Annotated in this window: 389 protein-coding genes, 5 tRNA genes, 27 pseudogenes and 1 riboswitch (1 of these 422 running past the window's edge); of the genes and pseudogenes, 273 read left to right on the top strand and 148 right to left on the bottom strand. The window is 62.9% G+C overall.

Going from position 1 to position 461,373, the window contains the following annotated elements; genetic code table 11:
• The 4 genes from OKW40_RS10505 to OKW40_RS10490 form a co-directional block, all read right to left on the bottom strand.
• Positions 1 to 584: the start of a bifunctional 5-dehydro-2-deoxygluconokinase/5-dehydro-2-deoxyphosphogluconate aldolase gene (locus OKW40_RS10505; RefSeq protein ID WP_429489625.1), read on the bottom strand. The gene continues 1,441 nt to the left of window position 1, outside the view; only the first 584 of its 2,025 coding nucleotides appear in the window; the start codon lies at positions 582 to 584; its stop codon lies beyond the left edge, outside the window.
• Between the two features lie 86 nt (positions 585 to 670).
• Positions 671 to 1,477 carry an ATP-binding cassette domain-containing protein gene (locus tag OKW40_RS10500; RefSeq protein WP_090801043.1) on the bottom strand — a complete coding sequence of 269 codons (807 nt, stop codon included), beginning with the start codon at positions 1,475 to 1,477 and terminating at the stop codon, positions 671 to 673.
• Between the two features lie 13 nt (positions 1,478 to 1,490).
• A complete protein-coding gene (locus OKW40_RS10495) occupies positions 1,491 to 2,681 on the bottom strand; it encodes an ABC transporter permease (RefSeq protein ID WP_184061478.1) in 1,191 nt (396 codons plus the stop codon).
• 180 nt (positions 2,682 to 2,861) lie between these two features.
• Entirely contained in the window at positions 2,862 to 3,908 is a 1,047-nt protein-coding gene (locus OKW40_RS10490) for a sugar ABC transporter substrate-binding protein (protein WP_429405008.1), read from the bottom strand.
• 276 nt (positions 3,909 to 4,184) lie between these two features.
• On the opposite strand from OKW40_RS10490, the gene OKW40_RS10485 reads away from it, so the two are divergent.
• From OKW40_RS10485 to OKW40_RS10470, 4 genes and pseudogenes are all read left to right on the top strand, one after another.
• Entirely contained in the window at positions 4,185 to 5,069 is an 885-nt protein-coding gene (locus OKW40_RS10485; RefSeq protein ID WP_184061480.1) for a MurR/RpiR family transcriptional regulator, read from the top strand.
• Entirely contained in the window at positions 5,062 to 6,078 is a 1,017-nt protein-coding gene (gene iolG / locus OKW40_RS10480; RefSeq protein WP_184061481.1) for an inositol 2-dehydrogenase, read from the top strand. Before OKW40_RS10485 ends, iolG begins: the two co-directional genes overlap by 8 nt.
• The gene (locus tag OKW40_RS10475; RefSeq protein WP_429489624.1) at positions 6,078 to 7,136 is read left to right on the top strand and encodes a Gfo/Idh/MocA family oxidoreductase; all 1,059 of its coding nucleotides are present in this window, start codon (positions 6,078 to 6,080) and stop codon (positions 7,134 to 7,136) included. Before iolG ends, OKW40_RS10475 begins: the two co-directional genes overlap by 1 nt.
• 136 nt (positions 7,137 to 7,272) lie before the next feature.
• Positions 7,273 to 7,502 (top strand): annotated as a pseudogene (locus tag OKW40_RS10470) (sulfurtransferase TusA family protein).
• Positions 7,503 to 7,601: 99 nt separating this feature from the next.
• Here OKW40_RS10470 and galU read toward each other — a convergent pair.
• Together galU and OKW40_RS10460 are read right to left on the bottom strand one after the other, a co-directional pair.
• Entirely contained in the window at positions 7,602 to 8,483 is an 882-nt protein-coding gene (gene galU / locus OKW40_RS10465) for a UTP--glucose-1-phosphate uridylyltransferase GalU (protein ID WP_090801031.1), read from the bottom strand.
• A gap of 62 nt (positions 8,484 to 8,545) precedes the next feature.
• On the bottom strand, positions 8,546 to 11,425 hold the full coding sequence (locus OKW40_RS10460) for a valine--tRNA ligase (RefSeq protein WP_429489623.1): 2,880 nt from the start codon (positions 11,423 to 11,425) through the stop codon (positions 8,546 to 8,548).
• 880 nt (positions 11,426 to 12,305) lie between these two features.
• Here OKW40_RS10460 and OKW40_RS10455 point away from each other — a divergent pair.
• A complete protein-coding gene (locus OKW40_RS10455) occupies positions 12,306 to 14,669 on the top strand; it encodes a UvrD-helicase domain-containing protein (RefSeq protein WP_429489621.1) in 2,364 nt (787 codons plus the stop codon).
• Complete coding sequence (locus tag OKW40_RS10450; protein WP_429489619.1) at positions 14,666 to 15,460, top strand: 5'-methylthioadenosine/adenosylhomocysteine nucleosidase; 795 nt, start codon at positions 14,666 to 14,668, stop codon at positions 15,458 to 15,460. The genes OKW40_RS10455 and OKW40_RS10450 overlap by 4 nt, the downstream gene beginning before the upstream one ends.
• Positions 15,461 to 15,504: 44 nt before the next feature.
• Here the strand turns inward: OKW40_RS10450 and OKW40_RS10445 are convergent, their stop codons facing one another.
• Positions 15,505 to 17,409 carry a propionate--CoA ligase gene (locus OKW40_RS10445; protein WP_429489618.1) on the bottom strand — a complete coding sequence of 635 codons (1,905 nt, stop codon included), beginning with the start codon at positions 17,407 to 17,409 and terminating at the stop codon, positions 15,505 to 15,507.
• A gap of 384 nt (positions 17,410 to 17,793) precedes the next feature.
• Between OKW40_RS10445 and OKW40_RS10440 the strand changes: the two genes are divergently transcribed.
• Positions 17,794 to 18,036 (top strand): hypothetical protein, encoded by a 243-nt coding sequence (locus OKW40_RS10440; RefSeq protein WP_184063607.1) that lies wholly within the window; start codon positions 17,794 to 17,796, stop codon positions 18,034 to 18,036.
• A 714-nt stretch (positions 18,037 to 18,750) separates the two neighbouring features.
• On the opposite strand, the gene OKW40_RS10435 is transcribed toward OKW40_RS10440, so the two are convergent.
• Complete coding sequence (locus OKW40_RS10435; RefSeq protein ID WP_429489617.1) at positions 18,751 to 20,016, bottom strand: MFS transporter; 1,266 nt, start codon at positions 20,014 to 20,016, stop codon at positions 18,751 to 18,753.
• Between the two features lie 481 nt (positions 20,017 to 20,497).
• On the opposite strand from OKW40_RS10435, the gene OKW40_RS10430 reads away from it, so the two are divergent.
• The gene (locus OKW40_RS10430; protein WP_429489615.1) at positions 20,498 to 22,099 is read left to right on the top strand and encodes a methyl-accepting chemotaxis protein; all 1,602 of its coding nucleotides are present in this window, start codon (positions 20,498 to 20,500) and stop codon (positions 22,097 to 22,099) included.
• Between the two features lie 16 nt (positions 22,100 to 22,115).
• On the opposite strand, the pseudogene OKW40_RS10425 reads toward OKW40_RS10430, so the two are convergent.
• Positions 22,116 to 22,517: pseudogene (locus OKW40_RS10425) on the bottom strand (efflux transporter periplasmic adaptor subunit); the annotation flags it as partial.
• Positions 22,518 to 22,632: 115 nt separating this feature from the next.
• Here OKW40_RS10425 and OKW40_RS10420 point away from each other — a divergent pair.
• The 4 genes from OKW40_RS10420 to OKW40_RS10405 all read left to right on the top strand — a co-directional run bounded on the left by OKW40_RS10420 (position 22,633) and on the right by OKW40_RS10405 (position 26,263).
• Positions 22,633 to 23,949 (top strand): DUF2974 domain-containing protein, encoded by a 1,317-nt coding sequence (locus tag OKW40_RS10420; RefSeq protein ID WP_184063614.1) that lies wholly within the window; start codon positions 22,633 to 22,635, stop codon positions 23,947 to 23,949.
• A 14-nt stretch (positions 23,950 to 23,963) separates the two neighbouring features.
• Entirely contained in the window at positions 23,964 to 24,785 is an 822-nt protein-coding gene (locus OKW40_RS10415) for an ankyrin repeat domain-containing protein (RefSeq protein ID WP_429489613.1), read from the top strand.
• 98 nt (positions 24,786 to 24,883) lie between these two features.
• Positions 24,884 to 25,705 (top strand): ankyrin repeat domain-containing protein, encoded by an 822-nt coding sequence (locus OKW40_RS10410; protein WP_184021769.1) that lies wholly within the window; start codon positions 24,884 to 24,886, stop codon positions 25,703 to 25,705.
• 18 nt (positions 25,706 to 25,723) lie between these two features.
• The gene (locus OKW40_RS10405) at positions 25,724 to 26,263 is read left to right on the top strand and encodes an ankyrin repeat domain-containing protein (protein WP_429489611.1); all 540 of its coding nucleotides are present in this window, start codon (positions 25,724 to 25,726) and stop codon (positions 26,261 to 26,263) included.
• Positions 26,264 to 26,799: 536 nt separating this feature from the next.
• Here the strand turns inward: OKW40_RS10405 and OKW40_RS10400 are convergent.
• Genes OKW40_RS10400 through OKW40_RS10385 form a run of 4 tightly spaced genes read right to left on the bottom strand, consistent with a single transcriptional unit; the run spans position 26,800 to position 31,750 of the window.
• A complete protein-coding gene (locus tag OKW40_RS10400) occupies positions 26,800 to 27,705 on the bottom strand; it encodes an efflux RND transporter periplasmic adaptor subunit (protein WP_429489610.1) in 906 nt (301 codons plus the stop codon).
• 13 nt (positions 27,706 to 27,718) lie between these two features.
• Positions 27,719 to 27,919: a DUF1656 domain-containing protein gene (locus OKW40_RS10395; RefSeq protein ID WP_018421177.1), complete on the bottom strand. Its 201-nt coding sequence runs from the start codon at positions 27,917 to 27,919 to the stop codon at positions 27,719 to 27,721.
• Positions 27,909 to 30,128: an FUSC family protein gene (locus OKW40_RS10390; protein WP_429489608.1), complete on the bottom strand. Its 2,220-nt coding sequence runs from the start codon at positions 30,126 to 30,128 to the stop codon at positions 27,909 to 27,911. The genes OKW40_RS10395 and OKW40_RS10390 overlap by 11 nt, the downstream gene beginning before the upstream one ends.
• 8 nt (positions 30,129 to 30,136) lie before the next feature.
• Positions 30,137 to 31,750 (bottom strand): efflux transporter outer membrane subunit, encoded by a 1,614-nt coding sequence (locus OKW40_RS10385; protein WP_429489607.1) that lies wholly within the window; start codon positions 31,748 to 31,750, stop codon positions 30,137 to 30,139.
• Between the two features lie 155 nt (positions 31,751 to 31,905).
• Between OKW40_RS10385 and OKW40_RS10380 the strand changes: the two genes are divergently transcribed.
• Both OKW40_RS10380 and OKW40_RS10375 read left to right on the top strand, forming a co-directional pair.
• Positions 31,906 to 32,844 (top strand): LysR family transcriptional regulator, encoded by a 939-nt coding sequence (locus OKW40_RS10380; protein WP_184021783.1) that lies wholly within the window; start codon positions 31,906 to 31,908, stop codon positions 32,842 to 32,844.
• A gap of 238 nt (positions 32,845 to 33,082) precedes the next feature.
• Entirely contained in the window at positions 33,083 to 33,235 is a 153-nt protein-coding gene (locus OKW40_RS10375; RefSeq protein ID WP_167544144.1) for a hypothetical protein, read from the top strand.
• A 46-nt stretch (positions 33,236 to 33,281) separates the two neighbouring features.
• On the opposite strand, the gene OKW40_RS10370 is transcribed toward OKW40_RS10375, so the two are convergent.
• Genes OKW40_RS10370 through wrbA form a run of 4 tightly spaced genes read right to left on the bottom strand, consistent with a single transcriptional unit; the run spans position 33,282 to position 36,762 of the window.
• Positions 33,282 to 34,088 carry a metallophosphoesterase gene (locus OKW40_RS10370; protein ID WP_184063637.1) on the bottom strand — a complete coding sequence of 269 codons (807 nt, stop codon included), beginning with the start codon at positions 34,086 to 34,088 and terminating at the stop codon, positions 33,282 to 33,284.
• A 52-nt stretch (positions 34,089 to 34,140) separates the two neighbouring features.
• A complete protein-coding gene (locus tag OKW40_RS10365; protein WP_429489605.1) occupies positions 34,141 to 35,559 on the bottom strand; it encodes an FAD-binding oxidoreductase in 1,419 nt (472 codons plus the stop codon).
• Between the two features lie 32 nt (positions 35,560 to 35,591).
• Positions 35,592 to 36,149: a DUF2069 domain-containing protein gene (locus OKW40_RS10360; RefSeq protein ID WP_429489603.1), complete on the bottom strand. Its 558-nt coding sequence runs from the start codon at positions 36,147 to 36,149 to the stop codon at positions 35,592 to 35,594.
• A 10-nt stretch (positions 36,150 to 36,159) separates the two neighbouring features.
• Positions 36,160 to 36,762, bottom strand: a complete 603-nt coding sequence (wrbA, locus tag OKW40_RS10355) for an NAD(P)H:quinone oxidoreductase (RefSeq protein WP_184063646.1) — start codon at positions 36,760 to 36,762, stop codon at positions 36,160 to 36,162.
• Between the two features lie 142 nt (positions 36,763 to 36,904).
• Here wrbA and OKW40_RS10350 point away from each other — a divergent pair, with 142 nt between their 5' ends.
• Entirely contained in the window at positions 36,905 to 38,218 is a 1,314-nt protein-coding gene (locus tag OKW40_RS10350; RefSeq protein WP_429489601.1) for a YihY family inner membrane protein, read from the top strand.
• Positions 38,219 to 38,252: 34 nt separating this feature from the next.
• Here the strand turns inward: OKW40_RS10350 and OKW40_RS10345 are convergent, their stop codons facing one another.
• From OKW40_RS10345 to OKW40_RS10335, 3 genes are all read right to left on the bottom strand, one after another.
• Entirely contained in the window at positions 38,253 to 38,573 is a 321-nt protein-coding gene (locus tag OKW40_RS10345) for an Mpo1-like protein (protein ID WP_184006183.1), read from the bottom strand.
• 221 nt (positions 38,574 to 38,794) lie between these two features.
• Positions 38,795 to 39,628 carry an alpha/beta fold hydrolase gene (locus tag OKW40_RS10340; protein WP_429489599.1) on the bottom strand — a complete coding sequence of 278 codons (834 nt, stop codon included), beginning with the start codon at positions 39,626 to 39,628 and terminating at the stop codon, positions 38,795 to 38,797.
• Positions 39,625 to 41,019, bottom strand: coding sequence for an O-acetylhomoserine aminocarboxypropyltransferase (locus OKW40_RS10335; protein WP_429489597.1), 1,395 nt, complete (start codon positions 41,017 to 41,019; stop codon positions 39,625 to 39,627). The genes OKW40_RS10340 and OKW40_RS10335 overlap by 4 nt, the downstream gene beginning before the upstream one ends.
• 272 nt (positions 41,020 to 41,291) lie before the next feature.
• Between OKW40_RS10335 and OKW40_RS10330 the strand changes: the two genes are divergently transcribed.
• The 3 genes from OKW40_RS10330 to aroC all read left to right on the top strand — a co-directional run bounded on the left by OKW40_RS10330 (position 41,292) and on the right by aroC (position 45,163).
• Positions 41,292 to 41,759 carry a CBS domain-containing protein gene (locus tag OKW40_RS10330; protein ID WP_018421164.1) on the top strand — a complete coding sequence of 156 codons (468 nt, stop codon included), beginning with the start codon at positions 41,292 to 41,294 and terminating at the stop codon, positions 41,757 to 41,759.
• 202 nt (positions 41,760 to 41,961) lie between these two features.
• Positions 41,962 to 43,899, top strand: a complete 1,938-nt coding sequence (locus OKW40_RS10325; RefSeq protein WP_429489595.1) for an MFS transporter — start codon at positions 41,962 to 41,964, stop codon at positions 43,897 to 43,899.
• 163 nt (positions 43,900 to 44,062) lie between these two features.
• Positions 44,063 to 45,163 (top strand): chorismate synthase, encoded by a 1,101-nt coding sequence (aroC, locus tag OKW40_RS10320; protein ID WP_429489593.1) that lies wholly within the window; start codon positions 44,063 to 44,065, stop codon positions 45,161 to 45,163.
• Positions 45,164 to 45,338: 175 nt separating this feature from the next.
• On the opposite strand, the gene OKW40_RS10315 is transcribed toward aroC, so the two are convergent.
• On the bottom strand, positions 45,339 to 47,012 hold the full coding sequence (locus OKW40_RS10315; protein WP_429489591.1) for an electron transfer flavoprotein-ubiquinone oxidoreductase: 1,674 nt from the start codon (positions 47,010 to 47,012) through the stop codon (positions 45,339 to 45,341).
• A gap of 186 nt (positions 47,013 to 47,198) precedes the next feature.
• Here OKW40_RS10315 and OKW40_RS10310 point away from each other — a divergent pair, with 186 nt between their 5' ends.
• Complete coding sequence (locus OKW40_RS10310; RefSeq protein WP_018421159.1) at positions 47,199 to 47,975, top strand: SDR family oxidoreductase; 777 nt, start codon at positions 47,199 to 47,201, stop codon at positions 47,973 to 47,975.
• Between the two features lie 56 nt (positions 47,976 to 48,031).
• Positions 48,032 to 48,463, top strand: coding sequence for an acyl-CoA thioesterase (locus OKW40_RS10305; RefSeq protein WP_429489589.1), 432 nt, complete (start codon positions 48,032 to 48,034; stop codon positions 48,461 to 48,463).
• Between the two features lie 44 nt (positions 48,464 to 48,507).
• On the opposite strand, the gene OKW40_RS10300 is transcribed toward OKW40_RS10305, so the two are convergent.
• Positions 48,508 to 49,053 (bottom strand): LuxR C-terminal-related transcriptional regulator, encoded by a 546-nt coding sequence (locus tag OKW40_RS10300; protein WP_429489587.1) that lies wholly within the window; start codon positions 49,051 to 49,053, stop codon positions 48,508 to 48,510.
• Between the two features lie 219 nt (positions 49,054 to 49,272).
• Here OKW40_RS10300 and OKW40_RS10295 point away from each other — a divergent pair, with 219 nt between their 5' ends.
• The 15 genes from OKW40_RS10295 to OKW40_RS10225 all read left to right on the top strand — a co-directional run bounded on the left by OKW40_RS10295 (position 49,273) and on the right by OKW40_RS10225 (position 63,134).
• Positions 49,273 to 49,977 (top strand): CoA transferase subunit A, encoded by a 705-nt coding sequence (locus OKW40_RS10295; protein WP_090800989.1) that lies wholly within the window; start codon positions 49,273 to 49,275, stop codon positions 49,975 to 49,977.
• A gap of 2 nt (positions 49,978 to 49,979) precedes the next feature.
• Positions 49,980 to 50,621 carry a CoA transferase subunit B gene (locus OKW40_RS10290; protein ID WP_184021841.1) on the top strand — a complete coding sequence of 214 codons (642 nt, stop codon included), beginning with the start codon at positions 49,980 to 49,982 and terminating at the stop codon, positions 50,619 to 50,621.
• Between the two features lie 227 nt (positions 50,622 to 50,848).
• The gene (locus OKW40_RS10285) at positions 50,849 to 51,745 is read left to right on the top strand and encodes an alpha/beta fold hydrolase (protein WP_429489585.1); all 897 of its coding nucleotides are present in this window, start codon (positions 50,849 to 50,851) and stop codon (positions 51,743 to 51,745) included.
• Between the two features lie 97 nt (positions 51,746 to 51,842).
• Positions 51,843 to 52,196 (top strand): RidA family protein, encoded by a 354-nt coding sequence (locus OKW40_RS10280; protein ID WP_429489583.1) that lies wholly within the window; start codon positions 51,843 to 51,845, stop codon positions 52,194 to 52,196.
• Positions 52,197 to 52,265: 69 nt separating this feature from the next.
• Positions 52,266 to 54,509, top strand: coding sequence for a RelA/SpoT family protein (locus OKW40_RS10275; RefSeq protein ID WP_429489581.1), 2,244 nt, complete (start codon positions 52,266 to 52,268; stop codon positions 54,507 to 54,509).
• 105 nt (positions 54,510 to 54,614) lie between these two features.
• A tRNA-Val gene (locus OKW40_RS10270) sits at positions 54,615 to 54,691 on the top strand.
• Positions 54,692 to 54,945: 254 nt separating this feature from the next.
• The gene (gene thrS, locus OKW40_RS10265) at positions 54,946 to 56,853 is read left to right on the top strand and encodes a threonine--tRNA ligase (protein WP_429335009.1); all 1,908 of its coding nucleotides are present in this window, start codon (positions 54,946 to 54,948) and stop codon (positions 56,851 to 56,853) included.
• Between the two features lie 49 nt (positions 56,854 to 56,902).
• A complete protein-coding gene (gene infC / locus OKW40_RS10260) occupies positions 56,903 to 57,427 on the top strand; it encodes a translation initiation factor IF-3 (RefSeq protein WP_075643713.1) in 525 nt (174 codons plus the stop codon).
• 258 nt (positions 57,428 to 57,685) lie between these two features.
• Positions 57,686 to 57,883 carry a 50S ribosomal protein L35 gene (rpmI, locus tag OKW40_RS10255; protein ID WP_006052501.1) on the top strand — a complete coding sequence of 66 codons (198 nt, stop codon included), beginning with the start codon at positions 57,686 to 57,688 and terminating at the stop codon, positions 57,881 to 57,883.
• 29 nt (positions 57,884 to 57,912) lie between these two features.
• Positions 57,913 to 58,272 carry a 50S ribosomal protein L20 gene (rplT, locus tag OKW40_RS10250; protein WP_006052502.1) on the top strand — a complete coding sequence of 120 codons (360 nt, stop codon included), beginning with the start codon at positions 57,913 to 57,915 and terminating at the stop codon, positions 58,270 to 58,272.
• Positions 58,273 to 58,430: 158 nt separating this feature from the next.
• Positions 58,431 to 59,444 carry a phenylalanine--tRNA ligase subunit alpha gene (gene pheS, locus OKW40_RS10245; RefSeq protein WP_008918800.1) on the top strand — a complete coding sequence of 338 codons (1,014 nt, stop codon included), beginning with the start codon at positions 58,431 to 58,433 and terminating at the stop codon, positions 59,442 to 59,444.
• 160 nt (positions 59,445 to 59,604) lie between these two features.
• The gene (gene pheT, locus OKW40_RS10240; RefSeq protein ID WP_429489579.1) at positions 59,605 to 62,040 is read left to right on the top strand and encodes a phenylalanine--tRNA ligase subunit beta; all 2,436 of its coding nucleotides are present in this window, start codon (positions 59,605 to 59,607) and stop codon (positions 62,038 to 62,040) included.
• Positions 62,041 to 62,109: 69 nt separating this feature from the next.
• Positions 62,110 to 62,526, top strand: coding sequence for an integration host factor subunit alpha (locus OKW40_RS10235; protein ID WP_090800976.1), 417 nt, complete (start codon positions 62,110 to 62,112; stop codon positions 62,524 to 62,526).
• Between the two features lie 39 nt (positions 62,527 to 62,565).
• Complete coding sequence (locus OKW40_RS10230; protein WP_184071104.1) at positions 62,566 to 62,982, top strand: MerR family transcriptional regulator; 417 nt, start codon at positions 62,566 to 62,568, stop codon at positions 62,980 to 62,982.
• Positions 62,983 to 63,057: 75 nt separating this feature from the next.
• Positions 63,058 to 63,134, top strand: a tRNA-Pro gene (locus OKW40_RS10225).
• 95 nt (positions 63,135 to 63,229) lie between these two features.
• Here the strand turns inward: OKW40_RS10225 and OKW40_RS10220 are convergent.
• From OKW40_RS10220 to OKW40_RS10205, 4 genes are read right to left on the bottom strand one after another with little or no spacing between them, the layout of a single operon-like run.
• Complete coding sequence (locus OKW40_RS10220; RefSeq protein WP_429489576.1) at positions 63,230 to 63,865, bottom strand: lysozyme inhibitor LprI family protein; 636 nt, start codon at positions 63,863 to 63,865, stop codon at positions 63,230 to 63,232.
• 17 nt (positions 63,866 to 63,882) lie between these two features.
• Positions 63,883 to 65,034: an acyl-CoA dehydrogenase family protein gene (locus OKW40_RS10215; RefSeq protein WP_429489575.1), complete on the bottom strand. Its 1,152-nt coding sequence runs from the start codon at positions 65,032 to 65,034 to the stop codon at positions 63,883 to 63,885.
• Positions 65,035 to 65,046: 12 nt separating this feature from the next.
• Positions 65,047 to 66,255, bottom strand: coding sequence for an acyl-CoA dehydrogenase family protein (locus OKW40_RS10210; protein ID WP_429489573.1), 1,209 nt, complete (start codon positions 66,253 to 66,255; stop codon positions 65,047 to 65,049).
• A 30-nt stretch (positions 66,256 to 66,285) separates the two neighbouring features.
• Positions 66,286 to 68,406 carry a 3-hydroxyacyl-CoA dehydrogenase NAD-binding domain-containing protein gene (locus tag OKW40_RS10205; RefSeq protein ID WP_429489571.1) on the bottom strand — a complete coding sequence of 707 codons (2,121 nt, stop codon included), beginning with the start codon at positions 68,404 to 68,406 and terminating at the stop codon, positions 66,286 to 66,288.
• A gap of 126 nt (positions 68,407 to 68,532) precedes the next feature.
• On the opposite strand from OKW40_RS10205, the gene OKW40_RS10200 reads away from it, so the two are divergent.
• Positions 68,533 to 69,441 carry a LysR family transcriptional regulator gene (locus tag OKW40_RS10200; protein WP_187615521.1) on the top strand — a complete coding sequence of 303 codons (909 nt, stop codon included), beginning with the start codon at positions 68,533 to 68,535 and terminating at the stop codon, positions 69,439 to 69,441.
• Between the two features lie 10 nt (positions 69,442 to 69,451).
• Here the strand turns inward: OKW40_RS10200 and OKW40_RS10195 are convergent, their stop codons facing one another.
• Entirely contained in the window at positions 69,452 to 70,318 is an 867-nt protein-coding gene (locus tag OKW40_RS10195; RefSeq protein WP_184063706.1) for a hypothetical protein, read from the bottom strand.
• A 320-nt stretch (positions 70,319 to 70,638) separates the two neighbouring features.
• Here OKW40_RS10195 and OKW40_RS10190 point away from each other — a divergent pair, with 320 nt between their 5' ends.
• Positions 70,639 to 72,303: an acyl-CoA synthetase gene (locus tag OKW40_RS10190; protein ID WP_429489569.1), complete on the top strand. Its 1,665-nt coding sequence runs from the start codon at positions 70,639 to 70,641 to the stop codon at positions 72,301 to 72,303.
• Between the two features lie 49 nt (positions 72,304 to 72,352).
• Positions 72,353 to 72,733, top strand: coding sequence for a DUF5594 family protein (locus OKW40_RS10185; RefSeq protein ID WP_090800962.1), 381 nt, complete (start codon positions 72,353 to 72,355; stop codon positions 72,731 to 72,733).
• Between the two features lie 108 nt (positions 72,734 to 72,841).
• Here OKW40_RS10185 and OKW40_RS10180 read toward each other — a convergent pair whose 3' ends face one another.
• The 5 genes from OKW40_RS10180 to OKW40_RS10160 form a co-directional block, all read right to left on the bottom strand.
• Complete coding sequence (locus tag OKW40_RS10180) at positions 72,842 to 74,959, bottom strand: phosphocholine-specific phospholipase C (protein ID WP_429489567.1); 2,118 nt, start codon at positions 74,957 to 74,959, stop codon at positions 72,842 to 72,844.
• A gap of 129 nt (positions 74,960 to 75,088) precedes the next feature.
• Positions 75,089 to 75,400 carry a hypothetical protein gene (locus OKW40_RS10175; RefSeq protein WP_429489565.1) on the bottom strand — a complete coding sequence of 104 codons (312 nt, stop codon included), beginning with the start codon at positions 75,398 to 75,400 and terminating at the stop codon, positions 75,089 to 75,091.
• Positions 75,401 to 75,520: 120 nt separating this feature from the next.
• On the bottom strand, positions 75,521 to 76,381 hold the full coding sequence (locus OKW40_RS10170) for an alpha/beta fold hydrolase (RefSeq protein ID WP_429489563.1): 861 nt from the start codon (positions 76,379 to 76,381) through the stop codon (positions 75,521 to 75,523).
• A gap of 11 nt (positions 76,382 to 76,392) precedes the next feature.
• A complete protein-coding gene (locus OKW40_RS10165; RefSeq protein ID WP_429489561.1) occupies positions 76,393 to 77,982 on the bottom strand; it encodes a benzoate-CoA ligase family protein in 1,590 nt (529 codons plus the stop codon).
• 59 nt (positions 77,983 to 78,041) lie between these two features.
• Positions 78,042 to 78,509, bottom strand: coding sequence for a DUF4863 family protein (locus OKW40_RS10160; protein ID WP_429489559.1), 468 nt, complete (start codon positions 78,507 to 78,509; stop codon positions 78,042 to 78,044).
• 238 nt (positions 78,510 to 78,747) lie between these two features.
• On the opposite strand from OKW40_RS10160, the gene OKW40_RS10155 reads away from it, so the two are divergent.
• The 5 genes from OKW40_RS10155 (at position 78,748) to OKW40_RS10135 (ending at position 85,382) form a co-directional block, all read left to right on the top strand.
• Positions 78,748 to 79,749 carry a helix-turn-helix transcriptional regulator gene (locus OKW40_RS10155; protein WP_429489557.1) on the top strand — a complete coding sequence of 334 codons (1,002 nt, stop codon included), beginning with the start codon at positions 78,748 to 78,750 and terminating at the stop codon, positions 79,747 to 79,749.
• Positions 79,750 to 79,863: 114 nt separating this feature from the next.
• On the top strand, positions 79,864 to 81,543 hold the full coding sequence (gene boxC, locus OKW40_RS10150; RefSeq protein WP_429489556.1) for a 2,3-epoxybenzoyl-CoA dihydrolase: 1,680 nt from the start codon (positions 79,864 to 79,866) through the stop codon (positions 81,541 to 81,543).
• Positions 81,544 to 81,641: 98 nt separating this feature from the next.
• Positions 81,642 to 83,069 carry a benzoyl-CoA 2,3-epoxidase subunit BoxB gene (gene boxB / locus OKW40_RS10145; RefSeq protein ID WP_184071075.1) on the top strand — a complete coding sequence of 476 codons (1,428 nt, stop codon included), beginning with the start codon at positions 81,642 to 81,644 and terminating at the stop codon, positions 83,067 to 83,069.
• A gap of 16 nt (positions 83,070 to 83,085) precedes the next feature.
• Complete coding sequence (gene boxA, locus OKW40_RS10140; protein ID WP_429489553.1) at positions 83,086 to 84,324, top strand: benzoyl-CoA 2,3-epoxidase subunit BoxA; 1,239 nt, start codon at positions 83,086 to 83,088, stop codon at positions 84,322 to 84,324.
• Positions 84,325 to 84,602: 278 nt separating this feature from the next.
• Positions 84,603 to 85,382: an amino acid ABC transporter substrate-binding protein gene (locus OKW40_RS10135; protein WP_429489551.1), complete on the top strand. Its 780-nt coding sequence runs from the start codon at positions 84,603 to 84,605 to the stop codon at positions 85,380 to 85,382.
• Between the two features lie 128 nt (positions 85,383 to 85,510).
• Here OKW40_RS10135 and leuA read toward each other — a convergent pair whose 3' ends face one another.
• Positions 85,511 to 87,217, bottom strand: coding sequence for a 2-isopropylmalate synthase (leuA, locus tag OKW40_RS10130; RefSeq protein WP_429355824.1), 1,707 nt, complete (start codon positions 87,215 to 87,217; stop codon positions 85,511 to 85,513).
• Between the two features lie 397 nt (positions 87,218 to 87,614).
• Here leuA and OKW40_RS10125 point away from each other — a divergent pair, with 397 nt between their 5' ends.
• Positions 87,615 to 87,950: a hypothetical protein gene (locus OKW40_RS10125; RefSeq protein WP_429489550.1), complete on the top strand. Its 336-nt coding sequence runs from the start codon at positions 87,615 to 87,617 to the stop codon at positions 87,948 to 87,950.
• A gap of 99 nt (positions 87,951 to 88,049) precedes the next feature.
• Here the strand turns inward: OKW40_RS10125 and OKW40_RS10120 are convergent, their stop codons facing one another.
• A complete protein-coding gene (locus tag OKW40_RS10120) occupies positions 88,050 to 88,676 on the bottom strand; it encodes a cadmium resistance transporter (RefSeq protein ID WP_429489548.1) in 627 nt (208 codons plus the stop codon).
• Between the two features lie 206 nt (positions 88,677 to 88,882).
• Between OKW40_RS10120 and OKW40_RS10115 the strand changes: the two genes are divergently transcribed.
• The gene (locus tag OKW40_RS10115) at positions 88,883 to 89,326 is read left to right on the top strand and encodes a hypothetical protein (protein WP_429489546.1); all 444 of its coding nucleotides are present in this window, start codon (positions 88,883 to 88,885) and stop codon (positions 89,324 to 89,326) included.
• Between the two features lie 49 nt (positions 89,327 to 89,375).
• Here OKW40_RS10115 and OKW40_RS10110 read toward each other — a convergent pair whose 3' ends face one another.
• Positions 89,376 to 90,644, bottom strand: a complete 1,269-nt coding sequence (locus tag OKW40_RS10110; RefSeq protein WP_429489544.1) for a DUF3443 domain-containing protein — start codon at positions 90,642 to 90,644, stop codon at positions 89,376 to 89,378.
• A 68-nt stretch (positions 90,645 to 90,712) separates the two neighbouring features.
• Positions 90,713 to 91,177: a DUF2844 domain-containing protein gene (locus tag OKW40_RS10105; RefSeq protein WP_187610920.1), complete on the bottom strand. Its 465-nt coding sequence runs from the start codon at positions 91,175 to 91,177 to the stop codon at positions 90,713 to 90,715.
• A 399-nt stretch (positions 91,178 to 91,576) separates the two neighbouring features.
• Between OKW40_RS10105 and bamC (OKW40_RS10100) the strand changes: the two genes are divergently transcribed.
• Positions 91,577 to 92,812 (top strand): outer membrane protein assembly factor BamC, encoded by a 1,236-nt coding sequence (bamC, locus tag OKW40_RS10100; protein ID WP_429489542.1) that lies wholly within the window; start codon positions 91,577 to 91,579, stop codon positions 92,810 to 92,812.
• A gap of 170 nt (positions 92,813 to 92,982) precedes the next feature.
• Here the strand turns inward: bamC (OKW40_RS10100) and OKW40_RS10095 are convergent, their stop codons facing one another.
• The 6 genes and pseudogenes from OKW40_RS10095 to OKW40_RS10070 form a co-directional block, all read right to left on the bottom strand.
• A complete protein-coding gene (locus OKW40_RS10095) occupies positions 92,983 to 93,909 on the bottom strand; it encodes a DMT family transporter (protein WP_260321352.1) in 927 nt (308 codons plus the stop codon).
• A 290-nt stretch (positions 93,910 to 94,199) separates the two neighbouring features.
• Positions 94,200 to 95,799, bottom strand: a pseudogene (locus OKW40_RS10090) (L-lactate permease).
• A 293-nt stretch (positions 95,800 to 96,092) separates the two neighbouring features.
• Entirely contained in the window at positions 96,093 to 96,566 is a 474-nt protein-coding gene (locus OKW40_RS10085) for a hypothetical protein (RefSeq protein ID WP_429489541.1), read from the bottom strand.
• 245 nt (positions 96,567 to 96,811) lie between these two features.
• On the bottom strand, positions 96,812 to 97,036 hold the full coding sequence (locus tag OKW40_RS10080; protein ID WP_429489539.1) for a glycine zipper 2TM domain-containing protein: 225 nt from the start codon (positions 97,034 to 97,036) through the stop codon (positions 96,812 to 96,814).
• 145 nt (positions 97,037 to 97,181) lie between these two features.
• Entirely contained in the window at positions 97,182 to 99,113 is a 1,932-nt protein-coding gene (gene thiC, locus OKW40_RS10075; RefSeq protein WP_429489537.1) for a phosphomethylpyrimidine synthase ThiC, read from the bottom strand.
• Positions 99,114 to 99,201: 88 nt separating this feature from the next.
• Positions 99,202 to 99,319: riboswitch (TPP riboswitch) on the bottom strand.
• A 141-nt stretch (positions 99,320 to 99,460) separates the two neighbouring features.
• On the bottom strand, positions 99,461 to 99,862 hold the full coding sequence (locus OKW40_RS10070) for a GreA/GreB family elongation factor (RefSeq protein ID WP_429489535.1): 402 nt from the start codon (positions 99,860 to 99,862) through the stop codon (positions 99,461 to 99,463).
• A gap of 596 nt (positions 99,863 to 100,458) precedes the next feature.
• Between OKW40_RS10070 and OKW40_RS10065 the strand changes: the two genes are divergently transcribed.
• From OKW40_RS10065 to OKW40_RS10040, 6 genes are all read left to right on the top strand, one after another.
• The gene (locus OKW40_RS10065; RefSeq protein ID WP_429363546.1) at positions 100,459 to 100,917 is read left to right on the top strand and encodes a hypothetical protein; all 459 of its coding nucleotides are present in this window, start codon (positions 100,459 to 100,461) and stop codon (positions 100,915 to 100,917) included.
• A 111-nt stretch (positions 100,918 to 101,028) separates the two neighbouring features.
• On the top strand, positions 101,029 to 101,892 hold the full coding sequence (locus OKW40_RS10060; RefSeq protein ID WP_429489534.1) for a DUF1223 domain-containing protein: 864 nt from the start codon (positions 101,029 to 101,031) through the stop codon (positions 101,890 to 101,892).
• Between the two features lie 48 nt (positions 101,893 to 101,940).
• Positions 101,941 to 102,585 carry a cytochrome b/b6 domain-containing protein gene (locus OKW40_RS10055; protein ID WP_429489532.1) on the top strand — a complete coding sequence of 215 codons (645 nt, stop codon included), beginning with the start codon at positions 101,941 to 101,943 and terminating at the stop codon, positions 102,583 to 102,585.
• A gap of 70 nt (positions 102,586 to 102,655) precedes the next feature.
• Positions 102,656 to 103,459: a molybdopterin-dependent oxidoreductase gene (locus tag OKW40_RS10050; protein WP_184063779.1), complete on the top strand. Its 804-nt coding sequence runs from the start codon at positions 102,656 to 102,658 to the stop codon at positions 103,457 to 103,459.
• 92 nt (positions 103,460 to 103,551) lie between these two features.
• Complete coding sequence (locus OKW40_RS10045) at positions 103,552 to 103,794, top strand: pentapeptide MXKDX repeat protein (RefSeq protein ID WP_184063782.1); 243 nt, start codon at positions 103,552 to 103,554, stop codon at positions 103,792 to 103,794.
• A 432-nt stretch (positions 103,795 to 104,226) separates the two neighbouring features.
• Positions 104,227 to 105,156: an EamA family transporter gene (locus OKW40_RS10040; protein ID WP_429489530.1), complete on the top strand. Its 930-nt coding sequence runs from the start codon at positions 104,227 to 104,229 to the stop codon at positions 105,154 to 105,156.
• A gap of 203 nt (positions 105,157 to 105,359) precedes the next feature.
• Here OKW40_RS10040 and OKW40_RS10035 read toward each other — a convergent pair whose 3' ends face one another.
• Complete coding sequence (locus OKW40_RS10035; protein ID WP_018421109.1) at positions 105,360 to 105,497, bottom strand: entericidin A/B family lipoprotein; 138 nt, start codon at positions 105,495 to 105,497, stop codon at positions 105,360 to 105,362.
• A 218-nt stretch (positions 105,498 to 105,715) separates the two neighbouring features.
• Positions 105,716 to 107,353: a sensor histidine kinase gene (locus OKW40_RS10030; RefSeq protein ID WP_429489528.1), complete on the bottom strand. Its 1,638-nt coding sequence runs from the start codon at positions 107,351 to 107,353 to the stop codon at positions 105,716 to 105,718.
• Positions 107,354 to 107,393: 40 nt separating this feature from the next.
• On the opposite strand from OKW40_RS10030, the gene OKW40_RS10025 reads away from it, so the two are divergent.
• The 5 genes from OKW40_RS10025 (at position 107,394) to OKW40_RS10005 (ending at position 109,825) form a co-directional block, all read left to right on the top strand.
• Positions 107,394 to 107,570, top strand: coding sequence for a DUF1328 family protein (locus OKW40_RS10025; protein WP_090805380.1), 177 nt, complete (start codon positions 107,394 to 107,396; stop codon positions 107,568 to 107,570).
• 92 nt (positions 107,571 to 107,662) lie between these two features.
• The gene (locus tag OKW40_RS10020) at positions 107,663 to 107,824 is read left to right on the top strand and encodes a DUF1328 domain-containing protein (protein ID WP_006052455.1); all 162 of its coding nucleotides are present in this window, start codon (positions 107,663 to 107,665) and stop codon (positions 107,822 to 107,824) included.
• Positions 107,825 to 108,032: 208 nt separating this feature from the next.
• Positions 108,033 to 108,578, top strand: a complete 546-nt coding sequence (locus tag OKW40_RS10015; RefSeq protein ID WP_429489526.1) for a ferritin-like domain-containing protein — start codon at positions 108,033 to 108,035, stop codon at positions 108,576 to 108,578.
• Positions 108,579 to 108,740: 162 nt separating this feature from the next.
• Positions 108,741 to 109,373, top strand: coding sequence for a response regulator (locus OKW40_RS10010; RefSeq protein WP_090800919.1), 633 nt, complete (start codon positions 108,741 to 108,743; stop codon positions 109,371 to 109,373).
• Positions 109,374 to 109,393: 20 nt separating this feature from the next.
• Positions 109,394 to 109,825 carry a response regulator gene (locus OKW40_RS10005; protein ID WP_090800917.1) on the top strand — a complete coding sequence of 144 codons (432 nt, stop codon included), beginning with the start codon at positions 109,394 to 109,396 and terminating at the stop codon, positions 109,823 to 109,825.
• Between the two features lie 73 nt (positions 109,826 to 109,898).
• Here OKW40_RS10005 and OKW40_RS10000 read toward each other — a convergent pair whose 3' ends face one another.
• The 7 genes from OKW40_RS10000 to OKW40_RS09970 all read right to left on the bottom strand — a co-directional run bounded on the left by OKW40_RS10000 (position 109,899) and on the right by OKW40_RS09970 (position 117,213).
• Positions 109,899 to 111,098, bottom strand: a complete 1,200-nt coding sequence (locus OKW40_RS10000) for an MFS transporter (protein WP_429489524.1) — start codon at positions 111,096 to 111,098, stop codon at positions 109,899 to 109,901.
• A gap of 141 nt (positions 111,099 to 111,239) precedes the next feature.
• The gene (locus tag OKW40_RS09995; RefSeq protein WP_429489523.1) at positions 111,240 to 112,064 is read right to left on the bottom strand and encodes a phosphodiesterase; all 825 of its coding nucleotides are present in this window, start codon (positions 112,062 to 112,064) and stop codon (positions 111,240 to 111,242) included.
• Between the two features lie 57 nt (positions 112,065 to 112,121).
• Entirely contained in the window at positions 112,122 to 113,168 is a 1,047-nt protein-coding gene (locus tag OKW40_RS09990) for an ABC transporter ATP-binding protein (RefSeq protein ID WP_429489521.1), read from the bottom strand.
• Positions 113,165 to 114,079, bottom strand: a complete 915-nt coding sequence (locus OKW40_RS09985; protein WP_429489519.1) for an ABC transporter permease — start codon at positions 114,077 to 114,079, stop codon at positions 113,165 to 113,167. Before OKW40_RS09985 ends, OKW40_RS09990 begins: the two co-directional genes overlap by 4 nt.
• 50 nt (positions 114,080 to 114,129) lie before the next feature.
• Positions 114,130 to 114,951 (bottom strand): ABC transporter permease, encoded by an 822-nt coding sequence (locus OKW40_RS09980; RefSeq protein WP_429491945.1) that lies wholly within the window; start codon positions 114,949 to 114,951, stop codon positions 114,130 to 114,132.
• Positions 114,952 to 116,034 (bottom strand): ABC transporter substrate-binding protein, encoded by a 1,083-nt coding sequence (locus tag OKW40_RS09975; protein WP_429489517.1) that lies wholly within the window; start codon positions 116,032 to 116,034, stop codon positions 114,952 to 114,954.
• An 84-nt stretch (positions 116,035 to 116,118) separates the two neighbouring features.
• Positions 116,119 to 117,213, bottom strand: coding sequence for a substrate-binding domain-containing protein (locus tag OKW40_RS09970; RefSeq protein ID WP_429489515.1), 1,095 nt, complete (start codon positions 117,211 to 117,213; stop codon positions 116,119 to 116,121).
• 144 nt (positions 117,214 to 117,357) lie between these two features.
• Between OKW40_RS09970 and OKW40_RS09965 the strand changes: the two genes are divergently transcribed.
• Positions 117,358 to 117,442: transfer RNA gene (locus OKW40_RS09965), tRNA-Leu, on the top strand.
• Positions 117,443 to 117,656: 214 nt separating this feature from the next.
• A pseudogene (locus tag OKW40_RS09960) lies at positions 117,657 to 118,718 on the top strand (tyrosine-type recombinase/integrase).
• A 152-nt stretch (positions 118,719 to 118,870) separates the two neighbouring features.
• Here OKW40_RS09960 and OKW40_RS09955 read toward each other — a convergent pair.
• Together OKW40_RS09955 and OKW40_RS09950 are read right to left on the bottom strand one after the other, a co-directional pair.
• On the bottom strand, positions 118,871 to 119,416 hold the full coding sequence (locus tag OKW40_RS09955) for a flagellar biosynthesis sigma factor (protein ID WP_260321354.1): 546 nt from the start codon (positions 119,414 to 119,416) through the stop codon (positions 118,871 to 118,873).
• A gap of 83 nt (positions 119,417 to 119,499) precedes the next feature.
• On the bottom strand, positions 119,500 to 120,501 hold the full coding sequence (locus OKW40_RS09950; RefSeq protein ID WP_429491943.1) for a DUF2515 family protein: 1,002 nt from the start codon (positions 120,499 to 120,501) through the stop codon (positions 119,500 to 119,502).
• Positions 120,502 to 120,853: 352 nt separating this feature from the next.
• On the opposite strand from OKW40_RS09950, the gene OKW40_RS09945 reads away from it, so the two are divergent.
• The 3 genes from OKW40_RS09945 (at position 120,854) to OKW40_RS09935 (ending at position 122,333) form a co-directional block, all read left to right on the top strand.
• A complete protein-coding gene (locus OKW40_RS09945; RefSeq protein ID WP_184063821.1) occupies positions 120,854 to 121,297 on the top strand; it encodes a hypothetical protein in 444 nt (147 codons plus the stop codon).
• Positions 121,297 to 121,593: a hypothetical protein gene (locus tag OKW40_RS09940; protein ID WP_184063824.1), complete on the top strand. Its 297-nt coding sequence runs from the start codon at positions 121,297 to 121,299 to the stop codon at positions 121,591 to 121,593. The genes OKW40_RS09945 and OKW40_RS09940 overlap by 1 nt, the downstream gene beginning before the upstream one ends.
• 236 nt (positions 121,594 to 121,829) lie before the next feature.
• The gene (locus OKW40_RS09935; protein ID WP_187612949.1) at positions 121,830 to 122,333 is read left to right on the top strand and encodes a M48 metallopeptidase family protein; all 504 of its coding nucleotides are present in this window, start codon (positions 121,830 to 121,832) and stop codon (positions 122,331 to 122,333) included.
• A 56-nt stretch (positions 122,334 to 122,389) separates the two neighbouring features.
• Here OKW40_RS09935 and OKW40_RS09930 read toward each other — a convergent pair.
• Positions 122,390 to 124,727, bottom strand: a pseudogene (locus tag OKW40_RS09930) (FdhF/YdeP family oxidoreductase).
• Between the two features lie 151 nt (positions 124,728 to 124,878).
• On the opposite strand from OKW40_RS09930, the gene OKW40_RS09925 reads away from it, so the two are divergent.
• Positions 124,879 to 126,312: a PLP-dependent aminotransferase family protein gene (locus OKW40_RS09925; protein ID WP_090800892.1), complete on the top strand. Its 1,434-nt coding sequence runs from the start codon at positions 124,879 to 124,881 to the stop codon at positions 126,310 to 126,312.
• A gap of 48 nt (positions 126,313 to 126,360) precedes the next feature.
• A complete protein-coding gene (locus OKW40_RS09920) occupies positions 126,361 to 126,651 on the top strand; it encodes a helix-turn-helix domain-containing protein (RefSeq protein WP_090800890.1) in 291 nt (96 codons plus the stop codon).
• A gap of 82 nt (positions 126,652 to 126,733) precedes the next feature.
• Here the strand turns inward: OKW40_RS09920 and OKW40_RS09915 are convergent, their stop codons facing one another.
• Positions 126,734 to 127,303 carry a lysozyme inhibitor LprI family protein gene (locus OKW40_RS09915; RefSeq protein WP_429489512.1) on the bottom strand — a complete coding sequence of 190 codons (570 nt, stop codon included), beginning with the start codon at positions 127,301 to 127,303 and terminating at the stop codon, positions 126,734 to 126,736.
• Between the two features lie 244 nt (positions 127,304 to 127,547).
• Here OKW40_RS09915 and OKW40_RS09910 point away from each other — a divergent pair.
• The 8 genes and pseudogenes from OKW40_RS09910 to OKW40_RS09875 form a co-directional block, all read left to right on the top strand.
• Positions 127,548 to 127,700, top strand: a pseudogene (locus tag OKW40_RS09910) (SH3 domain-containing protein); the annotation flags it as partial.
• Positions 127,701 to 127,909: 209 nt separating this feature from the next.
• Positions 127,910 to 130,225, top strand: coding sequence for a putative bifunctional diguanylate cyclase/phosphodiesterase (locus tag OKW40_RS09905; RefSeq protein WP_429355793.1), 2,316 nt, complete (start codon positions 127,910 to 127,912; stop codon positions 130,223 to 130,225).
• A gap of 136 nt (positions 130,226 to 130,361) precedes the next feature.
• Positions 130,362 to 130,550, top strand: coding sequence for a hypothetical protein (locus OKW40_RS09900; protein WP_184063847.1), 189 nt, complete (start codon positions 130,362 to 130,364; stop codon positions 130,548 to 130,550).
• Positions 130,551 to 130,719: 169 nt separating this feature from the next.
• Positions 130,720 to 132,117, top strand: a complete 1,398-nt coding sequence (locus tag OKW40_RS09895; protein WP_429489510.1) for an FAD-containing oxidoreductase — start codon at positions 130,720 to 130,722, stop codon at positions 132,115 to 132,117.
• Between the two features lie 28 nt (positions 132,118 to 132,145).
• The gene (locus OKW40_RS09890) at positions 132,146 to 132,499 is read left to right on the top strand and encodes a cupin domain-containing protein (RefSeq protein WP_429489508.1); all 354 of its coding nucleotides are present in this window, start codon (positions 132,146 to 132,148) and stop codon (positions 132,497 to 132,499) included.
• 144 nt (positions 132,500 to 132,643) lie between these two features.
• The gene (locus OKW40_RS09885) at positions 132,644 to 133,219 is read left to right on the top strand and encodes a TMEM175 family protein (RefSeq protein ID WP_090800882.1); all 576 of its coding nucleotides are present in this window, start codon (positions 132,644 to 132,646) and stop codon (positions 133,217 to 133,219) included.
• Between the two features lie 2 nt (positions 133,220 to 133,221).
• The gene (locus OKW40_RS09880; protein WP_429489507.1) at positions 133,222 to 134,028 is read left to right on the top strand and encodes a hypothetical protein; all 807 of its coding nucleotides are present in this window, start codon (positions 133,222 to 133,224) and stop codon (positions 134,026 to 134,028) included.
• An 8-nt stretch (positions 134,029 to 134,036) separates the two neighbouring features.
• Positions 134,037 to 134,525 carry a metallophosphoesterase family protein gene (locus OKW40_RS09875; protein WP_429489505.1) on the top strand — a complete coding sequence of 163 codons (489 nt, stop codon included), beginning with the start codon at positions 134,037 to 134,039 and terminating at the stop codon, positions 134,523 to 134,525.
• Between the two features lie 66 nt (positions 134,526 to 134,591).
• Here OKW40_RS09875 and proP read toward each other — a convergent pair whose 3' ends face one another.
• The 3 genes from proP to argA form a co-directional block, all read right to left on the bottom strand.
• On the bottom strand, positions 134,592 to 136,061 hold the full coding sequence (gene proP / locus OKW40_RS09870; protein WP_090800879.1) for a glycine betaine/L-proline transporter ProP: 1,470 nt from the start codon (positions 136,059 to 136,061) through the stop codon (positions 134,592 to 134,594).
• 742 nt (positions 136,062 to 136,803) lie between these two features.
• A complete protein-coding gene (locus OKW40_RS09865) occupies positions 136,804 to 137,076 on the bottom strand; it encodes an oxidative damage protection protein (RefSeq protein ID WP_026225286.1) in 273 nt (90 codons plus the stop codon).
• A gap of 74 nt (positions 137,077 to 137,150) precedes the next feature.
• Entirely contained in the window at positions 137,151 to 138,539 is a 1,389-nt protein-coding gene (gene argA, locus OKW40_RS09860) for an amino-acid N-acetyltransferase (protein ID WP_090800877.1), read from the bottom strand.
• Between the two features lie 23 nt (positions 138,540 to 138,562).
• On the opposite strand from argA, the gene hrpA reads away from it, so the two are divergent.
• Positions 138,563 to 142,984 (top strand): ATP-dependent RNA helicase HrpA, encoded by a 4,422-nt coding sequence (gene hrpA / locus OKW40_RS09855; RefSeq protein WP_429489503.1) that lies wholly within the window; start codon positions 138,563 to 138,565, stop codon positions 142,982 to 142,984.
• Positions 142,985 to 143,133: 149 nt separating this feature from the next.
• Here hrpA and OKW40_RS09850 read toward each other — a convergent pair whose 3' ends face one another.
• The gene (locus OKW40_RS09850) at positions 143,134 to 145,644 is read right to left on the bottom strand and encodes a YadA family autotransporter adhesin (protein ID WP_429489501.1); all 2,511 of its coding nucleotides are present in this window, start codon (positions 145,642 to 145,644) and stop codon (positions 143,134 to 143,136) included.
• Between the two features lie 594 nt (positions 145,645 to 146,238).
• Between OKW40_RS09850 and OKW40_RS09845 the strand changes: the two genes are divergently transcribed.
• The 5 genes and pseudogenes from OKW40_RS09845 to OKW40_RS09825 all read left to right on the top strand — a co-directional run.
• On the top strand, positions 146,239 to 147,258 hold the full coding sequence (locus OKW40_RS09845; protein WP_184063866.1) for a beta-propeller fold lactonase family protein: 1,020 nt from the start codon (positions 146,239 to 146,241) through the stop codon (positions 147,256 to 147,258).
• A gap of 90 nt (positions 147,259 to 147,348) precedes the next feature.
• A complete protein-coding gene (locus OKW40_RS09840) occupies positions 147,349 to 148,347 on the top strand; it encodes a sterol desaturase family protein (protein ID WP_429489499.1) in 999 nt (332 codons plus the stop codon).
• 197 nt (positions 148,348 to 148,544) lie between these two features.
• Entirely contained in the window at positions 148,545 to 149,378 is an 834-nt protein-coding gene (locus tag OKW40_RS09835; protein ID WP_184048089.1) for an EI24 domain-containing protein, read from the top strand.
• Positions 149,379 to 149,397: 19 nt separating this feature from the next.
• Positions 149,398 to 150,243 (top strand): competence/damage-inducible protein A, encoded by an 846-nt coding sequence (locus OKW40_RS09830; protein ID WP_184063872.1) that lies wholly within the window; start codon positions 149,398 to 149,400, stop codon positions 150,241 to 150,243.
• A gap of 13 nt (positions 150,244 to 150,256) precedes the next feature.
• Positions 150,257 to 151,205, top strand: a pseudogene (locus tag OKW40_RS09825) (glycoside hydrolase domain-containing protein); the annotation flags it as partial.
• A 310-nt stretch (positions 151,206 to 151,515) separates the two neighbouring features.
• On the opposite strand, the gene OKW40_RS09820 reads toward OKW40_RS09825, so the two are convergent.
• Positions 151,516 to 151,980 carry a rhodanese-like domain-containing protein gene (locus OKW40_RS09820; RefSeq protein ID WP_184022229.1) on the bottom strand — a complete coding sequence of 155 codons (465 nt, stop codon included), beginning with the start codon at positions 151,978 to 151,980 and terminating at the stop codon, positions 151,516 to 151,518.
• A gap of 454 nt (positions 151,981 to 152,434) precedes the next feature.
• Between OKW40_RS09820 and glnA the strand changes: the two genes are divergently transcribed.
• The 4 genes from glnA (at position 152,435) to OKW40_RS09800 (ending at position 159,025) form a co-directional block, all read left to right on the top strand.
• A complete protein-coding gene (glnA, locus tag OKW40_RS09815; RefSeq protein ID WP_184063875.1) occupies positions 152,435 to 153,850 on the top strand; it encodes a type I glutamate--ammonia ligase in 1,416 nt (471 codons plus the stop codon).
• 199 nt (positions 153,851 to 154,049) lie between these two features.
• A complete protein-coding gene (glnL, locus tag OKW40_RS09810) occupies positions 154,050 to 155,192 on the top strand; it encodes a nitrogen regulation protein NR(II) (RefSeq protein ID WP_184048104.1) in 1,143 nt (380 codons plus the stop codon).
• 36 nt (positions 155,193 to 155,228) lie between these two features.
• Positions 155,229 to 156,767, top strand: a complete 1,539-nt coding sequence (gene ntrC / locus OKW40_RS09805; protein ID WP_429489497.1) for a nitrogen regulation protein NR(I) — start codon at positions 155,229 to 155,231, stop codon at positions 156,765 to 156,767.
• A gap of 140 nt (positions 156,768 to 156,907) precedes the next feature.
• A complete protein-coding gene (locus tag OKW40_RS09800; RefSeq protein WP_429489495.1) occupies positions 156,908 to 159,025 on the top strand; it encodes a prolyl oligopeptidase family serine peptidase in 2,118 nt (705 codons plus the stop codon).
• 51 nt (positions 159,026 to 159,076) lie between these two features.
• On the opposite strand, the gene xth is transcribed toward OKW40_RS09800, so the two are convergent.
• The 7 genes from xth to OKW40_RS09765 form a co-directional block, all read right to left on the bottom strand.
• Complete coding sequence (gene xth, locus OKW40_RS09795) at positions 159,077 to 159,853, bottom strand: exodeoxyribonuclease III (protein ID WP_090800854.1); 777 nt, start codon at positions 159,851 to 159,853, stop codon at positions 159,077 to 159,079.
• Positions 159,854 to 160,175: 322 nt separating this feature from the next.
• On the bottom strand, positions 160,176 to 161,195 hold the full coding sequence (locus tag OKW40_RS09790) for an ABC transporter ATP-binding protein (RefSeq protein ID WP_429489493.1): 1,020 nt from the start codon (positions 161,193 to 161,195) through the stop codon (positions 160,176 to 160,178).
• The gene (locus OKW40_RS09785; protein ID WP_429489491.1) at positions 161,192 to 162,193 is read right to left on the bottom strand and encodes an ABC transporter ATP-binding protein; all 1,002 of its coding nucleotides are present in this window, start codon (positions 162,191 to 162,193) and stop codon (positions 161,192 to 161,194) included. Before OKW40_RS09785 ends, OKW40_RS09790 begins: the two co-directional genes overlap by 4 nt.
• 1 nt (position 162,194) lies before the next feature.
• Positions 162,195 to 163,145 (bottom strand): ABC transporter permease, encoded by a 951-nt coding sequence (locus OKW40_RS09780; protein ID WP_429405165.1) that lies wholly within the window; start codon positions 163,143 to 163,145, stop codon positions 162,195 to 162,197.
• Between the two features lies 1 nt (position 163,146).
• A complete protein-coding gene (locus OKW40_RS09775; protein WP_429489490.1) occupies positions 163,147 to 164,082 on the bottom strand; it encodes an ABC transporter permease subunit in 936 nt (311 codons plus the stop codon).
• 17 nt (positions 164,083 to 164,099) lie between these two features.
• Positions 164,100 to 165,716: a peptide ABC transporter substrate-binding protein gene (locus tag OKW40_RS09770; protein WP_429405169.1), complete on the bottom strand. Its 1,617-nt coding sequence runs from the start codon at positions 165,714 to 165,716 to the stop codon at positions 164,100 to 164,102.
• A gap of 130 nt (positions 165,717 to 165,846) precedes the next feature.
• The gene (locus OKW40_RS09765) at positions 165,847 to 168,537 is read right to left on the bottom strand and encodes a TonB-dependent receptor plug domain-containing protein (protein ID WP_429355778.1); all 2,691 of its coding nucleotides are present in this window, start codon (positions 168,535 to 168,537) and stop codon (positions 165,847 to 165,849) included.
• 1,073 nt (positions 168,538 to 169,610) lie between these two features.
• Here OKW40_RS09765 and OKW40_RS09760 point away from each other — a divergent pair.
• The 14 genes from OKW40_RS09760 to OKW40_RS09695 all read left to right on the top strand — a co-directional run bounded on the left by OKW40_RS09760 (position 169,611) and on the right by OKW40_RS09695 (position 185,419).
• Entirely contained in the window at positions 169,611 to 170,222 is a 612-nt protein-coding gene (locus OKW40_RS09760) for a MotA/TolQ/ExbB proton channel family protein (protein WP_184063922.1), read from the top strand.
• A 24-nt stretch (positions 170,223 to 170,246) separates the two neighbouring features.
• Entirely contained in the window at positions 170,247 to 170,666 is a 420-nt protein-coding gene (locus OKW40_RS09755; protein ID WP_090800842.1) for an ExbD/TolR family protein, read from the top strand.
• Positions 170,663 to 171,406, top strand: a complete 744-nt coding sequence (locus OKW40_RS09750) for an energy transducer TonB (protein ID WP_429489488.1) — start codon at positions 170,663 to 170,665, stop codon at positions 171,404 to 171,406. The genes OKW40_RS09755 and OKW40_RS09750 overlap by 4 nt, the downstream gene beginning before the upstream one ends.
• 242 nt (positions 171,407 to 171,648) lie before the next feature.
• Positions 171,649 to 173,481 carry an extracellular solute-binding protein gene (locus tag OKW40_RS09745; RefSeq protein ID WP_429491941.1) on the top strand — a complete coding sequence of 611 codons (1,833 nt, stop codon included), beginning with the start codon at positions 171,649 to 171,651 and terminating at the stop codon, positions 173,479 to 173,481.
• Positions 173,482 to 173,488: 7 nt separating this feature from the next.
• A complete protein-coding gene (locus tag OKW40_RS09740) occupies positions 173,489 to 174,541 on the top strand; it encodes a microcin C ABC transporter permease YejB (RefSeq protein ID WP_429405175.1) in 1,053 nt (350 codons plus the stop codon).
• The gene (locus OKW40_RS09735) at positions 174,495 to 175,607 is read left to right on the top strand and encodes an ABC transporter permease (RefSeq protein WP_090800836.1); all 1,113 of its coding nucleotides are present in this window, start codon (positions 174,495 to 174,497) and stop codon (positions 175,605 to 175,607) included. Before OKW40_RS09740 ends, OKW40_RS09735 begins: the two co-directional genes overlap by 47 nt.
• On the top strand, positions 175,607 to 177,253 hold the full coding sequence (locus OKW40_RS09730) for an ABC transporter ATP-binding protein (RefSeq protein WP_429489486.1): 1,647 nt from the start codon (positions 175,607 to 175,609) through the stop codon (positions 177,251 to 177,253). Before OKW40_RS09735 ends, OKW40_RS09730 begins: the two co-directional genes overlap by 1 nt.
• Positions 177,250 to 178,689, top strand: a complete 1,440-nt coding sequence (locus OKW40_RS09725; RefSeq protein ID WP_429489484.1) for a TldD/PmbA family protein — start codon at positions 177,250 to 177,252, stop codon at positions 178,687 to 178,689. Before OKW40_RS09730 ends, OKW40_RS09725 begins: the two co-directional genes overlap by 4 nt.
• Entirely contained in the window at positions 178,686 to 180,074 is a 1,389-nt protein-coding gene (locus OKW40_RS09720; RefSeq protein WP_429489482.1) for a TldD/PmbA family protein, read from the top strand. Before OKW40_RS09725 ends, OKW40_RS09720 begins: the two co-directional genes overlap by 4 nt.
• Positions 180,075 to 180,168: 94 nt before the next feature.
• The gene (locus tag OKW40_RS09715; protein ID WP_429489480.1) at positions 180,169 to 180,690 is read left to right on the top strand and encodes a GNAT family N-acetyltransferase; all 522 of its coding nucleotides are present in this window, start codon (positions 180,169 to 180,171) and stop codon (positions 180,688 to 180,690) included.
• Complete coding sequence (locus OKW40_RS09710; protein ID WP_429489478.1) at positions 180,687 to 181,250, top strand: GNAT family N-acetyltransferase; 564 nt, start codon at positions 180,687 to 180,689, stop codon at positions 181,248 to 181,250. Before OKW40_RS09715 ends, OKW40_RS09710 begins: the two co-directional genes overlap by 4 nt.
• 7 nt (positions 181,251 to 181,257) lie before the next feature.
• Positions 181,258 to 184,443 (top strand): multidrug efflux RND transporter permease subunit, encoded by a 3,186-nt coding sequence (locus OKW40_RS09705; protein WP_429489477.1) that lies wholly within the window; start codon positions 181,258 to 181,260, stop codon positions 184,441 to 184,443.
• On the top strand, positions 184,440 to 184,811 hold the full coding sequence (locus OKW40_RS09700) for a hypothetical protein (protein ID WP_429489475.1): 372 nt from the start codon (positions 184,440 to 184,442) through the stop codon (positions 184,809 to 184,811). Before OKW40_RS09705 ends, OKW40_RS09700 begins: the two co-directional genes overlap by 4 nt.
• A 531-nt stretch (positions 184,812 to 185,342) precedes the next feature.
• Positions 185,343 to 185,419, top strand: a tRNA-Met gene (locus tag OKW40_RS09695).
• Between the two features lie 194 nt (positions 185,420 to 185,613).
• On the opposite strand, the gene OKW40_RS09690 is transcribed toward OKW40_RS09695, so the two are convergent.
• From OKW40_RS09690 to OKW40_RS09670, 5 genes are all read right to left on the bottom strand, one after another.
• Positions 185,614 to 186,108, bottom strand: a complete 495-nt coding sequence (locus tag OKW40_RS09690) for a hypothetical protein (protein WP_184069089.1) — start codon at positions 186,106 to 186,108, stop codon at positions 185,614 to 185,616.
• A 79-nt stretch (positions 186,109 to 186,187) separates the two neighbouring features.
• A complete protein-coding gene (locus OKW40_RS09685; protein ID WP_429489473.1) occupies positions 186,188 to 186,841 on the bottom strand; it encodes a hypothetical protein in 654 nt (217 codons plus the stop codon).
• A 19-nt stretch (positions 186,842 to 186,860) separates the two neighbouring features.
• A complete protein-coding gene (locus OKW40_RS09680) occupies positions 186,861 to 187,211 on the bottom strand; it encodes a head-tail joining protein (protein WP_429489472.1) in 351 nt (116 codons plus the stop codon).
• 12 nt (positions 187,212 to 187,223) lie between these two features.
• Entirely contained in the window at positions 187,224 to 187,544 is a 321-nt protein-coding gene (locus OKW40_RS09675; protein WP_429489470.1) for a hypothetical protein, read from the bottom strand.
• A 3-nt stretch (positions 187,545 to 187,547) separates the two neighbouring features.
• Positions 187,548 to 188,093 carry a major capsid protein gene (locus OKW40_RS09670; protein ID WP_429489468.1) on the bottom strand — a complete coding sequence of 182 codons (546 nt, stop codon included), beginning with the start codon at positions 188,091 to 188,093 and terminating at the stop codon, positions 187,548 to 187,550.
• On the opposite strand from OKW40_RS09670, the gene OKW40_RS09665 reads away from it, so the two are divergent.
• Positions 188,072 to 189,639, top strand: a protein-coding gene (locus tag OKW40_RS09665) for an IS3 family transposase (protein WP_429489466.1) whose coding sequence is annotated in 2 segments (ribosomal slippage) — positions 188,072 to 188,510 and positions 188,510 to 189,639 — 1,569 coding nt in all. Because the reading frame shifts where the segments join, the coding sequence is not laid out codon by codon here. The genes OKW40_RS09670 and OKW40_RS09665 overlap by 22 nt on opposite strands.
• Here the strand turns inward: OKW40_RS09665 and OKW40_RS09660 are convergent.
• On the bottom strand, positions 189,608 to 190,102 hold the full coding sequence (locus OKW40_RS09660) for a terminase gpA endonuclease subunit (RefSeq protein ID WP_429491939.1): 495 nt from the start codon (positions 190,100 to 190,102) through the stop codon (positions 189,608 to 189,610). The two genes, OKW40_RS09665 and OKW40_RS09660, sit on opposite strands and share 32 nt — an antisense overlap.
• Positions 190,103 to 190,189: 87 nt before the next feature.
• Positions 190,190 to 190,693 (bottom strand): annotated as a pseudogene (locus OKW40_RS09655) (phage terminase large subunit family protein); the annotation flags it as partial.
• A 114-nt stretch (positions 190,694 to 190,807) separates the two neighbouring features.
• On the opposite strand from OKW40_RS09655, the gene OKW40_RS09650 reads away from it, so the two are divergent.
• The 3 genes from OKW40_RS09650 to OKW40_RS09640 all read left to right on the top strand — a co-directional run bounded on the left by OKW40_RS09650 (position 190,808) and on the right by OKW40_RS09640 (position 191,607).
• Complete coding sequence (locus OKW40_RS09650) at positions 190,808 to 190,996, top strand: hypothetical protein (RefSeq protein WP_184069049.1); 189 nt, start codon at positions 190,808 to 190,810, stop codon at positions 190,994 to 190,996.
• A gap of 71 nt (positions 190,997 to 191,067) precedes the next feature.
• Entirely contained in the window at positions 191,068 to 191,310 is a 243-nt protein-coding gene (locus OKW40_RS09645; RefSeq protein ID WP_184069053.1) for a hypothetical protein, read from the top strand.
• Between the two features lie 18 nt (positions 191,311 to 191,328).
• Entirely contained in the window at positions 191,329 to 191,607 is a 279-nt protein-coding gene (locus OKW40_RS09640; protein WP_184069056.1) for a hypothetical protein, read from the top strand.
• 67 nt (positions 191,608 to 191,674) lie between these two features.
• On the opposite strand, the gene OKW40_RS09635 is transcribed toward OKW40_RS09640, so the two are convergent.
• The 3 genes from OKW40_RS09635 to OKW40_RS09625 all read right to left on the bottom strand — a co-directional run bounded on the left by OKW40_RS09635 (position 191,675) and on the right by OKW40_RS09625 (position 193,300).
• On the bottom strand, positions 191,675 to 192,259 hold the full coding sequence (locus tag OKW40_RS09635; RefSeq protein ID WP_184069059.1) for a hypothetical protein: 585 nt from the start codon (positions 192,257 to 192,259) through the stop codon (positions 191,675 to 191,677).
• Between the two features lie 99 nt (positions 192,260 to 192,358).
• Positions 192,359 to 192,901 carry an RIP homotypic interaction motif-containing protein gene (locus OKW40_RS09630; protein WP_184069062.1) on the bottom strand — a complete coding sequence of 181 codons (543 nt, stop codon included), beginning with the start codon at positions 192,899 to 192,901 and terminating at the stop codon, positions 192,359 to 192,361.
• Between the two features lie 144 nt (positions 192,902 to 193,045).
• A complete protein-coding gene (locus tag OKW40_RS09625; protein ID WP_311734944.1) occupies positions 193,046 to 193,300 on the bottom strand; it encodes a tyrosine-type recombinase/integrase in 255 nt (84 codons plus the stop codon).
• Between the two features lie 20 nt (positions 193,301 to 193,320).
• Between OKW40_RS09625 and OKW40_RS09620 the strand changes: the two genes are divergently transcribed.
• The 9 genes from OKW40_RS09620 to OKW40_RS09580 all read left to right on the top strand — a co-directional run bounded on the left by OKW40_RS09620 (position 193,321) and on the right by OKW40_RS09580 (position 201,668).
• On the top strand, positions 193,321 to 193,911 hold the full coding sequence (locus tag OKW40_RS09620) for a hypothetical protein (protein WP_429489465.1): 591 nt from the start codon (positions 193,321 to 193,323) through the stop codon (positions 193,909 to 193,911).
• The gene (locus tag OKW40_RS09615) at positions 193,893 to 194,120 is read left to right on the top strand and encodes a hypothetical protein (RefSeq protein WP_184069069.1); all 228 of its coding nucleotides are present in this window, start codon (positions 193,893 to 193,895) and stop codon (positions 194,118 to 194,120) included. Before OKW40_RS09620 ends, OKW40_RS09615 begins: the two co-directional genes overlap by 19 nt.
• A gap of 1 nt (position 194,121) precedes the next feature.
• On the top strand, positions 194,122 to 195,486 hold the full coding sequence (locus OKW40_RS09610; RefSeq protein ID WP_429489463.1) for a hypothetical protein: 1,365 nt from the start codon (positions 194,122 to 194,124) through the stop codon (positions 195,484 to 195,486).
• A 55-nt stretch (positions 195,487 to 195,541) separates the two neighbouring features.
• Entirely contained in the window at positions 195,542 to 195,706 is a 165-nt protein-coding gene (locus OKW40_RS09605; protein ID WP_184069073.1) for a hypothetical protein, read from the top strand.
• A 265-nt stretch (positions 195,707 to 195,971) separates the two neighbouring features.
• Positions 195,972 to 196,388 carry a hypothetical protein gene (locus tag OKW40_RS09600; RefSeq protein WP_429489461.1) on the top strand — a complete coding sequence of 139 codons (417 nt, stop codon included), beginning with the start codon at positions 195,972 to 195,974 and terminating at the stop codon, positions 196,386 to 196,388.
• Between the two features lie 321 nt (positions 196,389 to 196,709).
• Complete coding sequence (locus tag OKW40_RS09595; protein WP_429489459.1) at positions 196,710 to 199,859, top strand: autotransporter outer membrane beta-barrel domain-containing protein; 3,150 nt, start codon at positions 196,710 to 196,712, stop codon at positions 199,857 to 199,859.
• Complete coding sequence (locus tag OKW40_RS09590) at positions 199,834 to 200,382, top strand: hypothetical protein (RefSeq protein WP_429489457.1); 549 nt, start codon at positions 199,834 to 199,836, stop codon at positions 200,380 to 200,382. The genes OKW40_RS09595 and OKW40_RS09590 overlap by 26 nt, the downstream gene beginning before the upstream one ends.
• 39 nt (positions 200,383 to 200,421) lie before the next feature.
• The gene (locus OKW40_RS09585) at positions 200,422 to 201,141 is read left to right on the top strand and encodes a M35 family metallo-endopeptidase (RefSeq protein WP_429489456.1); all 720 of its coding nucleotides are present in this window, start codon (positions 200,422 to 200,424) and stop codon (positions 201,139 to 201,141) included.
• Positions 201,138 to 201,668, top strand: coding sequence for a hypothetical protein (locus OKW40_RS09580; RefSeq protein ID WP_429489454.1), 531 nt, complete (start codon positions 201,138 to 201,140; stop codon positions 201,666 to 201,668). Before OKW40_RS09585 ends, OKW40_RS09580 begins: the two co-directional genes overlap by 4 nt.
• 178 nt (positions 201,669 to 201,846) lie before the next feature.
• Here OKW40_RS09580 and OKW40_RS09575 read toward each other — a convergent pair whose 3' ends face one another.
• The 4 genes and pseudogenes from OKW40_RS09575 to OKW40_RS09560 all read right to left on the bottom strand — a co-directional run.
• Entirely contained in the window at positions 201,847 to 202,332 is a 486-nt protein-coding gene (locus tag OKW40_RS09575; protein WP_429489452.1) for a hypothetical protein, read from the bottom strand.
• Positions 202,333 to 202,590: 258 nt separating this feature from the next.
• Entirely contained in the window at positions 202,591 to 203,670 is a 1,080-nt protein-coding gene (locus OKW40_RS09570; RefSeq protein WP_429489450.1) for a helix-turn-helix domain-containing protein, read from the bottom strand.
• 45 nt (positions 203,671 to 203,715) lie between these two features.
• Positions 203,716 to 203,997, bottom strand: coding sequence for a helix-turn-helix transcriptional regulator (locus tag OKW40_RS09565; RefSeq protein WP_429489448.1), 282 nt, complete (start codon positions 203,995 to 203,997; stop codon positions 203,716 to 203,718).
• Positions 203,998 to 204,516: 519 nt separating this feature from the next.
• Positions 204,517 to 204,612: pseudogene (locus tag OKW40_RS09560) on the bottom strand (aspartate racemase); the annotation flags it as partial.
• A 113-nt stretch (positions 204,613 to 204,725) separates the two neighbouring features.
• Here OKW40_RS09560 and OKW40_RS09555 point away from each other — a divergent pair.
• Positions 204,726 to 205,564: pseudogene (locus tag OKW40_RS09555) on the top strand (RNase A-like domain-containing protein).
• A gap of 7 nt (positions 205,565 to 205,571) precedes the next feature.
• Positions 205,572 to 205,862 (top strand): contact-dependent growth inhibition system immunity protein, encoded by a 291-nt coding sequence (locus tag OKW40_RS09550; RefSeq protein WP_184067505.1) that lies wholly within the window; start codon positions 205,572 to 205,574, stop codon positions 205,860 to 205,862.
• Between the two features lie 161 nt (positions 205,863 to 206,023).
• On the opposite strand, the gene OKW40_RS09545 is transcribed toward OKW40_RS09550, so the two are convergent.
• Complete coding sequence (locus OKW40_RS09545) at positions 206,024 to 206,722, bottom strand: aspartate/glutamate racemase family protein (RefSeq protein WP_429489447.1); 699 nt, start codon at positions 206,720 to 206,722, stop codon at positions 206,024 to 206,026.
• 163 nt (positions 206,723 to 206,885) lie between these two features.
• Between OKW40_RS09545 and OKW40_RS09540 the strand changes: the two genes are divergently transcribed.
• Positions 206,886 to 208,187, top strand: a complete 1,302-nt coding sequence (locus tag OKW40_RS09540) for an amidohydrolase family protein (RefSeq protein ID WP_429489445.1) — start codon at positions 206,886 to 206,888, stop codon at positions 208,185 to 208,187.
• Positions 208,188 to 208,317: 130 nt separating this feature from the next.
• Here the strand turns inward: OKW40_RS09540 and OKW40_RS09535 are convergent, their stop codons facing one another.
• From OKW40_RS09535 to fixL, 4 genes are all read right to left on the bottom strand, one after another.
• Entirely contained in the window at positions 208,318 to 210,423 is a 2,106-nt protein-coding gene (locus OKW40_RS09535; RefSeq protein ID WP_429489443.1) for a M3 family metallopeptidase, read from the bottom strand.
• 318 nt (positions 210,424 to 210,741) lie between these two features.
• Positions 210,742 to 211,605 carry a bifunctional methylenetetrahydrofolate dehydrogenase/methenyltetrahydrofolate cyclohydrolase FolD gene (folD, locus tag OKW40_RS09530; protein ID WP_184057354.1) on the bottom strand — a complete coding sequence of 288 codons (864 nt, stop codon included), beginning with the start codon at positions 211,603 to 211,605 and terminating at the stop codon, positions 210,742 to 210,744.
• Between the two features lie 436 nt (positions 211,606 to 212,041).
• Positions 212,042 to 212,686: an oxygen response regulator transcription factor FixJ gene (gene fixJ / locus OKW40_RS09525; RefSeq protein ID WP_062129599.1), complete on the bottom strand. Its 645-nt coding sequence runs from the start codon at positions 212,684 to 212,686 to the stop codon at positions 212,042 to 212,044.
• Positions 212,683 to 215,199 carry a PAS domain-containing sensor histidine kinase gene (gene fixL, locus OKW40_RS09520; protein ID WP_221309019.1) on the bottom strand — a complete coding sequence of 839 codons (2,517 nt, stop codon included), beginning with the start codon at positions 215,197 to 215,199 and terminating at the stop codon, positions 212,683 to 212,685. The genes fixJ and fixL overlap by 4 nt, the downstream gene beginning before the upstream one ends.
• 275 nt (positions 215,200 to 215,474) lie before the next feature.
• Here fixL and aceE point away from each other — a divergent pair, with 275 nt between their 5' ends.
• From aceE to OKW40_RS09500, 4 genes are all read left to right on the top strand, one after another.
• A complete protein-coding gene (gene aceE / locus OKW40_RS09515; protein WP_184056410.1) occupies positions 215,475 to 218,171 on the top strand; it encodes a pyruvate dehydrogenase (acetyl-transferring), homodimeric type in 2,697 nt (898 codons plus the stop codon).
• Positions 218,172 to 218,254: 83 nt separating this feature from the next.
• Positions 218,255 to 219,919, top strand: coding sequence for a dihydrolipoyllysine-residue acetyltransferase (gene aceF / locus OKW40_RS09510; protein ID WP_429489441.1), 1,665 nt, complete (start codon positions 218,255 to 218,257; stop codon positions 219,917 to 219,919).
• Between the two features lie 133 nt (positions 219,920 to 220,052).
• Positions 220,053 to 221,831 (top strand): dihydrolipoyl dehydrogenase, encoded by a 1,779-nt coding sequence (lpdA, locus tag OKW40_RS09505; RefSeq protein ID WP_429489439.1) that lies wholly within the window; start codon positions 220,053 to 220,055, stop codon positions 221,829 to 221,831.
• 34 nt (positions 221,832 to 221,865) lie between these two features.
• Complete coding sequence (locus OKW40_RS09500) at positions 221,866 to 222,153, top strand: hypothetical protein (protein ID WP_429489437.1); 288 nt, start codon at positions 221,866 to 221,868, stop codon at positions 222,151 to 222,153.
• Between the two features lie 3 nt (positions 222,154 to 222,156).
• Here the strand turns inward: OKW40_RS09500 and OKW40_RS09495 are convergent, their stop codons facing one another.
• Complete coding sequence (locus tag OKW40_RS09495; RefSeq protein ID WP_013089827.1) at positions 222,157 to 222,732, bottom strand: phasin family protein; 576 nt, start codon at positions 222,730 to 222,732, stop codon at positions 222,157 to 222,159.
• Positions 222,733 to 223,477: 745 nt separating this feature from the next.
• Here OKW40_RS09495 and pbpG point away from each other — a divergent pair.
• The gene (gene pbpG / locus OKW40_RS09490; protein ID WP_429355764.1) at positions 223,478 to 224,668 is read left to right on the top strand and encodes a D-alanyl-D-alanine endopeptidase; all 1,191 of its coding nucleotides are present in this window, start codon (positions 223,478 to 223,480) and stop codon (positions 224,666 to 224,668) included.
• Between the two features lie 143 nt (positions 224,669 to 224,811).
• Here the strand turns inward: pbpG and OKW40_RS09485 are convergent, their stop codons facing one another.
• A complete protein-coding gene (locus OKW40_RS09485; protein WP_090800805.1) occupies positions 224,812 to 225,642 on the bottom strand; it encodes an IclR family transcriptional regulator in 831 nt (276 codons plus the stop codon).
• 178 nt (positions 225,643 to 225,820) lie between these two features.
• Between OKW40_RS09485 and OKW40_RS09480 the strand changes: the two genes are divergently transcribed.
• Together OKW40_RS09480 and OKW40_RS09475 are read left to right on the top strand one after the other, a co-directional pair.
• Positions 225,821 to 226,543: a (Fe-S)-binding protein gene (locus OKW40_RS09480; protein WP_429355763.1), complete on the top strand. Its 723-nt coding sequence runs from the start codon at positions 225,821 to 225,823 to the stop codon at positions 226,541 to 226,543.
• Between the two features lie 111 nt (positions 226,544 to 226,654).
• Positions 226,655 to 228,070: a lactate utilization protein B gene (locus OKW40_RS09475; RefSeq protein WP_429489434.1), complete on the top strand. Its 1,416-nt coding sequence runs from the start codon at positions 226,655 to 226,657 to the stop codon at positions 228,068 to 228,070.
• A 95-nt stretch (positions 228,071 to 228,165) separates the two neighbouring features.
• On the opposite strand, the gene OKW40_RS09470 is transcribed toward OKW40_RS09475, so the two are convergent.
• Positions 228,166 to 228,693, bottom strand: coding sequence for a hypothetical protein (locus OKW40_RS09470; RefSeq protein ID WP_429489430.1), 528 nt, complete (start codon positions 228,691 to 228,693; stop codon positions 228,166 to 228,168).
• A gap of 275 nt (positions 228,694 to 228,968) precedes the next feature.
• On the opposite strand from OKW40_RS09470, the gene OKW40_RS09465 reads away from it, so the two are divergent.
• The 10 genes from OKW40_RS09465 (at position 228,969) to iscX (ending at position 236,191) form a co-directional block, all read left to right on the top strand.
• A complete protein-coding gene (locus OKW40_RS09465) occupies positions 228,969 to 229,208 on the top strand; it encodes a hypothetical protein (protein ID WP_184067533.1) in 240 nt (79 codons plus the stop codon).
• 152 nt (positions 229,209 to 229,360) lie between these two features.
• A complete protein-coding gene (locus OKW40_RS09460; RefSeq protein ID WP_018417523.1) occupies positions 229,361 to 229,858 on the top strand; it encodes a low molecular weight protein-tyrosine-phosphatase in 498 nt (165 codons plus the stop codon).
• A gap of 163 nt (positions 229,859 to 230,021) precedes the next feature.
• Positions 230,022 to 230,552: a Fe-S cluster assembly transcriptional regulator IscR gene (gene iscR / locus OKW40_RS09455; protein ID WP_018417524.1), complete on the top strand. Its 531-nt coding sequence runs from the start codon at positions 230,022 to 230,024 to the stop codon at positions 230,550 to 230,552.
• A gap of 83 nt (positions 230,553 to 230,635) precedes the next feature.
• On the top strand, positions 230,636 to 231,859 hold the full coding sequence (locus OKW40_RS09450) for an IscS subfamily cysteine desulfurase (protein WP_429489428.1): 1,224 nt from the start codon (positions 230,636 to 230,638) through the stop codon (positions 231,857 to 231,859).
• Between the two features lie 72 nt (positions 231,860 to 231,931).
• Entirely contained in the window at positions 231,932 to 232,345 is a 414-nt protein-coding gene (gene iscU, locus OKW40_RS09445) for a Fe-S cluster assembly scaffold IscU (protein ID WP_090800797.1), read from the top strand.
• Positions 232,346 to 232,423: 78 nt separating this feature from the next.
• A complete protein-coding gene (gene iscA, locus OKW40_RS09440; protein ID WP_090800794.1) occupies positions 232,424 to 232,747 on the top strand; it encodes an iron-sulfur cluster assembly protein IscA in 324 nt (107 codons plus the stop codon).
• Between the two features lie 137 nt (positions 232,748 to 232,884).
• The gene (gene hscB, locus OKW40_RS09435) at positions 232,885 to 233,412 is read left to right on the top strand and encodes a Fe-S protein assembly co-chaperone HscB (protein WP_429489426.1); all 528 of its coding nucleotides are present in this window, start codon (positions 232,885 to 232,887) and stop codon (positions 233,410 to 233,412) included.
• Positions 233,413 to 233,576: 164 nt separating this feature from the next.
• The gene (gene hscA / locus OKW40_RS09430; RefSeq protein ID WP_429489424.1) at positions 233,577 to 235,448 is read left to right on the top strand and encodes a Fe-S protein assembly chaperone HscA; all 1,872 of its coding nucleotides are present in this window, start codon (positions 233,577 to 233,579) and stop codon (positions 235,446 to 235,448) included.
• Positions 235,449 to 235,636: 188 nt separating this feature from the next.
• Positions 235,637 to 235,978 carry an ISC system 2Fe-2S type ferredoxin gene (gene fdx, locus OKW40_RS09425; protein WP_090800789.1) on the top strand — a complete coding sequence of 114 codons (342 nt, stop codon included), beginning with the start codon at positions 235,637 to 235,639 and terminating at the stop codon, positions 235,976 to 235,978.
• Between the two features lie 15 nt (positions 235,979 to 235,993).
• The gene (gene iscX / locus OKW40_RS09420) at positions 235,994 to 236,191 is read left to right on the top strand and encodes a Fe-S cluster assembly protein IscX (RefSeq protein ID WP_027198111.1); all 198 of its coding nucleotides are present in this window, start codon (positions 235,994 to 235,996) and stop codon (positions 236,189 to 236,191) included.
• Positions 236,192 to 236,293: 102 nt separating this feature from the next.
• Here the strand turns inward: iscX and OKW40_RS09415 are convergent, their stop codons facing one another.
• From OKW40_RS09415 to OKW40_RS09395, 5 genes are all read right to left on the bottom strand, one after another.
• Positions 236,294 to 236,992 (bottom strand): glycine zipper 2TM domain-containing protein, encoded by a 699-nt coding sequence (locus OKW40_RS09415; protein WP_184057328.1) that lies wholly within the window; start codon positions 236,990 to 236,992, stop codon positions 236,294 to 236,296.
• A gap of 345 nt (positions 236,993 to 237,337) precedes the next feature.
• Positions 237,338 to 238,864 carry a lysine--tRNA ligase gene (gene lysS, locus OKW40_RS09410; protein ID WP_184057326.1) on the bottom strand — a complete coding sequence of 509 codons (1,527 nt, stop codon included), beginning with the start codon at positions 238,862 to 238,864 and terminating at the stop codon, positions 237,338 to 237,340.
• A gap of 174 nt (positions 238,865 to 239,038) precedes the next feature.
• Positions 239,039 to 240,143 (bottom strand): peptide chain release factor 2 gene (prfB, locus tag OKW40_RS09405; RefSeq protein WP_184057324.1). Its coding sequence is split into 2 segments (ribosomal slippage): positions 239,039 to 240,061 and positions 240,063 to 240,143, totalling 1,104 coding nucleotides; the frame shifts between segments, so codons are not numbered across the junction.
• A gap of 109 nt (positions 240,144 to 240,252) precedes the next feature.
• Entirely contained in the window at positions 240,253 to 241,959 is a 1,707-nt protein-coding gene (gene recJ / locus OKW40_RS09400) for a single-stranded-DNA-specific exonuclease RecJ (protein ID WP_429489422.1), read from the bottom strand.
• Between the two features lie 16 nt (positions 241,960 to 241,975).
• Complete coding sequence (locus tag OKW40_RS09395; protein WP_429489420.1) at positions 241,976 to 243,085, bottom strand: regulator; 1,110 nt, start codon at positions 243,083 to 243,085, stop codon at positions 241,976 to 241,978.
• A 305-nt stretch (positions 243,086 to 243,390) separates the two neighbouring features.
• Between OKW40_RS09395 and OKW40_RS09390 the strand changes: the two genes are divergently transcribed.
• The 9 genes and pseudogenes from OKW40_RS09390 to ftsB all read left to right on the top strand — a co-directional run bounded on the left by OKW40_RS09390 (position 243,391) and on the right by ftsB (position 254,559).
• Positions 243,391 to 244,644, top strand: a complete 1,254-nt coding sequence (locus OKW40_RS09390) for a lipoprotein-releasing ABC transporter permease subunit (RefSeq protein ID WP_184048864.1) — start codon at positions 243,391 to 243,393, stop codon at positions 244,642 to 244,644.
• 31 nt (positions 244,645 to 244,675) lie between these two features.
• Positions 244,676 to 245,392 (top strand): lipoprotein-releasing ABC transporter ATP-binding protein LolD, encoded by a 717-nt coding sequence (gene lolD / locus OKW40_RS09385; RefSeq protein ID WP_429405224.1) that lies wholly within the window; start codon positions 244,676 to 244,678, stop codon positions 245,390 to 245,392.
• A 43-nt stretch (positions 245,393 to 245,435) separates the two neighbouring features.
• Positions 245,436 to 246,224 (top strand): TatD family hydrolase, encoded by a 789-nt coding sequence (locus OKW40_RS09380; protein ID WP_429405226.1) that lies wholly within the window; start codon positions 245,436 to 245,438, stop codon positions 246,222 to 246,224.
• Positions 246,225 to 246,339: 115 nt separating this feature from the next.
• The gene (locus OKW40_RS09375) at positions 246,340 to 248,982 is read left to right on the top strand and encodes a DNA internalization-related competence protein ComEC/Rec2 (RefSeq protein ID WP_429489418.1); all 2,643 of its coding nucleotides are present in this window, start codon (positions 246,340 to 246,342) and stop codon (positions 248,980 to 248,982) included.
• Between the two features lie 116 nt (positions 248,983 to 249,098).
• Positions 249,099 to 249,903: pseudogene (locus tag OKW40_RS09370) on the top strand (alpha/beta fold hydrolase).
• A 142-nt stretch (positions 249,904 to 250,045) separates the two neighbouring features.
• Positions 250,046 to 251,707 (top strand): CTP synthase, encoded by a 1,662-nt coding sequence (locus OKW40_RS09365; RefSeq protein WP_184057312.1) that lies wholly within the window; start codon positions 250,046 to 250,048, stop codon positions 251,705 to 251,707.
• Positions 251,704 to 252,558, top strand: a complete 855-nt coding sequence (gene kdsA / locus OKW40_RS09360; protein WP_090800765.1) for a 3-deoxy-8-phosphooctulonate synthase — start codon at positions 251,704 to 251,706, stop codon at positions 252,556 to 252,558. Before OKW40_RS09365 ends, kdsA begins: the two co-directional genes overlap by 4 nt.
• Positions 252,559 to 252,723: 165 nt before the next feature.
• Complete coding sequence (gene eno, locus OKW40_RS09355; protein ID WP_018417543.1) at positions 252,724 to 254,007, top strand: phosphopyruvate hydratase; 1,284 nt, start codon at positions 252,724 to 252,726, stop codon at positions 254,005 to 254,007.
• Positions 254,008 to 254,121: 114 nt separating this feature from the next.
• Positions 254,122 to 254,559 carry a cell division protein FtsB gene (gene ftsB, locus OKW40_RS09350; protein ID WP_090800763.1) on the top strand — a complete coding sequence of 146 codons (438 nt, stop codon included), beginning with the start codon at positions 254,122 to 254,124 and terminating at the stop codon, positions 254,557 to 254,559.
• 95 nt (positions 254,560 to 254,654) lie between these two features.
• On the opposite strand, the gene OKW40_RS09345 is transcribed toward ftsB, so the two are convergent.
• The 3 genes and pseudogenes from OKW40_RS09345 to OKW40_RS09335 form a co-directional block, all read right to left on the bottom strand.
• Entirely contained in the window at positions 254,655 to 255,017 is a 363-nt protein-coding gene (locus tag OKW40_RS09345; protein ID WP_429355752.1) for a hypothetical protein, read from the bottom strand.
• A gap of 198 nt (positions 255,018 to 255,215) precedes the next feature.
• A pseudogene (gene hslO / locus OKW40_RS09340) lies at positions 255,216 to 256,167 on the bottom strand (Hsp33 family molecular chaperone HslO).
• 63 nt (positions 256,168 to 256,230) lie between these two features.
• Entirely contained in the window at positions 256,231 to 256,755 is a 525-nt protein-coding gene (locus tag OKW40_RS09335) for a gamma carbonic anhydrase family protein (protein ID WP_184004143.1), read from the bottom strand.
• Positions 256,756 to 257,034: 279 nt separating this feature from the next.
• Between OKW40_RS09335 and OKW40_RS09330 the strand changes: the two genes are divergently transcribed.
• The 10 genes from OKW40_RS09330 to OKW40_RS09285 all read left to right on the top strand — a co-directional run bounded on the left by OKW40_RS09330 (position 257,035) and on the right by OKW40_RS09285 (position 266,218).
• Positions 257,035 to 257,940 (top strand): ferritin-like domain-containing protein, encoded by a 906-nt coding sequence (locus OKW40_RS09330; protein WP_429491938.1) that lies wholly within the window; start codon positions 257,035 to 257,037, stop codon positions 257,938 to 257,940.
• Positions 257,941 to 258,010: 70 nt separating this feature from the next.
• Positions 258,011 to 258,895, top strand: a complete 885-nt coding sequence (locus OKW40_RS09325; protein ID WP_429489415.1) for an alpha/beta fold hydrolase — start codon at positions 258,011 to 258,013, stop codon at positions 258,893 to 258,895.
• Positions 258,896 to 259,073: 178 nt separating this feature from the next.
• Positions 259,074 to 259,904 (top strand): 3',5'-nucleoside bisphosphate phosphatase, encoded by an 831-nt coding sequence (locus OKW40_RS09320; protein ID WP_429489413.1) that lies wholly within the window; start codon positions 259,074 to 259,076, stop codon positions 259,902 to 259,904.
• Positions 259,905 to 260,017: 113 nt separating this feature from the next.
• Positions 260,018 to 260,653: an L-threonylcarbamoyladenylate synthase gene (locus tag OKW40_RS09315; protein WP_090800752.1), complete on the top strand. Its 636-nt coding sequence runs from the start codon at positions 260,018 to 260,020 to the stop codon at positions 260,651 to 260,653.
• Between the two features lie 56 nt (positions 260,654 to 260,709).
• Positions 260,710 to 261,372, top strand: a complete 663-nt coding sequence (locus OKW40_RS09310; RefSeq protein WP_090800750.1) for a site-2 protease family protein — start codon at positions 260,710 to 260,712, stop codon at positions 261,370 to 261,372.
• A 6-nt stretch (positions 261,373 to 261,378) separates the two neighbouring features.
• On the top strand, positions 261,379 to 262,581 hold the full coding sequence (locus tag OKW40_RS09305) for a tryptophan--tRNA ligase (RefSeq protein WP_090800748.1): 1,203 nt from the start codon (positions 261,379 to 261,381) through the stop codon (positions 262,579 to 262,581).
• Positions 262,582 to 262,609: 28 nt separating this feature from the next.
• Positions 262,610 to 263,212 (top strand): class I SAM-dependent methyltransferase, encoded by a 603-nt coding sequence (locus OKW40_RS09300; RefSeq protein WP_429489411.1) that lies wholly within the window; start codon positions 262,610 to 262,612, stop codon positions 263,210 to 263,212.
• Between the two features lie 43 nt (positions 263,213 to 263,255).
• Entirely contained in the window at positions 263,256 to 264,173 is a 918-nt protein-coding gene (dapA, locus tag OKW40_RS09295; protein ID WP_184004131.1) for a 4-hydroxy-tetrahydrodipicolinate synthase, read from the top strand.
• A gap of 123 nt (positions 264,174 to 264,296) precedes the next feature.
• On the top strand, positions 264,297 to 265,436 hold the full coding sequence (bamC, locus tag OKW40_RS09290; RefSeq protein WP_429489409.1) for an outer membrane protein assembly factor BamC: 1,140 nt from the start codon (positions 264,297 to 264,299) through the stop codon (positions 265,434 to 265,436).
• 8 nt (positions 265,437 to 265,444) lie between these two features.
• Positions 265,445 to 266,218: an MBL fold metallo-hydrolase gene (locus tag OKW40_RS09285; protein WP_090800741.1), complete on the top strand. Its 774-nt coding sequence runs from the start codon at positions 265,445 to 265,447 to the stop codon at positions 266,216 to 266,218.
• A gap of 150 nt (positions 266,219 to 266,368) precedes the next feature.
• Here OKW40_RS09285 and OKW40_RS09280 read toward each other — a convergent pair whose 3' ends face one another.
• Complete coding sequence (locus OKW40_RS09280) at positions 266,369 to 267,067, bottom strand: Bax inhibitor-1/YccA family protein (protein WP_018417558.1); 699 nt, start codon at positions 267,065 to 267,067, stop codon at positions 266,369 to 266,371.
• 268 nt (positions 267,068 to 267,335) lie between these two features.
• On the opposite strand from OKW40_RS09280, the gene ndk reads away from it, so the two are divergent.
• From ndk to OKW40_RS09195, 17 genes are all read left to right on the top strand, one after another.
• On the top strand, positions 267,336 to 267,761 hold the full coding sequence (gene ndk / locus OKW40_RS09275; protein WP_184057303.1) for a nucleoside-diphosphate kinase: 426 nt from the start codon (positions 267,336 to 267,338) through the stop codon (positions 267,759 to 267,761).
• Positions 267,762 to 267,971: 210 nt separating this feature from the next.
• Complete coding sequence (gene rlmN / locus OKW40_RS09270; protein WP_184057301.1) at positions 267,972 to 269,123, top strand: 23S rRNA (adenine(2503)-C(2))-methyltransferase RlmN; 1,152 nt, start codon at positions 267,972 to 267,974, stop codon at positions 269,121 to 269,123.
• A gap of 212 nt (positions 269,124 to 269,335) precedes the next feature.
• Positions 269,336 to 270,460 carry a helix-turn-helix domain-containing protein gene (locus OKW40_RS09265; RefSeq protein WP_429489407.1) on the top strand — a complete coding sequence of 375 codons (1,125 nt, stop codon included), beginning with the start codon at positions 269,336 to 269,338 and terminating at the stop codon, positions 270,458 to 270,460.
• Between the two features lie 85 nt (positions 270,461 to 270,545).
• Positions 270,546 to 271,862 (top strand): flavodoxin-dependent (E)-4-hydroxy-3-methylbut-2-enyl-diphosphate synthase, encoded by a 1,317-nt coding sequence (gene ispG, locus OKW40_RS09260; protein ID WP_429489406.1) that lies wholly within the window; start codon positions 270,546 to 270,548, stop codon positions 271,860 to 271,862.
• 21 nt (positions 271,863 to 271,883) lie between these two features.
• Positions 271,884 to 273,224 carry a histidine--tRNA ligase gene (gene hisS / locus OKW40_RS09255; RefSeq protein ID WP_429489404.1) on the top strand — a complete coding sequence of 447 codons (1,341 nt, stop codon included), beginning with the start codon at positions 271,884 to 271,886 and terminating at the stop codon, positions 273,222 to 273,224.
• A 66-nt stretch (positions 273,225 to 273,290) separates the two neighbouring features.
• On the top strand, positions 273,291 to 273,920 hold the full coding sequence (locus OKW40_RS09250) for a YfgM family protein (RefSeq protein ID WP_090800729.1): 630 nt from the start codon (positions 273,291 to 273,293) through the stop codon (positions 273,918 to 273,920).
• 79 nt (positions 273,921 to 273,999) lie between these two features.
• Entirely contained in the window at positions 274,000 to 275,145 is a 1,146-nt protein-coding gene (gene bamB / locus OKW40_RS09245) for an outer membrane protein assembly factor BamB (protein WP_184057293.1), read from the top strand.
• 469 nt (positions 275,146 to 275,614) lie between these two features.
• Positions 275,615 to 276,952: a ribosome biogenesis GTPase Der gene (der, locus tag OKW40_RS09240; protein WP_184022435.1), complete on the top strand. Its 1,338-nt coding sequence runs from the start codon at positions 275,615 to 275,617 to the stop codon at positions 276,950 to 276,952.
• A gap of 175 nt (positions 276,953 to 277,127) precedes the next feature.
• Positions 277,128 to 277,364, top strand: coding sequence for an RNA chaperone Hfq (hfq, locus tag OKW40_RS09235; protein WP_006051315.1), 237 nt, complete (start codon positions 277,128 to 277,130; stop codon positions 277,362 to 277,364).
• Between the two features lie 30 nt (positions 277,365 to 277,394).
• A complete protein-coding gene (hflX, locus tag OKW40_RS09230; RefSeq protein ID WP_429489403.1) occupies positions 277,395 to 278,609 on the top strand; it encodes a GTPase HflX in 1,215 nt (404 codons plus the stop codon).
• 49 nt (positions 278,610 to 278,658) lie between these two features.
• Positions 278,659 to 280,062 (top strand): FtsH protease activity modulator HflK, encoded by a 1,404-nt coding sequence (hflK, locus tag OKW40_RS09225; RefSeq protein WP_429489401.1) that lies wholly within the window; start codon positions 278,659 to 278,661, stop codon positions 280,060 to 280,062.
• 15 nt (positions 280,063 to 280,077) lie between these two features.
• A complete protein-coding gene (hflC, locus tag OKW40_RS09220) occupies positions 280,078 to 280,983 on the top strand; it encodes a protease modulator HflC (protein ID WP_429489399.1) in 906 nt (301 codons plus the stop codon).
• Between the two features lie 43 nt (positions 280,984 to 281,026).
• Positions 281,027 to 281,218, top strand: coding sequence for a DUF2065 domain-containing protein (locus OKW40_RS09215; protein ID WP_090800720.1), 192 nt, complete (start codon positions 281,027 to 281,029; stop codon positions 281,216 to 281,218).
• Positions 281,219 to 281,435: 217 nt separating this feature from the next.
• Positions 281,436 to 282,587: an ATP phosphoribosyltransferase regulatory subunit gene (locus tag OKW40_RS09210; protein ID WP_429489397.1), complete on the top strand. Its 1,152-nt coding sequence runs from the start codon at positions 281,436 to 281,438 to the stop codon at positions 282,585 to 282,587.
• 221 nt (positions 282,588 to 282,808) lie between these two features.
• The gene (locus tag OKW40_RS09205) at positions 282,809 to 284,155 is read left to right on the top strand and encodes an adenylosuccinate synthase (RefSeq protein ID WP_429489395.1); all 1,347 of its coding nucleotides are present in this window, start codon (positions 282,809 to 282,811) and stop codon (positions 284,153 to 284,155) included.
• Between the two features lie 19 nt (positions 284,156 to 284,174).
• A complete protein-coding gene (locus tag OKW40_RS09200) occupies positions 284,175 to 284,747 on the top strand; it encodes a phosphoribosyltransferase (protein WP_167368598.1) in 573 nt (190 codons plus the stop codon).
• A 262-nt stretch (positions 284,748 to 285,009) separates the two neighbouring features.
• Positions 285,010 to 286,896 carry a potassium transporter Kup gene (locus tag OKW40_RS09195; RefSeq protein WP_090800715.1) on the top strand — a complete coding sequence of 629 codons (1,887 nt, stop codon included), beginning with the start codon at positions 285,010 to 285,012 and terminating at the stop codon, positions 286,894 to 286,896.
• 149 nt (positions 286,897 to 287,045) lie between these two features.
• Here the strand turns inward: OKW40_RS09195 and OKW40_RS09190 are convergent, their stop codons facing one another.
• Entirely contained in the window at positions 287,046 to 289,400 is a 2,355-nt protein-coding gene (locus OKW40_RS09190; protein WP_429489392.1) for a Tex family protein, read from the bottom strand.
• Positions 289,401 to 289,719: 319 nt separating this feature from the next.
• Here OKW40_RS09190 and OKW40_RS09185 point away from each other — a divergent pair, with 319 nt between their 5' ends.
• The 3 genes from OKW40_RS09185 (at position 289,720) to OKW40_RS09175 (ending at position 293,362) form a co-directional block, all read left to right on the top strand.
• A complete protein-coding gene (locus OKW40_RS09185; RefSeq protein WP_429489391.1) occupies positions 289,720 to 290,667 on the top strand; it encodes a hypothetical protein in 948 nt (315 codons plus the stop codon).
• Between the two features lie 148 nt (positions 290,668 to 290,815).
• Positions 290,816 to 291,034 (top strand): DUF465 domain-containing protein, encoded by a 219-nt coding sequence (locus OKW40_RS09180; RefSeq protein WP_013089766.1) that lies wholly within the window; start codon positions 290,816 to 290,818, stop codon positions 291,032 to 291,034.
• A gap of 63 nt (positions 291,035 to 291,097) precedes the next feature.
• Positions 291,098 to 293,362 (top strand): ATP-dependent DNA helicase, encoded by a 2,265-nt coding sequence (locus tag OKW40_RS09175; RefSeq protein ID WP_429489389.1) that lies wholly within the window; start codon positions 291,098 to 291,100, stop codon positions 293,360 to 293,362.
• Positions 293,363 to 293,552: 190 nt separating this feature from the next.
• On the opposite strand, the gene OKW40_RS09170 is transcribed toward OKW40_RS09175, so the two are convergent.
• Both OKW40_RS09170 and OKW40_RS09165 read right to left on the bottom strand, forming a co-directional pair.
• A complete protein-coding gene (locus tag OKW40_RS09170; RefSeq protein WP_167368596.1) occupies positions 293,553 to 293,804 on the bottom strand; it encodes a hypothetical protein in 252 nt (83 codons plus the stop codon).
• Between the two features lie 231 nt (positions 293,805 to 294,035).
• Positions 294,036 to 295,289: a JmjC domain-containing protein gene (locus OKW40_RS09165; RefSeq protein ID WP_429489387.1), complete on the bottom strand. Its 1,254-nt coding sequence runs from the start codon at positions 295,287 to 295,289 to the stop codon at positions 294,036 to 294,038.
• Positions 295,290 to 295,321: 32 nt separating this feature from the next.
• Here OKW40_RS09165 and OKW40_RS09160 point away from each other — a divergent pair, with 32 nt between their 5' ends.
• Complete coding sequence (locus tag OKW40_RS09160; protein ID WP_184048969.1) at positions 295,322 to 295,864, top strand: FKBP-type peptidyl-prolyl cis-trans isomerase; 543 nt, start codon at positions 295,322 to 295,324, stop codon at positions 295,862 to 295,864.
• On the opposite strand, the gene OKW40_RS09155 is transcribed toward OKW40_RS09160, so the two are convergent.
• The 4 genes from OKW40_RS09155 to OKW40_RS09140 all read right to left on the bottom strand — a co-directional run bounded on the left by OKW40_RS09155 (position 295,844) and on the right by OKW40_RS09140 (position 302,469).
• Positions 295,844 to 297,292, bottom strand: a complete 1,449-nt coding sequence (locus OKW40_RS09155) for a hypothetical protein (protein WP_429489385.1) — start codon at positions 297,290 to 297,292, stop codon at positions 295,844 to 295,846. The two genes, OKW40_RS09160 and OKW40_RS09155, sit on opposite strands and share 21 nt — an antisense overlap.
• Complete coding sequence (gene mutS, locus OKW40_RS09150) at positions 297,258 to 299,945, bottom strand: DNA mismatch repair protein MutS (protein WP_429489383.1); 2,688 nt, start codon at positions 299,943 to 299,945, stop codon at positions 297,258 to 297,260. Before mutS ends, OKW40_RS09155 begins: the two co-directional genes overlap by 35 nt.
• A gap of 208 nt (positions 299,946 to 300,153) precedes the next feature.
• On the bottom strand, positions 300,154 to 301,452 hold the full coding sequence (gene lplT / locus OKW40_RS09145; RefSeq protein WP_429489381.1) for a lysophospholipid transporter LplT: 1,299 nt from the start codon (positions 301,450 to 301,452) through the stop codon (positions 300,154 to 300,156).
• A gap of 213 nt (positions 301,453 to 301,665) precedes the next feature.
• Entirely contained in the window at positions 301,666 to 302,469 is an 804-nt protein-coding gene (locus OKW40_RS09140) for an inositol monophosphatase family protein (RefSeq protein ID WP_184057275.1), read from the bottom strand.
• Positions 302,470 to 302,878: 409 nt separating this feature from the next.
• On the opposite strand from OKW40_RS09140, the gene OKW40_RS09135 reads away from it, so the two are divergent.
• Positions 302,879 to 303,709 (top strand): RNA methyltransferase, encoded by an 831-nt coding sequence (locus OKW40_RS09135; RefSeq protein ID WP_429489379.1) that lies wholly within the window; start codon positions 302,879 to 302,881, stop codon positions 303,707 to 303,709.
• A 255-nt stretch (positions 303,710 to 303,964) separates the two neighbouring features.
• Entirely contained in the window at positions 303,965 to 304,810 is an 846-nt protein-coding gene (cysE, locus tag OKW40_RS09130; RefSeq protein WP_429489377.1) for a serine O-acetyltransferase, read from the top strand.
• A gap of 45 nt (positions 304,811 to 304,855) precedes the next feature.
• Here cysE and OKW40_RS09125 read toward each other — a convergent pair whose 3' ends face one another.
• The 4 genes from OKW40_RS09125 to OKW40_RS09110 form a co-directional block, all read right to left on the bottom strand.
• The gene (locus OKW40_RS09125; RefSeq protein ID WP_090800699.1) at positions 304,856 to 305,653 is read right to left on the bottom strand and encodes a UDP-2,3-diacylglucosamine diphosphatase; all 798 of its coding nucleotides are present in this window, start codon (positions 305,651 to 305,653) and stop codon (positions 304,856 to 304,858) included.
• A gap of 63 nt (positions 305,654 to 305,716) precedes the next feature.
• On the bottom strand, positions 305,717 to 306,211 hold the full coding sequence (locus tag OKW40_RS09120; protein ID WP_090800697.1) for a peptidylprolyl isomerase: 495 nt from the start codon (positions 306,209 to 306,211) through the stop codon (positions 305,717 to 305,719).
• A 126-nt stretch (positions 306,212 to 306,337) separates the two neighbouring features.
• The gene (locus OKW40_RS09115) at positions 306,338 to 306,919 is read right to left on the bottom strand and encodes a peptidylprolyl isomerase (RefSeq protein WP_184022474.1); all 582 of its coding nucleotides are present in this window, start codon (positions 306,917 to 306,919) and stop codon (positions 306,338 to 306,340) included.
• 50 nt (positions 306,920 to 306,969) lie between these two features.
• A complete protein-coding gene (locus OKW40_RS09110; RefSeq protein WP_184057269.1) occupies positions 306,970 to 307,761 on the bottom strand; it encodes a tetratricopeptide repeat protein in 792 nt (263 codons plus the stop codon).
• A gap of 250 nt (positions 307,762 to 308,011) precedes the next feature.
• Between OKW40_RS09110 and cysS the strand changes: the two genes are divergently transcribed.
• The 11 genes from cysS (at position 308,012) to OKW40_RS09055 (ending at position 319,874) form a co-directional block, all read left to right on the top strand.
• The gene (cysS, locus tag OKW40_RS09105) at positions 308,012 to 309,409 is read left to right on the top strand and encodes a cysteine--tRNA ligase (RefSeq protein WP_184057267.1); all 1,398 of its coding nucleotides are present in this window, start codon (positions 308,012 to 308,014) and stop codon (positions 309,407 to 309,409) included.
• A gap of 47 nt (positions 309,410 to 309,456) precedes the next feature.
• Positions 309,457 to 310,566 carry a DNA-3-methyladenine glycosylase family protein gene (locus tag OKW40_RS09100; protein WP_184057265.1) on the top strand — a complete coding sequence of 370 codons (1,110 nt, stop codon included), beginning with the start codon at positions 309,457 to 309,459 and terminating at the stop codon, positions 310,564 to 310,566.
• Positions 310,567 to 310,694: 128 nt separating this feature from the next.
• A complete protein-coding gene (locus OKW40_RS09095; RefSeq protein WP_090800690.1) occupies positions 310,695 to 311,666 on the top strand; it encodes an acetyl-CoA carboxylase carboxyltransferase subunit alpha in 972 nt (323 codons plus the stop codon).
• 53 nt (positions 311,667 to 311,719) lie between these two features.
• The gene (gene tilS / locus OKW40_RS09090) at positions 311,720 to 313,201 is read left to right on the top strand and encodes a tRNA lysidine(34) synthetase TilS (protein ID WP_429489374.1); all 1,482 of its coding nucleotides are present in this window, start codon (positions 311,720 to 311,722) and stop codon (positions 313,199 to 313,201) included.
• A 415-nt stretch (positions 313,202 to 313,616) separates the two neighbouring features.
• Positions 313,617 to 314,867 carry an aspartate kinase gene (locus OKW40_RS09085; RefSeq protein ID WP_429489372.1) on the top strand — a complete coding sequence of 417 codons (1,251 nt, stop codon included), beginning with the start codon at positions 313,617 to 313,619 and terminating at the stop codon, positions 314,865 to 314,867.
• Positions 314,868 to 315,046: 179 nt separating this feature from the next.
• Positions 315,047 to 315,140, top strand: a tRNA-Ser gene (locus tag OKW40_RS09080).
• A 159-nt stretch (positions 315,141 to 315,299) separates the two neighbouring features.
• Positions 315,300 to 316,514: a tyrosine-type recombinase/integrase gene (locus tag OKW40_RS09075; protein WP_184057401.1), complete on the top strand. Its 1,215-nt coding sequence runs from the start codon at positions 315,300 to 315,302 to the stop codon at positions 316,512 to 316,514.
• A 322-nt stretch (positions 316,515 to 316,836) separates the two neighbouring features.
• The gene (locus tag OKW40_RS09070) at positions 316,837 to 317,064 is read left to right on the top strand and encodes a helix-turn-helix transcriptional regulator (RefSeq protein WP_184057259.1); all 228 of its coding nucleotides are present in this window, start codon (positions 316,837 to 316,839) and stop codon (positions 317,062 to 317,064) included.
• A gap of 725 nt (positions 317,065 to 317,789) precedes the next feature.
• Complete coding sequence (locus tag OKW40_RS09065; protein WP_184057257.1) at positions 317,790 to 318,080, top strand: hypothetical protein; 291 nt, start codon at positions 317,790 to 317,792, stop codon at positions 318,078 to 318,080.
• A 38-nt stretch (positions 318,081 to 318,118) separates the two neighbouring features.
• Positions 318,119 to 318,859 (top strand): autoinducer binding domain-containing protein, encoded by a 741-nt coding sequence (locus tag OKW40_RS09060; RefSeq protein ID WP_429489369.1) that lies wholly within the window; start codon positions 318,119 to 318,121, stop codon positions 318,857 to 318,859.
• A complete protein-coding gene (locus tag OKW40_RS09055; RefSeq protein ID WP_429489367.1) occupies positions 318,843 to 319,874 on the top strand; it encodes a fatty acid desaturase in 1,032 nt (343 codons plus the stop codon). Before OKW40_RS09060 ends, OKW40_RS09055 begins: the two co-directional genes overlap by 17 nt.
• Here OKW40_RS09055 and mnmH read toward each other — a convergent pair.
• The gene (mnmH, locus tag OKW40_RS09050) at positions 319,800 to 320,858 is read right to left on the bottom strand and encodes a tRNA 2-selenouridine(34) synthase MnmH (protein ID WP_184057251.1); all 1,059 of its coding nucleotides are present in this window, start codon (positions 320,856 to 320,858) and stop codon (positions 319,800 to 319,802) included. The genes OKW40_RS09055 and mnmH overlap by 75 nt on opposite strands.
• Before the next feature lie 295 nt (positions 320,859 to 321,153).
• Between mnmH and OKW40_RS09045 the strand changes: the two genes are divergently transcribed.
• The 22 genes and pseudogenes from OKW40_RS09045 to OKW40_RS08940 all read left to right on the top strand — a co-directional run bounded on the left by OKW40_RS09045 (position 321,154) and on the right by OKW40_RS08940 (position 342,952).
• Complete coding sequence (locus OKW40_RS09045; RefSeq protein WP_184067720.1) at positions 321,154 to 321,714, top strand: hypothetical protein; 561 nt, start codon at positions 321,154 to 321,156, stop codon at positions 321,712 to 321,714.
• A gap of 1,024 nt (positions 321,715 to 322,738) precedes the next feature.
• Entirely contained in the window at positions 322,739 to 322,981 is a 243-nt protein-coding gene (locus tag OKW40_RS09040) for an AlpA family phage regulatory protein (protein ID WP_184057247.1), read from the top strand.
• Entirely contained in the window at positions 322,978 to 323,304 is a 327-nt protein-coding gene (locus tag OKW40_RS09035) for a hypothetical protein (protein ID WP_184057246.1), read from the top strand. Before OKW40_RS09040 ends, OKW40_RS09035 begins: the two co-directional genes overlap by 4 nt.
• Positions 323,305 to 323,764: 460 nt before the next feature.
• Entirely contained in the window at positions 323,765 to 324,613 is an 849-nt protein-coding gene (locus OKW40_RS09030) for a ParA family protein (protein WP_429489363.1), read from the top strand.
• The gene (locus tag OKW40_RS09025) at positions 324,606 to 325,184 is read left to right on the top strand and encodes a hypothetical protein (protein WP_429489361.1); all 579 of its coding nucleotides are present in this window, start codon (positions 324,606 to 324,608) and stop codon (positions 325,182 to 325,184) included. The genes OKW40_RS09030 and OKW40_RS09025 overlap by 8 nt, the downstream gene beginning before the upstream one ends.
• The gene (locus tag OKW40_RS09020) at positions 325,181 to 325,828 is read left to right on the top strand and encodes a lytic transglycosylase domain-containing protein (protein ID WP_184057240.1); all 648 of its coding nucleotides are present in this window, start codon (positions 325,181 to 325,183) and stop codon (positions 325,826 to 325,828) included. Before OKW40_RS09025 ends, OKW40_RS09020 begins: the two co-directional genes overlap by 4 nt.
• A gap of 35 nt (positions 325,829 to 325,863) precedes the next feature.
• Complete coding sequence (locus tag OKW40_RS09015; protein ID WP_184057238.1) at positions 325,864 to 326,205, top strand: TrbC/VirB2 family protein; 342 nt, start codon at positions 325,864 to 325,866, stop codon at positions 326,203 to 326,205.
• A gap of 13 nt (positions 326,206 to 326,218) precedes the next feature.
• The gene (locus tag OKW40_RS09010; protein ID WP_184067738.1) at positions 326,219 to 326,539 is read left to right on the top strand and encodes a type IV secretion system protein VirB3; all 321 of its coding nucleotides are present in this window, start codon (positions 326,219 to 326,221) and stop codon (positions 326,537 to 326,539) included.
• A 1-nt stretch (position 326,540) separates the two neighbouring features.
• Entirely contained in the window at positions 326,541 to 329,030 is a 2,490-nt protein-coding gene (locus OKW40_RS09005; RefSeq protein ID WP_429489359.1) for a VirB4 family type IV secretion/conjugal transfer ATPase, read from the top strand.
• Positions 329,027 to 330,184, top strand: coding sequence for a type IV secretion system protein (locus OKW40_RS09000; RefSeq protein WP_184057232.1), 1,158 nt, complete (start codon positions 329,027 to 329,029; stop codon positions 330,182 to 330,184). Before OKW40_RS09005 ends, OKW40_RS09000 begins: the two co-directional genes overlap by 4 nt.
• Positions 330,181 to 330,889 (top strand): annotated as a pseudogene (gene virB5, locus OKW40_RS08995) (P-type DNA transfer protein VirB5). The gene OKW40_RS09000 and the pseudogene virB5 overlap by 4 nt, the downstream one beginning before the upstream one ends.
• A 177-nt stretch (positions 330,890 to 331,066) precedes the next feature.
• A complete protein-coding gene (locus OKW40_RS08990; protein ID WP_429489356.1) occupies positions 331,067 to 331,783 on the top strand; it encodes a virB8 family protein in 717 nt (238 codons plus the stop codon).
• The gene (locus OKW40_RS08985; RefSeq protein WP_429489354.1) at positions 331,780 to 332,616 is read left to right on the top strand and encodes a TrbG/VirB9 family P-type conjugative transfer protein; all 837 of its coding nucleotides are present in this window, start codon (positions 331,780 to 331,782) and stop codon (positions 332,614 to 332,616) included. Before OKW40_RS08990 ends, OKW40_RS08985 begins: the two co-directional genes overlap by 4 nt.
• Positions 332,609 to 333,826, top strand: a complete 1,218-nt coding sequence (gene virB10 / locus OKW40_RS08980; RefSeq protein WP_429489352.1) for a type IV secretion system protein VirB10 — start codon at positions 332,609 to 332,611, stop codon at positions 333,824 to 333,826. Before OKW40_RS08985 ends, virB10 begins: the two co-directional genes overlap by 8 nt.
• A complete protein-coding gene (gene virB11, locus OKW40_RS08975) occupies positions 333,823 to 334,950 on the top strand; it encodes a P-type DNA transfer ATPase VirB11 (protein WP_184057220.1) in 1,128 nt (375 codons plus the stop codon). The genes virB10 and virB11 overlap by 4 nt, the downstream gene beginning before the upstream one ends.
• Positions 334,951 to 334,964: 14 nt before the next feature.
• A complete protein-coding gene (locus OKW40_RS08970) occupies positions 334,965 to 335,366 on the top strand; it encodes a hypothetical protein (RefSeq protein ID WP_184057218.1) in 402 nt (133 codons plus the stop codon).
• Complete coding sequence (locus OKW40_RS08965) at positions 335,363 to 337,144, top strand: type IV secretory system conjugative DNA transfer family protein (RefSeq protein ID WP_429489350.1); 1,782 nt, start codon at positions 335,363 to 335,365, stop codon at positions 337,142 to 337,144. The genes OKW40_RS08970 and OKW40_RS08965 overlap by 4 nt, the downstream gene beginning before the upstream one ends.
• Positions 337,141 to 339,027 carry a PriCT-2 domain-containing protein gene (locus OKW40_RS08960; protein WP_429489348.1) on the top strand — a complete coding sequence of 629 codons (1,887 nt, stop codon included), beginning with the start codon at positions 337,141 to 337,143 and terminating at the stop codon, positions 339,025 to 339,027. Before OKW40_RS08965 ends, OKW40_RS08960 begins: the two co-directional genes overlap by 4 nt.
• Before the next feature lie 42 nt (positions 339,028 to 339,069).
• Positions 339,070 to 340,626, top strand: coding sequence for an LPD7 domain-containing protein (locus tag OKW40_RS08955; RefSeq protein WP_429489347.1), 1,557 nt, complete (start codon positions 339,070 to 339,072; stop codon positions 340,624 to 340,626).
• Between the two features lie 10 nt (positions 340,627 to 340,636).
• Entirely contained in the window at positions 340,637 to 341,164 is a 528-nt protein-coding gene (locus OKW40_RS08950; RefSeq protein ID WP_184057210.1) for a plasmid stabilization protein, read from the top strand.
• A gap of 1 nt (position 341,165) precedes the next feature.
• On the top strand, positions 341,166 to 342,215 hold the full coding sequence (locus tag OKW40_RS08945) for a relaxase/mobilization nuclease domain-containing protein (RefSeq protein ID WP_184057208.1): 1,050 nt from the start codon (positions 341,166 to 341,168) through the stop codon (positions 342,213 to 342,215).
• A 15-nt stretch (positions 342,216 to 342,230) separates the two neighbouring features.
• A pseudogene (locus OKW40_RS08940) lies at positions 342,231 to 342,952 on the top strand (DNA adenine methylase).
• A 60-nt stretch (positions 342,953 to 343,012) separates the two neighbouring features.
• Here OKW40_RS08940 and OKW40_RS08935 read toward each other — a convergent pair.
• Positions 343,013 to 343,441: a hypothetical protein gene (locus tag OKW40_RS08935; RefSeq protein ID WP_184057206.1), complete on the bottom strand. Its 429-nt coding sequence runs from the start codon at positions 343,439 to 343,441 to the stop codon at positions 343,013 to 343,015.
• A gap of 1,256 nt (positions 343,442 to 344,697) precedes the next feature.
• Positions 344,698 to 345,853: pseudogene (locus OKW40_RS08930) on the bottom strand (IS110 family transposase).
• Positions 345,854 to 346,310: 457 nt separating this feature from the next.
• Here OKW40_RS08930 and OKW40_RS08925 point away from each other — a divergent pair.
• Complete coding sequence (locus tag OKW40_RS08925; RefSeq protein WP_429489344.1) at positions 346,311 to 346,730, top strand: GFA family protein; 420 nt, start codon at positions 346,311 to 346,313, stop codon at positions 346,728 to 346,730.
• 113 nt (positions 346,731 to 346,843) lie between these two features.
• Here OKW40_RS08925 and OKW40_RS08920 read toward each other — a convergent pair whose 3' ends face one another.
• Together OKW40_RS08920 and OKW40_RS08915 are read right to left on the bottom strand one after the other, a co-directional pair.
• Positions 346,844 to 348,151, bottom strand: coding sequence for an NAD-binding protein (locus OKW40_RS08920; protein WP_429489342.1), 1,308 nt, complete (start codon positions 348,149 to 348,151; stop codon positions 346,844 to 346,846).
• Positions 348,152 to 348,301: 150 nt separating this feature from the next.
• Entirely contained in the window at positions 348,302 to 349,321 is a 1,020-nt protein-coding gene (locus OKW40_RS08915; RefSeq protein ID WP_429489340.1) for a Bug family tripartite tricarboxylate transporter substrate binding protein, read from the bottom strand.
• 235 nt (positions 349,322 to 349,556) lie between these two features.
• On the opposite strand from OKW40_RS08915, the gene OKW40_RS08910 reads away from it, so the two are divergent.
• From OKW40_RS08910 to OKW40_RS08875, 8 genes and pseudogenes are all read left to right on the top strand, one after another.
• A complete protein-coding gene (locus OKW40_RS08910; protein ID WP_429489338.1) occupies positions 349,557 to 350,483 on the top strand; it encodes a LysR substrate-binding domain-containing protein in 927 nt (308 codons plus the stop codon).
• A gap of 104 nt (positions 350,484 to 350,587) precedes the next feature.
• A complete protein-coding gene (locus OKW40_RS08905; protein WP_429489337.1) occupies positions 350,588 to 351,400 on the top strand; it encodes an IclR family transcriptional regulator in 813 nt (270 codons plus the stop codon).
• A gap of 201 nt (positions 351,401 to 351,601) precedes the next feature.
• Positions 351,602 to 351,898: pseudogene (locus tag OKW40_RS08900) on the top strand (enoyl-CoA hydratase/isomerase family protein); the annotation flags it as partial.
• A 22-nt stretch (positions 351,899 to 351,920) separates the two neighbouring features.
• A complete protein-coding gene (locus OKW40_RS08895; protein WP_429489335.1) occupies positions 351,921 to 353,714 on the top strand; it encodes a 3-hydroxyacyl-CoA dehydrogenase NAD-binding domain-containing protein in 1,794 nt (597 codons plus the stop codon).
• 151 nt (positions 353,715 to 353,865) lie between these two features.
• Positions 353,866 to 354,279: an IS66-like element accessory protein TnpA gene (tnpA, locus tag OKW40_RS08890; RefSeq protein WP_429488551.1), complete on the top strand. Its 414-nt coding sequence runs from the start codon at positions 353,866 to 353,868 to the stop codon at positions 354,277 to 354,279.
• Complete coding sequence (tnpB, locus tag OKW40_RS08885) at positions 354,276 to 354,623, top strand: IS66 family insertion sequence element accessory protein TnpB (protein ID WP_090801994.1); 348 nt, start codon at positions 354,276 to 354,278, stop codon at positions 354,621 to 354,623. The genes tnpA and tnpB overlap by 4 nt, the downstream gene beginning before the upstream one ends.
• 41 nt (positions 354,624 to 354,664) lie before the next feature.
• Complete coding sequence (gene tnpC / locus OKW40_RS08880) at positions 354,665 to 356,206, top strand: IS66 family transposase (protein ID WP_429488549.1); 1,542 nt, start codon at positions 354,665 to 354,667, stop codon at positions 356,204 to 356,206.
• A 2-nt stretch (positions 356,207 to 356,208) separates the two neighbouring features.
• Positions 356,209 to 356,802, top strand: coding sequence for a plasmid pRiA4b ORF-3 family protein (locus OKW40_RS08875; protein ID WP_429488547.1), 594 nt, complete (start codon positions 356,209 to 356,211; stop codon positions 356,800 to 356,802).
• Between the two features lie 196 nt (positions 356,803 to 356,998).
• Here the strand turns inward: OKW40_RS08875 and OKW40_RS08870 are convergent, their stop codons facing one another.
• The gene (locus tag OKW40_RS08870) at positions 356,999 to 357,757 is read right to left on the bottom strand and encodes a hypothetical protein (RefSeq protein ID WP_429489333.1); all 759 of its coding nucleotides are present in this window, start codon (positions 357,755 to 357,757) and stop codon (positions 356,999 to 357,001) included.
• Between the two features lie 350 nt (positions 357,758 to 358,107).
• Here OKW40_RS08870 and OKW40_RS08865 point away from each other — a divergent pair, with 350 nt between their 5' ends.
• The 9 genes from OKW40_RS08865 (at position 358,108) to OKW40_RS08825 (ending at position 369,131) form a co-directional block, all read left to right on the top strand.
• Positions 358,108 to 360,237 (top strand): acetate--CoA ligase family protein, encoded by a 2,130-nt coding sequence (locus tag OKW40_RS08865; protein WP_429489331.1) that lies wholly within the window; start codon positions 358,108 to 358,110, stop codon positions 360,235 to 360,237.
• 37 nt (positions 360,238 to 360,274) lie between these two features.
• On the top strand, positions 360,275 to 361,315 hold the full coding sequence (locus OKW40_RS08860; protein ID WP_429491936.1) for a CDP-6-deoxy-delta-3,4-glucoseen reductase: 1,041 nt from the start codon (positions 360,275 to 360,277) through the stop codon (positions 361,313 to 361,315).
• Between the two features lie 26 nt (positions 361,316 to 361,341).
• Positions 361,342 to 362,055, top strand: coding sequence for an enoyl-CoA hydratase/isomerase family protein (locus OKW40_RS08855; RefSeq protein WP_429489329.1), 714 nt, complete (start codon positions 361,342 to 361,344; stop codon positions 362,053 to 362,055).
• A gap of 65 nt (positions 362,056 to 362,120) precedes the next feature.
• Positions 362,121 to 362,909: an enoyl-CoA hydratase/isomerase family protein gene (locus OKW40_RS08850; RefSeq protein ID WP_429489327.1), complete on the top strand. Its 789-nt coding sequence runs from the start codon at positions 362,121 to 362,123 to the stop codon at positions 362,907 to 362,909.
• A gap of 466 nt (positions 362,910 to 363,375) precedes the next feature.
• Positions 363,376 to 364,785, top strand: coding sequence for an FAD-dependent tricarballylate dehydrogenase TcuA (gene tcuA / locus OKW40_RS08845; RefSeq protein WP_429489326.1), 1,410 nt, complete (start codon positions 363,376 to 363,378; stop codon positions 364,783 to 364,785).
• Complete coding sequence (gene tcuB / locus OKW40_RS08840) at positions 364,772 to 365,932, top strand: tricarballylate utilization 4Fe-4S protein TcuB (RefSeq protein ID WP_429489324.1); 1,161 nt, start codon at positions 364,772 to 364,774, stop codon at positions 365,930 to 365,932. The genes tcuA and tcuB overlap by 14 nt, the downstream gene beginning before the upstream one ends.
• 200 nt (positions 365,933 to 366,132) lie before the next feature.
• Positions 366,133 to 366,618 (top strand): tripartite tricarboxylate transporter TctB family protein, encoded by a 486-nt coding sequence (locus OKW40_RS08835; protein ID WP_429489322.1) that lies wholly within the window; start codon positions 366,133 to 366,135, stop codon positions 366,616 to 366,618.
• A complete protein-coding gene (locus tag OKW40_RS08830; RefSeq protein ID WP_429489320.1) occupies positions 366,615 to 368,177 on the top strand; it encodes a tripartite tricarboxylate transporter permease in 1,563 nt (520 codons plus the stop codon). The genes OKW40_RS08835 and OKW40_RS08830 overlap by 4 nt, the downstream gene beginning before the upstream one ends.
• Positions 368,178 to 368,393: 216 nt before the next feature.
• Positions 368,394 to 369,131, top strand: coding sequence for an IclR family transcriptional regulator (locus OKW40_RS08825; protein ID WP_429489318.1), 738 nt, complete (start codon positions 368,394 to 368,396; stop codon positions 369,129 to 369,131).
• 29 nt (positions 369,132 to 369,160) lie between these two features.
• On the opposite strand, the gene OKW40_RS08820 is transcribed toward OKW40_RS08825, so the two are convergent.
• Complete coding sequence (locus OKW40_RS08820; RefSeq protein ID WP_429489316.1) at positions 369,161 to 369,883, bottom strand: SDR family oxidoreductase; 723 nt, start codon at positions 369,881 to 369,883, stop codon at positions 369,161 to 369,163.
• A 105-nt stretch (positions 369,884 to 369,988) separates the two neighbouring features.
• Entirely contained in the window at positions 369,989 to 371,110 is a 1,122-nt protein-coding gene (locus OKW40_RS08815) for a CapA family protein (RefSeq protein ID WP_429489314.1), read from the bottom strand.
• Between the two features lie 256 nt (positions 371,111 to 371,366).
• On the opposite strand from OKW40_RS08815, the gene OKW40_RS08810 reads away from it, so the two are divergent.
• Entirely contained in the window at positions 371,367 to 372,194 is an 828-nt protein-coding gene (locus tag OKW40_RS08810; RefSeq protein WP_429489312.1) for an SDR family NAD(P)-dependent oxidoreductase, read from the top strand.
• A 43-nt stretch (positions 372,195 to 372,237) separates the two neighbouring features.
• Here OKW40_RS08810 and OKW40_RS08805 read toward each other — a convergent pair whose 3' ends face one another.
• From OKW40_RS08805 to OKW40_RS08795, 3 genes are all read right to left on the bottom strand, one after another.
• Entirely contained in the window at positions 372,238 to 373,404 is a 1,167-nt protein-coding gene (locus OKW40_RS08805) for a lactonase family protein (protein WP_429489310.1), read from the bottom strand.
• Positions 373,405 to 373,489: 85 nt separating this feature from the next.
• Positions 373,490 to 373,891, bottom strand: coding sequence for a Zn-ribbon domain-containing OB-fold protein (locus OKW40_RS08800; RefSeq protein ID WP_429489308.1), 402 nt, complete (start codon positions 373,889 to 373,891; stop codon positions 373,490 to 373,492).
• 5 nt (positions 373,892 to 373,896) lie between these two features.
• Positions 373,897 to 375,066, bottom strand: a complete 1,170-nt coding sequence (locus tag OKW40_RS08795) for a thiolase domain-containing protein (protein WP_429491935.1) — start codon at positions 375,064 to 375,066, stop codon at positions 373,897 to 373,899.
• Positions 375,067 to 375,428: 362 nt separating this feature from the next.
• Here OKW40_RS08795 and OKW40_RS08790 point away from each other — a divergent pair, with 362 nt between their 5' ends.
• From OKW40_RS08790 to OKW40_RS08755, 8 genes are all read left to right on the top strand, one after another.
• Positions 375,429 to 375,653, top strand: coding sequence for a rubredoxin (locus OKW40_RS08790; RefSeq protein ID WP_429489306.1), 225 nt, complete (start codon positions 375,429 to 375,431; stop codon positions 375,651 to 375,653).
• A 215-nt stretch (positions 375,654 to 375,868) separates the two neighbouring features.
• Positions 375,869 to 377,236 carry an MFS transporter gene (locus OKW40_RS08785; protein WP_429489305.1) on the top strand — a complete coding sequence of 456 codons (1,368 nt, stop codon included), beginning with the start codon at positions 375,869 to 375,871 and terminating at the stop codon, positions 377,234 to 377,236.
• Positions 377,237 to 377,280: 44 nt separating this feature from the next.
• Positions 377,281 to 379,128, top strand: coding sequence for an NAD-binding protein (locus tag OKW40_RS08780; protein ID WP_429489303.1), 1,848 nt, complete (start codon positions 377,281 to 377,283; stop codon positions 379,126 to 379,128).
• A gap of 15 nt (positions 379,129 to 379,143) precedes the next feature.
• Positions 379,144 to 380,289: an amidohydrolase family protein gene (locus OKW40_RS08775; RefSeq protein ID WP_429489301.1), complete on the top strand. Its 1,146-nt coding sequence runs from the start codon at positions 379,144 to 379,146 to the stop codon at positions 380,287 to 380,289.
• A 364-nt stretch (positions 380,290 to 380,653) separates the two neighbouring features.
• Positions 380,654 to 382,030 carry an MmgE/PrpD family protein gene (locus OKW40_RS08770; RefSeq protein WP_429489299.1) on the top strand — a complete coding sequence of 459 codons (1,377 nt, stop codon included), beginning with the start codon at positions 380,654 to 380,656 and terminating at the stop codon, positions 382,028 to 382,030.
• Between the two features lie 97 nt (positions 382,031 to 382,127).
• Positions 382,128 to 383,102: a Bug family tripartite tricarboxylate transporter substrate binding protein gene (locus tag OKW40_RS08765; protein ID WP_429489297.1), complete on the top strand. Its 975-nt coding sequence runs from the start codon at positions 382,128 to 382,130 to the stop codon at positions 383,100 to 383,102.
• 77 nt (positions 383,103 to 383,179) lie between these two features.
• Entirely contained in the window at positions 383,180 to 384,877 is a 1,698-nt protein-coding gene (locus tag OKW40_RS08760) for an NAD(P)-binding domain-containing protein (RefSeq protein ID WP_429489295.1), read from the top strand.
• Positions 384,874 to 386,304, top strand: a complete 1,431-nt coding sequence (locus tag OKW40_RS08755; RefSeq protein WP_429489293.1) for an aldehyde dehydrogenase family protein — start codon at positions 384,874 to 384,876, stop codon at positions 386,302 to 386,304. The genes OKW40_RS08760 and OKW40_RS08755 overlap by 4 nt, the downstream gene beginning before the upstream one ends.
• A gap of 253 nt (positions 386,305 to 386,557) precedes the next feature.
• Here OKW40_RS08755 and OKW40_RS08750 read toward each other — a convergent pair whose 3' ends face one another.
• A complete protein-coding gene (locus OKW40_RS08750) occupies positions 386,558 to 387,598 on the bottom strand; it encodes an amidohydrolase family protein (RefSeq protein ID WP_429489291.1) in 1,041 nt (346 codons plus the stop codon).
• Positions 387,599 to 387,711: 113 nt separating this feature from the next.
• On the bottom strand, positions 387,712 to 389,046 hold the full coding sequence (locus tag OKW40_RS08745; RefSeq protein ID WP_429489289.1) for an MFS transporter: 1,335 nt from the start codon (positions 389,044 to 389,046) through the stop codon (positions 387,712 to 387,714).
• Positions 389,047 to 389,277: 231 nt separating this feature from the next.
• Between OKW40_RS08745 and OKW40_RS08740 the strand changes: the two genes are divergently transcribed.
• Positions 389,278 to 390,246 (top strand): NAD-dependent epimerase/dehydratase family protein, encoded by a 969-nt coding sequence (locus OKW40_RS08740; protein ID WP_429489287.1) that lies wholly within the window; start codon positions 389,278 to 389,280, stop codon positions 390,244 to 390,246.
• A 98-nt stretch (positions 390,247 to 390,344) separates the two neighbouring features.
• On the opposite strand, the pseudogene OKW40_RS08735 reads toward OKW40_RS08740, so the two are convergent.
• Both OKW40_RS08735 and OKW40_RS08730 read right to left on the bottom strand, forming a co-directional pair.
• Positions 390,345 to 391,527, bottom strand: a pseudogene (locus tag OKW40_RS08735) (porin).
• Positions 391,528 to 391,833: 306 nt separating this feature from the next.
• Entirely contained in the window at positions 391,834 to 392,106 is a 273-nt protein-coding gene (locus OKW40_RS08730) for a hypothetical protein (RefSeq protein WP_429489286.1), read from the bottom strand.
• A gap of 271 nt (positions 392,107 to 392,377) precedes the next feature.
• On the opposite strand from OKW40_RS08730, the gene OKW40_RS08725 reads away from it, so the two are divergent.
• The 3 genes from OKW40_RS08725 (at position 392,378) to OKW40_RS08715 (ending at position 395,058) form a co-directional block, all read left to right on the top strand.
• Complete coding sequence (locus OKW40_RS08725) at positions 392,378 to 392,686, top strand: hypothetical protein (protein ID WP_429489285.1); 309 nt, start codon at positions 392,378 to 392,380, stop codon at positions 392,684 to 392,686.
• 250 nt (positions 392,687 to 392,936) lie between these two features.
• Entirely contained in the window at positions 392,937 to 393,962 is a 1,026-nt protein-coding gene (locus OKW40_RS08720) for an aldo/keto reductase (protein WP_429489283.1), read from the top strand.
• Between the two features lie 187 nt (positions 393,963 to 394,149).
• The gene (locus tag OKW40_RS08715) at positions 394,150 to 395,058 is read left to right on the top strand and encodes a LysR family transcriptional regulator (protein ID WP_429489281.1); all 909 of its coding nucleotides are present in this window, start codon (positions 394,150 to 394,152) and stop codon (positions 395,056 to 395,058) included.
• Between the two features lie 109 nt (positions 395,059 to 395,167).
• On the opposite strand, the gene OKW40_RS08710 is transcribed toward OKW40_RS08715, so the two are convergent.
• From OKW40_RS08710 to OKW40_RS08700, 3 genes are read right to left on the bottom strand one after another with little or no spacing between them, the layout of a single operon-like run.
• Positions 395,168 to 396,352, bottom strand: coding sequence for an arabinose transporter (locus OKW40_RS08710; protein WP_429489279.1), 1,185 nt, complete (start codon positions 396,350 to 396,352; stop codon positions 395,168 to 395,170).
• A gap of 25 nt (positions 396,353 to 396,377) precedes the next feature.
• A complete protein-coding gene (locus OKW40_RS08705) occupies positions 396,378 to 397,367 on the bottom strand; it encodes an aldo/keto reductase (protein ID WP_429489277.1) in 990 nt (329 codons plus the stop codon).
• Between the two features lie 9 nt (positions 397,368 to 397,376).
• Positions 397,377 to 397,751, bottom strand: coding sequence for a DUF2255 family protein (locus OKW40_RS08700; RefSeq protein WP_429489275.1), 375 nt, complete (start codon positions 397,749 to 397,751; stop codon positions 397,377 to 397,379).
• 391 nt (positions 397,752 to 398,142) lie between these two features.
• Between OKW40_RS08700 and OKW40_RS08695 the strand changes: the two genes are divergently transcribed.
• The 5 genes and pseudogenes from OKW40_RS08695 to OKW40_RS08675 all read left to right on the top strand — a co-directional run.
• Complete coding sequence (locus tag OKW40_RS08695; RefSeq protein WP_429489273.1) at positions 398,143 to 398,349, top strand: aldo/keto reductase; 207 nt, start codon at positions 398,143 to 398,145, stop codon at positions 398,347 to 398,349.
• Positions 398,324 to 399,169, top strand: coding sequence for an aldo/keto reductase (locus tag OKW40_RS08690; RefSeq protein ID WP_429489271.1), 846 nt, complete (start codon positions 398,324 to 398,326; stop codon positions 399,167 to 399,169). The genes OKW40_RS08695 and OKW40_RS08690 overlap by 26 nt, the downstream gene beginning before the upstream one ends.
• Entirely contained in the window at positions 399,070 to 399,585 is a 516-nt protein-coding gene (locus OKW40_RS08685; RefSeq protein ID WP_429489269.1) for an SDR family oxidoreductase, read from the top strand. The genes OKW40_RS08690 and OKW40_RS08685 overlap by 100 nt, the downstream gene beginning before the upstream one ends.
• A 391-nt stretch (positions 399,586 to 399,976) precedes the next feature.
• On the top strand, positions 399,977 to 400,654 hold the full coding sequence (locus tag OKW40_RS08680; RefSeq protein WP_429489267.1) for a carboxymuconolactone decarboxylase family protein: 678 nt from the start codon (positions 399,977 to 399,979) through the stop codon (positions 400,652 to 400,654).
• 444 nt (positions 400,655 to 401,098) lie between these two features.
• Positions 401,099 to 401,586 (top strand): annotated as a pseudogene (locus OKW40_RS08675) (ATP-binding protein); the annotation flags it as partial.
• A gap of 140 nt (positions 401,587 to 401,726) precedes the next feature.
• On the opposite strand, the pseudogene OKW40_RS08670 reads toward OKW40_RS08675, so the two are convergent.
• Positions 401,727 to 401,910, bottom strand: a pseudogene (locus OKW40_RS08670) (IS21 family transposase); the annotation flags it as partial.
• A gap of 152 nt (positions 401,911 to 402,062) precedes the next feature.
• Here OKW40_RS08670 and OKW40_RS08665 point away from each other — a divergent pair.
• Positions 402,063 to 403,307, top strand: coding sequence for a tyrosine-type recombinase/integrase (locus tag OKW40_RS08665; RefSeq protein WP_429489265.1), 1,245 nt, complete (start codon positions 402,063 to 402,065; stop codon positions 403,305 to 403,307).
• 263 nt (positions 403,308 to 403,570) lie between these two features.
• Positions 403,571 to 404,143, top strand: a complete 573-nt coding sequence (locus OKW40_RS08660) for a tyrosine-type recombinase/integrase (protein WP_429489263.1) — start codon at positions 403,571 to 403,573, stop codon at positions 404,141 to 404,143.
• Here OKW40_RS08660 and OKW40_RS08655 read toward each other — a convergent pair whose 3' ends face one another.
• Entirely contained in the window at positions 404,144 to 404,269 is a 126-nt protein-coding gene (locus OKW40_RS08655; RefSeq protein WP_429489261.1) for a hypothetical protein, read from the bottom strand.
• Between the two features lie 138 nt (positions 404,270 to 404,407).
• Between OKW40_RS08655 and OKW40_RS08650 the strand changes: the two are divergent.
• Together OKW40_RS08650 and OKW40_RS08645 are read left to right on the top strand one after the other, a co-directional pair.
• Positions 404,408 to 405,687 (top strand): annotated as a pseudogene (locus OKW40_RS08650) (IS91 family transposase).
• A gap of 416 nt (positions 405,688 to 406,103) precedes the next feature.
• Positions 406,104 to 406,247, top strand: coding sequence for a hypothetical protein (locus OKW40_RS08645; RefSeq protein WP_429489259.1), 144 nt, complete (start codon positions 406,104 to 406,106; stop codon positions 406,245 to 406,247).
• A 99-nt stretch (positions 406,248 to 406,346) separates the two neighbouring features.
• On the opposite strand, the pseudogene OKW40_RS08640 reads toward OKW40_RS08645, so the two are convergent.
• A pseudogene (locus OKW40_RS08640) lies at positions 406,347 to 406,811 on the bottom strand (sigma factor-like helix-turn-helix DNA-binding protein); the annotation flags it as partial.
• A 36-nt stretch (positions 406,812 to 406,847) separates the two neighbouring features.
• Between OKW40_RS08640 and OKW40_RS08635 the strand changes: the two are divergent.
• The 8 genes and pseudogenes from OKW40_RS08635 to OKW40_RS08600 form a co-directional block, all read left to right on the top strand.
• Positions 406,848 to 407,069 (top strand): hypothetical protein, encoded by a 222-nt coding sequence (locus tag OKW40_RS08635; RefSeq protein WP_429492059.1) that lies wholly within the window; start codon positions 406,848 to 406,850, stop codon positions 407,067 to 407,069.
• Positions 407,070 to 407,611: 542 nt separating this feature from the next.
• Positions 407,612 to 409,024, top strand: coding sequence for a sensor histidine kinase (locus OKW40_RS08630; RefSeq protein WP_429489257.1), 1,413 nt, complete (start codon positions 407,612 to 407,614; stop codon positions 409,022 to 409,024).
• Positions 409,025 to 409,140: 116 nt separating this feature from the next.
• Positions 409,141 to 409,416, top strand: a pseudogene (locus tag OKW40_RS08625) (aldehyde dehydrogenase family protein); the annotation flags it as partial.
• Positions 409,400 to 410,812: a hypothetical protein gene (locus tag OKW40_RS08620; protein WP_429489255.1), complete on the top strand. Its 1,413-nt coding sequence runs from the start codon at positions 409,400 to 409,402 to the stop codon at positions 410,810 to 410,812. The pseudogene OKW40_RS08625 and the gene OKW40_RS08620, both read left to right, overlap by 17 nt.
• A gap of 16 nt (positions 410,813 to 410,828) precedes the next feature.
• Positions 410,829 to 411,845 carry an IS110 family transposase gene (locus tag OKW40_RS08615; RefSeq protein WP_429489254.1) on the top strand — a complete coding sequence of 339 codons (1,017 nt, stop codon included), beginning with the start codon at positions 410,829 to 410,831 and terminating at the stop codon, positions 411,843 to 411,845.
• Positions 411,846 to 412,503: 658 nt separating this feature from the next.
• A pseudogene (locus OKW40_RS08610) lies at positions 412,504 to 412,797 on the top strand (IS6 family transposase); the annotation flags it as partial.
• Positions 412,798 to 413,620: 823 nt separating this feature from the next.
• Positions 413,621 to 414,064: pseudogene (locus OKW40_RS08605) on the top strand (IS6 family transposase); the annotation flags it as partial.
• Positions 414,065 to 414,149: 85 nt separating this feature from the next.
• A pseudogene (locus OKW40_RS08600) lies at positions 414,150 to 414,695 on the top strand (enoyl-CoA hydratase-related protein); the annotation flags it as partial.
• Positions 414,696 to 415,010: 315 nt separating this feature from the next.
• Here OKW40_RS08600 and OKW40_RS08595 read toward each other — a convergent pair.
• Both OKW40_RS08595 and OKW40_RS08590 read right to left on the bottom strand, forming a co-directional pair.
• Positions 415,011 to 415,778 (bottom strand): WD40 repeat domain-containing protein, encoded by a 768-nt coding sequence (locus OKW40_RS08595; RefSeq protein WP_429489252.1) that lies wholly within the window; start codon positions 415,776 to 415,778, stop codon positions 415,011 to 415,013.
• A 47-nt stretch (positions 415,779 to 415,825) separates the two neighbouring features.
• Positions 415,826 to 416,059 (bottom strand): annotated as a pseudogene (locus tag OKW40_RS08590) (IS110 family transposase); the annotation flags it as partial.
• A 261-nt stretch (positions 416,060 to 416,320) separates the two neighbouring features.
• On the opposite strand from OKW40_RS08590, the gene OKW40_RS08585 reads away from it, so the two are divergent.
• The 3 genes from OKW40_RS08585 (at position 416,321) to OKW40_RS08575 (ending at position 420,901) form a co-directional block, all read left to right on the top strand.
• Positions 416,321 to 417,982 (top strand): FAD-dependent oxidoreductase, encoded by a 1,662-nt coding sequence (locus OKW40_RS08585; protein WP_429489250.1) that lies wholly within the window; start codon positions 416,321 to 416,323, stop codon positions 417,980 to 417,982.
• Positions 417,979 to 419,361: a sensor histidine kinase gene (locus tag OKW40_RS08580; RefSeq protein WP_429489248.1), complete on the top strand. Its 1,383-nt coding sequence runs from the start codon at positions 417,979 to 417,981 to the stop codon at positions 419,359 to 419,361. Before OKW40_RS08585 ends, OKW40_RS08580 begins: the two co-directional genes overlap by 4 nt.
• A gap of 94 nt (positions 419,362 to 419,455) precedes the next feature.
• Positions 419,456 to 420,901 carry an ATP-binding protein gene (locus OKW40_RS08575; protein WP_429489246.1) on the top strand — a complete coding sequence of 482 codons (1,446 nt, stop codon included), beginning with the start codon at positions 419,456 to 419,458 and terminating at the stop codon, positions 420,899 to 420,901.
• Between the two features lie 29 nt (positions 420,902 to 420,930).
• Here the strand turns inward: OKW40_RS08575 and OKW40_RS08570 are convergent, their stop codons facing one another.
• The gene (locus OKW40_RS08570) at positions 420,931 to 423,672 is read right to left on the bottom strand and encodes an MGH1-like glycoside hydrolase domain-containing protein (RefSeq protein ID WP_429489244.1); all 2,742 of its coding nucleotides are present in this window, start codon (positions 423,670 to 423,672) and stop codon (positions 420,931 to 420,933) included.
• 1,289 nt (positions 423,673 to 424,961) lie between these two features.
• Between OKW40_RS08570 and OKW40_RS08565 the strand changes: the two genes are divergently transcribed.
• The 4 genes from OKW40_RS08565 (at position 424,962) to OKW40_RS08550 (ending at position 427,232) form a co-directional block, all read left to right on the top strand.
• On the top strand, positions 424,962 to 425,171 hold the full coding sequence (locus tag OKW40_RS08565; RefSeq protein WP_429489242.1) for a hypothetical protein: 210 nt from the start codon (positions 424,962 to 424,964) through the stop codon (positions 425,169 to 425,171).
• A 116-nt stretch (positions 425,172 to 425,287) separates the two neighbouring features.
• Entirely contained in the window at positions 425,288 to 425,818 is a 531-nt protein-coding gene (locus tag OKW40_RS08560) for a hypothetical protein (protein ID WP_429489241.1), read from the top strand.
• 9 nt (positions 425,819 to 425,827) lie between these two features.
• Positions 425,828 to 426,520, top strand: a complete 693-nt coding sequence (locus tag OKW40_RS08555) for a P-loop NTPase (RefSeq protein ID WP_429489239.1) — start codon at positions 425,828 to 425,830, stop codon at positions 426,518 to 426,520.
• Entirely contained in the window at positions 426,513 to 427,232 is a 720-nt protein-coding gene (locus OKW40_RS08550) for a hypothetical protein (RefSeq protein ID WP_429489237.1), read from the top strand. Before OKW40_RS08555 ends, OKW40_RS08550 begins: the two co-directional genes overlap by 8 nt.
• Positions 427,233 to 427,292: 60 nt before the next feature.
• Here the strand turns inward: OKW40_RS08550 and OKW40_RS08545 are convergent, their stop codons facing one another.
• From OKW40_RS08545 to OKW40_RS08535, 3 genes are all read right to left on the bottom strand, one after another.
• Entirely contained in the window at positions 427,293 to 427,568 is a 276-nt protein-coding gene (locus OKW40_RS08545) for a hypothetical protein (RefSeq protein WP_429489235.1), read from the bottom strand.
• A gap of 78 nt (positions 427,569 to 427,646) precedes the next feature.
• Positions 427,647 to 429,998, bottom strand: a complete 2,352-nt coding sequence (locus OKW40_RS08540) for a ParB N-terminal domain-containing protein (RefSeq protein WP_429489233.1) — start codon at positions 429,996 to 429,998, stop codon at positions 427,647 to 427,649.
• A gap of 133 nt (positions 429,999 to 430,131) precedes the next feature.
• Positions 430,132 to 430,965 carry a DUF932 domain-containing protein gene (locus OKW40_RS08535; protein ID WP_429489231.1) on the bottom strand — a complete coding sequence of 278 codons (834 nt, stop codon included), beginning with the start codon at positions 430,963 to 430,965 and terminating at the stop codon, positions 430,132 to 430,134.
• Between the two features lie 848 nt (positions 430,966 to 431,813).
• Between OKW40_RS08535 and istA the strand changes: the two genes are divergently transcribed.
• The 3 genes from istA (at position 431,814) to OKW40_RS08520 (ending at position 434,548) form a co-directional block, all read left to right on the top strand.
• Positions 431,814 to 433,313, top strand: coding sequence for an IS21 family transposase (istA, locus tag OKW40_RS08530; RefSeq protein WP_429487895.1), 1,500 nt, complete (start codon positions 431,814 to 431,816; stop codon positions 433,311 to 433,313).
• Positions 433,310 to 434,131, top strand: coding sequence for an IS21-like element helper ATPase IstB (gene istB / locus OKW40_RS08525; RefSeq protein WP_429402851.1), 822 nt, complete (start codon positions 433,310 to 433,312; stop codon positions 434,129 to 434,131). The genes istA and istB overlap by 4 nt, the downstream gene beginning before the upstream one ends.
• 174 nt (positions 434,132 to 434,305) lie before the next feature.
• Complete coding sequence (locus OKW40_RS08520) at positions 434,306 to 434,548, top strand: hypothetical protein (RefSeq protein WP_429489229.1); 243 nt, start codon at positions 434,306 to 434,308, stop codon at positions 434,546 to 434,548.
• A gap of 39 nt (positions 434,549 to 434,587) precedes the next feature.
• Here the strand turns inward: OKW40_RS08520 and OKW40_RS08515 are convergent, their stop codons facing one another.
• The 4 genes from OKW40_RS08515 to OKW40_RS08500 all read right to left on the bottom strand — a co-directional run bounded on the left by OKW40_RS08515 (position 434,588) and on the right by OKW40_RS08500 (position 436,573).
• Positions 434,588 to 434,731 carry a hypothetical protein gene (locus tag OKW40_RS08515; RefSeq protein ID WP_429489227.1) on the bottom strand — a complete coding sequence of 48 codons (144 nt, stop codon included), beginning with the start codon at positions 434,729 to 434,731 and terminating at the stop codon, positions 434,588 to 434,590.
• A gap of 236 nt (positions 434,732 to 434,967) precedes the next feature.
• Positions 434,968 to 435,591, bottom strand: coding sequence for an SET domain-containing protein (locus OKW40_RS08510; RefSeq protein ID WP_429489226.1), 624 nt, complete (start codon positions 435,589 to 435,591; stop codon positions 434,968 to 434,970).
• Between the two features lie 186 nt (positions 435,592 to 435,777).
• On the bottom strand, positions 435,778 to 435,969 hold the full coding sequence (locus OKW40_RS08505; RefSeq protein ID WP_429489225.1) for a hypothetical protein: 192 nt from the start codon (positions 435,967 to 435,969) through the stop codon (positions 435,778 to 435,780).
• A gap of 253 nt (positions 435,970 to 436,222) precedes the next feature.
• Complete coding sequence (locus OKW40_RS08500; protein ID WP_429489223.1) at positions 436,223 to 436,573, bottom strand: hypothetical protein; 351 nt, start codon at positions 436,571 to 436,573, stop codon at positions 436,223 to 436,225.
• A 1,357-nt stretch (positions 436,574 to 437,930) separates the two neighbouring features.
• On the opposite strand from OKW40_RS08500, the gene OKW40_RS08495 reads away from it, so the two are divergent.
• A complete protein-coding gene (locus OKW40_RS08495; RefSeq protein ID WP_429489221.1) occupies positions 437,931 to 439,397 on the top strand; it encodes an amidohydrolase family protein in 1,467 nt (488 codons plus the stop codon).
• Positions 439,398 to 439,527: 130 nt separating this feature from the next.
• On the opposite strand, the gene OKW40_RS08490 is transcribed toward OKW40_RS08495, so the two are convergent.
• Entirely contained in the window at positions 439,528 to 440,091 is a 564-nt protein-coding gene (locus OKW40_RS08490) for a YSC84-related protein (RefSeq protein WP_429332932.1), read from the bottom strand.
• An 868-nt stretch (positions 440,092 to 440,959) separates the two neighbouring features.
• Here OKW40_RS08490 and ltrA point away from each other — a divergent pair.
• The 3 genes from ltrA to OKW40_RS08475 all read left to right on the top strand — a co-directional run bounded on the left by ltrA (position 440,960) and on the right by OKW40_RS08475 (position 445,010).
• Positions 440,960 to 442,270, top strand: a complete 1,311-nt coding sequence (ltrA, locus tag OKW40_RS08485) for a group II intron reverse transcriptase/maturase (protein ID WP_429489218.1) — start codon at positions 440,960 to 440,962, stop codon at positions 442,268 to 442,270.
• 827 nt (positions 442,271 to 443,097) lie between these two features.
• Positions 443,098 to 443,403, top strand: a complete 306-nt coding sequence (locus OKW40_RS08480) for a hypothetical protein (protein ID WP_429489216.1) — start codon at positions 443,098 to 443,100, stop codon at positions 443,401 to 443,403.
• 137 nt (positions 443,404 to 443,540) lie between these two features.
• Positions 443,541 to 445,010, top strand: a complete 1,470-nt coding sequence (locus OKW40_RS08475) for a hypothetical protein (RefSeq protein ID WP_429489214.1) — start codon at positions 443,541 to 443,543, stop codon at positions 445,008 to 445,010.
• A gap of 542 nt (positions 445,011 to 445,552) precedes the next feature.
• On the opposite strand, the gene OKW40_RS08470 is transcribed toward OKW40_RS08475, so the two are convergent.
• On the bottom strand, positions 445,553 to 445,729 hold the full coding sequence (locus tag OKW40_RS08470; RefSeq protein ID WP_167368717.1) for a hypothetical protein: 177 nt from the start codon (positions 445,727 to 445,729) through the stop codon (positions 445,553 to 445,555).
• 608 nt (positions 445,730 to 446,337) lie between these two features.
• Between OKW40_RS08470 and OKW40_RS08465 the strand changes: the two genes are divergently transcribed.
• The 4 genes from OKW40_RS08465 to OKW40_RS08450 all read left to right on the top strand — a co-directional run bounded on the left by OKW40_RS08465 (position 446,338) and on the right by OKW40_RS08450 (position 451,496).
• A complete protein-coding gene (locus OKW40_RS08465; RefSeq protein WP_090807178.1) occupies positions 446,338 to 446,715 on the top strand; it encodes an STAS/SEC14 domain-containing protein in 378 nt (125 codons plus the stop codon).
• A 312-nt stretch (positions 446,716 to 447,027) separates the two neighbouring features.
• Positions 447,028 to 447,459, top strand: coding sequence for a hypothetical protein (locus tag OKW40_RS08460; protein ID WP_429489213.1), 432 nt, complete (start codon positions 447,028 to 447,030; stop codon positions 447,457 to 447,459).
• Between the two features lie 315 nt (positions 447,460 to 447,774).
• Entirely contained in the window at positions 447,775 to 449,628 is a 1,854-nt protein-coding gene (locus OKW40_RS08455) for an FAD-binding protein (RefSeq protein WP_429489211.1), read from the top strand.
• 617 nt (positions 449,629 to 450,245) lie between these two features.
• On the top strand, positions 450,246 to 451,496 hold the full coding sequence (locus OKW40_RS08450; RefSeq protein ID WP_429489209.1) for an IS256 family transposase: 1,251 nt from the start codon (positions 450,246 to 450,248) through the stop codon (positions 451,494 to 451,496).
• A 54-nt stretch (positions 451,497 to 451,550) separates the two neighbouring features.
• On the opposite strand, the gene OKW40_RS08445 is transcribed toward OKW40_RS08450, so the two are convergent.
• From OKW40_RS08445 to OKW40_RS08420, 6 genes are all read right to left on the bottom strand, one after another.
• Positions 451,551 to 451,970: a hypothetical protein gene (locus OKW40_RS08445; protein ID WP_429489208.1), complete on the bottom strand. Its 420-nt coding sequence runs from the start codon at positions 451,968 to 451,970 to the stop codon at positions 451,551 to 451,553.
• Positions 451,942 to 452,643, bottom strand: a complete 702-nt coding sequence (locus OKW40_RS08440) for an NmrA family NAD(P)-binding protein (protein WP_429489206.1) — start codon at positions 452,641 to 452,643, stop codon at positions 451,942 to 451,944. The genes OKW40_RS08445 and OKW40_RS08440 overlap by 29 nt, the downstream gene beginning before the upstream one ends.
• 243 nt (positions 452,644 to 452,886) lie before the next feature.
• Positions 452,887 to 453,693, bottom strand: a complete 807-nt coding sequence (locus OKW40_RS08435; RefSeq protein WP_429489205.1) for an oxidoreductase — start codon at positions 453,691 to 453,693, stop codon at positions 452,887 to 452,889.
• A gap of 36 nt (positions 453,694 to 453,729) precedes the next feature.
• Positions 453,730 to 456,870: an efflux RND transporter permease subunit gene (locus tag OKW40_RS08430; RefSeq protein WP_429489203.1), complete on the bottom strand. Its 3,141-nt coding sequence runs from the start codon at positions 456,868 to 456,870 to the stop codon at positions 453,730 to 453,732.
• Positions 456,867 to 457,982: an efflux RND transporter periplasmic adaptor subunit gene (locus tag OKW40_RS08425; RefSeq protein WP_429489201.1), complete on the bottom strand. Its 1,116-nt coding sequence runs from the start codon at positions 457,980 to 457,982 to the stop codon at positions 456,867 to 456,869. Before OKW40_RS08425 ends, OKW40_RS08430 begins: the two co-directional genes overlap by 4 nt.
• Before the next feature lie 83 nt (positions 457,983 to 458,065).
• Positions 458,066 to 458,683, bottom strand: a complete 618-nt coding sequence (locus tag OKW40_RS08420; RefSeq protein ID WP_429489199.1) for a TetR/AcrR family transcriptional regulator — start codon at positions 458,681 to 458,683, stop codon at positions 458,066 to 458,068.
• Between the two features lie 77 nt (positions 458,684 to 458,760).
• On the opposite strand from OKW40_RS08420, the gene OKW40_RS08415 reads away from it, so the two are divergent.
• The 3 genes and pseudogenes from OKW40_RS08415 to OKW40_RS08405 form a co-directional block, all read left to right on the top strand.
• On the top strand, positions 458,761 to 460,221 hold the full coding sequence (locus OKW40_RS08415; protein ID WP_429489197.1) for an efflux transporter outer membrane subunit: 1,461 nt from the start codon (positions 458,761 to 458,763) through the stop codon (positions 460,219 to 460,221).
• A 76-nt stretch (positions 460,222 to 460,297) separates the two neighbouring features.
• Positions 460,298 to 460,927: a TetR/AcrR family transcriptional regulator gene (locus tag OKW40_RS08410; RefSeq protein WP_429489196.1), complete on the top strand. Its 630-nt coding sequence runs from the start codon at positions 460,298 to 460,300 to the stop codon at positions 460,925 to 460,927.
• Between the two features lie 70 nt (positions 460,928 to 460,997).
• Positions 460,998 to 461,303, top strand: a pseudogene (locus OKW40_RS08405) (IS6 family transposase); the annotation flags it as partial.
• Between the last annotated feature and the right edge of the window lie 70 nt (positions 461,304 to 461,373).

Raw genomic sequence — 461,373 nt, 5'->3', positions numbered from 1 at the left:
GTAAGTCCCCACAGCACCGGGCGGTAGTCGATGTCGAGCACGGTGCGCACGTCGTTGCGGCGCGCGTAGTCGAGCGCGCGACGGCTCGTGCGATTGACCTGCTCGGTCGAGAAATGCGTGCCGGTGATCAGCAGCGCTTTCGACGACGCGATGAACGCCTCGTCGAAGTCGGCCTCGTCGACCGCCATGTCGGCGCAGTTCTCGCGGTAGAAGATCAGCGGAAAGGTGTCACGGTCCTTCAGGCCGAGCAGCACGAGCGCGGTCAGCCGATCGTGATCGATGCGCACGCGACTCACGTCGCAGCCTTCCTTCGTGAGCGTCTCCGTCAGGAAGCGCCCCATGTGATCGTTGCCGACGCGCGCCAGCATGGCTGCGGCAAGCCCGAGCCGGGCGCAGCCGAACGCGATGTTCGCCGACGAGCCGCCGAGATACTTCGCGAAGCTCGACACGTCTTCGAGCCGTGCGCCGACCTGCTGCGCGTACAGATCGACGGCCAGCCGGCCGAGGCACACGATGTCGCGGGCGCGCCCCGGCGCGAACCGGCTGTCCGCTGCGTTACCGCTGGAGGTGCTGGAGTGAGCCATGAATAGTCCTGAGTAACAGTGCGCGGTAGGTGCGCGTCGGCCAGCCGGGCGAAACGCGCCGAGGCTGGACGTGCCGCGCGAATCGGTCAGATCGTCGCGCCTTCGAGTTCGCCGATCATCTTCTGCATCTCGGCGCCGCCGGCCATCATGTCGAGCACTTCGTTCTTGCTGATCGTCTGTTTGGTGAACGTGCCGAGCGAGCGGCCGCGATTGAGCAGCGTGAACGAATCGCCGATCGGATACGCGTGGTGGACGTTGTGCGTGATGAAGATCACCGAGATGCCTTTGGCGCGCGCCTTGTGGATCAGCTTCAGCACGTTGAAGCTCTGCTTGACGCCGAGCGCGGCGGTCGGTTCGTCGAGAATCAGCACGCGCGCGCCGAAGTGGATCGCACGCGCAATCGCCAGACATTGACGCTCGCCGCCCGACATCGTGCCGATCGGCTGATGCGGGTCGCGCACGTTGATGCCCATTTCGGCGAGCTTGTCGCGCGCGGTGGTTGCGCAGGTTTCGAGGTCCATCACGTTCAGAAGGCCGAACAGCTTTTTCTGCGGCTCGCGGCCCATGAAAAAATTGCGCGCGACCGATAGCAGCGGCACCAGCGCGAGATCCTGGTAGACGGTTGCGATACCGAGATCGAGCGCGTCTTTCGGCGACGTGAAATGCACCGGTTTGCCGTCCACCCGGTAGGTGCCTTTGCTCGGCTGATACACGCCCGCGAGCGTCTTGATCAGCGTCGACTTGCCGGCGCCGTTGTCGCCGAGCAGGCAATGCACTTCGCCGCGTATGAGGCGCAGCGTGATGTCGTTCAGCGCAATGATGTTGCCGAAATAACGGCTGACGTTTTCCAGCGACAAAATGATGTCGTCGGTGTTTTGTTCGGGGGTGCTCATCAGGAACCTCCGTCTAGCGCGATGCCGCGACGCGGCCGCGCACGTAGTGGTTGAACAGCACGGCGAACAGCAGCATCACGCCGAGGAACACGCGGAACCAGTCGGAATCGACGTTGGTGTACGTGATGCCGATCTGCACGACGCCGAAGATCAGCGCACCGAAGCATGCGCCGATCACCGAGCCGTAGCCGCCTGTCAGCAGCGTGCCGCCGATCACCGCAGCGATGATCGCTTCGAACTCCGCCTGCAAACCGCGGTCGGCCGCGGCCGAACCGATGTCGCACACCTGAAGTACCGCATACAGGGCCGAGCAGAACGCGGTCAGCACGAACAGCGAAATCTTCACGCGACGCACCGGCACGCCGACGTTCTTGGCCGCGTTGGCATCGCCGCCGACCGCGAAAATCCAGTTGCCGAAGCGCGTCTTGGCGAGCGTGAACGCACAGACCACGGCGAGCACGAGCCACCACAGCAGCACCTTCGGAATGCCCGGCACGAGCGGCGTGCCGTTGTCGAGCAGCTTCACGAGGCCGAGGTGGCCGAGCCACACGAACAGACCTTTGAACGCGACGCCCTGGAAGAGCGTGTGCGCGAACCAGTCCTGACGCGCGACGTCGCCGACGCCGGAGATGATGGTGCGATCGGCGAACATCACCGATAGCGCGAGCGTGAGACCGCGCAGTATGAACAGGAACGCGAGCGTGACGATGAACGACGGCAGGCGCGTGCGTATCACCAGATAGCCGTTGAGCGCGCCGAGCAGCATCGAGCCGACGAACGCGAACACGATCGCGAGCCAGATCGGCCAGTGGAAGTACATGGTCGGCAGCGCGACCATCATGCCGGCAAAGCCGATCATCGAACCGATCGACAGATCGAACTCGCCGGCGATCATCAGCAGGCACGCGCCGACCGAGATCAGACCGAGATAGGCGGCGACCTGCGACCAGTTCATCACGCCGTCGAGGTTGAACATCCCCGAGTTGCCGGCCGCCACGCCGAACACGATGAACACCATCACGGTGCCGGCCAGCGCCGCGAATTCCGGTCGGCCGAGCAGATGGCGGAACCAGGATTCCTCGCGCACGCGTTCGTCGACGGCAGCGGATTGCGAGGCGGTCGTCGCAGCAGACTTCGCCGGGTCCTGCGGATCAGGCGGCGGTTGCTTGCGGTGATGGGGATGAAACAGGTCGGCGACACCCATTGAAGCTCTCCTTGATACGCCCGCGACCGGCGGGTCGGCGCAATGCCGTGGGCGTTTGCGAATCCGCTGAGCGGGCGGGCGCCGGCAAGACGCCATGCGTCCCGCCGGTCACTGCCTTTTAACCTTGCCGCCGGCGCGGCGGCTTAGGCGCGCGATGCGATGCGATGCGTTGCCGTGCGTTCAGCGGTACTGACCCGCGTACTTCAGCACCTTGTCGACGTTGGCCTTCGTGATGAAGCCCGGGCCCGAGCCGATATTGCGCGGCCCGTAGGACGGCGTGAGCCCATAAGTGGCAAGACGCTCCTTGAACTTCGGATTCGCCTGCAGGATCTCGCGGATTTTGGCCGGATCGGTGGTGTGGTCCTTCTTCACGATCGCGAGCACGGCAACCGGGATATAGCCCTGCAAGTACGGTTGCTGGTCGATCGCGAACTGGATCGTGCCGTCCTGGATGCCCTTCGCGATGTCGCTGTCGAAGTCGAACGTCGCGAACCAGATCTTGCCGGCGAGGCCCATCTGCTGCAGCGCCTTCAGCGTCGGATCGGCCGACAGCGGACCGAGCGTCAGCACCGCCTGGGTATCCGGATGATTGCGCAGGAACGCGCTGACCTTCGACTGCACGCCGGTCGGGTCCTGGCCCGTGTCGAGCGTCGAGGTTTTGAAGTTGGCGCCGATCGCTTCGGCGAAACCGCGGCAGCGTTCGAACGAAGCCGGGTTCGTCGCGTAGTGGTTCACACACAGGAACGACTTGATGCCGGCGGCCTTGGCCTTTTCTCCGGCGGCTTTGCCGGCCGCGAACTCGGGCTGGCCGACGTGCATGATCGCGCCGAGCTTCGCGCTTTGCTCCTCGGTGCCCGAATTGATCGTGACGAGCGGAATGTGCTTCTCGGTGACCTTCGCGATCGAGCTCTTCAGCACGTCGAAGTCGGCGATCGACACGATCACGCCGTCGTAGTTGCGCGCGGCCGCCTGTTCGATGAGACGCGCCATGTCGGCGATGTCGCCGTTCGGCGGGTTGCGGTAGTCGGTCTGAACGTTGAAGTCCTCGTCGGCCTGCTTGATCGCGTTCTTGATCGTGTTCCACCATGAGTCCGAATCCGGCGCGTGGCTGATCAGCACGAAGTGCGCGTCCGCCGCGCGGGCTGCCGAGGTCGCGCCGAATCCCGTCGCCAACGTCAACGCCGTCACCAGAATCCTGAGCGTTGCCCTGCCTCTGCAAAGTCTCATTGTCTCCACCTTTCTCGGTCTGTCGTTCGTTATTGAGGGAGCGACTGGCGGGCGGCTTTCCATTCCGATGACCCACACAACGAGGCCGAAGCGCCATCGCTCACGACCAAGAGTAGGTCATCTTCCGAAGCCTTGCAAAGAAAATTTCATGACAAATAAAAATGGAAAATACGTTCCATTTGACGGGGCGGCCGCCTATACTCGGCAACGTCGGATGCACGTTGCGGCGGGCCGCGGGCGCGTCTGCCGCATTGCAGGAAACCCCGAGAGGCTGTCATGGCGGAACAGATCACCGAAGAAGCGGTGCCGAGCGTCGACGAATTGATGCAGCGCATCGCGGATACCTACGAGTCGCTGCCGCGGCAGTTGAAAAGCGTCGCGACGTACATCGAGCAGCATCGCGCGAGCGTGATGATGGATCGCACGAGCGATATCGCCGCGAGCTGCGGCGTGCATCCGTCGGCGGTCGTGCGCTTTGCGCAGCGCTTCGGCTTTTCCGGGTTTTCGGATCTGCAGGCGGTGTTTCGTCAGGCGTATACGGGGCAGGGCGTGTCGTCGTCGAGCTATCAGCAGCGCATCCGCAAGCTGATCGACGAGAAGCCCGGCACCTTGTCGGGCGGCGCGGTCGCGCGCGAGTTCATCGCCGCGTCGCGCGGCGGCCTCGAAGAACTCGAAGCGGGCCTCGACGACAAGCAGTTCGATGCCGCCGTGAAGATGCTGCAGCAGGCCGACAACATCTACGTGATCGGGGTGCGGCGCTCGTTTCCGGTCGCGAGCTACATCGTCTATGCGTTGCAGCACACGCACAAGCGCGTGCATCTGGTGTCTGGCTTCGGCGGCATGTATCGCGAGCAGATCCGCAGTGTCAGGAAGGGCGACGTGGTGATTGCGATCAGCTTCGCGCCGTACGGCAAGGAGACGCAGTACTGTCTGCGCGTCGCGCATCATCTTCAGGCGAAGACGCTCGTCATTACGGATAGCCAACTATCGCCGCTCGCACGCTACGCCAGCACGCAGCTGTACGTGAAAGAGGGCAGCGCGTTCGCGTTCCGCTCGCTGACCAGCACGATCTGCCTGTGCCAGGCGCTCTTCATCGCGCTCGCGTACAAGCTCGAACTGAACGTTGAAGAATCCAACGACACTGGAGGCTACGATGACTGACGCGGTAAACACGATCGACGTCGCCGTATTCGGCGCGGGGCGCATCGGCAAGATCCATGCGGCGAATCTCGCGCGGCAGCCCGGCGTGCGGCTCAAATACGTGGTCGACGTGAATCGCGAGGCGGCCGCCGCGCTCGCCGCGCAGCATGGCGCGCAGGTTGCGGATAGCGACGGCGCGATCGGCGATGCATCGATCGGCGCGACGGTGATCTGTTCGAGCACCGACACGCATGCGGACCTGATCGTCAAATCGGCCGCGCAGAACAAGCACGTGTTCTGCGAGAAGCCGGTCGATCTCTCGTTGGAGCGCGCGCGGATGTGCGCAGAAGCGGTGGAGCGCGCCGGTGTCGTGTGCATGATCGGTTTTCAGCGGCGCTTCGATCCGACGTTTTCCGCGTTGAAAGCGCGTCTCGACGCGGGCGAGATCGGCACGCCGGAAATGCTCGTCGTCACGAGCCGCGATCCGGGCGCGCCGCCGGTCGAGTACATCCGGCACTCGGGCGGCATCTTCAAGGACATGCTGATTCACGACTTCGACATCTGTCGCTGGATTCTCGACGACGAAGCCGACACGCTGCACGCCACCGGCAGTTGCCTCACCGACCCCGCGATCGCCGACGCGGGCGACATCGATTCGACCGCGGTGACGATCCGCACGAAGCGCGGGCGGCTGTGCCAGATCAACACCGCGCGGCGCGCTGCATACGGCTACGACCAGCGCTTCGAAGTGCTCGGCAGCACCGGCATGCTGCAAGCAGGCAACGTTCGGCCCACCGAAGTCACCGCGTACTCGAAGACGGAAGTATCGACCGACGTGCCCGAGGCGTTTTTTCTCGAACGCTATCGCGCGGCATACGCGCTCGAAATCGCGCATTTCTTCGACGCGGTCACGCATGGCAAGCCGGTGCGCACGACCGTTGCGGATGGCCTGAAAGCGCTCGAACTCGCGGAAGCCGCGACGCGGTCGTGGCGCGAGGGCCGTGCGATCAAACTCGGCGAGGCAGCGTGATGAAGCCCGCCACGGAGCGCTTGCGGATCGGCGTGGTCGGCCTTGGGCGGCTTGGCAAGCGGCATGCGGAGAATCTCGCGTATCGCGTGCCGGGCGCGACGCTCACGGCCGCGTGCAGTCCGCTCGAAGATGAACTGGCATGGGCGCGTGATGCGATGCATGGGTCGCTGCACGAACCGCGTCTCTACGCCGATTACGCGGACCTGCTCGTTGATCCGCACGTCGACGCGGTATTGCTCGTCACGCCGTCGTCGCTGCACGCCCAGCAGATCGTCGACGCATTGCGCGCCGGCAAGCATGTGTTCTGCGAAAAGCCGCTGTCGCTCGATGTCGCCGAATGCGAGCGCGTGCTGGCCGAAGCGGCGCGCTATCCGCACCTGCAGGCGACGATCGGCTTCATGCGCCGCTTCGATCCGAGCTACCGCGACGCGTTCGATAAAATCGCCGCCGGCCAGATCGGCCGGCCGTTCCTCGTGCGCTCGCAAACCACCGATAAAAACGACGACGACGGTTTCTTCGTGCGCTTCGCGGCGACCTCGGGCGGCATCTTTCTCGACTGCACGGTGCACGACATCGACGTCGCCCGCTGGCTGCTCGGCAAGCCGCGCGCGACGCGCGTGTTCGCGGCGGGCACGGTCGCGCTGCACGAGGGTCTGCGCGAATTCGGCGACGTCGACAACGGTGTCGCGATCTGCGAATTCGAGGGCGGCAAGCTCGCGACGTTCTACGCGTCGCGCACCCAGGCGCACGGCAACGATACGCACAGCGAAGTGATCGGCACGGCGGGCGCGCTGACGATCGGCCGCAATCCGCGCGCGAACCGCGTCGAGATCTACGACGCGACCGGCATTCGCAACGAGTGCACGCCGAACTTTTTCGACCGGTTCGAGGACGCGTTTCTGCACGAGGCACGCGCGTTCGTCGCAGCGGTGCAAAAAGGTCCGGGGAAGGGCGATGCGGCACAGCGTGGCGCGACGCTCGCCGATGCGCTCGAAGCGACGCGTATCGGCGTGGCGCTGCGCGAGTCGCTGCAAAGCGGCGAGGCGGTGACGCTGTAACGGCGCGCGGCACGGCTCGCGCGTGGAAATGAGCGTCGTGGCGATGCCCGGCGCCGCTGCTCCGCCTGCTGTAGAATTTGACCCTCTGTCCGGCGTCGTCAGCGACGCCCCGTCCCGAAGGTCATCGTCGATGCAAATTCAGATTCACAAGGAAGTCGATGCGCGCGGGCTCATGTGCCCGCTGCCCATCCTGCGCGCCAAAAAGGCACTCGCCGACATGGAAAGCGGCCAGATTCTCAAGGTGCTCGCCACCGATCCCGGCTCGCAGCGCGATTTCGCCGCGTTCGCGAAGCAGACCGGCAACGAGATCGGGTCGAAAGCTCGGTGCATGACAAAGTATTTACGTTTCTGATGCGGCGTCGATGAGCTGCATTCGGTAAAACTGTCGGTCCGATGTAAAAAAGAAGGCGCTGTCCCCATTATTCGGGGTACAGCGCCTTCTTCGTTTCAGCCGGACTTTCGACGTCAGCCTTCGAGAACCGGTGAGCGGGTACGCAGATATTCTTCGAAATCGGCGGCTACTTCCGGGTGACGCAGGGCGAACTCGACGGTCGCCTTCAGGTAGCCCAGCTTGCTGCCGCAGTCGAAACGTGTGCCGTGATACTTGTACGCGAGCACCTGTTCGTCGGCGAGCAGCGACTGGATCGCGTCCGTCAGTTGCAATTCACCGCCCGCGCCCGGCTTGATGGAGCGCAGGTGATCGAAGATGCGCGGCTTCAGCACATAACGGCCCACCACGCCGAGGTTCGACGGCGCCACGCCCGGCTCCGGCTTTTCGACGATGCCCGACATCTTGATGATCGAGTCTTCCCATTCCTTGCCGTCGACGATGCCGTACGATTTCGTATCTTGCGGCGGGATCTCTTCGACGCCGATCACCGAGCTGTGATAGTGATCGAACACCTCGATCATCTGCGTCATCACGGGCGGCGTGCCGTACAACAGGTCGTCCGCGAGAATCACGGCGAAAGGGTTGTCGCCGACCAGCTTCTCGGCGCACAGCACGGCGTGGCCGAGGCCCAGCGCCTCGGCCTGGCGCACGTAGAAGCAGTCGACGTGGCTCGGCTTGATGCTGCGCACGAGTTCGAGCAGCTTGTCCTTGCCGCGCGCCTCGAGTTCGGCCTCGATCTCATAGGACTTGTCGAAATGGTCTTCGATCGCGCGCTTGCTGCGGCCCGTGACGAAGATCATTTCGGTGATGCCGGCCGCCATCGCCTCTTCGACCGCGTACTGAATCAGCGGCTTGTCGACGATCGGCAGCATCTCCTTCGGGCTAGCCTTCGTGGCGGGGAGGAAGCGGGTGCCAAGACCGGCTACCGGAAAGACCGCCTTCGTAACTTTTAGCATGTGAATACCCTGAGTCCTCTGGTTTAAATCCTTGCCCGTCGTTGAGGGGGCGGGCGCGTCGGTCAGGCCGGCAAGCGGGCCAGTTGGGCTTTCAGCTTGCCCACGGTGGCTTCGAAATCGGCCAGCCGCTTCTGCTCCTGTTCCACGACCGCCGCCGGCGCCTTCGCAACGAAGGCCTGATTCTGTAGCTTACCGTTGCACTTGACGATTTCGGCGCTCAACCGCGTGATCTCTTTCGACAGGCGTTCGCGTTCGACCGCTGCGTCGATTTCGACCTTCAACACGAGCTTGTCCGTTCCTACGATAGCAATCGGCGCGCCATCCGCCTGGGCGTCGAGCGCGGCCTCGTCGGCGATGATCTGCACCTCGGACAGACGCGCAAGTGCCTGAGCGTAAGGCGCGAAAGTACGAAGACGCTCCGCATTGCCGGTGGCGAGCAACGGCACCTTCACCGCCGGCGACAGGTTCATTTCACCGCGCAGATTACGGCATGCATCGATCACCGCTTTGAGGTCGGTCGCCCACCGCTCGGCGTCTTCATCGAGCTTCGACGGCTCCGCGACGGGATACTGCTGCACCATGATGGACGCCTCGCCCTCGGCCTTGCCTTCCGGGTAGCGTCCCGCGAGCGGCGCCACTTTCTGCCACAGCGCTTCGGTGATGAACGGGATCACCGGATGCGCGAGGCGCAGCACCGTTTCGAGCACACGCAAAAGCGTCCGCCGCGTGGCACGCTGCTGGTTCGGCTGCCCCGTCTGGATCTGCACTTTGGCGAGTTCGACGTACCAGTCACAATATTCGTCCCATACGAACTTGTATATGGCGTTGGCCACATTGTCAAAACGATAGTCGGAAAAACCCTTGACGACTTCCGCTTCCACGCGCTGCAGTTGCGACACGATCCAGCGGTCGGCCTGCGAGAAATGCAGATTGCCTTCTGGCCCGCATTCGCCACATTGCGCCGGCTGGCCGAAACCGCAGTCGTGGCCTTCGCAGTTCATCAGCACGAAGCGCGTGGCGTTCCACAGCTTGTTGCAGAAGTTGCGATAGCCTTCGCAGCGCGCGAGGTCGAAATTGACGTTGCGGCCGAGCGTGGCCATCGACGCCATCGTGAAGCGCAGCGCGTCGGTGCCGAACGCCGCAATGCCGTCCGGAAACTCCTTGCGGGTCTTCTTCTCGATCGACGCGGCCAGCTTCGGATTCATCAAGCCGGTGGTGCGCTTCGCGACGAGCGCGTCGAGGTCGATGCCATCGACGATGTCGATCGGGTCGAGCGTGTTGCCCTTGCTCTTCGACATCTTCTGGCCTTCGGCGTCGCGCACGAGACCGTGCATATAGACCGTTTCGAACGGCACCTTGCCCGTGAAGTGCGTGGTCATCATGACCATGCGCGCGACCCAGAAGAAGATGATGTCGAAGCCGGTGACGAGCACCGACGACGGCATGAAGTGCTTCAGCTCTTCGGTTTCGTTCGGCCAGCCGAGCGACGAGAACGGCACCAGAGCGGACGAGAACCACGTGTCGAGCACGTCTTCGTCGCGCTTCAATGCGCCGGTGTAGCCGGCCGCGACGGCCTTCGCGCGCGCGTCCTCTTCGGTCTTGGCGACGAACACTTCGCCGTTCTCGCCGTACCACGCCGGAATCTGATGACCCCACCACAGCTGACGCGAGATGCACCAGTCCTGGATGTTTTCGAGCCACTGGTAGTACGTGGTGGTCCAGTTTTCCGGCACGAATTTGATCTGGCCGTTGCGCACGACGTCGAGCGCGGTTTCGGTGATCGACTTGCCCGGATTGAACGTGCCTTCGGGCGCCGGCTTGCTCATCGCGACGAACCACTGGTCGGTCAGCATCGGCTCGATCACGACGCCGGTGCGGTCGCCGCGCGGCACCATCAGCTTGTGCGGCTTGACCGATTCGAGCGCACCGAGCGCCTCGAGATCGGCGACCACCAGCTTGCGGGCTTCGAAACGGTCGAGGCCGCGGTATTTTTCGGGCGCGTTGTCGTTGATCTTCGCGTCGAGCGTGAGGATTTCGATTTGCGGCAGCTGGTGGCGCAGGCCGACCTGATAATCGTTGAAATCATGCGCGGGCGTGACCTTGACGACGCCTGTGCCGAATTCGCGGTCGACGTAATCGTCGGCGATGATCGGCACTTCGCGGTTCGACAGCGGCAGCGTGATGGTCTTGCCGATCAGGTGGGCGTAGCGCTCGTCTTCCGGGTGCACCATCACGGCGGTGTCGCCGAGCATGGTTTCCGGACGGGTGGTGGCGACGGTCAGATGGCCCGAGCCGTCGGTCAACGGATAGTGGATGTGCCACAGGTGGCCGTTTTCTTCTTCGCTGACCACTTCGAGGTCGGATACGGCGGTGAGCAGCACCGGGTCCCAGTTCACGAGGCGCTTGCCGCGATAGATCAGGCCCTGTTCATACAGACGCACGAACACGTCGCGCACGGTGGCCGACGTCTTGTCGTCCATCGTGAAGTATTCGCGCGACCAGTCGATCGATGCACCGAGACGACGCACCTGATTCGTGATCGTGGAGCCGGATTGCTGCTTCCACTCCCACACGCGCTCGACGAACTTCTCGCGGCCGAGGTCGTGGCGCGACACGCCCTGCGCGTCGAGCTGGCGTTCGACGACGATCTGCGTGGCGATGCCCGCATGGTCGGTGCCCGGCACCCACAGCGTGTTCTCGCCGAGCATGCGGTGATAGCGGGTCAGGCCGTCCATGATGGTCTGGTTGAACGCGTGGCCCATGTGCAGCGTGCCCGTGACGTTCGGCGGCGGCAGTTGGATCGAGAAATCCTTGCGGTTCGCGTCGAAGGAGGGCGCGGCGTAGGTGCGCTTTTCCCATTCAGGGCCCCAGTGGGCTTCGATGGTGTGGGGTTCGAAGCTTTTTGCAAGCGTCGAGGTCGGGTCGCTCGGGGTGTCGCTCATGTTTCTGTTAAAGGCAGGATTTTGGAGGCGGGGAAGGGTTGATTATAGCTGGACGAGGTTTTTTGCCGGCCGGCGGCCGGTGTGGACAGGGGTTATGCTTTTTTCGTTGTTCTGGCTTTGTTGGCCTTTCCTTGCTGACTTATCGGTTTATTAGCGTTGCCCCTGTGCGGGGCGGGGCTTTTTTCGTTGTTCTGGCTTTGTTGGCCTTTCCTTGCTGACTTATCGGTCTATTAGCGTTGCCCCTGTGCGGGGCGGCACCTACTTTCTTTGCTGCTGCAAAGAAAGTAGGCAAAGAAGACAGCTCAAACCGCAAACTCTTAAGCGGGTGCCCTGGCTTGGAAGGGGTAGTGGTGCATCTGGAATCCGGGCCCCCGCACATTCCCCGTTCGTGACAAAGCCGTCATCCCTCCCACTCCGCACTACGTGCGTCGCGGACGGGTCTGCCTGGGAAACCAATGGTTTTGCCCGCGCAGCGGGGGCCGTCGGCTGCGCCTCGGCGATGCGCCGAAACCACCAGTGGTTTTTGAGCGGGGATTCGGCGCGCGTAGCGCCGCCGGAAGAATGACTGCCTTGTCACTAGCGCGGAATGTGCGGCAGCACGGATTCCAGATGCACCACTACCTCACGCGGACCGAGGGACCCGCTTAAGAGTTGGCGGTTTTAGCTGTCTTCTTTGCCTACTTTCTTTGCAGCAGCAAAGAAAGTAGGTGCCGCCCCGCACAGGGGCAACGCTAATAGACCGACAAGACAACAAGGAAAGGCCAACAAAGCGAGAACAACGAAAAAACCCCAACCCCTATCCAGAAGAACAAAAAAACCAAAAAAAGCGCCGCCCCCGCCGGGGCATATAATGTCCCCCGAACTGCGCCTAAGCAAAAAAATGCCCGACCTCCTCTCGAATCTAAACCCCGAACAACACGCCGCCGTAACGCTCCCGAATGAGCCCGCCCTGATCCTGGCGGGCGCCGGCAGCGGCAAAACCCGCGTCCTGATCACCCGCATCGCGTGGCTTATTCAGCAAGGCCTCGCGTCCCCCGCGACCGTCCTCGCGGTGACCTTCACGAACAAAGCCGCCCGCGAAATGATGGCGCGCCTCTCGGCGCTATTGCCGATCGACACGCGCGGCATGTGGATCGGCACGTTCCACGGCCTGTGCAACCGTATGCTGCGCGCGCATCACCGCGACGCCGGGCTGCCCGCCACGTTCCAGATTCTCGATACCGCGGACCAGCTGTCGGCGATCAAGCGCCTGATGAAGGGCCTCAACATCGACGACGAAAAGTACCCCGCGAAAAATCTCCAGTACTTCATCAACAACGCGAAAGAGCAGGGCCTGCGCCCCAAAGACGTCGACGCCACCGACAACTTCAACCGCAAGTTCGTCGAACTCTACGAAGCCTACGATCAGCAATGCCAGCGCGAAGGCGTCGTCGACTTCCCCGAGCTGCTGCTGCGCTGCTACGAACTGCTCGCGCACAATCCGCCGCTGCGCGCGCATTACCAGGCGCGCTTCAGGCACATCCTCGTCGACGAGTTTCAGGACACCAACAAGCTGCAATACGCGTGGCTGAAGCTGCTCGCGGGCCAGCACAACGCAATCTTCGCGGTCGGCGACGACGACCAGTCGATCTACGCGTTCCGCGGCGCGAACGTCGGCAACATGCGCGACTTCGAGCACGAGTTCAACGTGCGCAATCTGATCAAGCTCGAGCAGAACTATCGTTCGCACGGCCATATTCTCGATGCCGCCAACCAGCTGATCGCGAACAACTCGCGACGCCTCGGCAAGAATCTGCGTACCGACGCGGGTCACGGCGAACCGGTGCGCGTCTACGAATCGGCGACCGATTCGCAGGAGGCCGGCTGGATCGTCGAAGAGATTCGCGCGCTGATCAACACCGGCCTGTCGCGCAGCGAAATCGCGGTGCTCTACCGCAGCAACGCGCAGTCGCGCACGATCGAGCACACGCTCGTCAACGCGGGCATCGCGTATCGCGTGTATGGCGGCCTGCGCTTTTTCGAACGTCAGGAAGTCAAGCACGCGCTCGCATACCTGCGCCTGATCGACAACCCGAACGACGACACCGCGTTCGGCCGCGTCGTCAATTTCCCGACTCGCGGCATCGGCGCGCGTTCGATCGAACAGCTCGCCGACGCGGCGCGTCTGTACAACTGCTCGATGGCCGCGGCGATTCCCTACGTCGCCGGCAAGGCCGGCTCGAGCCTCGCCGCGTTCGCGAACCTCGTCGGCAAGATGCGCGCCGACACGCAGCAGATGAGCCTGCCGGAGACCGTCGAGTACGTGGTCCGCGCGAGCGGTCTCGCCGACTTCTATCAGAACGAGCGCGAAGGCCAGGAGCGGCTCGAGAACCTGCAGGAACTCGTCAACGCGGCCGCCGCGTTCGTCAGCGAGGAAGGCTACGGGCTCGATACGCCCGCGCGCTCGATTCCGCTGCGCCCAGGAGCCAGCGCCGCGCCCGAACTCGCGGTCGCGACCGACGATCCGACCACGGTGGTCCTCGACGCACCGGGCATCGCCGATCCGGCGCAAAACCCCGACACGATGACGCCGCTCGCGGGCTTTCTGTCGCACGCATCGCTCGAAGCGGGCGACAACCAGGCGCAGGCCGGCCAGGAAGCGGTGCAGCTGATGACGGTGCACGCGGCAAAGGGGCTCGAATTCACCGCGGTGTTCATCACCGGCCTCGAAGAGGGGCTGTTCCCGCACGAGAACAGCGCGATGGAGGCCGACGGCCTCGAAGAGGAGCGGCGTCTGATGTACGTCGCGATCACGCGCGCGAAGGAGCGGCTGTACCTGTCTTTCGCGCAGAGCCGGATGCTGCACGGCCAGACCCGCTACAACATCCGCTCGCGTTTCTTCGACGAATTGCCGCACGAAACGCTGAAGTGGCTGACGCCGAAGGTCGAGGCGGGCTCGCGCTGGGGCGGCCGCTCGGACAACGCCGGCTACGGGCGCGACTGGTTCGCGCGGCCGGGGTACGGCGGCGGTTCGGCGTCGACGGCGGCGGTGAGCTCCGCGCCGGCGCCCGCGTTCGCGAACGAGCAGCGCGCGGCCGACACGGGCTTCCGCGTCGGCCAGCAGGTGTTTCATACCAAGTTCGGCGAAGGCACGATCACCGCACTCGAAGGCAACGGCACCGACGCGAAAGCGCAGGTCCGCTTCAAGCGGCACGGCGAAAAGTGGCTGGCGCTGGCGGTGGCTAAATTGCAGGCGGTCGAATGAGCACGCCCTTGAATCTCAGCCACGATGCGCGGCGGCCGCTCGGCGTTCTGGCCGCGTTACCGCAGGAACTCGGCGACCTGATCGAAGCGATGCGCGCCGAGTCCGGCGTGCGCACGGTCACGCACGGCCAGCGTGACTACCACGTCGGCACCGTGCACGGCACGCCGTGCGTCGTCACGCTCGCGCGCGTCGGCAAGGTCGCGGCGGCCGCGACGGTCAGTGCGCTGATCCACGCGTTCAATGTCGAGGCGATCGTGTTCACCGGTGTCGCGGGCGGTGTCGGCGGCGACGTGCATGTCGGCGATATCGTCGTTGCGAGCGCGCTGATGCAGCACGATGTCGACGCGTCGCCGCTTTTTCCGCGCTTCGAGGTGCCGCTGCTCGGCATGTCGCGCTTCACCACCGATGCGGCGCTCGCCGACCGTCTGATGGCCGCATGCGAGCAGTTCGTCGCCGAGGAAGGCGCGGCCTGCGCGGCGCGCTTCGGCACGCGCGCGCCGCGCGTGCATCGCGGCTTGATCGTCAGCGGCGATCAGTTCGTCGCGAGCGCGGCGGCCGTCGCGGCGTTGCGCGACGCGCTGCCCGACGCGCTCGCGGTCGAGATGGAAGGCGCGGCGATCGCGCAGGTCTGCTACGAGTACGGCGTGCCGTGCGCGGTCGTGCGCACGATCTCCGATACCGCCGACGACCACGCGCCCGGATCGTTCATGTCGTTCCTGACCGGGATCGCGGGCACATATTCGAACGCGATTCTCGCGCGCTTTCTCGGCACGCGAGACACCGCGGGCTGAGCGCCCGCTTGTTCGTCCGCCTGTTCGTCCGCTGATCGGCCCGCTTATTTCTTCCTGCCGTCGCCGAGCGCGTCGCGCACCTGCTGCAGCGCGGCCGGATCTTCGATCGTCGGCAAATCGCCCGGCTCGCGCCCTTCGGCGAGCGCCGCGATAGCGCGGCGCAATAGCTTGCCGGAGCGCGTCTTCGGCAGCATCGATACCATCACCACGCGCGCGGGCCGCGCAATCGAGCCGAGATGGCGGTCGACCGTCATCGCCAGCTCGGCTTCGAGCCGCGCGCGCTCGCTCGGGTCGCCTTCTCCCTGCGCGCTGCGCAGCACGACGAAGGCCATCGCTGCCTGACCCTTGACCGGATCGGTCACACCGACCACCGCGACTTCCGCGACAGCCGCATGGCTCGACAGCGCCTCCTCGATCTCGCGCGTGCCGAGGCGATGGCCCGCGACGTTGATGACGTCGTCGGTGCGGCCGAGGATCGTCACGTAGCCGTCCTCGTCCTGCACGCCCCAGTCGAACGTCGAATACACCTGCTGGTTCGGCACGCTCGACCAGTAGGTGCCGACGAAGCGCTTGTCGTCGCCCCATACCGTCGACATGCAGCCCGGCGGCAGCGGATAGTCGAGCGTCAGCACGCCTTTCTCGCCGGGCGCGCAGGGCTCGCCGGTCAGCTCGTCGCGCACGGTCAGGCTATAGCCGATCGAGGGCACGCCCGGCGAACCGAGCTTGGCCGGCAGTGCCTCGATGCCGCGCGGAATCGCGAGCATCGGCCAGCCGGTTTCGGTCTGCCAGTAGTTGTCGATCACCGGCTTGTTCAACGCGTTGGAGATCCATTCGGCGGTCGGTCCGTCGAGTGGTTCGCCGGCGAGAAACAGCGTGCGCAGGCTCGACAGATCGGCTGCCTTCATCAGCGCCGGGTCCTGCTTCTTCAGCACGCGTATCGCGGTCGGCGCGGTGAACATCAGGTTGATCTTGTGCTGTTCGACGAGCCGCCACCAGATGCCGCCGTCCGGGCGAATCGGCGTGCCTTCGTACATCACGGTGGTCAGCCCCGCGATCAGCGGCGCGTACACGATGTAGCTGTGGCCGACCACCCAGCCGACGTCGGACGCTGTGAACATGGTGTCGCCGGGCTTGCCCTCGAAGATGTATTCCATCGATGCCGCGAGCGCGACCGCATAGCCGCCGACATCGCGCTGCACGCCCTTCGGTTTGCCGGTCGTGCCCGACGTGTACAGCACGTACGACGGCTCGTTCGATTCGAGCCACTCGCACGGGACGTGGGCGTCGAAGAACTGTTCGCGCAGCGGCTCGTAGGCGACGAGGTAGGGCGCGTTCAGTCGCGCGGGCGCGAGTTGCCGGTCGATCAGCAGCACATGCGGTGTCTTGTGCATGGCGCGCGCGAGCGCTTCGTCGACGAGCGGCGTGTAGTCGACCACCTTGCCGCCGCGCGCGCCGGCGTCGGCCGTGACGATCAGCACGGGCTTCGCGTCGTCGATACGCGTGGCGAGGTTCGGCGCCGCGAAGCCGCCGAACACGACCGAGTGGATCGCGCCGAGCCGCGCGCAGGCGAGCATCGCGAACAGCGCCTCGGGGATCATCGGCAGATAGATCAGCACGACGTCGCCGCGCTTCACGCCGAGCGAGCGCATGACGGCGGCCATCCGGTTGATTTCGGCGTACAGATCGGCATACGTGTAGTGCCGCTCGATGCCGGTTTCGGTCGATACGTAGACGAGCGCGTTCTGCTGCGCGCGTTCGGCCAGATGCCGGTCGACCGCGTTATGGCAGAGGTTCGTGCGACCGCCGACGAACCAGCGCGCGAACGGCGGCTTCGAGCGGTCGAGCACGGTGCCGAATGGCGTGTGCCAGTGAATGCGCCGGGCTTCTTCGCGCCAGAAGGCTTCGGGGTGGTCGATCGAGCGGCGGTGGAAATCGCGGTAGCGGGTCATCGGCGGCGATCCTCGTGCGGCGGGAGTGGACGGGGTTGGATGAAACGGAATCGCAAATTGCGCGCCCGGTGCGGCGCTGGTTATGCGCACAAGCATAGCCACGGGCGGGAGGGGGGGCAAGCGGGTTCGCCGTAAGGGCGAAGGGCAACAGAAGAAAGTCGTTGTTCGTCATTTTCATCCGTCGCCCATTTGTTGTTTCTGCTCCGCCAGGTAAGGTAGAGGCGATCAACGTGACAGGTTGTTTTCCCCCAGGATGGTGAGGCTTGCATGTTCAATCGATACGCTTATGAGCGTGGTAGAGCGGGCGTTCCAGCCTGCGCGACCTGAAGGAGGGGGCTACGCCGTCGCCAGATTGCTACATTCCATTAACGGTCAGGTACTGACATGCGCAAGTCCAGCATCGCCCGTTTTCTCGCTGGCGTAGTTCTGCTTGCCCTTGTCGTTGCGGTTGCTGCGTTTAACGTGATTAACCTGGACGAAGCGTATGGAAGCGGCGAGCCCTATTATTCGCGCACGACGAACATGGACAAGTGGAGCGATCCTTTGCCGGTGCTGGCTGTTGTCGACGGTGTTGCGGTTATCGTCATTGCGGTGGGTTTTTTGCTGTGGAGGCGGATGCGGGGCTAAGGCGAGGGTGGTGCTCTTTGCGGTGTTGGCCTTTCCTTGCTGACTTATCGGTCTATTGGCGTTGCCCCTGTGCGGGGCGGCACCTACTTTCTTTGCTGCTGCAAAGAAAGTAGGCAAAGAAGACAGCTAAAACCGCCAACTCTTAAGCGGGTCCCCTGGCTTGGAAGGGGTAGTGGTGCATCTGGAATCCGTGCCCCCGCACATTCCGCCGTTCGTGACAAAGCCGTCATCCCTCCCACTCCGCACTACGTGCGTCGCGGACGGGTCTGCCAGGGAAACCAATGGTTTTGCCCGCGCAGCGGGGGCCGTCGGCTGCGCCTCGGCGGTGCGCCGAAACCACCAGTGGGTTTTGAACGGGGTTTCGGCGCGCGTAGCGCCGCCGGAAGAATGACTGCCTTGTCACTGGCGCCGAATGTGCGGGAGCACGGATTCCAGATGCACCACTACCTGATGCAGACCGAGGGACCCGCTTAAGAGTTCGCGGTTTGAGCTGTCTTCTTTGCCTACTTTCTTTGCAGCAGCAAAGAAAGTAGGTGCCGCCCCGCACAGGGGCAACGCTAATAGACCGATAAGTCAGCAAGGAAAGGCCAACAAAGCCAGAACAACAAAAAAAGCCCCGCCCCGCACAGGGGGCAACGCTAATAAACCGACAAGCCAGCAAGGAAAGGCCAACACCGCACAATAAGGAAAAAGCCCCAACCCCGCGGCACGCGCTCACCCTTTAACCCGCTTCCCCTCAACATCCGGCAACAAAACAGTCAGCACCCCAATCAACGGCAAAAACGAACAAACCTTATAAACAAACGCAAGACTGGTAGCATCAGCGAGTTCCCCAAGCACGGCGGCGCCCACCCCCCCAAGCCCAAAGGCAAATCCAAAGAACAACCCAGCCACCATCCCAACCTTCCCAGGAATCAACTCCTGCGCATAAACAAGAATCGCCGAGAACGCCGAGGCGAGCACCACCCCAATAACAACCGTCAGCACACTAGTCCAGAACAGATTCGCATACGGCAACAGCAGCGTAAAAGGCGCGACGCCAAGAATCGACACCCAGATCACGTACTTGCGCCCGATCTTGTCGCCGATCGGCCCGCCGATCACCGTACCCGCCGCGACCGCCGCGAGGAACACGAACAGATGGATCTGCGCGGCCTGCACCGACAGATGGAACCTGTCGATCAGATAGAACGTGAAATAGCTATTGATGCTGGCGAGATAGAAGTACTTGGAGAACACCAGCAACACCAGCACGCTCATCGCCAGGATGATCTTGTTACGCGGCAGCGTCACATGCGCGCCCTGGCCGCGCGCCTTCCTGACCGACGGATGACGCTTGTACCAGCGGCCGATCTGCGTGAGCACGACGATCGCGACGAGCGCCGCCGCCGAGAACCACGCGATGCTGCGTTGCCCGTGCGGAATCACGATCAGCGCGGCGAGCAGCGGCCCGAGCGACGAACCCGCATTGCCGCCGACCTGGAACAACGACTGCGCGAGACCGTGACGGCCACCCGAGGCCATCCGCGCGACTCGCGACGACTCCGGATGGAACACCGACGACCCGCAGCCGACCAGCGCCGCGGCGACCAGCAGCACGCCGAAGTTCGGCGCGACCGACATCAGCAGCAGCCCGGTCAGCGTGAAGCCCATGCCGACCGGCAGCGAGTACGGCTTCGGATGTTTGTCGGTATAGCTGCCGACGAGCGGCTGCAGCAGCGACGCGGTGATCTGGTAGGTCAGCGTGATCAGACCGATCTGCCCGAACGACAACGAGAAGTTGTCCTTGAACATCGGGTAGATGGCGAGGATCAGCGACTGGATCATGTCGTTGAGCAGGTGCGAAAAGCTGATCGCACCGAGCACGGAATACACCGTGCGCTGGACCTTGGCGGCCGCCGGCGCAGCGGCGGCCGGGGACGCGCTCGCCCCCGTGGCGGATGCGCCGGCAAGGGCGCTTTTATCGAGGCTCGTTTCCATACGCTAGAAAAAAGATCGGGAAAACGGTGGAATGAAACATCGGCACCGAAAACCGGTGCGGGCAGCACGCCTCGTAGGCGCGTTCCGCGAAGCACTGCGGCGTTTCGTCGCGGCAACCGGCGTTTTGAATATTTAGCCGAAGTTTAATGTGGCCGGAGCGAATTGTAAGGACAAGTTTTGTCGCGAATCGGACAGGGGGCGGATGACTTTTCGTTCGGCGGTGAAAGGACGAATCGTCAGCTCTTTGCCTGAAGAAACTTTTTTTTGGCGAGTTTTTGGCCACGGTATAAAGCGCTCGCGATTGCGCGGCTCACGAAGCGGCGCGTCGAACATGGAACCGGGAACGGCAAGCGGCGCACGACCCGCCCCGGCCTGCACAAGCGAAATTCAAGATCGCGGGGCGGGCTGCCGTAGACCCGGAGAGATAAGTGATGATGCCGGAACCGACTGTCCGGCGCGTCGACATGTGGGGACGGGGATGATGAAAGCAGTGGCACGCAGCGCAGCGGCAACGAAGTTCAACGGCCTGTCGGTCAAGGCGACGCTGCGGATCGCGTTTGCGATTCTGCTCGCCGGCACGCTGCTGATCGGCGTGTTTTCGCTGCTGCAGATCGGCCGGCTGAACGCGTCCGCGCAATCGATCTACGACCAGGGCCACGTCGCGAGCCGCGCCGCCGAGGAAGCGCGCGGCCACATGCTGCGCGCGAGCCGCGCGCAAAAGATGCTGCTGACCGCGACCACCGCGAAGGAGCGCGACGAACTCGGGGCCGACATCGAGCGCGGCCTCGCGGGTCTCAACGAGCAGCTGGGCACGCTCCAGCAGTACGTCGATAAGTCGGACGCGAAGGCGGTCGGCGCGCAGAAGGCGTTCACCGCGGCGGTCGCGGCATGGAGCGGTCACCTGCGCGACTTCGTCACGCTCGTGAAAGCGCAGCCGCTCGATCTGTCGCAGATGAACTGGCAGGTCGGCACGCAGGACGTGTCGCTGCTCGTCGAAACCGGCAAGCTCGAAAAGCTCGTCGACGAACTCGTCGCGCAGCGCGGCACCGCCGCGAAGGCGACGATCGACGCGTCCGGTTTCATCTATCACTCGTCGTTCGTGATGATCGCGGTGATGACGTTCGCACTGATCGTGCTCGCGATCGGCATCGCCGCGTGGGTCGTGCGGCGCCTCACCGCGCAGCTCGGCGGCGAGCCCGCGTACGCGAAGGAGATCGCGCGCCGCATCGCCGCGGGCGATCTGTCGAATCGCATCGCGCTCGGCGGCAAGGACCGTGCGAGCATGCTGTTCGCGCTGTCCGACATGCAAAGCGGACTCGCGACGACGGTTGCCGACATCGCGTCGAGCGCCGATGCGATCGCGACCGCGTCCGCGCAGATTTCGATGGGCAACCTCGATCTGTCGCAGCGTACCGAGCAGCAGGCGCTTGCGCTCGAGCGCACCGCGAGCAGCATGGAGCAACTGACCTCGACGGTGCGTCAGAACGCCGACAACGCAAAGCAGGCGAGCACGCTCGCGAACAACGCGTCGGCGATCGCCGAGCAGGGCGGCGCGGTCGTGAGCCGCGTGGTCGCGACGATGAACGACATCAACGACAGCGCGCGCAGCATCGGCGACATCATCGGCGTGATCGAGGGGATCGCGTTTCAGACCAACATCCTCGCGCTGAACGCGGCCGTCGAGGCGGCGCGCGCGGGCGAGGAAGGGCGCGGCTTTTCGGTCGTCGCGGCGGAAGTGCGCAATCTCGCGCAGCGCAGCGCGGCGGCCGCGAAGGAGATCAAGGGCTTGATCCAGACTTCGGTCGAGCGCGTCGGCAACGGCTCGACGCTCGCCGCTGACGCCGGTCAGACGATGGACGAAGTCGTCAAGGCCGTGAAGCGCGTGACCGACATCATGGGCGAGATTTCGGCGGCGTCGTCCGAGCAGAGCGCCGGTATCGAGGCGATCAGTCTCGCGGTCACGCAGATGGACTCGGGCACGCAGCAGAACGCCGCGCTGGTGGAGGAGGCCACCGCCGCGGCCCGCTCGCTCGACGATCAGGCGCGCGGGCTGAAGGCGATGGTGGGGCAGTTCAGGCTATAAAAAGGCGGCGCGGGCGTCAGCTCGCGTTGGCCGCCGAGGAGCCGGAGCCCGTCCCCGGCCGCACCACCACCGTGCAGGTCGTGCCCGCCGCCAGCATCACGTCGGGCGGCACCGAGTCGATCCGCACGCGCACCGGCACGCGCTGCGCGAGGCGCACCCAGTTGAAGGTCGGATTCACGTCCGCGAGCAGTTCGTGGCTTTGCGGATTGTCGCGGTCGTAGATGCTGCGCGAGATGCTCTCCACGTGGCCTTTCAGCATGCCGCCGCTCATCAGCCGCACTTCGGCCTGATCGCCGACGCGCACGTGCGGCAGCTTGGTTTCCTCGAAGTAGCGATACACCCAGAACGAGTGACTATCGACGATCGCGAGCTTCGCGGCGCCGGCCGTCGGATAGTCGCCGCGGAACACGGACAGGTTCATCGAAAGCTGTGGAGATTTTGGGCCGTCGCCCATGTACGGACTGCCTGTCGCACGGTAATTATCTGACTGCTGTCACCCCGGCAGCGACTTCAGATAGACCATCGACACACCTATGTCCCTGTCCGTATTTGAGATGCACTCCCTGGAGCTTTTCTGCCAGCGGCCACCGGGTACCTGTTACGTCATCTGCGACGAATGGCACTATAAAGCGTGCCTCGGCAAGGCCGCAGACCTTCAGAGAGCCAGGGCGGAGACCCGGGAATTTCTTGCTATCGCCACACTGAATCGCGGAAAGTGGGAGGAGGACCGGAAGCTGGTCAGGAATCTCATCGACAGTCACTGGCTGTTTTTTCATGATGTACGGGACCGGAACCCTGACACCGATGGCTGGCGGGTCATCGTTGCTCTGTTCGAAGAGATGCGCCGGGGCAAACTGCTTGCCGTTAAAGGTCCGCGTAATGGCCTGTTTCCGTCACCGTACAGCGGCACGCCGTTAATGAATCCCGAAGGGAGGACCGGCAGTCACCCGGACGGTGAACCTGTGCTGTCCGTCCAGTATGATCCGGCCACCTGGCAAACGCAGCTGAACGCTGCGCGCGCAGCCCGGGCGACACCGCCGCGCATCGAGATACCACAGGCACTGACCAAGGCGCAGCGGTGGCAGACGCGCAAGGCGCTGATTGCGGCGGGCAATGCGACCATGTCCGGGCGCGTGCGGGCAGCGGCTGAACGGCTTGCGCGCAACAATGTCGCGGTGGAGAAGGCCAGACTCTCCGATCATGTCTACGAGCCGTCCAGGCCGGTGCCCGAAGGGTGGACGAACCGCAGCGGGGATATGGAATTTCTGGATTGGTATGGCTTGAAGCCGAAAGACCTGAAAATCAAGGGTTCCAATTTTGGAGCGCAGCTATACGAACCCGATCGTCATGTCTTCGGCGACGATATGAAGCCCACCCTCGCCTTCAAGGGAACCGAAATGACGAGCCTGGCCGACTGGTCGAACAACTTTAGCCAAAGCGTGGATAGGGAATCGCCCTATTACGAGAGGGCTGTCAATACAGGCAAAAAATTAGCCTTCTCAGCAGAACCTATCGACATAACGGGTCACTCGTTAGGCGGTGGCCTGTGTTCGGCTGCATCCGTCGCCAGCGGCAAGGACTGCTGGAGCTTCAATGCAGCGGGCCTGCACCCGAAGACGGTCCAGCATTACGGCGGCCAGGTCACGCCATCGAACATCAATGCGTACCATGTGAACGGCGACATTCTGACCGTGGCACAGACGTGGACGCCCCTACCCGGTGCAGCCGGTACTGCCTATCCCCTGCCCGGCAGCGGATCGCCGGTGTCGCGGCACTTCATCAGGCAGGCAATAGACGGCATCGAGCAGCAGAAGGCGGAGGACATCTCCGTACTTGAAACACTGTCATAACGGGGCTGAAAGCGATGAAAACACTCAGCCGAATTCTTATCGTGCCGGTGCTGTTACTGGCGCTATCCCCTGTAGTTCATGCAATGAAAAAATTTCCCGCCACTGATTTTTTTAGCGGCCCGCAACTCGAACTGGCGCAGGCCATCGAGCGAGGTGATATGGAGCAGGTCCGGCGATTGGCCCCGAAGACAGACCTGAACACGCCCGGACGCAAGAACATGACGATGCTGTTTTTTGCGTTTCAGGAGGCGTTGCAGCGCGACCCGCATCGGCTTGCGGTTGCGTCGGAGGTGGTGAGGGCGGGGGCCGATTCCTTGCAGGAAGTGCCGAATTTTGGCGATCCGCTCGGGGTCGTGCTCAACAGCTCGCACCCGGAATTCCTGCGTGCGATGCTAGACGGCGGTGTTGATCCAAACTTGATTTCAGAAGGCACCCCGATAATTTTTGATGTTGCAAAGGAGTCGACATCTGGTTCGCTCAGGCTGCTGGTGGAGCGTGGCGCAGATGTGAACCGGCGCGATTCGTTGCGTAATTCAGTGCTATTTGAAGCATTGATGAACAACGTACTCGACCAGATTGACTACCTTCTCGATCACGGCGCAAACCCGTCTACTTACAACATCAACGGAGTATCGTTCCCATTCGCGCTTTCACATGACATCAACAGAAACGCCTCCGCGCCTGATTCACCAGCCTACATGAAGCTGGTCGAAATCCGGGATCGCATCATCAAGATGGGCGTGAAATGGCCTCCGGAGACTCCGGAACAGATAAAAGCACGTTGGGGAGCCAATCCTCCGCGACGGCTCGATGACAGCAAGCTTCCGCTACCTTGAGGCAGAAACCGGAAGAGCTACATCCGGGTAGCCCTCAGACTGCTGACCAACCCCACGTTTTTCGGAGCGTGGGGTTTTGTTTTTTCAGGCAAGAAGCGATGAAAACACTCAGCCGAATCCTTATCGTGCCGGTGCTGTTACTGGCGCTGTCCCCTGTGGTTCATGCAATGAAAAAATTTCCCGCCACTGATTTTTTTAGCGGCCCGCAACTCGAACTGGCGCAGGCCATCGAGCGAGGTGACATGGAGCAGGTCCGGCGGCTGGCACCGAAGACGGACCTGAACACGCCCGGACGCAAGAACATGACGATGCTGTTTTTTGCCTTTCAGGAGGCGTTGCAGCGCGACCCGCATCGGCTTGCGGTTGCGTCGGAGGTGGTGAGGGCCGGGGCCGATCCCTTGCAGGCCGTACCGGATTTTGGCAGCCCCCTCGGGGTCGTGCTCAACAGCTCCCACCCGGAATTCCTGCGCGCGATGCTGGACGGGGGCGTTGATCCTAATCTGGTCTACAAGGGAGATCCATTAATTTTCTTTGTTGCAGGAGAGTCGACATCTGGCTCACTCAAGCTGCTGGTGGAGCGTGGCGCGGATGTGAACCGGCGCGATTCGTTGCGTAATTCAGTGCTGTATGAGGCGCTGGCAAATCGCGCACTAGATCAAATTGACTACTTGCTGGATCATGGGGCGAACCCCGACACCTACGATATCAAAGGCCTGTCGTTTCCTCAGGCGCTATCAACGCGCATTGCCGATAACGCATCCGCGCCCAATTCTCCGACCTACATGAAGCTAATCGAGATTCGGGATCGCATCATCAGGATGGGCGTGAAATGGCCCCCGAAGACACCGGCACAGATACGGGCGCGCTGGGGGGCAAACGCACCACGTTGGCTCGATGACAGCAAGCTTCCGCTGCCTTGAATAACGTGGCTGAAAGCGATGAAAACACTCAGCGGAATTCTTGTCGTGCCGGTGCTATTACTGGCGCTATCCCCTGTGGTTCATGCAATGAAAAAATTTCCCGCCACTGATTTTTTTAGCGGCCCGCAACTCGAACTGGCGCAGGCCATCGAGCGAGGCGACATGGAGCAGGTCCGTCGACTGGCACCGGAGACAGACCTGAACACGCCCGGGCGCAAGAACATGACGATGCTGTTTTTTGCGTTTCAGGAGGCATTGCAGCGCGACCCGCATCGGCTTGCGGTTATGTCGGAGGTGGTGAAGGCCGGAGCCGATCCCTTGCAGGAAGTGCCGAATTTTGGCGATCCGCTCGGGGTCGCGCTCAACAGCTCGCACCCGGAATTCCTGCGTGCGATGCTGGACGGCGATGTTGATCCAAATTTGATATCAGAAGGCACCCCGATAATTTTTGATGTTGCAAGCGATCGTAAATTGGGCTCCATCAAGTTGCTGGTGGAGCGTGGCGCGGATGTGAACCGGCGCGATTCATTGCGAACACATCTCTCTACGAAGCGCTAACTGGCTACGACACCGGGGCAGTCAATTACCTTCTCGATCACGGAGCCAACCCCAACACTTACAACATCAATGGAATCTCATTCCCAAGACAATTGGAATCGCAGATAGAACATATAGGCTCCACCTCTGAATCAGGTGTCAAACTGGTCGAAATCCGAGACCGCATCATCAGGATGGGCGTGAAATGGCCTCCGGAGACTCCGGAACAGATAAAAGCACGTTGGGGAGCCAATCCTCCGCGACGGCTCGATGACAGCAAGCATCCGCTGCCTTGACGCAGAGACCGAAAGGGCAACCTTCGACTGGAAGTCCGCGATGAACCAGTTTGTCATCCTGTTTGGCGAGCGCTTCACGCTGGCGAGGGGGTAGGATTTTTTAAACCGACTCGCACACGAAAAGGCGGATAGGCTCCGGGCACGCAACAGAACGCCGCGCTGGTGGAGGAGGCCACCGCCGCAGCCCGCTCGCTCGACGATCAGGCGCGCGGGCTGAAGGCGATGGTGGGGCAGTTCCGGCTATAAGAGGCGGCGCGGGCGTCAGCTCGCGTTGTTCGACCCGGACACCGACGCCGACGCGGAACCCGTCCCCGGCCGCACCACCACCGTGCAGGTCGTGCCCGCCGCCAACATCACGTCCGCGGGTACCGAGTCGATCCGCACGCGCACCGGCACGCGCTGCGCGAGGCGCACCCAGTTGAAGGTCGGATTCACGTCCGCGAGCAGCTCGTGGCTTTGCGGATTGTCGCGGTCGTAGATGCCGCGCGAGATGCTCTCCACGTGGCCTTGCAGCGTGCCGCCGCTCATCAGCCGCACTTCGGCCTGATCGCCGACGCGCACGTGCGGCAGCTTGGTTTCCTCGAAGTAGCCATACACCCAGAACGAGTGACTATCGACGATCGCGAGCTTCGCCGCGCCCGCGCTCGCATAGTCGCCGCGGAACACGGACAGGTTCGTCACGTAGCCGTCGACCGGCGACACCACGCGCGTGCGTTCGAGGTTCAGCTTCGCGGCGTCGAGCGCGGCGAGTGCCTGCTGATAGGCGGCATCGGCGGCGGACGCGGTATGCGTCGCGTTTTCGCGGCTTTCCTTCGACACCACCTGCGAATCCATGTCGGCACGCCGTTGCGCGTCGTCGCGCTTCATCTGCAATTCGGCCTTGCGCGCGGCAACGGCGGCCTGCGCCTGCTCGACCGCGATCTGGTAATGCGACGGATCGATCTGCATCAGCAGGTCGCCCTTCTTCACGAACTGGTTGTCCTTGACCGGCAGATCGACGATCGCGCCCGACACGTCCGGCGCGACGTTGACGATCTCGGCGCGCACGCGGCCGTCGCGGGTCCACGGTTCGTCCATGTAATGGACCCACAGCACGCGGCCAATCACGATCGCGACGATGAAAATGACGGCTGTCGCGATGAAGCCCACAAGATTTCGGATGGTCATGTTTCGACTCTGATCAACGATAAACGGCGAGGCCGAGAAGGCCGCACACGGACACGAGCAAGCTGGCCCGGAACAGGGAGGGGTGCCACACCACGCGATAGAGGCCCGTATAGGCGATCACGCGATCGACGAGCCAGGTCAGCGCGGCGCCCGCGATGAACAGCAGCACAATGGCCGGCACATAGGCATCGAGCACGGCGATATCACGCGGCATGAGGAACTCCTTCTTCTTCTGATGCGTCCGCGCGCGCGCCGATCGCCGAGGCAAGCGGCGACTGCGGATCGAGCAGCGCGGTACGGATGAAATGCAGTTGACTGAGGATGCGCAACAGCTGATGGCGTTCTTCACGCGATGGCGTGAAGCCGGCCATCAGCTGCTGCACTTGCGCGATCGCATCGGCGGTCGCCGCGAGCGCGCGCGCGAAGTGCTGCTGCCGCGGCCGCTCGAACAGCGCCGCGAGCGCATCGCGCAGCGCGCGCAGCGCGACGCGCCACGGTGCCGCTTTGTGGTAGCGCGGCTCGTTGGGCAGCGTCGCGATTTCGCGGCGCAGGTCGATCACCGCGTTGCCGATCTCCAACACCGAAAACAGCCAGCGCAGCGTGTCGCGCTTCGTTTCGGGCTCGTTCTGCGACAGCGCGTCGATCTGGAACATCAGATCGCGCGCGCCGCTTTCGAAACGCGAGCGCACGCGTGCCAGACCCGCGCGGCCGGCCAGCAGCACCTGGCGGCGCAGGTCGACGAGCAGGCGGTTGCGCAGCCACGGCGTCGACGGCGGCAGCAGCACCGCGAACGCGATCGACGACACCAGCATCGACAGCACCAGCGCGAGCGCGTCGTTCATGAACGCGCTCGGGTCGTAGTGAATCACGTTGTCGGGGCCGGCGAGGAAGCAGAAGAAGATGCAGTAGCCGACGCCGTAGCCCGCGAGCGTCGCACGCGTGGTCATCAACACGCCGAGCAGCAGGAACGGCGTGAGCGCGACGCACAGCATCACGAAGCCGTCGATGTGCGGATACACGCCGAACACCGCGATCATGCCCATCAGCGTCGCGAGCACCGTGCCGCCGGCCATCTTGAACGCGGTGCGCTTCGGATCCGGCGACGCCGACGCGAGCGCGCACACGGTCGCTGCGACCAGCGTCAACGTCGAGCCGCTCGGCCAAGCGGTGGCGATCCAGAACGCCCCGAGCACCATCATCACGATGGCCGCGCGCAGGCCCGCGACGCCGGCCGCGATCGCGTTGGTTTTCGGCTCGTAGCGCTCGATCCAGCGTTCGCGCGCGTGCTTATCGACGGCGAGCGACGCGTAGGTCGCCGCGTACGCATGCAGGTCGTCGATGAAGCGGTACAGCAGCTCGGCGCCCGTGTCGAAATCGAGCAGCGGCGCGTCGGGGTGCGTTTCGAGTTCGTCGCGCGTCGCGCGCACGCGTTTGGGCAACTCGCTTCTGTAGGTGTCGAGCTGGGCCGCGGCGTGCGCGGCGTCGGCCGCGCTCAGCACCGGCTCGCCCGACTTCGCGAGCAACGGCGCGATCTCCTTGAAGTACGGTTCGAGCGCGGCGATCGCGATCGCCGCGCCGTGCGTGCCGCTGTCGCGCAGACGGTTCATCAGCTGATGCAGCGCGTGAAAGCGCGTCGACGCGGTCATGAACTCGCTGTTCAGACGCGCGAGGCGCCCGCCGCGCATCCGCGAATCGGGGCCTTCGAACACGGCGATGCTGCGCGCGGCCTCGAAGCCGACGATGTCGGCGACGAAGCGCGCATTGGTCGCCTCGATCTGGGCGCGGTCGTTGCGCCCGGCAAGCGACGCCGACACGTACTCGACGAACGCGGAGAAGCGCGCACGCACGGTGCTGCGCATCTGCAGGCCGGCGAACTGCGGAAACACGAGGCCGCTGACCGCGCCCGCGCAGATGATGCCGATCACCACTTCCGCAACCCGCGTGAGCGCGCTCAGGAACGCGCCGTCCGGATGCTGCGAAGCGGGGATGCCGATCAGCGCGGCCGTGTAGCCCGCCAGCACGAAGCCGTACGAACGGAAGTTGCGATTGCGCGCGGCGCCGGCGGTGCAGATGCCGACCCAGATCGCGGTCGTGACGAGGAACAGCTCCGGCTGCTGCGCGAACAGTCCGATCAGCGCGAGCATCACGACGAGACCGACCAGCGTGCCGCAGATCCGATAGAAGCTCTTCGCGAACACTGCGCCGCTTTGCGGCTGCATCACGATGAACACGGTGGTCATCGCGGTGCGGGGCTGCGGCAGATCGAGCTTCATCGCGATGCCGAGCGCGAGGAAGCACGCGGCGAGCGCCTTGAACAGATAGATCCATACGAGGCCGTCGGTGCGCGCCCAGTGGGCGGCGGCTTCGTAGAGCGCGGCGAACGAGGCGGGGCGCGCGCTCGACGGGGAGGGCGAGGAGGACATGGCCTTCCTTACTCGGACGCGGGCGCGTTCGTGGCGCGCGAGGCGGTGGTGGCGGTGATGGCTGCGTTGGTCTTGGCGTTCGCATCCGCTGTTGCCGTGTCGCTACTCGCCGTTCCGCTCTTGATCTCGCCGCTGCCCTTGCCATGCGCCGGCAACGTTTCGTTATCCCGCGGACCGTTGGCCGGATCGTCGAGACCGCCGCCGAGCGCCGTCATCAACGACGCATGCGCGCCGAGCCGCTCGGCCTGCACTTTGGCGACACCTTCCTGCGCGCGCAGCAACTGGTTTTGCGCGACCAGCACGTTCAGATAGTCGGTCAAGCCGCGCCGGTAGCCTTCGCGCGACAGCTCGTAGTTCCTGCGCGCGGCGGCGACCGAGCGGTCGGCGTCGTCGGCCTGGGTGGTCAGCGAACGGATGCGGATCACCTGGTCGGAGATGTCCTTCAGCGCGCCCACGATCGACTGGTTGTAGCGCTCGATGGCCTCGTCGTAGCCCGCCGACGCCGCGCCGAGCTGCGAGCGCAGCCGGCCGCCGTCGAAGATCGGCAGCGTCAGCGCGGGACCCACGCTCCAGCTATGCGACGGATTCTTCAGGAACTGGAACAGCGGCCCCATCGCCGCATAGCCGCCGATCGACGCGAGCAGGTTGATGTCGGGATAGAACCCGGCCTTGGCGACGTCGATGCCGCGCGCCTGCGCGGCGACCGTCCAGCGCGCCGCGACCACGTCCGGCCGGTGGCCGATCAGATCCGCGGGCAGCGCGGCCGGCAAACCAGCCGGCGCGGCGAGCGACAGCGCCGGGCGCTGGATCGCGTCGCCGGCGCCCGGACCCTTGCCCGCGAGCGCGGCCAACTGATTGCGGCCGAGCGCGATCTTCTCCTCGATCGCGTCGATCTGACGCTCGTACTCGGGCATCGGCGTCTCGGCCTGGCTCACTTCGAGCTGCGTGCCGATGCCGCCCTTCAGGCGCCGGTTCGCGAGGTCGACGATCTGCTGCTGTTGCTGCAGCGTGGCCTTCGCAATGTCGAGCAACGCGTAGTTCAGCGACATCTCGATATAGGTGCGCACGACATTCGCCTGCAGTTCGAGCTGCGCGGCGCGCGCGTCGGCGGCGCTGGCGTGCGCGAGGTCGAGCGCGCGCTCGGCGGCGTTCTTGTCCTTGCCCCAGAAATCGAGGTGATACGCGAGGCCGAGCGTGCCGGTGTTGTTCCACGACTGCTCGCCGGCGAGCGGGCCCGGGCCGTAGAACACGTTGTCGGCCCACTGCTGGCGCTGGATCGACAGGCTGCCGTTGACTTGCGGCGCGAGCGCCGCGCGCGCGACGCCGGCCATCGACGCCGCCTCACGCACGCGCGCCTGGGCGACCGCGAGACTGGGATTGCCGGCTTGCGCGTCCGCGATCCACCGGTCCAGCTGCGGATCGTCATAGGCGCGCCACCAGTCGGCGGCTGGCCACTGCGCATCGGCGTTGGCGGCGCGGATTGCGTTGCCCGCATCGAGCGACGCAGGATTGATCGTGTGCGTTTGCGGCGCGACGCCTCCGGTACTTGCGCATCCGGCGATTGTTAATAGGATCGTAAGAACCGCGGCCGCGGCGATCCCTTTGAGTACCGGAGACTGCACGATTTCCTCCAAATTTGACTATAGAAGCTTGTGCGCAATTATATTTTTTGATCGATTGCGGAATAACCGGTAAAGATGCAAGGCATTTTTACCAGACATGAGACAATCGCCATTGCTGATCGTGTAACAATCGATGCCGATTTCTGAGGATAGGTATGGACACGCTTCAAAACATGCGCGTTTTCGTCCGCGTCGTCGAAGCGGGCAGCTTCACGGGCGCCGCACAGCATCTGAATACGACGACGGCCTACGCGTCGCGCGCGGTTTCCGATCTGGAAGCGCATCTGCGCACACGGCTTTTGAACCGGACCACGCGCCGCATCGCGCTGACCGAAGCTGGCGAGCGCTATCTGCAGCGCTGCGAGCAGATTCTCGCGTACGTGGATCAGGCGGAGGCCGAGGCGAGCGACGCGCACGCGCGTCCGTCCGGCAAGCTGAAGGTTCACGCGATGACGAGCTTCGGCCAGCACTACGTGGTGCCGGCCGTAGGCCGTTACCAGCAGCGCTACCCGGACGTGCATATCGAACTGACGCTCGCGCAGCGCATGCCCGATCTGCTCGACGAAGGCTTCGACGTGTCGCTGACGCTCGCGACCGGCCTGCCGGATTCGGGGCTCGTGTCGCAGCGCCTTGGCAGCGCGTTCAGCATTGCGTGCGCGTCGCCGGCGTACCTCGAACGGCGCGGCGTGCCGCAAACGCCTGCGGACCTCGCGCAGCACGCCTGCCTGCAGATGGTGACGCCGGTGAATCCGCCGGACAAATGGACCTTCGACGGCCCGCACGGCGAGGAAGTGGTCTCGCTCGGCGCGGCGACGTTTCAGGTGAACGTGGCCGAGGCGATGGTCGTGGCCGTCGCCCAGGGCATGGGCGTAGCGCTGATTCCGATCTACTCGGCGATCAGCCGTTTGCGCAGCGGCGAACTGGTGTGGCTGATGCCCGGGTACACGTCGCAGCAGATGAATCTGTATGCGCTATATCCGTCGCGGCAGTATCTCGATGCGAAGATCCGCACGTGGGTCGAATTCCTGCGCGACGAGTTGCCTTCGACGCTGGCGGCGGATCAGGAGGAGTTGCGGCAGTTCGCGCGGACCTGAACGGTCTGCTCGTCATGCATTGACGTTCGAGCGGCACGCGGAGTGCGGCACGCGGAGTGGGCACGCGGAGTGGGCACGCGGCGTGACAGCCTGTTACACACGCGCCGCGCCGCAACATTTCTTTACTTCTGCCGCGCAGTCGATTTGTTAACGTGTCGTTCACGCGTCGCCGCTCTGGGCGGACGCGCTGGATTCGCCGCCGTTCGGCGCCTCGTAACCACTGAAGGACGACACATCCATGGATACGCACCTGATGATCGGCTTGGCCGTCATGTTTGGACTGATCGGCGTCGCCGCCTCGCGCGATCTGCTGCGCCGCATGCGCGAACAGCAGCCGCAGCTCGTGCCGGTCGAGGTCGAGTCACAGGATGCGCCGCGGCGCGAGCGGTGAGCGGTGAGCGGCGGCGGGTTGATCTGATGCAAGAGGCCCGCACCCGCTAGATCTCGACGACCTTGTCCCACGCAAACAGCGGATTTTCCCACTGGCGCGTGCGCCGGTCGAAATAGCCGCGCGGATTGCACACGACGCGGGTGCCGTCCACCACGTAGTCGAACGACGTATGCGTGTGGCCATGAATCCACAACGCGACAGGCGCGCGCACGAGCTCGGGCAGATGGTTGACGAAGCCCGCCGACACGCGGTCTTCGGCAAAACGCCCGGCCAGGCTCAGCCGATGCGGCGCGTGATGCGTGACCACGATCGTTTGGCCGGCGAACGGTTTGGCAAGCTCGCTTTCGAGCCACGCGCGCGCATGCTGGTGCAGCGCGAGCGAATCGGCGGGCGTGAAGTCGCGCGCGGCGTCGCGCGGGTCGTGCGGCCAGTTCATCTGGATCAGCCCGCGATAGTCGAGCATGACCCGGCGCGCGGCGACGATCGATTCCTCGATTGCATCCGGTGTCGCGCCGTACAGCGCGAAGTCGGTCCACAACGTCGTGCCGAGCACGCGCCAGCGGCCCTGGCTGTCGACCAGCGCGGCGTTGTTCAGCAGATGCACGTTGTCGACCTGCGCGGCCGCGTCGAGCATCGCGCTCTCCAGCGCGCCGAATTCACCGTCGTAGTACTCGTGATTGCCCGGCACGTAGACGACCGGCACCGCGTCGTCGAACGCCTGCGCGGCCCAGCGCGGGCCGGCCGCATGATTGTGGATGTCGCCCGCCAGCACCACGAGATCCGCCTGCGCATGCGGGATCAGTTCAGGCTCGTCGTTTTCCAGATGCAGATCGGACAGCACGCGAATCTTCACGGACGCGACTCCTGCAAAACGCCTGCGCGCCGGATCGCGCAGGCTTCAGATATTAGCGTAGCACCTTGCCCGGATTCATCAGGTTCAGCGGATCGAGCGCCTGCTTGATCGCGCGCATCATCCGCACCTCGACGTCCTGCTTGTAGCGGGCGGCTTCGTCGATCTTCAACTGGCCGAGTCCGTGTTCCGCGCTGATGCTGCCGCGATGCGCATCGACGCTGTCGTAGACGATCCGGTTGATCGGGCTCTGGTACTGCCGCAGAAACTCCTTCGCATCGACGCCCTCGGGCGCCTGCACGTTGTAGTGCAGATTGCCGTCGCCGAGATGGCCGAACGTGACCATGCGCGCGCCCGGCGCGGCTTGCGCGATTGCCGCATCGGTCGCTTCGATGAAGTGGCCGATGCGTGAAATCGGCACCGCGATGTCGTGCTTGATGTTCAGGCCCTCCTCGGCCTGGGCGAGCGGAATGTGCTCGCGCAGATTCCAGAACGCGCGAGACTGCGCGAGGTTTTCCGCCACCACGGCGTCTTCCACGAGACCTTGTTCGAGCGCGGTTTCCATCAGCCCCTCGAACAGCGTGCGCGCGTGCACTTCGCTTTCGCTGTCCGACAGTTCGAGCAGCACGACCTGCGCATGCGGTTCGGCGAACGGATAACGCATCTGCTCGAAATGCCGGCCGACGAGGCGCAGGCAGAAATCCGACATCAGTTCGAAGCCGGTCAGGAGCGGCCCGGCGACGCGTTGCGTGAGCGCGAGAAAATCGAGCGCCGCATGCGGCGACGCGAGCGCGGCGAGCGCGGTGACGCGCGCGGCCGGCTGCGGATGCAGCTTGAGCACCGCCGCGGTGATCAGGCCAAGCGTGCCTTCCGCGCCGATGAACAGGTCGCGCAGATCGTAGCCGGTGTTGTCCTTGCGCAGCCCGCGCAGGCCGTCCCACAGTTCGCCTTGCGGCGTCACCACTTCGAGGCCGAGGCATAGCTCGCGCGAGTTGCCATAGCGCAGCACGCCGGTGCCGCCCGCGTTGGTCGACAGATTGCCGCCGATCGTGCAGCTGCCTTCGGCGGCGAGGCTCAGCGCAAACAGACGCCCGGCCGCTTCGGCGTGCTTCTGCACGTCGGCGAGGATCACGCCGGCTTCGACCGTGATCGTGTTGTTGTGCGGATCGATGTCGCGCACGCGATTCAGGCGGCGCAGGCTGATGACCGCCTGCGCGCCGCTCGCGTCGGGTGTCGCGCCGCCCGCGAGGCCGGTGTTGCCGCCCTGCGGCACCAGCGCGACGCAATGTTCGACCGCGAGCCTGACGACCGCGGCGGCTTCCGCGGACGTGGCCGGGCACAGCACCGCGCAGGCCGCGCCGGTGTAGCGGCGGCGCCAGTCGGTCAGAAAGGGAGCGGTGTCGTGCGGATCGGTCAGTACGTAAGTCGCGCCGATGGCGTCGCGGCAGGCGGCGAGAAAAGCGGTGTGGGTCATGTGGATCGGTTGATGGTGTTGGGGCCTGGGCGTCAGGCGGGCGGGGTCGGTTCGCTGGCGGCTTGCTGTGCAGCCTGCTTCGCGGCTCGTTTCGCCGCGCGCTTGAACGGTCCGACATACGCGAGTGCGCAGGTGAAGAAGATCATGGCGAGCGCCGCTTGAAGCCAGCCGAGCCGCGCGCTCAAGCCATGATCGCTCCAGCCACGCACGACGCCTTCGGCGAAATACAGCAGGATCAGCATCGACGCCCATTGCATCGTGTAAAGCCGACGTCGCCACACGCCCGGCAACGCGCAGAGTAGCGGCAACGCTTTCAGCACGAGCAGCGAGCCGCCAGAGCGCAACGGCGCGAGCCACCATTCCCATGCGACGGCAAGCACGATCATCGAGACCAGTGTGAAAGCGGCGACGAGCGCAGCGGCAGCTTTGGGTTGCACGGGCACGACGATTGTAGATGCCGACGCGTTGGCCGCGAGGCTTGCGGGCGCCGCGTTCGCGTGGCCCCCGGAATTCGTGGCCGCGAGTTCAGCGCCACCCGCGTCACGACGGGCGTCGTCGCGTTCGGTCGGTTGCGGATCCGGTTCGTTCACGGCTTTACGCTCACGGCCTTTCGGACATCGACGCCGCCGTGCGCCCAACGCGCGCACCAAGCGCAATCGCCAGCGTCCGTTCGTCGGCGGAGATGCCATGGCCGGTCGTGCCCGCGCGCGCGTAATGCGACGCGCCGTACGGCGTGCCGCCGGTCTGCGTGGTGGACAGCGCGCTCTCCGTGTATGGAATGCCGACGATCAGCATGCCGTGATGGAGCAGCGGCAGCATCATCGACAGCAGCGTGGATTCCTGGCCGCCGTGCAGGCTGCCGGTCGACGTGAACACGCAGGCCGGCTTGCCCGACAGTGCACCGGATAGCCACTGCGGCGTGGTGCCGTCGAGAAAGTATTTGAGCGCGGCAGCCATGTTGCCGAAGCGGGTCGGCGAACCGAGCGCGAGGCCCGCGCATTCTTCGAGGTCGCGCAGCTCGACGTACGGTGGTCCTTCGGCGGGAATGTCCGGCTCGCTCGCCTCGCAAACCGTGGAAACCGCCGGCACGGTGCGCACGCGCGCCTGCATGCCGGGGACGCTGTCGACGCCGTGCGCGATCGCCAGCGCGAGCTCGCGGGTGGCGCCGTGACGGCTGTAATAAAGCACGAGAATGTCTTTCATAGGCCTCATCATTGAACGGGTATTATAGGGGTTCGGTCAGTTGCACAGGCCGCTCATAGCCGTTCGGCCAGGAGCTTCGGCCAAACGCCGCGCGGAGTTCCCGCAGTCCCGGTCTGACGGTTCAGCAAGCAAGGAGGCAGGTTTGTTGGTTAGGATGCGTTTCGATCTCGACACGCTCAAACGGCTCGCGCAATTCGCGGCGCAACGCATCGGCGAGGACCGGATTCCGCAGGTCGCGGGCAGCCTGACGTTCACGACGATGCTCGCGCTCGTGCCGCTCGCCACCGTCGCGTTTGCGCTGTTCACCGCGTTTCCGATCTTCAGCTCGTTTCAGGCGTCGCTGCAGTTTTTTCTTGCCGACCACCTGATGCCCGCGCAACTGAACGATCAGATCTTCAAGTATCTGAACCAGTTCGCATCGAAGGCCAAAGGGCTGACCACGATCGGCATGATCATCCTGTTCGTCACCGCGGTGATGACGATGATGACCGTCGAGTCCGCGTTCAATGTGATCTGGCGCGTGCGCAAGGCGCGGCCCGTCGCGCAGCGCATTCTCGTGTACTGGGCGATCATCACGCTCGGTCCGATCCTGATCGGCGTGAGCCTGTCCATCTCGTCGTATGTGTTCACGCAATCGATGTCGTTTAGCGCCGCGCAGCGCATCACACCGCTGATCGAATGGGCGCTCGCGAGCGCCTCGCTGCCGTTCACGATGCTCGCGTTCACGATCCTTTACGTTTATCTGCCGAACTGCCGTGTCGAATGGCGCGACGCGGTGGTCGGCGGCGTGATCGCCGCGGTCGCGTTCGAGCTCGCCAAGCGCGGCTTCGGCTACTACGTGCGCCGTATTCCGACCTATACGGCGGTGTACGGCGCGTTCGCCGCGGTGCCGCTGTTCCTGTTGTGGATGTACCTGTGCTGGTTCATCACGCTGACCGGCGCGATGATCGCATCGGCGTTGCCGGCGATTCGCATCGGTCAGTTTCACCGCCCTGTGTTCGATGGCAGCAATCTGTTCGATTCGCTCGAATTGCTCGCGCGGCTGTGCGAGGCGCGTGAGGGCGGCAGACGCGGCTACACGATGCCCGAGCTTGCCCGGATGCTTCGCCGCGACAAGGATACGACGCTGATGCTGTTGCAGCGTCTCGAGGAGATCGAGTGGATCGCGCGGCTGGAGGAGGACCATACCGGCCCGCACTTCGTGCTCCTCGCGAACCCGGCGCAGGTGACCGTGCAGCGGCTGTACGACCTGTTCGTGATCGACCGCGCGGAGCTTACGTATCAGCTCGAACTCGACTCCACACGCGTGGACGGCGGCATGCTGCTCGCCGCGCTCGACAACGACCAGCTGAAGGTGACGCTCGCCGCGTTGCTCGCCTCGCGCGCGGCGGCACGGGCGGCGCGAGCCGGCGATGGCGAGCGCGCGGCGGCTTCGATGCCGCACCAGGCAGCGTGATAGGGCGGCCAGACTTCGAGCCGCCCCGATAAAACTACAACGAAATCTTCCCCACGCAGATGTCCTTGAACATCACCCAGTCGCCCATCAGGCTGTAAAACGGATGACGGAAGGTGGCAGGCCGGTTCTTTTCGAAGAAGAAATGGCCGACCCACGCGAAGCCGTAGCCGCACACCACGGCCGCCGGCAACCATAGCCAGTCGCCGGTGGCGAGCGCCATCGCGAGGCAGCCAATGACGCCGAGCGAGCCGACGAAATGCAGCCGCCGCGACACGAGATTGCGATGCTCGCTCAGGTAGTACGGATAAAACTCCGCGAAGTTCGCGAAGTGATCGGTATGTGCTGTATGAGCCATGACGGCCTCCGGAAGCTGAGAAAGACAGCTTCGATCATTCTCCGGCGATCGCCTGCCTGGCGCAACCTGGCCATTCGGCAGATGGCGCGGCGGGTTCGGCGTGGGTATCGTGGTCGTTCGGTACTGATTCGGTGGCGATTCGCAACGGCATTCGCAACGGCATTCCCGACGGCCGCCCGCGGAGCGCCGAGGCGCGCGGCGAGCGGCCATCGCGCGCCCCATCAGCGCGCTTCGTGCGGCGGCCCCGAAGCGAAGCCGTACAGCGCATCGAGCGTCGCGTCGGGTTGCTCGGTCATCAACGCGTGGCCCGCATCGAGCGTGACGGTGTCGACCGGCGTGCCCGCCTGCGCGAGCGCATCGGCAAGCGCTTTCGCCGCGCGCGGCGGCGTCATCGCATCGCGCCGGCCAACGATCAGGCGCGTGGCGCAACGCACCTGCGCCGCACGAGCGTGGCCGTCCGCATAGGTATGGCAGGCCGTGAAGTCGGTGTGGAACAGATGCGGCTCGCCGCCGGCGGACACGTGCTCCATCAGCCGCTGGTTCATGCCGTGCAGCCAGAAACCGGGGCCGGGGCACGAGGGCTTCGCGGCGAGCGTCGAATGCGACCACTGGTTGACCATGCCGATTGCCTCGGGCTCGCGATTGAGCGCGGCGTCGAGCAGCGCGTCGGAGACCGTCATCGGCAGCGCGGTGGCGAGCAGCGCAAGATGCGTTGCGCGCTGCGGATAGCGGCCGGCGAAGTCGAGCGCGATCAGCGAGCCCATGCTGTGACCGGCGACGAACGCACGCGTGACGCCCACGGCGTCGAGCAGCGCAGCGAGCCAGTCGGCCAGCGCGGCGATGCTGGCGAGCGCGGGGCCGGCGCTGCGTCGGTGGCCCGGCAGATCGACCGCGAGCACGCCGAAGCCGTGATGCGCGAAGTAGCGGCTTTGCAGCGCCCACACGCTGTGATCGTGCTCGGCACCGTGAATGAACACGGCGGTTGGCAGGCTCGCGTCGAAGGGTTTGCCGCCGGTGTAGGCGTAGGCCGGTTTGCCTTGAACGGTGACGATCATGCGGACTCCGGGCGGGCGGGGGTGCTCGTGGCGGCGGGCGCGGCAGTGGCGGTCTGTTGCGAGGCGCTGCTCGGCGTTGCGGTACGACCGCCGCTCGCCGGTTGCGCGGTTTTTTGCGCGGCCTTCAGCGCGCGCTTGAGATCGTCGATCAGGTCATCCGGATCTTCGAGCCCGATCGACAGACGGATCGTGCCTTCGGTGATACCGGCCGCGGCGAGCGCGGCGGCATCCATGCGGAAGTGCGTCGTCGATGCCGGGTGAATCACCAGCGAGCGCGCGTCGCCGACGTTCGCGAGGTGCGAGAAGAGCGTGAGCGCTTCGATGAAGGCGCGCCCGGCCGCGCGGTCGCCGCGCAGGTTGAAGCTGAACACGGCGCCCGCGCCGCGCGGTAGCAGCCGCCTGGCGAGCGCGTGGTCGGGATGCGTCGGCAACTCGGGATAGGCGACCGATTCGACCGCCGCATGACCGGCGAGAAACTCGACCACGCGCCGTGTGTTGACGACGTGACGCTCCATGCGCAACGGCAGTGTCTCGATGCCTTGCAGCAGCTGCCACGCGGCCTGCGGATGCAGGCACGCGCCGAAGTCGCGCAAGCCTTCCCGACGCGCGCGCAGCAGGAACGGCGCGACGGTGCTTTCCTCGGCGAATACCATGCCGTGGAAACCGTCGTACGGCTCGGTAAATTCGGGAAAGCGGCCGGAAGCCTCGAAGTCGAACGTGCCGCCGTCGACCAGCACCCCGCCGATCGTCGTGCCGTGGCCGCCGAGAAACTTGGTCGCCGAGTGGTAGACGAGGTCGGCGCCGTGCTCGAAGGGGCGCAGCAGGTAGGGCGTCGTGAAGGTCGAGTCGACCAGCAACGGCAGGCGGTGCGCGTGCGCGATCTGTGCGATTGCGGCGATGTCGAGCACGTCGAGGCCCGGATTGCCGAGCGTTTCGCCGAATAGCAGGCGCGTGTTGGGGCGCAGCGCGGCGCGCCACGCGTCGAGGTCGCCGGGCTTGACGAAGGTCGTCTCGATACCGAAGCGTCGCAGCGTGTAATGCAGCAGATTGTGCGAGCCGCCGTACAGCGCGCTCGACGCGACGATGTGCGAACCCGCGCCCATCAGCGTCGCGATCGCCAGATGCAGCGCGGCCTGGCCGCTCGCGGTGCCGATCGCGCCGGCGCCGTTTTCGAGCGCGGCGACGCGCTCCTCGAACACGGCGACGGTCGGATTCGAGATGCGCGAGTAGACGTGGCCGGCGCGCTCCATGTTGAACAGCGCGGCGGCATGATCCGAGTCGCGGAACGAAAACGACGTGGTCTGGTAGATCGGCGTCGCGCGCGCGCCGGTGGCAGGGTCGGGGGCTGCGCCGGCGTGCAGCGCAAGCGTATCGAAACGGTTGGCGGACATCGTGGGCGGCGGGCCGCGAGCGGCCTCGCGAAAGATCGGGGTGGGCGGCCATCCTACCATTGGCGCGCGCCGCTTCAAGCGCGGTTTTCCCGCGGGTTCCTGCGGCTCGTGCCGGGAGCGGGGCATGCTCGCAATCTGGAAGTCAGACGAATTCGAGTCTCCGAAGCCCGCCGCGCCTTGGCTGGCGGGCCGCTTTCCTTTTATGGGCCTTTCCGATAGGATCGAAAAAACATTTCATGCACTGCAAGATTGGCGGTATCAGGAGATAGATCATGCGAGTCAGCGACATTCTTAAAGTCAAGGGCAATACCCTTTTTACGGTCACGCCGGATACCACGCTGCATGACGCCGTCAATACCATGGCCGAGCACGACATCGGCTCGCTCGTCGTGATGGAGTACGGCGACCTCGTCGGCATGCTGACGTTTCGCGAAATCATTCTGACCTTGAGCGAGAACGGCGGCAGCGTCGGCACCTCGACGATCCGCAAGGTGATGGACGACCATCCGCTCACCTGCACGCCCGAAACCGACGTCAACGAAGTGCGCCGCATGATGCTCGAGCATCACGTGCGCTATCTGCCCGTCATGGAAAGCCGCACGCTGATGGGCGTCATCTCGTTTTACGACGTCGCGAAGGCGGTGGTCGAGGAGCAGGGGTTCGAGAACCGCATGCTGAAGGCCTATATCCGCGACTGGCCGGAAGAGCAGGAAGGACAGGACCAGCAGCCGGCGCGTTGATGCGCGTGGCTCGAAGGTCGCGCTCCGGCCGTCGCCGCGAGCGCGAATCCGCCGACAGGGCGCGCGCGCAAGCGGGCGCTTTTTTTGTGTCTGGAGCTGGTGCGGACGGATTGCGGGAGCCGCGTGCGCGAGTCGCGGCGATCCGCTTGCCGGCCGTGCCGTCCGCGTCATCGCCATTTTTCCGCGCCGTTCTCCTGACTTCATGAACGATCGTCCGTTGCCCGCCGCCCGCCGCGCCGCTCGCGCGCACGAAGCGCACGAATCCCAGTTCCGCCTGCTCGGCCAGCGCCGCTTCGCGCCGTTCTTCTGGACACAGTTTCTCGGCGCGATGAACGACAACGTGTTCAAGATCGGCTTCACGTCGCTCGTCACGTATCAGGCGGCGCGGTTTTCGGGCGTCGACCCGAAAATCGCGGCGTTCCTGATCGCCGCGATTTTCATTCTGCCTTTCGTGCTGTTTTCGGCCACTTCCGGCCAGATCGCGGACAAGTACGACAAAGCGTTGCTCACGCGCCTCGTCAAGACTTTCGAGATCGCGGTGATGCTGGTCGGCGGCGCGGGGTTCTGGCTGCATGGCGCGCCGTTGCTGTACCTGTGCACGTTCCTGATGGGCGTGCATTCGACGGTATTCGGGCCGGTCAAGTACTCGTATCTGCCGCAGCATCTGTCGCAGGCGGAGCTAGTCGGCGGCAATGGCATGGTCGAGATGGGCACCTTCGTCGCGATCCTGATCGGCACGATCGTCGGCGGCGCGGGCGCGGGGTTCGCCGAGCATGGCGCGGTGGTGCTCGCTTGCGCGTGTATCGCGATCGCGCTGATCGGGCGCGCCGTGTCGGGCTTCGTGCCGGCTACGCCCGCGCCGCAGCCCGGGTTGCGCATCAACTGGAACCCGGTCAGCGAAACGTGGCGCAATCTGAAGCTCGCGCGCGAAAACCGCACGGTGTTTCTTGGTCTGCTCGGCATTTCGTGGCTGTGGTTCGTCGGCGCGACGTTCCTCGCGTCGTTCTTCAACTTCGCGAAGGACGTGCTGTCCGCCGATCCCGACGTCGTGACCGTGCTGCTCGCCACGTTTTCGATCGGCATCGGCATCGGCTCGCTGTTGTGCGAACGGCTCTCGAAGCGGCGGATCGAAGTCGGCCTCGTGCCGCTCGGCTCGATCGGCATGAGCGTGTTCGCGATCGATCTTTTTTTCGCGAGCCACGCGCTGCCGCCGGCGGGGCATCTGCTCAGCGTTGGCGAATTTCTCGCGCGGCTAGCGCATTGGCGCGTGCTCGCCGATCTGTTCCTGCTCGCGATGTTCGGCGGCTTTTACAGCGTGCCGCTGTATGCGCTGATCCAGAGTCGTAGTCAGCCGAGCCATCGCGCGCGCATCATCGCCGCGAACAACATCCTCAACTCGCTGTTCATGATCGTGTCGGCGCTCATGGCGATGGGCCTGACCGCTGCGGGCTTCAGTATTCCGGCGATCTTCCTCGTCACCGCGCTTCTGAATGTGGTAGTCGCGGGCTACATCTATTCGCTCGTGCCGGAGTTCCTGCTGCGCTTCATCGCGTGGCTGCTCGTGCATACGTTCTACCGGATCCGGCTCGTGCACGCGGAGCGGATTCCGGAGCAGGGCGCGGCGGTGCTCGTGTGCAACCACGTCAGTTTCGTCGATGCGATCGTCATCATGGCCGAAAGCCCGCGGCCGATCCGCTTCGTGATGGACCACCAGATCTTCCGCTCGCCGTTCGTCGGCTGGCTGTTCCGGCACGCGAAGGCGATTCCGATCGCGTCCGCGCATCAGGACGCGGCGCTGCTCGCGCGTGCGTACGACCTGTGCGCGCAGGCGCTCGCGGACGGCGAGCTCGTCTGTATCTTTCCCGAAGGGAAGCTGACGCGTACCGGCGAGCTGAATCCGTTTCGCCACGGCGTCGCCGAGATCGTCAGGCGGACGCCGGCGCCCGTCATTCCGATGGCGCTGCGCGGGCTGTGGGGCAGCGTGTTTTCGCGCGCGGTGGACGCAACCTGGCCGCGGCCGATCAGCAAAGGTGTGATGAGCCGGCTGAGCCTCGCCGTCGGCGAGCCGATCGACCCGGCGCTCGCGACGCCGGAGACGCTGCAGCGGATCGTGACCGAGCTGCGCGGCGCCCGCAAGTAGCCGTGGGCCGGTGCGCGGACGCCGAGATGGCGGGCTCGCCCACCATCACCCGCTTTCGGCCGAGTGCGCCCTGGCCGATCGGCCATCGCCGTCGCCAGGCCCGGCTTCGAGACGAGCGGACTGGCATAATAGCGTTCTCCCCGTATTTCTTTGGACGACGCTCATGTCCGGCAACACGCTCGGTACGCTTTTCACTGTCACGACCTTCGGCGAATCGCACGGCCCCGCTATCGGCTGCGTGATCGACGGCTGCCCGCCGGGCATGGCGCTCAACGAAGCCGACATCCAGTTCGAACTCGATCGCCGCAAGCCGGGCACGTCGCGCCACGTGACGCAGCGCCAGGAAGAAGACAAGGTCGAGATCCTCTCGGGCGTGTTCGAAGGTCAAACCACCGGCGCGCCAATTGCGCTGCTGATCCGCAATACCGACCAGCGCAGCAAGGACTACGGCAACATCGCGGAAACGTTCCGCCCCGGCCACGCCGACTACACGTACTGGCAAAAGTACGGCATTCGCGATTACCGCGGTGGCGGCCGCTCGTCGGCACGGCTGACGGCGCCGGCGGTCGCGGCGGGCGCGGTCGCGAAGAAGTGGCTGCGCGAGAAGTTCGGCACCGAAATTCGCGGCTATATGGCCGCGCTCGGCGAGATCGACGTGCCGTTCGTCGATTGGGCGCAGGTGCGCGAAAACCCGTTTTTCGTGCCGAATGCGGAGATCGTTCCGCAACTCGAGGCGTATATGGACGCGCTGCGCAAGGACGGTGATTCGATCGGCGCGCGCATCAACGTGGTTGCCTCCGGTGCGCCGGTCGGCCTCGGCGAGCCGCTGTTCGACCGCCTCGACGCCGACATCGCGCACGCGATGATGGGCATCAACGCGGTGAAGGGCGTCGAGATCGGCGCCGGCTTCGCGAGCGTCGCGCAACGCGGCTCGGTGCATGGCGACGAGCTGACGCCGGAAGGTTTCGTCGGCAATCACGCGGGCGGTGTGCTCGGCGGTATTTCGACGGGGCAGAACATCACGGTGTCGATCGCGATCAAGCCGACGTCGAGCATTCGCACGCCGCGCCGTTCGATCGACAAGGCGGGGAACCCCGCGATCGTCGAGACCTTCGGGCGGCACGACCCCTGCGTCGGCATTCGTGCGACGCCGATCGCCGAGTCGATGCTTGCGCTCGTGCTGATCGATCACGCGCTGCGCCATCGCGCGCAATGCGGCGATGTGGCCGTGAGCACGCCGAAGATCGCGGCGAGCGCGCCGTAACCCTGACGCGGTCCCGCGATTGGCGGCGAACGAGCCGCCATAAAAAAGAATAGGGAAGGGGACCAACGAAACGCGCAAGAATGCGCGCAGACGAAAGCGCGAGCGCGCTATCGGAATTTGCCTGCGCGACGCTGCCGGTTATCGCGCAGCGCCGCACAGGCAGACGGCACATCAATCACATATTCGGATAGTTCGGACCGCCACCGCCTTCCGGCGTGACCCACACGATATTCTGCGTCGGGTCCTTGATATCGCAGGTCTTGCAGTGCACGCAGTTCTGCGCATTGATGACGAGCCGCTCGCTGCCGTCGTCGTTCTTCACGAACTCGTACACTGCAGCGGGGCAATAACGCGCCTCCGGTCCCGCGTAGGTCTGCCAGTTCACGTTGACCGGCACGGTCGGATCCTTCAGCGTCAGGTGCGCCGGCTGATTTTCCTCGTGATTCGTGTTCGAGATGAACACCGAGGACAGCCGGTCGAACGTCAGCTTGCCGTCCGGCTTCGGATACGTAATCGGCTTGCACTGCGAAGCCGGCTTCAGCATCTCGTGATCGGAATGCTGATGATGCAGCGTCCACGGCACGTTGCCGCCGAGCAGCTTCTGCTCGAGACCGACCATCAGCGTGCCGAGGTAGAGACCCTTGCTCATCCACTGCTTGAAATTACGCGCGCGATACAGCTCGGTGTAGAGCCACGACGTCTTGAACGCTTCCGGGTAGGCGCTCAGTTCGTCCGACTGACGGCCGGCCTGCACGGCGTCGAACGCGGCATCGGCGGCGAGCATGCCGGTCTTGATCGCGGCGTGCGAACCCTTGATGCGCGACGCGTTCAGGAAGCCCGCGTCGTCGCCGACCAGCGCACCGCCCGGGAACACCAGCTTCGGCAACGACATCAGGCCGCCCGCGGTGATCGCGCGCGCGCCGTAGGACACGCGCTTGCCGCCTTCGAGAATCGCGCGGATCGCCGGATGCGTCTTGTAGCGCTGGAATTCCTCGAACGGCGACAGATACGGATTCGAATAGCCGAGGCCGACCACGAAGCCGACCACGACCTGGTTGTTGTCCATGTGATAGAGGAACGAGCCGCCGTAGGTGTCGTTTTCGAGCGGCCAGCCGGCCGTGTGCATCACCAGACCCGGCTTGTGCCTGGCGGGATCGATCTCCCACAGCTCCTTGATACCGATGCCGTACACCTGCGGATCGACGCCGTCGCGCAGCTTGAACTTCTCGTTCAGCTGGCGGCCGAGGTGGCCGCGCGCGCCTTCGCAGAACAGCGTGTACTTCGCGTGCAGCTCCATGCCGAGCTGGAAGTTCCCGGTCGGTTCGCCGTCCTTGCCGATGCCGAGGTTGCCGGTCGCGACGCCCTTGACCGAGCCGTCGTCGTTGTACAGCACTTCGGCCGCCGGAAAGCCCGGGAATATCTCGACGCCGAGCGCCTCGGCCTGCTGACCCAGCCAGCGCGTCACGTTCGCGAGGCTGATCACGTAGTTGCCGTGGTTCTTGAAATTGTCCGGCAGCGCCCAGGTCGGCACGCTCTTCGCGCCCGTCTCCGAGAGGAACAGGAAGCGGTCTTCGGTCACGTCGACCGTCAGCGGCGCGCCTTTTTCCTTCCAGTCCGGGATCAGCTCGGTCAGCGCGCGCGGGTCCATCACCGCGCCCGACAGAATATGGGCCCCGATCTCAGAGCCTTTTTCGAGTACGCACACGCCAATGTCAGCGCCTCGTTCGGCGGCGCGCTGCTTCAGGCGAATGGCCGCCGACAGGCCCGCAGGGCCGCCGCCGACGATGACGACGTCATACTCCATCGACTCGCGCGGGCCGTACTGCTCAATGAGACTTGCGGGGGTCATTGATGCTCCTCTTACCGTTAGAATGCTTTTTTCGGGTTCGTATTGTGGGCGATCGATTCCCGCGCCGCAACCCGAAATCCGCAGATTAGCACGACCGTACTATTTCATGATACGGTATAGACCCTTAGTCGGGTCCTACCGAACCCGTCAACCGCAGTTGTCACCACAACCGAACAAGGAAAGACAATGGGCCGTTCGATCAATCTGGAAGGCAAGGTCGCGCTGATTACGGGCGCCTCGAGCGGGCTGGGCAAGCGCTTCGCGCAGGTGCTGTCGCAGGCGGGCGCGAAGGTCGTGCTGGCGAGCCGACGTACCGAGCGGCTCAAGGAGTTGCGCGCGGAAATCGAGGCGTCCGGCGGCGCCGCGCACGTCGTGTCGCTCGACGTGACCGACTATCAGAGCATCAAGTCGGCGGTCGCGCATGCGGAGACCGAGGCCGGCACCATCGATATCCTCGTCAACAACTCGGGCGTGTCGACCACGCAGAAGCTGTCCGAGGTCACGCCGGCGGACTTCGAATACGTGTTCGACACGAATACGCGCGGCGCGTTTTTCGTGGCGCAGGAAGTCGCCAAGCGCATGATCATGCGCGGCAACAACGCGCAGAAGCCGTCGTACCGGATCATCAACATCGCGTCGATGGCGGGCTTGCGCGTGCTGCCGCAAATCGGCCTGTATTCGATGAGCAAGGCCGCGGTCGTCCACATGACGAAGGCGATGGCGCTCGAGTGGGGCAAGCATGGCATCAATGTGAACGCGATCTGCCCCGGGTATATCGACACCGAGATCAACCATCACCACTGGTCGACCGATCAGGGGCAGAAACTCGTGGCGATGCTGCCGCGTCATCGGGTCGGCAAGCCGGAGGATCTCGATGGGCTGCTCCTGCTGCTCGCGGCGGATGAATCGCAGTTCATCAACGGCTCGGTGATCGTCGCCGACGACGGCTTCGGACTCGCGTGAGCGGGTTGTCCAAGGTTTCAAAAGTCAGGCAGAAAAAGGAAGAACGGAAGTACGGAATGAGCGATTTTCACGCAGTTTTCGAAATGACGATGCCGATCCGCTGGGGCGACATGGACGCCTTCGGTCACGTCAACAACACGGTTTATTTCCGCTACATGGAGCAGGTGCGGATTTCCTGGTTCGAGCACATGGACTTTGTCGGCCAGCGCGCGCACGGGCAGGGGCCGGTGATCGTCAATGCGTCGATGGAGTTTCTGAAGCAGCTGCACTATCCGGGCGACGTGATCGGCCGGATGTCGGTGGCGACACCGGGGCGCAGCAGCTTCGATACGGCTTTCGAGCTCCTGCGCGCCGATGAGCCGGATACGCTCTATGCGCGAGGCGCCGCGCGATGCGTGTGGATCGACTACGCGGCGGGCAAGTCGGTGCCGGTGCCTGACGTACTGCGCGCGGCCATCCAGAGCGCGGCGCTCGTCAAGGCGGCCTGAGCGCGCGGCTTGACAGCGCTGTCGCGCGCTTCAAACGCGCTCTCTCAATCCCCGAGCAGCCGCTGCAACAGCTCGGTCGCATTGCCCGTATCGTATTTGCGCATGAGCCGCGCGCGGTAGACGTCGACCGTGCGCGGGCTGATGTCGAGCACGCGGCCGATCTGCTTGCTGGTCTTGCCCGTCACCAGTTGCGCGGCGATTTCGCGCTCGCGTGGCGTCAGTTCCACCGCGACCCGCCGGGTTGCGCTCAAATCCTCGAAAGTCCAGACACCCGCCGCGTGCGGGTCGGTGCGCTGCTGCGCGCGGCCCGTCACGTGACACCAGAACAGCTCGCCGTTCGCGCGCTTCATGATCCGGTCGTCCGCGTAGCTGCCTTGCGCGGTCATGATCGGCGGAATGCGCGCGCCGATCCGCTCGAACTCGTCCGCCGATGGATACAACACCTGGAACGACTGACCGATCAACGCGTTGCGCGCGTAGCCGAATATCGACGCTAGCTCGTCGTTGCAGTCTTCGATGGTCCGCTCGCGGGACAGCACGAGTCCGATCGGCGCGAGGTGAAACGCAGTGCGGTAATCCAGGGCGGGCATGGGCGGGAGGCAAGTACTTATGTATTTTTGCGTATTGTGCCGCATGGCGGGCTCAGCGTACTCTTTCGGGCGGATGACAACGCGGCTCAAGCCGCGGATGACTAGAATGACGTAGCGGTATCGTGAGGCGACGTGAAGTTCACCCGTTGCGATATCAGCCGCAATGATCCGGCGGCCTGCGTACACGTTTCGGGTTTCCATAGAGGAAGGGACATACAGATGAACAAGGTCTATCCAGGCGCCGCCGAGGCGCTGAAGGACATCGTCAAGGACGGGCAGACGTTCGCCGTCGGCGGCTTCGGGCTGTGCGGCATTCCTGAGGCGCTGATCGCTGCGCTGCGCGATTCGAAGGTGCAGGGCATCACCTGCATCAGCAACAACGCGGGCGTCGACGGTTTCGGCCTCGGCCTGCTGCTCGAGACGCGTCAGATCAAGAAAATGATCTCGTCGTACGTTGGCGAAAACAAGGAGTTCGAGCGCCAGTACCTGGCCGGCGAACTCGAGCTCGAATTCACGCCGCAAGGCACGCTCGCCGAGAAGCTGCGCGCGGGCGGCTCGGGCATCCCGGCGTTTTTCACGAACACCGGCTACGGCACGCAGATCGCCGAGGGCAAGGAAACCCGCCAGTTCGGCGAGAACCACTACGTGCTCGAACATTCGCTGACCGCCGATGTCGCGCTCGTCAAGGCATGGAAGGCCGACAAGGCCGGCAACCTGATCTATCGCCGCACCGCGCGCAACTTCAATCCGATGTGCGCGATGGCGGGCCGCATCACCGTCGCGGAAGTCGAAGAGATCGTCGAAGTGGGCGAGCTCGATCCGGACGCGATCCATACGCCTGGCATCTTCGTGCAGCGCATCGTGCTGAATGCGCATCCGGAAAAACGCATCGAACAACGCGTCGTCCGCGCGAAAGGAGACTGATCATGGCATGGACTCGTGACGAAATGGCCGCGCGCGCGGCGAAGGAACTGCAGGACGGCTTTTACGTGAACCTCGGCATCGGCTTGCCGACGCTGGTCGCGAACCACGTGCCGGCGGGCGTCGAAGTGTGGCTGCAGTCGGAGAACGGTCTGCTCGGTATCGGCCCGTCGCCGACCGAAGACGAAGTCGACGCCGACCTGATCAACGCCGGCAAGCAAACGGTGACGACGCTGCCCGGTTCGTCGATTTTCTCTTCGGCGGATTCGTTCGCGATGATTCGCGGCGGCCACATCAATCTCGCGATTCTCGGTGCGATGCAGATCAGCAGGAAGGGCGATCTCGCGAACTGGATGATCCCGGGCAAGATGATCAAGGGCATGGGCGGCGCGATGGACCTGGTCGCGGGCGTCAAGCGCGTGGTCGTGCTGATGGAGCACGTCGCGAAGGGCGATCAGCACAAGATCCTCGAAGAATGCACGCTGCCGCTGACGGGCGTGGGTGTGGTCGACGAGATCATCACCGATCTCGGCGTGATCGAAGTGACCGAAAACGGCTTGAAAGTGACCGAACTCGCGCCGGGTGTGAGCGTCGACGAAATCAAGGCGAAAACCGGCGCGCCGCTCGATGTGAGCGCGGTGAGCTGACGCGGCTTGAAACGCCGCTGCGCGCGTCGGCGCGACCGCGCGGCGGCAACGGTGTGTTCCGGACGGGCGAGACGTGAGTCTCGCCCGTTCTGTTTTTGGCGCGCGGCGGCGGATGCGCCGGACGGTTGGATCGACCTTCCTAAGCCTTCTGGCCGATGCTTGCCGGGCGACGAAGCGGTTTACAATCGTTCGCAGCCCAATCCGCAGCGTCTTTGCAAGGACACCAGATGACCGCAACGACTTCCGCTTCCACCACCGGGCGGCCCGCGCCGCGTCAACGTTACGTGCGGTGCGCGAGCGCTGCCGGCCTGCATCGCGTCGCCTATACCGAGTGGGGCGACCCGGACAATCCCCGAGTGTTGCTGTGCGTGCACGGACTCACGCGATCGGGGCGCGATTTCGACCGCCTCGCCGCCAACTTCGCGGACACCTATCGCGTGGTGTGCCCGGACGTGGTTGGCCGGGGCTTGTCGTCGTGGCTCGCGAACCCCAACTTATACGCGGTGCCGCAGTACGTCGCCGACATGGTCACACTGATCGCGCGGCTCGACGTCGACACCGTCGACTGGTTCGGCACCTCGATGGGCGGCCTGATCGGCATGGGGCTCGCCGGCCTGCCGGACACGCCGATCCGCAAGCTGCTGCTGAACGACGTCGGGCCGCATCTGGAGCCGGTCGCGGTCAAGCGCATCGGCGATTACCTTGGCAAGCCCGCACGCTTCGAAACGCTGCAGCAGGGCGTTGACTATGCCGCGCAGCTCGCGCAGAGCTTCGGACCGCTGACGCCGGACGAATGGCGCGAAATCAATACGCCGTTGCTGCGCGAAGAGGACGGCGCATGGGTGCTGCGCTATGACCCGCGCATCGCGCAGCCGTTCGCGGCGGTCACCGAGGAAGCGGCGAAGCTCGGCGAGGCGGCGCTGTGGCATTCGCTCGCGTCGTTCCAGGGGCCGGTGCTGGTGGTGCGCGGCGAGCAGTCGGATTTGCTCTCGCGTGAAACGGTCGCGAAGATGGTGTCGACCGCGCGTGCCGCATCGAGCGTGGAGATCGCCGGCGTCGGGCATGCGCCGGCGTTCCTGGCGGCGGACCAGATCGCGCTCGCGAGGGAGTTCTTCATCGGTTAGGCCGCGAACGCGTCATAATATTGAGTTCCGCATGACGATTTCATCGGCAGTGTCGTGTGGGACGTAGTTCGATTAACCCCTCAGCTCAGGACTTTTCATGGCAGTCATTCGTTATCACGTCGGCAAGCGTCTCTCGGAAATGGCCGTGCACAACGGCACCGTGTACCTCGCGGGTCAGATCGCCGAAGACGACGATCAGGACATCGCCGGCCAGACGCGCGAAGTGCTCGGCCACATCGACCGTCTGCTCGCCGAAGCGAACAGCGACAAGTCGCTGTTGCTGTCGGTGCAGATCTATATCTCGGACATGGCGCATTTCGCCGGCATGAACGCCGTGTGGGACGAGTGGGTCGCGCAGGGCGACACGCCGCCGCGCGCGACCGTCGAGGCAAAGCTTGCGAATCCGAAGTGCCTCGTCGAAATCGTCGTGATCGCGGCGCAGCGCGACTGAGTCGCGGCCGTCCGGCAGCACCGTGGTTGATTTTCCGTTGAATCGTCTGGCCCGGCGGGCCGTCGCACCATGAACACCGATACCGTTCCGAGCGCGCCTCATCCCCATCGTTCCTTCGACGAAGCGATGGCGTTCGTGCGCGAACATGCGGGCGAGGTGCGGCTGTCGTCGGGCGAATTGCTCGCGGATCACGCGGCGGGCACCGCGTCGATCATGCGCAAGCTCAACGTCGATCCGCCGGCGGTGCTGGCCGCTGCGCTGTTTGCGCTGACACCGCATCTGCGCGATCCGGAGCGCGTGATCGCCGACGACTTCGGCGAAGAAGTCGCCCAACTGGTCAGCGACGTACGCAAGCTGCTGCGGCTCGGCACGGTCAGTTTGCGCGCGGCGCAAAACGCGATGCCCGAGGCCGGGCGTGACGCGCAGGCCGCGCGTCGCGTGCAGGTCGAGGCGCTGCGCAAAATGCTGCTCGCGTTCGCGCAGGACATTCGCGTCGTGCTGATCCGCCTCGCGTCGCGGCTGCAAACGCTGCGTTACTACGCGGCCGCGAAGCTCACGCCGTCGCCCGACGTCGCACGCGAAACGCTCGATATCTACGCGCCGCTCGCGAACCGCCTCGGTATCTGGCAATTGAAGTGGGAGCTCGAGGACCTCGCGTTCCGTTTCGAGGAGCCGGACACCTACAAGCGCATCGCGAAACTGCTCGACGAGAAGCGCGTCGAGCGCGAGAGCTATGTCGCGCAGGCGATCGAACGCCTGCAGCAGGAGCTGGCCGCCGCGCATATCCGCGCGGAAGTGAGCGGTCGGCCGAAGCATATCTACAGCATCTGGCGCAAGATGCGCGGCAAGGAGCTGGACTTCGCCGAGTTGTACGACGTGCGCGCGTTTCGCGTGATCGTGCCGGACATCAAGGACTGCTACACCGTGCTCGGCATCGTGCACAACCTGTGGCAGCCGGTGCCGAAGGAGTTCGACGATTACATCTCCCGGCCGAAGCCGAACGGCTACAAGTCGCTGCACACCGTCGTGATCGGCGACGACGGCCGCGCGTTCGAAGTGCAGATCCGCACGCAGGAAATGCATCGCTTCGCCGAATACGGCGTGGCCGCGCACTGGCGCTACAAGGAAGCGGGCGCGCGCGGCTATGGCGGCACGTTCACCGCGAGCGAGAAATACGACGAGAAGATCGCCTGGCTGCGACAGTTGCTCGCGTGGAAGGACGAGGTCTCCGAGGGCGAGCATGGCGAAGCGGGCTCGGCACAGCCGTGGGAGCAGTTGCGCCAGGCCACGCTCGACGACGATCACATCTACGTGCTGACGCCGCAGGCGCGCGTGATTCCGTTGCCGCACGGCGCGACGCCGATCGACTTCGCGTTTCACCTGCACAGCGAGCTTGGGCATCGTTGCCGCGGCGCGCGCGTCGACGGCGCGATGGTGCCGCTCAACACGCCGCTGCAGAACGGCCAGACGGTCGAGATCGTGGCGGTGAAGGAGGGCGGTCCGTCGCGCGACTGGCTTAATCCGCAACTTGGCTATCTGCAAAGCCCGCGCGCGCGGCAGAAGGTGCGCGCATGGTTCAACGCGGTGGAGTTACAGGAGCACATCGCGAACGGTCGCGCGATGGTTGAAAAAACCCTGCAGCGCGAAGGCAAGACCTCGGTCAATCTCGATCAACTGGCCGCGCGGCTCGGTTTCAAGACCACCGACGACCTGTTCTCCGTGGTCGGCAAGGAGGAGTTCAGTCTGAGGCTCGTCGAGCAGGCGTTGCAGGATGCGCCGCCGCCCGAGCCCGAGGTCGATGCGCCGGAGAAGTTCGAGAAACGCAGCAGCGGCGCGAGCGTCGCGCGCGGCGCATCCACGGGGGTGCTGGTGGTCGGCGTCGATGCGTTGCTCACCCAGCTCGCGCGCTGCTGCCGGCCGGCGCCGCCCGACGACATCTGCGGATTCGTTACGCGAGGCAAGGGTATGTCGGTTCATCGCAGCGACTGCGCGACGTTCCGCCGGATGGCGGAGCGCGCGCCGGAGCGCGTGCTTCAGACGGCGTGGTCGGCGGACGTGATGAGCGGCCGCGGCCATTCCGTCTACCCGGTCGACCTCAGCATCGAGGCGACGGACCGGCAAGGTCTGCTGCGCGATATCTCCGAAGTATTCGCGCGGGAAAAGATGAACGTGATCGGCGTAAAGACGCAATCGCGCCGCAATGCCGCGTTCATGCAATTTACCGTCGAGGTGTCGAGCTCCGCGCAGATTCAGCGCGCGTGCACGCTGCTGGGCGAGATCACGGGTGTCGTGCGCGCGACGCGCAAGAACTGAGGCGCGGGCGGTTGGAAAAAGCCCTGCTAGTGGCGCGACGGACTAAAGTCGCTGCATAAAAGTACTTGCCAAGCCGCGCTATACTCCATATACTCTCGTCTCTTCAGGCTCGTAGCTCAGCTGGTTAGAGCACCACCTTGACATGGTGGGGGTCGTTGGTTCGAGTCCAATCGAGCCTACCAACGAAAATGAAATTCCGGCCTCGCTGGGGTTTCGCAAACTGCAGTAAGCGCTTTGAGCGCAAAAAGGCGAATACGGTTATGACACCGCGAACGTTGACCGAAACCACTTCGGAACGACGCTAGTCGAGGACCACTTTCGCCAGTGAAGTTTGCATAAAATGTGAATGCGGCCCCTCGAAAGCGGGGCCGCATTTTTTTTATCTTTTTGACCCTGGTTGTATGTGCCGCCGCCGGTCGGCACCACGGAGAACGCAATGGTTTCGATACGTTTGCCTGACGGTTCTGTTCGACAGTACGAGCATCCGGTGACCGTCGCCGAAGTGGCCGCCTCGATCGGCCCCGGTCTCGCGAAAGCCGCGCTCGGCGGCAAGATCGACGGGGAGCTGGTCGATACGTCCATGCTGATCGATCACGACGTGGCGCTCGCCATCGTCACGGAGAAGGACGCAGACGGTCTCGATATCATCCGCCACTCGACGGCGCACCTGCTCGCGTACGCGGTGAAGGATCTGTACCCGGAAGCGCAGGTCACGATCGGCCCGGTCATCGACAACGGTTTCTATTACGACTTCTCCTATAACCGTCCTTTCACGCCGGAAGATCTCGAAAAGATCGAAAAGCGCATGCAGGAACTCTCGAAGAGGGATGAGCCGGTGTCGCGTCGCGTGGTGTCCCGCGACGAAGCGGTCGAGTACTTCAAGAGCATCGGTGAAAAGTATAAGGCCGAGATCATCGAATCGATCCCCGCTAGCGACGAAATCAAACTGTACTCGCATGGCGGCTTCACGGACCTGTGCCGCGGCCCCCACGTGCCGTCCACCGGCAAGCTGAAGGTCTTCAAGCTGATGAAAGTCGCGGGCGCGTACTGGCGTGGCGACTCGAAGAACGAGCAACTGCAGCGCATTTACGGCACGGCCTGGACGAAGAAGGAAGACCAGGAAGCGTATCTCCACATGCTCGAAGAAGCCGAGAAGCGCGACCATCGCAAGCTTGGTAAGCAGCTCGACCTGTTCCACATGCAGGACGAGTCGCCGGGCATGGTGTTCTGGCATCCGCGCGGCTGGACGCTGTGGCAGCAAGTCGAGCAGTACATGCGCCGTCGCGTGAACGACGCCGGCTACCTAGAAATCAAGACGCCATTGATCATGGACCGCTCGCTGTGGGAAGCTTCGGGCCACTGGCAGAACTATCGTGAAAACATGTTCACGACGGAATCGGAAAAGCGTGACTACGCGATCAAGCCGATGAACTGCCCCGGTCACGTGCAGGTGTTCAATCACGGTCTGCGCTCGTATCGCGATCTGCCGCTGCGTTACGCGGAGTTCGGTTCGTGCCATCGCAACGAATCGTCGGGCGCGCTGCATGGACTGATGCGTGTGCGCGGCTTCGTGCAGGACGACGCGCATATTTTCTGTACCGAAGATCAGTTCATCAGCGAATCGATCGCGTTCAACACGCTGGCAATGAGCGTCTACCGCGACTTCGGCTTTGATAGCGTCGAGATCAAGCTGTCACTGCGCCCGGATGCGCGCGCCGGCACCGACGAAACTTGGGATCGCGCGGAGCAGGGACTGCGCGAGGCGCTGACGGCCTGCGGCGTCACGTGGGAAGAGTTGCCCGGCGAGGGTGCATTCTACGGCCCGAAGGTCGAGTATCACATCAAGGACGCGCTCGGCCGCTCGTGGCAGTGCGGTACGCTGCAGCTCGACATGGTGTTGCCGGAGCGGCTGGGTGCCGAATACGTTGCCGAAGACAACAGTCGCCGTCGCCCGATCATGCTGCACCGGGCGATCGTCGGATCGATGGAGCGTTTCCTCGGGATTCTGATCGAGCACCATGCCGGTGCAATGCCCGCTTGGCTCGCGCCGATGCAGGTCGTTGTGATGAATATTGCGGAAAGTCAGGCCGAATACGCGCAGGCGCTAGCCCAATCGTTGCAAAAACAAGGGGTTAGAGTCGAGGCCGATTTGCGCAACGAGAAGATTAGCTATAAAATACGCGAGCACACGCTGGAAAAGGTCCCCTACCTGTTGGTGGTCGGCGACAAGGAGCGTGAAGCGCAAACGGTAGCCGTGCGTGCCCGTGGTGGTGTCGATATGGGTGTAATGCCTGTTGACGCCTTCATTGAGCGTCTGCGCCAGGACGTGCAGTCGTTCAACTGAGCCACTTGGTACCCGGCTCGTTTTTTTTAATTTTTAGAGGAAACGTAACATCGCTACTGATAAGTCTGCGCACCGCATCAACGGTGAAATTACAGCACCCGAGGTGCGACTGGTCGGCGTCGAGAACGAACCGCTCGGCATCGTGAAACTCGCTGATGCGTTCCGCATGTCGGAACAGCAGGACGTAGATCTGGTCGAAATCGCTCCGCAAGCGGTTCCGCCGGTTTGCCGCTTGATGGACTACGGCAAGTTCAAGTACCAGGAAGCGAAGAAGCAACACGAGGCCAAGCTCAAGCAGAAGGTCATCCAGGTCAAGGAAGTCAAATTCCGCCCAGGTACCGACGACGGTGATTACAACGTCAAGCTGCGCAACCTCGTCCGCTTCCTCGAAGACGGCGACAAGACGAAAATCACGTTGCGTTTCCGGGGCCGCGAAATGGCTCACCAGGAAATCGGCATGCGCATGCTCGAACGCCTGCGCACCGACCTCGACGAAGTCGGTCAGGTCGAGCAGATGCCGAAAATGGAAGGGCGCCAGATGATCATGGTGCTCGCTCCGAAGAAAAAGAAGTAAGCGCGAAGCAGTTGGCCGGAGCGACGGCGTGCCATGTGGCGCGCGCTCCGGCGGCGCAAGGTTGTTTGATGCTGTGCTGGGTGTCCGGCTTGGTGTCGGAAGGTTTCGGAACGTCGCGCATGCAAGTGCGCAGTGGTTCCCGAAAAGCGGCCGCTGGCGGTATCGGCGGTCTGCATACCAAGTGGAATGGGTTTCGAAGGGCGGGAAATGGCCATCTGGCCGACCGCACACCCATGTCCATCTAATAATGGAGTTGTCATGCCGAAGATGAAGACCAAGAAGAGCGCTGCAAAGCGCTTCGTGGTGCGTCCGGGCGGTACCGTCAAGCGCGGTCAGGCCTTCAAGCGTCACATTCTTACCAAGAAGACCACCAAGAACAAACGCCATCTGCGCGGCTCCACGGCAGTTCATGATTCCGATCTGAACTCCGTTCGCGCAATGCTGCCGTTCGCTTAACCCTTAACCGACACTCATAGGAGCGAAACATGCCTCGAGTAAAACGTGGGGTTACCGCACGGGCCCGTCACAAGAAGATCATCAAGCTGGCCAAGGGTTACCGCGGCCGTCGCAATAACGTCTATCGCATCGCCAAGCAGGCGGTCATGCGCGCAGGCCAATACGCCTACCGCGATCGCCGCAACAAGAAGCGTGTGTTCCGCGCACTATGGATCACGCGTATCAACGCGGCGGTGCGTCAGCACGACATGACGTACAGCGTGTTCATCAACGGCCTGAAGAAGGCGTCGATCGAACTGGACCGTAAGGTGCTGGCCGACATGGCTGTGTTCGACAAGGCTGCTTTTGCTGCGATCGTTCAGCAGGTGAAAGCCGCCGTTGCAGCCTGATTGCGCTTCTGGCAATTAAAACTGCGTGGTTCGTTGCAGCGAACATCCGGTAGTCTCGGTGACGCTGCAACAAAAACGGGGCTCCTCACCGAGCCCCGTTTTTGTTGGTAGAACCAGTTTTGTTTCGATAGAACACTGACGTTGAAATGATGGGATCAATGGATCTGGACCAGATTGTCGCCGACGCGCAAAAAGCCTTCGCAGAAGCCCCCGACGTCACCACCCTCGAGAACGAGAAAGCGCGCTTTCTCGGTAAGGCGGGTGCGCTGACCGAGCTGTTGAAGGGCCTTGGCAAACTCGATCCCGAAACGCGCAAGACCGAAGGCGCACGGATCAACCTCGTCAAGCAACAGGTCGAGGCCGCGCTCACAGCACGTCGTCAGGCGCTCGCCGACGCACTTCTGAACCAGCGTCTCGCTGCTGAAGCGATCGACGTCACGCTGCCGGGCCGCGGCGCCAATGCAGGTAGCCTGCACCCGGTGATGCGCACCTGGGAGCGCGTCGAACAGATTTTCCGTACGATCGGATTCGACGTGGCCGACGGCCCCGAGATCGAAACCGACTGGTACAACTTCACCTCGCTGAACAGCCCGGAAAACCATCCGGCGCGTTCGATGCAGGACACCTTCTACGTCGACGGCAAGGATGCCGACGGCCGCCCGCTGTTGCTGCGCACGCATACGAGCCCGATGCAGGTGCGCTACGCGCGCACCAACACGCCGCCGATCAAGGTGATCGTGCCGGGCCGCACGTATCGCGTGGATAGCGACGCGACGCATTCGCCGATGTTCAACCAGGTCGAAGGCCTGTGGATTGACGAGAACATCAGCTTCGCGGACCTGAAGGGCGTCTATACCGACTTCCTGAAGAAATTCTTCGAGCGCGACGACATTCTCGTGCGCTTTCGTCCGTCGTATTTCCCGTTCACCGAACCGTCGGCCGAGATCGACATGCAGTTCGAAACGGGCAAGAACGCGGGCAAGTGGCTCGAAATTTCGGGCTCCGGCCAGGTGCATCCGACTGTGATCCGCAACATGGGTCTCGACCCGGAGCGCTACATCGGCTTCGCTTTCGGCAGTGGCCTCGAGCGTCTCACGATGCTGCGTTACGGCGTGCAGGACCTGCGCCTGTTTTTCGAAAACGACCTGCGATTCCTGCGTCAATTCGCGTGACCCGGCGCGCGCGAGCGCGACGAAGCATAAATCGCGGCAGCGCACCTGGTGCGCGCTGCGAGCGTCCCCGGGAGAGCTCGCTGAACCGGCGCAAGACCACCGGGCTTTACGAAGCATCTGCCGGACGTGGACCTAACCTGATCACAACGTACACAGAACCATGCAATTTCCGGAATCCTGGCTCAGAACTTTTGTCGATCCGCAACTGACCACCGACGAGCTGTCGCACGCGTTGACGATGGCGGGTCTCGAAGTCGAAGACCTGCGGACGGCCGCGCCGCCGACCTCGAAGATCGTCGTCGGCCAGGTGCTGGAAGTCGTCAAGCACCCGGATGCGGACAAGCTCAACGTGTGTCAGGTCGACGCTGGCACCGGCGCGACGCTCAACATCGTGTGCGGCGCGCCGAATGTTGCGCCCGGCATCAAGGTGCCGGTCGCGCTGGTCGGCGCGCAACTGCCGCCGGCCGAAGAGGGCGGCGCACCGTTCGCGATCAAGCTGTCGAAGCTGCGCGGCGTGGAAAGCCAGGGCATGCTGTGCTCGGCGCGCGAGCTGAAGCTCTCCGAAGATCACAGCGGTCTGATGATCCTGCCGGAAGACACGCCGATCGGCCAGGACATCCGCGACACGCTCAATCTCGACGACACCGTTTTTGAAATCAAGCTGACGCCGAACAAGGCCGACTGTCTGTCGGTATTCGGCGTCGCGCGAGAAACGTCGGCGATTACCGGAGCGCCGCTGCGTCCGCTCGAAATCAAGCCGGCTCCGGTCACGCTCAACGAAACGCTGCCCGTGAAAATCTCCGCGCCCGATCTGTGCGGCCGTTTCTCGGGCCGCGTGATCCGCGGCGTCAATGCGCGCGCGAAGTCGCCGCAATGGATGGTCGAGCGTCTCGAGCGCTCCGGCCAGCGCAGCATTTCCGCGCTCGTCGACATCTCGAACTATGTGATGCTCGAGCTGGGGCGTCCGTCGCACGTGTTCGATCTCGACAAGATCCACGGCGGCATGGACGTACGCTGGGGCCGCAAGGGCGAAACGCTGAAGCTGCTGAACGGGAACACGGTCGAGCTCGACGAAACGGTCGGCGTGATCGCCGACGAGCAGCATATCGAAAGCCTCGCGGGCATCATGGGCGGCGACAGCACCGCGGTCACGCTCGACACCACCCACATCTATCTCGAGGCCGCGTTCTGGTGGCCCGACAGCATTCGTGGTCGCTCGCGCAAGTACAACTTTTCGACCGATGCAGGCCATCGCTTCGAGCGCGGCGTCGACTACGCGACGACCGTCGATCATATCGAGCGCATCACGCAGCTGATCCTCGACATCTGCGGCGGCGAAGCGGGTCCGGTCGACGATCAGATCGTCAACGTCCCGAAGCGCGCGCCCGTGAAGATGCGCGTTTCGCGCGCGAACCGCATCATCGGCGTCGCGATCGGTGTCGATGAAATCGCGCAGATCTTCACGCGCCTCGGCCTCTCGTTCGAGCGTGACGGCGATACGTTCTCGGTGATGCCGCCGTCGTACCGCTTCGATATCGAAATCGAAGAGGACCTGATCGAAGAGGTCGCGCGTATCCACGGCTTCGAAAAGATTCCGGCGCGCCCGCCGGTCGCGACCAGCGAAATGCGCGCGACCAACGAGACGCAACGCTCCATCCACGCGATCCGTCATGCGCTCGCCGCGCGCGACTACGCGGAAACGGTGAACTTCAGCTTCGTCGACGCGGAGTGGGAGCAGGACTTCGCAGGCAACAGCAACCCCGTGCGTCTGATCAACCCGATCGCGAGCCAGCTGTCGGTGATGCGCACGACGTTGTTCGGCAGCCTGATTCATGTGTTGCGCACGAATCTGAACCGTCGCGCGGCGGACCGCGTGCGCGTGTTTGAAGCAGGTCGCGTATTCCTGCACGATCCGTCGATCAAGGCCGGCGAGCTGACCGTCGAAGGTTTCGCGCAGCCGAAGATGATCGGCGCGCTCGCCTATGGGCCCGCGCTCGACGAGCAGTGGGGCGCACCGACGCGTGCCGTCGACTTCTTCGACGTGAAGGGCGACCTCGAAGCGCTGGTCGCACCGGCGGTCGCGCGGTTCGTACAGGCCGAGCATCCGGCGCTGCATCCGGGACGCAGCGCGCGGATCGAATTGAATGGTCGCGCAGTGGGCTGGATTGGCGAATTGCATCCGCGCTGGATGCAAAAATATGATTTGCCGCATGCGCCGATTCTGTTTGAAATCGAAGCGGAAGCATTAATGCAACGGGTATTGCCGATTCCGTCGGAAGTTTCAAAATTCCCGCCGGTACGACGTGATATCGCGGTGGTCGTCGATCAGAAAATCGAGGTTCAGGCGCTGCTCGACGAGCTTCAGAAGGCCCAGTCCGAACCGGCCTGCAAGGCTGTCCAGAAGGTTGCACTTTTCGACGAATTTCGTCCAAAATCAAACACTTCCGGTGGTCTGGCCGCGCACGAGAAAAGCCTTGCGTTCCGGGTGACCTTGCAAGATACTGGCGGAACCCTTCAGGATGAAACGGTCGATCTGGCTATTCAAACTCTGGTGGAACGTCTAGCTCGAGTATATGGCGCACGGTTGCGCGGATAACCCGCATTTAACAATTGCACGGCTGTTTCCGCATCCATTGTTTTACGCTTGGCGCGCCATTTGATAGATATGAATGAAATGAACTCGAGTGATTTCGAAGCCCTTCTTACGGCGCAACGCAGCGCCATGATTCGAGATATTCCGACATCATCCGCCGTCGTTTCCAATGAAACGCCGACACTCACCAAGGCGGAACTTGCCGAGTTGCTGTTCGACAATGTCGGGCTCAACAAGCGGGAAGCGAAGGACATGGTCGAGGCTTTCTTCGAGGTGATCCGCGATGCGCTCGAGAGCGGCGACAGCGTGAAGCTGTCGGGCTTCGGCAACTTCCAGTTGCGCGACAAGCCGCAGCGTCCCGGCAGAAATCCGAAGACGGGCGAGGCGATTCCGATTGCGGCACGTCGCGTGGTGACGTTTCATGCAAGTCAAAAACTGAAGGCGCTCGTCGAAAACGGCGCCGAAGCGAGCTTCTCGCGCGCTGATTGACTGGCGCGCTTTCGGGCAACCCATCACGGCTAACTGACGATGACAGCGACGATCGAAAAAGTCGTCTTGCCTCCGATTCCGGCGAAGCGGTACTTCACGATTGGTGAGGTCAGCGAACTTTGTGGGGTAAAGCCTCACGTGCTGCGTTACTGGGAGCAGGAGTTCACCCAGTTGAGGCCGGTCAAGCGGCGCGGCAATCGTCGGTATTATCAGCATCACGAGGTGCTGCTGATCCGGCGGATTCGAGAGTTGCTGTACGAGCAGGGTTTTACGATCAACGGGGCGCGCAACCGGCTCGATTCGCATGGCGGCGGTGGGCCGGATGCGGTGGTCGAAGAGGGTGAGGCTACCGCCGGAGTCGCGGGTCAGGTGCAGGCATCGGCGGCAACGGTTGCGATCGATGTCGAGAAGTTACGCAAGGAACTGCAGAACGTAATCGATCTGCTGGGCCACTAGTTCATGGACTTGTTCGCTTTGTTCGTGTCGAGCGGTTCTAATCGAATGAAGTGTCTGTTATAATTTTCTTCTGTTCGGGGCGTAGCGCAGCCTGGTAGCGTACCTGCATGGGGTGCAGGTGGTCGGAGGTTCAAATCCTCTCGCCCCGACCAAAAAGATCAAAAGGACTTACGGTGAAAGCCGTAAGTCCTTTTTTCTTGCCCGTCGCGCGGGGCAGCGTTTCCCGCTGTCAACGCTGCGCCCACGCTCATCTGCATCCCGAAGCCTCGATTGCTTTGCTTATGCGCTCGGTTTCGGCTGTCTTGCACATCGCGACCGCCGTGGGCAGCATCGACCCGCCGCCCCATTCTCGAGAAGCTGATTTTTTGCAGTTGGCGTCACGCCGCGTTTTCCACGCGGTGAGCCTCTTCTCGATCGCCGCTTTGCAACTCGCCGACACCGCGGCCTTGCCCTTGACGACCTGCTCCAGCTTCTGCTCCGCGACGATCTGATCGCGCCACGCGCACAGATTCATGCTCATCTGATTCGCGTCGCAATGCGACAGGGCCGCGTCGACCTCACTGGCGGGCGGTCCACTGCGGGTTGCGATGACGTCAGCAGGATTGGATGCGGTTGCCCTTGCTGCGAGTTGAGCGTTGACATCTGCCAAGGTCACCGGTCGCCGAATCTCGTCATTGGTGCATCGGCCAAAGTACGCAGGCGAGCCTATCCCGAAGGTGCCATTGTTCGCTACGTCGTTGTCGTAGCGAAGGACAGCGCCCTCGTGCATCCGCAATGCAGTCCATCCGGCATCGGTCAACTTTTTTGATTCGTTTGGCAGGCTCAGCTCCTCAAGAATAGGCGAGTGCAATCTGGCAGACTTGTCACCGGCACGGGTTCGCATTCGCAAGCGCACACGAATCACCGCCCTTGAGCCCCCAACGCCACAAACCGCTCCAGATGATGATCCTCATCCCCAAGCTGATGATCGATCATCACGAGCCGCTTCGCGTAATGCGCGAGCGGCAGTTCCCACGTCATACCGATCCCGCCGTGCAACTGGATGCATTCCTCCGCGACTCGCGTGCCGATCCGGCCGATGCAGTACTTCGCCGCCGACACCGCGCGCTCGCGCGCGTTTCGTTCACCGTCGAGCGCCGCCGCCGCGTTGATCACCGCCGAGCGCGCCTGCTCGATTTCGAGCAGCAAATCGGCCATGCGATGCTGCAACGCCTGGAAGCTGCCGATCGGCACGCCGAACTGCTTGCGCGTGCGCAGATAGTCGAGCGTGTAGTCTTTCACGACGTCCATTGCGCCGACCGCTTCCGCGCACAGCGCGAGCACGCCGCAACTCACCGCATATTCGAGCGTCGCAAAGCCGTGATCCACTGAGCCGAGCACGGTGTCGTCGCCGAGCGTGACGTCGTCGAACGTCACTTCGGCCGCGCGTCCTCCGTCGATCTTGCGGTAGCCGCGCACGCTCACACCCGTCGCGTCCCTCGGCACCAGAAATAGCGTGATGCCGGCTTCGGCATCGTCCTCGCCGCTCGTGCGTGCCGAGACGAGGAACACCTGAGCATGCTCGCCATGCTGAACGACGGCCTTTGCGCCGTGCAACGTCCACACGCCGCTGTTGCCATTTACGCTGCGGCGCGCGCGCGTCGTCGCGACCCGGGCAAGCTCGTAATGACTGTCCGGTTCGCCATGCGCGAGCGCAACGATCCGCGAGCCGTCGATCAACGAACCCAGCGCCGCATTCTGCAGGTCGCCGCCGCTGCGAGCGATCGCCCGGCCGACGACCAGCGTATCGAGAAACGGTTCGACGACGAGCCCGCGGCCGATGCTCTCGAACACCACGGAAATATCGAACCCGCCGCCGCCAAAACCGCCGCTCGCTTCGTCGAACAGTGCGCCGATCACGCCAAGCTCCGCGAAGCGTGCCCACAATTCGGTGCTGAAGCCTTGCGTCGAGCGTGCGATTTCATCGCGCGTCGCGAAGCCGTACTGCTCGCTGATAAACCGATTCAGCGTATCCGCCAGCATGCGGCGCTCTTCGGTGTGCTGGAAATTCATGACGTGCGCCTCTTACAGTCCGAGGATCATTTTGGAAATGATGTTCTTCTGGATTTCGTTCGAGCCGCCGAAGATCGACAGCTTGCGATTATTGAAGTACTGCGACGCGGCACTCGCGGCTTCGTCGGGGCCGACCGGCACGCCGTCGAAGCCTTCGTGCAGCGCTTGCTCGACGAATGGCTGCGCATAAGCGCCCATCGCACGCCGCGTCAGCGACGAGATCTCCTGACGGATCTCCGTGCCGCGAATCTTCAGCATCGAACTCTCGGCACCGGGCACGCCGCCGCCCGCCACGGCCGCGATCACCCGAAGATTGGTCGTCTTCATGTTCTCGAGATCGATCTCGACGCGCGCCATGCGTGCCGCGAACGCCGGATCCTCGGCGAGCGGCCGGCCGTTGCGCAGCTGTGTCGCGGCGATCTTGCGCAGACGGTTGAAGGCGGCGACGGAAAAGCCGACGCCGGCGATATTGGTGCGCTCGTACGTAAGCAGATATTTCGCGTAGGTCCAGCCCTTGTTTTCTTCGCCGACGAGATTTCCGACCGGCACGCGCACGTCGGTGAAGAACACTTCATTGACCTCCTGCTCGCCGTCGAGCGTGATGATCGGCCGGACTTCGACGCCCGGCGTGTTCATGTCGATCAGCAGAAAGCTGATGCCTTCCTGTTTGCGCACGTCGGTCGCGGTGCGCACGAGGCAGAAGATCATGTTCGCGTAATGACCGAGTGTGGTCCACGTCTTCTGGCCATTGACGAGGTAGTGCTCGCCCTGCGCGTCCTTGCCGCGCACTGCCGTCGTCTTGACCGAAGCGAGATCGGAGCCCGCGCCCGGCTCCGAATAGCCCTGGCACCACCAGTCGGAACCGTCGAGAATGCGCGGCAGCCAGTGACGCTTCTGCGCCTCGCTGCCGTACTTGATCAGCACCGGCCCGAGCATGTTGACGCCGAACGGCACGACGCGTGGCGCGCCGGCGAGTGCGCATTCGTTTTCGAAGATGAATTTCTGCACTGCGCTCCAACCCGGGCCGCCGTACTCTTTCGGCCAGTGATTCGCGAGCCAGCCTTGCGCGTTCAGAATCGCGTGCCACTCGGCCATGTCGCCGCGCGTCAGACGCCGCCCGCCGTGCACCTTGCCGGCGAGACGTCGCGGGAGCTTGTCGCGCAGAAACGCCAGCACGCTGGCGCGAAAAGCTTCTTCCTCGGAGGTGAAGTTCAGATCCATCGCAGTCGTTCCGCCAGTGTTCGTGGTGGTTCAGGCCGTCGTGTTCAGGCTCGCGAAATCCGCGCCGCGCTCGACCAGATCGACGAGCAGCGGCGACGGCCGCCAGAACAGCGGGTCTTCCTTCGCGAACTCGCGGATGTCGGCGAGAATCGTCGGCAGGCCGACGCTATCCGCGTATTTCATCGGACCGCCGCGGTAGCGCGGAAAGCCGTAGCCGTACAGCAGGGTCACGTCGACGTCGAGCGGGCGCAGCGCGATACCTTCGTGGACGACGTTCGCGCCTTCGTTGATCATCGCGGCCAGATAGCGGCGCATGATCTGCTCGTCGGTGAAGCTGCGCGGCGTGATGCCCGCGCGCGCACGCTCGGCGTCGATGATCGCCTCGACTTCGGGATCGGGCATGCCGCCGCGCGATCCTTCGGGGTACAGATAGAATCCGCGGCCGGTCTTCTGGCCGAACCAGCCTCGCTCGCACAGGCGGTCGGCGATCTGCACGTAGCGCGCGTTCGGCTCGCGCGTGGCCGCGCGGCGTTTGCGCGCCGCCCAGCCGATGTCGCCGCCCGCGAGATCGACCACCTGAAACGGGCCCATCGGCAAGCCGAACGCCCGCACCGCCGCGTCGATCTGATACGGCGATGCACCGTCTTCCATCAGCGCGTCCGCGGCGGCGCGGTACACGGCAAGCAGGCGATTGCCGATGAAGCCGTCGCACACGCCGGCGCGCACCGGCGTCTTGCGCAGCTTCTTCGCGAACTCGAACGCGGTCGCGACGACGTCGGCGCTGACCTGCTTCGGCACCACGACTTCGAGCAGCTTCATGATGTTGGCGGGCGAGAAGAAGTGCAGGCCGATTACGTCGGCGGGGCGCGAGATGCTGGCTGCGATCGCGTCGATGTCCAGATACGACGTGTTGGTCGCGAGCACCGCACCGGACTTGCAGACGCGATCGAGCTCGGCGAATACGGCCTTTTTGACGTCGAGATCTTCGAACACGGCTTCGATCACGAGGTCGGCGTGAGCAAGCGCATCGTACGACGTGCTGCCGCTCCAGCGCGCCATGGTCGCGGCTTTCTTCTCAGCGGTGAGGCGGCCCCTGGCGATCAGCCCGTCGTAGACCTTGTCGATGTGCGCGCGGCCACGCGCGAGCGCCGCTTCGTCGCGTTCGATCAGCGTGACGGGCAGCCCCGCGTCGAGCACTGCGACCGCAATGCCCGCGCCCATCGTGCCGCCGCCGATCACGCCGATCGCCTCGAGCGCGCGCGGTTTCGCGTCGCGCGTTTCGGGCGCCTTCAGCACTTCGCGCTCGGCGAAGAATGCGTGAACCAGGCCGGCGCGCTGCGGGCTGTCGAGGCATTGCAGGAACAGCTTGCGTTCGAGCTTCAAGCCCTCCTCGAAGGGCTGTTCGATCGCGGCTTCGACGGCATCGACGATTTTCAGCGGCGAGAACAGGCCGCGCGCTTTCTTCGCGGTTTCGTCACGCGCTTTCGCGACGGCGGCGCGGCTCGCGGCGCGATCGATCAATGCGGCGGCGTCGCGCGTGCGGCGTACCGGCGCGTGCGCGGCGAGCAGCTCGTGCGCGTAGGCGAGCCCTTCGGCCAGGATGTCGCCGCTGTCGCCGAGACGGTCGACGAGGCCGAGCGCGAGCGCCTCCTTCGCGCTCGCGTGACGGCCACTCAGCATCAGGTCGAGCGCCGCCGGTGCGCCGATCAGACGCGGCGTGCGTTGCGTGCCGCCCGCGCCAGGCAGCAGACCCAGCTGCACTTCGGGCAGGCCGAGCTTCGCGCCGTCGACGGCGATCCGGTAATGCGCGGCGAGCGCCACTTCGAGCCCGCCGCCGAGCGCCGCGCCATGCAGCGCGGCAATCACGAGTTTCGTACATGCCTCGATGCGGTTGCACACGTCCGGCAGCGAAGGCGGCACCGGCGGCTTGCCGAACTCGCGAATCTCGGCACCGGCGATGAAATTGCGCCCCGCGCCGACGATCAGCACGGCTTCGACCGCGCGGTCGGCGTCGGCGGCTTCGATCGCGGCCAGCAGGCCGCGTCGCACGTCGGCGGATAGCGCGTTGACCGGCGCGTGGTCGATCGTGACGAGCAGGACCTTGCCGTGCAATTCGCGCGTGACGACGTCGGCTGAGGAGGAAAGGGTCATCGTAGGTGTCTCCGTTTGAGGATGGCGAGGCGCGCCGGATCGTCCCATTCTGGAGTGGTCAACGTTCATTGACAATGACACCGTTGATTGACAGACTGTCAAAATTATTTTGACAAAGACTGGGCCATGGACGTCAACTCGCTGACCCTGCTCGTCGACATCCTCGACGCCGGCAATCTGAGCGAAGCGGCGCGCCGGCTCAAGATGAGCCGCGCGAACGTCAGCTATCACCTGAATCAGCTCGAGCGTTCGGTCGGCCTGCAATTGGTGCGACGCACCACGCGTCGCGTCGAGGCGACCGAGATCGGTCTGCGGCTCTACGAGCACGGCCGCACGATCCGCAACGCGCTGCTGGCCGCGCGCGAGTCGGTGACCACACTGGGCCAGAGCCTGCAGGGGCGCGTGCGGCTCAGCGTGCCGAGCGGCTATGGCCAGCTCGTGATGTCCGACTGGCTGATCGCGTTCAAGCGGCTGTATCCGGGTATCGTGCTCGATGTGATGTTCGAGAACCGCGTCGAGGATCTGATGCGCGACGAGATCGACATCGCGGTGCGCGTGATGTCGGAGCCGCCGCAAAACCTCGTCGCGCGGGACATGGGGCCAGTCCGGTACGTGGCCTGCGCATCCCCCGAATTCGCGCGGACACACGGCCTGCCCGCGACGCTCGACGACCTGCGCACCGCGCCGCTGATTACCGCGGCCGTGATCGGCAAGCAGTTGCGGCTCGCCGCGTATCTGCGCGACGAGCGTCATGAAGTCCTGCTCGAACCGACGATTATTTCGGAAAACTTTCTATTTTTGCGCCAGGCGGTGCTGGCCGGTCTCGGTGTCGGACTCGTGCCCGACTACGTGGTGCAGGACGATCTGAAGCTCGGCGCCGTGCTGACCGCGCTCGATGCCTGGCGGCTCAGCATCTTCGGCACGCACATGTACATGCTGTACATGCCGGATCGGCATCACACGCGCGCGGCGGCGACGTTCATCGACTTCGTGCTGGAGCAGGCGCAGGGCTCGGGCAGGGGCGGCGCGAACTGAAGCTGCGAACTCAGGCGCCGAGTCTGCGCGCGATGGCCGTCGTGACCATCGGCACGCCGACGCGCAGCAGCTTGCGCACGCCTTCGTCGCTACCTACTTTGCCCACCGCGTTGTCGATCATCGCCTGCATCACGCTCGCCGGATAAAACTCGCGAAACAGCGTGTTGGCGCCGGTTTGCTCGAACACGTGGTGCAGGAGCGACCCAACGGGGGGGCCGATGCGCTTGAACAGGCCCATCTTGACCACCCGGTTGTTCCACAGATGCAGCGTGTACGCATTGGAACAGAGCGCCGCGCACTCGTCGAAATAGCGCGGCAGGAACACCTTGTAGTAATCGTTGAAGTGCACCGGATAGAACAGGCTTTCGGGAAGACCGGCCTTCACGCCGTAGATGGCGGTCAGCAGACGCGGGCCGGTGTCGCCCCACTTCAGTGCCCGGCCTTTCATCGCTTCGACCCGTTCGATCGCCTCGTGCAAGCGCGGCTGATCCGGATCGAGCCTCAGAATCGCATTACAGATGCTCGACTGGGTTTCCCGGCCGATCAGATCGCCCTTGGCGTTGAGATCGAAATCGCGTAGCAGCAGCATGTCGGTATCGACCCAGATCTCATCGGTCTTCGTGAACATCACGAAGCGGAAATAGTCGGTGAAATGCTGCATCGACGGCACGCCGTGAATCGGGAAGTCGTTCAGCGAGTCGCGCGGCAGTATCGTGGTCGCGTCCTTCGCGATCACGCCGGGCGGCAGAGTGTCGATCGGCTCGTAGCTATAGAGCGCGACCTCGCTGCCGTACAGCGTGAACGAATTCAGACAGGCGATCTCGTAGGGAGAAAGTTCCGGGCCATGCCAGAACGATGCAAACCTTGCCTTGCGCATATGTCATCCGGTAGCGATCGTGCGGCGCAACATGCGCGCCGAACCTGTGTAACGATCCTAGACGGGCGCGGCACAGGTCAGATGTAAAGGGCTTGAATCGCACAGGAGTTGTCGCAAAACGTTGAGTTCAGCGCAACGAGTCGGCGATTATGAGCGGGACTATGTCGTATCTGGCGAATTCAGTTGCGCACGGCAATGCATCAACCGAGTGCGCAAGGTCGTGGGCTAAACTGCGGAACACCGGCCATGCGCGCAGAGGCAGCAAGCGACGGACCATGCATCACGCCATGCAGCGGCAACGACGATATCCAGGAGACCCGATGAACCTCGACGGCGAGACTTACGATTCGCTCACGGCCAGCTTCGCGTGGCGTATTCCACCGCGCTACAACATCGGCGTCGACACATGCGACAAGTGGGCCGATGGCTCGGGGCGTCTCGCGCTGATCTACGAAGACGCCGACGGCCGCGCGACCCGCTATACGTTCGACGAACTGAAAGCCCTGTCCGACCGCTTCGCCAATGCGCTGCTCGCGGCGGGCGCGCGGCGCGGCGAGCGCATCGGCATCTTTCTGTCGCAATCGATCGAAACGGCCATCGCGCATCTCGCGGCCTACAAGGCCGGCATGGTCGCGGTGCCGCTGTTCGCGCTGTTCGGCGTGGACGCGATCGAGCATCGGCTCGGCGACAGCGGCGCGCTCGCGCTGATCACCGATCACGCCGGCGTGCAAAAGATCGACGAAATTCGCGGCGCGCTGCCCGGGTTGCGACACGTGTTCAGTGTCGATATCGAGCAGGATGACGAAGCATCGGACGCGCCCGTGCGGTCGTTCTGGCAGGCGTTGAATGGCGCTTGCGCCGAGTTCACGCCGGCCGCCACCGCCGCGGACGATCCGGCGATCATCATCTATACGTCGGGCACGACCGGAAAACCGAAGGGCGCGTTGCACGGGCATCGCGTTTTGCTCGGGCACCTGCCCGGCGTGGAGATGTCGCAGCAGGGCTTTCCCGCGCGCGCGACGCTGATGTGGACGCCCGCGGACTGGGCGTGGATCGGCGGTCTGTTCGACGTGCTGCTGCCATCGTGGCATCACGGTGTCGCGGTGCTGGCGCGCCGTTTTGCGAAATTCGACGGCCATGCCGCGTTCGATCTGCTCGCGCGTCACGCGGTCTCCCATGCGTTTCTACCGCCGACCGCGCTGAAGATGATGCGCGGCGTCGAGCGGCCCGCTCATCTGCGTCTCGCGTTGCAAGCGGTCGCGAGCGGCGGCGAATCGCTGGGCGAGGAACTGATCGGCTGGGGGCGCGACGCACTCGGCGTGACGATCAACGAGTTCTACGGGCAGACCGAGTGCAACGTCGTGGTGTCGTCGTGCGCGGCGCTGTTCGAGCCGCGCTTCGGCGCGATCGGGCGCGCGGTGCCGGGGCACCATGTCGCGATCGTCGATGCCGCCGGCAACGAGCTGCCGCCCGGCGCGATCGGCGATATCGCGGTGGCCGCGCCCGATCCGGTGATGTTTCTCGGCTACTGGCGGAATGTTGCGGCCACCAACGACAAATTCCGCGGCAGGTTTCTGCTGACCGGCGATCTCGGCACGCGCGACGCGGACGGCTTCATTCGCTTCGTCGGTCGTGGCGACGACGTGATCACGAGCGCCGGTTACCGGATTGGGCCGGCGTCGATCGAGGATTCGCTGCTGCGTCATCCGGCCGTCGCGATGGCGGCCGTGGTCGGCGCCCCCGATCGCGAGCGCACCGAAATCGTGATGGCGTTCGTCGTGCTGAAAGCGGGTTTCGTCGGCGACGATGCACTCGTGCGCGAGATCCAGCAGCACGTGAAGACGCGTCTGGCCGCGCACGAATATCCGCGCGAGATTCGCTTCGTCGAAAGCCTGCCGATGACGGCCACCGGCAAGGTGATCCGCAAGACGCTGCGCGAGGCGGTGACACACGGTCCGGACGCGATCTCACCGGCGAAAAACTGAGTCTGCTACGATGACCAACCCACGATGGGAATCACAGCGGAGAGATTGGATGCGCCCCGAGAGTGCAATGCGTTTCGACCAGGAGTTCGCGCCGCGCATTGCCGAGGCGATCGCCGCGTGTATCGCCAAGACCGTGCACACCGACGTGTTGCCGCATGGCGAACAGGGTCAGCCCACCCGCGTGCGGATTCACGCCACGCCGCTCGATGAGCTCGGTCATTACCCGCATCCGTTGAATCTGTATCTGACCTGGGACAGCGACGAAATAGAAAGGCTGATGGGCGAGCAGGGCGCGACGCGTTTCGCCAGATATCTGGCCGCGCTGCCGCGCAAGCTCAATGCGTGGACCCAGGCGCGCGAACTCGATTTCTCCACGCACACGCAGGGTGAGCCGGTTACGTTGATCGGCGGGCTCGATTTCGAATCGTAGACGCGCGCGCGCGATTGCGGGCTTGCGTTCGGGAGCTGGATGAAAAACGGCCGCTGTGCTCGAAGAGCCAGCGGCCGTTGCTTTTGCAGCGTTGGGTTACAGCGACGCTCAGCCGCCCAGCGCCGGATCGCTCATGCTGTTGTTTGCCGTCTCGACATGACCGGCGATGCGGCGCGCGAACGTCGGGTCCGTATCGACGGTGATCGCGAGATCGTACCAGCCGTATGCGTTGCGCAGATCGAGGTACAGATTGTCGGTGTCGCCGCCGCGTACCGAATGCTTGATCACATGGCTCGCGTCGTACGCGTTGACGATCGTGAACTGGCAACGCGCGCTGCCGACGTTCTCGAGCCGCAGTTGCAGATTGCCGTTCGCGACATCGTAGCCTTCGGCGACGGCCGGCCGTGCGGTGTCCGAACCATTCCACCAGTTCCGTGCGACCACCTTGCCCGCGAAGCGGCGCAGGAAGCCGTTCGGCCCGTGCACGCTGAAGTCGTAGCTGCCGTCGGCGTTGAGCAGCAGCGCGTCCTGCAGATGCTTGCCCGCTTCGACGGTATAGCTGCGCGGCGCGTCGGCGCTATTGGCCGCGTACACGAGGAACACCGCGCCCGCGCGGCCCGTGTTGACGAAGCGCATCGTCAGCTTGCCGTTCGAGCCTTCGTCGACGCGCACGAACAGTTCGTACGGCAACGCGCGCGCCGGGCGCACGCCCGCTTCCTGCTTCGGCACCGTCTGCACCGTCGGCGGTTGCGGCACGTAGTCCGGGTGACGGTTCTGGTCGGCCGGCACGTAGCCGCTCGTGCCCGGCAGCGAGGGCACCGACGCGTTCGGATTCGCGAAGTTGAACGCGGAGGTCAGATCGCCGCACACCGCGCGACGCCACGGCGTGATGTTCGATTCGCCGAGATTGTGCTGCTGGCCGAAGCGCTTTTCGATGAAGCGGATCACCGACGTATGGTCGAACACTTCCGAGCACACGTAGCCGCCTTTGGACCACGGCGAGACCACCAGCATCGGCACGCGCGGTCCGAGCCCGTACGGCCCGGCGACGTTCTTCGCATCGCCGGCATAGATTTCGTGCGTGATGTCGACGCTCGACAAACCGTTCGCGCTCGACGCGGCCGCGAACGGTGCGGCGATGTGATCGAAGAAGCCGTCGTTTTCGTCGTAGTTGATCAGCAGCACGGTCTTGCTCCACACGTCCGGGTTCGACGTGAGGATCTGCAGCACCTGATCGATGTACCACGCGCCGTAGTTGGTCGGCCAGTTCGGATGCTCGCTGTACGCTTCGGGCGCGACGATCCACGACACCTGCGGCAGCGTGCCGTTCTGCACGTCGCGCTTCAGAATGTCGAAGTAGCCGTCGCCGTTGGCCGCGTTGGTGCCGGTCCGCGCGTTGTCGTACAGCGGGTTGCCCGGCTGCGCGTTGCGGTACTGATTGAAATACAGCAGCGAGTTGTCACCGTAGTTGCCGATGTACGCGTTCTGCGTCCAGCCCCACGAGCCGTTCGCGTCGAGCCCGGTGCCGATGTCCTGATAGATCTTCCACGAGATGCCCGCGTTCTGCAGCACTTCGGGGTAGGTCGACCAGCCGTAGCCGAGTTCCGAATTGTCGATTACCGGACCGCCGCCGCTGCTGTCGTTGCCGACCCAGCCACTCCACATGTAGTAGCGATTCGGATCGGTCGGGCCCATCAGCGAGCAGTGGTAGGCGTCGCAGATCGTGAATGCGTCGGCGAGCTGATAGTGGAACGGGATGTCGTCGCGCGTCAGGTAGGCCATCGTGGTCGCGCCTTTCGACGGTACCCACTGATCGTTGCGGCCGCCGTTCCATGCGGCGTGCGTGGAGCTCCAGTCGTGCGCGAGATCCTGCAGGAATTGCAGGCCGAGGTTCGGCGCGCTCGGACGGAACGGCAGCACGTAGCTGGCACCGCTGGCATCGGCGGTTTGCGGCTGATACCACACCGGCTGGCCGTTCGCGAGGTTGATCGCGCGCGTGTCGCCGAAGCCGCGCACGCCTTTGAGCGTGCCGAAGTAGTGGTCGAACGAACGGTTCTCCTGCATCAGCACGACGATGTGCTCGACGTCGCGGAGCGTGCCGGTCCGGTTGTTGGCCGGAATCGCGAGCGCATTGCGGATGCCCGGCGGCAGCATGCTCAACGCGGTGAAGGAACCGGCGGCTTGCGCGGCCGAGCGCAGAAAATCACGGCGATTGTTTGAGGTCATGGTTGGGGCGGTGGTGGCTTTGATCTTCGGTGGAGGAAAAAGGCACGGGGACGACACATTGCGGTACTGAAACGGCGATGCTGCGTCGGACGCGCGAAGGCAGGCTAGCCGCCGCGCGCGGCGCGATTCTCAATCGACGGTATGGATGACGGGGCTGGCCAGCGGCGGCGAGGTGGCGGACAGCGCCGTGCCGGCTTCGGATGCGGGTGCCGCCGGTGTCTGGATCGTCAGCGTCGGCGGCGCGGAGTCGGCCGGCGGCGGGGCGATCGATGGGGCGCCGGGGCTAGCGGCGGAATGGTCGGTTGAACTGATCGTATTCGTGCCGGCGGGCGGGGCGTCGTCGCTGCACGCTCCCGCTAGCGCGCACAGCGCGATCACCGCGATGGCGCCCGTCAAACGTTTGCGACGGGGCGCACGAACCGGCTTCGACACGAAGGGCATGGCACTGTCTCCGGGCGGGGAAGGGATGCCTCGCAATCGATGTGCCGAGGTCAGCGATGCAGCAGCATAATCGCCGATCCGTGTAATTTTTATGAAGTATCGGTAACAGACGGGCGCCGCTTATCGTTGTGCGCGCACGAACGCCGCGATGGCGTCGTTGAGTGCGGCGGGCGCGTCGCGATGCGGCGAGTGTCCGCATGCGTCGAGCTTCACGAATTGGGCGTGCGGCACGCGCGCGGCGATCGTGTCGATCTGCGCCATCGTGCCGTAGTTGTCGTCGTTGCCCTGGATCGCGAGTAGCGGTCGACGGATCGGCGCGAGCGCCTCGACGATCGACCACCGCCTGAACGCAGGGTCGAGCCAGATATCGTTCCAGCCGTAGAACGCGGAATCGACGTCCGCGTGATAGCGGGCGAGCTTCGCGCGAAGATCGGTGATTTCGTAAAGCTGCTTCGTTTGGGCGATGCTTTGCACCGAGATGTCTTCGACGAATACGTGCGGCGCGATCACGACCGCGCCCGCGAGCGCATCGGGGTACAGCGCCGCATACAGCAGCGCGATCGAGCCGCCGTCGCTATGACCGATCACCCACATGCGTTGGCGTTGCCGCAGGTCGATATCGAGCGCGTCGAGCAGGGTGGGGAGGATGTCGCGCGCCTGGGCGGTCATGAAATCGACCGGCCATTTGTCGTCAGGCGCACGCGCTGTCGAGAGTCCGTAGCCTGGCCGCGAATAGACGAGCCCGCGCATGCCGAGTCGCGCGCACAACGTCTGCGGCCAGTCGCGCCACATTGCGATCGAGCCGAGACCTTCGTGCAGGAATACCGCCATCGGCGAATCGTCCTGCTGAGCATTCGCCTGCTCGTTGACCCAGCGGTACTCGATGCGCAGCGGTCCATGCGACGCGCTCGCCGGCAGTTCGGCAAGGCGGCTGGCGGCACTCGCGGAGGAAGTGGCAGGGGCGGTACCTCGGTTCTGCATCAATGAATCACCTATGACTGTTCGCGTAGCTTGAAGCGTTGAATCTTGCCGGTGGCGGTCTTCGGCAGATCGTCGGTGAACACGATATCGCGCGGGTACTTGTGCGGCGCGAGCCGTTCCTTGACGAAGGTCTTCAGTTCCTCAGCGAGCAGGTCGGACGGCATGAAGTCGCGCTTGAGCACGACGAACGCGCGCGTTTTCACGAGCCCGCCATGATCGACGCCGACCACCGCCGCTTCGAGCACCGCCGGATGCGCGACGAGCACCATCTCGACCTCGACCGGCGACACATATTGGCCGCTCACTTTCAGCATGTCGTCGCTGCGGCCCGCGTAGACATAGCAGCCGTTCGTGAGACGCCGATATTTGTCGCCGCTTCTGATCCATTCGCCGAGAAACGTCGCGCGCGTTTTCTCGCGATTGCTCCAGTACATCAGCGCCGCGCTGGGCCCCTTGATGAACAGATCGCCGACTTCGCCATCGGGCACCGGCCGCCCGGCTTCGTCGCGCAACTCGACTTCGTAGCCCGGCACGGGGCGCCCGGTCGTGCCGTATTCGACTTCGCCCGCGCGATTCGACAGGAAGATGTGCAGCATTTCCGTCGAGCCGATGCCATCGAGAATCTCGGCGCCGAAGTGCGCGGTGAAGCGTTCGCCGACGTCGCGCGGCAACGCCTCGCCGGCCGACGCGCACACGCGGATCGCGACGTCGGCGCGCGCGGGCAGGTTGGGCGACACCAGCATGTTCGCGTACAAGGTCGGCACGCCGTAGAACACGCTCGGGCGATGCCGGACGAGGCGCGCGAAAATCGCCTCGGCGGTCGGGCGCTCGGCCATCAGGATCGCGGTCGCGCCGACCGACAGCGGAAACGTCAGCGCGTTGCCGAGCCCATATGCAAAGAACAGTTTCGCCGCCGAAAACACCACGTCGCTCTCGACGATGCCGAGCACCGGCTTCGCATACAGCTCGGCGGTCCAGTACAGATTCGCGTGCGTATGGACGGTGCCTTTCGGCTTGCCGGTCGAGCCCGACGAATAGAGCCAGAACGCGATGTCGTCCGCGTTGCTTGCACAGCCTTTGACGGCGGGTAGCGCGGTGTCGACCAGCGTTTCGAAGCGGGACGCCGCGAGCGGCGCTTCGGTGGAGGCGTGAGGCTGCGAGACGATCGGTTGGCAGCCGTCGTCGTCGATGCTGCTCAGCGCCTCCGTCACGTTAGGTAGCAACGGTTCCGATACGATCACCGCTCGCGCGTGGCTGTGCGTCAGCATGTACGTATAGTCGGCGGCGCTCAGCAAGGTGTTCGCGACGACCGGCACGATGCCGGCGTAAAGCGCGCCGAGAAATGCGACCGGCAGCGATACGGTGTCGAGCATCACGAGCAGCACGCGTTCCTCGGGATGCACGCCGAGCGCACGCAGTGCGCTGGCGCAGCGCCGCGCGCGCTGTTCGAGTTCGCCGTAGGTCATCGCGCCGTAGTCGTCGATATAGGCGACTTTGCTCGCGCGCGCTTCGTTCAACTGGAACAGATGCCTCGCGAAGTTGAACAGCGGGGGCGGCGGCGCAACCGGCTCGCGTGCGCTCGTTTCCAGCAGGGCTTCCATATGTCTCCTCCATCCGTGGACACGGTCCGGCTCTTGTGTGATCGTGACCTGCTCGCGGCTCACGCGCGCGTGAATTCGATCGCCCCTTGCGGCAGCAGATACAGCACCAGCGCCCGGCCGTTCGCGACGGTCGGACGATGCGCCGAGCCGGGGCCGTACACGCACCAGCCGGCCGGATGGCCGTCGAACGTCGCGCCGTCGGTGAGGGGCATGATCAGATCGATCTCGCCGTGCGGATGGACGTGGTGCGGACCGGCAATGTCCTGCATGTCGACGACGTCGACGGACAAGCCGTGCGTGTCGGGCAGCGCCTTGAAGATGCGGCCGTAGCGGATGCCGCCGGCCTCGCGGTTGCACAGCCAGCCTTCGACGACGCCGCTGCGGCATGCGTTCGCGAGTTCGTGAAAGGTGGGACTGCCGGCAGGCCAGGTGTCGGTCAGCCAGTCGGCGAGCGCGGCGTCCAGCGGCCGTCCGGCGAGTTGCCCAGTGACGCCTGCGATCAGGCGCTGGAATTCCTGTGGGGACATGCGAGCCTCCAGAAGCGCGCTCACGCAGGCCGGCCGCCGGGTCGCCGGCCGCCGGATCGCCGGCCGCCGGAACTTGGGTGCATGCGTATTGCGGCGCCGTCTCCGTGACGCGGCCGGAATGCCAAGGCGGCGCGCGACTGTGTTTGTGATTGGATCAGCTTTTGGCGAAAATTAAACCGTTCACCTGGTGCGTGTCAAGCACTATAGTACATGTATCGTAGTCACGAGGTCGCAAAACATGAATCAAAAGTACCCTCCCGCACCGTTGGACGAAACCGACGACGACGCGGCCCGCGCCGAACGCACCGAGCGCGCGGGTGAACGCACGGCCGAACGTGGCGGCGAGCGCGAAGAACGCGATCCGTTCCTGACCGCGATGGGCGAGCGTGTGCGTCTGCTGCGCGCGCGCCGCGGCATGACGCGCAAGACGCTGGCGGCCGAAACCGGTTTGTCGGAGCGGCATCTGGCGAACCTCGAATCGGGCGTCGGCAATGCGTCGGTGCTGGTGCTGCGGCAGCTCGCGGCCACGCTGAACTGCCCGCTCGCCGAGGTGATCGGCGACGAAACCACCGCGTCCGCCGAATGGCTGCTGATCCGCGAGCTGCTGCAGGGGCGCGACCAGGCGGCACTGCAGCGCGCGCGCATCGCGCTCGCCGAGATGTTCGCGCAGGCGCCGCGCGACCCGCACCGCAAGGACCGCATCGCGCTGATCGGCCTGCGCGGCGCGGGTAAGTCGACGCTCGGGCGCATGCTTGCGCAGGAGCGCAAGGTGCCGTTCATCGAGCTCACGCGCGTGATCGAACAGCTCGCGGGCTGTCCGCCGTCGGAGATTCATTCGCTGTACGGCGCGAGCGCGTATCGACGCTACGAGCAACGCGCGCTCGAGGCGGTGATCCACGAGCATCCGCACGCGGTGATCGCGTCGCCGGGCGGGCTCGTGTCGGAAGCGGGCACGTTCAACGCGCTGCTGTCGCACTGCTTCACCGTGTGGTTGCAGGCGACGCCCGAGGAACATATGCGCCGCGTCGTCGCGCAAGGCGATCTGCGGCCGATGTCCGGCAACCGCGAGGCGATGGACGACCTGAAGCGCATCCTCGCCGGGCGCGCCGAGCTGTACGGACGCGCGGACATGTCGTTCGACACCAGCGAAAAGACGCTCGCCGATGCGTACCTGCAGTTGCGCGACCGTCTCGCCGCGCGGCTCGCGGCGGAAGCCCCCGACGAGGCGCGCGTGAACTGACCGATCGCGGGCGCCAGGGTTTCCCCGTAAAAATGCACTAAAGTGCTTTACGCTGGTATGACGATGCACTATTGTTCAAAAAACAGATTGCATCATCCAGTCAGGAGACGCCCCATGTCCACAGCACCCACCGCCGTTGCCCAGGCCGCGCCGGTCGACTATCGCACCGAGCCGTCGCAGTACAAGCATTGGAAGCTCAGCTTCAACGGTCCGGTCGCGACGCTCGGCCTCGACGTCGCCGAGGACGGCGGCATTCGCGACGGCTACAAGCTGAAGCTCAATTCGTATGATCTCGGCGTCGACATCGAGCTGCACGACGCGATTCAGCGCATTCGCTTCGAGCATCCGGAAGTCCGCACGGTGGTGGTGACGAGCCTGAAGGACCGGGTGTTCTGCTCGGGCGCGAATATCTTCATGCTGGGGCTGTCATCGCACGCGTGGAAGGTCAACTTCTGCAAATTCACGAACGAAACGCGCAACGGGCTCGAAGATTCGTCGCGCCATTCGGGGCTGAAGTTTCTTGCCGCGGTGAACGGCGCGTGCGCGGGCGGCGGTTATGAACTCGCGCTCGCCTGCGATGAAATCTATCTGATCGACGATCGTTCCTCTTCGGTGTCGCTGCCGGAAGTGCCGCTGCTCGGCGTGCTGCCCGGCACCGGCGGACTCACGCGCGTGACCGACAAGCGCAAGGTGCGCCACGATCGCGCGGATATCTTCTGCACGGTGGTCGAGGGCGTGCGCGGCGAACGCGCGAAGGCCTGGCGTCTCGTCGACGAAGTCGTGAAGCCGAACCAGTTCGAGCAGGCCATTCAGGCGCGCGCGCTCGAACTCGGCGCGCACAGCGATCGTCCGGCCGGAGCGCCGGGCGTCGCGCTCACGCGCATCGAACGCACGGATCGCGAAGCTGGCCTCAGCTATCAGACGGTCGAGGTCACGATCGATCGCGCGAAACGTATGGCGACCTTCACCGCGCGCGCGCCGCGCACCGAGCAACCGACCGACCTCGCCGCGATCGCCGCGGCCGGCGCCAACTGGTGGCCGCTGCAATTCGCGCGCGAACTCGACGACGCGATCCTCTCGATGCGCACCAACGCGCTCGACATCGGCACCTGGGTGTTCAAGACCGAAGGCGACGCGGGCCATCTGCTCGCAGTCGATGCGACGCTGCTGCAGCACCGGGATCACTGGTTCGTGCGCGAAACGATCGGCATGCTGCGCCGCACGCTCGCGCGCCTCGACGTGTCGTCGCGCTCCATCTTCACGCTGATCGAGCCGGGTTCATGCTTCGCCGGCACGTTCGCGGAACTCGCGTTCGCCGCCGATCGCACCTACATGGCCGCGCTGCCCGACAACGAGGACGAGGAGCCGGCGATCACGCTGTCGGAAGTCAACTTCGGCCTGTATCCGATGGTGACGCATCAGTCGCGGCTCGCGCGGCGCTTCTACGAAGAAGCCGAGCCGCTCGACGCGGCGCGCGCGCTGATCGGCCAGCCGGTCAAGGCGCTCGACGCGGAGCGCTTCGGTCTCGTCACCGCGTCGCCTGACGATATCGATTGGGCCGACGAAATCCGCATCGCGCTCGAAGAACGCGCGGCGATGTCGCCCGATGCCTTGACCGGCCTCGAAGCGAATCTGCGCTTCAATGGGCCGGAGACGATGGAGACGCGCATTTTCGGCCGTCTCACCGCCTGGCAGAACTGGATCTTCAACCGGCCGAACGCAGTGGGCGAGAAGGGTGCGCTCAAGGTGTACGGCAAGGGCAGCAAGGCGCAATTCGATGTGTCGCGCGTGTGAGATGCGCCGCGCTCACTCCGACTAAACGACGCCGCCTGCCGATACGCGCCTCTCGCCACTGCAGCTTCCGAAAAGGGAATTGACCCAGGGAACCGACCATGTCCTCGATCAACTACAGCGAAAAGATTCCGAACAACGTCAACCTCGCCGACGACCGCGCGCTGCAACGCGCGCTCGAACAATGGCAGCCGAACTTTCTGTCATGGTGGGGCGACATGGGCCCGGAAGGCTCGCACGGTTACGACGTGTATCTGCGCACCGCGGTCAGCGTCGATGCGGGCGGCTGGGCGCACTTCGACTACGTGAAGATGCCCGAGTACCGCTGGGGCATTTTCCTCACGCCGGGCGAGCAGGATCGCACGATCCACTTCGGCGAGCACAAGGGCGAAGCCGCGTGGCAGGACGTGCCCGGCGAGCATCGCGCGAACCTGCGCCGCATCATCGTCACGCAGGGCGATACGGAACCGGCCTCGGTCGAGCAGCAGCGTCACCTCGGTTTGACCGCGCCGTCGCTGTACGATCTGCGCAACCTGTTCCAGGTCAACGTCGAGGAAGGCCGCCACTTGTGGGCGATGGTGTACCTGCTGCATCGCTACTTCGGCCGCGACGGTCGTGAGGAAGCCGAAGCCTTGCTCGGCCGTCGCTCGGGCGACGAGGACAACCCGCGCATTCTCGGCGCGTTCAACGAGAAAACGCCGGACTGGCTCGCGTTCTACATGTTCACCTACTTCACCGACCGCGACGGCAAGTTCCAGTTGTCGGCGCTCGCGGAGTCGGGCTTCGATCCGCTCGCGCGCACGACGAAGTTCATGCTGACCGAGGAAGCGCATCATATGTTCGTCGGCGAATCGGGCGTGTCGCGCGTGATCCAGCGTACCGCGCAGGTGATGAACGAACTCGGCACCGACGACGTCGCGAAGATCCGCGCGGCCGGCGTGATCGATCTGCCGACCATCCAGCGCTATCTGAACTTCCATTACTCGGTCACGATCGACCTGTTCGGCGCCGATCATTCGTCGAACGCGGCGACGTTCTATAGCTCGGGTCTGAAGGGCCGCTACGAGGAAGGCAAGCGCGACGACGATCATCGCCTGAACGAGCATGCTTACAAGCTGCTCGACGTGCAGGACGGCAAGCTCGTCGAGCGCGAAGTGCCGATGCTCAACGCGATGAACGAAGTGCTGCGCGACGATTACATCAAGGACTCGGTTGCGGGGGTTGGACGCTGGAACAAGGTGCTCGAGAAGGCCGGCGTCGACTTTCGCATGACGGTGCCGCACAAGGCGTTCAACCGGCAGATCGGCACGTTCGCCGGCACGCGGGTGTCGCCGGACGGACGCGTGCTCAGCGAAGCCGAATGGGCCGCCAACGAAGCGAACTGGCTCGCCACGCCGGAAGACCGCGCGTTCGTCGCTTCGCTGATGGGCCGCGTCGCCGAGCCGGGCAAGTTCGCGAACTGGATCGCGCCGCCCGCGATGGGCGTGAACCGTCAGCCGGTCGATTTCGAATACGTGCGCTTCAACTGAAGCAGGCGAGGAAGTCATGAACGGGCCAGTATCGGTCGAAGTTCTGCGGCAGCATCTGATCGATCCGGAGATCTGCATTCGCTGCAATACCTGCGAAGAGACCTGTCCGGTCGATGCGATCACGCACGACGACAACAACTACGTCGTGAAGGCCGACGTCTGCAACGGCTGCATGGCCTGCGTGCCGCCGTGCCCGACCGGCGCGATCGACAACTGGCGCACGGTGCTGAAGGCCGACGCGTATTCGATCGACGAGCAGTTTACGTGGGACGTGTTGCCGGAGCAGAACACGATGGCGGTGCCGGCTGAAGAACCGGTGGCCGCGTCCACCGCGGGCGACAGCGCCGCCGAAGCGGACGGCATCGAAGTGGATACCGTGCGCGGCGCGGTCGTGCCGCCGTGGTCGGCCGCGAAGCCGTACGTGAATCTCTACACGCATAAGGCGCCGACCACCGCGACGGTGGTCGGCAACTACCGGCTCACCGACAGCGCGACGTCGAGCGACATCCATCACATCGTGCTCGATTTCGGCTCGATGCCGTTTCCGGTGCTCGAAGGCCAGTCGATCGGCATTCTGCCGCCGGGAGCTGCCGCCGACGGCCGCGTGCATCACGCGCGCCAGTACTCGATCGCGAGTCCGCGCGATGGCGAGCGGCCCGGCTATAACAACGTGTCGCTGACGGTGAAGCGGGTGTCGCAGCAGCACGGCGACGCGATCGACGGCGTGTGCTCGAACTATCTGTGCGATCTGAAGAAGGGCGACGTGGTCAACGTGATCGGTCCGTTCGGCAGCACCTTCCTGATGCCGAATCATCCGAACTCGCATCTGCTGATGATCTGCACGGGCACCGGTTCCGCGCCGATGCGCGCGATGACCGAGTATCGCCGCCGCAAGCGCCTCAAAGGCGCGACCGGCAAGCTGATGCTGTTCTTCGGCGCGCGTACCAAGGAGGAGCTGCCGTACTTTGGACCGCTGACGAATCTGCCGAAGGATTTCATCGACACCACGCTCGCGTTTTCGCGCACGCCGGGACAGGCGAAGCGCTACGTGCAGGACGCAATGCGCGAACGTTCGGCCGACGTCGCGAACCTGCTGAAGGACGACAACACCTATATCTACGTGTGCGGCCTCAAGGGCATGGAGGACGGTGTGCTGCAGGCGCTCAAGGATATCGGCGAGCAGCATCAGCTCGATTGGGAAGCGTTGTGGGCAAAGCTGAAGCGGGAAGGGCGGCTGCATCTGGAGACGTACTGAGCGGCGCGCCGACACGCCGACCCACACCGAAAGCTCCGCGAAAAGGCTCCGCAAGGGCTCGTGAAAGCATGAGTGCTTGCGGGGCCTTTTTGCCTGCGCCATATGCTTGACGGCAGAGCGCAGCGGCTGACCTGTGCGGATCGACGCACCGCGCGCGAAGCGCTTTGAAAATCGCGGACGGTTTGCTACAGTCGGCCCACACAGCCGGCCGCACGCCGGCACTCCCCGCCAAACGCGGCAGTCCGCCACCCGCGCAGCCACTCAGACGGAGCCGTCCGATGAAGCCGATTCGTTCACTTGCGATGATTGCGCTGTTGCAGGCAGCACTGGCGCATCCGGCTAGCGCCGACGATCTCGCGCGGATCAAGGCATCGGGCGTGTTCCGGATCGGCACCGAAGGTACGTACGCCCCGTTCACCTACCACGACGACGCGGGCAAGCTGACCGGCTTCGACGTCGAGATTGGGAGCGCGATCGCGCAGCGTCTCGGCGTCAAGCCGCAATTCATCGAAGGCAAATGGGAAGGACTGGTCGGCGGTCTCGACGTCAATCGCTACGACGCGGTGATCAACGAGGTCGCGATCACCGACGAGCGCAAGCTCAAATACGATTACTCGGACCCGTACATCACGTCGCACGCGGTGCTGATCGTCGCATCGGACAACACAACGATCAAATCTTTCGACGACCTGAGGGGCCGCAAATCGGCCAATACGCTGACCAGCAACGTCGGCAGGATCGCGGCCGCGCACGGCGCGCAGGTGATTCCGGCGCAGGGCTTCGACGAATCGATCGAGCTGCTCGTCGCGGGCCGCGTCGACGCGACCGTCAACGATTCATTGTCGTTTCTCGACTACAGGAAGCGCGAGCCCGAGGCGAGGATCAAGGTCGTCGCGGTCGATACGTCGCCCGATAGCAGCGACAAGTCGGCCGTACTGATCCGCAAGGGCAATCCAAAGCTGCGCCTGGCGATCGACGACGCGCTCGCCGGCATGAGAAAAGACGGTACGTATCAGCGGATTTCGCTGAAGTACTTCGGCCGGGACGTGTTTCATTGACCGTCGGCCGACGTTGACGCGGATAAATCCACATTAAAAAAGAAGGGGCGTCGAAACGCCCCTTCTTCGTTGTCGTCAGCCCGTCGAACCTGCGGCGTGCCGCACGTTCAACGCGGCAGACGCTGGCCTCACACCGTCGCGTCGCTCAGCGCAGCGTCGAAGAAGCGCTCCTGGGCATCCGTGTTCACGCGTGCATACGCGCGGTTCACGCCGCTGATCACCGCGCGGATCGACGCGGTGATCAGGTTTGCATCGACACCGACGCCGAACGCGCTGCCGGCCACATCGGTGCCGGCCATTTCGGCGATCGCGATCGCGCGCGCATCGGCGCCCTGCGTGAGCGCGCGTTCCTCGTAGTGCTGGATGCGCACGGGCACGTCGAAGGCGTGCATCAGCGCGTCGAGCGGACCGTTGCCGGCGCCGCCCAGCACGCGCGGCGTGCCGTTGATTTCGACGTTGAGCTTGATGTGCTCGCGGCCGTCATGCTCGGACAGGCTGTGGCTGATATAGCGGACCGGCTCGGCCGTGCGCACGTATTCCTGCTGGAACAGCTCCCAGATCTGCGCGGGCGTGACTTCCTGGCCGCTCTGGTCGGTGAAGCGCTGCACGGCCGAGCTGAAATCGACCTGCAGACGGCGCGGCAACACGACGCCGTAGCTCTGCTCGAGCAGGTACGCGATACCGCCCTTGCCCGACTGGCTGTTCACGCGAATCACGGAGTCGTAGGTTCGGCCGAGGTCGCTCGGATCGATCGGCATGTACGGCACTTCCCAGATCGCGTCCGGCTTCTGCGCGGCGAAGCCCTTCTTGATCGCATCCTGGTGCGAGCCCGAGAACGCGGTGAAGACGAGATCGCCGACATACGGATGACGCGGATGCACCGGCAACTGCGTGCATTCCTCGGCCGTGCGCGCGACTTCGTTGATGTTCGAGAAATCGAGCTCTGGGTCGACGCCCTGCGTGTACAGGTTCAACGCGAGCGTGACGAGGTCGACGTTGCCGGTGCGCTCGCCGTTGCCGAACAGACAACCTTCGACGCGATCCGCGCCCGCCATCACCGCGAGCTCCGCGGCCGCGACGGCCGTGCCGCGGTCGTTATGCGGGTGGACGGAGACGATCAGCGAGTCGCGACGCGCGAGATTGCGGTGCATCCATTCGATCTGGTCGGCGTAGACGTTCGGCGTGGCCATTTCGACGGTGGCCGGCAGATTGACGATCGCCTTGTGCTCGGGCGTCGGTTGCCAGATGTCGAACACCGCGTCGCAGACTTCCTTCGCGAATTCGAGTTCGGTGCCGCTGAACACTTCCGGGCTGTATTGCAGCGTGAAGTGCGTGTCCGGTTGCGCGTCGGCGAGGCGTTTCATCGTGCGCGCGGCCTTCTGCGCGAGTTCGATCACGCCGCTCTTTTCGAGGCCGAACACGATCTTGCGGAATTCCGGCGCGGTCGCGTTGTACAGATGGACGATCGCGCGCGGGGCGCCGCGCAACGATTCGAAGGTACGCTCGATCAGATCGTCGCGCGCCTGCGTGAGCACTTCGATCGTCACGTCGTCAGGAATATGGCCACCCTCGATCAGCTCGCGCACGAAGTTGAAATCAGTCTGCGACGCCGACGGAAACGCGACCTCGATTTCCTTGAAGCCGATCTGCACCAGCGTCTTGAACATGCGCATCTTGCGCTCGGCGTTCATCGGCTCGAACAGCGCCTGGTTGCCGTCGCGCAGATCGGTGCTCATCCAGATCGGCGCGCGCGTGATGGTGCGCGACGGCCACTGGCGATCCGTCAAATTGATCGGCTTGAACGAACGGTACTTGGTAGCAGGGTTTTTCAACATTTTCATCATCCGGGGGAGAGACCGTGGAATGGGTGTCGACCGGACGACGAAAACGCGATACTGGGCCGCCGGTCGGAAACCGGGGCTGGGTCAGTTACTGGGGATTCAAGCGATGCTTCGGTGTATCAGAGAGAAGCGGACGCGCGCAGCAGCAGACCTAGCCCGGTAGAGCGGGCTAGTAGTAGCGATAGGGTGGTCTGGACGCGGTACATAGTGCGCAATGGGAACATATTATTGAGAAAGCGTCAAGGGCCGAGGTGGAGTGGGCCGCGGCCTGCTCGGCTGCAGAAGGGGGCGAGCGGCCGCTCGTATGGAAGGTGCGGTGGGACGCTCGCGCGGCACTCGATTCAGGGGTGAGCTCACGAGGCGTCGTCAATTCACAGAGCAGGAGGTGAACATGAAAAGGGTGGTAGCGAAGATATCCGGCCTCGCGAGGATCTGCGCGTGCGCGGCCTTGGCATGTGGGTTCGTCGGGCAGGCCGGCGCGCAGGGGCTCAGCGCGCAGAACGACATGAACGCGCGGCAGAACAGTACAGCTCTGATGCCGCAGGCGGCGCGCGGCAGCGAGTATCCGACGCATGGCAACCAGCAGGCGGGCGAGCTGAATCTGAATCCGACCGATCCGCGTGCGCAACTGGTCAACGGCTTGCCGAACAACGCGAGCGCGGGCGGCTATGGCGCGCCGCTGGCGGGCGTGCGTACTTACGTGCAACCGCCCCAGCCGGCGAATTGAGACTGGCGAAGCAGGATCGGCAGACGAAGACTACGACGCTGAAGGCGGCAAGCTGAAGCCGTTGCGTGCCGCGCAGTCTTGGTCGACGCCCCGCGTTGATCACGCGCCGGACCAAAGTCGCAACGTATCGCTGTTCACCATCACCGATACGCCTATCGCGAGGAGGATCAGCGGCAGCAGCGCCGAGCCGTAGCGCCGGATCGGCGCGCCGAGCAACGGGTGGTCGACCAGCCATGCCGCGCCCGCGCACCAGAGCCCAATCATCACGACGAACACGAGCGAAACCAGCGCATTCTCGGCGGGCGTACGACTCGCGTACAGCGGCACGTAGACGGCGAGGTTGTCCGAGCCGTTGGCGATGGCGACGCTCGCGACGGTCCAGCTCGATGAGCCGCGAACGGATGGCGGAGCGCTTGCGCGGCTGTCCTCGCTATCTTCGCTGGCGTTGCGCCGCGCGTGGCCGGGACCGAAGCGCTGCCAGGCCTTGTGCAGGCCGACGACGATCGGCAGCAAGCCGAGCAGGCCTACATAACCGGCCGGGAGGCGCGTGAGCAAGGCCGCGAGCACGAGCGCCGCGGCGACGAGGATCAAAGAGCCCGCGTACTGTCCCGCGACCACGCGGCGCCGCTCCACGCCCGTTTCGGTCAGAAAGCCGAGCAGCACGAACAGGTTGTCGATATTGGTCGCGGCGTAGGCGACGATCGCGAGCAGGACGAGGCTGAGCATGAAGAAGCCGAGATCGTTACCGGGGGTAGAGTCGTTTTGAATTCGCCGCGCAATGTGGGCAACCGGGCTGCCGGCTGCGCCATCGAGGGCGCGACCGGTCAACACAATGCCGATGCGCTGGGTCAAGGTCAAGCGGCAGGCGGCCGCGAAGCCCGGCGACGGGGTCGTAAGCTACAATGACCGAGGCTTGGAACAACGGAACATCGATGAAGATTCGCCTTCTCTCTATCGCCTGTGTCGCGAGCGCCGTGGCGCTGCTGGCGGCCTGCACGATCGGTACCCGCAACTCGGGCGCATGCGAACAATTGATGCGCAGCAAGCTGGCCGAGGCGCCGTCGGGGATGTCGTCGGATACGCTGCGGGTCACGCATCGCGGGGCCGCGATTCGCGGCTCGCGTGTCGTGGTGGAGGGGACGATCGAGCATCGGGTAAGCGCGTCCGAGGTGGCGGTCTCCGCGCCGCTCGCGGCATCGGCATCGCAAGCGGCGACGGACGTCAACGTGGCCGCGAAGCAGGCCGAGCCGAAGAGGGTCAGCACGCCGGCCGCCGCCGAGTGCACGTTCCACGGCGAAGAGCTGGACGTATTCCGCTGGCTCGCGCCGGCAAAGCTGGCCGCGCCGGCCGCGCAACCCGCCAGCGCGGCGGGCTGAGTTCCCGTCCGCGTCTCGCGCCATCGCTGCGCATCCAACCCAATCAACCTCAGAACGCGTAATACGGCCCCTGGCCGGCCGACGTATTGCGCGCCGCAATCGCCGTGTAAATGCGTTTGCCGTAAAAGAACGGCAAGCCCCAGCCGAAGCCCTGACTCGAATTGCCGGCGAGATTGTCGAACGCGTTGTTCGACGATGAGAACAGCGTGCTCGAATTGGCTATGTCGAATGACACCGTGCTCGACACGCCATCGATGCCGGTGATCGACGCGCTCGCCGACTGCGTCGAAGTCGGGCAGTACCACAAGCCGCACAACGGGAACTGCGTCGAGTGGAAGAACAGGCCGTTCGAGCCGCTGTCGAGATAGCTCACCGCATAGGTCTGACCGCCCGAGTTCGTCGTCACGTAGCCGGTCGCGGCGTTCGCCTTCAGGACGTTCGGGCTCGTCAGCGTGTTGTTCGACTGGGTGCCGATGCCGAAGATCAACGAGCCCGACACGCTGGCCGCGCCCGCATCGGCGACGGCCGGCAGGTCGATCACGACGCCGTTGTTGTCGAGCGGGAAGCTGCTGACCGGGTTGGTCACCTGCTGTGCGAGCGGCTGCGCGGTTGCGGTGCAGCCGCTCGTCGTGCAGCTGTAGTACCAGCGCGGCAATGCGGAGTTCGAGCAGCCGTTGCCGCAGTCGACCGGGAACAGGCCCACGCCGAGGATCCCGTTCGAGTGCAGGCTCGACACCGTCAGCAGCGACGCGCCGGAGTTCGCGCAGTCGGTGGGTGCGGCGGGCAGCGCACTGTCGGCGATTACCTGGATCGGAATCGATGACGCCTGTTGGCCAGCCATGCGTACGTCCGCGTTGCGGATCGAGCCCCACGCATAACCGCTGCCGAACACCGCGCATTCGGCGCTCACGCCGCCGCCCGCGGCGATGGTCGGCAGCGACAGGGTCGTCGGCAGCGCCGATGCGAGGATGCGCAGGCCGTTCGAGCCGGTGTCGACCTGGATGTCGTCGATTGTCGCGCAGTTGCTGGTGCCGGCCTGGCAGACGGTGACGCTCGTCGTCAGCATGTTGCGCGTACTGCCGGGCGATACGCCGACCGTGACCAGCTGCACGTTGGGCGTGGTCGATTGCGGCACGTTCGCGCTCTGCGTCGTGTTCGACGCGCTCGTGGAACTGGTCGACGAGGTCGGCGCGGTCGCGGACGGCGTCGAGCCCGAGCCGGACGAGCTGGCCGAGGAACTGCCGCCTCCGCCGCCGCAGCCGACGAGGGCCGCGCAGACGATCAGAAGCAGGGCATGGAAACGCAAGGCGGATTTCATGGCGTGGCGATCCGTCGGGTGGAACTCAGACGTGAAGGGGCGCGAGCGACGCGTGCGGGGCGCACGCGTTACTGGATGTCGTCGGAGGTGACGCCGGCGGGCAAAGCCGCCGGCAGCCACGCGCGGCCGACGTAGCCGCGCATCGGTCCGCCGGACTCGACGATCACGTCGGCGCGCGTGACCCGCGACGAATGCAGATTGCCGCTGCCGGCCGCCGCCGCGGCGCCTGTCTTGTACGAGTCGCCGTATTTGCCGAGTAGCGCGTGCAGATCCGGCATCGTCGGGCCTTGCCACGCGTAGGCGACGATCAGGCCGGTGCTGGTCGCGTATTCGTTGATGGTCGTATTGCCAGCGTCGGTCCACGTGCGCTCGCGCAGTGCGCCATTGAGCAGCGTGCGCGGCGCGCTCGCGCCCGACACCGCCTGGCTCGGCATCGTGCCGCCCAATTCGGCATGCGCGCCGAAGCTCGCGCAGCACGCGACGATGGCGATCGCCGAGGCGATCGCGGATGGATTGAGACAGGACTGGGACATGAGGCCTTCCTCGTTTGGCGCCGGATTTTTATTGAGATAACTCGATTAATCTGGCGCTGGTCTTTTTTCTGGTTTTTGCACATCGCGGCGGACAGGACCGCGCGCCATGTTTAAAAACAAGCCGCATGCAGACCGGAAGCCCTTATTCGGCGGGCCTCCGGCAAAGACTTGGGAATACTCCCAAGGTCAACTCGAAAGTGTTATTTAGTGTTAAATTTACCTCATAAGAAGGCAAATAGCATGATGGGCGCGGACTTTTTTCCCGTGGTCGCTTCGTAGCCGTGGCATGCGGCGATTCGCGGGCAAACCCCAGTTTTTGCACAGGCCTCGCCGGGACCGGTAAAATGTTGGGTTGATCCACGGAAACTTGCCGTGGCGTAGCGGAAGGATTCCCCGAACATGACTGATTTTCGTCTCACCAAGCGGTTTGCAGTAATGCTCATGGCAGGCGGGCTGGTCGCCGGCTGCGGCACCTCGTCGCCGACCAAAATCGACTATAGGAGCGACTCCCGTTCGAAGCAGGTATCGCTTGCCGTACCGCCGAACATGATCGACGAGACGGCCGATCAGCGTTCGCTGCCGCCGCAGGGCGGCGAAACCTCGCTGTCCACGCTGAAACAGGTGCAGGCACAGGCGCCGGCCGGCGACGCGGTCGCGGTCGTGCCGCCCGTCCAGGGCATCCACATCCAGCGCGACGGCACCGAGAGCTGGCTCGTGATCGACAACAAAACGCCCGATCAGGCCTGGCCGCAAATCCGCCGCTTCTGGCAGGAGCAGGGCTTCCTGCTCGTCGTCGACCAGCGCGACAAGGGCGTGATGGAAACCGACTGGAACGAAACCCACGCGCAGATCAATGACGGCTTTATCCGCAACACGCTGTCGAAGGCGATGGGCAACAGCTACGTGAGTTCGGAGCGCAACAAGTTCCGCACGCGTCTCGAAGCGGCGCCGAAGGGCGGCACCTATGTGTTCGTCAGCCAGAAAGGCATGCGTGAGGCGATCACCGGTACGAACAACGAGTCGACCCAGTGGCAACCCAAGCCGAACGACCCGGCGCTCGAGCAGGAATACCTGAAGCGCCTGATGGTCTCGCTGGCGCGGGCCGATTCGGGTGGCAACACGGGTGGCATGCAGAACGCCGAGCTGTCGCCCGCGGGCACGCAGATCGCGCCGAACGCGGCGACGGCGGGTGCGAAGTCGGCGACGGCCGCCGTTGTCGCGCAGAACGTCGCGCTCGCGGCGCAACCGCCTATGCCGGACGCGGATTCGGCCAACAACACGTCGGCGCAGCTCTCATCGACCGAACTCACGCTCGGCGAGCCGTATGACCGCGCGTGGCTGCGCGTGGGCCTCGCACTCGATCGCAGCAATTTCACGGTCGACGATCGCGACATGAGCCGCGGCCTCTATTTCGTGCGCTACGTCGATCCGAAGGATATGTCGTCGGCCGAGCAGGGCTTCTGGAGCCAGGTCTTCCACGGCAAGAAGGAGAAGGTCGCCAGGCAGTATCGCGTGAACGTGCGCGCGGTGACGCCGAACCAGACCCGCGTGGCCGTGGTCGACGACAAGGGGCAACTCGACGAAAGCTCGCAGGCCAAGCAGATCATGAGCCTGATGGCCGACCAGCTGCACTGATACGAGAGCCTCGCGGCCGACGCCGCCGGTTCGACGAAACCGCCCGGAGAAATCCGGGCGGTTTTTTTTGACTATGCATTTGACGCGCGAAGGGCCCGCGCGTGAGCCGATGTAACGTGACCGGATCGGCAAGCCGCGACCCGGCGCGGTTGCCGATTGACTCCGTGCGCTCAGGTATCCGCGCGCCGCGTCCCCATCCACGGCAAGCGCTTGACTACGCCGGTCGCCAACGCGGTGCCGACCAGAATCACAGCGCACCCTTCGAGCATGCCGGGCGACACCGTCTCGCCGAGAAACAACGCGCCCCACAGAATGCCGAAGATCGGAATCACGAAGGTCACGGTGATCGCGCGCGTCGGCCCGGCGACCGCGATCAGATGGAAGAACAGCATGTACGCGATGCCGGTACAGGCGACGCCGAGCGCGATCACCGCGCCCCACGCGCGCAGCGAGATCGGCGCGGCGGGCCAGTAGATGACCGCGAGCGGCAGCAGCACGATCGTCGCGCCGATCATCGTGCCGGTCGCGACGGTCAGCGCGTCGACGCCAGTCAGGTGACGCTTCGTGTAGTTGGCGGCGATGCCGTAGAGCAGCGTGGCGCCGAGCGCGGCGCCGGCCGCAAGCGCGACGCTCAGCGGCGAGGCGGCCGAGCCGGCCGGCGCCGCGATCTGATCCCACACGAGCATCAGCACGCCGAGAAAGCCGACCACGAGACCGAGCGTGCGCAGTGCGCTGAGCCGGTCGCGCAGCCACAGGAAGCCGACCAGCGCGCCCCACAGCGGCGCGCACGCATTGATCACCGACGTGACGCCCGCCGACAGTGTCAGCTCGGCATACGCGAACAGGCAGAATGGTGCCGCCGAATTGACGATACCGACCACGAGCAGCGGCACTGCGTGCGTGCGCAACACGGTGGCGGACTGTTGCAGCGGCCGTCGCGCGATCAGCACGATCGCGAGAAAGAGCGCGCCGATGCCGACGCGCAGCGCCATCAGCGGCGCGACGCCGAAGTCGGTCACGCCGACGCGGATGAACAGGAACGATGCGCCCCACAGGGCAGCGAGGATCAGCAGTTGCAGCAGGTTTCTGGTTTTCATTGGAATGGCGCCGCGCGCAGTTGAGTCGGGACGCCAGCTCATCGTAACAGTGCGATCGCGCGAATCGTTTCAGTACGGGATGAAACGGCAAGATCCGGGAGACAGCCGCGTCCGATGAGGTCGATGGTAAGCGCTGCGAGGGCGCGCGCCAAACGAGCAATTCTCGCCGATATGTGAGAAAAATTGCGATCAGGCGGAACGGCAGTGGGATGGGATCGGAAACGGCGCCCGCGATGCGTGGGCGGCCGTCCGAAAGATGTGAATTGCATTGCGCCGTTAATGGCGCGACCTCAATGCGGAATCATCCATTGCAGGACGTTCTGCTGCGCCCAGACGAGCACGCCGAGCAGCACCGTTAGCAGAATCGAATGTTTGAAGGTCTTGGCGAACACGACGCCTTCCTTGCCCTTCAACTCGGTGGTCGCGACGCCGGTCGCGATGTTCTGCGGCGAGATCATCTTGCCCATCACGCCGCCCGACGAGTTGGTCGCCGCCATCAGCACCGGATTCAGATTGAGCTGGTTGGCCGCGACCACCCTGCAGATTGCCGAACAGCGCATTGCCCGACGTATCGCTGCCCGACAGGAACACCGCCACCCAGCCGAGGAACGCCGACACGAGCGGAAACAGCGGCCCGACCGACGCAACGCCGAGACCGAGCGTGTAGGTGAGTCCCGAGTAGTTCATCAGGTAAGCGAGGCCGACGATCGTTGCCACGGTCAGGATCGCGATGCGCGTTTGCACCCACGTATCGGAGATCGCCTTGCCGAACTCGGCGGGCGAGAGCCGTACGACGAACGCCGTGATGAGCGCGGCGACGAGGATCGCGGTACCGGTCGCGAGCGGCTGGAAGTCCCAGACTGCGCCGTACGGCGTGTTGTAGAGCGTGATGAACACGGCCTTGTCGAGACCGGGCCACGACACCTTGATGTCGCCGATCGTGAAGATCCTCGCGATCGTCCAGATGATCACGACGACCGACACGATGATCCACGGATACCAGCCCTGTGCGCCGCCGATCTTGCCGCGCACCTCGCTGATGCGATCGACGTTGATCGCGAATTTCGGATCGACGGCGGGCTTCCAGAGGCGCAGGAACGCAACGGTGAGGATCAGCGAAACCAGCGACGACAGCACGTCGGTCAGGCTGTAGTTGATGAAGTTCGAGACGACGAACTGGGTCAGCGCGAAGCTCAGGCCCGAGACCAGCAGCACCGGCCAGATCCGCAGCATGTGGCGAAAGCCCGCGTACACGGCGATCACATAGAAGGGCAGCAGGACCGCGAAGAAAGGCAATTGCCGCCCGACCATCTTGCCGAGCACATCGGACGGCAGATGCGTGACCGCGCCGAGCACCGTGATCGGCACGCCGAGCGCGCCGAACGCGACCGGCGCGGTGTTGAAGATCAGCGTGAAGGTCAGCGCTTCGAGCGTCGGAAAGCCGAGCATGATCAGCAGCGAGCTCGTGATCGCGACCGGCGTGCCGAAACCCGAAATGCCCTCGAGCAGCGCGCCGAACGAAAAGCCGACCACGACGAGCACGATGCGCCGGTCGTTCGGCAGGTTGTCGATCATCCACAGGCGAAAGGCCTCGAAGCGTCCCGAGCGCTGCGCGATGTTGTACAGCAGGATCGCGGTGAACACGATCCACATCACTGGCCAGATCGCGAACACGACGCCAGCCGCGACCGAGTTGAACGCGAGCCCGACCGGAAACTGCCAGACGAAAATCGCCACGATCAAACCGATGATCAGTCCCGCGAGCGACGCTTGCCACGCGGGCCTGCGCGCCCAGCCGAGCAGCGCGAGCACGGCGATGATCGGCAGCGCGGCGACGATGAACGACGGAAAAAGCGAATTGCCAACCGGAGTGAGTAGTTGATGAAACATCACGTCTCCTTCGTTGTTGTGTAATTCGACGCGGGGATTGCGCATGACGGCGCGTCGCTCTGATTCGGCGGACGCTCGCAAGTGGCCTCGACAAAGCGGCGTCGCCCGATTTAAGCGGGTGCTGCATGAAACCTTCCAAGGATAGAGCGCCTTACCGGCGCGTCAAGCCGGGAAAGTACGGGCGGGGTATGCGCGGTGGAGGGCGATACGCGCGGAAAACGACTCATGAAGAAGCGCGCGCGCCGGCAGTTGAAGTGCCGGCGCGTGCACGCTGCGCGACGAAAGAGGACAGGTCAATGCGAGTGGCCGCCCCCATGACCGCCCCAATGGCCGCCCCAATAACCGCCAATGCCGATCGCAATCGACGGTCCGTAGTAGGCGGGGTAGCCGTAATAAGCGGGATAAGGCGGCGGCGGATAGTAGGCGGGATAAACCGGCGGCGCCGCGTACACAGGCGCGGGAACCGTATAACCGGGCGGCATGTCTTGCGGTGCGACCTGCATTTGCGCCTGGGCTTGAGGCGTCTGTTGTTGATCGGTCGCCGGCGCGGTTTGGTCGGCTGTGGTCGCGGGCGCGGTCGAATAGTACGACGGGTAATAGCCGGCGGGATAGTAGCCGGCGGGGTAATAGCAGCCTGCCAAAAAGAGACTCGAGGCGAGCACGCAAATCGCGGTGGCGGGCCGCGCGAATCTCGCGGAAAAACTGGACGAATCGCGTGGCGTCGAGAGGCGCACCACGCAAAGATGGGTGACGACGCGGGACTTCATGGCGCGCTCCTCGATGAACCGATGCCGCCTTGCGCGACGTCGTTATGAGGAGCTTACGCTCTTGCCGCGGCAGCGCTGTGGCAAAACCGCAACCGCATATTTCAGCCTATTTCCACGCGCGCTGTCGGGACGAGGGCGCACTGCATCCGCCGCCCTCGGCAGTCCGGACCGTGGTCCGAAAAAAATCGTTTGCTGTCCTGTATGAATCGTTAGACGCGTCATCGGACGCAACGCTCACTTGCCGCTCACTTGCCGACCTGGTTACCGATGACGCCGCCTACCGCCGCGCCGCCCAGCGTCGACCAGCCATTGCCGCCGATCGCCGCGCCAGCGGCGCCGCCGACACCCGCGCCGATCGCGGTGTCGCGTGTACGTGGAGACATGTCGCCGCATGCCGCGAGACCCGCGACAAGTGAAAGGGCGGCTGCGACCGTACCAAGACGAGTACCGGGATGACGGATCGATTTCATGATGCTGACTCCGCTCGTTGTTGGAAACAGATGTTTCCTTCTCTCAGCACGCAACGTGCCTGCTCGATGCGGTGGAATAAAAAAGCCCGCCATGCCGGCGGGCTTCGATACTGCCGTGCTGGTTAGCGCGAATCGCGCAACCCGCTCATTGCCGTTGATAAATCTCCGCACCTTGCTTCATGAACTCGATCGACTTTACTTCCATGCCTTTCTTCAGCGCTTCGTCGTCGGTGACGCCTTGTTGCGCGGCGAACTCGCGTACGTCCTGGGTGATCTTCATCGAGCAGAAGTGCGGGCCGCACATCGAGCAGAAATGCGCGACCTTGGCCGAATCCTTCGGCAGCGTTTCGTCGTGGAATTCGCGCGCCTTGTCCGGGTCGAGACCGAGATTGAACTGGTCTTCCCAGCGGAATTCGAAGCGCGCCTTCGACAGCGCGTTGTCGCGCACCTGCGCGCCCGGATGACCCTTCGCGAGATCGGCGGCATGCGCGGCGAGCTTGTACGTGATGATGCCGGTCTTCACGTCGTCCTTGTTCGGCAGACCGAGGTGTTCCTTCGGCGTCACGTAGCACAGCATCGCGGTGCCGAACCAGCCGATCATCGCGGCGCCAATGCCCGACGTGATGTGGTCGTAGCCCGGCGCGATGTCGGTGGTCAGCGGCCCGAGCGTGTAGAACGGCGCCTCGTCGCACCAGTCGAGCTGCAGGTCCATGTTTTCCTTGATCAGCTGCATCGGCACATGGCCCGGACCTTCGATCATCACCTGCACGTCGTGCTTCCACGCGATCTGCGTGAGTTCGCCGAGCGTCTTCAGCTCGCCCAGTTGCGCTTCGTCGTTCGCGTCGTAGATCGAGCCGGGACGCAGGCCGTCGCCGAGCGAGAAGGCCACGTCGTAGGCCTTCATGATTTCGCAGATCTCTTCGAAATGCTCGTACAGGAAGCTTTCCTTGTGATGCGCGAGACACCACTTCGCCATGATCGAGCCGCCGCGCGACACGATGCCGGTCATCCGGTTCGCCGTGAGCGGCACATATTGCAGACGCACGCCCGCGTGGATCGTGAAGTAGTCGACGCCTTGCTCGGCCTGCTCGATCAGCGTGTCGCGGAAGATTTCCCAGGTGAGGTCTTCAGCCTTGCCGTTGACCTTTTCGAGCGCCTGATAGATCGGCACCGTGCCGATCGGCACCGGGCTGTTGCGGATGATCCATTCGCGTGTTTCATGAATGTGCTTGCCGGTCGACAGATCCATCACCGTGTCGCCGCCCCAGCGGATCGCCCACGTCATCTTGTCGACTTCCTCGCCGATCGACGATGTCACCGCCGAGTTGCCGATGTTCGCATTGACCTTCACGAGGAAGTTGCGGCCGATGATCATCGGCTCGCTTTCCGGGTGATTGATGTTGTTCGGGATGATCGCCCGGCCGCGCGCGATTTCCTCGCGCACGAACTCCGCGGTGATTTCGGTGAGGCCGTTCGGACCGAACGCGCTCGCGCCGAATGCCTGGCCGGGGTGCTGACGGCCCATCATCGCGGCGAGCTTCGCGCCGTTCGGGCCGCTCGTCTTCAGGGTCTCGAGGTACTCGGCACGGCGCTGGTTTTCGCGAATCGCGATGTATTCCATTTCCGGCGTGATGAGGCCTTGCTTCGCGTAGTGCATCTGCGTCACGTTCCTGCCGGCGATCGCGCGGCGCGGCGTACGATGCAGTCCCGGAAAACGCAGCTGCGCGGTGGCCGGATCGGCGGCGCGCTCGCGGCTGAAGCTGCTCGACAGACCGGTCAGCGGCTCGGTGTCGCCGCGCTCCTCGATCCACGCCTCGCGCAGTGCGGGCAGACCCGCGCGGATGTCGATCTCCGCGTCCGGGTCGGAGTAGGGGCCCGACGTGTCGTACACGTAGATCGCCGGATTCTTTTCGCCGCCGAAGCTGTCGGGCGTGTCGGCCTGCGAGATTTCGCGCATCGGCACGCGGATGTCGGGGCGCGAGCCGGTCACGTAGACCTTGCGCGAATTCGGCAACGGCGCGACGGCGGCCTCGTCCACGTGGGCTTCGGCGGAAATAAACTTCGGGTTGGCGTTCATGTAAGTCTCCGTACAAAGTGGGGCGGCTAAGCAGGAGACCGAGATGGAAGTAGTCGGAAATCGCGGAGAGATGAGGCCCTTGAGGCTGGAGCGAAATCCGTACGCTTCCCTGCGCTGGCATTATCCAGATCAGGTTCAAAGGGTATTTCTCACCCACGCAACACGGACCTCCAGCTCCGCGCTACGCAGGACCCCCGCGTTAGCAGCGCACACGATACACCGGCCGCCCGCGGTTTGGCAACCTGTCTGAATGACTCAAAAAACTGGTCCGGATGAAACCAGACATCTCCTATGCTTGATTCGAGACCGCATCAGACAGGGCAACTTACAGCGAGGGAACGGCCGCCTTACAGTGAAAAATCGTCGGCGGCTTCAGGCTGATACAGGATTTTGTCGAGCTTGAGCACTTTCTGATCGCCGCTGGGTGGCGTGAAGCGGATGCTCTCGCCGCGGCGCGCGCCGAGCAGCGCGAGGCCTGCCGGCGAGAACACGTTCAGGCGCCCTTGCGCGAAATCGGCGTTGGGCGGATAGACGACGGTCCACGTCATCTGTTCGCCGCTCGCTGCGTCGATCAGCGTCGCTTGCGAGTTCATCGTGACGACGTCGGCGGGGATGTCGTGCGAGTCGACGATTACCGCGCGTTCGAGCACATCGTCGAGCATGTGCTGCAACTTGGCGTCGGTGGCCGCGTATTTCTCGAGGCGCATCACGTCGAGTTCGGTCAGGTAGCAGGTTTTGATCTTCTTCATCATCAGGACTCCGGATAAGGCGGTCATGGATGGCCGCGTGCAACGACCCATGGGGTGGTCGGCGGATGAGTGGACGAATGGGAGAGAGCCCGGTGCCCGGCGACGCGGCCCTGGGTATTGGCGGGCTGCGTCAGCGAGGGCGCCGGGCGGCGTGAAGCGGGACCGTTCGGGACGTCTCGCCGGGGCCGTGCGACGCGACGCCCGCGCGCGCGCACTCGCCTGCGCGGCATGGGCGCAAGCGGGCGAGAGCACGGAAAGTCGGACGACGCAGAGAAGTCACGGGCAAAACGACCAGGTGTTGGGGAACAGCGATCGAGAGGTGCCGGGCGACAGAGCGTGAGGCCGCGCGGCAGCAGCGAGACGAAAGTTTGATGTTAGCACGCTGTCTCACGCAGCTCCGTTTGCGATGCCGCGCCCGTCGATTGACCGTTTTTGTGCGGTGCGAGAAGAAAGCGGTGTGGTCCGCATTGCGTTCAAGCCAGTCAGAGGATTGCCGTTAAACAAAGTGCAGCGAAGGCCGCACTCCGGCGAAGCGATTCGCGGGATGGCGCGTGAATGGCGCGAGGCGACTCGCGCCGATTGACAAAGAGGTGCACATGAAAGCGGAAAGCAGGCGGTGGCGAACGTTCGGTCGCACAGTCGCGGGGGTGGCATTGCTTGCCGCGCCGCTGGCGGCGCCGGCGGCATCGACGGTGACGGGCGGCGTGATCCGGTTCGTGGGGATGATCGTTGCACCGCCGATGCAGATCAGCGTGGATACGGCGCCCCCTGGCGTCGCCGTCGGTAGCGCGAGCGTGGCGGGTCAGCGCTTCTCGCGCACGGTGACGTTCAGCGCGCCGCCGGGCGTCGTCAGCGGGGCCGATGTCGCGCTCGAAGTGAACGGCGGCACGCAGTCGCGCGATCTGGTGGCGGCGCGGTTCGTCGATGGCACCGGGCGTGTCGCGACGGCCCGCGACGGCCACTACGCGGTCGATCGCGCGGGCGGCGTGCTGTCGCTGAACGCGAAGCGCACCGATATGGACACGCGCGTGACGGTGGTGGTCAGTTACGACTGAGTCGCGGGCGAGCTTTGGCTGGCTCATCCCGCGCCGGAAAAAAATTAAAAGAGGCTTGTCATAACCGGCCGCGCGGCTCGACAAACGTGCAGATTACGATCGGAGCACGTCATGTCGACCGCGCACAATCGCTCGATACTTCAGCGCTTTACGACTTTTTCGACGCCCGCCCTCGGCCTCGCGCTTTTTCTGCTGAGCGGTTCTGGCATCAGTGCGGCCGACGCGGCCGGGCCCCTATGCGCCACGCACAGCCCCGCGCACCGCGTCGCGCTCGTCGAGCTGTACAGCAGCGAGGGCTGCGATAGCTGCCCGCCCGCCGACCGCTGGCTCAGTCAATGGAAAAGCGACGGCGCCGCGCACGGCATCGTGCCGCTCGCGCTGCACGTCGACTACTGGAACAGCCTCGGCTGGACCGACCGCTTTTCCCAGCATCGCTTCACGGAACGTCAGCAAACGCTGACGCGTCTCGCGGGCGCGCACACGGTCTATACGCCGGAAGTGTTCGTCGCGGGCCGCGAGCTGCGCGACTGGTCGCAACGCGACAGTTTCGAGCGCCGCATCGACGAGCTCGTCGCCGAACCCGCCCAGGCGAGCGTCGCACTTGCGCTGAGCCCGCGTGCGCCCGGCGCGTTCGATGTCGATGCGCAGTTCAGCACGACGGCAGCCGCCGCCACGGGTGCGTTGAGCGCCTATCTCGCGATCTACGAGAACGCGCTGACGACGCAGGTCGGCGCGGGCGAAAACCGCGGCGCGACGCTGCATCACGAGCGCGTCGTGCGCGCCTGGTTCGGGCCCGTGCCGCTCGTCTCCGGTCACGCGCGGATTCATCAGGACATCGATGTACACGCTGCGAGCGTCGATGCGCAAGCCGATCCGAGCGCCAACGCCGCCGGCCGCTTCGGCGTGGTCGCGTTCGTCGAAAGCGACGCGAGCGGCGACGTGCTACAAGCGACCGACCTTCCCGCGTGCCGTTGATCGACCTCGCGCGCGCCGCATTCACTACCGCTGTTCGAGGAGAGCCCCATGTCCACACCCCACGCCTTGCGCCCCAGCGCACCCGCCGCGCCCGCCGCGCCGAAGCGCGGCGTCATTCATCCGCTGTGGCTGCGCATCACGCATTGGCTGAACGCGCTCGCGGCGATCGTGATGATGCTGTCGGGCTGGCGCATCTACGACGCGTCGCCGATCTTCCCGGCGTTCACCTTCCCGACCGCGATCACGCTGGGCGGCTGGCTCGGCGGCGCGCTGCAATGGCACTTCGCGGCGATGTGGCTGCTGGTGTTCAACGGTCTCATGTATATCGCGCTGAATCTCGCGAGCGGGCGCTTCGTGCGCAAGTTCCTGCCGCTGACGCCGCGCGCGGTACTGCGCGATTTCGTCGCCGCGTTGCGCGGCAAGCTTTCGCATGGCGATCTGCGCGTCTACAACGCGGTGCAGAAATTCGCCTACCTGTTCGCGATCGCCGATCTGATCGTGCTCGTGCTATCGGGGCTCGCGATCTGGAAGTCGGTGCAGTTTCCGCTGCTGCGCGAACTGATGGGCGGCTATGACAACGCGCGCATCGTGCACTTCAGCGCGATGTCGCTGCTGGCCGCGTTTCTCGCCGTGCATCTGGCGATGGTCGCGCTCGTGCCGCGCTCGTTGCTCGCGATGTTGCGCGGACGTTGAGCCCGCGGCTACCCATGCGCATGCTCACGCTCATGAAATCGCAACGCGAATTCCAAACGGATACCGAATCATGAACAAGCCGATAGAGAAACCAGCGGACCCATCCACACATCGTGTGAGCCACAAGCTCGACCGCGCATCGATCCTGCTCGATGCGAAGCGCGAACTGGCGATGCCGTCGCGACGCCTGTTCGGCAAGCAGCTCTTGACGCTCGGCGGCCTGTCGATGCTGACCGGCTGCTCGTTGACCGACGACGCTTCCGTGAACCGTTTCCTGACAGCCGTGTCGCGGCTGAACGATCGCGCGCAGGCCGCGCTGTTCGATCCGAAGCAGCTCGCGCCGACCTACACCGAAGCGCAGATCACGCGGCCGTTTCCCTTCAACGCGTACTACGGCATCGACGACGTGCCGCACGTCGACGGCTCAGATTATCAATTGAAGCTGAGCGGCCTCGTGACCGGCCAGCGCGTGTGGACGCTGCCCGAGCTGTACGCGCTGCCACATGGCGAGCAGATCACGCGACATATCTGCGTCGAAGGCTGGAGCGCGATCGGCCGCTGGGGCGGCACGCCATTCGGCGATTTTCTGCGGCGCGTCGGCGCGGACACGACGGCGAAGTACGTCGGCTTCAAATGTGCGGACGACTACTACGAAAGCATCGACATGCCGACCGCTTTGCATCCGCAAACGCTGCTGACGTTTTCCTACGACGGCGAACGGCTGCCCGCGAAATACGGCTACCCGATGAAGCTGCGCATGCCGACCAAGCTCGGCTACAAGAATCCGAAGCACATCGTCGAAATATTCGTCACCAACACGTATCCCGGCGGCTATTGGGTCGACCAGGGCTACAACTGGTTCGGAGGCTCCTGACGCATGCGGGCGCACGCGCGCTTGCGGCAGCGGCTTCGGAAGCACGCCGGCTCTCGCCGGCTTCGATTCATCCACCACCAAGGAGTCATCCCATGAAGAAGATTGCAGTTACCACGATCGCGTTGTTGATGCTGGCAAGCGGCGGCGCGGCCTTCGCGCAGGCGAGCGGCGCGATGTCGAACGATGAGATGTCGAAGAATGCGATGTCGAAAGATTCGATGTCCAAAGACAGCATGTCGAAGGACGGCATGAAAAAGGACACGATGAAGCACGGCTCGATGAAAAAGGGCGGCGACGCGATGAAACACGAGGCGTCGGGCGCGATGGGCAACTGAGTCGGCGCCGAGGGCGCTTAGCGATCCTGCCGATGCACGGCCGCGCATCGAACGGATCCGACACCGCAAGCCGGGGATGCGTCCCCGGCTTTTCTGTTGCGGGAAACCCAAAAGTTACGATTCTCTCGCGTGGCGTTCTCGGCGCTTACTGCATAATGCGGTGCGCGCCGGGGCTTTGCCAAGCTTGCGGCCGCGCAGCGCGGCCGCGTTGCATCGTGTCGTTCTGACCGGCGCGGCCGCCACCGCCGTTTCTGGCGCTTCCGGCGCCGCCCATCGTCTTCCCGTTCCACCGACATGTCCGCCAGCCTCGCCCGTCCGACCGCATCGCCGATGCGGTGCCCGCCATCCCGCCCGAAAGGTATCGACGCAGGCTCGGCGCCTCGCGGGCATCGAGCGCATCGCGCGGGTCGAGTGGCGACGGCGGACTGAAGCATGTCGCTGCAACGTTCAGCTTTTTCTCCGCGCGGCTGGCCGCTGCGTCTGCCGCAGTCGCGCAACGGGCGGATCGCGCTCGCGCTTGCCGTCGTTTATCTGGTGTGGGGCTCGACGTACCTCGGCGTGCACGTCGCACTCGGCTCGTTCCCGCCGCTGCTGATGTCGGGCTTGCGCAACCTGTTCGCCGGCATCGGTCTGTTCGTGTTCGCCGCGCGCCGCAAGCCGATCTGGCCGAGCTTCGCCGAAATCCGCAACGCGGGCCTCGTCGGCACCATGCTGGTGGGTCTGTCGAGCGGCATGCTCGCCTACGGCATGCGCACGGTCGGCACCGGCACCGCGGCCGTGATGGTCGCGACCGTGCCGCTGTTCGCGACCGTGATCGCGGTCGTCGCCGGACGCAAGATCGGCCGCGGCGAATGGTTCGCGGTCGGGCTGGGGCTCGCCGGCATCGTGATTCTGAGTCACGGCGACAGCACGCCGGGCTCGACGGGCGGCAGTCTCGCGATTCTGTGCGGCGCGCTGTTCTGGGCCGGCGGCGCGCATCTGGCCGGGCAGCTGAAGCTGCCGTCGGACCTGTTTCTGTCGACCTCGCTGCAGATCGGCCTCGGCGGCGCGATGTCGACGCTGGTCGCGTGGGCGTCGGGCGAGCGGATGCTCGAGCTGCATTTTCTGCCTCTCGTCGCGTTCCTGTATCTGATGTTGATTGGGACGATGGCGGCGTACGTCGCCTACGGTTATCTGATTCGCCGCACGAGCCCGATCATCGCGAGCAGCTGCATGTACGTGAATCCGGTCGTCGCGGTCGCGCTGGGCGCGCTGCTGCTCGGCGAGCCGGTCACCCGCTCGACCGTAATCGCGACGATCGTGATTCTGATCAGCGTCGGCCTGTCTTTCTGGTTCGATTACCGGAAGAAGCGCAGCGCCTGATAGCGGCGCGGTTCTCGTCGAACCGCGCGCCCGCTGTCAAAGCCTTGCCGCCAGCTCCGCGCCCTCGCGGATCGCCGTGCCGTTTCATCGCGTTCTGAAAACGCGTCGCGTCGAGTGCCAGCCAGCACGCAATCATTCACGAAAAAAAAGCCCGCAGCGGCATCCCGCGACGGGCTTTGCAAATCCTGCTGCCATGTGCCGGCTTATTTCGCCTTATCCGCCTCGTTCGTGATGGCGTGGCCGCCCTTCGAAATATCTTCGCCAGCGCCCGCCATCGTGTTGCAGCCGGTGACAAGCATGGCAGTTCCTGCGAGCACTAGCAAAGCGATCAGTCGAGTCATGAAACTTCTCCTTGTCGAGAATGCATCGGTTGATGTCGTCCGACCGGGGCCATGCCAGTCGATCAGGTCTCGATCCGGTTTCGAACCGGCCTGTTTGCATGGTAAAAAAAGGGCGGGGGCGGCGCTGTCGGCCGTGCCGCGATTTTGTCGTAGGCGTGCTCCGGTGTTTGCGTCGGCGCACTCCTACAACGGCTTGGGGGCGCTGCGGCGAGCATCTGTCAGACGGGGCTTTGCGACGAAGTGGGCGGCGTGGCCGGCGACGTCAGCGGCTGGTCGACCGAAGGCGTCGCGGCGCTCGCGCTCGGCATCACGACGTCGATGTCGGTGCCGTTTTGCGCGCCACGGCGGATGTCGAAGCGCCCGCCATGCGCGGCCACGCGCTGACGCATGCCGAGCAGGCCGTGCGTATGTGTGCGCTTCAGGTCGGCCGGCATGATGCCGACGCCGTTGTCCGCGATATGCAGGGCGACCTCGCCGTCGCCGACCCGCAATGCGATTCCGACCTTCGAGGCCCGCGCGTACTTGGCGGCGTTCGTCAGCGATTCCTGTGCGACCCGAAACAGCGCGATTTCGGTCTGCTCGTCGAGCTGGATATCGTCGGCGGGCAGGTGCAGCTCGAGCGTCCAGTTGTTGCGCTGCGCGGCTTCGTCGGCGAGCGTGCGCAGCGCGGTAACGAGCCCGAAATTGGCCAGCACGGTCGGTCGCATGTCCTCGATGATGCGCCGCTTCAACGCGATGCCCTGGTCGAGATTGGCGAGTGCGCGCTGCAGCTTGTCGGCGATGTCCGGCTCGCTGTCCTTCAGCTTGCGGCGCGCCCATGCGACGTCCATCCGGCATGCGGTCAGAATCGCGCCGAGTTCGTCGTGCAACTCGCGCGCGAGCTGGGTCTTTTCGTTTTCGCTGACCGCCTGCAGATGCCAGCCGAGCGCTTCGAGCTGCCGCGTGCGCTCGTTGACGAGCTGGTCGAGTTCCTCCTGCTGCGTGATCAACTGACGCTGCGCGCGTGCCTGCCGGTCGATCTGGATGCCGAGATTGCGAAACAGCAGGATGAACAGCACGATGTTCAGCGCCGACAGACCCGCCGCGCACAGCGTCGACAGCCGCTGGTCGGCGCGGCTCGCGGCCAGCGCGTGCTGAGCGCGGCGCTCCTCGTTGTCGCGCAGCAGCGCGAGCGTACTGTCGATCAACGACGCGTCCGCCGGGTTGATGTCGCTCGCGCTCCCGCATGCGCCGAGATCGAGCGGATGCGGCGCGGCGTGCTGCATGGCGGCGGCGCCCGCGCCGATGCGCGCGTCGATCAGCGCGAGAATCTGCGTGAAGCTCGCGAGTTCCGCGCTGTCCGCGCGGCCGCCGCGATAGAAGTGGTCCAACTGCTGGGTGGTGTCGCGGATGCGCGCGGCGCTCGCGCAGAACGCGTGGGCGGATGCGTCGTCCTTCGTCAGAAGAAACTGGTTTTGTTGCGCGGTGAGGCGCGACAGCTCGCTCGCGAGTGTGCTCAGTCGCACGGTGACGTCGCGCGCTTCAAGCGCGGTCTCATACTCGGCGGTGATGCGCTGACGCGCGGTCTCCAGAATCACGAGGCCTCCCACCGTGATCACGATCGCCACCGTCATCGCGATCGCCCAGCTGCGATTGCGCATCCACTCGGCGAGCCGCGCCGTGGCGCGAGCGCCAGCTTGTTCCGGCGGGTTCTGCAGATTCGACACTTTCGGCTCCGGAAAGAGGGCATCGACACCGGCGTCGACTCCGGCATCGCGCAAAGCCGCGCGTAATGTCGTCGTAATCCAATGTAAGCGGATTCTCACACGAAAAACGGCGAGCGTCGGAATGCGCGCGGCGCCGCGCATCGATAGCATGGACCCGATCGTTCATGCAATGTTTCGGGAGGAAGCCATCATGTTGAAGTGGGCACTGTTCTTCGCGATCGTCGCGGTGATCGCCGGTCTTCTCGGCTTCACCGGCATCGCGGCCGGCGCGGCGGCGATCGCGAAGTTCCTGTTCTTCGTCTTTGTCGTGCTGTGCGTGGTGTTCCTCGTGCTGGGCTTCGTCGTGACGAAGAAAATGATCGATTAGCGCGGCCATCGCGGTGGCGGCAAGCCGCGCCCTCACAGCAGGCGAGCGATTTGCTGGTAGTCGATTGGAAGGCAACAAAAGGGAGAAATGCCATGCTTCACTATGCCATCGTCTTCTTCGTGATTGCGATCATCGCAGCCGTGTTCGGCTTTACCGGCATCGCGGCCGGCGCGGCCGAAATCGCGAAGATCCTGTTCTACATCTTCCTCGTCGTGTTCGTGGTCACGTTGCTGCTCGGCGTGTTTCGAACCTAGCCGCGCGAGCCGGATGAACGCAACATGAGGTAGGCAGCGAAGTACGCAATGTAGGAACAGGTAGTCAACAAGGCGCGTGAACGCGCGGCGTTTGAATCCCCGATTAAGGCGCCCGCGTTCGAAGCGCGCCGTCATTCCACCCTGGGCGCACCAGGCGCGATTCGTGCTAATGCGCGATTCACCCAATACCGGATAAAGGAGAAGTTCGATGACGAAGCAATCTGGCGACACGTTCGTGATGGACATCAAGAAGATCCGCGAGGACGCGCGCAAGCATATGTCGGATGGTCCCGTCACGCAGAGCTATGGCGCGAATCGCGAGACGGTGCTCAAGCTGCTCAACGACGCGCTCGCCACCGAGATCGTCTGCACGCTGCGCTACAAGCGCCATTACTTCATGGCGAAGGGCATCAATTCCGAAGCGGTCGCGAGGGAATTTGCCGAGCACGCAACCGAGGAGCAGGAGCACGCCGATCGCATCGCCGAGCGCATCGTGCAGCTTGGCGGCGAACCGGATTTCGCGCCGGACGGCATCAAGGCACGCGCGCATTCGGAATACAAGGAAGGCACCGATCTGACCGACATGATTCGCGAGAACCTGATCGCGGAGCGCATCGCGATCGACACGTACCGCGAGATCGCACGGTATCTCGGCGAGAAGGACGTGACCACGCGCCGGCTGTTCGAGGAGATTCTCGCGGTCGAAGAAGAACATGCCGACGATATGGCGGATCTGCTCGCGGGGCGCGAGTAGCGCGCCAGGCGACAGGCAAGCGTCGAAGGATCGGGTCGCGGGCGAACTCGGGAATGCCGGCAGCTGCGGTGCGAAGCCGCCCTCGCATTGCGCGTCCGGCCGTGGCCCCGGATCATTACCATGTCCGCATCGGAGCGACTCCCTTTGCACGGAACCCAACCGATGATTCGAGTGCTGATAGCTGACGATCATGCGATCGTTCGAGGTGGATTCAGACAGTTCGTCGCCGACGAGCCGGACATGTGCGTCGCCGCGGAGGCCGCCACCGGCGAGGAAGCGATCGGCCTCGTGCGCGAGCAGGCATTCGACGTCGTGCTGCTCGACATCGCGATGCCTGACAAGAACGGCATCGATACGTTGCGTGTGATCAAGCAGGTGCGTCCCGAGCAGGGCGTGCTGATTCTATCGGGCTATCCCGAGAGCCAGTACGCGATCAATCTGCTGCGCGCGGGCGCGAGCGGCTATCTGAACAAGGACTGCGAGCCGGAAGAAATCGTGCGCGCGATCCGCTCGGTCGCGCGCGGGCATCGCTATCTGTCGGAGGCGGTCGCCGATACGCTTGCCGACAATCTCGACAAGCCTGCCGCCGGGCGTCCGCATGAAGCGCTGTCGGAGCGCGAATTCCAGATCTTCTGCAAGCTCGCGGCCGGCCAGTTGCCGACCGAGATTGCCGAAGAGCTGCATCTGTCGGTCAAAACGGTGAGCACGTATCGCGCGCGGGTGCTCGAGAAGATGCGTCTCGCGAACAACGCGGACCTCACGTATTACGCGATCAAGAATGGCCTGATCGACTGACGGACGATCGAGATATCCCGATGAACAGCGAACCGAACCCCGCTACCGAGTCAGCCAGCCGCGCGCCGTTGCGCGTGCTGCTGATCGAGGATTCGCCGCTGATCCGCCGCAGCCTCGTGGAGGCGATCGATGCGTCGGGCCTGCTGCGCGTGGCCGCTTATGCCGATTCCGCCGATCAGGCGATCGCGCTGCTCGGCGACGAAGCGTTCGACGCGGTGATCGTCGATTTGCAGCTGAAGCTGGGCTCGGGCGTGCCGGTGCTCGCATATCTGCAGCGCGAGGGGCTGATCGATTCGATGTTCGCGGCGGTGCTGACCAATCACGCGTTGCCCGCGTACCGCGAGCGCTGCGAGCAGTATGGCGTGCGGCACTTTTACGACAAATCGTTCGAGTTCGATCGCGTGCTCGATGCGCTGCATGAGTATGCGTTGGGGCGGGGTGGCGGGGTGTGAACGTTTCCCGCGTGGGCCCAAATTGTGCGGCCTCCGAGCGGCGCCGGCATCGATCAGAGATCGAAGCGGACGCTCAATGCCCAGCCCGCGCCGGCAACCGCAAATGATTCCACGCGCCGAGCCCGGCAAACGCGATCCCCGCGATAGTCACGCCAATCCACCCGAACACCGGCCACACGATCGCGCCGACACCCGAGCCCAGCGCCCCGCCGATGAAATACGCGACCATGTACACGGTATTCACGCGGCTGCGCGCATCGGGCTTCAATGCGTAGATGCGCGACTGATTCGAAATCTGCGCGGCCTGCACGCCGATGTCGAGAATGATCACGCCGACCACGAGGCCCGCGATGCTCTTCGCCGACGCACCGAAGATCACGAACGCGATCACGATCAGCACGAGCGACACGGTGATGATCGCGCGCGGTCCACGCCGGTCGGCGAACTTGCCGGCGAGCGGCGCGGCCAGCGCGCCGGCCGCGCCGACGATACCGAACAGCCCTGCCGCCTGCGGCCCGAGATGAAACGGCGCGCCCGCGAGCAGCAGCGCGAGCACCGACCAGAAAATGCTGAACGCGCCGAACAACGCCGCACCGGTCAGCGATGCCTCGCGCAGCGCGCGATGCTCGGTTACCAGGTGCCACATCGACACGAGCAGCTTGCCGTACGGCAACGTCGAGGTGGGCTGACTCTTCGGCAAACGCAAAATGATGACGACCGCGAGTGCGAGCAGCGCGACGACGGATGCGCCAAACACCGCGCGCCAGCCGAAGTATTCGGCGACGATGCCCGCCGCGGTCCGGGCGAGCAGGATGCCGAGCAGCAGGCCGCTCATCACGGTGCCGACCGCGTGGCCGCGCTCGGACGGCGGCGCGAGTTCGGCCGCGAACGGCACCGCCTGTTGCGCGATCGTCGCGAGCACGCCGATCGCGAGACTCGTGACGATCAGCACCGCGAGCGTCGGTGCCGACGCCGCAATGACGAGCGCGACGCACAGGCCGGCGATCTGCAGCAGGATCAGCAGACGCCGGTCGAAGCGATCGCCGAGCGGCGCGAGCAACAGCATGCCGGCGGCGTAGCCGAGCTGCGTGACGGCCGGCACCGCGCCGACCCATGACGCGCTGCCCGGAAACGACTGGCGGAAGTTATCGAGCAGCGGCTGGTTGAAATAGATGTTTGCGACCGAGACACCGGCGATCGTCGCGAGCAGCAGCAACACGCCGCGCAACGACCGGGCGGAGGAAGCGGAAGTGGAAGCGTCGGAAGTGGACATGACAGGGGCGGATCGACGGACCGGCCCATGCGCGGTCCTCAAGCGTGCCGATCATACCGGAGCGGCGGGGTTCGTGCTGACGCCCGCGCGAGGCTCGCCCGCGCAGCCGGTATCAGGCGGTTGCGAAGTGTGTCCGGCGGTTCAGTCGATCAACGCGCCAGCGTCGTAGAACGGATACGGGCCGTCGGCCGCGTCGACATACGCATGATGCGTGACGATGCCCGTCGCCGGATCGTAGTAATGGAGCGCATACGCGGGCGGCTCCATCACGAACGCCGACGGTCCGTCCTCGCGAAAATCGAGCGCCACCTGGTGCGCGGGCGCTGGAATCGCGCTCGCGATCGTGCCGCCGAAGCGCACGAACATCGACCGATGCACGTGCCCGCAGAGCACGCGCTCGACGTTGGGATGCTGAGCGATCAACGCCGCGAGCTTGTGCGACGCCGCCCGGTCGAGCCGGATCTCGTCCATATGCCCGATGCCGCACGCGAACGGCGGGTGATGCAGCGCGACCACGACCGGCTTGCCGCGCGCCGCATCGAGCTGCCGCTCGAGCCACGCGAGCCGCGTGTCGCACAGCATGCCGGCGCTCGAACCGGGCACTAGCGAATCGAGCGCGATCACGCGCAGCGGGCCGACGTCGAGCGCGTACTGCACGAACTCGCCGCCGCTCAGCAATTCCTCGCGCTCGGCAAACGCCGCGCGCAGCGCGTTGCGTTCGTCGTGATTGCCGACCATCAGGAAGTAGGGGATCGCGAGCGGCGCGAGCAGTGTTTTCAGGTGTGCGTACTGCTGCGGGTCGCCCTGATCGACGAGGTCGCCGGTGATCAACACCGCGTCGGGGCGCGGTGTGAGCGCGTTGAGCGCGTCGACGCAGCGCGCGAGGTAGGGGGCGGTATCGACGCGGCGATACGCGAGTGCGCCGGGTTGCTTGATATGCAGGTCGCTAATTTGAGCCAGCAGCATGACAGAGGTCCTTCGGGTTGCTTCGTGTCGGGCGCCAGGATGCGGCGCTGTTTTTACCTACGATAGCGCAATCAGTGCGTCCGGCTCGATCGAGATGCCGACCGGCGTGCCGCGCGCAAGCTCGATGCGGCCCGCGACGTCGACGAAGAGCGGCTCGGGCGCGGCACCGCCAATCGTCAGACGCGTGCGTTCGCCGAGGAACGCGGTGCTTTCGATCTGGCCGCGCAGCTGCGCGCGCGCGGGGTCGGTGAGCCGGGCATCCTCGGGGCGAAAGAAGATTTCGTGCGCGCCGCGTGCGTTCGACGCATGCGCGGGCAACGGCACGGCGCCGCCGCTCGTCGCGAGCATGCCGTCGCGCGGCTCGCCCGCGACACGGTTGATCGTGCCGACGAACTGCGCGACCGTGCGATTGGCCGGACGATAGTAGATGTCGCGCGGCGAACCGATCTGCTCGATGCGTCCCGCGCTCATCACGACGATGCGATCGCCGAGCTCCATCGCTTCGGCCTGATCGTGCGTCACGTAGACAGTCGTGATGCCGAGTTCGCGCAACAGCGCGTTCATCTCGCTGCGCAATGCGTCGCGCAGACGCGCGTCGAGCGCGGTCAGCGGTTCGTCGAGCAGCAGCACGCGCGGCTGCACCGCGAGTGCGCGCGCGAGCGCCACACGTTGACGCTGGCCGCCCGACAGTTGATCGATCGGTTTGTCGGCGTGCGCGTTGAGCCGCATCATGCCGAGCAGTTCGTCGACGCGTTGTCGCGCGACTGCGGCCGGCACGCGTTTGATCTTCAGACCGTAGCCGATGTTGCCGCGCACGGTCAGGTTCGGAAACAGCGCGTAGCTCTGGAACACCATGCCGACCGCGCGTTTTTCGATCGGCAGCGTGGTCACGTCGTCGTCGCCGAATGCGATGCGGCCGCCCGCGTCAGGTGTTTCCAGGCCCGCGATCAGGCGCAGCGTCGTCGTCTTGCCGCAGCCCGACGGTCCGAGCAGCACGAGGGTTTCGCCCGCGCCGATCGTCAGGTCGAGCGGTTCGAGCACGCGCGTGCCGCGAAACGTTTTGGCGCACTGCGTGAGCGTGATGGGAACCGAGGTCAGTTTCATGGCGTGTCGATGGGCTTCGGGGAAGAGGCGGCGCCGCGCTTCTTCGACGCGCTGCGCTGGCCGGTCGCATCGACGCCGAGCCATTGCATCGCGACGAGCAGCGGCATCGTCATGATGAAGAACAGGATCGTGTACGCGCTGCCGATCTCGATGCGCATCGACGCGTAGGTGTCGGCGAGGCCGACCGGCAGCGTCTTCGTGTCGGGCGTGTGCAGCATCCACGTGAGGTTGAATTCGCCGATCGACAGCGTGAGCACCGCGAGCGCGCCCGCGACGATGCCCGGCCGCGCGTTCGGCAGCACGATCGTGACGAAGCGCGTGAAGAAGCTCGCGCCGAGGCTCGCCGCGCCTTCTTCGAGCGTGCGCAGATCGCTGCTCGCGCAGACCGCCGCGACCGCGCGCACCATGAACGGCAGCGTGAACACCACATGCCCGACGACGATGAATGCCGCGCTCATCCGAAACGCCGTGAAGCCGCCGTAGATCACCAGCAGCGCGAGTGCCGATGCGAGGCCGGGCAGCGCGATCGGCAGCACCAGAAACTCTTCGACGATGCGTGCGAAGCGCGTCTTGCTGCGCGCGAGCACATAGCCCGCGGGCACGCCGGTCAGCAGCGTGACGACGAGCGTCGCCGCGGCCACTTCGAGCGACAGCCACACCGAGTCGTGATACTGGATCCACACTTCGACGAGCCAGCGCAGCGTGAGTCCGCTCGACACGCCCTTGAAGTAGTTGACCGTCAGCCCGGCGACGATCGACATGACGACCGGCACGATCAGGAACGCGCACAGCAGCAGTGTGACGAACCATTGACCCGCGGCGAGCCATGTTCGCGTGGAAGGCCACGCGCGTCGCGCGCGCGGTCCCGCTGCCGGTTGCGAAGACGGCGAAGGGGCGGTGATTGAGTTCATGGGTAGGTAGTCGTTGCGTTCGCGAACGCGCGGCTCCGGCGACGCGCCGTTCACGCGCTCGCCGCCACGCCCGAACCGCTCGCGCTGCGCGCGATCGCCAGCACCGCCCACGTGACGATGCCCAGCACGATCGACAGGCCCGCGGCCGTCACCATGTTCGCGTTCAGCGTGAACTCGGTATAGATGGTCATCGGCAGCACGTCGATGTCGGTGGCGAGCGTGAACGCCGTGCCGAACGCGCCCATCGCGGTCGCGAAGCACACGGCGCCCGCCGCGATCAGTCCGGGCGACAGCGCCGGCAACACAATGTCGCGCATGATGCGCCACGGCGATGCGCCGAGCGAGCGCGCGGCCTCTTCGAGCGATGCATCGAGCTTGGTCGCCGATGCCATCACGGTGACGATCACGCGCGGAATCGAGAAGTACAGATAGCCCAGAAACAGGCCGCTCATCGAATACGCGAACACCCAGCGATCGCCCGCGAGTTTCAGCGACAGCGCGCCGATCAACCCTTGACGTCCCGCCAGCATGATGACCATGAAGCCCACGACGACGCCCGGAAACGCGAGCGGAAACGTCAGCAGCGCGAGCAGCGGGCGCTTGCCGGCGAACTCTCGACGCGCGAGCAGCAGCCCCGCGATCACCGACAGCACCAGCGTGGCGGCCGTGACCGCCGCCGCCAGCACGACGGTCGCGCCAAGGCTCGACATGTAACGCGCATTCGTCAGCATTGCGCGATACGTCGCGAACGCATGGCCGCCGCCGGAGAGCTGCGCGAGCGCGACCATCGGCAGCAGCCAGAACGCGATGAAGACCGCGAGCGCGGGCGCGAGCAACGCGATGCGCCAGCGCAGCGGGAACGTGACTTCGATTCAATGCATCACCTGTAGATAGCGCTCGCCGAAGCTCGACTGCTTGTCGGCCATCTTCGCGAAGTCGACCGGCTTCGCGCGCGCGTATTCGCTCGCGGGCAGGAACTGCGCAGCCGTCTCGGCGCTCATCGCGCTCGCGCGCACCGGCCGCAGATACGCCTGCGCCCACAGCTTCTGGCCTTCGTCGGACAGTACGAAATCGAGCACCTTCTTGCCGTTCGCTTCGTGCGGCGCGCCTTTCACGAGGCTCATCACGTACGGCACCGAGATCGTGCCTTCCTGCGGAATCACGAACTCGACGTTCGCGTGATCCTTGTACTTCGCGCGGTACGCGTCGAAGTCGTAGTCGAGCAGGATCGGAATTTCGCCGGACAGCACGCGCGCGTACGCGGTTTGCTTCGGCACGATCGGCGCGTTCGCCTTGAGCTTTCTGAACCAGTCGAGACCCGGCTCGAAGTTGTCGAGCGTGCCGCCGAGCGCCTGGTTTACCGCGACCGCGCCCGCATAGCCGACGAACGCGCTCGACGGATCGAGATAACCGATCATGCCTTTGTATTCGGGCTTCAGCAGATCGGCCCACGAGCGCGGCACCGGCTTGCCTTCGAGCGCGTCCTTGTTGACGAAGAAGCCGAGCGTGCCCGAGTGGATCGTGAACCAGTAGCCTTGCGGGTCTTTCAGGCCGGCGGGAATGTCGTCCCAGTGCGCGGGCTTGTACGGCTGGATCACGCCCTTGTCCTTGGCCTGGAACGCCGACGATACGCCGAGATACACGACGTCGGCGACCGGGCTTTTCTGCTCGGCCATCAGTTGCGCGATCGATTGTCCTGAGTTCTTGTTGTCGAACGGCACGCGAATGCCGGTCTTTTGCTGGATCGCCTTGATCTGGCTCGCCCAGTCGGCCCATTCGGGCGGGCAGTTGTAGCAGATCGCGGTTTCGTCGGCGCGCGCGGCTTGCGGCGCGAGCGCGACGAGCGCCGCGCCGGCGACGAGCAGGCTCGCCGGCAGTGCGGTCGCGGCGGAGCGCGCGAGTTTTTGCCACAGCGGTATGAGCGAGGATGCGAAGCGTGAGGTTGAGCGGGGCACTGCGGGTCTCCCTGTGTCGGATGGGTTGCGCGGGTTGGGAATGACAGCCAGGGCGCGCGTATGCGCGTGCCTTCATTGGGCTTCTTATGCGAGCGGTTTTTCGGTGGCGGCCGCAGCGCTCGGGACGTGGGTCGGCGACGCTCCGTCGAGGTTCGCGTGCGAGCCGAGCGCCGCGATCGTCGCGCCTTCGCGCAGGCTGTGCGGCAGCGTCAACGCGCGCGAGGTTGCGCAGAACGCGCGCTCGTCGCGCGCGCCGCCGATGCGTGCGAGCAGGCGCTGCCACGCCGCACAGCCGATTTCGCGATTCGGTGCGCAGATGCTCGCGAGCGCCGGCGACAGCAGTTCGCCCATTGCGAGGCCGTCGAAGCCGAGAATCGACATATCCTGCGGAATCCTCAGACGCGCGCGGCGCAGGCCGCGCATCACGACCATCGCGAGCAGATCGTTGCTGCAGAAGAGGGCGGTCGGACGGTTTGCGCCGTGCGTCAGGTGCGCGAGCACGGACGGCGCGAGTTCGTCGGCGTTGAAATCGACTTCGAGCGCGGGCGCGGCCGTGAGGCCGGCCTGCTGCATCGCCTGCGTGTAGCCGAGATGCCGCTGACGCGCGCGATCCGAGGCCGCGAACGAGCCGGCCAGCATCAGAATGCGGCGATGGCCGTGCGCGATGAGCCGGCGCACGCCGTCGTAGGCGGCGAGGCGATTGTCGACCGACACCGACGGTCGGCGCACCGTGTCGTTGTGCATCAGCACGTATAGCAGGCCGTCGCGGTCGAGTTCGTCGAGCAGCGGATGGGTGTCGGCATCGGCGACGGTCAGGATCAGTCCTTCGACGCGATGCTCGCGCAGCGTTTCGATTGCGTGACGTTCACGGTCCACGTCGTACTGCGTGGTCATCAGCATCAGCCGATAGCCTTGCGCTGACGCGAGATCGTCGATGCCTTGCAGGCATTCGGCGAACACCGGGTTCGCGAGCGTCGGCAGAACGACACCGACGAGGCGCGTGCGCTCGCCGCGCAATAGCCGGCCGAGCGGGCTCGGGCGGAAGTTCAGCGCGTTGATCGACTGACGTACCTTGTCGAGCGTGACGGGGTTCACGGTGTGCGGCGCGTTGATCGCGCGCGATACCGTGGCGATGGAAAAGCCCGCGTGGGCGGCGACATCCTTGATCGTCGGCGTCATCGGTTTTCGGCCCGCTGTAATCGTTTTCGTGAGCGGATTATCGGCAACGTTTGTGACTTGGGGATGAATGCGGGTGTCGGGCGCTTTTTTGGGGCTGCCGCGAGGCGATGGTAGAATTCGCGACCACGCGCGATTGCCACCTCTGCCGGGGTGATGAAATTGGTAAACATAGCGGACTTAAAATCCGCCGCCTTCGGGCTTGCCGGTTCAAGTCCGGTCCCCGGCACCAAATACTCGCCAACGGATTTCAACGGTTCACCACGAAGCCCCGACAGCTAGCGCTGAGCGGGGCTTTTGTTTGCTGTAGTCTCCAAGGGTTCACCAGCGATTACAACCCAGGGGGTCGTTTCGGGGGTTGCCACGATTCAAGCGCCCGTCGGATTTCAAGCGCCCGTCGGATGGAAAACGACCCCCGCAGCGGCGCGACAACCGGAGACGCAGACATGGCGCTGACCGATGCCACGATCCGTAACACGAAGCCGGGTGAAAAACAGCAGAAGCTGTACGACGGTGGCGGCCTGCTGCTGCTTGTCACGCCAACGGGCAGCAAGCGATGGATTTTCAAGTACCGTTTTGCCGGAAAGGAAAAGAGCCCCGCACTTGGCGTCTATCCAGACGTGCCGCTTGCCGATGCCCGCAAGCGTCGGGACGACGCCCGCGAAAAACTGGCAGCAAACATCGATCCGGGGGAAGCCAAAAAGGCCGGGAAACGCGCCGCCCGCCTTGCTGCTGCCAATTCATTCGAAGCCGTTGCGCTCGCCTGGATGGAAGAGCGCGGTCAGTCCGTTGAAAGCGGGCAGTGTGAAAAAACGCTTGCGCGTTTCAGGAATGACGCGTTTTCCTAGCTTGGCAAGCGACCCATCGCGGAAATTGACGCACCCGAGATTCTGGCAGTCCTTAAACGCGTGGATAGCCGGGGCGCCCGCTTTACGGCTCACCGTCTGCGCAGCGAAACAAGCCCCGTGTTCCGTTTCGCGATCAAGGAGGGCTATTGCAAAACCGATCCGGCACGCGATCTGGTTGGCGCAATACCGCCTGCACAGACAACGCATTTCGCCTCGATCACCGAGCCCGCCAAGGTCTCGGAGATGTTGCGGGCCTTCGATGCCTTTTCCGGCACGTTCCCGGTTTTGTGCGCGCTCAGGCTCGCGCCCATGCTGTTTGTGCGTCCCGGCGAACTGAGACAGGCTGAATGGGCGCAGATCGATCTGGACAAGGGGGAATGGCGCTACCGCGTCACGAAAACCAACACGGATCATCTTGTGCCACTGGCGGCACAGGCCGTCGCGATCCTGCGCGAACTGCGGGCGCTGACGGGTAGCGGCCGCTACGTGTTCCCAGGCGCGCGCGACGCGCACGCCGTACCGGATAACCTTGGTTCGGCGTACAACCGCACAAAATTCATTCGCGAGCGCCGCGAGATGATGCAGGAGTGGGCCGATTACCGTGACCGGATCAAGGCCGGGGCCGAAGTCATTCCGATCAAAGGCGGGACGGTCGCCTGACTACCTCAGCGGGACAATCTTTTGGAACAGCACCTCCCGATGATGGAAGCGTGGGCGGCGCATGTCTTTGCTCACTGAGACCTACGTGACGTTAAACAGAAAGTCCCGCCGAAGCGGGACCACTTGTACTCATCGGCTTCGCGAACTACCGGTTAATAGTCGTCGCGGTTATCCTCAAACACCGGAAAATTAAGGTCGAGGGTAATCAGGTAGCGCTCGTCGTTTGGTCGGCCGTCTGTCCGAAAGCATCGGATATTGAGGGAAACCTGATATTTGTTGCCGGCCTGCCATCGTGTCGTGGGTGCGTCGCACGCCCGAATTGTATTGCGTGTCGCCTGAGTGTCTTCGATGGGGCGATTGGCCGAAGAGTGAAAAGGTTTCCACCCGCCCCGCCTGAATTGGTTCTGTAGGTCCGTAAGGATCGCCATTGATTCATCAAGCGGTAATGTTTCGACTTGCGGCGAGAGTACAAGCGATTCGACCTTGCCTTTCTGGTCGTACTGAACCATGAAAAACTTCGCGGCCGGCGTTACGAAATCATAGTGTGGATCAACAAATCGGAGTTTTGCAGGGCGTATCAGCACCCCAGCCCAGCTTGTATTGGGTTCAATCGGCGGTAACGTCGAGTGCGATTGCTTACGCACCTGTTCATAGGGTTCCCCTAGCGTCAGCACGACCTCATCAACAGGCTTTGCCATTGCGAGCAGTCCCCATAAGGCAGCGCAGCCAACTACGGTGCAAACGAGATATCTAAACCACCTGATTTTTCGACTCAGCATGTTTACCTTGCATGCGCGATGAGATAAAGGGAATTTTCTACGTCATATTTCTTAAGCGGATCGTGTAGCAGTTGGTCGAAACGCTGTGCGGCTCGCAAAACAAATGTCATGCGCTGCTGTGGATCGGCAAGATTTGCGAGAGGCTCCTTGCTGAATCTTTCGTTCTTGGCGTTGGCCCCCGTCACCGTACACTGATTCGCAAAGGCAAGCTGGATTTCCCGCGCCGATCCAGTCGGAATATGCAATGCCCATGCGAACTGGTTGGCGCGCATCAGCAACGCGAATGTTGGATCGTTGTACATGGCCGGTTGCAAGATGTTGATTTGCTCGTGTATTGCCAGGTCTTTGACACCATCTGCAATGCGGCCACTATCAATTGCGGAGAAGGCGCTCAAAATCTGAGGCCTTTCCTCCGCGAACGGAACACTGTTCTCAATCGGCCACAGGACGGAACTGCGCAAGAGTTTGCGTTCGGGTAAGCATCGCTTTAATCGCGCAAGCCCAAACTTCTTGTAGAACATATGCAGCGGCCAAACGTCGAGAAACAGCGACGTGTTGCCCTTTGCCAGCATCTGATAGACCTTGGCACCGCTTTCGGCGGTCGCAGCACTCACCGCCGACTGTGCCCCGTAGGCCGTCATCCATGCAGCCGGGCCAACACTCGCTACCTTGCGCAAATTGGCAACGCTGTCCGAAGCCGATTTGCCGATCATCTCGGCGGCATTGAGCAGCCCGCATCCTACCTGCTTCGACGCGAACGCCGCGAGTCCGGCCCACTGGAAACGTCGGTCATCCCACCAGAGTTGTGCATACGCCGCATTGATGCTGCGGTTACGCGCAATCGGATCGTCAACGGATACGATGGCCTCGGCCTTCTTCTGATAGAAGCGCCAGCAGTCGATACAGTCCTGCTTGTCCTCTTCCGCTCGCTTTTTTGCGGCGGCCTCTTCCTCTTTCCAGTTCGGGTAACAGACCGGACACCTTGGGTTATCGCACTTTTGCATCTTCGTTATTCGCGTTGGTGTTGTACCGACGCCGCGCAAGGCCGATGCCATATTTCGGCGCGCAGTTCTGGGTGAGGGCATGCCGACTCTCTCGGCTCTCCGCTTCGTGAGCGAATCATAAAATGGCCTCACCTTCGACGGGTGAGCGCTGTGGATCACCCTGCGCCAAGCTAGCGCAAACAGGAGGGGGCATTCAATAGGACAGGGTCGATATTTTGTTTAACGATTGTCAAAACAATGGTGATGGTGACCATCGGGTTTAGTGAGTCGTGAGCGGCGGCGCGATAACAAGGAGCCAGCGATCGCTGTCGCCGTTGTCGGGGGGAGTGACAACCGCTTTCATATGTACAGGATGACCAACCATCAGGTCGCCAAAGCCCTGTACGACGAAGTAAAGAACGGCAACCTGCTGTTTGTGCCCGAGCGGGACGACATGCGCAAGTGTGTGGAGGCGATACGCAAGCAGCGGGAAAAAGGTTCGGGTCCAGCGCCTGCCCGCACACAACAACCGGCCGAGGCGGACATCGCAAGCTCGCTCCATGGCAACAGTCCGCGCGTGCCGCAGAATCTCGGCAATGCAAAGCCGTTGGAGTACGCACCGGACGCGCCGAGCGGCGATGTGCAGCAGATCGCGGCGCGCGGAGTCAGCGCGGCCGAGGAAACTGAGTGCGACGCGATATATCATGCGGAAATGACAGCCTGTTCTGCTGCTGGCGCAATATTCCAAGACCCGCGCACTTATGCGCTGTGCGCGCAACGGGCATTCGCGAATTACCAGACCTGTAGAGGTTATTGATGAGTCAACGACAAACCGCGTTTATCAGTTTTTTCGACGAACACACGGGACAGGTGAAATTCTGCGTTGTGCCGCGACAGTTCGTTCAAACCGCGATTGATCGCGTCATGGCAATCAGCGTGCCGCCGGATGCCGCTGAACACTCCGACGCTCCATTTACAGACGAGGACGCGCGGAAGCTGGGGGGCTTGGCGGTCCTGAGCCTTGCCGCTTCGAATCCTGACTTGAGGTCTCGCTTGCAGATCACGACTGAAGCCCCGATGGTCTGGACACCAGCGAAGCCGTCTGGCGAATAGTGCATTCTTGTAGTCGCTCGACGTCAAGCATGCAGGGTGATTGATGCGATGAAGCGAGCGAATCAATTGCGCGGTGACGACAACGCCATCTTGCACGACGATGGAGGCGTTGAATCAGGCGGTGAGATCATCGACAACATGCACGCCTACGCGCCTTAAGTCGTCCGGAAAGAATCAAACTTGTCGCCAGGCCGGACCATGCGTAACATCAACCCCGCCAACCTCACTCCGCCTTCATGTTCCCCCTCAAATACCTCACCGGCTACCCCGCACCGCTGCAAGACAAGGTGAGAAAGCTGATCGCCGCCGATCAGCTCGGCTCCTACGTCGCGCAGAAGTACCCGAGCACGCACGAGGTGCAAACCGACCGCGCGCTCTACGAGTACTGCGCGGAACTCAAACGCGAACACCTGCGCAGCGCGGATCAGATCGACAAGGTCACGTACGACAGCAAACTCGACGTGATGCGTCACGCGCTCGGCCTGCACACGAGCGTTTCGCGCGTGCAGGGCAGCAAGCTGAAAGCGAAGAAGGAAATCCGCATCGCGTCGTTATTCAAGGCCGCGGCGCCGGAGTTTCTGAAGATGATCGTCGTGCACGAACTCGCTCATCTGAAAGAAAGCGACCACAACAAAGCGTTCTATCGTCTGTGCGAGTTCATGCAGCCGGGTTACCAACAGATCGAATTCGATCTACGTCTGTATCTGACACATCGCGATCTGGCGAAGAAGACCGTGTGAGGTACGCCGCGCGGCGGGCGCGGCAGGCGCGACAGGCGCGACAAACGGAGCTGACTTCAAGCCGCCAGTTCCGCGGCATCCTCCACCATCGACGCCGTCAACAACACCGGAATCGACATTCGACGTCGGCGTACCCGCGCCATCGGCGACCGAGGAGAGCGGCACCAGCGGATTCGTCTCCGGATAATAAGCGCCGAGGCAGCCGCGCGGAATGTCGTACTCGACGAGCAGAAAACCGTCCACGCGTCGCTCGATGCCATCGGCCCACACGCTCGTGATATCGACGCGCTGACCAGCCGCGAACCCGAGCATCGCGAGATCGTCCTTGTTGGCGAACAGCACGCGCCGCTGTCCGTAGACGCCGCGATAGCGATCGTCGAGACCGTAAATCGTCGTGTTGTACTGATCATGTGAGCGGGTGGTCATCAGCGTCATCAGGCGTTCGCCATGTTGCTTCTTCGCCTGATGAATCGGCGTGTCGAGCGCGATCGCGTGGACGATGAACTGTGCCTTGCCGCTCGGCGTTTTCCAGATGCGATCGCGCGATGCGACGCCGAGATGGAAGCCGCCCGGCTTCTTCAGACGCTCGTTGTAGTCGTCGAAACCGTCGATCACCTTCGCGATGCCCTCGCGAATCAGCGCGTAGTCGGCCGCATGGGCGAGCCAGTCCACCTTGCCGCTGCCCAAAGTCGCATGCGCCATGCGCGCGACGATCGCCACTTCGGAAAGCAGATTGTCCGACGCCGGCTTGTTCATCCCATACGAGATGTGCACCATGCTCATCGAATCCTCGACGCTGACGCCTTGCGCCACGCCATTCTGAACATCGATCTCGGTGCGTCCGAGCGTCGGCAGGATCAGCGCGTCGCGGCCATGCACGAGGTGGCTGCGATTGAGCTTCGTCGTCACGTGCACGGTCAGATCGCATGCGCGCATCGCGTCCCACGTGCGCGGCGTGTCCGGCGTCGCGATCGAGAAATTGCCGCCCAGCCCGATGAACACCTTCACCTTGCCGTCGAGCATCGCCTGAATCGTGTTGACGACGTCGAGTCCGTGCTCGCGCGGCGGCGCGAAGTCGTAGGCTGCGCCGAGCTTGTCGAGAAACGCTTCAGTAGGCTTTTCTTCGATACCGACCGTGCGGTCGCCCTGCACGTTCGAGTGGCCGCGCACCGGGCACAGCCCCGCGCCGCGCCGGCCGATATTGCCGCGCATCATCATCAGATTCGACAGCAGCTGTACCGTCGCGACCGAGTTCTTGTGCTGCGTGAGACCCATGCCCCAGGTCGAAATCACCGCGCGGCCCTTCACGTAGATATCGGCGAGCTTCAGCACCTCGTCGAGCGGCACGCCTGCCTCGGCGACGATCGTGTCCCAGCGCTCGGCGCGCAGATCGTCGGCGAAGGCAGCGAAGCCGACTGTGTGCTGGGCGATGAAGCCGAAGTCGAGCACGCGCTCGAGGCCCGACACGAGCGCTTCGTCATCCAGTTCGAGCACGCGTTTGGCGACGCCCTTGATCAGCGCGAAATCGCCGCCGACCTTCGGACGGATGAATACCGAGCTGATTTTCGTGCTGCCCATCGTCAGCATTTCGACCGGTTGCTGCGGGCTCGCGAAGCGTTCGAGGCCGCGCTCCCTCAGCGGATTGATCGACACGATCGTGGCGCCGCGCTTCGCGCATTCGCGCAGCTCGCCGAGCATGCGCGGATGGTTGGTGGCCGGATTCTGGCCGAAGATCAGCAGCGTATCCGCGTGTTCGAAGTCATCGAGCGTGACCGTGCCCTTGCCGATGCCGACCGTGTGCGGCAGGCCACGGCTCGTCGCCTCGTGGCACATGTTCGAGCAATCGGGAAAATTGTTGGTGCCGTACATGCGCACGAACAACTGGTACAGGAACGCGGCTTCGTTGCTCGCGCGGCCCGAGGTATAGAACGCGGCGCGGTCAGGATCGTCGAGACGCTTCAGATGGCTCGCGATCAGCGCGAATGCGTCGTCCCAGCCGATCGGCACATAGCGGTCGCGCGCGGCGTCGTAGACGAGCGGATCGGTCAGGCGGCCGTGCTGCTCGAGTTCGAAGTCGGATTGCGTCATCAGCTCCGCGACGCTGTGCCGCTCGAAGAACGCGGGCGTCACGCGCTTGCCGGTGGCCTCGGCGGCCACGGCCTTCACGCCGTTTTCGCAGAACTCGAATGTCGACGCGTGCTCGCGATCCGGCCACGCGCAGCCGGGGCAGTCGAAGCCGTCAGGCTGGTTCTGCTTGAGCAGCGTGCGGTAGTTGCCGCCCGCGACCTTCTCCTTGAGCAAGTTGATGGCGACATACTTCAGCGCGCCCCAGCCAGCGGCGGGGTGCTTGTACGGCTCGATGCGGGCTTCGGCTTGTGTTTCGTTCTTCTTCATGACGTGGCGGTGGACAGATTCGACAGGGTTTGCAGACCAATGCCGGAGATCGTACTGTGTTCCACAAACTACGTCGGATACAGAAAATCGGAAAGAACAGGAGTACAGTTGCGCAACGATGCCTGAAGCCGCCCGAATCCAGCCGAATCGCATGAAGCTCTACGAAAAACTCGCCGACGAAATCACCGAAGCCGTGCGCCGCGGCGTGTTCGCGGCCGGCGAGCGGGTTGCGTCGGTGCGTCAGGCGAGCCAGCAGCACGGCGTCAGCATCAAGACGGTGCTGCACGCGTATGCGCTGCTGGAGAGCCGCGGCATCGTCGAGAGCCGGCCGCAGTCGGGTTATTTCGTGCGCGACGCGGCCGCGCGGGCGCTCGCGCCGGCGCCCGCCGCGGCCCGCGCGGGCCGCAAGTCCGCGCCGCCGCCGGTGCCCGCGACGGTCGACGTGAGCCGGCTCGTGCTGTCGACGCTACGCAGCATCCGCGCGCACGACGCCGTGCCGTTCGGCTCGCCGTATCCCGATCCGTCGCTGTTCCCGTGGCGGCGCATCAACCAGTACGCCAACGCGATCGCGCGGCGGCACGCGAGCTGGAATCTGATCGACGATCTGCCGCCGGGCAACCCCGAGCTGATCCGGCAGATCGCGCGGCGCTATGCGGAAAACGGTCTGCCGGTCGATCCGGGCGAAATCGTGATCACGCTCGGCGCGACCGAGGCGATCAACCTGAGCCTGCAGGCGGTCGCCAAGCCGGGCGATACCGTCGCGGTCGAGTCGCCGACCTACTACGCGATGCTGCACGCCATCGAGCGCCTCGGCATGCGCGCGATCGAGGTGGCGACGCATCCGGTCGACGGCATCGACATCGACGCGCTCGCGAAGGCGATCGCGCGGCAGAAGATCGCCGCGTGCATGGTGATGCCGAATTTCCAGAATCCGCTCGGTTTCTGCATGTCCGACGAGCGCAAGCGGCAACTGGTCGAACTGCTGGCCGCGCACGAGATTCCGGCGATCGAGAACGATGTCTACCAGGAGCTGTATTTCGGCGACACGCGGCCGTCGACGCTGAAGACCTTCGACACCCAGGGGCTCGTGCTGCACTGTGCGTCGTTTTCGAAAAGCCTGACGGCGTCGTACCGGATCGGCTGGGCGCTGCCGGGGCGCTATCGCGCGCAGGTCGAGAAGCTCAAGTTCCTGAATACGCTGACGACGCCGTCGGTGCCCCAGATCGCGGTCGCCGATTATTTGCGTCAGGACGGCTACGACCGCCATCTGCGGCACCTGCGCCGCGTGTACCGGCAGCAGGCGAGCATCATGAGCGCGCTGGTGCTGCGCTTTTTCCCGGTCGGCACGCGCGTGTCGACGCCGCGGGGCGGCTACGTACTGTGGGTCGAGTTGCCCGTTGCGATCGATTCGATGCGGCTTTATCAGGCGGCGCTCGAACGCGGGATCACGGTAGGGCCGGGGATGATGTTTTCGACGCGCAACGATTTTCGGCACTTCATCCGGCTCAACTACAGCTATCCGTGGACCGCGCAGGCCGAAGCGGCGTTGAAGACGCTCGGTGAGCTGGCTACGGCGATGGCGTGACAGGCGCTACGGCGATGCCAAACGACACATCACGACAGGTAGACCGACATGGATGACGACGACATCGACCCGCAACTCGCCGCGATACTCGCGCAGCTATGGCGCGCGCATCGCGAGACACCCTGGCGCGCGTGGTCGCTCGCGAAGCTGTCGAAGCAGGCCGGCGTGCCGATGAGCAGCTTGCGGCGGCAATTGACGGCGCTCTCGGGAAGCGGTCTCGTCGATACGATGTTCCACGACGATGGCACCGGAGCCGCGTCGCTGAGCGAAATCGGCGCGCAGCTTTGCGCGGAGCTGTTCGGCACGAGCGAGGGCGGCGAGCCGTCGGCCGCCGGCTGAGCGTCCCGGCGCAACTGCCACCGGCGCGCAATTGATCCGGCGCACGGGTTGATTGTTGTCGTAGTCAGCGCGCTCCGCCGTCTCATTGCCCGACGCTCGCCTGCACCTGCGGTTGTGATCGCGATGGCGCCATGTCCGCCGCCTCGAGCGTGGCGACGCCGCAGAACCAGTCGGCATCGCGCGGCTGATACTTCCACCGCTTGCTGGACTGCCCGATCACGCTCGCACACTGCTCGTTCACCACAAGGTCGGGCTGCGCGGCCGTGCATTGCAGTGTCGACGGATCGGAGTGCGCATCCGCATCCACGGACGCCGCGTGCCGCGCGCCGCTCGGCAGGCTCGCCAGCAGTCGCTGCAATTCGTCGATACGCGTCGCGTACCACGTCCGCAGACACGCGGCGTCGCGGCAGTTCGCTTCGCGCCAGGCCCACTTGCTGTCGCTGTCGTCGATGAACGCGCGGCGCTGGGCGACTCGCCGACGTGCCTTCCAGTAGAGTTGGCCCAACGTGTCGTCGAGCGTCGACAGGGCGGCGTCGCCGCAAATCATGCGCTCGGCCGGCGAGCGGCCGCGCTGGCAATCGAAACTCGCAGCGTTGGCGTACGGATGCGCGAGCAGCAGTCCGGCGATCAGGAGGGAGCGGAAGAGGGTCATCAGGGTCCGGGCGGTGCATCGGTTGATCATGCCGCCGATGATCGACCGGTCGCGCGCCTCGCGGACGTCCGAACAACGCGGGAATTCGGGCGGGTCGTTACCAGATGTTGCCGCGCGGGCTGCCGGCCCAGGTCGGCGCTCGCGCACCTTCGCGTGTCATGAAGTAGGCGCAACGTCTATATGATGGAAGTGGGGGCACTTGGGCCGGCGTGGTCAAAGGCGGCCATCGAAAGAGGGAGAACGAATGCAACGACGACTCGTGATCGGTCTTTGCATGGCAGCGGGCCTTCTGACTTTACCCGGCGCGGCCAGCGCGCAGTCACAGGCCTATACGAACAGCGGGTCCAACCTGCGCGCGGGCCCTGCGGCCGACTACCCGGTCGTCGCGCAACTGCCGGCCCAGCGTCGAGCCGCCGCGGCGCCTGCGGGCCACGAACAGACGGCGCCCGCACTGCCGTCGCCCGTCGTACCGGCATCAACCGATGCTGGCACGCCACACCGGAGCCGTCCGCACGCGATGCATGGCAGATTTTCACGCTGGACTTAGCGTAAACCCCGGTGTGCCGCGTACACTAACTTGCCGATGTTGGGTTGGGGGGCGCAACTATGATTTGCGAAGCAACATCACGTGGCACGACGACAGCCGCGCCGGAGGGCGCCCGCTATCGGCCGGAACGGGCCGAGGAGGTACTCGCGTCCGAGCGCGGCGTGTTGCGGCTGATCACCCGCAACACGCCGCTGCCCGAACTGCTCGACGAAGTCTGCCGTCGCGCCGAGGCGCTGCTCGGCGACGGCGCGTGCTGCTCGATCCTGCTGCTCGACCCGGACGGCGTGCATGTGCGCGTCGGCGGCGCGCCGTCGCTGCCGCCCGCGTACAGCGCCGCGATCGAGGGCGCGGCGATCGGTCCGCGCGTCGGCTCGTGCGGCACGGCGATGTTCGAGCGGCGTCTGGTGATCGTCGACGACATCGAATCCGATCCGCTGTGGGAAAACTTCCGCGATTTCGCGTTGCCGCACGGCTTGCGCGCATGCTGGTCCGTGCCCTTCGAAAACGACGCGGGCATCGTGCTCGGCGCGTTCGCCGTTTACTACCGCGCCACCCGCTGTCCGACCCCCGAGGAAGAGGCGATGCTGCGCGACATCGGCGGCAGCGTCGGCCTCGCAGTCCATCAGGACGCGATGGCGCAGCGCCTCGCGCATAGCGAGGAGCGTCACCGGCTGGTCGTCGATCATCTCAGCGAGGGCATCGTCGTGCAGTCGCGCACCGGCATCGTGCTCGCCTGCAATCCGAGTGCGCAGCGCATGCTGCACGTGACACCGGAGGTCGTCGGCAGCAGCATGCGGACCGTGATGACACGCGCGTTCGGCGAGGACGGCTCGGTCATCGGCGAAGTCAACCGTCCGGTCTCGCAGGTCTTTGCGACCGGCAAGCCGATGCTCGGCGTGACGGTCGGCCTCGAACTGATCGGCGGCGAGGTCGTGTGGATCACGCAGAACGTCGTGCCGATCCTGCGGCCCGGCGACAGCGAGCCGGACTCCGTGCTGATTTCGTTTTCCGACATCGGGCCGGTGCGCGAGGCGCAGCGCCAGCTGAAGTACCTCGCCACGCGCGATTCGCTGACCGGCCTCTACAACCGCGCCTACCTGACCGAGCGGATGCGCGACCTGTTCGCGCCGTGCGCCGCCGGCGACCATGACGGCGAGCTCACCAGCGTCGCCGTGCTGTTCGTCGATCTCGACAGCTTCAAGAAGGTCAACGACACCGCCGGTCACGAAGCCGGCGACGCCTTGCTGTGCAGCGTCGCCGAACGGCTGTCGGCCTGCGTCGGGTGCGGCGACACGCTGGCGCGCGTCGGCGGCGACGAGTTCGTGATCGTCGCCAGTGCGTACGGCAATACCGGCGAGCTGATCGGCCTCGCGCACCGCATTCTGGACATGATCGCGGTGCCGTTCGCGGTGGCGGGCAACGAGTACTACCTGGGCGCGTCGATCGGCATCAGCCTGTTTCCCGAAGACGGCCAGGACGTCGCGACGCTGATGCGCAACGCCGATTCGGCGATGTATCACGCGAAGCAGCGCGGCCGCAACAACTTCCAGTTCTTCACCGCCGAGCTGAACCAGCATCTGCAGCGGCGTTTCACGATCGAACAGTCGCTGCGGCGCGCGCTCGCGGCCAACGAGCTGAGCCTCGTGTACCAGCCGATCGTCGATAGCCAGAGCGGCCGCACGATCGGTGCGGAAGCACTGCTGCGCTGGTACAACAGCGAGCTCGGCAACGTGTCGCCGGGCGAATTCATTCCGGTCGCCGAGGATGCCGGGCTGATCGTCGAGATCGGCGACTGGGTGCTCGAGCACGCCTGCCAGCAGGTCGCGCAGTGGCGGCGCTCGCTCGCGCCGCATCTGGTCGTCGCGGTCAATCTGTCGCCGCGGCAGTTCAACGACGGGCTGCTCGAGCGCATCGAACGTTCTCTTGCGCAGTCCGGGCTCGAACCGGCCGCGCTCGAACTCGAGATCACCGAGCGGTTGCTGATGAGCGACAGCGATACCGTGCTGCCGATGCTGAGCGCGCTGAACGCAATGGGCGTGCGCGTCTCGGTCGACGATTTCGGCACCGGTTATTCGTCGCTGTCGTACCTGAAGCGCTTTCCGCTGCATAACCTGAAGATCGACCGCTCGTTCGTCGCGGGGCTGCCCGATCATCGCGATTCGGTCGCGATCACCCAGGCGGTCGTCGCGATGGCGCACTCGCTCGGCATGAACGTCACCGCCGAGGGCGTCGAGACCGTCGAGCAGGCGGCGTTCCTGCGCGCGATCGATTGCGACAAGCAGCAGGGCTACCTGTACAGCCGGCCGGTCGGCGCGAGCGCGTATGCGCGCACGCTGTACGACGCGCAGCTGATCGGCATGGCGAAGGCGTCCTGACGCGATTGTTCAGATTGCCGAACAAGTGACTTCGCGTTGCCGCTATTTATCGGCGGCGACGCACTCCCTAAAATTGCCCCATCGAAACATTATTGGTGCGCGGTGCCGAAGCGGCGCCCCGCGTTTGGGGGTCGTCATGTCAGAGTTGATCAGAAACCAGTTTTACCGGCCAGCGGTCGTACTGCCGATGGTCGCGCTGATGCAGGTGATGGTGTCGCAGGACTTCAATCTCGGCCAGGTCGGCTGGGTGTTCGCGGCGCGCGGCGCGCAGGCCGCACTGCAACGTTCGCGCGAGTTGATTTGCGCGGTTCATTGCCACGCCTGAGATTTCCCGCGCAGCATACGCAGTAATCCCAACTGATTGGCGCCGCCTCGCGCGCGGCGCGTGGGAAGACGGGCCGTCGCCAAAGCGCCCGCACAACCAGACATGACATGGCAGCGCGTGGCACTAAGCGTAAGATGCTACGACCTGCACCCAGCCGGGGAGAGTTGCCATGCCACAGCACTTCGACGCAGTCGTGATCGGTACCGGACAAGGCGGTTCGCCGCTCGCCGTGCGCCTCGCTCAAAGCGGGCGCCGCACCGCGGTGATCGAACGCGCGGAGTTCGGCGGCACTTGCGTGAACGTCGGCTGCACGCCGACCAAATCCTATGTGGCGAGCGCCCGCGCGGCGCACGTGGCGCGCCATGCGGCGGAGCTCGGCGTGCAGGTGGGCTCGGTCGGCGTCGATCTGGCGGCCGTGAAGGCGCGCAAGGACCGGATCATCGGAGAGTCGCGCAGCGGCGTCGAAAAATGGCTGCGCGGCACGGAAAACATCACGGTGTTCAACGGCCACGCGCGCTTCACCGGCGCGCGCACGCTCGCTATCTGCGGGCGCGACGGGGAATTGCTGAACGAGCTCAGCGCGTTCGAAATCTTCATCAACACCGGCACGCGCGCCGTCGTGCCGCCGCTCGAAGGCATCCAGCGGATTCCGTACTACACGAACTCGACGCTGCTCGAACTGACCGCGTTGCCGGATCATCTGGTGATCGTCGGCGGCAGTTATATCGCGCTCGAATTCGCGCAGGTGTTTCGCCGCTTCGGGAGCCGCGTCAGTGTGCTGGTGCGCGGCGAGCGCGTGTTGAACCGCGAGGATGCCGATTTCGCGGAGTCGGTGCAGAAGGTGCTCGCGCGCGAGGGCGTCGAGTTTCATTTCGGCGTGCAGCCGACGCGCGTCGAGCCGCATGCGCATCACGCGAACGACGTGTGCATCGGCTTCGAGCAGAACATCCCGGCCATGGAGGCGTCGCACCTGCTGTTGGCCACCGGCCGCCGGCCGAATACCGACGATCTCGGCCTCGACGTCGCCGGCATCGAGACCGACCGGCACGGCACGATCATCGTCGACGGCCAGTTGCGCACCAGCGTGCCGGGCGTTTGGGCGATCGGCGACGTGAACGGCCGGGGCGCGTTCACGCATACGTCCTACGACGACTACCAGATCGTCGCGGCGAACCTGCTCGGCGGCGGCGCGCGCAGCGTCGACACGCGGATCATGACGTATGCGGTGTTCGTCGATCCGCCGCTCGCGCGCGTCGGCATGTCGGAGGAGGAGGTGCGCAACAGCGGCCGCGAAGCGCTGATCGCGACGATGCCGATGTCGCGCGTGGGCCGTGCGCGCGAGCGTGGCGAGACCGACGGCTTCATGAAGGCGCTCGTCGATGCGAACAGCAAACAGATACTCGGCGCGGCAATTCACGGCATCGAGGGCGACGAGGCGATCCATACGTTCGTCGACATCATGACGGCAGGCGCGCCGTATCCGACTTTGCAATACGCGATGCACGTGCATCCGACCATCAGCGAACTGGTGCCGACGCTGCTCGATGGGCTCAAGCCGATGCAATGAACTGCCTTGACGCTGGCGCGACACGCTGATGACAAGCTCGCTCAAACCCGCACGTAACAGCGGCAATCTGTTCGACCTCGTCGCGCAGTTGGGGACGACGCCCGAGGAGCAGGTCGACGCGCTCGTCGAGCGGGGCGGCGTGACGATCGAGCGGATCGTCTCGACCGGGCAGGCGAGTCCGCCCGGCTTCTGGTACGACAGCCCGCGCGCCGAATGGGTCGTGCTGCTCACCGGCGCGGCGATGCTGGAATTCGACGGCGACCCCGAGCCGCATCGGATGAAGCCCGGCGATCACGTGCTGATCGAGGCGCATTGCCGCCACCGCGTCGCATGGACGAGCGACACCGAGCCGAGCGTGTGGCTCGCCGTCCATTACCCGTGAGCCGCGGCGGATCGAGCCATCCGCGCGTCCGGCTCTCGCGCATCGACAAATCCTCACACCATCACCGATAATCGGCAGCGGCGCGGCCCGCGCGCAAGGCGAAGGCGGGCTGTGCGCCCCACCGCATTGATCTTCGGGACTCGCATGGGCAAGGGACGCGTCGAAGCCTTCAGCGATGGCGTAATCGCCATCATCATCACGATCATGGTGCTCGAGCTGAAGGTGCCCGATGGCCACGATCTCGCGGCGCTGCGCCCGGTCGTACCGGTGTTCTGCGCATACGTGCTGAGCTTCGTCTACGTCGGCATTTACTGGAACAATCACCATCACATGTTCCATGCGGTGCAGAAGGTCAACGGCAAGGTGTTGTGGGCGAACCTGCATCTGCTGTTCTGGCTATCCCTCTTGCCGGCCGTGACGCACTGGGTCGGCGAAAACCATCTGGCCGCGTGGCCGACCGCGATGTACGGCATCGTGCTGTTCATGGCGGCGATCGCGTATTTCATCCTGACGCGCACGCTGATTTCGCAGCATGGACACGACTCGACGCTGGCCAAGGCGCTCGGCAACGACTTCAAGGGCAAGGTCTCCGTCGTCATTTACCTGACCGGCATCGGGCTCGCGTTCGTCGTGCCGTGGGCGTCGGCCGTGCTGTACGCGCTCGCCGCCGCGTGGTGGTTCGTACCGGACCGTCGCATCGAACACGTGCTGGAGGCCTGAGCATGCTGCTCGCGCTGAAGCTCGTGCTGGTGCCGGCCTTTCTCGCCGCGCTGACGGCGGCCGCGCGCGTCTGGGGGCCGTCGGTCGCGGGATGGCTCGCGGGACTGCCGGTCGTCGCCGGACCGATCATGCTGCTGCTCGCAGTCGAGCGCGGGCCGGCGTTCGCGGCGCAGGCGTCGGCGGCGTCGGTTGGGGCGATCGCCGCATCCGAGGCATTCAATCTTGCTTATGGATGGAGCTGCCGACGCTTCGACTGGCCGCTCGCACTGGTCGCGGGCATGGCCGGCTGGCTCGGCGCGGGACTGCTGATCGTGCGGATGCCCGGCTCGCTTGGGTGGGCGCTGGCGGCGGCGTGCGTGGCCGTCGCGGTGTCGCAGAGCTGCTTGCCGCGCGCGACGGGCCATGTGCCGGCGGCGCGCGTTGGGCGCGCGGATCTGGCCGTGCGGATGCTCGCGGGCGCCTTGCTGACGCTCGCGGTGACGGCTGCCTCGGCATCGATGGGCGCGGCGTGGAGTGGCGTGGTGTCGGTGTTCCCGCTGCTCGGCATCGTGCTCGCGGTGTCGGCGCAGCGTGCGCATGGCGCGGACTTCGTGGCGCTCTTGATGCGCGGCATGGTGGTCGGGCGCGGCTCGTTCGCGGCGTTCTTCGCGGTGACGGCGATGCTGCTGCCGCACTACGGTGTGGCGACGGGGTTTGCGTGCGCGGCGGTGGTGTCGGTCGTCGTGCAGGGGTTGACACGGCGCATGCTGGCTGGGCAGCGCCGTGCCCAGGCGGCGGCGCGAGAGTTGGCGCAGCCGCAGACCGAGTGAGACTGCGCATGGCTTCACATCGCTCACCTTCGACCGCTACCCGCATCGGGCTCATCTCGGATACGCACAACCTCGTGCGTCCCGAAGCGTTGCGCTATCTCGACGGCTGCGACGCGATCATTCACGCGGGCGATATCTGCAACCCGGACGTGCTCGACGCGCTCGCGCGGATCGCGCCGCTGACCGCGGTGCGCGGCAACAACGATACCGGTGACTGGGCCGCGTCTCTACCGACGCATGCGCGGCTGACGATCCAGCAGGTGACGATTCTGGTCGTGCACGACATCGCCGAGCTGGGCTGCGTGCCGCAGCACGATGGCATTCGCGTCGTGGTGAGCGGCCACTCGCACAAGCCGTCGATCGCCGAGCGCGACGGCGTGCTGTACGTCAATCCTGGCAGCGCGGGGCCGCGGCGCTTCAAGCTGCCGGTGTGCGCGGGCACGCTGACCGTCGAAGGCGCGCAGGTTGGCGCGACGTTCGATTCGCTGTTGACGTAAAAAAACGGGCCGGCGAATGTCGCCGGCCCGCTTCAGAAACTACGCCTGACGTGATGACTGCGCAGGTCAGGCACGCGCGGTCGCAGCCGCCGCGAACCGTTCATCCATCTCCTCGGCCTCGCGCTCACCGCGCAGCACCGCGTGCGCTTCAGCGCGCGTCGCGACGCACGGACCTGAGCCGAGCAGCGGCTTGCGCGCGGTTTCGCGCAGCGCGAGTACCGACACGATGCCGATCAGCGATGCGCCCATCAGGTAGTACGCGGGCATCATCAGATTGCCGGTCCGGTCGACGAGCCATGCGGTCACGAGCGGCGTCGTTCCGCCGAACAGCGACACCGAGATATTGAAGCCGATCGCGAGCGCGCCGTAGCGGATCCGGGTCGGGAACAGCGCCGGCAGCGCCGACGGCATCACCCCGGTGAAGCACGACAGCAGCACGCCGAGAATCATCAGACCGCCGAACACGGGCAGCACCGTGCCCATCCGAATCAGCAGCAGCGCGGGAATCGACAGCGCGAACAGACCAACGCAGCCGAGCAGCATCACGGGCTTGCGGCCGATCGCATCGGACAGACGGCCGGCGGCGAGCGTCATCGGCATCATCAGGATCATCACGAGCAGCACGAGGAATAGACCGTGCGTTTCGTTGAAGTGCAGCGTGGCGGACAGATAGCTCGGCAGATACGAGAGCGCCATATAGTCGGTCACGTTGAAAATCAGCACGAGGCCGACACACAGCAGCAGCGGCTTCCACTGCTGCACGAGCAGCTGGCGCAACGACTGGCTGGGCAGCGCGCGGTCCTCGGCTTCGCGCTCTTCGGCCTGTTTCTTGAACGCGGGCGTTTCCTCGAGCTTCATGCGGATGTACAGACCCACCAGGCCGAGCGGTCCGGCGATCAGGAACGGTACGCGCCAGCCCCAGGACAGCAGCGCGTCATTCGACAGCGTCGCCGTCAGCAGCGCGACCGTGCCCGCGCCGAGCACGTAGCCGATCAGCGTGCCGAACTCGAGAAAGCTGCCCATGAAGCCGCGGCGCTTGTCGGTCGAGAATTCGGCGATGAAGGTCGCGGCGCCGCCGTATTCGCCGCCGGTCGAGAAGCCCTGCACGAGGCGCGCAAGCAGCAACAGCGCCGGCGCGAGAATGCCGATCGTCGCGTAGTTGGGGATCAGGCCGATCGCGAAGGTGCCCGCGGCCATCATGATCATCGTCATTGCCAGCACGCGCTGACGGCCGATGCGGTCACCGAGCGGCCCGAATACCATGCCGCCGATCGGCCGCACGAGAAACGCCGCGGCAAACGTGCCGAAGGTCGCAATGAGTTGCGCCGATGGGCTCGACGAGGGGAAGAACACCTTGCCGAGCGTGACGGCGATGTAGCTGTACACGCCGAAATCGAACCATTCCATCGCGTTGCCGAGCGCCATGGCGCCGACGGCCCGTTTCAGGAGGGAGTGATCGACGACGGTGATGTCGTCGAGGGAAAGACGCTGTTCCGGTTTGTGATGTCGCCAGAAGCCGTTGCTGGAAGCGGTCAAGGTTGAAACTCCAATGACTGCGACGAAACTCGTGATGCGTTCCGCCACGGTTTTGCTGGGAAGTGTAATTTCGTGAGCAAGGTGAGACTATTCGCGGCACCGGTTATCCGGCGGCGCAACGGATGGCGAAAAGAAGCAAACGCCCGTGCCTCGCGGTAAGTTCGCGAAAAAACACTCGACTAGATTGTGCTGACTGTTGCACCTGCGTGGCCGTGGAAGGGGGGCAGATGCATGAGGGACGCGGGGCTGGCGGGAAACTGACCCATGCGCCACTGAAGGCTTGAAACGAAAAAGGCCGGTCTTGAATTTTCCGCTTTAGGCGGGGAAACGACCGACGAGCCTTCTTGTTTAAAAACAGTTCAATTCAGGATGGCGCGTGCGCGGAAAAACACACGATGAACCAACTTGAAAGAACACGAATGAAGGTGAATTGCGGCTGAAACGAGGGCACATGTTAGCACGATGCCAGAGGATCATGCAAATCGGCAGTGCGAGGCAGGGCCGCCAATGGGACTCGATCCGTTGCGGGACGGGAGATCTGGCGGGGTCGGAACGGCCCTGAAAAACGGACCGCTTAGAACATTGGCGAGCGCTTTTTGAGGCGAAGACGACGCGAGCGGCGGGCGCGATGCGCGGCCGATGTTGGTGCGAAAAAAATCCGCGCTTGCGGCGCGGACTTTCAGGCGTGTGTTTGCTCGGGTTGGGCGACGCGTTGTGTCGTGTCGTCCTCGACGAGGCAAGCTCAGGCCGACGGCGGCACGTAGCCCGACGCGGTATCCGCGCCTTCGCCGAAGAAGAACTTTTCGGTCTGCTTCATCAGATACTGCCGCGCGCGCGGATCGGCCATGTTCAGGCGGTTTTCGTTGATCAACATGGTCTGCTGCTTCAACCAGCTCTGCCAGGCTTCCTTCGAGATACTTTCGTAGATCCGCTTGCCGAGTTCGCCCGGCAGCGGCGGGAAATCGAGGCCTTCGGCTTCCTTGCCGAGCTTCGCGCATTGAACCATACGAGTCATGCTGTGCTTCTCCTGTAATCGATGTGGGGCGGGCAGACGCCGGTTCGGATCAGATGGGGGCGATCACGAAGTACTCAAAGCTGTTTCATCAGCACGAGCGATTTGCGCTGCCAGTTATAGAGTCGGCGGCGGTCTTCGGGCAAGTCGTCGACCGTAACCTTGACGAAGCCGCGCTTCAGGAACCAGTGTTCGGTGCGCGTGGTGAGCACGAAAATGCGCGTGAGGCCGCGTGCCCGCGCGCGCTGTTCGATGCGCTTGAGCAGGCGCTCGCCGTCGCCGGTGCCTTGAGCTTCGGGCGCGACGGTCAGGCACGCCATTTCGCCGATGCGCTCCTGCGGATACGGATACAGCGCCGCGCAGCCGAACAGCACGCCGTCGTGCTCGATTACCGAGAAATGGTCGATATCGCGTTCGATCTGGTGACGGCCGCGCCGTACCAGCGTGCCGTCTGTTTCGAGCGGCTCGATCAGGGCGAGAATGCCGCCGACGTCGTCCGGCGTTGCTTCGCGCAGGCTTTCGAGGTTCTCGTACGAAATCATCGTGCCGACGCCATCGTGCAGGAACAGTTCGAGCAGCAGGCTGCCGTCGAGCGCGTACGGGATGATGTGCGCACGCGGCACGCCGCCGCGGCAGCCGCGGATCGAATGCTTCAGGTAGAACGCGGCGTCGCCAGTCACTTCGCCGCTTTCGTGCAGCTTGTAGGCGTCGTCGAGCGACAGTTCGCGGATCAGCTCGGTGCCGCTTTCGCCGGTTTCCATCAGGCCCGGCGTTTCGGTCAGGAACACGATCTTGTCGGCGCGCAGCGCGATCGCCGCGGCCGAGGCCACGTCTTCCATCGACAGATTGAATGCCTCACCGGTGGGCGAGAAGCCGAGCGGCGACAGCAGCACGAGCTTGCGGCTCGCAAGCGAGTGTCGGATCGAATCCGCGTCGATCTTGCGCACGAGGCCCGTGTGCTGGAAGTCGACGCCGTCCAGAATGCCGACGGGGCGCGCCGTCACGAAGTTGCCCGATACGACGCTGATGTGCGCGTGCGCCATTGGCGTGTTCGGCAGACCCTGGCTGATCGCGGCTTCGATGTCGAGACGCACTTCGCCGGCCGCCTCCTTCGCGGACTCGAGCGCGCGCGCGTCGGTGATGCGCATGCCGTGTGAAAACTCCGATTCGACGCCGTGCAGGCTCATCTGCTCCTCGACCTGCGGGCGCGAGCCATGCACGAGCACGATCTGGATGCCCATTGCCTGCAGCAGCGCGATGTCGGACACGAGCGCATTCAGCAGCCCCTGATGCACCACTTCGCCGCCGAAACCCACGACGAATGTCTTGTTTCGGAACGCGTGGATATACGGGGCGACGGAACGCATCCAGTCGACGAATTGCGCGTGCTGGGCGAGGGTTTCCGGCGAGTCGGCGGGGGCCGGGACGCTCGCGGGCGCGGGGACGAGGTCGGTTTGGGAATTCATGCCGGGGATTATAATGCGCCCCCATGTCGAATGTACCCAAAAGTCCCGCTGGGGCGAACGAGAAACCGGCGTCGGCCGGCGAGCCGGCCAACCCCGGCGACACGATGCGCCGGCCAGCGCAGGATGCGAAACCCGATCAGGCGCGTGACGCGCGTCGGGGGGCGGGCGCGTCTGCGCGAAAGGTGCCGCCTGAAGGGAGCCGCAATACGCCTTCGGCCGCGCCTCGCGGTGAGCATGGCAAGCAGGCTCGCGACGAGGGAGGTGATGCGCGGCAAAGCGAGCAGCGCAATGAAATCCGCGACGCGCGCTCGGACACGCCTCGTGTTGAACAGCGTCGTGCGTCTCGCAACGAACAGGGAGATCGCGGGCCGCGTAGCGAGCAACAACGCGGATCGACCCGAGGCGAGCAACGTCACGGATCGCGCGACAAACAATCGGGCGAGCCGCGCAAGGAACAACCTCGCGCGCCGCGCGAAGCGCGGCCGTCGCGGGTCGTCGAGCCGAATCCGATTCCACCGGTCACGTTCCCCGAAGCGCTTCCTGTCTCCGGTCGTCGCGACGAGATCGCGCGGGCGATCGCGGAGAATCAGGTCGTGATCGTGTCGGGCGAAACCGGCTCGGGCAAGACCACGCAGTTGCCGAAAATCTGCCTCGCGCTTGGCCGTGGTTTCGGTGCCGGCGGCAATGGTCTGATCGGCCATACGCAGCCGCGCCGGATCGCCGCGTCGGCGACCGGGCGCCGTATCGCCGAGGAACTCGGCACGCCGTTCGGCGAAGTGGTCGGATACAAGGTGCGCTTCAACGACAACCTCGCGCCGGGCGCATCGGTCAAGCTGATGACCGACGGCATTCTGCTTGCGGAAACGCAGACCGATCCGCTGCTGAATGCCTACGACACGCTGATCATCGATGAAGCACACGAGCGCAGCCTCAACATCGATTTTCTGCTCGGCTACCTGAAGGAGATTCTTCCCAAGCGTCCCGACCTGAAGCTGATCGTCACCTCGGCGACGATCGACGCCGACCGTTTTGCGCGTCATTTCGGCAGCGACGACAAACCCGCGCCGGTGATCGAAGTGAGCGGCCGGATGTATCCGGTCGAGGTACGTTACCGTCCGGTCGTCGAGGACAGCCCGGCGGTCAAGGCGGCGCAAGGGACCTCGGGTGCAACCTCGTCTGGCCGCGAGCGCCCGAAGACGCAGCGCGAGACTGATCGTGATCTGATGGAGGCGATCGTCGACGCCGTCGACGAACTGTGCCGCGAAGGCCCCGGCGACGTACTGGTGTTCCTGCCCGGCGAGCGCGAGATTCGCGACGCCGCCGAGGCGCTGCGCAAACATCATCCGCCCCACACGGAGATCCTGCCGCTGTTCGCGCGGCTCTCGGCCGCCGAGCAGGAGCGCGTGTTCCGCGCGTCGAACGCGCGCCGCATCGTGCTCGCGACCAACGTCGCCGAAACTTCGCTGACGGTACCCGGCATCCGTTACGTGGTCGACACCGGCCTTGCGCGCGTGAAGCGCTACTCGTATCGCAACAAGGTCGAGCAGTTGCAGGTCGAGTCGATTTCGCAGGCCGCCGCGAACCAGCGCGCGGGGCGTTGCGGCCGGGTCGCCGATGGCATCTGCATTCGTCTGTATGAGGACAGCGACTTCCAGGGCCGCGCGCGCTTCACCGATCCAGAAATTCTGCGCTCGTCGCTTGCTTCGGTGATTCTGCGCATGAAGTCGCTGCATCTGACGGCGATCGAAACCTTCCCGTTTATCGAACCGCCGCCGGGCCGTGCGATTTCCGATGGCTACCAGTTGCTCAACGAGCTCGGCGCCGTCGACGACGACACCCACCTGACGCCGCTCGGCCGCGAACTCGCCCGACTGCCGCTCGATCCGCGCGTTGGCCGCATGATCCTCGCCGCGCGCGACCAGCAGGCGCTGAAGGAAGTGCTGATCATCGCGAGTGCGCTGTCCGTGCAGGACCCGCGCGATCGCCCGATCGAAGCGCAGGAGCAGGCGGACCAGGCGCATCGCCGGTTCGCCGACGAGCGCTCCGAATTCCTGCAGTGGCTGAAGATCTGGAACTGGTTCGACGAAGCGATCGCGCACAAGAAATCGAACCGGCAGCTGCAGGACGAGTGCCGCAAGAACTTCCTGTCGCAACTGCGGCTGCGCGAATGGCGCGACGTCCACTCGCAGCTGCTGACGGTGGTGCGCGAGCACGGCTGGCGGCTGAACGAAGCGGAGGCAACATTCGAGCAGATCCATCTGGCGCTGCTGACCGGTCTGCTCGGCAACATCGGCCTGAAAGCCGACGACGAGCCGTACTACCTCGGCGCGCGCGGCATCAAGTTCTACTTGTGGCCCGGCTCGGCGCTCGTGAAAAAAGCAGGCAAGTGGGTGATGGCCGCCGAGCTCGTTGAAACGAGCCGTCTGTACGCGCGCTGTATCGCGAAAATCGAGCCGGAGTGGGTCGAGAACGTCGGCGCGCATCTGCTCAAGAAGTCGTTGTCCGAGCCGCATTGGGAAAAGCGCGCGGCGCAGGTGTCCGCGTTCGAGCGCGCGATGCTGTACGGCCTGCCGATCTATCACCGGCGGCGCGTTGCATTCGGCAAGCAGGACCCGGCGCGGGCGCGCGAGCTGTTCATTCGCGGTGCGCTCGTCGAAGGCGAGTTCGACACGAAGCTTGCGTTCTTCGCGCACAACCGCAAGCTGCTCGCCGACATCGAGCAGCTCGAGCACAAGTCGCGCCGCCAGGACGTGTTGGTCGACGACGAATTGATCTACGCGTTCTACAATCAGGCGCTGCCGGACGGCATCCATACCGGCGCCGCGTTCGAGCGCTGGTATCGCGACGAGGTCGAAAAGAGCGGCCAGGCGGAGGACAAGCTGCAGCTGTTGTATTTGTCCCGAGACGATCTGATGCGGCACGAGGCGGCGGGTGTCACGACGGATCTGTTCCCTAAGCGGCTGACGATGGCGGGCATCGAGATGGCGCTGACCTACCACTTCGAGCCGGGCACGCCGCGCGACGGCGTGACGCTCGCAGTACCGCTGTACGCGCTGAACCAGGTCGACGCGCGCCGCTGTGAGTGGCTCGTGCCCGGGATGCTGAAAGAAAAGGCGCAGTTGCTGCTGAAGTCGCTGCCGCAAAAGCTGCGTCGGCATTGCGTGCCGCTCCCCGAGTACGCGGCGGGCTTCGCCGAACGGCACGGCGCACAGCGCTTCGGAGGAGGAGGCTTGCTCGAGGCGCTGATCGCCGACCTGCGCGAGCAGACCCAGGTCACGATGAAGCAGTCCGACTTCAAGCTCGAGACGCTGCCCGCGCATCTGTTCATGAACTTCAAGGTCATCGACGAACATGGCCGGCAGCTCGCGATGGGGCGCAATTTGTCGCAACTGCGCGCCGAGCTCGGCGCTCAGGCGCAGCAGCATTTCCAGAAGCTCGTTTCGGGCGCGGCGGGCGCCGCCTTGGCCGACGCGGGCGGCGGCGGTGTTGCGGCACCTGCACGCTCTCCAGATTTGGCTCAGAGTGGCGCGTCGCGCGGCAAGGGCGCGGCCGCGCCGCAACCCGCGACACCCGAAGGCGCACCAGCCACCGCGCTGTATGAAAACCTGACCACGTGGAATTTCGGCAAGTTGCCCGAGTTGCTCGAAATTCGCCGTGGTGGTCAGACGCTGTTTGGCTACCCGGCGCTCGTGGACCGTGGCACCCATTGCGACGTCGAGGTGTTCGATTCGCCGGAAGAAGCCGCGCGGATTCATCGGGCGGGCTTGCGTCGGCTCTTCGCGCTGCAGTTGAAGGAGCCGATCAAGTATCTGGAGAAGAATCTGCCCGGCCTGCGCGAAATGGCCATGCAGTTCATGCCGCGCGGCACGCAGGAGGAACTGCGCGATCAGCTGATCGACACCGCACTCGACCGCGCGTGTCTGCAGGATCCGCTGCCCGACGACGATGCGAGCTTCCATGTCCGCCGCGACGAAGGGCGTAGCCGCCTCACGTTGCTCGCGCAGGAAATTTCGCGGCTGGTCGGTCAGATTCTTGGCGAATACGCGAGCCTGACGAAGAAGCTCCTGCAGGCGAAGCCATTCGTGGCCGCGTACACCGATCTGCAGAATCAGCTCGATGCGCTGATCGGCAAGCGTTTTGTCGTCGATACGCCGTATGCCCAACTCGCACATTTCCCGCGTTATCTGAAGGGGATGGCGCTGCGTATCGACAAGCTGCGCGCGGACGCCATACGCGACGCGCGCCAGTTCGCCGAATTCCAGCCGCTGCTGCAGCACTATCAGCGCGCGGTGTCGCAGCGCGGCGGCGTCGTGGATCCGCGGCTTGCGGAATTCCGCTGGCTCCTCGAAGAATTGCGCATCTCGCTGTTTGCGCAGGAGTTGCGCACCCCGATGCCGGTTTCGGTGAAGCGCCTGCACAAGGTGTGGGAGTCGATGCAGCGCTAAAGCCAGGGCGCTCGCTCGCGGACGCTGGACACTGGGTGTGCACCGCGGCCGATGAGCGGGCCCGCGCACCGGTGCGCGCGGGGTACACCGAGCGTCCTCTGAGCGCCGTCGCGGCCGGACTCGGTCCGATACGTTCACTCGAGCTGATTTCACCAATGCATCCCCGCGCCGATCGATGCGCCGAACTGTCGGCGAGAGTCGGTGCTGCCTTGGACCTTGTAGATCCATTTGCCGGTGTCCGACAACTGCGACACGCTGATTGCGAGCGCAGATTGACCGCCGTACGTGCCACCCGCCATGGCGACCATGCCGTGTCCCGGCAGCACCGCTTGCGGCAAAGCTGCCATCGCGAGCGCCGATGCCGTGCCCCCGTAGCTGTCCCGACGGGCGGAGCGGATCTGGTCGTCGGTATAGCGATTCGACGCGCTGATCGCGCCGCTCACGCTTTGCTGCAACTGATTGACGTTGACCGCGTCGGTGCCTCGCACGCCGGCCGCGACGTTGGCGATCTGGCGTTCCTGGCCCGCCGCGCCAACCGATACCGTGTTCGCTCGGTCGGCGACGGAGCCCTGGCCTAACGCCACCGAGTTGTCGGCGCTCGCGCTGGCTGCGGCACCGACCGCCGTCGCGTTGTTGCCGCTGGCGATGGCGTTCGCTCCGATGCTTGCCGCGTTGGCGCCGCTTGCTTGTGCATTCGCTCCGACGGCAATCGCGTTCGTGCCGGCCGCCTCTGCGTTCGCACCCTCGGCGACCGTGTTGACGCCGCTCGCCCGCGCGTTCGCCCCGGCCGCAATCGCGTGCGCGCCGGACGCCTGCGCGCTCTCAGTCGCGCTATCGCCTGCCGCGCTGAACAACGCGTCGGCCGTGCCGATCGTCGCGTTATTGATCGCGCCTTCGAGCGCCGCGTTCAGCTGACCGAGGTTGACCGCGTCGGACGCCTGTACGCCGTCCGCGACGTTGTGGATGACGGTGCCCTCCGTGGTATCGCCGCCGAGCGTAACGCTGTTCCGGTTGATGCTGCCGTCGGCGTTCGTGTCGTACATGACCGCGCCGTCGAGCTTCGCTGCGGTCGCGATGCTCTGGTCGCTCACCGCTTTCAGCTGGGCGACGTTGACCGCATCGGTGTCGGCGGTGCCAGCCGCGACGTTGGTGATCTGGCGCTCGTTGCCCGTTGAACCGACCGACACGGTACCCGCGCGATCGGCGATCGAGCCCTGGCCGAGCGCGACGGAGTTTGCAACTAGCGCGCTCGAGTTAGATCCGAGCGAAAGTGCGTTGTCGGCGGCTGCGCTGGCACCGGAGCCGAGCGCGAGGGCGCCGGCGCCGTTCGCCGTGGCGTTGGAGCCGAGCGCCGTCGCACCGGAGCCGTAGGCCGACGCTGACGCGCCCAGCGAGGTCGCGTCGGCCGTGCCGGCGACGGCGCCCGCGCCGATCGCGGTCGAGTCGGTTGCGCTGGCGCTGGCGCTGGTGCCGAATGCGGTTGCGTTGCTGCCCATAGCGCTGGCGTTGCTGCCCGCGGCAAGCGCGTGCGTGCCGTCTGCGAGCGCCTCGTTGGAGCCGTCGGCCGGGTCAGCAGCGCTGAAGTAATGCAGCGCGCTGCTTTGAGCGAGTGCATCGACCTTGTTGTCGACCGCGCTCAACTGGCTCACGTTGACCGCGTCGGTGGGCGCGGCGCCCGCGGCGACGTTGGTCAGGCGACGCTCGTTGTTCGCCGAGCCGAGCGAGACTTCGCCCGTCGCGCTGGAGGCCGCGATCGGGGTGGCGCCCGTTCCCACGGGCACAAACGCGCTTTGCGACAGGTCCGTCGTGGTGCTGGCGTTGGCGCCTAGCGCGACGCTATTGTCGGCGCTCGCGTTTGCGTTGCTGCCGAGCGCGATCGCGCCGGCTCCCGCGGCCGTTGCGCCGAAGCCGATTGCGCTGGCGTAGGCGCCGCGTGCCTGCGCGGCAACGCCGAGGGCGATGGCGCCGACGCCGCTGACGACGGCATTACTGCCAAGCGCGACGCTCGAGTCCGCGAGCGCCGAGGCCCATGCTCCGGCGGCGAGCGAGTTGGCGCCTCCGGCCTGCGCGACATAGCCGAGCGCGGTCGATCCGACGCCGGTTGCCGTGGATAGGGAGCCAAACGCGGAGGCGGCCGAGTCCGCCGCTATTGAACCGGAGCCCGCTGCGACCGAGTCGACGCCAAGCGCCGACGCGTTCAGACCGAGCGCGGTCGCGCGTTCCGCTTGCGCATTCGCATAAGGCCCGAAGGCGCTCGCGCCTTCGCCTTGTGCGGAAGAGGAGAGGCCCATGGCGACGGCGCTGTCGCCCTGCGCCGTGGCGTTCGCCCCTAACGCGATCGTGCCGTCGTTTTGCGCGTTCGCCTGCGAGCCGACCGCCAGCGATGAGTCGCCGCTTGCGGTGGCCTGTGCGCCTATCGCGACCGCGATGTCGCCGGGCGCGCTGGCCGTGCCTACCTCGACGGAATCGACGCCGGCGCCTGTCGCTTCCGTGACGTAAAGGGCCGCCGCCGCTATTGCAACACCCGCGGTACTTCGAACCGCCCGTGCGATGCTTTTCTGGCGCGCGGAAGCACGGTGTGTTTGCAGGCAGGCAGTTCGCGGCGCTGCGACTTTTATTTGAGACGTGGTATGGCGAATTATCGAAATATTCTTGTTCATCAATTAAAAATCCTCCGCATTATTGTAGTTAGTGGCACGTAGTTAGTGGCACGCAGCGCGTATTCCGACTTTGACGTGAAGTTATTGCCTGGTGGGTTTGAAAATATTGAAAATACAAAAACGCCGGTCATTGGTAAGGCTTGCGTTATTTGGCCGAGCGCGCGTCAGCCCGGCGATGTACGCTCGGGATTCATGGGGGAGGCGCTACCGGGGCGGCGCGTATGGAGAATTCTCCGATGTCCGCGTGCAATTCAGATATCAGCAAACTCCGAAATTCAATCGGGCTAAAAAATATATTAATACGGCTAGATTTTTATTGATAAGGAAAGAGGAGTATTCTTATTGCTCCCGCTAATCATTTGCGCGATTTTAACGTGTGGCTGATGCATGATTGACCCTGACAGGGAGAGCACATTGATTCCTCACTCGAAAACCCGCGGCGCGAGCATCAAACCGGACGTGGCAGACGAAACCTCCCGCACGCGGCCGCGCTTCATCGCACCCGTCATTTTTCGGTCGTCGCCAGTGACTTACGTCAACCGCCCGGACCGGCAAACGTTCTACAATGACCGTTGTTTTCCGAAGCGAGTTTTCATGCGTCAATTTTTTCTTCCCGGCTTGAGTGCCACGTTCGCCGCGACCGCGGTGCTGGTCGCCGCCGCAGGCTTTTTTTCTCCAGCGGCGCACGCCAATAACGTGATCGTGCTCAATTCCGGCGAGGCCACGCTGAGCCTGATCGACGAGAACAGCCATCAGGTCATCGGCACCGTGCCCACGGGCAAGGAACCGCATCACCTGATGGCCACGCCGGACAATTCCTCGCTGATCGTCGCCAATTCGGTGTCGAACAGCCTGATGTTCGTCGATCCGAAAACGGGGCAGTTACAGCGCTGGGTCGAGAACATCGAAGATCCCTATCAGATCGGTTTTTCGCCTGATCGCAAGTGGCTCGTCACTACGGGACTGCGGCTCGATCGACTCGACATCTATCACTACGACAACCAGAAAAACCAGATGACGCTGGCTTCACGGCTGCCGCTCGCGGTGATGCCGAGCCACATGGCGTTCTCGAATGACAGCAAGACGGTGTTCGTCTCGCTGCAGATCTCGGGCGAGCTCGCCGCCATCGACCTGCCCACGCAAACCGTCAAATGGAAGATGAAGGTCGGCAAGGTGCCCGCGGGTCTGTGGATGACGCCGGGGGAAAAGTACCTGCTCGTCGGCATGACCGGCGAGGACTGCGTCGCCGTGGTGGACTGGCGCAACCAGAAGGTCGTCAAGACGATTCACACGGGCAAGGGCGCTCACAATTTCCGCTCGCTCGCCGACGGCAAGCATGTCGCGGTGTCGAACCGCGTCGCTAGCACGATCAGCATCATCGACGAAGACACGCTCACCAACGTCGGCGACATCACCGGCCTGATGCCGGGACCGGACGATATGGAACTTTCCGCCGACAAACGCTATCTGTGGGTGACCTTCCGCTTCGCGAAGCATGTTGGCATCATCGATCTCAACACGCGCAAGCTGATCCAGACCATTGCGGTGGGCCGCTCGCCGCACGGCATCTATTTCTTCGACCGCGCGCCGGTGACGGCGCCGAACGGCGCTTGAGGGGCCTGAGGGCGCCCGACAGTGCCTGAGGGCAACAGGGCAGAGCCAGGACGCCACGAGCCACCAAGGATGAAGTAACAGGCCAGCATCATGTTCCATCTGATTTTCTCCTCACTCGACAGCTTCGTTTCAGCCGCGCAGACGTGGCTGTACGTCGACGTGGTGCAGCCGCTGCTGTTCCGGTTCGATCTGATGGACTACGACGAGGACACCTACGACAGCCTGTACTGGGTCATCGTCGGTGTGCTCGAGGTGCTCGCGATGTACGCGATCCTGCGTCCGCTCGAGGCGCTGCGCCCGGTCGAGCAATGGGAGAACCGCAAGGCCGTGCGCGTCGACGTGCTGTACACGTGGATCGCCAAGCTCGGCATTCTGAACCTGTTCTTTTTCTTCGCGCTGCAACCGTTCTTCGACAACGTGCAAGGCTGGCTGCGGCTGCACGGCATCGCGAACCTGAACTTCGACAACCTGTGGCCCGGCGTGACCACGCAGCCGCTCGTCACGTTCGTCATGTATCTGCTCGTACTCGATTTCGCCGGCTACTGGTATCACCGCTGGCAGCACCGCGTCGGCGTGTGGTGGGAGCTGCATGCGGTACACCATAGTCAGCGGCAGATGTCGCTGTGGTCCGACGATCGCAACCATCTGCTCGACGATCTGCTGCAGGCGTCGTTCTTCGCGATGATCGCGCTCGCAATCGGTGTGCCGCCGTCGCAGTTCGTCGTGCTGGTTGCGATCACGAATCTCGCGCAAAGCGTGCAGCACGCGAACATCCGCCTGTCTTACGGCTGGCTCGGCGAGCGGCTGCTCGTCAGCCCGGCGTTCCACCGCCGTCACCACGCGATCGGGTACGGTCACGAAGGGCTCAATTACGGTTGCAATTTCGGCGTGCTGTTCCCGTGGTGGGACATGTTGTTCCGCAGCGTGTCGTGGAGCCGCGATATGGAGCCGACCGGTATCAGCGATCAGCTCGAAGGCCGCCGCTATGGCGATGGATTCTGGGAGCAGCACTGGTTCGCCTTCGTGCGCATCGCGCATCGCCTCGTATCGAAGCGCCGCGCACCCGGCAACGACACCGCTGCCGTTTGAGTCGGTCCAGAGTCCGTTCTGAGTCCATTGCGGATCCATTCGAGCGCGCACTCCGCCGCGCTGCTCGCTTCCGCCGGCGGCGCGTTCCTTGGTTTATGCTGTGCACGTTCGAGCGCACCCTCCAGTGCCCCAGCATGCCTGGCCCGGGCGCGGCGCGATTCTCCCGTCCATCGTTTCGTTCGCAGGCACTGGCTCGCATGAATGATCTGTTGCGCTCGTTTGGGCGCGCACTCGCAAGCGCGTTGCATCCGCGCATGCTCTGGCTGACCTTCAAACCGTTTATCGTCGCGACGGTCGGCTGGGGCGTACTCCTGTGGTTCTTCTGGCAGACGCTGACCGGCGCGACCCGCACCTGGCTCGACGACTGGTCTTTCACCGCCACGCTTTATCATCTGTTCGACGTGCTCGGTTTTTCGACGCTGCACGCGGTCATCGCGCCGTTCATCGTGATTGCGATGGCGATCCCGCTGATCGTCGTCACGGTGCTGCTGCTGATCGCCATGCTGTCGATGCCGGCCGTGATCCGCTTTCTCGCGGCCCGCCAGTTCGCCGGGCTGGAGATGCGCCACGGCGGAACGTGGTACGGTAGCCTCGGTCAGGCGCTCTGGACCACGCTGCTGTGTCTGGCGCTGCTGATCGTCACGTTGCCGCTGTGGCTCGTGCCGCCGTTCTTCGCGTTGATTCCGCCGCTGCTGTGGGGATGGCTCACGTATCGCGTGATGACCTACGACGCGCTCTCGTTGCATGCGACGCGCGACGAGCGGCGCGAACTGGTGCGGCGCCACCGGCTGCCGTTGCTGCTGATCGGTATCGTGAGCGGCCTGCTAGGTTCGCTGCCGACGTTGCTGTGGGCGTCGTCGGTATGGCTGATTGTGCTGTTCCCGGTGATCACGACGGTGACGATCTGGATTTACGCGTTCATCCTCGTGTTCTCGGCGCTATGGTTCGGCAACTACTGCCTGCGCGCGCTGCAGCGCATGCGGGCGGAAGCGCCTGGTGGCGCGCGCGAGGTCGCGCCGGTTCCCTATTGATCAAACGAAAGAGGCGGCAATGGCATTTGGCGTCATCATCATCGGCGATGAAATCCTCTCGGGCAGACGCGTCGACAAGCATCTGCCGAAGGTCATCGAGTTGCTCCGCGGGCGCGGGCTGTCGCTCGGCTGGGCGGAGTACATCGGCGACGATCCGGAGCGCATCACGGCGACGCTGCGGCGCACGTTCGCGTCGGGCGACATCGTGTTCTCGACGGGCGGTATCGGTGCGACACCGGACGACCACACGCGCCAGTGCGCGGCGGCCGCGCTCGGCGTGCCGCTCGAGCTGCATCCGGAAGCCGCGAAGCTGATTCAGGAGCGTATCCGCGACATGTATCCGGCGAACTCGCCGGCGCCGCTCGATCTGAACTCGCCCGAGAACCGGCATCGCCTGAATATGGGCACGTACCCGCAGGGCGCCGACATCATTCCGAACGGTTACAACAAGATTCCGGGCTTTTCGATCCGCCAACACCATTTCGTGCCGGGTTTCCCGGTGATGGCCTGGCCGATGATCGAGTGGGTGCTCGACACGCGGTACGCGCATCTGCATCACACGACGCCGCACGCTGAAAAATCGCTGCTGGTGTTCGAGTTGCCGGAGTCGCGCGTGACGCCGCTGATGGAGAAAATCGAGCGCGATTTTCCGGGCGTGCGGGTGTTCAGCCTGCCGAGCGTCGGGGATGCGGAGCGCGGCGGCGTGTATGCGCGGCATCACATCGATCTGGGTGTGAAGGGTGAACCGGAAGCCGTCGCCGCGGCGTTCGTGAAGCTGCGAGAGGGGGTGCATCTGCTCGGTGGCGATATCGTCGAGCCTGAAGCGGCGGCAGCGGCTTCGGCAGCGGCCACGGGTAAGCCGTGAAGCTGAGCGGGCCCTCAATACGATTCAGGTAAGTAGTCAGGACACGACTGCGCTGACGAAGTTTTATACGGCGTTCTATCACGCGCTGTGGGCGCCGAGCGTATTCAGCGATTCCAACGGCCAATATATCGGCTTCGACCAGCAGGTCCGTACGGTTAGCGCGGGCCACGCGGCGCAGTACACCAGCTTTTCGGGCTGGGACATCTATCGCTCGCTGATTGCGCTCAAAGCCACGCTGTTTCCTCAGGAAACCAGCGATATGGCGCAGTCGCTAGTCAACGATGCGGATCAGTGCGGCGCGATTCCGCATTGGGTCAACGACAACGTCGAGGATGGCGTGATGCCCGGCGACGCCGGCTCGCTGATCGTGGCGGGCGCCTATGCATTCGGCGCGCGAGCGTTCGATACCTCGGGCGCGCTGAAGCACATGATCAAGATGGCCAACGTTCCCGGAACGGCGTGCAATGGCGTGACCACGAACGGCGGCCGCGCCAGTTATCTGCAGTTCGGCTACATCACGAATGGCGAATGGGGGCAGGCATCGTCGACGCTCGAATACGCGAGCAGCGATTTCGCCATTTCGCAGTTTGCCGGCCAACTGGGCAATTCAACGATCCAGAAGATGCTGCTGAGCCGCTCGGCCTATTGGCAGAACCTGCTCAACACGTCGCTGCCGCCGCCTCTGATCGCCGCGCGCAACTCGGACGGAAGCTGGATTGCGCAGACGCAGAGCAGCACCGACAACTACGTCGAAGGCAATGCCGGGCAGTACATGTGGATGGTGCCGTTCAACCCCGGTCGGACCGTTTGCGCAACTGGGCGGCAACACGGCGGCGGTGTCGCGCCTGAACGCGTTCTTTACGGTGTTGAACGCGGGGATGAGTCTGCCCAATTTCTATATGGGCGACGAACCGACCTTCGAGGTGCCATGGCTATATAACTGGGCGAGCGATGGCGGTGGGGCAGACCATCGCGATGCCGCCGGGCGAGCTCGTGGCGAGCGTCACGCTGCCGAAACAGGTCAGCGCGGGCAAGCTGCACGTGTTCGGGATTTCGGCCGCGCCCTGAACACAATGGAGCGCCGCGCGCGCGGCGCTCGACGAAACAAGCGGTCCGCGCCTGAGGGTCAGGTTGGCGCGAACCGCGACATCGCAGTGTCACAACCCGCGCCGACGATGCAATCAATGCGTGGTCGGCGCGAACCGTTTCAATCGGCGTGCTTCAGCGCCGCGCCACGGGCTTCCGCAGATGCGGGCAGTGCGCCACGCGCCATCAGGCTCCGATCCACGGCAAGCCGCGAAAACACCATCCCGACACCGTCTTCCGATGCCCCTGGCCGTCCTTGTCGCCTTCGAAGCCTTCCAGCAGGTCATACGCCTTCGTGAAGCCGGCCTGGGTCGCGGCGATCGCGGCGAGCTTCGAGCGCGCGGCGCTGCGGCACAGGAACAGCACCGGCGTGTCGGGCGAGGCGACCTGCGCGAGTTGCTGCACGAACTCCTGATTGGGCACCGCGCCCGGATAGCGCGTCCATTCGACATGCGCGTATTGGCCATCACCGATCACCGGCCGGCCGACCCAGTCGAGCTCGGCGCGGGTACGCACGTCGACGAGACGCGTGCGCGGATCGAGTTCCAGCAGTTCGAACGCCTCGGCCGGCGATACCGCGCCCGCGTAGGGCAGTTGGTTCTCGGTGCGGCGGGCGTCCGCCTTCGCGTAAAGCTGTTCGAGCGTGCTCATGAGCGTCAATCTCCTTCGGACCAAATGATCATTCTAGCGCGCTGCAGGCAGCGCACAGACCTGTGTAGACTGGACGGCGCCGGGCAGTCGCGGGCGCCGTCCCAACCTCGATGCGCAAATATGGTGCATTTCCTGCTGAATGCACCACAATGGTAGGGGCCGTCGTTTCCAAAGCGGTGAATGCGCGAAATTGGTGCGTTGCAATGCCCACACGTTTGTTTGCGAGTCTGCTCGCGCCTCGTGCGTGGCCGGCAAACGTAAGCGGCGTAATGGTGTGCGCCGGATTTGCCCATGCGAGGCCCAGAGGTGGCACACTATCTGCTTTATTGGTGCCGATCGATTTATCCCGGCAGAATTTTCCGCCCGCGACGCCATATAAGTGGACGTTCCGGGATGGGTCAGCTAGATTGGGCGGCGGCTGAATCCGCCGAAATTGTTAATCAGGAGATAGGTTATGAGTAAATCCGTGGCCGACGTCATTCAACTCGTCAAGGACGAAGACGTCAAGTTTGTCGACTTCCGTTTCACCGACACGCGCGGCAAGGAACAACACGTTTCGGTGCCGGTGTCGGCATTCGATGAAGACAAGTTCGAAAGCGGCCATGCGTTTGACGGATCGTCGATTGCCGGCTGGAAGGGCATCGAAGCATCGGACATGTTGCTGGTCCCGGACGCGAACACGGCCTTCATCGACCCGTTCTACGAAGAATCGACCCTCGTGCTGACCTGTGACGTCGTCGAACCGGCTGACGGCAAGGGCTACGAGCGCGACCCGCGCTCGCTCGCGAAGCGCGCCGAAGCGTACCTGAAGAGCTCGGGGCTCGGCGACACCGCGTACTTCGGTCCGGAACCGGAATTCTTCATTTTCGACTCGGTCCAGTGGAACACGGATCAGTCGGGCTGCTTCGTGAAGATCGGTTCGGAAGAAGCACCGTGGTCGTCGGCGAAGGAATTCGAAGGCGGCAACACCGGCCACCGTCCGGGCACCAAGGGCGGCTACTTCCCGGTCGCGCCGGTCGATTCCTTCCAGGACATCCGTTCGGAAATGTGTCTGCTGCTCGAACAGATCGGCATTCCGGTCGAAGTGCATCACCACGAAGTGGGGGGCATGGGCCAGAATGAAATCGGCACGAAGTTCTCGACGCTGGTGCAGCGCGCCGACTGGACGCAGCAACTGAAGTACATCATCCAAAACGTCGCGCACACGTACGGCAAGACGGCAACGTTCATGCCGAAGCCGGTCGTCGGCGATAACGGTTCGGGCATGCACGTTCACCAGTCGATCTGGAAGGACGGCACGAACCTGTTCGCAGGCAATGGCTACGCAGGTCTGTCGGAATTCGCGCTGTTCTACATCGGCGGCATCATCAAGCACGCTCGTGCGCTGAACGCGATCACGAACCCGGGTACGAACTCGTACAAGCGTCTCGTGCCGCACTTCGAAGCGCCGGTCAAGCTCGCTTACTCGGCTCGCAACCGTTCGGCATCGATCCGAATTCCGCACGTCTCGAACCCGAAGGGCCGCCGTATCGAAACGCGCTTCCCGGATCCGCTGGCGAATCCGTACCTGTGCTTCTCCGCGCTGATGATGGCGGGTCTGGACGGCGTGCAGAACAAGATTCACCCGGGCGAAGCCGCCGACAAGAACCTGTACGACCTGCCGCCGGAAGAGGATGCAAAGATCCCGACCGTGTGCGCGGGCCTCGACCAGGCTCTCGACTCGCTCGACGCGGACCGCGAGTTCCTGACGCGCGGCGGCGTGTTCACGGATGCGATGCTCGACGCGTACATCGAACTGAAGACGACGGAACTGCAGCGTTATCGTCAGGCGGTGCACCCGATCGAATTCGAAATGTATTACTCGCTGTAAGCGGCCATGGCGCTTCGCCCTTCACCCGGCGAAGCGCTTTGCCCGACGCTCGCGATCGGTCACAAAGGGACGGCGGCGCCGTCCCTTTTTCGTTAGGCCGTACGCACGGCCGGCCGCGCGCGGGCAACACGGCATTCGGTGAAGCACAATAAAGCAGCACTCCTGATTTATCACCATCTCCTACCGGCCAGACTGCAAGATGGTTCTCAAGAATCTGATCAAGGCAAGGAAAGGACACGAACAGACGCTGTCGGACGACATGCAGCTCGTGAGTTCTGGCTTGCTGCCAGGCTTCGAGGCGCTGCCGACCGTCTTGCTGGTGCTCGAGAAGCGCACGCTGCGCGTCGCGTTCGCGAATCCGTCGGCGGAGTCGATGCTGGAGATGTCTCGCAAGCAACTCACGCAGATGGCGTGGCCAGACATCTTCTCGAACGCGGACGAACTGGTCGCGACGATCACCGCGATCGCCGCGCACCGCTTTCACGCGACGCATCTGGACGCCGTGCTCGAGCGTCCCGGCCACGAGCCGCTGCACGTGCATGCGATCGTCGGTTTTCTGGAAAGCGCGCAGGACTACGTGTTGCTCGAACTGTTCGAGAACGAGCGGCATCTGCGCACCGACCGCGAAGAGCGCATCAACGACCTGACCGCCGTCAACAAGCATCTGATCCGCAATCTCGCGCACGAAATCAAGAATCCGCTGGGCGGCATTCGCGGCGCCGCGCAACTGCTCGAGTTCGAACTCGGCGAACGTGAGCGCGACGAGTTGCGCGAGTACACCCAGGTCATCATCAAGGAGTCGGACCGTCTGCAGACGCTGGTCGACCGCTTGCTCGAACCGCACCGGCATCCGCATATCGTCGGCGACGTGAATGTTCACGAGGTGTGCGAGCGCGTGCGTCAGGTGATTCTCGCGGAGTTTCCGCGCGGCCTGACGATCGAGCGCGACTACGACGTCAGCGTGCCGGATCTGCGCGGCGACAAGGAGCAACTGATCCAGGCGCTGCTGAACATCGTGCGCAATGCGGCCGAGGCGTTGCGCGAGCGGATCTCGCAGGGCGATGCGCGCATCGAATTGCGCACGCGCATCGCGCGCAAGGTCACGATTTCAAAACGCCTGTGCAAGCTGGCATTGGACTTGCATATCATCGACAACGGCCCAGGTATTCCCGAAGAGATTCGCGACCGCATTTTCTATCCGCTCGTGTCGGGGCGCGAGGACGGCAGCGGTCTCGGTCTCACGCTAGCGCAGACCTTCGTGCAGCAGCACGAAGGTCTGATCGAGGTGGACAGCCGGCCGGGCCATACCGAGTTTCAGATTCTGCTGCCGCTCGACCTCTAGATAACACAAGCACCTCAAGACTTCTGACCGACCTATATGAAGCCGATCTGGATAGTAGACGACGATCAATCAATTCGCTGGGTGCTCGAGAAAGCGCTGGCGCGCGAGAACTTCGCGACGCGCAGCTTCGCGAACGTGCGCGAAGCGTCGGCCGCGCTCGATCACGACAGCCCGCAGGTGCTGGTCTCCGATATCCGCATGCCTGGCGGCTCCGGGCTGGAGTTGCTGCAAACCGTACGCGACAAGGTGCCGGGCTTGCCGGTCATCATCATGACCGCGTTCTCGGATCTCGATAGCGCGGTCGCCGCATTCCAGGGCGGCGCGTTCGAGTATCTGGCGAAGCCGTTCGACGTCGACAAGGCCGTCGAGCTGATTCGCCGCGCGGTCGACGAAAGCATGCGCGGCGAGCAGACGTGGGACGACCGCGTCGCCGAAGCGCCCGAGATGCTCGGCCAGGCGCCCGCGATGCAGGACATGTTTCGCGCGATCGGCCGCCTGTCGCATTCGGCGGCCACCGTGCTCATTACCGGCGAATCAGGCACCGGGAAGGAACTGGTCGCGCGTGCGCTGCACCGACATAGCCCACGCGCGAACGGCCCCTTCATCGCGTTGAACACGGCCGCGATTCCGAAGGATTTGCTGGAGTCCGAACTGTTCGGTCATGAGCGCGGGGCGTTCACCGGCGCGCAGGCGATGCGCCAGGGACGCTTCGAGCAGGCCGAGAACGGCACGCTGTTTCTCGACGAAATCGGCGACATGCCGTTCGATCTGCAGACGCGTCTGTTGCGCGTGCTGTCGGACGGGCAGTTCTATCGCGTGGGCGGCCACAATCCGTTGCGCGCGAATGTGCGGGTGATCGCGGCGACGCACCAGAATCTCGAATCGCGCGTGCGGCAGGGACTGTTTCGCGAGGACCTGTATCACCGTCTGAACGTGATCCGTCTGCGTTTGCCCGCGTTGCGCGAGCGCAACGAGGATATCCCGCTGCTGACGCGGCATTTCCTGCAAAAGAGTGCGCGCGATCTCGGCGTCGAACCGAAGCGCGTGTCCGAGGAGGCGCTCGCGTATCTCGCGTCGCTGCCGTTTCCGGGCAACGTGCGGCAACTCGAGAACCTCGCGAACTGGCTCACGGTGATGGCGCCCGCGCAGACGATCGAAACCAAGGATCTGCCGCCCGATCTCGGTCCCGCGCACGGCGCCGGGAGCGAGCTTGGTGCGGGCGCCGCTGCCGGCGCGACGACGGATGGCACCGTGGCGACCAATGCGGGAATCGCGGGCGGCGTGCCGCTCGCTGGCACGAACGGCGGCGCGCTCGTGCATCCGGGTGGGGCGGCCGGTGCGTCGGTCGCCACCGCGCTGAGCGCATGGGAAGGCGGCTTGCGCACCGAAGTCGCGCGCATGCTGCGCGAAAACGCGGCCGACGTGATGGACGAACTCGCGCGCCGCTTCGAAGCGGCCGTGATCCGCGAGGCGCTCGACTTCACGCGCGGCCGCAAGGTCGAGGCGGCCGAGCGGCTCGGCATCGGGCGCAATACGATTACGCGCAAGATTCAGGAGCTCAATCTGGAGCCTTGATGCGCTCGTTCTGAGCGATGCTGCATGGCAGGCGGGGGCGGCTCAGGCCGCCTTCGTCGTTGTTGCATCGCGCCCCGCGGCAAACCGTCAACCACCGCGCACGAGGCATAATCAACGCTGTTCCGATCCAACAGCCGACGATGCCAGCTTCTTCAGCTTCTCCCGCCCCGTTCGAGTGGCCGCTTTCCCCCGATCCTTTCCTGTCGCTCGAAGAGCTGTACGACGCTGACGCACTCGCATGGGTCGACGCGCAGAATGCGCGCACCCGCGTGGCGTGGTGCAGCGGCGAGTCGTTCGACACGCTCAGACGGCGGCTCGCCGATGCCTATCTGCCGCGCGAGCGTCCGGTGATTCCGGATCGCTGGAAGGACTGGGCCTACGATTTGTGGCAGGACGAGCGCAATCCGCGCGGTATCTGGCGACGCACTTCGTGGGCCGCATGGCGCAACGGCGCGCCGGTGTGGCAGAACCTGCTCGACTTCGACGCGCTCGGCGCGGCCGACGGCACGCCGTGGGTCTGCGTCGATCTCGACATCCTTTATCCGGACGGCGACCGCGCGCTGATCACGATGTCGCCGGGCGGTTCGGATGCGCTCGTCGTGCGCGAGTTCGATCTCGACGCGCGGCGTTTCGTCGACGATGGCTTCGCGATTGCGAAGGCGGGCAAGCACACGGTGTCGTGGATCGATCGCGATACGCTGTACGTCGGCTGGGACAATGGGCGCAAGACGCTGACGCGCTCCGGTTATCCGCGCGACGTGCGGCGCTGGACCCGCGGCACGGCGCTCGCCGATGCGCCCGTCGTGTTTCGCGGCGAGTTTGGCGACATCGGCGTGGAGGCGCATTACGATCCGGTCGATAGCCGGCATACGGTGACGAGCAGCGTCGACTTTTTCGATTCGCACACGTATTACCTCGACGACGCTAGCGACGCATGGCATCGTTACGAAGTGCCGTCGCACGTCGCGGTGGGGGCGTGGCAGGGCTGGCTGTTGCTCGAGCCGCGGCTCGATTGGGAGTGCGAGTGGGACGGCAATCTCGTGCGCTATCCGGGTGGCGCGCTGCTCGCGATTCGCGAGGACGCGTTTCTGCGCGGCGAGCGCGACGTGACGCCGCTCTTCACGCCGACGCCGCTGACCTCGGCCTGCGAGTGGTCGCATACGCGCCATCATCTGATCGTGTCGTATCTCGACGACGTGCGCGGCAAGACGCTGATCTGGACGCCGTCGCAGCGCGAGGACGGCACCTGGCAGTGGCGTGAGCGCGTGTTCGCGTCGCGCGGCGATGCGCAGGTCGACGTGTCGCCGGTCGAGTCGACATTGAACGACGAAGTGTTCGTCGACACCGACGATTATCTGCAACCGCCCGCCTACTGGCTCTCCGATCTCGCGCTCGAGGAGCCCGGCGAATGGGAGTTGCTCGACCGTTGGCCGACGCAGTTCGACGCGACGCGCGTTGCGGTGACGCGCGGACATGCGGTATCGGCCGATGGCACGCGCGTACCCTACACGGTGATTGGGCCGAAGGAAGCGCCGTCATCGCCGGGCGATGAAAGCCCGACGCGCCCCTGTCTGCTGAGCGGCTACGGCGGCTTCGCGATTCCGCTGCTGCCGAGCTATCTGACGGGGCAGGGTATCGGCTGGCTCGAACGCGGCGGTGTGTACGTGGTCGCGCATATTCGCGGCGGCGGCGAGTTCGGCACGCGCTGGCACACGGCGGCGCAAGGCGAGCATCGCCAGCGCGCGTTCGATGATTTCATCGCGGTCGCCGAGGCGCTGATCGCGACCGGCGTGACGAGCGCCGCACAGCTCGGCATTCAGGGCGGCAGCAACGGCGGTTTGCTGGTGGCCGCGTGCATGGTGCAGTGGCCGCAGCTATTCGGCGCGGTCGTCTGCGAGGTGCCGTTGCTCGATATGAGCCGCTATCACCTGCTGCATGCGGGCGCCTCGTGGATCGACGAGTACGGCGACCCCGACGAACCCGATGAAGCGCGTGCGCTCGCCGCGTATTCGCCGTATCACAACCTCGCGGCGGGTGTCGCGTATCCGCCGGTGCTATTCACGACGTCGACCGCCGACGATCGCGTGCATCCCGGCCATGCGCGCAAAATGGCCGCGCGCATGCAGGCGCTGGGCGCGCAGCACGTGTGGTATCGGGAGAATACGGAAGGCGGCCACGGCGGCTCCGATGAGTTGGAGCAGGCCGAGCATGATGCGATGGTGTTCGGGTTCCTGTGGGGTGTGCTGGGCGGCGCCTGAAGCAATAGGGACGCGAGGCAGCGCTGCCTCGTTTCGTCGCTGTATTCCGGATCAGCCCAGCTGCGCGAACACTGGCGCGTGATCCGACGGCTGCTCCCACTTTCGCGGCACCTTGTCGATGTCGCACGCCGAGCAGATGTCGGCCAATGCCTTCGACAGCAGGATGTGATCGATGCGCAGTCCCGCGTTGCGACGGAACGCCATCATCCGGTAGTCCCACCACGAATAGATTTTTTCCTGCTGCTCGAACTGGCGGAACGCGTCGAGCAGACCGAGGCCGATCAGCCGCACGAACGCCGCGCGTTCCTCGGGCGACACCAGATTCTGACCTTCCCATGCCTTCGGATCGTGCACGTCGCGATCGTCGGGCGCGATGTTGTAGTCGCCGAGCAAGGCGAGCTTCGGATGCAGCGTCATCTCGGTTGCGAGCCAGTCGTGCAGCGCGTCGAGCCAGCGCAGCTTGTACGCGAACTTGTCGGTGCCGGGCGCCTGGCCGTTGGGGAAATACGCGGAGATGATGCGCACGCCATCGATGGTCGCCGCGATCACGCGCTGCTGCGGGTCCTCGAAACCGGGGATGTTGCGCACGATGCTGCTTTCGTCGACGTTCAAACCTTCGCGCACCAGAATGCCGACACCGTTATAGGTTTTCTGACCCGCGTACCAGCTTCGATAGCCGACCGCCTCGAGTTCGGCGCGCGGAAATTTTTCGTCGGGAAGCTTCAGTTCCTGCAGGCACAGCACGTCGGTGCCGCTGCTCGCGAGCCAGTCGATGACGTGTTGCTGGCGGACTTTGAGGGAGTTGACGTTCCAGGTGGCGATTTTCATCAGTTGCACAAATTGTTGATTTTCAATAAATATTTGACTTGATGTGGTCGTGATATACGTATCGATATACCATTTCGCGAGTGGTGTTCCGTTACTCGGGAGTCACGCGCCATGCCAATCCGGCGTCGGAGCCTATATGATACGGCCTGTCACGCCGGGGGCGCGGGTTCGAGTCCCGTCCACTCCGCCAGACAAAGCCCGTTCATGGGAACTTGAACGGGCTTGTTGCTTTTGGACCATCACCAGACCATCAGCTCGGGCCGGTCGAGCGTGGGCTTTCGCCGCTGTCCCGGTTGTTGAACTCCCGCCCATGAAACAGGCGCTATTCGGTAGGAACGGGAACCCGGATGCACGCAACCCGCCGTGCATCACCTTGCTGGGAAACCGCTTGCGGTTGCGCATCGCCGCATGCGTCGATCGCGGCGGGGCAGCGCGTGCGGAACGCGCATCCCGACGGCGGTTGCAAGGGCGACGGAATCTCGCCTTGAAGCAGCAGATGCCGTCGCGCGCGCTCGACGCTCGGGTCGGGAACCGGTACGGCCGACAGCAATGCACGGGTATAGGGATGCGCAGGTGCCGCGTACAGCGCGCGTTTTTCGCCGAACTCTATCACGCGCCCCATATACATCACCATCACGCGATGGCTGATTGCTTTCACCACGGCCAGATCGTGCGCGACGAACAGCAGCGACAACGACAGTTCGCGTTGCAAGTCGCGCAATAGATTAACGATTTGCGCTTGAATCGACACGTCGAGCGCGGACACCGGTTCATCGCAGATCACGAGTTGCGGCTCGCTGATCAATGCCCGTGCAATTCCGACGCGCTGACATTGCCCGCCCGAAAACTCATGCGGATAGCGCCGCAGATGCTGCGCATTCAGGCCGACGCGTTCGAGGATGGCCAGCACGCGAGCGCGCACATCGGCGCGCGCGACATCGGGCCGATGCGTGATCAACGGCTCCGCGACGATCTGCTCGATCGTCATGCGCGGATCGAGCGACGCCAGCGGGTCCTGAAAGATCATCTGCACGTCGCGCCGCAAGATGCCGAGATCGCGCTTCGCGCCTTGCACGGTTTCGACGCCATGAAGCTTGACGCTGCCGCCCGAGGCAGGCGCAAGACCGACGATCGCGCGCGCGAGCGTGGACTTGCCGCAACCGGATTCACCCACCAGCCCGACAGTTTCGCCGCGCCGTACATCGAACGACACGCCGTCGACAGCGCGCAGCGTGGCCTTGCCGGACCACGGTAATTTGCCGCGCGGCACGCTGAAATGCACCTTCAGTTCGTTCACCGACAGCAGCGGTTCGGTACTGTTGCAAGCGGAATGCTGGTTCATCGAACGGCCTCCAGAATGGCTGAAACCGGACGGTGGCACGCGCGCAATGCACCCTCCAGATCGCTACGCGCATCGAGCGACGGCACTATGGTGCGGCAAGTATCGTCTGCAATCGAACAACGCGGTGCGAACGCGCAACCCGCGCCGATTTGCCCCGGCAAAGGCGGATTGCCCGGAATGGTTTGCAACGGGCGGTCGTCGTCGTCGGTGATGCGCGGCAGCGCGTTCAACAGGCCGATCGTGTACGGATGGGTCGGCGCGGCGAACAGCGCGTGCGCGTCTGCCTGCTCGACCGTGCGCCCTGCATACATCACCATCACGGTGTCGCACAATCCGGCAACCACGCCCATGTCGTGCGTGATGAGGACGATTGCCGTGCCGCGCTCGCGATTCAGTTCGCGCAGCAATTCGATGATTTGCGCCTGAACGGTGACGTCGAGCGCGGTTGTCGGTTCGTCGGCAATCAAAATTTCCGGTTCGGACAGCAACGCCATCGCAATCATCACGCGCTGCCGCATACCACCCGAAAACTCATGCGGATACATGCCGATGCGGCGTGCGGCATCGGGAATCCGCACCGTGTCGAGCAGCTCGACGGCACGCCGACGCGCTTCGCGACGCGACAGCTTCTTGTGCAATTGCAGCGATTCCGTCATCTGCCGTTCAATGGTCAAAAACGGATTGAGCGCCGTCATCGGGTCCTGAAACACCATGCCGATCCGGTTGCCGCGAATCCTGTTCAGCGCTGCGTTGTTCATCGTCAGCAGATCGCCGCCGTCTTTGCCACGATACAGTGCGGTGCCCGACACGCTGCCGTTCGACGACAGCAAACCGAGCAGCGCCATCACGGTCTGACTCTTGCCCGACCCCGATTCGCCGACGATGCCCAGCGTGCTGCCCGCGTCGAGCGAAAACGACACGCGTTGGACCGCATCGACCGGCGGTCCTTCGCGGCGCGTGAAGCGCACACTCAGGTTCTTCACTTCGAGTAGCGCCATGTCAATGATCCTTGGGGTCGAGAGCGTCGCGCAAACCGTCGCCGACGAAGTTCACGCAATACAGCGTCACGCACAGCATGACGGCAGGGCAGAGCAGCAGCCACGGCATCGATTCGAGTTTTTGGGCACCGTCTTCGATCAGCACGCCCCAACTCGTCATCGGCTCCTGGACGCCGAGTCCGAGAAACGACAGCACCGATTCCGTCAGCACGATCGTCGGCACTGTGACCGTGGCATACACGACCACCACGCCGATCAGGTTCGGCACGATATGCCGCGCGATGATGGCGCGGGTGCTGACGCCAGTCGCACGCGCCGCGTCGACGAATTCGCGCGAACGCAGCGACAGCGTCTGACCGCGCACCACGCGCGCCATATCGAGCCACGAAAACGCGCTGATGGTCAGCACGACCAGATAGAATGCGCGGCCGAACAGCGTCATCATCATGATCGCGATCAGCATGTACGGAATCGCGTACATCACGTCGACGACGCGCATCATAACGGCGTCGACGCGTCCGCCCATGAAGCCGGCTGTCGCGCCCCACGCGACGCCGATCAGTCCGGACACCAGCGTGCCGAGCAACCCGACTTCGAGCGATACGCGCCCGCCCACCAGCGTGCGCGCGAGCAGGTCGCGACCGAGTTCGTCGGTACCGAACAGATGCATGCCGAGCCACGACGGCGGCAGACTGATCGATCCCCAGTCGCTGTCGACCGGATTGTTGGGCAGAAACAGCGGCCCCGCAAAGCATGCGACGACGATCAGCAGCAGGATCACGAGACTTGCAAATGCCGCGCGATTACGCAAAAAGCGCATGCCGGCAATCGCGAACGGTCCGCGCGAAGCCTTCGTGACGATGCCGCCGGACAGACAGCCGCCTGCGGCCGCCGCATCGGCCGGCGGCGCGACGAACGCGCGCGCGGCCAGGTTGAATCGACGAATCTTCATGTCAGTACCGGATGCGCGGATCGAGCCATGCGTAAGCAAGATCGACCAGCAGATTGAACAGGACCGCGAATGCCGTAATCAATGCGACCAGACCGAGCACGAGCGTGTAGTCGCGATTGATCGCGCCGTTCACGACCAGTTGCCCGAGACCGGGCAGCGCGAATACGGATTCGGTGACGACCGCAGCGGTGATCGACGAAATGCACAGCGAGCCGAGTAGCGATACGACCGGCATCAGCGCCGGTTTCAGCGCATGACGCAAGACGATGGTGCGGCCGGCCAGACCTTTCGCGCGCGCGGTCCGGATGAAGTTGCCGGACAGCACTTCGATCATGCTGCCGCGCATCACGCGCGCAATCGTCGATACGTTGATGATCACGAGCAGTACGATCGGCAATACGCGGTAGTGCCAGTCGCCATCACCCCAACCGCCAGCGGGCAGCAGACCATGCTCGCCGCGTTTGATCAGGATCGCGAAGACCCACACCAGCACGGGGCCGAGGATGAATGGCGGCACCACACTGCCGAGATTGCCGAGCAACATCACGCCGTGGTCGATCACGCCATTGCGGCGCACCGCCGCAACCGTGCCGAGCGCCACACCGATCACCAGCGCGATCGGCACCGAAATGCCGCCGACGCCGAGGCTGACCGGTAGGGCTTTCCACACCAGTTCGCTGACCGACCAGTCCGTGTAACGGAACGACGCGCCGAGATCGCCGTGCAGCAGCGAGTCGATGTACAGCAAATACTGCTTCCACAGCGGCTGATCGATGTGGTATTTCGCGTCGAGATTGGCAAGCACGGCCGCCGACAGATGCTTCTCCGAATCGAACGGGCCGCCGGGCGTCAGGTGCAGCAGCAGGTAGCACGCGGTGATCACGGCGAGAATCGTCGGGATCGCCCATAACGCGCGGCGCAATGTATAAGCCAGCATGGCAAGGCTCCTTGCGCTCAGTGCTTGATGATGTACATGTCCTGCGACTGCCGCTGATCGACGTAGTTGGTCGGCGAATAGCCGCCCACATACGATTTCACGAGCCGCACCGCCGAGTACTGGAACATCGGAATCAGCGGATAGTCGTTCATCGCGATGTCGTGCGCCTGCGTTAGCATCGCGGTGCGCTTCGCTTCGTCCATCTGCTGGTTCGCCTGATCGATCAACGCATCGACCTTCGGATTGCAGTAGTGCTGGTCGTTCTGCACGCTGTTGCAGCGGATCAGGTCGAAGAACGACATCGCGTCGTTGTAGTCGACGAACCAGCCGTCGCGCGACGCCTGCACCTTGCCGTCGTGGCGCATTTTCAGGAGCACGCGGTTCTCGACGTTTTCGAGCTTCACGTTGACGCCGAGCTTGGTGCGCCATTCCGACGTCGTGAATAGCGCGACCTTCTTGTGCAGGTCGTTGGTGTTGTATGTCAGCGTAAACGTCAACGGCTTGGCAGCGGAATAGCCCGCCTGTTTCAGCAGGTCTCGCGCGGTTTCGATACGTTTCGCCATCGGCCACGCGGCCCAGTCGGGCTGGAATTGCGCCGCGCCTTGCGTGCCTTTTGCAATCAGGCCGTACAGCGGCAACTCGCCGCTGGCGGTCAGTTTAGACGTCAGCAGGTTGCGGTCGATCACCATGGACAGCGCCTCGCGCACGCGCTTGTCCCTGAAGGCCGGGTCGGCGTTGTTCAGCGAGTAGTAGTAGGTGGCGATAAACATCCCGGTCTTCAGTTCGGAGCCGAACTGCTTGCTGACCTGGTTATAGATGCCGGACGGAATCGAATACGTGTAATCGAACTGGCCGGCCTGATACATCCGCATTGCCGTTTCGTCGCTTTCGATCGGCAGATAGGTGACTTTCGTGATCGCGACCTTGCTCGCATCCCAGTACCTGTCGTTCTTCACCATCACGAGACGGTTGCCCGGTTGCCAGTCGCTCAACGCATACGCACCGTCGCTGACCATGTGGCCGGGACGGGTCCATTCGTCGCCGTACTTCGCGACCGTCGCGCGGTTCACCGGCGCCATCGTCGACATGGCGGTCAGTTGCGGAAAGAACGCGGTCGGGTCTTCGGTCCTGACCTCTACCGTGTACGGATCGACCGCGCGCACGCCGAGACTGGAGAGCGGCGCCTTGCCCGCCAGAATCGCCTTCGCGTTCTTCACGAACTCGACCAGGATCGTGTATTTCGAGCCGGTCTTCGGATCGACCACGCGTTGCCATGAATAGACGAAATCGGCGGCCGTGACCGGCTCGCCGTTACTCCAGCGCGCGTTGTGGCGCAGCTTGAAGATCCATGTATCGGGCGCGCTGCGGCTCCACGATTGCGCGACGCCCGGCACGACCGCACCGTCGGCGGCGATTCGCGTCAAGCCTTCGAACAGGTCGAGGCCGATCGTATTAGCGGCCCAGGATTCGATATGCGCGGGGTCGATCGATTCTGCCTCGACGGGTGTTTGCCGCGTCAGTTCCTGGGTGGCTGCGAGCGTGACGCCGGGCGGGATCGTCACGGCGTGGGCGGGAGAGAGAAGGGCGAGTGCCAACGCGGCCAACGCCGCCCGAGTGGCGTGAATCGGTTTCATTGCGTATTTCAAGTGGCATCCGAATAGCAAAAAAGCTGGCGGTGCACGAGGCACCGCCGCCAATCCTCTTCAACAACGAAGAAGAGGCAAGAGGAGACCTACGGTCCTGCGATAAAGCCCGCTGCGACGATCAGAAGCGGTAGGTCGCACCGATCTGGAAGAAGCGGCCCAGATTCGTGTACAGCGACTGGTCGTAGCCGGTGATGTCCGGCGTTGATTGCCACTCCACGTCGAACGGCGGCTCCCTGTCGAAGATGTTCTGGATGCCACCATAGATCGTCCAGTTCTTGAAGCCGCGATAGGTCATCATCAGGTTGAACTGGCTATACGACGCCACCGAACCCGTGCCACCGTCGCCGAACTCGGCTGCCACTGCGTTGGTGTACGGACCCGTGTACTGCCAGCTCAGCGTCGTGGTCATCTTGCGGTAATCCCAGGTCAGGCTCGTGTTGCCCTTCCAGCGGGGATTCGACGCACCGAACGGTTGCAGCAGCGCGAGGTTGTTACCCGCGAAGTCCTGCGTTGCAGCGCCCGGGCTGTTCAGCTTGAAGTGCCACACGTACGCCCAGTCGCCCGACAGCGTGAACGTGCCGTACTTCGTGCCGACCGACTTGCGGAAGTTCATGTCGAAGCCGTCGGTATCCAGCGAGCCGAGGTTGACGAACTGTTGCGCAATGTAGCGGATCGTGCCGTCAGGATTGCGCACGACCTTCGACGGGTCGTTGGCATCCAGCACGGCATTCGGATCGTCGGTACCGATCACGCCGTCGATATGAATCTTGTAGAACGCTGCACCGATATCGGTCGACGCATCCGGCGACAGTTCGAAGCCGATGTTGTAGTTCTTGGTGTGCTCCGGTTGGAGGTTCGGATTGCCGTTGATCTGTTCCGTCGTGAAGTGCTTGGTCGGCACGCCGCTCGGGTCGTTCGGATCGACGAGGTTCTGGTGAGCCAGGTAGGTTGCCTGCGAGTTTTCGACCAGCGTCGGCGCGCGGAAACCGCGGCTGTACGACGCGTACGTCGTCAGCATCTGGACCGGTTGGAAGCGCAGTGCGAAGTTCGGCGAGAACGCGCCGCCGAAGTCGCTATAGTGGTCGTAGCGGCCCGCTTGCGTGAACGTCAGGTTGTGGATGATCGGAATATCGATCTGGTAATACACGGCCGCGATGTTGCGTTCGCCGTCGACGGACTGAACGTTCGCCGGCACGACGATCCCTTGCGACGAGTACGTGCGCGGGTTGATCAGCGAGCTTTCGTGACGGAATTCCGTACCGAAACCGATGCCGACCGGGCCAGCCGGAAGGTTGAACAGATTGCCGGTCGAGGTCTTCGCCGTCACGCTGTCGAGCTTCGAGATCGCCTGCTGGTTGTCGTCCTGGAACAGGCCGTTCAGACCGTTCGGTGTCGATGCCGGGTTCGCGAAGTTGTAGCCGCCGTTCGGGCCGAGGATGTTTTCAAGCGCGGCCGTGTTGATCATGTTCGAGTACGTCGTGTCGACCGTGCTCTGCGAATGACCATAGTCCACCGACCAGTCCCAGTCGCCGACCTTCGGCGTGGTGAACGAACCTTTCACGCCCGTCGAGGCCTTCCAGAACGTCGATACCGTGTCTGCGCGCTGCGCAACGCCCGGGAAGGTCAGGTTGATCGGTGTATCGACACCGTACGGGTTGTACGGATTCAGCGCCGACACCGTGCGGTCGAGTTGCGACACCGAGCCGGTCAGCGGATTGAACACGTTCGACGTGCTGCTGATGGCCGGGCTGCCGAAATACTGGACCGTCTCGTTGCGGCTCGCCCACAGGTCGGCGTAAGCCTGTATGTCGTCGTTGATCTTGAAGGTGCCGCGCACCTTCGCGTTCATACGCGTCGTCTGTGGAATCAGCGAGTACGTGTTCGCGTTCTTGTACACGCACGATGCGCCCGCCGCGTTAGTGCTGCCCGGAGGGCATGGGCTCAACGCGGCGGTCGAGCCGTCCGGCAGTTGCCAGAATGACTGCTGATTCGGACCCAGAGGACCAGCCGACCCACCTGGGAACTGGCTGAAGTCTTCGTTTTTGGTCATGTCGCGCTGGTCGAGCGTCGAACCGGAATCGCGATAGTAGCTGGCGGCTGCCGTCACGTTGAAACGATCCGAGTTCAGGTCGCCGAAGCCGCCGAGCACGCTGAAGTTGCCCTGACCGTCACCCGGATGCTGTGCCTTGCCGAGCTGCCCGTCGATCTGAAGACCCTGGAAGTTCTTCTTCGTGATGATGTTGACCACGCCGGCAATCGCGTCGGAACCGTATGCGGACACGGCGCCCGTCTTCACGATTTCGATGTGATCGACGATGTTCAGCGGGATCGTGTTGACGTCGAAGAACGTGTCGGTGAAGTTCACCGCCTGTGCGTAGTTCGCGACGCGTTGGCCGTCGACCAGCACCAGCGTGTACTTCTCGGACAGACCGCGCAATGCGATCCCCGAGCCGCCCGGCGCCGTGCCGTTCATCGTGGTGGAACCCCAACTGGACGCGGAGTTGGCAGACATGCCGCGCAGGAAGTCGGCCACGGTCGTGTAGCCGCTTTGCTGGATTTCCCTTGCTGTAACGGTCTGGACTTCGACGTTGCCGGTCTTGTCCGATGTGCGGATCAGCGAACCGGTGACTTCTACTTTTTCGAGCTTGCTGACGGCGGGGGGAGGCGCCGCTGGCGTGCTTGCGGCCGTCGGAACGGCCGCTGTATCAGGTTGGCTTTGTGCGTGTGCCAGCGGGACGAACGCCGCTGTCAACACCAGCTCGGCTCCGATGATTCTTTTGATGGCTGAGGCCAATCGCTTCTGTTTCACTTGCGCTCCTTCTTGTTGTTGAGGCCACTTCCGTTGAACGATCACGCAAACGCAGGCGCGAGTTGCGCATGCGCTGCAGTGCGTTGACGTCAGCGAGTTCTTCGCTGTCCGGCGCATCCCCGCGCCGTCCCGCACATCCCGTCCAGGGTGCGTCGCCGATCGTGTCGGACGCGCGCCTTGGTCTTGAAGCGAGCGCAGCAAGAGCATGAGATATGCCATGTGTGAGGTCGCGGACCGTCGGAAAGGCCTTGAGCGGCCTCCGCAAATGCATCGAAGCGATTGATTTGCTTAGGAATTAAGACTTACGAAAAATTTTGTTACGCGAGTAATGCATGGAAATAAATCTCTCCTCGTGCGTGTAACAGAACACAAGAAAATTTCAATTAAAAAAGAATACAGCCCCGTGGTTTGTTGTCGTTACGATTGGTGCGGAATTCGCACCGCGCGAATGCGTTAATTCCGAATTGGTGCATTAATAAAAGTGGATAAAACGAAATTAGATTCACTAATTCTGGGCAATTAAGATGCCTTAAAAACGCTAAGTAATAAATGTAAGGAAATGATCGGTAAGATGGCTTCGCGTTGCGCGGAGCTTTTTTGGGGCGGGGATTGGTCTGCAATTGGTGTTCATGATGTAAGCAAATGGAATGTGCAAAGAAAGATATATGTAATAAAGTTGGCTATGTCGTATTGGGCATTGCACCAAAGCGTTTCAATTGCGATTTTTCGCACCATTTCGGCAATAGCGAATTAAAGACCTTTCCAGGATAAGCCTTCGAAAGCGGCTTTACGCCATTACCGAAATCAATTTGTTTTGCTATACGCGTGCGCGAGCGCGACGCAAGCCTTCGGGATGCGAGTTTTTGTTACGCTACGTAAGGCTATGAAATAAAAGGCAAAGCGTTCCATGTAAGGGATTGGCGACGTCTTGACGGAGCAATCAGGCGCTCGATCTGGTACGGGCTTTGCATGGGTGACAGGCCTTTTTTAGCTGGCGACCCATAAGGCAGCCGGCATCTCGATACCCACCGTTATTCAACGGCCGCTTGAGCCTGTACTAACCGGAGTCCGCAGTGCTGAATACCCTCATTAACTACTCGATCCAGTCGATGGGTCTGATCCCTCTCCTCGCGTTCATCTTCCTGCTCGGCATCGCGATCATCATCGAACGATTCATGTTCTTCTCGCGTGCCGTGCGTGCCGGCAAGACCCTCGAACATGACCTGAAACTCGTCGATGCAGCCAATCCCGACGATGCCGCCAAAGTGGCCGAGCACTACAAGCAGACCGTGCAAGGCGAACTCGTGAAGTCGGCGATGAAAGTGAAGGGCAAGAGCGAAGCCGTGGTCGAACGCGAGATCGAGGAAACGATCATGTTCCAGTTGCCGCGTCTCGACCGTAACCTGTGGATTCTCGATACGGCCGTGACGCTCGGCCCGTTGCTGGGTCTGCTTGGCACGATCATCGGCATGGTCGAATCGTTCAACGTGCTCGGCACCAGCGGCACCGCGAACCCGAACGGTGTGACGGGCGGCATCGGTCACGCGCTGACGGCCACCGCGTGCGGGCTGACCATCGCGATCATCTGCGTGATCTTCCTGAACTACTTCAACAAGCGTATCCGGATGACGGTCAACCAGTTCGACCTCATCAAGTCGCTGCTCGTATCGCGCTTCGCAGTCTGACGCCCGCACTCAAGGAGACGGACCATGCGAAACCATCGCAGCCATTACCTCGGCGGTGAAGAGAAAGCGCGCATCGAGATCATCCCGATGATCGACATCATGATGTTCCTGCTGGTGTTCTTCATGCTCGCGACGCTGAAGATGATCCAGGGCACAGGCATCAAGCTCGACCTGCCGCAATCGAGCACCGCCGAGCAGTTGCAGCAGACCGTCAAGCTATCGATCGGCGTGACGAAGACGGATGAAATCTATCTGGATTCGAAGCCCGTGACGCCCGACGAACTGACCGCGCGTCTGCAAGGTCTGGTTCACGACTCGAAGAAAGTAGATGTCGCGATTGCCGGCGACGAAGGCACGAGCTACAAGAATATCGTCAAGGTGATGGACCTGGTGCGCGCGGCGGGCATCAGTTCGGTTGCATTGGCCACGAACCCGACGACATGAGTTCACCGGCCATCGACATGAAAGATCCGCAAAACCGCCTGCACGGTGCACTCTGGGCATCGACGACGCCGGCGCATCACGGTCGCATGCCCATGAAGCTGGCGATCGGCGTTGCGGTGGTGGTCGAGGCGCTGGTGATTCTGGGCGTGTCGCACATGAAGTTCCAGCCGCCGCCGCCTCCGCCGCCGAAGGAGATGCGCGTGCAGATTGCGCCGCCGCCTCCGCCACCGCCGCCGCCCGAGGTGAAGAAGCTGGAGCCGCCGCCGGCGCCGCCCAAAGCGCAGCCGAAGCACGAAATACCGAAGCCGACCCCGACGCCGCCGCCGCCGCGACCGACGCCGCAGCCGGTGATCCAGCCCACGGCGAATCCGGCTCCGAACGCTCCGGCGATCGCCTCGCCGACGCCTGCGCCGGCACCCGCTCCGGCACCGGCCGCGCCGCCGGCGCCGCCCGCGCTGCATGGCGTGGTGGACGGCCGCGGTCATTGTCAGTCGGTGCAGCCGGTGATTCCGCGCAAGGCATTGACGGACGGTATTTCGGCGGACGTGATCGCGCATCTGACGATCGGTACGGACGGCAAGGTCAGCGACGTGAAGATCATGCGCGTCACGCCGCCGACGTCGGTGTTCAACGAAGCCGTGATTGCCGCAGGCAAGGCGTACAAGTGCGAGAAGAATGCCGAGCCGTATGTCGGCGAAGTTCAGTTCTCGTTCAAGACCACACCGTCCGACGACGAGTAACCACGACGAGTAACGACGACGAATAAGCTCAGCTTCGACGCGAACTTCCGGCCTTCGCAATTTACCCATCCGGCCTTCAACCCGGAACCGCGCGAGCGGTGGCTACCCGCCGCCGCCCGCGCGGTTTCGAAGCATCGCGCGTCGGCTACGAGCCGATGCGCGTCCAGACACGCATGATGACAACCGACAGGTTTCGAGGCCCGCGCGCGCGCGTCGTTACGGCGTTCGCGGCGCGGGTTGCGATGACGCTCGTCGCGGGGCTGCTGGTCGTGCCGTTGACGACCGCGCCCGCGTTGGCGAGGGCGTCGATCGCGCAGTACGACGCGCCGAAGTATCCGTCCGGGTTCACGCATTTCGATTACGCGGACCCGAATGCGCCGACCGATGGCACACTGGTTTTCCAGAACTACGACGAAAGGCAAAGCTACGATTCGCTGAATCCGTTCCTGACGCGTGGTGCGCCGGCGCCGGACATCCTGCATCTGATGTTCGATACGCTGATGCAGCGCAGCTGGGACGAACTCGCGTCGGAATACGCGTTGATCGCCGACGACGTCGAGGTGGCGCCGGATGGCAAATCAGCGGTGTTTCATATCGACCCGCGAGCGCGCTTTTCGAACGGCGATCCGATCACCGCCGACGACGTCAAGTATTCGTTCGATACGCTGACCAGCCCGCAGGCATCGCCGCTGTTCAACTCGCAGTTCGCGGTGATCAGCCGCGCCACGGTGCTCGACCCGTCGCGGGTGCGCTTCGACTTCAGGCACGTGGAACGCGACGCGCCGTTGATCGCAGGCGACCTGCCGGTTTTCTCGCGCAAGTGGGCAATGCAAGCCAACGGCACGCGCATCGCGTTCGATCAGTTGACCAACGTGCCGCCGGTGTCGAGCGGCCCGTATCTGATCGAGCAGCGCAAGAACGATACGCAGATCGTCTACCGTCGCAATCCGGCTTACTGGGCCGCCGATTTGCCGTCGCGGCGCGGCATGTACCATTTCGCGCGCGTCGCGTTCAAGCTCTATCACGATCATTACACGCAGCTCGAGTCGCTGAAAGCGCTCGATACCGACGTGATGGTCGAATACAGTTCGATGCAATGGGCGCGCCGTTATATCGGCAAGAACTTCGATAACGGCGCGTTGCAGCGCAAACTCTTTCCGGATCACGGCGCGCAGATGCAGGGGCTGATGTTCAACACGCGCAGGCCGATGTTTTCGGATGTGCGGGTGCGGCATGCCCTTGCACTCGCGTTCGACTACGACTGGCTGAACCGGATGACCTTCTACGGCCAGTACCGGCGCACCAACAGCTACTTCGACGATAGCCCGTTCGCCGCGCAAGGCGCGCCCACCGATGCCGAACTCGCGCTGCTCGAGCCGTATCGCGCGAGTTTGCCGGCGGCCGTGTTCGGTCCAATGGTCAGGCAGGCCGACACGATTGCGCCGCACACGTTGCGCGAGAACCTGCGCGAAGCGCGCGGCCTGCTCGCCGAAGCGGGTTGGACGGTGCGCGACGGCCAGTTGCGCGACGCGCACGGCAACCCGATGTCGATCGAAATCATCGACGATCAGCCTGGCATGGATCGCGTACTGCTGGCGTATATGCGCAACCTGCAACTGCTCGGCATCGATGCGCATATGCGCGAGATAGATAGTGCGTTGTATCAGAAGCGGATCGACAACTTCGAGTTCGATATGACGACGTTCATCTATGTGCGCGTGACGATTCCCGGTTCAGAACTGGAGCGTCGTTTCAGCAGCGCATCGGCATCGCAGGTCGGCTCGGAAAACTATCCGGGCGTGAGGTCGCCGGCGGTCGACGCGCTGGTGCGCGCGGTGATGCGCGCGAGCACGCTGAACGAACTCGAAACCGCGACCCATGCGCTCGACCGCGTGCTGATCAACGGCTATTACCTGGTGCCCGAATATTTCGCGCCGGACACGCGGATCGCGTACAAAAGCGCCCTCGGCTACCCGTCGGTGACGCCCGTCAGTTTCCAGGGCGAGGACTGGATCGTCAGCTACTGGTATCGCAAGACGCCGTCCGCTGCGGCCAATACCGCCGAGGCGAAGTGAGGGGCTTATGTTTATCTACATCGTCAAACGTCTGCTGCTGATGATCCCGACGCTGATCGGCGTCGTTACGCTGACTTTCTTCGTGACGCAGTTCGTGCCGGGCGGCCCGGTCGAACAGATGATGACGCAGTTGCGTCACGGCCAGCAGCGCGGCGGCGAAGGCGGAGGCGGCGGCAACGCGTATCACGGCAGCCAGGGCGTCGATCCGCAGCAGATCGAGCAGATCAAGAAGCAGTTCGGCTTCGACAAACCGCCGCTGACGCGCTATCTGAAGATGCTGAGGGACTACGCGCGTTTCGATCTCGGCCAGTCCTACTATCACCATCAGAGCGTATGGGCGGTGATCCGCTCGAAACTGCCGGTGTCGATCACGCTCGGGTTATGGACGGTCGTGCTGACCTACATCGTGTCGGTGCCGCTCGGGATCGCGAAAGCGGTGCGCAACGGCTCGCGCTTCGACACCGCCACCAGCGTGATGGTGCTGACCGGCTACGCGATTCCGGGCTTCGTGTTCGGCGTGCTGCTGCTGATGCTGTTTGGCGGCGGCACGTTCTGGCAGATCTTCCCGATGCGCGGCCTCACGTCCGATAACTTCGACGAACTCAGTGCGTTCGGCAAGGTGCTCGATTATCTATGGCACATCGTGTTGCCGGTGACGGCGTCGGTGGTGGGCAACTTCGCGATCGTCACGATCCTGACCAAAAATACGTTTCTCGAAGAGATTGGTCGTCAATACGTGCTGACCGCGCGGGCGAAAGGCGCGCCCAAGCGTGACGTGCTGTGGAAGCACGTATTGCGCAACGCCGCGATTCCGCTGCTGACCGGGTTGCCCGCCGCGTTTATCGGCGCCTTCCTGAACGGCAACCTGCTGATCGAAACGCTGTTTTCGCTCGACGGCATGGGCCAACTGTCTTATGACTCGGTGATCCGCCGCGACTATCCGGTCGTGCTGGGTTCGCTGTTCCTGTTCACGCTGATTGGTCTCGTGACCAAACTCATTGCTGACGTCTGCTATGTCCTCGTCGACCCCCGCATCCAGTTCAACAGCCTGGACCGATAAGCTGCCGCCCGGCGCGTTGCCGGTGTCCGTGTCGCCCGGGCGACGCGTATGGCAGCGTTTCCGCCGGCAGAAGCTCGGTTACTGGAGCCTGATCGTGTTCGCGACGCTGTTCGTGCTGAGCCTGCTCGGCGAAGTGCTCGCGAATGACCGGCCGCTGATGGTCCGTTACGACGGCCATGACTATTTTCCGATCGTGAAGGACTATCCGGAAACGATGTTCGGCGGCGATTTTCCGACCCGCGCGAACTATCTCGATCCGTTTATCCGCAAGCAGTTGACGGAGAAAGGCAACTTCGCGATCTACCCGCCGAATCACTACCACTACGACACGATCGATTACTTCGCGACGCGGCCGTTTCCGGCGTCGCCGTCCGCGACCAACTGGCTCGGCACCGATCAATACGGCCGCGACGTGCTGTCGCGATTGCTGTACGGCTTCAGGCTGTCGGTGTTGATGGCGCTTGCGCTGACGGTGTCGGGTATCGTGCTGGGCGTGCTGGCGGGTGCGTTGCAAGGCTTTTATGGCGGCCGCACCGACCTGATCGGGCAGCGCCTGATCGAAGTATGGAGTTCGATGCCGGACCTGTATCTGCTGATCATCTTCGCGTCGATCTTCGAGCCGAGTTTGTGGCTGCTGTTTATCCTGCTGTCGATGTTCGGCTGGCTGGTGTTGTCCGACTATGTGCGCGCCGAATTCCTGCGCAACCGTTCGCTCGATTACGTTCGCGCCGCGCGCACGATGGGTTTGAGCAACTGGCAGATCATCTGGCGTCATCTGCTGCCGAACAGCATGACGCCGGTGATCACCTTCCTGCCGTTCCGGATGAGCGCCGCGATTCTGTCGCTGACGAGTCTGGACTTTCTGGGGCTGGGTGTCGCACCGCCCACGCCGAGCCTGGGCGAACTGCTTCAGGAGGGCAAGAACAACCTCGACGCATGGTGGATTTCGGTATCTGCGTTTGCCGCGCTGGTGATCACGTTGTTGCTGCTGACGTTCATGGGCGACGCGTTGCGCAATGCGCTCGACGCCCGTTCACGCGGGTCGGCGTTCGGCGGGAGGAAGTGATGAGCGACGCGACGTTGCACAAGCCTTTGCTGGAAATCGACACGTTCTCGATCCGTTTCGGCGACAAGGTCGCGGTTCGCGAACTGAATCTGACGATCGGGCGCGGCGAGCGGGTTGCGCTGGTCGGCGAATCCGGTTCGGGCAAGAGCGTCACGGCGCTGTCGATCCTGCGCCTCGTCGAACATGCGCAGACCAGCGGCCAGATCCGTCTCGACGGCGTCGATCTATTGCAGAAAACCGAGCAGCAGATGCGCGGGATTCGCGGCGCCGACGTCGCGATGGTGTTTCAGGAGCCGATGACCGCGCTCAATCCGCTGTTCACGATCGGTCAGCAGATCGCCGAAAGCCTGCGTCTGCACGAGGGTTTGTGGTCGAACGCGGCGCGCGCCCGCGGCATCGAACTGCTGCGCCGTACCGGCATTCCCGAGCCGGAACGGCGGATCGACAGCTACCCGCATCAACTATCCGGCGGACAACGCCAGCGCGCGATGATCGCGATGGCGCTCGCGTGCCGTCCGCGCCTGCTGCTCGCCGACGAACCCACTACCGCGCTCGACGTCACCGTGCGTCAGCAGATCGTCGATCTGCTGATCGAGTTGCAGGAACAGGAAGCCGCCGATCGCGGCATGGCGGTGCTGCTGATCACGCACGACCTGAATCTCGTGCGCCGCTTCGCCCAACGCGTGGCGGTAATGGAAAAGGGTGTGCTGGTCGAAACCAATACGACCGAGGCGCTGTTCGCAGTGCCGCAGCATCCTTACACGCAGCGATTGCTCGACAGCGAACCGCATCGCGAGATCGAGCCGATCGAACCGCACGCGCGTCGGGTGCTCGAGGTGCAAGGCCTCGCGGTCGATTACCGGACGGCCGCGAAAGGCTGGCGCTCGCTGTTCAGCGGTTCGACCTTTCGCGCAGTGCACGACATCGATCTGACGCTGCGTCGCGGTGAGACGCTCGGCGTGGTCGGCGAATCGGGCTCCGGAAAATCGACGCTGGCGGCGACGCTGCTCGGTCTGCAACGGCCCGCCGCCGGTCATATCCATATCGACGGCGCGCCGTTGTCGGCTTTGCGTGGCGCGAACTCGCGCCGCGCGTTGTACTCGCGGATGCAGGTGGTGTTTCAGGACCCGTTCGGGTCGCTATCGCCGCGTATGACGGTCGAGCAGATCGTCGGGGAATGGATCGAGGTGCACCGGCCGGAAATCGACGCGCGCACGCGCCGCGCGCGGGTGGGGACGATGCTCGAAGAAGTGGGCATGCCGCAAGAATCGATGCTGCGCTATCCGCACGAGTTTTCCGGCGGGCAGCGGCAGCGCATAGCGATCGCGCGTGCGTTGGCGGTCGAACCGGAAGTGCTGATTCTCGACGAGCCGACCAGCGCGCTCGATGTGTCGATCCAGCAACAGGTGCTTAAGTTGTTGGCGGGCTTGCAGAAGAAGTACCGGTTAAGCTATCTATTGATCACCCATGATCTGGCGGTGATGCGTGCGATGGCGCATCGCGTGATCGTGATGAAGAACGGCCGCGTGGTCGAGGCGGGAGACACGCCCGACGTGCTGCATGCGCCGTCACATCCTTATACGCAGTCGTTGCTCGCCGCGTCGATGATCGCGCCGGAGCACGACGAACCCGAGGTGCTGCAATGAGTGAATCGCGCTGGACGCAGGCCGCCCGTGCGTTGAAGAGCAATGCGGCGTTCTGGTCCTTACGGATTGTCGATGAACAGATCGACGACCACGAAGTGCGCAACGACGTCGCGCAGCCGCTGCGCACGCAGCGCGAACGCGGCGCCATGCTGACCGCGTGGGCCGGCGCGGGCGCGGGCTATGCGGCAACCACGGATCTGTCCATCGCGGGCTTGCAGGCTGCGCTCGATATCGCGACGCAACGTGCGCTGGCGAGCGCCGGCGCATCGCTGATCGACCATCGCGCGGTGTCGCGCGAAGCGCTCAGCGGCGCGTATGTCTCGCCCAATGCCGACCAGCCGCTGCCGACGCGCGGCGAATGGCTCGCGCGTCTCGCGCACGAATGCGCCGCCGCGAAAATCGACGACCGGATCGTCGAGCGCACGGCATCCGTGCAGATCACGCGCACCGAACAGGTTTATCTGACCAGCGACGGCGCGCGAATCGACCAGCGCTTTTGCCTCGTGATGCCGGAAATGAGCGTCGCGGCGCACGCGAACGGCGACACGCAAGTGCGCACGCTCGGCGGCAATTACGGCACGCTCGCGCAAGGCGGCGTCGAAGTGCTGGACCGCTACGCGTTCGACGGCGCAGGCGTGCGGCTCGCCACCGACGCGCTGACCTTGCTGGCCGCGCCGAACTGTCCGTCTGGTCCGCGCGACCTGCTGCTGATGCCCGATCAGATGATGTTGCAGATTCACGAATCGATCGGGCATCCGCTCGAACTCGACCGGATTCTCGGCGACGAACGCAACTTCGCCGGATGGAGTTTCGTGAAGCCGGAGATGTTCGGCACTTACCGTTACGGCTCGGAACTGCTCAACGTGACATTCGATCCGTCGTTGCGCGAACAAGCCGCGTCGTACGCATTCGACGACGACGGCACTGAAGCGCGCAAACAGTATCTGATTCGCGATGGCGTGCTCGAACGTCCGCTCGGTGGCGCGCTGTCGCAACAGCGCGCAAAGATGGCGGGCGTCGCGAATTCGCGTGCGTCGAGCTGGAATCGCGCGCCGATCGACCGGATGGCGAACCTGAATATCGAACCGGGAACCAGCACGCTGGGCGAAATGATTTCCGGCATCGAACACGGCATCCTGATGCGCACCAATACGTCGTGGTCGATCGACGATCACCGCAACAAGTTTCAATTCGGCTGCGAGTTCGGCCAGTTGATCGAAAACGGCAAGCTCACGCAAATCGTCAGGCAACCGAATTATCGCGGCATATCCGCGAATTTCTGGCGCAGTCTGAGCGCGGTCGGCAATGCCGGCACGCGCGAAGTGTTCGGCACGTCGATGTGCGGCAAAGGCGAACCGGTGCAACTGGTGCGCGTCGGCCATGCGTCGCCGCCGTGCGTGTTCACGCATGTCGATGTATTCGGAGGCGCGCAATGACTACAACCCATGCAGTCAATGCATCGAGCGGCTTCGATTTCGCCTCGAACGCGCAGTCGCCGGATTGGCACGCGCATTTCGCGCTGCTCGCCGATGCGATCGACACGTTGCTCAGCGGCGACGAAGTGGCGTTGACTCGGCTGTCGGCGGAGCAATCCGACTTTATCCGCTTCAACGGTGGCAAGGTTCGGCAGATCGGCCAGGTGTCGCAAGGCAAGCTGACCGTCCGCCTGATCGACGGCGCCAGGCAGGCGTATTCGAGCTTCACGGTATGCGGCGATCCAGCGACGGACCTGCGCGATATCGCCGATGCGCTGAATACGTTGCGCGACGGCTTGCGCGATGCGCCCGACGACCCGCATCTGTTGTACGACGCCACCCAATGGACCCAATCGACGCGCCGCAGCGGCAAGCTGCCCGCGCCCGACGCACTGTTGCGGATCGCCACCGAAAGCGCGCGCGGACTCGATTTCGTCGGCTTCTATGCAGGTGGCTCGATGGTGCGCGGCTTCTCGTCGTCGCGCGGCAGTCGCGGCTGGTACGAAGTCAGCAACTTCAGCTTTAGCTGGTCGTTGTACGACCCGAGCGGCCGTGCGATCAAAAGCACGTACACCGGCGACCACTGGGACGACAGCGTGTTCGCCGCGAAGGTCGAACAGGCCGCCGCACGTTTGCCGGTGCTTGGACACACGCCGCGCGCGTTGTCGCCGGGGCGGTATCGCACGTATTTGGCGCCGTCGGCGATGCTGGAACTGGTCGGCACGGCGTCGTGGGGCGGGTTTTCCGCGCGCGCGAACGCCACCGCGCGCAGCCCGTTTTACCGGCTGCACAGCGGCGAAGCCGCGCTCGATCCGCGCGTGTCGATGACCGAAGACCTGAGCCTGAATATCACGCCGCGCTTCAACGAAGACGGTTATCAGCGCGACAGCGTGCCGTTGATTCACGACGGCCGCAACGCCGGGCAACTGACCAACGCCCGTAGCGCGCGCGAATACGGATTGACGCCGAACGGCGCGCTCGCCAGCGAAACGCCCGAGTCGCTGGCGATGGCTGGCGGCGATCTCGACGCCGCCGATATCCTTGCCGCACTCGATACCGGGCTGTATGTCGGCAATCTCTGGTACGTGAATTTTTCTGACCGGATGAATTGCCGGTTGACCGGCATGACGCGTTTCGCGACGTTCTGGGTCGAACGCGGCCAGATCGTCGCGCCGGTCGACGCGATGCGTTTCGACGACAGCCTGTACCGTTTGCTGTCGAGCGAACTCGAACGTCTCGACGCCCAGCCGGAACTGCTGCTGAACGATGGAACGTGGGGCGAGCGGCAGACCGGCGGCTGGAAACTACCCGGCTTGCTGGCACGCTCGTTCGAACTGACGCTGTGAGTGAGTTTCCGATGACAGACTGAACGCCATAACAATGACAGAACCAACGACAATATTTGAGAGCACGACGCGGTTCGGGACCGAACCGGTCGAGATGAGCATTCGGCCGCTGCATCCGGACGACGCCGCGCAACTCCACGCGCTGCATTCATGCCCCGGTGTGATGCGCCAGAATCCGATGCGTCCGTATCCGACCTTGCAGCAGACTCAAGGCTGGCTCGCGAAGCTCGCGGCGCCGTCGATGGCGATTGCAGCGCTGGTGGGCGATACGCTGGTCGGCGCGGCCGATCTGCATCCGGGCGGGCTGCGTCGCGCGCATAGCGGCTGGCTGGGTATCAGCGTGCACGACGACTGGCAGGGCAAGGGCGTCGGCACGCGGCTGATGGCCGAACTGATCGATGCCGCCGACAACTGGTACGGGCTGCGCCGTCTCGAGCTGAACGTGTTCGCCGACAACCATCGCGCGATTGCGCTGTATCGCAAGTTCGGTTTTTCGCACGAAGCGACCTTTCGCGGCGCCGTGCTGCGCGACGGCAGGCTGATCGACTCGGTGTTCATGGGCCGCTTACGCGCGCCGATGGGTCATCTGCAAGCGGAAATCGAGGCGGCCGTATGAACGTCTCGTTGAAACCCGACACGGCGCATGTGATTATCCGCGCCCGCGAAGTGTCCGACCTCGACGCGATCACTTCGTTGATGAACTGCCCCGGCGCGCGGCATGGCACGTTGCAGACGCCGTATCGCTCGAACGCGACGGTCGGAAGCTGGCTCGAAAAAATGCCCGCGAACACGCTCGGACTGTGCGCGCAGGCGGGCGCTCGCGTGGTCGGGATGATCGACGTGTTGCCGCGCATGCACCGGATGGCGCATTGCGCGGGAATCGGTCTCTGCGTGCATGACGATTACGTCGGGCGCGGCGTCGGCACGGCGCTGCTCGCGGCGGCCGTCGAGTGCGCGGATACGCTGCTCGGCCTGCGTCGGCTGGAGTTGACCGTGTTCGTCGACAACCACCGCGCGATCGCTCTGTACCAGCGCTTCGGTTTCGTCGAGGAAGGACGCTCGCCGGCGTTCGCGATGCGCGACGGCAAGCTGGTCGATGCATTCCATATGGCCCGTTTCGCCGATGCGCCGGTGTTCGCTTCGCCGGTCGCGCTCGCACCGAACCCACACGCGTGAGCATGCCTTGGCCGCCTTTTTTGTCGACCGACCTGTCTTTGCGTGGATTCTGGCGCTTGCGGTAATCATCGCGGGCGCGCTCGCGTTGACGCAACTGCCGGTCGCGCAATATCCACGACTTGCGCCGCCGCGTATCGTGATCGATGCCGTCTATCCGGGTGCATCGACGGAAGCCGTGGATGCGAACGTTGGCAGCATCATCGAAGAAAGTCTCGACGGTGCCGACGGGATGCTTTACTACGAAACCGCCAGCGACGGCCTCGGCAACCTTGAAATCGCGGCGACCTTCGCGCCCGGCACCAACCCCGATATCGCGATGATGGACGTGCAGAACCGGCTCAAGCAGGTCGAGCCGCGTTTGCCGCAACAGGTGGTGCAGCAGGGTATCAGCGTTTTCAAAGCCGCCAACACGTTCCTGATGCTGGTCGCGCTGACATCCACCGATGGCACGCGCGATTCCGCGCAACTGAGCGACATCCTCAGCCGCGACATCATGCGCGAACTGAAGCGCGCGCCGGGCGTCGGTTCCGCGCAACTGTGGGACGCCGACGAAGCGTTGCGCGTCTGGCTCGATCCGATGAAGCTGCGCGAATTCGGCCTCGCCGCGTCCGACGTCAACGCCGCGATTGCCGCGCAAAACGCGAGCGTCGCGGCAGGCACACTCGGCGACGCGCCGCTGGTGGATGGCCAGCAGCTGAGCGCGTCGGTGAACATCAAAGGGCAGTTGCTGTCGCCGGAGGAATTCGGCCAGATCGTGCTGAAAGCGCACCCCGACGGCTCGGCAGTGCGGCTTGCCGACGTCGCGCGGGTCGAGATCGGCCGCGACAACTATACGTTCTGGTCGCGCCTGAACGGCAAGCCGTCGGCGACGGTCGGGATTCAACTCGGGCCGCGCGGCAACGCGCTCGAAACATCGGACGCGATTCGGGCGCGGCTCGCGGAACTGGCGAACCGTTTGCCGCCGGGCGTCGCGGTTCAGGTGCCGTTCGATAGCGCGCGCTTCGTCAACGTTGCGATTCGCGAAGTGCTGATCACGCTGGCCGAGGCGATCGTGCTGGTGTTTCTCGTGATGTGGCTGTTCCTGCGCGATCTGCGCTACGCGCTGGTGCCGACAGTGGTGATTCCGGTCACGCTGATGGGTGCGTTTGTCACGATGTACGCATTCGGCTTGTCGATCAACGTGTTCACGATGTTCGGCCTCGTGCTGGCGATCGGCATTCTGGTCGACGACGCGATCGTGGTGGTCGAGAGCGTGCATCGCGTGATGGACGAGGAGGGCATGGCGCCGCGCGACGCGACATTGAAAGCGATGAAACAGATCGGCGGCGCGATCGTCGGCGTGACGGCGGTGCTGACCGCCGTGTTCGTGCCGATGGCGTTCTTTCCTGGCGGCGTCGGTGGGATTTACCGGCAATTCGCGGTCGCGATGATTGCGTCGATGCTGGTGTCGTCTTTCATGGCGCTGTCGTTGACGCCCGCGTTGTGCGCGAACCTGCTGAGCGCGCCTGCGCAATCGGTCCGTCAGCGTGACGCGCGACGCGGTTTGCGTGGCGTTGCCGCCCGCCTCTCGACGCGTTTCGAACAGGGCTTTGATCGCGCGTCGCGCGCCTACCGGGCCATGACGGCCGCCGCGATGCGCAGGGTCGGGCCGCTGCTCGCGGTGTATGCCGTATTGCTGCTGCTGTGCGGCGCGTTGTACTGGCGGATGCCGGGCGGCTTCCTGCCCGTCGAAGACCAGGGCCAGCTGCAGGTGATGATCCAGTTGCCGGCCGGCGCGACGCAGGCGCGCACGCTCGCCGTCGTCGAAACGACCGAGTCGATTTTGCGCATGCAAACGGCGGTGGCGAACGTGACAAGCGTGATCGGCTGGAGTTTCGAGGGCAGCGGACAGAACGTAGCGATGTCATTCGTCACGCTGAAAGACTGGGGCCGGCGCGGCGTTGATGCGATGACGCTGCGCGACACGTTGAACCGGTCGTTCAGCCGGATTCTCGACGGCAACGTGCAGGCGCAATTGCCGCCGTCGGTGCCGGGCGTCGGGCATTCGGACGGCTTCACGTTCCGGCTCGAAGATCGCGGTGGCTTGGGCCGCGACGCGTTGAAGGCCGCCCGCGACCAGCTTGCCGAGCGCGCGAAGGCCGATCCGTCGCTGGCGTCGATTCATTTCGAGGATCTGCCCGACGCGCCGCGTATCGAACTCGACGTGGACCGCGCGAAGGCGTACGCGCTCGGCGTATCGTTCGACCGGATTGCGGACGTGCTCGGCAGCACCTTTGGCTCGTACTACGTCGACGATTTTCCGGCGGGTGGCCGGATGCGCCGCGTCCTGGTGGCGGGCGATGCGTCGACGCGGATGACGGAAACCGATCTGCTGGCGTTGTCGGTGCCGAACCAGTCGGGCGCGATGGTGCCGCTGTCGTCGGTTGCGACGCGCCGCTGGACCATCGGGCCAGTCGCATTGACGCGCTATAACGGCTATCCGTCGCTCGATCTTAACGGCCGTGCGGCGAGCGGTGTCAGTTCGGGGGCGGCGATGGAGGCGATGGAGCGGCTCGCGGCGAGCTTGCCTGCGGGCATCGCGTTCGACTGGGTCGATGCGGCGCGCGAAGAACGCGCGGCGGCGCGGCAGACGCCGTTGCTGCTCGGACTGTCGCTGCTGGCGGTGTTCATGGCGCTGGCCGCACTATACGAAAGCTGGACGATTCCGCTCGCGGTGTTGATGGTCGTACCGCTTGGCGTAGTCGGCGCCATTGCGGCGATGCTGATGCGCGGCATGCCGAACGACGTCTACTTCAAGGTTGGGATGATCACAGTGATCGGCTTGTCCGCGAAAAACGCGATTTTGATCGTGCAATTCGCGCGCGACCTGAGCCTACGCGGCGTGCCGCTGACGCGCGCGGTGATACGCGCGGCGGGCGCGCGATTTCGCCCGATCGTGATGACGTCGTCGGCGTTCCTGCTGGGCGTCGTGCCGCTGGTGCTGGCGAGCGGCGGCGGTGCGGAAAGCCGCCGGTCGATCGGTACGGGCGTGTTTGGCGGCGTCGTGACGGCGACCTTGCTCGGGCTGGTGTTTGCGCCGGTCGCGTTTCAGGCGGTGGCGGTGGTCGCGCAGCAAGGGCCGCGCGGCGCGCTGCGGCGCTTGCATGGCTATCGGCGTCAGTCGCGCGAGTTGATTCGCGATGTCAGCACATGATCGGCTCACGCGCCGTCGATCTTCAGATACGCACGCGCGAGGCCTTCGTTTTCGAAGCCGAGCCGCTCGAGGAGTCGCGCGCTGCGCAGATTGTCGGGCCGGTAATTCGCCGTTACGCGATGCAGTTGCAGCGTGCTAAAGACGTGGTCGATTGCGTTGCTCAACCCTTCGCGCGCGAAGCCGCGACCTTCGAAGCGCCGCGATACCGGGAACCTGAGATGACGCGCCTGGAAGGATGCGAGACCAAAGATAGAAGTGTCATGGCGGTCTCGCTGATGTGGCAACTATCGGCACCCGCCGCAGGAAGATGCGTTCGTCCGAGCAGAAAGCCGCACACCGCGCGCAGCAAGATGGACCGTCTTGGTTGAAAGAAATGGTGTATCGCGTGAACGGGTATCCCCGCTTACGCAAATAGATGATCGATTGGAAGCACGAAGGGACGACTCATGGCGCAATACGCATGAGCATGGGCGACCGTGCTCGCGGCAGAAGAATTTAAATGCCGTGTTGATTCCTCGTGCATGGGTGCCGATGCCTGCGCAACTTGAGCAAAGAGGTTTTCACGGGCAGCGCAGCAAGAATTGCATCGGGTGGATACGTCATATCAAGTTCCGCTCAACGATGAAGATAGCTTCTTGCGTTGTTGCGTTCGCGCGGGCGAGGCTCGATGAATGAAGTCCCGGCCAGTTGCTCCGATTCGCGGTAGTCCCGCATCTTATCGCGTGCGCGAGCGGGGCGTGTGCAACTTGCCGTTGCAATGTTTCGTAGCGCGTGCGACGCATCGCGCCGCGCGAATGTGCCGCTTGCTCGACCGCACTCGATATGTGTTTCGCGCCAACATTGTTTCGCGCCAACATTTGACGTTGTGTCAGCGATCCGATATACTCTTTTCTCTCTGACGCGGGGTGGAGCAGTCTGGCAGCTCGTCGGGCTCATAACCCGAAGGTCGTAGGTTCAAATCCTACCCCCGCAACCAAACGCATCAAGACTTCCAGCCGGTTTGTGTATCCCGTGTGCGTTGCCCCGTTTCACCGTTAGGGCAAACTGAGGGCAAGACCGGCTGATTTTAGGCGAAGTCGTATCAAACTGGAACCCGCCCTGTGCGGGTTTTTTGTTGCCTGTTGATCCAAGGCTCCCATCCCGGCATTTCTCTGTTACACCATCGAATAGCTAGTGCGCGCGCGGAATCGACCAGGTGCGCCGCTCTTTGTCGATTCGCAGAAACAAGTTTTCAATCCGCTTGCGCGTATCGCGGATTTGGCAAACTGGCACAACGTTTTTAAACCAGTCCACATCGTCCCTATGCTTATTTTTTTTGGGCCGCAGCCGTACCGGCTCACCACGGTCGTCTGTGGTCCACAGTGCATGGATGTTGTCATTGCGAAGGGTCAGAAGTTCGCGTGCCTCAGCAAGTAGCTCGGAAAAGACGCTTGCTTGCTCCTCGGAAAGCTTGGCTTGTGCGAGCGGCTCGTAGTGCTTACAGAAATCATTGAATTTCTTCTCTTTGACGATCTGGATGCGCATGCCTGCGGTGAATCCCTCACCGCACAAATCCTTACCGCAAAGCTTGAATAAATATTCGACGCGGCCCCACGCAACGAGCAGGCCGCCGAGTTCCTCATGAAACCCGGTGGGAAAATCATCTTTCAAGGGGCAGTCTTGCATGGCAACTCGCATCAGAGAGTGCTTTCCTCAGTATGGCACGCGCCAGGCAAACTAGCGGCAAGGTGACTGTGCGCTGGACCTACACGGGCCGGAGGTTCCTGCCGGGCGGGGCTTGAGGCGTGATTTCGAGCGTTCCCTCGTCGCGACCATCGGGGCCGCGCATGCGCGGCGCGGGTGTCACGGCGTTAGAAAATGGCGGATTCGGATAGGTGCCAGAGGGGTCGGCGGGCGTCACGGTGTCGGCGTGGATGCCGAGCGATTCAAGCGGCACCGCGACGCGTTGCAGCGCGAGCGGCGTATCGGTGAAGGGATCGAAAGTAATGAAATATTCGAGTTCGAACGCCATACGCATATCGGCGATATGCACGCGGCCGGTAGCGTTCAGCTCCATCGTGCTTTCGATGGTCGATACACGTTGAATGTACGCGAGCAGATCGCGGCAGGTCAGTAACGCGCATTCGATCTGGTCGCATAGCGCCTCGCAGGTATCGCGCGCGGCGGCCACGCTGGTTTCCTGCACCCGGCCGGTAACGTCGAGCGTCGCTGTTGCGGTGAATGCGGGCGGTTCCTGTCCGAGCGCTTCCTTCCGGTCGCTCAGGCAGTCAACGAGAATGCACGGATAACATGCGGTTGTAGGCCAGTCGCGCGGCGTGTACACGCGATCGGCGGCGGTGGTCTGCGCGCGGCGTAGCACGTCGGCCGCGATGTCGCGCAGCAACGAGCGGTAAAGCATGGCGAGCGGTACAAAGCGGCTACAACGCGGCGGCGTCGATCCAGTTAAGCATGAGCTTTGCCGCGCCGTGCTCATCGAGTCTCACTTCCTGCACTTCGTACGCGTTGCCCGTTCGATCCACTGTGAGCGCGTCGCCCTGTTGCGGCGGCGAGTCGCCGAATTCAACGAGCCGCACCCCACACATGGGGCGTTCGGTCGTGTACGCGAGCACGTCGCCTTGCGGGATCAGTTCGCGATACGCTTCATCAAAGATGCCGTTAATCGCGAGCGTTTCGCCGCTCGCGTGCGCATAGGTGACGCCTTCGGCGAATTGATCGAACAGGGGCGAGAGGATATGGCCGTCGAAGTCATCGGGAACGGCAAGCGACATCGAGGCGAACCGTTAGCGCTTTGTCTTTACGGCAGGGCCGTCCGTGCTTTCGAAGGTTGGCCCCTGCGTGCGTGCCTTCTCTTCGTCTTCGGCCTGCGTCGCGTCACGATCTGGCGCAATGAAGCCACGCGCGCGAAGGCGCGCAACGTCTGCGGCCGCAAGCGTGACGGACTGGCCCGCCGTGTAGCTCTTGCCGTCGTGGCGGATCAAGCGCCCGCGCGCAACCGTTACCGTTCCGGTTGCGCCGCCTTTGGCGCTATCCTGCGTTGCGGCCAGAGGCTGCGCGCCGCTCGCGCCCGCACCGGCTTTCGAAGTCGTGTTCGGAGTGTTCATGGCTCAGTCCTCTTCGGCAGCGCATACGGTCGCACAAAGCGCGGCATTGACGCGCGAGGGAATGACAATGGGCGCGCTCTGCATCATGAGGAAGCGCTGCGGCGGATCGTCCGCAATCCACATTTTCGGCGCGTAGGGCAACGCCTGATAATTGAATTTCGGGTCAATGATCTGGCCGAATGCGCGTGTACCCATCAAATCGGGACCGGCCATGATGACCACCCCATCGGGCAACATCGGTTGTTCCACGTCGTTGTCGTCCACGTACCAGTCGTTATAGACCCAGAGCGAATATTGACCCCAGCGGCCCTTGTACACCGCGCCCGTAGTGATCCGCGCGCCGGGGTCCACCGCGTTGCCGAAATCGGAAAGCTTCGGATAGTAGACGGCGGCTTTTACGCGTTCGTCTGCAATGAAGTATTCCCACGGCGAGGTCGTAAAGATGAGGTCTGTGACCTGTCCCCCCGCGTCACAATGGTTGTCGCCTGGATAAAATTGGAATCTGGGGGCGATAAAGAGAGAACAAGTTGGCGCGTTACGGAAAGACATTCAAGGACAGGGCAGTGGCGCGGTTGCTGCCGCCGGAGAGCGCATCAGTGGAAGAGGTTGCGCGAGAGATCGGTGTGGGCGCGCAGACGCTGGAGCGCTGGCGCAGTGATGCGCTGTCCATGCCCGCTCGCGAGCGGGCCTGGACAGCGGCCGCGCGTTTCGAAGCGGTGTTGAGCACGGCAGCGATGGACGAGACGGCCCGCAATGCGTGGTGCCGCGAGCATGGCGTGTATCCGCAGGAACTGGCGCAGTGGCGGCAAGCGGCCACGCAGGCGCTGGCCGAGCCCGAAGAGGCCCGTGCGAGTCCACAGCAGACGAAGCAGGACCAGCGTCGCATCAAGGAACTGGAACGCGAACTGCGGCGCAAGGAGAAAGCACTGGCCGAGGCAGCCGCATTGCTGGTACTGTCAAAAAAACTCGGGGCGATCTTCAACACGGACAAGGGCGAGGACGAATGATCGGCCTCGAAGATCGCCAGTTCCTGGCCCGGGAAATCGATTCGGCAAGACTGGCTGGCGCACGGTTGCGCCTGGCCTGCGAGGTGGCCGGAATCGACGTGCGTACCCTGCAGCGCTGGAGGGCCAATCAAGGGCTCGTCAAGGGCGACGCCAGGCCCGGCGCGATGCGCCTGCTGCCCGCGCACACCTTGAGCCCGCAGGAGCGGGCAAACGTGCTGCGCGTAGCCAGCGAGCCGCGCTTTGCCGACATGCCACCGGCGCGCATCGTGCCGATGCTGGCTGACGAAGGCGTGTATATCGCCAGCGAATCGACCTTTGCACGCGTGCTGCGCGAGCATGGGCAGATGAGGCGCCGTGGCCGTGCCAGAACTCCTCCGAGCGGCCGGCCGCCGACCACGCACGTTGCAACCGCGCCGCGCCAGGTGTGGTGCTGGGACATGACCTATTTGCCGGCAACGGTCACAGGGCGATGGTTCCACCTGTACCTGATTCTGGACCTGTACAGCCGCAAGATTGTCGGCTGGGAGGTGCACGACAGCGACGCGGCCGAACACGCTGCTCATCTCGTACGTCGTACGGCGCTCTCCGAAGGCATTGCCGCCCTTGAGGCCCGGCCGGTGCTGCACGGCGATAACGGGGCGACGCTGAAGGCCACGACCGTGCTGGCGATGCTGCACTGGCTGGGCATCAAGCCGTCGTACTCGCGCCCCCGGGTCAGCGACGACAACGCCTATGCCGAGGCGCTGTTCCGAACCGCGAAGTACCGGCCGGAGTTTCCGGTCACAGGCTTCGAGGACCTGAACGCTGCTCGCACCTGGGCTGCCGGCTTCGTGCAGTGGTACAACTTCGAGCATCGTCATAGTGGCATCCGCTACGTGACGCCTGCGCAGCGTCACGCCGGTGACGATCGTGCGCTTCTCGCCGCTCGGCATGCACTGTACGAGAGGGCCCGCGAGCGCAATCCGGCCCGCTGGTCACGCCACACGCGCAACTGGACACCGGTTGGTGCCGTGACGCTTAACCCCGAACGCGACTCAGTCGTCGAGATGGCGTCGATCAGCGCAAATAAACAGCCTCTGGCTGCATGAGTGAGGCGACAACTTGCTTGACGCGCGCCGGCACTTCACCGGCCCAGCGTTCCGCACGCGCGGCGAGTACTTCGAGCTTGACTTCCTTACCCGCGCGCACGCGGTACGGTAGCCCGGCCTGGGTGTTCCACCACACCTGTTTAAGCGTTTCGTCTACGCGCGCGCGTAGCCATTTCGCGGCGATTTCGGCGGGCCGGTCTTTCGCCCACGGGCTGTAGAGTTTCGAGGCCGTATCCCCTGCGTGCCTGTTCTCTACCGCCCACGCGCCACACTGCGGGCACCGTGCGCGATAGACCGCGTACAGGTCCGACGCCCACCAGTCCCACACAGCCGAAATCGCCGCGGCGGGGTCGGCGTTCGCATCGAGCGCGCCATGCGCGCTTGTAGTCTTCGAGCGGTTCGCGCGCCAAGCCGCAACATACGTAAGGCGCGGTCTGATGCCAGCGCACGGTAGCGAGCGCACGCAGGCGCTGCGTTTCACTCCACGCAGCCCCGCATGCCTCGCAGTAAATCGGCGCGCGGTCTTCGGCAGGTGGCGCGATTCGTCGGCCGGATCGCGGGACCATTTGACGTGATCGAAGAACGAAAGAAACTGCCTATGTCCGCAATGCGGGCACACCACCGACGCGCGCCGTTGATCCGATTCACTGTACGCGCTCGCGATGCGGCTTTGCTCTTAGATAGTTGGCGAACACGCGCGAATGCTTAACCAGTTGCTGAAAGTCGCGGTGCGCTCTTCAGCCAGCGCGATCGGCTCGCCATCGCGCGTCAGCGGGTATTTGTCGATTTCATCCGAGAGCACGACACGCACGGGGCGGCGCGCGAGGTTATCAGGCGAACCGGCACCGGCCAGCGCAAGGAACCCGCCCGGAAACGACTTGAAGAGAAGCGTTTCCTCGCTGTTGCGCATGCGGCGAGTGCCGATCAGGTCCCGTAGTACAGGCGTGGCGCGCACCATCGGCGCGATACGCTCTTTGGAAAACTGTTCCGCCGCGTCTTCCTTCGGTTGTAGCAGCAGCATCGGGCACGGATCGAGATGCGCGAAATAGCCCACCGCTTACGCGTGTACGGCATCCACATCTGGGCGTGTTGCGATGGTCGCAAACGTGGCACGCGATGCGCCTTAACCTGCACACGGGCGCAAAGCCGCGTGACGATCTGGCGTTCGATGGCGTCACGTTCGGCAAGCATCGCGATGCCCCCGCGCGAAGGCGGCACGGTTGCATTCGATGCGCGGGCCCAGTTGCATCCGCGTACGGAAGCGGTAACGGCGAAACTCGCCGCGCTACTCAAACACGAAGTACCGGCCACGCTTGACGCGAGCGAGGCAGCCGACGAAAGCGAGGCCGGCGAGTAGTCACCATGTTGCGAAGCGATACAGGGCCGCGCCTCGCGCGCGAGTCCGGCCGCTGCGCTGGAGAATCTGCGATGTCTTCGAGGAATGCAAAGTTGCGCGAAACACTGCGCATGGGGGTTCCGCCTTCGCCTGACGAAGACGGCGAAGAGGTAATCGAGTGGCGGCCCGACTGGGGGAAGAATTGCGAAGCGTGCGGGCAAACGCCTTGCATGGCTGGCGTGAGCGGCGGCGTTGTGGTTATCGAGGCGACGCACTGCGCCGAATGCCTCGATACCGATGCCTCGGCGCCGCTCGCGATCGGTAGCGGCTATTGAAGATGCGCGGGGGCCACCATGAACGCCGCCGCGCGTGCCGATGTTTTCCCGCCCGCCGTGAAGCCGCCGCCGAAGAAAACGCCGCCGAAGGACGCGCCACCACTAACGATAGACGAATTTTGCAAGCGCTACGCCCTGAGCCGTTCGCATTACTTCGAGTTGAAACGCCAGGGGCGAACACCCGCCGAAATCCGCGTCGGGCGCAAGATCGTGATAACAGCCGCCAGTGCCCGCGTATGGGAACGGCGGATAGCCTTGGAGCAGAAAGGCGCGCGAGCGGCGCAGGCGAACGGCTAGCCATGCCACGCACGAAAAAAAGCCTGCATCGCGCGGGCTTTTACTTGTGGCGCAAGGCTTCAATGCGTTAGGCATCTGTAGCGCTGTTCGCGAGGTCTATTGTTCTCTTTAGCCCGCGTTGGCGCTTCAAATATGCTTTGTAGTCCCAGAGAGTAGTTTCGAGTTCGAACGGTGCGAGATGGTAGGCATTTCTCACCGCGTCAGCTAGCTTGCTTGCTTCTAAACCCATTCGCAAACAAACAGCCTGGCAAGCGCCGTGTGCCTCACGTTCGCCGCTTAGGTTCTGTTCGAAGGCAATGGAGTGATTCGCGGATTCAACTTTGAGGCGAAACGACAAAACCTGGGTGAGTAGCGGTCTTTCGAACACAGAGTAGTCGCCGTCCAGGGGAAAGGCCGCGAGTTCCGGCAAGTTTTCCAGCTTCGTTCCTATTGCGCCGTTCGAACCATCGTAATTCTTTGCATCCAGCAAGCTACTGGCACACGCTACGGTGAAGTGTTCTAGTAGAAAGGCGATCCGAAGAGCAAGATATTTCAGATCACGTGTGATTTTTGCCGCTTCACGCCTCGCGATCAAAAAGTGTGTTAGCGACGCGCCAACGCTGGCACCAACGACGGCACCAAGTAGCGATGCAAGCGGTGTTAACCAATTCATAAGTAACCCGGTAACTTGTGGGGACATTGTACGGCCCAAAAGAAAGCCCGCTTCGCGCGGGCCTTTCGACAGTTGGGAGCCTGTGCCACCGGCCTTAGCTCAGTTAGGGTTCTTCAGGTATGCCATGACCCCGGTCGTAACACCGCCGAGAACACTGGCAACGACCGGGCTTTCCAGCAACTTCACGAGGAGCCCTTTGGCCGCTTCCTTTTCTTCATGTGCCGCCGACGATTGTTCGATCATCTGTACAAGGCCCTGAAGGCTGCCCGCAATGTGCTGGACGTTATGATCGCCAATCTGGATGCCCTGTGAATTGTTGATTGTGATGTTCGGTGCGGCCTTCGGTTGAGACTTGTGCAGGAGCGACGCATCCTTTCGCAGCTTAAGCGACCAGTGAGGTCCGATAGCGGCCAGTCCGTGCGAGAAGTTGGACTCCAGAATCAAGTATGTTTCCTCGCCTAAGCCTGGCAACATCCGAATCAATGTCCAGCCTTCGCGGCCCTGGAAGGACGTGTCGTAAATACTCGCAACATGGGTCGAGTTCTTCGAACCGACCGCCGTCTTATATGGCCCAAACCGCTCCCCGTCGGAAGACTGAACGTAGACCGTATCGTTTTGCATATGGGCGAATGGATTATTCATGTGGCATAAAAATTGATTGTTAGCGAACCAATGAATTTATCAGCATTCAACCTTGGTGCGAGCGCGACCAGGAAAATTTGGCACAGACGCAGTAACGCCTACGTTGGACGGCGCGCACGCGTTACTTCAGCCATGTCGAAGCGCCTACGCAGCAAGCCGTGGCACGCTCGCAACCTGCGTAATCTGGGTCATCTGCGGCCCGCCGAGTTGCAGCGCGGCGACGGCGCGTAACTTGTTGTTCGGCGCGAGGTGCGCGTAACGCATCGTCATTTCGAGCGACGCATGGCCGAGCAGATCGCGCACGATATAGAGGTCAACGCCACTTTGTGCGAGCCACGATGCAAACGTATGGCGCAGATCATGCCAGCGGAATGCTTCGATGCGCGCCGCCTTGAGCACGGCGGCAAACGATTTTTTTGATGCACTGGATAGGCTCGCCGGATTCACTCGCGAATGCCATCGTCGCGCTCGGCGCATCGCCCGACTATACGAAGGTCGATCAACTCGCGCAGGCGCTGCTTGCGGCGCTCGCGCATCTCGCCGTTTCTATCAGATATGAAGACGTGATCGGGACGCCTGCGCCGCTCGGATTCACGCCCGTGGAGCAAGGCGGCGGCGTGAGCCAGGGGGCGAACAAGGTCCATATCGGATGGCGAACCAACGGGAGCGGGCTGGGTGTCACGGTTGACCAGACCGACGAGGGCAACGTGGTCTTCGAGGCTGAGCTGCAGGGCAACGTCAGCAACCTGCAAAACAACATCAACAACGTGAACAACGCGGTGAACGATCTGCGGGGTCAGGTGGGAGGGGCATGGACACCGGCCAACCTGCAACCGCTCAGCGGAAATGGAATCGGGTGGGTAGCGTTCATTGTGCGTGCAGGCGATAGCAGCCAGTCCGCGCCGGAAGGTACGGTTGCAGCGCTGCCGGGGCGCCCCGGAACGTGGCTCTGCAGCGGCAATGCGGCCGCTGCAGGCGACTATTGGTGCGTATGGACGAGGATCGCGTGATGGACATTGTTGCTGCCAGGAATCCCGCATGGGCCGACGCGGAACACACCGGCATTCGTTGCGAGGTCCACTTCGAGCGTTTCGACAACTTCATGCCATTCATCGCCATGCCGGACGATCCGCACGAGCACGGTCGCGACATTTTCGAGGCGTGCCTCGCGGGGGACTTTGGCGATATCGCCGACTTTGTACCGGGTGACGGGGAATGACATGGATCGCTACTGGCAGGCCAACGCGGTCGAGAATGCGCCCGAAACACCCGCAGAAAATACAGGGGGCTTTCCGGCCAATGGCAATCCGGCGGCGGGTATTACCGGGACCGTCCCCGGCGAATGGTGGTATCACGCGATTACCGAGGAACTGCGCAACGCCATCATCGCGCTTGGTGGAACTCCGGACTTCACGCAGGTCAATCAGCTTGCCGATGTTCTGGTTGAATCGTTCGCAAAGACCGTCAGCACCGTTTCTGAAAGTCTCGCCGCAGTTGCACTGAGCGGCAGCTATCACGACCTGACAGACCAGCCTGTCATTCCCGCCGCACAGGTCAATGCGGACTGGAACGCAGACAGTGGAATCGCCGCGATCCTCAACCGGCCTGCGATTCCTGCTGCGCAGGTCAACGCCGACTGGAACGCAGAATCCGGTGTCGCCGCGATCCTCAACAGACCGGAAATTCCGCAGCCGACACGCGGCTCGACTCTGCTTGCGGTCACTGTCTATTCGGTTGTGGAGCAAAGCGTCACGTTCTCGGCCGGCTCGCCGGTCATCACATGCTCGCTCCATTCGCCTCTCACCGGATCGCCGGTGACGTTCAGCAGTACGGACTCGTTACCGGGCAGCATTGCGCAGGGCGCGACCTATTTCGTGGTTCAGGTGTCCGCCGACCAGAGCACGTTCCAGATCGGCACTGATCAGGGCGGCGCGGCCATATCGATGACCGACGCGGGGACGGGTACGCACTCGATTGCGAATCCGCCGTGGCGCAAGTCGGATCATGATCCGGCCGTTGTGGAGACCGCGATTCAGGCCGGTGGCGGATCAGGCGGCATCGCGAGCCGGACGTCCAACGCGGGTACGGCGACAGGGGGCGGCGCGGGCGGCTATGGGTGGCTGCGCCGCTTGGCTGCCAGTCTGCCCGACGAGCTTCCAATTATTATCGGCGCGGGCGGCATCGTACCGGCCTCGGGTACCTCGGGTAGCCAGGGCGCGAATACCTATCTGGGCGACCCGCTATCACCCGTTGCCTACGCGACCGGTGGTGCAGGTGGCACCGGTTCGGCGACAAATGCCGGCCTCCTGGGTGCGCCCGGTGGGACCGGCGTCAACGGAGACCTGAACGTCCGCGGTGAGGGTTCCCTGCCGGTTGTCAGCACGACGATATCGAACTACACGCCAGGCGGAAAGTCGATGTACGGCATTGGCGGGATGGGCGGCCTATATGGTCCATCAGGGGCGACCCCGGTTCATGACGCTTCGGGTCGGGGAGCGGGCGGCGGGGGTGGAACCGGCCTGACAGGTTCGTACAACGCTGGCAATGGCAGCGACGGGCTGCTGATCATGTGTGAGTACAGTTGATAAGGACCACAGCGCGGACGGTAGACGCCTACCTGTCGCGCAGGAGAACTCCATCATGCTACGCGTTGCAATGACCCTGATCGTTCTCGCGGTCCCGATGCTGACGGCCTGCACCGTGATTTACATCGAAGGCAACGCAAACACCGTGAGCGGCATTGAAGGTCATACAGGGACGGTGAAAGTCCCTTCGAGCCTTCGCGACGGCGCACAATCCCAATAATCGTCAATGCTGAGGTATCCGTTTATAATCGGAATGCCGTCAAAACAGCGACGGCCAGGCTTGGCAGCCTGATTGCTAAACCCGCACGCCTGCCCAGGCAGGTCGTGCGTCTGTCTCTGCACGTCCATTTCAATGGGCGGGCCGTGGCGGGGAGGCCTTCGGGCCTGCCGGTCTGGTTTAGCGCCGGTCTGCCAACCTCGTCATCGTGCCCGCTCACCACCTCCCTATGTGTCCGGGCGATCCTTCATGATAACCAGGACCGCGCATGACCAAACCCACCAGAAAGCAGCAATCTCCCACCCGTCCCCCTGTAGACGCTCTCCAGTATGAACGTCTCGCGCTTGCCGCCTTCCATCTTTGCGACCGGCAGGGGCAGCAACTCCGACATCTGATTACACTTTCGACCTCGATGTTCAGGAGTCCTGCTGTGACTGTCGAGGAAAGACACGAACACCGCAACCTGCTGGAGCTGATGATCCAGATCGGCGAGAACTACCACGCGACCAACCGCTGCGATCAGGAACTGTTCACGGTGCTGGCACTCGACGCCAAGGGGCTTCCCAACCGCCAACTGACACCGGCGGACGCGGTAGCGCTTCTCGCTGACGCTACGCAAGGCGTTAACGGGAAAGCTGCGGCTGCGAGCGCAGATGCGGCCTTTGTGAGCAGAGTCGCCTCGTAGTTACTCCCTGTTCAACCTCTGAATACTGTTCGCCCAAACGGTCTTTTTTCTATCCCAAAAAAAACAGGAATCCTATAAATAGTCCGGCAGTGATTTACCTCTGCATTTCGCATAGCCAGGGTCAGGTTCAGGAGGGCCATTTCAGGAATTGTCTGATCGCGCGGCCAAGCAAAAAGTGAACAATCCGGTCAGGGCGGCACGACCATTCCGCGCCGCTCCCTCGCGCGGTGATTTTCTCCTTCCGGGACAACCAAAGAAGGTCGCAGTTTGGCCTGATTCTGGATTCCATTTTCCAGATCATGAATTGAGACAAACAAGAAAATGAGCAATAAAGACTACCCCGCAGTGCGCCAGTCGCTTAGGCATGCGATGCATCTGGCGAGAGCGCCTTTTCCCCGACGCGGCGCGGCGATCGCTGTGGCGCTGCTGATTTCCCCGCTTGCCAGTGCGCAGTCGCTCTGGGTTCAGAATGGTTCAACACAAACTGCTTCCGGGACCTACGCGACAACAGGGTCCTCGCAGCATGCATTGCTTGCGATGAGCGGCAGCGTCGTGAACGGATCACAGGTTACGGTGCTGACGAGCGGCAATTCTGCAAACGGCATCTATGCATTGAATGGTGGGAACGTTTCGCTGACTAACAGTTTTATCAAGACGACCGGTTCCCAGGCGAACGGCGCCATGGCTTTCGGAAGCAATGCAGTCCTGTCGCTTGACAACACCTCGGTCCAGACACAGGGCGACTGGGCTTCCGGCATTCAGGCCAATGGCGACAGCACCGTGACGGTTCAGGGCGGAAGCGTGACGACGAGCGGACAGGATGCCTATGGACTTTACAACATCGGATCGAGTGCCAACCTGTCGGCAAGTGGCACCGTGGTTGTGACCTCGGGAGCGGCAAGCGCGGGCGCCTTCAATCAGGCGGGCGGCCTGATGACCCTAGATGATGTCTCGATTGTCACGACCAGTAACAGTTCTCCTGGTGTGCAGATTGGTTCGCGGGGCGTCATTGGAGACGGCTCAACCTCCAATACGACGCTGATATCGAACAGTTCGGTGACGACGCTGGGCGACAGTTCGGCTGGTCTGCTTGCATCGGACAATGCGACGCTGAACGCGACCGATGTCGTCGTCAGCACGACAGGCGCAGGTAGTTTCGGTGCCGAATCGATCTTCGGCGCACAGACCAGCATCCAGGGCGGCTCCATCAGAACAGCGGGGGATCAGGCTGCGGGCATGCTGGCAGCGGGTATGCCCGCAACGTCCGGCGATCCCGGCACGAATGCCCCGACCATTACGGCGAACGGACTGGAAGTCAGTACAAGTGGCTTGAATGCACCGGCCGCCTATCTCGCCGGCGGCGCCAGCCTGGCGTTCTCGAACGGCACACTGTCGGCAAGCGGCGCAGGCTCGGATGCGCTCGATGCGACCTATTTCGACACAACCGCCCCGGCCATCGCGAACATCACCAATAGCACGCTGACTTCGACGCAGCGTGACGGATTGCTCGTGAGCAATGTGACGCTGGATGCCACGCTGACCGGCTCGACCGTGACGGCTGGAACGAACGCCCTTGAAGCCGTGGATCGCGGTGTTTTGAATGTTGTCGCAGATGCCTCAACCCTGACCGGTACCACGAATGCCGATCCGACCTCGACGCTCAGTGCCACCCTTCAGAACGGATCGGTGTGGAACGTGACCGGCCCGTCGAACCTGACTTCCCTCGCCCTGGACACCGGGACCGTCCGGTTCCTGTCGCCCGCGCAGATCAACGCCGGCAGTGCGGTACTGGCTACCGGTGGCGGCACGTTCGACACGAACGGCTTTGACGCGCAGTTCGATGCCCCCATGAGCGGCCCGGGTTCGCTGACCAAGGCAGGCAGCGGCACCCTGACCCTCACGGCCACTGGCAGCTACCTGGGCGCAACCAACGTCAGCGCAGGCATCTTGCGGGCGGGGGCGGCGGACGTTTTCAGTCCCGCATCGGGCTTTAAAGTCAGTGCCGGCGCGGTACTGGACCTGAACGGCTATGGCCAGACGGTTGCCGGACTGGCTAATGGCGGCACGATCCGGTTTGGCGAGACGGCTGGAACAACCTTGAATGTGACGGGCGACTACGTCGGTAATGGTGGCCTGCTGGCGATGAATACGGAGCTGGGCGATTCGTCGTCACTGACGGACCTGTTGCATGTCTCGGGTTCGACTTCCGGCAGTACCGGCGTGCAGGTGACCAACACGGGCGGCTTGGGCGCGCAGACCACGGGTGACGGCATCAAGCTCGTCCAGGTTGACGGCGCATCGAATGGCCAGTTCAGCCAGGTCGGGCAGGTCCAGGCGGGGGCCTACGAGTACACCCTGTACAAGGGCGGCGTGGGTGCGGATGCATCCAGCGGCGACTGGTATCTCCGTTCGACGCTTGAAAGCCCGCCGCGGTCGCAGGATGAGGAATCAGACCCGGCTGCACCGGTTATGGAGGGGCCATCGTCCTCCGGTGCACCCGTGGCATACCGTCCGGGAACGGTAGGGTACGTCATGACACCGCAGCTTGACGTGAATTACGGCTTTGCGATGCTTGGCCGCCTCGACCAGCGGGTTGGCGACGTACCGGACGCGGTGCGGCCGTCTGGTGAGAATGCCAACGGCGTGTGGGGACGTGTGCATGCATGGAGTGCAGACACGGACGCACTGAGCCGCTTTTCGGCCGATACACGCAGTGTATTCGCGCAGTTCGGCAAGGACTGGACACTGAGCGCCCCCTCAACGGGCGGCAGCATGCATGCAGGTATCACGGCCACCTTCGGCAACGCATCGATGAACTTCTCTGACGAGTCGCGCGGCAGGGCGGATCTGGATACCGCGACGGGCTCCGCAGAGACGCAGGTTCAGGCGCTCGGTGGTTACTTCACCCGCTATCTGACGAATGGGGCCTATTCCGACAGCGTTGTACAGGTTGCTCACTTTCACAACCGGTACAACGACAACGGCGGCAATGCGCCTGGCCAGAACGGCTTTTCGCTCTCGGTCTCTGAGGAAGTCGGCAGGCCGTTCCAGATCGCCAGCCTGCCGGTGGCATTCGAACCGCAGGCGCAACTGATGTATCAATACATGCATCTCGGTGCGTTCAGCGATAACGTCTCCGCGATTTCCTCAACAGTGACGAACGCGCTGCGCGGCCGGCTCGGGTTTCGGATCATCACGGACGACATGGTGAACGAGAGCGGCACGAGTAAGGCGAGACCGTATCTCACCGCCAACGTGCTGCATGATTTTCTCGCTCCGGGACAAACCACTGTAGGCGAGACTCCGTTCAACGTGAACTTCGCCCGCACCTGGATGGAGTTTGGTTTGGGGGTCACCGCGACATTCGGCAAGCGGGGCGAATTCTATGCCGCCATTGACTACAACCATAGTCTCGGCGGACAGACTGCTCACGGTGTAAGTGGCAATGCGGGCTACCGATATAGCTGGTGATCGTCAGGTGAGCTGTATTGCGATGCTGGAGCCGGTCCGGCAGCGGCTGTGGCAGAAAAGTACGCTAATGGTTTGTGCATTGAGTGCTTTCTGGAAAATCAGAAGAGGTCTAATGGAACAACAGATACAGGAAGGGACCGGGGGCAAGGAAGAGTGCCAGCTTTGCCGTATCACCTATTCAATCTACTCAAACTTCCCGCGAATGCCATCCGCAATGGCGCTCAACGCCGAAACCGGCGAATGGTTTCCGTTCGATAGGCTGAAGTCGTATTCGAACGGTTACGACATGGCTGAAGCTCTCGGTTACGCATGGGCGTGCGATTGTCGCGAGCGTACCCCCAAGCGGTTCAATGAGCAGTTCGAGTTAAGAGACTCCACCGGCAAGCGACAGACGGGGGTGCGTTACCGGATACGCGTCGGTTCGAGGGTTATCGCGAAAGGTGTCACCGATTCTCAGGGGCGTACCCAGCGTGTTTCGACAGATAACGCAAAACAGGTTTCTATCGAAGTTGACGGGCCATAGTGGTGGACAGCAGGTAAGTCTTTTATCACGGTCGAACAGATGACAAATGAATTTTTGAACAAAAATAGCCAATACCTCAAGACAGATGAGAATGAAGAATGGACCGAGATCGGCACAGCCATTACCAATACAACGCCTGGGTCAATATCCAATGTCGTAATCAATACGACGCCTATCTGTCCAAACATGAGCAACAAGGAATTTCGAAAGGAGGTCATGCGTGCCCGCGATATCGGTGTGGAGTTGGTCAAGCGACGCATCGAGGGTCTGGCGCGTTGGGACGAGAAGGAGCAGGAGCGCGTGACAACTTTCTTTGCCCGCGCAGACGACGCTACAAAAAAGGTACTGAGCGATGGACTGCCGCGATTGCTCGCGGCCATGCAGCAGCTAGTGCCAGAAAAGATCGTACGATTTGACAGTGAAACGAATAGGATGCTGTCGTGTGTACCCAAGCCGGATTCGGGTAAGAATCACGCCGCAGTCTGCAAGCCAGATTCGGAAAAGCGGGTTATTGCTATCTATTCCGCGTTTTGCAGCACTTCATTTGGTCAATTGTGGAAACCGTGCAAAATAAAAACAATAATCCACGAATGTACGCACTTCGCGGATACGTTTAATTCGCGAGACGAGATCTATGTCGATACGGAATCCGGGGCGCGAATATGGGCGGAGAATCATCGAGAAGAGGCGATTAGAAACGCAGATAGCATAACCGGATATATAGCAACTTTCGATAAAGACGTAGAGGAAAAGAAATGAGCTTTCGGTACCGCACACTTGTCGCTGTGCTTAGCTTATGCGCTGGTCTTTGCGGACCAGCCTTCGCAGAGCAATCAATTGACGCCGTGGCGAAGCATAGGCCATCCAGCACTGGTTGTCGCTTCGTGGAGCATGTTGAACTGCAATTGCCGTTCAACACCACGGCCCTCTCGAAGGATAACCGGCTGTCAATCGAAAAGGCTGTGAAAGAAGCACAGAAATGGCCAGATGTGAGGATTCAGGCAATTGTAATCGCTGGCGCATATATCGGCGAGCACGATCTGGATATCTTGCAGGATCGCCGTGGCGAGGTGGTGAAAGGATATCTGAGGAAACTTGGAATCCCGAGTGCAGACATATATGTAGAGCCTAAAACTCTGACCGATGTGTTTGCGCAAAAACTTCCCGATGGTAGCACTCGTGTTAATCAAATCGAAATCGAATTAAGTCCGATTTGCAAGGGTAGCTGCGAATGGATGTGCGACGATCCAAGGCTTTGGCCACCTACCACGCCTACCAACCCGTAAGCACAGGAACAGGGTCCCGCTTCGGCGGGGCCTTTTCACTCCAGGGCGGGTCGATTCAATGGCTCAGGACTTTGCAGGCCGTTTCATTCGAGCGTCTGGCGACGATCCGAACCATGACGCGTAGACGTCTATAGAGCCGTCACAGATATGAAAGGCCCGGCGAGCGGGCCTTTTGCGGTTACGCCTGATTCCAGCGATTGGGCCTCAGGGGCGATCCACCACGATGCCACTTGCGCCGTTCTGTTGCGATTTTCTCCAGCAACTGCATCACCTCTTCGCGGTTGCCGGCTTTATCCGCCTGTTCCATAGCGGCCCGGTATTCATCAGGCGTCGGCTTGACGCCATCACAGCACCGGTTCACCACCACGGTAAGCGCATCCATCGGCGGCCCGACATACCGGGCACGCAACGATGACATCGCATCATGCGTGAGTTGGGTCAGGTCGTCGGTCTGCAACACAGCGGCGCTGATTCTCAGCACAGGTTCCATCCACGCCAGCAATTCTGACGAATGCTGCTTTCGCACTTCGAGCGAGCGAAGATTGTCGTAGCAGCGCTTCCTGTTGTTATGGTCGAACGTGGCGGGCGCGAAACGATACGTGAACTCGGTTCGCGTCCATCCGAGGTATTCACGCACATGGGAGACATTTGCACCAAGCCTCATTTCCCTACCTCCAAAAGGCAAAAAAAAACCCGCACACAAAGGTGCGGGCATTACCACACACGTCGCGGCCCGAGGATGGGACCGCGACGCTTTACAACGCGATGCTATCCATCCAGGGTGGCTGCGGACGTGCGCGGGCGCTGCGCACCGGTCAGCACATCTCTCACTTCCGTTCTGCACCGGTATGTGCAGGAATGAAGCGGTCTTATGCTTGTGCTTGCAACTGAATCTCGCTTTTCCATCGATTTTTCTCCGGCGTTACAGGTGCGCGCGATGCGCGTTATCGTTTCGAGCCGCACGGTGTTCTGTTCGATGCGCAGAAGCGCCGGGCCGCGATGTATTTTTGATTTCAAGACCTCGGGGGCGCAGCAACTGCACAGGCTTGCAGGAAAGGACAAGCGCCAGTGTCTTTTGGGTCCGGTCGCGCAGCACGGGTAACGCTTCCATACCCTTGAAGGTCTTGGATGTACAGCCGAAGGCTTTGGCGCACTGGTCGATCGTCATGCGCCGGTACATTCGCCAGGCGGTAATCGGGGATCTGCCATCGATCAGGTGCGCCATCACGGCGTCGGGATACTCAGTGTCGTCGGGTGCAAATTGGGCCACATGGCCTTTTGGGGCAGGTACGGACTGGTAGGGTTTGGTGCAGGAGTCAGGTTGCGGGGTCAACTGCCCGGTCGTGCAGTCGTACACGTCCGCGAAGCGCTTCAGTGTCTCGACGCTGGGCACGTTATAGCCGCGTTCGTGCCAGAGAACCGTGCCGCGGGAGAGGCCCGCGAGTTCAGCGGCCTCAACGGGCGTAAGGTCCCGATAGAGTCTCCACGCCCGCAGGTTATAGTTGCCTTGCTCGATCAGTCGCGCAACCTCGTCGGGAATCGGCTCGACAAATACACGCGGAAAGAATACCTGCTGCTTCGCGGGGTGGCGGGGCGTCGGGGAGGCCGGTTCTTCCTGGCCGGACACCGCAGGAGCGCCTGATGACGTTTCCGACACCGGGGGGAACTCGACAGCTCGCGTTGCCTCCTGCATCAGCCGTTCTTCCGGCGTCAGAAACAGCCGTTCGGCGCGTTCACGTTTTGTCCGCGGTTCGGGGAGCGTGGGCCGGAACGGCGCATCGACCGAGACTGCAACATCGGGGACGCCTGTCAGCCCCGCGAGCGAACTGCGGTACGCGCCGCGTGGTGTTTTTTCTTCCAAAGCTGTCGCCTGTGCGCGTAGCGCGGCGTTCCTCAGTTCCACAAACTGGTCAAACAACCATATCGGCATTTCAACCCGCAGTCGTTTCCCTTCGTGATCGGTTATGAACTGGCAGGAAGACAGATCAAACCCGTAATTCATTTGTAACCCCCCGGAAAAATAGCGCGGTCATCCGGGCCGCGCGCGTTACCCATTCGGCTCGGCCTTACGCGTAAGCGTGTGCATCCGGTCTTCCCATGCGCGCGCGTCATCGACGGTAATGACCACCTTGCGACCGAGGTGAACCTCGCGCGGTCCCCGTCCTGTGTGTTGTAGCCGGTAATAGAACGACCGGCTCAGGTGATAGGCGCCGCAAAACTCGTCAATCGTGAAAACGCGACGCGAATCCGTGTCAATGACAGCCGGTTTGGAACCGGGCCGCGCGCCGGTCGTCGGAGGAACGGATGCCGGGTCAGTCTCCTCTTGCATGACATGTCTCCACCGTTCGAGTGTTGGATGTACAGCAACATATTTATAAATGCCGGGGGATGCCTGTGGACAAGTGCGTTTTTCTATCATCAGACCGAAACCGATTGCTTCCGCAGGCACAAAAAAAGCGCACGCTGTTGGGGCGTGCGCCTGGTTATTCAGAAAGCATAACGGAACTGCCTGCGAGGTCGTCCGTTCAGGTTACGGGCGTGATGCGGGCACGGGGGCGACCCCGCTGCGGCACGCTATGGAGCCATACAATCTGTCTCGTGGTGCCAAATCCTGCCCCCGCAACCAAAGCATTGTTGAAAGCCCGCATCGCGCAAGCCATGCGGGCTTTTTGACTTTCGGCGCTACGTTTTGCTTGTGGCGCTCGCTGCGTATGCTGTGCGCGCGTGAATAGATGCAACACGATTCGCGCGGGATCGAGGCCTCGAGCCCATCGTCTCTCTCCTCCAATCGCCCACTGCACCGCCGCCTCGTCATGCAACGCGGCGGTATCGAAGCCGGGCAGCACTGAATCTTCCGGCTCGTGTTCGTCGCGAGGATCATGAGATCGGCGCCGCTGCGCTCGAGCTGGCGCGCGGCGTTGGTCATCCGTTCGCCGAGCGCGAGTCAGTATCCGAATCTTCGTTGACCGATGGGACGCAAGAATCATCCATCGCCCATATCCGATGTCTAAGCCGACGGTTAGCGCGGTCGTCCCAACGACCAGGAGTAGGTTTCAGATGTCATATGAACAGGATTCAGACAGCGTGCGCGTGGTGCTGAGCGCCCCGCAGCTGTCGGCCGTGCTGGCTCGCCACTCGATTAGCCCAACCGAAATGCTTTCCAACCGTCTGTGGGGCGGTTTGCAGGTTGTCGGCGGGGTGCTTGAAATGGCTGGAGCGGCAGCGCTGTGCGTGTTGCCCGAACCGACGATGGCAAGCAAGGCCGGGTGTGTAGTGTTCGGGGCGCATGGTTCGGACACCGCCGCGGCGGGCCTGCGTCAGGTCTGGACAGGGCGCGATACCGCCACCTTGACTCAGCAGGGCACGGCGAAGCTGGCAGAGGCGATGCGGGTCAGCCCTGACATGGCAGACCAGATCGGCCTGTCTATCGATATGGCCGTGCCGTTCGGCTTTGCTGGCTCGATCAAGGCTGCACGCGCGGCGAGCGTTAAGATGGGGGCCGGATCCATCTGCAAATGCACGAGGCGAAAGCGCTCAATCCAAGGCTCGGAGGGCACACGCTCCAGAAGCATGTTGGTAAGAACGAAGCATGGCTCAGGGAGCGGCTGAAACGCGAGTCCGGGCGAGACATCGTGTCGTCATTTACAAATCTCGAGCAGGCCGAACGTGCCATTTCTGAAGCAGTGGATGCCAATGCTGCAAGAATCAGGACGTGGGCGCAGTCTTCGACTCGAAGCGCGACGATCATGGTAACCAAAGTCGTCTCAGGCGACATTGGATATGGAGTGACGCGGGAAACAGGCACACTCACGCGCATGAACCAGGTGTTCGTCGTCCTGAAATACGAAACCTATAACGGCATGCCGTATTACGTCCTTACCGCCTACCTTGGATGAGAAATCAATGAGTTACTCCGAGCGCTATCCAGCAATGGAGCATATTTTTAATGTGTATTTCGGCCAGGACTTCGACCTGTTCGGGGAGAACGTGCAAGAAATTGTCGCGTGTTACAAGAAAGACAGCCCTTACGATTATGAAAATTTGATTCGCGAAATTGACTCGTTCAGGAGCGAACATCCGAGTGACCTGGACGCCACTTTCAAACAGGTGTTCAGGAGGGGGTTTCGTCCCGAAGGCTGGGGCTACACAACCGCCTCTTTTCTCGACGAGATCCAGCGCGTTCTGAGCGAATAATCGGCTTGTTGCCAGTTGCGGACATTTCCGTGCGGTCCGACGTCTATGCACGGGACGTTCTCAGTGTCGATCCATCGCTTTCGACTCGCGCCTTCTCTCGCCGACAAAGGGAGGCGAATCTGTTTTCCTTCCGGCGCAAAACCAGAGCGCCGCGCCCATCCTCACCCCGCCCCAATCGCCCACTCCACCGCCGCCTGCGCATGCAACGCAGTGGTATCGAACACTGGCAGCACCGAATCTTCCGGCTTGATCAGCAGCGTGATCTCCGTGCAGCCGAGTATCACCGCCTGCGCGCCACGCGCGGCCAGATGCTCGATCACGCGTTGATAAACCTTGCGCGACGCGTCGGCCACGTTACCGTGGCATAGCTCGTCGTAAATGATGCGGTGCACGTCCGCGCGTTCGTCCTCATCAGGCACGAGCGTGTCGAGTCCATAGCGCTCGCGCAGCCGGCCCATATAGAACGTCTGCTCCATCGTGTAGCGCGTGCCGAGCAGGCCCACCCGCTCGACGCCCGCCGCGCGCAGCGCCGCGCCGGTCGGATCGGCGATGTGCAGGAACGGTACCGTGATCGCCTGCTCGATCGATTCGCACACGCGATGCATCGTGTTCGTCGCAAGAATCACGAGATCGGCGCCGCCGCGTTCGAGCTGGCGCGCGGCGTCGGCCATCTGTTCGCCGAGCGCGTGCCAGTCGCCGGCGCGCTGGTTTGCCTCGATCGACGCGAAATCGACGGTCAGCAGCAGACTGCGCGCGTTGTGATGGCCGCCGAGCCGCGCCTTCGCGTGGCGGTTCAGCAGCCGGTAATACTCGGTGGACGACTCCCAGCTCATTCCGCCGATCACGCCGATCGTTTTCATCTGTACGCTCCGTCAATGCATGGCCGAAACGGCGAGTATAGGCGCGTCGCATTGCGCGCAGCCGGTACGGATTTCGGCCTGCGCGCCGGTACGCATCGGTGCCCGCATTTTTCTGGCGCCGATAGAATCGTAGCGAATCCGAACGCGATCAACCGGAGCGAACATGGATCTGATCATCCGCCACGCGACGCTGCCGCGCAGTGCCGCCCAGCTGTCCCCGCATCACCAGTCCCCAGTCGACATCGGCATCGACGCGGGCCGTATCGTCGCCATCGAGCCGAACCTGGCCGCGAGCGCGCGCGACGAAATCGACGCGGCCGGTTCGCTCGTCACGCCGCCGTTCGTCGACCCGCATTTCCATATGGACGCGACGCTGTCGTACGGTTTGCCGCGCGTGAACGCGTCGGGCACGCTGCTCGAAGGCATCGCGCTATGGGGCGAGCTGAAGCCCGAGCTCACGCAGCAAGCGTTGATCGAACGCGCGATGCAGTATTGCGATTGGGCGGTCGCGCGCGGCCTGCTCGCGATCCGCAGCCACGTCGACGTGTGCGATCCGCGTCTGCTCGCGGTCGAGGCATTGCTCGAAGTGAAGCGCCGCGTCGCGCCGTATCTCGATCTGCAATTGGTTGCCTTCCCGCAAGACGGTCTGCTGCGCAGCGCCGGCGCGTTCGATAATCTGAAGCGCGCGATCGACATGGGCGTCGACGTGGTCGGCGGCATTCCGCATTTCGAGCGGACGATGGCCGACGGCGCGCAGTCGGTGCGCATGCTGTGCGAGTACGCGGCCGAAAAGGGCCTGCGCGTCGATATGCATTGCGACGAATCGGACGATCCGCTATCGCGCCACATCGAAACGCTCGCGGCCGAAACGCACCGGCTCGGCCTGCACGGACGTGTCGCCGGCTCGCACCTGACGTCGATGCATTCGATGGACAACTACTACGTGAGCAAGCTGTTGCCGTTGATTCGCGAGTCGGGCGTCGCGGCGATCGCGAATCCGCTGATCAACATCACGCTGCAAGGCCGCAGCGACACGTACCCGAAACGGCGCGGCATGACGCGGGTGCCGGAGATGCTGGCCGCGGGCATCACGGTCGCGTTCGGCCACGACTGCGTGATGGACCCGTGGTACAGCCTCGGTTCGGCCGACATGCTCGAAGTCGCGCAGATGGGCCTGCATGTTGCGCTGATGACCAGCGTCGACGGCATGCACGCCTGTTTCGACGCGGTGACCGTGAACGCGGCGCGCATTCTCGGTCTGGAAGACTATGGCATCGCGCCCGGATGCGCGGCCAATCTCGTCGTGCTCGATGCGCGCGACGAGCTCGAGGCGATCCGTCTGCGCGCCGCGCGGCTCGTGGTGGTGAGCCGGGGCAGGGTGGTCGGCCGCGCGCCGGCCGCGAGCGTGTCGTTATCGCTCGAAGGGCGGCCTGAGCAGGTCGATTTCAAGCTGCATCGCGCGTAGCGACATATCTCGCGCATCAATGACAAACCGGCGGCCTGCGCGAGCAGACCGCCGGTTTTTCTATCAGCATCGTTCATTCAGCGCCATCGCATCCAGGCCGAACGAACGATCATCGCGACGTTTCAATCGCTCAGTGCGCGGCACCCGGCGCCATGCCGTTATGCCGCAGCAGCGCATCGATATTCGGCTCGCGGCCACGGAACGCCTTGAACGATTCCATCGCCGGACGGCTGCCGCCCACTTCGAGAATCTCGCGACGATAACGCATGCCGGTCGACTGATCGAGCACGCTGCCCACGGCTTGCGCGGCTTCCTCGAACGCCGCGTACGCGTCGGCCGACAGCACTTCAGCCCACTTGTAGCTGTAGTAGCCGGCCGCGTAACCACCCGCGAAAATATGGCTGAACGTATTCGGCCAACGCGAGAACGGCGCTTGCGGCACGACGTGGAAGCGTTCGTTGATTTCGCGCGCGAGTTCGTTGGCGCTCTTCGCACCGTTCGCGTCGAAGCCGGTATGCAGTTGCATGTCGAACATCGAGAACACGATCTGCCGCAGCGTGCCGAGGCCGCTCTGGAAGTTCTTCGCGGCGAGCATCTTGTCGAACAGCTCGCGCGGCAGCGGCTTCGCGGTATCGACGTGCGAGGTCATGTCGGACAGCACGTCCCACTCCCAGCAGAAGTTCTCCATGAACTGCGAAGGCAGCTCGACCGCATCCCATTCGACGCCGTTGATGCCCGACACGCCGAGCTCATCGACGCGCGTGAGCATGTGATGCAAGCCGTGGCCGAACTCATGGAACAGCGTGATCACTTCGTCGTGCGTGAAGCAGGCGGGCTTGCCGCCGACCGGCGCCGAGAAATTACAGGTCAGATACGCGACCGGCGTTTGCACCGCGCCATGCGCGAGCTTGTGACGGCCGCGCGCGTCGTCCATCCATGCACCGCCGCGCTTGCCTTCGCGTGCATAGAGGTCGAGATAGAACTGCGCGACGAGGCCGCCGTCCTGATTCTCGACGCGGAAGAAGCGCACGTCCGGATGCCAGACGGCCGCTTCGTCGCGGCGGATGCGCACGCCAAACAGCGTCTCGGTGACCTTGAACAGGCCCTTGAACACCGCGTCTTCCGGGAAGTACTGCTTCACTTCGTTTTCCGAGAACGAATAGCGCTTCTGGCGCAGGCGCTCGGCGGCGAACGTCATGTCCCACGGCTGCAGATCGGTCATGCCGAGTTCGCTCGCGGCAAATTCGCGCAGCTCTTTCCAGTCCTGCTCGGCATGCGGACGCGCGCGCGTCGCGAGGTCTTCGAGGAAGGCCATTACCTGCGCCGGCGATTCGGCCATCTTCGGCGCGAGCGACACTTCGGCGAAGTTGTCGTAGCCGAGCATCTGCGCTTCTTCGGCGCGCAGCTTCAGTTCGTCGGCGAGCACCTGGGTGTTGTCCCACTCGGTCTTGCCGTTGCCGTATTGCGCGCCGAGCTCGGACGCGCGCGTCACATAGGCGCGATACATCGCTTCGCGCATCGGACGGTTTTCCGAGTACTGCATGACCGGGAAATAAGACGGGAAGTGCAGCGTGAACTTGTAGCCAGTCTTGCCGTCTCGCTCGGCGGCTTCCTTCGCGGCTTCGATCACGTCTTCGGGCAGTCCCGCCAGTTGCGTTTCGTTGCCCGGATCGACGATGTACGCATACGCGTTGGTCGCATCGAGCACGTGATCCGAAAACGCCTTCGACAGCGCCGCCTGGCGCTCCTGCAATTCGGCGAAACGCGGCTTCTGGTCTTCCGGCAACTCGGCGCCCGACAGACGGAAATCACGCAGCGCGTTGCTGAGGATCTTCTTGCGTTCGCCGTTCAGCGATGCGAACTCGTCGCTGGCGTTCAGTGCCTTGTACTTCTCGTAGAGCGCGAGATTCTGGCCGACGCTCGACCAGAACTCGGTCACGCGCGGCAGGTTTTCGCCGTACACGGCGCGTAGCTCGGGCGTATCGGCGACGGCATTGAGATGACCGATCACGCTCCACGCGCGCGACAGCGGCTCGGTGGCGCGCTCGACCGGTTCGACGACGTCGGCCCACGACGCGGGCGTGGCCGGCAGCGCGGCACGCTCGACGGCGGCCGCCGCGTCGGCGAGCAGCACGTCGAGGGCGGGCGTCACGTGTTCGGGTCGGATGGAGCCAAAGCGCGGCAGATCGGAAAAATCGAGAAGCGGGTTGTCTTGATGCGTGGCGGTAGTGGACATAAGGCTTCCTGTCTGACGCGGGTGAAGGGGGCGGTGCGGCGCTCGCGCGTGCCGTCTCGTGCTGGGTCGCTCGACGCCCGGCGCATGGCGGCACCGGCTACGGACATTATTGGGGCGGGGGGCGCCGATTCCAATCCATCGGCTGACAAATTAACAGATGTTGCGGCGCGTTGGGCGCGCGTTGGGGCGTGGCGTGGGCCGCGGGATCCGGCGACGCGGTAAGGAGGCGGTGGTTCTGCGAGAGAGAAGGGCGGGTGATGACCCGGTGGACGAGACGGATGAGTCGCCTCACTCCGCCTCGCGCTCACCGCCCGGCGGTTACGCCTTGGCCGCGTCCGCCTCGCGCTCGGCCGCTTCGATCGTGTTGACGAGCAGCATCGTGATCGTCATCGGGCCGACGCCGCCCGGCACCGGCGTGATATGGCCGGCCACTTCCTTGACACCCGCGAAGTCGACGTCGCCGCACAGCTTGCCGGCGTCGTCGCGATTCATGCCGACGTCGATCACGGTCGCGCCCGGCTTCACCATGTCCGCGGTCAGGATGTTGCGCAGACCGGTCGCGGCGACCACGACGTCGGCGTTGCGCGTGTGCGCGGCCAGATCGCGCGTCTTGCTGTGGCAGATCGTGACGGTCGCGCCCGCTTCGAGCAGCAGCAGCGCCATCGGCTTGCCGACGATGTTCGAGCGGCCGATCACGACCGCGTTCGCGCCCTTCAGATCGATGCCGTAGGCCGCGAACATCTTCATCACGCCGTACGGCGTGCACGGACGGAACAGCGGCTGACCCGTCATCAGCGCGCCCGCATTGGCGACGTGGAAACCGTCGACGTCCTTCTCGGGCGCGATCGCCTCGATCACCTTGTGGCTGTCGATGTGCTTCGGCAGCGGCAGCTGCACGAGAATGCCGTGGATGGCCGGATCGCGATTCAGCTCGTCGATGCGCGCGAGCAGGTCGGCTTCGGGCAGATCGGCCGGATAGCGGTCGAACGACGAGCCGAGGCCGTTGTCGTGGCAGGCCTTCACCTTGTTGCGCACATACACTTCGCTGGCCGGATTGGCGCCGACCAGAATCACGGCGAGGCCCGGCTGATGACCGCGGGCGGTCAGGGCGGCGGCGCGCGCCGCGACGTCGGCGCGCAGGGTCTTGGAGAGGGCGAGGCCGTCGATCAGTTTGGCTGTCATGGTCGGTCGAACGTTGGGTCGAGATTGGGATCGGGAATCAGGTCGGGACAGGCGATTTGGCAGGCGGGGCGAAGCGCTCGCGCGGAGGGGCGCGCGACGGCGTGCTTCGGCTGGCTGACGGAGCCACGTCGCCCTGCGACAGGCGCGCTGCCGGTTCGGGCAAGGCGCCGCTGCGAAGTCCGACATTATACCGGCGCGGGGGCGCGCTTTCGCAGTGGATTCGGGGCGCGCGGCGCGCGTGGGAGCGTCCGGGATGTGAGGCGGCGGCCCTGTGGCGGCCAGGAAGCGCACTGCGAGCGGCGGGGCAGGCCGCTCGCACGCCACCCGCACGCCGGACTCGGCGTCGGTCAGGCCGTCGCGAACCGGCGACGCAACCGCCACGCGTGGCGGTTGCGTACCAACGGCCCCTCCGAACGAAGGGCCGCCCGTGCCTCTGTTACTGCGCCGTTTGCGGCTTGTTCGACAGCGCGAGTCGCAGCAGATCGGCGACCGTATTGACGTTCAGCTTTTCCATGATGTTCGCGCGATGCGCTTCGACCGTCTTGATGCTGATGCCGAGGTCGTCGGCGATCTGCTTGTTCAGGCGGCCCGCGATGATCCGCTCGAGCACCTGATGCTCGCGCGCGGTCAACTTGCCGAGGCGCTCGGCCGCGGCGCGCTGCTGCTGGACGCTGGTGCTTTCGCTGCGTGCCTTGTCGAGCATGCGCTCGACGAGCTTGCGCAGTTCGGCTTCGTCGAACGGCTTTTCGATGAAGTCCATCGCGCCTTTTTTCATCGTCGACACCGCCATCGGCACGTCGCCGTGGCCCGTCACGAAGATGATCGGCAGCGACGCGTTGTCGGCGATCAGGCGTTCCTGCAACTCGAGCCCGCTCATGCCGGACATCCGCACGTCGAGGATCAGACACGCGATCTGGCCCGGATGCTGATGCGGCTGCCATGCGTCGATGAACTGCTCGGCGCTCGAGAAGCACTGAACGCGGTAGCCGTTCGCCTCCAGCAGCCAGCGCAGCGAATCTCGCACGGCCTCGTCGTCGTCGACGACAAAGACGGTTTCCTGTGTGGTGACTGGGCTGTTCATAGCTCTCCCGTAACGGTTTGTGGTATCGGCGCCTCGGACCCGCCGTTGCTCGGGCCGTCAGGCTCCCCAATGGGCAGACTGCAATGGAACGTGGCGCCCGTGATGTGGCCGTCGGATTCGACGTTGTTGACCACCCACAGACGGCCGCGGTGCGATTCGATAATCGAACGGCAAATGTTCAGCCCCATGCCCATGCCATCGGACTTGGTGCTGTAAAACGGTTCGAACAGACGCTCGGCGGTCGCTTCGTCGACGCCGGGCCCCTGGTCGACGACGCTGATGCAGACGAAGCCGCTCTCCAGTCGCACGACTACGCGGATGACTGGGTCGACCGCGTTCGGGCGCGCTTCGGCCATCGCTTCGACGCCGTTCTTCAGCAGGTTCACGAGCACCTGCTCGATCAGCACCGGATCGACGTAGATCACCGGCAGCCGCGAGCGCAGATCGGTAACGATGCGAATGCGCCGCTTCCTTGCCTCGATTTCGGCGAGACCCACCGCGTCCGCGACGATATCCGCGACCCGCGTGGCCTGCCGCTTCGGTTCGCTGCGCTTCACGAACTCGCGGATACGCTTGATGATCATGCCGGCGCGCACCGCCTGCTGCGCGGTCTTTTCGAGCACCGGCAGCAGATTGTCGGGCGTCGTTCGACCGGATTTAACCAGTGCGACGGTTCCGGAGCAATAGTTATTGATGGCGGCGAGCGGCTGGTTCAGTTCGTGCGCGAGCGACGAGGCCATTTCACCCATCGTCATCAGGCGGCTCGTGAACTGCAACTTCTCGTCCTGCTGGCGCGCGAGTTCCTGCGCGCGCTTGCGGGTCGTGATGTCGGTCGCGATCTGCATCTGCGCGAGGTGGCCGTCGACCCACTGGATGTACTGGCGTCGCACCTCGAACCACTTCTGGATGCCGGGGATGTAGATTTCCTGCGCGTCGGCGGCGCTTTCGGTCAGCGCGGCGGCGGGCAGGCCGACGAAGGTGTCGACCATGTCGATCGAATCGGACGACGCCTGCGAGGCGTCGAAGCCGCCGCCCGCGAGTTCGAGGTGGCCGTCCGGGCGGATGCCGAACAGATGCCGGTAATAGCGGTTCGCGAACAGCAGCTCGGCTTCGTCGGCGGCGAGCACGGACACCGCCGCGTCGAGGCTTTCGAGCACGGTCGTGAAGCGTTCGTGGGCGGCGGCGAGCTCTTCGCGCGCGCGCTTCGGCTCGGTGATGTCGGTCATCGACGACATCCAGCCGGTCTGGCGGCCCGAGCTGTCGATCAGCGGCGACACGTAGAGCCGCGCGTGGAACGTCGAGCTGTCCTTGCGCCGCACGCGCAGCTCGAAGCCGGACGAGGGCGCCTTGCCGCGCAGCGTCATGTCGAGCTGACGCTGCATCTCGGGGTACGCGTCGCGCGGCCAGTAGGCGAACGGCGCGCTCTTGCCGACGAGGTCGCTTTCGTCCCAGCCGGTCATGCGGCAGAACGCCGGGTTCACGTGCGTGATGCGGCCGTGCATGTCGAGCACGCGCATGCCGATCAGCACCGAGTTTTCCATCGCGCGGCGGAAAAACGCTTCCGCGTAGAGCGCCTGCTGCGCCTCGAAGCGCTGACGCGTGTGCTTCCACAGACTCCACAGGCTCCACAGTACGAAGCAGGAGAGGCCGGCCACCAGCCACACCAGCGTGTTGTTCGTGAAGTTGGTGATCTGCGGGAACGCGTACACGCGCACCGAAATGCCCTGGCCCGGCGGGTCGAGCGGCAGGTCGTAGAACATGTCGCGCGGCAGGCGCGGGCGGGTCGACGTGGTGGTCAACTCGCGGTTGTTCGCGTCGATGATCGAGATCTTGTATTTGGCCGACAGCTCGGGCGGGATGTCGCGCTTCAGAATGCCTTCCACCGAGAACACCGCGGCGATGGTGCCGAGGAAATCGCGGTCGCGGAAGATCGGCGTTTGCAGCGTGATGAAGCCGTTGCCGAGGTCGTCGTAGATGAGCGGCGAGTACACCTGGCGGCGCGTGTTGCGCGCCTCGGCGAAGCCGGCCTTGACAGCTTCGTCCATCTGCGCGTCGTTCGGACGCGCGAGCCGCTGGCCGAGCACCGGCGGCGCGGCGTTGGGCCAGCGCGGCTGCTGCTGGCCCGTGTACCAGTTCATGTAGAGGATCTCAGGATGCCCCTGCATGATGTCCGTGGTGCTCACCTGGAACGAATGCTCGTCGGCATGGCCGGCGGCGAGGTCGCGCGCGAGTGCCTGGATCTGCTCTTGCGCGCCCGTCATCGACAGGCGGATCTGCTGCTGCGCCCACGCGACGTTGCGGTACAGCGTGTCTTCCTGCTGTTGCTGCTCGCGCCGGTTCAGACTCCACAGAATCAGGCTCATGACGACCAGGAACACCAGGATCGACAGGAGCGGCGTCAGCAAATAGGAATTGGACCACCAGGGTCCGTGGTGCCAGCGCGAGGACGGCGACGAATCCGCCGGCGAACCCGCGGTGCGCGCCGAGCGAGAGAAGAGCCGTTCGGTCAACATGCGTGGCATTGTAGCTCAGCACGTCCCCGACAAATGGCGCAAAAAAGCACGGAAAGTGCAGTTAATCGGCGCAAACTAGCCGGCGGATCAGTCGATCGGCAGTCAAACCAGGTTGCGTCGCAGCAATTTTCCGCATTATGAGAATTGATCTCGTAATTTGAAAATTTGGTTGCGCTGACGTCGGGACCCTTATTACAATCGGCCGGAGCTGCCGCGGCCGTTCCTGCGTCCGCGTCGTCTGTTCAAAGTGCGTTCCCCATACCCAGGAGACGAGCATGTCCGCTGTACCCGACGAAGTCATGAAATATGTCGCCGCCGATAAAGACGACGATCCCCAGGAAACCGGCGAATGGCTGGAAGCGCTGGATGGCGTGATTTCTGCAGTAGGCCCTGACCGTGCCCACTACCTGATCGAAAAACAGATCGAATTCGCACGCGTGCACGGCGAACATCTGCCGTTCTCCGCTAACACTCCTTACATCAACACGATTCCGGTCGCGCGCCAGGCCAAGAACCCCGGCGACCAGGACATCGAACACCGTATCCGCTCGTACACCCGCTGGAACGCGATGGCGATGGTGCTGCGCGCCGGCAAGGAAACCAACGTCGGCGGCCACATCGCGTCGTTCGCATCGGCCGCCACGCTGTACGACGTCGGCTACAACCACTTCTGGCACGCACCGTCGGCCGAGCACGGCGGTGACCTCGTGTTCGTGCAGGGCCACTCGTCGCCGGGTGTCTACTCGCGCGCGTTCCTGCTCGGTCGCCTGACCGACAAGCAGCTCGACAACTTCCGCCAGGAAGTCGGCGGCGAGGGCATCTCGTCGTATCCGCATCCGTGGCTGATGCCGGACTTCTGGCAATTCCCGACCGTGTCGATGGGCCTGGGCCCGATCATGGCGATCTACCAGGCGCGCTTCATGAAGTACCTGCAGGCGCGCGGCATCGCGAAGACCGACGGCCGCAAGGTCTGGGCCTTCCTCGGCGACGGCGAAACGGACGAGCCGGAATCGCTCGGCGCGATCGGCATGGCCGGCCGCGAGCGTCTGGACAACCTCGTGTTCGTGATCAACTGCAACCTGCAGCGTCTCGACGGTCCGGTGCGCGGCAACGGCAAGATCATCCAGGAACTCGAAAGCGAATTCCGCGGCGCCGGCTGGAACGTGATCAAGGTCATCTGGGGCAGCCGCTGGGACGCGCTGTTCGCGCGCGACAAGTCGGGCGCGCTGATGCGCCGCATGATGGAAGTCGTCGACGGCGAGTACCAGACGTACAAGTCGGAGTCGGGCGCGTTCGTGCGCGAACACTTCTTCAACACGCCGGAACTGAAGGCGCTGGTCGCCGACTGGTCCGACGACGACATCTGGAATCTGAACCGCGGAGGCCATGATCCGCACAAGATCTACGCGGCGTTCACGGAAGCGACGAATTCGAAGGGCCAGCCGACCGTCATCCTCGCGAAGACGATCAAGGGCTACGGCATGGGCGAAGCCGGCCAGGCGATGAACATCACCCACCAGCAGAAGAAGATGCAGGTGGAGCAGCTGAAGAAGTTCCGCGACCAGTTCCGTCTGCCGATCACGGACGAGCAGATCGTCGACGTGCCGTACCTGACGTTCGAGGAAGGCTCGAAGGAACTCGAATACATGCGCCAGAAGCGCATGGACCTGGGCGGCTATCTGCCGGCGCGTCGTCAGAAGGCCGAGTCGCTGCCGGTGCCGGAACTGTCGGCATTCGAGCCGCTGTTGAAGGGCACGGGCGAAGGCCGCGAGATCTCCACGACGATGGCGTTCGTGCGGATCCTGAACATCCTGCTGAAGGACAAGACGCTCGGCAAGCGCGTCGTGCCGATCGTGCCGGATGAATCGCGTACGTTCGGCATGGAAGGTCTGTTCCGTCAGATCGGTATCTGGAATCAGGACGGCCAGAAGTACGTGCCGGAAGATTCCGACCAGCTGATGTTCTACCGTGAGTCGGAGACCGGTCAGATCCTGCAGGAGGGCATCAACGAAGCCGGCGGCATGGCCGACTGGATCGCGGCCGCGACGTCGTACTCGACGCACGGCGAGATCATGATCCCGTTCTACATCTTCTACTCGATGTTCGGTTTCCAGCGCATCGGCGACCTCGCATGGGCCGCTGGCGACATGCGCTCGCGCGGCTTCCTGCTGGGCGGCACGGCGGGCCGCACGACGCTGAACGGCGAAGGCCTGCAACACGAAGACGGCCACTCGCTGATGTGGGCGGCTTCGGTGCCGAACTGCATCAGCTACGACCCGACGTTCGGCTACGAACTCGCGGTCATCGTGCAGGACGGTCTGCGCCGCATGGTCGCCGACCAGGAAGACGTCTACTACTACGTCACCGTGATGAACGAGAACTACGAGCACCCGGCGATCCCGCAGGGCGAGACCGTGGCGGCCGACATCATCAAGGGCATGTACTCGTTCAGCAAGACCGCAGCCGATAAAAAGGCGCCGCACGTGCAGCTGATGGGCGCGGGCACGATCTTCAACGAAGTGATCGCCGCGGCCGACCTGCTGAAAAACGACTGGGGCGTCAACGCCGACCTGTGGAGCGTGCCGAGCTTCACCGAGCTCGCGCGCGAAGGTCACGAAGTGCAGCGCTGGAACCTGTTGCACCCGACCGAAGAGAAGAAGCTGTCGCACGTCGAGAAGCTGTTGAAGGATGCGCCGGGTCCGGTCATCGCATCGACCGACTACGTGCGCGCGCTGACCGAGCAGATCCGCGCGTTCGTGCCGCAGAAGTTCGTCGTGCTGGGCACCGACGGCTACGGCCGTTCGGACACGCGCGAGAAGCTGCGTCACTTCTTCGAAGTCGATCGCTACTGGGTCACGGTCGCCGCTCTGAACGCGCTGGCGGACGAAGGCACGATCGAACGCAAGGTGGTCGCCGAGGCGCTCAAGAAGTACAACCTTGATCCCGCCAAACCCAACCCGATGACCGTCTAAGGCATCACCCGTGTGCCACGATGCACGCGCTTGCTCCTCATCGCGAGGGGCCGGCGGCGTGCGCGGCCCAGGAGACACTAACAATGAGTCAAGCGATCGAAGTCAAGGTGCCGGACATCGGCGATTACAAGGACATCCCTGTGATCGAGGTGCTGGTGAAGGCGGGTGACACCGTCGAAAAAGAGCAATCGCTCGTTACGCTGGAATCCGACAAGGCGACGATGGATGTGCCGAGCTCGGCCGACGGCGTCGTCAAGGAAGTGAAGGTCAAGGTCGGCGATGCGGTGTCCGAAGGCACGCTGATCATCGTGCTGGAAGGCGCCAACGCCGCTGCCGCTGCCGCTGCCGCGGCGCCCGCGCCGGCTGCCGCACCGGCTCCTGCTCCTGCGCCGGCGGCAGCTCCCGCTGCGGCGCCCGCACCCGCGGCAGCAGGCGGTGGCGTGCAGGAAATCAAGGTGCCGGATATCGGCGACTACAAAGACGTTCCCGTGATCGAGATCGCGGTGAAGGTCGGCGATCGTGTCGAGAAGGAACAGTCGCTCGTCACGCTCGAATCCGACAAGGCGACGATGGATGTGCCCAGCTCGGCCGCCGGCGTCGTCAAGGAAGTGAAGGTGAAGGTTGGCGATACCGTGTCGGAAGGCTCGGTCATCGTCGTGATCGAAGCGGAAGGCGGCGCTGCCCCGGCACCCGCGCCGGCACCGGCCGCGAAGGCGCCGACTGAAAAGCCGTTCGACGCGCCGGCCACGCCGACCCCGGCACCGGCCGCGCCGTCCGCGCTCGCGCAGGCGCCGCTGATCCCGGCTGGAGAAGGCGGCTCGCGTCATCCGAGCCATGCGTCGCCGTCGGTGCGCAAGTTCGCGCGCGAACTCGGGGTGGACGTCGGCCAGGTGAAGGGCACCGGTCCGAAGGGCCGCATTACGCAGGCCGACGTGACCGCGTTCGTGAAGGGCGTGATGACGGGCCAGCGCGCGGCGCCGGCTGGTGCGGCCGCGCCGGCCGCCGGCGGTGGCGAGCTGAATCTGCTGCCGTGGCCGAAGGTCGACTTCACGAAGTTCGGTCCGATCGATCCGAAGCCGTTGTCGCGCATCAAGAAGATCTCGGGCGCGAACCTGCATCGCAACTGGGTCATGATCCCGCACGTCACGAACAACGACGAAGCGGACATCACCGAGCTCGAAGCGCTGCGCGTCAAGCTGAACAAGGAACACGAGAAGGCGGGCGTCAAGTTCACGATGCTCGCGTTCGTGATCAAGGCCTGCGTGGCGGCCCTGAAGAAATTCCCGACCTTCAACGCGAGCCTCGACGGCGACAACCTGGTGTTCAAGCAGTACTACCACATCGGTTTTGCCGCCGACACGCCGAACGGCCTCATGGTGCCGGTGATTCGCGACGCGGACAAGAAGGGCCTCGTCGACATCGCGAAGGAAATGGCCGACCTGTCGAAGGCCGCGCGCGAGGGCAAGCTGAAGCCGGACCAGATGCAGGGCGGCTGCTTCTCGATCTCGTCGCTGGGCGGTATCGGCGGCACGCACTTCACGCCGATCATCAATGCGCCTGAAGTCGCGATTCTCGGCCTGTCGCGCAGCGCGATGAAGCCGGTGTGGGACGGCAAGCAGTTCGAGCCGCGCCTGACCATGCCGCTGTCGCTGTCGTACGACCATCGCGTGATCGACGGAGCGGAAGCCGCGCGCTTCAACGCATACCTCGGTTCGATTCTTGCCGATTTCCGGCGTGTGATTCTTTGACCGGCTGGTGAGGTCCGCCGGCGCGGGCGCTCGGATGGTTTCGACCGATCCGCGTCGCGCCGTCCGCGCGTTCGCGTGCGCTGCGCGCGTCGAAGGCGCCGCTCATCATCGATCAATAAGAGAAGGGGACACCATGAGTCTCGTCGAAGTAAAAGTGCCGGACATCGGTGACTTCAAGGACGTCGACGTCATCGAAGTCAACATCAAGCCGGGCGACACCATCGAAAAAGAGCAGTCGCTGCTGACGCTCGAATCCGACAAGGCGTCGATGGAAGTGCCGAGCGATACCGCCGGCACCGTCAAGGAAGTGCGTATCAAGCCGGGCGACAAGGTCTCGCAGGGCACGGTCATCGCGCTCGTCGAGGCAACGGCGGGCGGCGCGGCTGCGCCCGCTGCGGAGCCGAAAGCGCCCGAGAAGGCGGCTCCCGCGCCGGCGCCCGCCGCTGCGGCGCCGAAGGCCGCCGCAGCGGCTGCGCAAGCCGGCAGCTATTCGGGCAGCGCCGACATCGAGTGCGACATGCTCGTGCTCGGTTCGGGCCCCGGCGGTTATTCGGCCGCGTTCCGCTCCGCCGACCTCGGCATGAAGACCGTGCTGGTCGAGCGTTATCCGACGCTCGGCGGCGTGTGTCTGAACGTCGGCTGCATCCCGTCGAAGGCGCTGCTGCACACCGCGCTCGTCATCGACGAAGCGGCTGATCTTGCCGCGCACGGCATCACGTTCGGCAAGCCGCAGATCGATCTCGACAAGCTGCGCGATTTCAAGTCCGGCGTGGTCAGGAAGCTGACAGGCGGTCTCGCCGGCATGGCGAAGGCGCGCAAGGTCGAAGTGGTGGTCGGTACGGGTGCGTTCGTCGATCCGAACCACATGGAAGTGCAGACCGAGGGCGGCAAGAAGGTCGTCAGGTTCAACCAGGCGATCATCGCAGCGGGCTCGGAAGCGGTGAAGCTGCCGTTCATTCCGGAAGATCCGCGGGTCGTCGATTCGACCGGCGCGCTCGAACTGCGCCAGATTCCGCAGCGCATGCTCGTGATCGGCGGCGGCATCATCGGTCTCGAAATGGCGACCGTGTACTCGACGCTCGGCGCGAACATCGACGTGGTCGAAATGCTCGACGTCCTGATGGCCGGCGCGGACCGCGATCTGGTTAAGGTCTGGGAGAAGTACAACAGCAAGCGTTTCGCGAACGTGATGCTGAAGACCAAGACCATCGCCGCCGAAGCGAAGGACGACGGCATCTACGTGTCGTTCGAGGGCGAGCAGGCGCCGGCCGAGCCGCAACGCTACGACCTCGTGCTGGTGGCCGTCGGCCGCTCGCCGAACGGCAAGCGGATCGGCGCGGAAAAGGCCGGCGTCGCGGCGACGGATCGCGGCTTCATCGAAGTCGACAGGCAACAGCGCACGAATGTGCCGCACATCTTCGCGATCGGCGACATCGTCGGTCAGCCGATGCTCGCGCACAAGGCCGTGCACGAAGGCCACGTGGCGGCGGAAGCCGCGCATGGCGAGAAGGCGTACTTCGACGCGCTGCAGATTCCGTCGGTGGCCTACACCGATCCGGAAGTGGCTTGGGCTGGCAAGACGGAAGACCAGCTGAAAGCCGAAGGCGTCAAGTTCGGCAAGGCGGTGTTTCCGTGGGCCGCATCGGGTCGCGCGATCGCCAACGGTCGCGACGAGGGCTTCACGAAGCTGCTGTTCGATGAGCAAACGCATCGCGTGATCGGCGGCGGTATCGTCGGTCTGAACGCGGGCGACCTGATCAGCGAAGTCTGCCTCGCGATCGAGATGGGCGCGGACGCAACGGATATCGGCAAGACGATCCATCCGCATCCGACGCTCGGCGAATCGATCGGCATGGCGGCCGAGTTGTATGAAGGCGTCTGTACCGATCTGCCGCCCGTCAAGAAGAAGTAACGAGTAACGCGGTGCGCCGCGCCTGCATGACGACATGCGGGCGCGGCAAAGCCGGTCGAGCCGTACGGCAAAGAAAAACGGCGCGCTCCATGGCGGAGCGCGCCGTTTCTGTTTTCGTGGCGGCCAGTGGCGGGCAAAAAAATCCCGGCTTGGCGGCCGGGCAAACGATACGCCATTGCAACGTATCGGAGCGTTCGGCTCATCAAACCGTATAAGCGGCAACGGCACGACGCTGTTGCTTGCGATAACGCCGGCGCAGCGCATAGGCTGGGCCGGCGTGAAAGACGACGCGAGGCATAAAGCCTTGCGCGTTGACGCGTGAAGCTTAGACGGCCTTCTTGGCGGCGGCGCGCGATGCTTGCGCAGCGGCTTGCGAAGCTGCCTTCGAAGCGGCCGTTGCAGCTGCGTTGAAGTTGCTTTCGGCGATTTCGACAGCCTGGCGGGTTGCCTTGTGGACCGTTTCGTACGTGGTGTTGGCGGCGGTGATAGCCGACTTCATCACGGCGACAGCGGTTTCCGAACCGGCCGGTGCGTTCTTGGCGACGTTTTCGACGAGCGCCTGAACCTTGCGGTTTTGCTCTTCGAATTGCGCTTCCGCGACGCGGGTGAATTCACCCTGCGTTGCCGAAACGATTTCGTACACATGGCGGCCATACGACAGCGCCTTTTCAGCCACCGGCTGCGCGAGGCTTGCTTGCAGTGCCAGCAGTTCCTGCGCGTCCTTCACGGACAGCGCGCGTTGGGCATTTTCCTGGCTTTCGGCGAGCGTCGACTTCACAACTTGCAGATTCAGTTCGACCAGCTTTTCGACACCTTCAAATGCTTTGGTCGTCAGGCCGAACAGGGTTTCGAAGTTGGCTTTCTGGGCTGCGGCGAATTGCTCAGGGGTCAGCAGAGTCATGGTTTACGCTCCTGGATTGCGGCCGGTCTGTGCGGACCGCATTGGGTGGGTGGCGAGACGCAGATTCATCGTCTCCCCGGACCGCGATGTTTTGTGCATCGCAGCAATGGTTCCCATTTTAGGATGCCCACAAGGAATGTCAAGCGTTTTTTGTGCGTTGCACAATGTTAAGAAAATGCCGACAAAACAATAGGTTATACAGTAGGCATGTCATTAATATGACGCGGAACGATTGCTCGTTGCACCGTGCTGGTGCGACATAAACCAACCGTTCAGCAGGCCGTCGGGAGATTATTTTTCCGTGTGGCAGCGATTCGCCCCTGAAAGACCGATCATCATCAATTCGATGTAAACCACAAGATGACAAGGAACGTTAAAGAACGATGGCAGTCGAACGCGCGTTAGCGACTTTCGTCGGACACTTAAAAAAGTCCGTCGCACGCTCGCAACGCCTTCATGGCGCGGCGCGGTAGTTTCCGCCTGTGCTCTGACAGTATTTCCCCGAATCAAGGTTGTCTCAAAATTGCCGTTATCCTGCAATGATCTGCTCGATTGGGCCGGGCGGCGATGGCGAGGCTTGCTGGCGACGATCGTTTTTTTCGATCGAGGCGCGGCACTTATTCGTGTTTTCGCGATCGGAGCTGACAAGCCGGTTTAAGGAGCGCGTATAAGTGCTTCAAATTGCTAATTTTTCGTTGCTTTACTACACTTGCGGAAACCTCTCGCCGCTCCCTATCGAACACCCATGAAAACCGACATGTTTTCGTCGCTAAAAGTGCTCCACGGCGCGGCGCGCAGCACCGCTCTGTCGGTGGCCGTCTCGCTGGCCGTCGCAACGGCGTTCGCTACGCCTGTCAGCACTTTTGCAGCTACGTCTGCTGCATCCGCAAAAATTTCCAAACACGCTAAAACTGCCAGGAAGCCGGCGCAGGCGGCCGCCACCGGAAAGGTGCCGAGCCATGCGGCGAAAGCCGGCAAGGGTGAGGCCGTGAAAGCCGCTGCGGCGGATGAAGATGCCCCGCACGCCGTCGTCAAACGCAAGCGCGTCACGTTCACGGCGAACGGCCGACACCGTTCGGTGATGCGACGCGTCGCGTACGAGCCGCGCCAGCCGAGCGTCGGCCAGGCATTTGGTCTGCACGAGACGCCGGACGCGCTGATGCTGCGCTCGAGCGTCGCCTATGTGATCGACCAGAACAGCGGCGAGACGCTGTTCGACAAGAACTCGCGCGCGGTGGTACCGATCGCATCGATCAGCAAGCTGATGACGGCGATGGTGGTGCTCGATTCGAAAGAGCCGATGACCGATCAGATCGAAGTCACCGACGAAGACCGCGACTACGAGAAGAACACCGGTTCGCGTCTGTCGGTGGGCTCGGTGCTGTCGCGCGAGGACATGCTGCACATTGCGCTGATGGCGTCGGAAAACCGCGCGGCGGCGGCGCTGTCGCGCTACTACCCGGGCGGCCGTCCGGCGTTCCTCGCGGCGATGAACGCGAAGGCCAGGCAGCTCGGCATGAACGACACGCACTTCGAGAACCCGACCGGTCTGACGAGCATGAACGTGTCGAGCGCGCGCGATCTCGTGAAGATGGTCAACGCGGCGTATCAGTACCCGTTGATCCGCAAGTTCTCGACCGATCACAGCTATGAGGTGTACACCGGCAAGCGCACGCTCGCGTACAACAGCACGAACGCGCTGGTGCGCAACCCGACGTGGGACATCGGTCTGCAGAAGACCGGCTTCATCAACGAAGCGGGCGAGTGTCTCGTGATGCAGGCGACCATCCACGGCCGGCCGATGATCCTGGTGCTGCTCGATTCGTCGGGCAAGTACTCGCGTTTCGCGGACGCGACGCGTCTGCGTACGTGGCTCGACAACGGCGGCGACCAGCCGCGTATCACGAGCGCCGATGCCGGCGGTCCGGGTACCTGATGCAGCAACGCATACTCAGCCGGTGGTAGTCAGTCCGGCTGCAGCTGACGTGCAAAGAAAAAGCCTCGCGGATGCGAGGCTTTTTTCATGGCGCCGGCGGGAGGGCAAAGGGTGCAACGGCGGTTGGGCGGCCGCCCCCTTCACTAATGCTGGCCATGCGAGCCATGTGAGCCGTGCCCGCCGTGCGCATGGTCCTGCTGTGGCTGCGGCCGGTAGCCGAGCGATTCCGAAATCATCAACGCGGTCTGGCTCAACTGCCCGAGCCATGAATCCTGCAAACGATCGGCCGGCGCCGACAGCGACAGCCCCGCGACCAGCTTGCCGGTATCGTCGTAGATGCCGGCGGCGATGCAGCGCACGCCCAACTCCAGTTCCTCGTTGTCGCGCGCGCAGGCCTGCTGGCGCACATGCGACAGCTCGCGCTCGAGTTTCGCGAGATCGGTGATGCTGTTCTGCGTGTGGCCCGACAGACCGGTGCGTGTTGCGTAGGCACGCACGCGGGTGGCTTCGTCGGCCGCGAGGAACAGCTTGCCGACCGAGGTCAGATGAAGCGGCGCGCGCCCGCCGATCGCCCGCACCACCTGCATGCCCGAGCGCTCCGAATACGCGCGTTCGATATAGACGATTTCGTCGCCCTGACGCACCGACAGGTTCACGGTCTGCCCGGTCTCGCGGTGCAGCTCGCGCATCGGCGTGAGCGCCGCGTCGCGCACCGACAGGCGCGCCTTGACGAGATTGCCCAGTTCGAGCAGGCGCATGCCAAGACGGTAGGTGCCGGGGTCTGAACGGTCGACCAGCCGGCACATCACCATATCGTTCAGGATGCGGTGCGCGGTGGATGGATGCAGCTCCGTGCGGATGGCCAGTTCTTTCAGGCTGACCGGGTCGCTATGCGCCGCCAGTGCGTCGAGCAGGCGCATCATGCGTTCGATCACCTGGATCGAAGTTTTGGGATCCGGGTTCGTATCGCTCATATGAGAATCGGTGGATGCGTCAAACAGCGAAAACTGATTGTATCTCGTATTGTGAAAAAAGCGAACGCTTCGAGGCGCGCTTCGAATCCGGTGCGGCGTGCTTCCTATGCCTTCCGGCCGTTGGTATTGCACCGGCAAACAGCGGATAATCAGGGACGTTTCCCCGCAAGGAGGGCTCATGCGAGTCGGATTGTTCGTCACTTGCCTCGTTGACCTGATGCGTCCCGAGATCGGTTTCTCCGTCATCAAGCTGATCGAAGGCGCCGGTTTCGAGGTCGTAGTGCCGCCCGCGCAAACCTGTTGCGGGCAACCTGCGTATAACTCGGGAGACCGCCACCTCGCGCGCGACCTTGCCGAGAAAACGCTGCGCGAGTTCGAACAGTTCGACTATGTGGTGGTGCCGTCGGGCTCGTGCGGCGGCATGATCCGCGCGCACTACGGCGACCTGTTCCGCGACGATCCCGAGCTGATGAACCGTTTCGGCCGCCTGCGCGGCAAGGTGTTCGAGCTGACGGATTTCCTCGTCAACGTCGCGAAGGTGCAGTTGCAACCGGGCGAGTTCGCGGGACAGGTGACTTATCACGACTCGTGTTCGGGCTTGCGCGAACTGGGCGTCAAGGAACAGCCGCGCGAACTGCTCGCGCAGGTCGGCGTCGCGGTCACCGAGATGAAAGGCTGCGAGCATTGCTGCGGCTTCGGCGGCACTTTCGCGGTCAAATACGGCGATATCTCGACCGCGATCGTCGACGAAAAGTGCGCGAACATCGCCGCGAGCGGCGCCGGTGCGGTGGTGCTCGGCGACCTCGGCTGCATGTTGAATATCGAAGGGCGGCTGCGCCGCAACGGTGACTCGACGACGCGCGTGCTGCATATCGCACAGGTGCTGGCCGGCGACGTGTAATCCCCGCGCGGCGAACACCGCCATTGTTCGCGTCACGTTTATCTTGTCTGTCACGCATTGCGTCGGGCGCGAATGCGCCGCGCCTTTCAATGCGATTTCATCAGGGCCGCCATGCAAGTCCAATCGATGCAGTTCAAGGCTCGCGCCGGTCAGAAACTCGCCGACCAGCGCCTGCAGCAGAACCTGACCAAGCTGTCCACGAAGTTCGTGTCGGCGCGCGCGAGCGCGATGACCGCGATCGATTTCCCCGCGACGCGGGCCGCGCTCAAGGAGCGCCGTGATCGCGCGCTCGAGAATCTCGACGTGTGGCTCGAAACCTTCGAGCGCGAGGCGACCCGGCGCGGCGTGACTGTGCTGTTCGCGGAGACCACGCAGGAGGCCGCGCGGCTCGTCGGCGACATTGCGCGCAAGCACGGCGTGAAGAAGGTGATCAAGACCAAGTCGATGGTCACCGAGGAAATGCGTCTGAACGAAGTGCTCGGGCAGATGGGCGTGCAGTCGATCGAAACCGACCTCGGCGAATACATCCTGCAGATCAACGACAACGAGCCGCCAAGCCACATCATCGCGCCGGTCGTTCACAAGGATAAGGACGAGATCGCCGATCTGTTCGCGAAGACGCACGGCCGGCCGCGGCTCACCGAGATTCCCGACATGACGCGTGAGGCGCGCGAGATGCTGCGGCCGCATTTTCTGAGCGCGGACATGGGCGTGACGGGCGGCAATTTCATCATCGCGGAAACGGGCTCGGTCGCGCTCGTGACCAACGAGGGCAACGAAGGTATGTGCACGGTGATGCCGCGCGTGCATGTCGCTGTCACCGGCATCGAGAAGGTGCTGCCGACGCTCGAGGATCTCGCGACGGCTATGCGCCTGCTGCCGCGTTCGGCAACCGGCCAGGCCACCTCGAACTATTTTTCGATGCTGACCGGGCCGCGCGGCGCGGGCGATCAGGATGGGCCCGAGCATATGTACGTGGTGCTCGTCGACGGTGGCCGCACAGGGCTGATCGGCGGCGACTTCCAGGAGATGCTTCGCTGCATCCGCTGCGGCGCGTGCATGAACCATTGCCCGGTGTATCAGAAGATCGGCGGGCACGCGTATGGCTGGGTCTATCCGGGGCCGATGGGGTCGGTGCTGACGCCGAGCTATGTCGGCATCGACAAGGCGCTCGACCTGCCGCAAGCGGCGACGTTATGCGGCGAATGCAATAGCGTGTGCCCGGTCGGTATCCCGCTGTCCGATCTGTTGCGCAAGCTGCGCGAAAAGCAGATGGAGCGACACCTGCGGCCGTGGAAGGAGCGCGCCGGGTTGGCGCTGTGGGGCTGGCTCGCGCTGCATCCCGATGCCTATGCGCTCTTTACCAAACTCGCCGTGCGCGTGCTGGAGCGCATGGGTGGGCGCAATCGGTCGATCGCCAAACTGCCGCTCGGCGGCGCGGGCTGGACCGATACGCGCGACATGCCGGCGCCGGTGGGTCGTACGTTCCGCGAGTTGTATGCCGCGCAGCGCAGCCATATTGGCTGACCGGGCGGCATTGGGATTGGTTTGACTGCTGCGCGCTCGCGCAGCCGTCGAAATGGGCGAAGAAGCCGGCGGGATGCTTCAGCGCCGCTCCGTCTTCAATGTTCGGTCATCTGCCCCGGCTGACGCGCGGGCGCATTTCTCCCCGAATCGTTGCCTCGTCCGCCGCCGTTGCCGGCTTGCGGCTGGCCCGGCGGCGGTCCGCCCGCGCCGGGGTGCGGGCCGCCATTGGCGCCACCAGGGCCGTGCGGACCGCCCGCTGCGCCCTGCGGCGGCGGGCCGCCGTGCGGTTGTCCAGGACCGCCGCCATTGTTGCCATGACCGTTGCCGTGATCGCCGTGGTGCCAGTCGTTGTCGTTCGGATGACCGCGATCCGGATAGCCGCGATAGCCAGAGCCCGGCGCCGGGCCGTAGTAGCGTCCCGGACCGTAATCGCCGTAGCCGAGGTACACATTGGTTTGCGGCACGACCGCGGCACCCGGCGCGTATGCGGAATCGTCATAACCGTTGTAGCCGCTATAGGCGCCGTAGCCGTTGCCGTACATCGGCGTGCCGTCCGGATAGACCGCGCAGCCGCCGAGCAGCGCGGCGGCCACCAGGCCAGCGAGAGGTGCAATGCGTTTCATTTTGTGGGACCGATGCCAGTGCAAAGAAATGTAAGGGTAAGAATAAGACCGTGATTGTCGCCGTCCGTCGCGGCGGCTTTGTATGCATTTGTAAGCTTCACTTTTGTGTGCCAGCGATGCGCCACTCGTTCCCGAAAGAGGTGTCAATTGACTGTTTCGTATCAAGCAACGATCTATCTCGCGCGGGCCGCTTTTTCCCGATTGTGAATTCCTATAGCATTTCGTTAGGGCATAGTGCGTCATAAGCTCATGCGCCCCTAATTGAAAAACACATCATGAAAAAGACAATATCGGTGTACTGGCCCCTAGCCATCGTTGTACCGCTCGCGGTGCTCGCCTTTCTGCACGTCAACGGCCAAACCGCTTCGCGCGCTTCGCAGATGCCGCTCGACGCCAACCATCTGACCGCCGAACTCGCACGCGCGGTGTCGTACGGCATGATCGACACGGCGTCGGCATTGCCGGCCAAGCCGATGCGTGCAGCCACGGCGACGCCGCTCGCCGAGGCATCGTAAGCCGGCGCGGCGGACCGCGACGCTCCGAAGCCGCTGATCTTGCTGGCTGCGCCCCGCTCGGCGCGAATCTGTCGAGATTTGTATAATCGCGGCGCAGTCCGCTGACTGTCTGACGACCTCACGCGCGGCGCCTCGGGCGTCGAAAATCCCTGATGAAAACTGTGTCCATCTGTTTCGTTTGCCTCGGGAATATCTGCCGTTCACCGACGGCGGAGGGCGTGATGCGTCATCTGGTCGACGAGGCGAAGCTTGCGGACTGCATCCTGATCGATTCGGCCGGCACCGGCGATTGGCACATCGGCGCGGCGCCCGACGAACGCGCGCAACACGCGGCCCGCCAGCGCGGCTATGCGCTCGACGCGCTGCGCGGCCGCCAGATCACGGTCGCGGACTTCGAGCGCTTCGATCTGCTGATTGCCATGGACGACCGAAACGTCGCCGCGTTGCGTCAACTGTGCCCGCCCGCACAGCGCGACAAGATCCGTCTGCTGATGGAGTTCGTGCCTGAGTCGGATGGCCGCTGGAGCGGCGCGCGAGAGGTTGTCGATCCGTATTTCGGCGGCGCGGAAGGCTTCGAGTTGGTGCTCGATCAATGCGAAGCAGCCTGCCGCGGGCTGATCGCCGCGCTGCGCCCGCAGTTGCTCGCGTAGGCATCGGGCGAAGAACGCAGACGCACCACACGGGTGGGGGCGCGGCGTCGACGTATGGCGATCAATTAAGCGAATGACACAAAATTTACCGCCCATACTTGACTAAATCGCTCATGTATTTATACTTGACCAAACTTGTCGAGAATTGCGGTTCCCACATCATATGAGACTCACCACGAAAGGCCGTTTCGCCGTCACGGCGATGATTGACCTGGCGCTGCGCCAGGAGCAGGGCCCGGTGACGCTTGCGGGCATCAGCCAGCGCCAACACATCTCCCTGTCGTATCTCGAGCAGCTGTTTGGCAAGCTGCGCCGTCATGAAATCGTCGAATCCGTGCGCGGACCGGGCGGTGGCTACAATCTCGCGCGCCGTGCCGAAGAGGTGACGGTGGCCGACATCATCATCGCGGTCGACGAACCGCTCGACGCCACCCAGTGCGGTGGTAAGGGCACATGCGAAGGCACCAAGCAGCACGACGGCCACTGCATGACGCATGAGCTGTGGTCGACGCTGAACCAGAAAATGGTCGAATATCTCGATTCGGTTTCGCTAAAGGATCTGGTGGATCAGCAGCGTTCGCGCGAAGGCACGCCGGCCGTGCTGCGCGACAGGCGCAACGACGCGCCGGCGGTCGAACCCGTGCGCGTGGCGCCCAAGGGTCCCAATTCCGTTTTCAACATGGCCGGTTCGTGAAGCGCGGCACGCAATAGAAAACCCTCGCCGCAGCCCCATATCGAACCCAGAAGCCAGAGCACATGACGTCCCCGGAGCAATTGATGAATAACGACTCTCTCCATCTGCCTATCTACATGGACTACAGCGCCACGACGCCGATCGATCCGCGTGTGGTGGACAAGATGATCCCGTATCTGCGCGAGCAGTTCGGCAATCCCGCGTCGCGTAGTCACGCTTATGGCTGGACCGCCGAGCGCGCAGTCGAGCAAGCGCGCGAGCAGGTGGCCGCGCTCGTGAACGCCGATCCACGCGAAATCATCTGGACCTCGGGTGCGACGGAGTCGGACAACCTCGCTCTGAAAGGTGCCGCGCACTTCTACAAGAGCAAGGGCAAGCACATCATCACGGTGAAGACCGAGCACAAGGCGGTGCTGGACACCACCCGCGAGCTCGAGCGCGAAGGCTTCGAAGTCACCTATCTGGATGTCAAGGACGACGGTCTGATCGACCTCGACGCGTTCAAGGCGGCGCTGCGCCCGGACACGATTCTGGTGTCGGTGATGTCGGTCAACAACGAGATCGGCGTCATCCAGGACATCGAGGCGATTGGCGAGATCACGCGCGAGAAGGGCATCATTTTCCACGTCGACGCGGCGCAGGCCACGGGCAAGATCCAGATCGATCTGCAGAAGCTGAAGGTCGACCTGATGTCGTTCTCGGCGCACAAGACCTACGGCCCGAAGGGCATCGGCGCGCTTTACGTGCGTCGCAAGCCGCGTATCCGTATCGAGGCGCAGATGCACGGCGGCGGTCACGAGCGCGGCATGCGTTCGGGCACGCTCGCCACGCACCAGATCGTCGGCATGGGTGAAGCGTTCCGTATCGCGCGTGAAGAGATGGCGACCGAAAACGAGCGCATCCGCATGCTGCGTGACCGGCTGCTGAAAGGCCTGTCGCAAATCGAGGAAGTGTATGTGAACGGCGACATGGAAAAGCGTGTGCCGCACAACCTGAACATCAGCTTCAATTTCGTCGAAGGCGAATCGCTGATCATGGCGGTGAAGGACGTCGCGGTGTCGTCGGGCTCGGCGTGCACATCGGCGTCGCTGGAGCCGTCGTACGTGCTGCGCGCGCTTGGCCGCAACGACGAACTCGCGCACAGCTCGATCCGCTTCACGGTGGGACGCTTCACGACCGAGCAGGAAATCGACTACGTGATCAACCTGCTGAAGTCGAAGATTTCCAAGCTGCGCGATCTGTCGCCGCTGTGGGAAATGCACAAGGACGGGATCGATCTGTCGACCATCCAGTGGGCCGCGCACTGACGCGCCGGCTGGACGAAGCGGACATCGAACGTTCATCGCATTGCAGGTTGAAACGAATCAAGGAGTGTAATCATGGCTTATAGCGACAAGGTCCTCGACCACTACGAAAACCCGCGCAACGTCGGTTCCTTCGCGAAGGACGACGACACGGTCGGTACCGGCATGGTCGGCGCGCCGGCCTGCGGCGACGTGATGAAGCTGCAGATCCGCGTCGGCGCGGACGGCATCATCGAAGACGCGAAGTTCAAGACCTACGGCTGCGGCTCGGCCATCGCATCGAGCTCGCTCGTCACCGAATGGGTGAAGGGCAAGACGCTCGACCAGGCGATGTCGATCAAGAACACGCAGATCGCCGAAGAACTGGCACTGCCGCCGGTGAAGATCCACTGCTCGATCCTCGCGGAAGACGCGATCAAGGCAGCGGTCGCCGACTACAAGCAGCGCCACGGCGAAGCAGCGCTTGCCGAAGACGGCAAGGCCGCCTGAGCAACAGGGTAAGAACGGAGTAACCGGTGAGCGCGGCGCGGACACGCGCGCCGCGCGCTCTGGCAACTGAGAAACGTTATGGCAATTACGTTGACCGAAAAGGCAGCACAGCACGTCCAGAAGTATCTGACCCGCCGCGGTAAGGGCATCGGGTTGCGCGTCGGCGTGCGCACCACCGGTTGCTCGGGCCTCGCCTACAAGCTCGAGTACGTGGACGAAGTCGCGCCTGAAGATCAGGTGTTCGAGACGGGCGGCGTGAAGGTCGTCGTCGACCCGAAGAGTCTCGCGTATATCGACGGCACCGAGCTCGACTTCGCACGCGAAGGGCTGAACGAAGGCTTCAGGTTCAACAACCCGAACGTGAAAGACGAATGCGGCTGCGGCGAGTCGTTCCGCGTCTAGGTTCGATACTTTCCGCGTGCGGCGGATCAAAGGCGGCGCGGGCCGCCTTTTTAGTTTGATCCGCGGGCGACTGAAGCGGTCGCGCCTGACAAGGCCCGACGTCTCCATACCAGTTTTCATCAACGGACTTTAATCCGATGGCCTCGCTGAACGACAGCCACTTCGATCTGTTTGGTCTGCCGGCGCAATTCGCGCTCGACGCGAGCACGCTCGATCACGCGTACCGCACCGTGCAGGCGCAGGTGCATCCGGATCGCTTCGCGGCGGCCGGCGATGCGCAAAAGCGCATCGCGATGCAGTGGGCGACGCGCGCGAACGAGGCCTATCAGACGCTGCGCGATCCGCTCAAGCGCGCGACCTATCTGCTGTCGTTGCGCGGCATCAACGTCGGCGCGGAGAACAACACGGCGATGGAGCCCGCGTTCCTGCTGCAGCAGATGGAGTGGCGCGAGAACATCGAGGACGCGGCCGCGGCGAAGAACGTCGACGCGCTCGACGCGCTGCTCATCGAGTTGCGCGACGAGGAGCGTCGGCGCTTCGACAAGCTCGGCGCATCGCTCGATCACGGCGCGAATCAGGCGGCGGGCGAGGCGGTGCGGCAGCTGATGTTCATCGAGCGCGTCGCGTCGGAAATCGATGCCCAGATCGAGCGGCTCGAAGGCTAGCGCGCTTTCGCGCGACGCGCGCAAAAGCGCGGCGCGGGCAAGCAGCAACAGCAGGCAGCGACGTAGTAAGCGACAAACAAAAAACCAGAGCGGCCGCGAGCCGCGGCATCACCCCAGCAACGCGAACATTCAGGACGGGGCACAACGTCCCCGAGAACATCCAGATGGCCTTACTGCAAATCTCCGAACCCGGCATGGCGCCGGCGCCTCACCAGCGGCGTCTGGCGGTCGGTATCGATCTCGGCACCACCAACTCCCTCGTCGCCGCTGTGCGCAGCGGCGTGCCCGATGTGCTGCCCGACGAAGACGGGCACGTGCTGCTGCCGTCGGTGGTGCGTTACCTGGAGCAGGGCGGCCGTCGCATCGGCCGCCGGGCGAAGGCCGAAGCCGCGACCGACCCGCGCAACACGATCGTGTCGGTCAAGCGCTTCATGGGCCGCGGCAAGGCCGAGGTGGAGGGCGCCGAAAACGCGCCGTACGACTTCGTCGATGCACCCGGCATGGTGCAGATCCGCACCGTCGACGGCGTGAAGAGCCCGGTCGAGGTATCGGCTGAAATTCTCGCGACGCTGCGCCAGCGCGCCGAAGACACGCTCGCCGACGAGCTCGTCGGCGCGGTAATCACGGTGCCCGCTTACTTCGACGAAGCGCAGCGCCAGGCGACCAAGGACGCCGCGCGCCTCGCGGGGCTGAACGTGCTGCGTCTGCTCAACGAACCGACCGCTGCGGCGATCGCCTACGGTCTCGACAACGGCGCGGAAGGTTTGTACGCGGTCTACGACCTCGGCGGCGGCACCTTCGACCTGTCGATCCTGAAGCTCACCAAGGGCGTTTTCGAAGTGCTCGCGGCGGGCGGCGATTCCGCGCTCGGCGGCGACGACTTCGACCATGCGCTATATCGCCATGTGCTCGAACAGGCCGGCATCGCGTCGCAGACGCTCGCGCCGCACGACGTGCGCCTGCTGCTCGATAGCGTGCGCGAGGCCAAGGAGGCGCTGTCGAGCGCGTCGCACACCACCCTCGAGCTCACGCTTGCCAACGGCACCGCGCTCGATCTCACGATCGACGAAGCCACTTTCGAGACCATCACGGCCGCGCTGGTGCAACGCACGCTGGGCCCGACGAAAAAGGCGCTGCGCGACGCGAAGGTCACCACGAAGGAAATCAAGGGCGTCGTGCTGGTCGGCGGCGCGACGCGCATGCCGGTGATCCGCCGCGCGGTCGAGGCGTTCTTCGGCCAGCCGCCGCTCGTCAATCTCGATCCGGATCAGGTCGTCGCACTCGGCGCCGCGATCCAGGCCGATCTGCTCGCCGGCAACCGCGGGGCGGAAGGCGACGAATGGCTACTGCTCGACGTGATTCCGCTGTCGCTCGGCGTCGAGACGATGGGTGGCCTCACCGAAAAGATCATTCCGCGCAACTCGACGATTCCAGTCGCGCGCGCGCAGGATTTCACGACCTTCAAGGACGGCCAGACCGCGATGGCGATTCACGTCGTCCAAGGCGAGCGCGAGCTCGTCAGCGATTGCCGTTCGCTCGCGCGCTTCGAGCTGCGCGGCATTCCGCCGATGGCGGCCGGCGCCGCGCGCATTCGCGTGACCTATCAGGTCGACGCCGACGGCCTGCTGTCGGTGTTTGCGCGCGAGCTGGCGTCGGGCGTGGAGGCATCGGTCGTCGTGAAGCCTTCGTATGGCCTCGCCGACGACGACATCGCGCGCATGCTCGAAGACAGCTTTTCGACCGCTGAAATCGACATGCGCGCGCGCGCATTGCGCGAGGCGCAGGTCGAAGCGCAGCGTCTCGTCGAAGCGACCGACGCGGCGCTCGCCGCCGACGCCGAGCTGCTCGACGACAGCGAACGCGCCGAACTCGACGCGCTGCTCGCCGCGCTGCGCAACGTCGCGCCAGGCGAAGACGTCGGCGCGATCGAAGCCGCGACGAAGGCGCTCGCCGAAGGCACCGACGAATTCGCCGCGCGCCGCATGAACAAGGGAATTCGCCGCGCGCTGTCGGGCCGCAAGCTCGACGAGATCTGAACGGGCGAGCGTAGCGACAGCAACGTGCGCGCGACGCGCGCTCAGGCCGCGCACGAATTGCGCCCCCCACGAACCACCGATCGCGCCCGCGCGGACTTAAAAAGTCCGCGCGGCGCCAGTAAAATGGCACGGAGCCTGCACCCGGCATTGCTGGCAGCCGCCGTGCCTCAGACCCAAACGGAAACTGTATGCCTCAAATCGTTGTGCTGCCTCACGTCGAACTGTGCCCGGAAGGCGCGGTGATCGACGCCGTTCCCGGCAAGAGCATCTGCGACAACCTGCTCGATAACGGTATCGAAATCGAGCATGCGTGCGAGAAGTCGTGCGCGTGCACGACCTGCCACGTAATCGTGCGTGAGGGTTTCGCCGCCTTGACGCCATCCGAGGAAGACGAGGACGATCTGTTGGACAAGGCATGGGGGCTGGAACCGGCTTCGCGCCTGTCGTGTCAGGCGGTCATGCCGGACGAGCAGGATCTGGTCGTCGAAATTCCGCGTTACTCGATCAATCACGCGAAGGAAAATCACTAACAGGAGGGTGCCGCCATGAAGTGGACCGATACGCAAGACATCGCGATGGCTCTGACGGACAAGCATCAGGACGTCGATCCACAGCAGGTGCGTTTCACCGACCTGCACCGCTGGGTGACCGAGCTCGAAGGCTTCGACGACGATCCGAACCGTTCGAGCGAAAAGATTCTCGAAGCGATTCAGGCGGCATGGATCGAAGACGCAGATTATTGAACGCGTGTTCGAACGGGTGCATTGAACTCCAAAGAAAAGGCGATTCCGATGGAATCGCCTTTTTTCATGGCGCGTCGACGAACGTTGGGCGCCGAGCTCTGCTCAGTCGGCGACGAGGCCGCCGTTCTGAACGCGCACGCGCTCGCCGTCGCGCAACGGCGGCGCCTCGCTATAGGTGAAGTAGCGCGTCTTGCCGTCTTCCATGTGCACGCGCACCGAATACGACGTCGTGCTGCGCAGATGTTTTTCGACCGAGTTGCCGGCGAACCCGCCGCCCAGCGCGCCGAGCAGCGTCATCGCGGTACGCCCGCCGCCGGCGCCGAATTGATTACCGACGACGCCCCCGGCCACCGCACCGCCGACCGCGCCAATGCCGGTGCCATGTCCTTCATGCCGAACCGCCGAGATCGCGACGACGGTGCCGCAGGTCGCGCAATAAGCGGCATGCGGCGCCGGCTGCTGCGCATACTGCGGCGCGGCCTGTGCCTGCTGTTGCTGCGCGTATTGCTGCAGGGTTGGAGCGGCGGCAGGGGCGGCCGGCACCGCTTGCTGAGCCTGATCTTGCCGCTGTTGCGCAGATGGCTTGACCGGCGCGGCCGAATCGACGACGCCCGGCGCTTGCGTGCTGACCTGCGCGGCCTGCGTCTGATCGTTCTGTGCGCCGTTACCCGACGCCTTCGGGAACACGCCGGTGATCGCCGCGGTAGCGACGAGACTCGCGACGAGCACCGCGCCGGCGGCCACCGCGATCAAGGGATGAAGACGACGTGGCTGCGTGGGTTGATGAGTAGGGGTGTCCATGTAGGGCCTCCGTTTCTGACAGAGCCGACTTCTTGTGAGACTGATTGTCGGGCAATTCGATCCGGGCAGCGTTTCTATTTGTAACCGCTCAGATGGCGCCCTCGGGCGTGGGTAGGCGCCCTTTACGCGGTGCGCTTTGGTGTCAACAAACTTCTAAGACCATCGAGTCCGCGGCGACTTGCGCGCGAACGAGCAGCTTTTACCGCTGGTTACAAACGATGAGAAGCAGAAAACGGTCCCGCAAAGTGAAAACGCGCGCATAAGAAAACGCCCGGCATCAACCGGGCGCTCTTCAAACCATCGCATTGCTCGCGAAGCACAACGCGCGCTCGCGCCCAGCGTCGCTCAGTCTTCGCGCCGCAGATGCGGGAACAGGATCACGTCGCGGATGCTCGGGCTATCGGTCAGCATCATGACCAGACGGTCGATGCCGATACCGCAGCCGCCCGCCGGCGGCATGCCGTACTCGAGCGCGCGGATGTAGTCGGCGTCGTAGAACATCGCTTCCTCGTCGCCGGCGTCTTTCTGGTCGACCTGCTTCTTGAAGCGCGCGGCCTGATCTTCCGGATCGTTGAGCTCCGAGAAGCCGTTGGCGATTTCGCGGCCGGTGATGAACAGCTCGAAACGCTCGGTGATGCCTGCCACCTTGTCCGACGCACGCGCGAGCGGCGACACCTCGATCGGGTAGTCGATGATGTAGGTCGGCTCCCACAGTTGCGACTCGGCGGTCTCTTCGAACAGCGCCAGTTGCAGCGAGCCGATGCCCGCGTTGAGGAACTGCGGCTGCGACGCATCGACGCCGAACTTCTTCAGCTCGGCGCGCAGGAACGTGCCGTCGGCGAGCTGCTCGTTCGTGTATTGCGGCGCGTATTTCTGGATCGCCTGCGTGATCGTGAGCCGATGGAACGGCTTCGACAGATCGAGCTCGCGGCCCTGATAAGTGATGGTGGCCGTGCCGAGCGCATCGATCGCGGCCTGGCGAATCAGCTGCTCGGTGAAGTCCATCAGCCACTTGTAATCGGTGTAGGCCGCGTAGAACTCGATCATCGTGAATTCCGGGTTGTGGCGCACGGATACGCCCTCGTTGCGGAAATTACGATTGATCTCGAACACGCGCTCGAAGCCGCCCACGACCAGCCGCTTCAGGTACAACTCCGGCGCGATGCGCAGGAACATCTGCATGTCGAGCGCATTGTGGTGCGTCGAGAACGGCTTGGCCGCCGCGCCGCCCGGAATCGGGTGCAGCATCGGTGTTTCGACTTCCATGAAGTTCGCGTCGGCCATGTACTTGCGGATCGACGAAATCGCCTTCGTGCGCGCGACGAACGTGCGGCGCGTTTCCGGCGTGACGATCAGATCGACATAGCGCTGGCGGTACTTCATTTCCTGGTCGGCGAGACCGTGGAACTTGTCCGGCAGCGGACGCAGCGACTTCGACAGCAGACGCAGCTCCGTGCAGCGCACCGACAACTCGCCCTTGTTGGTGCGGAACAGCACGCCGCGCGCGGCGACGATGTCGCCCATGTCCCACTTCTTGAACGCGTCGTAGGTCTCCTGACCGACGTCGGCCGGTGTGATGAAGAACTGGATCTGACCCGAGCCGTCGCGCACGGTCGCGAAACTTGCCTTGCCCATCACGCGTTTCAGCATCATGCGGCCAGCGATCGCGACTTCGAGCGGATGCGCTTCGAGCGCTTCCTTGTCGGCGTGCTCGTACTGCGCCTGCAGATCTTCGGCGTGGTGCGTGGGACGGAAATCGTTCGGATAGGCGACGCCTCGCTCACGCAGTTCGCGCAGCTTTTCGCGGCGCTCGGCGATGATCTTGTTGTCGTCCGCTTCGGGCACGACAGTCGGCTGGGTCGGTTCAGTCATGATGATTTGGTATTCGGTGGCCCGCCGCGGAGTGCTCCGCTGGCGGGAAGCCAGTCAGTGTAAAAACCTCAGGCGGTACTGGAAAAACGGCGAATAAATAGCGTGGAAGCAACGCAAAAGCAGCAACGAAGAAGGTGCGGTCCCGATCGGTGAACGGGGCCGCGCCGTGCGCGCCTAGACGCCCTGTTTCAGGCTCGCGCTGATGAACGGATCGAGGTCACCGTCGAGCACGCTCTTCGTATTGCTGATTTCGACGTTGGTGCGCAGATCCTTGATGCGGCTGTTGTCGAGCACGTACGAGCGGATCTGATGGCCCCAACCCACATCGGTCTTGCCGGCTTCCAGCTTGTCCTGCTCGGCCTGACGCTTGCGGATTTCCGCTTCATACAGGCGCGATTTCAGCATCGCCATGGCTTCGGCGCGGTTGCGGTGCTGCGAACGGTCGTTCTGGCACTGCACGACGATGCCCGACGGCATGTGCGTGATACGCACCGCCGAGTCGGTCTTGTTGATGTGCTGACCGCCCGCGCCCGAAGCGCGGTACGTGTCGATGCGCAGGTCGGCCGGGTTGATGTCGACTTCGATCGAGTCGTCGATTTCCGGGTACACGAACACCGACGAGAACGACGTGTGACGACCGCCCGACGAGTCGAACGGCGACTTGCGCACGAGCCGGTGCACGCCGGTTTCGGTACGCAGGAAGCCGTACGCGTAGTCGCCTTCGATCTTGATCGTCGCGTTCTTGATGCCGGCGACGTCGCCTTCGGTCTGCTCGAGCACTTCGGTCTTGAAGCCCTTGCGCTCGCAATAACGCAGATACTGGCGCAGCAGCATCGACGCCCAGTCGCACGCCTCGGTGCCGCCGGCGCCGGCCTGGATGTCGAGAAAGGCGTTGTTGGGATCGGCCGGGTTCGCGAACATCCGGCGGAATTCCATGTCGGCGACGCGTGCCTCGATGGCCTGGGCGTCACCCTCGCAGGCGAGCAGCGTGTCGTCGTCGGCTTCTTCGCGTGCCATCTCGAACAGGTCTTGCGCGTCGCGCACGTCGTTCGCGATCGACGTGAGCTTGCCGACCGTGTCGTCGAGCAGCTTCTTTTCCTTACCGAGCGCCTGGGCGTGCTTCGAGTCGTTCCAGACGTCCGGGTCTTCGAGTTCCCGGTTGACTTCGATTAGACGCAGTGCTTTGTCGTCGTAGTCAAAGATACCCCCGTAGGTCGTCCGCGCGCTTGCGCAGGTCGGCCAGAGAGGCTTCGATCGCGTTGAGACGTTCCGCTTCCATGTCGATCTTCTATTCTGCGTAAAAAGCAGAAATTATAGCCGATCGGCACGCCGCGCCGGAGCCTCGCGGGCGATCGGGCGCGTGTTCGCGATTGATTTTGCGGAAGATTTCAGCTCGCCGCGTGCTCGACGATCAGTTGCACGCGCGACACGCCGTTCCATGTATCGCTCGCGAGCCGGTAGGCGACGGTGGTGCGCGCGGGCAGCGTGTCGGTGTGATTGAACCAGATCGCGTTGAAGCGCTGGCGGCCGCGCAGCAGTTGCAGCTTCAGGTGCTTGTCCTTCACCAACGCCTGCGAGGCGACCTCGAATTCGCCGGAGAACACCGGCGCCGGAAAACCCTGGCCCCAGACGGCCGCGTCGAGCATTTCGACGAATTGCGGCGTGAAGTACGCGTCTTCGAGCTCGCCGTCGGTTTCGATCGTGCGCGCGAGCGCCTGCGCGGACAGCCATTCGCGGCCGACCGCCTCGAACGCGGCGGTGAAGCGCGGCACGTCGGCGGCGGCGATCGTCAGGCCCGCGGCCATCGCGTGGCCGCCGAATTTGACGATCAGGTCCGGCTCGCGCTTCGAGATCAGATCGAGCGCGTCGCGCAGGTGGAAGCCCGCGATCGAGCGGCCCGAGCCCTTGACGAGCACGCCCGTATCGTCGGCCGGCGCGAACGTGAACGACGGGCGGTGGAACTTCTCTTTAAGCCGTCCCGCGACGATGCCGATCACGCCCTGATGCCAGCCCGGATTGAACAACGTGATCGTGGTCGCGCCGTCGGGATCGACCGTCGACAGGTCGTCCAGCGCCTCCTGCTGCATGCCCGCCTCGATTTCGCGGCGCTCGCGGTTCATCGTGTCGAGCTGCTGCGCGAGTTCCCATGCGCGGCCGACGTCGTCGGTGGTCAGGCATTCGATGCCGAGCGACATGTCCGACAGCCGTCCCGCCGCGTTCAGGCGCGGTCCCAGCGCGAAGCCGAGGTCGAAGCCGGAGGCGTTGCGCGCATCGCGCGCGGCGGCCCGAAACAGCGCGGCGATGCCCGGCTGCATGCGGCCGCGGCGGATGCGCTGCAGACCTTGCGCGACCAGCACGCGGTTGTTGCCGTCGAGTTTGACGACATCGGCGACGGTGCCGAGTGCGACCAGATCGAGCAGGCCGTCGAGGCGCGGCTCGGGCAGCGCGTCGCCGAACGCCCCACGGCGGCGCAGTTCGGCGCGCAGCGCGAGCAGCACGTAGAACATCACGCCGACGCCGGCGAGGCACTTGCTCGGGAACGTGCAGCCCGGCTGGTTCGGATTGACGATTGCGCGCGCGGCGGGCAGTTCGTCGCCGGGCAGGTGGTGGTCGGTGACGAGCACGTCGATGCCAAGGGCGTTGGCCGCCGCGACGCCGTCGACGCTCGCGATGCCGTTGTCGACGGTGATCAGCAGATCGGGCTTGCCGGCCGCACTGCGTGTCGCGAGCTCGACGATGTCCGGCGTGAGCCCGTAGCCGTGCTCCATGCGGTTCGGCACCAGATAGTCGATGCGCGCGCCGAACATGCGCAGCCCGCGCACCGCGACCGCGCAGGCGGTCGCGCCGTCGCAGTCGTAGTCGGCAACGACCAGCATGCGGCGCTGCTGCTGGAGCGCGTCGGCGAGCAGCGCGGCGGCCGCGTCGCAGCCCTTCAGTTCGGCGGGCGGCACGAGCCGCGCGAGGCCGGTTTCGACGTCCTCGGGCAGGCACACGCCGCGCGCTGCGTACAGGCGCGCGAGCACCGGATGCAGGCCGCAGCGGGTCAACACTTCGGCGTCGACGGGGGAGCAGGGGCGTGTAACGATTCGGGTCATGCGGAAGGGCCGTAGATCATTCGATGAAAAGCGAGGCCAGCACGCGCCGCCGCCAGAATTTGCGCAGATCGCCGCGCGTGACCGTCAGCGTCACCGAGCCGGTGTCGCCGCACAGCGTGAGGCCGAGCTCGGCGAGTTCGCCCGACTGCAGTGCCGCGAGCGCGGGCGCGAACCAGTCGGTCTGCAGCGCGGCGAATGCCTGGTTCCAGCGCGCCCAGTCCTGTTCGATGTAGGGCGCGGAGAAGGGGTCGAGTTCGACGAGCGTTGCGCCGCTGCCGTTGGTGGTGCCGCGCAGCGCCGCGGCCAGTTCGCGATACGACGTCGGCGGCGCGCCTGTCGCGACCCCGGCGCTGAGCGCGAGACCGCGCGTTGCAGCGGCATCGGACAGCACCTGCGCGAACGGACTGCGCACGCTCCGCGCGGCGCCTTGCGCGTGAAACCAGATCGAGTTGACGGCCGGCAGCCCGCGCGCCTCCCGCGCTTCGTTGACCGGATGCTCGAACCACGCCATCTGCACTTCGTTCTGCAGCTTCATCCACGCGCGAGAGCGTTCGCCGGAATGCGCTTCGTGCGGCAACCAGATCTCGATGTTGCGGCCGCTCGCGCGCAACGGCGACGCGCCCGCGAGCGAACCGAAAGCGTCGCTCGACAGATACCAGCGGATTGGCTTGGGCGCCTCGATGCGCACGCCGAGTTCCTCGATCAGCGGACGTGCGAGCGCGAGCAGCGTGCTCGCTTCGGCGTCCGACAGATTGAGCGACGCCGGGTCGATCAGCACCAGATGGTCGTGCGCGATGTGCACGTGTACCGGCTGCACGCAGGCCCACGTCGCGTTGCCGGGTTCGCCGCCGTCGGCGCGCAGCATGTAGGGCGCGAGCGGGGCTTCGTCGGCGGCGGCCGAGGCGCCGTCGGGCAGCGCGCCGAATTGTCGCGCGACCCAGCGCTCGTGCGGCAGCGTGCGCTGAAAATCCTCGCCGATCACGCGTTCGATCAGCGTCGCGCGCGCGATCAGCCGGTCGAGAGCGGGGCACTGGATGTCGTGAAGCGCGGTGGAGGCGTCGGCCGCGGCAGGCAGCGCGAAGGGCAGCAGAAGATGGAGGCGGTCGGCAGGCATGATGCTGCGCATTGTAGGGCAAACGGTGCGAGTATTTCGACGAAGCGCGGCCGGTTTGTCGATGGCGCGGCCGAGGCACGTCCTTTGCGTGAGCCGGCGGCATTGTGTGGCAAACTTCGCGCTTGATCGCCGGACCCGGCAGGGTGGCGCACCGCGGCGCCGCGCCTCTATGCGCCGGCAGAGCCGCACAGCGGCCGGGCGCGCGAGGAACGATCCGCGCCGCCGGGAGCCCAACGATCACGACGTTCGGGCCGCACGGCGGACGTCGATGTCCGCCGGTCCCGACATACAGTCGAAGAACGCACAAAAGGATTCGCTTGAAATTTCCCTACGAATGGCAGATTGGCTGGCGCTACACACGCGCCGGCAAACGCACGACCGGTAACGGCTTCATTTCGTTCATCGCGCTGGTGTCGATGTCGGGCATCGCGCTTGGCGTCGCGGCGCTGATCGTCGTGTTGTCGGTGATGAACGGCTTTCAGAAAGAGGTGCGCGACCGCATGCTGTCGGTGCTCGCGCACGTCGAGATCTTTTCGCCGACCGGTTCGATGCCCGACTGGCAACTGACCGCGAAGGAGGCGCGCCAGAACAAGGAGGTGATCGGCGCGGCGCCCTACGTCGAGGCCCAGGCGCTGCTGACGCGCCAGGACGCGGTGAGCGGCGTCGCGTTGCGTGGCATCGAGCCGACGCTCGAGCCTGAAGTGTCCGACATCGGCAAGGAAATGAAAGGCGGCAAGCTGGCCGACCTCGTGCCCGGCGGCTTCGGCATCGTGCTCGGCGCCGATCTGGCGGCCAATCTCGGCGTGCAGTTGAACGACAAGATCACGCTCGTCGCGCCCGAAGGCACGATCACGCCGGCGGGCATGCTGCCGCGCCTGAAGCAGTTCACGGTGGTCGGCATCTTCGAGTCGGGCCATTACGAATACGACAGCACGCTCGCGCTGATCAACATCAAGGACGCGCAGGCGCTGTTCCGGCTGCCCGCACCGACCGGCGTGCGGCTGCGCCTCACCGACATGCAGCGCGCGCCGGAAGTCGCGCATCAGCTCGCGCGCACGCTGTCGGGCGATCTGTACATCCGCGACTGGACCCAGCAGAACAAGACCTGGTTCTCTGCGGTGCAGATCGAGAAGCGCATGATGTTCATCATCCTGACGCTGATCATTGCGGTAGCCGCGTTCAATCTGGTGTCGTCGCTGGTGATGACGGTGACCAACAAGCAGGCCGATATCGCGATCCTGCGCACGCTCGGCGCGCAGCCCGGCTCGATCATGAAGATCTTCGTCGTGCAGGGCGTGACGATCGGCTTCATCGGCACGGCGACCGGCGTCGTGCTCGGCTGTCTGATCGCGTGGAGCATTCCGTGGCTCGTGCCGATGATCGAGCATCTGCTCGGCGTGCAATTCCTGCCGCCGTCGGTGTACTTCATCAGCGAGCTGCCGTCGGAGCTGGTTCCGGCGGACGTCGCGCGCATCGGCATCATCGCGTTCGTGCTGTCGGCGCTCGCAACGCTCTATCCGAGCTGGCGCGGCGCGAAGGTCCGTCCGGCGGAGGCGCTGCGCTATGAATGACCGCCTCGTCCATCCCTCAACCGATTCATCCATGACCGCTCAGGACTCCGCGTCGCATCCGTTCGTGCTCGAAGCCACCGGCATTTCCAAAGCGTTCGTGCAGGGCGGGCTGAACGTGCAGGTGCTCAACAATGCGCAACTCGCCGTGCGGCGGGGCGAGAAGCTCGCGATCGTCGGCGCGTCGGGCTCCGGCAAGAGCACGCTGCTGCACGTGCTCGGCGGTCTCGACGATCCGAGCACGGGCCACGTGTCGGTGCTCGGCAAGCCGTTCACGGAACTCTCCGAGCGCGAGCGCAACGTCCTGCGCAATCGCGCGCTCGGTTTCGTGTATCAGTTTCACCATCTGCTGCCGGAGTTTTCCGCCCTCGATAACGTCGCGATGCCGCTGCGGATTCGTCGCGAGACGACTGAAGTCGCGCGCCGCGAGGCCATGGCGGTGCTGGAGCGCGTCGGCATGGGGCATCGCGCGAAGCATCGGCCGGGCGAGCTGTCGGGCGGCGAGCGTCAGCGTGTCGCGATCGCGCGTGCGCTCGTCACGAAGCCCGCCTGCGTGCTCGCCGACGAGCCGACCGGTAACCTTGACGGCGGCACCGCCGACACGGTTTTCAACCTGATGCTCGAACTGTCGCGCACGCTCGAGACGAGCTTCGTGATCGTCACGCACGACCCGGAGCTGGCGGGCCGCTGTGATCGCATCATGCGGTTGCGCGACGGCGTGCTGCACGAAGAGCCGCCGGTGCCGGTCTGAGTGCGGGCCGGCACGGTCCGTCCTCTTGCCAGCGAGGTAACCCATGTGGATCGATACGCACTGCCATCTCGACGCTTCGGAGTTCGACGCCGACCGTGATGCGGTTGCGGCGTCCGCACGCCATGCGGGGGTGTCGCGCATCGTGATTCCGGCGATCGGGCGACAGAACTTCGCGGCGGTGCGCGAGCTCGCGCATCGCGTCGACGGCGGCGCGTACGCGCTCGGCATTCATCCGCTCCTCACGCTGCACGCCGTCGATGCCGACCTCGACCTGTTGCGCATGGAGATCGAGGCGAGTCTCGACGATCCGCGCTTCGTCGGCATCGGCGAGATCGGGCTCGACTATTTCGTCGACGGCCTCGACGATGCGCGCCAGCAGTTTTTCTACAACGGCCAGTTGCAGCTCGCGCGCGAATTCGATTTGCCGGTCATCTGCCATGTGCGCAAATCGCAGGATCAGGTGATCAAAGGGCTGCGCCGGCATCAGATTCATCGCGGCATCGCGCACGCGTTCAATGGCAGTTTCCAGCAGGCGCAGGCGTACATCGATCAGGGCATGCATCTTGGGTTCGGCGGCAACCTCACGTTCGAGCGCGCCCGGCAGATCCGGCGACTCGCCGAACAGCTGCCGTTCGATGCGCTGGTCGTCGAGACCGACGCGCCGGACATCGCGCCGTCGTGGATGTACAGGCAGCGCAATTCACCCGAGCAGATTCCGGCGATCGGCGCGAGCCTCGCGCGACTGCGCGGTGTCACTTCCGACGCAGCCGCCCTTGGCACAACGGCTAACGCGCTCGCCGCGCTGCCGCGACTCGCGCTTTCCTCTGCATAATCGATTCCGTTGATCGAAAGGGTTCGCGTCGGGCGATCCCCACGCCCGGCGGGCTCGCTGCTGCCCGTTCGCTGGCGCGGTGACGAGGCCCGGCGCCAGCGGGTACGGAGGGCGGATGAGGGCGGTCTGGTGTGGATTTGCGTTGGGGGTGGTCTGGCTGCAGCGACAGGCGGTGTTGCCGGATACAGGCGCATGGTGCGCGTTGATACTGCTCGGCTGCACGGCGGCCGGCGTTGCGGTGTGGGGTTTGCGTGGCGGCGGAGCGGCTGCGGCGGCGGGTGTGACAGGTGCGGCAGGTGCGGCGCTTCAGCGCGAATACGAGCGGGGCTTCTCGCACCAGCTCGCTAGCCGCGTATGGCGCGACGCTCGCATGCGGCGGGTGGCCGGTTGGGGCGCGGTGTGGTGCGCGGCGATCTGCGTCGGCTTCGGCTACGCGGCCGTGCGCGCGCAAACGCGGCTCGCGGTGAGCCTGCCGCACGAGTGGGAAGGGCGCGATATCGAGGTGGTCGGCACGATCAAGGGATTGCCGACGCGTGACGACAAAGGCGCGCGCTTCCTGTTCGACGTCGATACGAACGGTGCGCGGCTCGCCGCTTTCCCGCGCGTGATCCAGCTAGCCTGGATCGCGCGCGACGCCGCGGCGCCGCGGCTCGAACCGGGCGAACGCTGGCGTCTGACCGTGCGCCTGAAGCGCCCGCACGGCAACGCGAATTTCGGCGTGCGCGATGCAGAGGCGAGTCTGCTCGCGCGCAACGTCCGCGCGACCGGCTACGTGAGCGTGCCGGACCATGCGCGGCGCCTGACCGGTCACGCGCGCGGGCTCGCCGTGCTGGTCGACCGCTGGCGCGCCGGGTTGCGTGCGCGTATCGACACGGTGCTTGCCGATGCGCCGCATCGCGGCATCGTCGTCGCGCTCGCGATCGGCGCGCAGGACGAAGTGAGCCCCGCCGACTGGCAATTGATGCGCGCCACCGGCACGAGTCATCTGGTGGCGATTTCGGGCTTGCATCTCGGCTTGGTCGCGGGGCTGACCGGCTGGCTCGCGGCGGCAATCTGGCGACGTTCGGGGTGGCTCGGCCGCAACTGGCCGCTGCGCTTGCCCGCGCAGCTCGTCGGCGTGACGGCCGGTGCGATGTTCGCCGCACTGCATGCCGCGCTCGCGGGCTTCAACGTGCCAGCGCAACGCGCGCTGTGGATGGCCGCGCTCGTCGCGCTGGCGTTCGTCGGCGGCCGGCAGCTAGCGCGCTCCACGGTGCTCGCGTGGGCGCTCGGGCTCGTGCTGCTGGTCGATCCGTGGGCGGTCGTGTCGGCCGGATTCTGGCTGTCGTTTTGTGCAGTCGGCGCGATCCTGTTCGCGATGTCGGGGCGGCCGCGCGTGCGGGTTCCACTGGCGTCCCGTCATCATGAAGACGAGGAGGGCAGCGCGGCGCGTCCCGTATCGATCCGGCGTCTGCGCGCGCTCGCCGAACGGTTGCGCAGCGCCGCTCACGCGCAGTTCGCGGTGACGGTCGCGCTGGCGCCGCTGACCGCCTACTGGTTCGCGCAAATTCCGCTCGTCGGTCCGCTCGCGAACGCGTTCGCGATTCCCTGGGTGAGCCTGCTCGTCACGCCGACGGTGCTCGCGGGCGTCGCATTGCCCGCGCCGCTCGATGCGTTCGCGTGGCGCGCCGCGCACACGCTGCTCGATGGTCTCGCGGCCGGCCTGCAACTGGCGTCGGGACCGCGCTGGACGCTGTGGTGGCTGCCGCAGCCGCATGCGTGGGCGCTGGCCGCGGCGGCGCTCGGTGTGCTGTGGTGTCTCGCGCCGCGCGGCTGGCCCCTGCGCTGGGCGGCGCCGCTGTCGTGGCTGCCGCTGCTGATGCCCAGCGCAAGCGGCGCACTCGCCGAGCCATCGGGCGCGTTCCGTCTGACTGCGCTCGATGTCGGGCAGGGCTCGTCGGTGCTCGTGCAGACCGCGCATCACGCGTTGCTGTTCGATGCGGGTCCCGGTCCGGAATCGAGCCACGCTGGCGAGCGCGTGGTGGTGCCGTTCCTGCGGGCGCAAGGCGTGACGACGCTCGATACGCTGATGATCAGTCACGCTGATTCGGATCATGCGGGCGGCGCCCCTGCCGTTTTCGATGCGATCGAGGTGCGTCAGCTGGTGGCTGCTCTGGCGCCGGACAATCCGCTGTGGCCGAAGGCAAAACAGCATGGCACGCAGACGCTGCCGTGCGTGGCGGGGCAGCGCTGGCAGTGGGATGGTGTTGAGTTCGCCGTGCTGTGGCCTGACGTCGGGGCACTCACGGGCAAGGCGAACGAGCATTGCTGCGTGTTGAGGGTCAGCACGTTGCCGCCCACCAACGCAAGCCAGGCGGCGGCGTTCGTCGGTGCGAACGCGCCGCGTTTCACGGCCCTGCTGACCGCCGACATCGAAGCGCCGACCGAACGCGCGCTGCTCGCGCGCGATCCCGCTATGCTGCGCGCGCAAGTGTTGATGGTGCCGCATCATGGCAGCAAAACGTCGTCGACCGAGCCGTTCCTCGACTCTATCGATCCGTCCATCGCGTTATTTCAGGTAGGCTACGAGAATCGCTTCCATCATCCGAATGCGGGCGTGTTCGCGCGCTACGCGGCGCGTCATATCGAACTCGGGCGCAGCGATCGCGATGGCGCCGTGAGGGTCGACGTCGATCCGGGCGCGCGCGGTGAGGAGGGCGCCGCGCTCACGCTCGAGCGCTATCGGGACACGCAGCGCCGCTACTGGATGGAGCCCTGAGCGCGTCGCGGCCCGATGAGCGCAACAGCGCAGACAACAGGCGCAAGCAGCGGTATAAGCAGCGGCACAGGCAAAGCACCGCCCACGCGTAAAAAACACAACGGAGATCGCCGCAGTTGAAAAACATCATCCATTTCACGCATGCGAACGGCTTTCCGGCCTCGACTTACCGGACGATCTTCGCCGAGCTCTCCGACGACTACGACGTGCGCTCGATCGAGCGGATCGGCCATGATCCGCGCTTTCCGGTCACGCAGGACTGGCCCCATCTGGTCGAGCAACTGCTTGACGACATCGCCCGCAAGTACGAGCAGCCGGTGTGGCTCGTCGGGCATTCGCTCGGCGGTTATCTGTCGCTGATGGCGGCGCTGAAAAAGCCGCAGTGGGTGAGGGGCGTCGTGATGCTCGACTCGCCGGTGATCGCCGGCTGGCGCAGCAGCATGCTGCGCGTGTCGCAATGGACCGGGGCTCGACGAGCGGCTGTCGCCCGCCGCCGCGACGCGCAAGCGGCGCACGCAATGGACGAGCCGTGACGAAGCATGGCGGCACTTCCATTCGAAGCCCGCGTTCGCGCGTTGGGACGAGCGCATGCTGTCCGACTACATCGACTTCGGCATTCCGCAGAGTTCGCCCGACGGCACCCGGGTGCTCGCGTTCGATCGTCGCATCGAATACCAGATCTACCGGACGCTGCCGCATACGCTCGGCGCGCGGCTCGCGCGCGGCGCGCCGGTGCCGGTCGGGTTCATCGCCGGGACACGCTCGAAGGAAATCCGCCAGGCCGGGCTCGACGCGACGCGACGCGCGACCGGCGGCCATGTCGAGTGGATCGAGGGCAGCCATCTGTATCCGATGGAAAAGCCGATCGAAACCGCGCGCGCGGTGCAACGCATGCTGCGTGAGCTGGAGCGAACCGCCTGACGTGCTGCGCGCACGAAGCGGGCTCCAAACCGCTGCGCCGGCTGCCACGCGAGGCGGCCTCGGCACGCGTGGGTCGGCCGTTTTTTGCTGGGTCGGGACCATCCTTTACGGTATAATCCGTTTTTCCCGCGAGCATCCAGCGATGACCAAATATGTTTTCGTCACCGGCGGCGTAGTATCTTCCCTCGGCAAGGGTATTGCCGCCGCTTCCCTCGCCGCGATCCTCGAATCGCGCGGTCTTAAAGTCACCCTCCTCAAACTCGATCCCTACATCAACGTCGACCCCGGCACGATGAGCCCGTTTCAGCACGGCGAAGTGTTCGTGACGGAAGACGGAGCGGAAACCGACCTCGACCTCGGCCACTACGAGCGCTTCATCAGCACGAAGATGCGCAAGGCCAACAACTTCACCACGGGCCAGATTTACGAGTCGGTAATCCGCAAGGAACGCCGCGGCGATTATCTCGGCAAGACCGTGCAGGTCATCCCCCACATCACGAACGAAATCCAGGCATTCGTCGAGCGCGGCGCAGCGTCTGCGACGTGCGGCGAGCCGGATGTCGCGATCGTCGAAGTGGGTGGCACGGTGGGTGACATCGAATCGCTGCCGTTCCTCGAAGCCGCGCGCCAGATGAGCCTGCGCCTCGGCCGCAACAGCGCGTGCTTCGTGCACCTCACGCTGGTGCCCTGGGTCGCCACGGCCGGCGAACTCAAAACCAAGCCGACCCAGCACAGCGTGCAGAAGCTGCGCGAAATCGGTATCTTGCCGCACGTGCTGCTGTGCCGTGCCGACCGCCGCATTCCGGACGACGAGCGCGCGAAGATCTCGCTGTTCTCGAACGTGCCCGAAGACGCGGTGATTTCCGTGTGGGACGCGGACAGCATCTACAAGATTCCGCAGATGCTGCACGACCAGGGTCTCGACGCGATCATCTGCGAAGAGCTCAAGCTCACGCCGAAGGCGGCGGACCTGTCCATGTGGTCGGACCTCGTCGAGAAGCTGCAGAACCCGAAGCACGAAGTGACGATCGGCATGGTCGGCAAGTACGTCGATCTGACCGAGTCGTACAAGTCGCTGATCGAAGCGCTGCGTCATGCGTCGATGCATACGTCGACGCGCGTGAACATCGAGTACATCGACTCCGAAGAAATCGAAACGCAAGGCGTCGGGAGCCTCAAGCATCTCGACGCGGTGCTCGTGCCGGGCGGCTTCGGCCGTCGCGGCACCGAAGGCAAGATCGCCGCGATCCGTTATGCGCGCGAAGCGAACGTGCCGTATCTCGGCATCTGCCTCGGCATGCAGCTCGCCGTGATCGAATTCGCCCGCGACGTCGTCGGCCTGAAGGACGCGAACAGCACCGAATTCGATCAGGAAACGAAGAACCGCGTGGTCGCGCTGATCACCGAGTGGTACGACCGCGAAGGCCGCGTCGAGAAGCGTACCGAAGAGTCGGATCTCGGCGGCACGATGCGCCTCGGCTCGCAGCGCTGTCCGATCAAGCCCGGCACGCTCGCCGAAGAGATCTACGGCACCGATGTGAACGAACGCCACCGTCACCGTTATGAGGTGAATAACCGTTTCGTGCCCCAGCTCGAAGGCGGTGGCCTCATCATTAGCGCCCGTACCCCGAGCGAGGATTTGCCGGAAATGATGGAGCTGCCGCGCAGCATGCACCCGTGGTTCGTCGGCGTCCAGTTCCACCCTGAATTCACGTCTACGCCGCGTGACGGTCATCCGCTGTTCAAGTCGTTCGTCGAAGCGGCGCTCGCGCATCAGCAGTCGAGGGTCGAGGAGAAAGCATGAAACTGGGCGATTTCGACGTCGGGCTCGACAAGCCGTTTTTCCTGATCGCCGGTACCTGTGTCGTCGAATCCGAACAGATGACGATCGACACGGCCGGCCGCCTGAAGGAAATCTGCGCGAAGCTGAACATTCCGTTCATCTACAAATCGTCGTACGACAAGGCCAATCGCAGCAGCGGCAAGTCGTTTCGCGGTCTGGGCATGGACGAAGGTCTGCGCATCCTGTCGGAAGTGAAGCGCCAGCTCGGTCTGCCGGTGCTGACCGACGTGCACGCCGAACACGAGATCGAGCAGGTGGCGTCGGTCGTCGACGTGCTGCAAACGCCCGCGTTCCTGTGCCGTCAGACCGACTTCATCCACGCGTGCGCGCGCTCGGGCAAGCCGGTCAACATCAAGAAGGGCCAATTTCTCGCGCCGCACGACATGAAGAACGTGATCGACAAGGCGCGCGACGCCGCGCGTGAAGCGGGTCTGTCCGAAGACCGCTTCATGGCGTGCGAGCGCGGCGTGTCGTTCGGCTATAACAACCTCGTGTCGGACATGCGTTCGCTCGCGATCATGCGCGAGACCAACGCGCCGGTCGTGTTCGACGCGACGCATTCGGTGCAGTTGCCGGGCGGTCAGGGCACGAGCTCGGGCGGCCAGCGCGAATTCGTGCCGGTGCTCGCGCGCGCCGCGGTCGCGGTCGGCGTCGCCGGTCTGTTCATGGAAACGCACCCGAATCCGGCGCAAGCGAAGTCGGACGGGCCGAACGCGGTGCCGCTCAATCGCATGGCCGACCTGCTCGAGACGCTCGTCACGCTCGACCGGGCCGTCAAGCGCGGGCCGTTCCTCGAAAGCGATTTCAACTGATTCAGGTGTGCGCCGCGTGTCACGATTGCCCTCGATAATCGACCCGCGGCGTTTTCGCATAATGGTCGTCGAACGTATCGGCGCGCGAGCTGTCTGTCGGGGAGACCGGCAGGTGCGCAATGCAAGGCCACAGTAAAGAATTCAACGTCATCCTTTGAGGAAACCATGAGTGCTATCGTAGACATCATCGGTCGAGAGATTCTCGATTCGCGAGGCAACCCCACCGTCGAATGCGACGTGCTGCTCGAGTCGGGCACTATGGGGCGCGCGGCCGTGCCGTCGGGCGCGTCGACCGGCTCGCGCGAAGCGATCGAACTGCGCGACGGCGAAGCCGGCCGCTACGGCGGCAAGGGTGTGCTGAAGGCCGTCGAGCACATCAACACGGAAATCTCCGAAGCGATCATGGGTCTCGACGCTTCCGAGCAGGCGTTCCTCGACAAGACGCTGCTCGAGCTCGACGGCACCGACAACAAGTCGCGCCTCGGCGCGAACGCGATGCTGGCCGTGTCGATGGCCGTCGCGAAGGCCGCGGCTGAGGAGGCCGGTCTGCCGCTCTACCGCTACTTCGGCGGCTCGGGCGCGATGCAACTGCCGGTGCCGATGATGAACATCGTCAACGGCGGCGCGCATGCGAACAACAGCCTGGACATCCAGGAATTCATGATCGTGCCGGTCAGCCAGCCGAGCTTCCGCGAAGCACTGCGCTGCGGCGCCGAAGTGTTCCACGCGCTGAAGAAGATCCTGTCGGACCGCGGCATGAGCACGGCGGTCGGCGACGAAGGCGGCTTCGCACCGAACTTCGGCAGCAACGAGGAATGTCTGTCCACTATTTTGCAAGCCATCGAGAAAGCAGGCTATCGCGCCGGTGAAGACGTGCTGCTCGCGCTCGACTGCGCGGCGAGCGAGTTCTACCACGACGGCAAGTACCAGCTCGCGGGCGAAGGCCTGCAGCTGTCGTCGACGGAATTCGCGGACTACCTCGCGAACCTCGCCGACAAGTTCCCGATCGTGTCGATCGAAGACGGCATGCACGAGGGCGACTGGGAAGGCTGGAAGACGCTGACCGACAAGCTCGGCAACAAGGTCCAGCTGGTCGGCGACGACCTGTTCGTGACGAACACGCGCATCCTGAAGGAAGGCATCGAGAAGGGCATCGCGAACTCGATCCTGATCAAGATCAACCAGATCGGCACGCTGACGGAAACCTTCGCGGCGATCGAAATGGCCAAGCGCGCGGGCTACACGGCGGTGATTTCGCACCGTTCGGGCGAAACTGAAGACTCGACGATCGCGGACATCGCCGTCGGTCTGAACGCCGGCCAGATCAAGACAGGTTCGCTGTCGCGTTCCGACCGCATCTCGAAGTACAACCAGCTGCTGCGTATCGAGGAAGATCTCGGCGATATCGCGAGCTACCCGGGCAAGTCGGCCTTCTACAATCTGCGCTAAGCGGTCTTCGCCAGATTGTTCACGCCGATCGATGAGCCGGTTATCCTTCGTTTCTGATTGACCTCGCCGCCCTGCGTATAGCGCAGGGCGGCGCGTATTTATTGTGCTTACTTCATGCGGCTTGTCACTGCTGTCCTGATCGTTCTGCTGGCGTTGATCCAGTACCCGCTCTGGTGGGGGCACGGCGGCTGGCTGCGCGTGCATGAGTTGCAGGGACAACTCGCGCAGCAACTGCAGAAGAATGCCGACGCGAAGCTGCGCAACGAGCGCATCCAGGGCGAAGTGCAGGACCTGCAGAATGGCACGGCCGCGGTCGAAGAGCGGGCGCGCTACGAAATGGGCATGGTCAAGGACGGCGAAGTGTTCGTGCAGTTCGTGTCGCCGAACCAGCCGTTGCCGTTGGCGAATACGCCGTCGGCGAACACCTCGACGCGCGGTGAGGTGTCGGCCGCGCCGCTGCATGTGGTGCCGAATCCGGAGTCGCGCGCGAAGCCGGATCGCAAGCATGGCGGGAAGGCAGCGGCTGCGAAGGAGAAGAAGCCGGTGCACTGAGGTTCGATATTTCGCATCGGCCTCGCAGGAAGGCGCAAAAAAAGCGCGGCTCATCCTGAACCGCGCTTTTTTGTTTTTATGCTGCCGTGTTCGCCCTACCAGCCCCAATACGGCCCGAACCCGACGCCGATCCCGGTTCCCCAGCCACGTCCCCAGCCGCCGCTCGAGAAGCCCGCGGAAAACCTCACGGGCGGCGAACGCGAGTAATAGCGCGACCAGGCTTGCGCGGCGGCGTCCGCGGCCATCGTCTGATTCTGTTCGAACATGACCTGTTGCTCGATCGCGTCATAGCGCGCGCGTTCCTCCGGTGTCAGCGTCTGCGTATGACTGATGGCTTCGGCCTGATCGGGCGGCAGACGGCTCAGAATCGGCGCTGGGCCACGCGGATCGATCGAGCAGCCGGCCAGCACCGTGCTGCCCGTGAGGACGGCAAGGATCAACGAAAGCGTGTGCTTCATGGTCGAATCTCCATCGGTCCGAGGCTCGAGCAAGCGTCTTCCAACGCGCAGCGCCGCATCCTTCCAAAGAATCAACGCCGCGCTCAAAAGCAACGCGCCGCCCGAGCCGTGACGAGGCATGGGGCGGCGCGATCAGGACTTGCGTTGAAGAGCACGATCAGTTCACGGGCACGTACTCCGCTTCGGCGAAAGCGCGATCTAGTGCCGCTGCGCGGCCGCCGGCGTCACACCTTGTGAGAGTCCGCCGGCCACGAAAAGTTGCGCGACGTCGACCGGGTCGAACTCGTAGCGCTGATTACAAAACTCGCAGTGAATCTCGACGTGGCCGCGTTCCTCGATCACGCTGTCGACTTCATCGCGGCCAAGCATCTTCAGCATCGCGCCGACTTTTTCGCGCGAACACGTGCATTCGAAGCGCGCGGTAACCGGCTCGAAATGCTGGACGTTTTCCTGCCAGAACAGGCGTCGGAACACCGTCTCAGGTTCTTCCTTCAGCAGCTCGTCGTGCGACAGCGTGCCGCCGAGCGTGCACACGCGTTCCCACGTATCCGCGTCGAGCTCGCCCGGATGCGGGACGATGCCGCCGTCGCCCGGCAGTTTCTGCAGCAGCATGCCGACCGCGCGCTCGGTGTTCGCCGCGAGCCACATGCGCGTGTCGAGCTGCTCGGAGTGATGCATATAGTGCTCGAGCACCTCGGCGATCGACTTCAGCGCTCCGTCCACGCCCGACAGCGGCACGATACTCTGGTACGGCTGCTGGCCGGGCTGCTTGGCGGTCGGGTCGAGCGTGATCACGCAGCGGCCGTAGCCGCTCGCGTTCACCAGATCGATGAGCGAGGTCGTGTCGTCGATCGTATGGGCGGCTTCGCCGGACAGCTTCGCGGTGGCGCGCATCGTCAGGTTCGAGCTGCACTGCACGACCAGCATCTTGACGCGGGCCATCGCCGAAAATCTGCATGACGAGCGTGCCGTCGAACTTCAGGTTCGCCGACAGCAGCGCGCACGCGGCCATCATTTCGCCCAGAATCGTTCGCACGGGCGCCGGATAATCGCGGCGCGTCAGCACGTCCTGCCAGGTATTGCGCAGGGAAACGATCTCGCCGCGCACCGGCGCCGCGCTGAACATGAATTTTTGCAACTGGTCGCTCACAACTTTTCCTCACTGGAATGACGCGGCATGACGCCGCGCCTTTGCGCACCGTGCGCCGGCCGTCTAGCCGATGCGTACGAGCTGCGCCTTGAAATACTCGCGGCGCCCGGCATAGCTTGCCGCGCCGCGCTGCATGTTGGCGATATCCGCTTCCGTCAGTTCGCGCACCGCCTTCGCGGGCGCGCCGAGGATCAGCGTATTGTCGGGAAACACCTTGCCCTCGGTGACGATGGCGCCCGCTCCGACCAGACAGTTGCGGCCGATCACCGCGCCATTCAAGACCACCGCCTGAATTCCGATCAACGCGCCTTCCTTGATCGTGCAGCCGTGCAGCATCGCCTGATGGCCGATCGTCACGTTCGACTCGACCGTCAGCGGATAGCCGGGGTCGGTGTGCAGCACCGCGCTTTCCTGCACGTTGCTGCCGGCGCCGATCGTGATCGGCTCGTTGTCGCCGCGCAGTGTCGCGCCGAACCACACGCTCGCGTTCTCCTCGAGCGTTACGTTGCCGATGATGTTCGCCGAATCCGCGACGAACACGCTTTCATGAATGATCGGGGCGGCTTCGCCCAGCTTGTAAATCGTCACAATGTCTCCTGGTTGGTCAGAGCCGGGCCTTCGGTGACTCCGATCCTGTTCACGATGATGGTCTGATCGGTTGCCACGCATGGGCGGGGCGGCGCGCAGCCGGCGCGGCGCGAGGTTGGCGGTCTTGCGTCGCCAACTGACGGGCGTGCCCGAAAGCGCGCCGGTTGGTCGAATCGGGTATTGTAAACGGTTGTGTGCATGAGCCGCTTGGCCGCTCGCGCGCGGCTCAGCCGCCGTCTGTCCGCCGTGTTTACCGCTTCCAACGCCGATCCGTTTGTCATGACGTCCGTCGCTTCGCCCGTTTCTGTCGCTTCTCGCGCATCGAATTCTCACGACGAGCCGGCGTGCGCGCGCCGCGCCGCGCTCGCGGCGTTGCGCGAGCGGGATCCGGCCGCGAAGGCCGCGGCGGCCACCGAGTTGTACGCTGCGGTACTCGACGGTCGCGCGCTCTGTGACTCCGGCCTCGATCTCGCCGAGCCCGCTGGCCTGCCGGGCCGCCCCGAACGGCCCGAACTGGTCGAACCGCGCCAACTCGGTCGACGCAGCATGCAGTCGCCGCAGGGCCGCGCGGTGCTGCTCCACGCGCTCGCGCACATCGAGTTCAATGCGATCAATCTGGCGCTCGACGCCGTCTGGCGTTTCCCCGGCATGCGCGCCGGGTTCTATACCGACTGGCTCAAAGTTGCCGCCGAAGAGGCGTATCACTACTCGCTGCTCGCCGCGCGTCTCGCCGAATATGGCCACGCGTACGGCGACTTCCCGGCGCACGGCGGCCTATGGGACATGTGCGAGCGCACCCGTGGCGACGTGCTCGCGCGCATGGCGCTCGTGCCGCGTACGCTCGAAGCGCGCGGCCTCGACGCGTCGCCGCCGATCCGCGCGCGTCTGCAGCAGGCCGGCGATCACGCGTCGGCGGCGATTCTCGACGTGATCCTGCGCGATGAAATCGGCCACGTGCTGATCGGCAACCACTGGTTCCGTCACCTGTGCGACGCGGACGGCCTCGATCCGCACCACACCTATGTGCGTCTCGCCGACCAGTATCACGCGCCGAAACTGCGTGGCCCGTTCAATTTCGAAGCGCGCCGCGACGCTGGTTTCGACGATGCCGAACTCGCCGCGCTCGCGAGTCAGGATGCGCAGCAAGCCATGCAGGCAACGGACGACCGAGCATCGCGTCAATAAACCGTTACCACTTCTTGCGCCGCTGTTCCTATAATCGAACGACCATTCTTTTTTTACGGGTGCGCCGTTCATGAATACATCCCGCTCTGAGTTCGTTGCCGCGCGCGGCGTCCGGCTGCACGTGCGGCGCTGGGGCCATCCCGATGCGCGGACGCTGTTCATGCTGCACGGCTGGATGGACGTCGGCGCGTCGTTCCAGTTCGTCGTCGATGCGCTCGGTGGCGACTGGCAGGTGATCGCGCCCGACATGCGCGGCTTCGGTCTGTCCGACTGGCCGGTCGCCGAGCGCGGCGGCGGCAGCTACTGGGTGCAGGATTATCTCAGCGATCTCGACGCGCTGATCGACCACTACGCGCCCGACGGCCAGGTGAACCTCGTCGGTCACAGCATGGGCGCGAACGTCGTGTGCCTGTATGCGGGCGTGCGGCCGCAGCGGGTACGGCGCGTGGTCGATCTGGAAGGCTTCGGGCTCGCGCCATCGCATTCGGCGCAGGCGCCGAAGCGCCTGCTCAATTGGCTCGACGAATTGCGCGATCCACCGCAGCTCAAGCGCTACGCGTCGCTCGACGAGGTCGTCGCGCGCCTGATCAAAACCAATCCGCGCCTCGTTCCGCGGCGTGCGCAGTTTCTCGCGCAGCACTGGTCGAAGCCGGATGGCGAAGGGCGCTTCATGCTGCTCGCCGATCCGGCGCACAAGGTCCGCGGCCCGACGCTGTATCGCCTCGACGAGGTGATGGCGGTATGGCGTAAGGTCAGCGCGAAGGTGCTGCACGTCGAGGCCGCCGGCTCGCCGACGCTCGCGCAGATCGCCGGCGACATTCCGCTCGACGAATTCAAGGCGCGTTTCCAGGCGTTTCCCGATTGGCGCGAGAAGATCATCGACGGCGCGGGGCACATGGTGCATCACGACCAGCCGGAGCAGATCGCCGCGTTGATCGAGGGGTTCTGCGCCTGACACCGCGCCTGAAGCTACGTTTGAAACGGCGCTCGTGGGTCGCCCGGAGGTCGCGGGATCGGCGCTGACTGGTCTTGACCTCGCGGCACGCCGGCAACCGGCACTGGCGTCGCGAGATACCCCTGCGGCCCCTTACTGCATTGCAGTAAAATGACCGCAGAACCCTTCCAGGACCACGATGAACGCCGATCTTCACTGCCACTCCACCGTTTCCGACGGCCAGTTCGCGCCGGCCGACGTCGCGCGCCGCGCGCACGCTAACGGCGTGACGCTGTGGGCGCTCACCGATCACGACGAAGTGGGCGGCCAGCACGAGGCGCGCACCGCGGCCGAGGCTCTCGGCATGGATTACCTGAGCGGCGTCGAGATTTCGGTCACGTGGGCGGGGCGCACCGTGCACATCGTCGGACTCGGCATCGATCCGGGCAGCCAGATCCTGATCGACGGTCTCGCCCGCACGCGCGACGGCCGCGCCGCGCGCGCCGAAGCAATCGGCGAGCAACTGGCCACGCTCGGCATTCCAGACGCGTACCAGGGCGCGCTGCATTACGTATCGAATCCCGACATGATGTCGCGCACGCATTTCGCGCGCTTCCTGGTCGAGCACGGCCACTGCGCAAACACCCAGGAAGTGTTCGACCGCTATCTCGGCGACGGCAAGCCGGCTTACGTCGCGCACCGCTGGGCCAGGCTCGCCGACGCACTCGGCTGGATCCAGGCCGCGGGCGGCGTCGCGATCGTCGCGCATCCCGGTCGTTACGCATATTCGCAACTCGAATTCGACGCGTTCTTTGGCGAATTCATCGACCTCGGCGGCGAGGCGATCGAGGTCGTGACCGGCAGCCACACGCCCGACCAGTACCGCGAATATGCGGACGTCGCGCGTCGCTATGGCTTCGAGGCCTCGCGCGGTTCGGACTTCCATGCGCCTGGCGAAGGCCGCATCGAACTCGGTGCACTGCCGCCGCTACCCGCCGATCTGAAGCCCGTTTGGGAACGCTGGCTGTGACCGCGCGCCGTGCCGGAGCGGCACGGCGCGCGCGCGGGCCGGCTGGATGCGGCACGCGCTCTGCTCGCCGCAGCCCATCCGCCGCAGTTCGTCTGCCGCCATCGTGAGTCTCCATGTCCCAATACTTTCGGCTTCACCCCGACAATCCGCAACCGCGTCTCGTCAAGCAGGCCGTGCAGATCATCAACGGCGGCGGCGTGGTCGCCTTGCCGACCGATTCGACCTACGCGCTCGCCTGCCGTCTCGACGACAAGGATGCGGTCGAACGCCTGCGGCGCATCCGCGGACTCGACGAAAAGCAACTACTGTCGCTGCTCGTGCGTGATCTGTCGGAGCTCGCCAATTTTGCTATGGTGGACAACTGGCAGTACAGGCTCCTTAAGTCGGTGACCCCGGGTCCGTACGTGTTCGTGCTGCAGGCCACCAAGGAAGTGCCGCGGCGCGTGTCGCATCCGTCGCGCAAGACGATCGGCCTGCGCGTGCCGGATCACGCGATCACGCTCGCGATTCTCGAGGAGCTTGGCCAGCCGCTGCTCGGCTCGACACTGATCATGCCCGGCGAAACCGAGCCGCTGAACGACCCCGAGGAAATCCGCGCGCGGCTCGAAAAGCAGCTCGATCTGGTGATCGACGGCGGCGCGTGCGTGTGCGAGCCGTCCACCGTGATCGATCTGACCGGCTCGGAGCCGGTGCTGGTGCGGGCAGGGCGCGGCTCGCTCGCGCCGTTCGGTCTCGAGGAAACGGCGTGAGCGTCGTGAGCGAAAGCGGACAGACACGCGCGAGCGCATTGTTACAATAGCGAGCTATGGATTCTTCCCTGATACAGACGATTGCGGTGTACGCGCTGCCGGTGATCTTCGCGATCACGCTGCACGAGGCTGCGCACGGCTACGTCGCGCGCTGGCTCGGCGACAACACCGCGTACGTGCTCGGCCGCGTGTCGCTGAACCCGATGCGGCACATCGATCCGCTCGGCACGATTGCCATTCCGCTGCTGCTGTACTTCGCGACGAGCGGCGCGTTCGTGTTCGGCTATGCGAAGCCGGTGCCGGTCGCGTTCGGCAATCTGCGCAACCCGCGCTGGGGCAGCCTATGGGTCGCGGCGGCCGGGCCCATGTGCAATTTCATCCAGGCGCTGTTCTGGGGCGTGTTCGGCGTTGCGCTCGCGGGGCTCAATGTCAACGAACCGTTTTTCACGCGCATGGCGGGCGCGGGCGTCGGCGTCAATCTCGTGCTCGGCGTGCTGAACCTGTTTCCGCTGCCGCCGCTCGATGGCGGCCGCGTGGTGATGGCCCTGTTGCCGCCGAAGCAATCGATCGCGTTGTCGCGGCTCGAGCCGTACGGCTTTTTCATCGTGATGGCGCTGGTGATGACGGGTACGCTCACGCGTTTCTGGTTGAGGCCACTCGTGACGCTCGGGTATAGCGCGATCACCGCAATTCTGACTCCACTTGTTTCGCTTTTCTAAATAACCATGTTCCCAGACCGTATCTTCTCCGGCATGCGGCCCACCGGGTCGCTGCACCTCGGCCACTATCACGGCGTGCTGAAAAACTGGGTGCGGCTGCAGTCCGAATACCCGTGCTTCTTCTGCGTGGTCGACTGGCACGCACTGACGACGCACTACGAAACGCCCGAAGTGATCGAAAAGAACGTGTGGGACGTGCTGATCGACTGGCTCGCTTCCGGCATCGATCCGGCGCAGGCGACGCTGTTCATCCAGAGCAAGGTGCCCGAGCATGCCGAGCTGGCGCTGCTGCTCGGCATGAGCACGCCGCTCGGCTGGCTCGAACGCGTGCCGACCTACAAGGAGCAGATGGAAAAGCTGAAGGACAAGGACCTGTCCACCTACGGCTTCCTCGGCTATCCGGTGCTGATGGCGGCGGACATTCTGCTGTATCGCGGCTCGCTCGTGCCGGTCGGTGAAGACCAGGTGCCGCACGTCGAGATGACGCGCGAAATCGCCCGTCGTTTCAACTACCTGTACGGCCGTGAGCCGGGCTTCGAGGAGAAGGCGAACGAAGCCGCGAAGAAGCTCGGCGGCAAGCGCTCGAAGCTGTATCACGAGTTGCGCAACGCGTATCAGCAGGAAGGCGACGACGAAGCGCTCGAACGCGCGCGGGCGATGCTGCAGGAATCGCAAAGCCTGTCGATGAGCGATCGCGAGCGCCTGTTCGGCTATCTCGAAGGTTCGCGCAAGATCATCCTCGTCGAGCCGCAGGCGATGCTGACCGAGGCGTCGCGCATGCCGGGTCTCGACGGCCAGAAGATGTCGAAGTCGTACGGCAACACGATCGGCCTGCGCGAAGACGCGGAAACCATCACGAAGAAGGTCCGCACGATGCCGACCGACCCCGCGCGCGTGCGCCGCACCGATCCGGGCGACCCTGACAAGTGTCCGGTGTGGCAGTTGCATCAGGTCTATACCGACGAAGCGACCCACGAGTGGGTGCAGAAGGGCTGCCGCTCGGCAGGCATCGGTTGCCTCGATTGCAAGCAGCCGGTCGTCGAAGGGATTCTGCGCGAGCAGCAGCCGATGCTCGAGCGCGCGCAGAAGTACATGGACGACCCGTCGCTGTTGCGCGCGATCGTCGCCGATGGCTGCGACAAGGCACGCCGGTTCGCGACCGAAACGATGCGCGACGTCCGTGAGGCGATGGGGCTGTCGTACAACTGATGCGCACCCGACGCGCCGCGGTGCAGCGATGAGCACGCCCGTTACCAGTGGCTTGCATGGCCTCGGTGAACCGTCGCGCTGGGTGCGTCACTGGGCGCACCTGATCGCGCCGGGCGGCGCGGTGCTCGACGTCGCGTCGGGGGCCGGGCGGCATGCGCGCTTTTTTGCGTCGCTCGGCCATCCGGTCACCGCGATCGATCGCGACGCGGCTGCTCTCGACCTGCTGCGCGTCGCGCCGCTCGTCACACCTCTCGTGGCCGATCTCGAAGGCGCGACGTGGCCGCTACCGGCCGATGCGGCGTTCGCCGCCGTCGTGGTCACCAACTACCTGCACCGGCCGCTTTTTCCGCAGTTGCTGCGCGCGCTCGCGCCCGGCGGCGTACTGGTTTACGAGACCTTCGCGCAAGGAAACGAAAGCGTCGGCAAACCCTCCAATCCGGCGTTTTTGCTCGCGCCTGGCGAGCTGCTCGACACCGTGCGGGGCCACCTGCGGGTGATCGCATTTCAGGACGGATTTCTCGCCGAGCCGCGTCCGGCCTACGTTCAGCGCATCTGCGCGGTTCGGGAAAAGGCCCGGGCGCATGATCCCGCACGGGCAACAGCGCCACCTTGTTACGAGTTGGCTGGCTAATCCGCTACAATCGCGGTTTACCTGATCATATTCATGGCGTTTCATGACTAACGGCAACCACAGCGGTCACCAGGACGGCGTTCAGATCCGCGGCAGCATTCCTGCCATCATCACTCCGATGCTCGAAGACGGCAGCCTCGATCTGCCGGCGTTTCGCAAACTGATCGACTGGCACGTCGAGGAAGGCACGAATGCGCTCGTCGTGGTCGGCACGAGCGGCGAGTCGGCCACGCTGTCGGTCGAAGAACACGTGCTCATGGTCAAGACCGCAGTCGAGCACACCGCTGGACGCATTCCTGTCATCGCGGGCGCGGGTGCCAATTCCACCGCTGAGGCGATCGAACTCACGCAACACGCGAAGGACGTCGGCGCGGATGCCACGCTGCAGGTCGTGCCGTACTACAACAAGCCGACCCAGGAAGGCATCTACCGCCATTTCGCGAAGATCGCCGAAACCGTCGATCTGCCAGTGATTCTGTACAACGTGCCGGGCCGCACCGTCGCCGACATGAGCAACGAGACCATCCTGCGCTGCGCGCAGGTGCCGGGCATCGTCGGCGTGAAGGAGGCCACGGGCAACATCGACCGCGCCGCGCATCTGATCAAGTCGGCGCCGGCGCATTTCGGCATCTATAGCGGCGACGACCCCACCGCGATCGCGCTGATGCTGCTCGGCGGTCACGGCAATATTTCGGTCACCGCGAACGTCGCGCCGCGCGCAATGAGCGAACTGTGCAAGGCCGCGCTCGCCGCGGACGTGAAGACCGCGCGCGACATTCATTTGAAACTCCTGTCACTGCACAAGTACCTGTTTGCCGAAGCGAATCCGATTCCGGCGAAGTGGGCGCTGCAGCAACTGGGGCGTGTGCAGGGCGGCATCCGCCTGCCGCTCACGCCGCTCGACGCGCAATACCACGAAGTGGTGCGCGGCGCGCTGCGCGAAGCGGGCCTGCTCGGCTGAACGGGCCGACCGTCCCGCCGCCCACGCAAGACCGCCACCGGCATTTCATTAACCGACGTCGCTTCAGCCCACGTTCCCGGCAGATCGAACGAGGCATCGCGTTCCAGCATCACGAAGGACCTCATGAAACGTTCCGCACTTTCCCTCCACGCAACCCGCATGGCGGCGCTGGCGCTTGCCCTGTCGACGCTCGCCGGCTGTGACACGCTGAACGACTGGTTCGCTTCCGACCGCGTCAACTACAAGGCGACCCCGAGCGCGCCGCCGCTCGCCGTGCCGAGCGATCTGAGCACGTCGCCGAACGACCAGCGCTATGTGGCACCGCCGGCCAATCTGGCGCTTGGTGGCACGCCGACGCGCGCTGTCACGGCGGCCGGCAACGCGACCGAAGGTCAGCCGAACGCGCAGGATCCGCTCGGCATGCATATCGAGCGCGACGGCGACCGTCGCTGGCTGGTGGTAGACGGCCGTTCCCCGGAACAGCTCTGGCCGCAGCTGCAGGAGTTCTGGCAGGAAAACGGCTTCGTGCTGAAGACCGATGCGCCGGCCACCGGCATCATGACGACCGACTGGGCGGAAAACCGCGCGAACATTCCGGACGACTGGTTCCGCCGCACGATCGGCAAGGTCATCGACTTCGCCTATTCGTCGGGCACCCGCGACAGTTTCCGCACGCTGGTATCGCGCGGTCCGGACAGCGCGACCGATATCTCGATCACGCACAGCGCGATGGAAGAGGTGATGACCGGGCAGGACAAGACGTCTTCGCGCTGGGAAGAGCGTCCGCGTGATCCGGCGCTCGAGGCGCTGTTTCTCGCCAAGCTGATGCAGAAGTTCGGCCTGACTGAAGCACAATCGAAGCAGCTGCTGACTGACGCGCGCACCGCCGCCGCGCCGACCACGATCGAGCAGAACGCGGGTGCGTCGACGCTCGATCTGCAGGAGTCGTTCGACCGTGCCTGGCTGCGTGTGGGCCTCGCGCTCGATCGCACTAACTTTACGGTCGACAACCGCGATCGCGAGAAGGGCATCTACTACGTGCGCTACGCGGATTCGATGCAGGAACTGAAGAAGGAAGGCCTGTTCGGCAAACTGTTCTACAGCGGCAATTCGACGCGCAAGCCGGGCCAGGAATTCCTCGTCAACGTGCGCGCGAAGGGCGACGCGGTGACGCAGGTCGCGGTCGTCGACGCGAATGGGCAGATCGACACGTCATCGGACGCGCAGCGCATCGTGTCGCTGCTGCACGCGCAACTGAACTAAGGCGGGTCGTGCGCTTCGCAAGTCTCGGCAGCGGCAGTGAAGGCAATGCGCTGCTGGTGGAGGCGCGCAGCGGTGCGGTCACCACGCGTGTGCTGCTCGATTGCGGTTTTTCCGCGCGCGAAGTCGAGCGGCGTCTGACGCGGCTCGGCGCGAGTGCCGAGCACCTCGACGCGATCCTGATTACGCATGAACATAGCGATCACATCGGCAGCGCATTGACGCTGGCGCGCAAGTGGTCGATTCCGCTGTACATGAGCTGGGGCACCGCGCGCGCGGTGGGCGCCGACGAAGCCGATGTTGACCTGCAGGTGCTGTGGGGCGACGAGGCGGTATCGATCGGAGAGCTCAGCGTTCTCCCTTATACCGTTCCGCACGACGCCCGCGAACCGCTCCAATACGTGTTCTCGAACGGCGCGAGCCGGCTTGGCGTGCTCACCGACGTGGGCACGTCCACGCCGCATATCAGCGCGGTGCTGAGTGGCTGCGACGCGCTCGTGCTCGAATGCAATCATGACGTGCAGATGCTCGCGGGCAGTCGTTATCCGCCGTCGCTGAAGGCGCGTATCGGCGGCAATCACGGGCATCTGAACAATCACGCGGCGGCTGAAATCCTGGCGTCGCTCGACCGCTCGCGCTTGCGGCATCTGGTCGCGGCGCATCTGAGCCAGCAGAACAATCTGCCGGAACTTGCGCAGGCGGCGCTGGCGGGCGTGCTTGACGCGGCTCCCACGGAGGTGGTGGTTGCGTCGCAGAGCGAAGGTTTCGCGTGGTTGACGGTGTGACTGTGGCGCCCGGTTGGCGTCCAGTCGCGCTGCACGCCATGCACTGGGTGGTCAGGTAATGAAAAGGCCCATAACGAGCAATCGTTATGGGCTTCTAATTTGAGCGTCGAGTGCGGCGTGGGGCACGCCGCACGACCGGGCAGGGCAAACTTAATTGCGGTTGCCGCCAAAAATGCCGAGCAGCGCAAGCAGATTGACGAACACGTTGTACAGATCCAGGTAGATCGCCAGCGTCGCCGTGATGTAATTCGTCTCGCCGCCGTTCACGACGCGCTGCACGTCGAACATGATGTAGGCGGAAAAGATCACGATTGCCATGACTGAAACCGTCAGCATCAGCGCCGGCAGTTGCAGGAACACGTTCGCGACCGAAGCCAGCAGGATCACGATCACGCCCATGAAGAGCCACTTGCCGAGGCCTGAGAAGTCACGTTTGCTGACCGTGGCGATGGTCGCCATGGCCGCGAAGATCACACCGGTGCCACCAAAAGCGAGCATGATCAGCGACGGGCCGTTCGAGAAGCCGAGCACGAACGCGAGAATGCGCGACAGCATCAGCCCCATGAAGAACGTGAAGCCGAGCAGTACGAAGACGCCGACGGCGCTGTCCTTGGTGCGCTGGATCGCGAACATGAAGCCGAAGGCGATCGCGAAGAATGCCAGCATGCTCATGGCGGGGCTGGTGGCGGCGAACAGTGAGAAGCCGGTGGCAAGACCCACCCACGCGCCGAGCACGGTCGGAATCATGGACAGCGCGAGCAGCCAGTAGGTATTCCGTAGCACGCGGTTGCGTGTTTCGACCGTGCTGACCGCGCCGTTGCGGCCAAACATATACGGATGTTCGTTCATGATCTCTCCTTACCTCGGAAGCGTGTTTCGTGATGGTGATACGGCAATTTGCGAAGCGCCGGCGGGCGCACCGTTCATCCGTAAGATTAGCGCGGCAGCACGGAGTTTCAATACCTCCAGTCGCCCACGTGGCCTACGCTACCAGTATTTCGCGCCCTTTGCTTTGATTCTTTCAGTGCTGTAAGGGTTCAATCGCAATGGTGCACGGGAACATGCTACAATAGCGGATTCATTTGAATCTGTAACTTCTTAATTTTTTGGAGTTTTTATGGCGATCGAGCGCACCCTGTCGATTATCAAGCCGGACGCAGTGGCCAAGAACGTGATCGGCCAGATCTATACCCGTTTTGAAAACGCTGGTCTGAAGATCGTGGCATCGCGCATGGTTCATCTGTCGCGTGCTGACGCCGAGAAGTTCTACGCCGTGCACGCAGCACGTCCGTTCTTCAAGGACCTCGTTGAATTCATGATCTCGGGTCCGGTGGTCGTGCAGGCGCTGGAAGGCGAAAACGCGATCCTGAAACACCGGGATCTGATGGGTGCGACTGACCCGAAGAAGGCAGAAAAGGGCTCGATCCGTGCGGACTTCGCGGACAGCATCGACGCCAACGCGGTGCACGGCTCGGACGCACCGGAAACGGCCGCGATTGAAATCGCATTCTTCTTCCCCCAAGTCAACGTCTACTCGCGTTGAGCGCCTCGCGCTGAGGTCAGGCGCTGGCCTCGGTCGTAAGCCGTGTCCGCCTGGCGCGTTTCGTGCAGCCGAGTTGTTTTATCGCATGAATCGCGCGCGTTGCACGGCAAAGTAGTAAGGTAAAAGCAGCAGGAATGGGCGCGAACGGGCACGGCGTTCATGCAGCTTGTTGCATGAACGTAGTCTCGCAATGAAATGGCAGGATTCGATATGACGAGCAGTCCCTCCGTCAACCTTCTCGACCTCGACGCCCAAGGGCTCGTCGCCTATTGCGACAGCCTGGGCGAGAAACCGTTTCGCGCCAAGCAATTGCAGCGCTGGATTCATCAATACAACGCTGCCGACTTCGACGGCATGACCGATCTCGCGAAGTCCTTGCGCGAAAAGCTCAAAGGGCGCGCCGCGATCACGATGCCGGGCGTCGTCAGCGACCACGTTTCGTCGGACGGCACACGCAAGTGGCTGATCGACGTCGGAAACGGCAACGCCGTTGAAACCGTCTACATCCCCGAAGAAACGCGCGGCACGCTGTGTGTGTCGTCACAGGCTGGGTGTGCGGTCAACTGCCGGTTCTGCTCGACCGGCAAGCAGGGGTTCTCCCGCAATCTCACCACCGGCGAAATCATCGGCCAGTTGCGCATGGCTGAGTTTGCGCTGCGCGCGTCGCGTGGTGATGCTGGCGGCCGCGCGATGGGCGGCGACGGCAAGGGCGAGCGCGTCGTCACGAACGTCGTGATGATGGGGATGGGCGAGCCGCTGCTCAATTACGACGCGGTCGTGCCGGCCATGCGCCTGATGCTCGACGACAATGCGTACGGCCTGTCGCGCCGGCGCGTCACGTTGTCCACTTCGGGTGTCGTACCGATGATGGACCGGCTCGGCGCGGATCTGCCCGTGGCGCTCGCGGTGTCGCTGCATGCCTCGAACGACGCGCTGCGCGACGTGCTGGTGCCGCTCAACAAAAAGTATCCGCTGCGCGAGCTGATGGCGGCGTGCGAGCGCTATCTGAAAGTCGCGCCGCGAGATTTCATTACGTTCGAATACTGCATGCTCGATGGCGTGAACGACAGCGAGGCGCACGCGCGCGAGTTGCTCGCCGTCACGCGTAACGTGCCGTGCAAGTTCAATCTGATTCCGTTCAATCCGTTCCCCGAATCGGGCCTTATCCGTTCGAAGCCGGAACAGATCAAGCGGTTTGCGCAGGTGTTGATGGACGCTGGCGTGGTCACCACTGTGCGCAAGACCCGCGGCGACGATATCGATGCTGCCTGCGGTCAGCTGGCCGGCGCGGTCAAAGACCGCACGCGTCTTGCTGAGCGCACCGGGAAGGCGGCGAAGGTGATCGAGGTTCGCGCCGTGTAATCGCGAGGGGCGGCAGGGCGTCGGCGTTCGGCGGAAAATACCGCGAGCGCAAAAATGCTCCCATGCCACCGGCGATTAAAAGAAAGTTTGCAGAATCGATCGGGAGCGGTACACAAAGCCGCACATTTTGTTATAAACGGTCTGCGATTTGGACGTGACGCTCGAGCCCGTCCGGTCGCACGATTAAAAGAATCGACGCGAAAGGATTTGGGATGAGTGAGCCGCAGCACCCGCAGCCGCACGAGACAGACACGAGCGATGGCCATCCGGCACCCGTTGCAAGGGCGGTGGTCCAGCCTGTCGTGCAGCCGGCCCTTGATTCGTTGGCAGCGGTTGGCGCGCGCTTGACCCAGTTGCGCGAGTCGAAAGGCTGGACTATCGAGGACGTGTCGGCGCGGCTGAAGGTGTCGGTCGTCAAGCTGAGCGCGCTCGAGGCGGGCGACGTCAGCCATCTGCCGGACACGACGTTCGCACTCGGCGTCGTGCGCAGCTACGCGAAAATGCTGGGCGCCGATCCGGCGCCTTTTACGGCGGCGCTGCGTCGCGAGAAGGGCGTGCCGGCGCCGAATCTGTCGATGCCGGCGTCATCGGGCAAGGATCTGCCGCGCGGTAAGGTTTCGCTGTCGCTCGGCGACAGCGGGCATAAGAGCCGTTCGTGGCTGTGGGGCATTGCGGCGATCGTCGTCGCGGTCATCGCACTCGGGATGTGGCGCACTAACGGCGGTGATTCGTCCGCGTGGCTCGCGCGCCTGAAGGCAAGCGCGAATAGTTCGACTAGCAGCGACACGGCGGCTTCGGGCGCGGTCGCTCAGGGTCCGGCGACGGCGGCGGAAGGGGCATCGGCGCCCGACGCGGCGGCCACGGCTGACAACGCGGCGAGCGCGGATAATGCGGCGTCTGCGTCGGCAACGCCGATGCCGGCTCCGCTTGCCACTGGCACTGCGCCGGGCTCGGCCCCGGCAGCGAATCCAGCGGCAACGCCGGCACCGAAGGCCGGCTCGCAGGCTCAGGCACAGGCCGCCATGAAGAGCGCAAATGCACCGGTGGTCGTGGCGAACGCGTCGGCACCGGCGGTCACGCCAGCGCTCGGCGAGGCGGTCGTTGCGCTGCGCGTGACGCAGGACAGCTGGTTCAGCGTGCGTGACAAGAACGGCAAGGAACTGTTCTCCGGCCTCGTGCATGCCGGCGATCCGAAGCAAGTGACGGGTGTCGGTCCGTTCAAGGTCACGGTCGGCAACAAGGCGGGTCTCGAGTCGGTGACGCTCGACGGCCAGCCGGTCGATCCGTCGAAATATGCGACAGCCAAGGGCAACGTGGCGCGCTTTGCGCTGCCTTGACAGATACGGTACGCGCCGCGGTCAACCGGTCCGCGGCGCTTTTTCAATTCAGGCGCTGCGTTTTTGCATAGCGCGTGCGGCGTAAATGGGTTTTTCGATGCAAACCGAAGCTCAATCCCAATCCTGTAGCAAGATCGTTTCAGACGAGCCGGTGTTCAGCGGCCCCGCGATGCGGCGCAAGTCGCATGCGGTCAACGTCCGCTGGGGTGGTCAGCTCGTGACCATCGGCGGCGATGCGCCGGTGCGCGTGCAGTCGATGACCAACACCGACACCGCCGACGCGATCGGTACCGCTATCCAGATCAAGGAACTGGCGCAAGCCGGGTCCGAACTGGTGCGTATCACCGTGAATACGCCGGAAGCGGCGGCGGCCGTGCCGGCGATCCGCGAGCAACTCGACCGCATGGGCGTGATGGTGCCGCTCGTCGGCGACTTCCATTACAACGGCCACCTGCTGCTGCGCGACTATCCGGGCTGCGCGGAATCGCTGTCGAAGTACCGGATCAATCCGGGCAACGTCGGGCACGGCGCGAAGCGCGACACGCAGTTCGCGCAGATGATCGAGACGGCGGTCAAATACGACAAGCCGGTGCGCATCGGCGTGAACTGGGGCAGCCTCGACCAGGACCTGCTCGCGAAGATGATGGACGAAAACGGCTCGCGCGCCACTCCGTGGGAAGCGCAAAGCGTGATGTACGAAGCGCTGATCCAGTCGGCGATCGGCTCGGCGGAACGTGCGGTCGAACTCGGCCTCGGGCGCGACCAGATCATCCTGTCGTGCAAGGTCAGCGGCGTGCAGGATCTGATTGCCGTGTACCGCGAACTCGCGCGCCGTTGCGATTTCGCGCTGCATCTTGGCCTGACCGAAGCGGGCATGGGTTCGAAGGGCATCGTCGCGTCAACCGCGGCGCTGTCGGTTCTGCTGCAGCAGGGCATCGGCGATACGATCCGTATTTCGCTGACGCCGGAACCGGGCGCGTCGCGCACAGGCGAAGTGATCGTCGGTCAGGAAATTCTGCAGACCATGGGCCTGCGCTCGTTCACGCCGATGGTGATCGCGTGCCCCGGCTGCGGCCGCACCACGAGCACGCTGTTCCAGGAACTCGCGTCGCAGATCCAGACCTACCTGCGTCAGCAGATGCCGGTGTGGCGCGACCAGTATCCCGGCGTCGAGCAGATGCACGTCGCGGTGATGGGCTGCATCGTCAATGGTCCGGGCGAATCGAAGCAGGCGAATATCGGCATCAGCCTGCCGGGCTCGGGCGAGAATCCGGCCGCGCCGGTGTTCATCGACGGCGAAAAGGTGAAGACGCTGCGCGGCGAGAACATCGCGCAAGAATTCCAGCAAATCGTGAGCGACTACGTCGAGCGCCGCTATGGCCGCGCCGACGCGCTCAACTAAAAACCGGCTATCGAAACACAGATGACTGAACAGAAGAAAAAGCTCGAGAAGCTGTCTGGCGTGAAGGGCATGAACGACATCCTTCCGCAGGAAGCCGGGCTCTGGGAATTTTTCGAAACCACCGTCAAGTCGATGCTGCGTTCGTACGGATACCAGAATATCCGCACGCCGATCGTCGAGCATACGCAGCTGTTCACACGCGGTATCGGCGAAGTGACCGACATCGTCGAAAAAGAGATGTACAGCTTCACCGACGCATTGAACGGCGAAAACCTGACGATGCGCCCGGAAAACACGGCGGCCGTGGTGCGCGCGTCGATCGAACACAACATGCTGTACGATGGCCCGAAGCGTCTGTGGTATATCGGTCCGATGTTCCGTCACGAGCGTCCGCAGCGCGGCCGTTATCGCCAGTTCCACCAGGTCGGTGTCGAGGCGCTCGGTTTCGCGGGTCCGGATGCGGACGCGGAAATCATCATGATGTGCCAGCGTCTGTGGGACGACCTCGGCCTGACTGGCATCAAGCTCGAAATCAACTCGTTGGGCCTCGCTGAAGAGCGCGCCGCGCATCGTGTCGAACTGATCGCGTATCTCGAAAAGCACATGGACGTGCTCGACGAAGAGGCGAAGCGCCGTCTCTATACGAACCCGCTGCGCGTGCTCGATACGAAGAATCCTGCGCTGCAGGAAGTTGCGCGGAACGCGCCGAAGCTGATCGATTTTCTTGGGGAAGAATCGCGCGCGCACTTCGAAGCTCTGCAGCGTCTGCTGAAGGCGAACAACCTTCCGTTCACGATCAATCCGCGTCTCGTGCGCGGTCTCGATTACTACAATCTGACCGTGTTCGAGTGGGTGACCGACAAACTCGGCGCGCAAGGCACGGTCGCGGCGGGCGGCCGCTACGATCCGCTGATCGAACAGCTCGGCGGCAAGCCGACGGCTGCGTGCGGCTGGGCGATGGGCGTCGAGCGGATTCTCGAGCTGCTGAAGGAAGAACAGCTCGTGCCGGAAGACGAAGGTTGCGACGTGTACGTGGTCCATCAGGGCGACACCGCGCGCGAGCAAGCGTTCATCATCGCCGAGCGTCTGCGCGATACCGGTCTCGACGTGATCCTGCATTGCAGCGCGGACGGTCAGTCGGCAAGCTTCAAGTCGCAGATGAAGCGCGCCGACGCGAGCGGTGCCGCGTTCGCGGTCGTGCTTGGCGAAGATGAGATCGCCAACGGCACGGTCGGCGTGAAACCGCTGCGCGATACACAAGCCCACGGCGGTAAGAACGAGCAACAGAACGTGCCCGCCGAAGACTTGACCGAATATCTAATCAATGCGATGGTTGCATCCGCCGAAGACGGCGACGACTGATCGCGATGTCGTTGGGCCGGCTGGCTCGACACGCACACGTAGCAAGAATGAGGAAATCGCCGGGCAATGAGTTACCACGACGAACAAGAATCGATCGAAAGTCTGAAGGCATGGTGGACGCAGTGGGGCAATGCGACCACGTGGATCGTGCTGGTGGTGTTGCTGGCAGGCGCGAGCTGGAACGGTTGGAATTTCTGGCAGCGTCGTCAGGCCGCGGAAGCCGCGGTGCTGTATGACCAGGTTCAGCAAGCCGCGGCATCGGGCGATAAGGCGCAGATTGCGCGCGTCGCCGCCGACATGGAAGACAAGTTCGGCCGTACTGCCTACGCGCAGATGACCGCGCTCGGCGCCGCCAAGGCGCTGTACGCCGCTGGCGACGAAGCCGGCGCGAAAGCGCAGCTGCAATGGACGATCGATCACGCGAAGGACGACGAGTTCAAGCAGATCGCGAAGCTGCGCATGGCATCGCTGCTGCTCGACGACAAGGCGTACGACCAGGGCCTCGCGCTCCTGGCCGAGCCACAATCCGATGCCTTCAAGGGCGTCGTGGCGGACCGCCGCGGCGACCTGCTCGCCGCCCAGGGCAAGCGCGACGACGCGCGCGCGGCCTACAAGCTCGCGCTCGACTCGCTGTCGAACAGCGACAGTTCGGCGCGCCAGTTGATCCAGTTCAAGCTGGATGCGCTTGGCGGCTGAGCGTCCCGCGCGGCGCGCCGCGAGCCACGACCGCAAGGCGGTCTCCTTTAATCCAATTTCCTGAATGCTTCGTCCACCGATGAATCTGCTGAAACGTTACGCCGTGCCCGTTATCTGTGCGATGACCGTTCTCACGCTGGCGGCTTGCTCATCCACGAAAGACGAGCGCCGTGTGCCGACGCCGCTCACCGAGTTCAAACCCGTGCTCGACGTGCAGCAGTCCTGGTCGGCGAGCGTCGGCAAGGCGGGCCGCTACCTGTTCTCGCCGGTTGCGCTCGGCAATGCCGTGTATGCTGCCGGCACGAATGGCACGGTCGCCAAGATCGACGCGCAAACGGGCAAGGACGTGTGGCGCGTCAAGTTGCACGATGATCTGTCGGCGGGCGTCGGCAGCGATGGCACGCTCACCGCGGTCGGTGGCTTGAAGGGCGACGTGTACGTGCTAGGCGCGGACGGCAAGCAGCTGTGGACCGCGAAGGCGCCGGGCGAGATCATTACGCCGCCGCTCGTCGGCAACGGCCTCGTGATCGTGCGCACGATCGACGGCCAGATCGTCGCGTTCAACGCGCAAACCGGCGAGCAGAAGTGGAACTTCCGCAACCGCGCGGTGCCGCTGAACCTGCGCGTATCGTCGGGCATGACGTTCGCAGGTGACGCGGCCGTGCTGGCAGGCTTCCCGGGCGGCTCGTTCGCCGCGATCAACTTGCAGACGGGCGACGCCTACTGGCAGACGCCGGTGTCGTATCCGAAGGGCGTGACCGAGGTCGAGCGTATCAACGACGTGACCGGCCCGCCCACGCTGGTGGGTTCGGAGACCTGCGCGGTGACGTTCCAGGGCCAGATTGGCTGTTTCGACGCCAACTCGGGCCGCGCGCTGTGGGGCAAGCCGTTCTCGAGCACGACCGGCCTCGCGCAGGATGAGCGCAGCGTGGTCGCCGCCGACGACTGGTCGGTCGTGTCCGCATTCGACGTGAACAACGGCTCGGTGCTGTGGAAGAACGACACGCTGAAGAACCGCGACCTGAGCGTGCCGACGCTGCTCGGCCGCGCGGCCGTGTTCGGCGACTACAAGGGCTTCGTGCATTTCCTGTCGACCGTCGACGGCACGCTCGTCGCACGAGTGAAGACCGACGGCAGCGCGATTACCGCGGCGCCGGTGCTGGCTGGCGACACGCTGGTCGTACAGACGCGCGACGGCGGCCTGTTCGGCTATCGTCCGCGCTGATCGCTATAAATGATGTCAGGCGCGCAGGCCGGCTTTGCCGGCCGCGCGCTTTTTAATTGAAGTCTGCGCCGGCTTTGGCGTGCGGCTCCTGCGTCGGGTTGCCACGCTGCCCGTCGCGTGATCGGGCAGGCTCAATAGAAAAAATCGCCGGACGGGCTGGTCCGGCAAGTCGGATCGAGGCTGTGGCCGCCGGCATGCAAGGCGGCGCGTGCGCTTCGTCGGCGGCCTTGCAAATTAAAGACGCCCTCGAACACGAGCGCGTCAGCCGTCGAGCAGCCCGGTCTGAAGCAGGCGCCCCGGCGGCGTCTGTGCAGCCCACGCCCGTCCGCCTGGATGCGCATATCGATCGCGCATCCGGAGCAGGCTGAATTCGTGATAATTTCGTCAGAACGCCACCCCGTGGCGGCCGCCTGGCGTCGCTACGCGCGCGATCGGTTGCGATCCCGCGTTTCACCGTGAACAACATCAGATGAAACCCGTTATTGCCCTCGTTGGGCGCCCCAATGTGGGGAAATCCACGCTGTTCAACCGCCTTACGCGTTCGCGTGATGCGCTGGTTGCCGACCTGCCCGGTCTCACGCGCGATCGCCATTACGGCGAAGGACGCGCCGGCGAGCGGCCGTATCTGGTCGTCGACACCGGCGGCTTCGAGCCGGTCGCGAAAGACGGCATCCTGCACGAGATGGCGCGCCAGACCCGCCAGGCGGTCGAAGAGTCGGACGTCGTCGTGTTCATCGTCGATGGGCGCAACGGTCTCGCGCCGCAGGACAAGTCGATCGCCGACTATCTGCGCAAGGTCGGCCGGCCGATCTTCCTCGTCGTGAACAAGGCCGAGGGCATGAAGTACGCCAACGTCGCGGCCGACTTCTACGAGCTCGGTCTCGGCGATCCGCGCGCGATTTCGGCCGCGCACGGCGACGGCGTCACCGACATGATCAACGAGGCGCTCGAAGTCGCGTATGCCGGTCAGCCGGAAGAGAGCGAGGAAGACAAGGAAGCGCGCGGCGTGAAGATCGCCATCGTCGGCCGGCCGAACGTTGGTAAGTCGACGCTGATCAATGCGCTGGTCGGCGAAGAGCGCGTGATCGCGTTCGACATGCCCGGCACTACGCGCGACTCGATCTACGTCGATTTCGAGCGCAACGGCAAGCCGTATACGCTGATCGACACGGCCGGCCTGCGCCGCCGCGGCAAGGTGTTCGAGGCGATCGAAAAGTTCTCGGTCGTGAAGACGCTGCAGTCGATCTCCGATGCGAACGTCGTGATCCTGCTGCTCGACGCGCGTCAGGACATCTCGGATCAGGATGCGCACATCGCTGGCTTCGTCGTCGAGCAGGGCCGCGCGCTGGTGGTTGGCGTGAACAAATGGGACGGTCTCGATCCGCATGTGCGCGAGCGCACCAAAGCCGACCTCGAACGCAAACTAAAATTTCTGGACTTCGCCAAATTCCATTTCATTTCCGCCGCGGAAAAAACCGGAATCGGGCCGCTGATGCGTTCGGTCGACGACGCGTACACGGCCGCGATGTCGAAGCTGCCGACGCCGAAGCTGACGCGCGCGCTGATCGAGGCGGTCGAATTCCAGCAGCCGCGCCGTCGCGGTCCAGTGCGTCCGAAGCTGCGTTACGCACACCAGGGCGGACAGAATCCGCCGATTATCGTGATTCACGGCAATGCGCTCGACGCGATCACCGACACGTATAAGCGGTACCTCGAAAATCGCTTCCGGGAAACTTTCAAGCTGACGGGGACTCCATTGCGAATAGAGTTCAGATCGTCGACGAACCCTTACGCGGACAAAGGCTGAAGCAAGCTGAAGCTGGTCTTAAACCTGGGCTGAAACCCGCGTGTATGCTGGGTTTGGCCGGGGGTCCCGGGCCCGCGCGTCGAAATGAAAATCAGCTATAGTGTAGCGGTTGGCGGCGGATCTCTTTTTCTTCGCCGTCAATTCAGTCAACCTGCAAAAAAATACGGAGTTTGCTATGAGCAACAAAGGGCAATTGTTACAAGACCCGTTTTTGAACGCACTGCGTAAAGAGCATGTGCCGGTGTCGATCTACCTGGTCAACGGCATCAAGCTTCAAGGGAACATCGAATCGTTCGACCAGTACGTCGTGTTGCTCCGGAATACGGTCACCCAGATGGTCTACAAGCACGCCATTTCGACGGTCGTGCCTGCCCGTCCGGTGAATTTCCACCCGGATTCCGAACAGTCCTAACCCTCGCCGCGGCCGGCACACTGTCGCCCGTTGGCGATCACTCCCGGCCGCGTCATTTTGATACCCTCCAATTTGATCAATGCAGCGCTCGTTGGCATCGACTTCGGCAAGATCGATTTCGAAGCCAGTCTCGAAGAACTCAGCCTGCTCGCGCAAAGCGCGGGCGCGAACCCCCTGGTCACCCTCACCGGACGCCGTTCCAGTCCCGACGCGAAGATGTTCGTCGGCAGCGGCAAGGCCGAAGAATTGCGCCTTGCGTGCGAAGCAAACGACATCGAACTCGTGATCTTCAACCATGCTCTGGCGCCTGCGCAGCAGCGCAATCTGGAGCGGGCGCTTAATCGGCGCGTGGTCGATCGCACCAGTCTGATCCTCGACATTTTCGCGCAGCGCGCGCGCAGCCACGAAGGCAAGCTGCAGGTCGAACTCGCGCAGCTGCAATATCTGTCGACCCGGCTGATTCGCGCGTGGACCCACCTCGAACGTCAGAAGGGCGGTATCGGATTGCGCGGTCCAGGCGAGACGCAGCTCGAAACCGACCGCCGGCTGATCGGCGAGCGCATCAAGGCGCTCAAGATCCGCCTCGACAAGCTGCGCCGCCAGCATGGCACGCAACGCCGGGCGCGGCATCGCAACCAGACGATGTCGGTGTCGCTCGTCGGCTACACGAACGCCGGCAAATCGACGCTCTTCAACGCGCTGACCAAGGCGCAGGCGTATGCCGCCGACCAGTTGTTCGCCACGCTCGATACCACCTCGCGGCGCGTGTATCTGGGCGACGAAGCGGGGCAGGTGGTGGTGTCCGATACCGTCGGTTTCATCCGCGAGCTGCCGCACCAGCTCGTCGCCGCGTTCCGCGCGACGCTCGAGGAAACCATTCACGCGGACCTGCTGCTGCATGTCGTCGATGCATCGAGCGCGGTGCGGCTCGACCAGATCGATCAGGTCAACGAGGTGTTGCACGCGATCGGCGCGGACACGATCCGTCAGGTGCTCGTGTTCAACAAGATCGACGCGGTGCCAGAGCTGGCAGCCCGTGGCGACGCGGTCGAGCGGGACGAGTATGGTAATATTTCGCGCGTCTTTTTGAGCGCGCGCACCGGGCAGGGGCTGGATGCATTGCGCGCTGCCATCGCCGAAATCGCTACAGCCGAACCGCTTGCCGACATGCCGTTCGATGCGTCGCAAGATGACCGCGCGGCGCAACTGCGCGACGACCACAAGGTTCCAGAACTCGGGCACTGACCCGTTCCAATTGCACTGACCCGCTGTCTACTCTGGTGAACGAACACAGGTGAACGATTACAACGAGCGGAGTATCTGGCTGCGTATGCGCGCCTTGCTTTCACTGAACGATCCGCGTTGGGGCCGGGGCGACGGCAACGGCGACCGGCAACGGCCGAACGATCCGAAGCGACCGGCACGCGACGGTGAAGGTCCGCCCGATCTCGACGAAATGTGGCGTGATTTCAATCGCCGTCTGTCCCGGATTTTCGGGCGCAGGGGCGGCGGTGTCGGCGGTGGCCGTCCTGACAACGGCCGTGGCGCGCGCATCGGCGTCGGCATCGTGATCGGCGTGCTGATCGCGATCTATCTCGGCAGCGGTGTGTTCGTCGTGCAGGATGGCCAGGCGGCCGTCGTGCTGCAGTTCGGCAAGTATCGCTATACCGCGGCGCCGGGCGTGCACTGGCGTCTGCCGTTTCCGTTCGAGTCCCACGAGTTCGTCAATGTCGGGCAGATCCGCCAGGTCGAGATCGGCCGTAGCAATGTGGTGCGTCTCGCGAACGTGAAGGACGCGTCAATGCTCACGCACGACGGCGACATCGTCGACGTGCGCTTCGCCGTGCAGTACCAGGTGCGCAAGCCCAACGACTTTCTGTTTCGCAGCGTCGATCCCGATCAGAGCGTGATGCATGCCGCGCAGGCGGCGGTGCGCGGCATCGTCGGCGCGCAGAGCACTAGCGATATCCTCGATCAGGATCACGAAACTTTGCGCCAGCAGCTGATCGCGGCGATCCAGCAATCGCTCGATCAGTACCAGTCCGGTCTGGCAGTCACGGGCGTGACGATTCAGAGCGTGCAGGTGCCCGAGCAGGTGCAACCCGCGTTCGCCGACGCTGCGAAGGTGCACGACGAAAACGAACGCGCGAAACGCGATGCGCAGGCTTATGCGGCCGATCTCCTGCCGCGCGCGCAGGCCGACGTCGATCGTCAGGTCCAGGAAGCCAAAACCTATAGCCAGACCACGGTCGCGCAGGCGCAGGCCGAGGCCGAGCGCTTCAACCAGGTCTACGCCCAATACGCGAAGGCGCCGGCCGTCGTGCGCTTCCGCCTGTACATGGAAACCATGCAGCAGATTTACGCGAACGCGACCAAGGTGTTCGTCGACGCGAAGAACGGCAACAACGTGCTGTATCTGCCGCTCGACAGGCTCGTCGAGCAGAACCGCGAACGCCAGGCCGCGGCGCCGGGCGCCGCCGCTTCGGGTCCTGCTGTCGCGGGCGCGCCGCAAGCGGCGAGTGCGGCCGCGCCGTCGGCCGCGTCGGCCGCTGAGACCGGTGCCGCGGCAGGCTCCGCCGCCGCTGGCGCATCCGCACCCGCCGCTTCCGCGCCTGCGCCAGCGAGCCGGCCGAGCGCCGCGTCGCTGCGCTCGCGCGAAGCGTTCCGCAATCGCATGCGCGAAGACGACGTTCAATAAGGAGCGCACAAGAATATGAACCGAATCATTGCGCTCGTCGTCGCGCTCGTCATCGTGCTGTTCGCGGCATCGTCGATGGTGTTCGTCGTCGATCAACGGCATATGGCTGTGTTGTCCGCGCGCGGCGACGCGACGCCCACGCTGCTCGGCCCGGGGCTGCACGTGAAGCTGCCGCCGCCGCTGCAAACGGTCGCGTTCGTCGACAATCGCATCCAGTCGCTCGACGCACCCGACGAAGATCATTACGTCACGTCCGACAAAACCGATCTGCTGGTCAACCCGGTGATCAAGTTCCGCGTGACCGATCCGCTGAAGCTGATCGCCGAAACGAAGGGTGATCCGCAGAGTCTGCCCGACCGGCTCGCGCTGCTGTCGCGCGGCGCGCTCGGCGACGCGTTCGGCAAGTTCACGCTGTCCGACGCGCTCGCCAAACAACCGGCGATCGCCGAACAGGCCCGCGGTGCGATGGACAAGGGCGCGGCATCGCTCGGCGTATCGGTCGTGGATGTGCAACTCACGCGCGTCGATTTCCCGGCAGCGGTGGCCGACTCGGTATTCAAGCGCATGATCGCCGCGCGCCAGCAGGTCGCGGCGGACGAGCGAGCGAAGGGCGCCGCCGAAGCGAACCAGATCCGCGCGGACGCGCTCGCGAAGCAGCAGGCGGTGCTCGCCGACGGCCTCGCGCAGGCGCAGGGCATTCGCGGCGAAGGCGATGCAAAGGCCGCGGAGATCGCTGCCGAAGCGTTCGGCAAGGATCCGCAGTTCTACCAGTTTTATCAAAGCATGCAGGCGTACCGGAAGACCTTCAAGCCGGGCGACCTGATCGTGGTCGACTCCAGTAGCGAGTTCTTCCGCTTCATGCGTAGCCCGACCGGCGGCGTCGCCCCGGACGCTTCCGCGCCTGCTGCGCGCAAACGCTGATTACCGAAGGCCGCGGCATCCGCATCGCGGCCGCTTCACTCGCATGGACATAGCTGGTTCGTTATTGCTCGCGATCGCGCTGATGCTGATTATCGAGGGGATGTTTCCGTTCGTTTTTCCAACCGCCTGGCGCGACACGTTCCGTAAAATAGCGGAACGACCGCCGCATCAGATTCGTGTCGGAGGGCTCATCGTGATGTTGCTCGGGCTGGTTCTACTGTTCATCGCGACCTGAAGCCGGCTTGCTTGTCTGACGAACGCCGCGTGTTGCGGCGTGTTTTGCCGGCCCGAGCAAAACGCGTACTGACCGGCCACGCCGCCGCGCGTCGCGCGCGTGCCGCAAAGCGCCGCCCGGGCGTCTGTGTCAGCCGCCAGAATCAAGCCGCTCTACGTCATTCACACTCATCATCGGCGCTGCAAGACGCCGTGTTCAACGCCGTAGGACTGTATCGATGTCGACCTGGTTGCTTCCTGAGAATATCGCCGACGTGCTGCCGTCGGAGGCCCGCAAGATCGAAGAATTGCGGCGTCATCTGCTGGACCGTTTCCGCTCGTACGGCTACGAGATGGTGATGCCGCCGCTGCTCGAATACCTCGAGTCGCTGCTGACGGGCGGTGGGCACGATCTGAATCTGCGGACCTTCAAGCTCGTCGATCAGCTGTCGGGCCGCACGCTCGGTCTGCGCGCCGACATCACGCCGCAGGTCGCGCGCATCGACGCGCATCTGCTGAACCGCCAGGGCGTCACGCGTCTTTGCTATGCGGGCAACGTCGCGCATACGCGCCCGCGCGGCCTGCATGCGACGCGTGAGCAGATCCAGATCGGTGCGGAAATCTACGGCCACGCGGGGCTCGAAGCGGACCTCGAAATCCAGCAGCTGATGCTCGACGCGCTGCGTCTCGCCGGCCTCGCGAAGGTGCGTCTGGACCTGTGTCACGCGGGTGTGCTGGCCGCGCTGATCGAAGCCGAGCCGGCCGCCGAGGAACTCGGCCAGGCGCTCTACGACGCGCTGGCCGGCAAGGACGTGCCGCGCCTGGTCGAGATGACCGCGCAATTCTCGCCGGTGATTCGCGATGCGCTGCGCGCGCTGCCGACGCTGTACGGCGACGCGTCGGTGCTCGAAGAGGCCCGCGCGCGTCTGCCGAATTCACCGGCGATCGCCCGCGCGCTCGACGACCTCGCGTTCCTCGCGAGCCAGGTCGACGGCGCCGAAGTGATGATCGACCTCGCCGATCTGCGCGGCTACGCGTACCACAGCGGCGTGATGTTCTCCGCTTACGTGGACGGCGTGCCGAACGCGGTCGCGCGCGGCGGCCGTTACGACCACGTCGGTCAGGCCTATGGCCGCGCTCGCGCGGCAACCGGCTTTTCGCTGGATCTGCGCGAAGTCGCGCGGATCTCGCCGGTCGAAGCGCGCAGCAGCGCGATCCTCGCGCCGTGGCGGCACGACGAAGCGTTGCGCGTGGCGGTCGCGGCATTGCGCGATGGCGGTGAAGTGGTAGTCCAGGCGCTGCCTGGCCACAAGCACGATCTCGATGAATTCGCGTTCGACCGGGTGCTGGTCGAGCGCAATGGCGCATGGGTGGTTGAACCGCGCGCTTGAGCCGCGCGTTCCGATCTACGCTGCCGGGGACCCGTCACCCGACGTTCGCCCGAGGGCGGCGCAACCACCGCCCGAATCGCGCGCGGTCGAGCGACTCTGCGCGGCCGCGCATCCCTTCCAATACTCAACATAACGTGCATACCGTTGAGCGGAAACGGAAAAATTCCGGAAGCTTCCGCGAACCCAGGTAAAATACGTTTTTAACCAGCTTACGAAACAACATGTCTGCCAGCGCAGTGAATGTGAACCCCGGGCGCAACGTCGTCGTCGTGGGTACCCAATGGGGTGATGAGGGCAAGGGCAAGATCGTCGACTGGCTGACGGACCACGCTCAGGGCGTCGTTCGCTTCCAGGGCGGTCACAATGCCGGTCACACGCTTATCATCGGCGGCAAGAAAACCATCTTGCGTCTGATTCCGTCGGGCATCATGCATCCCGGCGTCGCGTGCTACATCGGCAATGGCGTCGTGTTGTCGCCGGAAGCGCTGTTCAAGGAAATCGGCGAACTCGAAGCCGCCGGCATCGACGTCCAGAAGCGCCTGTTCATTTCCGAAGCCACCACGCTGATCCTGCCGTACCACGTCGCGATCGACCAGGGCCGCGAAGCGCGCCGCGGCGCGAGCAAGATCGGCACGACCGGCCGCGGCATCGGCCCGGCCTACGAAGACAAGGTCGCGCGCCGCGGCCTGCGCGTGCAGGACCTGTTCGACGCGCCAGCCTTCGCCGAGCGTCTGCGCGAAAACCTCGACTATCACAACTTCGTGCTCACGCAGTACCTCGGCGCTGCCGCGGTCGACTTCCAGCAAACGCTCGACACGATGCTGAGCTACGCCGACCGACTGAAGCCGATGGTCACCGACGTGTCGCGCCGTCTCTACGACGTCAACGCGAACGGCGGCAATCTGCTGTTCGAAGGCGCGCAGGGCACGCTGCTCGACATCGACCATGGCACCTATCCGTTCGTCACCTCGAGCAACTGCGTCGCGGGTGCCGCGACGGCGGGCGCGGGCGTCGGTCCGCAGAAGCTCAACTACATCGTCGGCATCACGAAGGCGTACTGCACGCGTGTCGGTTCGGGCCCGTTCCCGAGCGAACTGTACGATGCGGACAATGCCTCGCGCCAGGACCCGATCGGCCTCGAACTCGCCACCGTCGGCAAGGAATTCGGCTCGGTCACCGGCCGTCCGCGCCGCACCGGCTGGCTCGACGTCTCCGCGCTGCGTCGCTCGATCCAGATCAACGGTGTGACGGGGCTGTGCATGACCAAGCTCGACGTGCTCGACGGTCTCGACGAAGTGAAGCTGTGCGTCGGCTACACGATCGACGGCCACGACGTCGATCTGCTGCCGCGCGGCGCGACGGAAGTCGCGCGCTGCGTACCGGTCTACGAAACCTTCGCGGGATGGAAGGAAAGCACGGTCGGCATCAAGGAGTGGGACAAGCTGCCCGCCAACGCGCGTGCGTACCTGACGCGCGTGCAGGAAGTCGCGGGCATTCCGATCGACATGGTCTCCACCGGTCCGGACCGCGACGAAACGATTCTGCTGCGTCATCCGTTCAAGGTCTAAGCGATGCAAGGTGTACCCCATGATCGCGATGAAAGATCCGCGCAACGACGACAAGAACCTGTGGGTCGGCTGGGACGAATATCACCGGCTGATCGAGATGCTCGCACTTGCCGTGCACGAATCGGGCTGGAAGTTCGACAAGATCCTGTGCCTCGCGCGCGGCGGTCTGCGCGTCGGCGACCAGCTGTCGCGCATCTACGATCTGCCGTTGGCGATTCTGGCAACGAGCTCTTATCGCGAGGCAGCGGGCACGCAGCAGGGCGAACTCGACATCGCGCAATACATCACGATGACGCGCGGCGAACTGCACGGTAACGTGCTGCTCGTCGACGACCTCGTCGATTCGGGCGTCACGCTCGCGCGCGTGCAGCAGCATCTGAAGGAACGCTATCCGGCCATCACCGCGGTGCGCTCGGCCGTGCTGTGGTACAAGGGCTGCTCGAAGGTGAAGCCCGATTACCACGTGCAGTATCTGCCGACCAACCCGTGGATTCATCAGCCGTTCGAGGAGTGGGACACGGTGCGTCCGCATAACCTCGGCGCGTGGATCAAGCGCGGCATCGCCCAGGCCGATGAGGCGTCGGGCAATTGACGCGAAGCCGCGCGCCTCACGCTTTGTCGCATCGGATCTCGTGCGTCATCGCGGTGTCACAAAACGGAGCCCAGGCGGGCTCCGTTTTTTTATGCGTCACGCGCGGCGCCAGGACGTCCGCACCGCGGCAGGCGCGTCCATATCGCAGTGCTACACTGCGCGGACATCCACGTGGCGTATCCACAACAAGCCGGGCGGTACCGGATGGGCAGTTTAAAATAGCGGTCGTTTTTTCCGCCCCGGAACGGATTTCCTCGCGTCCATGACAGATAACAATCACGTACACAAACAGCCACTGCCTTCCCTTGCGATTGCCGCGATCGGAGTGGTGTTCGGCGACATCGGTACGAGCCCGTTGTACGCGCTGAAGGAAGCCTTCAGTCCGTCGCACGGCATCCCGTTGACCGATCAGTCGATCCTTGGGGTTATTTCGCTGCTGTTCTGGGCGATCGTGATCGTGGTCGGCGTCAAGTACGTGCTGTTCGTGATGCGCGCCGACAACAACGGCGAGGGCGGCGTCCTCGCGCTGATGGCGCTGGCGATGCGCTCGGTCGATCAGAAATCGAAAATGGCCGGCCTTCTGATGATGCTCGGCATCTTCGGCGCCTGCATGTTTTACGGCGACGCGGTGATCACGCCGGCAATCTCGGTGATCTCGGCGGTCGAAGGTCTCGAAATCGCCGCGCCGCATCTGGCGCATCTGGTGATTCCGCTGACCGTCGTGATCCTGATCGTGCTGTTCTGGATCCAGCGGCACGGCACGGCCACGGTCGGCCGTCTGTTCGGGCCGATCATGACGCTTTGGTTCCTCGTGCTCGCCGTGCTCGGCCTGTGGCACATCATGCAGTCGCCGAATGTGATCCAGGCGCTCAATCCCTACTACGCGTACACGTTCATGGCCGCGCACGTGCTGCAGGCCTACGTGGTGCTCGGCTCGGTCGTGCTGGTGCTGACCGGCGCGGAGGCGCTGTACGCGGACATGGGCCACTTCGGCGCGCAGCCGATCCGCATGGCGTGGTACGTGCTCGTGATGCCTTCGCTCGTGCTGAACTACTTCGGCCAGGGCGCGCTGCTGATGCACGACCCAAAGGCGATCGAAAATCCGTTCTTCCTGCTCGCGCCGGACTGGGCGTTGTTGCCGCTCGTCGTGCTGTCGACGGTCGCGACGGTGATCGCGTCGCAGGCGGTGATTTCGGGCGCCTACTCGCTGACGAGCCAGGCGATCCAGCTCGGCTACGTGCCGCGCATGAAGGTCCTGCACACGTCCGAACTCGCGATCGGGCAGATCTATGTGCCGGTCGTGAACTGGATGCTGCTGTTCATCATCCTGTGCATCGTGATCGCGTTCAAGAGCTCGGACAATCTGGCGGCCGCGTACGGTATCGCGGTGACTGCAACGATGGTGATCACGACGATCCTTGCCTGCGTCGTGATGGTGAAGGTGTGGAACTGGAACAAACTGCTGGTTGGGCTCATCATCGGCGTGTTCATGGTGGTCGACCTGGGCTTCTTCGGCGCGAACCTGCTGAAGGTCGAAGAGGGCGGCTGGTTGCCGCTGTGCATCGGCGGCCTGCTGTTCTTCCTGCTGATGACGTGGTTCAAGGGCAGGATGATCGTGAAGGAACGCACGGCCGCCGACGGTATTCCGCTGATGCCGTTCCTGCAAGGCCTGCTCGCGCATCCGCCGCATCGCGTGTCGGGCACCGCGATCTATCTGACCGGCAGCGATTCGCTGGTGCCGGTGAGCCTGCTGCACAATCTGAAACACAACAAGGTGCTGCACGAGCGCACGATCTTTCTGACCTTCGTCACGCGCGACATTCCGTACGTGAAGGACGCCGATCGCGTGACCGTGAAGGACATGAACGGTGGCCTGTGGCTGGTGAAGGCAGCCTACGGCTTTAACGAAACGCCCGACGTGAAGGCGGTGCTGCTCGACGTCGGCCGCACGCACGACATGAGCTTCGAATTGATGGACACGTCATTCTTCCTCGCACGCGAAACGGTGGTGCCGACGCAATTGCCGGGCATGTCGGTATGGCGCGAGCGTGTGTTCGCGTGGATGCATCAGAACGCCGCGAAGCCGACCGACTTCTTCAGCATCCCGGCTAACCGGGTCGTGGAACTGGGAACGAAGATCGAGATTTGACGGCTCGCGCGTGACGTGCGGGTGCGCAAACAAAAAGCCCACGCAATGCGTGGGCTTTTTGTTCATGCGCGCGTGCAAGCGGTTGAGCGCGCGACGCAGTCATGTCACGGACCGGAGCGCGTGCGACGACGTGCTCCGGTCCGTGACGCTCACTTCTGCTTGAGCTTCGCAAACGCAGCCGCCATCGCGCCGCCCGGCTCCGGTTCGCGCGAGCGTTGCGGCGCACCGCGTCCCGCTCCGCCGCGATTGAAGCTGCCGCCCGAGCCACCGCGATCCTGCTGCGCACCGCCGCCGCTGCGCGCGGCCGCTGCACCGGGTTCGTCGTCGAGACGCATCGTCAGTGCGATACGCTGGCGCTTCACGTCGACTTCGAGCACCTTGACCTTGACGATCTGACCGGCTTTCACGACCTCATGCGGATCCTTCACGAACTTCGTCGACATCGCCGACACGTGCACGAGGCCATCCTGATGCACACCGATGTCGATGAACGCGCCGAACGCCGCGACGTTCGTCACGACGCCTTCGAGCACCATGCCCGGGATCAGATCGCTGACCTTCTCGACACCGTCGCGGAACGTCGCGGTCTTGAACTCGGGACGCGGATCGCGGCCCGGCTTCTCGAGTTCGACCAGGATGTCGCGCACGGTTGGAAGACCGAAACGCTCGTCGACGAATTCGGTGGGTGACAGTCCGCGTAACGCGTCGCGATTGCCGAGCACTTCGCCGACCTGCTTACTGATCTTCGCGAGGATGCGCTGGACGACCGGATACGCTTCCGGGTGCACCGACGAACGGTCGAGCGGATTCTCGCCGTTATTGATGCGCAGGAAGCCGGCAGCCTGCTCGAAGGTCTTGTCGCCGAGACGCGGCACCTTGCGTAGATGCTCGCGCGACGGGAACGGCCCGTTCGCATCGCGATAGTCGACGATGTTGCGCGCGAGCGTTGCGTTTAAACCCGACACCCGCGCGAGCAGCGCGACCGACGCGGTGTTCGCATCGACGCCGACCGCATTCACGCAGTCTTCGACGACCGCGTCGAGCGAGCGCGCGAGTTCGCGCTGGTTCACGTCGTGCTGATACTGGCCGACGCCGATCGCCTTCGGCTCGATCTTCACGAGCTCGGCGAGCGGGTCCTGCAGACGTCGCGCGATCGACACGGCGCCGCGCAGCGACACGTCCATGGCGGGGAATTCCTTCGCGGCAAGCTCGGACGCCGAGTACACCGACGCGCCGGCTTCGGACACGACGATCTTCTGCAGCTTCAGCTCCGGATGACGCGCGATCAGCTCGCTCGCGAGCTTGTCCGTCTCACGCGACGCGGTGCCGTTGCCGATGCTGATCAGCTCGGCCTGCGTTTGCGCGGCGATTCGCGCGAGCTTCGCGAGCGAGCCGTCCCAGTCGCGGCGCGGCTCGTGCGGGTAGATCGTGTCGGTCGCGAGCACCTTGCCGGTGCGGTCGACCACCGCCACCTTCACGCCGGTGCGCAAGCCCGGATCCAGACCGATCACGGCCTTCGGACCAGCCGGCGCCGCGAGCAGCAGGTCCTTCAGATTGCGCGCGAACACGCGGATCGCTTCGTGTTCGGCTTCGTCGCGCAGATTGGTCAGCAGCTCGTTTTCGAGGTGCGGCTGCACCTTCACGCGCCAGCACCAGCGGCACACGTCGGAGAGCCACTTGTCGGCGGGGCGGTTCTGATTGGCGATGCCGAAGTGCCGCGCGATCAGCGCTTCGCCCGGGTGCGGCACCTGCGCGTCGAGCTCTTCGCCGAGGCCGAGCTTGATCATCAGCACGCCGGCATTGCGGCCGCGGAACAGTGCGAGCGCGCGATGCGACGGCACCGTGCGGATCGTTTCGGCGTAGTCGTAGTAGTCGCGGAATTTCTCTTCTTCCGCGGTTTCCTTGCCTTCCACGACCTTCGACGACACCACGCCCTGGTTGAACAGATAGTCGCGCAGCTTGCCGAGCAGTTCGGCGGTCTCGCCGAACTGTTCGGAAAGGATGTCGCGCGCGCCGTCGAGCGCGGCCTTCACATCGGCGACGCCTTTGTCCGCGTCCACGTACGCCGCGGCTTCGGCTTGCGGATCGAGCAGCGGATTGCCGAGCAGCGCGTCGGCGAGCGGCTGCAAGCCGGCTTCGCGCGCGATCTGCGCGCGCGTGCGGCGCTTCGGTTTGTATGGCAGATAGAGGTCTTCGAGCACCTGTTTGCTGTCGGCGCCTTCGATCGCGCCGCGCAGCTCGTCGGTGAGCTTGCCCTGTTCGTCGATGCTCGCGATGATCGCCGCGCGCCGGTCTTCCAGCTCGCGCAAATAGACTAGGCGTTCCTCGAGATTGCGCAGTTGCGTGTCGTCGAGATTGTCGGTCACTTCCTTGCGATAACGGGCAATGAACGGAACGGTCGCGCCTTCGTCGAGAAGTTCCACCGCGGCCGCGACCTGGCGCGGCTGGACGGACAGTTCGGTGGCGATGCGCTGGACGATCTTGAGTGCTACGGTTTCCGTCATAAGGTCTTGGTGTTCCTGCGGACTCAGTGATGGGCCGCGCGCGGGCGGCAAATCGGGGCAGGCCGGGCGTGCGCCGCGACCAGGTTGCTAGAGCGGGGCATTTTGCCATAAATGCCAAAGGGCTCAACCGTGGGGTGTTAGAATTTCGGGCATGTTCCGTTGACCCTCTACGACGTTGCCAATCTCCTTGTCCCTCAACCGCCTGGTCTCTTCGCTGGCGTCAGGCTCACTGCCGGGTTCACTGCCGGGTTCGTCTCAATTGCCGCTGGTTTCTTTGCGCTCGTTCGGTCGGTCGGCTTTAACGGCTGCCGCGTCGTGCGTGATCGCCGCAGCGCTCGTCGTGCCGGTGTCGGCCGTGGCGCAAAGTGCGACGCCGGAGCAAGGTACGGGGCCCGTCGCGGCCTCGGGCCCGCAAGCCGCCGCAACCGCCGACGGCCCTCAAAGCGCAAGTGACGTAGCCGTGCTGGACAAGTCGTTCGACGAGCGGCAACAGGTGCTCAATCAGCGCACCGACGACAACAACTATCAATTCGCTGTCGCGCAACACAACTGCTACAGCCGCTTCTTCGTCAATCACTGTCTGAACCGCGCGCGCGACGCGATGCGCAGCGTGCAGGCGGACATCCGCAAGGAACAGCTTGCGCTCGACGCCGAGCAGCGTGCGCAGCGCGCCCGTGAACGCGACGAACGCACCGCGTTGCGGCGCGCGCAAAACGAGGCGGAAGCGCCGCAACGTGCCGCCGAAGACGCGCGCAACGAGCAGGCGTATCAGGAAAAGCAGCGTCAGCACGCGCTCGATCAGGCGCAGCACAACGCCGAGGCGCCGCAGCGCGAAGCCAATGCGCAGGCCTACGCGGAGAAGCAACGTCAGCACGCGCTCGATCAGGCGCAGCGCAACGCCGCGGCACCGCAGCACGAAGCCAATGCGCAGGCCTACGAGGAGAAGCAGCGCCAGCACGCGCTCGATCAGGCGCAGCATGGTGTCACGCCTGCGCAGGCGGCGGCCAATCAGAAGGCCTACGATCAGAAGCAGAGCGACTACCAGCGCAAGCTCGAGGAAGCGCGTCGGCAGGGTGCGCAAAAGGCCGCGGAGCGCCAGCAGAAACAGGAGACTTTCGAGCGGAAGCAGGCCGAGGCCGCGCAGCACAAGCTCGATGTCGAAGCACGTCAAAAGCAGGCCACCGAGAAGGCCGGGCAGAAGCGTCAGGACGAGCTGAAGCAGCAACAGCTCGAAGAGCAGCAAAAGCAGCAACAAGAGCAACAGTAAGCGTGCTGTAGTGGCTGTATCGTAGAGTAAGCCGTGGCGGTCGTGGCCAGGGCCGCCGTAGTCGCCGTAATGCGTTTTGAGGCGGACAGCAACCTCAGGCATCGGACCGCGCGCACGCGGTTCGTGCCGCCGACCAGAGGAGGCGAGCATGCGCGATCGTCATCACGTCATCGACGCAAACACACTTCGCGACCGCATTCTGCAACTGGAATCGGAGCATAGTGGACTCGACCGGTTGATCGACCGGATGTCGGATGAACCCGGCATCGACGACTTCGAGTTGCAGCGCCTGAAAAAGCGCAAACTTAAAGTCAAGGACACCATCATCTTGCTGCAATTGCAGCTCGAACCGGACGCGCGCGCCTGAGTTCGCGGCCTGGCAGGCGCCGGGCGCGCAGCGCGCGAGCCGGACTTAGCAGGAACGCTTGCCTTGAATTCATCGCATGACACTTCATCCCGGGCCGCGCCGGACAACGCATCTGCTTCGGGCACGCCCGCGCCGCGCGCGGCAGCACCGGTGCCAGGTGTGTCGCTGAATCGGCGCCGCGCGAGCGAGCTCGACGACATCTTCGCCGACAACGGTCTGCTCGCACGGCAGATCGACGGTTATCGGCCGCGTGCGTCGCAGATCGAGATGGCGCGCGCGGTTGCCGCGGCGATGGAGGCGTCGGGCCGCGCGATGCCCGACCCCGCGATGTTCGAGACGCAGAAGCGCCCGGCGCGGCGCCTGCAGCAGACCGGCGCTGAAGCCGTCTCTGAGTCGACCGGGAGCAACGCACAAGCCGACGGCGTCGACGGTGGTGAGAATACGCTGATCGTAGAGGCGGGTACCGGCACCGGCAAGACCTATGCGTACCTCGTGCCAGCCATGCTGTGGGGCGGCAAGGTGATCGTCTCGACCGGCACCAAGCATCTGCAGGATCAGCTGTTCCAGCGCGACATTCCGACCGTGCGCGACGCGCTCGCGGTGCCGGTGTCGGTCGCGATGCTGAAGGGCCGCGCGAACTACCTGTGCCATTACTACCTGCAACGCACCGCGGACAACGGCCGTCTGCCATCGCGCCAGGAGACCTCGTATCTGCAGGACATCGTGCGCTTCGCGAAGATCACGCGCACCGGCGACAAGGCCGAACTCGCGAGCGTGCCGGAAACGGCGCAGGTGTGGTCGATGGTCACGTCGACGCGCGACAACTGTCTCGGCCAGGAGTGTCCCCACTACAAGGACTGCTTCGTGATGCAGGCGCGCCGCGAAGCGCAGCAGGCCGATATCGTGGTGGTCAACCACCATCTGTTTTTCGCCGACATCATGCTGCGCGATACCGGCATGGCGGAGCTGCTGCCGACTGCGAATACGGTCATCTTCGACGAAGCTCACCAGCTGCCCGAAACCGCGACGCTGTTTTTCGGCGAGACGCTATCGACCGCGCAGTTTCTCGAACTCGCACGCGATTCGGTCGCCGAGGGCCTCGGTCACGCACGCGATGCGGTCGATTGGGTCAAGCTCGGCGCGACGCTCGAGCGCGCCGCGCGCGACGTGCGGCTCGCGTTCAAGGAAGACTCGGTGCGTCTGTCGATCGGCCAGCTGCCCGACGATCACCCGCTGTTCGCCGCGCTCGAGACGCTCGAGGCCGAGCTCGACGCGTTGGCCTCGGCATTGGCGGGCCAGGCCGAGCGAGCCGAATCGCTCGGCGCGTGTTTGCGTCGCGCGCGCGAGTTGCAGGACGTGCTGAGCGGCTGGACCACGCCACCCACGAGTGCAGAACGCGACGCGGTTGCGACCCGCGAGGGTGACGCCAGCGCGGAGCGCGCCGATCCGAATGAAAAGGTGCGCTGGATCGAGGTGTTCTCGCACACGGTGCAGCTGCACGAAACGCCGTTGTCGGTCGCGCCGATTTTCGCGAAGCAGCGCGCCGGCGTGCCGCGCGCGTGGATCTTCACATCGGCGACGCTGTCGGTGCGCGGCGACTTCACGCACTATGCGGCGCAGATGGGCTTGAACTCGAAGCGCTCGATGACATTGCCGAGCCCATTCGACTATCCATCGCAAGGGCTGCTGTACGTGCCGCGCAATCTGCCACAGCCGTCATCGCCGATGTTCACCGACGCCGTGTTCGATGCCGCATTGCCCGCGATCGAAGCCTCGGGCGGCGGCGTCTTCATGCTGTGCACGACGCTGCGCGCGGTGGATCGTATCTCGGCGAAGCTGCGCGACGCGATCGAGTCGCGCGGCTGGGACTATCCGCTGCTCGTGCAGGGCGATGCGAGCCGCACCGAATTGCTCGACCGCTTTCGCGCCTACGGCAATGCGATCCTGGTCGGCAGTCAGAGCTTCTGGGAAGGGGTGGACGTGCGCGGCGACGCGCTGTCGCTGGTCGTGATCGACAAGCTGCCGTTTGCGCCGCCGGACGATCCCGTGCTGGCCGCGCGGCTCGACGCACTGACGAAGAAGGGCTTGAGCCCGTTCGCCGTGCATCAGCTGCCGCAGGCCGTCATCACGCTGAAGCAGGGCGCCGGCCGGCTGATTCGCGCGGAGACCGATCGTGGCGTGCTGATGATCTGCGATACACGTCTCGTCGATAAACCTTATGGCCGCCGCATCTGGCAGAGTCTGCCGCCGTTCAAGCGCACCCGCGAGATCGACGTGGTGCGTGAGTTCTTTGAGGAGAGCGCTGGGCCAGCGGCGCCGGTTCGATAGGGGGATGTGTTCCACACATGCGACGAGCTCCGCAGCGGAAAGCGGCCCTGAATGACAAAACGCCACGGATGTGAATCCGTGGCGTTTTTCTTTGCCCGTTTGCGGCCCGCGCCGTTTCCAGCCAGCCTCCAAACGTTTCGTGCGCAGGCGCTGTAGCGGGAGCGCCGCTACAGCGCCGAACCGTTGCGGCTTACTGGCTTGCGCCTGCTGCCGGCGATGCTGCTTCAGCCGGCGATGCTGCCTCGGCCGGCGATGCTGCTTCGGCCGGCGATGCTGCTTCGGCCGGCGATGCCGCAACTGCCGGCGATGCTGCTTCAGCAGGCGATGCTGCCGCCGGTGCGGACGCAGCTTCCGACGGTGCAGCAGCCTGATCGTTGCTCTTGTTGCATGCAGCGAGTGCCACAACTGCCAACAGGGATGCTACGAGGAGGGATTTCTTCATGATCACGTCCTTTTATGGTTTAAAGGTAAGCAACAGCGCAAAATAAAACCGGTAATGTGCTCCAACACCGACCTGGGCCGCTGGTGGAGATGCTCTTTTGACGAGCTGGAATCTTCCCTACGGCTTGGGCGGAAATTATATGCACTTTCGTACTGACAGTCGATAAATGCGGGTCAATACGTTGTCTTTCTCATACAAAATTTCACCGTACGGTATAACAGGCGGGCAGAGTTACGCAATCTCGCCTACCTGTATCCAGCCCGCACAATACCACTCGTGTAGCAGTGCTGTCACCGATGAATCGTGTGATAGTGTTACAAAGCGTATCGCACTCATGCACCGCAGATTTGCGAGTTCAAACAGCAATTTTTTCACGCCGGTCCACGATATTTCTTCTCCATTTACGAAGAAAAAACGTCGTTCATACAACAGGTTAGTCTTGCGATCGAGCCGTAGACCGGATCTCGACGCCGCGCCGATGAAACGGGCTTCGTTGAGCGGCCGTTGCGGCGGATCGAAGACGACACTCGGCTTGGGTTCGCTGAGGTACGTGCCAAGGAACGACGCAATGTCCTGCTCATTCCATCGCACTTTAGCAAGCATCGCGCCCACCCGTTCGACGAGCGCCGCGGGCAACTCGGCCGGCTGTTCGACGGCGGCCTGCCGTGGGTCGCGATAAAGGGCGCCCGCCTTGCCCGTGGCCTCTCCGCGCTCGGCCAGGTGGTACAGGAACTGCGCGGTCAGCTCGCTTTCGGAGGGCGCGCGAAAACCGATCGAGCAGGTCATGCATTCGCCCTCGGCGATGCCGTCGTGCGCGATGTGCGGCGGCAGGTACAGCATGTCGCCGGGCTCGAGTACCCACTCCTGTTCGTGCTCGAAGTGCTGTAAAACCTTCAACGGCAAGCCGGGCTGCAGCGTCAGATCTTTCTGCGCGCTAATGCGCCAGCGGCGCTTGCCTTTTACTTGCAAAAGAAACACATCGTAGGAATCGAAGTGCGGGCCGACGCCGCCGCTATCGGTCGCATACGAAATCATCAGGTCGTCGAGACGCGCGTCCGGCACGAAACGGAAACGGTCGAGCAACGCGCGCGCGCGGTCGTCGTGCAGATCCACGCCCTGCACGAGCAGTGTCCATGCGCGCTGTTTGACGGACGGCAGTTCGTCGGGCGCGAACGGGCCGTGCTCCAGCTGCCATTTGTTGCGGAAGTGCGTGATCAGGCGCGCTTCGACGTCGTCCCGATCGGCCAGCTCGAACAGCTCGTCGCGCGACAGCGGCGCTTCGATGTCCGCAATCGCCTGACGGATCAGCAGCGGCTTTTTCTGCCAGTAGCGGCGCATGAATTGCGACGGGCTCAGATGGCCGAGAAGTGCGGTCGGAACGTCGGGCGAGGGCGGAAGAATGGGCCGCGTGGCCGGCTTTGCAGCAGACGGCGAATTGCTTGCCGAACCTGCATCGGCCGGGAGGTGGGTGGGCCGCCTGGGCATCGTATAATGTGAGTTGTATTCTGGAGAATCGAATGAAAATCGCAAAGAACACCGTCGTGTCGGTCGCCTACAAGCTGTCGGATGCGCAGGGCAATCTGATCGAGGAAAGCGAAGAGCCGATGGTCTATCTTCACGGCGGCTATGATGGCACGTTCCCCAAGATCGAGGAAGAGCTCGACGGCCACGAGGCTGGCTTCGAGACCCAGATCCAGCTCGAGCCGCAAGACGCGTTCGGCGAATACGATCCTGACCTTGTGAAGATCGAGCCGCGCGATCGCTTCCCGGAACCGCTCGAAGTCGGCATGCAGTTCGAAGGCACCCCCGAAGATGGCGACGAGGAAATCGATGCGCTGGTGTACGTGGTGACCGACGTCGCGGAAGACAAGGTCGTGCTCGACGGCAATCATCCGCTCGCCGGCATGGCGCTGCGTTTCGCGTTGACCGTCAAAGACGTGCGTCCGGCAACTGAAGACGAAATCCAGCACGAGCACGCGCATGGCGCGGACGGCCTCGAAGTTCTCGACGACGATGAAGACGAGGACGAAGAAGACAGCTCAAAACCGACCCTGCACTGAGCTTGCGGGCATGCGCGGTGTCGTCGCGGGGGCAGACGGCACCGATGCGGGCAACGCAGGCGAGGCTGGCAGTATCGACCCCGGCGGCATCGAGATAGCGGGCCCATAGTCGCCGCCGCCCTGGTCGGACGGGATGCGCGGCTGCTGCTCCTGCGACTCTCCAGGCGTCTGCAATACGGGCGGCAATTCCGACGCCGGCCCGAAACCTTCGACATTCGGCATCTCCGGCGCAACCGGCATCGACGCGCCGGATTCGTCGCGCGGCGATGCGGGCGGCAAGACCGGCGGCGTGGTGGGCAGCGGCATCTGCTTCGGCACGTCGCGCACGCTGACTCTGAACGGCGGCTTCCTGCCGAAATCCGCTTCTATCTGAATCCATTGGTTGAGACGATCATGCGGCGCGAGCGCAATGCGCGTGAGGTTCGTCACGACCGTCCCCTTGTCGTTGCGTAGCGGCTGATCGATGACGAAACCGCCGGCCGGCCGGTCCTCGTCTGCATGAATGACGACCACGGGTCCGGGGAAAATCTGCGCGAGCTTGAGCAGACTGCGCTTGAATTCCAGAAAGCCGTCGCGGCGCGAGCTATGTGCGAAGTGCAGCCAGGCGAACCGTTCGGGTCGCTCGTAGCGCTCCGGGTCGAAGTCGCCCTGAATAAACACGACGATCGCGCGCGCGTCGCGGCGCTTCGCGTATTCGGCCGCGTGCTCGAGCCAGAATGCGTTGGCGATCACGCGATCTTCGAACTCGCCGTTGCGGCCGCCCGCGCTCAGGTAGTGGTTGTTCGGACCCGGCGCGTTCAGGCCGATGAAGACGATGTCGCCGGCGTTGGTGTTCGCTTTGTCGTTCGTTTTTTCGTTGACCACCCAGCGCACGTTTTCACGGAACGGGCGGAAGCGCGACACCTCGCTCTCGCGCGTCAACGCGATCGGGTTCTGACCCATCGACGTTGGATCGGCGAACAGCGTTTGCCGCAACTGGTCGAGCCGCTCGACCGGATCGAAGCCGCCGGCTTCCGCCGTGCCGCAATCGACCCAGTCATGCTGGCCGGGGATAAAGAAGAGGGCAGTGCGCGAGCTGTCGAGCAGCGCGTGGCGGCGCTCGAACAGCGCGTCGCGGCAAACTTCCTTCGGCCCCTTCAGATTGCCGTCGTAGACGATGAAGCGCACGTCGCGCTCGCGGCCGATCGCCTCGAGCAGCCGTTGCGTGGCGGCTTCGTCGGCGGGGCTGTGCATCGTGCCGGAAATCACCGCGAACGCGAAGCGCGAGGCCTCAGCGCGCGCCGGCGCGGTCCATGCGCACACTGCCACCAGCACGACGATGCCGCCTGCCGGTGCGAGCACGTGGCGCAGCGCCGCGCGAAGCCCGCGCGGGCGCGGCGGGTGTCCCGGCGTGTCAGTGGTCCGCATCCGGCGCGACGGCCAGTTCATGCAGTTCGTACAGCAGATCGAGCGCTTCGCGCGGCCGCAGATCGTTCGGATCGATGCCGCGCAGACGCTCGACGAGTGTCTGCATCGCGGGCGAAGCGGGCGTTGCGTCGCTCGCCGTCTCGTGGTCGTCGTCCGTGTCTTCGGCGAGCATGGCAGGCTGCGTCGCGAACAGATCGAGTTGCGGCGCGGGCTGCGCGGCCGATTGCTGCTCCAGATGCGCGAGATGCTTGCGTGCCGCGCGGATCACCGCGTTCGGCACGCCGGCGAGCTGCGCGACCTGCAGACCGTAGCTCTGATTGGCGGGCCCTTCGTTGACCGCGTGCAGGAACACGATGCCGTGCCCGTGCTCGACTGCCGACAGATGCACGTTGGCCGCGTGCGGAAACTCCGCGGGTAGTTGCGTCAGCTCGAAATAGTGCGTCGCGAACAGCGTGTAGCAGCCGTTGTGGGCGAGCAGGTGGCGCGCGATCGCCCACGCGAGCGCGAGGCCGTCGAACGTCGACGTGCCGCGGCCGATCTCGTCCATCAGCACGAGGCTTTGCGATGTCGCGTCGTTGAGGATCGCGGCGGCTTCGGTCATCTCCACCATGAAGGTCGAGCGGCCGCCGGCGAGGTCGTCGGCCGCGCCGATGCGCGTGAAGATGCGGTCGATCGGTCCGAAGGCCGCGCGCCGCGCTGGTACATAGCTGCCCACGTAAGCGAGCAGCGCGATCAGCGCGGTCTGGCGCATGAAAGTCGACTTACCGCCCATGTTGGGACCGGTGATCAACAGCAGCTTGCGCTCGGTCGCGAGTGAGCAATCGTTGGCGATGAACTGCTCGACCTGCGCCTCGACCACCGGATGACGACCCTGCTCGATGTCGATACCCGCGTTCGCCGAGAACGTCGGTGCAACCCAGTCGAGCGCGCGAGCGCGTTCACCGAGCGCGGCCAGCAGATCGAGTTCGGCGAGCGCGAGCGCAACGCGCTGACAGTCGGGAATGAACGGCAGCAACGATTGCAGCAACGCGTCGTACAGTGCGCGTTCGCGCGCGAGCGCGCGTTCCTGCGCGGACAGCGCTTTGTCCTCGAAGGTTTTCAGCTCGGGCGTGATGTAGCGCTCGGCATTCTTCAGCGTTTGCCGACGGCGATAGTCGTCCGGCACCTTGTCGGTCTGGCCGCGCGTGACTTCGATATAGAAGCCGTGCACCTTGTTGTACTCGACGCGCAGATTGCTGATGCCGGTGCGCGCGCGTTCGCGTGTTTCGAGATCGATCAGGAACTGTCCGCAGTTCTCCGAAATATCGCGCAGTTCGTCGAGCTCGGCGTCATAACCACGCGCGATGACGCCGCCGTCGCGCACCATCGCGGCCGGCTCTTGCGCGACCGCGAGCTTCAGCAAATCGGCGCACGCGTGCGGCGGTTCGAGCGCCGCGTCGATGCGCGCGAGCGAATCCGCGTTCGAGGCCACCGCTGCGAGCTGCGCGCGCAACGCAGGTAGCGCGATGAAGGTATCGCGCAGGCTCGACAGATCGCGCGGCCGCGCCGACAGCAGCGCGAGACGTCCGGTGATCCGTTCGATGTCCGAAATCTGCCGCAATGCGCTGCGCAATGTATCGAGATCGGCGCCCGGCGGCGCGTCGAGCAACGCGCCGATCGCCTGCTGACGTGCCTGCGCCACCGCCGAATCGCGCGGCGGATGATGCAGCCAGTGCCGCAGCAGGCGGCTGCCCATCGTCGTGCAGCAGGTGTCGAGCAGCGAGCACAGCGTCGGCGATTCGGTGCCGCGCAGTGTCTCCGTGAGTTCGAGGTTGCGGCGCGTGGCGGGATCGAGGCCGATGTATTCGGATTCGTATTCGACCTTCAGGCTGCGCACATGGCGCAGTTGCTGGCCCTGCGTGGACGCCGCATACAGCAGCAACGCGCCGGCCGCCCCGCACGCGCAACCGAGCGAATGCGCGCCGAAGCCGTCGAGGCTCGCGACTTCGAGCTGGTCGCACAGGCGCTTCGTGCCCGAGGTGATATCGAAGTGCCAGGCCGGTACACGCTTGAGCGCGCTGGCGTTGACAGGCGGTGTCCAGCTGGTCGAATCGGCGGTGGCGTCGGCGACCAGAATTTCCGCGGGACGGATGCGCTCCAGCGCGGCGGCGACCTGATCGGGCGCGACTTCGGCGAGGCGCAGCGCGCCGCTCGCGAGATTGAGCCATGCGAGACCGACGCTCGTGGCGACACCGCGGCGATTGTGCGCGACGCCCAGCGCGAGCAGATAGACGTCGCTCTTGTCGGACAGCAGCGCGGCGTCGGTCAGCGTGCCAGGCGTAACCACGCGCATGACCTTGCGCTCGACCGGGCCTTTCGAGGTGGCCGGGTCGCCGATCTGTTCGCAGATCGCGACCGATTCGCCGAGCTTCACGAGCCTGGCCAGATACTGTTCGACAGCGTGATGCGGCACGCCGGCCATCTTGATCGGATTGCCCGCCGACGCGCCGCGCTGCGTGAGCGTCAGGTCGAGCAGGCGCGCGGCTTTTTCCGCGTCGTCGAAAAAGAGTTCGTAGAAGTCGCCCATCCGGTAGAACACCAGCGTGCCCGGATGCTCCGCCTTGATGCGCAGGTACTGCTGCATCATCGGCGTGTGTTGTGCGACGTCGTTGGCCGCTGCGGTTTGAATACCCATCCTTCGTGTCTTCTTGCGGTAGATGCTCAGGGCGTGAGTTTAACCCGCCGGCGCGGCGAGCGGACCCTGGCCGAACGGACGATGCCCAACACAAGAGCTGAATGTCAGCATGACCGATTCGATCAAAGCGGGGGGTGCGCGCCGTCGCGGCGGTTTACGGCCGTCGAGCCGAGCCTCGCGCTGTCATTGCTGGAGCACCGTGATGCATTCATTCCTCGATCATCGCCCGCATGTCCACCCTGCGTTCGTTCGCCGCGCTGCGGCGTTTCGCGAGCCACATCAGCAGCGTGATGAAGGTGCCGAACACGACGATGATCCACTGCGCGGGCATCTTCGCCGTGAGCAGCAGCGCGTACACGCCGAGCATCAGCAGCACCGCGAGGTTCTGGTTGAAATTCTGCACGGCGATCGAGTGACCGGCCGACAGCAGCGTCGCGCCGCGATGCTGCAGGATCGCATTCATCGGCACGATGAAAAAGCCCGACAACGCACCGAGCACGATCATCAGCGGATAGGCCAGCAGAATGTAGTAGGGCGCGACGTGCGTGCCGAAGCGCAGGCCCGCGCCCGCCGGGAACAGGTCCTTGTTGTAGAAGGCCATCGCGATCGCCACCGCGCCCGTCAGCACGCCGACCGGCAACACCTTCAGCGAGTGGCGCAATGGAATCAGCGCGGCCGCGCCCGCCGCGCCGATCGCGATGCCGAAGCCGGTCACGCCTTGCATCACCGCCGCCTTCGACAACGACAGCCCGAGGTTCACGTTCGCCCATTTGAGCACCAGCAGCTGCATCGTCACCGCGGCGCCCCACATCAGCGTGGTCACCCACAGCGCGATCTGCGCGAGCTTGTCGGCCCACAGCACCCGGAAGCAGTGATGGAAATCGCCGACCAGCTTATTCGGCTCGGTCAGCCGGTTCGGATAGCGCGCGCCAGTGTCCGGAATGAAGATGTTGATCGCGGCGGCGATCGCGTAGGTGAGCATGACCGCGCCCATCGCGAGATCGGCGGCCGAGCGGATCAGCGGCATATGCGCACGCGTGACGAAATGCTCGAAGACGGTGCTGATCAGCGCACCGCCGAGCATCGTGCCGGCGATCGTCGACAGCACCGTCGCCGATTCGAGCCACGCGTTCGCCTGCACGAGCTTTTCGGCGGGCAGCAGCTCGGTGAGGATGCCGTACTTGGCGGGCGAATACGCGGCTGCGCCGAAGCCGACCACGCCGTAGGCGATCATCGGATGAACGCCCAGAATCATCATCAGGCAGCCGCTCGCTTTCAGCGCGTTGGAGATGAACATCACGTGACGCTTCTGCATCGAATCGGCGAACGCGCCGACGAACGGCGCGAGCAGCACGTACGAGACCGTGAAAAAAATCTGCAGCAGCGGCGTAACCCACGCGGCCGAGCGCATCACGGAAAGCAGGGCGATGGCGGCGATCAACAGCGCATTGTCGGCCAGCGACGAAATGAACTGTGCCGCGATGATCGTATGGAAGCCTTTTTTCATGGGGCAGATTGGAGGCTGCGCCCGGGGCGAAAGTCGGGCAGGGTCAAAGCGGCATGGAGCAGGGAACGGTCCCGGCCGAGTACCGCCCCGAATGACTTCCCGCTTTTTAGCACGACGCTCCGGACACTGGAGCGCCGCCAACAGAAAAGCGGCCGAAGCCGCTTTTCTCTGCAACCGTTATGCGTTGCCGCGGACTGGCCGCGGCGGCGCACCTTACGCCGACTGCTGACGCGTGCGGCTGTAGCGCGACAGGATTGGAACCATCTGCGCGTAGACCTTCGGGTTGCCCGCGACGACTTCGCCGACGTGCAAGAACTCCGAATCACCGGTGTAGTTGCCGACCAGGCCGCCGGCTTCGGTGATCAGCAGGCTGCCCGCCGCGACGTCCCATGCGTTCAGGCCCTGCTCGAAGAAGCCGTCCATGTGGCCGGCCGCGACGTTGGCCAGATCGAGCGCGGCGGCGCCCGGACGGCGCAGGCCGGCGCAGGCTTCGGTCATCTCGGCGAACTGACGGCCGTACGATTCGAGGCTGTCCTGCGCGCGGAACGGAAAGCCGGTGCCGATCAGGCAGTCGGCCAGGCGGTCACGCTTGGCGACGCGGATGCGGCGATCGTTGAGAAACGCGCCACGGCCGCGCGATGCGGTGAACAGATCGTTGCGGGTCGGATCGTAGACGACGGCCTGCGTGACGACGCCCTTGTGCGCGAGCGCGATCGACACGCAGTAGTAAGGGAAGCCGTGGATGAAGTTGGTGGTGCCGTCGAGCGGATCGATGATCCACTGGTATTCGGAATCGTGGTCCGACTTGCCCGACTCTTCGGCGAGGATGGCGTGATCGGGATAAGCGGTCTTCAGCGTTTCGATGATCGCCGCTTCGGACGCTTTGTCGACCTCCGTGACGAAATCGTTGTGCTGCTTTTTGCTGACCTGAATCAGATCGAGATCGAGCGATGCGCGGTTGATGATCTGAGCTGCGCGGCGCGCGGCCTTCACAGCGATATTGAGCATGGGATGCATAAACTGATCCTTGTGCCGGGGCAGCACGGCTGCCGGCCGGTAAATAAGCGCGAAACTGCGCTGACGGGCGCCGCAACGACGCAAAAACAGCACGGAACAGCAGACCGGCTATCAAACCGGAGAGCATTCCGTCGACGGAGACGAATTGAATAAGAACGGTGCGACCGGTTCGACGCAAGCTTCAGCAAACGTCGGCGCCGGACGCGAAAAGCGGTATTTTACCTGAGTCCGGGCGCCCTCGCGCAGGTGCTCGCTCACGTGCGGCTGATGTACCGCACAGGCGCCGGCCGGTGCCGGTCCGATGCTGCGCCCTCGTCCGCGCGCGTGGCTCGCGCGTGCGCCTGATTCGGCATAAGTGCCCGTTGGCGCTACCATACGCGTCTTGAGTCCTAGCCAGCCGAGTTTCATCGTGGATCACACCCACCATTCCTCCGACCCCGCCGTGGCCGATTTGCGCGGCGGCTTCACGTCGACGCGTTTCGTGCTGGTCGAGCCCAGCCATCCGGGCAATGTCGGCGCCGCGGCGCGCGCGCTGAAAACCATGGGCTTTTCGCGGCTCGTGCTCGTGTCGCCGCGCGTGCCGAACGTGCAGAACGACCCCGAAGCGATCGCGATGGCGAGCGGCGCCGATGACGTACTCGCCTCCGTGCACGTGGTGCCGTCGCTCGCCGATGCACTGACTGGCGTGCACTGGTCGATTGCGCTCACCGCGCGGCTGCGCGAATACGGTCCGCCGCAATGGACGCCGCGTGCGGCTGCCGCCGCCGCGCACGCAGAGGCGATGCGCGGCGAGATCGCGCTGGTGTTCGGCAACGAGCGCACGGGCTTGTCGAACGAGGACGTCGAGCGATGCAGCGCGATCGCGCATATTCCGGCCAATCCGGCCTATAGCTCGCTCAATCTCGCGCAGGCGGTGCAGGTGCTCGCCTACGAGCTACGCACCGCGTACCTCGGCGCCGACGAAGCGAGCGACGGCGCACCCACCGCGGGAGCACACGCGGCGCCGGCCGAATCCGCCGCTCCACGCGCGCAGATGGCGGCCAGCGACGAGATCGAGAGCATGTTCGCGCATCTGGAAAGCGCACTGGTCGCGCTCGAGTTTCTCGATCCGGCCAATCCGAAGAAGCTGATGTCACGGCTGCGGCGGCTCTTCGCGCGCTCGGGCCTCGAGCGCGAGGAGGTCAACATCGTGCGCGGCATCGCCAAGCACATCCTGCTCAAGACCAGGCGGACCGGCTGACGGTCCGTTGACCAGCCCGTGACGGCGCACCTGATGCGCCGCCTTCGTCTGACGACAACCTTGCAGGTGACGGGGACTTCCGGCAGGTTTCGCGCAATCGCCCTACAATCCACGAAACGTTAGAAGCAAAGTCGCCGCCGTGCTAAGCGGCAGCGATGCCGTTAGCTATGGCGCGAAACGCAGAGTCCCGCGCATGCGCAAACCGCGCGGATTCGCTCACGCAGACGGTTTTCCCCCAACAATACAGTCCCTGCCATGTTCACGAGACTTCGCGAAGATATCGCCACCATCCGCGAGCGCGATCCCGCCGCCCGCAGCGCATGGGAAGTGCTCACGTGTTATCCGGGGCTGCACGCGCTCGTGCTGCATCGGATCGCTCACGCGTGCTGGCGCGCGAAGCGCCGCTGGCTCGCGCGTTTCGTGTCCCAGATGGCGCGCTTCATGACCGGCATCGAGATTCATCCGGGCGCGAACGTCGGGCGGCGCGTGTTCATCGATCACGGCATGGGCGTCGTGATCGGCGAGACCGCGCAGATCGGCGACGACTGCACGATCTACCAGGGTGTGACGCTCGGTGGCACGTCGCTCACGCGCGGCGCGAAGCGGCATCCGACGCTCGAGCGTGGTGTGATCGTCGGTGCGGGCGCGAAGGTGCTCGGCGGCTTCACCGTCGGCGCGGACGCGAAGATCGGATCGAACGCGGTCGTGACGAAGCCGGTGCCCGCGCGTGGCACGGCGCTCGGCAATCCGGCGCGGATCATCGTGCCGGCCGCGGCGGCTGCGAACGGTGCGAACGGTGCGAACGGTGCGAACCCGAATGCGAACAACGCCGCGCGTGACGCGAAGCGCGGCAGCGAAATCAGCGCGTTTTGCGCATACGGCATCACGCCCAACGCGGACGATCCGGTTTCGCTCGCAATTCACGGTCTGATCGACCATGCGGCTACTCAGGCGCGACGTATCGATGAAATCGTCGATGCGCTCGAGCGGCTCGGCACGAGCCTCGAAGGTCTGCAAGGCGCGGATGCGGCGTTGTTCGATTTGCGGCGGCTATCGGCGGCGATCGCGGGGAAGGTGGAGGGGCTGGCGGGGGAGCGCTAGGTATCGGCGCCTCGGCAGCGCGAAGCGCACGCCGTACCCACGAGGTCAATCCAGCGGCAACGCTCGAATCCCGTCGGCATCGATCTTCAGATAGCCGCCCCGGCGCTCGCCGTGATCGAGATCCCAGTCGGGCAGAACCCAGCGCGTGCCGCCCGGCTCGCGATGCCGCGCGGGCAGATGGGTATGCCCATGAATGATCGTCGCGGTCTTCGATTTCCTGAACAGCGCGGCGACACCTTGCGGGGTCACGTCATACTTGATCGGCATCGGCCGCGTGCGGCCATGCTCGCTCTTCGAGCGCATGTTCTCGGCGAGCTTGCGACGCCAACGAAACGGCCACGCGAGAAACAGAATCTGCGCGAGTCGATTGCGCGCGAAACACCTGAACAACTGATAGCCGCGATCCGCGGTGCACAGACCATCGCCATGGGCGAGCGCAATGCGCGTGCCGAACGCGGTAATCACGAACGGATCGGGCAGCCAGATCGCGCCGGCCGCTTTCATGAAGCGCTTGCCCAGCAGAAAGTCGCGGTTGCCGTGCATGATGTAAAGCGCGATGCCGCGCTCGGACAGCGTGTGCAGCAGCGCCGCAATATGGGCGACGAACGGCTCGCTCAGCATGTCGTCGCCGACCCAGTACTCGAACAGGTCGCCGAGGATGAACACCGAGTCGGCCGCTTCCGCGCTCACGCGGATGAAATGCTCGAACGCGGCGACCGTGCGCGGAATCGCCTCGCTCAGATGCAGATCGGAGAGGAAGAAAAAAGGGCGCGCGGCGTGCGGACGTTGGCCCTCGCCTGGCACGCCCGCGGCGACGCTTCGCAGCGGCGTCTCTTGCAGCATTGAAGGTGCCTGATTTCAGTTCAAAGGAGTCGACGCCCGCATGAGGCGCGACTCACTCACGGTTTAGCCGACGACGACAGCTTTTTCGATCACGACATCATCGACCGGCACGTCCTGATGGAAGCCCTTCGAACCGGTCTTGACCTTCTTGATCTTCTCGACCACGTCCATGCCTTCGACGACTTTGCCGAACACCGCATAGCCCCAGCCTTGCGGCGTCGGCGACGAGTGGTTCAGGAAGTCGTTGTCGTTCACGTTGATGAAGAATTGCGCGGTCGCCGAATGAGGGTCGTTGGTACGCGCCATTGCGATCGAGCCGTTCTCGTTCTTCAGACCGTTGTTCGCCTCGTTGGTGATCGGCTCGGCCGTCGGCTTCTGCTTCATGCCGGGTTCGAAGCCGCCGCCCTGGATCATGAAGCCGTCGATCACGCGGTGAAACACCGTGTTGTCGTAGTGGCCGGCCTTCACGTAGTTCAGGAAGTTCTCGACCGACTTCGGCGCCTTTTCGGCATTCAGCTCGAGTTTGATGAGGCCGTGGTTCGTATGCAGTTCAACCATGATGGAATCCTTTGATGAACAGGTGGATAAAAGGCGCGGCGCGTCGTCATGTGCTGACGACCGGCCGCGCCGGGGCGTTGGTTGGGGCCGGGCTTCGGCCGCGCGGGTTCGCTTGCCCGTTCGTTTTTACTTGCTCACCACCGTCGCCGACTGGATCACGACCGGCTTCTGCGGCACATCGCTCATCGGGCCGCGCGTGGTGGTGGGCGTGGCTTCGATGCGTTTCACGACGTCCATGCCGCTCGTGACCTTGCCGAATACCGCGTAGCCGTTGCCGTCCGGATTCGGGTAGTCGAGATTGGCATTGTCCACCGTGTTGATGAAGAACTGCGCGGTGGCCGAATTCGGGTCGCTGGTGCGCGCCATCGCGATCGTGCCAGCGGTGTTCTTCAGACCGGTGCGGCTCTCGAGCGGAATCGGCGCGCGCGTCGGCTTCTCGACGAAGCTCTGCGTATAGCCGCCGCCCTGGATCATGAAGCCCGGAATCACGCGATGGAAGATCGTGCCGCTATATTGGCCGGCTTTCACGTAGTCGAGGAAATTGGCGACCGTCTTTGGCGCTTTCTCGGGATACAGCTCGACGCGGATGTCACCCTCCGACGTCTTCAGCAGCACGGAAGGATGAGCGGCCTGCGAACCGGACTGCGCAAAGGCGGGTGCGTTTGCGATCAGGGCGGCGCTGCCGAGCGCCAACATCAACCATTTCATGAAAGTCCTCGGGGTTGGAGAAAACTTGCGGCAGGCAACGAGCCCGGCCCTCAGCGCGACGGCGCCATGTACGGCGGCATGGCGAGCGAGCCATTCGGGCCGCCGAACTGGAAGCTCGGGCTGTCCGTGATGTTCGACGTGGGGTGCGCAGCGGGCACGGTCGTCTGCTCGGCGGCAGGCTGTGACGCCGCGGCAGCGGGCGTTGCCGGCGACACGACCTTCTGGATATCCGCGAGACGCTGCGCGGTCCTCGGGCTCGCCTTGCCGAGGCTCTCCGCGCGACGGTACGCGGCATCGGCGAGGCGCAGATAGAGGTCACCGAGGTTCTCGAACGCGAGGCCGTAGTTCGGATTGACCTGGGTGGCCATCTCAAGCGCCGCGCGCGCTTCGGTCAGACGGCCTTGTCTCGCGAAGAGTGTGGCGAGGTTGTTGTACGGCTCGGGCAACTCGGGATACAGCTGCGTGAGTTCGGTGAACGCTGTGATCGCTTCGTCGTCGCGATTCAGATGCACTAGCACGTTTGCGCGTTTGAACTTCGCTTGTGCGTCGCGCGGATTCGCGGCGACGCGCGCATCGAGTTGGGTCAGCGCGGCTTGCCAGTTTTTCTGCGCGATCGACGCGTCGATTTCCGGCGTATTGTCACGCACGGCGGGGCCTTGCGGCATCACCGCGGTCTTCTGCGCATAAGCGCTCGCGACCGGCACCGCGGCAAGTGCGGCAACGACGGTGACGCGCCACGCGAGGGCACGCGCCGCTTCGAATGTAACGCCACCGACAACGTTGCCAAACGCAGTCGCGGCGAGGGTCGCAGCGCTGTGCGCGCGGCCGCTTGAGTGTTTCATAGGCTCAGGTCTGGATGTTATACTCCGAGCCATTCTAACAAAAGGTCTGCGCGTTCCGTCGAACCGCCGACTGTCTTTTCGCCACTCGTGGCCGTCTCCGCCCGGTTCGCAGCCTCGTCTGCAGCCTGATCGCCGCACGAGGTGCGCCGGTTTCAGCTGTATGCGATGCACCCGTTATCCTGTTCGTTTCGCGGGTCGCGGCGCGCATGAAGCACAATGCGGACTTCTTTCGGCCCACGCACCGCTCTCTATGGAATCTCTGCGCATTTACAACACGCTCGCGCGTGACAAACAGACTTTCGTGCCGCTGCGCGAAGGTGTCGTGCGGATGTACGTCTGCGGGATGACCGTGTACGACTATTGTCACGTCGGTCATGCGCGCGTGATGGTCGTGTTCGACATCGTGCAGCGCTGGTTGCGTGCGCTTGGCTACAACGTGACTTACGTGCGCAACATTACCGATATCGACGACAAGATCATCAAGCGCGCAGTCGAGAACGGTGAAACCATCAAATCGCTGACCGATCGCTTCATCGCCGCGCTGCATGAAGACGCGGACGCGCTCGGCATCGAGCGTCCGGACATCGAGCCGCGCGCGACCGACTTCATTCCGCAGATGCTCGGCATGATCGAGACGCTCGAGAAAAACGGCTACGCCTACCAGGCGAGCGACGGCGACGTCAACTACGCGGTACGCAAATTCGCAGGCTACGGCAAGCTGTCGGGCAAGTCGCTCGAAGACCTGCGCGCGGGCGAACGCGTCGCGGCCAACGACGCGAAACAGGACCCGCTCGACTTCGTGCTGTGGAAGCAGGCGAAGCCCGAGGAACCGGCCGACAGCGGCTGGGATTCGAAGTACGGGCGCGGTCGTCCCGGCTGGCATATCGAGTGCTCGGCGATGGGCTGCACGCTGCTCGGTGAACAGTTCGACATTCACGGTGGCGGCCAGGATCTGCAGTTTCCGCACCACGAAAACGAGATCGCGCAAAGTGAGGCCGCGACCGGACAAACATTCGTCAATTACTGGATGCACAACGGCTACGTACAGATCGACAATGAGAAGATGTCGAAGTCGTTGAACAATTTTTTTACGATTCGCGAAGTGCTCGCGCAGTACGATGCAGAGGTGGTGCGTTTCTTCATCGCGCGCGCGCATTACCGCTCGCCGTTGAACTACAGCGACGTACATATCGACGACGCGCGCAATGCACTCGCGCGTTTGTACACGGCGTTGAAAGACGTGACGCCCGATAGCGCCGTGCTCGACTGGAACGAAGCGCACGCGCAGCGTTTCCAGGCGGCAATGAACGACGACTTCAACACGCCGGTGGCCGTGTCGGTGCTGTTCGAGCTGGCCACCGAAGTGAACCGCACGCGCGACCCCGCGCTGGCCCGTCAATTGCGCGCGCTTGGCGCGGTGCTCGGGCTGCTCGGACGCGAACCGCGTGCATACCTGCAGCAGGCAGCGGGTGCTGCAGCCGAAGGCGCGCTCGAGCCCGTCGCGATCGAAGCGAAGATCGCCGCGCGCATCGCCGCCAAGCAGGCAAAGGACTATGCGGCAGCAGACCGGATCCGGGCCGAATTGCTCGATGCCGGCGTTGCCCTTGAAGACAAACCCGGCGGGTTGACCGAGTGGCGGCGCGTGTGAGCGCACCTCGTACTTCCCTCTGAACGACTCGCCAGGCAGGAGGCAGGATGGCAACGGCCACGAAGACGCCGGCTAAACGCGCGGCGTCTCAAACCAGTGCGGCAGCCGCGGCATCGGCTGCCGCAGCGTCGGCTGCCGCAGCTCAGTCGACTCGTGCGGGCGGCGGCGCGGTAGACAAAGCGCCCTCGAAAGCGGGCGGGGCGGCGGCGAAAGCCGACTCGGCCGCGGCAAAGAAGAACGCGGCCAAACGCTCGCTCAATGGCGCGGGCACTGAAGCTGCGCACGCGCCTGCGAAACGCGCGAAAACGGCGTCGCGGGCGAAGGGCAACGGTGCGTTGCCGGCCAAACTCGCGGCCGAGCTCGCCGGCGACGTGCAGGAACTCGCGCGCGACAAGAACGCGGGCGAAGTCGTGCGCAAGACGCGCGTATCGGCCACCTCGGCGAGCACGGAAAGCGCGGGCGGCGAAGCGGCCGGTGTCGCATCGCTCGCGAACGAAGTCGCGGTGCCGGTGCAGATCGGCGGTCTCGCGCCTGAAGTCACGCGTCCCGCGTATTGGGACAAGGCGTGCGCGGATCTCGTCAAGCGCGATCGCATTTTGAAGAAGCTGATTCCGAAGTTCGGCCCCGTGCATTTGCTGAGTCGTGGCGATCCTTTCGTCACGCTTGCGCGCTCGGTGGTCGGCCAGCAGATCTCGGTCGCGTCGGCGCAGGCCGTGTGGGCGAGGGTCGAAGTCGCGTGTCCGAAGCTCGTGCCCCAGCAGTTCATCAAGCTCGGTCTCGAGAAGCTGACCGCGTGCGGTTTGTCGAAACGCAAGGCCGAGTACGTGCTCGATCTCGCGAGGCATTTCGTGTCGGGCGCGTTGCACGTCGGCAAGTGGACGTCGATGGACGACGAGGCGGTGATCGCCGAACTCACGCAGATTCGCGGCATCGGCCGCTGGACCGCGGAGATGTTCCTGATTTTCAACCTGTCGCGTCCCGACGTGCTACCGCTCGACGACCTCGGCCTGATCCGCGCGATCAGCGTCAACTATTTCAGCGGCGAACCCGTCACGCGCAGCGAAGCGCGCGAGGTTGCCGCGAATTGGGAGCCGTGGCGCACGGTGGCGACCTGGTACATGTGGCGTAGTCTCGATCCGTTACCGGTCGACTACTAAAGAAGAACAGGAAACGAAGCCGTTTCAGAGACTATCGCGTATATGATATCGATAGTTGAGAAATGGTTTTGACATCGGCGCACGCGGTTAGAATATGCGCTGCCCGGTAAGTCCAAGGATTACAACCAATGAAGACCACGTTTCTGGATTTCGAACAGCCGATCGCTGAACTCGAAGCGAAGATCGAAGAATTGCGCTTCGTGCAGGACGACTCGGCCGTCGATATTTCGGAAGAGATCGAGCGGCTGTCCAAGAAGAGCCAGCAGCTCACCAAAGATCTGTATGCGAACCTCACACCGTGGCAGGTTTCGCAAATCGCCCGTCATCCGCAGCGTCCGTACACGTTCGATTACGTAAGCGAGCTGTTCACCGACTTCCATGAACTGCATGGCGACCGCAACTTTGCGGACGATCTGTCGATCGTCGGCGGTCTCGCGCGGTTCAACGGCCAGGCGTGCATGGTGATCGGTCATCAGAAGGGCCGCGACACCAAGGAGCGCGCGCTGCGCAACTTCGGCATGCCGCGTCCGGAAGGCTACCGCAAGGCCGAGCGGCTGATGCGCCTCGCCGAGAAGTTCGGCCTGCCGATCTTCACGTTCATCGACACGCCGGGCGCGTACCCGGGCATCGGCGCGGAAGAGCGCGGCCAGTCCGAAGCGATCGGCCGCAATCTGTACGTGATGGCCGAGCTGAAGACGCCGCTGATCGCGACGATCATCGGCGAGGGCGGCTCGGGCGGCGCACTCGCTATCGCGGTGGGCGACAGCGTGCTGATGTTGCAGTTCTCGACCTACTCGGTGATCTCGCCGGAAGGCTGCGCATCGATCCTGTGGAAAAGCGCCGCCAAGGCACCGGAAGCAGCGGAGGCGCTCGGCCTGACCGCGCATCGTCTGAAGGCGCTCGGTCTGATCGACAAGATCGTCAACGAGCCGCTCGGCGGCGCGCATCGCGATCCGAAGGGCATGGCGGCGATGCTGCGCCGTGCGCTCGCCGATTCGCTGCGCCAGTTCCAGGGTATGAGCACCAACGACCTGCGCGAACGCCGTTTCGAACGGCTGATGGCGTACGGCAAATTCAAGGAAACGACGCCGGGCGCATAAGCCCGCGCGTTGGCCTGTCTCTTTCGTCCACCGGCGTTTTCCGCGCTAACGACGTGACCACCACCGCCGACTCATCCGCCGAGCGCCTCGTGATCGAGGCGCTCGGCGCCGCGCTGTCCGGGCTCGATTCGAACGCGCGCATTGCGGTCGCGTTCAGCGGCGGCGTCGATTCGAGCGTGCTCCTCGATGCGGCGGTGCGCGTCGCGGGTGCGTCGCGCTGTATCGCGCTGCACGTGCATCATGGTTTGAGTCCACATGCCGATACGTGGCTCGCGCACTGCGACTGCGAGGCTTTCGCGCGCGAACGTGGCGTCGAATTCGACGCGCGACGCGTGGATGTTTCGCGCGCGCCGGGCCTGAGCATCGAGGCCGCGGCACGCGACGCGCGTTATCGCGCGCTCGAAGCGATGTGCGCAACGCACGGCATTGGCACGCTATGGCTCGCGCAGCATGCGGACGATCAGGCCGAGACCGTGCTGCTGCAACTGCTGCGCGGCGCGGGGCTCGCGGGTCTCGCGGCGATGGCGCCCGGCACGCTGCCGACAGGTGCGTCGACGACACGTGTGCGGCCGCTTTTGCATCTGCTGCGCGCGCAGCTCGAACACTATGCGAGCGCGCGCAAGCTGCGCTGGATCGACGACGAATCGAACGCGGACACGCGTTATGCGCGCAACGCCTTGCGTCATCAGGTGATGCCGGTGCTCGCGGTGCACTTCCCGGGCTATCGCGATGCGCTCGCGCGCACGGCCGCGCATTCGGCATCGGCGCAGCGATTGCTCGACACGCTCGCGCGCGCCGATATGGAAAGCGCGTCGCGCGATGAAGGACGCGCCCTCGCGCACGACGTGCTGCTCGCTCTCGACGACGATCGCGCGCTGAATCTGCTGCGCTACTGGATGCGTACGCTCGGCTTCGTCGCGGCATCGAGCGCGCGTGTCGCGGATGCACTGCGGCAGTTGCGCGAAGTGGCAGCGGGGCAGGACGGACATCGGCTGCGCATCGATCATGCGGGGCATGCGTTGCGCAGCTATCGCGGCCTCGTCTACTGGGAAGCCGGCGATAGCAGCGAACCCGCCGACGAAACCGCGCTCGTCGAGCGCGAGATCAGTGAACTCGCGTGGCAAGGGCAAGAGATCTGGCATTTGCCGCAATGGCGCGGCACGTTCGTGTTCGCGATGGTGGATGCAGCCGCTGCTTCCGACGTAGCCGACGCAACGCACGCAGCGCCACGTAACGAAGCATGCGACATGGTTCCCGTCAGCGTCCTGCAACGAGTCTCTCTAAGCGTGCGGGCGCGCCGCGGCGGAGAACGCATGCGCATCGGTGTGCCGAACACGCCCAGCCGCACGCTGAAGAACCTGTTTCAGGAGCGCGGCATTCCCGCATGGAAGCGCGACGTGCCATTGCTTTACGTTGGCGATGAACTGCTGTTCGTGCCGCTGATCGGCGTGAATCGCGGGACCGTGCGCGACGCATCTCCGGAGCGCGAAGCGTGCGTGAAAATCGTCTGGCGCGAGGATCTGCTGATCGCCTGAGCGCCGGTCGGACAGTCGCGCAAGCCGTGCGTGCAGATGTCGAAAGCGTGAAACAGGGCGCAAATCAACGATAAAACAGGCCATTGCAGGCCTGATTCGACGCATTTGAGCGCTCGTTGCGTCTTGTCTTTTTGCGCCTAATCAGGTACTTTAACTTGTTTGCCCGACCCGATTTCGCCGTCGCTTTTGTCGCTATCGGTCGTTAGTGCCGGCAGGCGTGCGTGATCCGTCGTCGCCGTTCAATTCCGATCAGCCATTTGCGATTTCATCCCGGGCAAATCCGCGCGTGCTGCACGCGTGCTGCATCTACGCCGCCACACACTTTGCCGCCGTTCACGAGACGTTGCGCCCCTGTGCTTTCTGTGCGGTCGTCTCCAGCGCGCCAGCGCGGTTTCTCTTCCAGTTCAGAACGACAATGGCACTCATCGTACATAAATACGGCGGCACCTCGATGGGCTCGGTCGAGCGCATCAAGAACGTCGCCAGTCGGGTCGCGAAATGGCACAAGGCCGGCCATCAGATGGTCGTCGTGCCGTCGGCAATGTCTGGCGAAACCAATCGCCTGCTTGGCCTCGCGAAAGAAATCACGACTCAACCGAGCCCGCGTGAACTCGACATGATCGCCGCCACCGGCGAGCAGGTCAGCTCGGGTCTGCTCGCGATCGCGCTGCAGGAAGCCGGCGTCGAAGCGGTCAGCTACGCAGGCTGGCAGGTGCCGGTCAAGACCGATAGCGCGTTTACGAAAGCGCGCATCAGCGACATCGACGGCGAGCGCGTCATGCAAGACCTCGCAGCCGGCAAGGTGGTCGTGATCACCGGCTTCCAGGGCATTGACCCGGACGGCCACATCACGACGCTCGGCCGCGGCGGCTCGGACACGTCGGCAGTCGCGGTCGCGGCCGCGCTGAAGGCCGACGAGTGCCTGATCTACACGGACGTCGACGGTGTGTACACGACGGACCCGCGCGTCGTTGAAGAAGCGCGCCGGCTCGACCGCGTGACGTTCGAAGAAATGCTGGAAATGGCCAGCCTGGGTTCGAAGGTGCTGCAGATCCGCTCGGTGGAATTCGCCGGCAAATATCAGGTGAAAACGCGCGTGCTGTCGAGCCTGACCGATCCGCTGATGCCACTCGACGAAGAAATGAAGTCGGGCACCCTGATTACTTTTGAAGAAGACGAGACCATGGAAAAAGCAGTCATCTCGGGTATCGCGTTCCAGCGCGACGAAGCTCGTATCGCCGTGATGGGCGTGCCCGACAAGCCGGGCATCGCGTATCAGATTCTCGGCCCGGTGGCAGACGCGAATATCGATGTCGACATGATCATCCAGAACCAGAGCGTCGAGGGCAAGACGGCATTCACGTTCACGGTTGGCCGCGGCGACTATGCGCGTGCAATGGAAATCCTCACCGGCACGGTAAAGGCGCACGTCCAGGCCGAGCAGGTGCTGGGCGACCCGAAGGTGTCGAAGGTGTCGGTGGTCGGCGTCGGGATGCGCTCGCACGTCGGCATCGCCAGCAAGATGTTCCGCACGCTGTCGGAAGAGGGCATCAACATTCAGATGATCTCGACCTCGGAGATCAAGATTTCGGTGTTGATCGACGAAAAGTACATGGAGCTCGCGGTACGCGCGCTGCATAAGGCCTTCGAACTCGATCAGGCATAAGTGGCGGGAAAAACGGGGCGCTCTAGAGCGTCCCGTTTGTTTTGTGGCGTTCATGTGAATGAATTGCGTGGTGAGACGCCACGTTGGCACAAATATGTTCGTCAGACATTGACCTTATCGGCCCGGCCCGCTATGATCTTGGCTTCGTCGCACTGACTCCCTGTGCGACAGAAAGTTTGGGAGACGTGGCCGAGAGGTCGAAGGCACTCCCCTGCTAAGGGAGCATCTGGGCCAAAACCTGGATCGAGGGTTCGAATCCCTCCGTCTCCGCCAGGAGCACCTCCCGGGGCATCTCACAATGTCCCGGACCAAACCCCGGAAGGCCGCCACATGGGCCTTCCGGGGTTTTTTCTTGTGCCGGACCTTCCCGCTCCATACCACCCAATCGCAAACAAAAGTATGGGTAGTAGTATGGGTAGAAAGGAGGCAGTCATGAGCACGATTTCACGCTCCATCCACCGTCTTTCCGCGCTCGGCGTCGCGCGTCTGAAGCAGCCTGGCCATTACTGCGATGGCGGTGGTCTGTACCTTCAGGTGTCGGTGGCGCGTACGCGCTCATGGGTCTACCGCTTCAGGCGCAAGGGCCGGTTGCGTGAGATGGGCCTGGGGCCACTGCATGTCGTCTCGCTTGCCGATGCACGCGAGCTCGCAGCCCGCTACCGGAAGATGCTTTTCGAAGGTGTCGATCCGATCGAGGCGCGCCGTGCCGAACGCGCGCAGCAGCTTGCGATGGCCGCACATAACAAGACGTTTGATGAGTGCACCAAGGCATTCATCAAGGCCAACCGTGCAGGGTGGAAAAATGAAAAGCACGTGACGCAATGGGAGAACACCCTGGCCACTTACGCTTCTCCATTTTTCGGCCAGCTTTCCGTGCGCGATATCGATACAACGCTCGTCGTGAGTGTTCTCGAACCCATCTGGGAGGCGAAGCCCGAGACGGCCAGTCGCGTGAGGGGGCGCATCGAGTCGGTGCTTGACTGGGCAACCGCGCACAGGTATCGGGAGGGAGAGAACCCGGCACGATGGAAAGGCCATCTCGACAAAATCCTGCCTGCGCGCATCAGGGTGCGCAAGGTTCGGCACCATCCCGCGTTGCCCTTCGGCGAAGCGCCCGCATTCATGAAGGCTCTCAAGGCTCAGGATGGTCTCGCAGCACGCGCGCTGGAACTCGTGATTCTCACTGCGGGCAGGACCAACGAAGTGATCGGCGCGATACGCAGCGAGTTCGATCTCGATGCCGCGACGTGGACAATCCCTGCGGAGCGGATGAAGGCTGAGCGCCCGCATCGGGTTCCGCTGTCCGCGTCGGCTCTTGCGCTGGTTCGCCGCCTGCTTGATGAGACGGACGGAGAACTGGTCTTTCCGGGCGCGAAGAAGGGTAAGCCGCTGTCGAACATGGCAATGCTTACCGTCCTTCGCCGCATGAAGCGCGCCGACCTCACCGTGCACGGCTTTCGTTCGACCTTCCGCGACTGGGCCGCCGAATGTACGACGTACCCCAACGAAATGGCCGAAATGGCGCTCGCTCACGCGGTGGACGACAAGGTTGAGGCCGCCTATCGTCGAGGGGACATGTTCCAGCGACGCAGGCAGATGATGGATGACTGGGTGGCTTACTGCAGCCCGAAAGCGAAAGCAGCCTGATGTCGTGCGCGGATTGTCTGAGGCCTTGTCGGCGCGGCCGCTGCGAACAGGTAGGTTTCCTGGCGCACGCATCTCTCAGGGGCCGCAAGGATTAGTTTCGGGCAAATCGCGAAGTTTCGCTCTCTGGTGGCTTGCCGGTGGGAGGATTGCCCCGTCGTCCCTGGAGAGTGGGAACAGCAGGGAATCGAGGGGAAATCGCCTTCGGAGTGTGGCTCCGGATTTCCGCAATCCTGTTCCTCATCGCAAGTTTGCAGCGCCTTCTGCGACAAGCTAGATTGGCGATGTCCGGGGTTATCCGGACGTAGTCGGGAGGGCCAGAACAATGGACGAACAGATTGCCGAACGCGCTGGCGCGAGAGTGCGCCTGATTCGCCTTCGCGAGGTACGTACCCGCGTTGGCCTCGGTGCAAGCACTGTATACCGGTATCTGGCGGTCGGGAAATTTCCACGGCCGGTGGAGATTGGCGGCGGCAGAGTAGCATGGCTGGAAAGCGAGATTGACGCATGGATCGCTAACCGCATGGAGGCGGGACGGCGCGGGCCAGGATGAAGTGGCTTATTCTGGTAGTCCGAGTGCGATGTTGTCATCCGTGCAATAAACGTACCGTGCGTCGTACTGCCAGGTATTTTATGCGGGACGCCACCGACGCACGCAGTTGCTTGCTAGTCAGACAAAGGCGCCCCGGTTCTCCAGTACGGTATGGAACCATAGTGAACGGTAAGGGCACGCCCCAAGCGGCCTCACGAGCTTGATTCGTAAAGGCATTGAGCTTTCCTTCGCTGTACCTTGCTCCCATTCTAGGGTGATTCGTGTAGTTCGTCTGGCATTGCAAATTTCGCTACGAGGATTTGACGGTACACCAGCCCTCGGTCTTCGCGAGACAGGTGATATCACTCCTTCCAGACTTGGTTCGGTGCTGTTGCAGTGAGGTGGCGCTCCAGTTGATTGGGAACCACCGGCAAATTGTGGCTGATTGCGCAGACGAAATAGGACAGTGCTAAGCTAAGTCATTACTTGTCGGAACGCGAATTGTTTCATAAAGCTTTCGAACATGACAAATGTAATCTCCGAACTAGGTTTTGTTTGCCCTAAGTGCGGCGTCCCGATGGAAGACTGTTGGGAAGTGCTCGCTGCGGGGGAGATTCACCGCCTAACTTGCCAGTGCTGCGGCACCGAGTATGACGGTTTGATTGTCGAATGTCTCGCTTGTGGATCTGAAGACTTTATCACGAGCGTCTCGATAATCGATCCCGAAGGGATCGCCTGCTCTTCGTGTGGTCATCGCAATCGCCCTGCCGGAGCCGATGATGAAGAGTCTTGTTTTTGAGCGCGGGCTCAATCTCGGTGGGGAACACGTCGTGCTCAGCCTTTTCCAAACGGCGCGCGGTTTTTCGCTTGAACGGCGGCTTATTGAAAGGGATCAAACAGCATCTGTCCAAGTGCTGCCGATTTCTGCGTTAGGCGATCTACACCGATTTGCAGACGCGGACCCGTATTCGGAGGAACTGGCTCCGTTGTATTACGAAGTTCGGCGTCACCTCGTAGAAAACCGCGTGGCCGAATAGCTACGCAAGCGCCTGAAGGGGTTGAGGAGGGTGAGGAAATGATTGCCCAACAGGCGCCCCCTGAAGTTGGCAGTCTCTTCGAAGAGCTCATGGTCGCCAAGGACGACTCTGAACTGGCAAGTTGCGTCAAATCAATCGTCACAGCGCTTGGCGGTGAGTCGTACGTGTTCGTTTCACTCCATCCCAGCGCGACAACGGCTACCCGTGCGACGCATCGCTTTCTCATTGGCTGCCGCCCGGAATGGTGTCAGATGTATAACGCCAATAAATGGTACATGACTGACCCGTTTCTAGAGTATGCGCGAAGCAACACCGCTCCAATAACGGGGTCCGAGATTGTCGCCGAAACACAAGGCCAGCGCGAAATGCTCGTCGCGGCAAGCAAACACGGCTTCAGAAGCGGGATCGTGGTGCCGGTCCACGCCAGCGCCACAGAGCGTATGGGTGTTCTGTACATCGGATCAGACGATAGCCAGGCTGTCGGGGAAAAGAGGCTGACCGCGCACCGATTGTATTTCAGAGCACTTGCCATGGAATTGCTCGATTGGTCCATCCGGATGACAAGACGCGAGATCCTTGAGGCGCATGGTATTACTGAAATGGATCTCCGCGTAGTGGGCTACCTTAAAAATGGATTTACTGCGGAAGACATTGCTCGCGAGATGGACATCTCCGTTCAGACCGTCTACGTAAACTATAGAAAAATAAAGGACAAGATTGGTGTTTCGCATATCTCAGAAGCGGTTAAGTTCGCGGAAATGAATGACCTTCTGGCGTAACTCGGGTAGAGCGTTTTGGCTCTCGCTCACTTTACCCACGGCTGCAGGCGCCCTCTTCTTTGTCGGACGCCCTTGGACATTTGTGGCTGTGGTCCTGTTCGTTGTTCCTGCGCTGGACGCAACGATAGGGCGAGGAGCTCCCAAGTCGGGACAAGCCATCGAGAAAACAGATGGAGATCAGGTACCTGCCTGGTTTGCTTTCTCTTGGGCCTTGGCACTCGGAATCGGTGCGTACCGTGCGTCAACTGCATCATGGGTGGAACTGGTCGGACTTGGTGTCGCGTGCGGAGTGTTAAGCGCTACCGCAATGGCACACCTGCATGAGCTTACGCACCGACCAGCCAGAATATGGCAGCACGTTAGTGACCTGGCATTCGTCGTTGCCGGCTATCCGCATTACCGGGTTGCGCACCAATTGCATCATCGACATGTTGGAAATCCGCAATTCGGTTCGACTGCTTCATTGGGCACGACGGTATGGTGTCATGTTGGACGCTCCTATGCAGCGGGGTTGCTCTCGTCGTTTTCGCGGCGTTCCCATCCGGGGGGAAAGGTACCGTATAGCCTTTTTCGAAATGCACTTTTCGCAATATTGTTGCTGGGCTTCGCCGCGCTTCTGCAATGGAAGATTGCGCTTTTCTACATCGGATACGCTGTTGTGAGCGTGTTTGTCGTTGAGGCAGTCGGGTACATGCAGCACTACGGATTCGATGCTGACATTTCGCGCACTGCGCTTACGTCGTGGGATGTTGACTTTTGGTTGTCGAACTGCCTACTCGTGAACAACGGCTTCCATAATGCTCACCATCAGGACGGTGAAACGCCATATCAGAGTCTCACCGCGCAACGAACCACTTTGCCGGGTGGCTACTTTCAAATGCTTTGGTTGACGCTTCTCTCGCCGTTCTGGTTTTCGATAATGAATCGACGAACGAAGGTCTTACTCAGGCGGAGGCGACGTCAGAGCGTCACTCTCAGAAATCAAACGTCTTGCGACGTTTGCGAGATACGATGAGTCAAGCGTTTCAAGTTGTATCTTGATGGCGTGCTCCGTATGCAAATAATTTTGCTTCGTCGAGCGAGTGTACGCAGGGTCGTAATAGTCGACCATGATGCTCTCGAAGAGAGCTTCGATCTCGCGGCGTTCAGCCATCGACGCCCACTTCTGTAGTGTCGCCCCGCTTACGAGTGCTTTTAGGTGGCCAAGTTGTGTGACTAGGCCCGTGGGGTCTCTTTCGAAGTGGGGATACTCGCGACGCCACATTGCAATTCTTTCGCGCATCGGGGTCTCGACGGCGAATAAACGTCCGCCATGCATTCTATGGAACAGCGCAGTCGGCAATTGGACGTGACCGATTCGCTTGCTTTCACTTTCGATCCAGATCTGCTTTGCCGAGTCCAGACGACTTATCTCGGCAAGCAAAAGGCTGTCAAAAAATTTCTGGCTTGGTTGGGCTCGCCCTGGAATTGCCCCAATGATCGAGCCGCGGTGCGAGGCAAGGTCCTCTAGATCGATGACCTGTGCACCTGCCGTCCGTAGCGCGAGTAGCAGTCGAGTTTTTCCGCATCCGGTGGGGCCAGAGAGCACATTGAACTGCAAGTGCGCGGGGACCTCTTCGAGAGTCTGACGCACCCAATTTCGATATCCTTTCCAACCAGTCGGCAGCCTGTCGACCTTGTAGCCGATGGTTTCCAGAGCGTCTGTCCAAAGTTTGCTTCGCTTCCCACCACGGAAGCAATAAACCAGGACTGACATTCGTCGATCGCTCCGAAAAAACGGAAGCTCGAGGTGCCGGGCGATGTTCTTTAGGGAGTAGGCGACACCGATCTGATACGCGCGCATCGGATTGGTGCGATGAGTAGTACCGACTTCCGCATACTCATCGTCGAAGACGACCGGAAGGTTTATGGCCCCAGGCAGATGGTCTTCGGCAAATTCGCGCGGGCTTCGTGCGTCGATAATCAGGTCAAATTTCTTGAGAGCATCCAAATCATACATATTTCGCCCTCTCTAGCATGGTATTTTGGAAAAGTCAATGCAAAATGGCATCGCCCCGATGCTAGGAGTGACGGATTAAACTCTCGCTTACTGAGTTTTGTGAAGATAAGCCGATTTTACGTCGGTGGGACCAAAGCGTCACCGAACAAGAAAAACGCAGGGCGCGTCATTGCACAACAGGCCCAAGCCCGTCGATGAAGGAGACGGCCCATCTGGTCATGCGGGAAAGTTTTGAGCGGACCCGTCGGGGGGCAGAGAGTGATGCGGCATAACGCTGCAGCCAATGAGGACGATCATGGATCACTCACATAACGCGTGCCAGGCACCAGGCGCTTGCGACGGAATCGTCTCAAGGGCTACCTTCAACACATTGCAGCGGCGCGTGGACCGGGCCGAGGCCGATGTCCGCCGGCTAACCGAGCGGTTGCGAGAAAAGGATCGACAATTAGCTGAGATGGGGAAGGCGCTGCTGCGCACGGTAGCGTTGCATCATGCAACCGAGGAAGGGCTGGAGGAGGAAATTGACTCTCTACGTGCGATAATTCCAGTGTGGAAAGCCTGCCTGTACACGAGTGCGGGGCCGTCGGAGCAGTCCGACGGAATCACAATTCACCTGCCGTTCATCACCGAAATTCTGTCCGGGATGTTCGATATCATGCACACGTTCTGGTCGAGCTATGACGAGAACAATCCGCCCAAGTCGTCTGTGGTCGCGCATGCGATCGACAAACGATTAAACCTAAAGGGCCAGCCCAATGGAGAAGCGTCGCGCAGCGGACAGACGTACGCTTCTGCGATTCGGCCTGACTGGCTAAAAGAAGCTGATAGTCGTCATCACACGCGACCACGATCCTGACGGGGCGCTCTGACGGTAAGACGGGTTTGCCCGTCGCTTGATCCACTTGCTTGAATGGTCCCCGTAGTTCGCAGCCCTTGCTGGCGAAAGCACCGGGGTTCGTCATGGGCGAAACGGTACCATGTAGAGCAGGGCAGGCCAACTGCAGCGCGAATGGGTTGTACTTCTTGGGGCCGTTTCCGCGGCGGCCACCGTCCAGAGCCTTCATACGGCGTCGCTCTTTCCCAACGGCGTGACGGGAGAGGACCGCGTGGCTCCGGAAGGGGACCGGTTACGGGCAGCGCAGTTCTACGTCCAGTACGAACGGGTGGCAACAATGATCTTACGGACGATTCATACAGGTGGGGGCGAGTCCACAGGTCGGAGCAGGCAGCGTGTTGGTGTCGTGGGCGGGAATCCGTCGGCGGCCCTTAGGTACGACTACTACTTTCGAAGCGAATCGACGTTTACGCTGCACGGCGTTACGATGCAATAACACAGCGTGTCGTCAGGCAACACTTGGGCGCTGGTATGAGGACGAAGTTCTGGCGTCCCTGTCGATCCGCTGGTGTCTTGGCACGCTTGCCCGTTCGGCCGGCGCCAGTGAGGCGGAAAAGTCAAGCCTGTCGACTACTTCGTCGGCCGGATTTGTCCGGCCACCGTCTGCATCGGCCAGGCCGCGGGTATCGAGGCATCGAGCGAGGCGGGCTACGTCTCGCGATCCCGGATGGAGCACACGCCTTCGCGACCCATCTCACTTTGAGCCGTATCACCCGGACTCGACGAGCTGCGCAACGTAGCTTTCGAGCTATTGTCCCGGATCGGCACCGATCATCGTCGTTTCTCCTTCGTAATGCACCTATCCTGAATCGTTTAGTAACTCTTAAAGATACCGACTGGGGTTCGTCTCACATGGTGACCGGTCAGGCTTTCACGACGGTGCCTCCCGACGATAAGACGGGTTTGGCTGACGGACGCAATCGCTGCTTGAATGCCCTCTGTGGTCCGGCCATCCGGGCCGGAAAGAAAACACAGGAGGGCAGTCATGTCCGTCGAAGACAACGAATCTCGGGCGATATTGCGCCGCCGGCAGGTCGAAGCGAAGACGGGGCTATCACGCTCAACCATATACCGGCGCATGCGGGTCGGCACGTTTCCGTCGGCAATATCACTGGGGGGCCGGATGGTAGGTTGGCGCGCAACTGACATCGGGCAGTTTCTCGCGAATCCGGCGCGTTACCGGGCACCGGAGCCGGAACACCGGGACGATGCGGAGTCGTTGCCATGAGCCGCGACCTCGCCGAGGCGCCCCTCGCCCGTCGACTTGAGAACTGGGGAAATGTGTCACGCGGTGCCTATGATCCGATCGATGCGGCGCTGGTGACGAAAGCATGGCAGACGTTGCATCCGTCGCATCGGGAAATACTGAGGATGGTCTTTCTGTGGCATGCCGATCGCGAGGTTGTTTGCCGACGGCTGCGCATAGCCCGGCGGCCGGCGCAACGCTTCGACCTAGAACTCGCGGCAGCGCGTTTAGCGCTCGCGCAAGCCCTTGCCGGCAGGATGAAGGAAGTTGGTGCCAGCGGGCTACCTCCCGCCGAAGAAACATGAAACGCGCGAGCCTGTTTTCGGGCGATAGTGCCCCGGGCGGCCGGCATTTTACTGCGCGGCGTCGTTCCGCTGGAGGGTGTCGGTGTCGAAGCTCCAAGATGTGAAATTTTTTTGGGAACACGAGAGAACTCCATGGAACACGTGGGTAGATGGATAGGCGGAGACGCTCTCCCGGGCGCTTGCATTGCGTCTTGGGCTGAACTAGATTGAAGCCAACAATCTGATCCGGTCAACGTGCCCCGCACGACCGAGTACGCGTTAGCGGCCCCTCAGTTCGATGTCTATGCGACGACGTGGTGTGCCGTGACGCATTCGCAAAAAGCCTGCATCTGCAGGCTTTTCTGCTTTCTGGCGCTGATGCAATGATCCCCCGTTGAGCCCGCGGTCAGCCTCTCTGGCGCCGCGGGTTCCTTTTCTTCGCAGGTTCATCGACAGCGGGCGCGGCTGAGGACGATGAACCATGAAATCGCTTCTGATCATTTCGGCAAAGAGTAACTCGGGCAGGACGATGCTGACCTGCCTGCTTGCCCGTCACCTGCATCGCGTCAATCACTGGCGCGTGCTGGTACTGGACCTTGCCGAGCCGCCGCGCTGCGCACAGATGCTCGCCAGCGGGCAGCATGACGCGATCGGGTCCGGCAACCCGGTGCCGGACCCGCCCGGGCGCGCCCGACCCGCACCCGGCGGCTGCGTTCGCGTGTTCAGCGGCGACGCCGTCGACGGTCTGCGCTCGCGTGACGATCCCGCCCGCACCCGCTACTACGCGAACCTTCGTCATCTGCTATGCGTGGTGGCGCCGCGGTTCGACGTGTGCCTGATCGATACTCCCGTGCTGCCCGACCTGCGCGCTGTCTGTGCAGAGGCGCTGGTGGACGCGGTACTGAGCCCCATAGCGATGTCGCCGGGATGCGTCGACTGCGCCTCGGAAATCATCAACGGCACGTACGGGATCCGCAACGTCCGGGCGCGACTGAATCCGGCACTGCACTTTGTCGGGCTTCTGCCCGTCGTCGCAATCCCTGGACCGATGGAAGAAGCGTGGGTGAAGGTGATGGAAACGACGCTGCGTGAATGGCTGATCGCAGACCAGGCTTTTCCCCACGGATACGCCTGGCTGCCCCGCCTGACAGCTGTCGGGCGCGCCGCGGGTTCCTCAGTGCCGCGCGGCCGGCCAGCCGCGCAGGATGTCCGGGTAGCCGAATCCTCGCGGACAGTAGTCGCCTGTCTGGAGGTCCTCGCTCGCCGGCTCGATGCAATCGGGAACGGTGCAATGCCTGCCCTTCGTCGTGCAGAGGTGTGCGATGCATGACGCAGCCATCTCATTCGACATTGCCATCGCCGGCCGCGGGCTGCTGCGGGTGTTGCGCCGCTGGTTGATTGTCCTCGCCGCATTCGTCGGTGCATCAATCCTGGCGCCTGGCACTGCCCATGCCGACGACTGGGGTTGCCAGGTGATCCTGTGTCTCTCGAATCCCGGTGGCCCTGAGCAGTATGGCGAGTGTGTCCCGCCGATCGAGAGGCTGTGGACAGCCTTGCGCCATGGCGATCCTTTTCCGGCGTGTGACTTCGGTGCAGGTGGCTCGCAGGGGACGTCGGCGGTGAACATCTTTGCGGGCACCGGGTACTGCCGCGACGACCTGCTGTACTGGGGCGGCCCTAAGCAGAGTGAGCTGCTATGCAATGCGCGCGGCGCAATCAATGTCGAAATCGACGGCGCCCTGTACACGCGGGTGTGGTGGGACGCGGGAGGCGCAGACCGCACGATCACTGAGTTCTACGGAGCCGGCAGTACCGCTATCCCGTACGAGCCGACCCAGTCCGCACGTCTCTTTCTGGAGCGGGAGTACGAAAGCTCGGGCGGTCAGGGAGGTGGCGAATGATTCCACTCACCGCATTCCTGGCCCTGACACAGCAGTGCGCGCCGGCCGTGGCACCCGCCACGATGGCAGCCATCGTGCGGGTCGAGTCGGGTTTCAACCCGTACTCGATCGGGGTTGTCCATGGCCGCCTCGAGCGCCAGCCAGCGAACCTCAACGAGGCCGTTGCGACGGCGCGCGCGCTGGAGGCGGCCAGGTGGGATTACAGCGCAGGTCTCGCGCAGGTAAACCGGGCGAACTGGATCCGGTTCGGCCTGACGCCGGAGATCGTCTTCGATCCGTGCCGCAATCTCGCCGCCGGCGCGGCCATCCTCCAAGGCTGCTTCGAGCGCGCGCGGCACGAGTATGCAGGAGCGCAGGACGCATTGCGCGCGGGGCTGTCGTGCTACGCGAGCGGCGACTTTTCCACGGGATTTCGCACGGGCTATGTGCAGAGGGTCGTCGCCGAAGCTGCGCTCCCTGATCCGGTGGTTCCGGCGACTGCCGCCGACGTCCCGCCCATTCGCGTCATTCCGTCCAGTCCGCAGGGTGCGCGTTCCGGTCCGTCGCGCATCCCGGATGGAACGCCTTCGACCACCGGCCGCAGACGAAATCGCCAGACTGGTCTACCCGGCGACATGGCGCAGGAAAGCGCGGTCGTCTTCTGACCAAGCGAGACCCATGTGTGTAACAGGAGCAGCCCATGAAATCAGGACTACAAATCAAATGGAGAAATATTCCACGGGAGACGTGGATGCGTGGGTCGGCGCGAGCCGTCCGGCGCGGGCTCGCGATTGCGCCCCTGCTGGCACTGACGGTGACGCCGGCATATGCGCAGCTCTCTCAGGTCAACACTCTGCTGACAACGATCCAGACCACATTACTCAGCGTGGGTGCGGTGGTGTGCTCGATCTCAATCATCTGGGCGGGCTTCAAGATGATGTTCCAGCACGCGCGCTTTGGCGATATCGCCAACGTGTTCATCGGCGGCCTGTTCGTGGGCTGCGCCACGGTGATCGCAGCGATGCTGATCCCGACGAGCTGATCCGGAGGCGCACATGGACCAGCTCAGGGATCCCGTCTTCAAGGGCTGCACACGACCCGCGATGCTGTGGGGCGTGCCGCTTGTGCCGTTCCTGATGATGGGCGGCAGCATCCTGATTCCGGCGATCTGGGCGCTGCTCGCAAGCCCGCCGGTGGGCGTCGGCATCGTGCTGCTCCTCGTTCCGGTGTTCGTGACGATGCGTTCGGTCACGCGGCACGACGACCAGCGGCTTGCGCAGTGTGTGCTGTGTGTTCGTATGGCGTTTCGCCAGCGTAATCGCCGCTTGTGGGGCGCGCACGCCTACGTGCCGGTTCGCGTCAAGAGGAGGGGCTAACATGGCTGCGCAACCGCACCTCATCGATGTGGCCGAACGCGAGGTCGTGCTCGCGGACTTCGTGCCGTTCTCATCGCACGTGACCGACCACGTGATCCGCACGCGGGAAGGCGACTATCTGCGCGTGTGGAAGATCGCCGGCATTGCCTTCGAGGCGGCCGATCCAGGTGACATCCTGGTGCGTCACGAAGGGTTCAACCAGCTCGTGCGCAGCCTGCCGGGTGGCCATGTGGGACTCTGGTCCCATCGGCTCCGCCGGCGCGTGACTGACCACTTCGCCACGCCTTACGGCAACCCGTTCTGCCAGGAGCTTGCCACACGGTACTACGCGAGCTTTGCGGGCTACCGGATGATGTCCAACGAGCTGTACCTGACGGTCGTCTACCGGCCGCACCGCACACGTCTGGGGCGCATCTTCAGTCACGCAGCCCGTCGCACCGCCGACGATATCAGGCGGGACGAGTATGAGGCGCTGAAGGTGATGGCGGAACTCGCCGCGCAGGTCGAATCGGGCCTGAAACCGTGGGATCCGGTGGCCCTTGGCGTCTACAGGAACCAGGTTCGCGACGCGAAGCAGATCCACCACACGCAGCGGCCCGTGCGTTTCTCGGCGGCACTGGCGTTTCTGGGTTATCTCGTCAACGCCGCCTGGGAGCCCGTGCCGGTGCCGTCAGGCCGCATTGCCGAGGCACTGCCGACGTCGAGACTTTTCTTCCGCACCGAGAAGGTCGAGATCCGCATGCCGGGCGCAACGCGCTACGCGGCGCTGCTCGACCTGAAGGACTACCCGGAAGAAACGGAGCCCGGGATGCTCGACGGTCTGCTCTACGGCGACTTCGAGTACATCGAGACGCAGAGCTTCACGATCCTTGACCGTCCCACGGCAAAGGAAGCGCTTGAGCGACAGCGCAACCAGCTGATTGCCGGCGAGGACGTCGCGGTGTCACAGGTCGAGGCGATGGACCAGGCGCTGAACGACCTGATCAATGGCGATTTCGTCCTAGGCGAATACCATTATTCGCTTGCCGTGCTCGGGGACCGCCCGGACGAGGTAGCGCGGCACGTGGCGAAGGCGCGCACGCAGCTCGCGGACGTGGGCGTCCAGACCGCGCTCGTCGACCTCGTGGCGGACGCGGCGTGGTTCGCGCAGCTGCCCGGCAACTGGCGCTACCGGCCACGGGAGGCGAAGCTCACCTCGCGCAATTTCTGTGGGCTCGCGAGCCTGCACAACTTCGCGACGGGCAAGCGCGACGGCAACCCGTGGGGCGAGGCAATCACCATTGTCAAGACGCCGAGCGGCCAGCCGCTCTATCTGAACTTCCACGCGACTGCGGAAAAGAAGGAATCGGCCGACGAGAAGGCACTCGCCAACACCCAGATCATTGGGCAGGCGGGCGGGGGCAAGACGGTACTTGAGCTGTTCCTGCTTGCCATGGCGATGAAGTATGGCGTCACGGGCGTTGTCTACGACAAGGACCGCGGTACCGAGATCGCGATCCGCGCGGTGGGCGGCCGCTACACCGTCTTTCACCGGGGTGTCCCGACGGGGCTCAATCCGTTCCAGCTCGAACCGGACGAGGCGGTACTGGATTTCTGGGAGCGCCTCGTGCACCGGCTCGTCGACACGGGTGCACCGCTTTCGGCCAGGGATGAGCTCGACGTTTCGCGTGCCGTGCGGGAAGTGGCCCGCATGGCACAGCCGCTTCGGCGCCTGTCGATGGTGCGGCAGCTGATGCCCAACGTGGGCGAGAACAGCCTGCATGCGCGACTGACCAGGTGGTGTGCGGGCGGCCGGCTCGGCTGGGTCTTGGATAACCCGTCGGACCTGCTGGATTTCAGCCACAACCAGCTCTTCGGCTTCGACGATACAGAACTGCTGGACGATCCGGAGGTGTCGACGCCGGTGACGATGTACCTGCTGCACCTAACCGAAAGCCTGATCGACGGGCGGCGCTTCATCTATGTGATGACCGAGTTCTGGAAGCGCCTCGGGGACCCGGTATTTACGGATTTCGCGAACAACAAGCAGAAGACCATCCGCAAGCAGAACGGTCTGGGCATCTTCGACACGCAGTCGCCGGCGGACGTCCTGCGCAGCCCTATCGCGCGGGCGCTCATCGAGCAGACCGCGACATTCTTCTTCCTGCCCAATCCGCGGGCGGACTACGACGACTACGTGCACGGCTTCAAGCTCACCGAGGCCGAATTCAATATCGTTCGCACGCTTGAGGAGAACAGCCGCCTGTTCCTTGTCAAGCAGGGACACCACTCGGCGATCGGCAGACTGGATCTCGGCGGACTCGGCGACGTGCTCGACGTGCTGTCGGGTACGACGGACAACGTCGAACTGCTCGACGGCATCCGTGCCGAGGTGGGCGACGAACCCGCTGCGTGGCTTCCCGTGTTTCATGAACGGCTGGCGCGACGGCGTGCTGCGGGAGCCGCCCTGAACACGCTGGCCCCGCGTGTGTCGGGAAGAGGTACACGATGAGCGGCCTTTTCACAGCGGTCGGCGGCACGCTCGAAAACGGCATGTCGACGTACGTCACGAGCGTGTCGTCGGCGCTCTCCAGTGCGCTGGTGCCGGTCGTCACGACGGCGCTTACGATCTGGATCATCGTGTACGGGTTCGCCGTGGTGCGCGGCGAGGCCCATGAGTCGGTACCCGCCTTTGCGTGGCGCGGGATGAAGGTGGCCATCATGCTCGCCTTTGCACTCGGTGCGGGCATCTACCAGTCGCAGGTAGTTACTGCGGTGGAGGGCGCTACCTCAGGCCTGGCCCAGACGATCCAGACGGCGGCCGCGAATGCCGGGGCGGGTAATGCCGGCTGCGGAACGGTGAGTGGCGCCAGCGTGACGGGTACGAGCGCGTCCTCCATTTACCAGACCCTCGACTGCTATGACCGGCAGATCGACATCGTGATGGATGCCTACTTCAACAAGGCGACGCACGAAGGCTTCAGCATGGCGGGCATCGTGGCGGGCATCGGCGATTTCTTTTGCGGGCTGGTAGCCGCGCTCGGTGCCTCGGTCTTCCTGATCGTCCTCGCATTCGAGGTGCTGATGGCGAGGATGCTTCTGGAGCTGGTGCTTGGGCTTGGCCCCCTGTTCATCGCATGTGGCGCATTCAGCCCGACAGCCCGCTTCTTCGAGGCATGGACCGCGAAGATTGCGAACTACGCGCTGTTGCAGGTACTCATTGCGGCGTTTCTGGGCATGGCGCTGACCGCGTTCTCCGCCGATCTCGCGCCGTTCCAGGTGACGACCTCGGCACCCGATGCGAATGCGTCCTCGCTGACAGCGGCTGTTCACAGCGCACTCGACAGCGCAGCGTCCTGGGGAGCGGGACTGGGCATGTGCGTCACGGGCCTCCTGCTGGCCACTGTCGGATGGCAACTGCCTGCGGTCGCGTCCGGTCTGGCTGGTGGCGCCACCCTGTCGGGGTTTGGCGCATTCGTTGCGGGATATGCCGCACGCCAGGCGCTTCGCGGCGTCGGTGCCGTCATGCGCTTCGGGCACGGTCCACGCCGGCCGGGCGGAAAGATTTCGGATGGCGGAGCGGGAAGCGGTTCGATGCCAGCCTACCAGCGTGCGGCCCGCGAGCACCTGGGCGATCGGGGAAACGATGGAGAGTCTGCATCATGACCACCTCACATGTACGGCGCGCTCTGATAGCAGGCGCAATCGCCGCGACCGGCTGCCTGTCTTCCGTGGTTCGTGCCCAGGGCATTCCTGTGTTTGACGCACAGAACGTTGTGCAGGCGATCGCGACTGTCGGGCAACTGAAGGAGGAAGTGCAGCAGGAGCTCCAGCTGTATCAGTCGCTCAGTGGCACCCGTGGATTTGGGTCCCTGATGAGCAATCCGGTTCTGTCGAACTCGCTGCCATCGAACTGGCAGTCAGTTTACACGGCGATCGGGGAACGGCGGATATGCGGGTCTCACCGGCAGTGCGCAGACGCTGCGCTCGGCGAGCGAGATCTACAACTGCGAGGACCAGAGTGGTGTCGACCAGCAGGTCTGCCAGCGCGCGCTCAACAAGCCGTTCCAGGACAAGGCATTCGGCACACAGGCGTACCAGACGGCGCTCCAGGAGCTCGACCAGATCCAGGGCCTGATGCAGCAGATCGACGTCACGCAGGACCAGAAGGGGATTTCCGAACTGCAGGCTCGCATCCAGATTGAGAGCACGGCGGTCGGCAACGAAATGACGAAGCTGCAGCTTTTCAGGATGCTCGCCGATTCCGAAGACCGGCTCATCGCCGGGCAGCAGCAGGAGCTCGTCTTCAAGCACGCCGGTAATACCGCGCGGTTGCAGGACCAGATGGTACCCGCAAGCTTTGGAAACTGAGTTCGGCAACTGAGGAGATTGACATGGTCCGTTCCATCGCTGCGGTTGTTGTCGTGCAGTTAGTAATGCTTATTAATGGGTGCGCCGGAAGCCCACCTGAACCCGTCCTGCCGGATGGCTCGCACCGTGTTCCGGTGAACCGCGTGCCACCCGTTCCCCCACCGGATGGGGGCAGTCATGAGCAGTGACCGTGACTATCGTCGGGCGCTCGATTTCGAGGTGTCGGTCACGCACCTGCAGGAGCGGTCCGAGCGTCGGGCATGGTACGTGGCCGCGACCTCGGTCGTGGTGGCCATCCTGTGTGCCATCGCATTGGCTGTGATGATCCCCTTCTATCGGCTCGTGCCACTGCCCATCGAGGTTGACCGGCTGACGGGCGAAGCGCAGGTGATCGACGTGCTGGACGCGAAGCACATCCCTATGCGCGACACCGAGGACAAGCACTGGGTCGAGGTGTACGTGGGCTCGCGCGAGCGTTACGACTGGGGCCTGCTGCAGATGGACTACGACCGCGTGCTCGACATGAGCGACGACCGGGTCGCGCGTGATTACCGGGCGATCTACGGCGGACCGGACGCGCTGGACCGGCAGCTTGGGGCAAACGCACAGCGGCGCATCCGCATCCTCTCGACGACGCTCGTGCCGGATGAACCGGGGCATGCCGTCGTGCATATCGAGCGCACGACGTGGAAGAACGGTATCGATAACGTGGAGCCGCCGCAGCGTTTCGTCATCACGTTGGCCTTCACGTACCGGCCATCCGTCTTTACACGCGAGCGCACGGCGATTGAAAACCCGTTCGGCTTCAGGGTGACGGCTTACAGTCGCGATCCCGAATACACCCCTGCGGCGTCATCGCCGGCGTCACAGTCGGTCCCGGGAGGTGTGCGATGAGACTGTACAACCTGGTGAGAACCGTTGTGCTGGGGGCCACGCTGGCAGCGCTCTGCGGTGGCGCCCGCGCGTACGACGTGCCCGGCTGGTCCAGCGACCCGCGTGTGCGGCAGGTCGTGTACCGGCAGGACGAGGTGGTGCGGATCATCGCACAGCGCGGTTTCGCGACGCACATCGCGCTCGATCCGGCCGAGCACGTTCTCGTCGTGGCCCCTGGCGACCGGGACGGATGGCAGGTGGTCGCAAACCGGGGTGAGCACGACGTCTACCTCAAGCCCGAGCTCGCCGCGCACGACACGAACCTTGAGGTCCGCACCGACCGACGCAGCTACAGCTTTGACCTCGTGGTGCTGCCGCTGAGGGCCCGGTTCGCCAACGACGAGAAGATGTATCGCATCACCTTCGTCTATCCCGACACGCAAGCCGCGAAGACAAAGGCCGTCGATGATGCTGCCCTCGTACGCGCGCGCCTGGACCAGTCGCCGGTGGTGCGCAATACCGCCTACTCGATGCAGGTGATGCCGAATTCGGAGGATATCGCGCCTACTGCGGCGTGGGATGACGGGCGCTTTACCTATATCCGCATTCCCAACAACCGACGTATCCCTGCGATCTTCCGCGTGGCCGGCAACGACAGCGAAAGCGTCGTCGACCGGCAGATGGAAGACGACGTGATCGTCGTGCATGAGCTCGCGCGACGTTTCGTGCTGCGTCTCGGTGACGAGGTGGTCGGTCTGTGGAACGACGCGTTCGACGTGGACGGGGTGCCGCCTGCGGATGGCACGACGGTGAGCGGTGTGAAGCGTGTCCTGCGGAGCGACGGCCATGAATGAGGAAACGCCGCGCAATGTGATTGCGCCCGAGGTTGTGTCCGAGGGCGACACCGCAAAGGTCGCAGGAACCGTAAACGGTGACCTTGCGAACCAGCCAGCCGATCGTGGCATGCCGGAGCTGGGGCAGCAGGGTGGTCGGCCCCGTGCCTGGTGGCTTGCGCCGCTCGTGGTCGTAGCGGTCTTGATCGGCGGAGCGGTCTGGACGATACACGGGTTTCTCGAGCGGCACGATGCGGCTGAAAAGGCCAGACGAGACGCCGTGCAGGACCAGCCGTCCCAGGGGCGGGTGTTCGGCGACGGGACCGTAGCGGCATCAGCAGTTGCCGCAGTGCCAGGCAGCCCGGTCACAGCGAGTGCCGCGGCGTCGGCCCCCGTTGCCGCCGCGACGCCCCACACTCCTGTCCATACCGCGCCGGCTCGCAGCTATTACGACGCGCCGCTGCTCGCCACCGGAAGCACAGGCGGAAGCAATGGTCCCGCCAACGCAGCGGCGGAGCTTGCCGCATCAACACCGGGCGTTTCACCGGGCGCGACTGCTGTGATGGTCAGCCAGCCCCAGGGCAGCAGTCCGCTTGCCCAGGCGCTGACGCCGACCGTGACGCCGAAAGCGCGCGCGGGCTTTCTGGGCAACCGCAGTCTGGTCCTTGCAGAAGGCGCCAAGATCGACTGCGTGGGAGATACCGCGTTCGATTCGACCCAGGCGGGTATCTCGACCTGCACGGTGACGAAGAACGTCTATTCGGATGACGGCCATGTGGTGCTGATTGAACGCGGTTCGCAGATCAACAGCGAGTACCGCTCGAACCTGGCGCCTGGGCAGAAGCGGGTGTTCATCCTCTCGGCCCGCATCAAGACCCCCGAAGGGGTGACGGTCGAGATCGATTCACCGGCCGCGGACGCGCTCGGACGCATGGGCGTGAGCGGCTATGTCAACAACCATTGGGGCGAACGGATCGGCGCGGCCATGCTGCTCGGCATGACGCAGGACGCGATCGGCTATCTCGCGACGCGTGGCGGCAACAGCAACGGCTCGGTGGTGTTCGAGAACACGCAGCAGCAGGGCAATGACATGGCCTCACGTGTACTCGATAGCACCATCAACATCCCGCCCACGCTGTCGCAGAACCAGGGGGCCGAGTTCACGATCGTCGTCGCGCGGGACCTGGACTTCAGTGCGGTCTATGCGCTCGATCCGGAGGGCTCGCGATGAACGCGCCGGCCCACATCCTGAGCGACGCACCTGTGTCAGCCGATGTCCCACTGCCGAGGCTGGCAGAGGACGCGTCGGTACGCGAGCTCATGCGGCCGTTCGCGGGGCTGCTCGATGACCCGACGGTCACGGAGCTGGTGATCAACCGGCCACAACGCGTGCTGACCGAAACCCATCTCGGATGGCATGTGCACGACTGCACGGACCTTGATTTCGAGCGCCTGATGTCGTTCGCGGTCGCGATTGCCACGCTCACGAACCAGGAGGTCTCGGCGCTGCATCCAGTGCTCTCCGCGCTGCTGCCAGGTGATGCGCGCATCCAGATCGTGATCCCGCCGGTGGTACCTCCGCGTACCGTGTCGGTGACGATCCGTCGTCCCTCTTCGCGCGAGAAAACGCTCGATGCGTATGCAGGCGAGGGCCTGTTCGCGCACACCACGTGGCGCCGCCCGGCTGGACTTGATGAGGCGATGCCGGCGCTACGGCCTCTCGATCGCGAACTCGCCAGGTACCTCGAAGCGCGTGATTTCCCGGCCTTCTTCGAGCGGGCGGTGCGCGGGCGGCTGAACCTCGCGATCGTGGGCAACACTGGCTCGGGCAAGACGAGCTTCATGAAGGCGCTGTGCCGGTACATTCCGGCCACCGAACGCATCGTGACGATCGAGGATGTGCGCGAACTCTTCATACGCCACATCGAGAACTGCGTGCACCTGATCTACAGCAAGGGTGGACACGCTCAGGCGCGGGTGACGCCCGCGGACCTGGTCGCCAGCACGATGCGCATGCGCCCCGACCGCGTACTGCTCGCTGAACTGCGCGGCAGCGAGGCGTACGACTTTCTGAAGCTCCTGACCACGGGCCATTCGGGCTCGATCACGAGCTACCACGCATCGAGCGCCCCGGTCGCGATCGAGCGGTTCGCGCTGATGGCGAAGGAACACCCGGAAGCCTCGACGTGGGATGACGCGGCACTGCGCCGGCTGCTCTTCATGACGATCGATGTGGTGGCGCACATGGATGCCACGGCTCTTTTTGATGAGTCAGGTGAGCAGACCGGCCGGCGATGGTCGATGACGGAAATCTGGTTCGATCCGCTGCGTCGCCATCAGGCGGATTTCCGGTGAAAGGAGAGCAGGCCATGGGCATCGGAAAGGCAACCGGAACGGTACGCACAACCAGCAGGGGGGCCGGGTATCACGCGGTGCGCGCGTTGGTCACGCTCGCGATTGTGGCGACTGCTGCTGCCGGTCTGATCCTCGCCCTCTGGCTGGCGTCGTTTTTCTTCGTCGCGAGCCAGCATGCCAATCCGCTTCATGCCGGGTTTCATGCCTGGCCGGATGCGGCGCTGACCTGGTACGACGGACGCCTGCCAGGGCAGGGGCGGCGGCTTGCTGGCACCGCGCTGTTCGGCTTCCTGCTCGCGTTTGGTGCGCCGGCGCTTGGCGCTTACACGCTGCTGGATCGCTCCGGCCGTCGGCGTCTTTATGGCAGCGCGCGGTTCGCAAACGAGGCGGACATCCGCCGGGCAGGGCTGCTATGAGCACGGTGACGACATCAGAAGCATTCAGCGGCCCGCCGCTGGTCGTGGGCGTCTGGCGTGGCCGCTACCTTCGGTTCACGGGCCAGCAGTTCGTGCTGCTTGCGGCGCCAGCACGGTCGGGTAAGGGCGTCGGCGTCGTGGTGCCCAACCTGCTGAGCTACCCGGATTCGGTGGTCGTGCTCGATATCAAGCAGGAGAACTTCAACCTCACGGCAGGGTTTCGTCGCGCACACGGCCATGACGTGTACCTGTTCAATCCGTTTGCCGAGGATGGCCGTACGCACCGGTATAACCCGTTGTCGCCGATCCCGGACGGGGTGTTCCGCGTCGGCGATATTCTTGCAATCGGATACGCGCTGTATCCGGTCGGCGGTCACGACGACTTCTGGAAGGATCAGGCCCGCAACCTGTTTCTCGGGATCGTACTGCTGCTATGCGAGTGGCGCGATGCGCGCCGCAGCGGCGACACCGATGTGCCGGACTATCCGGTGACCATGGGCGAGGTGCTGCGGCAGTCGTCCGGTAACGGCATGCCCGTCAAGGTGTATCTCCAGCAGGCGCTGCTGCAGAACCGGCAGCTGCTCACCGGTGCGTGCGTCGACGCGCTGAACCGCTTTCTTGCGAACGACGACAAGGTCCTTGCGAGCATACTCGCGACGTTCAATGCGCCGCTGACGATCTGGGCCAATCCGATCGTTGATGCCGCGACGAGCGCCAATGACTTCGACCTGCGCGACGTGCGCAGGCGCCGCATGTCGGTGTATGTCGGCATCACGCCGGACCATCTGGCCGAGGCCGCGCTGGTCGTCAACCTGGTGTTCTCGCAACTTGTCAATCTGAACACTCGGCAACTGCCCCAGGACAACCCGGAGCTGACGGTACAGTGCCTGATGCTGATGGACGAATTCACGTCGGTCGGCAGGATTCACATCATCGCCCGCGCTGTCGCCTATATGGCGGGATACAACCTGCGGCTGCTTTCGATCGTGCAGTCGATCTCACAGCTTGAATCGGTCTATGGCCGCGCGGACGCGAGGACTTTCGTCACGAATCACGCGATGCAGATCATCTACGCACCACGTGAGCAGAAGGATGCGAACGAATACTCGGAGATGCTCGGCACCTTCACGGACCGCTCGCGCAGTGTGAGCCGGTCGACCGCGATCTTTGGCGGCCGGGGCGGCTCGAGCGAGAGCTTCTCCGAGCAGCGCCGGCCCCTGCTGTTGCCTCAGGAACTGAAGGAACTGGGGCGCGAGAAGGAAATCATCCTGCTCGAAAACACGAAGCCGATCCTGGCCGAACGGATCTGCTACTGGCGTGATCCGGTGTTCACCTCCCGCCTGCGCACGGCGCCAGCCATCCCGGCGATGGATCTCGTGCGTTTTGTGGCTCAGGTCGAACGGCGCGTGAGGGATGTGCAACCCGACGACGTGGATGAAGCCGGCGTGATGCACATTCCGCCGGAGTATCTGGAAGTGCTCCAGGCCTGGGATCCGCGCGACCTGCCACGGCACCTTAACGACATGAGCGACGACGAGGCCGCCGCCTATGCCGAGCGGCATTTCATGCTGCTAGGGGTGCCGGCTGCGCGCATTGCCGTCGCGGCGCGGCGGCTGTCGCCGTCTGATCTCGACGTCGCGGAACTGCGCCCCTCGGATGGCACGCTTAGGCGGAAGTCTGCGCGCGCCGCGGGCGCATCTCGCACCCAGCGCGGGCGAGCTGCATCGCATGTGGGTGACAGTTCGAATGTCGTGCCGCTTCACGGAGAACGCCAATGAATGCCCGGTACCTGAGTGAAGAGGAGCGTGCGCGCGCGGCACTGGCCACGATTCCAGCCGAAGACTACACCACCTGGGTCGACATGGCGTTCGCGCTCAAGCAGGGATTCGGCGAGGCCGGCTTCGACATCTGGGACGAATGGAGCCGCACCGCCCACAACTATAGCGAGCGTGCGGCGCGGGCGACGTGGCGCTCGGCCGGAGAGTCGGGCGGCAAGACACTCGCGTCGCTCTTCTGGCTGGCGCAGCAGCACGGCTTCGATGTCAGGGCGTCGCGCGCGGCGATGGAACCGACGGACCGACCGCGCGTGCCATCAGCGCGTCCGTCCGTGGACCAGGCGCAGCAGGAGGGCATAGTTGAGGCGCGTGTGCGTTCGCGACAGGCGGCCGTCGCGCGGGAGGCACTGGCGATCTGGAAGTGGGCACGGCCGGTGGGGCCCGGACATCCGTATCTCGAACGCAAGCAGGTCAGGGCTGTCCCCACGCTGCGCGAACTCGAGGCCGAGGAACTGCATGCGCTGCTCGGATATGCGCCGCGCAGTGCCGAGGAGCCGCTCACCGGCCGCGTGCTGGTGGTGCCGGTCCGCATCGGCGAGACCCTTTCGACACTGGAACTGATCGATGCCGAAGGACGCAAGTCTGCGCTGGCCGGTGGTGCCAAGTCGGGCGGCTACTGGGTGGTTGAACCGGGCCAGTTTCGCGAGGGTGCGGTCACGCCGATCCTGATCGCCGAAGGGGTGGCAACGGCACTGGCAGTCTGGCAGGCGACCGGCTGGTTCAGCGTCGCCGCGCTGTCGAGCGGCAACCTGCGGCCGGTGGCAGCGATGTGGCGCGGCCGTTACCCGGAAGGGGAGATCGCGGTGCTCGCCGATCTCGGTGCCGGGTATGAACATGCGAAGCAGGCCGCGCTCGGCACGTCGTCGCTGCTGGCAGAACCGCACTTTGCACCGGAGGCCCGCATTGTCGGCGAGATGCCGACTGACTTCGATGACATGACCGTGCTGTCCGGATCCCGTGCCGTTGGTGAGCTTTTAAGGCAGTCACTCTACGAGGCGCCTGGGCGGGCGGTTGTGGATGCGGAAGTGACTGGACAGGCCATGGCTGAAGACGGATCGGGCGATGCACTGAAGGAGGGTGAAATGGGTAACGTGAAAGAGAAACTCGTGGGTGACGCAGAGACGTCGGGCCGGCGTCGTACCTCGCGTCGGCGGGCGGCGAATCAGGACGCGCCAGGACTGGCGCTGCAGGAAAACCCGGCGCCTGCAGCCGGGCAGGCACAGTCCCAACCGCCGGAACAGGACCGGCGCGTGACCAAGGCGCCGAACGTTGAGTCTCCACCAGCGCGTGCGCCGGATGCGCCGGTGCGCCGTCAGGTGGGCGAACCGCTGTATGGACTCGACGAGGTGCCGGGCGAGATCAAGGCGCTGGCCCAGCATCGTTTCGGCGCACAGATCCGCATGGCGACGCCCCGTGAGAATGGTGGTCCGTACCGTGGCGAGGTGTTCAACACCGAGCACTACCTGATCCAGGAAGTGTCGACGCGTAGCGTGGTATTCCACGCGAAGGCGAGTGTGGAATTCGTCTCGGACCGGCTGCGGTGGATGGACGAAAACCAGCGCCTCAATGGGGCGGAGGTGCAGGTTGGCTACGACGGCAACCACGGGAAGGTGTATCCGTGGGACCGTGCGCGCGATCTGTTCGAGCGCACGGTTGCATCCCTGAAGAAGTCCGCACGCGAGGTGGGTTTCGGCAACGACCTCGATGCGACACTCGACCAGTTGCAGGGCGTGTCATGGACGCGGGTGAGGGAAGCACGGGCAGCCGCCCTCGCGCAGTCGAAGGAGCGCGCCGGCCGCGAACAGGGTGAAGGGCAGCAACGCTGATCGCGCGCGACGCTGTGTCAGCCAGCGACCAGAGGGAGATCCATGATGGATGAAACCACAACCTCGACCGGCACGCCTGCGGACGATCCGGTTATCAACGTGATCGAACCAGATCCGCCGCCGCTTCAGGATCCGCAGGGCGGCGCTGCGGGCGCAGACCGCTTCGACCAGACGGCGGCCGATGCGCTGGGCGCACGCCGGCGCCGCGAGTTCGATGCCGCGCGGGCGCGGCTGCGCGATCAGGCCATCCAGGCGGAGGCCCCGCCGCAGGTTGCGGCACGGCAACCGACATCGGAAGCGACGCCGCTTGGCAGCGACGATGCGGCCGCCATGCGATGGGCGCCGCTTGGGAATCCGCCAGAGACAGTGCGAAAGCGCTACCTGCGGGCGGGCAATCAGTATTTCCTGAAGGATGCGCCGCATCAGCTCGCATTCGAGGATATCGGTCCCTGCCTGGTGACGGAACACAACCGGCCGGACGTCGTTGAGTCGATGGTGGACATGGTTCGTGCCAAGGCCTGGGGGCGCGTGCGGGTGTCAGGCCACGAGCAGTTCCGGCGCGAGGTGTGGGTCCGGGCGATGCTGCTCGGCATCGAGGTGAGCGGATACGAGCCGAAGGCAGTCGACCTGGCGCGTCTGGCCGAAGGTCGTCGTGACCGGATGACGAACCGCATTGACGTGTCGCAAACGGCTGAGGCTGCGCGGGTTCCTGCGGATTCCCCGAAAGCGCCTGCGGTGACGGCTGGTCCCACGGAATCGCAGGCGGCGCAACCAGCGAAGCGCGATGCCTCCCGGCAACTGGAGAAGGGCGCCGCCGCGCGACCGGCGGCTGGCGAACCGCCGCATGCTGCTCCAGCCGCCGAAACCGGGCCACACGTTGCTGAATCTGAGGGGCAGGAGCGTCAGCGCTACGTGGGCGAACTGGTCGAGTACGGCGGCGCGCCCTATCAGCACAATCCTGCGCGCAGTGACTCGTATTACGTTGTCTATCGCGATGCGGGTGGTGCGGACCGTGTCGTCTGGGGTGTGGATCTGGAGCGGGCCGTTGCGGAGTCCGGCGCACTCCCCGGACAGCAGGCGATGCTTGAAAACCTTGGCCGGCGTCTCGTGACGGTGATGGTGCCGGTTCTCGACGCGACGGGAAATGTGATTGGCGAAGAGGAAAAGGAGGTCTATCGCAATACGTGGCAGGTCGATGTCGTGGGGAAGGAGCCGACGCAGTCGCGTCGCGAGGCGTCCGACAGTAGGGGCGAGGCGGGAAGGAGCGGGACTGCGCGGCCGGTAACTCCGCAGCACACCCAAGCCGTGCGGCGTGAAACTCCCGTCGCGTCACCCGAAGAGCACGCCGTGCAGATGGCTGTACTGACCGCCGCGATGCGGCAGCAGGGTTTCAGCGAGCCATCCATTACGCGCGTGCAGCAGCACGCGCAACGGCTGCTGGCCGCGTTCGTGGCGGAGGGCGTCACCGTGCCGCGACCGCGCGTGTTTGATCCCGAGGCCCCTTCCGCACGGAACCGCCGCACTCGCACGGCAGCGCAGCGCGTCCCGACCCGCGAGGTCGAACGTTGTCCGGCAGAACCGGCGCCTCCGTCCCTGTAGGAGCACGCGCATGACCACGCGTATGCGACTGTGTGTGGATCTCGGGCCGGCGAAGTCACGCTGGGAGGCGTGGTGCATCCTTCACGGCGTCACGGCGGCCGATGGTGTGCGGCAACTGGTCCACGGTGTGCTGGGGCAGGACGAGTCGCCGGACGGGTTCGCCGGGCATGAAGGCCATTTTCCGGTCGACGGGCATCGCGAACGCATCGAAGTTCGCCTCACACAGGAGGAACTCGAAGCGGCCCGACAGCGTGCATTGGCAAGTGGACTGAATGTCAACCGCTGGGTAGTTGCCGTGATCCGCGCGCAGCTTGTGCACGAGCCGCAACTGGGCGAGCGGGAGATGCGACTGCTTGCAGATTCAAACCAGCATCTGGCCACGATCGTGACGTTGCTCGGACGGTTGCAGGCGCATGGTGATGCGCGCGACGCGGCGCACATGACGCACATGATCGAGGGCGCCCGTGCCGTGATCGATACGCACTTGCGTGCAGTCATGCTGGTGTTGCGCGCCAATCTCGATCGCTGGAGCCGCTAGCATGCCTTTTCCGAAGACATACGTCGATCAGATGCTGCTGAACTGGGGTGACCGGCTCTTTCACGACCCGCTGCGGCACGTGCGGGCGCCGCGTGTGTCGCGCGGCGAACTCCAGCGGGATGTGCGACACATGCGCGAGCAGCTCGCCCGCACGCTCAGGCGTATCCCCGAGGTGATGGTCAAGATCACGAACAAGACGTCGAGCGCGCAGGGCATGGGCGCTGTGCGCCGTCATCTGCGCTACATCTCGCGCAACGGTAAGGTGGAACTCGAGGACCAGGACGGGATGACCGTGCTGGGTCGCGAGGCGCTGCACGATCTCGCGGATGCGTGGCACCTCGGTGGATGGGGTATTCCAGAGGAAAGCCGCAGGCGGGAGGTGTTCAACGTTTTGCTGTCAATGCCACCGGGGACGGACCGGCAGGCGGTGCGCAACGCCGCGCGCGCGTTCGCGGCTGCGGAATTCGGTGACGGCAGACGGTATGTCTTTGCGGCGCACGATGACGAAGCGCACCCGCACGTGCATCTGAGCGTGCAGGTACGCGGGCCGGACGGCAGGCGGCTCAACCCGCGCAGGAAGGACCTGCAACGTTGGCGCGAACGGTTTGCCGGGCAGTTGCGGGAGCACGGCGTTGAGGCAAACGCGACGCCGCGACTCGCCCGTGGCGAAACGCGGCGCTATCCGAAACAGGCTGTCGTGCATCTGAGCGCGCGCGGAGAAATACCACGTTACTGGCGATCGGGGCTGGACGAGCCGACCCGCCTTGCCTTGTGGCACGCACACGCTGGGCCGCTCGAAGCATGGCAAGGCGTCGTTCACGCGATGGCTGGCTCGCAGAGTGCTGATGACCGGAGCCTGGCGGAAATGATCACAGACTTCGTGCAGACGATGCCGGTCCAGCACGACCGGCCCGACACCGGACGCACCGGCCGGAATGAAGGAATACGTCGGCGTAGCTCAATGCGTGAGCGTGGATTACGTCGCACGGACCGCGGTGAGACCCAGCAGGAACTGTTTCTGGACGACCTGGATGTCCGCGTGGAGCGGTGAGCAGAGGAGATGTGAATGGCGATGCCGATCATTCTGTGGATAGGCGGCAAGCGGCGGCTCGCGGACATACTCATTCCGCGGTTTCCGGCCCACAGCTGTTACGTTGAGGTCTTCGCGGGTGCAGCGGCGCTCTTCTTCATGCGGCCGCCCGCGGCGGTCGAAGTCCTGAACGACGTGAACGATGAGCTCGTGAACCTGTACCGCGTGGTGCAGCATCACCTCGAAGAGTCACACACTGACCGACATCCAGCGTGCAGCGCGCTTGTACTACCTCCAGCAGAACTGATTCGGCGGCCGGGTTGAAGGGCGGACTTTCGGTACCGCGACGACCTCGTCGCCGGGGCTCAATCTGTTGCGCCTGGAGGAGACGCTTTCGGCGGCCCATCTCAGGGTGTCGGGAGCGTATATCGAAAAGCTGGACTGGCATGCCTGCATGGACCGGTACGATCGGCCACACACTTTTTTCTATCTTGCCCCCCATACTGGGAAACAGAGGGCTGCGGCCTGCCGTTTGAATTTGAACAGTACGAGCGTATGGCGGGAATGCTGGGCGGGTTGCGGGGCGGGCGATCCTGACGCTCAATAACGACCCGGCGATGAGGGCGTTGTTCGCGCAGTTTGACATGGAATGCGTCGATATCCAGTACACCGTTGGCGGTGTAGGAAATACCGCGCCGCGCAGCGAACTCATTATCTACAGCGGGGACCGGTCGAAAGACCCTGTCGGACCATTCTGACATTGGTAACGGCGCCAGTTTGAGCGCGTCTGGCGCCGCGCTTCGACTCACGTTCTGGTGTCAGCGATCCATGAGCAGTGCGGGGCCCGCCTTGTACGAGGCGACCAGCACGAAAACCATGCCCATGATCAGCAACGGAAAGCTGTAAAGTGCCAGCGGAAAAAACAGGAGCAGTTGCAGCGTTGAGCCACCGATGCCGTGGACGAGATCGGTGTCGCGGATATTCTCGTACAGCAGCCACGCAACGGCGGCAAGCCCGAAGACCATCAGGACGATTCCGTCGGATGTTGTCGTGTGCTGAAGGTGTGCTTTCCCCCAGAAATAGAAGCCCCACCAGAGCAGATTGATCGCGATGGCGGTGAGCCAGAACCCGCGTGTTGTAAAGAAGGAATGGCCGAACCGGCGCCGGCAGTGCCGGTTGAACAGCTGGAGGCCTTTTGCGACAGCGACGACGATAGCGACGATCAGCGCGAGTTTCAGCCAACCCATGATTCGCTCCTTCAGGCACGCATTGCGGCATAAACCTGCTCCGGTCAAGACATGGGCTCAGGCAGGAGCGAGGTTTCATCTGCCAAATATAGACGTTTGACTGACGAATGCAACGTGATCGATTCAGATGCGGAAGCGCGACTGCCGCGGCGATCTGCCAGGCGCCAGATCTGGCAGGAAGTGGAAACGCGTCTGGCGAAGGAGATTCCTGGTGACAGGCTTCATCCGGTCGCCAGCGTCGACGTTCGATTCGACAGGGATTCGGACAAGACGACAAGAAGTCCAGTGGCATCGTGGCGCGTAGGCTTCAGCTCGTGCAAAGGAACGGGCTTGAAATCTTCGGTTGAAGTCTCAGGAGCGTCATTGATCAGGGGCCCGTTTTGCGCAGTCCCTTGGTTTTCCCAATAGATAATCGCTGGTACGCCGTACGGGATTCGAAGCTGTGACCAACGGATTAAAAGTCCCGTTCGCGGTAAACGGGCGGAACGTTAAGTTAAATCAATGACTTGCAGTGGTGGTCGTCCACTAACCGACTATGCTTTAAGCCCTTTTGAGGGCAATTTCTGCCTGCTTTGGTCAAGTTTCGGTCAAGGTCGCCTTCGACGATTGCCAGCCCGCCCGTGCACTCGCCATCAAGGCCACCCACGATGCGCCAATTTCCGGTTTGTGCGTGGCTTTACGGACATTGTCAGTTGCCCGCACCACATGCTGTCGATCCATAGCGGCGGTAATCCAACCCAGGCAGCAATTGTTGTATTAGCGGGAGGGGCGACAGGCCTTCTATTTCGTTCGTAGTCCTAATGTAGGTGGCCGTGTCTTCATAAGAGGTCGTTTCGGTAGCCAAAGCTTCTGTCTTGGATCCGGCACGAGTCGGTTGTCCGGGCGGAATGTCAGCCCCCTTCGTGAAGACTTCTATGAGTAGTCCCTTGTCAAGCCGTTTTACAGACTGACTGATCATCGATAAGCGAACTCTCCTCACAGTTCGTACCGCGAGTGGGCGCCGTTGCGCTGAACCCACCGATGGTTGAAGTCGATCCTTGCGCCCGTGAGACCTGACGTCTCACCAACTTCTATCCGCTGGCATGAAACCAGCCTCATCCTGTATGCGCGTTACGCCGGTAAGATCGCCGGGAGCATGCCCCATCTAGAAAATCGGTTGCTGGCTGCGCAACCAGTCCTTCACACGGGCATGCTCGCTTCAAACCATATTTGCTTCATCTCACATCGTTGAACAAACCTCCCGGGAGTCTGAGGGGTTAGGCGGATTTCAGCTGTGCTCCGGCGGGAATCACGCCATCCTTCAGATAGCGCCACAGCGCAATCGCCAGGCGCCGTGCCACCGCGACGATCGTAATCCGTCGGGCCCGGCGGTTCGGGCCTGTGCCCTCGGTGCGGTGGTTGAACCACTGCGTCAGCGCGCTCGTGGGCTGGTAGCGAATCCAGGACCAGGCCATCTCGACAAGCAGGGCCCGGACCCGCCGGTTGCCCTGTCTGCTGATGCCCTGGTCCACCTGGCTCTCGCCGCTGTCGTAGGGTTGCGGGACGAGGCCCACGCACGCGCCGACCTGACGGCGGTTGCTGAACTCCCGCCAGAACAGTTCCAGCGCCAGTCTTGAGGCCCCAACCTGCCCGATGCCGTTCAGGCGCGTGAGATGACTGATCCGGGTGCGCGCAGGCTCGGGCAGACTGGTCTGGCGCGTCTTCTCGAGTGCCGCCAGTTGCTCCTCAGCCAGTGCGAGCCGTTCACACTCGCGTACGAGCCGTTCGTGGAACTCGGGTGGCAGCGGCGCGCCATCGTGACACCGTACCTCGCCGCGGATGAGGCGGTCGGCGAACTTCCTGCTGCCGACCTCATCCCAGCAACCGAACGTGGCTAGCAGCTTGCGCATACGGTCGCGATGCTGCAGCACTTCCTTTTGTAGTTGTCCGCGATCACGCATCAGATGGCGGGAGGCTTCGTCCTGCAGTGACGGCACGCGGATTACCCGCATGCGGTCGCGTTCGCCGCGCAGCCACCGCACGCAGGTTGATGACCAGTTTGATGGCATCGAGCCGGTCGGTCTTCGCGCGGCGCTTGTGACGCTCAACGGGAATGCTCGCGGGATCGACGACATGACATTCGATCCCGCGAGCCTGCAGCGCGCGATAGATCCAGAATGCGTCCTGGCCGGCTTCGTAGCTGACGACGACCCGCACATCCGCCGGCAGTGCCCACTTCTCCCTGTGTTGGGCAATCAGGGCCAGCACAGCCTGCAGGCGGGATGCGGCTTGTGGCTCCGCCACTGTGTGCACTGCCGGGTTGTCGCGGCGGCCGTCGTGCAGCGCGACCTTCCACTTTGTCGCAGCCAGTTCCAGCGAGACTGCCAGCACAAGCGCTTCGGGATGGGTCGTGTCTGCATGATCTGTGCGCATGATTCTCTCCTTTGAGTAAGATCCACACGGGCTGATTTTATGATCGGCGTGTTTAGTGGCTCCTTCGTGCATAGGATCTAGGAGCTGCTTGAATAGGGAACTATTAACGTAGGGAAACTTATCCTTATAGCCGCGTTTCACGATGCGTTTTCGAGGAACTCGAGGAACGCGTGTCATGGTTGGTCGACCGGGAACTAAGCTGGCGCGAGGATTGAAGTAGCAGCCGTGGCCGCAAACGAAAACGAAGCGCAGCCAGATTACCGGAGGGTAGGAAGCTCACCGCGTGGAGGCGCGCGGCAACAGCTACTGCGGATAGCAAAGGCGAGTGAGCAGCGGACGACAGCCCGTCGCTCAGTCTGGCGAACCCTCGACGTCGAGATCGACTTGCAGCGAGAGCGATCCGACTTCTATAGTGAAAGGGCGTGAGCGATTTGTCGCTTGGAACTCAATTACATAGATGGAGACGAGAATGCGAGTAGAAGGTCGGTGTCTTTGTGGCGATATCGTCTATGAGGCAGAGGTGAAGCCTGGAACCGCTTCAATTTGCCATTGTGCCGACTGCCAGCGTCAGTCGGGTTCCGTCTTCAGGATGAACATACCGGCGCCCGCCGATACATTCCATCTGCTAAGGGGCATGCCCAAGACTTACCTAAAAATCTCGGATCGGGGGAACAAGCGCATCCACGCGTTCTGCGGAACGTGCGGCGGCCCCGTATACTCGTCAGCTGCGGAAAACGTGCAGAGCTATTCGCTGCGGGTGGGGGCGCTAGAGCAGAGATACGAACTTCAGAAGCCTGCCAGGCAGATCTGGACAAAAAGAATGTTCCCTTGGCTTCCCCATATCGAAGGCACACAAGAATTCAGCGGACAGTCATAAAGGATGAAAAATGAGCGTGAAGGGTCGCTGGAGCACTCTATTGATGCCCGGCGGTTTGTCGTGTACGTAGTTGTGACACGACGCTTCACGCCCTAATCATCGATACCAGCGAATCAGGTCGCGGTGCGTGCCGTCGCCGGAAAGAGCAGCGACAACTCATCAATGCGCTTTCCATGTCCAAATTGCCCGCGCATCCGCTCGAAGATAGAGCGCGTCTCATTTGCGATCATCATCGGAGCACCTATTCGACTGGCCAACGAGCATGCTGCCTGGAGATGTGCGGTCGCTTCGTCAATGGATGATTTGCCCGGCCGCTCCCCTTCGATCAGTTCACGAAAGATACTTCTCGACGCAGCACTCCATCCCGAAGAGCCATGGAGAACCTGGGCCATGTCTTCCAGTCGGAGACCATAGCTCAGGCCGGCGGAGATGCATTCGTACGAGACCGCACGGCACTGTGATGCGACAACGCCGGCGAGGGTTTCCGGAAGGCTGGCTTCGTCATTTCCCTGATGTAAAACCGCAGACTCGGGTAGATCACCCGTGATACTCGACCCCGCCATGGATGCAATGATATTGACCATGTCTTCGAGGCGAGCCTGGGGACCTCGCAGATTTCCACCAATCTGCAGAAGACCCTGAGCAATGCCTGTAATCGGCATCGGAGTGTGGTGCTTCATGCCAAGTGAGAGTGCCTGACAGATATCCTTCAGCATCAGGGACAGCGCGAAATCGGTCGACGCCTTTCCTTGTAACAGGGCTGGTAGCATCCGGTCAGTAATCTGGCACTGAGCCTCTCCGTCTGACAGACGACTCACAATTGTTTGGAGCGTCAATCCCGTTTTCCTGCCGAATGCCAGAACCTCAAGCATACCGAGTCGGTTGCCCGCGTTCATTGCGTTGTTGACGGTTTTCATGGCCTGACCGTCCCCCACCCGAGCTCCACAGCGGAAAATCTTGTCGGTGATCGCTCGAAGTGCCGGCTCTGCCCGATCAAGAACCTCGTCGGGCGCCGACACCATGAGGTTTGCGTTTCCTGTGGGAACAACCTGAGGGCTTGCCGATACCGCTGCGTCCATCATCAGCACGCCTGATTTTGAGAGCGCGGCCGCGATTTCCCGCGTTTCCTCCGGAACACCGCTTGTCTGGTCAACCACGATCTTTCCGGGGGTCAAGCCTGCCGCCAGCCCATCCGGTGCAAACACCGCGTTCTTCACATCTGCGCTGCGCGGCAGGCAGAGAAAAACCACGTCAGACCGTTTCGCCAGTTCGGCTGCGGTGGGCGCGACACTCGCACCCAGGTCGGCCAGTTCCCTGACCGCGCTCGCATTAATGTCCCACACCGTGAGTTGATGGCCCTGCAGGAATCGCCGGGCTAGCTGACCCCCGAGCGCCCCTAGCCCAATGTATCCGATATTCATTGTCGCCTCACATGATAGTTTGATAGTAACTGGATCCTGCCTGTCGGGTGCCCTATGCGGCATCCACGACCTCGACGCTCCGACGTCGGCTGTTCAATCGTAACACGCGATCCATTCATCGATATTAGTTGCGATAGTCGGAACCTGAGATCACTGACCGATGTGCAGATCAAAGTGCGTCGCCGCGTGGAAGTCGGTCCACTTTTTCGTGTCTTGAAGGACGTAGTCCCTTACGGATTGGGGGGTGCTAATACCCGGCTCATATCCAAGCTTGTGCATATAGGCGACGGTCTCGGGCATACGCGACACTGTATTGATCGCTCCGTTGAGTTTCTGGATAAGCTCCGCGGGAAGCCCCTTTGGGCCCAGCAGCACGTAGTAAGTGTAAGGGTCAACGGCACCCAGGCCGGCGATCTTCGCCTCACCGAGAGCGGGTACATCGGGCAAGGATGCGACCCGCCGGGTACCCGTAACGGCAAGAGCGCGCACCATCCCACTCTGAATCGATGGGAGCGCCCCTTGAATCGGCGTCATCCCGATCTGTACCGATCCGGAGAGCAGCGCCGTGATGATTTCGGCGTCAGCCTTGAAGGGAATGTGAGTCATGCGTATCCCTGCAAGGCTCGACAGATATTCCATCTGGATGTGGCTCGCCGATCCGATGCCGGAAGAACCAAAGTTCAGCGAGCCGGGATGAGCCTTGCAATAATTCACAAGATCAGAAACATTTGAAACGGGAAGAGACGGACTTGCAACGATCACGCCCGGTGCTTCTCCCACAAGGCCGATGAAGGAAAAGTCTTTTTCTGGATCGTACGGAAGGTCCTTCTGCAAACCGGGATATTGCGAAGCGGCGCTACCGGTGATCAGGAACAGCGTGTACCCGTCCGCCGGTGCGGACTTCAGATTCCGTATTGCAATCATCTGGTATGCGCCTGGGCGGTTCTCAACGTAAACACTCGTCCGCAAAACGTCGCTGAGTTTCGACGCATAGTATCGGGCGATCGTATCTGTGGCGCCTGCGGCGTTGAATCCTACAAGCAGCTTGATTGGGCGAGACGGATAACTGCTTTCGGCGCGCGCGTGCTGCATAGTGAGACCGGCCAGGAAAAACCAGATGAATGCCCCAAGCAGGTGTCCAAACGACTTTGATGTCCAGTTACCACGCATGTTTTCCTCCAATCATGAAATTTCTAACAGAGCGCTTGACTGATGCTGTACAGTGATCATAATGGTACTCGTTCCGGTGACCGAAACGCAACAAGAAAGCAACGTGAGAGGTCTCGCGAGACCGACACGTCGGGCGGTATCAGCCTTGTCGTGTCGCAGGGTCTTAGGGGCGTCTCTCGGATCGGGCCGATACACGCGCCCTCCAGGTCGGTGAGTGCTAAGTAAGGCAACGGATATGGAAATTCGGCAGCTTCGCTATTTCGTACAGGTCGTGCAGAGCGGCAGCATGGGGCGGGCTGCCGTCGAGCTCGATCTCGTCACCTCTGCGTTAAGCCAGCAGATCAGTCGTCTGGAAAGCGAGCTGTCGGTGCGACTCCTGACGCGCAGCAAGAATGGCGTGCAACCTACAAATGCAGGCCTGACTTTCTGGCACAAAGCGCAGCTGATTCTGCGAATCACCGACGATGCGGCCAAAGCGGCGAAGCTGGGCCGTTTATCGGGCGAGGCGTCGGTGGGACTCGCGCCGACTACTTCGGGCGTCCTCGCGTTGCCTTTCCTTCGAGAGATGAAATCTCGATATCCTGATGTCGGGGTTCGCATCGTTGAGAGTCTGTCGGGCAATCTCGAATCATTGCTCGCTTCTCGACAGATCGACGTAGCCATCATCTTCGGAGGAACTCGGGCGAAGAGGCTGCAGACCGCTCCGCTGCTTTCTGAGCGGTTGTATGTGATCTCTGCTGATGAACTGCCAGCGCCTGCAGACTCCGCCGGATATGACATCTCTGAGCTTGGGCAATTTCCCCTCATTCTCCCGAGTAGCCCGCACGGACTCCGATCTCTGGTGGATGGCGCGTTCTCGAAAGCTGGTACGGCGATAAACGTCACTGCAGAAATTGACGGACTCGCAACGCTCATGGAGGCGGTCAGCAATGGCATGGGCGTAACAATTCAACCAGCCGCGGCGCTAGAGCGATGCAAGGGGTCCACGCTTCACACGGTACCGATACTTGCGATGACGCTTAGCCGTGTGAATCTGATCGCGTCTCTCGCAGATGAAGAGTTGACTCCATCCGGCCTCGGGGCTCGTCTCGTTTTGCGCGAGGTGGCCTTAAGGCTGGTTGACGAAGGACGGTGGCGGGGAGTAACGGCGTTTGTCCGATGAGAGCGTATTTCACTGATGAAAGGTGTTCTGACAAGCCCTTTCCAAGTGAGTGTGGTTACGTCTCGCGGCACGCGAAATGAATCGAAAAAATTTGGAGAGGTTACGTGAAAGAGACAATGCGCTCGGTGCAACGCATTCTGGCAGTCTTTGAAAGTTTCAGCGTTGACAGAACAAGTCTCATGCTTCAGGAGATAGCGGACCGCATTGCGCTTCCAAAATCAACCGCGTTCCGTATCGTTCAGAGCCTCGAGAAAGCGGGGTATCTGGTACGCCTTGAGGACCAGCAGTATTGCCTGTCGTTCCAGTTTACGCGTTTGGCAGGGCACGTCCGCAGCACGCTGGGGATCCGGGAAATATCGCGGCCAGTCCTGCTGCAGCTTGCAGATCGCACACGCGAAACGGCCTCTTTGCATACGCTCTCGGGTAGCCACCGAATCTGTATCGACGCGGTGGCAACCGTTGCTGCACCTCTCAGAATGGTCGCGCAACCGGGCGAGCAGGTCCCGATGGTTGCTGGAGCCGGATCGAAGGTTCTGATGGCATTCATGCCTTCAGAGAAACTGTCTGCGATGGTGGTCGAGGTGGCCCGAGCGACAAAAAGGCCTAGGGCCGAGATTGAGAAAGAGTTGCAACAGATCCGCGATCAGGGTTTTTCCGTGTCCCATGGAGAGCGTCTGCTCGGCATTTCGGCAATTTCTGCGCCAATTCGCGATGCGGAGGATCAGGTCAGATACTGTATTTCTGTTGGCGCGCCTACCGTTCGGATGCGGATCAACGAGCATGAAATTGTACAAAGCATCCTGATTGCTGCAGCCGATATCTCGCGCCAGTTCGGCGCCGGAACGGTGGACATGCTGGAGGAGATCCGGTTTCTGGCAAAAGACACAGGAACGATTACGCATCGCATCAGCGACTGAAGCAAATCGATGGATGGTCCTCAAGTTCCGTACATCGGAATCGATGCTGATGAATAAAACCCGTGATAACATGGACTGCATTGGTATGCGGGCGGGAAGGGTGTACTCACGGTGATCCAGCGAACGGCGAAACGCGTTGTAGGGATTCGCTAACGGGCATCGCACGCTCAGAACTGGATTTTTGCTGATAGGAGACCGGCGATGTCGGAGGGAATTTTGGTTGAATATAAGGTCGTTGATGGCGTAGCGCTGATAACGCTTAACAATCCACCGGTGAATGCGCTGGCGCCCGGCATGCGGGAAGACCTGATCGACTCTCTGGAACGTGCGAACGCCGACAATTCGGTGAATGGCATTGTTGTGACCGGAGGTGGGGTCAATTTCGTGGCAGGAGCCGATATCCGGCAATTTGGAAAAGAGCGCAAGGTTTCTTCGTCAGTCAGCACTGCCGCACTTGACGCCAGTCACAAACCCGTCGTGGCTGCAATCCGCGGTTACGCACTCGGCGCGGGGCTCGAGCATGCACTCGCATGCCATTATCGATTCGCCACTTCGGACCGCAAAGCTAGGCCTGCCCGAAGTGAAAATCGGCCTTATCCCTGCCGGAGGAGGAACGCAACGCCTCACGCGGCTTGTGGGGCCGCAAGCGGCGATCGATATCATTGTCAGTGGTCGTCACGTTTCTGCGAAGAATGCTCTGGAGATGGGACTGATCGACCGGATCGTCGTCGACGATCGCCTCGTCACCGAAGCCATCCATTTTGTGAAAGGCCTGCCGGAAGGTCAGGGCTTACGCCGCGTTCGTGACATGACCGAGCGGATCGAGCACGCGAAAGCCCGACCGCAGGAGTGGAAAGTGAAGCGCGATGAAGCCGCAGCGAGGGCTCGATTTGTGAAGGCACCGCACAGCGCGTTGGCCTGTATCGAGATGGCGGTGAACAGGTCGTTCGAGGAAGGCCTTGCGCTCGAGCAGACGCTGTTCTCTCTGCTCGAAGGTTCAGACGAGGCAAAGGCGCTCCGGTACGCATTCTTTTCGGAACGCGAGGCTGCCAAGATTCCCGGCACGCCTGAACATTACAAGCCTGCGGCGGTTCGCAGTGCTGCGGTGATCGGGGCAGGAACGATGGGTGGAGGGATTGCCATCTGTTTCGCTGACGCTCATGTTCCAGTGAAGGTGCTCGACTCGAGTCAGGAGTCACTTGATCGCGGGATGCAGAAGATCAGGGACACTTATGCGACGAGGGTGCGACGAGGCAGTCTGACGCAAGGCGAGATGGACGAAAGCCTCGCGTACATCAAGCCTGTGATGGACTATGAACAAATGGGTGAAGCAGATGTAGTGATTGAAGCGGTTTTCGAGCGCATTGATCTGAAGAAGGAAGTCTTCGCAAAGATCGATGGCGTGATGAAGGAGGGCGCGCTGCTGCTGACCAACTCGTCGGCGATCGACATCGATACGATGGCGAACGTGACGCGCCGGCCAGCGGACGTGGCGGGAGCACACTTCTTCGCTCCAGCGAACGTCATGAAATTGTGTGAAGTGGTGAGAGGGGCCAGTAGCTCTGTCGAGACCATCCTGCGTACCGCCAAGCTCGGACGTGACCTGAAGAAGGTGAGTGTAGTTGCAGGATCGTGCGACGGTTTTGCCGCGAACCGCAGTCGTGCGCCGTTGGTCACCGAGGCGATGCTGTTGCTGGAAGAAGGTGCTCGCCCAGATCAGATCGATCATGTCATGAAGGCTTTCGGCTATCCGATGGGGCCGTTCGCGGTCAGCGATCTGTCGGGTCTCGACGTCAGCTACGACACCCGGAAACGCCGGGCGGCGGCGGACCCAACCTATCGCAAACTGCATGTGCCTGACAGGATGGTTGAGCTTGGTCGTAAAGGGCAGAAAAATGGCACTGGATGGTACCGTTACAACCCTGGCGACCGGAAGCCGATCGTCGATCCGGAGGTTGACGCGATCATTGCAAGCGTCGCGCGCGAACTCGGGGTCGAGCAGCGGCAATTCTCGGACGCAGAAATTCTTCAGCGCCTACTCTTCGCATCCGTCAACGAGGTCTGCAAGATTCTCGAGGATGGAAAAGCGTACCGCGCAAGCGACGTTGACGTAATGTGGTTGTACGGATTCGGCTTCCCGCGCCACCGCGGCGGGCTGATGTATTGGGCGGACACGATCGGCGCGAGCACGGTTGGTCAGCAAGTCGAGGCGTGGCACGAGCAGTTCGGCAAACGCTGGAAGCCCGGCCGCCTGCTGCTGGACGCGGCGGCGGCGGGGTCGCAATTGCGCGAGCTACGAGCGCCGGGAATCTGACACTAACTGGCCAACGACCTTCGATTTTTGAGTCCACAGGATCGAAGGTTCCTTTCGCCCGATCGTAAGCGTCATTTGAAGGCCGTATCGACATCGACGTTGAGAGTGTCCAAAGTGATGCCCATCACTTCGAGTAGTGGGGACCACTTTGATGACAGAGATCGACTGTGCCGGGAGCCGCAAGGGGCGGCCGAATTACGCGCCTGAATTCAGGCGTGAAGTTGCGATGGCAGCGTGCGAGCCGGGCATCTCGGTGGCAAAGCTCGCGCAGTCGCACGGTCTGAATCCGAACATGGTGTTCAAGTGGCGCAGGCAGTACCGTGCTGGTCTGCTGGACAACAGGGCGGTGAGCGAGACGGCAGTGTTCGTTCCGGTGGCGATGTCGCCGGATGATTCGATGGCGGTTTCGTCGCTACCGGTGCCGACAGCGCAATTGCCATTGCGCGCACAGGAAGCCGCGACTTCAGGTATCGAGATCGAGCTCGATGGCGCACGCGTGCGAGTGAGCGGGAAGGTAGACCCAGCCCAGCTGCGACTGGTGCTGCATTGCCTGAGGCCGGCATGATCGCGCTGCCGACCGGCACCCGCATCTGGCTCGCCGCAGGCGTCACCGACATGCGCCGTGGCATGGATGGTCTGGCTGCACTGGCGCAGGTGGCCCTTGAGCAAGACCCGTTCTCGGGCCACGTGTTTGCCTTCCGTGGTCGCCGGGGCGATCTGGTGAAACTGCTGTGGTGGAGTGGCGATGGAATGAACCTGTACGTCAAGCGCCTGGAGCGAGGCCGTTTTATCTGGCCGCAGGCCGACGCGGGATGCATCCATCTGTCGGCGGCACAACTGTCGATGCTGCTCGAAGGCATCGACTGGCGACGCCCCGAACGGACGTGGAAGCCCACATGCGCCGCGTAAATTTGCTCCCACTTCTGAACGTGCCTGGTAAACTCCCAGACATGCCAGTCAACCGACTCCCCGACGACATCGACACACTCAAGCGCATGCTTGTTTCGCGCGAAGAAACCATCGCGCGCCTGCTCGCCGAGATCTCGCGTCTGAAGCGCTGGCAGTACGGGCGCTCGTCGGAACGCATGGCAGAACTGACGGGACAATTGCAGCTCGCACTGGGTGACGGGACACTGCCGCAACAGGGTGCCGTGCCGGCATCGGCGCCAGAAGCGGCGTCGGATGAACCCGCAGACACGACAGCGCCGGTGGTTCCACTGCGCCGCCGCTCGCGCGAATTCCCTGCGCACCTGCCACGCGAGGTGGTGGAGCACAGGCCACAGGGCTGCGACTGCCCCGAATGCGGTGGCCGGCTGCGCAAGCTGGGTGAAGACGCCTCCGAGATGCTGGACTACGTGCCGGGGTACTTCCGGGTGATTCGCCATGTGCGCCCCCGGCTGAGCTGCAGCCGTTGTGCGAAGGTCGTCCAGGAGGCGGCGCCGTCGCGCCCGATCGCACGCGGCATGGCCGCAGCCGGCCTGCTGGCGCAGGTGGTGGTTGCCAAGTACGCTGACCATATGCCGTTATACCGGCAGGCAGGAATCTATCGCCGTACCGGCATTGAACTCGACCGTGCCACGCTGGCCTCGTGGGTTCGCGAGTCCGCCGCACTGCTGCAGCCGCTGGCGGATGCCGTTGGCCGGTATGTGCGTGAGGCGCAAAAAATCCATACGGATGACACGCCCGTCCCGGTGCTGGAACCCGGACGCGGCAAGACGCGTACGGCGCGGTTGTGGACGTACGTACGCGATGACCGGCCGGCGGGCAGCCGGGCACCCCCGGCGGTCTGGTACCAGTACTCGCCCGACCGCAAGGGAGAGCGACCCCGTACGCATCTGCAGGGATGGTCAGGCATCCTGCAGGCGGATGCCTATAGTGGCTACGATGCGCTGTACCGCGATGGCTCGATCATCGAGGCAGCGTGCTGGGCGCATGTGCGGCGTAAGTTCTACGACCTGTACGAACTGGAGCGTTCGCCAGTGGCGCAGGAGGCACTCAGCCGCATCGCAGCCCTGTATGCCATCGAGCGCGAGGTGCGCGGCCGCAAGCCGGAGGTCCGGCGGTCGGTGCGCATGGCGCGGGCATTGCCGCTCGCAGGTGCACTGAAGGACTGGCTGGAACATACGCTCGCGCAGGTCTCGGCGAAGTCAGGCCTTGGCAAGGCGATCCGGTATGCGCTGGGGAACTGGCCGGTGCTGGTGCGCTACTGTGAAGACGGACGCATCGAGATAGATAACAACACCGCGGAGCGATCGATCAGGCCGCTGGTTCTCGGCAGGCGCAACTATCTGTTCGCCGGTTCTGACGGCGGTGGACAGAGTGCGGCGGTCATCTACAGCCTGATCGGCACGGCACGCCTGAATGGCATCGAACCGTATGCATATCTGCGTACGGTGTTCGAGCGCATTGCCGATCATCCCATCAACCGGATTGACGAGTTGCTGCCGTGGCATTTGATGCCGGTGGAGCAGCCGGTCCAGCAGGCTGCGTGACGATGGCATCGACTCGCAAACCCGCGTTGCGCGCGGTCAATTCACAGGTCCCGGTCTACCAGCTGCACATCGAGCTGAAGTATCTGAAGCCGGCGGTCTGGAGGCGGGTGCTGGTCCCTGCCTCGATCAGGCTGCCGAAGCTGCATGTCGTGCTGCTGTGGGCGATGGGCTGGGATGGCGGCCACCTGCACGAATTCGTGTTCGGCGACACCAACTACGGGGTGCCCGATCCGGACTTCCCGAGTGACCCGCCGATGCTCAACGAGGCGCGGGTGAACCTGGGCCGTGCGCTCGGTGCGCTGAAGTCATTCACCTACATCTACGATTACGGTGACAACTGGCAGCATCGCCTGAAGGTCGAGAAGGTCTTGCCACCTGACCCTCAGCTGCGCTCGCCCCTCTGCCTGGACGGCCGCAATGCCTGTCCACCGGAAGATGTTGGCGGCGTACCCGGCTACATCGAGTTCCTCGACGCGATCATCGATCCGGCTCATGACGAACACCAGCGGTTGCTCGACTGGTGCGGCGGTAGTTTCGATCCTGCTGCCTTTGACCTCCAGAGCGTCAACGAACGCCTCTTCGAAATCAAATTCTGATCGTCAAGGCGGCCTTCAAATGTCGCTTACGCCCGATCCCCATTTTTCCTCTGCAATCCATGGCGCGTGTTTTGGCGCGCTGGCTGTTAGTCGGCTCACGTTTAATACCGTTGTGAGTGTTGTCATCCAGAACGGGAAAACCCCCGGTGACAGGCTTCGTGTCTCCGGGGGGGCAGCCTCAGGATCGACTGCCGCGTCAATCGCTATTTTCTTCGCGCGGATACTGCAGGACCAGCGCCTCGAGTCCCTTCTCGCCTGAACGGATCGTGAACTTTTCTTCGGTTGGTTCGACGACGACCATGGACCAGAGCGGAAGTTCTTCGTCGTTGTGCAGGAGGCTGCCGTTGCCAACAAATACATAATACCCGGCTGCGGCCTTCGGGTCGGGGCCTTCGACGCTCTGGCCGGCGCCAAGTCGCACGATCTGTGCGTGCATGCCGTCCGAGTCATCCTTCAGAAGCGTTTCCCAAACCGGCTCGGCCCGATCCTTCAGCACCGGCTCGATTGAGAAGCGCACGCGCTCCGATGTCAGATGACGGCGCTTGCTCGGCTTCAGCCGGTCCCGATACCCTTCCTTGTTCAGATACACCGGTTCGGAATTGCCGGTGTACATCCGCATTGCAACAAACGACAGACCTTGGGGGCCTGCGACGATCGGACCGTAAGCGGTGTGGTGGTCCTTGAACTGCACGGTCAGCGGCTCAAGCGGCTGTTGCTTGTTTCCGAGCGTCCCTGAGCCGGCGATGAACATCTGGAACATTGTCACGCCGTGAAAATGCGAAACCACCGACTCGTGCGGTTGCAACTCCGACATGGTTGCCTGTGGCCCCGAGGCCGTGGTGTTCGAACTGCGAGGACCAAAAAACACCGTTCCCCAATGCTGGTTTCCGGTGCCCGGTGAAACTACGACGTTTCTCCTGGAAAGAGCGTCGGCGCCGCTTCGTGTGTAGATCATTCAAAGTCTCCTTGAATCTGCCATCGATCCGCAGATCGCTCTGCGATGGTTGTTGCGTTCGCCGGCATGTGGCAAACCACGATTGGGATCGTAGCACGAGTTTTGATTGCCAGCACAGATTCCGGTCAGTGAAACTCATGCGGAAGGTTCCGGTCTGTCGGGCAAACCCGCTCATCAGATTTAGAGTTCCACTGATAGAAACCGATTCCAGTTGTGTTGACGTCGACGACCATGAGGTCTAAAGTCAGGATCATTGGATCGCTCAACGAAAGCAGGGAGCGGCTGCGAAAGGATCGCTCTCACGCAGAGCAAGCATATTTAGGTACAACCAGATGGAGACGGATCAGACGATGAATGATTTCAAATTTCTGCTCGAACCGCGGTCAATCGCGGTCGTCGGGGTTTCGGAAGACGCGGGGCGCCCCGGTTCGCAAGCTGTTCGTGCGCTCGTCGAGAATGGATACGAGGGACAAATCTATCCGGTCAATCCGAAGTATGCGGAGTTTGACGGCCTCAAGTGCTACGGCGCAGTAAGCGACATAGATGCACCGATCGACCTCGTCGTGATCGGTGTGCCGGCCAAAGGCGTTATTCCAGTTCTCAAGGCGTGTGCCGAAATGTCCATTTCTTATGTCGTGGTTCTGAGCGGGGGTTTTCGCGAGAGCGGCCCTGAAGGTGTCGAGCGCGAACGTGAGATGCTGCAAATCGCGATCGATGCTGGAATTCGTATCATCGGCCCGAACTGTCTGGGCTTCGCAAACATTCATTCGCAGGTTTTCGCTGCGTTTGGGAGTATCACCCGGGAGCCTAAGCTGAAGAAGGGCGGTGTTTCGCTCGTGACCCAGAGTGGTGGCTTCGGATACAGTCTCGCGCTCGCATGCGCTGAGGCGGACATCGGCTTTCGCCACGTCATTGCCACCGGCAATGAGACGGACGTGGACACCGTGCAGCTGATCGATGCACTGCTAAACGATCAGGAGACCCAGATCATCCTTGCCTACATCGAAGGTACGAAGGATGGCCGGTCGCTGCTTGACGTGGGCAGACGCGCACTTGCAGCCGGCAAGCCGGTGCTGCTTTGGAAGGGCGGGGTGACCGAAGAGGGCGCTCGGGCAGCCGCATCGCATACCGCAAGTATGACCGGCAGCTACGATTTCTATCGCGCGCTTTTCAAACAGACTGGTATCGTCGAAGTCAGGGAAATCCACGAGGCTGTCGATTTTCTGAAGGCTTTCACGGGAAAAAAATATCCGAGCGGTGGCGGGATGGCAGTCATGGGCGTCTCCGGTGGCTCGGCAATCGTCTTTGCTGACGCTGGCGAACCCGAGGGGCTGTACCTTGCGAATCTTGCAGAAAATACTGAAAGGCTGCTCGCCGAGGTGGTGCCGAACATTGGAGCCGTGCATAACCCGATCGACCTGACGGCTGGCTATTTTTCCGCAAGCAACCGTGACAAGCTGCGCACCGCGATCGAGGCAACACTTGCTGATCCCGGAGTCGACGCCCTTTGCGTGAACCTGGCTACGACCGGCAGTGCGGGGAGTACTGCTGCGGCCGAGGTGATTGCTGATGTCGCAAAGGGTTCGGCAAAGCCTGTCTGCGTATTCTCGTCCGCGCCTCGCGACCAGATCGCTGATGCCAGCCGGTTGCTGGACGCTGCAACCGTGCCTCTCTTCCCTTCACCGTCACGCGCTGCGAAAGCGTTGGCAATGCTTGCGCGCTATGGCAGCGCGCGCAAGCAGGCGGGCACTTCTAGGCATGAAGTCCGAGGGACCGCCCAGTCACCGGAGGCTGCCCTTTCGGGCACGGGGGGCAAATTGTCCGAAGCGCAATCGAAGGACATCCTGTCGCGCGCAGGTATTCCTGTTACTCGCGATGTGCTGTTGACCGACGTCGGCGGCAGCTTGCCGGACCAGTTGTCATGGCCAGTCGTTGTAAAGATCGTATCGCCTGATATCGCTCATAAGACTGAGATTGGCGGCGTCAAGGTCGGAATCCGTGACGAGATTGAACTTGAGTCGGCTATCACGGAGGTTCGCGCGAACGCGCAGGCGCATGCGCCCGACGCCCGAATTGAAGGCGTCATGGTCTCCCAGATGGTGAAGGACGGTTTCGAGCTGATCGCGGGCGTAGTGAACGACGAAGTGTTCGGCCCGGTCGTGGTGGTTGGGGCTGGCGGGATTTACGCCGAGCTGATGCGTGACTCGTCCTGTCGTCTCGCACCCTTCGATGAAGCGGTCGCGAGGCAGATGCTGGACGAGCTGCGATGCCGTCCGATTCTCGACGGAGCTCGAGGTAAACCGGCGCTCGACGTCGAGGCCACGGCGAAAGCGCTGGCAGCTCTTTCGCGGTTCGCGTGGGAGTATCGCGATGCCGTGTCCGAAATCGACGTCAACCCGCTTTTCGTGCTGCCTGACGGAGTTCTGGCTGCCGACGCGCTGATCGTGCCTGCACAGGCTCGCGCGTGGGTGGGCCATTGAACGGACGGCCAAAGTGGAGCTAACTGAAGACATTGCCATGAATGATGAAACAGTTCACGCCGAACGCCATACGGTGACGTTCCAGCCACTTGATCGCGAGCTTGAGGTCCGTCGTGGCGAGAAGATTCTCGCGGCGGCGCTTGCAGCAAATTTTCCGCTTCCTTATAGCTGCCAGAAGGGCGTTTGCGGTTCCTGCAAGGCCAAGGTGAAGGCTGGGACTTGCGATCAGGGGGACGCGCAGTTTGCTGGCCTTTCGGCTTCGGAGGCAGAGCAGGGTTATGTGCTGCTCTGTCAGGCGACACCGGCATCGGATGTGACGGTTGAATGCCGGACGGGTCCGTCGGTTGAGGGTTATCCGGCCAGGAAGACGCCATGCCGCGTATCTGCGCTCGAACGTCCGGCCGACGACGTCATGCGTATCCGGCTCAAACTACCCGCCAACCCGCAGTTCAAATTTCTTCCTGGCCAATACATCGACGTCACGATCGCTGGCGGAGTCAGACGCAGCCTGTCGATAGCCAATTCGCCAGAAGACGAAGGCTTCATCGAGTTGCATCTCCGCAATTACGGCGGCCCCTTCAGTACCTTCGTATTCGGCAAGTTGAAGGAGAACGATCTCCTTCGGCTGGAGGGACCGCTTGGTTCGTTCTTCGTACGTGACGATACCAACAAGCCAATGATTCTCCTGGCAAGCGGTACCGGGTTCGCTCCGATCAAGTCGATTATCGAGCACGAACTGCGCAAGCAGAGTGGCCGACAGATGACGCTGTACTGGGGCGGCCGACGTCCGCACGACCTCTATCTCGATTCACTCGCGCGGTCGTGGGCTGCGCAAGGAATTAAATATGTCCCCGTGATTTCCAATGCTGCAAAAGAGGACGACTGGAAAGGGCGTCCGGGGTTTGTTCACGAAGCGGTAATGGAGGACTTCGTGGACCTCTCGTCGCATCAGGTCTATGCCTGCGGTGCGCCCGTCGTTGTTCTCTCGGCCAAGAGGGACTTCACCGAGCAACGTGGCCTTCCTGAAGCAGAGTTTTTTGCGGACATTTTCGTCTCAGGTGCGGCGCCCTCCGCATGACAGCGTTAAACAATGAAGGAACTGGTATGTCTCTAGACGGGCTGAAAATCGGGAAGCGTGATTCTCAACTGTGGATCGAGATCGACCGCGCCGAGAAGGCAAATGCAATGACGGTCGCCATGATGGAAGGAATTACCTCCGCGATCGTCCAGGCTGGTGCCGACGAGACCACGCAGGCAGTCGTTCTGACGGCGACGGGCGAAAAACTTTTTTGTGCGGGAGTGGATGTACGCGAGCAATCGCCAGATGGAGATGGCGCACGTCAGCGGGAAAGACGTTCTCACGCGCTTGCGGCACTTCAGGATGCCGTAATGGTTACGCCGGTGCCAATCATCGTTGCGCTAAATGGTCTTGCTATCGGCGCCGGCGCGATGCTCGCGCTGATGGCTGATGGGTGTGTTGCCGTTGAAGGATCGGCGCTCTCTCTTCCGGAGATTGATCTCGGGATTCCGACCTTTTCGGGCGCCAACATTCTCACCGTGCTCGGCGGGCGCGCGCTTGCAGCGGATCTCATCCAGACGGGACGGCGGCTGCCTGCCGCTGATGCGCTGAATCGCGGGTTGATCAGCGTAGTGGTCTTGAGACATGACCTTGAACAGTCGGCAAAGCAGGCCGGCGAGGTACTGGGATCCAAGAATCGCCAGGCATTTGTTGACAACAAGCGCTGGATCAATCGAGGCCTGCGCTCAGCGCTGGAAGAGGCCCGTGAGGAACACGCGCGCCACCGGGCCAAGACGTAAGGCGTTGGCGAGCACTGAAAGTGGCTACAGGCAGAGCCTGATTACGAATTGAAACGGAGACGGACGTGGCAGATCTTGAAATCAGCAGGCTTGGTCGTGTGGTGGTCGCCACGCTAAATCGACCGGAAAAGAAGAATGCGCTAAGCGAGGACATGCTTGAACTGCTACGCACCGAGCTGAAGAAAGCAAACGACGATGAGGATGTGGGCAGTTTCGTTCTCACGGGGGCGGGGGACGCGTTCTGTTCAGGTGGTGATCTTGGACGCCGTGCGGCCGAAGGTGGGGATCCCACGCCGCTTGAGCGCAAACACCGCCTTCAGCGTGTGACTCACAAGGTCGCTCTCGCAGTCGAGGAATTCGAGAAACCGTTGATCGCAGCTGTTAACGGCGCGGCCGTCGGCGCGGGCATGGACCTTTCGCTTATGTGTGATATCCGCTTCGCCGCGCAATCGGCGCGGTTCGCAGAAGCGTATATCCGGGTCGGTCTGATTCCGGGCAACGGCGGCTGCTATTTCCTGCCGAGGCTGGTTGGGCCGGCCAAGGCGTTGGAACTGTTGTGGACTGGCGACTTCGTTACTGCAGAAGAGGCGCTCAGGCTAGGCATGGTCAATCGGATGACTTCGGACGAAAGCCTGCAGGAGGAAACGCTCGCGTTTGCTTCCCGTCTGGCCGAGGGACCGCCCGTTCAGACACGCGACATCAAGAAGCTGATGTATCAGTCGATGCGTACTGATCTGCGCACCAGCCTTGAGACGACCTCGGCGCTCATGGCCGTGGTCCAGTCGACGACCGACTACCAGGAAGCGATCACCGCATACAAGGAAAAGCGCAAAGCGGACTTCAAGGGGCGGTAAAGCGCTGTCCGCCCCTCTTCGGCTGGCCACGGCATGGGCTTCCCAGTCGGGCCGATAGCAGACCTCGATCAGATCAGAGAGGACCAGACCATGCAACAGATCGTGCGCTCGTTGAGATGGAACATCGACAAGTGGTTCGGACCGGCGTGCCGCGATCGAATCATTGTGACGAGGACCCCTGATGCCAGATGGGGCGCGAGGTGCGTTTGTGTGCGGGAAAAGGATCCGGACAGTGATATATCGCTGTTCCTGTTTCGGCACACAGACGGCTCCTGGAGTGTTTTCCCTCCTGCGCAGCGCGGGCCGTCATTCACACTGGGATTGCTGGTAGCGAGCGTCCCATGCGGGACTGATCTACGAACCCCGGATATGAGTCTTCAAATAAATTGAAGACGTGTTGTCTGAAGGCTGGTGGCGATCGCCGTGACGCCCCCGTAGCATGGCCTATCAGTATAGGACAATTAACATGGTAGACGTTCTCATAATCGGAGGAGGCAACGCCGCACTGTGCGCCGCAATAATGGCGCGGGAGGCGGGTGCCAGTGTACTTCTGCTTGAGGCCGCTCCCCGGGAGTGGCGCGGCGGGAATTCGCAGCATACGCGCAACCTGCGCTGTATGCACGATGCTCCCCAGGATGTACTCGTTGAAGCCTATCCGGAAGAAGAGTTCTGGCAAGACCTTCTTAAGGTAACCGGCGGAAATACGAACGAGGAGCTCGCACGTATTGCGATTCGCGCTTCGTCGCGTTGCCGCGACTGGATGAGAAAACACGGTGTACACTTCCAGCCCCCCCTTTCCGGCGCGCTGCACGTCGCCCGGACCAATGCGTTCTTCATGGGCGGCGGGAAGGCGCTTGTCAATGCCTATTACCGTAGTGCCGAAGTGATCGGTGTCACTGTCCGGTACAACGCGCCTGTCGACTCGATTGAGCTTGATGGCACCCGGTTTGTCGCCGCAAAGATCGGCAACGAACGCATCGAGGCGAAGAGCTGCGTGCTTGCGGCGGGAGGCTTTGAATCGAATCGGGAATGGCTTCGCGAAGCGTGGGGACAAGTGGACGGCGTCTGGATTGCAGACAACTTTCTGATCCGCGGTACACGGTTCAATCAGGGCACGCTTCTAAAATTCATGATCGACGCCGGTGCGGACGCTATCGGCGATCCCTCCCAGTCGCACTGCGTGGCAATCGACGCACGCGCGCCGCTTTATGACGGCGGAATCTGCACCCGCGTCGACTGTGTTTCGCTGGGAGTCGTCCTCAATCGCGACGGAAAACGGTTCTACGACGAGGGTGAGGACTTCTGGCCGAAGCGTTACGCAATCTGGGGGCGCCTCGTTGCGCAGCAACCAGGGCAGATTGCCTATTCGATCATCGACTCGAAAGCGATCGGCCGGTTCATGCCTCCCGTATTCCCGGGAACGAAGGCTAACTCGCTCCGCGAGTTGGCATCGGCCCTCGGTTTCGATGAGGACGAGTTCCTGGAGACGATCCAGACATACAACCGGTCGTGCCGGCCTGGTACCTTCAACCATGCAGTGCTTGACGACTGCCATACCGAAGGGTTGACTCCGCCGAAGACGCACTGGGCTCAGACATTGGACCGGGCGCCTTTCTACGCTTATGCATTGCGTCCCGGCATCACGTTCACATATCTCGGCCTGAAGGTGGATTCGAATGCTGCCGTGCATTTCCGCGGAAAGCCATCCCAAAACCTGTTCGTTGCGGGAGAGATGATGGCTGGAAACATTCTCGGTAAGGGTTACACCGCCGGAGTGGGTATGTCGATCGGGACAGCCTTTGGACGGATCGCTGGTACTCAGGCCGCGGAAGCGGCAAAGCACTATAGGGAAGCTACTCATCATGCAGTCGCTTGAAACATTGACCCGCGAGGCTGTCGCCCTCGCGGCAAACGAAGTCGTATCCCCGACTGACATGACTCAGGCGGAGGGCGAAGTCAGCCGCATCATGCAGATCTGCAACGCGTGTCGATATTGTGAAGGGTTTTGCGCCGTATTCCCTGCAATGACACGACGGCTCGAGTTTGGAAGGGCGGACGTGCACTTTCTCGCGAATCTGTGCCACAACTGCGGCGCATGCCTGCACGCGTGCCAGTATGCGCCGCCGCATGAGTTCGCGGTCAACGTGCCGCAAGCGATGGCTAAAGTGCGAGTGAGCACCTACACGGAATATGCGTGGCCCGCTTCGTTCGGTGCGCTGTACCGGAAAAACGGAATGACAGTGGCGCTGGCGCTGGCCGGCGGCCTCGCGGTGTTTCTCGCACTTGCTTCGATGGCAGGCAGACCGCAACCCAATAGCGCAAACTTCTATCGCGTGTTTCCGCACAATCTTCTCGTTCTCATTTTTGGGTCGGTTTTCCTTCTTGCCCTTGCCTCGCTGTCAATTGGCGTGCGTCGATTCTGGAAGAACGAGAGCCCTGGCGGACTGTCGGTTGAGGCTACCGCAGAAGCAGCGGGATCTGTGTTGACGCTCAAATATCTTGGCGGCGGTCACGGCGAAGGGTGTAACAACGACAGCGACCGTTACTCGCTTGCGCGAAGACGGTTTCATCATTTTACTTTCTACGGTTTCATGCTCTGTTTTGCATCGACCTGTGTCGCGACGCTCTACCACTATCTCTTCGCCATCGAAGCGCCATACGGGTTGACCAGCCTGCCGGTGTTTCTGGGATCCCTCGGGGGAATGAGCCTTGTCGTGGGATGCAGCGGCCTGTTCATCCTCAATCTCAAGCGGCACCCGCTACATGGAGATGCCGCGCAAAAAGGTATGGACCGCGGATTTATTGCGCTGCTATGGCTGGCTGGGCTCACCGGTCTGGTACTTCTGGGTGCGAGGGAAACGGGAGCGATGCCGGTCCTGCTCGCCGTGCATCTGGGTGTTGTGCTGGCTCTTTTTATGACACTGCCCTACGGCAAGTTCGCGCACGGTATCTATCGAACTGCCGCTTTGCTGAAGTGGTCGGTCGAGAAGCGGAAGCCGTCATCGTTGATGGTCGAGGAGTAATTGTAAGAGGAAAAGCTGATGCGAAGTCCCGGCGTTCAAACCGGGGTAGCCGCGCGAGATGCTGCCATCGGTGGGTGTTGGACGTCCTTACAAAATTCTATAGCTGCCCACGCCGTCGGAATCGCAGTGACGTGATTGGAGCGAGGTTCGCTCCTGTCGGAAAGAACAGAGTGTTATTGACGTTCATAGGAGGAGACACCATGAACAGAAAATTGCTGCACAAGGATCTGATTGGTGGCGCATTGCTGATTGTCGTCGGGAGCGGAGTGCTAACGCATTCCGTTGCCTATCACATCGGCACGCTGGTGCAGATGGGCCCAGGGTTTTTCCCGTTCTTCCTGGGCCTCGTTTTGGCCCTGGTCGGTTGTGGGATCGCTGTTCAAGGCTATCTCTCGGTACATGCGGGCGCGGCGTCCGGCAAGGTCGCCCCGAAAAAGAAGTTGCGGCCGGAATGGAAGGCCTGGTTGCTGATCTGCCTGGGCATGGTTGCGTTTGTCGTCCTGACGAAATACCTCGGACTTGTCGCGGGCACATTTGCAGTGGTGTTTATTTCGGCGCTAGGTGATCGGGATAACAACATCAAATCGGCGACTTTGCTGGCATTGGCGATGGTTGCAGTCGCCGTGGTCGTCTTCTGGTGGGCGCTGCAGATCCAGTTGCCGCTGTTCAAGTGGGGTGCTGTATGATCGCGCAAACGCTGCATGATCTCATGTATGGTTTTAGCATCGCGGCGATGCCGCAAAACCTCCTCTGGTCATTCGTCGGGGTGCTGGTTGGCAATCTGATCGGCGTGCTTCCCGGCATGGGGGCACTCTCGGCGATCGCAATGCTGCTGCCGCTGACCTATTCGATGCACGCGGTTCCGGCACTTCTGATGCTGGCCGGTATCTTCTATGGTTCGCAGTACGGCGGTGCGCTGGGTGCGATCCTGCTGAACCTGCCGTCTCATCCGCCGCACGCCGTCACCTGTATCGATGGGTATCCAATGACGAAGCAGGGGCGTGGGGGTACCGCGCTGGGTATTACGATGGTGTCGTCCTTTTTTGCCGCGTCGGTTGGCATCATAGTGATGATTTTTCTTTCGCCCTGGCTCGTCAAGATCGCTTTCGATTTCGGGCCGACCGAGATCGTTTCGATCATGATGCTCGGCCTGATCGCTGGAGCGACGATGTCCCGGGGATCGCGGCTGAAAGGCATTGCGATGACGGTATTCGGGTTGCTGCTTGGGATTATCGGCACAGACGTCAACAGCGGCGTGGAACGTTTCACCTTTGGCTTCACCGAACTTTCGGATAAGGTCGAGCTCGTTGCGCTATCGATGGGTCTGTTTGGCGTTGCGGATTTCCTGATCAACGTCAACCGGATCAGTTTCGTGGGGACGCAGACCAAGGTTCGCCTGCGTGACATGCGGCCAACGGGTGGCGAGCTGAAACAGGCGTTTTGGCCGATGGTTCGGGGCACGTTCGTTGGAGTTCTTTTTGGAGCGATGCCGGGCACAGGCCCGACCATCACCACCTTCCTTGCATACGCTCTTGAGAAGAAGATCTCGAAACGACCGGATCGCTTTGGCCAGGGGGCCATTGAAGGCGTGGCCAGCCCAGAGGCGTCCGCTCACGCCAAGACTCAGGTTGATTTCATCCCGACCTTGACACTCGGTATCCCGGGTGACGCCGTGATGGCTCTGCTACTCGGTGCCTTGCTGATTCAGGGATTCCAGCCCGGCCCCCAGCTGATCACGCAGCACGCCGATCTTTTCTGGGGTCTCATCGCAAGCTTCTGGATCGGCAATGTGCTTCTGCTTCTCCTGAATGTGCCGCTGATTGGAGTATGGGTAAAGCTGCTGCAGGTGCCTTACCGCCTGATGTACCCGTCGGCGCTCTTCTTTATTGCCGTTGGGGTTTTCAGTACGAACAACAGCTTGTTCGAGGTCGGCGAGGTGCTCGTGTTTGGCTTGATCGGAGCGGTTCTGCTGGCACTTGATTTCCCCGTAGCCACTATTCTTCTCGGGTACGTTCTGGGACCTATGGTCGAGGAGAATTTCCGGCGGGCACTGTTGCTTTCGCGAGGCGACCTGGCGATTTTCGTGCAACGACCGATCAGTGCAGCGTTCATGGCGATCTGTCTGGTGCTGGTTGTCGGACAGTGCTTCTTTGCCTGGCGTGAGCACAAGCGCAAACGCTCGACAGGCGGGTCGCCGGAGGTGGCCGTTCCATCTACGTCTCACGTGCCGCTCACCGGAGAGTGACGACAAACAGCCCCGCGCGACGCGGGGCTTGTCACTTGCGCCGCAGGTCCAGCTGTCAATGCAGAGACTGTGGTTTGCGAACAGGTTAGCGTCGGGAAGCCCGGTTTCGGATCAGATGCCGAGTGTCGCGGTGGCCTGAATTTTGCGGAGGGCGGCTGACACGACCGCGGCTGATGTACCATACGTTGTCTTGGACCCTGTATGGAATGTCGCGAAATGATGCGCTCGGTTGAACGTATTCTGGCTGTTTTCGAAAGCTTTAGCGCTGAGAGGAGCAGTCTTTCTCTCCAGGAAATCTCAGAACGCATTGATCTGCCGAAGTCCACCACTTTCCGGATTGTGCAAAGTCTGGAGCGAGCTGGCTACCTGGTTCGGCTGGAGGATCAGCAGTATTGCCTGTCATTCCGGTTCACAAGGCTCGCTGGCCTCGTGCGGGGGACCTTGGGTATCCGCGAAATTGCCCGTCCATTCATGACGGAGCTCGCGGAGACCACGAAAGAAACCGTCTCGCTCCATACGATCAACGGCGCCCATCGCGTCTGCATCGAATCCATATCGACAGTCACAGCGCCTCTTAGGGCGGTGGTGCAGGCTGGCGAGCAGATTCCGCTTCAGGCCGGCTCCGGCTCCAGGGTTCTGATGGCGTATATGTCAAAAGCGGATCTGACTCCGCTGCTACCGGCGGCTACGAAAGCCACCAAGCAGAGCAAGGCAGCTTTCCTCAATGATCTCGAGCGCATTCGTGAGAATGGTTATGCTGTCTCGCACGGTGAGCGACTGATGGGTATCTCGGCAATTTCGGCTCCCATCATAGGCGTTGATGAGCAGGTCCATTATTGCCTGTCCGTTGGTGCGCCCACCGTACGCATGCAGATGCATGAGAAGAACTTCATCAAGCTGGTAGTCGAGGCAGCTTTGAATATCTCGCGTCAATTCGGAGGGCACGCAGAGTAGAACAGGCAGATAGACAGTAGGGGCGGTGCTTAGAACAGCGATCCCAGCATTCCGCCCTCAACCGGGATGGTCGCGCCGGTGATAAATCCAGCCTGTTCCGACGCCAGAAAGGTCACCACACCCGCAAGTTCTCCCTGCGTGCCCATCCGGCCAAGAGGCGTCAGGCTCTTGCGCGCCTCGGCCTGCGCTGGAGTATAGGCTGCGGATCCCGCGCGATGTGGCGTCTCGATCAATGCGGGTGCAACGCAGTTGACCGTGACGCCGCTCAAACCAACTTCATTCGCGAGATGTTTCATATACGCGGTCACCCCGGCGCGGAAGACCGTCGATAGACTGTGGTGAGCCATCGGCGCCTTCACCGAAGCTGATGTGATCGCAATAACCCGTCCCCATCCGCGTGCAGTGATTAGTGGCATGGCTTGGCTCATCACCTGCAACACACCGCCAAGCTGGTTCTGATAGGCCTCGTCCCAGCGCGCCATGTCGACCTCTTCGGTCGTCGCGCGAATCGGATTCGGCGGCCGGGCCGTGTTGAGCACGACGATGTCCAGTCCGCCAAACTCTGCTTTTATTGATTCGACCAGCGCAGTAACGTCACTGCTCACGCGCATGTCTCCCGCTTTCGCAAGAGCCCGCACACCATGTTGCTGGATGATCTCGTCCGCGACCCTGGTCAGCTTGTCCTGTGATCGCGCGAAAAGCACCACGTTTGCTCCCTCTGCGGCAAGCGCATGTGCAATGTTACGACCCATACCGCCGCTCGATGCAGTAACCAGAGCGGTCTTCCCTCCAATGCCCAAATTCATGATTAATTGCCCTTCACTCTGATGATTGAACGAGTTGACGCGTTGGCTCGCTTACGATGCCGTGACTACTACCTCATCGCCTTCGATTTCGAACTGGTGAGGCATGTCTTCCGAGGCCCATTTCATATATTCGACAACCTCCTCGAACCGCGGGTCGCCGGCGCGCAGCACCTCGGGGCGATAGCGGCTATCGAATTTGACGGGAAGGAACGAGACCTTTGCCACGCCCTGGGAGGATACATAGGCTTTCGCAAGCAGGGCGCGGGTGCAGTCTCTGCCGTAAGGCATAAGAGGATACGCCGGATCGAGGTCCATGAAGTTGCGCACAGCACCTTGCGCCCATGCCGGCTCATTCGTCCATGCGGGTGCAGCGAAAGATTTGGTCATCGCAAAGACGCCCAGGCTGTAGAAGATGACCTTGCCTTTGTAAACCTCGATCGCCTTCGGGATATGCGGCGCGTGTCCGACGACCAGATCGGCGCCAGCGTCGATGGCTGCGTGGGCCACGGAAACCTGATAGTCGGAAACGATTCGGGGAAGCCGAATCGCCCCGGCGTGATAGGCGAGTACGACTACGTCGACCTTCTTGCGCAGATGTGTGATGTCCTCCGTGAGCCGGCCAAGGTCCTGCGGAATCGGCGAGGTCCATACTCGAACTGGCTGATGGGGTCCGCGCGTTTCATAGCTCGTCTTGACACGGATGTTGACGACCCCGGGCTTTCCTTTGCCAGCGTCGGTCCCGGCAGTAGCGACCGACGTGTAACCGAGATAACCGACGCGGACGCCCGCTTTTTCAATAATTGCCGGCTGACGGGCCTCGTCCAGGTCGCGCCCCGCACCAGTGACTTGCAGGCCTTTTTCGAGAAACAGTTTCCGCGTGTCGAGCATCGCTTCCGGGCCCGCATCGAGACTGTGGTTGTTTGCCATCGTAACGGCGTCGAACAGTCCTCCCGTAAAAAGCGTCGACATCTCAATCGGCTGACAGACCTGCGGCGCATGATCCGACTTTACTCCCCTCTCGGAGTAAGTACGCATGCAGTTCACGAAGCGAAAATCGGCTTCGCGCAGGAAAGGCGCTACCAGGTGTGTGTAGCCCTCGATAGGAAAACCCTGCTCTGGGCCATGGGTGGGACCGCAATCACCGCCAATAAGAATCGAAGCAAGCTTTGTCATTCCGCCTCCTCATGTTTTGCTGGCCCTTCGGACTGAAACGGGGCGCTGTTAAAAGGCTAGCTCAACTAGCCGTACTTGGAAACCTGTCACGTTCGCGTCGCTGCTCTTTCATTTTAAGTTCCGATCAACGAAACGCATATTGATTATAGGAACCCATGATAGCATCTGATGAGGGGGCAATGTACGCGGAAACGGTTCGCAAAGTTTTCCTGTCTTTGCTCGTTTTGACGTGACGTGGAATACAAAGGAGACGTTTGTGACTAAGACTGATGGCTGGACCTCGAGCGCCCGGCTTGCTGGCAAGGTGGCTGTTGTCGTGGGGGCAGGGCAGAGCCCGGGCGAAGGTGTGGGTAACGGACGGGCGGTGGCAATGCGTTTTGCGAGGGAAGGAGCGCGCGTTCTGGCCGTCGACAGGTCGCTGGAATCAGCGGAGGAGACCGCGCAAATCATAAGAAGCGAGGGTTTCGAGGCTTATGCGCTCGCTGCGGACGTCGCGCACGAGGAGCAACTCGCCAGCGCAATTCAAAATGCCAGACAAAAGTGGGGTTCGGTTGACATATTGCACAACAATGTGGGCGTTAGTCTCGCCGGAGGCGACGCAGACCTGATGGACCTCACTGAAGAACGGTTCGACAACATTTGCCGGATCAATCTGCGCGGAACGGTGTTTGCTTGCAAGCACGCGGTGGTGATCATGCGTGAACAGCGTTCCGGAGTGATTGTCAATGTCTCGTCAGCTGCGGGGCCAGGAAAGTATCCCTATGTGGCCTACAAGGCGACGAAAGCGGGCGTGATCGCGTTCACTGAGCAGCTCGCACTGCAGAACGCACCGCATGGGATCCGCGCCAACTGTATCTTGCCAGGGCTGATTGCCACTCCGATGGCGGTGGATACGCGAGCTCGCGAGTGGAACCAGAGCAGGGAACAGGTTCTCGCGGAACGGGATGCCAAAGTACCCCTTGGCCGGCAAGGCACCGCGTGGGATGTAGCCAACGCCGCCTTGTATCTGGCGTCTGACGAGGCGGCGTTCGTCACGGGCGTGTCTTTGCTTGTTGACGGTGGTCGGATTCTGAACCGTATCTGATGGAAGCGAAAGACAGCGGAAATGCTGTCTTCCGCTTCGAGCATCAGCGGACCGGAACGATACCCATCCAGTACTGCATCTGGCCTTCCTGTGTTTCCACCGGATACTGACGAACATACTCGAGCGATCCGTCTTCGCGCACGCGAAATACAGTGAGAGCCGCGGGAATCGTCCTGATCTTGCCATCGACGCACACCGCAAGCGGCTTGGTGCTCGCTGTCACCAGCAGTCTGCCGGCAGGATCACATGCAAAGGTCCGAACGTGAATGCTTTGCGTGTGAGCATGCTGCACGAGCGTTGGCTTGCCCGTCAAAGAGTTAATTTCGAAAACGGCGATGCTGTTCTCACCGCCAGCAAAAATTCTCCGGCCATCGGACTCTTCAGTCCGGTCGGCGCGATTTGCGACATACACGTATCGGCCGGAAGGATGGACATGAATGGGACCACCGAGTTGCCGCACGTCTACGCGATCGGGTGCTTCGAGAAGGCTACAACGGTACGCCGGTTCACTCTCAAGCGCGTTCTCCGTAATCCGGAACATATAGAGCTGATTGGTGCGCTCGTCTGAAACGTACATCCATGGACGTGTCGGATGAAAGTCAACGTGTCTTGGGCCAAAACCGTAGCCATGATCCGGTGCGACGACTTCGCCCGGCGAGAGGATCCCTGAGGAAAACGGGAACAGTCTCAACGCACCAGGATCTTCTGCCTTGTCTGATCGTGCGTGGTTCCCCCGGTCCACGATCAACGCCGCTCGTGCCGACGGCAGCACGCGTACCTGATGAGGGTAGGCGCCGCAGTCGAGGCGGTCGTTCTGGTGGACGGGGTCGCCAATCGTGCCGTCTTCGAGAAGGGCATGGACGGTCAGGCCACTGCGCGGAAAGTTGTGCGCGCTTAGAAGGTATTTCCCGGTAGGATCAACGCAGGTGTGAACAGCCCGGCGATCCAGCTCTCGCGAAGGACCATGGGCCGTCAGTGCGCCGTCATTGCCCATCCTGAAAGCGCTCACGTGATTGAAATTCGAGGGCACCCGCGGTCCGGCGGCGCTGGTCGCAACATAGAGATAGAGATCGTTTGGATGGGGCCAGGCATATTGGACTTTAGCGAGGGTCCGGATGCTTTCCCGCCTGGTCAGGGTTGCGGCCGCAACGTCGACGTCGTAACGCGACACGATGTCATCGACGGCACTGAAGAGTGAAATCAGGCTCATTGCTAGAGGCTCCAGATTGCGGAGGATCGGGTGGGGCCGCCCCCCTCTGACGGGAGGATGCGCGGCAGACCGCCCGATCAGGAGATCAGGCGGGCGTGAACATCGGGATTGCGATGCCGCTCCCGGATCTTTTGAACACCACCTGAACGCGTTGCCCGATTGTGATCGAGTCATAGTCGGTGTCGACGATGTTTGTAAGCATCGTGGGACCCTCGTCGACCTTCACATAGGCGATGCAATAAGGTGCGCGAGCGCCTCGACGGGTGACGCTGTAAGTGTAGATTTCGCCGGTGCCGGCGGCGTCCTTCCACAACAGATCGGTGCTCCAGCAGAAGGGGCAGAGCGACCGAGGGTAGTGATGTGCTCGACCACAGCTCGAGCAGACCTTCAACAGCAACTTACCTTTATCGGCTGCTTCGAAATAAGGTTCGTCACCAGGATTGATAGCGGGATCCTTGATCTCGCGTTCCGCGACGGTTGAAGTCATGTGAGTTACTCCCTTTCCAAAATCACTGTTGCGCCCCCGTGGCGATTCCCGATAGCGCCGCCTATGCCGGTTGCAAGGGCAAGCGTGCAATTCGGAACCTGTACCGACGGGTGAGCTTCGGTCCGCAACTGTCTCACGGCCTCAATGATCTTCGTCATCCCGCCACGATTCGATGGATGGTTGTTGCAGAGGCCACCACCGTCGGTGTTGAAGGGAAGCCTTCCCGTACCGGAAATCAGATTGCCCTCCGCCGCAAACCGGCCACCTTCCCCCTTCGGGCAGAAACCGAGGTCCTCGAGTTGCAGAATTACCGTGATGGTGAAACTGTCGTAGATAGACGCATACTGGATGTCTGCTGGCGTTACTGCGGCCTCTTCGAAAGCCCGCGGCCCGGTCCAGGCGGCGGCCGTGTAGGTCAGGTCAACGTCCCCACCCGTCAGGTGTTTTGTCGATTCACCGCATCCCAGCACGCGAACACGCGGACGCGCAAGAGACCTGGCGATTTCCGGTCGCGCAATAACGATCGCCCCTCCACCATCGCTCACAACGCATGAGTCAAGCCGGTGCAACGGATCTGAAATCATCGGCGAGGCCAGAACGTCCTCGACGGTCACAACGGAGCGCAGCATTGCGTTTTCGTTGTACTGCGCATGATGGGACGCTGCGACCTTGACCCAGGCCAGTTGCTCGCTTGTCGTCCCGAATTCGTGCATGTGGCGCTTCGCCGCCATCGCGTACAAGTTAAGCGGGACCGGACTGTAAGGGATTTCAAACGGAGCTTCCGGAAGGTTGTTTCCCCGGTTGCGGACCTGCGTTCCGGCACTCCCCTCGGAATTTGGCCTCCCCGCGAGGGTAACGAGCGCGACGTTGCATTTGCCGGCTGCAATTGCTTGCGCAGCATGTGCGACGTGCATCAGATAGGAACAGCCTCCCATGTCTGTCGAATCGATGTGGCGCAGCCTGGTCAGATTTAGATAGTCTGACAGCGACCACGGGTTTGCCCCAGGGGCGTCACCTGCGCAGAAAAATCCGTCGATGTCGTCGCGCGTCAGTCCGGCGTCCTCGATCGCGCCCTTCGCGACTTCAGCGTGGAGTTGGGCAACCGAATGATTGGGCGCCTTGCGTAACGGGTGTTCGTAGGCACCGACAATATAAGCCTTGCCTCTGATGGTCATACGTAAGTCTCCTGTCTTAATGAAGGAATCCGCGGCGTCCAGACCGGCTTGCCACGCGGGATCGCTCGGGGTTCTGAAGTCTGCATTTTTGGGCTGTTGTTGGTTTCGATGAGTGGAATCGATGCTATCTGCCAGAACCATGATACCATCGGTTCACGCTCGGAAGCGTTCCACGAAATCACGAGAAATCACGGAATCACGCTTTCGCGCGACGAGAGGGCGGGCGTCGATGTAGGGTGACTGGGGTGTTTGCAGGGACATTGGCGTCGCTGCCCGAGCGGGATGCGTTGATCAGGGACACCTGGTCGTCTGGGATACGCATGCGGATTCGTCAGCGCGTGTGCGCTGTCCGGGAGAGGAAAATGAGCGAAGAGGTGAGAGAAGTGACTACGGAAATTGCTGCGGTGCAGCCGCAGGCGGAGTTCAAGATCTGGCAATGCGTGTTGTGCGGCTTTATCTACGATGAGGCTGAGGGCCTTCCATCGGAGGGCATCGCGCCAGGCACCCGGTGGGAGGACGTGCCGCCCGATTGGGTTTGCCCCGAGTGTTCGGCATGCAAGGCCGACTTCGACATGGTGGAGGTATAAAGTGTGAGGGATGCGGATCCTGACGAGGCCTGAGTGTTGTTGTTGGTGTAGTTCGCGATACGACACTGCCCCTTCACTTCTGGTCCCGCACCGACACCCGCGCGCACAAATCGCGGTGCCGAGCGATTAAATGAAGGCTTCTGGTCCCTCGAGGCAGAAGCTGACCAGTCCCAGAAAAGACAACTCAGCCGCGCAAGACGGTTGAAGGAGACACCATGAGCCAGTCAGTGCAGCCGCCCCTTGAGGATTGGGGCGATCGCGTAGCAGGCAGGTCTGGAGTGACCGATCGGCAGATACAGCAAACGTATCGCAAGGTTGCGCTCCGACTCGTGCCGTTTCTTTTCCTGTGTTGGGTGGTGAATTACCTCGACCGGGTCAATCTTGGTTTTGCCAAGATGTCACTCTCCCAGGATCTGGCACTTTCTGACGCGGCCTACGGGTTGGGGGTCGGCCTGTTTTCGATTGGCTACGTCCTCTTCGAGGTACCCAGCAACCTGATACTGGAAAAAATCGGGGCGAGGCTGACCATGACTCGCATCATGGTGCTGTGGGGCGTAGTAACGTGCTCGATGATGTTCATCCATACGACCACCCAGTTTTACCTCGCGCGCATTCTTCTCGGTGCTGCGGAAGCAGGTTTTTACCCAGGGCTTCTTCTTTATCTTACCTACTGGTTTCCGTCGGCTCGACGTGCGCGTATCACTTCGCGCTTCCTGCTTTCGATCGCCGTCTCTGGAATCGTGGGCGGTCCCATCGCGGGATGGGTCCTTCACAGCTTCAACAATGTGGCAGGGTTGCGTGACTGGCAGTGGCTGTTCCTGCTTGAGGGGCTGCCAGCGATCCTGCTAGGTGTTATCGCATACTTTTATCTCGATGATCGCCCCAAGGACGCTAAATGGCTCACCGAGACGGAGAAGCGGATCCTGACCGACAATATCCAGGCTGACAGGAAGTTCAAAGGTTCAACTGGCCATCAGGGACTGCTCGCGGTTCTCCGGGATCCACGGGTCTATGTCGTCGTACTCGCCTCACTGGTTACACCAATGCTTGGCATTGTGATGAACTATTGGATACCGACGATCATCCATCGTGCGGGGGTGAAAGACATTCTCCATGTTGCAATGCTTTCAGCGATACCTTCGATTTTTGGGGCCATTGGAATGATCCTGGTTGCGCGGCATTCCGACAAGCACGTAGAAAGACGCTGGCATTACTTTTTTTCGATTTCAATTGGAGCAGTCGGACTTGTGCTGCTTCCTCGGGTGGGCAGCAACCCGGTGCTCACGATCGGGTGCCTTTCGCTGCTCGGCATCGCATATTACGCGGGCAGCACAATGTTCTGGACGATTCCACCTGCGTATTTTTCGGCCGGATCGGTTGCGGCGGGTATAGCGCTTATGAGTAGTCTCGGACAAGCGGGCTCGCTGCTGACGCCAACCTGGCTCGGATGGCTCATGACGAATACCCACAGTATTGCGATCGGCTTGTACACCATTGCGGCAATCGCGCTCGCTGGAGGTCTGATCATTCTGGTTGGTGTGCCAGCCGCCGCGCTGCGAGAGCGCCAGGACTCGTCCCTGTAATCGTCATTCTGGCTTCGGTCATAAACTAATAACGGTAGAAGTGCATGGACACGGTAGAACTGAAAACAAAATTCGATCTCGATACTCCGATCGGCTTCATTGGACTCGGCGCCATGGGCGCACCGATGGCGCGCCATCTTGCCCGTCAGGGCTATAAGCTGTTCGTCAACGACTTCAACCGTGCGGCGGTCGACTCGGTCGTGGCGTGCGGTGCGCAGGCGATGGCCTCGGCCCGGGAAGTAGCGGATCAATGCAGTATTGTTCTGCTGTGTTTGCCATCGCTTCCGGCGATTCGCGATGTCGTCTTTGGCGACGCGGGGGTCGCTGAAGGTTCTGCAGTTCGCGTCGTGGTCGATTTTTCGACGACCGGATCGAATTTCGCTCGGGAAGTGGCGGAGGCGCTCTCAGCCCGTAACATCGCGCTGCTCGATTCGCCGATTACCGGCAATGTCAAGACCGCGGGCAATGGCACATTGGGAATCATGTGCTCGGGGCCCCGGGCTGCCTACGATTGCGTTGCTGCAGTCATGGCGACGCTCGCCAGCGCCACGGTGCTCTATCTTGGGGATGAGTCGGGTAAGGCGCAGACGCTGAAATTACTGAACAACCTCCTGTCTGCGACCGGAATGGCGTCAACATGCGAGGCGTTCATTCTGGGTGTCAAGGGTGGACTTGCACCGCGCCGGATGCTTGAGATTATCAATTCGGGAGACGCGAGCACGAGTGCTTCCCGGAACAAGTTTGGGCGTTCGGTTTTGCCGCGCCGCTTCGATTTTGGTGCCCGTATGGCGATCACGGCGAAGGACATCAGCCTGTCTGTTGAAGAAGCTCAAAGTCGCGGTGTTCCAATGTGGGTGGCCCAGGCAGTCCAGCAGATCTGGAAATTCGCGTCTACGCAGGGAGGATACGACCGCGACGGTACCTCCCTGATAACTTACCTCGAACCGTGGGCTGGCATCGAAGTGAGTAGTGCTGGTGAAGAGCCGTCGTGTCGACTCTCGTGTCCTGAACCCGCGCATCGGCCGCTGGTGCTGATCTGCGGTCAGGCCTCCGTGCGCGAGTTGACGGATAGGTTGGTCGCGTCGGGCTTTGTGTGCCAGCAAGACGAGGACGACCCGCACCTGATCCGTCTGGGATCGCCGCATCCGTCACAAGTCACTTTGACACTCCTTGGTGTAGCCGAGACGGAATCAGAAAGCTCGATTGCTGGTCGCGTGCGAGAAGTTGCCCGTGACGGAGCGGTAGTTGTGAACATGTGTGCGATGGCGGTAAGCAAAGCGGTTGGGATAAAGGCGCTTCTTGGTTCGGAGCTCCCGTATTGCGACGCTCTTCACGCTGGAACGCATCGCGAGATCGTCGCGGGTGATGGCGTGATCATCGTCGGTGGCGAGGCAGTCGCCATTCAGGCAGCGGGCCATGCCATCGCGACACTATGTCGCGACGCCTTCGAGATCGGAGCGACCGTCGGCGCCGCGCATTTAATGCTGCACATCCATACGACGCTGTTCGCAACTTTGCTCGCTGTAACGAGCGAAGCTTATGTCGCCGGAGCCAAAGCAGGACTGGCGCCCGAGCAGATGGCGAAGATTATGGGAATCGAGACGGGTCGCAACGCGGCGAGTTCCCGAATCCTGCCCGGAGAAGTGGCGACACGTAACTTCAACTATGGCTTCAGTTTAGCCGAGGTACTCGCCCGACTCACCACTGCGACTGACGAGGCGCGTCAACTAGGCGTGACCACATGGATCTTCGATAAGGTACGAGGTATCTACGGTCTCGTCCAGGCGTGTACGCGGCCGACTGATGACGTCACGACTATCGCTGTGCAGTATGAGCGATGGGCCGGGGTCGAGCTCAGGAGTGCCGGATCGGACAACGGACGGCCAGAGTAATGGAGCGCGCTAGATGTGCGTACGATTTTCATCGTCAGTGGAATTCATCGCAAAGGTCGGATAGGCATGGACAGGAATGAAGTGACGTATCTCAGCGGGACTGCGAGTATGCCGTTCAAGGGAACTACCCATCGTCAGATCGTTGAATTGGCGAAGTGGACCGACCTGCTGTGTGAGGAGGCCCTCGAACCAGACCTTCCAATCATCGATCCCCATCATCATGTCTGGGATGACGAACGCGGACGGTACATGTCGTCGGAACTGATGCACGACCTGTCCAGCGGACACCGTATTGAATCGACGGTGTTCGTGCAGTTCAAGTCCGGATATCGGAAAGAGGGCCCGCCGTCGATGCAGCCCGTCGGCGAGGTTGAGTTCGCGCGTTCGTTCGCGGACGCCTGCGAGATTCAGAACCCAGGCGGGCCCCGAGTGTGCGAAGGGATCATTGCGCACGCAGATCTGACTCTTGGGGACGAAGTGCAGCCTGTGCTCGATGCAATGGCGGAGGCGGGGGGCGAACGGCTCAAGGGAATTCGGCACGGCGCCACCTGGGACAGTGGCAGCGCTGGATACGGGCGTACCTTCGCAAGACCACATCTTCTTTCCGACGCGACCTTCAGACGAGGATTCGCCAGGCTCATTCCACCAGGCCTCACATTCGATGCATGGCTCTTCTATCCGCAATTGCCTGACCTCGTTTCCCTTCTGCACGATTATCCCGACGCTTCTGTAGTCCTTGATCATGCGGGAGGCGTCCTTGGCGTAGACCCGCACACCGACCGTGCTGCTGTCTTCGACGCGTGGCGAGAAAATATGAAGCGGGTCGCGGGCTACCCGAATGTGACGGTCAAGATTGGCGGCCTCGGGATGCTTTACGCGGGGTGGGATTTCCATCTTTGCGACAGACCGCCGTCGTCTAACGATCTGGCGGTCTGCTGGAGACCATACGTAGAAACGTGCATAGAACTTTTTGGCCCCGAACGGTGCATGTTTGAAAGCAACTTCCCAGTCGATAAACAGAGTTGTGGGTATGGCGTTCTCTGGAATGCGTTCAAGCGGATCACCGAGCGTTTCTCCCCGTCAGAAAAGCTTGCACTCTACAGTGGCACCGCTGCGCGAACCTACAGGTTGCATCGGCCGATCGAGTTGACACAGTCGTGAGCGCTAGCTTCTGCTGCCCCCACGTTATGGCCAGGTGGGTATGTTGGATCACGGCCGCGTGGGCGGGCCTTTCCCGTTGTTCATCATTATCGGCGGTTGCCTGTCTCTTTCGGTGCAACGGTAGTTCAAGCACGCGGTTTTTGCGCGCCCGGATCCAGTCAAGTAGAAAAAAATTACAGCAACGGGTAGCCTCGACGTTTCATTGAATGAAACGGGTTTCTTTTTATTGACTTGAGTTCTACGATGGTCGTAGAGTGACCTGAACAGCCCGGTATGTGCCAGCCTGGATCGAAACCAGATAAGCAGTTGCGCGAGAGAGGCATGGCAAGCGGGGCCAGTAGGCAAAAATCAATAGGAGACGGATTTGTCCTATCGCACTGAAACAGTAGCGCAGAGCTACGGTCGGTTCATCGCGAATGCGAGTCGGGAAGGCTTCCCGAGCGATGTTGCGGAGCACGGAAAGATGCTGGTCGCCAGTACCTTGGCGAGCGCAGCCTTGGGATCGACCCTGCAATCCAGCAAACTGATCAGGAAACTTGAAAATGAACGTGGTGGTTTCCCGGTCAGTACGGTCTGGTTTGGGGGCTGGGAGAGGTTGCCGGCGGTGGCTGCGGCACGTCTGAACGGCCTGATGAGCGATGCGGCGGCATCCGACGACAGTGATCTCCGAAATATCGTTCACAGCGGCACGCAAGCCTGCGCGGGTGCGATCGCCGTTGGCGAAGCTTGCAACGCCAGCGGAGCGCAGGTTCTTGAAGCCGTCATCGTGGGCTACGAAGTTGCCGGAAACATAAACACGGCGATGATCGGCGGTTTGCAACGAAAGGGTTTTCACGGTTGTGTGGTCGCGACGTTCGCTGCGACGGCGGCAGCAGCGCGTCTTCTTAAGCTTCAGCCTGATCAGGCGGCACATGCGCTGGTTCTCGCAGCGACGTCATTAGGAGGTCTGCACGCTGTCGCTGCGACAAGCCTTGCGCGTGAGTATCACGCGGGGAACGCAGCGATGATGGGCGTCTATGCGGCCGAAGCGGCAAAACATGGATACACCGCAGATCTGGCCGGGTTTGAAATGCCACGAGGCTTCTTCGATACGTTTGGCACAGGTGATCACGCAAAGAGTTCTGTCGAGCAACTCGGCAGGAAGTGGAGTCTTCAGACAGAATTGGGCATCAAGCTGGTTCCAGGTGGCTCTCCATTTCACGCTGTAGCGGAAGCCGCGGCCATCGCGGCAACGAAGGGCGATCTTGATGTGGCTGACATCAAGGAAATCGAATTCACGCTTCCCGACTATCCGTTCCCTGGGCCGAAGCATCCGACCGACCTCATCGGCATCGCCCATAGTCCGTTCTACTTTGCCGCCGCCGGAGCCGCGGACCGCGAGTATGGCTGGCAGCATGCTCTTCCCGAAAAGATTGCCGATCCGCGCATTCGTTCCCTTTTCGACCGTGTTACCCGGCTCGACTATGACGTTCCGAACAAAGCGGATTTCAAAAGCGGCGCGATCGTGCGGATAACGACTGTTGGTGGTGCGGTCCACGAGGCATCTGTGCTTGCTCCCAGAGGTGCGGCGGCCCGGGGAATTCACTGGGGCGAACTCAGACAGAAATATGAGACCCTGATGCCATACGGTGCAGTGAGCGCTAAGCGCGTGGCCGAGAGTTTCAGCCAGATACAGGACATGAATGCTCTCCCAGGCATCCGTGATCTGATCGACACGATAAAAGCAGATATGCCATCGTGAGAGGAGACTTGCGCCGTGTTGGCGCAATTGGTTTAACTATCGCGTAACACAGGCTTCATGCTCTGCAGTTGCGCGAAAATGGAGCGAGGAGACGTAAGTGGAGACGTTGAAAAAACTTGCAATCGGAATGCTGATCGCTGCGACCAGTGCATATTCAACCATTGCTTTGTCGGCCGATTACCCGTCCCGAACGATAAGGATTATCGTGCCCGTGTCGGCCGGCGGATGGGGCGACGTGACCACCCGGGTTGTTGCACAAAAGCTCGGTGAAGTGCTTGGCCAATCGGTACTCGTAGACAACCGGACTGGGGCAGGCGGGCTGGTGGGGATTCGATATACGAAGGAGCAACCGGCTGACGGGTACACCCTGATGTCCACAGGTAGCACAATTTCGATTCAGGAAGCACTCAATAAGGAGCCTGGATTTGACGCCCTGAAAGACTTCACTTTGGTTGGGACTTTCGCACGTTCACCTGCCCTCGTCATCGCGGGTGCAAAGTCTAGTTACAAAAGCCTAAGCGATCTGATAGCTGATGCTAAGGCACATCCTGGACAGATCACTTACGGGTCGGCCGGGATCGGTACAACCACGCATATCGCTGCGGCAATGATGCTGAAGCAGGCGAATGTCCAGATGCAGCATGTGCCCTTCAAGGGCAACGGTGCTGCGATGCCCGATGTGATTGCGGGTCGGGTGAGCTTCATGATTGACGCATACGGCAGTAGCGCTGCCGGCCTGCATGGAGGGCTTCTTAAGGCACTTGCTGTCACCAGCGACTCGCGCCTGCCCGTACTTGGCGACGTTCCCACGGCGGCGCAGCAAGGGCTGCCGGGTTTCACCTATTACTACTGGCTCGGACTCTTCGCGCCGGCTGGAACGCCCAAAGATGTTGTCAAAAAGTTAAACGACGCCATGGCAAAGGTGCTAAGTGATCCGGCGTTGAAGGCAAAGCTGGAAGCGCAAGGCACAGAGCCGTTTTACAAGTCCACTGCGGATTCGAACGCATTCCTGAATAAAGATCTGACCGATAATCAGAGCATGATCAAGGCGATGGGAATTCCAAAGCAATAATTGCGGACACTTAAGGAGCAATAATGCGATCGGTCGTCTGCGTGGGGGAACCATCAGCAAGGTGGCTGGCTTCGTTGATGAAACTGGATGCTTTGGAATGGGTGAGCGCAGGCGAAGAATACAGCGCCGATTTGTCGAGCCGCGATCCCATCTGCATCCTGATTGCCTCTGACGTCAGTCCCGAGGTCAGGAAACGGCTCATCACTGGCTTTGCGCCCGCTTCGAACGTCATACTCGTGACGCTCGCTGACGAAGATTGGGGCGAGGGAGATGCATGCTTCGATACGACGGTGCATGTACCGGCCGTATCAGCCGCCTTGTCGCTTGGTGAGACGGACGCAGGCAGAGTCTTTCTGTCCGGCGACACTGGGGCAAGCGAAGCGGCTGTGTCGATCTTCGAGCGAATGTCGCTGGACGCTCTGTATTGCGGATCGCGGCTGGATGCCGCGCAATTGATTTCGGGTATGCAGCATGCTATCTGCGCACTCAGCCGGATGGTAATCATTGAAGCTGCTGGTCTGGGTGTGCGCTCAGGCTTACCCGTCGACCGGGTTGCGTCGGTGATTGCTCACAGCAGCGGCCGCAGCCGGCAGGCCGAGCTATTTTTCAATCGCCTTCTCGATGCAAAAGACGGTGACGCCGGGAAGCCAGGCTCAGCCTTGAAGATGCTCGGATACCTCGTCGATGTGGCAATGCCGCTGGGCCTTCCGCTGCCGCTGACTGCGGCTGCAACGGCTCTGTTGAGCCTGGAGACGGGTGAAGGCAATGACGGTCGGCGAGTTGATGTTGATCCGTTTTCTAACTATGAGCGGCTCGTCGGGTTTCGACGAAGTGACGTGACCACCAGCAAAGCAGACGAATATGCTGGAGGCGATGAGGCCGCACCGCCGGTGATTGGCTACGTTGGTCTGGGGGCGATGGGTAGCGCTCTAGCCGAGCAGGCCTTACGGGTTGCTCGCGAACTTTATGTTTTCGATCCTGATCCTGTGAAGGTCGAACGCCTCACGCGTGAAGGTGCGCGCGCGGCTCCGGATGTCGCCTCGCTTGCTGCTGTATGCGATCTGATTTTTCTTTGCGTTCCCAGTGCGAAGGAGGTTGAACAGGTCCTCTTTGGTGCTCGTGGGATGTATGCATCCCTGAGTCGCGGAAAGATAGTGATCGATCAGACGACGTGCAGCCCGGCTGATGCGATTCGCTTGAGCGAACGACTCGCGATTGCGGGAGTGGCGATGATCGACGCTCCTGTAACTGGGGGGCCGGAAGGAGCCCGGAACGGCCGCCTCGTTACGATGTGCGGCGCCAAGAAGGAGGCCTTTTCCCGCGCGAGTCCAATACTGAAGGCAATGGGCGGCGAGGTTTTGTATTTCGGCGGACCTGGCTCCGGACAGGCCATCAAGCTTGTAAAAAACGCGCTCGGCGTGGGCAACCGGCTGGTCATCTACGAGATGCTGTCAATTGCAGCGGCGTTCGGCATTCAGATTGACACTTTGCACGCGGCATTGTCGGCAGGGGTGAGCGCCTCGGGTGCGCTTGATCGAATCCTGCTGTCTATCGTGACCGGTGATCCTACGGCCGACGCCACACTGAGGACCGTGCTGAAAGATCAACAGCTAATCGGTCGCTTGGGCCGCGCGACCGGAGCTGCTCTACCTATGCTGAATGTGGCGAGGACGGTACTGGAGGCTGGATCGCGAATTTTGGGACCGGGGGCGCAGGTCGATGAGCTTGGTCGCCTCTATGGGATTGAATCTTTTCAAGGGATTGAGAAATCATGAAGAAGCTTGACCGGTTTTACATCGACGGAAAATGGACAGAGCCAGCCGGCAGGGGCCTCTTTGAACTGATCAACCCGGCGACCGAAGAAGCCTATGGGCACGTCACGCTCGGAAGCGCTGAGGACGTTGAAAGGGCTGTTGAAGCAGCGCGACGATCATTCGCATCCTTCTCGCAGTCGAAGAAGGAATGGCGTATGGAGCTTTTGAGCAGCATCGTTGATTCGCTGTTACATCGGCAATCGGACCTGATGGACGCGGTCACCGAAGAGATGGGCGCCCCGAGCAATTTGAAAGGGCAGACGGGCACAGCCGTTCAGGCCTTCCGTCAGGCAATCGTCACGCTGCGGGACTACTCGTTTGAACACATGCTCGGCGACAACGTGGTTCGTCGGGAGCCTATCGGTGTGTGCGGCCTCATCTCTGCCTGGAATTGGCCTTTGCAGTTGTTGTGTCAGAAACTGGCATCTGCATTTGCCGCAGGTTGCACGGTCGTTGCGAAACCAAGCGAATTCACTCCGCTCAGTGCGGTCGTCCTCGCGGAGGCGCTTGATGCCGCGGGCGTACCGCCGGGCGTGTTTAATCTGGTGAACGGAGATGGTCCGACCGTTGGCGAAGCCATCTCGCGTCATCCCGGCATCGATATGGTTTCGTTTACGGGAAGCACCCGTGCTGGCGTAATGGTGGCTCAGGCGGCGGCTGGCACCGTGAAGCGGGTGTGCCAGGAACTGGGCGGCAAGTCCGCGAACATCATTCTGCCCGATGCGGATCTTGCCGCTGCCGCGCGATTCAACGTCTCTCGCGGCTTCTCGAACACGGGCCAGTCCTGCCATTCTCCGACGCGCATGCTCGTGTCGGAAGGCCAGGCAGATGAACTGGTCGAACTGATCCGGAAAGAAGCCCAGTCGGTGAAAGTAGGCGACCCGAAGAACCCGGAAACTACCATTGGACCGGTCGTCAACCGAGCGCAGTTTGAGCGGGTCCTGCACTTCATCGAACTCGGTATTCAGGAAGGCGCGAACGTCGTCACGGGCGGCCCAGGTCGCCCGGAAGGCATCAAAAAAGGCTTCTTTATTCGACCAACCGTGTTCTCGGGCGTCACTCGGGACATGACGGTTGCTCAGGAGGAAATTTTTGGGCCCGTACTTTCCGTCATTACCTACCGCGACATCGACGACGCCATCGAGATCGCCAACGGAACTCGCTATGGTCTGGGGGGGTATCTCTTCTCCTCGAACGTGGAGAATGCCCGTCGTGTCGCCGAGCGCATGCAGGCTGGCCGAATTTTCCTCAACGGCGCGCCATCGAACAACGTTGCGCCGATGGGAGGATATAAACAGTCGGGTAACGGACGGGAGATGGGGGTCTTCGGTCTGGAGGAGTATCTGGAAGTCAAGGCGATGCTCGGTTTCGTGCGCACTGCAGCCTGAACCTGCGAACCGCGCCGGGCTTTTGTACGACACGATCCGGCGCGGTATCGGGTGGTCACGCCAGCCAGGCTGAAGAGGCGGAGTAGATCCAGGGGTTTACCGGCGCACATGCGCCGGCTTTTTCGGGTTCTGACGAGGAGAGGCTCCTCCGTGTCCGTCAAGGCGGTGTCAGAATGCTCGTGCAGGGCATGCGCGCCATCGCTGCCGGTCGGGGCGCATGAGATGACGCCGGCGACCTGGAAAGTCTTTGACCTCAGTCGAGCTGAAGACGATAGACGCGCGCGGCGGTGCCCGAGAACAAATGCCCGCGATCGGTGGCCGACAGATCCGCGGCGATCTTCTTGTACGCGTTCCACAGAACACCGTAGCTGCACATCGCCTTGTCGACAGGGAAGTTGCTTTCGAACATACATCGCTGCGGCCCGAACAGGTCAACACACAATTGCATGTAAGGCTTCCACGCCGCGACAAGGTCGCCAGATGAAGGTGGGACCGTACGTTCGTTGAAGCCGAAACCTGCGTAGCGCATGGCGAGGCCGCCAAGCTTTATCACGGTGTTCGGGAGAGCCGCAAGTTCCTCAATGCGCGAGCGCCACTCTGCAAACACCTGATCACGCACCCCTTTGTACGGGCCGATACCCAGCGGCCCGCCGGTGTGGTTGATCACGACGGTGAGATCTGGATGTTCCCGGCAAATTTGTGCGACATCCTTCAGTTGCGTGAAAAAGGCCCACACATCTAGCGTCAAGCCCATTTTCTGGATACACGAGAGTGCCGCTCGCGTTGGTGCGGCCGTTAACACCCCTTGCGCAGCGCCGCTTGGCAGAACCTCCCGGCTTTCGTGCCAGACAACCGTCGGCCGGATACCACGAAACAACCCTCCGCCAGCCTCGATGTGTGCCTCCAGCGCTGGTTGCACGTCGTGACCGAGCAGCAGGTCCACAGTCCCCACGATTCCCGCGCATAGCTGAAGAGATGGGTTAGACGCAGCGCTTTGCTCCGCTGCCCGCCGGACAAACTCCGTCTCGCCGACCGGTTTGAGCGCTTCTGGACCGTGCTCGCGATACATGGTTCTGCATTGCACGTGTACGGTCGACAAAACCTTATGACCCGTCGAGAAATCCAATACGGTCTCTGTTGCGAGGTATCGGTCACCGGGATGGTCCCAAAAATGGTGATGTGGATCCACGATCGGTAGTTCGGGGTCGATAATCGTCTCCGAATGCAGGGCGAGCCAGTCGGCTCTAACGGTCGGGTGTGCCTTGAGTACGGCTTGAATGGAATCGTCGGACATACGTGAAACGCACGAAGTAGGAAACGGTGAGGGCGACCGTATCGACACGGTCGCCCCAGGTGCGGGCTCAACCAGCCATCTCTCGCATGTCTTGGCCCGCGCGCTCGGGTCGCTTACCGAGTCGTCTGGATCTGCTGGTTTTTGGATTGCTGGGCGTCGCGCCTACTCACTAAAGAGTAGTGTGGCTTGCTCGCCATGATCGCAATCAGACTTACTATGCCGATGACCATCGTGTACCCAAAGAACACACGGATCCCTCCATTCTGATAGGCGATCAACAGCGCGGCAACGATTGGTAGCGGCCCCCCAAAAATGGCGCCAGACATCTGGTATCCAGCCGAAATTCCCGTGTACCGGACCGACGTGGGAAACATGTCAGAAAACAGCGATGCCTGGGAGCTGTGGCATGCAGCATGACCGATGCCGAGCACCCAGATGTATCCGGCAACCATGCCGGCATAAGAATGAGCTTCCACCGCGAGACAGAACGGAATGGCCCCAGCCAGCAGGGCGCATATGCCCCACACGAAGACTCGCCGGCGTCCAATCCTGTCGGAAAGAATCCCGTAGATCGGGATCATCACCATCTCAACTGCCGCGCCGACTGACACAGCAATGAGCATGTCGGCCTGACTGATATTGAGCCGTGTCACCGCATACGCGACCATCGCAACCGCACAGGTATAGAAGAACGTGTTCGGTGCAGCTTGCGCGAACAGAACGCCAAGAAGTTGTCGCGGGTATTCCCTGATTACAGTCATCACCGGCAACTTTTCGATGTTGCCCGAAGCTTTGGCCTTGACAAATGCGGGAGACTCCTCAACCCGATGCCGGATATAGATGCCGACTAACAGCATTGCAGCGCTAAGGATAAATGGCACCCGCCAACCCCATGCCATGAGAGCGTGCCTATCGAGATTCGTCATCGCCAAAAACGTGAGATTCCCAAGCAGGAGGCCGAAGAACGCTGCGCTCTGCGGGACGCTTCCAAAGAGGCCGCGACGTTTGTCGTCAGCATGTTCGACGACCGTCACGATCGCGCCGCCATACTCTGCTCCTGCGGATAGCCCCTGGACAATGCGCAGCAGCACAAGGAGGACGGCTCCGATGTATCCCGCGCTTCCGTAGGTTGGCAATAATCCGATCAGGGTCGTTGCGGTGCCCATGATGACGAAGCTCCAAAGGAGCGTGGTCTTACGCCCGATCCTGTCGCCCAGGTGTCCCGCGATCACCCCGCCGATGGGCCGCACAAGCCATGCCGTGGCGAACGTCATGAAACCAAAGATTGTCCCCATCGTGGGGTCAACAGCGGGAAAGAACAGTTCTTTCAGAAACAGCGCAGAAATCGTGCCGAAGATGAAAAAGTCATACCATTCGATTGTGGACCCGACAAAAGTTGACGCGATGATGAGTCGCCTTTGCCTGGCGGTTGATGTCGGGGTAGCCATCGTCCTGTCTCCGTAATTTCGGTAGCTGATTTTTTGACGGTCGGGCGAGGCTGCACGACCATTTGAGATGAATCTAATCCGGTTTGTCGTGCCAAGTCAACAAATCAGAATCGATTCCATTGTATGGAACTTTGATGCCCGCGTCTCAGATGCCCATAATGAGTGGACGGGGACTCGCATACGGCTGTTGGCTATTCTCCGAGTCTTCGCTGGTCAACCATAAGGGAAAACATGAAGGTTCTTCTTACCGGTGGCGCGGGATTTCTTGGCGCCTACGTCTTCGCCGAGCTCGAAAGAGCCGGTCATTCGGTCCACGCGTACGACCGTGCCGGTGTTACCCCAGATCTTGCAACCGTCGCGAAAAATCTCGCCAGCTCTTTGTTCATTGGTGAGATCGCGGACGCCGCTACGTTCGCTGCGGTTTGCGCAGACGTACGGCCTGACGTGATTGTGCACGCGGCAGCGCGTGTCGGATTCGAACCGTCAATTGAGGATCCCGTCGGCTTCTATCAGACCAACGTCATGGGGTTCGTCAACGTCTGCGAAGTGGCGCGTGCGTCCGGTGTCCGGAAAGTCGTGCTGATATCCAGCAATACGGCGTGCCATGCCGGGGTGGGATCTGCGCAGATGGAGAGCGATCCGGCTTTCTCGATCTTCAGGGCGAATCCGAGTGCTCACTACGGTACTAGCAAAATGATCACCGAAGCGATCGGGATGTCTTACGGTCAATTTCACGGGATCGACTTTCTTGCTTTGCGAGTAGCGGCCGTCTATGGCTTCGGCATGCGAACGCCGCTGTATATCAAGCCGATGGTTGAGAACTCAGTTGACGGGAAGAGGACGTTTTTTGAGACGGGAGGACGCATGAAGCGGGATCTGACGCATGTTTTGGACGTCAGTCGCGCTGTTGTGAAAGCCGTCGAAGTGGAGAAGTCACGCGCTGGCCAATCTCACGTCATCAACGTTGCCGCAGGTCGCCTGGTGGCACCGTCAGAGATAGCGCGAATCGTTCGCGATACCGTGCCCGGCGCCGATATTGAGATCGGAGATGCGTTGACAGATCTGGAGGAGGAAAACCTGAAGACGCGCGTGCCGCTCGACATCTCACTGGCTCGCGAGCTTCTCGGTTGGATACCTGATTTTCGCATCGCGGAGGGAGTCGCTGAATACGCCGACAGGTATCGGCAGTTTCGATCGTAAAATGCTTCGCGTTGTTCACCCTCAAAAGGGGAAGCGACCACGTGGATCGTGGCCGGCTTAATTGATTCGCCCGCAGCAGTGCGGGCGATAGACACCGTTCAGAACTTGTGGCGAATCCCAAGACGCACTGCGAATTGGCGATCCGAGGTTGAAGGAGTTAGCTGGTTGATAGACGCGACAGCAGTTCTACCAGTCGAATCCGTCCCACGAGCCTGCTGGTATGTGGCGACCGTATAGACGTCGGTCCGCTTCGAGAGAAAATAGTCCAAGCCAGCGGACTCCTGATTGTAGATGGCGGAGCCGTGATCTGAAGCGCCGCTATTATGGGTATACACGTACGCCAATCCGGCGACGAGAGCCGGTGTTATTTGATACTTGAAATTGGCTTCGGCGATGTTGAAGGTGGCCGTGCCCGAGATCCCACCAGCCGGTACGGGGCCGGTAGTCTTGTTGCCAAGACTCATGAATTTAGTGTTCGAATAGGTGAGTCCGAAGGTGGCAGCCCCGAATGTGTAGGATCCGCCGGCGCCGATGACCTGAAGGCTATGAGCAGACGCATAACCTGAGATGACCGGGGACGATCCAAAGTTCGAACCCGGCACGCCACCGACCGTGGCAGCTGGTGACCCACCGTTGCCATAGAACGAGACGTTCGGATTCCTGACATTCAAGTAGCCAACCCCTGCGAGTAACGGACCGTTTGCATAGTTGGCGCCCAGCGACCAGATCTGATTGCGGCTAATGTCACCAGCAACGCCCCCCAAGGAGTAAGTGCCGCCAAATGTCAAACCAGCAATCGCCTTGCTTGTGTACTTGATTGCGTTGTTGACACGGTTCGTATTATTAAAGTTGTCCAGATCTGCTGGGTGCGCCGCCATATATCCACCCCATTGATCGCCGACGATGAATTGCCCGAGGTTGTCGACAACCATGTCGTACTGGCGACCCAGCGTCACCGTGCCGTACTGACTGCCCAATCCTACGTACGCCTGCCGGCCGAAAAGCAGGCCTCCCTGCCCCATTTTTCCGCTGTTGACGTCGAAGCCGCTTTCGAGCACAAAAAGAGCAGCCAGGCCACCACCGAGGTCCTCCCGACCCTTCAAGCCCCATCGACTACCGTTGAGCACGCCACTGGAAAGATTGTAAAGACGCTCGCCTCCAGCGTTGCTGTTATAGTTGACACCCTCATCGATGATTCCGTAGAGCGTTACGGTTGCTCTGGGAAAAGGCGGCACAACTAAACATGCTGCCAGCCGCAAGTGCGAACAACTGCTTCTTCATCGTCTGTCTCCAAATCTTGTATTAAATATTAAAGGGATGGCATCCCGGGACTGGGCATGGGCGTCCTGTGTCCTGACAGAGGCGAAGCGGGTCATTTATGGTCACACTCCCGCCCGGGCACCACGCGCTTCAGAATCTATCGGCCTTTAAAAAGGTCGTCAAATTTACAGAATCGATTTCACTCATCGAAACCTAGTGGTTTGACGCTTTTCAAATCTCTGATGGAAGATCGTGCGGTAACGTGCGTTCGATCGACGTGTAATCAGATGGTTCGCGCAGGCTATATCCAAGCAGGGACGGCGCAGACTACGATTTGATTGCTTCGGAGCAAACTTCGTCGAGCCAGGAAAGTGCGCGAGCGACCTCGCAAGCAACAAGGGTCACCCCGAGGCCCGTCATCAACATGGCTCGAAGGGATTCTTTCGTGACACCGTGATCAATCGTGCGACGCGCGTGGATCTTGAATGGGAACTCGTGTCCCAGCACGGCGAACTGCATGGTGAGTATGATCTCGGATAAGTCTGCTCTGACCGTACCGGTGGACATTACCGCGACACGCATCTTGCCGAAGTGTTCCATCGCCTCTGAGTTAGCCTCCGTTAGTCGCTGCGATGATGGGATTCGGGCTACAGTAGTCATGACGAGTGCACCATCGTTCGTGTCTCGGTTGCAGGTGGTATGGCAGGTTGTTCGCCGGGTCGAGCCGCACATGGTTGGGGGGCATACCGTACCGAGCCGGCAGGCTTTCAACGTTGGCCTTTCACAATAATGCTGGTTCTTCACGCGTGCAAGCCAGTGATTCATGTTCCGGTGGATGAAACCAGAATAATCGGACCAGATGCCGAGTGGGTTGCGTAAGACTGATTTAAGGACAGACGTACTGGATTTTTATTTTGCTACCAACAGCGTCACGCCCGCATCGACCGGGGAAGCGCTTGCGGCGGTGATTAGCAATCCATTTGAGAAGATGGACAATGCAGTTGAAATATTAAACCGGTTCCGTCATGCCCCGGCTGATCGCATTCGTGTCAAGGCAGCGATCGAGGCGGCAACCTTGCTGCTTGTACCGGTGCTACCGATCTTGTTGAGCGTTACCCAGGCGTGGGGTTGGACATTGCCGCGAGTAACCATTGCCGACGGGTCTGCGCCTTCTTATTGACGTCGTGCGAGAAATCAGGCCGCTGGGATTGTTGGTGCCTGTCAGTTTGCGGCCCACCCTTGGAAAAGCTGATGTCTGCCTCGATTCGCGCGCTATTTCCGGTTTGTGAGCGCAATTCAATGCTGCATGCAACGCATCCAGTCCGCTAATGTGCGGCCTAGAATTTGCGAGGTTTCGGTGATTGGCAATCCGACGCCGATTGGTCCATCATCGAGAAACGCCGATAGAGTCCGTCTTGCAGGAGATGTCCATGCAATATATTAACTTGGGCCAGTCTGGCCTTAAGGTCTCGCGCCTTTGTCTCGGCTGCATGAGCTATGGAGATCCAGCTCGTCTACCGCAGCCGTGGTCTTTGAATGCAGAAGCATCGCGCCCCTTTTTTCGCGCTGCCCTGGAGTCTGGGATCAACTTCTTCGACACAGCTAACATCTATTCCGGTGGAAGTTCTGAGGAGTTTACTGGTCGGGCGCTCAATGATATGGCACGACGTGACGAAATTGTCGTCGCTACAAAAGCGTTTTTTCCTTGGAAGAATTCGCCGAACGCTGGCTTTCTCTCCCGCAAGGCACTGCTTCAGTCAATCAACGATAGCCTGAGCCGGCTCGGCATGGAGTACGTCGACCTATACCAGATCCATCGCTTCGATCACGAAACGCCGGTCGAGGAAACGATGGAGGCATTGCATGATATCGTTAAAGCGGGGAAAGCACGCTACATTGGCGCTTCATCGATGGAAGCCTGGCGTTTCGCCAAGATGCAGCATGTCGCCGAACGTAACGGCTGGACACGGTTCATTTCCATGCAACCGCAATACAATCTTCTCTATCGCGAGGAAGAGCGCGAGATGTTGCCTTTATGCACGGATCAAGGCGTAGGCGTGATTCCCTGGAGCCCAATGGCACGAGGCAGACTGACACGGGACTGGAGCGAAAGCAGCAATCGCACACAGAACGATACTTTTGCCCGTCAGATGTACCTCAACGCAGAAGAGCAGGATCGAAAAGTGGTCGAAGTGGTCGCGCGGATAGCGGAAAACCACGGTGTTCCTCGCGCGCACGTCGCGCTGGCCTGGCTGCTTGCCAAGCCCGCAGTGACGGCTCCAATCATTGGGGCGACGAAGCTCACGCATCTCGCTACAGCAATCGACGCGCTTGACTTTTCCTTGTCGGACGAGGAGATCGCGGCGCTCGAGACGCCATACGTGCCTCATCCCGTTGACGGAGTTGTTCCACCGCTTTCCGATGAGCCGTTGACCATTACGCCTCCCCGGCGCTGAGCAGCGGAAGCCTTCCGCGAGATCGCCCGGGCCGCTTCGCACCTCAAACGCCTCAGACCGGTTTCTAGCGGAGTTTGAGCCGACCGTGTCCGGCATTCGTACTCCGGGTGTCGTTAGATCCGCCTGCGAAAGAGGGTCGGCCCGTATCGTCGCGATATAATCGTCCGTATTGGGAAAGGCTCAGGACATGCAGATCAATCGCGCTGACGTAGCAGATTTAATCTATTTTCTGGCTATTGCGCGCCACAAAAGTTTCAGTCGCGCAGCGATTGAACTCGGCGTGAGTACCTCTGCGCTCAGTCACGCCCTGAAGGGCCTCGAAAATCGTCTGGGAGTTCGTCTCCTGAACCGCACGACGAAGAGCGTTACGTTGACCGGCGCGGGCGACGCGTTGGCGGCCTCTGTGGGTCATCCCTTCGAGGCGATCGATAACGCATTAGAGACGTTGAACCGTTTTCGTGATGCGCCCGCAGGTCGCATCCGGCTCAATGTCGCAGTCGAAGCCGCGACGTTGCTGCTGGCTCCTGTGATACCGGCTTTCGTCGAGCGCTACCCGGACGTAGAACTCGACATAGCCGCCAGCAACCGCATGGTGAACGTGACGGAGGGAGGCTTCGACGCGGGCATTCGCTATGGCGGCACCGTCCCCGAAGATATGATCGCGCAGCGTCTTTCCGCGAACATTCGATGGGTCGTCGCTGCGGCACCCACCTATCTCGACAGGTTTGGGATGCCGGCTCATCCTGACGATCTTCTTCAGCATCGCTGCGTCGGCAACCGTCTGGGAGATGACCGCATATATCGGTGGGAATTTGAGCGCGGAGGTGAGAAGCTGTCGGTGACAGTGCCGTCCTCCATTACGGTCGATCACGCTGATACCGGACTCGTTGCCGTGCTCGGTGGCGTGGGTCTTATGTACTTTCCAGAACCACTGGTCGCACCACACGTCGAGGCTGGACTGCTCCGGCTCGTGCTAACCGACTGGGCGCCATCCGGACCAGGTTTTCACATTTACTATTCGAGCCGACGCCAAATGCCTACGGGTTTGCGTCTGCTGATTGATCTGGTGCGAGAGATTCAGCCGCTTGGTTATTAAAGGCGCGGAACCGACAGTCGCTTTAGCGACTTGGGGTCATAGATACATGCGCGTACACGGATTAGCCGCGATCAGAGCGGGTCGGCAAGATCACAGACATGCGTAGCGATCAGTGCGGTGCCCGGCGGGAGTGAAGCCGGATCGCGATCGGGACGGCACAGAGTGGGAGGACCGCGGCGATAAGGAAGATCGGGCCAAGCCCCGTCACATTGGCGACCAGACCAAGAGCGGGCGCGAACACGCCGAGTGCAAGATCGATAAACGCAGTGTAGATGCCCATCGCGAGACCTCGCGCATCCGCCGGTGCACGCGCCACCGCCTCCATACCGAAGCCCGGATACACAAGCGCGTAACCGAAACCTGCCAGCGTCGCTCCCGCGAAGGCTAGCGATGCAAAGGGCGAGAGGTAGATGAGAGCCATGCCTGCACTGTGAATGAGCACAAAGATCGCCGCGGTTCGAGCGCCACCGAGACGGTCAGGCAATGGACCGAAGAATACGCGTGCGATTATCAAACCGGCCGCAAATGCGGAGAACGATAACCACGCTGGCTGCCAGCCGCGCTGGATAAAAAGAAGTACGGCGAACGCAGTCATCATGCCGTAACCGAGGCTCGCGAAGGCCATCCCCAATCCGGGTATCCAGACGGCGGCCAGAACCTTGGCGAGGACCCTGTCGCTGCGGGGATTCGTTCGGACGGCGGGGATGGGCAGGATCAGGACGAGAGTGGCCACTGCGCCGACGACCGTAGCCAATCCAATCGAGGCAAAACCAAAGTGTTCGAACAGGTAACTGCCGAGTGGTGAGCCCAGAGCTAGTGCCACGAACATCGACGTTCCGATCCATGCAATCATTTTCCCGACACTGCCAGGTCCGGCGAGGGCCAGGCACCAGCTTTGAGATCCCGTCATGATGAAGCTTTCAGCCCCGCCCAGCAGCGCGCGGCCGAGCAACAATATCGCTATCGAAAGGTATGGCTTGCCGGTGGCGAGCAAGGAAGCGAGGTAGAGCAATCCGGCGAGCACTGCCATCACGAGGCCCGTCGAAACAGCGTATTTTGGTCCTTTGCGATCGGAGATTGTGCCGGACCAGAGACGGGAGATCAGCGACGCGGCGAACTGGGCACCAGACACAAGGCCGACGGTGAAGGTTCCGAATTTCAGGTCGTCGTGGACGTGTAGCGGAAGAACGGGTAATGCTGCGCCCGTGACCAGAAACACCGTGAAGACAGATGCCATCACGGACAGTAGGGATCGGGTGCTCGGCGCTGTGGACCGTTGGGGCATCACGAACATAGATTGCTCCTTGCGCCGCGCGCGGTCAAAGGCCCGTGAGCCGGAGCATCGCGTCGGGGTATCGCGCCCCCTCGATCTTCATTGCCATTGCGCCTGCCCTGATTTCTTGAAGATCGTCGCTCGATAGCGCCAGAGTCAGCGATCCAATGTTCTCCACGAATCGGTCCAGCCGGCGTGTGCCGAATAGCGGAACGATCCATGGTTTCTGCGCCAGCAGCCAGGCAAGTGCGACTTGAGCTGGCGTGGCGACGTGACGCGCTGCCACTGTACGAAGCAAATCGACCAGTGCCTGATTGATCTCACGCGCCTCCGGGGTAAAACGCGGGATCTGACCGCGAAAGTCGTTGCTGCTGAAACTTGTACGCGTGTCAATCGTGCCCGTGAGGAACCCCTTGCCAAGCGGACTGAACGGGACGAAGCCAATGCCAAGTTCTTCCAGCGTGGGAACGACCCCCGTTTCGGGTTCGAGGGTCCAAAGGGAGTATTCGCTTTGTAGCGCCGTCACAGGCTGGATCGCGTGCGCAAGCCGGATCGATTGAGGTCCAGCCTCCGACAGGCCGAAATGCAGCACCTTGCCTTCGGTGATCAGGTCTTTCACGACGCCAGCGACGTCTTCCATGGGTACTTCCGGGTCGACGCGATGCTGATAGAGCAGATCGATGTAGTCGGTACGGAGTCGTTTCAGACTACCTTCGACCGCCCGACGAATTTGATGTGGCTTGCTGTTGACGCCACCACGGTGCTCGCCCGTGTCCTGATCGATGTCCCAGCCGAATTTGGTAGCGATCTTGACCTGGTGTCGCATGCCCGCGAAGGCGTCCGCCACCATTTCCTCGTTTGTCCACGGGCCGTAGACCTCCGCCGTATCGAAGAAGTCCATGCCGAGAGCGACAGCTTTGCGCAGCAGTTCGAGCATCTGCGGCCGATCGGGAATATCGCGGGACATACCGTAGCCCATGCAGCCCAACGAGAGTGCCGAGACCTCGAAGCCCTGGCCAAGTTTGCGTCTTTGCATATGTGCACCTCAGTCTTTTGGGGAGATCCTGACGGTCGCCGCGCGAGCGCGCTCGCCGATCATGGGCGCGAGGTAAGGACTCTTGCCGTATTTGTGCCGATAGGCCTCGTCGATCCGCTCGGTGAGCGAACCTGTGACCGGACTGAAGGAAACGTCCCTCGCGGCCCCTGCCGCCGTGATCCGTCCTGAACCGTGAAGGATGGCTGCCTGATACCAGTGTGAGGCTTTACCGTTGTAGGCCCGAACGTAAAGATCGCCGTCCAGGACCACCGACCAGACCCAGGTTGGGGTCCCATACGTTTTCCGATCCTCACGGAATGGGGCGACGTGCAGATCGTCTGAGGTTGCGATGCGATCCAGTTCGGTTTTCGTCCATGTACTCATGTTGGCTTTCGTCGTATGAACCCTTGCGCGAATCCCGGTCAGCGATTACACGAGTGTCAATCTAAACCAGTCGCCCGGGTTACTGAACCCTGCTTTCTGCCAATGCTGCTGTGAGCTCCGTTCACAACAGAAGAGTTGCGATGACTGCCGCACCCGGCAAACTTCCGCGAACGGGAATCCAGACACTGCTGAAGGCGGTCTATTGAGGCGCCTTCACAAGTGCATTCGATGGAGACCAGCTTTCAAAAAGTGGCGCTACGGTTAAAGTTGGTCGATATCGAATGAGGTCGTCTATCCGCGCAGGCGACTCCGCTCGCGGGCAGTCAGCGGATCGATCGCGCCCTGGCGGCGGTAGACGCGTCCAGCGGCACAACCTAAACAGGAATCGGGAATGCAATATGTTCATCTCGGGCGTTCCGGCCTGCAGGTCAGTCGTCTATGCCTCGGAACCATGAATTTCGGCGAAGTGACGGACGAGTCCACCAGCTTCCGGATCATGGACGAGGCGTTGGAGTCGGGTATCAATTTCCTGGATACCGCGGTTCACATATGGTGGGCCTCAGAGTCCGCAGATGAAAAAGGGCTGCGGTATCTCTGAAGAAATCATCGGGCGCTGGATGGATCAAGGTGGCAGGCGTGACCAGATCGTGCTCGCCACGAAGGCCTACCAGCCGAGGGGGCTCGGTCCCAACGATCGCCGCTTGTCCGCCTATCACATCAGGCGCGCTTGTGAAGACAGCCTGCGTCGTTTGCGAACTGACCACATCGACCTGTACCAGATGCACCATATCGACAGGCACACGCCGTGGGAGGAAGTTTGGCAAGCCATGGATGTACTGATGCAACAGGGGAAGGTGCTCTACGTCGGTAGCTGCAATTTTGCCGGCTGGGATATTGCGACAGCACAAGCGGCTGCCCGTTCACGTCACTTCATGGGACTTGTCGCCGAACAGAGCCTCTACAACCTGTCTGTGCGGTCTATTGAGCTCGAAGTGATTCCAGCCTGTCGACATTATGGCGTTGGCCTTCTTCCCTGGAGTCCGTTGGGTGGCGGGCTTCTAGGAGGGGTGTTGCGAAAGGCGCATGAGGGTCGCCGCGCAAATCCCGAAATGGCACGGAGAATCGTGCGATACCAGAACCAGCTCAGAGCGTACGAGGCGCTGTGCGAGGACCTGGAAGAGCGTCCAGCTGACATTGCGTTGGCCTGGCTACTTCATAACCCGTCGGTTACGGCTCCGATCATCGGCCCCCGGACGGCGGAACAACTCAGGCTTGCACTACGGGCCATCGAGATTTCCCTATCCGAAGATGCACTCCGATGCCTCGACGAAATCTGGCCCGGGCCTGGTGGAGAGGCATGCCTCCAAGCGATGCTGCAGACGAAGCAGCAGAAAATTTCGAAAGGGTCATCGCCGTGAACCTGCGTGGCGTCTGGGCCTGTATGAAACATGAGTTGAGCCACATGAGAAAGCAGGGCAGTGGCGCGATCGTCAATTGCTCTTCCCTTGGAGGCCTGGTGGGACTTCCTGGCCGGGCGGCCTATCATGCTTCGAAACACGGTGTGATCGGGCTAACGCGAAGCGCGGCCCTCGAATACGCGCCACGCGGGATCCGCATCAACGCGATTTGCCCCGGCACCTTCGATACTCCGATGGTCTCCGAGATGCTGGAAAAACAGGCCGACGCAATGAAGGAGATCCTTCGCGAACAACCGATCGGACGGCTCGGACGCGTTGGGGAAATCGCGGATGCGGTGCTTTGGCTTTGCAGCGCCGGGTCGACGTTCGTCATCGGTCATGCGCTTGCAATCGACGGTGGCTTTACTGCCCATTGATTACAGAGTCTTTGCACGGGATCGATAACTGTTGCCAGAGTACCAGACCAAGGTCCGTGCTGCGACGTCGAGCACGATGAAACGGTTGCCATCTATGAACGCTTCGTCTGCGCGCTTCGCGTTAACCGTCGCAGTCCCGCGGACATTCCCGACAGTAGTCGCCGGGGTGTGGGCGAGGGGCCTGGTGACCGCTGACGCGCAGCGGAAGACTACGTGCGCTGGTGTGCAACCGATTAATGGCAAGAACGTTTCGCGGATGAAGAAAGCACCGGTGAGCAATACGACGGGCGCTGGGCGTCTGGGGAAACGTGCGCAGGCTACGGCGTTGGCCGTGATCTTGAGCATGGCAGCCACATCGAGCTTACCCTCAACAAAGGAAGGATCTAAAGACATGCAGAACACAGGAACGACATCGCCAAGCGCTTCTGAAACCCTGACTGACCGCCAGCAGGCGATCGTGCCGATTGCAGCGTTCGCCGCCACCGGCGATATCGCGAATCTGAATACTTCCCTCGACCATGGCCTGGATGCGGGGTTGACGGTCAGCGAAGCTAAAGAAATTCTGGTGCAGCTTTACGCCTACGCCGGCTTCCCGAGAAGCCTGAATGCGCTTGCAGAACTGATGAAGGTGCTGGATATGCGCAAGCAGCGCGGAATTCAGGATGCGGCCGGCCGGCTACCCGGTTCACCCATTCCTGCTGGAGATGCGCTGCTTGCCGCTGGCACCGCGAACCAGAGCCGGCTGTCGGGCGGCCCGGTTAAGGGGGCACTGTTCGAATTCGCGCCTGCAATTGATGTCTATCTCAAGAGACACCTTTTTGGCGATATCTTCGAGCGCGACAACCTTGACTGGCAGAGCCGTGAACTCGCCACCGTGAGCATGCTTTCCGCCCTATCGGGAGTGGATTCACAGTTACAGGCTCACATGCGCATCAGCATGAACGTCGGTCTTACCGCGAACCAGTTGCGGCAGCTAGGACATGTGTTGGCTGACCGCGTAGACGGAAACGTTGCCCGGCGCGCGCAAGAAGCGCTGGATCGACAGCTTGCAATCGCGCCAAGGCACTGAGATCGCTCCAGCCCGGAAGCAGCTGTCGCAATGTGTCCCGGTCTTGTCGAGCATATGCTATCCCGAGAGCCATGGGGCCGCTATTCCGGGCGGTCTCGACCGCCGATCATGTGTCGTTTACCGCTCGAATAACTCCGCGCCAAGCTCCCGCGTTTTGGCGGGCATACCGACTAAAACTTTCGCATAGTCGTTTTCCAACTGGAACGTGAGCGTCGGAAGCGAACGCTTCAGCGGACGTGATGTCGTTGCCGGCGCTCGGGCATCCGTGAGTTGCAGTGCAAGAGCAAGCCCGATACCCGGCGCACCCTTACGAGAACGGTGTTTTGTCGTTCTGTCGTGAGGTCCGCGGTTGAATATCCCTTTCAATATGAGCCAAGATGTAACGTGGTTGCACGAAACTTCTTCAACTGTTAGACGTTAGCCGGTGTCGACCGACCGTGTTGCGACCGGCTAGGCTTCGAAGAACGCCTCGGGCTGCTGGTCGAGCGCGAAGCCAGTCAACGGGAGCCGCGGCAAACAGCTGCACGTCTGCGACGCACGAACCTGAAGTTCTCCGATGCATCGCCCGAAGACATCGACTACCGCACCGCTCGCGGACTCGACCGTGCGCTCACCGCCCGCCTGCTGACCTGTGAGTGGATTCGCGAGCGGGAGAATCTAATTCTCGTTGCGCCAACCGGGCTCGGCAAAAGCTGGCTGGGTTGTGCCTTCGCGGTGCAGGCCTCCGCTAGGGGTTCTCCGCATGCGAGGAACTGGCCATCGCGCACGGCAGCGGGCGCTACGCACGCTGGCTTACGCAGCTTGCCAAGACGGACGTCGTGATTCTCGACGACCTCGCGATGGCGCCGCTGACCGATTCCCCGCGGCGCGATCTGCTCGAGGTGCTCGACGATCGCCATGGCAACCGTTCCAAGCTCGCGACAAGCCAACTGTTACGGGTTCGACTCCGTAAGGCAGGGTTTTTTGGTTACCGATCGCGGCTACGAACCTATGAGGAAGACCCGATAAGGTCAGGCCGCGATCGGTAACCAAAAAACCCTTCTGCCAAATCACCAGCTGGTGATTTCTCGACCAGGCCGTTATAGAATGCGAAGGCGCGCACGTGGGAGCCGATCCAGTCGGGCAACTGCTGGGTCCAGGTAAGTTCCGCGAAGGTGAAGCCGGACACGCCAAGCGCGGCGACGAACAGCTCGGCCTCGCGAATTTCACCGGTCCGGGTTGATGATGCCCAGTTTCTTGCCCGAGTAGTCGATGAATTCGGTGGTCGACCACCGAATTCGTCTTCTGTGGCGAAGCAATTTCTGTGGCCGCAGATGGCTAGGACGCTTTGACCACAAGCAGTGTACTCAATCAACGACACATAACTGGGCGCAAAATATGGGGCCTCCACTTCTGTCCGGAGGTCACGATGTTTGATCAACTCTTCAAGTCCGTATCGGCAATCGATCGCCACACGAAAGCACCGCTTTACGATGAACGGGTCCGTTACCTAGCGCATATGCTGAGCCTCGGTTCAGCGCGGGGTACCTTGGTAACCAAGGCCGATTGTCTGCTACATGTCCAGGCTGAACTACGTTTCAGATCGCCCACCGCAATACCCTTGTCCCGTATTGAGGCCGCAGCAGATCGATGGGTTGCGCGACGTGGAAGCCACCGGACCCAGACAACTAATGACTGGAGTAGACGTCACTTTATATCGGTCGCCAGGGAGTGGTTGGAATTCCTCGGCTGGTTTCAGAGCAAAGTCCCGAAACACCCCTACGCCATCCAGATCGAGGCATTTCGGTCGTTCATGCGCGATGAGCGTTGTCTGTCACCCGTCACAACCTATTCACAAATTTGTCGTGTGACCGAATTCTTGACTCTGATCAGGCGTGTCGGCAGTAGGTTAGATTTGCTAAATATTGAAACCATCGACAGGATTATCGAACTGAAAGCCTGCTCAGATGGATTGACTCGCGTGTCGATACAGCGCTATGTCTCCAATATCCGAAGTTTCTTACGGTATGCGGAGGCGGAGAGCTGGTGTCGCCGCGGACTAGCGGACGCACTTCCACCGTGCAGAGCATATAAGAACGAGTCGCTTCCCCCGAGCCCTTCCCGAGAATCTGTCAATCGATTGATAACGGAAGCAGCTGGTCAGCGACCTTCCGATCTTCGAAATCGCGCCATTCTCCTTCTTCTCGTGTTATATGGATTGCGATCGTCCGAAGTGGTCCGGTTATGTCTCGATGATCTGGACTGGGAGCATGCAATCCTGACGGTCCATCGCACAAAGCCGACTCAACAGGTTCAACTGTATCCGCTAATCCCCTCTGTCGCCGAAGCAATAACCGATTACCTGAAGCGAGGCAGGCCTGGTACTCGACTGCGCCAAGTGTTCTTGCGAGCACAAGCACCTTATCTTCCGCTCAAAGTCATCTGGCACATTGTGAGTCGCCGCCTGATGACCATGAATGAGCCGATTCGACATCATGGTCCACACGCATTGCGCCATGCTTGTGCAACTTATCTGCTTGCGAGTGGTTTCAGTATGCACGAAATCGGCGGATTTCTTGGTCACCGCAACCTCGACAGCACCGGCGTGTACGCGAAAGTCGATCTGACAGCACTTCGTCAGGTCGCCGATCTTGAGGTAAAGGAGGCGCTATGAAACTTGACCGCGCGGTTGAACTTTATCTCGAGTTACGCAAAGCGACGGGGTGCGGGGCTCGATCAATTGCAATAGTACTGCATTGATTTGTGAAAACCATTGGTCCGGATCGGCAAATAGGCTCAATCCAACGTGAGGAGGTACGCGCGTTTCTCGATCGGAATGGGTCACCTCCCGCATACTGGCGTTGCGAGCATTCGGCACTACGCGGATTTTACAACGTCGCACTGGGTCATGGACTTGTTCCATACGTACCACTTCCAATGATCTTGCCGCGCTTGGGACAGCCGTTTCGCCCGTATGTCTATACGCATGCAGAGATAGATCGCCTCGTAAAGGCTACGGACGACATTGCGACGAATGAATGCGTGCTCGCCCCACCGACGTTTCGGACGCTCATCTGGCTTCTATACGGAGCGGGACTACGTGTGAGTGAAGCATTGAACTTGACTCTGGCCGACGTAGACCTCGCCGAAAATCTGCTCGTCATCCATCAAACCAAATTTTACAAAGCCCGGATTGTTCCAATGGGTCCATCCCTCACCCGGATTGTTCTCCAATACGAAATGTCGTACGGCACTCGGTTCGGCGCCGATCCAGCGAGACCTTTGCTTATCAGCAAGCGCGGCAAACGTCTGATGCACCAGTGCGTGGATAACGCATTTGTTCGGCTGCGCTCCAGAGCCGGGAGTTCGCGAAGCGATGGCGCTCGCTATCAACCGCGACTTCATGACATGAGGCATTATTCCGAGTCCCGGATTATTCCGCATACTGATCTCCGGGGCCTGCAATCCCCGGAGAATACGCGGCCTGGGGGCGGCGCCAATACGGAATAATCAGAGGGTCTTCAAGAAAGCCAGCAGGCGATCATTGGGACGGAAACGCGGTGCTCGCACATCGGTGGTCGCGGCCTTCGCCAGCGCCTGTTCTTTTAGTTGCATATCCGCCTGGAAATAGCGCAAATGTGCTGCAGCACATTTGCGCTATCTGAAGGTGGCCATGAGCACGGTTTGTGCGACCACCAGTCCCTTCGATCTGCTGCCGCACCCCGCACCCATCCCGCCTGAGTCCACACCGCCCACATACTTCTGAAGCCCGCGATGCGACCCGCGCTCGAGGTGGCGGACGTCTTCCGCCGCTGCGGCGAACGGTACCGGCAGACCCATGCCGATGCCCTCAGCCGTGCCCAGCGGCGCGCGATGAGCGCTATCGAGCTGTGCCGCACCGCCGCGCTCGGCGGACATGTCGAGCAGTGCGATGCGTGCGGCCATCAGCGCATTGCCTACGACTCATGCCGGCACCGCTGCTGTCCGAAATGCCAGTCGCTCGCCCGTGCGCAGTGGCTCGAACGTCGCCAGGCCGAACTGCTCCCCGAGGTCGAATACTTCCATGTCGTCTTCACGCTGCGCGAGCCCGTCGCCGCGCTCGCGTACCAGAACAAACGCCTGCTCTACGACATGCTGTTCCGCACCAGCGCCGAGACGCTGCGCACGATCGCCGCCGATCCGAAACACCTGGGCGCGGAAATCGGCTTGGGCGGCGACAATTATCTTGGCCGGCGTTGACGATTGTTTTGGCCGGTGGTGAGGCTTCATGACGGTCCTGCACACGTGGGGGCAGAATCAGCTGCACCATCCGCACGTGCACTGCGTGATACCGGGCGGCGGCATTGCCCCGGACGGTGAGCGCTGGATCACGTGCCGACCGGGCTTCTTCCTGCCCGTGCGGGTCCTCTCGCGGCTCTTCCGGCGGCTCTTTCTCGAGCAGCTGCGTCGCGCGTTCGACGCCGGCGCGCTGCGCTTGCATGGCCAGCTCGAGCCGTTGCGTGAACCGCAAGCGTTTGCCGCCTGGCTCGCGCCCGCCGCCCACGTGGAGTGGGTCGTCTACGCGAAACCACCGTTTGGCGGCGCCGCACAGGTGCTCGACTACCTGGGCCGCTACACGCATCGCGTTGCCATCTCGAATAACCGGTTGCTGCGCTTTGATGGCGATTCGGTCCTGTTCCAGTGGAAGGACTACCGTCACGAAGCCCGCCACAGCACCATGACGCTCACGGCCGACGAGTTCATCCGCCGCTTCCTGCTGCACGTGCTGCCCGACGGCTTCAAGCGTATCCGCAGCTACGGGTGGCTTGCCAACTGTCATCGGGCAGCGCGCCTGGCCACCTGCCGGCGACTGCTCGGCGTCGAGCCGCCCGTCGCTGCACCACCTGCCATCAAGGAAGACTACCGTGACCGTTACCAGCGGCTCACCGGCAGGTCACTGCGCGATTGCCCCGTGTGTGGCAAGGGCCCACATGGTCCGCATCGAAGGCGCGCTGCCTGGCGACACGCCTGGCATCCTGCCGCGGGCGCCACCCGATCCCAGCCATGGACACTGACCGGCATCAGCATCAGCCCCCAGCACGTTGGTCTTCCCCCCCGCGGCCAACGCGAACCGGCTCGTGCCTTGGCGTCATCGCCCCATCACAATGCCGCGAAACTGCGCACTGTCTGCCCGCTGATCCGCGCATTCCCGCTGGTTTCGCGCAACCGGCTCTCTCAGACCGCCCACTTCCGACGTGCGATGGCCACGCGCCGGCTATCGCGAATCACCGCGCCGTTCATTCAATGCCCATAGAAGCGAACGCCTGCGGAGCGGTTTAGCACAAACATTTTTTTGATTACCGATCGCGGACTGGCCCCGACCGGCCTGTTCATGCGTCAGTAGCCGCGATCGCCAACCAAAAAAATCTCTGCTCTATGTATTCGGAGACATAGACGGCACACGACGGCGACGTTCCTGCTACGTGCTGGTGTGGACATCAACACAATCCGCGCATGGCTGGGTCACGTGTCGCTCAGTACGACTAATGTTTATGCTGAGATCGACATGGAGATGAAGGCGCGCGCCTTGGCGTGTCTGGAGCAGAGCAATGCCCATTGGGGCGACGACCGATAGGCTCCGATCTGATGCAGTTCTTGCGATCGCTATGATTGAATTTATGTAGCCTCCGTCCGTCGATGGTTTCGATCTGGGGCACGCACAGCCATCGGCGGCCACAGAAATTGCTTCGCCACAGAAGACGAACAGCTTCTGGCCCGGCACGTGCGTTTGCCGCATCGTGACCGGCAGCCGCTGCGCCCATTCCTGATAAGCCTTGCAGAACCAGCTGTAGCCGCAGCCATCCGGATGCTGCGCCTTGTATTCCTGCCACAGCAGATCGAGCGTGACGCCATTCCTGCCGATCTCGCGATGCACAGTCGGCCAGTCCGGCATGCCGCGCGTTGGCTCGCGCCGCGCCGGCGGCGGATACAGCCTCGCCTCGAGCGCCGCGTCGTCCGTCAGCAGTTCCGGTGGCAGCGGCCAGTTCAGCCCTGCCAGCCGCGTGCGGCGCAGGTAATGCCACACCGTCGTTGTCGAGGTACCGACCGCGTCGGCGATCTCCCTCTGGTTGCGGTCACACTCGAAATGCAACCGCAGCACTTCCCTGATTTTGCGCATGGTCAACCTGACATTTGCCAGTCGGCACTCCCGACAAAACTGTCGATCGTGCCACCGTTGACCCGCGTCGCCGCCACCTCAAATTCCTGTTCGCGATGGCGTGGAAACCCTGTTCTTTTTGCCGTGGAATCCCTGTTCACTTTGGCGTGGAATATTCAGATGCTCGACGGTCTGACGGCGTATGCGCATCATGTCCGGCTTCTGGTCGAGCCGTTGCTGCATCGCCTCGACAACGGCCTCATGTTCCCAGCGCTTTATCCGGCGAGCCTGTTTGCCTGATGTGCATTGTTTCCCGATGGTGCAGGAGGGTGTTCCGTGAAGCTGCCGTTCGACGACCGTCGTGCCGAACCGCGAGAAATCGGCTCTACGGTCACGGCGGCCTGTTCGATGCGAGGGGGCGCCTTCAGACCAGCCTTCAGACCTGCCTTCAGCCCCCTGCGACGACACGCGCTGAAGACCGATCGGCCCAATACGCCAAGGTACTGCGTCCAACTGAGCGATATCCGGTCAATCAGCTGTCACTCGGTTCAAAAAGTAGCGGCCATCGACGAAAAAGCAACAGCTTCTGCCGCCAGTCGACGTCGAGCTGGCATAAGCGGGCGGCGTTCTGCTTACCTGTGCCTGGATGCCGGAGTGCTACGATTGAAATCGAATCACGATCGACTGGCGCGCTCACGCACGATCCGTGTCCGTTGGGAACGAGTGGGCCGTGCATTCTAACCGCGGGCGACATGCGTGAGCGTTTGAAACTGGCGCTTCGCGATAGCTGTCGGAAAACATCCGGCCACTGTCCACCCGGATTACAAGTAGCTGGGGACACTATGATCGACGTCGACGAGTTACGGGCACACCCGCTTTTCGCTGGCCTGTCTGACAGGCGCTTGAGATGGCTGCGCGAACACGTGATCGAAGTCAGGACCAGAGCCGAGGATCTGATTGTTCGCGAAGGTGAGAAGAGGACTGTGTTTTCGGTCGTACTGGAAGGCGAGTTTGCTGCGAGGAAGTTTTCCGGCTCACAACAAATTCCAACGTCCCGCTTCGTTGCGCCAAGCTTCTTTGGTGCTGTATCGCTGCTTTCGGGTGCACCGCCAGCGGGGTCGATCAGGGCCATATCCGATGGCCGTCTGGTGGATGTGCCGGAGCAGGTATTTCGGAAACTACTGGTCGTTTCGGAGACGTTCAGCCTGCTGATTTTTCGCAGCACCGCCGATCGCCTGGCGAAGCGGGACGCGACCATGGGAAACCAGCAGAAGCTTGCTGCATTGGGCAGGCTTGCCGCCGGCCTTGCGCACGAATTGAACAACCCGGCAGCGGCGCTTGTGCGTACGGCAGATTGTGCGGTGGCGGCGCTGGAGATGTTGATGTCGGCCGAAGTGGAGGTTAGGCGCAGTGCCATTCCTGCGGATGTGATGGATCTCATCGATGGATTGGGCAAGCGTGCGGCAGCGACCAGAGGCGGCCCCTGGAGCGTGGGCTTGAATACGTTGACGCAGAGCGCGGCGGAGAACGCGCTTGCCGGGTGGCTTGCCTTGCGGCAGCTTGCGAAGCCGTGGCTACATGCGCCGTGCCTGGTGAGCGCAGGGATCACGCAGAAGGATCTCGTGCCGCTAGCTGACAGGCTTGTCGTGGAACAGTTTGCAGCAGGCATTCACTGGCTGGTGGCGACGCTGGAGATGTATTCGCTGATGGAGGAAACCCGCCGGGGTTCGAGTCGCATTTCAGAAATCATCAGGGCAATGAAATCGTACTCGCATATGGACCAGGCCCCGCAGCAGGAAGTCGACGTCCACGAGGGTATCGAAGATACCCTGGTTATCATGCGTCATCGTTTAGGGCAAGGCATCGTCGTGCGCCGCGAGTACGACCGCAGTCTGCCGCATCTGACGGTGTACGGCAGCGAACTCAATCAGGTGTGGACAAACCTGATCGACAACGCGATTGACGCGATGAAAGGTGGAGGTGAACTGATCGTGCGTACGCGTCGTGAATTGGAGGAGGCGGTCGTCGAGTTCACGGACAACGGCTGCGGAATTCCGGACGAAGTTATGCCTCATCTGTTCGAACCCTTCTACAGCACCAAGTCGCCGGGTGAAGGAACAGGATTGGGCCTCGACATCTCTTACCAGACAGTGGTCAACCGGCATCAGGGCACAATTCATGTTGCTTCGCGTCCTGGGCAAACCACGTTTCAGGTGCGCTTGCCTCTAAGGGCACGAGAAGCAGGCGAAGGTTAGCGTGGCATGGGTATTGTGCGTGTTGCCATAGAGCCGCTGTCCTTCCCCAAAAGCCATAGCATGCGATTGAACGAAGCCTGAACCAGACCGGTAACATTGCCAGCTGCTCAAACCGTAACACACGGACAGGTCTAGCGGCGTACTTTTACACGACGAACATCAATCGCGCTTTCAAGGTCATGGAGGCACTTGAATGTGGCGTGGTCGGTGTAAATGACCGTCTCGTGTTCAACGAGGTCGCTCCCTTCGGCGGAATCAAGGAGTCGGGCCTCGGCCGGGAGGGCGGCGAGGTTCATATCTGGGTTACACGCGAGGCACCGGATGAGGCGGCGATGGTCGATAATGGCGGCCCATTTTTTCAGTCATGGTGCGTGCATGAATCGATCCGTTAGCGCGGCAGCGAAGCTGCCCGGGAGTGAGCGAAAGCGTTTGGCCGTCCGGGCGTTGGCGGGCTCGGAAACGATCAGCGCTCTGGCCACCCGGCACGGGGTGAGCCGCAAGTTCGTCTACCAGCAAACGCGCAAGGCCAGCGTCGCGCTGGAGGACGCTTTCGCGTCTGCGGTAGCCGATGATGAAGTGCTGTTCGAGTTGCCGGTCAGCAAGCGGTGGCTGCGCCAGGTGATGGTCGCGCTGACGCTGATCTGCCGCAGCTCGTATCGCGGCGTGGTGGAGTTCATGCGCGACCTGCTGGGCGTGTCCACCAGTGTGGGCACCGTTCACGACGTGCAGCAATGGGCCGCGCAGCAAGCTGCCGCGCTCAACCGCGAGCAGGACCTGTCCGGCATTCGCGTGGGCTTGCACGACGAGATCTTTCAGGGCTCGCGGCCGGTGCTGGCCGGCGTCGATGCCGGGTCGACCTACTGTTACCTGCTGGCAGCCGAGGCCCATCGCGACGGCGACACCTGGGGCGTGCACTTCCTCGATGCCGCACAGCAGGGCCTCGATCCCGACTACACGATTGCCGATGCCGGCCAGGGCCTGCGCGCCGGGCAAAAGGCCGCCTGGGGCGACACGCCGTGCCATGGCGATGTGTTTCACATCCAGCGCCAGTGCGAGGGACTGGCCAACACGCTGGGCAACCTCGCCAGGGGCACCCGGTCGCGGCGCGAGAAGCTGCAAGCCAGGCTCAACCAGCCGCGCTCGCGGGGGCGCGCCGGCGGCCTCGCGGCCGAGCTGAGACAGGCCCGTCGCAGCGAAGCGCAGGCGCATCGGTTGGCCTGCGACATCCGCACGCTGACCCAGTGGCTCAGTCATGACATCCTGGCGCTGGCGGGGGCGCACCTCGCCACGCGCCAAGCGCTGTTCGACTTCATCGTCGGGCAACTGCGTGAGCGCGAAGCGCTGGATGTGCGCCGCATCCGCCCGGTACGCATCGCGCTGCAGAACCAGCGCGATGATCTGCTCGCGTTCGCCGGCGTGCTCGATGAGAAGCTCGCCGCGATCGCGCACAGCGCCCACGTCTCGGAGGAGCTCGTGCGCGCCGCGTGCGTGCTGCACCGCAAGCCGCGCACCTCGCCGGCGTACTGGCAGGGATGGGGCCGGCTGCGCGCCAGCCTGGGCGGCCAGTTCCACGCCGTGTTCGCCGCGGTGTCGGACGCCATGGCCCACACGCCGCGCAGCAGCGCGCTCGTCGAGAATCTGAACTCGCGGCTGCGCAACTATTTCACGCTGCGTCGCCATCTGGGCGCGCCTTACCTCGACCTGCTGGGTTTTGATAATCATATAGCCGACCTCCCTCCGTTCGAATCGAACGGCCGGCGTACAGTCAGGGTGCGAACACCGACGTGACGCACAGGAGGCCAGCATGAATAAGTTTAGTGGAATCGACCTGCACTCGAACAACAGTGTGGTCGTCGTTAGCGATGACGCTGACCGGGTTGTCTACCAGCGACGGTTGCCGAACGATCCGGTGCAGATCCGGGCGGCGCTGGCGCCGCACCGCGAAGATCTGGTGGGCGTGGTCATCGAAGCGACGTATAACTGGTACTGGCTGGTGGATCAGTTGATGAACGATGGCTACCGGGTGCATCTGGCCAACCCCGCGGCAATCAGGCAGTACGAGGGACTGAAATACAGTGGTGACTTCACCGATGCCGCCCATCTCGCACAACTGCTGCGTCTTGGACTATTGCCTGAAGGCTACATTTATCCAGCAGAAGAACGTCCGGTGCGTGACCTCTCTCGCAGGCGGATCCAACTGGTGCAGTGTCGTACGGCCCAGATCCTCGCGATTGAGAATCTGTTCTCACGCCATACTGGTGGGCGGATGCAAGGTGAGCGGGTTAAGCGTCTGGATGAGATGCAGGTGAATGGATTCGGTTTTGCATCTGACGTGACGCTCGCGATGCAAGCCAATCTCGCGGTCATGCAAACCTTGCAGGAGGAAATCGGGATCATCGAGAAGCGACTCATGGAGCGGGTGAAACTGCGCCCGGATTACGCGTTGCTGAACACGGTGCCGGGCATTGGCCCGGTTCTCGCAACCACGATCATGTTGGAAACCGGGACCATCTCCCGTTTCACCACGGTTGGCAATTTCAGTTCGTACTGCCGCTGCGTAGACAGCCGGCGTGAAAGCAACAGCAGGAAGAAAGGCGAAGGTAATACGAAGAACGGCAACAAATATCTGGCGTGGGCGTTTGTCGAGGCGGCCAACTTCGCGATCCGCTCGTGCCCGGAAGCCAGACGCTTTTACGAGCGCAAGAAACGCTCGCGAAACGGGATTGTGGCGATCAAGGCGCTGGCGCACAAACTGGCGCGCGCCTGCTATCACATGCTTCGGGAGCACAAGTCATTTGAGGTAACCCGCTGCTTTGGCTAAAAGGTGGTGCAAGGGGAACGAGCCCAGTAATGCGACTGGTGGAAAGCCATGGTTTTGATTGGGCCTTTCCTTTGCCCCACCGACTGCTTGCGGATGACCGGGTCGCCCAGGCGATGAGCCACCATTGACTGGCGTTGCGCAGGCAACAGCCACGGTTCTGCGAAACCCATTGGACCTCGTCTGGCACCAACGTTTCTCTGGGGCGGCAATGGCCGCCAGGGCAGCCGTGAGTGACATCACGGCATGCTTGATCCCGATGGGTGTCTGGTGCGATCCGGTTCGCAACCAGTTTGGAGAAAACGGATGCGGCTACGATCGGCAGACAGCATGGCAGGTAACAGAAAGAATTCCGCCCGATTGCAGTGGCGATAAAAATACCATCGCCACTGCAATCGGGCGGTGAGTAAATTTGTGCCTTGACTTTGGTCGGCTGATGGGTGTCTGGTGCGATCCGGTTCGCAACCAGTTTGGAGAAAACGGATGCGGCTACGATCGGCAGACAGCATGGCAGGTAACAGAAAGAATTCCGCCCGATTGCAGTGGCGATAAAAATACCATCGCCACTGCAATCGGGCGGTGAGTAAATTTGTGCCTTGACTTTGGTCGGCTGATGGGTGTCGCATTAACGCGGTCAAGTAAAATCCGTCGACCGCAACGCATGATAAGCATCATGGCAAAGACGAAAACGCCGCGCAAGACGCCGCCCGCTGGCATTGGCAAGGTACTGAAGCGGCTGCACTACCCGTTGGACGTGATCCTGCTGTGCGTGCGGTGGTACGTGGCGTACTCACTGAGCCTACGTAACCTCGAGGAAATGATGACCGAGCGGGGTATCGAGGTGGATCATTCGAGCGTACACCGGTGGGTTATCAAGCTGCTGCCGGTGCTTGAAAAAGCATTCCGCAAACGCAAACGGCCTGTGGGCAAGAGCTGGCGCGTCGATGAGACCTACGGTACGCCCAGCCAACGTAGCCCGCCTACACGGGGGTGAAGTTGCTTGAGCATGTTTGGAATGCAAAACCCGGAGAAGTTGTCGTTGCGGTACCGGGGTATGCCCTTTCTCTGCTGCGAGAGAAAGTGAGCCGAAGCGGCGGTGACTTGTCGACACTGGCAAGGTGACGAAGTCCGTGGGAAACGGGGCTTGCGGCGAAGCGGTTACGCCAAGATGAGCCTCCAGGCTGAGCATGGGACGGTTGAGGAACACGAACCTGTTTGAACGCATCTGAGGGTTGAATCGTCACCCCTGCCTACACCGCTTAACAGGCAGGACGCGGATTGTTGCCGATCATATGTACGGCCCGGCAACGCGAATGCTGACTGGATATGTAGGCCATTAGCAGGGAGCCATGGAGAGTGCGCAGCTAGGCCGTGGTATTCGCGACGACTTGCGGCAAGCAAGGATAAAGACTGCGACAGGCAGCCTCGCCCGTGCGCTTGAGTCCAGCATGTGAACTGGGGAAGGCTTGCACAGATGTTAAGGGAGTGTGCCCCCGATGATGTGCAAGCTGGCGGAGCCTCCGTAGTAGTCCGCGGCCGGGAAAGCCGGCTACATGGCGAAGGGAGGCAGTTGAAGTGGTTTGCCTGGTTGATTAACTGACTGTAGTGAGGTGAAGACCTTCGATAATCAGTGAAATACAAAGCAAACGGGCGGCACGGTGGAACGGTGTCGCCTTCGATTGGAACGACGCTTCAGCGGAGAGCCGGATGCGCTGAGAGGCGCACGTCCGGTTCGGGGAGGAGAGGCAGGGAAATAGTTCGACTACGCCCTGTCTCTTACTCCACTCAAGGTCAAAGGCCAATGGAAATACTTGTACCGTGCCGTCGACAAGACAGGTAATACGGTGGATTTCCTGCTGCGCGCCCATCGGGACAAGGCCGCGGCGCGCCGCTACTTCGAGAAGGCGATTGAACAGAACGGCGAGCCCGAGACAATCACCGTGGACAGGAGCGGCGCGAATCTGGCTGCGCTTGAAGCGCTCAATGCCGAGCGTTTAACACCGATCAAGGTCCGTCAAAACAAATACCTGAACAACGTCGTCGAGCAGGATCACCGTGCCATCAAACGCATCATCAAACCGATGCTGGGGTTCAAGGATTTCCGCTGTGCGCGCATCATCCTGTCTGGCATAGAAATCGCACACATGATCCGCAAGGGGCAGATGTGTGACGATGGCGTCGCCCCGACTTCAGCTGAACAATTCTACTCGTTGGTAGCGTGAGGAGTACTACCGATATCACGCTTTGCTCAGGCTGTAATCGTTAGCGCGACAGAACCGTTTCGGTGGGGACGTCTATGAGGTCCAGAAACAGTATCGGCAAGGCATTCAGCGAATACCCCTGGCGATGCATCGTCTCGACGTCCCGTCCATAGCAGCCATCAATGGCGCCGCATTGGGCGCGGGCTTCGACCTCGCCTGCATGTGCGACCTGAGAGTGGCTGCAGCTGACGCAATCATGGGCGAGACCTTTGTCAATGTGGGAATCATCCCCGGAGATGGCGGAGCCTGGTTTCTACAACGACTCGTGGGCTACCAGCGGGCAGCCGAGCTCACGTTTTCAGGCCGAACCTTTACCGGGGTTGAAGGCAAGGAGCTTGGTGTCGTTCTCGACGCCGTTGGCGCAGACCAGTTGCTGGAAACTGCTCAGCAGTTGGCCAGGAGCCTCGCCGCAAAACCGCCGCAAGCCCTCCGGCTGACGAAGCGCCTGATGAAATCAGCCCAGCGCATGGAACTGCACGACTTCCTCGACCACTGTGCCGTCTTTCAGGGTATGTGCCACAACACTGACGACCATCTCGAGGCGCTGGCTGCGACCATCGAAAAGCGGGCACCTCAGTTCAAAGGTCAGTAGCGACGCTCCCTCCTCGCTGAAATAGTTCGTGCAGTTTCCGCAGGACTGGGCCTTCTAGCGAATCGGCCCGGGGGGACGCTTGCTGCACGTTTCGTGCGTTCGCGCATCGTTTTGAGATCGGGGCGGCACCACTGTCCACACCGGCCGACGAGCTGGCAGTCGCGATCTTTGCGTCAATGGCAGTTCAACCTCACGAGTAGGCGATGGACCTGCTCATGGCCGCGACTTCGATGTGAAGCTAGTCAGGAAGATGGGAAAGCAATTGGTCGCGCTGGCCAAACGTATCGTGGCAGCTCGCTCCGTCCAGTCGGCGAGTTACGATCCACATACGTTTTCGCCGCGGCGCCCGCGTACGAGAGAAAGGGCAGCTTCATCATCGGTTGTGAGCAGGTTTGCTCCCACGAGCTTTTCCCTACACACGGCTTTAGCCAGGCTCTGACCTCGCTTGTGCATGAGCCATCGGATAGGCCACACCCGCGCGGTCTGATCCGCAGACGCGGTTACCACCCGCTGGCCGTCCGGGCTGAAGGTGGCGGAAGCAACCGGGCCCTGATGCCCGCTGAGCTGCGCGATCACCTCGCCGGTCGCCGCGTCCCACACCCGCGCGGTCCTGTCCGCGGACGCGGTCACCACGCGCTGGCCGTCCGGGCTGAAGGCGGCGGAGAAAACCGGTCCCTGATGCCCACCGAGCTGGGCGATCTGTTTGCCCGTGGCCGCATTCCACACCCGCGCGGTCCTATCCGCGGACGCGGTCACCACGCGCCGACCGTCCGGGCTGAAGGCGGCGGAATCAACCAGATCCTGGTGCCCGCTGAGCTGCGCGATCCGTTTGCCCGTGGTCGCGTCCCACACCCGCGCGGTCCCGTCCCAAGAGGCGGTCACCACCCGCTGGCCGTCCGGGCTGTAGGCGACGGAATCAACCGGGCCCTGATGCCCGCTGAGGAGCAAGATCTGTTTGCCGGTGGCCGCGTCCCACACCCGCGCGGTCCCATCCGCGGACGCGGTCACCACCCGCTTACCGTCCGGGCTGAAGACGGCGGAATCAACCGCATTCTGATGCCCGCTGAGCAACGCAATTTGCATCGATGCTTGCGCGCCACGCATAAGCTCAGGCTCTGCTTCTACCGATCCCCGACCGGGAAGATCACACCTTCTTCAGCAAACATGCTCCGGATCCGATTCGATTTCGCTGTCCGCTCCTGGATGAGCCGTTGGCGCATGCGATGAACCGACTGCAGCGACTGCTGTTCAGCGCTCTTGATCGCAACGAAGTGAATGCCTGAGCGCGTCACTGCTGCGCAAATCGCCGCCGCATCATTCGCGTCGTTCTTGCCACTGACCAGAAACGGCTTCACATATTGTGTCCCCCGGCGTCACACTATACTGGCGCCGTACCAGCTCGATCCTGTGCGAGTGATTCTTGATGCCGTGCAGGAACGCCGGCCGCAAAGCAGCCATAAAGCAGCCTGCAAGGGCCGCTCTGGCAACCCTGAACCAACGTGCTAGGCTAGTAGAGTCACATGGGCACTGCGGCGGGCCGCATGAGATCGTCCGTTTCCTGGCCGATCCCGCATTCAGGTAAGTCCAGTCCGTTGGCCGGTGCCTCCATCGAATCTGCAAACGACATGGACAAGCCCGTCATCATTGCGGTCGACGACGACCCTGAAGTGATCGATGCCGTCGCCCGCGACTTGCGGCTCGGGTACGGCGAGCATTATCAGATCACGCGTGCCGGGTCGGGGCAGGCAGCGCTCGAAGCGGCCCATCAGCTGCGGTTGCAGAACCGCTCGGTTGCGTTGTTCCTGGTCGACCAGCGCATGCCGCAAATGAGCGGTATCGAGTTCCTCGAGCAGGCGATCGCGCTGTTCCCCGAAGCGAAGCGGGTGCTGCTGACGGCGTACGCCGACACGGATGTCGCGATCCGCGCGATCAACAAGGTAAGGCTCGACTATTACCTGCTGAAGCCCTGGCATCCGCCGGAACTCAGCTTCTACCCGGTGCTCGACGATCTGCTTGAGGCCTGGCAGGCCGCGTGGCGCGGCAGCTTCAAGGGGATCCGCCTGATCGACCATCGCTGGTCGCCGCAAGGCCACCAGTTACGCGATTTTATGGCGCGCAACCATATTCCATACAAATGGCTGGACGTGGCGAGCGGCGGCGAGGCGGACGTATTGCTGAGTTCGCTCGATGCCGCCGCGAGCCAGCTTCCAGTGCTGATTTTCGAGGACGGCTCGACGCTCTGCCGCCCGACGATTGCGCAGATTGCCGACAAGGTGGGGCTCGTCACCCATTCGACCACGCCCTTTTACGACATGCTGATCGTGGGAGGCGGACCAGCGGGGCTGGCCGCTGCCGTGTACGGTGCGTCGGAGGGCTTGAACTCGGCCATCATCGAGCACGAAGCGCCGGGCGGACAGGCGGGCACCACATCCCGCATCGAGAACTACCTCGGATTCCCGTCCGGGGTGAGCGGCGCGGAGCTGTCGCGGCGTGCGCTCACCCAGGCGAGGCGTTTCGGCGCCGAGATCATCCTGACCCAGCGGGCGGTCGGCACGCGGGTGGAAGGCCCGTACAAGTTCGTCACGCTGTCCGACGGCTCAGAGGTGAGCTGCCATGCGCTCGTGGTGGCGAGCGGCGTGTCGTACCGGCAGCTGGACGCACCCGGCGTGGAGCGCCTCACGGGAGCGGGGGTCTACTATGGTGCGGCGATCACCGAAGCCGTCTGTTGCGCGAATCAGGATCTCTATGTGGTCGGCGCGAGCAATTCTGCCGGCCAGGCCGCGATGTTCCTCTGCAAGTACGCGCGCAATGTGGTGATCGTGTGCCGCGGCTCTTCTCTCAGTGCCGGCGTCTCGCGCTACCTGATCGATGAGATCGACGAGACGCCGAACGTCAGTGTGCGCCCTCACACCATGGTGGCCAGCGTCGACGGGCAAGGTCATCTGTCGGAAATTACGCTGCGCGATGTCAACTCCGGCGCGATCGAAGTTGTCCCGGCCGGCGCACTGTTCATCTGCATCGGTGCCGAGCCTCGCACCGAATGGCTCCGCAATGTCGTCGAGCGCGACGACAACGGCTTCGTGGTGACCGGCCGCGCTCTGCGCACGGACGGCAAGCGCCCCACGGGCTGGCCACTGGCCCGCGACCCCTTCCTGCTGGAGACGAGCGTGCCCGGCATCTTCGCGGCGGGCGACGTGCGCGCCGGCTCGATCAAGCGGGTCGCGGCAGCCGTGGGCGAAGGCTCGACCACCGTGCATCTGGTGCATCAATACCTGGCCACCCTATGATCGACTTTGACAAACTGCGCGCGATGCCGCTCCTCGCGGATCTGTCGGACGAACGGTTACGGTGGCTCGGCGAACACGTGACGGAAATCTATGTGAAAGCGGGGGACGTCCTCGCGCGCGAGGGCGAAACGAACTCCGTCTTTTTCCTCGTGCTGGAAGGAGAGGTCCGGGCCACGAGGTCTTCCGGAGCCAGGCAGATTCCCACTAACCGGTTCGTCGCGCCAGGCTTCTTTGGGGGCGCATCCCTGCTCGCGGGCAGGCCTTCTCCGGGCACGACGACCGCCGCGACGGACAGCCACCTGGCACTGCTTCCAGAACGCGCGTTCCGGGAACTGCTGGTGGCCTCCGAGGCTTTCAGCCGGGTCATTTTCCGTAGCAGCCTCGATCGTCTCACCGCCCTCGAGGTGACTGTGCGCAATCGGGAGAAACTGGCCGCATTGGGCACACTCGCAGCCGGCCTCGCGCATGAGCTCAACAATCCGTCCGCGGCGGTGGCACGCACGGCGGACTGCGCGGTCGCCACCCTTGCGATGCTGAAGGACGCGGCGGTCGCGCTCGGCCACAGCGCCATTCCCTCCGAAGCGATGAGCGCCCTCGACAGCCTGGGCGCGCGCCAGGGATCGGGGGCCGGCACCGCCACAAACGCGTTGCAGCAGAGCGCGGCCGAGGATGCGTTACATGAGTGGCTAGGCAAGCGCGGCGTCGAGCAGCCATGGCTGAAGGCTCCCTGCCTCGCGCGAATCGGGATCACGCCCGCGGACCTCGAGCCGATTGCGGGCCGGCTGAACGACGAACAGTTTGCGGCGAGCATCCGGTGGCTCGCAGCGACGCTGGAACTGCGCTCGCTGGTCGAGGAAACGAGGCGCGGCGCGGTGCGCATCTCCGAGATCGTCAAGGCGATGAAGTCTTACTCGTACATGGACCAGGCTCCCCAGCAGGCGGTCGATCTCCATGACGGCATCGACGATACCCTTACCATCATGCAGCACCGGCTCAAGCATGGTGTCACCGTGCGCAGGGAATACGACCGCAGCCTGCCGCACCTCGTGGTGCACGGCAGCGAACTCAACCAGGTATGGACCAACCTGATCGACAACGCCATCGACGCGATGGAGGGGAAGGGGGAGATCGTCATCCGCACGCGCCGCGACGCGAACGATGCCGTGATCGAAATCACCGATAACGGGCCCGGAATTGCACCGGAAGTGATGCCGCATCTGTTCGAGCCGTTTTTTACCACCAAACCGTTGGGCCAGGGCACGGGGCTGGGTCTCGACCTCTCGTACCAGACGGTGGTGCAAAGACATGGCGGAGAGATTCGCGTCGAATCGCGTCCGGGCCGCACGACGTTTCAGGTTCGCCTGCCGCTTGCGCCGTGAGTGCCGGCGAGCGAATCGTCCTGTAGCCAGGCGGCCGGGCGACGGCGGCGCCCGTCTTCCGGGCGCGCGTTTTCGCCGCAGAGGTGTGCCAACCATGATCGACCTCGAGAAGCTGGGCATGATGCCCGTGTTCGCGGAGCTCACGAGGGAGCGTCTGCAATGGCTGCGCGGCAACCTCGCCGAGTCCGCCGTCAAGGCCGGCCAGGTGCTTATCGACGAAGGCGAAATGTGCACCAGCCTGCTGCTTCTGCTCAACGGCGAGCTCACGTCGACGAGACGCGCGGAGGGGCACCTTCCCAGCGAGCGCTACATTGCACCTGAAGTCTTCGGCACGCCGTGCCTCGTTGCGGCGATTCCCTACCCTTCGACGCTCAGGGCGGCGACCGATTGCGGCATCGCCCGGCTTGCCGAGCCCGCGTTCCGCGAACTGTTCATGTCCAGCGGGCCGTTCAACCAGGCCGTCGCGCGCGTGATGGCCGAATGGCTCACCACGCTCGAAGCCGCCGGACAGAATCGCGAAAAGCTGGCCGCGTTGGGCAAGCTCGCGGCCGGGCTCGCGCACGAACTGAACAATCCGGTTTCAGCCGTGATCCGCGCGCTCGACTGCATGGTCAACGGACTCGATGCGCTGGAGGATGCGTCCCTGACGCTCGGCCGCAGCGCGCTGCCCCGCGATGCCCTCGATGCGCTGCAGATCCTTGCCCGCAGCAAGGGGGTGCAAACCGGCATGACGGGCGCGAATTCCCTCCGGCAAAGTGAAGCAGAAGCGCAACTCGGTGACTGGCTAGGGGCCCATCGGGTGACGAGGCCGTGGCTGGCTGCGCCCTGCCTCGTCGCGCACGGAATCGGCGTCGACGATCTCATGCGGCTCGCCAGCAGCCTGAACGCGGAACAGTTCGACGCGGGCATCCGCTGGACCCTCGAGGCGCTGGAACTGCACTCGCTGTTGCAGGAGGCGATGCGCGGCTCGGCGCGCATCGCCGACATCGTGAAGGCGACGAAGGCCTATTCCTATATGGACCAGGCGCCGCAGCAGGAAGTCGACGTGCACGCCGGCATCGAAGACACGTTGATCGTCATGGCTCACGAACTGAAGCGGGGCGTAACGGTCACCCGCAACTACGATCGCGGCCTGCCGCGTCTGCAGGTGTACGGCAGCGAGCTGAATCAGGTGTGGACCCGGATCGTCGAGAACGCGATCGATGCGATGAACGGGCAGGGCGAACTCACGATCCGCACGCACCGTGGCACGGACTGCGCGGTGGTCGAGATCAGCGACAACGGCCCCGGGATTGCGCCGGAAGCCGTGCCGCACCTGTTCGAGCCTTTCTTTACGTCGAAGCCGGCGAACAAGGGTCACGCGCGGGGTCTGGGTTTGCACATCGCATACCGCATCGTGGTCAACCGGCACGGCGGAACGATTCAGGTCGATTCGCGTCCCGGACAGACAACGTTCCGGGTGACGCTGCCGCTCGGGGGCATGGCCACGACGCCGGTTAGCGGAAGAATCGGCTCGAATTGGTCGAACAATTCATCGTGAATCGTGCTCCTCTTCCAGCAACCGAAACGCTACCGCGCCATGGCCGGTGCGGTGTCTTCGGCCACTGGCGCGGCCACCAACGCGGCATCAGGCGCCACGTGGGACAGCTTCATCATGCGCGGCTGGAGCAGCAGCGCGACGAGCCCGCTCCAGCCGGTCTGATGCGAAGCGCCGACGCCGCGTCCGTTGTCGCCGTGAAAGTACTCATGGAACAGCATGAGATCCTGCGAACGCGGGTCGGCTTGCAGCATCGGATAGGCCGCCATCACGGGCCGCGCGCCTTGTGCATCTTTGAGAAAGAGCGTGGTGACGCGCCGTGCGAGGTCGTCGGCGATCTCGCTGAGCGAAAAACAGTTGCCCGACCCCGTCGGATATTCGACGCGAAACTCATCGCCGTAGTAGCGATAGAACTCATACAGCGATTCGATCAACAGATAGTTGACCGGTATCCAGACTGGCCCGCGCCAGTTCGAATTGCCGCCGAACACGCGCGAGTCCGATTCGGCAGGCAGGTACTTGATGCAGACGCTCACGCCGCCATGGTCGAAGACATACGGTGCATCGCGATGCACACGGGACAGCGCCCGTACGCCGTGCCCGGAGAGAAACTCGTTTTCATCGAGCACGCGGCGCAGCAGCGCTGTCATCCGGTGTCCCCGCAACAACGACAGCAGCGTGGTATTACCCTTGCCGGGTTCGGTCCAGCGCGACACCAGCTTTGCCAGATTCGGCCGATGATCGAGAAACCACGCGAGCCGTTCGCGCAATCCTGGCAGATGGCCGTACACCCGCTCCTCGAGCACGTGAACGGCGAACAGCGGAATCAGCCCGACGATCGAACGAATGCGCATCGGCACACGGGTACCGTCCGGAAGGTGCAGTACGTCGTAGAAGAATTCGTCGTGTCCGTCCCATAACCCTGTCCTGCAGCCTTCGCTGCAACTGACCGCTTCCGCGATATACAGAAAGTGCTCGAAGAACTTCACCGCGATTTCGACGTACGCGTTGTTCGTCATCGCCAGTTCGAGGCCGATCTGCATCAGGTCGAGCGCGTAGGAGGCCATCCATGCCGTGCCATCGGCCTGATCGATGCGGCCGGCGGTCGGTAGCGGCGAAGACCGGTCGAAGATGCCCACGTTGTCGAGCCCGAGAAAGCCGCCCTGAAAGATGTTGCGGTCATCGGCGTCCTTGCGGTTGACCCACCATGAGAAATTGAGCAGCAGCTTGTGGAACATGACTTCCAAAAACTCGTGATCGCCAACGCCCGTCACCTCGCGGTCGAGTTCGTACACACGCCATGTTGCCCACGCATGAACCGGCGGATTCGCATCGCCGAACGCCCATTCGTAGGCGGGCAATTGCCCGTTCGGATGCATGTAGCGCTCCTTCACGAGCAGCAGTAATTGCTTCTTCGCGAAGTCGGGATCGATCATGGCGAACGCGGCCGCATGAAATGCGAGGTCCCACGACGCGTACCATGGGTACTCCCACTTGTCGGGCATCGACACGATGTCGCCATTGCACATGTGCCGCCAGTCCGCGTTGCGACCGTGCCTGCGTGCTCGCGGTGGCTTCGGTTGACCCGGGTCACCGTCGTGCCAGCGCGTCACGTCGAACTGGTAGTACTGCTTGGTCCACAGCATGCCGGCGAGCGCCTGACGCTGCACGAGCCGCGCATCGGCGTCGGCGATATCGTGCTGAAGCGCCGCATAGAATTCGTCGGCCTCCGCCTGCCGACGCGCGAAGAGCGTTTCCATGTCGAGCGGCACGGCATCCGGAGCCAGTTCGGGACGCCAGCGCAGATACAGCACCGAGCGCCCATGAGGCGCGAACTGCAGGTACACATGCGCAGCGGCGCGGGTGCCCTTGTCGCGCCGGATTGCCTGCTCGTCGCCGTCGACGAGGTAGTCATTGAAGCCGTCCTTGAACGGCCCCGTTCCTTCGAAGCCGAAAATGCGGCGTACATTCGTTTCGTTTTCGCAGAAGAGCCACTCGATCGGCTGTTGCGCCGACGCCGTCACGATCATCGTTCCGAGCGCGGGATTGTGCGCGACCACGCGCGCGCCTTCTTCTGCATTCGGCTCCAGCGTGAGCGACGGCTTGCCGGGCTTGCCCGACCACGCCCATCTGTTGCGCGCCCAGAATTGCGGCAACACATGAAGCGTCGCGCGCTGATCCGCGCGGTTCTCGACGGTAACGCGCATCACGATATCGTCGGGTGTGTGCTTCGCATACTCAACGCAGACGTCGAAGTAGCGGTTATCGTCGAACACGCCCGTATCGAGGATTTCATATTCGGGCTGATCGGTGCCGCGCCGCAGATTTTCGTCGATCAGGTCCTGGTACGGGTACGCGTCGTGAGGATATTTGTACAGCATTTTCATGTACGAATGCGTCGGCGTGCCGTCGAGATAGAAGTAAAGCTCCTTGACGTCCTCGCCGTGATTGCCTTCGGCATTCGTCAACCCGAAGAGCCGTTCCTTGATGATCGAATCGTGCCCGTTCCAGAGCGCGAGCGAGACGCACCAGTCGAGCGGGTCGTTGCCGAATCCGGCAATGCCGTCCTCACCCCAGCGGTACATGCGGCTGCGCGCATGATCGTGTGGAAAATAGTCCCATGCGGTGCCGTATTCGCTGTAGTCTTCGCGAACAGTGCCCCATTGCCGCTCGCTCAGATAAGGTCCCCAGCGGCGCCATCGGTCGAGCCCCGGACCATGGAGCCGGGCACCTTCCATCGACTGGAGAAGATTGATAGCGCGTAGCGGTGGCATGGAACCTCCCGACCCGAAACCGACCATCCAGCAAGTCAAGTGCATGAACAGTCTGTCCTTTTCCATCGCGAGCGCCGTGTGCGCGCCGCATCAGGTGCTCAACATCCTCTCGATGCGCAACCGTTCACCGAGCGACCACGCCTGAAACCGGGGTGCCGCGCGGCGCTTGCGGCGGGTCGCCGTCGGCGGATTCGCTGACGTGAACGAGCCCTGCGGAATCGAGGTGGGCATACAGCGACGCGAGAAAACACACACGCGCCGCTTCGAAGCTGACCGCGGCGGGGGATGCCCGCTTCGCGCCAGCGCGCAACCAGCTTCGACGAACGGCCCCATCAACCGTGGCCAGCCAATACCTTAATGATAAGCGCCATCGCGTTGCGGCGGCGATCCGCCGTACTCCGGGCCGACAGGAGCGAGCGTGCGCCGACCGGGCGGTTTGAGCGAGCTTGGTATTGTCAAGTTGAAGCCGGGTCGACGAATATAATGGGGCATGAAGAAAGCTTCCGCCTCCGTTTTGCCGTCGGCCGAGGCGCCGATTTCGTTCAAGGGCCATCGATTTCCGCCGGACATCATCAGCTACGTGGCGTGACTTGTAGCGGCAACATGAGATTGTCGTGTTCCTTGTAGGCCCAGTGTTGGACATCCAGTTCAGTGCGTCGGCGACGAATACGACGCGCACGACCACTATGACGATGCGGAGGCAGCGCGGACGACCCTCTGGAATTCAAGCGTTGGCCCCTTGGGCGCCCAAAACCGGCGCAAGCCTATCCTGCAATCACTCATTTCCATTGCGGTTTTTGTCGCCCGGAGTAAACGTTTTGCGTGGAGGTCGCGGCTTTCACGCAAATGGACAGTTCAGGCCCTGTAGAGACGCTGCGCAACTCCGTGCGAAGAAATGACGTCATGGTTGCCGCGAAAGCGCAAATGTAGCGTGCTTCCGGGTGTGGAAAAAATCCGTGGGTCTGTGCGTCATGCTCTTCCGCTTCAGATTAAGCCGCGTGCGAGAACGTTGCATACGTCGCGCGTAAGAGGTGTGTGTCGGTGTGCGTAAGTAGTGCGTCAAGGCGGTTACACCAGGCGCAAACCGCATGCGTTAAAAATGCGCTTTGGCGGCACAACGCAATGCGTTCCGGCTGCGTACCTGAGAACGGGTGAAAGCGTATCGCCTGCGCCCGGCGGATACAGGCCGCGTCCGGTGCCGTGCGCAATACAGGACGCAAGGTGAGCGTGATGTGAGCGCAGAAAATGGCGAACCTCTGGCAAACTGCGCGCGTTGAGGGTTCACAAGGATGTGCAAACCGATTGCGTTAACGGCGGGGATGTCGCGGCGTCAAGGTTTCCGTGTTCAGCGCAAACGCAATGGTATCGGTGGCGACAAGCTCTCCACGATCAGCGCAGATCACCTGCGCAATGGCGGCGAATGGGAATGCGTCAGGGTGGAAACGTTGCGTGCCTACGACACGCGAAAAAAAGTGCGTTGTTCTTCCGGATTCCCATGAGTTCCCTGGAGTTCCTACGGTGTCTTGGGGCGCAAAAAGGACGGCATTGACAGGTGCGTCATGCGTGAGCAGGATCGTGCGCAGGCGGTGTGCTCCGATGTGAGCAGGAGGTGGCGATGCCTGTTTCCAGGGTCTATACGAAATCGCAATGGGATGCGTTTGCCCGGACGCTCGATGCGCTGCCGGAAAAACCGGAGGCCGAACGCGGCCTGAGTGTTCGCGAAGCGATGAAAGAGGTGCGTGCCCCTATCCGTCATGCGCAAGGGAAGGGATATACGCTGGAGCAGATCGCGGAGCAGGCGAAACGGGCAGGCATCGATATTACGGCTGGCACGATCCGGTATGCGCTGCGTTCTGAAGGGAAGGGAAGCCGCGCAGGAAAGGGAAACAGCGCAGGCAACACGGCGCGTCCGGCGACCGGAGCGCCAGCAACGGGAACTGTCACAACACTGCCCCGCGCGCATGGAGCAGCGCACGGTGGCGGGTCACGTGCGGACAGCACGCGCAATGAGGGGCGCACTGAAGGTCGCAATGAAGGCCGTAATGAAGCGCGTCCGCATGGGGGAAAGGCAGAAGTCAGACCGCAACCCATGCCGGTGCAGGGTTCGCTCGCATTTGCGATCAAACCCGATACCGACGACCTGTAAAGGACGGCAATGGCAACGACCCTCAACCCCATCTATCTGGTCGGTGGCAGCAAAGGCGGCGTGGGCAAAAGCATCGTTGCGCTGGCGCTGGCCGATCACCTGCAACGGCGCGATGCGAGCCTCGTACTGATCGAGACGGATACGTCAAATCCGGATGTCATGAAGGCGGTCCACGGCGAGATCGAATGTGCGGCGTTCGACCTTGACGAGGCGGATGGCTGGATTGGACTCGTCAACTACTGCGATGCGAAGCGCGATGCGGTGGTAATCGTCAATACGGCGGCGCGCAATCAGGCGGGCGTGGCGCGCTATGGCGCGACGCTGGCGAGCACACTCGATGAACTGGCGCGGCGGCTCGTCGTGTTCTGGGTCATCAACCGGCAGCGCGACAGTCTAGAACTGCTGCGCGAATTCGGTGCGACGTTTCCCGATGCGACCACTCACGTGGTGCGCAACGCCTACTTCGGCACGGCCGATAAGTTCACGCTCTATCAGGATTCGAACATCCGCAAGGGGATCGAAGCGAAGGGGAAATCACTGGACTTTCCGGACCTTGCGGATCGCGTGGCCGATGACCTGCGCAGCCAGCGCCTGTCGGTGCGCAAGGCGGCAGAGACGCTGCCCATCGGGCAGCGTGCCGAACTGCTGCGCTGGCGCTCGCTCTATGACGCAATGTTTACCGGTGTGATTGTCGATGACTGATGGGACATCCGGTGCCTGGACGGGCCCGGGACGTCCGCGCCGCTCGCGGCGCACCCGCCCGCCCGATCCGCTTGCGCGCCTCTTTCTCGACGTGTCGGGCGAAGTCCCGGACGACGCGAGCATCGCGCGCATGCGACGCGTGTCGGCGGCGCTGAACCTGCACGATAACGATGCGCTTTGGTCGGTACTCGCCGTGCTCGAATACTATGCGCGGCTATATGAGGTGATGCCGGATCGCATCAGGAAAGTGGGCGAGGGCGGCCTCGATACGATGCGCGCCGAAGTGAGGGAAGCGACGGATGTGCTGATGGCGCAGCACCGCGATGCGCTCGCGCGTTGCAAGGAAACGATACGGCTTGCCGAGCACATGATCCACGAGCATGAGGAACGCTACCGGGCCGCTCTCGCGGGACTGAACGAGGCCGCGCTCGATGCGCTGGTGGACCGCGCCGCTAACCGGGTCGCTCGGGCGGCGGGCAACCGTCTGATGGGCGCGTTTGCCATCGCGGCACGTGAGCAGCGCGCGCGACTTGACGGGGCCGTTGCGGCTTTCGAGCGGGCGACGCTGGAAGCGGGGCGGCAGTCACAGGCCGGGGCGAAAATACTGGAGCGCCGGTACTGGCGCGCGCTGAGGGCCACGCTGGCGCTCGGGTTAACAGTGCTGGCCGGTGCGGCAGCGATAGCTGTCTGGCTGGCCGTGTCGCGGGGATAACAAACAGGTGCGGCAGGCGCGAGAAGTGGAAAGGGGATTCCCGGCCTGTCGCGTGATGCGCTAGTGCATGGCGTTGCGCCGTGCGATGAATGCGCTAATGTCCATCAGCAGCCTGACCAGATCGTCGGCCTCCAGTGCCAGCATGGGAGACACGAAGCCCGTGTCGGTGGCCCGCGTGACAGCGATACAGAAATGCTCGCCGTTGCGGTATTCATCGTCGGTCACTTCGACGGCGGTTGTGAAAACGTAGCCGGAGCCGTTGTTGATTGCGATCACGATGACCTTGAAGCATTGTTTCATGATTGCCTCTGTCCGGATGTGCACGCCTGTCGGCATGCGGGGAGTGCGGCGCAGTCCTGCCGGGCTGCGCCGGGTCAGCGGGTTCCACTGGACTGACCGGCGGAACCCGCACGGTTACGCAGCGTTCTGTGTCATGGACGCGTCGTCAGGGCGCGTGGCGGTTATGGCGGGTGCGCCGGTCGCAGCGGTCGGGAACGGCCACGCGGGTAGCGCGCCGTTGCGGTCTGTCGCGGCGGGCCCCTGTGTCCCGGTCGGGCTGTTCACCGGCGACGGGGTTCCGGTGTCTTCGCCGGGTTCCGTGCCATTGATGCGGTCGGGGCCGTGGCTGTCGCCGTGGTCGTCGCCTCGCGCATCGCCGTCCTGCCACGCTTCGTCGCGGGTGTCATCTTCATCGTCGTCGTCCTCGTCAGGCTCATGGGCCGCGCCATCGGAGCGCGCTGCCGGGACTTCGCGGTCAGTGAGGATTTCCGGCAACCATGCGGACTTCGCGAGCCGCAGTTCGGCGGCGGCTGCCGCATCCGCCTTCTTCATCTTGCCGAGATCGGCGGCGATCTTCGGTGACACGGCGCTGGCGACGACTTCCGCGATGCGCGCCTTGCTGACATGATCGAAATACGAGGCGCGCGTGGGCATCCAGTACCGCGTCATGTCGAGGTTCAGCGCGCTGGCAAGCGCATTGATGGCGTGAGGCTTTTCTTCCCCGGCGATGCCGTCGAGCAGGGTGCCGGTGCACAAGGCGAGCAGGTCCAGCAGGGTCGAGCCGGGGTCCTGTTCGATCAGCCACGGCAGCAGGTCCGCGCGCCGCGCGGGCAGTTCGCGGCTCCAGCGCTCGCGCTGCGCCTCGATGACACCCCACGCGGTGGTGGCGGGCAGGTCGTCCGCCGCGCCGAGCAGGCTGTCCCGGTTGCTGTTACAGGACAGTGCCAGTGCGTGCGGCGCGAAGCCGAGCCCGTACCGTTCCGGAAAGATTTCCGGAATCATGCGTTGCAGGAGCGCGGCGAGTGCGATGGACGGCCGCGCGATGAGTTCCGCATGAACGGCGGCGGTACGGTGCGCGGTCAGGCGCTGGCAGAGCTTCGCGCTGTGAACCGGCTTCTCTTTCTGCACCGGTTGTGCTGCCGGGTCCGGTTCACTGTCCGCTTCGGGCGTGCCGGTCACGATCGCGCCCGCCGCATCCAGTGCCGCACTGTTCGCGCGGCGCACCAGACCCCGCTCGACCACCAGTTCGCCCTGCGGGCTCAGGATCACGAATGCGCCTGCCTCGGCCATCTGCTGAACGTCCCACGTCAGCATGCGGCTTTCGAGCGCGATGAGGGCAGCGTTCACCCGGTCGATTTCGGTTTCGAGCCGTTCGGCTTCCTCGTAGGCGTTCTCGCTGTCCTCGCCCAGGGCGTCAAACTGTTCGGCCAGTTCGTCCTGCCGCGCGGTGAGCGCGTCCATTTCCCGCTGTTCGTCGTTGGTGAGGGCGCGCTGCACCGGTTGCAGCCTGCCGTAGCGGTTCAGTTCAAACACATCGTGCTCGATGCGGCCCTCGGCCCAGCCCCATCCCTCATTTCGGACTGCTTCGGCAGCGGCGTCGAGCTTCTGTGCGGCGAGACGCTGCAGCAACTCGGCATCGGTAATGTATCCCGCGTTTTCATCGTCGCTGAAGAGGTCACGTCTCACGTAACCTCCCTGTGCTTCATAGGCGTCCAGCCCCACGAAGCGCACCAGACGGCTGCGGCTCGCGTCGATCTCGGTATGCGTGATCGCCTGACGCAGATAGTTGGGCTGGCGTTGCCACTCGTTTGCATCGAACCAGATGCGTTCCTGCGTTTCGTGATCGTCGGTAAGCGCGAGCGCCGAAAGCTGGTCGAGCGTGATGGCGTCCTCGCGCAGCAGGGCAAGCAGCTTCGGGGAGGCGCTGGCGAGCTTCATGCGTCGTTTTACCGTGATCGGCGCAGCCGAGAAAAGTGCCGCGATGTAATCGACGCTGCGACCTTCCTCGGCCAGCATCCGGTAGGTGCGCAGCACGTCGAACGGGTCGAGTCCTTCGCGTTCGCTGTTTTCGATCAGCGAAATGGCGAGGGCTTCGCCTTCGCTGACGATGCGCACCGGCACCGGGTAGTCAGCGCTAATGTGGCCCTGCCCGAACAGCAGGTCGAGTGCGGCCTGTCGGCGCTGACCGGCACAGACGCCAAGCTTGCGATGTTTGCCTCGTGAGCCCTTCATTTCGTGAACAATGAGATTTTGCAGCAGCCCTTTCGCCCTGATGTTCGTGGCGAGCGCGTCAATGCCCGACAGTGGTTTCGTACGGGCATTGAGCGGCGTGCGCCGCAGGGCGGAATACGGCACAGTCACGACCGGCTGCTCGTTGCCGAAACTGGTTTCGAGCAGCGGCGCACCGTTAGCCGTTGCGTCTGTGACGGTGTCGGCTTCGGCGGCGTTTACGGTGTCGTTCATTTGCGTGTTGACTTCGGCTTGCATGATTCACTCCAGATAGGAAAAAGGAAGGCTCCGGGTCGCGTTGGTACGGAATTCCGTCAGGGCTGGACCCGTATAGGAGTCCTGATAGAATGAGCCGGAACCGGGCGGCGATGGGCCGCCGCCCGTGCCGTGCTTACGGCTTCATCTGGCGCATCGCGTCTGCGAGCATCCACAGCGCGCGGTTCAGTTTCACGTTCTGGTCGATGCCGGTGATGGGGCGGGTGGACATGGAGCGTCCGCTGCGCGAGCGTCCATGCAGGCCGCCCTTGGTCAAGGACTCCTGAATCCGGTTAAAAACGGTCCAGAGATCGTCGCGGCGATCCTCGAAGCGCCGCACGTTCAGAAGCTGGCTTTCGGTAACCGGGGCGGGCGCTTCCGCGTCGGTCGGGTCGTAACGCAGCGCGAGGGCGGAGCGGGCGAACGCGTGCTGTTCGTCGCGGCTGAGTGTTACGGCGCGCATGCCGTCCTTCTGTTCGCGGATCAGGTCGAAGCCGTCGAGCACCTCGAATGCGCCGTTGATGACGTTCCGCACGATATTCCCCTTGTGGGGTATGCGAACCTCGCCCACGGTTTCGCCCGCGACCATGCCGTTCTGGCAAACAAATCTGTAGACGCCACCCAGCATTTGATAAGAGCTGGTCCCATCGTGCGAATTGAGGAGGATGATTTCGTTGACGTCCTCGCCGGTAATCTCGCTCGCAGGGCGCATGCGGATCAGATGTTTTGTGAATTCGCGCTTGTCCTGATCGCGTACGCGGGTCTGGCAGACCATGAAGGGCTCGAAACCTTCGTTGCGCAGGCCGCGCAGCACATCGATGGTCGGAATGTAGGTGTAGCGTTCCGAGCGGCTTTGGTGCTTGCCGTCCGCGAAGATGGACGGGGCGACGCGGCGAATCTGGTCGTCCGAGAGGGGGGAGTCGGAGCGGAGCATCGGGGAGTCATAACGGAAGGAGGAAGCAAGTTGCATGTCAGTCTCCAGAGAGAGAAACAATCAAAAAGGGTTGATCGGTGTTGCGCTGACCGGGCTCCAAGATTCGCCCCGCTGTGGGGGTTGGGCTCGTCCTGGTGGAACCTGGGGCTGGCTTTGCTGCCGCCAGTCTCCTGAGTTCGCGCCCGTGCGACTCAAGGAGCCGATGGCGGGCAAACGTCAAGGAAAAAAGGCGAGGGAGGGGTGCGGGCAACACGGTCCCTCGCCCCTTGACGTTTGCCCGCCATCGGCTACTGTCGCGGGTGTCGGGCCGGAACTGAGGAGACTGGTGAATGCAAGGCGTCGGGTTTGACCGGGATGAGCCGCCGCGCGGCGAGCGCGAATGTGGAGGCCGCCTGCGGCCTTCACCTGATTGGGGGTTAAAGGTGTTGGGTGTCGGGGGTTGAGGTTTTGCGCCAGGGATTGAAGCCCGGGAGGGCCGGGACGCCGCCGGCGGCCCGGTGCGAAGCACGAAAGCCCGCCCGCAGCGCAAGCGGAGGGGGCGCCCCAGAGAGGGTTTCAGGACTGCGATGGCACAGCCTGCTGCACCGAGCCACTGACACTGGCCGTTGAGGACAACGCCATGGCAGGCGGCGGCGACGTTACGCTGGACACGCCCCTTGCGACGAGGTCTTCAAGGTAGATACAACGGATAGCCTATGTCCGCGCCGGCACGTGCCGACAAAGCCGGTTAGAGAACGACAATTATCCTGGCCGGTCCTTTGACAGTTACCGTGGCCGGTGGTGAGGAGTCGAAGGCGGCGTAGCCGCCGGAGACGACGAACTACCGGCGGCGCCGGAGTAGCGGGGTTTTACGATGGCTGATCGCGTCGAACAAGCGAACAGTCATGCCTGGAACCTACGTGACGGACCAGCAGGTCCGACTCTATATGAGCAAGCGCAAACATCACACTCAAGAAGTCGCCGCGGCGATGGCGGGCATGAGCGTTCGCACGGCCCGGCGCATCGAGCATGACGGCCGTCTGCCGTCGCAGAAGCCATCGCGCGCGTGGCGTACACGTCACGATCCGTTCGCGGAAGTCTGGGAGAGCGAGGTCGTGCCATTGCTGCGCCACGCGCCCCGGCTCAAGGCCATCACGCTGCTGTGCAAGCTGCAGGAGGCGCATCCCGGCCTCTTCCCTGACAGCATGCGGCGCACGCTCGAGCGGCGCGTCAGCCAATGGCGCGCACTCGAGGGCCCTGGCAAGGAGATCTTCTTCCCGCAGCAGCACTTGCCCGGCGTGCAGGGGCTCTCGGACTTCACCGACATGCGGGATCTGCGCGTGACGGTCGCCGGCGCGCCCCTCGATCACCGGCTCTATCACTTCGTGCTCGCGTTCTCGCACTGGGAATACGGCTATGTCGTCGAAGGTGGCGAGAGCTTCGAGGCGCTCTCCACCGGATTACAGAACGCGCTGTCGCAGGCCGGCGGCTGCCCGCATGAGCATCGCACCGACAGCCTATCGGCAGCGTTCAAGAATTTGCAGACTGAAGAGGACTTCACGGCTCGCTATGACGCACTGCTGGTGCATTACGGCATGGCCGGCACGCGCAATAACGTCGGTGTGGCCCATGAGAACGGTAGTGTGGAATCCTCGCACCGCCATCTGAAGGAGGCGATCGACCAGGCGCTGATGCTGCGTGGCCATCGCGACTTCGACGATCGTGCTGCCTATGAGGCGTTTGTTCGCGACGTCGTCATGCGCCGTAACCGTCGCAACGCAGCGGCGTTTAACGCTGAGCGCGAACATTTGCAGGATCTGCCCGCACATCGCACGACCGACTTCATCGAAGAGGAAGCACGCGTGACACGCTGTGGCACCTTCACCGTGCGGGGCATTCTCTACAGCGCGCCGTCGCGCCTGATTGGCCACCGTCTGAAGGTGCGCGTCTATGCCGATCACCTCGACTGCTATCTGTCCGGCGCGCTCGTGCACAACACAGCACGGGGCTCGCATGCGGCCAATAGCCGCCGTCGCAAGCTCGACTACCGGCACTTCATCGAGGCGCTCAAGCGCAAGCCCCAGGCGTTCAAGGGGCTGGCGTTTCGCGACGACTTGTTCCCGCGCGAGGCGTACCGCCGGACGTGGGAGCGGCTCGAGGCTCAGCTCACGCAGCGCGAAGCCTGCAAGACCATGGTCGGACTGCTGGAACTGGCCGCGAATCACGGAGTCGAGGCCGTTCTTGCTGAGCGGCTCGAGGCGTTGCTCGCCGCCGGTGAGCTGCCCGATCTCGAGCAACTACAGAATGAATTTGCGCCGCGGCAGGCGCAGTGCCCAGACGTGGCTGTCGACATGCCCACGCCAGCTCTCTACGACACGCTGCTTGGCGAGGAGGTATCGGTATGAACGCGCCAGCAACCTACGATGCCGCCCGTATGGGGCTGATGCTCACCGAGCTGCGCTTGCCGACGATCGCGCGGCTATGGGCTGAGTTCACTCAGCGCTCCGACAAGGAAGGCTGGCCATCGACGCGTCTGCTCGGCGCGCTGCTCGAGCATGAACTGGCCGAGCGCGCGAAACGGCGCATCGAGCGGCATCGCGTCGAATCGCATCTGGACCCAGGCAAGACGCTCGAGGCCTTCGACTTCGGCTTGGTACCGATGGTGTCCAAGGCACATGTAATGGCGCTCGCGAGCGGCGACTCGTGGCTCGAGAAAGGCGCCACGATCCTGCTGTTTGGGCCACCGGGTGCCGGGAAGAGCCATTTAGGCTCCGGCATTGGCCATGCGCTGATCGACGCCGGGTACCGGGTGCTGTTCACACGCACCGGCGAAATCGTGCAGAAGCTGCAGGCGGCACGCCAAAGCCTGCAGTTGCCATCGATGCTCGCCAAGCTCGATCACTTCGATCTGATCATCCTGGACGACCTGTCGTACGTCAGAAAGGACCAGGCCGAAACGAGCGTGCTGTTCGAATTGATCGCGGAAAGATACGAGCGTCGAAGCCTTCTCATCACGGCCAACGCCGCGTTCTCCGGCTGGAATGATGTCTTCCCCGATCCCTCAATGACGGTCGCCGCCATCGACCGACTGGTCCATCACTCGACGATCTTCGAGCTGAACGTGGAAAGCTACCGGCGTCGCAGTGCCGACGACAACAAGCGCGCGCGGCGGCGTCAATTACCCCACCCCGAATCGGAAGGAGCGACAACTATGCCGAGCTGAGCAGCGACAACTAACCCCGCCGACCGGCCAAGATAGTTGTCGCCCAGGCGGCCATCGTAATTGACAATCTACAGCCGGTATCGCCCACGTCGTTGCTAGAATGCCGGACTGGAGAACAGACCGTTACGCCCCATGCCTCTGCCAGCCGATGTTGAACTGCTCACAGGTTTGAGCATGAATGACCGGTATGCCGCATCGAAGCCGCATGGCCCCGTACCCGGGCGTTCACGGACCAGCGCGTTTGCCGGATCGCGCATCAGGTTCCGGGACCACGAACTCGTGGTGGTCGAGATTGGACCCTTCGCGCGTGCGCAGGACGCCACCGTGACATTTCGCGCGCGATCGGTGGGCGCGCAGGCCGTACCGGTGGGCGCCATCATCGGGACGCGCTGGGGCGTCTGCGAAGTGGTGGCCTGAACGGTGAAGTGAGCAGGCGGGAGATCCTACGCCGATTGCTCACGTGAGGCTAACGCGTGTGCGCGGAAACGGCGTAAAACGACCGGCCGGGTTCGCGCGCTGGGGCAGATCCTTGCGACGTTCGGGCAGATCGTGATTACGTCCCTGACGCTCGAGGTTCAGCAGATCGGGAACCAGACGCATCGCCGCATGGGTGTGAGCTGTCGGCAGGGCGGTGCGAAGCGCAGCCCGCGTGCGAGGCGGGTTTTCCTGACCAGCGGGCAGGAAGCCCGACGGGACCGGGTGTGTCGACCATGCTCATGCTGGACGTGCCGGTATTCTTCCCGGTGTTGCCCGGCGGTTGCACGGGAGGTTCACGCCGGGCGCGACGCCCCGTGAATTCCACCGCTCCGCGACGAAGCAGCATCGGGGGCTTCCCGCTATGCGTCGATCAGTGTGTCCGCGATAGTCGCTCGAATGTGGACTGCGGCCTGCGCTGCCACGTCCGCATGCGCACTGTCCTCGACCACCCTACGGGCAGGCGCTGAAATGTGCTCCTTCCATGGCCGCCTTCCCCGTCTGGCCAGCATGGTTCCCCGGCAGTCCGGCGCGCCGCAATGGCAGGCGTACTGCTCCCGAAGCAAACGGGTGTGCCGTCCTTCCACGAAGAGCGCGTAGTCGATGCTCAGTTCTTCGCCGGCCGGTACCGGGCTCACGGTGCGAATGAAGATCCGGCCATCGCGGTCCTCGGCTTCGCAGTTGGGGCGACATGCATGGTTGATCCATCTGGCACTGTTGCCGCCGATTGCCCCATCGACGACGGTGCCGTTGCCGACGTCGAAGTAGAAGGTGTGATCCGGCTGTGCCGGGTCACGCGGGTGGCGGAGCACGGCCTCGTCCCATGAGATCCTTTCGCCCAGGTACTCACAGACGAGTTCGCCGGCCACAAGCGCGCACGCCGCGAACACCCCTCTGCCGTGAACGGGCGACCGCCGCACAGTAATCCGGCGGCGATGACGCAGGATACTGGCAGGTTTCAATGAGAGGGTATCAGGGGCGTTCATCAGCAGTATCGTCGATACGGTTGCGGGGGCCGATGCAATCGACCCGGGGAAGAAACATGGATTGCACGGCCGGAATTTCCGTTGCAACCGGTGCAGCGCGTTACCTGCGTCAACGCTGACGATGGCAGGGGAAACAGCCGTGTGGCGTGAACCGGGCTGCGCTGCAATTGCGTCAGGCCGGAAGCGCTATAGTATCCTCAGGTCACGGATCCTGCCGATCTCGGGTGATCGTTTCAGGATCAGGTCGGCGATGAATTCGGGGAGCAGGGCGCGCGGAACGTTGGCGGGGATGTCCTCGACCAGATGCGAGGTGATACGCGCGATAAAGTCATTGGGGGCGCTTGCCAGACTGTGCTCATAACTGACTCGGTACTCCATGATCAGCCGTGCTCCGACGGATATTTTCTGTGCGACTGATTCTATCAGCAACTGGCGTGACGACTGGCGATCGGGCCACCGTCTCCCGGTGAATGCCGAGAGACGGGGACTCCTGAATGGCCGGTGAACGTCCCGGATTGGCCTGGCAAGGTGCTCGATATACCAGGCAGGTCGTTGTGCAAGCAGCGGCGCCGTTCGAGTTCTTCCTGTGTGTCAGGCTATGGCCCGACGTGTGCGTCGGGGACCCCGCGATTCAGGCGTCGTGATCGTCGTCCGGCGCAATCGGCGGCAGCGCGTCGGTGACAAGAAAAATCTTCAACCGTTCATCGGCCTGTGCAATCCGGTGCGAGGGGAGCGTCGAGAGCTGTTCGTCGTGCAGCGACAGAACGTGTTCAAGGGCTCGCCCGTCAGCTTCAGGCAGCGACCAGTCACCTGCGGCCTTGATCCGCGCGGCGACAGCGTGCAGCGCCGCCTCGGAGATCCGGAAAGGCTCGAGGGAGCGACGGCCAGTCAACGTTTCGTGAACGAAATAGGCGAGGTACACCGCCCTGAACAGCCGACCGATCAGTTCGATATTGCAGTTTCCCCGCGCGCAACGCGGCAAGCGCCATATGGTGCTCGAGTGAGCGGTGACGCGAGATCGTCGCCGGGAGCGGCAGTAACAGGTCCCGCGTCATCGGCGGTCTGCCACCAGATTGTCTCGACTTGCGCGGCTTTGGAGTCGGTGCCATAGAATAGTTTCCAGTCCGTTGCATTCTACGGCACGCGCAAGATCCGGAGGCCGGCCGCAAAAGGGGCATGGCAGGGCGTGCTGGTTAAGCCTTGCAACACGTTTCGCGCGATTTTTCCGCAGCGAATGACGCTGGCGGTCCGGGTCTGATCGCGGATTGCCGGGGGAACCGATGCAATCCGCGCATCCTGCGCCGATTCGTGTTCCGAACGGCTGTCCGTGTCGGCTGGCCTTATGTTGGCATTAACGTGGGAATCGACTCAGGTCTTTGCGGCGGGTCGTGTGCCGATAAATTCGGAGTAGCCATCCTTGTATGAACGGATCCCGTCCTTGTCGAAGTCAAGCAGTTGATCCGCGGGTATATTGATCGTCACGCACCATAGGCGGACATGCCTGTTCCGGCTCGCGAGCCGGATCTTGTCGGCTTCCCAGGGCGACTGTAACCAGCTGGCGATTGAATCGTCACACTGCCGCGCAGCGATGATGCGCTGCTTCGGATCTCCGTCTCTCCGCCAGTACATCAATGAATACGGGCATTTTGGCCCGTTTTTCGTTTCTGCCCGCCAAAGAACCCCCCATAGGCGAAACCGCGTTGCGGCACGCGACGACCGGGTATGTGACGCGCTCGTTATGTTCCGCGTCTGCGTTGCGCTGAAGAATATTTTCGCTTTCACCGAAAATGGTGGACCCCGCGCACGCGCGATACCTGTGTCCATTTCGACCCTCCCGAAACCGCGAAAAGGGTCGAACGCGGACTCAGAGAGCTTGCCAACGTGCAGGAATTCAAATCTTTAGTTGGTGGGCAAATCGCTTGCCACCGCAGCCATTCAACTGCCTAGGGAGCTTGTTAGTTTTGAATGACAGCTCCCACGAAATTCGAATGCTCCTTGCCGACCCTTTGCCGCCACCTGGTCCATAAGGACGGCGAGGACCGTTCTCAGTACTTCATCGGCCACTCACCCGGAGGAGCGTGTGCTACTCGCCGGCGAAATCCGTCATCGCACGCAGGACCGCCATTGTCGGGACTCGTTTCGCTTCCCAGATGCTTCTTCGCCCGACAGGCCACTACCTTTTACGCAAGCGATGTATCGACGCTTTGAACGCACGAGCGTTAATTGTTTGCCATACTTCCGTACGAATGTCGTTACTGTCCGCTGGTTGTTCCCGTTACCTGTTCAAAGGCCGCAAGCAGCGCTTCCGTGCATGGTGTTCAACTCAAATGGGGGCAGATATGGCTTCCGGAAAGTACAGCGGCGTCAACCGAACAAGCCGAACGTATTCCTGCTTCTGTAACAAGGCGCTTGCCCAGTATGCGAATCGCCGCATCGGCGCAGATCTCGCGCGACGAGGATTTCTGATCGGCATGGGGGCGGCCATGCTGAGTACCGTACTGCCGGAACTCGTGCAGGCACAGAGCGCGAGTCCCGCCGCCGCTGCGCCGCAGCCCGTCACGTTTACAAATTTCCGGCTGTTCGACGGCAAGTCGGCCGCCCTGCGCGATGGGATGTATCTCGTCGTCGAAGGAAGCCGCATCTCACAGCTGGGGCAAGGCCAGCCACCTGCGGCCGGAACGAACCGCACAGTCGATTGCGGCGGCAAGGTGATCATGCCGGGGCTGATCGAGATGCATTGGCATGCCATGCTCGCCGCACTGCCGATCCAGACGATCCTGCAGGCCGACCTGGGTCTGGTCTATCTGGCCGCGAGTGCGGAAGCCCAGCGTACGCTGCTGCGCGGCTTCACGACGATACGCGATATGGGCGGACCGACATTCGCGCTGAAACAGGCTATCGATGCAGGGATGATCCCTGGCCCACGCATTTATCCGTCCGGCGCGCTGATCACGACGACAGGCGGACATGGCGATTTTCGCCCGCTCACGGCCATCCCGCGTACCACGGGCGAAGTCAGTGAGCAGGAAAGGACTGGCGCGAATGCGATCGCCGATTCGGCGGACGAGGTGCGGTTACGCGTGCGCGAGCAGTTCCTGCAGGGCGCAACGCAGATCAAGATCATGGGAGGCGGCGGCGTATCCACGCCACGTAGTCCCCTCGACATGCTGACCTTCACCGAGCCCCAACTGCGCGCAGCTGTCGAGACCGCGGGCGACTGGGGGACCTATGTGGCCGTTCATGCGTACACGTCAGAAGCCGTGAAGCGAGCCGTGGCAGCAGGCGCGCAATGCATCGAACATGGTCATCTGATGGACGATCATGCAGCCGAGATCATGGCGAAGAACGGGACATGGTTAAGTACCCAGCCATTCGTGAACGAGGACGACGTCGGGCCGCTAACGGGACCGATCCTCGACAAGTTCCGGGAAGTCATCGTGGGCACCGATAACATGTACAAGCTCGCGCGCAAGCACGCGCTCAAGGTGGCGTTCGGGACCGACCTGATCTTTTCGCCGGCCGTGACGGCCCGCCAGGGTTTGATGATCGGCAATATGTCGCGCTGGTACAACGGCGCCGAGATTCTGCGGATGGTGACGGGACACAACGGGGAGTTGCTTGCGCTCTCCGGCGAGCGCAACCCCTATCCCGCCAAACTGGGGGTGCTTGAGCGGGGCGCATGGGCCGATTTGCTGGTCGTCGGTGGCAACCCGCTCGACAATGTGGCACTGCTCGCCGATCCCGACAAGAACCTGAAGCTGATCATGAAGGATGGGCGCATCTATAAAGATGCCATGCAGACCTAGACCTGCCTCTGATAGCTGCAGCTTTCATGGTTCGCGAATGTCGGCTTACGAGGAAGTCGAATGGTCGAGGTCGGCCAAGGTCGTACCAGATAAAAGAGGAGACTCCAACTCGACGGGGCCGTCGCTCACTTCACGGATTGAGCCTCGTAATTCGCTGGCCTTGTACGCCAAGCCCGGCCATCAATCCCTGCTGACCAAAGATAAATGCGTAGACGTCCGCCTGCAGCGTTGTGGTGTTCATCGACCTAGCTGCGCCCGCATCCACGACTACAATGGTCGGGCCTACGCCAACAGCCCAACCACTACTATCGAAGGGTTGGCGCGCGGCTGCGTCGGTCATCAGGAACAACGCCTCCGAGAGCGTCTGCGCACCAGCCTGCAGGCCCCACGAAACCCCTGTGTTTCTGAAGTAGCCCAGGACTTTGCCGTCGGAACCGAACAGTACGCCTCTTCCGCCTTGTCCGCCCACCCCGAGGCCAGCCCGGAGGATGTTCGGAAACACGAGAACTGCCTTCGCCCGATCATGAAGGTCTCTGGTTCTGGGCGCCGTGTCAAACAGTTGCTGCAGCGCCGCGCGCGCTTGGGCCTCCAGTTCTGCATCACCCGTTCCGGGCGACGAAGTCTCTTGTGTCGAACAGGCCGCCGTGAGTAGCAAAAACGGGACCACGAGAAAAAGCCGCAGATACTTGCTCATGACACGCGCTCCATTCGGAATGGCGACCTGGCGGTATGAAACGAACTCCCGCATCGGGATCTTCCCGGGTCATATCGATAGTGGCACCTGCCTGGCTTCAAGACAATTGGACTTTGGTCCAATAGCGGCGTGGCAGATGCGTGAAGCCATCCCCGGTCGCACTATGTTCCGGGAGTTGGCCTGCTCGCCGCGCGATGAGCTTTTCGTCAAGGCAGTGGGTACCGCAATCGACAAGCGCTACATGGTCCCCTGACCGGACGAAGGTCCGGACAATGACTTGACGGCATGTTTTGGACCTGACGGTCCGGTATCCGTAAGGAGCCGCCCCTCGAATGTCGGTGTGAGAGCGCGGGCCAATGCCCGTAGATGGCGTGCGCCGTGCAAAGGCGGCGCTTTCCCAGTGGGTGCAAGCCCCACCCGGCAACCGCTCCAGCCGGAAGCAACCGGAGCAGCTATGGAGGTAACGAAGTGGCTGAAGCCTTCGGTGTAGCGTGTCACGAAATACGGTGACAGCGCGAGTGTGCAGGCCGTAACACGTGTGAACGCCGAGCAAGCCTCGAAAAGGTCGATGCGCAGGCCGACCCGACTGCCATTACGGGGAAGGCTGATACGGCTGGGCGAAATGAGCAGGCAGGACGCCCAGCCGCTGCGCCGGGGTAGTGGCGACAGCATGCACACAAGGGAAGCGCACGCAACACGGGAAGCCCCTTGGCGTGGTCAGGGATGACCAACCGGACGCCCGTGAGGGACAGGCCGGACGCCTTGGGGTGACGGAGAGGCCCGTAGTACCGTTGAAGCCGGGTAATGCCGGTGGAGGAAAGGGGCCTCAGTTCAAGACAAACGCAACACGTAGTGAGGGACCTGGAGATTGGGCAACCTATCAACTCCGATCAGTGTTCAGAAGCTGCAGATGGCGTTACACGCGAAAGCGAAGGCCGAAGCCGGGTACCGCTTCTATGCTCTGTACGACAAGATCCATCGTGAGGATGTGCTGGCGCATGCGTACGCCCAGTGCCGCTCGAACAAGGGCGCGCCGGGTGTCGATCGGCAAGACTTCGCGCAGGTCGAGGCGTATGGGGTGTCGAAGTGGCTCGGCGAACTGGCGCTGGCGCTCAGGCAGGAGACTTACCGGCCGGACCCTATCAGACGAGTGTTTATCCCGAAGGCCAATGGCAAGCTGAGGCCACTGGGCATCTCGACCTTGCGAGATCGGGTGTGCATGACAGCAGCGATGCTGGTGCTCGAACCGATCTTCGAAGCCGATCTTCCACCCGAGCAGTACGCCTACCGGCCGGGCCGCAATGCCCAGCAAGCGGTAGTCGAGGTGGAAGAACTGCTGTTTCGCGGGCACACGGACGTCGTGGACGCCGACCTCGCGGACTACTTCGGAAGTATTCCCCACGCCGACTTGATGTTGTCGCTCGCGCGACGCATCGTGGATCGGCGCGTGCTGCATCTGATCAGGATGTGGTTGGAGTGCTCCGTTGAAGAAACCGATAACCGAGGCCGAAAGACACGTACGACCGAGGCCAAGGACAGTAGGCGTGGCATTCCGCAAGGCTCACCCATCTCACCCTTACTGGCGAATATTTACATGCGCCGGTTTGTGCTGGCGTGGAAGAAGCTCGGGCTTGAGCGAAGTCTCGGCAGTCGAATCGTGACCTACGCGGACGATCTGGTGATCCTGTGCAGGCGAGGCAAAGCTGAAGAAGCGTTGTCGCGACTACGCGAGATCATGAGCAAGCTGAAGCTGACGGTCAACGAGGAGAAGACACAAATCTGTGCGGTTCCGGAAGGGGAATTCGACTTCCTGGGTTACACGTTTGGGCGGATGTACTCCGCAACGACTGGCAAGGCCCGTATGGGCATGCGCCCGTCGAAGAAGAGCATCCGACGCATGGTCGAGAAGATCCATGCGTTGACCGCCATCTCCATGACGTGGCTCGATACCACGGAGTTGGTAGGCAAGTTGAATCGCACGCTACGCGGCTGGGCGAACTACTTCAAGGTAGGGACGTTCCGACGCGCGTACCGGGCGCTCGACAGCTATACCGCTGCGCGGTTGCGCCGGTGGTTACGGAACAAGCATAAGGTTAGGCGTCGCAGGGGCGGGAGCTATCCACTCCAGCACCTCTACGGGCACTTCGGTCTCGTACGCCTGACGGGTCCTTGGCTGTAACTTGCCGTGTACGAAGGCGTGATGTCTTTGTCCGAGAGCCGGATGCGGGAGATCTGCATGTCCGGTTCGATGAGCGGGGTGTGAAAACGGAACCATGGTCAGGTTATTGGGGCACCGCCAGACGAAAGAGGCGGCAACAGACAAACCCAGCCTAAAGTCACCGCGTCACATCTCGACTCTACCGAGAGTACGCATTCACGGCAACCGCCGGAATGCGGTCGTTGAAAATTCCAGCGGCCGCTCTATAGAACGTTCATCGAACTGGCGCTATCGGCCATGAAGCGACATTCGCCCGCACCGAGGCTCGGACATTCACAGGTCGGTTGCGCCTATGAAGCGGCCATTCAATTCGCGGAGTTGAAAATCGCTTCATCGGCCGTTGCCGATATCCAAGTATCGGCGCCCTTAGAGGGCGCAGGTCGCTTCAGGGCCAGACGCACCTCAACAAACGCGAACGGCCAATCGCATTGGAAGTGGATGAGTACTTGCGACCCCGAGCAGATTGACAGCGCTGGATTCATCCGCATTGAGCCGAGGGCTCCCCAGTCTACGTCTCATTTCTACACAATCGTCTGATCGTGGTGGCCACGGCGAGGCCGGAACCTGGAGGCAGCTCGGGCTGGCTGAGCGAAGAAGCTCGTGCCTTTCGTCTGTACTTGTCGTTTTGCATCAAATACGAAGCTTGCTTACCACGTTTTGCTCGTCCCGGGAACACGAAAATATGAGCGACCGACCAACTCCCTTGTCAGCGATCGTCCGAAACGCCTATCCTTCTTTCCATCAAATATCAACCGACGTCGCGAGCAGCTTTTTTGATCGGAGATGGCATGAAAACAGAAAGCTACACCGTGACCGGGCCTCAGCCAATAATTACCGAGCTCGCCGAGGAGCTGCGGGTCCATTTGCAGGATGGTCTAACGGTTGATGTGCGGCCGGTGTCGAATCAGTCAGACCCAAGGAAACCTAAGCACCAGTTTCCATTGCTTGAGCTCGTCTTATCTATTCCCGTTCACCTCGTTAGCGCGTCGATCTACGACATCGTTAAGGCGAAGATCGAAGCGATTCGTAAGGATCAGAATTTCAAGATCACTTCGAAGGTCGATGAGCAAAATTCAACTGACGGCAGAAAATGAGCGAAGAGCCCCCGATGCCGCTAGACGGGCAACGGCTCAGAAGCTTTCGCGACCCTTGGCCCTCCTATTTTGGTGAGCATACCTACAATTTCTACACGCTCATACTCCAGTCTGCGAAAGGGCCGACGGAGCGCCGCATGCTCGCAGAAGCTGTGGCATCGTCGCACGAAGAATATCATTGGAAGCAGCATCACGGGTCAAGTTGGGGGGCTTTCCTATCACTGCTCAAATTCGTCAGAGAATCTGTTGCCGTAGATATGTTCAGAAAGGCTGATCCGCAGCATTTAAAAGCATATTTCCACCAGAGGTTACAGGAGGACGGCCTTCCTCTAATTGGTCGATTCAAGGATGGGAGTTTCTCTTTCCCGAATGAAGCTTGGTCCGATAGAGCCCTTAACTTCCTGTCATTCGAGTCACGCCAATTTCTTATCACGGAATCAATTTTTAACGACACGCAGGCAAATATTTCGACTGCGGGCATGATCTCGGGCGAAAACATTATATCTCAATCAATGGAGGATGCCACTCATAGCTTAATTGATCTATTTAATATTGACGTGCCCCACGAAAGAGTTGTATCTGCGTATGAGTTTGCACCGAACAGCTGTGACCTTGTGAAAGCACTCAACGGTCGCGCCTTGACCTCCCACGCGATTGCAGAGGGCGCCGCCACAATCCAAGAGTTCATGGTAAATGTCGCGGGAATTAAAACCTTCAAAAGCGACATTCAAATGTATACTTTGAATGGTGACCCTATATCCCTCGAAATCCCCGTTTTGAAGGTCTGGCGCAAGCGCCTCGCAGAGATCGCGTCGACCGATTACGGAATCGCCTTCGGTATTTACTTAGAAAACGTGGCACCAGAGGCGGACATCTTTGAGCAGTATGTACATCTGGCAACCTTTTTGATTGTTGCTGATCTCGCGCTAAATCCGCCTCTCCCCCCGACGGTAATCTGGGATGGCAGCAGACGATATGGCTGGCATGATATCTATCCACCACATCGATTTGGACACCTACTTCACGCGGTAAGAAAAATAGGAATCTATATGCTGGAGGATAATAATCCGCGGCTTAGTCAGTATAGGAGCGATCTGATAAAGTCGTCTGGATTGCCAGATCAAATAAATAGTTTTCCAGCAATGCATAATAATCCAGATTTTTCAAAAATCAGATTTTCATTGAGAAATGGGACGATTGATGAGGGGGCGCTCGATCGATTTTGTTACTACGACTACGTACTGTGGATGAACCGCCGGATGTTCGAACTCAGACAAAAATGTCCGCAGATGCTGATTTTCCCGCCCGCTGTACTTGGCAGGTCAGAAGTTATGGCGTTGGTTGATCTGAAAGACAAGGGGTTTTGGTATCATCCACAAATCTATGCTACGCCAACTGGTGTTCATCACGCCGGCAAAGAAGATATGAAATTTCACGCGTGGTGGCTTCGTTCAGTTGAATGGTTCTATGTCCAATATGATCTCGTAGCTGTCACAGGGCCGCTCGATCTTTCCGCGTTTCCGCATAGAACTTCGGATGAAGTGGAGGGCGATTTGAAATTCGTTCGCAAGTGCGCGCACGACTTGTTCGGTACATCTCCTTGGTAATTTCCCCCCGGTAGTGGTTTCGAAGCAGGTCAAAGCGGGGTTTATTTCCCAGTAACTCGTGTACGACAGCGAGCTGCCGCCAGATAGCAGAGGACTCGATCGAACGCAACAGGGCCAAAGTGCGCAATCGTTGAAGTCGGCGTGGTGATTCGCCGTTCCCTTTGCCGAACGACCGGTCCGCAACAGTGCGCGGCTATCTCAGCGTCGATACACGAACGTCGGCATAGCTAGGTCACGCATCGTCGGACCACTAACCAATTGAACCGCCGCTCTACTTTGGGAAACGGACGTTGCCGTCACCGGGAGCCGAATGACGGCAACGGGTCGATCAGCGACATTCGAAACGCCGCTTCTGGACGACCTGTCCCGCCTCTGCTGGCAGGTACCTGCCCAGCTGTGACCAGTATCACCGAATGCGGGGCAGGCTACCTATATCGCAAGATTGTCGGTCACGAACCACGTCTCATCCGTGCTCGCGCCGGACAGCCAATTCACGTCAAGCCACCTTCTAAAGCCCGACGCCATACAACGGTTGCGGATGCCTACTTGCCGCCGATGCCGACCTTGCCGCGCCCGACCTTTCGATGCGGCACACAGGGGCGCAGCCTCTTCCTTGAGCTAGCCGTCAATGTGACGTGCTCCGCAGGGTAGCGGGTCGTCCTGTTCAGCGCGGCCTGATAGGCGGAATGGCCCGGATCGATGCGCTTGAGAGCTGACATCACTGACTCCTCCTCAGAGGATTCTAGTCCGAAACGGCACGGCGGTTATGTCGCCTTCCTGAACATGCTGTAGTCGAAGTCCGCGACCCGGCGCTCGGCGAACCCGGGCGTGCCCTTGACGATTGCCATGCGCTCGTTCCGGTGTGTGCCCACAGGTAATTATTCGAGCGCGCGGCGCACACGCGCGGGATTCTAACCTTCAATCCAATCGGGACTCGTGCGTCCCTTCCCGGGTGGGGCGGGACACGGCATGCCGTCGGGGCGACAAAAACCGAATCTCGACGGGCACCCCAAGCAACGCATCCTTTCGGCCATCGATCACGACATCGCGAGCCTGCTGGAACAGTCGGCTGATGCCGAACCGGCTCCGGCACCCCGGCCGCGCATGAAGGGGCGGCTTCATAATTCCGACAATAAAGCACGCTAAGCGGTGGACGCAGGTTGCCGGCTGCGCATTCGTGTCCGCCTCTTGTCGGCCGGCCATGAGCGGTCACACTGACCCTGCGAGAACTGTTACCCGAAGCGGTCGCTCATGAGCCTACAATAGGAACGCATCATCGCGGCCGCAGGCACCGAATTGCACTGCGGAGAACCAATGGGGGACGGCGATGTTCAAATTCATCGATGGGTTACCGCAAGATGTGCTCGCGATCGAAGCCACGGGCAAGGTTACGCACGACGACTACAAAAGTACACTCATACCCAAGGCTGAGGCGATGATGGGCAAGGGGCCGATCAAGATGCTCTATGTCGTCGGGAAAGAGTTCACGGGATTTGAGGTTGGAGCGCTTTGGGATGACGGCGCGTTCGGGCTGAGGCACTGGCACGATTTCAGCCACATCGCGGTGGTTACGGATCTCGCATGGCTACGGGTTATGGTTGGTATGCTAAAACCCTTTTTTCATGGCGATGTCCGCTTGTTCTCGCTTGCTGAATTGCCTACCGCGAGACGCTGGATCACGGACTCCAAGCGAGTTAGTCGATGAATAACATCCGCTGCTAAAAATCTGAAATCCATCTGCGCTACAAGGCGTTTCTACGGAAGATGAATTTGCCGGAACAACCTCATTGCACCATTTTCGATTCCCTATTGCTGTCAGTCACGAGTGTCTCAAGCAGTCGGCCTCGGCCTTTCGCGCGAGACGCAGCTCGCGAATTCAGGCCCGTGGCGTCATCTGGCAGAGGTCGGCCAGTTAAAGACCTTCGACGTCTCGGCCAAAATTGACGACAATGTTCCCAAGGAAAGATTGCGGGTCGTGCTCCGTCGTCGGAGACGCCGCTGAATCTAAAAGGAAAACATGAGACGACTGTTCCTCGCTGGGCTCGCAGCCACCTCTTTCGTGACTTGCGTTCATGCGCAAAGCAACGCGTCCGGCCCGCTCGTCACGCCCTCGGGTAACGTGCAATTCGTGCGCGTCGACCGCGATTTCGTGGGGATGCTCGACAAGGAAATTTTCGATCGCTTCAGCGCGAGCACGCTCACCCATTTCGACGACGTCGGCAATGCAAATGACAGCGTCACGCGCACGCTCGTGCAGACTGATTCCGGCCCGGTGCTGTACGACTTTCGCTACCATCCGCCACTTGTGCAACGCTCGGGTAAGCGCATGACGGTCAAGCGCGTGTTCTGGCAAGGTGATGAAGTCGTGATGCAAAGCTCGCAAGGCTGGTTCCAATTCAAACGCGGCGTGCTGACGAAGCTGCAGTCGTCTACGACGACGTACCATTGATTACGCGCACACCCCCAACACACGAGCCAGCGATGACATACGTCGCCTCGCCGCGCACGCCGTTGCTTTTTTTCAAGTTGCCTTAACCTCTTGCGGGTCGAGCTCAGCACGTCGTCGTGGGACAGGTTTCGGCGAATCGACCTCGAAGGCTAAGTCGTTGAAAATCTGTCCGGCGGTGGGCTGGGGGGCTAACGATTTGCGGTGCACGGGTGGCGGACTTCGAACGCTTGAGGCACGTCTTCCGGTCACCCCATTATTCGAAGAGTTCCGCCGGTTGCTCAGTCTCCGGGTTGCAACCATATTGAGATTTCACGCATGCCGATGAAACCTTCAAACAAAACCACGTCCTCGAAAAGACGACGTATTTTGCAATTTGCGGTCGGAATCACACTTTTGCATGGTGCTCGGAAACAGATGCTCGCCTCGGCGCAAGCGGCGGCATCCGGAGCGCTCACTCGCGTGCGTCCGGGCGATCCAGGCTGGCCGTCCGAGGCGCAGTGGAACGAACTCAGCCAGCAGGTCGGCAATGCACTGGTGAAAGTGCAATCGCCCCTGGTGGCTTGCCTGAACGCGCCTGATAGTGATGACTGCAGGCAACTATTCAGGGAGCTCAAGAACCCCTATTTTCTGGGCGACGAGGTGGGTCTAACGCAAACCCTCGGCTGGGTTGACGCGTGGACATCGACACCCAGCGTCTACGCGGTGGCTGCCCGCAACACGAATGACGTCGTCGTCGCCGTTAACTTCGCACGTCGGAACAATCTCCGCCTCGTGGTGAAGGGCGGCGGCCACAGCTATCAAGGCACATCGAATGCGCCGGACTCTCTGCTGGTCTGGACGCGAAAAATGAACAACATCACCGTGCCGGACGCGTTTGTCGGCACAGGATGCGAGGGACATGCGGCACCGGTGAGGGCAGTCACGGTGGGCGCCGGCGCGCTCTGGGCGCACGTTTACGATGCGGTCACTACCAAGGCGGGCCGTTATGTGCAAGGTGGCGGCTGCATGACGGTCGGCGTGGCCGGCCTGATCCAAAGCGGCGGGTTTGGCAGCTTTTCCAAGGCCTACGGACTGGCGGCGGGAAGCCTGCTCGAAGCGGAAGTTGTGACGGCAGATGGCGCCGTCCGCATCGCCAATGCCTGCACCAATCGCGATTTATTCTGGGCGCTGAAAGGCGGCGGCGGTGGCAGCCTGGGCGTGGTCACCCGGCTGACGCTGCGGGTCCACGAATTGCCCGAGACCTTCGGCGCGGTGAACATGACGATCAAGGCGACATCGACGTCTGCGTTTCGCCGGCTGATTGGCGTGATCATCGACTTCTATCACCAGAACCTGATGAACCCGCACTGGGGCGAACAGATCAGATTTCGTCGCGACAACGTCCTCAATATCTCGATGGTGTTCCAGGGGCTCAGCCGCAGCGAAGCGCAGGCGGTCTGGCAACCGTTCATGGATACCCTTGCCGCGGCCCCGGACGATTTCAAGGTCGAGTTCTCGCCACTGAAGATTGTCGCCATCTCGGCCCGCAGTTTCTGGGCTCCAACCCTGTTCAAGAAGCTCCTCGGCTTCATCAGCACCGACGACCGGCCGGGCGCACCCAACGACAATATCTTTTGGTCGGGTAATCGCGGAGAGGCGGGACAAGTGCTGCACGGCTACGAGTCCGCGTGGCTCCCTGCGGCCTTGCTGCAAGATGGCCGGCGTCAAACGCTGGCCGACACGCTGTTTGCGGCGACCCGTCAATGGAGCGTGTCGCTGCACGTCAACAAGGGCTTGGCGGGTGCACCGGCCGAGGCTGTCGCTGCCGCGAGAAACACCGCCACGAACCCGGCCGCGCTGGACGCCTTCGCGTTGCTTATCGCCGGGGCGGAGGGGCCGCCCGCGTATCCGGGCATTCAGGGCCACGAGCCCGACACCGCGCTGGCGCGCCGGGACCGGCAGGCCATCGGACGTGCAATGGCCGAGGTGCGCAAGCTGGTTCCAGACGCCGGTTCCTACGTGGCGGAAAGCAATTTTTTCGACGCGGACTGGCAGCGGTCCTTCTGGGGCTCAAATTACAGCAGGCTGCTCGCCATTAAGGATCAGTATGATCCCGATGGTTTGTTCTTCGTTCATCACGGCGTAGGGAGCGAACGCTGGAGCGCCGACGGTTTCACGAAAATCGTCTGAACGACTCGACCTTCGAACTCGCACATATGGTTCAGCGGAAATCGCATTTCGAAATCTCGTATTGAGGCTTCCCAGCACCATTCGGTCATGACAGGCCGCTAACGTGAATGTTGAAAGGCTATATCCGGTCGACTCCCGCCGACCGCATCGGGCAGGACCCGGCCATCTTCAGCCGTTCGGATTCGCGCTCACGCGGTCGTTTGAACAGCTGCTCCGCTCAGATAACGGACCTTCGTGTGGGGACCGTGTCAGATGAGCACTCTCGTTACGTGCAGGGAGCGACTGATCATAGTCACCGAAAGCTATAAGAACTGCAGATCAGGTGCTCAGGGGATGAGCCTGCTCCATGCATGTCGATTCGTTCACGAAGGCGGCCGACGACTCGACCGTGCGCTCCCGGTAGTTTGACGCGCACGAGGCGACGGGAGCCGTGACGATCCGATCATCCGTCCCGATGAAAGCCACGACGATCTGCGGAGGCGCCCTGCGAGTTCGCTTCGAATACGTCCCCGACAAGGCGCGCAGCCAGAACGATTATTGCAGGGCTAATTGCGAGGGTGTAAAAAGTTTTGTGTAAACGGTCATTTGGCAGGAGACTGCCAGCAACAGGAGCATAGATGACCGTAGCGAAACGCAATAAAAGAGAGAAACCCGATGCTGAACTCGTCAAGCTGGCAGACAGCCTGCTGGCGAATTACCAGAAGCCGGAAGACCTGATAGGCGAGAACGGCCTGCTCAAGCAGCTTACCAAGATGCTGGTGGAGCGTGCGTTAGAGACGGAGATGTCCGAACACCTGGGCCATGGCAAAAGCGAAACGGTGACCAATGCCACGGGCAACACCCGTAATGGCCATAGCGCCAAGACGCTGCAGGGGGAGTTTGGCGAGTTGCCGCTCAATATCCCGCGCGACCGTCAGGGGGCGTTCGAGCCGAAGCTGGTGGAGCGCCATCAGACGCGCTGGACGGGCTTCGACGACAAGATCATTTCGCTGTATGCGCGTGGCCTGAGCGTGCGCGAGATCCAGGGGCACCTGGAAGAAATGTACGGCACGGAGGTCTCGCCGACGCTGATCTCGGCGGTCACCGACGCCGTCAGTGATGAGGTGAAGGTCTGGCAGGCCCGTGCGCTCGACGCGCTTTATCCGATTGTCTATCTCGACTGCATTCACGTCAAAGTGCGCGACAGCGGCGCGGTGCGGACCAAGGCGGTGTACCTGGCCATCGGCGTGAACATGGCCGGCCACAAGGAAGTCCTGGGACTGTGGATCGCCCAGACCGAGGGGGCCAGGTTCTGGCTGCAGGTGGTCACTGAGCTGAAGACGCGCGGCGTGCAGGACATCTTTATCGCCTGCGTCGACGGGCTTAAAGGCTTTCCTGAAGCCATTGAAGCGGTCTACCCAAAAGCGGCCGTGCAACTGTGCATCGTGCATATGGTGCGCAACAGCCTGAACTTCGTGCCGTGGAAAATGCAGCAGGAAGTCGCCGCCGACCTGAAGACGATTTACACTTCATCGACCGTCGAGATGGCCGAACAGATGCTGGGCACCTTCGAGGCCAGGTGGGACAAGGACTATCCGTCCATCGGACAGAGCTGGCGACGCAACTGGGCACGTGTGATTCCGTTCTTCGATTACCCACCGGAGATCAGGAAGGTGATCTACACCACGAATGCCATAGAATCGATCAACATGAGCCTGCGCAAGGTGATCAAGACCCGCAGCTCGTTCCCGACCGATGAGGCCGTCACCAAGCTGTTTTACCTGGCCCTGAACAACATCAGCAAGAAGTGGACGATGCCGATCCGCGACTGGAAGGCCGCACTGAACCGCTTCACGATCCAGTTCGAAGAGCGGCTGGTGCCGGGTTAAACCTCAACCCGTTTACACAAAATTCCGGACACCCCCCTAATTGCTAAATATTCCTTACAATATGCCGCGTCTCTGGTCTTCACCAAGCTTCAGGATCGAATGCTTGTGCAAGTGCTCGGGCTGAATCCTCTCCCAGAGCCCCGCCCGGCCAGCCTCTCTCTCCAACTGCTCGTCTCTTCGCAACCACTGCTCGACGTTCCTGATCCTGTGAGGATGGATCTCGTCCAGCAAAGCATAGTCGCGCTTGATGATGTTATGCTTCCACTGGTTCCAGAACCCGGTGAAATTGTCCCGGAAGGTCATCGTACTCTTGTCGTTGGGGTCTGCGTTGTATCCCGCAGGCAGATCGGCGGCCGCCTTCAGCGGGCCACCGAAGTAGGCCTCGAGACTCGTATCGATATATCGGGCGGGATGCCCCGTTACCCGCTCGAACGCAGCTGCGAGATCAGCATACTTGACGTGGCTCGATCGCAACCTCGAGATCCATGCCGCTGGCGCGTCCCGGGTTGTCGAACAACCAACGAACATAGTATCCGCAGTCTTCGATCGCGACGTGGACGACCGCGCCATCTCCAAGAGGCACTCTCCAGGTTACGATGCCGTCCTCCACGGTTGGTGTCATGGGTGTCATCGACGAGAACGCCATCTCCATGTATGGGCCCGTGGTGAAGAGCGCCGCACCCATTCTGTCCTTGTTGTCTTGATTCTGGGATAAGATCCATTCGCCCATGCGGCCCTTGCCGTCATAGTGACCAGTACGGAACCTGGAATCGTACCCCGCCTTCTTCAGCGTATAGTCGAGGTTGCCGTACACGAAGAACTTGACCCCTTCCTCGAGAGCGATTTCGTAGCAGCGGATCGCCCAGTAGGTTTCCGCTTTCTCTCCTGTATTGAAGCCGTCGATGTTGATAAAGGCCCCATCGCATGCGCGAAAACCCTTCCGCAGATTAGCTTCGTCGGCGAACGAACCTTCCAGGATCGATACATTGCCGAGGTCGACGAGGGACTTCGCGCGAGCCGAGTTGGGATCTCGACTGAGAGCGAGAACGGAATATTTCCCATCGCTGACGAGGCCGCGAACGACGGGTAGGCCTTGTGCCCCCGTCGCCCCGATGACGAAAATTCTGGAAACATTCTGGGATGACATGGTTCGTTACTCCGTTTGTGAAATGATTCGCAGGGTACGCCCGCGCCGAACTGCACCCTCGGCGCGACCAGAGCCGGCAGCGGCCTTGATGTCGGGCGAGGGCTCGATGTCGGGGATCGACAGGTCGTGCGTTAGTCGATGGTTGTATTGAGGGTCATGGGGTTGTCCTGATAACTGATACGCCTTTTTCAGAAACAGGGGCTCGTCGAACCTTGGCCGCAAGGTGATGCGTGGACGAGCGCTTCAAGCAAGTCCGAATGTTTTCCTCAAGCTTGAATCGACGGGACCAGCGGGCATAAAGCGGCGTAACTTGCTGAGCAACGATGCCTGTCCGGCAGGCATGCGACGCATCCGCCAGGCGCCAAGCGCCGCTTCGACAATCGTGTTTGCCACGCCCTGGGGCGCGGGGGCACCTTTGACACTGTTCACAGCTGCGCTTGATGCAAGGGCACGTTCGCGGTCATAGGCAGCGATTTTCGAGCTTGCCTGAGACGCGTTGACGTCCAGATTGGTCCTGGTAAAGGATGGCTCGACCAGCGTGACGCGTATGCCGAACTGGCGCACCTCATGATCCAGGGTTTCGGTCAGCCCCTCGACGGCATGCTTCGATGCCGAATAGAGGCCCATGTACGGGGCCGGGAGAAAGCCGAGCACGGAACTGACATTGACGATCCTTCCACCGCGTTGTGCCCGCATGTGGGGGAGTACCGCCTGTGTCGTGCGAAGGATGCTGAAGACATTGGTGTCGAACAGCGCCGCAGCTTCGGTAACCGAGGTTTCCTCCACTGCACCGATCAGACTCGTTCCCGCATTGTTGACGAGCACGTCGATTCGACCGACGCGACCGACGATGGTGTGGACTCCGGATTGAACGGAGGCATCGTCGCGAATATCCATCTCGACAAGCTCGACGCCCGGGATAGGCGCCGCTTTTGCGATGCTGCGCACGGTGCCGAATACGCGGCACCCCCGCCGGGCAAACTTCTCCGCGGCAGCGCGTCCGATACCCGATGACACGCCTGTAACAACGACAACGGTGGAATTCGACATGGCGGTTTCCTTCGATACGGTGAATTGATGGTGTTTTTAACTGCCCGCGTCGAGCGCGTCCTCCAGCGTTTGCCCGGAAGGCTGCACCTGCTCATGCCGATCCTTGCGCAAGCCAGCGATACTCCCGGGTCGAATCCTGAACCAGATCGAATACATCGCCGGCAGGAACACCAGGGTCAGGATCGTCCCGGCGAACGTGCCGCCGATCAGCGTGTACGCGAGGGTTCCCCAGAACACCGAATGGGTCAGCGGGATGAACGCGAGGATCGCCGCCATGGCCGTCAGGATCACCGGTCTGGCACGCTGCACGGTGGCCTCGACGACCGCATGGAACGGATCCAGCCCCGCCTGCCCGTTCTGGTGGATCTGTCCGATCAGGATCAGCGTGTTGCGCATCAGGATGCCCGATAGCGCGATGAGACCGACCAGCGCATTGATGCCGAACGGCTGCCTGAACAGGATCAACGTCGGCACCACCCCGATCAGGCCCAGCGGGCTGGTCAGGAACACCATCACCATGGCGGAGATCGAACGCACCTGGAAGATGATGATGATGAGCGTAACCGCCAGCATGATCGGGAAGAGCGGCAACATGGCGGTCGTCGCTTTGGCCGATTCCTCGATGGAGCCCGCCTCTTCGATACGGTAGCCGGTCGGCAGCCGGGCCATGATGGGCTGAAGCTGCTTCGTGATCGCCGTCGATACGTCCGGCGGCTGAAGGTTGTCGGCAATGTCGCCCCGTACCGTGATCGTCGGCACGCGGTCCCGCCAGCGCATGACCGGCTCCTCCATGCGCACGTCGACCTTGCCCACCTGCGACAGCGGAATGCGCTGTCCGTTCGCGCCAGCCAGCGTGAAATCGCCGATCCGCGCCGGATCGAGCCGCACGTCGCCGGCCGAACGCGCGATGACCTGCACGGTCCGGATATCCTCACGCACGGCGGTGACCGGTACGCCGGTCAGGAGGAATTGCAGTTGTTGCGCCACGGCGCTGGATGTCAGCCCCACCGCCTGCAGGCGATCCTGCTGCAACGTGAAGTGCAGCGTGGGCGTGCGCGTACCCCAGTCACCGTTGACCGTGCGCATCATCGGACTGGCCTCCATCCCCTGCTCAACTTCTCCCGCAATACCGCGCAGCCTGTCCGGGTCCGGACCAGAGATACGGTAGGCGACCGGGTACGGTGAATACGGACCGAACACGAGTTGCGTGACCCGCACACGCGCCTCGGGGGCGAGACCGTTGGAGACTGCCTGACGCAGTCGCTGCTTCAATGCGTCGCGCTCATCCTGGCTGTCCGTGCGCACCACGATCTTGGCAAACGACGGATCGGGCAGTTCCGGCCCCATCGCCAGGTAAAAGCGTGGCGCGCCTTGCCCGACGTACGCGGTGACGATCCTGGCTTCCTTCTGCTTCGCGAGCCACGCTTCGACCTTCGTCGTGGCGGCGCTGGTTTGCGAGATCGACGTGCCATAGGGCATCTGCACCTCGACCAGCACTTCGGGACGGTCGGAGATCGGGAAAAACTGTTTTTTGACCACGCCCATGCCGAGGATGGCCAGCACGAAGAGGCCCACGACCGAGCCGGCGACCAGCCATTTGCGCGCGATGACGCGCGTGAGCAGTTGACGGAAGCGGTTGTAGCGCGGCGTGTCGTAGATCGCGTCGTGACCGCCTTCGACCTTTTTGAAATCGGGCAGCATCTTCACACCCAGGTAGGGCGTGAAGACCACGGCGACGACCCACGATGCGATCAGCGCGATCCCCACGATCCAGAACATGTTGCTGGTGTATTCGCCGGCCGTGGAGCGCGCGAAGCCATTGGGCATGAAGCCGACGGCGGTCACCAGCGTGCCCGCCAGCATCGGCGCGGCCGTATGACTCCACGCGTAGGCGGAGGCGGCGATGCGGCTGTAGCCTTCCTCCATCTTTACCACCATCATTTCGATCGCGATGATCGCGTCGTCCACGAGCAGGCCGAGCGCGAGGATCAGCGAGCCGAGCGTGATGCGATCGAAGTTCTTGCCGGTCGCGGCCATCACGACGAACACCACCGCGAGTGTCAGCGGTACGGCCGCGGCAACGACCAGGCCCACCCGCCAGCCCATACTGACAAAACTCACCAGCATGACCACCAGCAGCGCAACGAAGAACTTCACCATGAACTCGTCGACCGCCGAATGAATGTTGACGGCCTGATCGGTGACTTTGGTCAGGCTCATGCCCAGCGGCAGCCCGGCGTTGATTGCGCCGACCTCGCTGTCCAGCGCCTTGCCGAGATCAAGCCCGTTCCAGCCGTCGCGCATCACGATACCCAGCAGCAGTGCAGGTTCGCCGTTGTTGCGGATCATGAACGTCGCCGGATCTTCATAACCACGTGTGACGGTGGCAATGTCCGATAGCTTCAGCGTGCGGCCCTGCGCGACGACCGGCGTGTCGCGGATCTTCTGCAGGTTGTCAAAGGCACCGTCCAGGCGAATGAACACCTCCGGACCTTTGGTCTCCACGGAGCCCGCCGGCGTCAGGGCGTTCTGGCCGTTGAGCGCGGCGAACACGTCCTGGGGGCTCACGCCCAGCGTTGCCAGCCGGTCATGTGAGAGCTCGACATAGATTCTCTCCGACTGCTCGCCGATGATGTTGACCTTCTTCACGCCCGGCACGTGCAGCAACCGCTGGCGCAGCGTCTCGGCATCGCGCACCAGCAGGCGCTGCGGTTCGCCCCTGGCCTTCAGGGCGAAGAGGGCAAACGTGACATCCGAGTATTCGTCGTTGACCATCGGCCCGATTACGCCAGCCGGCAGGTTGGCTGTCTCGTCGCTGATCTTCTTCCGGGCCTGGTAGAACTGTTCCTGTACTTCCGAGGGCGGCGTGCTGTCGAGCAGGGTCAAGGTCGTGAAGGCGAGGCCTGGCCGCGTATAGGTCTCGGTCCGGTCGTACCAGCGCAGCTCCTGCATGCGCTTTTCGAGCTTCTCGGCGACCTGATCGTGCATTTCCTGCTCGGTCGCCCCGGGCCACGCAGTGATGATGGTCATCACCTTGACCGTGAACGCGGGGTCTTCCGCCCGGCCCAGCTTGAAGAACGAAACAAGCCCGGCCAGTGAAATCAGGCAGATCAGGAACAGGGTGATGGAGCGCTCACGCACGGCGAGCGCCGACAGGTTGAAACGGCCTTCGCTCACGGACGGGCTCCCTCGGAAGCTACGGCGACGGCTTGAGTTGCCACCCGGACCTGCTCGCCTTCGCGCAGCAGCTGTGCGCCGAGCGCGACGATGCGCTCGCCTTGCTTCAGTTGACCGGCGACGCGGGCGCTATCGTCATCCAGATGTTCGACAGTCACCGGCCGCCAGGCAACCTTGGCCGGCTCACCGTTGATGACCCACACCCCCGGTCCCTTGCCCGCGTCCAGCAGCGCGCCGATCGGCACCTGCAGACCGCCTTGCACCGCGGAACGCGCGTCCGGAATCTGGACCGTCACCGTGGCGCCCAGTGGGGCGTCGGCCAGCTCTCCCTGCAGCACATACCGCGCTTCAAAGGTCCGGGTACGCGGATCCGCCGTATCCGAAAGCTGGCGCAGCGTCGCCGGCACGCTCACACCGCCGTTGCCGAACAGCGTGGCCTGCGCGACCGAACCGATGACGGGGCGCAGGGTTTCGGGTAGCTGGATGACAGCCTCGCGGCGCCCGGCGTGGGCCAGGCGCACCACGGGCTGGCCGGCGCTGACGACCTGGCCCGGTTCGGCCAGCGTTTCCATCACGACGCCATCGCCGTCCGCCAGCAGTTCGGCATAGCCCGTCGCGTTGCGCGCAACGTCGGCATCAGCCTCGGCCGCACTGAGCTGCGCTTTGGCGGCATCGGCCGCCGCCTTGATCTGGTCATAGGCCGATGCCGATATCGCGCCGGTGCCGCGCAGGTCGCGATAGCGCTCCTCATCCTGCGCGGTCTGCTGCGCGCGTGCTCGCGCGGCGGTGACCGCGTCCTGCCGGGCCTGCGCGGCAAGCCTCAGATCGACGGGGTCGATGCGCATCAGCGGCTGACCGCGCTTGACGGTTTGCCCGGCATCCACCAGCCGCTCGAGCACCTTGCCGGAGACACGAAAGCCCAGGTCGCTCTGCACGCGCGCGGCGACGGTTCCGGTAAACGAACGGGAGGCGGGGATTGCCGCCTGAGCAATGGCGGTGCGCACCAGGGGCGCCTCGGTGCGCGGATCGGACGGTGCTTTTGCGCCGCAGGCGGCTAGCGCAAGTGGCAGTGCACAGACGACTGCAGAGGTAGCAAGGCGACGCCGGAGCATGAAAGTCCCATAGACGGAGTGATCGGGGCTTTCATTATGGTTCTAGTAACCAAAATAGTCAATGGTCACAATCGAAATTTCCATCACGGCGACAGACTGCGCAGCACGAGACTGGACAGTTGGGCAGGCGCGACCCTGGTGTAATCGAAGCTGTACTGCAGGAGCATTGGGTTGAGGTAGGGGCGCAACACCAGATAGATCGCCATCGCAGTCTCATCGAGCGGCGTCTTGCGCTCGAAGTCCCCGCTCTGCCGGCCCGCCTGGAGGACGTCCTGAAGCAGCTTCTGGACGCGCGCTTCATACGCAAGCACCGCCTGCCAGTTCTCCGTGGCCGCCGATGCGGCAATCTCGTAGAGCTTGCGGTCCTGGAAAAACAGACGGAGGCTCGCTTCCGTGAAGACGTTGAACATCCGCCGCAGCTTCTCCGGTGGCAGATCGGTCTGTGCGACGGCCGACCTGACCTCGGTTTCGATCTCGTGCAGGCAGTTCGCGCAGATCATCTCGCCAATGGCCTGCTTGGACTCGAAGAACTTGTAGATGTAGGCCTTGGAAAAACCGACGGCCTTGGCGAGGTCTAAGACCGTCGTTTTCTCGTAGCCATACCGGCTGAAGTGCTCGGTGGCGGCGACAACGATCTGATCGCGTACCTCGTGGTCAGCGGGGCCGCGCGCCGGGATGGGGGAAGGGGTGGCTTTTTTCATGGGTAGAGCATACAGGAATGGACAACCAGTGACTATTTGGTATTATAGTCACAACCGGAACCCTTGCGAAGACGCTCATGCTACCCAAACCCATCCTTGCCGCGGTCATTGTCGCCAGCCTTTCGGCAGGCTGCGCTGTAGGCCCCGATTATGTCCGGCCCGATGTAGCCATGCCCGAGCAGTTCCAGGGCCAGGCCGCGGTGGATCACCGGCACGCGGCGGCCAGCGCCGACCTTGTCACGTGGTGGACGGGTTTCGGTGATCCGCAACTCACACGATTCGTCACGCTCGCACTGGATCAGAACCTGGACCTCGCGCAGGCCGCCGCTCGCGTCTCGCAGGCGCGCGCGGGACTTGGCGCGGCGAATGCCGCGCTGCTGCCGTCCGGCACTGTCAGCGGGCAGGCGGCGCGAGTCTACCAGTCGGTTGAAACCCCCCTGGGGCGAGTTCTGAATTCGACGCCCGGTTTCGATCGCTACGGCAACGACTATGAGGCCAATTTCAACGCGAGTTGGGAACTGGACGTGTTCGGAGGCCTGCGTCGCGGGCGGGAAGCGGCACTTGCCGAATACCAGGCTTCGGAAGCCGGTGCGGTGGCCACGCGCCTGGCAGTGGCGGCGCAGACTGGCGATATTTACATCACGATTCGTGGATTGCAGGCCCGTCTGAAGGTTGCCCGGCGGCAGGTGCAGACGCAGCAGGATCTGCTTTCGACCATCAACCTCCTGTATAGCAAAGGATTGGCGGCCGACCTTCAGGTGAGCCAGGCCGAAGGTGCGCTGTCCCAGGTTCAGGCATCCGTCCCGGTCCTCGAGGCGGGTCTGGATGCAGCGATGAACGCGCTGGATGTAATGCTGGGTTCACAGCCCGGCACGCATCGAGCCGAACTGGTCGAAGCTGGTGACATCCCGGTCGCCCCGCGGATCGCGGACACAGGATCGCCGGGAGAGTTGCTCAGGCGCCGGCCCGACCTGATCGTGGCCGAGCGTCGCCTCGCCGCATCGAACGCGCGCATCGGCGTGGCCATCGCCGAGTATTACCCCAAGGTGTCGCTCAGTGGACTGCTCGGCAGCGCCACCTCGGTGGCCAGCGGCAACCTGTTCAGTAGCGGCGCCAGTCAGGCCGCCGGCGTGCTGGGGCTGCGCTGGCGTCTGTTCGATTTCGGCCGCATCAATGCGCAGATCGGGCAGGCCAGGGGCCAGGAGGCCGAGATGCTCGCCGCGTATCGGCTGGCAGCACTGCACGCGACCGAGGATGTCGAGAATTCTTTCTCGGCGCTGGTCAAGCGCGAGGAGCAGGCCGCGGTGCTCACCCAGGGAGTGGATTCCCTTGGCCGGGCGCGAGCGGCCTCGTTCGCAGCCTATCAAAAAGGTGTCGTCAGCCTGATTGAAGTCCTGCAGGCCGACGACAACCTGCTGCGCGCCTCCGATGAGCGGGTGCAGGCGCAAACGGAATCGGCACGCGCAGCGGTTGCTGCCTTCAAGGCGCTCGGTGGCGGATGGCAACCTCGCGAATCCGAAGCGGTCGCCATCAAATAGCAACCCTACGCACCCAACGATTTGCCGGGAGCGTGGATTCTGGCCATCGTTCTTTGCCAGATGAGCGCTTTGCCGCATGCCACACAAACGGATGACGCGAGCAGAAAGCCGCGGGCGAACCCGGCGGCGCCTGCTCGACGCAGCAGCGTCAAGCATCGCCGAAAAAGGGTTTGCTGCGACCAGCGTGGAGGATATCGCAGCCCAGGCCGGCTATACCCGCGGCGCGTTTTACTCGAACTTCAGCAGCAAGAGCGATCTATTCGTCGAACTGCTCCGTCTCGATCACCAGAACATGCAAGAAAACCTGCAGAAGCTGCGAGACGCCGCACCGTCCAGCGAAAACCTGCAAGTGCAGCTCACCTTGTTGTACGCGCAGTGCTATCGCGACGACAACAACTACATCATCTGGGCTGAGGCACGTTTGCATGCCATGCGTGACGCGAAATTCCGGCAACATGTGAATGCCTTATGCCTGCAAAAGCGCGATATGATCGCGTACTTCATTGAGCAGTTATGCCTGCGCCTCAACATACAGTTGCCGGGCCCTTTCGCCGACCGCGCGCTCGCCGTTATCGCATTGATCGACGGCATCCTCTACTTCAACATGACGATGCCCAATGATCTGTCGAACGCTTCGGCCGAAGCGATTTTGAGCAACGTTTTGACAAAGATGTTCTGCAATGCACCGGTCCTGACTAAAACATAGTTTGATCTTGGGTTCTGTTGCAGTAAGGGGCCAGGTTAAAAATTGAGCAGCAAATTTTTTGAGCTGTTCGATGAAGAAGACGAAGACATCGCGATCTGCGCTTGCCCCGGGCCTGGCGAAGGTCCTGAAGCGGCTTCACTACCCGCTTGAAGTGATTTTGCTGTGCGTACGATGGTACGTGGCCTATTCGTTAAGTTTGCGCAATCTTGAGGAGATGATGGACGAGCGAGGTATCGCGGTTGATCATTCGACAGTGTACCGCTGGGTAATGAAGATATTGCCGCTATTCGAAAAGACGTTCCGCAAGCACAAGCGTCCGGTAGGGAAAAGCTGGCGAATGGACGAGAGCTATATCAAGATCAAGGGCGAGTGGAAGGCAGTATGACTTTCCGTGAGGCAGAGGCTGGCCCGCCGTGAGGAATCAAACGCGGGTTAGCATGTCTGCC

The sequence above is a fragment of the Paraburkholderia sp. RAU6.4a genome (genome assembly GCF_050435625.1).
Taxonomy (GTDB): Bacteria; Pseudomonadota; Gammaproteobacteria; order Burkholderiales; family Burkholderiaceae; genus Paraburkholderia; species Paraburkholderia tuberum.
Note: the sequence above shows the minus strand (reverse complement) of the source record. Positions and strands in the feature narration are given on the sequence as shown.

Coding starts and splice junctions, on each gene's coding strand:
- OKW40_RS10500 (WP_090801043.1), bottom strand. CDS start 1,477: ATGAGCACCCCCGAACAAAACACCGACGACATCATTTTGTCGCTGGAA.
- OKW40_RS10495 (WP_184061478.1), bottom strand. CDS start 2,681: ATGGGTGTCGCCGACCTGTTTCATCCCCATCACCGCAAGCAACCGCCG.
- OKW40_RS10490 (WP_429405008.1), bottom strand. CDS start 3,908: ATGAGACTTTGCAGAGGCAGGGCAACGCTCAGGATTCTGGTGACGGCG.
- OKW40_RS10485 (WP_184061480.1), top strand. CDS start 4,185: ATGGCGGAACAGATCACCGAAGAAGCGGTGCCGAGCGTCGACGAATTG.
- iolG (WP_184061481.1), top strand. CDS start 5,062: ATGACTGACGCGGTAAACACGATCGACGTCGCCGTATTCGGCGCGGGG.
- OKW40_RS10475 (WP_429489624.1), top strand. CDS start 6,078: ATGAAGCCCGCCACGGAGCGCTTGCGGATCGGCGTGGTCGGCCTTGGG.
- galU (WP_090801031.1), bottom strand. CDS start 8,483: ATGCTAAAAGTTACGAAGGCGGTCTTTCCGGTAGCCGGTCTTGGCACC.
- OKW40_RS10460 (WP_429489623.1), bottom strand. CDS start 11,425: ATGAGCGACACCCCGAGCGACCCGACCTCGACGCTTGCAAAAAGCTTC.
- OKW40_RS10455 (WP_429489621.1), top strand. CDS start 12,306: ATGCCCGACCTCCTCTCGAATCTAAACCCCGAACAACACGCCGCCGTA.
- OKW40_RS10450 (WP_429489619.1), top strand. CDS start 14,666: ATGAGCACGCCCTTGAATCTCAGCCACGATGCGCGGCGGCCGCTCGGC.
- OKW40_RS10445 (WP_429489618.1), bottom strand. CDS start 17,409: ATGACCCGCTACCGCGATTTCCACCGCCGCTCGATCGACCACCCCGAA.
- OKW40_RS10440 (WP_184063607.1), top strand. CDS start 17,794: ATGCGCAAGTCCAGCATCGCCCGTTTTCTCGCTGGCGTAGTTCTGCTT.
- OKW40_RS10435 (WP_429489617.1), bottom strand. CDS start 20,016: ATGGAAACGAGCCTCGATAAAAGCGCCCTTGCCGGCGCATCCGCCACG.
- OKW40_RS10430 (WP_429489615.1), top strand. CDS start 20,498: ATGAAAGCAGTGGCACGCAGCGCAGCGGCAACGAAGTTCAACGGCCTG.
- OKW40_RS10420 (WP_184063614.1), top strand. CDS start 22,633: ATGTCCCTGTCCGTATTTGAGATGCACTCCCTGGAGCTTTTCTGCCAG.
- OKW40_RS10415 (WP_429489613.1), top strand. CDS start 23,964: ATGAAAACACTCAGCCGAATTCTTATCGTGCCGGTGCTGTTACTGGCG.
- OKW40_RS10410 (WP_184021769.1), top strand. CDS start 24,884: ATGAAAACACTCAGCCGAATCCTTATCGTGCCGGTGCTGTTACTGGCG.
- OKW40_RS10405 (WP_429489611.1), top strand. CDS start 25,724: ATGAAAACACTCAGCGGAATTCTTGTCGTGCCGGTGCTATTACTGGCG.
- OKW40_RS10400 (WP_429489610.1), bottom strand. CDS start 27,705: ATGACCATCCGAAATCTTGTGGGCTTCATCGCGACAGCCGTCATTTTC.
- OKW40_RS10395 (WP_018421177.1), bottom strand. CDS start 27,919: ATGCCGCGTGATATCGCCGTGCTCGATGCCTATGTGCCGGCCATTGTG.
- OKW40_RS10390 (WP_429489608.1), bottom strand. CDS start 30,128: ATGTCCTCCTCGCCCTCCCCGTCGAGCGCGCGCCCCGCCTCGTTCGCC.
- OKW40_RS10380 (WP_184021783.1), top strand. CDS start 31,906: ATGGACACGCTTCAAAACATGCGCGTTTTCGTCCGCGTCGTCGAAGCG.
- OKW40_RS10375 (WP_167544144.1), top strand. CDS start 33,083: ATGGATACGCACCTGATGATCGGCTTGGCCGTCATGTTTGGACTGATC.
- OKW40_RS10365 (WP_429489605.1), bottom strand. CDS start 35,559: ATGACCCACACCGCTTTTCTCGCCGCCTGCCGCGACGCCATCGGCGCG.
- wrbA (WP_184063646.1), bottom strand. CDS start 36,762: ATGAAAGACATTCTCGTGCTTTATTACAGCCGTCACGGCGCCACCCGC.
- OKW40_RS10345 (WP_184006183.1), bottom strand. CDS start 38,573: ATGGCTCATACAGCACATACCGATCACTTCGCGAACTTCGCGGAGTTT.
- OKW40_RS10340 (WP_429489599.1), bottom strand. CDS start 39,628: ATGATCGTCACCGTTCAAGGCAAACCGGCCTACGCCTACACCGGCGGC.
- OKW40_RS10335 (WP_429489597.1), bottom strand. CDS start 41,019: ATGTCCGCCAACCGTTTCGATACGCTTGCGCTGCACGCCGGCGCAGCC.
- OKW40_RS10330 (WP_018421164.1), top strand. CDS start 41,292: ATGCGAGTCAGCGACATTCTTAAAGTCAAGGGCAATACCCTTTTTACG.
- OKW40_RS10325 (WP_429489595.1), top strand. CDS start 41,962: ATGAACGATCGTCCGTTGCCCGCCGCCCGCCGCGCCGCTCGCGCGCAC.
- aroC (WP_429489593.1), top strand. CDS start 44,063: ATGTCCGGCAACACGCTCGGTACGCTTTTCACTGTCACGACCTTCGGC.
- OKW40_RS10315 (WP_429489591.1), bottom strand. CDS start 47,012: ATGACCCCCGCAAGTCTCATTGAGCAGTACGGCCCGCGCGAGTCGATG.
- OKW40_RS10310 (WP_018421159.1), top strand. CDS start 47,199: ATGGGCCGTTCGATCAATCTGGAAGGCAAGGTCGCGCTGATTACGGGC.
- OKW40_RS10305 (WP_429489589.1), top strand. CDS start 48,032: ATGAGCGATTTTCACGCAGTTTTCGAAATGACGATGCCGATCCGCTGG.
- OKW40_RS10300 (WP_429489587.1), bottom strand. CDS start 49,053: ATGCCCGCCCTGGATTACCGCACTGCGTTTCACCTCGCGCCGATCGGA.
- OKW40_RS10295 (WP_090800989.1), top strand. CDS start 49,273: ATGAACAAGGTCTATCCAGGCGCCGCCGAGGCGCTGAAGGACATCGTC.
- OKW40_RS10290 (WP_184021841.1), top strand. CDS start 49,980: ATGGCATGGACTCGTGACGAAATGGCCGCGCGCGCGGCGAAGGAACTG.
- OKW40_RS10285 (WP_429489585.1), top strand. CDS start 50,849: ATGACCGCAACGACTTCCGCTTCCACCACCGGGCGGCCCGCGCCGCGT.
- OKW40_RS10280 (WP_429489583.1), top strand. CDS start 51,843: ATGGCAGTCATTCGTTATCACGTCGGCAAGCGTCTCTCGGAAATGGCC.
- OKW40_RS10275 (WP_429489581.1), top strand. CDS start 52,266: ATGAACACCGATACCGTTCCGAGCGCGCCTCATCCCCATCGTTCCTTC.
- thrS (WP_429335009.1), top strand. CDS start 54,946: ATGGTTTCGATACGTTTGCCTGACGGTTCTGTTCGACAGTACGAGCAT.
- rpmI (WP_006052501.1), top strand. CDS start 57,686: ATGCCGAAGATGAAGACCAAGAAGAGCGCTGCAAAGCGCTTCGTGGTG.
- rplT (WP_006052502.1), top strand. CDS start 57,913: ATGCCTCGAGTAAAACGTGGGGTTACCGCACGGGCCCGTCACAAGAAG.
- pheS (WP_008918800.1), top strand. CDS start 58,431: ATGGATCTGGACCAGATTGTCGCCGACGCGCAAAAAGCCTTCGCAGAA.
- pheT (WP_429489579.1), top strand. CDS start 59,605: ATGCAATTTCCGGAATCCTGGCTCAGAACTTTTGTCGATCCGCAACTG.
- OKW40_RS10235 (WP_090800976.1), top strand. CDS start 62,110: ATGAATGAAATGAACTCGAGTGATTTCGAAGCCCTTCTTACGGCGCAA.
- OKW40_RS10230 (WP_184071104.1), top strand. CDS start 62,566: ATGACAGCGACGATCGAAAAAGTCGTCTTGCCTCCGATTCCGGCGAAG.
- OKW40_RS10220 (WP_429489576.1), bottom strand. CDS start 63,865: ATGCGAACCCGTGCCGGTGACAAGTCTGCCAGATTGCACTCGCCTATT.
- OKW40_RS10215 (WP_429489575.1), bottom strand. CDS start 65,034: ATGAATTTCCAGCACACCGAAGAGCGCCGCATGCTGGCGGATACGCTG.
- OKW40_RS10210 (WP_429489573.1), bottom strand. CDS start 66,255: ATGGATCTGAACTTCACCTCCGAGGAAGAAGCTTTTCGCGCCAGCGTG.
- OKW40_RS10205 (WP_429489571.1), bottom strand. CDS start 68,406: ATGACCCTTTCCTCCTCAGCCGACGTCGTCACGCGCGAATTGCACGGC.
- OKW40_RS10200 (WP_187615521.1), top strand. CDS start 68,533: ATGGACGTCAACTCGCTGACCCTGCTCGTCGACATCCTCGACGCCGGC.
- OKW40_RS10195 (WP_184063706.1), bottom strand. CDS start 70,318: ATGCGCAAGGCAAGGTTTGCATCGTTCTGGCATGGCCCGGAACTTTCT.
- OKW40_RS10190 (WP_429489569.1), top strand. CDS start 70,639: ATGAACCTCGACGGCGAGACTTACGATTCGCTCACGGCCAGCTTCGCG.
- OKW40_RS10185 (WP_090800962.1), top strand. CDS start 72,353: ATGCGCCCCGAGAGTGCAATGCGTTTCGACCAGGAGTTCGCGCCGCGC.
- OKW40_RS10180 (WP_429489567.1), bottom strand. CDS start 74,959: ATGACCTCAAACAATCGCCGTGATTTTCTGCGCTCGGCCGCGCAAGCC.
- OKW40_RS10175 (WP_429489565.1), bottom strand. CDS start 75,400: ATGCCCTTCGTGTCGAAGCCGGTTCGTGCGCCCCGTCGCAAACGTTTG.
- OKW40_RS10170 (WP_429489563.1), bottom strand. CDS start 76,381: ATGCAGAACCGAGGTACCGCCCCTGCCACTTCCTCCGCGAGTGCCGCC.
- OKW40_RS10165 (WP_429489561.1), bottom strand. CDS start 77,982: ATGGAAGCCCTGCTGGAAACGAGCGCACGCGAGCCGGTTGCGCCGCCG.
- OKW40_RS10160 (WP_429489559.1), bottom strand. CDS start 78,509: ATGTCCCCACAGGAATTCCAGCGCCTGATCGCAGGCGTCACTGGGCAA.
- OKW40_RS10155 (WP_429489557.1), top strand. CDS start 78,748: ATGAATCAAAAGTACCCTCCCGCACCGTTGGACGAAACCGACGACGAC.
- boxC (WP_429489556.1), top strand. CDS start 79,864: ATGTCCACAGCACCCACCGCCGTTGCCCAGGCCGCGCCGGTCGACTAT.
- boxB (WP_184071075.1), top strand. CDS start 81,642: ATGTCCTCGATCAACTACAGCGAAAAGATTCCGAACAACGTCAACCTC.
- boxA (WP_429489553.1), top strand. CDS start 83,086: ATGAACGGGCCAGTATCGGTCGAAGTTCTGCGGCAGCATCTGATCGAT.
- OKW40_RS10135 (WP_429489551.1), top strand. CDS start 84,603: ATGAAGCCGATTCGTTCACTTGCGATGATTGCGCTGTTGCAGGCAGCA.
- leuA (WP_429355824.1), bottom strand. CDS start 87,217: ATGTTGAAAAACCCTGCTACCAAGTACCGTTCGTTCAAGCCGATCAAT.
- OKW40_RS10125 (WP_429489550.1), top strand. CDS start 87,615: ATGAAAAGGGTGGTAGCGAAGATATCCGGCCTCGCGAGGATCTGCGCG.
- OKW40_RS10120 (WP_429489548.1), bottom strand. CDS start 88,676: ATGCTCAGCCTCGTCCTGCTCGCGATCGTCGCCTACGCCGCGACCAAT.
- OKW40_RS10115 (WP_429489546.1), top strand. CDS start 88,883: ATGAAGATTCGCCTTCTCTCTATCGCCTGTGTCGCGAGCGCCGTGGCG.
- OKW40_RS10110 (WP_429489544.1), bottom strand. CDS start 90,644: ATGAAATCCGCCTTGCGTTTCCATGCCCTGCTTCTGATCGTCTGCGCG.
- OKW40_RS10105 (WP_187610920.1), bottom strand. CDS start 91,177: ATGTCCCAGTCCTGTCTCAATCCATCCGCGATCGCCTCGGCGATCGCC.
- bamC (WP_429489542.1), top strand. CDS start 91,577: ATGACTGATTTTCGTCTCACCAAGCGGTTTGCAGTAATGCTCATGGCA.
- OKW40_RS10095 (WP_260321352.1), bottom strand. CDS start 93,909: ATGAAAACCAGAAACCTGCTGCAACTGCTGATCCTCGCTGCCCTGTGG.
- OKW40_RS10085 (WP_429489541.1), bottom strand. CDS start 96,566: ATGAAGTCCCGCGTCGTCACCCATCTTTGCGTGGTGCGCCTCTCGACG.
- OKW40_RS10080 (WP_429489539.1), bottom strand. CDS start 97,036: ATGAAATCGATCCGTCATCCCGGTACTCGTCTTGGTACGGTCGCAGCC.
- thiC (WP_429489537.1), bottom strand. CDS start 99,113: ATGAACGCCAACCCGAAGTTTATTTCCGCCGAAGCCCACGTGGACGAG.
- OKW40_RS10070 (WP_429489535.1), bottom strand. CDS start 99,862: ATGAAGAAGATCAAAACCTGCTACCTGACCGAACTCGACGTGATGCGC.
- OKW40_RS10065 (WP_429363546.1), top strand. CDS start 100,459: ATGAAAGCGGAAAGCAGGCGGTGGCGAACGTTCGGTCGCACAGTCGCG.
- OKW40_RS10060 (WP_429489534.1), top strand. CDS start 101,029: ATGTCGACCGCGCACAATCGCTCGATACTTCAGCGCTTTACGACTTTT.
- OKW40_RS10055 (WP_429489532.1), top strand. CDS start 101,941: ATGTCCACACCCCACGCCTTGCGCCCCAGCGCACCCGCCGCGCCCGCC.
- OKW40_RS10050 (WP_184063779.1), top strand. CDS start 102,656: ATGAACAAGCCGATAGAGAAACCAGCGGACCCATCCACACATCGTGTG.
- OKW40_RS10045 (WP_184063782.1), top strand. CDS start 103,552: ATGAAGAAGATTGCAGTTACCACGATCGCGTTGTTGATGCTGGCAAGC.
- OKW40_RS10040 (WP_429489530.1), top strand. CDS start 104,227: ATGTCGCTGCAACGTTCAGCTTTTTCTCCGCGCGGCTGGCCGCTGCGT.
- OKW40_RS10035 (WP_018421109.1), bottom strand. CDS start 105,497: ATGACTCGACTGATCGCTTTGCTAGTGCTCGCAGGAACTGCCATGCTT.
- OKW40_RS10030 (WP_429489528.1), bottom strand. CDS start 107,353: ATGCTATCGATGCGCGGCGCCGCGCGCATTCCGACGCTCGCCGTTTTT.
- OKW40_RS10025 (WP_090805380.1), top strand. CDS start 107,394: ATGTTGAAGTGGGCACTGTTCTTCGCGATCGTCGCGGTGATCGCCGGT.
- OKW40_RS10020 (WP_006052455.1), top strand. CDS start 107,663: ATGCTTCACTATGCCATCGTCTTCTTCGTGATTGCGATCATCGCAGCC.
- OKW40_RS10015 (WP_429489526.1), top strand. CDS start 108,033: ATGACGAAGCAATCTGGCGACACGTTCGTGATGGACATCAAGAAGATC.
- OKW40_RS10010 (WP_090800919.1), top strand. CDS start 108,741: ATGATTCGAGTGCTGATAGCTGACGATCATGCGATCGTTCGAGGTGGA.
- OKW40_RS10005 (WP_090800917.1), top strand. CDS start 109,394: ATGAACAGCGAACCGAACCCCGCTACCGAGTCAGCCAGCCGCGCGCCG.
- OKW40_RS10000 (WP_429489524.1), bottom strand. CDS start 111,098: ATGTCCACTTCCGACGCTTCCACTTCCGCTTCCTCCGCCCGGTCGTTG.
- OKW40_RS09995 (WP_429489523.1), bottom strand. CDS start 112,064: ATGCTGCTGGCTCAAATTAGCGACCTGCATATCAAGCAACCCGGCGCA.
- OKW40_RS09990 (WP_429489521.1), bottom strand. CDS start 113,168: ATGAAACTGACCTCGGTTCCCATCACGCTCACGCAGTGCGCCAAAACG.
- OKW40_RS09985 (WP_429489519.1), bottom strand. CDS start 114,079: ATGAACTCAATCACCGCCCCTTCGCCGTCTTCGCAACCGGCAGCGGGA.
- OKW40_RS09970 (WP_429489515.1), bottom strand. CDS start 117,213: ATGACGCCGACGATCAAGGATGTCGCCGCCCACGCGGGCTTTTCCATC.
- OKW40_RS09955 (WP_260321354.1), bottom strand. CDS start 119,416: ATGGCAAAGCCTGTTGATGAGGTCGTGCTGACGCTAGGGGAACCCTAT.
- OKW40_RS09950 (WP_429491943.1), bottom strand. CDS start 120,501: ATGCAAAAGTGCGATAACCCAAGGTGTCCGGTCTGTTACCCGAACTGG.
- OKW40_RS09945 (WP_184063821.1), top strand. CDS start 120,854: ATGACCAACCATCAGGTCGCCAAAGCCCTGTACGACGAAGTAAAGAAC.
- OKW40_RS09940 (WP_184063824.1), top strand. CDS start 121,297: ATGAGTCAACGACAAACCGCGTTTATCAGTTTTTTCGACGAACACACG.
- OKW40_RS09935 (WP_187612949.1), top strand. CDS start 121,830: ATGTTCCCCCTCAAATACCTCACCGGCTACCCCGCACCGCTGCAAGAC.
- OKW40_RS09925 (WP_090800892.1), top strand. CDS start 124,879: ATGAAGCTCTACGAAAAACTCGCCGACGAAATCACCGAAGCCGTGCGC.
- OKW40_RS09920 (WP_090800890.1), top strand. CDS start 126,361: ATGGATGACGACGACATCGACCCGCAACTCGCCGCGATACTCGCGCAG.
- OKW40_RS09915 (WP_429489512.1), bottom strand. CDS start 127,303: ATGACCCTCTTCCGCTCCCTCCTGATCGCCGGACTGCTGCTCGCGCAT.
- OKW40_RS09905 (WP_429355793.1), top strand. CDS start 127,910: ATGATTTGCGAAGCAACATCACGTGGCACGACGACAGCCGCGCCGGAG.
- OKW40_RS09900 (WP_184063847.1), top strand. CDS start 130,362: ATGTCAGAGTTGATCAGAAACCAGTTTTACCGGCCAGCGGTCGTACTG.
- OKW40_RS09895 (WP_429489510.1), top strand. CDS start 130,720: ATGCCACAGCACTTCGACGCAGTCGTGATCGGTACCGGACAAGGCGGT.
- OKW40_RS09890 (WP_429489508.1), top strand. CDS start 132,146: ATGACAAGCTCGCTCAAACCCGCACGTAACAGCGGCAATCTGTTCGAC.
- OKW40_RS09885 (WP_090800882.1), top strand. CDS start 132,644: ATGGGCAAGGGACGCGTCGAAGCCTTCAGCGATGGCGTAATCGCCATC.
- OKW40_RS09880 (WP_429489507.1), top strand. CDS start 133,222: ATGCTGCTCGCGCTGAAGCTCGTGCTGGTGCCGGCCTTTCTCGCCGCG.
- OKW40_RS09875 (WP_429489505.1), top strand. CDS start 134,037: ATGGCTTCACATCGCTCACCTTCGACCGCTACCCGCATCGGGCTCATC.
- OKW40_RS09865 (WP_026225286.1), bottom strand. CDS start 137,076: ATGACTCGTATGGTTCAATGCGCGAAGCTCGGCAAGGAAGCCGAAGGC.
- argA (WP_090800877.1), bottom strand. CDS start 138,539: ATGAATTCCCAAACCGACCTCGTCCCCGCGCCCGCGAGCGTCCCGGCC.
- hrpA (WP_429489503.1), top strand. CDS start 138,563: ATGTCGAATGTACCCAAAAGTCCCGCTGGGGCGAACGAGAAACCGGCG.
- OKW40_RS09850 (WP_429489501.1), bottom strand. CDS start 145,644: ATGAACAAGAATATTTCGATAATTCGCCATACCACGTCTCAAATAAAA.
- OKW40_RS09845 (WP_184063866.1), top strand. CDS start 146,239: ATGCGTCAATTTTTTCTTCCCGGCTTGAGTGCCACGTTCGCCGCGACC.
- OKW40_RS09840 (WP_429489499.1), top strand. CDS start 147,349: ATGTTCCATCTGATTTTCTCCTCACTCGACAGCTTCGTTTCAGCCGCG.
- OKW40_RS09835 (WP_184048089.1), top strand. CDS start 148,545: ATGAATGATCTGTTGCGCTCGTTTGGGCGCGCACTCGCAAGCGCGTTG.
- OKW40_RS09830 (WP_184063872.1), top strand. CDS start 149,398: ATGGCATTTGGCGTCATCATCATCGGCGATGAAATCCTCTCGGGCAGA.
- OKW40_RS09820 (WP_184022229.1), bottom strand. CDS start 151,980: ATGAGCACGCTCGAACAGCTTTACGCGAAGGCGGACGCCCGCCGCACC.
- glnA (WP_184063875.1), top strand. CDS start 152,435: ATGAGTAAATCCGTGGCCGACGTCATTCAACTCGTCAAGGACGAAGAC.
- glnL (WP_184048104.1), top strand. CDS start 154,050: ATGGTTCTCAAGAATCTGATCAAGGCAAGGAAAGGACACGAACAGACG.
- ntrC (WP_429489497.1), top strand. CDS start 155,229: ATGAAGCCGATCTGGATAGTAGACGACGATCAATCAATTCGCTGGGTG.
- OKW40_RS09800 (WP_429489495.1), top strand. CDS start 156,908: ATGCCAGCTTCTTCAGCTTCTCCCGCCCCGTTCGAGTGGCCGCTTTCC.
- xth (WP_090800854.1), bottom strand. CDS start 159,853: ATGAAAATCGCCACCTGGAACGTCAACTCCCTCAAAGTCCGCCAGCAA.
- OKW40_RS09790 (WP_429489493.1), bottom strand. CDS start 161,195: ATGAACCAGCATTCCGCTTGCAACAGTACCGAACCGCTGCTGTCGGTG.
- OKW40_RS09785 (WP_429489491.1), bottom strand. CDS start 162,193: ATGGCGCTACTCGAAGTGAAGAACCTGAGTGTGCGCTTCACGCGCCGC.
- OKW40_RS09780 (WP_429405165.1), bottom strand. CDS start 163,145: ATGAAGATTCGTCGATTCAACCTGGCCGCGCGCGCGTTCGTCGCGCCG.
- OKW40_RS09775 (WP_429489490.1), bottom strand. CDS start 164,082: ATGCTGGCTTATACATTGCGCCGCGCGTTATGGGCGATCCCGACGATT.
- OKW40_RS09770 (WP_429405169.1), bottom strand. CDS start 165,716: ATGAAACCGATTCACGCCACTCGGGCGGCGTTGGCCGCGTTGGCACTC.
- OKW40_RS09755 (WP_090800842.1), top strand. CDS start 170,247: ATGCGAAACCATCGCAGCCATTACCTCGGCGGTGAAGAGAAAGCGCGC.
- OKW40_RS09750 (WP_429489488.1), top strand. CDS start 170,663: ATGAGTTCACCGGCCATCGACATGAAAGATCCGCAAAACCGCCTGCAC.
- OKW40_RS09745 (WP_429491941.1), top strand. CDS start 171,649: ATGACGCTCGTCGCGGGGCTGCTGGTCGTGCCGTTGACGACCGCGCCC.
- OKW40_RS09740 (WP_429405175.1), top strand. CDS start 173,489: ATGTTTATCTACATCGTCAAACGTCTGCTGCTGATGATCCCGACGCTG.
- OKW40_RS09735 (WP_090800836.1), top strand. CDS start 174,495: ATGTCCTCGTCGACCCCCGCATCCAGTTCAACAGCCTGGACCGATAAG.
- OKW40_RS09730 (WP_429489486.1), top strand. CDS start 175,607: ATGAGCGACGCGACGTTGCACAAGCCTTTGCTGGAAATCGACACGTTC.
- OKW40_RS09725 (WP_429489484.1), top strand. CDS start 177,250: ATGAGTGAATCGCGCTGGACGCAGGCCGCCCGTGCGTTGAAGAGCAAT.
- OKW40_RS09720 (WP_429489482.1), top strand. CDS start 178,686: ATGACTACAACCCATGCAGTCAATGCATCGAGCGGCTTCGATTTCGCC.
- OKW40_RS09715 (WP_429489480.1), top strand. CDS start 180,169: ATGAGCATTCGGCCGCTGCATCCGGACGACGCCGCGCAACTCCACGCG.
- OKW40_RS09710 (WP_429489478.1), top strand. CDS start 180,687: ATGAACGTCTCGTTGAAACCCGACACGGCGCATGTGATTATCCGCGCC.
- OKW40_RS09700 (WP_429489475.1), top strand. CDS start 184,440: ATGATCGGCTCACGCGCCGTCGATCTTCAGATACGCACGCGCGAGGCC.
- OKW40_RS09690 (WP_184069089.1), bottom strand. CDS start 186,108: ATGCAAGACTGCCCCTTGAAAGATGATTTTCCCACCGGGTTTCATGAG.
- OKW40_RS09685 (WP_429489473.1), bottom strand. CDS start 186,841: ATGCTTTACCGCTCGTTGCTGCGCGACATCGCGGCCGACGTGCTACGC.
- OKW40_RS09680 (WP_429489472.1), bottom strand. CDS start 187,211: ATGTCGCTTGCCGTTCCCGATGACTTCGACGGCCATATCCTCTCGCCC.
- OKW40_RS09675 (WP_429489470.1), bottom strand. CDS start 187,544: ATGAACACTCCGAACACGACTTCGAAAGCCGGTGCGGGCGCGAGCGGC.
- OKW40_RS09670 (WP_429489468.1), bottom strand. CDS start 188,093: ATGTCTTTCCGTAACGCGCCAACTTGTTCTCTCTTTATCGCCCCCAGA.
- OKW40_RS09650 (WP_184069049.1), top strand. CDS start 190,808: ATGGCGTCACGTTCGGCAAGCATCGCGATGCCCCCGCGCGAAGGCGGC.
- OKW40_RS09645 (WP_184069053.1), top strand. CDS start 191,068: ATGTCTTCGAGGAATGCAAAGTTGCGCGAAACACTGCGCATGGGGGTT.
- OKW40_RS09640 (WP_184069056.1), top strand. CDS start 191,329: ATGAACGCCGCCGCGCGTGCCGATGTTTTCCCGCCCGCCGTGAAGCCG.
- OKW40_RS09635 (WP_184069059.1), bottom strand. CDS start 192,259: ATGAATTGGTTAACACCGCTTGCATCGCTACTTGGTGCCGTCGTTGGT.
- OKW40_RS09630 (WP_184069062.1), bottom strand. CDS start 192,901: ATGAATAATCCATTCGCCCATATGCAAAACGATACGGTCTACGTTCAG.
- OKW40_RS09620 (WP_429489465.1), top strand. CDS start 193,321: ATGCACTGGATAGGCTCGCCGGATTCACTCGCGAATGCCATCGTCGCG.
- OKW40_RS09615 (WP_184069069.1), top strand. CDS start 193,893: ATGGACGAGGATCGCGTGATGGACATTGTTGCTGCCAGGAATCCCGCA.
- OKW40_RS09610 (WP_429489463.1), top strand. CDS start 194,122: ATGGATCGCTACTGGCAGGCCAACGCGGTCGAGAATGCGCCCGAAACA.
- OKW40_RS09605 (WP_184069073.1), top strand. CDS start 195,542: ATGCTACGCGTTGCAATGACCCTGATCGTTCTCGCGGTCCCGATGCTG.
- OKW40_RS09600 (WP_429489461.1), top strand. CDS start 195,972: ATGACCAAACCCACCAGAAAGCAGCAATCTCCCACCCGTCCCCCTGTA.
- OKW40_RS09595 (WP_429489459.1), top strand. CDS start 196,710: ATGAGCAATAAAGACTACCCCGCAGTGCGCCAGTCGCTTAGGCATGCG.
- OKW40_RS09590 (WP_429489457.1), top strand. CDS start 199,834: ATGCGGGCTACCGATATAGCTGGTGATCGTCAGGTGAGCTGTATTGCG.
- OKW40_RS09585 (WP_429489456.1), top strand. CDS start 200,422: ATGACAAATGAATTTTTGAACAAAAATAGCCAATACCTCAAGACAGAT.
- OKW40_RS09580 (WP_429489454.1), top strand. CDS start 201,138: ATGAGCTTTCGGTACCGCACACTTGTCGCTGTGCTTAGCTTATGCGCT.
- OKW40_RS09575 (WP_429489452.1), bottom strand. CDS start 202,332: ATGAGGCTTGGTGCAAATGTCTCCCATGTGCGTGAATACCTCGGATGG.
- OKW40_RS09570 (WP_429489450.1), bottom strand. CDS start 203,670: ATGAATTACGGGTTTGATCTGTCTTCCTGCCAGTTCATAACCGATCAC.
- OKW40_RS09565 (WP_429489448.1), bottom strand. CDS start 203,997: ATGCAAGAGGAGACTGACCCGGCATCCGTTCCTCCGACGACCGGCGCG.
- OKW40_RS09550 (WP_184067505.1), top strand. CDS start 205,572: ATGAGTTACTCCGAGCGCTATCCAGCAATGGAGCATATTTTTAATGTG.
- OKW40_RS09545 (WP_429489447.1), bottom strand. CDS start 206,722: ATGAAAACGATCGGCGTGATCGGCGGAATGAGCTGGGAGTCGTCCACC.
- OKW40_RS09540 (WP_429489445.1), top strand. CDS start 206,886: ATGGATCTGATCATCCGCCACGCGACGCTGCCGCGCAGTGCCGCCCAG.
- OKW40_RS09535 (WP_429489443.1), bottom strand. CDS start 210,423: ATGTCCACTACCGCCACGCATCAAGACAACCCGCTTCTCGATTTTTCC.
- folD (WP_184057354.1), bottom strand. CDS start 211,605: ATGACAGCCAAACTGATCGACGGCCTCGCCCTCTCCAAGACCCTGCGC.
- fixJ (WP_062129599.1), bottom strand. CDS start 212,686: ATGAACAGCCCAGTCACCACACAGGAAACCGTCTTTGTCGTCGACGAC.
- fixL (WP_221309019.1), bottom strand. CDS start 215,199: ATGTTGACCGAACGGCTCTTCTCTCGCTCGGCGCGCACCGCGGGTTCG.
- aceE (WP_184056410.1), top strand. CDS start 215,475: ATGTCCGCTGTACCCGACGAAGTCATGAAATATGTCGCCGCCGATAAA.
- aceF (WP_429489441.1), top strand. CDS start 218,255: ATGAGTCAAGCGATCGAAGTCAAGGTGCCGGACATCGGCGATTACAAG.
- lpdA (WP_429489439.1), top strand. CDS start 220,053: ATGAGTCTCGTCGAAGTAAAAGTGCCGGACATCGGTGACTTCAAGGAC.
- OKW40_RS09500 (WP_429489437.1), top strand. CDS start 221,866: ATGCGGGCGCGGCAAAGCCGGTCGAGCCGTACGGCAAAGAAAAACGGC.
- OKW40_RS09495 (WP_013089827.1), bottom strand. CDS start 222,732: ATGACTCTGCTGACCCCTGAGCAATTCGCCGCAGCCCAGAAAGCCAAC.
- pbpG (WP_429355764.1), top strand. CDS start 223,478: ATGAAAACCGACATGTTTTCGTCGCTAAAAGTGCTCCACGGCGCGGCG.
- OKW40_RS09485 (WP_090800805.1), bottom strand. CDS start 225,642: ATGAGCGATACGAACCCGGATCCCAAAACTTCGATCCAGGTGATCGAA.
- OKW40_RS09480 (WP_429355763.1), top strand. CDS start 225,821: ATGCGAGTCGGATTGTTCGTCACTTGCCTCGTTGACCTGATGCGTCCC.
- OKW40_RS09475 (WP_429489434.1), top strand. CDS start 226,655: ATGCAAGTCCAATCGATGCAGTTCAAGGCTCGCGCCGGTCAGAAACTC.
- OKW40_RS09470 (WP_429489430.1), bottom strand. CDS start 228,693: ATGAAACGCATTGCACCTCTCGCTGGCCTGGTGGCCGCCGCGCTGCTC.
- OKW40_RS09465 (WP_184067533.1), top strand. CDS start 228,969: ATGAAAAAGACAATATCGGTGTACTGGCCCCTAGCCATCGTTGTACCG.
- OKW40_RS09460 (WP_018417523.1), top strand. CDS start 229,361: ATGAAAACTGTGTCCATCTGTTTCGTTTGCCTCGGGAATATCTGCCGT.
- iscR (WP_018417524.1), top strand. CDS start 230,022: ATGAGACTCACCACGAAAGGCCGTTTCGCCGTCACGGCGATGATTGAC.
- OKW40_RS09450 (WP_429489428.1), top strand. CDS start 230,636: ATGAATAACGACTCTCTCCATCTGCCTATCTACATGGACTACAGCGCC.
- iscU (WP_090800797.1), top strand. CDS start 231,932: ATGGCTTATAGCGACAAGGTCCTCGACCACTACGAAAACCCGCGCAAC.
- iscA (WP_090800794.1), top strand. CDS start 232,424: ATGGCAATTACGTTGACCGAAAAGGCAGCACAGCACGTCCAGAAGTAT.
- hscB (WP_429489426.1), top strand. CDS start 232,885: ATGGCCTCGCTGAACGACAGCCACTTCGATCTGTTTGGTCTGCCGGCG.
- hscA (WP_429489424.1), top strand. CDS start 233,577: ATGGCCTTACTGCAAATCTCCGAACCCGGCATGGCGCCGGCGCCTCAC.
- fdx (WP_090800789.1), top strand. CDS start 235,637: ATGCCTCAAATCGTTGTGCTGCCTCACGTCGAACTGTGCCCGGAAGGC.
- iscX (WP_027198111.1), top strand. CDS start 235,994: ATGAAGTGGACCGATACGCAAGACATCGCGATGGCTCTGACGGACAAG.
- OKW40_RS09415 (WP_184057328.1), bottom strand. CDS start 236,992: ATGGACACCCCTACTCATCAACCCACGCAGCCACGTCGTCTTCATCCC.
- lysS (WP_184057326.1), bottom strand. CDS start 238,864: ATGACTGAACCGACCCAGCCGACTGTCGTGCCCGAAGCGGACGACAAC.
- recJ (WP_429489422.1), bottom strand. CDS start 241,959: ATGACCCGAATCGTTACACGCCCCTGCTCCCCCGTCGACGCCGAAGTG.
- OKW40_RS09395 (WP_429489420.1), bottom strand. CDS start 243,085: ATGCGCAGCATCATGCCTGCCGACCGCCTCCATCTTCTGCTGCCCTTC.
- lolD (WP_429405224.1), top strand. CDS start 244,676: ATGACCGCTCAGGACTCCGCGTCGCATCCGTTCGTGCTCGAAGCCACC.
- OKW40_RS09380 (WP_429405226.1), top strand. CDS start 245,436: ATGTGGATCGATACGCACTGCCATCTCGACGCTTCGGAGTTCGACGCC.
- OKW40_RS09375 (WP_429489418.1), top strand. CDS start 246,340: ATGAGGGCGGTCTGGTGTGGATTTGCGTTGGGGGTGGTCTGGCTGCAG.
- OKW40_RS09365 (WP_184057312.1), top strand. CDS start 250,046: ATGACCAAATATGTTTTCGTCACCGGCGGCGTAGTATCTTCCCTCGGC.
- kdsA (WP_090800765.1), top strand. CDS start 251,704: ATGAAACTGGGCGATTTCGACGTCGGGCTCGACAAGCCGTTTTTCCTG.
- eno (WP_018417543.1), top strand. CDS start 252,724: ATGAGTGCTATCGTAGACATCATCGGTCGAGAGATTCTCGATTCGCGA.
- ftsB (WP_090800763.1), top strand. CDS start 254,122: ATGCGGCTTGTCACTGCTGTCCTGATCGTTCTGCTGGCGTTGATCCAG.
- OKW40_RS09345 (WP_429355752.1), bottom strand. CDS start 255,017: ATGAAGCACACGCTTTCGTTGATCCTTGCCGTCCTCACGGGCAGCACG.
- OKW40_RS09330 (WP_429491938.1), top strand. CDS start 257,035: ATGACGTCCGTCGCTTCGCCCGTTTCTGTCGCTTCTCGCGCATCGAAT.
- OKW40_RS09325 (WP_429489415.1), top strand. CDS start 258,011: ATGAATACATCCCGCTCTGAGTTCGTTGCCGCGCGCGGCGTCCGGCTG.
- OKW40_RS09320 (WP_429489413.1), top strand. CDS start 259,074: ATGAACGCCGATCTTCACTGCCACTCCACCGTTTCCGACGGCCAGTTC.
- OKW40_RS09315 (WP_090800752.1), top strand. CDS start 260,018: ATGTCCCAATACTTTCGGCTTCACCCCGACAATCCGCAACCGCGTCTC.
- OKW40_RS09310 (WP_090800750.1), top strand. CDS start 260,710: ATGGATTCTTCCCTGATACAGACGATTGCGGTGTACGCGCTGCCGGTG.
- OKW40_RS09305 (WP_090800748.1), top strand. CDS start 261,379: ATGTTCCCAGACCGTATCTTCTCCGGCATGCGGCCCACCGGGTCGCTG.
- OKW40_RS09300 (WP_429489411.1), top strand. CDS start 262,610: ATGAGCACGCCCGTTACCAGTGGCTTGCATGGCCTCGGTGAACCGTCG.
- dapA (WP_184004131.1), top strand. CDS start 263,256: ATGACTAACGGCAACCACAGCGGTCACCAGGACGGCGTTCAGATCCGC.
- bamC (WP_429489409.1), top strand. CDS start 264,297: ATGAAACGTTCCGCACTTTCCCTCCACGCAACCCGCATGGCGGCGCTG.
- OKW40_RS09280 (WP_018417558.1), bottom strand. CDS start 267,067: ATGAACGAACATCCGTATATGTTTGGCCGCAACGGCGCGGTCAGCACG.
- ndk (WP_184057303.1), top strand. CDS start 267,336: ATGGCGATCGAGCGCACCCTGTCGATTATCAAGCCGGACGCAGTGGCC.
- rlmN (WP_184057301.1), top strand. CDS start 267,972: ATGACGAGCAGTCCCTCCGTCAACCTTCTCGACCTCGACGCCCAAGGG.
- OKW40_RS09265 (WP_429489407.1), top strand. CDS start 269,336: ATGAGTGAGCCGCAGCACCCGCAGCCGCACGAGACAGACACGAGCGAT.
- ispG (WP_429489406.1), top strand. CDS start 270,546: ATGGGTTTTTCGATGCAAACCGAAGCTCAATCCCAATCCTGTAGCAAG.
- hisS (WP_429489404.1), top strand. CDS start 271,884: ATGACTGAACAGAAGAAAAAGCTCGAGAAGCTGTCTGGCGTGAAGGGC.
- OKW40_RS09250 (WP_090800729.1), top strand. CDS start 273,291: ATGAGTTACCACGACGAACAAGAATCGATCGAAAGTCTGAAGGCATGG.
- bamB (WP_184057293.1), top strand. CDS start 274,000: ATGAATCTGCTGAAACGTTACGCCGTGCCCGTTATCTGTGCGATGACC.
- der (WP_184022435.1), top strand. CDS start 275,615: ATGAAACCCGTTATTGCCCTCGTTGGGCGCCCCAATGTGGGGAAATCC.
- hfq (WP_006051315.1), top strand. CDS start 277,128: ATGAGCAACAAAGGGCAATTGTTACAAGACCCGTTTTTGAACGCACTG.
- hflC (WP_429489399.1), top strand. CDS start 280,078: ATGAACCGAATCATTGCGCTCGTCGTCGCGCTCGTCATCGTGCTGTTC.
- OKW40_RS09215 (WP_090800720.1), top strand. CDS start 281,027: ATGGACATAGCTGGTTCGTTATTGCTCGCGATCGCGCTGATGCTGATT.
- OKW40_RS09210 (WP_429489397.1), top strand. CDS start 281,436: ATGTCGACCTGGTTGCTTCCTGAGAATATCGCCGACGTGCTGCCGTCG.
- OKW40_RS09205 (WP_429489395.1), top strand. CDS start 282,809: ATGTCTGCCAGCGCAGTGAATGTGAACCCCGGGCGCAACGTCGTCGTC.
- OKW40_RS09200 (WP_167368598.1), top strand. CDS start 284,175: ATGATCGCGATGAAAGATCCGCGCAACGACGACAAGAACCTGTGGGTC.
- OKW40_RS09195 (WP_090800715.1), top strand. CDS start 285,010: ATGACAGATAACAATCACGTACACAAACAGCCACTGCCTTCCCTTGCG.
- OKW40_RS09190 (WP_429489392.1), bottom strand. CDS start 289,400: ATGACGGAAACCGTAGCACTCAAGATCGTCCAGCGCATCGCCACCGAA.
- OKW40_RS09180 (WP_013089766.1), top strand. CDS start 290,816: ATGCGCGATCGTCATCACGTCATCGACGCAAACACACTTCGCGACCGC.
- OKW40_RS09170 (WP_167368596.1), bottom strand. CDS start 293,804: ATGAAGAAATCCCTCCTCGTAGCATCCCTGTTGGCAGTTGTGGCACTC.
- OKW40_RS09165 (WP_429489387.1), bottom strand. CDS start 295,289: ATGCCCAGGCGGCCCACCCACCTCCCGGCCGATGCAGGTTCGGCAAGC.
- OKW40_RS09160 (WP_184048969.1), top strand. CDS start 295,322: ATGAAAATCGCAAAGAACACCGTCGTGTCGGTCGCCTACAAGCTGTCG.
- OKW40_RS09155 (WP_429489385.1), bottom strand. CDS start 297,292: ATGAACTGGCCGTCGCGCCGGATGCGGACCACTGACACGCCGGGACAC.
- mutS (WP_429489383.1), bottom strand. CDS start 299,945: ATGGGTATTCAAACCGCAGCGGCCAACGACGTCGCACAACACACGCCG.
- lplT (WP_429489381.1), bottom strand. CDS start 301,452: ATGAAAAAAGGCTTCCATACGATCATCGCGGCACAGTTCATTTCGTCG.
- OKW40_RS09140 (WP_184057275.1), bottom strand. CDS start 302,469: ATGCATCCCATGCTCAATATCGCTGTGAAGGCCGCGCGCCGCGCAGCT.
- cysE (WP_429489377.1), top strand. CDS start 303,965: ATGTTCACGAGACTTCGCGAAGATATCGCCACCATCCGCGAGCGCGAT.
- OKW40_RS09125 (WP_090800699.1), bottom strand. CDS start 305,653: ATGCTGCAAGAGACGCCGCTGCGAAGCGTCGCCGCGGGCGTGCCAGGC.
- OKW40_RS09120 (WP_090800697.1), bottom strand. CDS start 306,211: ATGGTTGAACTGCATACGAACCACGGCCTCATCAAACTCGAGCTGAAT.
- OKW40_RS09115 (WP_184022474.1), bottom strand. CDS start 306,919: ATGAAATGGTTGATGTTGGCGCTCGGCAGCGCCGCCCTGATCGCAAAC.
- OKW40_RS09110 (WP_184057269.1), bottom strand. CDS start 307,761: ATGAAACACTCAAGCGGCCGCGCGCACAGCGCTGCGACCCTCGCCGCG.
- cysS (WP_184057267.1), top strand. CDS start 308,012: ATGGAATCTCTGCGCATTTACAACACGCTCGCGCGTGACAAACAGACT.
- OKW40_RS09100 (WP_184057265.1), top strand. CDS start 309,457: ATGGCAACGGCCACGAAGACGCCGGCTAAACGCGCGGCGTCTCAAACC.
- OKW40_RS09095 (WP_090800690.1), top strand. CDS start 310,695: ATGAAGACCACGTTTCTGGATTTCGAACAGCCGATCGCTGAACTCGAA.
- OKW40_RS09085 (WP_429489372.1), top strand. CDS start 313,617: ATGGCACTCATCGTACATAAATACGGCGGCACCTCGATGGGCTCGGTC.
- OKW40_RS09075 (WP_184057401.1), top strand. CDS start 315,300: ATGAGCACGATTTCACGCTCCATCCACCGTCTTTCCGCGCTCGGCGTC.
- OKW40_RS09070 (WP_184057259.1), top strand. CDS start 316,837: ATGGACGAACAGATTGCCGAACGCGCTGGCGCGAGAGTGCGCCTGATT.
- OKW40_RS09060 (WP_429489369.1), top strand. CDS start 318,119: ATGATTGCCCAACAGGCGCCCCCTGAAGTTGGCAGTCTCTTCGAAGAG.
- OKW40_RS09055 (WP_429489367.1), top strand. CDS start 318,843: ATGACCTTCTGGCGTAACTCGGGTAGAGCGTTTTGGCTCTCGCTCACT.
- mnmH (WP_184057251.1), bottom strand. CDS start 320,858: ATGTATGATTTGGATGCTCTCAAGAAATTTGACCTGATTATCGACGCA.
- OKW40_RS09045 (WP_184067720.1), top strand. CDS start 321,154: ATGGATCACTCACATAACGCGTGCCAGGCACCAGGCGCTTGCGACGGA.
- OKW40_RS09040 (WP_184057247.1), top strand. CDS start 322,739: ATGTCCGTCGAAGACAACGAATCTCGGGCGATATTGCGCCGCCGGCAG.
- OKW40_RS09035 (WP_184057246.1), top strand. CDS start 322,978: ATGAGCCGCGACCTCGCCGAGGCGCCCCTCGCCCGTCGACTTGAGAAC.
- OKW40_RS09030 (WP_429489363.1), top strand. CDS start 323,765: ATGAAATCGCTTCTGATCATTTCGGCAAAGAGTAACTCGGGCAGGACG.
- OKW40_RS09025 (WP_429489361.1), top strand. CDS start 324,606: ATGCATGACGCAGCCATCTCATTCGACATTGCCATCGCCGGCCGCGGG.
- OKW40_RS09020 (WP_184057240.1), top strand. CDS start 325,181: ATGATTCCACTCACCGCATTCCTGGCCCTGACACAGCAGTGCGCGCCG.
- OKW40_RS09015 (WP_184057238.1), top strand. CDS start 325,864: ATGAAATCAGGACTACAAATCAAATGGAGAAATATTCCACGGGAGACG.
- OKW40_RS09010 (WP_184067738.1), top strand. CDS start 326,219: ATGGACCAGCTCAGGGATCCCGTCTTCAAGGGCTGCACACGACCCGCG.
- OKW40_RS09005 (WP_429489359.1), top strand. CDS start 326,541: ATGGCTGCGCAACCGCACCTCATCGATGTGGCCGAACGCGAGGTCGTG.
- OKW40_RS09000 (WP_184057232.1), top strand. CDS start 329,027: ATGAGCGGCCTTTTCACAGCGGTCGGCGGCACGCTCGAAAACGGCATG.
- OKW40_RS08990 (WP_429489356.1), top strand. CDS start 331,067: ATGAGCAGTGACCGTGACTATCGTCGGGCGCTCGATTTCGAGGTGTCG.
- OKW40_RS08985 (WP_429489354.1), top strand. CDS start 331,780: ATGAGACTGTACAACCTGGTGAGAACCGTTGTGCTGGGGGCCACGCTG.
- virB10 (WP_429489352.1), top strand. CDS start 332,609: ATGAATGAGGAAACGCCGCGCAATGTGATTGCGCCCGAGGTTGTGTCC.
- virB11 (WP_184057220.1), top strand. CDS start 333,823: ATGAACGCGCCGGCCCACATCCTGAGCGACGCACCTGTGTCAGCCGAT.
- OKW40_RS08970 (WP_184057218.1), top strand. CDS start 334,965: ATGGGCATCGGAAAGGCAACCGGAACGGTACGCACAACCAGCAGGGGG.
- OKW40_RS08965 (WP_429489350.1), top strand. CDS start 335,363: ATGAGCACGGTGACGACATCAGAAGCATTCAGCGGCCCGCCGCTGGTC.
- OKW40_RS08960 (WP_429489348.1), top strand. CDS start 337,141: ATGAATGCCCGGTACCTGAGTGAAGAGGAGCGTGCGCGCGCGGCACTG.
- OKW40_RS08955 (WP_429489347.1), top strand. CDS start 339,070: ATGATGGATGAAACCACAACCTCGACCGGCACGCCTGCGGACGATCCG.
- OKW40_RS08950 (WP_184057210.1), top strand. CDS start 340,637: ATGACCACGCGTATGCGACTGTGTGTGGATCTCGGGCCGGCGAAGTCA.
- OKW40_RS08945 (WP_184057208.1), top strand. CDS start 341,166: ATGCCTTTTCCGAAGACATACGTCGATCAGATGCTGCTGAACTGGGGT.
- OKW40_RS08935 (WP_184057206.1), bottom strand. CDS start 343,441: ATGGGTTGGCTGAAACTCGCGCTGATCGTCGCTATCGTCGTCGCTGTC.
- OKW40_RS08925 (WP_429489344.1), top strand. CDS start 346,311: ATGGAGACGAGAATGCGAGTAGAAGGTCGGTGTCTTTGTGGCGATATC.
- OKW40_RS08920 (WP_429489342.1), bottom strand. CDS start 348,151: ATGAATATCGGATACATTGGGCTAGGGGCGCTCGGGGGTCAGCTAGCC.
- OKW40_RS08915 (WP_429489340.1), bottom strand. CDS start 349,321: ATGCGTGGTAACTGGACATCAAAGTCGTTTGGACACCTGCTTGGGGCA.
- OKW40_RS08910 (WP_429489338.1), top strand. CDS start 349,557: ATGGAAATTCGGCAGCTTCGCTATTTCGTACAGGTCGTGCAGAGCGGC.
- OKW40_RS08895 (WP_429489335.1), top strand. CDS start 351,921: ATGCACTCGCATGCCATTATCGATTCGCCACTTCGGACCGCAAAGCTA.
- tnpA (WP_429488551.1), top strand. CDS start 353,866: ATGACAGAGATCGACTGTGCCGGGAGCCGCAAGGGGCGGCCGAATTAC.
- tnpB (WP_090801994.1), top strand. CDS start 354,276: ATGATCGCGCTGCCGACCGGCACCCGCATCTGGCTCGCCGCAGGCGTC.
- tnpC (WP_429488549.1), top strand. CDS start 354,665: ATGCCAGTCAACCGACTCCCCGACGACATCGACACACTCAAGCGCATG.
- OKW40_RS08875 (WP_429488547.1), top strand. CDS start 356,209: ATGGCATCGACTCGCAAACCCGCGTTGCGCGCGGTCAATTCACAGGTC.
- OKW40_RS08870 (WP_429489333.1), bottom strand. CDS start 357,757: ATGATCTACACACGAAGCGGCGCCGACGCTCTTTCCAGGAGAAACGTC.
- OKW40_RS08865 (WP_429489331.1), top strand. CDS start 358,108: ATGAATGATTTCAAATTTCTGCTCGAACCGCGGTCAATCGCGGTCGTC.
- OKW40_RS08860 (WP_429491936.1), top strand. CDS start 360,275: ATGAATGATGAAACAGTTCACGCCGAACGCCATACGGTGACGTTCCAG.
- OKW40_RS08855 (WP_429489329.1), top strand. CDS start 361,342: ATGTCTCTAGACGGGCTGAAAATCGGGAAGCGTGATTCTCAACTGTGG.
- tcuA (WP_429489326.1), top strand. CDS start 363,376: ATGGTAGACGTTCTCATAATCGGAGGAGGCAACGCCGCACTGTGCGCC.
- tcuB (WP_429489324.1), top strand. CDS start 364,772: ATGCAGTCGCTTGAAACATTGACCCGCGAGGCTGTCGCCCTCGCGGCA.
- OKW40_RS08835 (WP_429489322.1), top strand. CDS start 366,133: ATGAACAGAAAATTGCTGCACAAGGATCTGATTGGTGGCGCATTGCTG.
- OKW40_RS08830 (WP_429489320.1), top strand. CDS start 366,615: ATGATCGCGCAAACGCTGCATGATCTCATGTATGGTTTTAGCATCGCG.
- OKW40_RS08825 (WP_429489318.1), top strand. CDS start 368,394: ATGATGCGCTCGGTTGAACGTATTCTGGCTGTTTTCGAAAGCTTTAGC.
- OKW40_RS08820 (WP_429489316.1), bottom strand. CDS start 369,883: ATGGGTCGTAACATTGCACATGCGCTTGCCGCAGAGGGAGCAAACGTG.
- OKW40_RS08815 (WP_429489314.1), bottom strand. CDS start 371,110: ATGACAAAGCTTGCTTCGATTCTTATTGGCGGTGATTGCGGTCCCACC.
- OKW40_RS08805 (WP_429489310.1), bottom strand. CDS start 373,404: ATGAGCCTGATTTCACTCTTCAGTGCCGTCGATGACATCGTGTCGCGT.
- OKW40_RS08800 (WP_429489308.1), bottom strand. CDS start 373,891: ATGACTTCAACCGTCGCGGAACGCGAGATCAAGGATCCCGCTATCAAT.
- OKW40_RS08795 (WP_429491935.1), bottom strand. CDS start 375,066: ATGACCATCAGAGGCAAGGCTTATATTGTCGGTGCCTACGAACACCCG.
- OKW40_RS08790 (WP_429489306.1), top strand. CDS start 375,429: ATGAGCGAAGAGGTGAGAGAAGTGACTACGGAAATTGCTGCGGTGCAG.
- OKW40_RS08785 (WP_429489305.1), top strand. CDS start 375,869: ATGAGCCAGTCAGTGCAGCCGCCCCTTGAGGATTGGGGCGATCGCGTA.
- OKW40_RS08780 (WP_429489303.1), top strand. CDS start 377,281: ATGGACACGGTAGAACTGAAAACAAAATTCGATCTCGATACTCCGATC.
- OKW40_RS08760 (WP_429489295.1), top strand. CDS start 383,180: ATGAAACTGGATGCTTTGGAATGGGTGAGCGCAGGCGAAGAATACAGC.
- OKW40_RS08755 (WP_429489293.1), top strand. CDS start 384,874: ATGAAGAAGCTTGACCGGTTTTACATCGACGGAAAATGGACAGAGCCA.
- OKW40_RS08750 (WP_429489291.1), bottom strand. CDS start 387,598: ATGTCCGACGATTCCATTCAAGCCGTACTCAAGGCACACCCGACCGTT.
- OKW40_RS08745 (WP_429489289.1), bottom strand. CDS start 389,046: ATGGCTACCCCGACATCAACCGCCAGGCAAAGGCGACTCATCATCGCG.
- OKW40_RS08740 (WP_429489287.1), top strand. CDS start 389,278: ATGAAGGTTCTTCTTACCGGTGGCGCGGGATTTCTTGGCGCCTACGTC.
- OKW40_RS08730 (WP_429489286.1), bottom strand. CDS start 392,106: ATGGAACACTTCGGCAAGATGCGTGTCGCGGTAATGTCCACCGGTACG.
- OKW40_RS08720 (WP_429489283.1), top strand. CDS start 392,937: ATGCAATATATTAACTTGGGCCAGTCTGGCCTTAAGGTCTCGCGCCTT.
- OKW40_RS08715 (WP_429489281.1), top strand. CDS start 394,150: ATGCAGATCAATCGCGCTGACGTAGCAGATTTAATCTATTTTCTGGCT.
- OKW40_RS08710 (WP_429489279.1), bottom strand. CDS start 396,352: ATGTTCGTGATGCCCCAACGGTCCACAGCGCCGAGCACCCGATCCCTA.
- OKW40_RS08705 (WP_429489277.1), bottom strand. CDS start 397,367: ATGCAAAGACGCAAACTTGGCCAGGGCTTCGAGGTCTCGGCACTCTCG.
- OKW40_RS08700 (WP_429489275.1), bottom strand. CDS start 397,751: ATGAGTACATGGACGAAAACCGAACTGGATCGCATCGCAACCTCAGAC.
- OKW40_RS08695 (WP_429489273.1), top strand. CDS start 398,143: ATGCAATATGTTCATCTCGGGCGTTCCGGCCTGCAGGTCAGTCGTCTA.
- OKW40_RS08690 (WP_429489271.1), top strand. CDS start 398,324: ATGAAAAAGGGCTGCGGTATCTCTGAAGAAATCATCGGGCGCTGGATG.
- OKW40_RS08685 (WP_429489269.1), top strand. CDS start 399,070: ATGCCTCGACGAAATCTGGCCCGGGCCTGGTGGAGAGGCATGCCTCCA.
- OKW40_RS08680 (WP_429489267.1), top strand. CDS start 399,977: ATGCAGAACACAGGAACGACATCGCCAAGCGCTTCTGAAACCCTGACT.
- OKW40_RS08665 (WP_429489265.1), top strand. CDS start 402,063: ATGTTTGATCAACTCTTCAAGTCCGTATCGGCAATCGATCGCCACACG.
- OKW40_RS08660 (WP_429489263.1), top strand. CDS start 403,571: ATGATCTTGCCGCGCTTGGGACAGCCGTTTCGCCCGTATGTCTATACG.
- OKW40_RS08630 (WP_429489257.1), top strand. CDS start 407,612: ATGATCGACGTCGACGAGTTACGGGCACACCCGCTTTTCGCTGGCCTG.
- OKW40_RS08620 (WP_429489255.1), top strand. CDS start 409,400: ATGAATCGATCCGTTAGCGCGGCAGCGAAGCTGCCCGGGAGTGAGCGA.
- OKW40_RS08615 (WP_429489254.1), top strand. CDS start 410,829: ATGAATAAGTTTAGTGGAATCGACCTGCACTCGAACAACAGTGTGGTC.
- OKW40_RS08595 (WP_429489252.1), bottom strand. CDS start 415,778: ATGCAAATTGCGTTGCTCAGCGGGCATCAGAATGCGGTTGATTCCGCC.
- OKW40_RS08585 (WP_429489250.1), top strand. CDS start 416,321: ATGGACAAGCCCGTCATCATTGCGGTCGACGACGACCCTGAAGTGATC.
- OKW40_RS08580 (WP_429489248.1), top strand. CDS start 417,979: ATGATCGACTTTGACAAACTGCGCGCGATGCCGCTCCTCGCGGATCTG.
- OKW40_RS08575 (WP_429489246.1), top strand. CDS start 419,456: ATGATCGACCTCGAGAAGCTGGGCATGATGCCCGTGTTCGCGGAGCTC.
- OKW40_RS08570 (WP_429489244.1), bottom strand. CDS start 423,672: ATGCCACCGCTACGCGCTATCAATCTTCTCCAGTCGATGGAAGGTGCC.
- OKW40_RS08565 (WP_429489242.1), top strand. CDS start 424,962: ATGTGCAAACCGATTGCGTTAACGGCGGGGATGTCGCGGCGTCAAGGT.
- OKW40_RS08560 (WP_429489241.1), top strand. CDS start 425,288: ATGCCTGTTTCCAGGGTCTATACGAAATCGCAATGGGATGCGTTTGCC.
- OKW40_RS08555 (WP_429489239.1), top strand. CDS start 425,828: ATGGCAACGACCCTCAACCCCATCTATCTGGTCGGTGGCAGCAAAGGC.
- OKW40_RS08550 (WP_429489237.1), top strand. CDS start 426,513: ATGACTGATGGGACATCCGGTGCCTGGACGGGCCCGGGACGTCCGCGC.
- OKW40_RS08545 (WP_429489235.1), bottom strand. CDS start 427,568: ATGCCGACAGGCGTGCACATCCGGACAGAGGCAATCATGAAACAATGC.
- OKW40_RS08540 (WP_429489233.1), bottom strand. CDS start 429,998: ATGCAAGCCGAAGTCAACACGCAAATGAACGACACCGTAAACGCCGCC.
- OKW40_RS08535 (WP_429489231.1), bottom strand. CDS start 430,965: ATGCAACTTGCTTCCTCCTTCCGTTATGACTCCCCGATGCTCCGCTCC.
- istA (WP_429487895.1), top strand. CDS start 431,814: ATGCCTGGAACCTACGTGACGGACCAGCAGGTCCGACTCTATATGAGC.
- istB (WP_429402851.1), top strand. CDS start 433,310: ATGAACGCGCCAGCAACCTACGATGCCGCCCGTATGGGGCTGATGCTC.
- OKW40_RS08520 (WP_429489229.1), top strand. CDS start 434,306: ATGAATGACCGGTATGCCGCATCGAAGCCGCATGGCCCCGTACCCGGG.
- OKW40_RS08515 (WP_429489227.1), bottom strand. CDS start 434,731: ATGCGTCTGGTTCCCGATCTGCTGAACCTCGAGCGTCAGGGACGTAAT.
- OKW40_RS08510 (WP_429489226.1), bottom strand. CDS start 435,591: ATGAACGCCCCTGATACCCTCTCATTGAAACCTGCCAGTATCCTGCGT.
- OKW40_RS08505 (WP_429489225.1), bottom strand. CDS start 435,969: ATGGAGTACCGAGTCAGTTATGAGCACAGTCTGGCAAGCGCCCCCAAT.
- OKW40_RS08495 (WP_429489221.1), top strand. CDS start 437,931: ATGGCTTCCGGAAAGTACAGCGGCGTCAACCGAACAAGCCGAACGTAT.
- OKW40_RS08490 (WP_429332932.1), bottom strand. CDS start 440,091: ATGAGCAAGTATCTGCGGCTTTTTCTCGTGGTCCCGTTTTTGCTACTC.
- OKW40_RS08480 (WP_429489216.1), top strand. CDS start 443,098: ATGAAAACAGAAAGCTACACCGTGACCGGGCCTCAGCCAATAATTACC.
- OKW40_RS08475 (WP_429489214.1), top strand. CDS start 443,541: ATGCTCGCAGAAGCTGTGGCATCGTCGCACGAAGAATATCATTGGAAG.
- OKW40_RS08470 (WP_167368717.1), bottom strand. CDS start 445,729: ATGTCAGCTCTCAAGCGCATCGATCCGGGCCATTCCGCCTATCAGGCC.
- OKW40_RS08465 (WP_090807178.1), top strand. CDS start 446,338: ATGTTCAAATTCATCGATGGGTTACCGCAAGATGTGCTCGCGATCGAA.
- OKW40_RS08460 (WP_429489213.1), top strand. CDS start 447,028: ATGAGACGACTGTTCCTCGCTGGGCTCGCAGCCACCTCTTTCGTGACT.
- OKW40_RS08455 (WP_429489211.1), top strand. CDS start 447,775: ATGCCGATGAAACCTTCAAACAAAACCACGTCCTCGAAAAGACGACGT.
- OKW40_RS08450 (WP_429489209.1), top strand. CDS start 450,246: ATGACCGTAGCGAAACGCAATAAAAGAGAGAAACCCGATGCTGAACTC.
- OKW40_RS08440 (WP_429489206.1), bottom strand. CDS start 452,643: ATGTCATCCCAGAATGTTTCCAGAATTTTCGTCATCGGGGCGACGGGG.
- OKW40_RS08435 (WP_429489205.1), bottom strand. CDS start 453,693: ATGTCGAATTCCACCGTTGTCGTTGTTACAGGCGTGTCATCGGGTATC.
- OKW40_RS08425 (WP_429489201.1), bottom strand. CDS start 457,982: ATGCTCCGGCGTCGCCTTGCTACCTCTGCAGTCGTCTGTGCACTGCCA.
- OKW40_RS08420 (WP_429489199.1), bottom strand. CDS start 458,683: ATGAAAAAAGCCACCCCTTCCCCCATCCCGGCGCGCGGCCCCGCTGAC.
- OKW40_RS08415 (WP_429489197.1), top strand. CDS start 458,761: ATGCTACCCAAACCCATCCTTGCCGCGGTCATTGTCGCCAGCCTTTCG.
- OKW40_RS08410 (WP_429489196.1), top strand. CDS start 460,298: ATGCCACACAAACGGATGACGCGAGCAGAAAGCCGCGGGCGAACCCGG.